The organism is Gryllotalpicola daejeonensis, from assembly GCF_039538145.1.
Classification (GTDB): domain Bacteria; phylum Actinomycetota; class Actinomycetes; order Actinomycetales; family Microbacteriaceae; genus Gryllotalpicola; species Gryllotalpicola daejeonensis.
The window spans coordinates 1,839,230-2,292,138 of sequence record NZ_BAABBV010000001.1 but is presented as its reverse complement, the minus strand read 5'-3'; the positions used below and the strand labels follow the sequence as shown (position 1 = coordinate 2,292,138).

General features: G+C 69.5%; 422 protein-coding genes and 5 tRNA genes (2 of these 427 running past the window's edge). 230 read left to right on the top strand and 197 right to left on the bottom strand.

What is annotated here, in order from left to right:
* The 5 genes in view from ABD736_RS11175 to ABD736_RS11155 are tightly spaced (at most 3 nt apart) and all read right to left on the bottom strand, a layout consistent with a single transcriptional unit that may run on beyond the window.
* Nucleotides 1–1,225, bottom strand: partial view of a Z1 domain-containing protein gene (locus ABD736_RS11175; protein ID WP_344791843.1) — the beginning only. 1,787 nt of this gene lie to the left of the window's left edge; only the first 1,225 of its 3,012 coding nucleotides appear in the window; it begins with the start codon at nt 1,223–1,225; its stop codon lies beyond the left edge, outside the window.
* Nucleotides 1,222–2,208, bottom strand: coding sequence for a PD-(D/E)XK motif protein (locus tag ABD736_RS11170; RefSeq protein WP_344791842.1), 987 nt, complete (start codon nt 2,206–2,208; stop codon nt 1,222–1,224). Before ABD736_RS11170 ends, ABD736_RS11175 begins: the two co-directional genes overlap by 4 nt.
* A complete protein-coding gene (locus ABD736_RS11165) occupies nt 2,201–3,724 on the bottom strand; it encodes an ATP-binding protein (RefSeq protein WP_344791841.1) in 1,524 nt (507 codons plus the stop codon). The genes ABD736_RS11170 and ABD736_RS11165 overlap by 8 nt, the downstream gene beginning before the upstream one ends.
* Nucleotides 3,725–3,726: 2 nt before the next feature.
* Complete coding sequence (locus tag ABD736_RS11160; RefSeq protein WP_344791840.1) at nt 3,727–7,074, bottom strand: DUF499 family protein; 3,348 nt, start codon at nt 7,072–7,074, stop codon at nt 3,727–3,729.
* Between the two features lie 3 nt (nt 7,075–7,077).
* The gene (locus ABD736_RS11155) at nt 7,078–9,903 is read right to left on the bottom strand and encodes a DUF1156 domain-containing protein (protein WP_344791839.1); all 2,826 of its coding nucleotides are present in this window, start codon (nt 9,901–9,903) and stop codon (nt 7,078–7,080) included.
* A 196-nt stretch (nt 9,904–10,099) separates the two neighbouring features.
* Here ABD736_RS11155 and ABD736_RS11150 point away from each other — a divergent pair, with 196 nt between their 5' ends.
* The 7 genes from ABD736_RS11150 (at nt 10,100) to ABD736_RS11120 (ending at nt 19,050) form a co-directional block, all read left to right on the top strand.
* Entirely contained in the window at nt 10,100–11,815 is a 1,716-nt protein-coding gene (locus ABD736_RS11150) for an ATP-binding protein (RefSeq protein ID WP_344791838.1), read from the top strand.
* A complete protein-coding gene (locus ABD736_RS11145) occupies nt 11,812–14,343 on the top strand; it encodes a sigma-70 family RNA polymerase sigma factor (RefSeq protein WP_344791837.1) in 2,532 nt (843 codons plus the stop codon). The genes ABD736_RS11150 and ABD736_RS11145 overlap by 4 nt, the downstream gene beginning before the upstream one ends.
* A gap of 119 nt (nt 14,344–14,462) precedes the next feature.
* On the top strand, nt 14,463–15,563 hold the full coding sequence (locus ABD736_RS11140; RefSeq protein ID WP_344791836.1) for a DNA cytosine methyltransferase: 1,101 nt from the start codon (nt 14,463–14,465) through the stop codon (nt 15,561–15,563).
* A gap of 797 nt (nt 15,564–16,360) precedes the next feature.
* Nucleotides 16,361–17,440 carry an Ltp family lipoprotein gene (locus ABD736_RS11135; RefSeq protein WP_344791835.1) on the top strand — a complete coding sequence of 360 codons (1,080 nt, stop codon included), beginning with the start codon at nt 16,361–16,363 and terminating at the stop codon, nt 17,438–17,440.
* Between the two features lie 135 nt (nt 17,441–17,575).
* Nucleotides 17,576–17,827 carry an AbrB/MazE/SpoVT family DNA-binding domain-containing protein gene (locus ABD736_RS11130; RefSeq protein WP_344791834.1) on the top strand — a complete coding sequence of 84 codons (252 nt, stop codon included), beginning with the start codon at nt 17,576–17,578 and terminating at the stop codon, nt 17,825–17,827.
* Nucleotides 17,824–18,198, top strand: coding sequence for a type II toxin-antitoxin system VapC family toxin (locus ABD736_RS11125; protein ID WP_344791833.1), 375 nt, complete (start codon nt 17,824–17,826; stop codon nt 18,196–18,198). Before ABD736_RS11130 ends, ABD736_RS11125 begins: the two co-directional genes overlap by 4 nt.
* 54 nt (nt 18,199–18,252) lie before the next feature.
* Nucleotides 18,253–19,050: an IclR family transcriptional regulator gene (locus tag ABD736_RS11120; protein WP_344791832.1), complete on the top strand. Its 798-nt coding sequence runs from the start codon at nt 18,253–18,255 to the stop codon at nt 19,048–19,050.
* A gap of 60 nt (nt 19,051–19,110) precedes the next feature.
* On the opposite strand, the gene ABD736_RS11115 is transcribed toward ABD736_RS11120, so the two are convergent.
* The 3 genes from ABD736_RS11115 to ABD736_RS11105 form a co-directional block, all read right to left on the bottom strand.
* Complete coding sequence (locus tag ABD736_RS11115) at nt 19,111–19,491, bottom strand: VOC family protein (RefSeq protein WP_344791831.1); 381 nt, start codon at nt 19,489–19,491, stop codon at nt 19,111–19,113.
* A gap of 214 nt (nt 19,492–19,705) precedes the next feature.
* Nucleotides 19,706–20,662: a beta/alpha barrel domain-containing protein gene (locus ABD736_RS11110; protein WP_344791830.1), complete on the bottom strand. Its 957-nt coding sequence runs from the start codon at nt 20,660–20,662 to the stop codon at nt 19,706–19,708.
* Nucleotides 20,659–21,930 carry a CaiB/BaiF CoA transferase family protein gene (locus ABD736_RS11105; RefSeq protein WP_425555014.1) on the bottom strand — a complete coding sequence of 424 codons (1,272 nt, stop codon included), beginning with the start codon at nt 21,928–21,930 and terminating at the stop codon, nt 20,659–20,661. Before ABD736_RS11105 ends, ABD736_RS11110 begins: the two co-directional genes overlap by 4 nt.
* A 143-nt stretch (nt 21,931–22,073) precedes the next feature.
* Between ABD736_RS11105 and ABD736_RS11100 the strand changes: the two genes are divergently transcribed.
* A complete protein-coding gene (locus ABD736_RS11100; RefSeq protein WP_344792247.1) occupies nt 22,074–23,504 on the top strand; it encodes an MFS transporter in 1,431 nt (476 codons plus the stop codon).
* A gap of 55 nt (nt 23,505–23,559) precedes the next feature.
* Here ABD736_RS11100 and ABD736_RS11095 read toward each other — a convergent pair whose 3' ends face one another.
* A complete protein-coding gene (locus ABD736_RS11095; protein WP_344791828.1) occupies nt 23,560–24,507 on the bottom strand; it encodes an ADP-ribosylglycohydrolase family protein in 948 nt (315 codons plus the stop codon).
* Nucleotides 24,508–24,623: 116 nt separating this feature from the next.
* Here ABD736_RS11095 and ABD736_RS11090 point away from each other — a divergent pair, with 116 nt between their 5' ends.
* Entirely contained in the window at nt 24,624–26,057 is a 1,434-nt protein-coding gene (locus tag ABD736_RS11090; RefSeq protein WP_344791827.1) for a M20/M25/M40 family metallo-hydrolase, read from the top strand.
* Between the two features lie 10 nt (nt 26,058–26,067).
* Nucleotides 26,068–26,331 (top strand): glutaredoxin family protein, encoded by a 264-nt coding sequence (locus ABD736_RS11085; RefSeq protein ID WP_344791826.1) that lies wholly within the window; start codon nt 26,068–26,070, stop codon nt 26,329–26,331.
* A 167-nt stretch (nt 26,332–26,498) separates the two neighbouring features.
* Here ABD736_RS11085 and ypfJ read toward each other — a convergent pair whose 3' ends face one another.
* Nucleotides 26,499–27,395, bottom strand: a complete 897-nt coding sequence (ypfJ, locus tag ABD736_RS11080) for a KPN_02809 family neutral zinc metallopeptidase (protein ID WP_344791825.1) — start codon at nt 27,393–27,395, stop codon at nt 26,499–26,501.
* 74 nt (nt 27,396–27,469) lie between these two features.
* On the bottom strand, nt 27,470–28,081 hold the full coding sequence (locus ABD736_RS11075; protein WP_344791824.1) for a flavodoxin family protein: 612 nt from the start codon (nt 28,079–28,081) through the stop codon (nt 27,470–27,472).
* A gap of 150 nt (nt 28,082–28,231) precedes the next feature.
* On the opposite strand from ABD736_RS11075, the gene ABD736_RS11070 reads away from it, so the two are divergent.
* From ABD736_RS11070 to ABD736_RS11030, 9 genes are all read left to right on the top strand, one after another.
* On the top strand, nt 28,232–28,711 hold the full coding sequence (locus tag ABD736_RS11070) for a nitroreductase family deazaflavin-dependent oxidoreductase (RefSeq protein ID WP_344791823.1): 480 nt from the start codon (nt 28,232–28,234) through the stop codon (nt 28,709–28,711).
* A 169-nt stretch (nt 28,712–28,880) separates the two neighbouring features.
* A complete protein-coding gene (locus ABD736_RS11065) occupies nt 28,881–29,384 on the top strand; it encodes a helix-turn-helix transcriptional regulator (RefSeq protein ID WP_344791822.1) in 504 nt (167 codons plus the stop codon).
* 10 nt (nt 29,385–29,394) lie between these two features.
* On the top strand, nt 29,395–29,799 hold the full coding sequence (locus tag ABD736_RS11060) for a VOC family protein (protein WP_344791821.1): 405 nt from the start codon (nt 29,395–29,397) through the stop codon (nt 29,797–29,799).
* 16 nt (nt 29,800–29,815) lie between these two features.
* Nucleotides 29,816–30,856, top strand: coding sequence for a hypothetical protein (locus tag ABD736_RS11055; protein WP_344791820.1), 1,041 nt, complete (start codon nt 29,816–29,818; stop codon nt 30,854–30,856).
* 161 nt (nt 30,857–31,017) lie between these two features.
* On the top strand, nt 31,018–31,674 hold the full coding sequence (locus ABD736_RS11050) for a SipW-dependent-type signal peptide-containing protein (RefSeq protein WP_344791819.1): 657 nt from the start codon (nt 31,018–31,020) through the stop codon (nt 31,672–31,674).
* Nucleotides 31,675–31,684: 10 nt separating this feature from the next.
* Nucleotides 31,685–32,371: a SipW-dependent-type signal peptide-containing protein gene (locus tag ABD736_RS11045; RefSeq protein WP_344791818.1), complete on the top strand. Its 687-nt coding sequence runs from the start codon at nt 31,685–31,687 to the stop codon at nt 32,369–32,371.
* 7 nt (nt 32,372–32,378) lie between these two features.
* Nucleotides 32,379–32,924 (top strand): signal peptidase I, encoded by a 546-nt coding sequence (locus ABD736_RS11040; RefSeq protein WP_425555013.1) that lies wholly within the window; start codon nt 32,379–32,381, stop codon nt 32,922–32,924.
* A 44-nt stretch (nt 32,925–32,968) separates the two neighbouring features.
* Entirely contained in the window at nt 32,969–33,706 is a 738-nt protein-coding gene (locus ABD736_RS11035; protein WP_344791816.1) for a hypothetical protein, read from the top strand.
* Nucleotides 33,703–34,245: a hypothetical protein gene (locus ABD736_RS11030; RefSeq protein WP_344791815.1), complete on the top strand. Its 543-nt coding sequence runs from the start codon at nt 33,703–33,705 to the stop codon at nt 34,243–34,245. Before ABD736_RS11035 ends, ABD736_RS11030 begins: the two co-directional genes overlap by 4 nt.
* Nucleotides 34,246–34,360: 115 nt before the next feature.
* Here the strand turns inward: ABD736_RS11030 and ABD736_RS11025 are convergent, their stop codons facing one another.
* A complete protein-coding gene (locus ABD736_RS11025) occupies nt 34,361–35,809 on the bottom strand; it encodes an MFS transporter (RefSeq protein WP_344791814.1) in 1,449 nt (482 codons plus the stop codon).
* 126 nt (nt 35,810–35,935) lie between these two features.
* Here ABD736_RS11025 and ABD736_RS11020 point away from each other — a divergent pair, with 126 nt between their 5' ends.
* Both ABD736_RS11020 and ABD736_RS11015 read left to right on the top strand, forming a co-directional pair.
* The gene (locus tag ABD736_RS11020; RefSeq protein ID WP_344791813.1) at nt 35,936–36,508 is read left to right on the top strand and encodes a TetR/AcrR family transcriptional regulator; all 573 of its coding nucleotides are present in this window, start codon (nt 35,936–35,938) and stop codon (nt 36,506–36,508) included.
* 187 nt (nt 36,509–36,695) lie between these two features.
* Nucleotides 36,696–38,180, top strand: a complete 1,485-nt coding sequence (locus ABD736_RS11015; RefSeq protein WP_344792246.1) for an amino acid permease — start codon at nt 36,696–36,698, stop codon at nt 38,178–38,180.
* Here ABD736_RS11015 and ABD736_RS11010 read toward each other — a convergent pair.
* A complete protein-coding gene (locus ABD736_RS11010) occupies nt 38,167–38,766 on the bottom strand; it encodes a hypothetical protein (RefSeq protein WP_344791812.1) in 600 nt (199 codons plus the stop codon). The two genes, ABD736_RS11015 and ABD736_RS11010, sit on opposite strands and share 14 nt — an antisense overlap.
* A gap of 61 nt (nt 38,767–38,827) precedes the next feature.
* Here ABD736_RS11010 and ABD736_RS11005 point away from each other — a divergent pair, with 61 nt between their 5' ends.
* The 3 genes from ABD736_RS11005 (at nt 38,828) to ABD736_RS10995 (ending at nt 41,548) form a co-directional block, all read left to right on the top strand.
* Entirely contained in the window at nt 38,828–39,685 is an 858-nt protein-coding gene (locus ABD736_RS11005) for an LLM class F420-dependent oxidoreductase (protein ID WP_344791810.1), read from the top strand.
* A gap of 104 nt (nt 39,686–39,789) precedes the next feature.
* A complete protein-coding gene (locus ABD736_RS11000) occupies nt 39,790–41,211 on the top strand; it encodes an HNH endonuclease signature motif containing protein (protein WP_344791809.1) in 1,422 nt (473 codons plus the stop codon).
* Nucleotides 41,212–41,275: 64 nt separating this feature from the next.
* Nucleotides 41,276–41,548, top strand: a complete 273-nt coding sequence (locus tag ABD736_RS10995) for a hypothetical protein (protein WP_344791808.1) — start codon at nt 41,276–41,278, stop codon at nt 41,546–41,548.
* Between the two features lie 119 nt (nt 41,549–41,667).
* Here the strand turns inward: ABD736_RS10995 and ABD736_RS10990 are convergent, their stop codons facing one another.
* A complete protein-coding gene (locus tag ABD736_RS10990) occupies nt 41,668–42,858 on the bottom strand; it encodes an MFS transporter (RefSeq protein WP_344791807.1) in 1,191 nt (396 codons plus the stop codon).
* A gap of 70 nt (nt 42,859–42,928) precedes the next feature.
* On the opposite strand from ABD736_RS10990, the gene ABD736_RS10985 reads away from it, so the two are divergent.
* A complete protein-coding gene (locus tag ABD736_RS10985) occupies nt 42,929–43,762 on the top strand; it encodes a GntR family transcriptional regulator (protein ID WP_344791806.1) in 834 nt (277 codons plus the stop codon).
* Nucleotides 43,763–43,867: 105 nt separating this feature from the next.
* Here the strand turns inward: ABD736_RS10985 and ABD736_RS10980 are convergent, their stop codons facing one another.
* Both ABD736_RS10980 and ABD736_RS10975 read right to left on the bottom strand, forming a co-directional pair.
* Nucleotides 43,868–44,479 (bottom strand): HdeD family acid-resistance protein, encoded by a 612-nt coding sequence (locus tag ABD736_RS10980; protein ID WP_344791805.1) that lies wholly within the window; start codon nt 44,477–44,479, stop codon nt 43,868–43,870.
* A 16-nt stretch (nt 44,480–44,495) separates the two neighbouring features.
* Entirely contained in the window at nt 44,496–45,080 is a 585-nt protein-coding gene (locus tag ABD736_RS10975; protein WP_344791804.1) for a uracil-DNA glycosylase family protein, read from the bottom strand.
* A gap of 49 nt (nt 45,081–45,129) precedes the next feature.
* Between ABD736_RS10975 and ABD736_RS10970 the strand changes: the two genes are divergently transcribed.
* On the top strand, nt 45,130–45,555 hold the full coding sequence (locus tag ABD736_RS10970; protein WP_344791803.1) for a group III truncated hemoglobin: 426 nt from the start codon (nt 45,130–45,132) through the stop codon (nt 45,553–45,555).
* A 63-nt stretch (nt 45,556–45,618) separates the two neighbouring features.
* Here ABD736_RS10970 and ABD736_RS10965 read toward each other — a convergent pair whose 3' ends face one another.
* The 4 genes from ABD736_RS10965 to ABD736_RS10950 are packed head-to-tail and all read right to left on the bottom strand — an operon-like array spanning nt 45,619 to nt 47,852.
* The gene (locus ABD736_RS10965; protein WP_344791802.1) at nt 45,619–46,404 is read right to left on the bottom strand and encodes an ABC transporter permease; all 786 of its coding nucleotides are present in this window, start codon (nt 46,402–46,404) and stop codon (nt 45,619–45,621) included.
* Nucleotides 46,401–47,159: an ABC transporter ATP-binding protein gene (locus ABD736_RS10960; protein ID WP_344791801.1), complete on the bottom strand. Its 759-nt coding sequence runs from the start codon at nt 47,157–47,159 to the stop codon at nt 46,401–46,403. The genes ABD736_RS10965 and ABD736_RS10960 overlap by 4 nt, the downstream gene beginning before the upstream one ends.
* Complete coding sequence (locus ABD736_RS10955) at nt 47,156–47,509, bottom strand: DUF1048 domain-containing protein (protein WP_344791800.1); 354 nt, start codon at nt 47,507–47,509, stop codon at nt 47,156–47,158. The genes ABD736_RS10960 and ABD736_RS10955 overlap by 4 nt, the downstream gene beginning before the upstream one ends.
* Nucleotide 47,510: 1 nt before the next feature.
* Complete coding sequence (locus tag ABD736_RS10950; RefSeq protein ID WP_344791799.1) at nt 47,511–47,852, bottom strand: PadR family transcriptional regulator; 342 nt, start codon at nt 47,850–47,852, stop codon at nt 47,511–47,513.
* Between the two features lie 125 nt (nt 47,853–47,977).
* Between ABD736_RS10950 and ABD736_RS10945 the strand changes: the two genes are divergently transcribed.
* Nucleotides 47,978–48,898: a cation diffusion facilitator family transporter gene (locus ABD736_RS10945; RefSeq protein WP_344791798.1), complete on the top strand. Its 921-nt coding sequence runs from the start codon at nt 47,978–47,980 to the stop codon at nt 48,896–48,898.
* Nucleotides 48,899–48,969: 71 nt separating this feature from the next.
* On the opposite strand, the gene ABD736_RS10940 is transcribed toward ABD736_RS10945, so the two are convergent.
* Nucleotides 48,970–49,056: transfer RNA gene (locus ABD736_RS10940), tRNA-Leu, on the bottom strand.
* A 177-nt stretch (nt 49,057–49,233) separates the two neighbouring features.
* Between ABD736_RS10940 and ABD736_RS10935 the strand changes: the two genes are divergently transcribed.
* The 7 genes from ABD736_RS10935 to pknB are packed head-to-tail and all read left to right on the top strand — an operon-like array spanning nt 49,234 to nt 58,243.
* On the top strand, nt 49,234–49,926 hold the full coding sequence (locus ABD736_RS10935) for an FHA domain-containing protein (protein ID WP_344791797.1): 693 nt from the start codon (nt 49,234–49,236) through the stop codon (nt 49,924–49,926).
* A complete protein-coding gene (locus ABD736_RS10930) occupies nt 49,923–50,594 on the top strand; it encodes an FHA domain-containing protein FhaB/FipA (RefSeq protein WP_344791796.1) in 672 nt (223 codons plus the stop codon). The genes ABD736_RS10935 and ABD736_RS10930 overlap by 4 nt, the downstream gene beginning before the upstream one ends.
* 5 nt (nt 50,595–50,599) lie before the next feature.
* A complete protein-coding gene (locus ABD736_RS10925) occupies nt 50,600–51,844 on the top strand; it encodes a PP2C family protein-serine/threonine phosphatase (protein WP_344792245.1) in 1,245 nt (414 codons plus the stop codon).
* A gap of 58 nt (nt 51,845–51,902) precedes the next feature.
* Nucleotides 51,903–53,273 (top strand): FtsW/RodA/SpoVE family cell cycle protein, encoded by a 1,371-nt coding sequence (locus ABD736_RS10920; RefSeq protein ID WP_344792244.1) that lies wholly within the window; start codon nt 51,903–51,905, stop codon nt 53,271–53,273.
* A complete protein-coding gene (locus ABD736_RS10915; RefSeq protein ID WP_344791795.1) occupies nt 53,270–54,727 on the top strand; it encodes a peptidoglycan D,D-transpeptidase FtsI family protein in 1,458 nt (485 codons plus the stop codon). The genes ABD736_RS10920 and ABD736_RS10915 overlap by 4 nt, the downstream gene beginning before the upstream one ends.
* A complete protein-coding gene (locus tag ABD736_RS10910; RefSeq protein WP_344791794.1) occupies nt 54,724–56,475 on the top strand; it encodes a protein kinase domain-containing protein in 1,752 nt (583 codons plus the stop codon). The genes ABD736_RS10915 and ABD736_RS10910 overlap by 4 nt, the downstream gene beginning before the upstream one ends.
* A gap of 43 nt (nt 56,476–56,518) precedes the next feature.
* Nucleotides 56,519–58,243, top strand: a complete 1,725-nt coding sequence (gene pknB, locus ABD736_RS10905; RefSeq protein WP_344791793.1) for a Stk1 family PASTA domain-containing Ser/Thr kinase — start codon at nt 56,519–56,521, stop codon at nt 58,241–58,243.
* Between the two features lie 67 nt (nt 58,244–58,310).
* Here pknB and ABD736_RS10900 read toward each other — a convergent pair whose 3' ends face one another.
* Both ABD736_RS10900 and ABD736_RS10895 read right to left on the bottom strand, forming a co-directional pair.
* Complete coding sequence (locus ABD736_RS10900; protein WP_344791792.1) at nt 58,311–58,970, bottom strand: anthranilate synthase component II; 660 nt, start codon at nt 58,968–58,970, stop codon at nt 58,311–58,313.
* Between the two features lie 211 nt (nt 58,971–59,181).
* Nucleotides 59,182–59,964, bottom strand: coding sequence for a class E sortase (locus ABD736_RS10895; RefSeq protein WP_344791790.1), 783 nt, complete (start codon nt 59,962–59,964; stop codon nt 59,182–59,184).
* Nucleotides 59,965–60,005: 41 nt separating this feature from the next.
* Here ABD736_RS10895 and ABD736_RS10890 point away from each other — a divergent pair, with 41 nt between their 5' ends.
* A complete protein-coding gene (locus ABD736_RS10890) occupies nt 60,006–60,248 on the top strand; it encodes a cell division protein CrgA (RefSeq protein ID WP_344791788.1) in 243 nt (80 codons plus the stop codon).
* 121 nt (nt 60,249–60,369) lie between these two features.
* Here the strand turns inward: ABD736_RS10890 and ABD736_RS10885 are convergent, their stop codons facing one another.
* A complete protein-coding gene (locus tag ABD736_RS10885) occupies nt 60,370–61,242 on the bottom strand; it encodes a rhomboid family intramembrane serine protease (RefSeq protein WP_344791787.1) in 873 nt (290 codons plus the stop codon).
* 30 nt (nt 61,243–61,272) lie between these two features.
* A complete protein-coding gene (locus tag ABD736_RS10880; RefSeq protein WP_344791786.1) occupies nt 61,273–61,812 on the bottom strand; it encodes a peptidylprolyl isomerase in 540 nt (179 codons plus the stop codon).
* Nucleotides 61,813–61,943: 131 nt separating this feature from the next.
* Here ABD736_RS10880 and ABD736_RS10875 point away from each other — a divergent pair, with 131 nt between their 5' ends.
* Complete coding sequence (locus ABD736_RS10875; protein WP_344791785.1) at nt 61,944–62,471, top strand: hypothetical protein; 528 nt, start codon at nt 61,944–61,946, stop codon at nt 62,469–62,471.
* Here ABD736_RS10875 and ABD736_RS10870 read toward each other — a convergent pair.
* On the bottom strand, nt 62,468–62,890 hold the full coding sequence (locus tag ABD736_RS10870; protein WP_344791784.1) for an NUDIX hydrolase: 423 nt from the start codon (nt 62,888–62,890) through the stop codon (nt 62,468–62,470). The two genes, ABD736_RS10875 and ABD736_RS10870, sit on opposite strands and share 4 nt — an antisense overlap.
* Nucleotides 62,891–62,923: 33 nt before the next feature.
* Between ABD736_RS10870 and ABD736_RS10865 the strand changes: the two genes are divergently transcribed.
* Nucleotides 62,924–63,850: an alpha/beta hydrolase fold domain-containing protein gene (locus ABD736_RS10865; protein ID WP_344791783.1), complete on the top strand. Its 927-nt coding sequence runs from the start codon at nt 62,924–62,926 to the stop codon at nt 63,848–63,850.
* 23 nt (nt 63,851–63,873) lie between these two features.
* Here ABD736_RS10865 and ABD736_RS10860 read toward each other — a convergent pair whose 3' ends face one another.
* From ABD736_RS10860 to dnaA, 15 genes are all read right to left on the bottom strand, one after another.
* Nucleotides 63,874–64,272, bottom strand: coding sequence for a PPOX class F420-dependent oxidoreductase (locus ABD736_RS10860; protein ID WP_344791782.1), 399 nt, complete (start codon nt 64,270–64,272; stop codon nt 63,874–63,876).
* 9 nt (nt 64,273–64,281) lie between these two features.
* Nucleotides 64,282–64,860 carry a P-loop NTPase family protein gene (locus ABD736_RS10855; RefSeq protein ID WP_344791781.1) on the bottom strand — a complete coding sequence of 193 codons (579 nt, stop codon included), beginning with the start codon at nt 64,858–64,860 and terminating at the stop codon, nt 64,282–64,284.
* Between the two features lie 130 nt (nt 64,861–64,990).
* Nucleotides 64,991–66,316 carry a ferredoxin reductase family protein gene (locus ABD736_RS10850; protein ID WP_344791780.1) on the bottom strand — a complete coding sequence of 442 codons (1,326 nt, stop codon included), beginning with the start codon at nt 66,314–66,316 and terminating at the stop codon, nt 64,991–64,993.
* Nucleotides 66,313–66,897, bottom strand: a complete 585-nt coding sequence (locus ABD736_RS10845) for a dihydrofolate reductase family protein (protein ID WP_344791779.1) — start codon at nt 66,895–66,897, stop codon at nt 66,313–66,315. The genes ABD736_RS10850 and ABD736_RS10845 overlap by 4 nt, the downstream gene beginning before the upstream one ends.
* Nucleotides 66,898–66,906: 9 nt before the next feature.
* Entirely contained in the window at nt 66,907–67,701 is a 795-nt protein-coding gene (locus ABD736_RS10840) for a TMEM164 family acyltransferase (protein WP_344791778.1), read from the bottom strand.
* Between the two features lie 74 nt (nt 67,702–67,775).
* A tRNA-Ala gene (locus tag ABD736_RS10835) sits at nt 67,776–67,848 on the bottom strand.
* 12 nt (nt 67,849–67,860) lie between these two features.
* Nucleotides 67,861–67,937: transfer RNA gene (locus tag ABD736_RS10830), tRNA-Ile, on the bottom strand.
* 92 nt (nt 67,938–68,029) lie between these two features.
* A complete protein-coding gene (locus ABD736_RS10825; RefSeq protein ID WP_344791777.1) occupies nt 68,030–68,440 on the bottom strand; it encodes a DUF3566 domain-containing protein in 411 nt (136 codons plus the stop codon).
* Nucleotides 68,430–71,021, bottom strand: coding sequence for a DNA gyrase subunit A (gyrA, locus tag ABD736_RS10820; protein WP_344791776.1), 2,592 nt, complete (start codon nt 71,019–71,021; stop codon nt 68,430–68,432). The genes ABD736_RS10825 and gyrA overlap by 11 nt, the downstream gene beginning before the upstream one ends.
* Nucleotides 71,022–71,071: 50 nt before the next feature.
* A complete protein-coding gene (gene gyrB / locus ABD736_RS10815) occupies nt 71,072–73,075 on the bottom strand; it encodes a DNA topoisomerase (ATP-hydrolyzing) subunit B (protein ID WP_344791775.1) in 2,004 nt (667 codons plus the stop codon).
* A 123-nt stretch (nt 73,076–73,198) separates the two neighbouring features.
* Entirely contained in the window at nt 73,199–73,525 is a 327-nt protein-coding gene (locus tag ABD736_RS10810; RefSeq protein WP_344791774.1) for a DciA family protein, read from the bottom strand.
* Between the two features lie 173 nt (nt 73,526–73,698).
* A complete protein-coding gene (gene recF, locus ABD736_RS10805; RefSeq protein WP_344791773.1) occupies nt 73,699–74,907 on the bottom strand; it encodes a DNA replication/repair protein RecF in 1,209 nt (402 codons plus the stop codon).
* Between the two features lie 92 nt (nt 74,908–74,999).
* The gene (gene gnd, locus ABD736_RS10800) at nt 75,000–75,887 is read right to left on the bottom strand and encodes a phosphogluconate dehydrogenase (NAD(+)-dependent, decarboxylating) (protein WP_344791771.1); all 888 of its coding nucleotides are present in this window, start codon (nt 75,885–75,887) and stop codon (nt 75,000–75,002) included.
* A 14-nt stretch (nt 75,888–75,901) separates the two neighbouring features.
* A complete protein-coding gene (gene dnaN / locus ABD736_RS10795) occupies nt 75,902–77,047 on the bottom strand; it encodes a DNA polymerase III subunit beta (protein WP_344791769.1) in 1,146 nt (381 codons plus the stop codon).
* Nucleotides 77,048–77,533: 486 nt separating this feature from the next.
* Complete coding sequence (gene dnaA / locus ABD736_RS10790) at nt 77,534–78,979, bottom strand: chromosomal replication initiator protein DnaA (protein WP_344791768.1); 1,446 nt, start codon at nt 78,977–78,979, stop codon at nt 77,534–77,536.
* Between the two features lie 392 nt (nt 78,980–79,371).
* On the opposite strand from dnaA, the gene rpmH reads away from it, so the two are divergent.
* The 8 genes from rpmH (at nt 79,372) to ABD736_RS10750 (ending at nt 84,388) form a co-directional block, all read left to right on the top strand.
* Complete coding sequence (rpmH, locus tag ABD736_RS10785; RefSeq protein ID WP_199224450.1) at nt 79,372–79,509, top strand: 50S ribosomal protein L34; 138 nt, start codon at nt 79,372–79,374, stop codon at nt 79,507–79,509.
* Nucleotides 79,510–79,523: 14 nt separating this feature from the next.
* Nucleotides 79,524–79,862 (top strand): ribonuclease P protein component, encoded by a 339-nt coding sequence (gene rnpA / locus ABD736_RS10780; protein WP_344791767.1) that lies wholly within the window; start codon nt 79,524–79,526, stop codon nt 79,860–79,862.
* A 47-nt stretch (nt 79,863–79,909) separates the two neighbouring features.
* Nucleotides 79,910–80,230: a membrane protein insertion efficiency factor YidD gene (yidD, locus tag ABD736_RS10775; RefSeq protein WP_344792243.1), complete on the top strand. Its 321-nt coding sequence runs from the start codon at nt 79,910–79,912 to the stop codon at nt 80,228–80,230.
* 10 nt (nt 80,231–80,240) lie between these two features.
* On the top strand, nt 80,241–81,230 hold the full coding sequence (gene yidC / locus ABD736_RS10770; protein WP_344791766.1) for a membrane protein insertase YidC: 990 nt from the start codon (nt 80,241–80,243) through the stop codon (nt 81,228–81,230).
* 38 nt (nt 81,231–81,268) lie between these two features.
* A complete protein-coding gene (locus ABD736_RS10765; protein ID WP_425555011.1) occupies nt 81,269–81,772 on the top strand; it encodes a Jag family protein in 504 nt (167 codons plus the stop codon).
* An 83-nt stretch (nt 81,773–81,855) separates the two neighbouring features.
* Nucleotides 81,856–82,482 carry a 16S rRNA (guanine(527)-N(7))-methyltransferase RsmG gene (gene rsmG, locus ABD736_RS10760; protein WP_344791764.1) on the top strand — a complete coding sequence of 209 codons (627 nt, stop codon included), beginning with the start codon at nt 81,856–81,858 and terminating at the stop codon, nt 82,480–82,482.
* Between the two features lie 47 nt (nt 82,483–82,529).
* On the top strand, nt 82,530–83,429 hold the full coding sequence (locus ABD736_RS10755; protein ID WP_425555010.1) for a ParA family protein: 900 nt from the start codon (nt 82,530–82,532) through the stop codon (nt 83,427–83,429).
* Nucleotides 83,429–84,388: a ParB/RepB/Spo0J family partition protein gene (locus ABD736_RS10750; protein WP_344791763.1), complete on the top strand. Its 960-nt coding sequence runs from the start codon at nt 83,429–83,431 to the stop codon at nt 84,386–84,388. Before ABD736_RS10755 ends, ABD736_RS10750 begins: the two co-directional genes overlap by 1 nt.
* A 104-nt stretch (nt 84,389–84,492) precedes the next feature.
* Here ABD736_RS10750 and ABD736_RS10745 read toward each other — a convergent pair whose 3' ends face one another.
* The 6 genes from ABD736_RS10745 to ABD736_RS10720 form a co-directional block, all read right to left on the bottom strand.
* The gene (locus ABD736_RS10745) at nt 84,493–85,470 is read right to left on the bottom strand and encodes a D-alanine--D-alanine ligase family protein (protein WP_344791762.1); all 978 of its coding nucleotides are present in this window, start codon (nt 85,468–85,470) and stop codon (nt 84,493–84,495) included.
* A 35-nt stretch (nt 85,471–85,505) separates the two neighbouring features.
* Nucleotides 85,506–86,819: an aminotransferase-like domain-containing protein gene (locus tag ABD736_RS10740; RefSeq protein WP_344791761.1), complete on the bottom strand. Its 1,314-nt coding sequence runs from the start codon at nt 86,817–86,819 to the stop codon at nt 85,506–85,508.
* A gap of 135 nt (nt 86,820–86,954) precedes the next feature.
* Nucleotides 86,955–87,281: a thioredoxin gene (gene trxA, locus ABD736_RS10735; protein ID WP_344791760.1), complete on the bottom strand. Its 327-nt coding sequence runs from the start codon at nt 87,279–87,281 to the stop codon at nt 86,955–86,957.
* A 22-nt stretch (nt 87,282–87,303) separates the two neighbouring features.
* Nucleotides 87,304–88,293 carry a thioredoxin-disulfide reductase gene (gene trxB / locus ABD736_RS10730; RefSeq protein WP_344791759.1) on the bottom strand — a complete coding sequence of 330 codons (990 nt, stop codon included), beginning with the start codon at nt 88,291–88,293 and terminating at the stop codon, nt 87,304–87,306.
* Between the two features lie 76 nt (nt 88,294–88,369).
* Complete coding sequence (murJ, locus tag ABD736_RS10725; protein WP_344791758.1) at nt 88,370–89,980, bottom strand: murein biosynthesis integral membrane protein MurJ; 1,611 nt, start codon at nt 89,978–89,980, stop codon at nt 88,370–88,372.
* Nucleotides 89,973–92,171 carry a DUF6049 family protein gene (locus tag ABD736_RS10720; RefSeq protein WP_344791756.1) on the bottom strand — a complete coding sequence of 733 codons (2,199 nt, stop codon included), beginning with the start codon at nt 92,169–92,171 and terminating at the stop codon, nt 89,973–89,975. The genes murJ and ABD736_RS10720 overlap by 8 nt, the downstream gene beginning before the upstream one ends.
* Nucleotides 92,172–92,253: 82 nt before the next feature.
* Here ABD736_RS10720 and ABD736_RS10715 point away from each other — a divergent pair, with 82 nt between their 5' ends.
* The gene (locus ABD736_RS10715) at nt 92,254–93,690 is read left to right on the top strand and encodes a CCA tRNA nucleotidyltransferase (RefSeq protein ID WP_344791754.1); all 1,437 of its coding nucleotides are present in this window, start codon (nt 92,254–92,256) and stop codon (nt 93,688–93,690) included.
* Here the strand turns inward: ABD736_RS10715 and ABD736_RS10710 are convergent.
* From ABD736_RS10710 to ABD736_RS10700, 3 genes are read right to left on the bottom strand one after another with little or no spacing between them, the layout of a single operon-like run.
* Nucleotides 93,653–94,450, bottom strand: a complete 798-nt coding sequence (locus ABD736_RS10710; protein WP_344791753.1) for a PIG-L family deacetylase — start codon at nt 94,448–94,450, stop codon at nt 93,653–93,655. The two genes, ABD736_RS10715 and ABD736_RS10710, sit on opposite strands and share 38 nt — an antisense overlap.
* The gene (locus ABD736_RS10705; protein ID WP_344791752.1) at nt 94,451–95,281 is read right to left on the bottom strand and encodes an aldo/keto reductase; all 831 of its coding nucleotides are present in this window, start codon (nt 95,279–95,281) and stop codon (nt 94,451–94,453) included.
* Between the two features lie 9 nt (nt 95,282–95,290).
* Entirely contained in the window at nt 95,291–96,526 is a 1,236-nt protein-coding gene (locus tag ABD736_RS10700) for a glycosyltransferase (RefSeq protein ID WP_344791751.1), read from the bottom strand.
* 131 nt (nt 96,527–96,657) lie between these two features.
* Between ABD736_RS10700 and rpsF the strand changes: the two genes are divergently transcribed.
* The 5 genes from rpsF (at nt 96,658) to dnaB (ending at nt 100,172) form a co-directional block, all read left to right on the top strand.
* On the top strand, nt 96,658–97,035 hold the full coding sequence (rpsF, locus tag ABD736_RS10695) for a 30S ribosomal protein S6 (protein WP_344791750.1): 378 nt from the start codon (nt 96,658–96,660) through the stop codon (nt 97,033–97,035).
* Between the two features lie 4 nt (nt 97,036–97,039).
* Nucleotides 97,040–97,552, top strand: a complete 513-nt coding sequence (locus ABD736_RS10690) for a single-stranded DNA-binding protein (RefSeq protein ID WP_344791749.1) — start codon at nt 97,040–97,042, stop codon at nt 97,550–97,552.
* A 29-nt stretch (nt 97,553–97,581) separates the two neighbouring features.
* Nucleotides 97,582–97,845: a 30S ribosomal protein S18 gene (gene rpsR / locus ABD736_RS10685; RefSeq protein WP_120789059.1), complete on the top strand. Its 264-nt coding sequence runs from the start codon at nt 97,582–97,584 to the stop codon at nt 97,843–97,845.
* An 11-nt stretch (nt 97,846–97,856) separates the two neighbouring features.
* Nucleotides 97,857–98,309, top strand: a complete 453-nt coding sequence (gene rplI, locus ABD736_RS10680; protein ID WP_344791748.1) for a 50S ribosomal protein L9 — start codon at nt 97,857–97,859, stop codon at nt 98,307–98,309.
* A gap of 465 nt (nt 98,310–98,774) precedes the next feature.
* Complete coding sequence (gene dnaB / locus ABD736_RS10675) at nt 98,775–100,172, top strand: replicative DNA helicase (protein ID WP_344791747.1); 1,398 nt, start codon at nt 98,775–98,777, stop codon at nt 100,170–100,172.
* A 28-nt stretch (nt 100,173–100,200) separates the two neighbouring features.
* Here the strand turns inward: dnaB and ABD736_RS10670 are convergent, their stop codons facing one another.
* Nucleotides 100,201–101,304, bottom strand: coding sequence for a DNA glycosylase AlkZ-like family protein (locus tag ABD736_RS10670; RefSeq protein ID WP_344791746.1), 1,104 nt, complete (start codon nt 101,302–101,304; stop codon nt 100,201–100,203).
* Nucleotides 101,305–101,400: 96 nt separating this feature from the next.
* On the opposite strand from ABD736_RS10670, the gene ABD736_RS10665 reads away from it, so the two are divergent.
* From ABD736_RS10665 to ABD736_RS10645, 5 genes are all read left to right on the top strand, one after another.
* The gene (locus tag ABD736_RS10665) at nt 101,401–102,144 is read left to right on the top strand and encodes an HAD family hydrolase (protein ID WP_344791745.1); all 744 of its coding nucleotides are present in this window, start codon (nt 101,401–101,403) and stop codon (nt 102,142–102,144) included.
* Complete coding sequence (locus tag ABD736_RS10660) at nt 102,141–104,678, top strand: glycoside hydrolase family 65 protein (protein WP_344791744.1); 2,538 nt, start codon at nt 102,141–102,143, stop codon at nt 104,676–104,678. The genes ABD736_RS10665 and ABD736_RS10660 overlap by 4 nt, the downstream gene beginning before the upstream one ends.
* 180 nt (nt 104,679–104,858) lie before the next feature.
* Nucleotides 104,859–105,425, top strand: coding sequence for a DUF308 domain-containing protein (locus ABD736_RS10655; protein ID WP_344791743.1), 567 nt, complete (start codon nt 104,859–104,861; stop codon nt 105,423–105,425).
* Complete coding sequence (locus ABD736_RS10650) at nt 105,422–105,763, top strand: VirB3 family type IV secretion system protein (protein ID WP_344791742.1); 342 nt, start codon at nt 105,422–105,424, stop codon at nt 105,761–105,763. Before ABD736_RS10655 ends, ABD736_RS10650 begins: the two co-directional genes overlap by 4 nt.
* Before the next feature lie 11 nt (nt 105,764–105,774).
* Nucleotides 105,775–106,257, top strand: coding sequence for an FBP domain-containing protein (locus tag ABD736_RS10645; protein WP_344791741.1), 483 nt, complete (start codon nt 105,775–105,777; stop codon nt 106,255–106,257).
* 130 nt (nt 106,258–106,387) lie between these two features.
* Here ABD736_RS10645 and purB read toward each other — a convergent pair whose 3' ends face one another.
* Together purB and ABD736_RS10635 are read right to left on the bottom strand one after the other, a co-directional pair.
* Nucleotides 106,388–107,770, bottom strand: coding sequence for an adenylosuccinate lyase (purB, locus tag ABD736_RS10640; protein ID WP_344792241.1), 1,383 nt, complete (start codon nt 107,768–107,770; stop codon nt 106,388–106,390).
* Between the two features lie 67 nt (nt 107,771–107,837).
* Nucleotides 107,838–108,284, bottom strand: coding sequence for a low molecular weight protein-tyrosine-phosphatase (locus ABD736_RS10635; protein WP_344792240.1), 447 nt, complete (start codon nt 108,282–108,284; stop codon nt 107,838–107,840).
* A 238-nt stretch (nt 108,285–108,522) separates the two neighbouring features.
* On the opposite strand from ABD736_RS10635, the gene ABD736_RS10630 reads away from it, so the two are divergent.
* A complete protein-coding gene (locus ABD736_RS10630; protein WP_344791740.1) occupies nt 108,523–108,744 on the top strand; it encodes a hypothetical protein in 222 nt (73 codons plus the stop codon).
* Nucleotides 108,741–109,988, top strand: a complete 1,248-nt coding sequence (locus tag ABD736_RS10625) for an alpha/beta hydrolase family protein (protein WP_344791739.1) — start codon at nt 108,741–108,743, stop codon at nt 109,986–109,988. The genes ABD736_RS10630 and ABD736_RS10625 overlap by 4 nt, the downstream gene beginning before the upstream one ends.
* Here the strand turns inward: ABD736_RS10625 and ABD736_RS10620 are convergent.
* On the bottom strand, nt 109,948–110,349 hold the full coding sequence (locus ABD736_RS10620) for a phage holin family protein (protein WP_344791738.1): 402 nt from the start codon (nt 110,347–110,349) through the stop codon (nt 109,948–109,950). The two genes, ABD736_RS10625 and ABD736_RS10620, sit on opposite strands and share 41 nt — an antisense overlap.
* Before the next feature lie 37 nt (nt 110,350–110,386).
* On the opposite strand from ABD736_RS10620, the gene ABD736_RS10615 reads away from it, so the two are divergent.
* The 8 genes from ABD736_RS10615 (at nt 110,387) to rpsN (ending at nt 115,489) form a co-directional block, all read left to right on the top strand.
* Nucleotides 110,387–111,445 (top strand): histidinol-phosphate transaminase, encoded by a 1,059-nt coding sequence (locus ABD736_RS10615; RefSeq protein WP_344791736.1) that lies wholly within the window; start codon nt 110,387–110,389, stop codon nt 111,443–111,445.
* Between the two features lie 73 nt (nt 111,446–111,518).
* Nucleotides 111,519–112,430: a metal ABC transporter solute-binding protein, Zn/Mn family gene (locus ABD736_RS10610; protein ID WP_344791735.1), complete on the top strand. Its 912-nt coding sequence runs from the start codon at nt 111,519–111,521 to the stop codon at nt 112,428–112,430.
* Nucleotides 112,402–113,304 (top strand): metal ABC transporter ATP-binding protein, encoded by a 903-nt coding sequence (locus ABD736_RS10605; RefSeq protein WP_425555008.1) that lies wholly within the window; start codon nt 112,402–112,404, stop codon nt 113,302–113,304. The genes ABD736_RS10610 and ABD736_RS10605 overlap by 29 nt, the downstream gene beginning before the upstream one ends.
* Entirely contained in the window at nt 113,304–114,206 is a 903-nt protein-coding gene (locus tag ABD736_RS10600) for a metal ABC transporter permease (RefSeq protein ID WP_344791733.1), read from the top strand. The genes ABD736_RS10605 and ABD736_RS10600 overlap by 1 nt, the downstream gene beginning before the upstream one ends.
* The gene (locus ABD736_RS10595) at nt 114,203–114,595 is read left to right on the top strand and encodes a Fur family transcriptional regulator (protein ID WP_344791732.1); all 393 of its coding nucleotides are present in this window, start codon (nt 114,203–114,205) and stop codon (nt 114,593–114,595) included. The genes ABD736_RS10600 and ABD736_RS10595 overlap by 4 nt, the downstream gene beginning before the upstream one ends.
* Nucleotides 114,596–114,774: 179 nt before the next feature.
* Complete coding sequence (rpmB, locus tag ABD736_RS10590; RefSeq protein ID WP_344791731.1) at nt 114,775–115,011, top strand: 50S ribosomal protein L28; 237 nt, start codon at nt 114,775–114,777, stop codon at nt 115,009–115,011.
* Nucleotides 115,011–115,178, top strand: coding sequence for a 50S ribosomal protein L33 (rpmG, locus tag ABD736_RS10585; protein ID WP_022881958.1), 168 nt, complete (start codon nt 115,011–115,013; stop codon nt 115,176–115,178). The genes rpmB and rpmG overlap by 1 nt, the downstream gene beginning before the upstream one ends.
* Before the next feature lie 5 nt (nt 115,179–115,183).
* Complete coding sequence (gene rpsN, locus ABD736_RS10580; protein WP_344791730.1) at nt 115,184–115,489, top strand: 30S ribosomal protein S14; 306 nt, start codon at nt 115,184–115,186, stop codon at nt 115,487–115,489.
* A 130-nt stretch (nt 115,490–115,619) separates the two neighbouring features.
* Here rpsN and ABD736_RS10575 read toward each other — a convergent pair whose 3' ends face one another.
* Nucleotides 115,620–116,879, bottom strand: coding sequence for an amidohydrolase (locus ABD736_RS10575; RefSeq protein WP_344791729.1), 1,260 nt, complete (start codon nt 116,877–116,879; stop codon nt 115,620–115,622).
* A gap of 172 nt (nt 116,880–117,051) precedes the next feature.
* On the opposite strand from ABD736_RS10575, the gene ABD736_RS10570 reads away from it, so the two are divergent.
* From ABD736_RS10570 to ABD736_RS10545, 6 genes are all read left to right on the top strand, one after another.
* Nucleotides 117,052–117,339 carry an HU family DNA-binding protein gene (locus ABD736_RS10570; protein ID WP_344791728.1) on the top strand — a complete coding sequence of 96 codons (288 nt, stop codon included), beginning with the start codon at nt 117,052–117,054 and terminating at the stop codon, nt 117,337–117,339.
* A gap of 212 nt (nt 117,340–117,551) precedes the next feature.
* Entirely contained in the window at nt 117,552–119,519 is a 1,968-nt protein-coding gene (locus tag ABD736_RS10565) for a bifunctional copper resistance protein CopD/cytochrome c oxidase assembly protein (RefSeq protein ID WP_344791727.1), read from the top strand.
* A 57-nt stretch (nt 119,520–119,576) separates the two neighbouring features.
* Entirely contained in the window at nt 119,577–119,795 is a 219-nt protein-coding gene (locus ABD736_RS10560) for a hypothetical protein (RefSeq protein ID WP_344791726.1), read from the top strand.
* A gap of 55 nt (nt 119,796–119,850) precedes the next feature.
* Nucleotides 119,851–121,149, top strand: coding sequence for an ATP-dependent DNA helicase (locus tag ABD736_RS10555; protein WP_344791725.1), 1,299 nt, complete (start codon nt 119,851–119,853; stop codon nt 121,147–121,149).
* Between the two features lie 93 nt (nt 121,150–121,242).
* Nucleotides 121,243–122,589 carry a serine hydrolase domain-containing protein gene (locus ABD736_RS10550; protein WP_344791724.1) on the top strand — a complete coding sequence of 449 codons (1,347 nt, stop codon included), beginning with the start codon at nt 121,243–121,245 and terminating at the stop codon, nt 122,587–122,589.
* A 23-nt stretch (nt 122,590–122,612) separates the two neighbouring features.
* Nucleotides 122,613–123,152 (top strand): DinB family protein, encoded by a 540-nt coding sequence (locus ABD736_RS10545; RefSeq protein ID WP_344791723.1) that lies wholly within the window; start codon nt 122,613–122,615, stop codon nt 123,150–123,152.
* Here ABD736_RS10545 and ABD736_RS10540 read toward each other — a convergent pair.
* Together ABD736_RS10540 and ABD736_RS10535 are read right to left on the bottom strand one after the other, a co-directional pair.
* Nucleotides 123,139–124,884 carry a cutinase family protein gene (locus ABD736_RS10540; protein ID WP_344791722.1) on the bottom strand — a complete coding sequence of 582 codons (1,746 nt, stop codon included), beginning with the start codon at nt 124,882–124,884 and terminating at the stop codon, nt 123,139–123,141. The two genes, ABD736_RS10545 and ABD736_RS10540, sit on opposite strands and share 14 nt — an antisense overlap.
* Nucleotides 124,885–124,942: 58 nt before the next feature.
* Nucleotides 124,943–126,454 carry a DNA-3-methyladenine glycosylase 2 family protein gene (locus ABD736_RS10535; protein ID WP_344791721.1) on the bottom strand — a complete coding sequence of 504 codons (1,512 nt, stop codon included), beginning with the start codon at nt 126,452–126,454 and terminating at the stop codon, nt 124,943–124,945.
* A 77-nt stretch (nt 126,455–126,531) separates the two neighbouring features.
* On the opposite strand from ABD736_RS10535, the gene ABD736_RS10530 reads away from it, so the two are divergent.
* The gene (locus ABD736_RS10530) at nt 126,532–127,575 is read left to right on the top strand and encodes a YeiH family protein (protein WP_344791720.1); all 1,044 of its coding nucleotides are present in this window, start codon (nt 126,532–126,534) and stop codon (nt 127,573–127,575) included.
* On the opposite strand, the gene ABD736_RS10525 is transcribed toward ABD736_RS10530, so the two are convergent.
* Nucleotides 127,540–128,982, bottom strand: coding sequence for an MFS transporter (locus ABD736_RS10525; RefSeq protein WP_344791719.1), 1,443 nt, complete (start codon nt 128,980–128,982; stop codon nt 127,540–127,542). The genes ABD736_RS10530 and ABD736_RS10525 overlap by 36 nt on opposite strands.
* Complete coding sequence (locus ABD736_RS10520; protein ID WP_344791718.1) at nt 128,979–129,422, bottom strand: MarR family winged helix-turn-helix transcriptional regulator; 444 nt, start codon at nt 129,420–129,422, stop codon at nt 128,979–128,981. The genes ABD736_RS10525 and ABD736_RS10520 overlap by 4 nt, the downstream gene beginning before the upstream one ends.
* A 98-nt stretch (nt 129,423–129,520) precedes the next feature.
* Here ABD736_RS10520 and ABD736_RS10515 point away from each other — a divergent pair, with 98 nt between their 5' ends.
* The 7 genes from ABD736_RS10515 (at nt 129,521) to ABD736_RS10485 (ending at nt 137,538) form a co-directional block, all read left to right on the top strand.
* Complete coding sequence (locus tag ABD736_RS10515) at nt 129,521–130,270, top strand: SDR family NAD(P)-dependent oxidoreductase (RefSeq protein WP_344791717.1); 750 nt, start codon at nt 129,521–129,523, stop codon at nt 130,268–130,270.
* 143 nt (nt 130,271–130,413) lie between these two features.
* Nucleotides 130,414–131,616, top strand: coding sequence for an ROK family protein (locus tag ABD736_RS10510; RefSeq protein WP_344791716.1), 1,203 nt, complete (start codon nt 130,414–130,416; stop codon nt 131,614–131,616).
* A gap of 62 nt (nt 131,617–131,678) precedes the next feature.
* Nucleotides 131,679–132,977, top strand: a complete 1,299-nt coding sequence (locus ABD736_RS10505) for an extracellular solute-binding protein (protein ID WP_344791715.1) — start codon at nt 131,679–131,681, stop codon at nt 132,975–132,977.
* Nucleotides 132,978–132,996: 19 nt separating this feature from the next.
* Nucleotides 132,997–133,950, top strand: a complete 954-nt coding sequence (locus ABD736_RS10500) for a carbohydrate ABC transporter permease (protein ID WP_344791714.1) — start codon at nt 132,997–132,999, stop codon at nt 133,948–133,950.
* Entirely contained in the window at nt 133,950–134,792 is an 843-nt protein-coding gene (locus ABD736_RS10495) for a carbohydrate ABC transporter permease (RefSeq protein WP_344791713.1), read from the top strand. Before ABD736_RS10500 ends, ABD736_RS10495 begins: the two co-directional genes overlap by 1 nt.
* On the top strand, nt 134,789–135,895 hold the full coding sequence (locus tag ABD736_RS10490; RefSeq protein ID WP_344791712.1) for a glycoside hydrolase family 15 protein: 1,107 nt from the start codon (nt 134,789–134,791) through the stop codon (nt 135,893–135,895). The genes ABD736_RS10495 and ABD736_RS10490 overlap by 4 nt, the downstream gene beginning before the upstream one ends.
* Complete coding sequence (locus ABD736_RS10485; protein WP_344791711.1) at nt 135,886–137,538, top strand: glycoside hydrolase family 66 protein; 1,653 nt, start codon at nt 135,886–135,888, stop codon at nt 137,536–137,538. Before ABD736_RS10490 ends, ABD736_RS10485 begins: the two co-directional genes overlap by 10 nt.
* A gap of 34 nt (nt 137,539–137,572) precedes the next feature.
* On the opposite strand, the gene ABD736_RS10480 is transcribed toward ABD736_RS10485, so the two are convergent.
* Complete coding sequence (locus ABD736_RS10480) at nt 137,573–138,160, bottom strand: TetR/AcrR family transcriptional regulator (protein ID WP_344791710.1); 588 nt, start codon at nt 138,158–138,160, stop codon at nt 137,573–137,575.
* Nucleotides 138,161–138,217: 57 nt separating this feature from the next.
* On the bottom strand, nt 138,218–139,594 hold the full coding sequence (locus ABD736_RS10475) for an FAD-binding oxidoreductase (protein ID WP_344791709.1): 1,377 nt from the start codon (nt 139,592–139,594) through the stop codon (nt 138,218–138,220).
* Nucleotides 139,595–139,781: 187 nt separating this feature from the next.
* Here ABD736_RS10475 and ABD736_RS10470 point away from each other — a divergent pair, with 187 nt between their 5' ends.
* Entirely contained in the window at nt 139,782–140,912 is a 1,131-nt protein-coding gene (locus ABD736_RS10470; RefSeq protein ID WP_344791708.1) for a response regulator transcription factor, read from the top strand.
* A gap of 39 nt (nt 140,913–140,951) precedes the next feature.
* Here ABD736_RS10470 and ABD736_RS10465 read toward each other — a convergent pair whose 3' ends face one another.
* From ABD736_RS10465 to ABD736_RS10450, 4 genes are all read right to left on the bottom strand, one after another.
* Nucleotides 140,952–141,506 carry a YceI family protein gene (locus ABD736_RS10465; RefSeq protein WP_344791707.1) on the bottom strand — a complete coding sequence of 185 codons (555 nt, stop codon included), beginning with the start codon at nt 141,504–141,506 and terminating at the stop codon, nt 140,952–140,954.
* Nucleotides 141,507–141,688: 182 nt separating this feature from the next.
* Nucleotides 141,689–142,237, bottom strand: a complete 549-nt coding sequence (locus tag ABD736_RS10460) for a winged helix-turn-helix transcriptional regulator (protein ID WP_344791706.1) — start codon at nt 142,235–142,237, stop codon at nt 141,689–141,691.
* A gap of 2 nt (nt 142,238–142,239) precedes the next feature.
* Nucleotides 142,240–143,484, bottom strand: a complete 1,245-nt coding sequence (locus tag ABD736_RS10455; protein ID WP_344791705.1) for an MFS transporter — start codon at nt 143,482–143,484, stop codon at nt 142,240–142,242.
* 83 nt (nt 143,485–143,567) lie between these two features.
* Nucleotides 143,568–145,838, bottom strand: a complete 2,271-nt coding sequence (locus tag ABD736_RS10450) for an LLM class flavin-dependent oxidoreductase (RefSeq protein WP_344791704.1) — start codon at nt 145,836–145,838, stop codon at nt 143,568–143,570.
* Between the two features lie 65 nt (nt 145,839–145,903).
* Here ABD736_RS10450 and ABD736_RS10445 point away from each other — a divergent pair, with 65 nt between their 5' ends.
* The gene (locus ABD736_RS10445; RefSeq protein ID WP_344791703.1) at nt 145,904–146,266 is read left to right on the top strand and encodes a winged helix-turn-helix transcriptional regulator; all 363 of its coding nucleotides are present in this window, start codon (nt 145,904–145,906) and stop codon (nt 146,264–146,266) included.
* Nucleotides 146,259–146,951 carry a deoxyribose-phosphate aldolase gene (deoC, locus tag ABD736_RS10440; RefSeq protein WP_344791702.1) on the top strand — a complete coding sequence of 231 codons (693 nt, stop codon included), beginning with the start codon at nt 146,259–146,261 and terminating at the stop codon, nt 146,949–146,951. Before ABD736_RS10445 ends, deoC begins: the two co-directional genes overlap by 8 nt.
* Before the next feature lies 1 nt (nt 146,952).
* Here the strand turns inward: deoC and ABD736_RS10435 are convergent, their stop codons facing one another.
* Nucleotides 146,953–147,432 carry an Lrp/AsnC family transcriptional regulator gene (locus ABD736_RS10435; RefSeq protein WP_344791701.1) on the bottom strand — a complete coding sequence of 160 codons (480 nt, stop codon included), beginning with the start codon at nt 147,430–147,432 and terminating at the stop codon, nt 146,953–146,955.
* 68 nt (nt 147,433–147,500) lie between these two features.
* Here ABD736_RS10435 and ABD736_RS10430 point away from each other — a divergent pair, with 68 nt between their 5' ends.
* Nucleotides 147,501–147,971, top strand: coding sequence for a DUF2000 domain-containing protein (locus tag ABD736_RS10430; protein WP_344791700.1), 471 nt, complete (start codon nt 147,501–147,503; stop codon nt 147,969–147,971).
* Nucleotides 147,972–148,003: 32 nt separating this feature from the next.
* Nucleotides 148,004–149,248 (top strand): MFS transporter, encoded by a 1,245-nt coding sequence (locus tag ABD736_RS10425; RefSeq protein WP_344791699.1) that lies wholly within the window; start codon nt 148,004–148,006, stop codon nt 149,246–149,248.
* Here ABD736_RS10425 and ABD736_RS10420 read toward each other — a convergent pair.
* The 4 genes from ABD736_RS10420 to ABD736_RS10405 form a co-directional block, all read right to left on the bottom strand.
* A complete protein-coding gene (locus ABD736_RS10420; RefSeq protein ID WP_344791698.1) occupies nt 149,245–150,783 on the bottom strand; it encodes a glycosyltransferase family 39 protein in 1,539 nt (512 codons plus the stop codon). The two genes, ABD736_RS10425 and ABD736_RS10420, sit on opposite strands and share 4 nt — an antisense overlap.
* Before the next feature lie 120 nt (nt 150,784–150,903).
* On the bottom strand, nt 150,904–151,902 hold the full coding sequence (locus ABD736_RS10415) for an SIS domain-containing protein (protein WP_344791697.1): 999 nt from the start codon (nt 151,900–151,902) through the stop codon (nt 150,904–150,906).
* A 114-nt stretch (nt 151,903–152,016) separates the two neighbouring features.
* Complete coding sequence (locus tag ABD736_RS10410) at nt 152,017–153,339, bottom strand: LLM class flavin-dependent oxidoreductase (RefSeq protein WP_344791696.1); 1,323 nt, start codon at nt 153,337–153,339, stop codon at nt 152,017–152,019.
* Between the two features lie 17 nt (nt 153,340–153,356).
* A complete protein-coding gene (locus tag ABD736_RS10405; protein ID WP_344791695.1) occupies nt 153,357–154,595 on the bottom strand; it encodes an O-acetylhomoserine aminocarboxypropyltransferase/cysteine synthase family protein in 1,239 nt (412 codons plus the stop codon).
* Between the two features lie 93 nt (nt 154,596–154,688).
* Between ABD736_RS10405 and ABD736_RS10400 the strand changes: the two genes are divergently transcribed.
* Nucleotides 154,689–154,988 (top strand): antibiotic biosynthesis monooxygenase family protein, encoded by a 300-nt coding sequence (locus ABD736_RS10400; RefSeq protein ID WP_344791694.1) that lies wholly within the window; start codon nt 154,689–154,691, stop codon nt 154,986–154,988.
* A gap of 95 nt (nt 154,989–155,083) precedes the next feature.
* Here ABD736_RS10400 and ABD736_RS10395 read toward each other — a convergent pair whose 3' ends face one another.
* From ABD736_RS10395 to ABD736_RS10385, 3 genes are read right to left on the bottom strand one after another with little or no spacing between them, the layout of a single operon-like run.
* Nucleotides 155,084–155,578 carry a hypothetical protein gene (locus ABD736_RS10395; protein WP_344791693.1) on the bottom strand — a complete coding sequence of 165 codons (495 nt, stop codon included), beginning with the start codon at nt 155,576–155,578 and terminating at the stop codon, nt 155,084–155,086.
* Nucleotides 155,579–155,616: 38 nt separating this feature from the next.
* Nucleotides 155,617–156,078 (bottom strand): GNAT family N-acetyltransferase, encoded by a 462-nt coding sequence (locus ABD736_RS10390; RefSeq protein WP_344791692.1) that lies wholly within the window; start codon nt 156,076–156,078, stop codon nt 155,617–155,619.
* Nucleotides 156,079–156,090: 12 nt separating this feature from the next.
* A complete protein-coding gene (locus tag ABD736_RS10385; RefSeq protein ID WP_344791691.1) occupies nt 156,091–156,891 on the bottom strand; it encodes an aldo/keto reductase in 801 nt (266 codons plus the stop codon).
* Between the two features lie 75 nt (nt 156,892–156,966).
* Here ABD736_RS10385 and ABD736_RS10380 point away from each other — a divergent pair, with 75 nt between their 5' ends.
* Complete coding sequence (locus ABD736_RS10380; protein WP_344791690.1) at nt 156,967–157,341, top strand: DUF2255 family protein; 375 nt, start codon at nt 156,967–156,969, stop codon at nt 157,339–157,341.
* Nucleotides 157,342–157,402: 61 nt separating this feature from the next.
* Nucleotides 157,403–159,073, top strand: a complete 1,671-nt coding sequence (locus tag ABD736_RS10375) for an alpha-amylase family protein (protein WP_344791689.1) — start codon at nt 157,403–157,405, stop codon at nt 159,071–159,073.
* A gap of 143 nt (nt 159,074–159,216) precedes the next feature.
* Here the strand turns inward: ABD736_RS10375 and ABD736_RS10370 are convergent, their stop codons facing one another.
* From ABD736_RS10370 to ABD736_RS10360, 3 genes are all read right to left on the bottom strand, one after another.
* The gene (locus ABD736_RS10370; RefSeq protein WP_344791688.1) at nt 159,217–159,951 is read right to left on the bottom strand and encodes a GNAT family N-acetyltransferase; all 735 of its coding nucleotides are present in this window, start codon (nt 159,949–159,951) and stop codon (nt 159,217–159,219) included.
* Nucleotides 159,952–160,042: 91 nt separating this feature from the next.
* Nucleotides 160,043–160,113: transfer RNA gene (locus ABD736_RS10365), tRNA-Gly, on the bottom strand.
* A 75-nt stretch (nt 160,114–160,188) separates the two neighbouring features.
* Nucleotides 160,189–160,539 carry an ArsR/SmtB family transcription factor gene (locus ABD736_RS10360; RefSeq protein ID WP_344791687.1) on the bottom strand — a complete coding sequence of 117 codons (351 nt, stop codon included), beginning with the start codon at nt 160,537–160,539 and terminating at the stop codon, nt 160,189–160,191.
* Nucleotides 160,540–160,631: 92 nt separating this feature from the next.
* On the opposite strand from ABD736_RS10360, the gene ABD736_RS10355 reads away from it, so the two are divergent.
* A complete protein-coding gene (locus ABD736_RS10355) occupies nt 160,632–161,939 on the top strand; it encodes an NAD(P)-binding domain-containing protein (protein ID WP_344791686.1) in 1,308 nt (435 codons plus the stop codon).
* The gene (locus ABD736_RS10350; protein WP_344791685.1) at nt 161,939–163,168 is read left to right on the top strand and encodes an MFS transporter; all 1,230 of its coding nucleotides are present in this window, start codon (nt 161,939–161,941) and stop codon (nt 163,166–163,168) included. Before ABD736_RS10355 ends, ABD736_RS10350 begins: the two co-directional genes overlap by 1 nt.
* An 88-nt stretch (nt 163,169–163,256) precedes the next feature.
* On the opposite strand, the gene ABD736_RS10345 is transcribed toward ABD736_RS10350, so the two are convergent.
* Both ABD736_RS10345 and ABD736_RS10340 read right to left on the bottom strand, forming a co-directional pair.
* Nucleotides 163,257–163,496: a hypothetical protein gene (locus ABD736_RS10345; RefSeq protein WP_344791684.1), complete on the bottom strand. Its 240-nt coding sequence runs from the start codon at nt 163,494–163,496 to the stop codon at nt 163,257–163,259.
* A gap of 164 nt (nt 163,497–163,660) precedes the next feature.
* Nucleotides 163,661–164,614, bottom strand: coding sequence for a LysR substrate-binding domain-containing protein (locus tag ABD736_RS10340; protein ID WP_344791683.1), 954 nt, complete (start codon nt 164,612–164,614; stop codon nt 163,661–163,663).
* 188 nt (nt 164,615–164,802) lie between these two features.
* Here ABD736_RS10340 and ABD736_RS10335 point away from each other — a divergent pair, with 188 nt between their 5' ends.
* The 6 genes from ABD736_RS10335 (at nt 164,803) to ABD736_RS10310 (ending at nt 172,456) form a co-directional block, all read left to right on the top strand.
* Complete coding sequence (locus ABD736_RS10335; protein WP_344791682.1) at nt 164,803–165,951, top strand: acyl-CoA dehydrogenase family protein; 1,149 nt, start codon at nt 164,803–164,805, stop codon at nt 165,949–165,951.
* Nucleotides 165,951–167,183: a CaiB/BaiF CoA transferase family protein gene (locus ABD736_RS10330; protein WP_344791681.1), complete on the top strand. Its 1,233-nt coding sequence runs from the start codon at nt 165,951–165,953 to the stop codon at nt 167,181–167,183. The genes ABD736_RS10335 and ABD736_RS10330 overlap by 1 nt, the downstream gene beginning before the upstream one ends.
* The gene (locus ABD736_RS10325) at nt 167,180–168,370 is read left to right on the top strand and encodes a mandelate racemase/muconate lactonizing enzyme family protein (protein ID WP_344791680.1); all 1,191 of its coding nucleotides are present in this window, start codon (nt 167,180–167,182) and stop codon (nt 168,368–168,370) included. Before ABD736_RS10330 ends, ABD736_RS10325 begins: the two co-directional genes overlap by 4 nt.
* Nucleotides 168,370–169,503, top strand: coding sequence for a CaiB/BaiF CoA transferase family protein (locus ABD736_RS10320; protein ID WP_344791679.1), 1,134 nt, complete (start codon nt 168,370–168,372; stop codon nt 169,501–169,503). The genes ABD736_RS10325 and ABD736_RS10320 overlap by 1 nt, the downstream gene beginning before the upstream one ends.
* A gap of 66 nt (nt 169,504–169,569) precedes the next feature.
* Nucleotides 169,570–170,910: an MFS transporter gene (locus tag ABD736_RS10315; protein ID WP_344791678.1), complete on the top strand. Its 1,341-nt coding sequence runs from the start codon at nt 169,570–169,572 to the stop codon at nt 170,908–170,910.
* 37 nt (nt 170,911–170,947) lie between these two features.
* Nucleotides 170,948–172,456, top strand: coding sequence for a benzaldehyde dehydrogenase (locus tag ABD736_RS10310; RefSeq protein ID WP_344791677.1), 1,509 nt, complete (start codon nt 170,948–170,950; stop codon nt 172,454–172,456).
* Between the two features lie 79 nt (nt 172,457–172,535).
* On the opposite strand, the gene ABD736_RS10305 is transcribed toward ABD736_RS10310, so the two are convergent.
* Nucleotides 172,536–172,850, bottom strand: a complete 315-nt coding sequence (locus ABD736_RS10305) for a hypothetical protein (protein WP_344791676.1) — start codon at nt 172,848–172,850, stop codon at nt 172,536–172,538.
* Nucleotides 172,851–172,966: 116 nt separating this feature from the next.
* Between ABD736_RS10305 and ABD736_RS10300 the strand changes: the two genes are divergently transcribed.
* The 4 genes from ABD736_RS10300 (at nt 172,967) to ABD736_RS10285 (ending at nt 179,496) form a co-directional block, all read left to right on the top strand.
* On the top strand, nt 172,967–173,476 hold the full coding sequence (locus tag ABD736_RS10300; RefSeq protein ID WP_344791675.1) for a MarR family winged helix-turn-helix transcriptional regulator: 510 nt from the start codon (nt 172,967–172,969) through the stop codon (nt 173,474–173,476).
* The gene (locus ABD736_RS10295) at nt 173,473–177,342 is read left to right on the top strand and encodes an ABC transporter ATP-binding protein (RefSeq protein WP_344791674.1); all 3,870 of its coding nucleotides are present in this window, start codon (nt 173,473–173,475) and stop codon (nt 177,340–177,342) included. The genes ABD736_RS10300 and ABD736_RS10295 overlap by 4 nt, the downstream gene beginning before the upstream one ends.
* 120 nt (nt 177,343–177,462) lie before the next feature.
* Nucleotides 177,463–178,749, top strand: a complete 1,287-nt coding sequence (locus tag ABD736_RS10290) for an SLC13 family permease (protein WP_344791673.1) — start codon at nt 177,463–177,465, stop codon at nt 178,747–178,749.
* A gap of 93 nt (nt 178,750–178,842) precedes the next feature.
* Nucleotides 178,843–179,496, top strand: a complete 654-nt coding sequence (locus ABD736_RS10285) for an enoyl-CoA hydratase/isomerase family protein (RefSeq protein WP_344791672.1) — start codon at nt 178,843–178,845, stop codon at nt 179,494–179,496.
* A 100-nt stretch (nt 179,497–179,596) separates the two neighbouring features.
* Here ABD736_RS10285 and ABD736_RS10280 read toward each other — a convergent pair whose 3' ends face one another.
* Complete coding sequence (locus ABD736_RS10280; RefSeq protein ID WP_344791671.1) at nt 179,597–181,048, bottom strand: MDR family MFS transporter; 1,452 nt, start codon at nt 181,046–181,048, stop codon at nt 179,597–179,599.
* 60 nt (nt 181,049–181,108) lie between these two features.
* Here ABD736_RS10280 and ABD736_RS10275 point away from each other — a divergent pair, with 60 nt between their 5' ends.
* The 4 genes from ABD736_RS10275 to ABD736_RS10260 all read left to right on the top strand — a co-directional run bounded on the left by ABD736_RS10275 (nt 181,109) and on the right by ABD736_RS10260 (nt 184,119).
* Entirely contained in the window at nt 181,109–181,726 is a 618-nt protein-coding gene (locus tag ABD736_RS10275; protein ID WP_344791670.1) for a TetR/AcrR family transcriptional regulator, read from the top strand.
* Between the two features lie 9 nt (nt 181,727–181,735).
* Nucleotides 181,736–182,341, top strand: coding sequence for a dCTP deaminase (gene dcd / locus ABD736_RS10270; RefSeq protein ID WP_344791669.1), 606 nt, complete (start codon nt 181,736–181,738; stop codon nt 182,339–182,341).
* A gap of 26 nt (nt 182,342–182,367) precedes the next feature.
* The gene (locus ABD736_RS10265; RefSeq protein WP_344791668.1) at nt 182,368–182,874 is read left to right on the top strand and encodes a hypothetical protein; all 507 of its coding nucleotides are present in this window, start codon (nt 182,368–182,370) and stop codon (nt 182,872–182,874) included.
* A gap of 180 nt (nt 182,875–183,054) precedes the next feature.
* Nucleotides 183,055–184,119 carry an MmpS family transport accessory protein gene (locus ABD736_RS10260; protein WP_344791667.1) on the top strand — a complete coding sequence of 355 codons (1,065 nt, stop codon included), beginning with the start codon at nt 183,055–183,057 and terminating at the stop codon, nt 184,117–184,119.
* A 158-nt stretch (nt 184,120–184,277) separates the two neighbouring features.
* On the opposite strand, the gene ABD736_RS10255 is transcribed toward ABD736_RS10260, so the two are convergent.
* Nucleotides 184,278–185,036 (bottom strand): SDR family NAD(P)-dependent oxidoreductase, encoded by a 759-nt coding sequence (locus tag ABD736_RS10255; RefSeq protein ID WP_344791666.1) that lies wholly within the window; start codon nt 185,034–185,036, stop codon nt 184,278–184,280.
* Complete coding sequence (locus ABD736_RS10250; protein ID WP_344791665.1) at nt 185,033–185,986, bottom strand: fumarylacetoacetate hydrolase family protein; 954 nt, start codon at nt 185,984–185,986, stop codon at nt 185,033–185,035. Before ABD736_RS10250 ends, ABD736_RS10255 begins: the two co-directional genes overlap by 4 nt.
* A gap of 148 nt (nt 185,987–186,134) precedes the next feature.
* Here ABD736_RS10250 and ABD736_RS10245 point away from each other — a divergent pair, with 148 nt between their 5' ends.
* Genes ABD736_RS10245 through ABD736_RS10230 form a run of 4 tightly spaced genes read left to right on the top strand, consistent with a single transcriptional unit; the run spans nt 186,135 to nt 189,694 of the window.
* Entirely contained in the window at nt 186,135–187,430 is a 1,296-nt protein-coding gene (locus ABD736_RS10245; RefSeq protein ID WP_344791664.1) for an enolase C-terminal domain-like protein, read from the top strand.
* The gene (locus ABD736_RS10240) at nt 187,423–188,391 is read left to right on the top strand and encodes an aldo/keto reductase (protein ID WP_344791663.1); all 969 of its coding nucleotides are present in this window, start codon (nt 187,423–187,425) and stop codon (nt 188,389–188,391) included. The genes ABD736_RS10245 and ABD736_RS10240 overlap by 8 nt, the downstream gene beginning before the upstream one ends.
* A complete protein-coding gene (locus tag ABD736_RS10235; protein WP_344791662.1) occupies nt 188,388–189,287 on the top strand; it encodes an amidohydrolase family protein in 900 nt (299 codons plus the stop codon). The genes ABD736_RS10240 and ABD736_RS10235 overlap by 4 nt, the downstream gene beginning before the upstream one ends.
* The gene (locus ABD736_RS10230) at nt 189,287–189,694 is read left to right on the top strand and encodes an RbsD/FucU family protein (protein ID WP_344791661.1); all 408 of its coding nucleotides are present in this window, start codon (nt 189,287–189,289) and stop codon (nt 189,692–189,694) included. The genes ABD736_RS10235 and ABD736_RS10230 overlap by 1 nt, the downstream gene beginning before the upstream one ends.
* Before the next feature lie 106 nt (nt 189,695–189,800).
* Here ABD736_RS10230 and ABD736_RS10225 read toward each other — a convergent pair whose 3' ends face one another.
* The 3 genes from ABD736_RS10225 to ABD736_RS10215 form a co-directional block, all read right to left on the bottom strand.
* A complete protein-coding gene (locus ABD736_RS10225) occupies nt 189,801–190,484 on the bottom strand; it encodes a FadR/GntR family transcriptional regulator (protein WP_344791660.1) in 684 nt (227 codons plus the stop codon).
* Nucleotides 190,485–190,573: 89 nt separating this feature from the next.
* Complete coding sequence (locus tag ABD736_RS10220) at nt 190,574–191,149, bottom strand: GTP pyrophosphokinase (protein WP_425555027.1); 576 nt, start codon at nt 191,147–191,149, stop codon at nt 190,574–190,576.
* A gap of 343 nt (nt 191,150–191,492) precedes the next feature.
* On the bottom strand, nt 191,493–192,836 hold the full coding sequence (locus ABD736_RS10215) for an MFS transporter (RefSeq protein WP_425555007.1): 1,344 nt from the start codon (nt 192,834–192,836) through the stop codon (nt 191,493–191,495).
* A gap of 11 nt (nt 192,837–192,847) precedes the next feature.
* On the opposite strand from ABD736_RS10215, the gene ABD736_RS10210 reads away from it, so the two are divergent.
* From ABD736_RS10210 to ABD736_RS10200, 3 genes are all read left to right on the top strand, one after another.
* Entirely contained in the window at nt 192,848–193,729 is an 882-nt protein-coding gene (locus tag ABD736_RS10210; RefSeq protein WP_344791658.1) for a class I SAM-dependent methyltransferase, read from the top strand.
* Nucleotides 193,730–193,748: 19 nt separating this feature from the next.
* Nucleotides 193,749–195,149: an MFS transporter gene (locus ABD736_RS10205; protein ID WP_344791657.1), complete on the top strand. Its 1,401-nt coding sequence runs from the start codon at nt 193,749–193,751 to the stop codon at nt 195,147–195,149.
* 273 nt (nt 195,150–195,422) lie between these two features.
* Nucleotides 195,423–195,836: a VOC family protein gene (locus tag ABD736_RS10200; protein ID WP_344791656.1), complete on the top strand. Its 414-nt coding sequence runs from the start codon at nt 195,423–195,425 to the stop codon at nt 195,834–195,836.
* Nucleotides 195,837–195,887: 51 nt separating this feature from the next.
* Here the strand turns inward: ABD736_RS10200 and ABD736_RS10195 are convergent, their stop codons facing one another.
* Both ABD736_RS10195 and ABD736_RS10190 read right to left on the bottom strand, forming a co-directional pair.
* Nucleotides 195,888–196,427 (bottom strand): NUDIX domain-containing protein, encoded by a 540-nt coding sequence (locus tag ABD736_RS10195; protein ID WP_344791655.1) that lies wholly within the window; start codon nt 196,425–196,427, stop codon nt 195,888–195,890.
* A gap of 108 nt (nt 196,428–196,535) precedes the next feature.
* A complete protein-coding gene (locus ABD736_RS10190; RefSeq protein WP_344791654.1) occupies nt 196,536–197,771 on the bottom strand; it encodes a C40 family peptidase in 1,236 nt (411 codons plus the stop codon).
* Nucleotides 197,772–198,026: 255 nt separating this feature from the next.
* Here ABD736_RS10190 and mscL point away from each other — a divergent pair, with 255 nt between their 5' ends.
* The 3 genes from mscL to ABD736_RS10175 all read left to right on the top strand — a co-directional run bounded on the left by mscL (nt 198,027) and on the right by ABD736_RS10175 (nt 200,806).
* Complete coding sequence (gene mscL / locus ABD736_RS10185) at nt 198,027–198,464, top strand: large conductance mechanosensitive channel protein MscL (protein WP_344791653.1); 438 nt, start codon at nt 198,027–198,029, stop codon at nt 198,462–198,464.
* A gap of 156 nt (nt 198,465–198,620) precedes the next feature.
* The gene (locus ABD736_RS10180) at nt 198,621–198,947 is read left to right on the top strand and encodes a hypothetical protein (RefSeq protein WP_344791652.1); all 327 of its coding nucleotides are present in this window, start codon (nt 198,621–198,623) and stop codon (nt 198,945–198,947) included.
* Nucleotides 198,948–199,018: 71 nt separating this feature from the next.
* On the top strand, nt 199,019–200,806 hold the full coding sequence (locus tag ABD736_RS10175) for a sigma-70 family RNA polymerase sigma factor (protein ID WP_344791651.1): 1,788 nt from the start codon (nt 199,019–199,021) through the stop codon (nt 200,804–200,806).
* Nucleotides 200,807–200,940: 134 nt separating this feature from the next.
* Here ABD736_RS10175 and ABD736_RS10170 read toward each other — a convergent pair whose 3' ends face one another.
* The 3 genes from ABD736_RS10170 to ABD736_RS10160 form a co-directional block, all read right to left on the bottom strand.
* Nucleotides 200,941–201,675, bottom strand: coding sequence for a hypothetical protein (locus ABD736_RS10170; RefSeq protein WP_344791650.1), 735 nt, complete (start codon nt 201,673–201,675; stop codon nt 200,941–200,943).
* A gap of 129 nt (nt 201,676–201,804) precedes the next feature.
* The gene (locus tag ABD736_RS10165) at nt 201,805–202,809 is read right to left on the bottom strand and encodes a magnesium transporter CorA family protein (RefSeq protein WP_344791649.1); all 1,005 of its coding nucleotides are present in this window, start codon (nt 202,807–202,809) and stop codon (nt 201,805–201,807) included.
* Between the two features lie 19 nt (nt 202,810–202,828).
* Complete coding sequence (locus tag ABD736_RS10160) at nt 202,829–203,398, bottom strand: TetR/AcrR family transcriptional regulator (protein ID WP_344791648.1); 570 nt, start codon at nt 203,396–203,398, stop codon at nt 202,829–202,831.
* 96 nt (nt 203,399–203,494) lie between these two features.
* On the opposite strand from ABD736_RS10160, the gene ABD736_RS10155 reads away from it, so the two are divergent.
* Nucleotides 203,495–204,457 carry an alpha/beta hydrolase gene (locus ABD736_RS10155; RefSeq protein WP_344791647.1) on the top strand — a complete coding sequence of 321 codons (963 nt, stop codon included), beginning with the start codon at nt 203,495–203,497 and terminating at the stop codon, nt 204,455–204,457.
* A 78-nt stretch (nt 204,458–204,535) separates the two neighbouring features.
* Here ABD736_RS10155 and ABD736_RS10150 read toward each other — a convergent pair whose 3' ends face one another.
* Both ABD736_RS10150 and ABD736_RS10145 read right to left on the bottom strand, forming a co-directional pair.
* Nucleotides 204,536–205,882 (bottom strand): permease prefix domain 1-containing protein, encoded by a 1,347-nt coding sequence (locus tag ABD736_RS10150; RefSeq protein WP_344791645.1) that lies wholly within the window; start codon nt 205,880–205,882, stop codon nt 204,536–204,538.
* Nucleotides 205,879–206,277, bottom strand: coding sequence for a PadR family transcriptional regulator (locus tag ABD736_RS10145; RefSeq protein ID WP_344791644.1), 399 nt, complete (start codon nt 206,275–206,277; stop codon nt 205,879–205,881). Before ABD736_RS10145 ends, ABD736_RS10150 begins: the two co-directional genes overlap by 4 nt.
* A gap of 186 nt (nt 206,278–206,463) precedes the next feature.
* Here ABD736_RS10145 and dnaK point away from each other — a divergent pair, with 186 nt between their 5' ends.
* From dnaK to ABD736_RS10095, 10 genes are all read left to right on the top strand, one after another.
* Nucleotides 206,464–208,326: a molecular chaperone DnaK gene (gene dnaK / locus ABD736_RS10140; RefSeq protein ID WP_344791643.1), complete on the top strand. Its 1,863-nt coding sequence runs from the start codon at nt 206,464–206,466 to the stop codon at nt 208,324–208,326.
* Nucleotides 208,327–208,330: 4 nt separating this feature from the next.
* Nucleotides 208,331–209,017: a nucleotide exchange factor GrpE gene (locus tag ABD736_RS10135; RefSeq protein ID WP_344791642.1), complete on the top strand. Its 687-nt coding sequence runs from the start codon at nt 208,331–208,333 to the stop codon at nt 209,015–209,017.
* A gap of 95 nt (nt 209,018–209,112) precedes the next feature.
* Nucleotides 209,113–210,099, top strand: a complete 987-nt coding sequence (locus ABD736_RS10130) for a DnaJ C-terminal domain-containing protein (RefSeq protein WP_344791641.1) — start codon at nt 209,113–209,115, stop codon at nt 210,097–210,099.
* Between the two features lie 41 nt (nt 210,100–210,140).
* On the top strand, nt 210,141–210,572 hold the full coding sequence (locus ABD736_RS10125; protein ID WP_344791640.1) for a heat shock protein transcriptional repressor HspR: 432 nt from the start codon (nt 210,141–210,143) through the stop codon (nt 210,570–210,572).
* Between the two features lie 9 nt (nt 210,573–210,581).
* Entirely contained in the window at nt 210,582–211,058 is a 477-nt protein-coding gene (locus ABD736_RS10120) for a hypothetical protein (protein WP_344791639.1), read from the top strand.
* 114 nt (nt 211,059–211,172) lie between these two features.
* The gene (locus ABD736_RS10115) at nt 211,173–214,640 is read left to right on the top strand and encodes a DEAD/DEAH box helicase (RefSeq protein ID WP_344791638.1); all 3,468 of its coding nucleotides are present in this window, start codon (nt 211,173–211,175) and stop codon (nt 214,638–214,640) included.
* Nucleotides 214,637–215,872: a class I SAM-dependent methyltransferase gene (locus ABD736_RS10110; RefSeq protein WP_344791637.1), complete on the top strand. Its 1,236-nt coding sequence runs from the start codon at nt 214,637–214,639 to the stop codon at nt 215,870–215,872. The genes ABD736_RS10115 and ABD736_RS10110 overlap by 4 nt, the downstream gene beginning before the upstream one ends.
* 46 nt (nt 215,873–215,918) lie before the next feature.
* The gene (locus tag ABD736_RS10105) at nt 215,919–216,593 is read left to right on the top strand and encodes an NAD(P)H-hydrate epimerase (protein WP_344791636.1); all 675 of its coding nucleotides are present in this window, start codon (nt 215,919–215,921) and stop codon (nt 216,591–216,593) included.
* Nucleotides 216,594–216,623: 30 nt separating this feature from the next.
* Complete coding sequence (locus ABD736_RS10100; protein ID WP_344791635.1) at nt 216,624–217,034, top strand: hypothetical protein; 411 nt, start codon at nt 216,624–216,626, stop codon at nt 217,032–217,034.
* A 58-nt stretch (nt 217,035–217,092) separates the two neighbouring features.
* Nucleotides 217,093–217,506 carry a hypothetical protein gene (locus ABD736_RS10095; protein WP_344791634.1) on the top strand — a complete coding sequence of 138 codons (414 nt, stop codon included), beginning with the start codon at nt 217,093–217,095 and terminating at the stop codon, nt 217,504–217,506.
* 89 nt (nt 217,507–217,595) lie between these two features.
* Here ABD736_RS10095 and ABD736_RS10090 read toward each other — a convergent pair whose 3' ends face one another.
* Nucleotides 217,596–218,651 carry a zinc-dependent alcohol dehydrogenase family protein gene (locus tag ABD736_RS10090; RefSeq protein WP_344791633.1) on the bottom strand — a complete coding sequence of 352 codons (1,056 nt, stop codon included), beginning with the start codon at nt 218,649–218,651 and terminating at the stop codon, nt 217,596–217,598.
* Between the two features lie 92 nt (nt 218,652–218,743).
* Here ABD736_RS10090 and ABD736_RS10085 point away from each other — a divergent pair, with 92 nt between their 5' ends.
* Nucleotides 218,744–219,199 (top strand): hypothetical protein, encoded by a 456-nt coding sequence (locus ABD736_RS10085; protein ID WP_344791632.1) that lies wholly within the window; start codon nt 218,744–218,746, stop codon nt 219,197–219,199.
* Nucleotides 219,200–219,283: 84 nt separating this feature from the next.
* Here the strand turns inward: ABD736_RS10085 and ABD736_RS10080 are convergent, their stop codons facing one another.
* The 3 genes from ABD736_RS10080 to ABD736_RS10070 are packed head-to-tail and all read right to left on the bottom strand — an operon-like array spanning nt 219,284 to nt 222,502.
* Entirely contained in the window at nt 219,284–220,195 is a 912-nt protein-coding gene (locus ABD736_RS10080; protein ID WP_425555006.1) for a carbohydrate ABC transporter permease, read from the bottom strand.
* A complete protein-coding gene (locus ABD736_RS10075) occupies nt 220,195–221,130 on the bottom strand; it encodes a carbohydrate ABC transporter permease (RefSeq protein ID WP_344791631.1) in 936 nt (311 codons plus the stop codon). Before ABD736_RS10075 ends, ABD736_RS10080 begins: the two co-directional genes overlap by 1 nt.
* A gap of 10 nt (nt 221,131–221,140) precedes the next feature.
* Nucleotides 221,141–222,502 carry an ABC transporter substrate-binding protein gene (locus ABD736_RS10070; RefSeq protein WP_344791630.1) on the bottom strand — a complete coding sequence of 454 codons (1,362 nt, stop codon included), beginning with the start codon at nt 222,500–222,502 and terminating at the stop codon, nt 221,141–221,143.
* A 190-nt stretch (nt 222,503–222,692) separates the two neighbouring features.
* Between ABD736_RS10070 and ABD736_RS10065 the strand changes: the two genes are divergently transcribed.
* A complete protein-coding gene (locus tag ABD736_RS10065) occupies nt 222,693–224,165 on the top strand; it encodes a mannitol dehydrogenase family protein (protein WP_344791629.1) in 1,473 nt (490 codons plus the stop codon).
* A gap of 101 nt (nt 224,166–224,266) precedes the next feature.
* Here the strand turns inward: ABD736_RS10065 and ABD736_RS10060 are convergent, their stop codons facing one another.
* The 3 genes from ABD736_RS10060 to ABD736_RS10050 form a co-directional block, all read right to left on the bottom strand.
* Nucleotides 224,267–225,034 (bottom strand): DeoR/GlpR family DNA-binding transcription regulator, encoded by a 768-nt coding sequence (locus ABD736_RS10060; protein WP_344791628.1) that lies wholly within the window; start codon nt 225,032–225,034, stop codon nt 224,267–224,269.
* A gap of 76 nt (nt 225,035–225,110) precedes the next feature.
* Nucleotides 225,111–225,989 (bottom strand): hypothetical protein, encoded by an 879-nt coding sequence (locus ABD736_RS10055; protein WP_344791627.1) that lies wholly within the window; start codon nt 225,987–225,989, stop codon nt 225,111–225,113.
* Nucleotides 225,990–226,049: 60 nt separating this feature from the next.
* Nucleotides 226,050–226,646: a helix-turn-helix domain-containing protein gene (locus tag ABD736_RS10050; RefSeq protein ID WP_344791626.1), complete on the bottom strand. Its 597-nt coding sequence runs from the start codon at nt 226,644–226,646 to the stop codon at nt 226,050–226,052.
* A gap of 81 nt (nt 226,647–226,727) precedes the next feature.
* On the opposite strand from ABD736_RS10050, the gene ABD736_RS10045 reads away from it, so the two are divergent.
* Entirely contained in the window at nt 226,728–228,032 is a 1,305-nt protein-coding gene (locus ABD736_RS10045; protein ID WP_344791625.1) for an MFS transporter, read from the top strand.
* On the opposite strand, the gene ABD736_RS10040 is transcribed toward ABD736_RS10045, so the two are convergent.
* On the bottom strand, nt 228,017–229,270 hold the full coding sequence (locus tag ABD736_RS10040) for an MFS transporter (protein ID WP_344791624.1): 1,254 nt from the start codon (nt 229,268–229,270) through the stop codon (nt 228,017–228,019). The two genes, ABD736_RS10045 and ABD736_RS10040, sit on opposite strands and share 16 nt — an antisense overlap.
* A gap of 68 nt (nt 229,271–229,338) precedes the next feature.
* Here ABD736_RS10040 and ABD736_RS10035 point away from each other — a divergent pair, with 68 nt between their 5' ends.
* Entirely contained in the window at nt 229,339–230,706 is a 1,368-nt protein-coding gene (locus tag ABD736_RS10035) for an MFS transporter (protein WP_344791623.1), read from the top strand.
* 30 nt (nt 230,707–230,736) lie between these two features.
* Here ABD736_RS10035 and ABD736_RS10030 read toward each other — a convergent pair whose 3' ends face one another.
* Both ABD736_RS10030 and ABD736_RS10025 read right to left on the bottom strand, forming a co-directional pair.
* A complete protein-coding gene (locus tag ABD736_RS10030; protein ID WP_344791622.1) occupies nt 230,737–232,260 on the bottom strand; it encodes a sensor histidine kinase in 1,524 nt (507 codons plus the stop codon).
* Entirely contained in the window at nt 232,257–233,000 is a 744-nt protein-coding gene (locus tag ABD736_RS10025; RefSeq protein WP_344791621.1) for a response regulator transcription factor, read from the bottom strand. Before ABD736_RS10025 ends, ABD736_RS10030 begins: the two co-directional genes overlap by 4 nt.
* 85 nt (nt 233,001–233,085) lie before the next feature.
* Here ABD736_RS10025 and ABD736_RS10020 point away from each other — a divergent pair, with 85 nt between their 5' ends.
* From ABD736_RS10020 to ABD736_RS10010, 3 genes are all read left to right on the top strand, one after another.
* A complete protein-coding gene (locus tag ABD736_RS10020) occupies nt 233,086–234,666 on the top strand; it encodes a cation:proton antiporter (protein WP_344791620.1) in 1,581 nt (526 codons plus the stop codon).
* Nucleotides 234,667–235,072: 406 nt separating this feature from the next.
* Entirely contained in the window at nt 235,073–235,336 is a 264-nt protein-coding gene (locus tag ABD736_RS10015; protein ID WP_344791619.1) for a hypothetical protein, read from the top strand.
* Nucleotides 235,337–235,460: 124 nt separating this feature from the next.
* Nucleotides 235,461–236,501, top strand: coding sequence for a hypothetical protein (locus tag ABD736_RS10010; RefSeq protein ID WP_344791618.1), 1,041 nt, complete (start codon nt 235,461–235,463; stop codon nt 236,499–236,501).
* Between the two features lie 165 nt (nt 236,502–236,666).
* Here ABD736_RS10010 and ABD736_RS10005 read toward each other — a convergent pair whose 3' ends face one another.
* The 3 genes from ABD736_RS10005 to ABD736_RS09995 form a co-directional block, all read right to left on the bottom strand.
* The gene (locus ABD736_RS10005) at nt 236,667–237,668 is read right to left on the bottom strand and encodes an LLM class flavin-dependent oxidoreductase (RefSeq protein WP_344791617.1); all 1,002 of its coding nucleotides are present in this window, start codon (nt 237,666–237,668) and stop codon (nt 236,667–236,669) included.
* Complete coding sequence (locus tag ABD736_RS10000) at nt 237,665–238,237, bottom strand: flavin reductase family protein (protein ID WP_344791616.1); 573 nt, start codon at nt 238,235–238,237, stop codon at nt 237,665–237,667. The genes ABD736_RS10005 and ABD736_RS10000 overlap by 4 nt, the downstream gene beginning before the upstream one ends.
* Nucleotides 238,238–238,371: 134 nt before the next feature.
* The gene (locus tag ABD736_RS09995) at nt 238,372–239,286 is read right to left on the bottom strand and encodes a DMT family transporter (protein ID WP_344791615.1); all 915 of its coding nucleotides are present in this window, start codon (nt 239,284–239,286) and stop codon (nt 238,372–238,374) included.
* Between the two features lie 84 nt (nt 239,287–239,370).
* On the opposite strand from ABD736_RS09995, the gene ABD736_RS09990 reads away from it, so the two are divergent.
* Nucleotides 239,371–239,444, top strand: a tRNA-Met gene (locus ABD736_RS09990).
* 29 nt (nt 239,445–239,473) lie between these two features.
* On the top strand, nt 239,474–240,301 hold the full coding sequence (locus ABD736_RS09985) for an oxidoreductase (protein WP_344791614.1): 828 nt from the start codon (nt 239,474–239,476) through the stop codon (nt 240,299–240,301).
* A gap of 200 nt (nt 240,302–240,501) precedes the next feature.
* On the opposite strand, the gene ABD736_RS09980 is transcribed toward ABD736_RS09985, so the two are convergent.
* The 3 genes from ABD736_RS09980 to ABD736_RS09970 all read right to left on the bottom strand — a co-directional run bounded on the left by ABD736_RS09980 (nt 240,502) and on the right by ABD736_RS09970 (nt 245,365).
* Nucleotides 240,502–241,809, bottom strand: coding sequence for an HNH endonuclease signature motif containing protein (locus ABD736_RS09980; protein ID WP_344791613.1), 1,308 nt, complete (start codon nt 241,807–241,809; stop codon nt 240,502–240,504).
* Between the two features lie 141 nt (nt 241,810–241,950).
* Nucleotides 241,951–244,590 (bottom strand): hypothetical protein, encoded by a 2,640-nt coding sequence (locus ABD736_RS09975; RefSeq protein ID WP_344791612.1) that lies wholly within the window; start codon nt 244,588–244,590, stop codon nt 241,951–241,953.
* 199 nt (nt 244,591–244,789) lie between these two features.
* Nucleotides 244,790–245,365, bottom strand: coding sequence for a TetR/AcrR family transcriptional regulator (locus tag ABD736_RS09970; protein WP_344791611.1), 576 nt, complete (start codon nt 245,363–245,365; stop codon nt 244,790–244,792).
* Nucleotides 245,366–245,467: 102 nt separating this feature from the next.
* Between ABD736_RS09970 and ABD736_RS09965 the strand changes: the two genes are divergently transcribed.
* On the top strand, nt 245,468–246,514 hold the full coding sequence (locus tag ABD736_RS09965; protein WP_344791610.1) for an aldo/keto reductase: 1,047 nt from the start codon (nt 245,468–245,470) through the stop codon (nt 246,512–246,514).
* 14 nt (nt 246,515–246,528) lie between these two features.
* Nucleotides 246,529–247,317 (top strand): NAD-dependent epimerase/dehydratase family protein, encoded by a 789-nt coding sequence (locus ABD736_RS09960; protein WP_344791609.1) that lies wholly within the window; start codon nt 246,529–246,531, stop codon nt 247,315–247,317.
* Between the two features lie 23 nt (nt 247,318–247,340).
* Here the strand turns inward: ABD736_RS09960 and ABD736_RS09955 are convergent, their stop codons facing one another.
* Together ABD736_RS09955 and ABD736_RS09950 are read right to left on the bottom strand one after the other, a co-directional pair.
* Complete coding sequence (locus ABD736_RS09955) at nt 247,341–248,063, bottom strand: SDR family oxidoreductase (RefSeq protein WP_344791608.1); 723 nt, start codon at nt 248,061–248,063, stop codon at nt 247,341–247,343.
* A gap of 10 nt (nt 248,064–248,073) precedes the next feature.
* On the bottom strand, nt 248,074–248,985 hold the full coding sequence (locus ABD736_RS09950) for a LysR family transcriptional regulator (RefSeq protein ID WP_344791607.1): 912 nt from the start codon (nt 248,983–248,985) through the stop codon (nt 248,074–248,076).
* A 180-nt stretch (nt 248,986–249,165) separates the two neighbouring features.
* Here ABD736_RS09950 and ABD736_RS09945 point away from each other — a divergent pair, with 180 nt between their 5' ends.
* The gene (locus tag ABD736_RS09945) at nt 249,166–249,603 is read left to right on the top strand and encodes an RbsD/FucU domain-containing protein (protein WP_344791606.1); all 438 of its coding nucleotides are present in this window, start codon (nt 249,166–249,168) and stop codon (nt 249,601–249,603) included.
* 170 nt (nt 249,604–249,773) lie between these two features.
* Nucleotides 249,774–250,388, top strand: coding sequence for a VanZ family protein (locus ABD736_RS09940; RefSeq protein ID WP_344791605.1), 615 nt, complete (start codon nt 249,774–249,776; stop codon nt 250,386–250,388).
* Between the two features lie 14 nt (nt 250,389–250,402).
* On the opposite strand, the gene ABD736_RS09935 is transcribed toward ABD736_RS09940, so the two are convergent.
* Both ABD736_RS09935 and ABD736_RS09930 read right to left on the bottom strand, forming a co-directional pair.
* Entirely contained in the window at nt 250,403–251,509 is a 1,107-nt protein-coding gene (locus ABD736_RS09935; protein WP_344791603.1) for a sensor histidine kinase, read from the bottom strand.
* On the bottom strand, nt 251,502–252,197 hold the full coding sequence (locus ABD736_RS09930) for a response regulator transcription factor (protein WP_344791602.1): 696 nt from the start codon (nt 252,195–252,197) through the stop codon (nt 251,502–251,504). Before ABD736_RS09930 ends, ABD736_RS09935 begins: the two co-directional genes overlap by 8 nt.
* An 87-nt stretch (nt 252,198–252,284) precedes the next feature.
* Here ABD736_RS09930 and ABD736_RS09925 point away from each other — a divergent pair, with 87 nt between their 5' ends.
* Complete coding sequence (locus tag ABD736_RS09925) at nt 252,285–253,298, top strand: D-alanyl-D-alanine carboxypeptidase family protein (protein ID WP_344791601.1); 1,014 nt, start codon at nt 252,285–252,287, stop codon at nt 253,296–253,298.
* 96 nt (nt 253,299–253,394) lie between these two features.
* Complete coding sequence (locus ABD736_RS09920) at nt 253,395–254,132, top strand: phosphotransferase family protein (RefSeq protein ID WP_344791599.1); 738 nt, start codon at nt 253,395–253,397, stop codon at nt 254,130–254,132.
* Nucleotides 254,133–254,170: 38 nt separating this feature from the next.
* Here ABD736_RS09920 and ABD736_RS09915 read toward each other — a convergent pair whose 3' ends face one another.
* Nucleotides 254,171–255,217 carry an NAD(P)-dependent alcohol dehydrogenase gene (locus ABD736_RS09915; RefSeq protein WP_344791598.1) on the bottom strand — a complete coding sequence of 349 codons (1,047 nt, stop codon included), beginning with the start codon at nt 255,215–255,217 and terminating at the stop codon, nt 254,171–254,173.
* A gap of 182 nt (nt 255,218–255,399) precedes the next feature.
* Here ABD736_RS09915 and ABD736_RS09910 point away from each other — a divergent pair, with 182 nt between their 5' ends.
* Complete coding sequence (locus ABD736_RS09910; RefSeq protein ID WP_344791596.1) at nt 255,400–257,610, top strand: ATP-dependent Clp protease ATP-binding subunit; 2,211 nt, start codon at nt 255,400–255,402, stop codon at nt 257,608–257,610.
* A 75-nt stretch (nt 257,611–257,685) separates the two neighbouring features.
* Here the strand turns inward: ABD736_RS09910 and ABD736_RS09905 are convergent, their stop codons facing one another.
* Complete coding sequence (locus tag ABD736_RS09905) at nt 257,686–258,528, bottom strand: CE1 family esterase (RefSeq protein WP_344791594.1); 843 nt, start codon at nt 258,526–258,528, stop codon at nt 257,686–257,688.
* A gap of 181 nt (nt 258,529–258,709) precedes the next feature.
* On the opposite strand from ABD736_RS09905, the gene ABD736_RS09900 reads away from it, so the two are divergent.
* Nucleotides 258,710–259,402: a DUF2076 domain-containing protein gene (locus ABD736_RS09900; protein WP_344791593.1), complete on the top strand. Its 693-nt coding sequence runs from the start codon at nt 258,710–258,712 to the stop codon at nt 259,400–259,402.
* A 507-nt stretch (nt 259,403–259,909) separates the two neighbouring features.
* Here the strand turns inward: ABD736_RS09900 and ABD736_RS09895 are convergent.
* The gene (locus ABD736_RS09895; RefSeq protein ID WP_344791592.1) at nt 259,910–261,808 is read right to left on the bottom strand and encodes a gamma-glutamyltransferase family protein; all 1,899 of its coding nucleotides are present in this window, start codon (nt 261,806–261,808) and stop codon (nt 259,910–259,912) included.
* 22 nt (nt 261,809–261,830) lie between these two features.
* Between ABD736_RS09895 and ABD736_RS09890 the strand changes: the two genes are divergently transcribed.
* Nucleotides 261,831–263,834 (top strand): hypothetical protein, encoded by a 2,004-nt coding sequence (locus ABD736_RS09890; RefSeq protein WP_344791591.1) that lies wholly within the window; start codon nt 261,831–261,833, stop codon nt 263,832–263,834.
* A 224-nt stretch (nt 263,835–264,058) separates the two neighbouring features.
* Nucleotides 264,059–265,108 carry a zinc-dependent alcohol dehydrogenase family protein gene (locus tag ABD736_RS09885; protein WP_344791589.1) on the top strand — a complete coding sequence of 350 codons (1,050 nt, stop codon included), beginning with the start codon at nt 264,059–264,061 and terminating at the stop codon, nt 265,106–265,108.
* Here the strand turns inward: ABD736_RS09885 and ABD736_RS09880 are convergent.
* The 5 genes from ABD736_RS09880 to ABD736_RS09860 all read right to left on the bottom strand — a co-directional run bounded on the left by ABD736_RS09880 (nt 265,086) and on the right by ABD736_RS09860 (nt 273,319).
* On the bottom strand, nt 265,086–265,727 hold the full coding sequence (locus ABD736_RS09880) for a signal peptidase I (protein WP_344791588.1): 642 nt from the start codon (nt 265,725–265,727) through the stop codon (nt 265,086–265,088). The genes ABD736_RS09885 and ABD736_RS09880 overlap by 23 nt on opposite strands.
* Entirely contained in the window at nt 265,727–267,310 is a 1,584-nt protein-coding gene (locus tag ABD736_RS09875) for a hypothetical protein (protein WP_344791587.1), read from the bottom strand. The genes ABD736_RS09880 and ABD736_RS09875 overlap by 1 nt, the downstream gene beginning before the upstream one ends.
* 101 nt (nt 267,311–267,411) lie before the next feature.
* Entirely contained in the window at nt 267,412–268,068 is a 657-nt protein-coding gene (locus ABD736_RS09870; RefSeq protein WP_344791586.1) for an alternate-type signal peptide domain-containing protein, read from the bottom strand.
* Between the two features lie 251 nt (nt 268,069–268,319).
* Entirely contained in the window at nt 268,320–271,667 is a 3,348-nt protein-coding gene (locus tag ABD736_RS09865) for a DUF7927 domain-containing protein (RefSeq protein ID WP_344791585.1), read from the bottom strand.
* Between the two features lie 170 nt (nt 271,668–271,837).
* Nucleotides 271,838–273,319, bottom strand: coding sequence for a DHA2 family efflux MFS transporter permease subunit (locus ABD736_RS09860; protein WP_344791584.1), 1,482 nt, complete (start codon nt 273,317–273,319; stop codon nt 271,838–271,840).
* Nucleotides 273,320–273,463: 144 nt separating this feature from the next.
* Between ABD736_RS09860 and ABD736_RS09855 the strand changes: the two genes are divergently transcribed.
* Nucleotides 273,464–274,036, top strand: a complete 573-nt coding sequence (locus ABD736_RS09855; RefSeq protein WP_344792237.1) for a TetR/AcrR family transcriptional regulator — start codon at nt 273,464–273,466, stop codon at nt 274,034–274,036.
* Here the strand turns inward: ABD736_RS09855 and ABD736_RS09850 are convergent.
* The 12 genes from ABD736_RS09850 to nirD all read right to left on the bottom strand — a co-directional run bounded on the left by ABD736_RS09850 (nt 274,008) and on the right by nirD (nt 287,268).
* Entirely contained in the window at nt 274,008–274,649 is a 642-nt protein-coding gene (locus ABD736_RS09850) for a signal peptidase I (RefSeq protein ID WP_344791583.1), read from the bottom strand. The genes ABD736_RS09855 and ABD736_RS09850 overlap by 29 nt on opposite strands.
* A 25-nt stretch (nt 274,650–274,674) precedes the next feature.
* On the bottom strand, nt 274,675–275,679 hold the full coding sequence (locus tag ABD736_RS09845) for a hypothetical protein (RefSeq protein ID WP_344791582.1): 1,005 nt from the start codon (nt 275,677–275,679) through the stop codon (nt 274,675–274,677).
* 24 nt (nt 275,680–275,703) lie between these two features.
* On the bottom strand, nt 275,704–276,348 hold the full coding sequence (locus ABD736_RS09840) for an alternate-type signal peptide domain-containing protein (protein ID WP_344791581.1): 645 nt from the start codon (nt 276,346–276,348) through the stop codon (nt 275,704–275,706).
* 248 nt (nt 276,349–276,596) lie between these two features.
* Complete coding sequence (locus ABD736_RS09835; RefSeq protein WP_344791580.1) at nt 276,597–277,184, bottom strand: nitroreductase family protein; 588 nt, start codon at nt 277,182–277,184, stop codon at nt 276,597–276,599.
* A 323-nt stretch (nt 277,185–277,507) separates the two neighbouring features.
* Complete coding sequence (locus ABD736_RS09830) at nt 277,508–278,464, bottom strand: pyridoxamine 5'-phosphate oxidase family protein (protein WP_344791579.1); 957 nt, start codon at nt 278,462–278,464, stop codon at nt 277,508–277,510.
* A 26-nt stretch (nt 278,465–278,490) separates the two neighbouring features.
* Nucleotides 278,491–279,042, bottom strand: a complete 552-nt coding sequence (locus ABD736_RS09825) for a hypothetical protein (protein ID WP_344791578.1) — start codon at nt 279,040–279,042, stop codon at nt 278,491–278,493.
* Complete coding sequence (locus ABD736_RS09820) at nt 279,039–280,379, bottom strand: glycosyltransferase family 2 protein (RefSeq protein WP_344791577.1); 1,341 nt, start codon at nt 280,377–280,379, stop codon at nt 279,039–279,041. Before ABD736_RS09820 ends, ABD736_RS09825 begins: the two co-directional genes overlap by 4 nt.
* 47 nt (nt 280,380–280,426) lie before the next feature.
* Entirely contained in the window at nt 280,427–281,518 is a 1,092-nt protein-coding gene (locus tag ABD736_RS09815) for a threonine aldolase family protein (RefSeq protein WP_344791575.1), read from the bottom strand.
* A gap of 83 nt (nt 281,519–281,601) precedes the next feature.
* Nucleotides 281,602–283,251, bottom strand: a complete 1,650-nt coding sequence (locus tag ABD736_RS09810; protein ID WP_344791574.1) for an FAD-dependent oxidoreductase — start codon at nt 283,249–283,251, stop codon at nt 281,602–281,604.
* Nucleotides 283,248–285,473 carry a molybdopterin oxidoreductase family protein gene (locus ABD736_RS09805; RefSeq protein ID WP_344791573.1) on the bottom strand — a complete coding sequence of 742 codons (2,226 nt, stop codon included), beginning with the start codon at nt 285,471–285,473 and terminating at the stop codon, nt 283,248–283,250. The genes ABD736_RS09810 and ABD736_RS09805 overlap by 4 nt, the downstream gene beginning before the upstream one ends.
* Nucleotides 285,470–286,879: an MFS transporter gene (locus tag ABD736_RS09800; RefSeq protein WP_344791572.1), complete on the bottom strand. Its 1,410-nt coding sequence runs from the start codon at nt 286,877–286,879 to the stop codon at nt 285,470–285,472. Before ABD736_RS09800 ends, ABD736_RS09805 begins: the two co-directional genes overlap by 4 nt.
* Nucleotides 286,876–287,268: a nitrite reductase small subunit NirD gene (gene nirD, locus ABD736_RS09795; protein WP_344791570.1), complete on the bottom strand. Its 393-nt coding sequence runs from the start codon at nt 287,266–287,268 to the stop codon at nt 286,876–286,878. The genes ABD736_RS09800 and nirD overlap by 4 nt, the downstream gene beginning before the upstream one ends.
* A gap of 158 nt (nt 287,269–287,426) precedes the next feature.
* Between nirD and nirB the strand changes: the two genes are divergently transcribed.
* From nirB to ABD736_RS09780, 3 genes are read left to right on the top strand one after another with little or no spacing between them, the layout of a single operon-like run.
* Nucleotides 287,427–290,012, top strand: a complete 2,586-nt coding sequence (nirB, locus tag ABD736_RS09790; RefSeq protein ID WP_344791569.1) for a nitrite reductase large subunit NirB — start codon at nt 287,427–287,429, stop codon at nt 290,010–290,012.
* Between the two features lie 8 nt (nt 290,013–290,020).
* Entirely contained in the window at nt 290,021–290,809 is a 789-nt protein-coding gene (gene cobA / locus ABD736_RS09785; protein WP_344791568.1) for a uroporphyrinogen-III C-methyltransferase, read from the top strand.
* A gap of 9 nt (nt 290,810–290,818) precedes the next feature.
* Nucleotides 290,819–291,982, top strand: coding sequence for a uroporphyrinogen-III synthase (locus tag ABD736_RS09780; RefSeq protein ID WP_344791566.1), 1,164 nt, complete (start codon nt 290,819–290,821; stop codon nt 291,980–291,982).
* Nucleotides 291,983–292,102: 120 nt separating this feature from the next.
* On the opposite strand, the gene ABD736_RS09775 is transcribed toward ABD736_RS09780, so the two are convergent.
* Entirely contained in the window at nt 292,103–292,918 is an 816-nt protein-coding gene (locus tag ABD736_RS09775) for an alpha/beta fold hydrolase (protein WP_344791565.1), read from the bottom strand.
* A 67-nt stretch (nt 292,919–292,985) separates the two neighbouring features.
* Between ABD736_RS09775 and ABD736_RS09770 the strand changes: the two genes are divergently transcribed.
* Both ABD736_RS09770 and ABD736_RS09765 read left to right on the top strand, forming a co-directional pair.
* Nucleotides 292,986–293,906, top strand: a complete 921-nt coding sequence (locus tag ABD736_RS09770; RefSeq protein ID WP_344791564.1) for an AEC family transporter — start codon at nt 292,986–292,988, stop codon at nt 293,904–293,906.
* 159 nt (nt 293,907–294,065) lie between these two features.
* Nucleotides 294,066–294,569, top strand: coding sequence for a GNAT family N-acetyltransferase (locus ABD736_RS09765; protein ID WP_344791563.1), 504 nt, complete (start codon nt 294,066–294,068; stop codon nt 294,567–294,569).
* Between the two features lie 74 nt (nt 294,570–294,643).
* Here the strand turns inward: ABD736_RS09765 and ABD736_RS09760 are convergent, their stop codons facing one another.
* Nucleotides 294,644–295,483 (bottom strand): exodeoxyribonuclease III, encoded by an 840-nt coding sequence (locus tag ABD736_RS09760; protein ID WP_344791562.1) that lies wholly within the window; start codon nt 295,481–295,483, stop codon nt 294,644–294,646.
* Between the two features lie 58 nt (nt 295,484–295,541).
* On the opposite strand from ABD736_RS09760, the gene ABD736_RS09755 reads away from it, so the two are divergent.
* The 15 genes from ABD736_RS09755 (at nt 295,542) to ABD736_RS09685 (ending at nt 308,382) form a co-directional block, all read left to right on the top strand.
* Complete coding sequence (locus ABD736_RS09755; protein WP_344791561.1) at nt 295,542–295,763, top strand: hypothetical protein; 222 nt, start codon at nt 295,542–295,544, stop codon at nt 295,761–295,763.
* A 143-nt stretch (nt 295,764–295,906) separates the two neighbouring features.
* Entirely contained in the window at nt 295,907–296,557 is a 651-nt protein-coding gene (locus tag ABD736_RS09750) for an MOSC domain-containing protein (RefSeq protein ID WP_344791560.1), read from the top strand.
* A 65-nt stretch (nt 296,558–296,622) separates the two neighbouring features.
* On the top strand, nt 296,623–297,609 hold the full coding sequence (locus ABD736_RS09745; protein WP_344792236.1) for a TIGR03557 family F420-dependent LLM class oxidoreductase: 987 nt from the start codon (nt 296,623–296,625) through the stop codon (nt 297,607–297,609).
* Entirely contained in the window at nt 297,606–298,433 is an 828-nt protein-coding gene (gene cofE / locus ABD736_RS09740) for a coenzyme F420-0:L-glutamate ligase (protein WP_344791559.1), read from the top strand. Before ABD736_RS09745 ends, cofE begins: the two co-directional genes overlap by 4 nt.
* Nucleotides 298,430–299,068: a 2-phospho-L-lactate guanylyltransferase gene (cofC, locus tag ABD736_RS09735; RefSeq protein WP_344791557.1), complete on the top strand. Its 639-nt coding sequence runs from the start codon at nt 298,430–298,432 to the stop codon at nt 299,066–299,068. The genes cofE and cofC overlap by 4 nt, the downstream gene beginning before the upstream one ends.
* Before the next feature lie 95 nt (nt 299,069–299,163).
* Nucleotides 299,164–300,324, top strand: a complete 1,161-nt coding sequence (locus tag ABD736_RS09730) for an ABC transporter substrate-binding protein (RefSeq protein ID WP_344791556.1) — start codon at nt 299,164–299,166, stop codon at nt 300,322–300,324.
* A 35-nt stretch (nt 300,325–300,359) separates the two neighbouring features.
* The gene (locus ABD736_RS09725) at nt 300,360–302,162 is read left to right on the top strand and encodes an ABC transporter permease (RefSeq protein ID WP_344791555.1); all 1,803 of its coding nucleotides are present in this window, start codon (nt 300,360–300,362) and stop codon (nt 302,160–302,162) included.
* The gene (locus ABD736_RS09720) at nt 302,159–303,016 is read left to right on the top strand and encodes an ABC transporter ATP-binding protein (protein ID WP_344791554.1); all 858 of its coding nucleotides are present in this window, start codon (nt 302,159–302,161) and stop codon (nt 303,014–303,016) included. Before ABD736_RS09725 ends, ABD736_RS09720 begins: the two co-directional genes overlap by 4 nt.
* Nucleotides 303,013–303,822 carry an ABC transporter ATP-binding protein gene (locus ABD736_RS09715; protein ID WP_344791553.1) on the top strand — a complete coding sequence of 270 codons (810 nt, stop codon included), beginning with the start codon at nt 303,013–303,015 and terminating at the stop codon, nt 303,820–303,822. Before ABD736_RS09720 ends, ABD736_RS09715 begins: the two co-directional genes overlap by 4 nt.
* Nucleotides 303,822–304,838, top strand: a complete 1,017-nt coding sequence (locus ABD736_RS09710) for a putative FMN-dependent luciferase-like monooxygenase (RefSeq protein WP_344791552.1) — start codon at nt 303,822–303,824, stop codon at nt 304,836–304,838. Before ABD736_RS09715 ends, ABD736_RS09710 begins: the two co-directional genes overlap by 1 nt.
* A gap of 39 nt (nt 304,839–304,877) precedes the next feature.
* Complete coding sequence (locus ABD736_RS09705; RefSeq protein WP_344791551.1) at nt 304,878–305,462, top strand: CMD domain protein; 585 nt, start codon at nt 304,878–304,880, stop codon at nt 305,460–305,462.
* A complete protein-coding gene (locus ABD736_RS09700) occupies nt 305,462–306,070 on the top strand; it encodes an alkylhydroperoxidase domain protein (RefSeq protein ID WP_344791550.1) in 609 nt (202 codons plus the stop codon). The genes ABD736_RS09705 and ABD736_RS09700 overlap by 1 nt, the downstream gene beginning before the upstream one ends.
* A gap of 9 nt (nt 306,071–306,079) precedes the next feature.
* Nucleotides 306,080–306,244, top strand: coding sequence for a hypothetical protein (locus tag ABD736_RS09695; RefSeq protein ID WP_344791549.1), 165 nt, complete (start codon nt 306,080–306,082; stop codon nt 306,242–306,244).
* A 3-nt stretch (nt 306,245–306,247) separates the two neighbouring features.
* Nucleotides 306,248–307,447, top strand: coding sequence for an MFS transporter (locus ABD736_RS09690; protein WP_344791548.1), 1,200 nt, complete (start codon nt 306,248–306,250; stop codon nt 307,445–307,447).
* A 251-nt stretch (nt 307,448–307,698) separates the two neighbouring features.
* Nucleotides 307,699–308,382: a GNAT family N-acetyltransferase gene (locus ABD736_RS09685; RefSeq protein ID WP_344791546.1), complete on the top strand. Its 684-nt coding sequence runs from the start codon at nt 307,699–307,701 to the stop codon at nt 308,380–308,382.
* Here ABD736_RS09685 and ABD736_RS09680 read toward each other — a convergent pair.
* Both ABD736_RS09680 and cofG read right to left on the bottom strand, forming a co-directional pair.
* Nucleotides 308,379–309,908, bottom strand: coding sequence for a flavin-containing monooxygenase (locus ABD736_RS09680; RefSeq protein WP_344791545.1), 1,530 nt, complete (start codon nt 309,906–309,908; stop codon nt 308,379–308,381). The two genes, ABD736_RS09685 and ABD736_RS09680, sit on opposite strands and share 4 nt — an antisense overlap.
* Nucleotides 309,905–312,265: a 7,8-didemethyl-8-hydroxy-5-deazariboflavin synthase CofG gene (cofG, locus tag ABD736_RS09675; protein WP_344791544.1), complete on the bottom strand. Its 2,361-nt coding sequence runs from the start codon at nt 312,263–312,265 to the stop codon at nt 309,905–309,907. Before cofG ends, ABD736_RS09680 begins: the two co-directional genes overlap by 4 nt.
* A gap of 299 nt (nt 312,266–312,564) precedes the next feature.
* On the opposite strand from cofG, the gene ABD736_RS09670 reads away from it, so the two are divergent.
* The gene (locus ABD736_RS09670) at nt 312,565–313,680 is read left to right on the top strand and encodes a hypothetical protein (protein ID WP_344791543.1); all 1,116 of its coding nucleotides are present in this window, start codon (nt 312,565–312,567) and stop codon (nt 313,678–313,680) included.
* A 57-nt stretch (nt 313,681–313,737) separates the two neighbouring features.
* Here ABD736_RS09670 and cofD read toward each other — a convergent pair whose 3' ends face one another.
* Together cofD and ABD736_RS09660 are read right to left on the bottom strand one after the other, a co-directional pair.
* Complete coding sequence (gene cofD / locus ABD736_RS09665) at nt 313,738–314,811, bottom strand: 2-phospho-L-lactate transferase (protein ID WP_344791542.1); 1,074 nt, start codon at nt 314,809–314,811, stop codon at nt 313,738–313,740.
* A 46-nt stretch (nt 314,812–314,857) separates the two neighbouring features.
* Nucleotides 314,858–316,195: an aminotransferase class I/II-fold pyridoxal phosphate-dependent enzyme gene (locus tag ABD736_RS09660; RefSeq protein WP_344791541.1), complete on the bottom strand. Its 1,338-nt coding sequence runs from the start codon at nt 316,193–316,195 to the stop codon at nt 314,858–314,860.
* Nucleotides 316,196–316,279: 84 nt separating this feature from the next.
* On the opposite strand from ABD736_RS09660, the gene ABD736_RS09655 reads away from it, so the two are divergent.
* The 8 genes from ABD736_RS09655 to ABD736_RS09620 all read left to right on the top strand — a co-directional run bounded on the left by ABD736_RS09655 (nt 316,280) and on the right by ABD736_RS09620 (nt 324,744).
* Entirely contained in the window at nt 316,280–317,128 is an 849-nt protein-coding gene (locus ABD736_RS09655) for a nitrilase-related carbon-nitrogen hydrolase (RefSeq protein WP_344791540.1), read from the top strand.
* A 15-nt stretch (nt 317,129–317,143) separates the two neighbouring features.
* Nucleotides 317,144–318,577, top strand: coding sequence for a dihydropyrimidinase (hydA, locus tag ABD736_RS09650; protein ID WP_344791539.1), 1,434 nt, complete (start codon nt 317,144–317,146; stop codon nt 318,575–318,577).
* Between the two features lie 29 nt (nt 318,578–318,606).
* Nucleotides 318,607–319,626 carry a TIGR03842 family LLM class F420-dependent oxidoreductase gene (locus ABD736_RS09645; RefSeq protein WP_344792235.1) on the top strand — a complete coding sequence of 340 codons (1,020 nt, stop codon included), beginning with the start codon at nt 318,607–318,609 and terminating at the stop codon, nt 319,624–319,626.
* A gap of 5 nt (nt 319,627–319,631) precedes the next feature.
* Entirely contained in the window at nt 319,632–320,537 is a 906-nt protein-coding gene (locus tag ABD736_RS09640; RefSeq protein ID WP_344791538.1) for an ABC transporter permease, read from the top strand.
* Nucleotides 320,534–321,343: an ABC transporter ATP-binding protein gene (locus ABD736_RS09635; protein WP_425555005.1), complete on the top strand. Its 810-nt coding sequence runs from the start codon at nt 320,534–320,536 to the stop codon at nt 321,341–321,343. Before ABD736_RS09640 ends, ABD736_RS09635 begins: the two co-directional genes overlap by 4 nt.
* 38 nt (nt 321,344–321,381) lie before the next feature.
* Nucleotides 321,382–322,134, top strand: a complete 753-nt coding sequence (locus ABD736_RS09630; protein ID WP_344791537.1) for an ABC transporter permease — start codon at nt 321,382–321,384, stop codon at nt 322,132–322,134.
* A gap of 49 nt (nt 322,135–322,183) precedes the next feature.
* The gene (locus ABD736_RS09625) at nt 322,184–323,332 is read left to right on the top strand and encodes an ABC transporter substrate-binding protein (RefSeq protein WP_344791536.1); all 1,149 of its coding nucleotides are present in this window, start codon (nt 322,184–322,186) and stop codon (nt 323,330–323,332) included.
* A gap of 80 nt (nt 323,333–323,412) precedes the next feature.
* On the top strand, nt 323,413–324,744 hold the full coding sequence (locus ABD736_RS09620; protein ID WP_344791535.1) for an aspartate aminotransferase family protein: 1,332 nt from the start codon (nt 323,413–323,415) through the stop codon (nt 324,742–324,744).
* Between the two features lie 124 nt (nt 324,745–324,868).
* On the opposite strand, the gene ABD736_RS09615 is transcribed toward ABD736_RS09620, so the two are convergent.
* The 3 genes from ABD736_RS09615 to ABD736_RS09605 all read right to left on the bottom strand — a co-directional run bounded on the left by ABD736_RS09615 (nt 324,869) and on the right by ABD736_RS09605 (nt 327,104).
* Nucleotides 324,869–325,642 (bottom strand): phosphotransferase family protein, encoded by a 774-nt coding sequence (locus tag ABD736_RS09615; protein ID WP_344791534.1) that lies wholly within the window; start codon nt 325,640–325,642, stop codon nt 324,869–324,871.
* The gene (locus tag ABD736_RS09610; protein ID WP_344791533.1) at nt 325,623–325,964 is read right to left on the bottom strand and encodes a VOC family protein; all 342 of its coding nucleotides are present in this window, start codon (nt 325,962–325,964) and stop codon (nt 325,623–325,625) included. The genes ABD736_RS09615 and ABD736_RS09610 overlap by 20 nt, the downstream gene beginning before the upstream one ends.
* A gap of 105 nt (nt 325,965–326,069) precedes the next feature.
* Nucleotides 326,070–327,104: a DUF4037 domain-containing protein gene (locus ABD736_RS09605; RefSeq protein WP_344791532.1), complete on the bottom strand. Its 1,035-nt coding sequence runs from the start codon at nt 327,102–327,104 to the stop codon at nt 326,070–326,072.
* 85 nt (nt 327,105–327,189) lie between these two features.
* Between ABD736_RS09605 and pyrE the strand changes: the two genes are divergently transcribed.
* Nucleotides 327,190–327,738, top strand: coding sequence for an orotate phosphoribosyltransferase (gene pyrE, locus ABD736_RS09600; RefSeq protein WP_344791531.1), 549 nt, complete (start codon nt 327,190–327,192; stop codon nt 327,736–327,738).
* Nucleotides 327,735–329,828, top strand: a complete 2,094-nt coding sequence (locus ABD736_RS09595; protein WP_344791530.1) for a hypothetical protein — start codon at nt 327,735–327,737, stop codon at nt 329,826–329,828. The genes pyrE and ABD736_RS09595 overlap by 4 nt, the downstream gene beginning before the upstream one ends.
* Before the next feature lie 6 nt (nt 329,829–329,834).
* Here the strand turns inward: ABD736_RS09595 and ABD736_RS09590 are convergent, their stop codons facing one another.
* The 5 genes from ABD736_RS09590 to ABD736_RS09570 all read right to left on the bottom strand — a co-directional run bounded on the left by ABD736_RS09590 (nt 329,835) and on the right by ABD736_RS09570 (nt 334,396).
* Nucleotides 329,835–330,467 (bottom strand): response regulator, encoded by a 633-nt coding sequence (locus ABD736_RS09590; RefSeq protein ID WP_344791529.1) that lies wholly within the window; start codon nt 330,465–330,467, stop codon nt 329,835–329,837.
* The gene (locus tag ABD736_RS09585) at nt 330,464–331,636 is read right to left on the bottom strand and encodes a sensor histidine kinase (RefSeq protein ID WP_344791528.1); all 1,173 of its coding nucleotides are present in this window, start codon (nt 331,634–331,636) and stop codon (nt 330,464–330,466) included. The genes ABD736_RS09590 and ABD736_RS09585 overlap by 4 nt, the downstream gene beginning before the upstream one ends.
* 89 nt (nt 331,637–331,725) lie before the next feature.
* A complete protein-coding gene (locus ABD736_RS09580) occupies nt 331,726–332,529 on the bottom strand; it encodes an ABC transporter permease (protein ID WP_344791527.1) in 804 nt (267 codons plus the stop codon).
* Entirely contained in the window at nt 332,526–333,524 is a 999-nt protein-coding gene (locus ABD736_RS09575; RefSeq protein ID WP_344791526.1) for an ABC transporter ATP-binding protein, read from the bottom strand. The genes ABD736_RS09580 and ABD736_RS09575 overlap by 4 nt, the downstream gene beginning before the upstream one ends.
* 86 nt (nt 333,525–333,610) lie before the next feature.
* On the bottom strand, nt 333,611–334,396 hold the full coding sequence (locus ABD736_RS09570; protein ID WP_344791525.1) for an HAD-IIA family hydrolase: 786 nt from the start codon (nt 334,394–334,396) through the stop codon (nt 333,611–333,613).
* A 121-nt stretch (nt 334,397–334,517) separates the two neighbouring features.
* Between ABD736_RS09570 and ABD736_RS09565 the strand changes: the two genes are divergently transcribed.
* From ABD736_RS09565 to ABD736_RS09555, 3 genes are all read left to right on the top strand, one after another.
* Entirely contained in the window at nt 334,518–335,159 is a 642-nt protein-coding gene (locus ABD736_RS09565) for a TrmH family RNA methyltransferase (protein WP_344791524.1), read from the top strand.
* A gap of 10 nt (nt 335,160–335,169) precedes the next feature.
* On the top strand, nt 335,170–335,997 hold the full coding sequence (locus ABD736_RS09560; protein ID WP_344791523.1) for a metallophosphoesterase: 828 nt from the start codon (nt 335,170–335,172) through the stop codon (nt 335,995–335,997).
* A gap of 90 nt (nt 335,998–336,087) precedes the next feature.
* A complete protein-coding gene (locus ABD736_RS09555; protein ID WP_344791522.1) occupies nt 336,088–336,633 on the top strand; it encodes a hypothetical protein in 546 nt (181 codons plus the stop codon).
* 202 nt (nt 336,634–336,835) lie between these two features.
* Here ABD736_RS09555 and ABD736_RS09550 read toward each other — a convergent pair whose 3' ends face one another.
* The gene (locus ABD736_RS09550; RefSeq protein ID WP_344791521.1) at nt 336,836–337,507 is read right to left on the bottom strand and encodes a TetR/AcrR family transcriptional regulator; all 672 of its coding nucleotides are present in this window, start codon (nt 337,505–337,507) and stop codon (nt 336,836–336,838) included.
* Nucleotides 337,508–337,625: 118 nt separating this feature from the next.
* Here ABD736_RS09550 and ABD736_RS09545 point away from each other — a divergent pair, with 118 nt between their 5' ends.
* Both ABD736_RS09545 and ABD736_RS09540 read left to right on the top strand, forming a co-directional pair.
* Entirely contained in the window at nt 337,626–337,766 is a 141-nt protein-coding gene (locus tag ABD736_RS09545) for a hypothetical protein (protein ID WP_344791520.1), read from the top strand.
* A 110-nt stretch (nt 337,767–337,876) separates the two neighbouring features.
* Nucleotides 337,877–338,137, top strand: a complete 261-nt coding sequence (locus ABD736_RS09540) for a hypothetical protein (protein ID WP_425555004.1) — start codon at nt 337,877–337,879, stop codon at nt 338,135–338,137.
* Nucleotides 338,138–338,263: 126 nt separating this feature from the next.
* On the opposite strand, the gene ABD736_RS09535 is transcribed toward ABD736_RS09540, so the two are convergent.
* The 4 genes from ABD736_RS09535 to ABD736_RS09520 form a co-directional block, all read right to left on the bottom strand.
* Nucleotides 338,264–339,610, bottom strand: a complete 1,347-nt coding sequence (locus ABD736_RS09535) for an HNH endonuclease signature motif containing protein (RefSeq protein WP_344791519.1) — start codon at nt 339,608–339,610, stop codon at nt 338,264–338,266.
* Nucleotides 339,611–339,765: 155 nt separating this feature from the next.
* A complete protein-coding gene (locus ABD736_RS09530; RefSeq protein ID WP_344791518.1) occupies nt 339,766–340,104 on the bottom strand; it encodes a chorismate mutase in 339 nt (112 codons plus the stop codon).
* Nucleotides 340,105–340,158: 54 nt separating this feature from the next.
* Nucleotides 340,159–341,232 carry a lactonase family protein gene (locus ABD736_RS09525; protein WP_344791517.1) on the bottom strand — a complete coding sequence of 358 codons (1,074 nt, stop codon included), beginning with the start codon at nt 341,230–341,232 and terminating at the stop codon, nt 340,159–340,161.
* Nucleotides 341,233–341,234: 2 nt separating this feature from the next.
* Nucleotides 341,235–342,521, bottom strand: coding sequence for an adenylosuccinate synthase (locus ABD736_RS09520; RefSeq protein WP_344791516.1), 1,287 nt, complete (start codon nt 342,519–342,521; stop codon nt 341,235–341,237).
* A gap of 154 nt (nt 342,522–342,675) precedes the next feature.
* Here ABD736_RS09520 and ABD736_RS09515 point away from each other — a divergent pair, with 154 nt between their 5' ends.
* On the top strand, nt 342,676–343,191 hold the full coding sequence (locus ABD736_RS09515; protein ID WP_344791515.1) for a hypothetical protein: 516 nt from the start codon (nt 342,676–342,678) through the stop codon (nt 343,189–343,191).
* A gap of 3 nt (nt 343,192–343,194) precedes the next feature.
* Here the strand turns inward: ABD736_RS09515 and purL are convergent, their stop codons facing one another.
* Complete coding sequence (gene purL / locus ABD736_RS09510) at nt 343,195–345,612, bottom strand: phosphoribosylformylglycinamidine synthase subunit PurL (RefSeq protein WP_425555003.1); 2,418 nt, start codon at nt 345,610–345,612, stop codon at nt 343,195–343,197.
* Between the two features lie 80 nt (nt 345,613–345,692).
* Complete coding sequence (locus ABD736_RS09505; protein ID WP_344791514.1) at nt 345,693–347,465, bottom strand: ATP-binding protein; 1,773 nt, start codon at nt 347,463–347,465, stop codon at nt 345,693–345,695.
* A 205-nt stretch (nt 347,466–347,670) separates the two neighbouring features.
* Between ABD736_RS09505 and ABD736_RS09500 the strand changes: the two genes are divergently transcribed.
* Nucleotides 347,671–348,552 (top strand): hypothetical protein, encoded by an 882-nt coding sequence (locus ABD736_RS09500; protein WP_344791513.1) that lies wholly within the window; start codon nt 347,671–347,673, stop codon nt 348,550–348,552.
* Between the two features lie 188 nt (nt 348,553–348,740).
* On the opposite strand, the gene ABD736_RS09495 is transcribed toward ABD736_RS09500, so the two are convergent.
* Nucleotides 348,741–349,010 (bottom strand): helix-turn-helix domain-containing protein, encoded by a 270-nt coding sequence (locus ABD736_RS09495; protein WP_344791512.1) that lies wholly within the window; start codon nt 349,008–349,010, stop codon nt 348,741–348,743.
* 34 nt (nt 349,011–349,044) lie between these two features.
* Between ABD736_RS09495 and map the strand changes: the two genes are divergently transcribed.
* A complete protein-coding gene (gene map / locus ABD736_RS09490; RefSeq protein ID WP_344791511.1) occupies nt 349,045–349,809 on the top strand; it encodes a type I methionyl aminopeptidase in 765 nt (254 codons plus the stop codon).
* Nucleotides 349,810–349,890: 81 nt separating this feature from the next.
* On the opposite strand, the gene ABD736_RS09485 is transcribed toward map, so the two are convergent.
* The 3 genes from ABD736_RS09485 to ABD736_RS09475 form a co-directional block, all read right to left on the bottom strand.
* A complete protein-coding gene (locus ABD736_RS09485) occupies nt 349,891–350,778 on the bottom strand; it encodes a dihydrodipicolinate synthase family protein (RefSeq protein ID WP_344791510.1) in 888 nt (295 codons plus the stop codon).
* 113 nt (nt 350,779–350,891) lie between these two features.
* Entirely contained in the window at nt 350,892–351,590 is a 699-nt protein-coding gene (purQ, locus tag ABD736_RS09480) for a phosphoribosylformylglycinamidine synthase subunit PurQ (protein ID WP_344791509.1), read from the bottom strand.
* 2 nt (nt 351,591–351,592) lie between these two features.
* Entirely contained in the window at nt 351,593–351,868 is a 276-nt protein-coding gene (locus ABD736_RS09475) for a phosphoribosylformylglycinamidine synthase subunit PurS (RefSeq protein WP_344791508.1), read from the bottom strand.
* Between the two features lie 231 nt (nt 351,869–352,099).
* On the opposite strand from ABD736_RS09475, the gene ABD736_RS09470 reads away from it, so the two are divergent.
* Nucleotides 352,100–352,711 carry a PadR family transcriptional regulator gene (locus tag ABD736_RS09470; protein WP_344791507.1) on the top strand — a complete coding sequence of 204 codons (612 nt, stop codon included), beginning with the start codon at nt 352,100–352,102 and terminating at the stop codon, nt 352,709–352,711.
* Nucleotides 352,712–352,714: 3 nt separating this feature from the next.
* On the top strand, nt 352,715–354,283 hold the full coding sequence (locus ABD736_RS09465) for a DHA2 family efflux MFS transporter permease subunit (protein WP_344791506.1): 1,569 nt from the start codon (nt 352,715–352,717) through the stop codon (nt 354,281–354,283).
* A gap of 239 nt (nt 354,284–354,522) precedes the next feature.
* Here the strand turns inward: ABD736_RS09465 and ABD736_RS09460 are convergent, their stop codons facing one another.
* Nucleotides 354,523–355,407, bottom strand: coding sequence for a phosphoribosylaminoimidazolesuccinocarboxamide synthase (locus ABD736_RS09460; protein WP_344791505.1), 885 nt, complete (start codon nt 355,405–355,407; stop codon nt 354,523–354,525).
* A gap of 71 nt (nt 355,408–355,478) precedes the next feature.
* Here ABD736_RS09460 and ABD736_RS09455 point away from each other — a divergent pair, with 71 nt between their 5' ends.
* Nucleotides 355,479–356,750: an FAD-binding protein gene (locus ABD736_RS09455; protein WP_344791503.1), complete on the top strand. Its 1,272-nt coding sequence runs from the start codon at nt 355,479–355,481 to the stop codon at nt 356,748–356,750.
* A gap of 89 nt (nt 356,751–356,839) precedes the next feature.
* Here the strand turns inward: ABD736_RS09455 and purD are convergent, their stop codons facing one another.
* The gene (gene purD / locus ABD736_RS09450; protein ID WP_344791502.1) at nt 356,840–358,126 is read right to left on the bottom strand and encodes a phosphoribosylamine--glycine ligase; all 1,287 of its coding nucleotides are present in this window, start codon (nt 358,124–358,126) and stop codon (nt 356,840–356,842) included.
* Between the two features lie 39 nt (nt 358,127–358,165).
* Between purD and ABD736_RS09445 the strand changes: the two genes are divergently transcribed.
* Together ABD736_RS09445 and ABD736_RS09440 are read left to right on the top strand one after the other, a co-directional pair.
* Nucleotides 358,166–358,576, top strand: a complete 411-nt coding sequence (locus ABD736_RS09445) for a sterol carrier family protein (RefSeq protein ID WP_344791501.1) — start codon at nt 358,166–358,168, stop codon at nt 358,574–358,576.
* Nucleotides 358,577–358,580: 4 nt separating this feature from the next.
* Nucleotides 358,581–358,937, top strand: a complete 357-nt coding sequence (locus tag ABD736_RS09440; protein ID WP_344791500.1) for a hypothetical protein — start codon at nt 358,581–358,583, stop codon at nt 358,935–358,937.
* Between the two features lie 339 nt (nt 358,938–359,276).
* On the opposite strand, the gene purF is transcribed toward ABD736_RS09440, so the two are convergent.
* The gene (gene purF, locus ABD736_RS09435; protein ID WP_344791499.1) at nt 359,277–360,740 is read right to left on the bottom strand and encodes an amidophosphoribosyltransferase; all 1,464 of its coding nucleotides are present in this window, start codon (nt 360,738–360,740) and stop codon (nt 359,277–359,279) included.
* A gap of 166 nt (nt 360,741–360,906) precedes the next feature.
* On the opposite strand from purF, the gene ABD736_RS09430 reads away from it, so the two are divergent.
* From ABD736_RS09430 to ABD736_RS09420, 3 genes are all read left to right on the top strand, one after another.
* Nucleotides 360,907–362,109, top strand: coding sequence for an MFS transporter (locus ABD736_RS09430; RefSeq protein ID WP_344791498.1), 1,203 nt, complete (start codon nt 360,907–360,909; stop codon nt 362,107–362,109).
* A 62-nt stretch (nt 362,110–362,171) separates the two neighbouring features.
* Nucleotides 362,172–363,281, top strand: coding sequence for a phosphoribosylformylglycinamidine cyclo-ligase (gene purM / locus ABD736_RS09425; protein ID WP_344791496.1), 1,110 nt, complete (start codon nt 362,172–362,174; stop codon nt 363,279–363,281).
* Nucleotides 363,274–364,038: a methyltransferase domain-containing protein gene (locus tag ABD736_RS09420; protein ID WP_344791495.1), complete on the top strand. Its 765-nt coding sequence runs from the start codon at nt 363,274–363,276 to the stop codon at nt 364,036–364,038. Before purM ends, ABD736_RS09420 begins: the two co-directional genes overlap by 8 nt.
* Here the strand turns inward: ABD736_RS09420 and ABD736_RS09415 are convergent.
* Together ABD736_RS09415 and ABD736_RS09410 are read right to left on the bottom strand one after the other, a co-directional pair.
* Nucleotides 364,002–364,580 carry a dihydrofolate reductase family protein gene (locus ABD736_RS09415; RefSeq protein WP_344791494.1) on the bottom strand — a complete coding sequence of 193 codons (579 nt, stop codon included), beginning with the start codon at nt 364,578–364,580 and terminating at the stop codon, nt 364,002–364,004. The genes ABD736_RS09420 and ABD736_RS09415 overlap by 37 nt on opposite strands.
* Before the next feature lie 98 nt (nt 364,581–364,678).
* Entirely contained in the window at nt 364,679–364,897 is a 219-nt protein-coding gene (locus ABD736_RS09410) for a DUF3073 domain-containing protein (RefSeq protein WP_344791493.1), read from the bottom strand.
* Nucleotides 364,898–365,037: 140 nt separating this feature from the next.
* On the opposite strand from ABD736_RS09410, the gene ABD736_RS09405 reads away from it, so the two are divergent.
* Nucleotides 365,038–366,138 (top strand): NAD(P)-binding domain-containing protein, encoded by a 1,101-nt coding sequence (locus ABD736_RS09405; protein ID WP_344791492.1) that lies wholly within the window; start codon nt 365,038–365,040, stop codon nt 366,136–366,138.
* Nucleotides 366,139–366,147: 9 nt separating this feature from the next.
* On the opposite strand, the gene ABD736_RS09400 is transcribed toward ABD736_RS09405, so the two are convergent.
* Nucleotides 366,148–367,293 (bottom strand): glycosyltransferase family 4 protein, encoded by a 1,146-nt coding sequence (locus ABD736_RS09400; RefSeq protein WP_344791491.1) that lies wholly within the window; start codon nt 367,291–367,293, stop codon nt 366,148–366,150.
* Nucleotides 367,294–367,425: 132 nt separating this feature from the next.
* Here ABD736_RS09400 and ABD736_RS09395 point away from each other — a divergent pair, with 132 nt between their 5' ends.
* A complete protein-coding gene (locus tag ABD736_RS09395) occupies nt 367,426–369,534 on the top strand; it encodes an amylo-alpha-1,6-glucosidase (RefSeq protein WP_344791490.1) in 2,109 nt (702 codons plus the stop codon).
* 16 nt (nt 369,535–369,550) lie between these two features.
* Nucleotides 369,551–369,889, top strand: coding sequence for a helix-turn-helix domain-containing protein (locus ABD736_RS09390; protein ID WP_344791489.1), 339 nt, complete (start codon nt 369,551–369,553; stop codon nt 369,887–369,889).
* A gap of 47 nt (nt 369,890–369,936) precedes the next feature.
* Here ABD736_RS09390 and ABD736_RS09385 read toward each other — a convergent pair whose 3' ends face one another.
* The 4 genes from ABD736_RS09385 to ABD736_RS09370 form a co-directional block, all read right to left on the bottom strand.
* Nucleotides 369,937–371,844, bottom strand: coding sequence for a glycogen debranching N-terminal domain-containing protein (locus ABD736_RS09385; protein WP_344791488.1), 1,908 nt, complete (start codon nt 371,842–371,844; stop codon nt 369,937–369,939).
* Complete coding sequence (locus ABD736_RS09380; RefSeq protein WP_344791487.1) at nt 371,841–372,689, bottom strand: carbohydrate ABC transporter permease; 849 nt, start codon at nt 372,687–372,689, stop codon at nt 371,841–371,843. Before ABD736_RS09380 ends, ABD736_RS09385 begins: the two co-directional genes overlap by 4 nt.
* Entirely contained in the window at nt 372,686–373,717 is a 1,032-nt protein-coding gene (locus ABD736_RS09375) for a carbohydrate ABC transporter permease (protein WP_344792231.1), read from the bottom strand. Before ABD736_RS09375 ends, ABD736_RS09380 begins: the two co-directional genes overlap by 4 nt.
* Nucleotides 373,718–373,779: 62 nt before the next feature.
* The gene (locus ABD736_RS09370; protein WP_344791485.1) at nt 373,780–375,045 is read right to left on the bottom strand and encodes a sugar ABC transporter substrate-binding protein; all 1,266 of its coding nucleotides are present in this window, start codon (nt 375,043–375,045) and stop codon (nt 373,780–373,782) included.
* Between the two features lie 163 nt (nt 375,046–375,208).
* On the opposite strand from ABD736_RS09370, the gene ABD736_RS09365 reads away from it, so the two are divergent.
* On the top strand, nt 375,209–376,240 hold the full coding sequence (locus ABD736_RS09365) for a LacI family DNA-binding transcriptional regulator (protein WP_344791484.1): 1,032 nt from the start codon (nt 375,209–375,211) through the stop codon (nt 376,238–376,240).
* Here ABD736_RS09365 and ABD736_RS09360 read toward each other — a convergent pair whose 3' ends face one another.
* The 3 genes from ABD736_RS09360 to ABD736_RS09350 form a co-directional block, all read right to left on the bottom strand.
* Nucleotides 376,241–378,442 (bottom strand): APC family permease, encoded by a 2,202-nt coding sequence (locus ABD736_RS09360; RefSeq protein WP_344791483.1) that lies wholly within the window; start codon nt 378,440–378,442, stop codon nt 376,241–376,243.
* A 76-nt stretch (nt 378,443–378,518) separates the two neighbouring features.
* Complete coding sequence (locus ABD736_RS09355; protein WP_344791482.1) at nt 378,519–379,145, bottom strand: PadR family transcriptional regulator; 627 nt, start codon at nt 379,143–379,145, stop codon at nt 378,519–378,521.
* Nucleotides 379,142–379,996: a DUF4097 family beta strand repeat-containing protein gene (locus ABD736_RS09350; protein ID WP_344791481.1), complete on the bottom strand. Its 855-nt coding sequence runs from the start codon at nt 379,994–379,996 to the stop codon at nt 379,142–379,144. Before ABD736_RS09350 ends, ABD736_RS09355 begins: the two co-directional genes overlap by 4 nt.
* Before the next feature lie 389 nt (nt 379,997–380,385).
* Between ABD736_RS09350 and ABD736_RS09345 the strand changes: the two genes are divergently transcribed.
* The gene (locus ABD736_RS09345) at nt 380,386–381,258 is read left to right on the top strand and encodes an endonuclease domain-containing protein (protein ID WP_344791480.1); all 873 of its coding nucleotides are present in this window, start codon (nt 380,386–380,388) and stop codon (nt 381,256–381,258) included.
* Between the two features lie 94 nt (nt 381,259–381,352).
* Nucleotides 381,353–384,685, top strand: a complete 3,333-nt coding sequence (locus ABD736_RS09340) for an efflux RND transporter permease subunit (RefSeq protein ID WP_344791479.1) — start codon at nt 381,353–381,355, stop codon at nt 384,683–384,685.
* Between the two features lie 59 nt (nt 384,686–384,744).
* Here the strand turns inward: ABD736_RS09340 and ABD736_RS09335 are convergent, their stop codons facing one another.
* A complete protein-coding gene (locus ABD736_RS09335) occupies nt 384,745–385,704 on the bottom strand; it encodes an alpha/beta hydrolase (RefSeq protein ID WP_344791478.1) in 960 nt (319 codons plus the stop codon).
* Nucleotides 385,705–385,974: 270 nt separating this feature from the next.
* On the opposite strand from ABD736_RS09335, the gene ABD736_RS09330 reads away from it, so the two are divergent.
* On the top strand, nt 385,975–387,801 hold the full coding sequence (locus ABD736_RS09330; protein WP_344791477.1) for a DEAD/DEAH box helicase: 1,827 nt from the start codon (nt 385,975–385,977) through the stop codon (nt 387,799–387,801).
* Nucleotides 387,802–387,891: 90 nt separating this feature from the next.
* On the opposite strand, the gene ABD736_RS09325 is transcribed toward ABD736_RS09330, so the two are convergent.
* On the bottom strand, nt 387,892–389,817 hold the full coding sequence (locus ABD736_RS09325; protein WP_344791476.1) for an adenylyl cyclase: 1,926 nt from the start codon (nt 389,815–389,817) through the stop codon (nt 387,892–387,894).
* 135 nt (nt 389,818–389,952) lie between these two features.
* Between ABD736_RS09325 and ABD736_RS09320 the strand changes: the two genes are divergently transcribed.
* Nucleotides 389,953–392,427, top strand: a complete 2,475-nt coding sequence (locus ABD736_RS09320; protein ID WP_344791475.1) for a beta-glucosidase family protein — start codon at nt 389,953–389,955, stop codon at nt 392,425–392,427.
* A gap of 90 nt (nt 392,428–392,517) precedes the next feature.
* On the opposite strand, the gene ABD736_RS09315 is transcribed toward ABD736_RS09320, so the two are convergent.
* The 5 genes from ABD736_RS09315 to ABD736_RS09295 all read right to left on the bottom strand — a co-directional run bounded on the left by ABD736_RS09315 (nt 392,518) and on the right by ABD736_RS09295 (nt 396,873).
* Nucleotides 392,518–392,991 (bottom strand): MarR family winged helix-turn-helix transcriptional regulator, encoded by a 474-nt coding sequence (locus tag ABD736_RS09315; protein WP_344791474.1) that lies wholly within the window; start codon nt 392,989–392,991, stop codon nt 392,518–392,520.
* A gap of 15 nt (nt 392,992–393,006) precedes the next feature.
* Nucleotides 393,007–394,773 carry an MFS transporter gene (locus tag ABD736_RS09310; RefSeq protein WP_344791473.1) on the bottom strand — a complete coding sequence of 589 codons (1,767 nt, stop codon included), beginning with the start codon at nt 394,771–394,773 and terminating at the stop codon, nt 393,007–393,009.
* Nucleotides 394,774–394,876: 103 nt separating this feature from the next.
* A complete protein-coding gene (locus tag ABD736_RS09305; protein WP_344791472.1) occupies nt 394,877–395,521 on the bottom strand; it encodes a copper resistance CopC family protein in 645 nt (214 codons plus the stop codon).
* Nucleotides 395,518–396,237: a YcnI family copper-binding membrane protein gene (locus tag ABD736_RS09300; protein ID WP_344791471.1), complete on the bottom strand. Its 720-nt coding sequence runs from the start codon at nt 396,235–396,237 to the stop codon at nt 395,518–395,520. The genes ABD736_RS09305 and ABD736_RS09300 overlap by 4 nt, the downstream gene beginning before the upstream one ends.
* Nucleotides 396,238–396,279: 42 nt before the next feature.
* Nucleotides 396,280–396,873, bottom strand: a complete 594-nt coding sequence (locus tag ABD736_RS09295) for a hypothetical protein (protein WP_344791470.1) — start codon at nt 396,871–396,873, stop codon at nt 396,280–396,282.
* Nucleotides 396,874–396,931: 58 nt separating this feature from the next.
* On the opposite strand from ABD736_RS09295, the gene recQ reads away from it, so the two are divergent.
* On the top strand, nt 396,932–398,815 hold the full coding sequence (recQ, locus tag ABD736_RS09290; protein ID WP_344791469.1) for a DNA helicase RecQ: 1,884 nt from the start codon (nt 396,932–396,934) through the stop codon (nt 398,813–398,815).
* 47 nt (nt 398,816–398,862) lie between these two features.
* Here the strand turns inward: recQ and ABD736_RS09285 are convergent, their stop codons facing one another.
* Nucleotides 398,863–399,789 (bottom strand): SDR family oxidoreductase, encoded by a 927-nt coding sequence (locus ABD736_RS09285; protein ID WP_344791468.1) that lies wholly within the window; start codon nt 399,787–399,789, stop codon nt 398,863–398,865.
* An 82-nt stretch (nt 399,790–399,871) separates the two neighbouring features.
* On the opposite strand from ABD736_RS09285, the gene ABD736_RS09280 reads away from it, so the two are divergent.
* Nucleotides 399,872–400,432: a TetR/AcrR family transcriptional regulator gene (locus tag ABD736_RS09280; protein WP_344791467.1), complete on the top strand. Its 561-nt coding sequence runs from the start codon at nt 399,872–399,874 to the stop codon at nt 400,430–400,432.
* 15 nt (nt 400,433–400,447) lie between these two features.
* On the opposite strand, the gene ABD736_RS09275 is transcribed toward ABD736_RS09280, so the two are convergent.
* Entirely contained in the window at nt 400,448–401,053 is a 606-nt protein-coding gene (locus ABD736_RS09275; protein ID WP_344791466.1) for a YdcF family protein, read from the bottom strand.
* A 260-nt stretch (nt 401,054–401,313) separates the two neighbouring features.
* Here ABD736_RS09275 and ABD736_RS09270 point away from each other — a divergent pair, with 260 nt between their 5' ends.
* Nucleotides 401,314–403,407: an acyl-CoA dehydrogenase family protein gene (locus tag ABD736_RS09270; protein ID WP_344791465.1), complete on the top strand. Its 2,094-nt coding sequence runs from the start codon at nt 401,314–401,316 to the stop codon at nt 403,405–403,407.
* Nucleotides 403,408–403,467: 60 nt separating this feature from the next.
* Here the strand turns inward: ABD736_RS09270 and ABD736_RS09265 are convergent, their stop codons facing one another.
* Nucleotides 403,468–404,073 (bottom strand): N-acetyltransferase, encoded by a 606-nt coding sequence (locus ABD736_RS09265; protein WP_344791464.1) that lies wholly within the window; start codon nt 404,071–404,073, stop codon nt 403,468–403,470.
* Entirely contained in the window at nt 404,073–405,575 is a 1,503-nt protein-coding gene (locus tag ABD736_RS09260; RefSeq protein WP_344791463.1) for a sugar transferase, read from the bottom strand. Before ABD736_RS09260 ends, ABD736_RS09265 begins: the two co-directional genes overlap by 1 nt.
* Nucleotides 405,576–405,694: 119 nt before the next feature.
* Here ABD736_RS09260 and ABD736_RS09255 point away from each other — a divergent pair, with 119 nt between their 5' ends.
* Genes ABD736_RS09255 through ABD736_RS09240 form a run of 4 tightly spaced genes read left to right on the top strand, consistent with a single transcriptional unit; the run spans nt 405,695 to nt 409,530 of the window.
* A complete protein-coding gene (locus tag ABD736_RS09255) occupies nt 405,695–406,798 on the top strand; it encodes a glycosyltransferase (protein ID WP_344791462.1) in 1,104 nt (367 codons plus the stop codon).
* Complete coding sequence (locus tag ABD736_RS09250) at nt 406,795–407,583, top strand: phosphatase PAP2 family protein (protein WP_344791461.1); 789 nt, start codon at nt 406,795–406,797, stop codon at nt 407,581–407,583. Before ABD736_RS09255 ends, ABD736_RS09250 begins: the two co-directional genes overlap by 4 nt.
* A 10-nt stretch (nt 407,584–407,593) precedes the next feature.
* On the top strand, nt 407,594–408,544 hold the full coding sequence (locus ABD736_RS09245) for a GNAT family N-acetyltransferase (protein WP_344791460.1): 951 nt from the start codon (nt 407,594–407,596) through the stop codon (nt 408,542–408,544).
* The gene (locus ABD736_RS09240; RefSeq protein ID WP_344791459.1) at nt 408,541–409,530 is read left to right on the top strand and encodes a GNAT family N-acetyltransferase; all 990 of its coding nucleotides are present in this window, start codon (nt 408,541–408,543) and stop codon (nt 409,528–409,530) included. The genes ABD736_RS09245 and ABD736_RS09240 overlap by 4 nt, the downstream gene beginning before the upstream one ends.
* 11 nt (nt 409,531–409,541) lie before the next feature.
* On the opposite strand, the gene ABD736_RS09235 is transcribed toward ABD736_RS09240, so the two are convergent.
* From ABD736_RS09235 to ABD736_RS09215, 5 genes are read right to left on the bottom strand one after another with little or no spacing between them, the layout of a single operon-like run.
* Nucleotides 409,542–410,465, bottom strand: coding sequence for a glycosyltransferase family 2 protein (locus ABD736_RS09235; RefSeq protein WP_344791458.1), 924 nt, complete (start codon nt 410,463–410,465; stop codon nt 409,542–409,544).
* Between the two features lies 1 nt (nt 410,466).
* Complete coding sequence (locus tag ABD736_RS09230; RefSeq protein ID WP_344791457.1) at nt 410,467–411,102, bottom strand: PIG-L deacetylase family protein; 636 nt, start codon at nt 411,100–411,102, stop codon at nt 410,467–410,469.
* Nucleotides 411,099–412,271, bottom strand: coding sequence for a polysaccharide pyruvyl transferase family protein (locus tag ABD736_RS09225; protein WP_344791456.1), 1,173 nt, complete (start codon nt 412,269–412,271; stop codon nt 411,099–411,101). Before ABD736_RS09225 ends, ABD736_RS09230 begins: the two co-directional genes overlap by 4 nt.
* Nucleotides 412,268–413,074 carry a glycosyltransferase family protein gene (locus ABD736_RS09220; protein WP_344791455.1) on the bottom strand — a complete coding sequence of 269 codons (807 nt, stop codon included), beginning with the start codon at nt 413,072–413,074 and terminating at the stop codon, nt 412,268–412,270. The genes ABD736_RS09225 and ABD736_RS09220 overlap by 4 nt, the downstream gene beginning before the upstream one ends.
* 26 nt (nt 413,075–413,100) lie before the next feature.
* A complete protein-coding gene (locus ABD736_RS09215) occupies nt 413,101–414,465 on the bottom strand; it encodes a glutamate-1-semialdehyde 2,1-aminomutase (RefSeq protein ID WP_344791454.1) in 1,365 nt (454 codons plus the stop codon).
* Nucleotides 414,466–414,596: 131 nt separating this feature from the next.
* On the opposite strand from ABD736_RS09215, the gene rfbG reads away from it, so the two are divergent.
* The gene (gene rfbG, locus ABD736_RS09210; protein ID WP_344791453.1) at nt 414,597–415,652 is read left to right on the top strand and encodes a CDP-glucose 4,6-dehydratase; all 1,056 of its coding nucleotides are present in this window, start codon (nt 414,597–414,599) and stop codon (nt 415,650–415,652) included.
* On the top strand, nt 415,649–416,206 hold the full coding sequence (locus ABD736_RS09205; protein ID WP_344791452.1) for a dTDP-4-dehydrorhamnose 3,5-epimerase family protein: 558 nt from the start codon (nt 415,649–415,651) through the stop codon (nt 416,204–416,206). The genes rfbG and ABD736_RS09205 overlap by 4 nt, the downstream gene beginning before the upstream one ends.
* A 120-nt stretch (nt 416,207–416,326) precedes the next feature.
* Here the strand turns inward: ABD736_RS09205 and ABD736_RS09200 are convergent, their stop codons facing one another.
* Genes ABD736_RS09200 through ABD736_RS09190 form a run of 3 tightly spaced genes read right to left on the bottom strand, consistent with a single transcriptional unit; the run spans nt 416,327 to nt 420,337 of the window.
* Nucleotides 416,327–417,499 (bottom strand): transferase, encoded by a 1,173-nt coding sequence (locus ABD736_RS09200; protein ID WP_344791451.1) that lies wholly within the window; start codon nt 417,497–417,499, stop codon nt 416,327–416,329.
* A gap of 34 nt (nt 417,500–417,533) precedes the next feature.
* The gene (locus ABD736_RS09195; RefSeq protein ID WP_344791450.1) at nt 417,534–418,799 is read right to left on the bottom strand and encodes a glycosyltransferase family 4 protein; all 1,266 of its coding nucleotides are present in this window, start codon (nt 418,797–418,799) and stop codon (nt 417,534–417,536) included.
* The gene (locus ABD736_RS09190) at nt 418,796–420,337 is read right to left on the bottom strand and encodes a lipopolysaccharide biosynthesis protein (RefSeq protein WP_344791449.1); all 1,542 of its coding nucleotides are present in this window, start codon (nt 420,335–420,337) and stop codon (nt 418,796–418,798) included. The genes ABD736_RS09195 and ABD736_RS09190 overlap by 4 nt, the downstream gene beginning before the upstream one ends.
* 175 nt (nt 420,338–420,512) lie before the next feature.
* Here ABD736_RS09190 and ABD736_RS09185 point away from each other — a divergent pair, with 175 nt between their 5' ends.
* The 5 genes from ABD736_RS09185 (at nt 420,513) to ABD736_RS09165 (ending at nt 426,584) form a co-directional block, all read left to right on the top strand.
* Complete coding sequence (locus ABD736_RS09185; RefSeq protein ID WP_344791448.1) at nt 420,513–421,640, top strand: glycosyltransferase family 4 protein; 1,128 nt, start codon at nt 420,513–420,515, stop codon at nt 421,638–421,640.
* Nucleotides 421,633–422,727, top strand: coding sequence for a glycosyltransferase family 4 protein (locus ABD736_RS09180; RefSeq protein ID WP_344791447.1), 1,095 nt, complete (start codon nt 421,633–421,635; stop codon nt 422,725–422,727). Before ABD736_RS09185 ends, ABD736_RS09180 begins: the two co-directional genes overlap by 8 nt.
* A 103-nt stretch (nt 422,728–422,830) precedes the next feature.
* Nucleotides 422,831–424,078: a hypothetical protein gene (locus ABD736_RS09175; RefSeq protein ID WP_344791446.1), complete on the top strand. Its 1,248-nt coding sequence runs from the start codon at nt 422,831–422,833 to the stop codon at nt 424,076–424,078.
* On the top strand, nt 424,078–425,424 hold the full coding sequence (locus tag ABD736_RS09170) for an O-antigen ligase family protein (RefSeq protein ID WP_344791445.1): 1,347 nt from the start codon (nt 424,078–424,080) through the stop codon (nt 425,422–425,424). Before ABD736_RS09175 ends, ABD736_RS09170 begins: the two co-directional genes overlap by 1 nt.
* Nucleotides 425,421–426,584 (top strand): glycosyltransferase family 4 protein, encoded by a 1,164-nt coding sequence (locus tag ABD736_RS09165; protein WP_344791444.1) that lies wholly within the window; start codon nt 425,421–425,423, stop codon nt 426,582–426,584. Before ABD736_RS09170 ends, ABD736_RS09165 begins: the two co-directional genes overlap by 4 nt.
* Here the strand turns inward: ABD736_RS09165 and ABD736_RS09160 are convergent.
* Nucleotides 426,548–427,147 (bottom strand): arsenate-mycothiol transferase ArsC, encoded by a 600-nt coding sequence (locus tag ABD736_RS09160; RefSeq protein ID WP_344791443.1) that lies wholly within the window; start codon nt 427,145–427,147, stop codon nt 426,548–426,550. The genes ABD736_RS09165 and ABD736_RS09160 overlap by 37 nt on opposite strands.
* Nucleotides 427,148–427,233: 86 nt before the next feature.
* On the opposite strand from ABD736_RS09160, the gene ABD736_RS09155 reads away from it, so the two are divergent.
* Genes ABD736_RS09155 through ABD736_RS09145 form a run of 3 tightly spaced genes read left to right on the top strand, consistent with a single transcriptional unit; the run spans nt 427,234 to nt 431,353 of the window.
* A complete protein-coding gene (locus ABD736_RS09155) occupies nt 427,234–429,198 on the top strand; it encodes a glycosyltransferase (protein ID WP_344791442.1) in 1,965 nt (654 codons plus the stop codon).
* The gene (locus ABD736_RS09150) at nt 429,195–430,214 is read left to right on the top strand and encodes a glycosyltransferase family 4 protein (RefSeq protein ID WP_344791441.1); all 1,020 of its coding nucleotides are present in this window, start codon (nt 429,195–429,197) and stop codon (nt 430,212–430,214) included. The genes ABD736_RS09155 and ABD736_RS09150 overlap by 4 nt, the downstream gene beginning before the upstream one ends.
* Nucleotides 430,211–431,353 carry a glycosyltransferase gene (locus ABD736_RS09145; protein ID WP_344791440.1) on the top strand — a complete coding sequence of 381 codons (1,143 nt, stop codon included), beginning with the start codon at nt 430,211–430,213 and terminating at the stop codon, nt 431,351–431,353. Before ABD736_RS09150 ends, ABD736_RS09145 begins: the two co-directional genes overlap by 4 nt.
* A gap of 132 nt (nt 431,354–431,485) precedes the next feature.
* Here ABD736_RS09145 and ABD736_RS09140 read toward each other — a convergent pair whose 3' ends face one another.
* The 4 genes from ABD736_RS09140 to ABD736_RS09125 all read right to left on the bottom strand — a co-directional run bounded on the left by ABD736_RS09140 (nt 431,486) and on the right by ABD736_RS09125 (nt 436,067).
* Nucleotides 431,486–433,087: a polysaccharide biosynthesis tyrosine autokinase gene (locus ABD736_RS09140; RefSeq protein ID WP_344791439.1), complete on the bottom strand. Its 1,602-nt coding sequence runs from the start codon at nt 433,085–433,087 to the stop codon at nt 431,486–431,488.
* A 170-nt stretch (nt 433,088–433,257) separates the two neighbouring features.
* Nucleotides 433,258–434,664 carry a dihydrolipoyl dehydrogenase gene (gene lpdA / locus ABD736_RS09135; protein ID WP_344791438.1) on the bottom strand — a complete coding sequence of 469 codons (1,407 nt, stop codon included), beginning with the start codon at nt 434,662–434,664 and terminating at the stop codon, nt 433,258–433,260.
* Nucleotides 434,665–434,769: 105 nt separating this feature from the next.
* Nucleotides 434,770–435,603, bottom strand: a complete 834-nt coding sequence (locus ABD736_RS09130; protein ID WP_344791437.1) for a hypothetical protein — start codon at nt 435,601–435,603, stop codon at nt 434,770–434,772.
* A 74-nt stretch (nt 435,604–435,677) separates the two neighbouring features.
* Nucleotides 435,678–436,067: a hypothetical protein gene (locus ABD736_RS09125; protein ID WP_344791436.1), complete on the bottom strand. Its 390-nt coding sequence runs from the start codon at nt 436,065–436,067 to the stop codon at nt 435,678–435,680.
* A gap of 95 nt (nt 436,068–436,162) precedes the next feature.
* Between ABD736_RS09125 and ABD736_RS09120 the strand changes: the two genes are divergently transcribed.
* The 4 genes from ABD736_RS09120 (at nt 436,163) to ABD736_RS09105 (ending at nt 438,218) form a co-directional block, all read left to right on the top strand.
* Nucleotides 436,163–436,693 carry a GNAT family N-acetyltransferase gene (locus ABD736_RS09120; RefSeq protein WP_344791435.1) on the top strand — a complete coding sequence of 177 codons (531 nt, stop codon included), beginning with the start codon at nt 436,163–436,165 and terminating at the stop codon, nt 436,691–436,693.
* 48 nt (nt 436,694–436,741) lie between these two features.
* Nucleotides 436,742–437,113 carry a thioredoxin gene (gene trxA, locus ABD736_RS09115; protein WP_344791434.1) on the top strand — a complete coding sequence of 124 codons (372 nt, stop codon included), beginning with the start codon at nt 436,742–436,744 and terminating at the stop codon, nt 437,111–437,113.
* A gap of 9 nt (nt 437,114–437,122) precedes the next feature.
* Nucleotides 437,123–437,797 carry an HAD family hydrolase gene (locus tag ABD736_RS09110; protein WP_344791433.1) on the top strand — a complete coding sequence of 225 codons (675 nt, stop codon included), beginning with the start codon at nt 437,123–437,125 and terminating at the stop codon, nt 437,795–437,797.
* A gap of 64 nt (nt 437,798–437,861) precedes the next feature.
* A complete protein-coding gene (locus ABD736_RS09105) occupies nt 437,862–438,218 on the top strand; it encodes a hypothetical protein (protein ID WP_344791432.1) in 357 nt (118 codons plus the stop codon).
* A gap of 18 nt (nt 438,219–438,236) precedes the next feature.
* On the opposite strand, the gene ABD736_RS09100 is transcribed toward ABD736_RS09105, so the two are convergent.
* Both ABD736_RS09100 and ABD736_RS09095 read right to left on the bottom strand, forming a co-directional pair.
* A complete protein-coding gene (locus tag ABD736_RS09100) occupies nt 438,237–438,620 on the bottom strand; it encodes a response regulator transcription factor (protein WP_344791431.1) in 384 nt (127 codons plus the stop codon).
* Nucleotides 438,621–438,739: 119 nt separating this feature from the next.
* A complete protein-coding gene (locus ABD736_RS09095) occupies nt 438,740–439,375 on the bottom strand; it encodes a ScbR family autoregulator-binding transcription factor (RefSeq protein WP_344791429.1) in 636 nt (211 codons plus the stop codon).
* Between the two features lie 63 nt (nt 439,376–439,438).
* Here ABD736_RS09095 and ABD736_RS09090 point away from each other — a divergent pair, with 63 nt between their 5' ends.
* The 6 genes from ABD736_RS09090 (at nt 439,439) to ABD736_RS09065 (ending at nt 446,654) form a co-directional block, all read left to right on the top strand.
* Nucleotides 439,439–440,242 carry a response regulator transcription factor gene (locus ABD736_RS09090; protein ID WP_344791428.1) on the top strand — a complete coding sequence of 268 codons (804 nt, stop codon included), beginning with the start codon at nt 439,439–439,441 and terminating at the stop codon, nt 440,240–440,242.
* Between the two features lie 395 nt (nt 440,243–440,637).
* Nucleotides 440,638–442,629: a sensor histidine kinase gene (locus ABD736_RS09085; RefSeq protein WP_344791426.1), complete on the top strand. Its 1,992-nt coding sequence runs from the start codon at nt 440,638–440,640 to the stop codon at nt 442,627–442,629.
* Between the two features lie 247 nt (nt 442,630–442,876).
* Nucleotides 442,877–443,794, top strand: a complete 918-nt coding sequence (locus ABD736_RS09080; RefSeq protein WP_344791425.1) for an AfsA-related hotdog domain-containing protein — start codon at nt 442,877–442,879, stop codon at nt 443,792–443,794.
* A 214-nt stretch (nt 443,795–444,008) separates the two neighbouring features.
* The gene (locus tag ABD736_RS09075) at nt 444,009–444,746 is read left to right on the top strand and encodes a histidine phosphatase family protein (protein WP_344791424.1); all 738 of its coding nucleotides are present in this window, start codon (nt 444,009–444,011) and stop codon (nt 444,744–444,746) included.
* Nucleotides 444,736–445,593: an ADP-dependent NAD(P)H-hydrate dehydratase gene (locus ABD736_RS09070; protein ID WP_344791423.1), complete on the top strand. Its 858-nt coding sequence runs from the start codon at nt 444,736–444,738 to the stop codon at nt 445,591–445,593. Before ABD736_RS09075 ends, ABD736_RS09070 begins: the two co-directional genes overlap by 11 nt.
* Nucleotides 445,594–445,634: 41 nt before the next feature.
* A complete protein-coding gene (locus tag ABD736_RS09065) occupies nt 445,635–446,654 on the top strand; it encodes a lysylphosphatidylglycerol synthase domain-containing protein (RefSeq protein WP_344791422.1) in 1,020 nt (339 codons plus the stop codon).
* Nucleotides 446,655–446,723: 69 nt separating this feature from the next.
* Here the strand turns inward: ABD736_RS09065 and ABD736_RS09060 are convergent, their stop codons facing one another.
* The gene (locus ABD736_RS09060; RefSeq protein ID WP_344791421.1) at nt 446,724–447,344 is read right to left on the bottom strand and encodes a TetR/AcrR family transcriptional regulator; all 621 of its coding nucleotides are present in this window, start codon (nt 447,342–447,344) and stop codon (nt 446,724–446,726) included.
* Between the two features lie 115 nt (nt 447,345–447,459).
* Here ABD736_RS09060 and ABD736_RS09055 point away from each other — a divergent pair, with 115 nt between their 5' ends.
* The 3 genes in view from ABD736_RS09055 to ABD736_RS09045 are tightly spaced (at most 48 nt apart) and all read left to right on the top strand, a layout consistent with a single transcriptional unit that may run on beyond the window.
* Nucleotides 447,460–448,767: an MFS transporter gene (locus ABD736_RS09055; protein WP_344791420.1), complete on the top strand. Its 1,308-nt coding sequence runs from the start codon at nt 447,460–447,462 to the stop codon at nt 448,765–448,767.
* Nucleotides 448,768–448,815: 48 nt separating this feature from the next.
* Complete coding sequence (locus ABD736_RS09050; RefSeq protein ID WP_344791419.1) at nt 448,816–451,086, top strand: beta-glucosidase family protein; 2,271 nt, start codon at nt 448,816–448,818, stop codon at nt 451,084–451,086.
* Nucleotides 451,083–452,909, top strand: partial view of a glycoside hydrolase family 3 protein gene (locus ABD736_RS09045; protein ID WP_344791418.1) — the 5' portion only. The gene runs 9 nt beyond the window's last position; 1,827 of the gene's 1,836 nt are visible here — the first part of the coding sequence; its start codon is at nt 451,083–451,085; its stop codon lies beyond the right edge, outside the window. Before ABD736_RS09050 ends, ABD736_RS09045 begins: the two co-directional genes overlap by 4 nt.

Below are 452,909 nucleotides of genomic sequence, written 5' to 3'. Positions count from 1 at the left end.
TGTCGGAGATCAGCTTGTTGATCGCCGTGCGCTCCTTGTCCTCGTCGGTCAGCGGAGCCTTCTTCTTGTTGTTCTTGGTGTTCACCGATGCCTGGTCGGCCTCGTCGTCGATGACCAGAACTGGGATCTCGTCCAGTCGAGTGTGAATGTTCTTCAGGTCGCTGAGCAGTTTCGTGAGCACCGCCTTGTTCTTTTTCACGACCGCGATGCGCACGTTGGTGCCGTAAAGGTTGTCCGGGTGGTTCACCGGCTTATGTACGTCAGTGAGCTCGGATGCCGATCGGAAGTCGAGGGTGTCGAGTCCCTGTTTCAAGGCCTTGTAGTCGCCACTCGCCGTGGTGAGACGCTTGATCGAAGGGATCTGCTTGCTTGCGGCCAGGTTCACACCGTGCCGGAGGAACTTTCCGGCGAGCCAGTCCGTGTCCCCTGTGCCGGCGTAATCGACATCGCGGATCGCCTCGATGTCGTTCTTGTCGTGGCCACCGAGGATGTTCTCTTCCCCGATCAGCTCCATGTCGAGACGGCGCTGAGTCTGCCCGCGAAGCAGCTCGATCGTGCCCGTGAGAACGATGATCAGCCGGTATCCAGCATCGATCGACTTGGCGATCATGCCGGTGAAGTTCGCGGTCTTGCCGCTCTGCACGTACCCAACGACGAGCCCGCGTGACGAATATGCCTCCTCGGCAGCAGGGTCGGCGAGACGACTCACGATTTTCGAGGACGAGGCGTCGACTTCCGCGATCGCCTCCGGCGACCACTTCTTGTTCTCCAGAACGCCGCGATACGCCTTCCAGTAGAAGTCACGCTCCTGCCGCTCCGGCGTGTACCAGGGGTCCCAGTCCTCTGCCACAATCACGGAGTCGACCAGTGCAGCCTGACGTGGGAACGCATCGTCGATCTCCGCCCGGCTCGGCTCGGAGAGCTTCAAGAGGTCATACATCTTCTGGCGTCGCGCATGGCTCCCCGCCGCCGACTCTTCGGCCCAGGCCGGGCCGTCCGCGACGTCCCACTGCGCGATCGCGATGTGCGCTGCTCGCCGCGCCGGCGCATTGAAATCGGCATCCAGCACCGCCGCGATCAGCCTCGGTTCGTCGATTGGATCGAAATCGTCCTCGCTCAGGAATAGGTTCACGCGCGAAAGCAGCGGCTTCGGCCCGACCTTCTCCATCCCGCCGAATGCTGACTGGACAGCCTCGACCAGCGCTGTCGCGGTTGCTTCGCTCATGCCTCTCCTTCGCAAAAACCGTTGAGCGGCTCGGGCGCCGTTACAAACGGAAGATCAGTGACATCGAGACGGTATGAGACACCACTGACATGGACCGGTTGCGGGACGACCTCATCGATGCGCGGCCGCGTGATCGCAGGGAATCCGGGATCGACCAAGAACGCGCGCGGCCGGCTTCGGTACTGGAAGCGCGTCTTGTAAAGGTCGCGCGCGTCATCTCGCCAATCCGCGGCGCTCAGACGGGCCTCGAGCAGGCGCACTCCTCGATCGGTCTTCCCCCGTACCTCGTCGACCAGCTGCGGCAACGTGAACCCGTCCTGCCCCTTCCCCGCGAGAGTCAACTGAATGGAGATCAAGTACAGCGGCCTCTGCGGCGAGGGCAGGAGCTGGGTTTCCGAACCGATGACATGCACCCTCGCCTCCGAGCGTGTGGTCTTCACCTCCGCTTCGAAGGACTCGAAGCCGAAATCGTGTTCGCCCGCATCCGGGCCGAGCCAGGCGACCATCGCCGAGTCCTCACCGATGACATCGATGACATAGCTGAGGACCAAGAGTTCGCCGATGAGGCCGGCCTCCTTCTCCTCGGTCAGGCGCTTCCGCTTCGCTAACAGCTCCCTGAGGGCTTCGAACGCCTCAGAAAGGGCGTGGCGCAAGGTCGTGCCGTACTGCATCTGATCCACGATGGATTCCGCAAGCAGGTAGGCCTCGTAGCGCATACCCTCGGCATCGACGTCCACACGGAACCACTGACCACCGAAACCGGCCAATGTCGTGCGCTGGACCCCGATGCGCTCATACGCGGTCACGTCCGGAAGCTCGCCGACCGCGGGAACATAGAGGATGACCCGTTGGTAGATGGGATCGATGTCGAGCAACGCCGGAACCCTATGACTCAGCGGGAAGCGCGTCGCCGCGTCTGCGCGGAAATACGCGTCGACGGTCTCAGGCGTCAGATGCTGCACGTCGCCCAGTTCGTTACTCATCCGAGCCCCTTTCAATCGATCGACGCTGCTGTGCGACTTCGTCGCGCAACGCCGCCGTGAGCAACTGCTCCCACGCAGCGACCTCCTCGCGCTCACGCGCGCCGAGATAGGAACCGTCGAAATACTTCGAGAACACGATCATGAGCAGCGTCTTGACCAAAGGAATGTCATCTTGATCGGCACTGGGGCCACGAGCTATAACGCTCCGGAACTGTTCGTTCAGCCAGATCGTTCGGGCATCGATGTCGATCTCAAAAGGGGATTCGCTGCGCATCACGCGCCATCGGACATCCACCGGCCCCGCAGCGGAAAACACGACCGAGTCGGTGAACGCGTCGATCATGTCGGCACTGAAGCCGCGGTCCGGTTGCGAAAGCGTGACCGGATGCTTGGTGTAGCGCCGCGACTCGCGGCGAGCGCCTTCGGCCGTGGCGATGAAATCGGTGAACGACGCCCCGCTTCCTTTGGCATCCCGAATCGCCCGCTTGAGGTCAGCGTCGAGCTCAAGACCGGACTTCTCCGGGTTGATCGTCACATGAGAGATCAGCCGGTCGTCGAGATCGATCGAGACGCGCGCGTATTCCAGTTCCGGCTTTTCTACGACGAGCGTGTTCCACCCGCCGATCTGCAGCAGGCGATCGCGACGGTAGAAGTAGAGCCCTTGGGCGAGCGCCCCGGGTCGGCCGCCCAGCCTGAACTCGGGCATCCCGGACTGGTTCGCCGGCCAGATGTGCGCTCTCGCGCTCGACACCACGCCATCGACTTCGAGGCGCAGGTCGGCCGGATACCCCGCTGCTCCGGTTCCGATGTACTTGAACGGGTCGATCGGCTGCACCGGTGAGGCGGGCCCGGACTCGTTCCAGTCGACGACGAACTCATCGACATGGATCCGCACCCGCTGAGCGGCGAGCAACCGATGGAAGACGATCCCGAGATGCGCGCGAAGCCGGTCGATGCGCTCCTCAAGCCACCGCGTTCGCTCTGCGGCATCTGCCGACGTCAGAAATGTGCGGGGCTGTTCCCACTCGACGACAGTGCCCTTGTCGAAGGGGAAGTCAACTTGCATCGAAGCCACGATCGCGTCGACGTCATCCTCGTCGAGAACGTCGACATGTGTACGGTCTGAGTCGTGGATCGCACGGCCGACCGAGATGCCCCCCAGCGCCCTCGAGTACACACGCAGCACGTCCGCCTGGCTCAACGAGGCTGCTTTCAGTCCGAGCCCGAAATGGCCGAGGTCGGATGCCCCATACTCGCGTCGCCCGGCGAACGTCATGGCCCTGTCTATCGCCGGGGCGTCCATGCCATCGCCGTCGTCGATGATCTGAAGCCCGGTCATTGTCTGCCCCGTGCGGACGAACCTGACGAGCACGTTGGACGCGTGAGCGTCGATGCTGTTGTCGATGAGGTCGGCGACCGCGGTCTCGAACGTGTGGTGCCGACCGACGGCTGAGACGATCGAGTCGTCCGGCGGGACCGCCCGACTCTCTGTTACCCGCGCCTGCCGTGACTCCATGATCAGAGTTCCGTGAACCGGCTGCTTGTGAAGCCCAGATTTGTGCCGTTCTCCCGCACGATGCGCACGATGTCGTCCGAGAAGCCCTCGCGCTTCTCGGCGTCGACGGTGATGCGAATCTCGAGCGTGTTCGGGTCCGCCGATTTTAGGTGCTGCAACAGTTCGTCCACGACGTCGGTGAGCTGGCTTCGGAGATCGCCGGACACCAGCACGTCGAACACGCCCTTGTACCGGGCGTTCGGCACCGTGACGACCGTGGGAGGGTCCGGCGTCGGTGCCGGGCCTGGTGACGGATCTGGGGCCGGCCCTGGCTGCGGATCGACCACCGTCGACTGCTTCTCTCGCTCGCGCTGCGCCAAAGCGATTTCAGGCTTCACCAATAGCGTGGCGTCAGTGATCGCCCCGAGGGAATCCTCGAACGGAATCCGAAGACCGGTGAAGTCTCCCGTCGAGGCGTTGTAGCTCTCGGCGAGTGCGAACCCTGTCGAATGCCACGAAACGTCGTGCATCACGGACTCGATCGCGTCCGTCAGCACTGCTTTGTCGCGCAGACGCGCAAGATATGGGTAACGCTGGTGGTACTCCCACAGTTCGCCGACCGAGATGCGCCCCTCGTTCCACTTCGCCCTCAAGTGGTTCTGAAGCGCCAGCCCGACAGTGGCGGGCGATGACCGCGGATAGACCAGGTCAAGCTTGCGTAGCCGCTCGCCGACGAACTGCGTGATCGCGCCCGTCGCCCCGTCGACTTTCCTTTGGGCGATTCGCAGAGGTTGGGCTCCGTCGTTCTGCTCGGGGTAGAGCGCCCAGATCCACGTTTCGCGCAACCGCTGCGCGATCGTCGTGTTGAACGCCTCGACCTTCTCGCCGGCCTCCTTCACCTGCGACTGCGTCAGGTCGAGCGCGTTCTTGTCGTCGCGGATCCCGCTCCACGCCAGATAAGAGCGAACCGTTTGCTCGAGCTCTGCGACTCGCGCCTGGTCGGGCGCGACCGCGACGAAAGTGTTGGCGTTCACACGCGGCGCGTTCCCTCGCTTGGTCGCGAGATCGTGCACGAACACCCGCGCCGGCGTCTCGGCGCTCTTGCCGTCGTAGGTGTTCCGTGGGTGCAGCAAGACCAGGCGCGCGCGATCGGATTCCGCGAGATCGGCGGTGTCGATCGGTGCGACCACCACCTCGGGAAAGTCCGGAGTCGATCGGAGTTCACGCTTCAGCCGACTGACGATCTCCGCATGCACTGCGTCGACCGAGAACAACGACGCACGCTCCGCCGCCTTGCGGTTGAGCGACGGCTTGATGTCGAACCAGAGCCGGTCGCTCTCGTTGTAGAGATAACTCGATCGCTCCGACAGCAGCTGCAGCGCCGTGCCGAAGTTGCCGAGCGTGTCGCCCGGCATCGCAACGCCGAGGAACACGCGCTTGCGCTCGATCCCGCGGTGGGCCGTGTGTAGGGTTGCAGCCGAGCCGAGGAACCCGGCGCGCGCGATCCGGCGGGTCAGCGCACGATTGCCGAACAGTGGCTTCTCTTTGTCGATGTAGAACGACACCGCGGTCGACCCGTCGATGTCGCTCTCGATGATCGACTTCCACGTGTCTTCGATGTAGCTCGAGATCTCGTCGCGCACCGCAGGCGCGTCGAGCGGCAGCGAGCCGGGCATTATGAGCGGCGAGTCGTCGCCTGCGGCATAGAGCGCGTGCACGACGGCGCTCATCAGACGCAGCACGCCGCGCGTGCGCTGGAACCGCTCGAGCGTCGACCAGTCGGCATACAGCCGGTCGAACAACTCGGGGTGGATCGGGTAAGCCACCCGGATGCGACGTTCGTAGTCGTCGTCGCGTGTCTCGGGCGGCAGCTCGCCCGAACTCGACCGGTAGAACTCCATGAAACGGCGCGCGGTCAGCGCGATCTTGCGCGCGGCCTCCGCATCCGGTTCGCGGAAGAGGCGTCGCTTCACGATCTCGAACGACTCGGTGCTCGATGCCGGCGTCCAGTTGTGTGCCTGCCGGCCGATGACGTGCAGCAACCGCTGCAGCGCCTCCCGCCCACGCGAGCCGCCCAGCTCGAGTTCGCTCGCGTCCCGCTCGCCATCGTCCCGGCGCACGTCCGAAGCGGGCACGGACACCAGCAGTACGGCACCCTGCGTGCGGGTCACCGCCTGAGCTAGGTCTTGCGCGAAGGTGAACTGCGATTCGAAGGAACCGCCGACGAGATCGTCGCGGCCAGCGAGACCACGCGCGTACGCCACCCACTCGTCGATCAAGATCACCGCGGGCGCATATTTTTGCAGCAGTTCGGTGAGCGCGCTTCCCGGGCTGGTCGACGTGCGGTCGGCATCCGCCACCATCGCGAAGCCCTCGCCGCCCCCGAGCTGCCACGCCAACTCGCCCCAGATCGTGCGGATCTCGGTGCCGTCGGGCTTCACCCACGACTGCCCGGGCGACAGCTCGGTGCCCACGATCGCGACACGCCTCATCGGTCGTCCAAGTGCGTCCGGCGCGATCGCCTCGTCGAGCGCGTCTTGCACGCCCTGCGGGAATGCGGTCAGGGGCAGCCCGCTGAATAGGTGCCACACGGCGAGCATCGAATGCGTCTTGCCGCCGCCGAAGGTGGTCTGCAGGTTGATGATCGGATCGGCGTTGCGATCGCCGGTCACGCGCCGCGCGGCGAGCTTGAGCAACGTCTTCAACCCGTCCGTCAGGAACGTGCGGTGGAAGAACTCGACGGGGTCGTTGTAGTCGGCGGATGCCTCGCCGCCGGTCGCCACCTGATGCAGGTCCGCCGCGAATTCCGCGCGCGCGAAGTTGTTCGACGCGATGTCGGGGTGCGGCTGCAGCACCTCGCGCCACGGCGTGAGGTCGGCGGCGGCGAGCCCGGGCATCTGGGCCGCGCGGGTGTCACGGCGCGTCTCCTCCGCGTACGTCGTGCGCTGCAGGTCGAGCTTCGACCGGCGCAGCGTGTCGGCGGCCGAGCTCGCATTGATCGCGCGCATCAGCCGCTCGGCGGTGTCGAGCGCTCTGTAGGCATCGTCGGCGCTGAACGGCAGCCGGTGTGCCCAGGCATCACGATTCGAGCGCAGCTCACCTGCGAGGTTCTGCTCGGCTCGACTCAAGTAGTCGGAGAATGGGAAGCCGAGGCCTCCCATCCGCTCCGTGAGCACCCGCAGCTGCACCTGCGGGTCGCTCGGCGAGTATGCCTTGCCGTCGATCCCGTCCTTCGCCGCGAGCAGCGCGGTCCAGTCGCTGACCCCGGCCGGCAGGTGCGGCCCGAGCACTCGTGCGATGAACGGCTCGAGCGCCGCGCTCACCACGTCGAGCGCGTCACCCACCCGGTCGAGATTGCTGCGCACGGCCATGTGTCACGCCTCCAGAAGTGAGTCGAAGTCGAGTTCGCTGCTGACGCTAGCGGGAGCTGCTGACACCGCGGCGTCGGCCGCCGTGCGCACTTCTGACCACGACGATCCCAATGAGTTGAAGAGGATGCCCGCCTGGGTCATCCCCCGCTTGTCCGCGATCGCGAACAGGCGATAGGCCAACTCGTGCGCCGCGGTCGTGTCGACGCCGCGCTGCTCGGCGCGCGCCAGAATCCGCCCGGCTGCGTCCAGCCCCGACCCGCTCAGCGTCTTCGCCAGGTGCAGCACGACCTCCCACAACGAGATGCGGTCGTCGGTCATCGGGTCGTAGCCGTCGGGCAGCTCGTCCGGAGCGAACAGCTTCACCTTGCCCGCCCCGCTCGAGAGCACGCCCGAGTGCGCAAGACCCGAGATCGACGCGTTCTTCGCGTTCGCGAGCGTTTCGGCTTCGCCATAAGCGGATGCCTCGAAGCCGTGCTGCTCGAACCACGCCACGCACCAGCGGGTGTCGCCGTCGAAGTCACCCTCCTGCTCCGAGAGGACCTCGTCGAGAATCGCGTTGATCTGCCGCAGCGCCTCGCGCACCGACATCGGCTCGCCGTTCGGCTCGATCACCTTCGCGTACTTCGAGAAAATCGCCATACCGGGGCCAATCGCAGCCTGCGCGAGGTCGACCGGCGCGATGCCGCCCTGCTGCAGATCGCGGAGCGCGTTCGGGAGGGCGCTGCGCAGCTCGGAGACGAGCCCGCGACGATCGATGATCGCGGCCGTCTCGGGGCGAGGGCGAAGAGCGAGGACGATCGACGATGCCAGGGCGTTGGTTCCGACGGAGATCATCCGCCCTGCGCGCTCGGAGCGCACTGGCCATGTCGCGGTGATCATCCAGCCCGCGCGGATCATGCCACCCAGGATCGTCTCCCAGCCCGTCGACGCAAGGCCTTCGGATTCGAGTTCCGACTGCTTGAACGCGTAGAAGACGGCGATCGGATAATCATCGCTCGCGGTCTCGCGAGCGTGCTCGAAGACGTTCTCGAACCCTGTCTCGAAAAACTCTTGTGCACCGTCTCGGCCGCCATGACGGTATGGATTGGCGACGAGCTCGTCCGCCTTCGGCACCAACATCGTCCCGAGAAGCCGAGCATGCACATTGCGGAGCGCGCGCCTCAGCCAAACGTAGAAAAAGTCCGAAAGATCCGAATAGCCGATGTTGTCGTAGTACGGCGGATCCGTCGAGATCAGCACATTCGTATAGTCCCGTGCGGCTGCGTCTGCCTGTACCGCTTCGCCCGGTGGACTGGCCGGAAGTCGAGTCAGGGCATTGGTCAATGACTCAAGCGCAACGCCGACGTCGCCCGCAGCACCGGAGAGTGGCGAGTTCTCTACGAAATCCCATGCCATCGGGATCGCCTGCCGTGCAAAGAGATTCCGAGACTGGTCGCGACTGTTGGACCAGGTCGCGAGTGAATTGCCGAGATCAGTCGTACGACTGACGCCAAGCCCGAGGTAGGTGGCGATCGCGTCGGCGTACGCGGCGGCGGCCGCGCCGCCAGCCTCGAGGCCGGATCCGTCGGCAAGTCCGCCCGCCGTGGCATCCGCCAGCACGCGTTCGCGCGCCTCACCGACGAGGTCGCTGAACGTCGTCAGCGCCGTCAGCTGCCGATTCGTGAACAGCGACGCAAAGGTCGTGAGGCCGTAACGCACCACGTTGATTCGTCCCGGCCAATCGAACAGCTCGCCCTGTGGCACGTCAGTCGGGTGAGCTGCTTCGGCGGCAGCGATGTGCTCCTCGGTCGCTGCTAGGTAGATGCGCGAACGTTGGCCTTCGGCGACGACGGCCATAAGCTGTGCACCCAGTCCGTCCCGCCGGCTCTGCACGCGAACGTATTCGAGCGGGACGGCGGTGCCGCACGAGATGCACTTCGCCCCGAGGCGCCCGACTGTCCCGTCATCGGTGCCTTTCGGCCCGAGCTTCGGATCGTGTCCGATGCCGAACTCGACCTTGCCGTCCACAACGCGGTGGACGACGTAGGCCTCCTTCCCCTTCTTCTCGCCGAGCCACCAAGAGCGCACCAGCGGCATCTCGATGCCGCAGGCCGGGTTCGGGCAGGTGACGGTGCGGGCCCAGATCCAAGCGATGACGGTCGCCTTGGAACCATCCTTGAGCGTTGCCTTCGGGTAGAGATGCCCGATACGCCGCTCGGCCTCGTCGCGCATCCACTGCCCGTACCGGCGCACGTCTTCGGCGAGCCCGGTCGCCTTGGGCCACGAATTGCGCTGGCCCGCGGCATCGGGAAACACGGGCGGCCGCCCTGCGAACTTCGGCGGAATCTCGATCAACGCCTTGTTGATCAGCACCGCCACAGGGTTCAGGTCGCTGGCGTGCGCTTCGAGACCCAGTCTCTGCGCCTCGAGCGGAATAGTGCCGCCGCCGGCGAACGGGTCGAGGATGGCGGGCGGACGCCCGTCGGTGGAGCGCAGGATCTCGGCGCGCACCTGGTCGAAGAGGGCCTCGTCGTTGAGATTGTCCCAGTCGACCATGCGACGGATGAGATCGAAGAGCCGTTCGCGCTCGGCGGCGATGCGACGATCGACGTAGTCGTCGATGTCGGCCTCACCGTGACGGATCGCCTCTTCCCGGTACTCGTCGGCGTTCTCGCTCGGGTCGTCGACGAGCTGCGCGAAGAGCACCGCGCGCGCGGTCGCGAGAGGGCGTCGTGCCCACCACAGGTGAAGCGTGCTGGGGTGCCCGTGACGGATCGACTTCTCGCGCGCCGACTGCTTGTTGATCTCTTCGAGAGGCAGAGCGACTTCGATGAGCTTGCGCTTGGGCACGTGTTCCTTCCCTCGCCGCGGCGAGTGGTCAACCGCGCGCCTTCTCTTTCTATACGATCGGCCGATTTGAGGAGAGCGCACTTTGGCGCGATGGGCGATGCAACGGTGACGGTTCCCCCGGACTGGGGTACTTCATGGGCTGCTCACATCCGGATCCGGAGTCACGGATGTCAGAGGCCGCGCCTAGCATCCGAACGTGGCATCGAAGTCAGTAACGCCGGAACCCCCCGAGGTGGAAGAGACGCTCACCCGGGCGCGGAAGCGTGCTGCGGCGAAGAAGGCAACCGGCAAGGCGGCATCGGCAACGAAGCGTGCGCCCAAGAAGAAGGCCGCCGCGGCCGATGACGATGTCACCGAGGTCATCGACCTAGCACCGGACCCATCGATCCTGAGCGCGATTGGCGCGGGCCACGACCTCGCATCGGCCATGGCGGACCTCATCGACAATTCGATCGACAAGGGCGCAACGCGGTTCCTTGCCCGCTTCGTCACCGACGACAACAAGCTGATCGGCGTCCGCATGCACGACGACGGCGTCGGGATGTCAGCGTCTCAACTCGCCAAGGCGATGCAATTGGGTGCTCGGCGAGATTACGCCGGCACTGATCACGGCCACTTCGGCGTCGGGCTCAAAGCCGCTTCGTTGAGTCAGGCCGGCCGCCTGACGGTCTATACGCGTTGCGGCTTCGAACCGACGCACGCGATGAGGCTCACGCAAGGGGGATTCAGCGCCGAGGTGCTGTCCCAGCTCGCTGCGAACAAGGGCTTCACTCGGATCGCCGGCCCCTTCGCCTCGGTGGAGAGTGGAACGGTAATCGAGTGGGACCACTTGCACTCAGTCTTTGAAGGCGGGACAGATGTCGAGCGACGCACGTGGCTTGACAAGGTCTTCACATCACTAGGTCATGAGCTTGGACTGACGTTCCATCGCATCCTGGCTCGCGACGGCATCACCATCGTTCTTCAGCAGTACGACACCACATTCGGTGACGGTGCGCCGATCAAGGTCCAACCGATCGACCCTTTCGGCTTCACGCCGGGGGCTACGGGCTACCCGCTTGAGCTCGAAGCGACGACGGCGCGCGGCGCGACGCTGCGGTTCAGCTGCCACATCTTGCAACCGAGCAACCAAGGCCCAGCAGCCAAACTGCTCGGTCGCCCTCGCGCCGAGTGGCAAGGCGTGTATGTCTACCGGAACGACCGCCTTCAGCATTCGAGCGGATGGCTCAATCTTCTTCCTTCGCGTTCGAACGATTTGCAGCTCGCTCGCGTCGCGATTGAACTGACGGACGAGCTACTCACGGACGTGCGCATCAATCCCGAGAAGAACGGCGTAGTGCTAACCGGCAACGCGGTTCATGCGATCGAGCACGCGACATCAGCAGACGGCCGAACCTTCCAGTCGTTCATCTCGAAAGCCCGCGAAACCTTCCGGACAGGCACCCAGCGCGACCGCGGACCGAAGCCTGTCGCCCGAATCACCGAGGGGTTGCCGCAGGCCGTCATCGGGGCGCTCGACGGCGAGTTCGGATTCCGTGAAGACGGAAACACTCTAAGGGTGCTTTGGAAGCCGCTCGGCCCGGGCCGACTGTTCGAGCTCGAACACGCGAAGGCGACCCTGTGGCTCAATGAGGGATATCGCAAACAACTGCAAGGAGTGCACGGCGGCGACGCCGCATTCTTCAAGACGTCGATCGTTCTGCAGCTCCAGGACAAGCTCGAACGTGGGCATCTGCAGCAGAGCACCATCGACCAGATCGAGCGCATCCACACGGTCTTGGCCGCGGCAACATTCCAACAGATCGACAAGGACGCGTATGACGCCGGCGAGTCTCGCGAGACTCGTGCTTCTGCCCAAGACGAAATCGACTTCGACGACTGGGAAGTCGGTGATGAAGTCCCTTTAGCGTGAAGGTCGATGATGAAGGCTTCATCATCGACCGTGTCGACAGGGATCTCCCTGAGCGCTGGAAGAACATCCGCCCTGTCAGCGCCGACCCGATCAAGGACTATCTGCGGACGATAGGCCGAGCACCGCTTCTCACTGCAGAGGAAGAGGTCTCTCTCGCCAAAGAGATCGAAGTCGGTGTCGTCGCGCAAGGTCGGCTGGCGCAGCCAGCCACTGCCGGCTCGAGTTCGGCGTACCGGCGCGAGCTCACTCTTCTCGCTCGGCAAGGACGGAATGCCTACCGGCGAATGGCGCACGCGAACCTCCGGCTCGTGGTCTCGATCGCCAAGCGGTTCTTGCGCAGCGGCGTGCCGTTCCTCGACCTGATTCAGGAAGGCAACATCGGGCTTCTGCGTGCGATCGAGATGTTCGACTACTCGCTGGGGAACAAATTCTCGACATACGCCACGTGGTGGATTCGCCAGTCGATCACGCGAGCGATCGCCGACCGTGGCCGGTTGATCCGCGTTCCGGTGCACGTCAACGAGGACATCGGCAGGCTTCGAAGCGCGAGGACGAAACTTGAGCACGCAACAGGCCGCGAGCCCCTGATCGGTGAACTCGCGCAGGCTGTCGCGAAAGACATTCGCGAAGTCGAGCGCCTGTTCAGCTACGACCGACCCGTGCTGTCGCTCGACACACCGCTCAGATCTTCCGAGTCGGACGGAAGCACGGTCGCCGACCTCCTCGTCGACGGCGATGCAGCCTCTCTGGACGAAGCGTTCGCAGCGGCGTCGCTCAAGCCCGCCCTAGAACAACTGCTACTCGACCTGCCCCAACGCGAAGCAGACATCCTCCGTCTTCGGGCAGGACTCGTGGATGGACGGCAATGGACTCTCGACAGCATCGGCGAGATGTTCGGCGTCACGCGTGAGCGCATCCGCCAGCTCGAAAAGTCCGCCCTCGCGCAACTGCGGGCGCCGAAGCGTCGGCGCTTCCTCGCCGAGTTCCTTACCACGGGCGAAAGCGAGCGGAGCGCAGGACGAGCTTTCTCAGCTCGGCGACCGTGGCAATCTACTCCGAGTTCGATCACAGACATGATCGACGCGGACGGCCTCGATTCCCTTGTCAGATGGGCAGTGCAAGCCGTGGCCCGATCGAATGAGGTCGACCCCGGCAAGCGCAAACGCAGACGCCAGCAGAACGCGCCCTCCGCACCGGCCCGACTCCCGGCGTCAAGCCGCTCCCGAGATGATCAGGGCACCACCGCGGCCGGCGTACCCCCTGGGTCTTCAGAGTCGGCCCAAGTGGCAATCGCTCCCGACAAAACCCGTGGCGTAAAGGGACCCGCGACCAATAGCACGAGCAACGAGATCCCGAAGAATGCATGGACGGACTACCCCGAGTTCGTAAGCGCGGATGTGGCGTCCAGGTTCCGAGGCGGAGCGACTCCGCAACGTATCGCCGCCGCATGGGGCATAGACAGTCGTGACGTCGTCGTCATGCTGTGCATGACCGTCTTCCAGTTGGACGAGACGTCGAAGCACAGCGCAGATGCATACCAGCAGGGGCAGCGTTACTCCGATGTGGATCTCATGACCATCCTGTCGATGATTCGAGAAGGAGCTGGAGTCACAGCGATTGCACACGCGGTGGGTCGCACCCCGTTCGCGATCGCCTCGCAGATCGTCAGCCGAGACAAGTTCCGCAAGGAATGGTTGGCATCGACCGGAAGCGGCATCGCCCGACGTCCTGATGCTGCCAACGCGGACGCGGCGGGAAGTGAGCCGACACACCCCCGTGACGTGCAGGTCCAAACGGATGATGCTCTGGACGACTGGAAGAAGCAGCCCAGATACGCCGCCCAAGTCCGTGACGGAATCGTGACCGCCTATCGGCGAGGGCGGCCTCCGTTCGAGATCGCGTACTCGACCGGGCTGAGTCAGGCAGAAGTCGTGTCGGTACTTGCGTCCGAATGCCACGGGATCGCTGTCGCCGACCCCGCGACCGGTCGTCAGCACTTCTCGGGCCTCGGTCAGGACGGCAAGGCTCGGGTGAGCGAGATGCGAGGCGCGGGCGCCACGGTTCCAGAGATCGCGCACCACCTCGGGCTACCGGCGTTCGCTGTTGCGTGGCACGTGATCCTTGACGAGCAGCCACAGGCGAGGCCGGCAGGTGTTCGCGAAGCAGAGCCCGCCCTCGAAGACCCGCAACCGGAGCAACCGGCGTCGTCCGCTGTTGCGACGGAACCTCCATCGCTCTCTTCGGGTAAGGCTCTGCTCAGCAAATACTCGGCGGGCGAGTCGCCATTCGATATCGCGGCTCGCACTGATATTCCCATGCGGGAAGTCATCCGCCTCCTGAGCATCGAGCTTCTAGGCCTCGACCCCAGCGCGCAGGAGGGCGCGCGAGTCACTCACAAAGGACACGCCCTCTCCCCCTTGGAAGCGCTCCAGGCATCCCAGCAAATCCTTGCCGGGGCGAGCGTGGCGACCGTGGCCGACCAGTTCGGTCGGTCTCGATTCGCAATCGCGCCACCTCTTGACCGATGACGGCATGCGCGCGTTCCTACTGAGAGGTCACCCGGATGCCTGAGCTCCCCGGCCAGGGCGCGTCAAGCAGACGCCGACCGGTGCACGATCACCTGCCAGCGTTGAGTCAAGATGAAAGCGTGAGCCCCTACGTCGATCTCGATCCGATCCGCATCCTGGACCTCTTCGCGGGCGCGGGGGGCATGAGCGAAGGGTTCCACAACGGTTCGCCGAGGTTCGTCACCGTCAGGGCGGTCGAGATGGACGTCGCGGCGGCCGCGACCTACGCCGAGAACCACGGGAAAAACGTGGTCTTCACCGGCCCGATTCAGGACTGGCTTGCCGAAGAGGAAGTCCCACAGGTCGACGTCGTGATCGGCGGGCCCCCCTGCCAAGGCTTTTCAACTCTCGGCAAGCAAGACGCAGAAGACACCCGGAACTTCCTCTGGCGACAGTATGCCGAGACCGTTTTTCGCGCGCAGCCGAAATACTTCGTCGTCGAAAACGTTGCCGCCTTCACCAAATCGCCACAGTACGAGGACTTCATGCGCGAGACCTCGCCGGACGGCATGCTCTCGAACTATCACTTCGATTCCCGCGTGCTCAATGCAGCTGACTTCGGTGCAGCGCAGGCTCGGAAGAGGACGGTGATCATCGGCTGGCGCGATGACCAGGAGGCTCCCGGTTTCCCCGAGCCCACGCACGGGCCAGGTCGACCCAACCGGTACGTGGACGTCGATGCTGCGTTTACGGAGCGGCGGATAAATCCGTCCGTCAACCTCGTCGATCTCCCCGCTGGCCGCGTACGAGTCATCACGGGTCAAGCGGTATCCGGACCGTACGCGTCCCCCGAGCTCCACGTGACCCGTCACTACACCGACAAGTCGCTCGAGCGCTTCGCGGCTATCCCCCCAAAAGGCAACCGCTTCGATATCCCCGAGCATCTGCTTCCTCCGTGCTGGATCAAGCACAAGACCGGCACCGGCGACGTCATGGGGCGACTGCATTGGGACAAGCCGTCGGTTACCATCCGAACCGAGTTCTTCAAGCCCGAGAAGGGCCGATATCTGCACCCTGAGGAAGACCGGGCCATCACGCACTACGAGGCGGCTACCCTTCAGGGCTTCCCGGACAGCTACCGGTTCATGGGAACGAAAACGGAAATCGCGCGCCAGATCGGTAACGCTGTCCCGATCCCGCTGGGCGCGGCCATCGGCCGTCACCTTGCGAACTACCTCTAGAGGGCACGGCCGCGCGCAGGTGGACCCCGTTTAGAAGCGGGGATGCCGTACAGCCGCTCTAAGAGCCGTCATGTCCAGCTCGCGGATACTGTTGATCGACTTCCTCTCGAGGGCCAAGCGTCGCACCTGGTCTGGAGCCAGGGAGCTGAGCGCAGTCCACCCCTTCCCGTAGTGAGCGCGGTAGATCGTGACCTCCTGCGCGATCACTTCGGGATCGTTGAACTCGCGCTTGCAGTCCTGACACCGATAGACCGGCCGCTTGGACGCGCGATAGAAGATCTTCGCCCTGTGGCAGTTCGGGCACCGGTACCCCGTCTTGGTCCCGTTGTCGCGGTCGATCGTGTCAATCCGCGAGTACCCGAGCGAGCCATGCTCGGACCACAGGACGATTACGTCGCCAACCGACGGCCCATCAGAATTCGCCACTTTGGAATCCCACTGATATGAACGTGGCGCATCGTCCGCATATCCGTCGTGGCTGATATTGCGCCGCGGGCCTGTCGCCAGCCTGAACGCCCACGCCCTCACCCCTGCGTCACCACTTACCGATGCGTCCACGCATTCCTCTCTCCACGCAGTCGCTCTCGCCGCGCCTTCTACGATTACACCCGAACACCTACACCCGAGTAATTCTCGAAACCGCGTTCTACGGCGCTCCCCCACTCCGGGGGTAATTCCGCCCAATACCGGGCGTTTTGGACAATTTGCGGCCGCCGATGTCGGTGGTGCCCGGAAACGTGCTCGCTCGCCTCGAGCACCTCCGCTCGCGGCATCCGTTCGAAAGAAAGCCGCACGAAATGTCCAACGCAACCACGCAGCCCTACGCGCCGAAGCCGGGCCCGACCCCGCCGCCGCCCTACCCGCCGCAGCAGAACCCCGGCGCCGGCCCCGCCACCACGAGCACCAAGTCGTTCACCGTCACCTGGATCCTCGCCCTGCTGCTCGGCGGCCTCGGCGTCGACCGCTTCTATCTCGGCAAGGTCGGCACCGGCATCCTCAAGCTCGTCACTGCGGGCGGCTTCGGCGTGTGGGCCCTGATCGACCTGATCATCACCCTCGCCGGAGCCCAGCGCGACAAGCTCGGCAGCCCGCTCGCGGGTGCCGAGAGCAAGACCGCGCGCAAGGTCGCCTGGATCACCAGCGCCGCCGTCATCGTGCTCGGCATCGTGCTCGGCTCGGTGCACCCGGCGAGCGCGAACGCAGGCAAGGCAGGCGGCGCGCCGGTCGCATCGCAGAGCGTGAAGACGGATGCTTCAACGCCGGCGCCATCGCATGACTGCAGTCTCTTCACCGACTCGACGGCCGCCTTGCTGTGCCGGTCGGGGAACTACGACATGGCCGTGAACACTCAGGATCTCGCCGACACGGCGGTGACGCTGCCCGACCTCACCGGCAAGACCCTCAGTGCCGCGAACGACGCGCTCACCGACGCCGGCCTGCTCGCCGATGAGACGACCGGTGAGCCGCAAACCGATGTGGTGACGAGTCAGCAGCCCGCACCGGGATCCGTCGTGCACCAGGGCGATTCGGTTACCTTGACCGCGGCAGCACCGAAGCCGAAGACGACCCCCAGCCAGGACCAGGCGCTCATCGCCGCCCAGAACTACCTCGCCGACGGCCAGGGATTCTCTCGCGCAGGTCTGATTGAGCAGCTGAGCTCCGCCTACGGCAACGGATTCTCGCTCGCAGACGCAACCTGGGCGGCGGACCACGCGGGAGCCGACTGGAACGCGCAGGCAGCCGAATCGGCGAAGAACTACATCGCGAGCGGCATGGGTTTCTCGCACAACTCGCTGATCGAGCAGCTCACCTCGAGCTACGGCGCGGGCTTCACGCAGGCTCAGGCCGAGTACGGCGTGAAGCAGGCCGGGCTGTAGTCGTCAGTGCGCGTGACTTCCCCAGCACAGGTACGGCGCTCGATCGGTTGTCCACGCAATCGATCGGGCGCCGCCGCCGTGTCGGTTGTCGCCCATACCCTGACGGCATGAATCGGAAAGTGGTACCTTCCCGCCATGAGTGGCACCTTCCACATGACGGTGGGAAACAAGGGGCGAGTCGTGCTCCCCGCTGACGTGCGCGCCCGGCACAACTGGGCCGAGGGGAGCGTTCTGATTGCCGTCGAGACCGCCGACGGTGTGTTGCTTGTCGAGCGCTCCGAGCTGTTGAAGCAGATCCAGGCAAAGCTCTCGGACACCAACATCTTGGAAGAGCTGTTCGCCGAGCGTCGCGCCGAGGCAGCGCGCGAGGACCGCGGCGAGTCATGACGGGCGCCGTCTTCGACGCGTCTGCACTCATCGCCCTGCTGAAGCGCGAGCCGGGGTGGGAAGGCGTGGAACACGCGCTGACTACGGGCGGATTCTGCAGCGCGGCCAACTGGGCCGAGGTCGCGCAGAAGGTGAAGGCGTTCGACTTCCCCTGGGACACGGCCCGCGGATTTCTGCGCAGCTACGGGCTGACCGTCGTTCCCGTGCTCGAAGACGACGCGGAACGCGCTGCCCAGCTCTGGAAAGCAGGCGAGGGCCTGTCGCTCGCCGACCGACTCTGCCTCGCCCTTGCTGACCGGCTGCAGCTGCCTGCGCTGACCGCCGACCGCGCCTGGGTCGGCAAGCACCCGCGCGCCGAGCTCATCCGCTGACGAGCCGGGCAGTCTGACAACCCCGCTCTCTGACGCGCCTGACAAACTGACCCCATGGCGAAAGTCGACAGCGACGAGGCGAACCGCGAGCCCTCACGCGGCGCACCTCTCTTGGTGCTCGCGAAGATCCGCGGCATCCTCGACGCCTTCAGCCTCGCGACGCCCGAACTCACACTCGCCGAGATCCGCCGCAGCACCGGGTTCCCCGCCACGACCGTGCAGCGCCTCGTCGCCAACCTCGTCGCCGAGGGGTTCCTCACCCGGCGCGGCGACCGCTACCGCATCGGCCTCAACCTCGCGTTCTGGGCCGCGCCGGCCACGCAGGGGCTCGATGCGCTCGAGGTGATCCAGCCTGTGCTGCGCCGCCTGCGCGACCTGACCGGCGAGACGACCGCCCTCTTCATTCGCGAAGGCGACGTGCGCGTATGCGTCGCCGTTGCCCCGACCCGCCACGCGATCCAGCGCGAGATGCACGTCGGCAAGATCATGCCGCTGCACGCCGGCTCGGCCGGGCGCGTGCTGCTCGCGTGGGACCCGGATGCCGCCGAGCGCGTCCTCAACGGACCCCTCGAACCCGTCGCCAGCAACACCGTCACCGACCGCGATGAGCTGCGCCGCCTGATCGGCGAGACCCGCCAGCGCGGCTACGCCGTCAGCCACGACGAGCGCACCGAGGGGGCATCCGGCATCTCGGCGCCGGTCTTCGATTCGATGGGCCAGGTCGCGTGGGCGATCAACGTTCTCGGCCCGTCGCTGCGCGTGACAACGGATGCCTTTGCCGAATGGGCCGAGCCAGTAGTCAGTGCCGCGCACGAGGCCACGCGCTTGCTCGGCGGGCGGATTCTTAGCTGAGCTCGGTCTCCATTCGGCTTCGCCGAGTCGACCAGCGCGACGACGCCGAGTCGACCAGCGCTAACCCGGGGCCTGCGTCAACGACAGGTTGTTTCCATCCGGGTCCAAGAACCAAGCGACTCGGGCGCCGCTCGGCGAGTCCCAGATGCCCCGGTCGTCTTGGTCCATCCCGTCATACCGGGTGAATCGGACACCTTTGCCCGCGAGCTCGTCCACCGCGCTCTCGATGTCAGCAACGACGAGCCCGAAGACGGTGTAGGGGGCGACCGACACCGCGTCGACCAAGGTCACCCGCAGCTGGGCACCACCCACTTCTGCTGACAGGGCGAACGGGCGCTCGTCGCGCAGCTCTAGCCCGAGCACGCCGCCATAAAATTCTTCCGCTCGGTCCAGATCGACGGTCGCGACGAACGCGACGCTGGACAGAATGCCGACGACCATGGCCGCGAGGCTACGCCGAGGGTGCACGGGGCTCAACGCGAATGAAGCCACCGCGCGCCGGAGTGACGCGTTCTCCGCTCCGCAAAAGGCCCACGTTGGGCAACCTGCGGCAGTTTGCACAAATTGCGCGACGGGTGATGTGTCGGTGCTCCGCGTCGCGCCGGGACGCGCGGCGTCCATTCGGCTTCGCCGAGTCGACCAGCACAAGCGCGAGCTAGGCGGGGCGCACCCACTCGAAGGTCGGGGCGCCGCGGCGCGCGCCCTCGGCCGTGCGAGAGCGGTTCTTCTCGCCGACGGCCTCGAGCACTCCCTCGCCCAGCGTGAGCAGCGATTCGAACGTCGACGGCGTCAGCCACGACGGCCGCAGCCCGAAGGCGATGTCCTCTGATGAGGTGTTGCCGCTCGCCCCCGGCGCGAACGGGCACCCTCCCAGGCCGCCGAGCGCCCCGTCGACCATGGTCGCCCCGGCCTGCACGGCCGCGATCGTGTTCGCGACGCCTAGGCCCCACGTGTCGTGCCCATGGAACGCGATGCGCCGCGCAGGCGACTCGTCCCGCACCAGCGACACCAGCGACGACACCTGCGCCGGCACCGCCTGCCCGATGGTGTCGCAGAGCACGATGTCGTCCGCGCCCTCGGTGGCTGGGTCATTCGCTATCGCGAGCACCCGCGACGGGTCGATCACTCCCTCGAACGGGCAGGTGAACGTCGTCGCGAGCGTCAGCTGAATGCGACCGCCCGCCGCGTGCACGAGCGAGATCGCCTCGGCCATCGCGTCGACGCTCTCTCGCGTCGAGCGCCCAACGTTGGCGCGATTGTGCGCGTCGCTCACCGAGAGGCAGTACGAGAAGTTGCGCGCGCCGGCATCCAGAGCGCGACGGATGCTTCGCGGGGTCGCCACCCACACCCACGACCGCTCGAGCTCGGCAGCGGTCAGCCCGGCGATCACCTCGAGGGTGTTGGCCATCGGCGGCACGAGGTCGGGCCGCGCCATCGCACCGATCTCGATCGACGGCACCCCGGCCGCCAAGAGCCCCCGCGCGACGCGCAGCTTGTGCTCGGTCGGCAGCACCTTCCCCGTCAGCTGCAGCCCGTCGCGCAGGGTCACGTCCCGCAGCTCGGCCGCGGCGAGCACCTCGTCTGCAAAGACAGCGGCACCGGCATCCGTCATCGCGCACCTCCATCAGCCGCAGCGAGCAGCTCCTCCAGATCAGCAGCAGAAAGAGGCAGCGCGCTGAGGACCTCGCGCGTGTGCTCACCGAGATCAGGGCCGAGGTTGCGGATGCCTCGCGGCACTCCGCCCACGCGGGGAACGACCCCCGGGAACCGCACCTCGCGCGGCTCGTCGCCCTCGACGACCACCGGCACGGCCTGCACCATGTCGCGGGCGAGGAACTGCGGGTCGGCGACGATCTGCTCCGCCGTGTAGATCGGCGTCGCCGGCACATCGGCCGCCGCGAGCGCGGCGACCACCTCGTCGACGGTGCGCTGGGTGGTCCAGGCCTCGATGGCGGCGTCGAGCTCGTCGCGGATCTCCCAGCGGGCGGCGTTCGTCGTCAGCCGCGGGTCGGCGGCGAGGTCCTCGCGGCCGATCACGCGCATGAAGCGCTGGAAGATCGAGTCGCCGTTGCCGGCGATGACGACCGAGCGGCCGTCTCCGCAGCGGTAGGCGTTCGTCGGCGCAATGCCCTGCATGCGCCCGCCGGTGCGCTCGCGCACGACGCCGTACGCGTCGTAGTCGGGCAGCAGGGATTCCATCACCGACAGCACCGACTCAGAGAGCGCGACGTCCACCGAGCGCTCGTTCGCGGACCCCGGCGCACGCCCGGCAGCCCGCCGCCGCTCGCGATCGAAGAGCTGCAGCATCGCACCGAACGCCGCATGCAGCCCGGCGAGCGAGTCGCCGATCGACACCCCGACGCGCGACGGCGCCCGGTCGGGGTCGCCGGTCAGCTCGCGCAGCCCGCCCATGGCCTCGGCGACGACGCCGAACCCGGGCTCTGTGGCCCGAGGGCCCGTCTGCCCGAACGCCGAGATGCGCACGATGACGAGCTCGGGGTTGAGGGCGGAGAGGTTCTCAGGCGACAGGCCCCAGGCCTCAAGCATCCCCGGTCGGAAATTCTCGAGCAGCACGTCGGTGTCGCGAATCAGCTCACGAACGGCACTGCGGCCCGCCTGCGACTTCAAGTCGAGGCAGATCGACTTCTTGTTGCGGTTGATCGTGCGATAGAGCATCGAGGTCTTGCCCGCATAGAGCCGCCAGGTGCGCAGCTCGTCACCGACCCGCGGCCGCTCGACCTTGATCACCTCGGCGCCGAAGTCGGCGAGCAGGCGGCCCGCGGTCGGCGCGGCGATGAAGTTGCCGAGTTCGAGCACGCGGATGCCGGCAAGCGGCGCCGGCGGCGCCGAGGCTGCGGCGCCTTCTGGATCGGTCAACATCGACTCCCTGACGTGGGCTGGTTTATCGGCTACAGTTTGACCACAATACGGTTTGCAGTCCACCATACGGACATCTGCGACACCCAGCTCGCCCGGCCCCGACCGGCCGACAGCAACCTGCCTCATACAAGGGAGTAGTGGCAATGACCTTGGCGGATGCCTCGACCAGAACCTTCGACGCGCAGCTCGACGATCTGCCCGTCGGCCGCACGCACTGGCGCGTCGTCATCGCCGTCGGCCTCGGGCTGTTCTTCGACCTGTACGAGGTGTTCCTCTCGGGCACGATCGGCACCGCGCTCACGGCCTTCAAGGTCACGGGCACTCAGCAGCAGCTGCTGCTCGCCTCGGCCTTCATCGGCATGTTCGTAGGCGCCGCGGCGTTCGGGAACCTCGCCGACCGCATCGGTCGCCGCCCCACCTTCCTGTGGACCCTGGTCTGGTACTCGGCGTGGTCGCTGATCGGCGCCTTCAGCGTCAACGCGTGGATGCTGGTCGCCTGCCGCTTCATCGCCGGCATCGGCGTCGGCGCGCAGTACCCCGTGAGCGACGCATACCTCTCCGAGACCCTGCCCAGGGAATGGCGCGGCCGCATGGCCAGCTGGGCGTACACCTTCTCGTTCCTCGCCGTGCCGGCCGTCGGCTTCCTCGCACTCGGGCTCAACGCCCACCCGCTCTTCGGCATCACCGGCTGGCGCTGGCTGCTCGGCCTCGGCGCCGTCGGCGCGATCTGCGTGGTCTTCCTGCGGCGCGGCCTTCCCGAATCGCCGCGGTGGCTCAACCGGGTCGGGCGATTCGACGAGGCGGATGCTTCGCTGGCCGACTTCGCCCGCGGGTCGCGCGTCGAGCTGCAGCCGATCGACCGCTCGGCGGCGGGGGCGGCGCCGGCGCAGGCATCCGTGCCCGCTTCTGGTTCTGCCTCTGTGCCCGGCACCGGCCCCGGCCCCGGTGACGCTTCCGCTGCGGCCGTGCCGCAGCGGGGCAGCCTGTGGCGCCCGCCCTACCGCGGCCGCCTCGTGATGCTGGTGATCTTCCACCTCTTCCAGACCTTCGGCTACTACGGCTTCGGAACGCTCGCGGCGCTCACGCTGGTCGCCCGGGGGTACGACACGACATCATCGCTGCTCTATGTCGCGCTGTCGTACCTCGGCTACCCGCTCGGGTCGCTGCTGTCGACGCCGCTGCTGGCGAAGATCGAGCGCAAGTGGCTGATCGTGGGGTCGCTGGTCGCGCTCGCGGCATCCGGTCTGCTGTTCGCCACGTCGCGTGTCGAAGCGCTGATCGTGGTCTTCGGATTCCTGACGACCGTCATCAGCAACGTGTTCTCGAACGCGTACCACATCTACCAGGCCGAGATCTTCCCGACCGAGTACAAGGCGAGCGCCGTCGGCTGGACCTACTCGCTCTCGCGCCTGTCGAGCGGCGCGCTGCCGTTCGTGCTCGTGCCGGTGCTCAACGCATCGGGCGCCGGGCCGATGTTCACGATCGTCGCGGTGGCTCTCGCGATCGTCGCGGCTGCGGTGATCATCGGCGGCCCGCTCACGATGAAGCGCAGCCTGAGCGAGATCAACCCGTAGGGCTCGTTTCGAGACGCGCGCTACGCAAGCTCCGCGTGCTCCTCAACGATCGTGACTAGGGGGCGCCGACGGCCTTGAGCGCCAGGTCGGTGAGTTCCGCGGCGCCGAAGGAGCGGAACTCATCGGCCGGCCAGCCGTGCAGCGCCGAGACCCACTCGTCCGGCAGCTCTGACGCGCCGAAGACGGCGCCGGCGAGCGACCCCGCGATCGCGGCGACCGTGTCGGTGTCGTTCCCGGCGCGCACCGCGAGCTCGAGCACCTCGCGCAGCGACGAGCCGTGCGTGATCGCCGACCACGCCGCCTGCAGCGCGGCCACGACCCAGCCGTTGTTGTCGGGCAGCTCCCACGGAAGGGCCGCCTCTGCGGCATCCAGCCGCCCATGCCACACCGACGCGCGCTCGACGGGCAGGGTGTCGACGGCGGTGCGCAGCTCGAGCGTGCCGTCGAGGATCGCCGAGCGGATCGCCAGCGACCACACGGCGCAGGCATCCCCCGCGTCGACCTCGAAGTGCGTCAGCTCGCTCACGCGGCGAGCGGCCGCGGCCGCGGCATCCGCCTGCCCGTCGCCGAGATACCCGAGCGCGACGGGACCCGTGCGCATCAGCGACCCGTTGCCACCTGAGCGCCCGTTGCGGTCGTGGACGGCGCGCGCCGCCGTGCGCGCGTCTTCCTCAGTGACGTGGCGGATGCCTGCGAGCACCGCCTTCGTCTGAATGCCGACGTCTTTCGCGCTGCGGCACCAGCCGATCCACTCGCCGACGATGCCGGCGAGAGTCGTCGAGTCGTCGAGCCCCCGCCCGCGGGCGACGGCCTGCAGGATCGGCACGGCCATGCTCGTGTCGTCGGTCCACTCGCCGAGCTCCCACGGACCTCCGGCGTGAAGGGTGATTGGCGTCGGCGGCAGGACGGGCGCGTGGAACTCATACGGCGCTCCAAGCGCATCCCCTGCCGCCGACGCAATGACGGTGCCGACAGCTCGGTCCAGTTGCTGTTGCGTCAGCATCCGTCCCCCAACCCCTTAAGAGTTGACGGTAGGTCACATCGGGCCTGCGTTGCTGTCCCCATTTGTGGTTCCTATGAGCTCGGGGCCACGGCCACCGCGCCTCGTAGGCTGACCGCATGCCCGACACGAGTGACGCGACCGAGGCGGATGCTTCGACCCTACGCCCCGGCATCGAAGACCGCCTCAGTCGGCTGCTGCAGCTCGACACCGTCTCGTCGACCGTCGCCGCCGAGAGCACGACGGCCTTCGAGCAGCTGCTCGAAGAGCTGTACCCGCTCGTGCACCGGCACCTGACGAAGGAGCGCATCGGCGAGCGGGGCTTCCTGTTCTCGTGGACCCCGCTCGTTGAGGAGCACGCGGAGACTGCGGCCCTTCGAGACGCGGCGCTTCGCGGCGCTCCTCAGAATCCGCGCGCGTCTCGAAACGCCGACCCCGTCGTCCTCATGGCGCACTTCGACACGGTGCCGGCTGTGGCGGCGGAATGGAGCTTCGACCCCTTCTCCGGTCACATCTCCGACGGCGCGGTGCACGGCCGGGGCGCGGTCGACGACAAAGGAGCGCTCGTCACCATGCTCGATGCGGTCGAGAACCTGCTCGCCGCGGGTGAGACCCCCGCGCGCCCTGTACTGATCAGCCTCGGCGGCGACGAAGAGACCACAGGGCCGTCGGCGCAGGCGATCTCTGAGGAGCTGCACGCGCGAGGCATCCGGCCCTGGATCGTCATCGACGAGGGCGGGGCCGTCATCGACGCGCCCCTGCCGACGCTCAACCACCAGAGTGCGATGGTCGGGGTCGCCGAGAAGGGCGCTGTGACCGTGCGGCTCACGGCGACCGCTCCCCCGAGCCATGCCGCGACGCCGAGTCGCGCGCGCACCGCCCCCGAGCGCCTGGCCCGGGCGATCACGCGCCTGCGGCGCAACCCGTTCCCGAAGCGCCTGAACCGCACCGCGCGCACGATGTTCCAATCGTTCGAGGGCGTGGCGACCGGCGCAGGCAAGACGCTGGTCACCGTGGCGCCGAAGCTCGGACCGGTGACGGCGCGGCTGCTGGCGGCGATGGGCGGCGAGCCCGCGGCCCTGGTGCAGACGACGATCGCCTTCACCCTGCTCGACGCCGGCACCGCCCACAACGTCATTCCGAACACCGCGAGCGCGACCCTGAACCTGCGCCTCGCCGTCGGCGATTCCGTCGATCAGGTCGTGGCGATCCTGAAGCGGGCGATCCGCGACGACTCGATCACGATCGAGCTGCTCGAGGGGTACCCCGCGAGCCCGGAGTCGCGCACCGACAACGCGCAGTGGCAGGCGATCACCCGAGCCGTCGCCGAGTCGTACCCCGAGGCGGTCGTCGCCCCCTATGTGATGCTGCAGGCATCCGATGCGCGTCACTTTCACCGCTTCACTCCGGACGCGACGTACCGCTTCGCCCCGCTCGCCATGTCGGCGGCCGAGCGCGCCGCGATCCACGGCATCGACGAGCGCGTGACCATCGATGCGCTCGTTCGTGGCGAGCGCTTCTATCGCCAGCTTCTGTTGCACTTGCCGACGTAAACTCGCGGGTATGGCCACCCCTGAGACCTTCGACAAGATCACCATGTTCGGCGCCGCCTGGTGCAGCGACTGCCGCCGCTCGAAGGCGCTGCTCGACCGCCTCGGCGTCGACTACGACTACGTCGACGTCGAGCACGTGGAAGACGGCGCGGCGCGCGCCGAGGCGATCAGCGGCCGCAAGAACATTCCGGTGATCGTCTTCCCGGATGCCTCGCACTTCGTCGAGCCGACGGATGCCGAGCTGGAGGCGAAGCTGCAGGAGACCGCCGCGTAAGCGCGCTTAGCAACGCCCAGCAGCGCCCAGCAGCGACGCATCACCCCTCGCACAGTTTGTACAAATTGCGGCGATTCGCCCCGCTTTGGGCAATTTGCGCAGCGCGGGATGTGTCGGTCCGGCGCGCGTCTGCCAGCTGTGTCGGCGCGTTGTGAATCCGGCGCGCGTCAGCCGAGCTGCGACGCCGGGATGCCGAACGTCTGGCAGTCGGCGGGCTCGCCGTTCAGGCCCGTGTTGAACCACTTCTGACGCTGGGCGCTCGTGCCGTGCGTGAACGACTCAGGGTTCACGCTGCCCTGGGTCGCCTGCTGGATGTGGTCGTCACCCACTGCGGCCGCCGCCTTCAAGGCATCCGTGATCTGGTCCTTCGTGACCGGCTCGAGGTAGTGCTGGCCGTTCTCGTCGGTCTCGGCGGTCGCGTCGCCGATCCAGGCGCCCGCGTAACAGTCGGCCTGCAGCTCCAGCCGCACGGAGTCTGACGCGGCGCCCGTCGCCGAGAGGTTCTTGCCCTTCATCGTTCCCGTGATGTCTTGAATGTGGTGGCCCCACTCGTGGCCGATCACATAGAGCTGCGCGAGGGCCCCGGCCTGGTCACCGAACTGCTGGGCGAGCTCGTCGTAGAACGCGGGGTCGATGTAGATCGTCTGGTCGTTCGGGCAGTAGAAGGGCCCCATGTCGGTTGAGGCGCCACCGCAGCCGGTCGTCGTCGACTGGTCGAAGATCACGATGCCCTGCGGGTCGGTGTAACCGCGCACCTGGTCGGCCCAGTAGTCCTGCAGCAGCGCGGCCGCACCCTGGATGCGGCAGTTGGCGTCCTTGTTCGCCTCGGCCGCCGTGCAGCTCAGTTGCTCGTCGCCGCTCGTGTCGATCTGCTGCCCCTGCAGGCCGGTGAGTCCGCCCGCGACACCGCTGACGTCGACGCCCGTGAAGTGCTGGATCAGCAGCACCACGATCGCGATCACGATCGCACCGCCGCCGGCGCCCCCGCCGATCTTCATGCCGCGGCCCCCGCCGCGGCGGCTGACCTTGCCGTCCGAGATGTCGGCGTTCTCGTTGAACGTCATGCCGCAAAGGTAATGCCTAGGAAGGGGTCTCGATACGCCCGGCTTCGCGCGGGCTACTCGACCAGCGGGCGGCGCTACACGGCCGGGAGGTAGGGGCGGTCGTGCAGCAGCGACGCGAGGTGGAAGGCGTTCCGCGCCGCGGTCATCGTGGTCGACGCGACGACGGGTGGCGTCTGCTCAAGCATCCGATAATCCGTCGTCTGCATCGCCTCGCCGTTCCAATACGTCGATCCCTGCGCCGGAAGCGTGAACCCCACGTCGTTCAGCGCCTGGCCGACGGCGGCGATGATGCTGTGCGCGCCGTCCTCATTGCCGACCACGACGGGCACTGCGACCTTGCCGGTGAGCGCTTTGACGCCGTTGTCATCGGAGACCGACAGCTCGGCGTCGAGTCGCTCGAGCACGCGCTGTGCGACCGAAGAGAGGTGGCCGAGCCAGGTCGGAGTCGCGAACACGAGGATGTCGGCGGCGACCACGCGCCCCCTGATCTTCGGCCACTCGTCGCCGTTGCCCTCGTCGGCGGTGACGCCGGGGCGCACGTCGTAATCGACGACGCGCAGCTGCTCGGTCGCGACCCCGAGCTTCTCGAGCTCGGCCAGCACCTCACCGGCGAGCTTCTCGGTGCTCGACGGCTGAGGCGACGGCTTGAGCGTGCAGTTCAGTGCGAGTGCGGTGAGTTTCGGCATGCCTGGCAGGTACCCACCTTCCGCGCTCTCGGTCGGTCACCGATTCGGTCAGCGGGATCGAAGTCTGGCCGCGCACGGCGGGGCGTGCGACCGAATGGGTGACCCGCGGAGAGCGCCCGCCCCCGCCGCCCGCTCATGCAGACTGAACCCATGGACTCCCCGCTGCGCACCTTCCGCGCCGGCGTCGCGTGGGTCTCGCGCACGCCGTGGTTCCGCCGCAACGGCCCGCGCTTCATGCCCGGCTTCGAGCGACTGATGAGGCGGCTCACCGGCGGCCGGGTGACGGCGAGCGGCATCCTCATGCCCGCCCTGGTGCTGCACACGACGGGCGCGAAATCCGGCCAGCCGCGGCAGACCGAGCTGATGTGCGTGCCTGACGGCGACACGTGGCTGATCACCGGCTCGAACTATGCGCGCGAGCGCCACCCCGCGTGGACGGCCAACCTGATCGCGCACCCCGACGCCGAGATCGAGTACAAGGGGCGGCGGATGCCTGTGCGAGCCGCCCTCGTGCCGGAATCCGAGCGCGAGCAGGTCTGGGCGACGATCCAGCGGCAGTGGCCCGGATACCGGAAGTACGAGGTCGCCTCCGGCCGCACCCTGCGCATCTTCCGCCTCACCCGCCGCTGACGTGCCCTTTCGGCGCACGCGCGTTCCCGTTCGGTGCTCCCGTGTGCCCGTTCGGCGCTTCCGTGTGCCCGTTCGGCGCTTCCGTGTGCCCGTTCGGCGCGATCGTGCCCGCTGCAACTGCAACAATTGCGCCGAACGGGCACAGCACAGCCCGGCGCAGAATTGACGCATGCCCGACCTCGACGAGCTGCGCCGACTGCGGCGAGCACGCGATCGCATGGACCGCGAGTTCGCAGAGCCGCTCGACGTGCCGGCGCTGGCCAAGACCGCGCTCATGTCGCCCGCGCACTTCAGCCGGCGGTTTCGCGACACGTACGGCGAGACTCCGTATTCCTATCTGATGACCCGCCGCATCGAGCGCGCGAAGGCGCTGCTGCGCCGGGGCGACCTGAGCGTGACGGATGTCTGCACGGCGGTCGGCTGTACGAGCCTCGGCTCGTTTTCCGCACGGTTCACCGAGCTCGTGGGTGAGAGCCCGAGTGCGTACAAGGCGCGCGACCACACGGCGATGCGCCCGCTCTCGCTGTGCGAGGTGATGGTGATCACGCGGCCTCGGCGCGAAAGGTCTCCGTTCGGCTCCTCCGTCGCCGAGTCGACCAACGAGGGCTGCGCCCCCGCCCCCGCCCCCGAAGAAAGCAGTTCTGAAGAAGCATCCGTCGCCGCCTCTGCGTAGCGTCAGCGTCATGACCGTTTCCATCGCCAGCCTGCACATCCTCGTCGACGACCCCGACGCCGCCCTCGCCTTCTATCAGGACACCCTCGGCTTCACGAAGCTGTTCGAGGCCGAGAACGGCGGCTACCGCTGGATCACCCTCGGGGTGCCGAGCCAGCCCGAGATCCAGATCGTGCTCGAGCAGCCCCACGGTGGCCGTTCGCAAGAGAACGGCGACGCGCTCGCGGCGCTGCTCGCGAAGGGCGAGCTGCAGATGATCCAACTCAAGACCGACGATCTCGACGAGACGTTCGAGAAGATTGCCGCTGCCCCCGGCGCCGAGGTGCTGCAGGAGCCCACCGACCAGCCGTGGGGCCAGCGCGACGCCGCGTTCCGCGACCCGGCCGGCAACCTGGTGCGCATCGCCCAGCGCTAGTCCGTACCCTGGGCGCATGCCCGCCACCGCCGCCCGACGCCGCCGCGCGCCCTGGGTGATCGCGATCGTCGCCGCGGTCGTGGTGCTCGTGGCGGCGGGTGCAGTCGGCTGGGCGCAGCTGCAGCAGCCCGCCGCTCCCGCGCAGACCGCGACCCGCTTCTGGCAGCTGCTCGCCGACGGAAAGGCCGAGGAGGCCCTCGCCCTCACCGACACCCCTGCGGGCTCGGTGCCGAACGGGCTGCTGCTCACCGACGCGGTATACGGCAAGGCCGATCGGGGCATCGCGCACGTCGAGGCGGGCTCCTTCCGGCGCGCGGGAGATCAGGCATCCGGCACCATCACCTACTCCCAGCACGGCACGCAGCGCACATCGCGCGTCGAGCTCGCGCTCGTGCACCGGGGGCTCCTCGCCAAGCCGACCTGGCAGATCACGAACGCCCCCATCGCCAAGGTCGACGTCACCGTCGCGAGTGGCGGGCACGCCGACAAGCTGTCGGTCGACGGCCGGTCGCTGCCGCTGCCGGGCGGTGACGGAAAGCTCGCGATCCCGGCGCTGCCCGGCACCTACACCTTCGCGGCGGGCGACTCGACCGGACTGTTCTCGCCGGTGCCGAAGCAGGTCGCCGTCGCAGGGGCAAACGCCGCCGTAACCCTGGGCGTCGCCCCGTCGAGCGCGCTCGGCACACAGGCGGTCGCACAGGCGACGAAGCTGGTGAATGGATGCTTCGCCAGCCACACCCTGAGCGGGTGCCCGCTCGCAGACGGCATCCGCAACATCTTCAACCTCACCGCCGAGCCCTCGGTCAGCTATGCGCTCACCCGCCAGCCCGCGCTCGCCTTCGACGCGAAGGCGATGCAGGTGAAGTCGACGCGCGACGGCCAGATCACGACGACGCAGACGGATACTCGCAACGGCACCTTCAGCAACACGGCCGACTTCTCGGTGGCGCTCGATGTCACCGTGTCGGGCGGCAAGGTCGCCCTCGCGCCGCACGACGGCGGGGTGGCCAGTAGCGGAATGATCTGCGTTCCCGGCGCCCGAAGCGCCGCCTGCTGAGCCCGGTCGTTGCTTTGCGTAAACTTTCGTTTCGGCGGCGACTTTCTCGACAACCGTCGCGTAACACCCCGTAATCCTCTAATGTGTGCCCCGAAGGTGGGGGGCGAGCCCCTCACCCCGGGCGCGGAGGGCCGCGACCCGGCCGGCATGAAGGAGGGGTCATGTCCCAGCTGGCGCAGCAGAGCAACAGCAGGAAGCGGAAGAAGAACATCGTTCTGGCATGTCTCGCCGGCGGTGTGGTGCTGGGGGTCGGGGCGGCCGTGACTCTCGCAGCGTGGAACGACGACGTCTTCACGCAGGGCACCTTCACGGCCGGCACGTTCAACGTGCAGGGGTCGACCGACGTCGGCACGACCTGGGTCGAGGCCGACACGGCTGGAACCGCGGCGACGCTCGCGTTCACCCTCGGCGGCGCGACGCTCTCGACGCTGTCGCCCGGTGACACCGCCTACGCACCGTTCGCGCTGCATACCGCGACCGGAACCACCAACGGGGCCGACATCTCGTTGCCCACCGTCACCGGCGACGGCGGCACGATCCTGCCGAACCTGACCTACACGCTGGTCGAGACGACGAGCGCCACCTGCGACGCGGCGGCGGTCAGCGGCGCGACGACCACCATCGTTCCCGCCGGAACGGCGATCACGGGCGGCGCGACGAACAGCACCGTGTTCTCGCTCGACCCGGCGACGACGGCGGCGCCAGGCGCTCCGGTCTACCTCTGCTACGCCGTGACGGCGGGAGCGGGGCTCGGGCAGGGCCAGACCGGAACCGTCACGTGGGACTTCCACGCGACGTCGAACAGCACCACCTCGTAGGCGGGCGGGCATGCGCCACGTGCGCGCCCGATCGCGTCGCAGCGCCTCGCTCTATGTGAGGTCGGCGCTCGCGCTCGGGCTGGTGCTGGGAGCGGGTGCCGCCGCGACCGACGCCTCCTGGACGGACCAGGAGCTCGCCAGCGGCACCTTCAAGACCGCGACGTTCAACACGGAGTCGAGCGTCGACAACGGCGGCAGCTACACCGATCACGCCACGACGGCGACCGCGGGCACTCTGGCGTTCACCGCCGTCGCGCCGACGCCCACGTCGGCTACGCCGGGGCAGGCGCTCTACCCCGGCGCGACGATGAACACCTCGTTCGCCATTCGGGCGAAGGCGGGGTCGATCGCGGGCATCGTGACGAGCATCACGCCGAGCTCGATCGGCAGCGACGCCGTGCTGACCAGCCTGCAGTACCGCATGTACTGGGACACCGCCGCCTGCAACACCGCCGCCACGACGACGAGCTTCGCGCCGAGCGCGAGCGGTGCGTGGCTGCAGCAGACCGCCGCCGCGCTGTCGACGGCGCCGACAGTGCCTGCGGCGGGCATTCCGCTCGCAGTGCCCACCGCCGGATCCGCGGGAACCCCCGTGTTCTTCTGCGTGCAGCTCACGGTGCCGACGAGCGCCAACCCGCCGCAGAACACCGCGGCCGGCTCGACCTTCACCTGGACGTTCGCCACCCAGAACTCGTGACCACACCATGACCGTGACCGACACCGCACCAGAGCCGACGGCGAGCGCCGGGCGGCCGAGCGCGGGCGCGCGCGCATCCCGCATCATCCGCACCGTGCTGCTCGACGTCACGGCGGCGGCCGGTGCGGTGTGCATCGTGCTCGTGGTGCTGGCGCTCGTGTTCCACCTCTCGCTGATCATGTTCCGCACGGGGTCGATGTCGCCGACGATCCCGACCGGGTCGCTGGCGATGGTGCACCACATCCCCGCCGAGCAGGCGCACGTCGGCGATGTCGTGACTGTCGAGCGGCCGGGTGAGCTGCCCATCACGCACCGCCTGGTGTCGTCGAAGCCGGATGCCGCCGGCGGCTATGACCTCGTCCTGAAGGGCGACGCGAATGCTGCGGCCGACCCGGTGCCGTACCACGTGACCACCGTCGGCAGGGTGGTGTGGCACGCGCCGGGGCTCGCGCGCGTGATCGTCTGGTTCTCGAACCCGTTCGTCCTCGGCGGCCTCGCCATGGCGGTGGCCGCGCTGGTCGCGTGGGTGCTGTGGCCGAGGCAGGATCCGTGAGCGCGCGGTCCGATTCGCGCAGACGCATGCGGGACTCTGCGTGCATGCGCACGCGAGTGACGAGACGGATGCCTGCGGCCGCGGTCGCCCTCGCGGCATCCGCCGCCTGCGCTGCTCTCGCGGCCTCGCCCGCGCATGCCGCAACGCCCGCGCCGTCGATCACGGTGGTCGGCGACCCGGCAGGCACGGTGCACCTGCTCACCCCGGGGGAAGCAGCCCGGTGGTACGTCGGCGAGACGACCCGGAACGTCACCGTGCAGCAGCTCACGGCGACTCTCGCGGCGAGCGGAGACGTGCAGGCGCCGGCCGATGACGATCTGCGGGCGACGCAGCTCGGCCTGACCGCGTGCTCGGTGCCGTGGCAGGGCGCGACCTGCCCGGGCGCAGTGACCTTCGAGCTGGCGCCGACGTCGCTGGCCACGATCGCAGACTCGACCGCCTCGGTGAGTGTGCAGGGTCGGGTCCCTGCCGACAACTACCTGCTGATCACAGCGGTGCTGCCCGCGAGCTCGCCCCAGTCGGTCGGCGGGAAGACCACGGTGCTGCGGCTGGATCTCGCGGCGCTCGGGGTCGAGCCGCCGGCGACGAACGGACCTGCCGCCCCGGCGGCGCCGGGGGTTGCCGCCGGCCCCGGGCTCGACCTGCCCGGAGGCCTCGCCCGCACCGGCACACGCATCGGCGTCTTCGCTCTGCTCGCCGCGAGTGCGGTGGGCACCGGCGCGCTGCTCGCCGGAGTCGCCCGCCGCCGCCGCGAACAACTCGCCGAGGGGGCCGGCCGATGAGGCGGGGCATCCGCACCGCGCGCGGCGCCCGCGGCCGCGGCATCCGTCGCCTACTCGCCGTCGTCGTGATCGCAGCGACGGCACTTGTGGCGGGCCACGTGGTCGTCCCTGCCCATTCGGCGCTGACGGACGCTCGCTTCACGGATTCGGAGGTAGCCGGCGCCGCCTTCAAGACGACGTCGATGCCGACGATCACGTTCTCGGACCCGAGCTCGAACAACGCCCCGTCGTTCACGTTCTCGTGGAAGTACAACGGGACGGCTCTGCCCGGGCAGACGGTGACCTTCACTGCGAACGCGACCGGCCTGGTGCTGCTCGGAACCTACTCTGTGACCTCGACCGAGAACTCGCGCACGGGCGGTCTCAACACGGTCACATTGACCGCCGGTGGCCTGCCGACCGGCACGGGCACCTATGAGGTGCACGCGACCACCAGCGTTGGCGGGTGGACGAGCGCGGCGATGAACCATGTCTCGCTCGCCGTCACCTGTGTTCTCGTCTGCGGGTACGGTTCGCCGAGCTATCCCGCCGGCGGCTGATTCGCGACGACGCGGCCAATCACCCCGCAACTGCGCTGAACGGTCACCACCGCACGCCGCGCGGGTGCGCAGAGTGCAGTGGTGACCTCCCGGAGCAGTTGGCGCCGTGCACCGCCTAGGCGGCGTCGAGGAACTCGACCTCCACCTCGTGGCGGGGTGCGGGCGAGGCATCCGTCTGCTCGACTGCGGCGGAACGCCGCGGCACCAGCAGCGCCGCACCGGTCGCGACGAGCGCGAACACGGCGACCAGCAGGAATCCGCCGATGTAGCCGCCCTCGACGGGCAGTCCGGTCGCGGTCGCGTGCGCCGTGACGACGCTCGTGACCGCCGCGGTCCCGACGGCGCCGCCGATGACGCGGATGTTCGCGTTCATGCCGGTCGCGACGCCGGTCTGGTGGTGCGGAACGCTCTGCACGACGAGGCTCGAGAGCGCGGCGTAGGCGAAGCCGAGCCCGACGCCGTAGAGCAGGCCCCACGCGGCGATCACGAGCGCTGAGTCGTGCATCACCGCGAATCCGACCGTGGCGACCGTGCTGATCAGCGACGTCCACACGAGCTGCATGCGGAAGCTGACGCGGTGCGCGATGCGGGCGCTCAGCGGCCCGGTCACGCCCATGCCGACGACCATCGGCAGCAGCACGAGCCCGGCGCCGGTCACGCTGAGCCCGAGGCCGTAGCCCGACGACTGCGGCGTCTGCACCAGCTGCGGCAGGAACGTCAGGATGCCGAACATGGTCGCGCCGAACAGCAGGGCGACGAGGTTCGTGGCCCACACGGCGGGCGTGCGCATCAGCCGCATGTCGATGATCGGGTGCGCTGCGCGCGTCTCGACGACGACCCACAGCACGAGCAGCACGGCGGCGACGACGAAGAGGCCCTGGGTCGCGGGGTTCGTCCAGCCCCAGGCTCGGCCCTCGGACAGCGGCAGCAGCAGCGCGACGAGCCAGCCGGCCATGAGCACGGCGGCACGCCCGTTGAAGCGGCCCTCGGTGCGGGCGCCCGACTCGGGCAGCAGGAACACGGCGGCGAGGCCGAGCAGCACGACGAGGATCATCGGCAGCCAGAACAGCCACCGCCAGTCCAGCGCCGACTCGATCGGGCCGGCCAGCACGACGCCGATGCCGCTGCCGATCGCGAGGATCGATGAGAGCAGTCCGATGGCGCCGGGCACGCGGTGTGCGGGGTAGATCTCGCGGATCATGCCGAACGCGAGCGGCGTCACCGCATAGCCGAAGCCCTGCAGCACGCGCCCGACGAGCACGATGGCGAGGTTCGGCGCGAGCGCCGAGGTCAGGGTGCCGAGTGCGATGGCGCCGAGCACGGCGATGATGGCGCGCTTGCGCCCGAAGAGGTCGCCGGCCTTGCCGATGAGCGGCGTTGCGACCGCCGCCGAGAGAAGCCAGGCGGACATGATCCAGGTCGCGCCGGTCTGCGTCGTGTGCAGATCGGCCTGCATCGCCGGCAGCACGGGTGCCATCAGCGACTGCAGCGCGGTCAGTGCGGCGACCGCGAGCGCCAGGATCGTGAAGGCGATGGTTGGGTTCGCTGCCTTGGTTCCAGGCATAGCGGTACCGCCTTTCAGAGGAAGAGGGGTGTACGATTGGTCAGAACCGGAGAGCTCTCCGGTGACTTGAATCACAGTAACGGAGAACTCTCCGTTTCGCAAGCAACACGTTTGTTGAGTTGACGGATGCCCGACCCCAAGCCCGAAGTGAAGAAGCGCGCCGACGCCCAGGCCAACTACGAGCGCATCCTCTCGGTGGCGCTCGAGGCGCTGACCGCGGATCCCGAGGCATCGCTGAACTCGATCGCGAAGACCGCGGGCGTCGGCGCCGGAACGCTCTACCGTCACTTCCCGACGCGCGACCACCTCGTCGTCGCGGCCTATCGCCACGAGGTGCAGGAACTCGTCGACGCGGCCTACTCCCCCTGGATCGCGAAGCTCGAGCCCGTCGCCGCGCTGCGCACCTGGTTCGACCGCATGGCGCAATACGGCATGACGAAGGCCGGCCTCATGAGCGCCCTCGATGCCGCCACCAAGAGCGTGCCGTTCGAGCGCGCGGAGATCCACGAGCTGCTCACCGGCGCCATCGGCCATCTGCTCGAGCGCGGTCAGCAGTCGGGCGTGCTGCGCGCGGACCTCAGCGCCGAAGACGTGCTGCTCGCGGTCGGATTCCTGTGGCGACTCGACCCGGCATCCGATTGGCGCCCTCAGGCCGCGCGTCTGCTCGACCTCGTCGTCGACGGCCTGCGCGCCCAGTAGCGCCCTCCCCCGTCGTGGGGCCAAGCTGGTCTCACTGGCAGTGAGAGGGGACCGCATGTCTTCAGCACCGCACGGCCCGCAGGGGCCGGGGCGTCACGCTCGGTCGAGCGAGCCGACGCCCCAGGCATCCGTCGAATACGACATCGCCGACACGAAAGAGAACCGCCTCGAGCTGCTCGGCGACCGGATGTCGGCCGTCGAGGACTTCAGCCACGAGCAAGAGGGCTATCACAAGAGCCTCGGCGCGCGGCAGCTGCAGATGATCGCCATCGGCGGCGCGATCGGCACCGGTCTCTTTCTCGGTGCGGGCGGTCGACTGGAATCCGCGGGGCCCGTGCTGGTGCTCGACTACGCGATCTGCGGGTTCTTCGCGTTCCTCATCTTGCGCGCGCTCGGCGAGCTGGTGCTGCACCGGCCGTCGTCGGGCTCGTTCGTGAGCTACGCCCGCGAGTTCTACGGCGAGAAGGCGGCGTACGTCTCCGGCTGGATGTACTTCCTCAACTGGGCCATGACCGGCATCGTCGACTCCACCGCCGTCGCGGTCTACGTGAAGTTCTGGTCGGCGTTCTCGGCCGCGCCGCAGTGGCTGATCGCCCTGATCGCGCTCGTCGTGGTGCTCTCGGCCAACCTGATCTCGGTGCGCGTCTTCGGCGAGATGGAGTTCTGGTTCGCGCTCATCAAGGTCACCGCGCTCGTCGTGTTCCTGATCGTCGGCGCGGTCTTCCTCGCCTTCCGCTTCCCGACCTCTGAGGGCGCGACGGGCATCGGCATGGTCGCGGCGCACGGCGGCCTGCTGCCGCACGGCGCCTCGACGATCGTCACCGCCGTCGTCATCGTGCAGGGTGTCGTGTTCGCGTATGCCGGCGTCGAGCTCGTCGGCACCGCCGCAGGCGAGACGCCTGAGCCGCACAAGGTCATGCCGCGGGCTGTGAACTCGGTGATCTTCCGCATCGCGGTGTTCTACTGCGGCTCGGTGCTGCTGCTCGCGCTGTTGCTGCCGTTCTCGTCGTACAGCGCCGACGAGAGCCCCTTCGTGACGTTCTTCTCGCACATCGGCAACCCGACCGTCGCGGCGTTCGCGGGCAACGCGATGAACTTCGTGGTGCTCACTGCGGCGCTCTCGTCGCTGAACGCGGGGCTGTACTCGACCGGGCGCATCCTGCACTCGATGGCGCAGTCGGGGGCATCCCCTCGCTTCACCGGGGTCATGAACTCGCGCGGCGTGCCGTGGGGCGGCATCGTGCTCACGTTCTGCGTCGCCCTGCTCGGCGTCGGCCTCAACTTCGTGCTGCCTGCGCAGGCGTTCGAGATCGTGCTCAACGTGTCGGCGCTCGGCATCATCTCGAGCTGGGGCACGATCATCCTCTGCCAGATGAAGCTGAAGAGAATGGCGGATGCCGGCCAGCTCGAGCGCCCGCATTTCCGGCTCTTCGGGGCGCCGTTCACCTCGTGGCTCACCCTGGCGTTCCTTGTGGCGGTGATCGTGCTCATGGGGTTCGACTACCCGGTCGGGACGTACACGGTCGCCTCGCTCATCGTGATCATCCCGCTGCTGTTCCTCGGGTGGTTCCTGCAGCGCGACCGCATCATGGCGATCGCCGAGGAGCGGCTCGGCCACACGGGGATGTTCCCGACGATTCCGGGCCGGCGCCCGCCGATCACTCGGGAGTAGCCGACCTCTTCATCAGCTCCGCCAGATCCTCGTCGATGAAGTGCGCGAGCCGCTCGTCGCGGAACGCGGCGTAGTCGGGGTCGTCGTCGACACGCGGTGCCGAGAGCCGTGCTGCCAACGTGCCGCCGATCTCGTCCCACGCGGCCGCCTTCGCCTCGTCGACGAGCTGCTTCAGCGCCTCGTGTTCGACGGCCGTCGAGTCGTAGGCATGCGCAACGGCACGCAGCGCGAGCGGCTTGCGGCGGTGATCAGGCTCGACCACGACGGGCTTGCCGCCGGGGTAGATGCGGCCGCCGGTGTTCGCCTCTTCGCGGTCGAGGTCGCGCTGGGCACGAACGGCCGCGTCGCGATTCGTCTCGGCGAGCGCGTGGTACTCACCGCGCGCAAACTCCTCGAGCTCAGCTTCGTCGAACGGCTTGCCGTCGCGCAGCGCGTTGACGATCAGGTGGTTCTTCACCGCCATGCGCACGCCGTGGTAGGCGATCTTCAGGGCGTCCTCGACGACGTCGTCGAGGGGCGCGAGCGGCTCGGGCTCCGGCGGCACGAAGCTGCCGAGGTCGCGTCGCTTCTTCCTGAACAGTGCCACCCCTCCATCGTGCCGTATGAGACTGTGGCGTTCGCCTCGTCGTCGTGCCTATCGTCTGCGCATGGAACTCGGATTGCATATCGCCGACTTCACCTGGAACGGCGGCGACGCCGCTCTCGGCCCAACGCTTGCCGCTCACGCCAAGAACGCGGAGTCCGCCGGGATTTCCCGCATCACCGTCATGGATCACTTCTGGCAACTGCCGGGCATCGGCCCCGAAGACCGCGCCATGCTCGAGGCCTACACCGCCCTCGGGTTCCTCGCCGCACAGACCTCCACCGTGAAGCTGCACACGCTCGTCACGGGCGTCATCTACCGGCATCCGTCTCTGCTCGCAAAAGCCGTGACGACGCTCGACGTCCTTTCGGGCGGCCGCGCCGGTCTCGGTATCGGGGCGGCGTGGAATGATCAGGAATCCGCGGGGCTCGGCTTCGACTTCCCGCCCGTCGGAACGCGTCTCGCCCAGCTCGAGGAGGCCGTTCAGATCTGCCTGCAGATGTGGTCGGATTCCGAAGGCCCGTTCGATGGCACCCACTATCAGCTGGGGCGCACGCTCAACTCGCCGCAGTCGCTGACGCGGCCCCACCCCTATCTGCTCATCGGCGGGGGCGGAGAGAAGAAGACGCTGCGTCTCGTTGCGAGATACGCGGATGCCTGCAACCTCGCCGACGGGCCGGAGATCGCCCACAAGCTCGACGTGCTGCGCGCCCACTGCGACGCGGTCGGCCGCGCCTATTCCTCGGTCGAGAAGACGGCGATGATCAGGCTCGACCCCACACAGTCGGCCGACGAGGTCGTGGCGGCGTGCGAGCGCCTCGCCGGCTTGGGGTTCACCGCCACCTATGTGTATGCCGTCGGATACCCCGAACCGGCGAAGATCATCGATGTGCTGGGGGCGGTGGTGCCGCGCGTCGTGTGACGCTCGGTCGATGTTATCCACAGGCGGTCACCCTGTGGCGATTCAATGTCGGTGGTGTCTGGTTGACTTTCACTATGACATTCGAAGTCCCGTTCGATTCAGGAGTGACGCCGCTCGCCTCTGATCTCGGCACCTCCTGGCAGGCCGAGCTGCTCGAACGCGTCTGTCAGGGGCGTCGCGAAATCGCCAAGATCGAGGCGGCCGAGGTGCGCGTGCTCGCGGATCTGCTCATGGACGCGGAAGGCTCCGCCGGCGAAGACGCCATCGACGCCGGCGATGTGGCCGACGTCACCCGCCGCCACGACCTGAAGGTCCGGTCCCTGGCCACCGAGCTGGCCGCGTCGCTGAAGATCTCCGTGCGCACCGCCGAGCAGCGCCTCGCCGAAGCCTGGACCCTCGCCAACGAGCTGCGGGCGACGCTCGCCGCCCTGGAAGCCGGCGACATCTCCCGCGCACACGCCCACGAGATCATCACCGAGACCGCGCATCTTCCCTCCGGCAGCCGCGTCGCCGCTGAGGCCGCTCTGCTGCCGTGGGCGAAGAAGCTCGGCCTCGCCCGGTTCCGCAAGAAGGCCGCACAGGTCCTGGAGACCCTCGAGACCGAGTCGCTACGCAGGCGCCACGAACGGGCCTTCGCGAAACGGCACATCGAGCTCACCCCCGCCCGCGATGGCATGGCCCACCTCGACGCCTACCTCGAGCTGTCCGACGCGGCCCGCATCAAGGCCGGCCTCGAGAACGCCGCCCAGGAAGCTCGCGCCGCCGGCGATGCCCGCACCGGCGCCCAGCTCGAGGCCGACTTCGCCGTCGAACTGCTCCTCGACGGTCAGATCACCATCGGCAGCCTCGACACTCAGACCGATCAGGCGCGGTCCACCCGAGACGGCAAAGTTTCCGCCTCCCCGGCCCGCGAGGCCCGCACCGCCGCGGTCAAGCACCGCGCCGCGGTCACCGTGGACGTGCTGATCCCCGCCGAGACCCTCGCCGGCAAGAACGATCAGCCCGGCCTCATCCCCGGCCTGGGCGTCATCGACCCGTTCCGCGCCCGCGAACTCGTCGCCCTGGCCCCCAGCCTGCGCCGTATCCTCACCGACCCGATCACCAGCGCCATCCTCGACTTCGACCGCACCACCTACCGGGTCCCGGCCGAACTGAAACGCGTGCTGAAGCTGCGCGACCAGCACTGCCGCGCCCCCGGCTGCGGCGCCCCACCCAAGTACACCGAACTCGACCACTCCATCGCCTATGCCCGCGGCGGCACCACCGCACTGACCGACCTCGCGCACCTGTGCAAGAACCACCACGTGCTGAAACACCAGGCCGGGTGGTCACTGCGGCAATACCTCGACGGAGTCCTCGACTGGCGCGCACCAAGCGGCCGCACCTACCGCACCTACCCAGAGCTCACCGTGCCCACCCGCCGCACCGACCCCTGGAACCCGCCCGACACCGGCGAACCCGCACCCTTCGACGGACCCAAAGCGCGCAAAGCGCACCGCGCCCGACGCCGGATACCGCGAAACTGACCGACCGATAGGGGCATCTTCCGATGGCGCGTCACGATTCCGGGCCGGCCGGGTCGTATAGGGCATGAGCATTCTGAGTGTGCCGCTCGAGGCACTTCCCCTCATGCAGCCCGCAATGACGTCCGCCGCGAAGCCCGACGATGAGCTGAAGTCGCGCGGACTCGTTGAGAACGATCGCAAGGCGCTGCGCCTCGTCGCGCCCTGGCACGCCGAGACCTTCCGCCACTCGCGCACCGGCGAGCTGCTGTTCGCGGCGTGCGACTGCATGCTCGACCGCGATCACAGCTATGCCGAGCGGATGCTGTGGCCGGCCGGCCTCATGAAGCGCGACTCCTGAGGCATCCGCTCGCCCTGTTCGGTTGCGCCACCAGGATCCGCATTTCGCCGCCCGGATCCGGGTAGCGGAAAGCGGAAGGCAGTGGCGCACTCGCACCGCCGCCGAGCGCGGTGCGGCACCTAGCCCCAGTGCCGGTCGCGCTGCGGCACCAGCGGAATCGACAGCAGCGGCGCGATCGCCACAAGCGCGAACGCGACCGGGTAGCCGACCGCGGTGATCAGCGCGCCGATGCCCGGGCCGACCGCCGAGGCGGCGAGGAACTGACCCGTGTTCTGCAGCCCGAGGGCGCGGCCCGACCACGCGGGCCCCGCAGCCTCGGCCACCGAGGTGAACGAAAGTCCGTTGTCGGCGACGCTCACGGTGGTGGCGATGATCAGCACGACCGCGGCGGCGACCGACCACTTCACCGAACCGGTCGCGGCCAGCGCCGCCATCACGACGACGCCCGAGACGGCGACCCAGCGCAGCACGCGGGTGCGCGAACCCACGCGGTCCGACCACGAGCCGATGACGATGCGGCCGATCGCCCCGACGAACTGCGAGAGGCCGATGACGATTCCGGCGGCCGTCGCGCTCCAGTGCAGCTGCGTGATGAGCCAGACCAGCCCGAAGATCGACAGCGTGAACTGCGGCACGACGAGCAGCACCGAGACGAGGTGGATGCGCCACAGGAATCCGCTCGCCCGATATGGGTTAGCCGGAGCCTCGGTCGACGCGGGGCGCGGCGCAGGGCGCGGCGGATTCTTGATGCCCAGCGCACACAGCACGGTGAGCACCGCGAGCACGACGGCCGCGAGCAGCAGCGGCCCCGCAGGCCCGAGGCGATCGGCGAGCGGCGGCACCGCGACGGCGGCCGCTGCGACGCCGAGCGGCTGCGACATCTGCCGGATGCCCATTGCGAGCCCGCGGCGTGACCGCGGGAACCACCCGACGACGACCCGACCGCTCGCGGCATTCGTGCTCGCCGAAGCCGCGCCGCCGAGCAGCAGAAGCACGCCGAGGCCCACGAAGCCGCTCGCGAACGAGGCGGCGAGTGCGAACGCCGCCGTCAGGAACAGTCCGCCGGCGATGACCCAGCGCTCTCCATACCGGTCGGCGAGGGCGCCCCACGCGACCAGCGTCAGCACCATGCCGAAGGTCGGCGCGGACGCGAGCAGCCCGGCCTGAGCGAGCGGCACTCCGCGCTGCACGTGCAGCAACGGAATGAGGTAGGCAGGCGTCGAGACGAGCAGGGTGCCGGCCGCCTGGGCGAGAACGCCGAGGGCAAGCATCCGCCAGGCCGCTGCCGGGGTCGCCTCGGTGTCGCTCATCGCGCTGCCTCCTCATTCGGGATACCATTTCGGTATACCAATGCTTACACGGGCGATGAGGATGCGCGAAATGGGCGAAGGCGCCGGGAAGACCAGTGGCAGCGGCACGGTCGCCGATCAGAGTGAGCGCAACGGCGCCGCAGAGCAGACCCGCGGCAGTGATGCCGCAAAGTCGGCCCGCGACGCCGCCGCGGCAGACCAAACGCGCGACGGCGGCGCGTACTCCGCGCTACGCGCCGCGATCCTTTCGTTCGAGCTGGCGCCGGGCGAGCGGCTCAGCGAGCGCGGACTCGAGACCGTCGCCGGGGGCTCGCGCACTCCGGTGCGCGCCGCGCTGATGCGCCTCGCCTCGGACGGACTCGTCCAGCGCGCCGGCCGGGGCTGGCAGGTCACCCCGCTCGACCTCGCCGAGGTGCGCGCCGTCATGGAGTACCGCGAAGCCCTCGAGACCGCGGCCGTGCGTCTTGCCGTCGAGCGTGCGGGCGCGGAAGAGCTCGAGGCGCTGCGCCTGATCGCCGATGCGAGCCAAGCGGATGCCGGCGCCGAGTCCCCGTCGAACGGCGAAGCCACCCTGCGCGACGGCACTCTGCGTGACGGCACGGATTTCCACGTCGCGCTCGCGGGCCTCTCGCGCAATCCGTTCCTGGTCGACGGGATGAGTCAGGTGCTCACCCGGCTGCTGCGCGTGCGCTGGCTGTCCGCGAGCACCGCAGAGTCACGCGACCGCGCCCGCGCGGAGCACCTCGAGATCGTGGCATCCGTCACCACTCGCGACGCAGACAAAGCCGTCGCGCTCGTCACCGCGCACAGCCGCGGCACCCGCGACCGCCTGCTCGGCTTCCTCGCCGACGAGCGTCGGCGCCTGCGCGGCAGCGGCATCGCCGTCGTCGAGTCGGCGGGCTGAGCGGGGCGCGCCGGGCGCACAACGCACGATTCGGCACACGGATGCCGCGACCAGAGGTGCCGAATCGTGCAAAGGGTGCCGAACCGTTCGCGACCGCCCGCGCCCCTACAGCGCCTTCAGCGCATCCCGCCCGAAGGTGAACGCGCGCATCAGCCCGAGCAGCCCCAGCACGATCAGAATCACCGCGGCCACCATGAGCAGCCAGAACCCCGACCACCCGGGCACGGCCAGCACGGCGACGCCGCCGAGCACACTGATCACCCCGTAGGCGATCGCCCACCCCTGCCGCGGCGAGGCCCCGGACTCGGTGATCGACATGATGCCCTCGACGATCCAAGCCACCCCGACCACGATCGCGATGACGAGCAGCAGCGTCGCCGACGCAAGGGCGGTGTCGCGCAGCGCGATCACGCCCCCGACCAGAAGCAGTGTGCCGAGCAGCACCCCGAGCACGCGGTGTCCGGTGCCGAGCGAGCGCCCGAAGATGCCCAGCACGAGCCGCACTCCGCCCGTGATCACGAGGTAGATGCCGAACAGCACGGCCAGCACCGGAATCGTGTGGTGCGGCCAGATCAACAGCAGCACGCCGACGATCACCGCGGCCGCGCCAGCGATGCCGAACGCGACCCGCACTCCCCTGATCGCCCGCTTGGCGAGCCCTCTCGCCTCGAGCCGAAGCGCGTCACGGAATTCGTCGGGCGAGGACGGGATGCTCATGACCGAAAAACTAGCCTCACGCGAGCGCCTCCGAAACGGCTGCGCGCAACTCGGGCAGTAACTCGTCGCCGAACCACGGGTTGCGCGCCTGCCAGCGAAAGTTGAGCGGCGAGGGATGCACGAGCGGGAAGTACTCGGGCAGATACGTCCGCCACGCCCGCACCGTCTCCGTCAGCGTCTTCCCGCGGCGAGCGCCGAGGTAGAACTTCTGCGCATACGCCCCGATCAGAATCGTGAGCCGCACGTCAGGCAGGTCACCGAGGATCAGGGGGTGCCACTTCGCGGCGAACCCGGGGCGGGGTGGCAGATCGCCCGAGCCCTTGGCGCCCTTCCCCGGGTAGTAGAAGTCCATCGGCACAATCGCAAACGCCTCTGGGTCGTGGAACAGCTCGTCGCTGACACCGAGCCACTCGCACAGTTTGGCGCCGCTCGCGTCGCGCCACGGCACGCCGCTCTCCTGCGCCTTCCGCCCCGGCGCCTGACCGACCACGACGACGCGCGCGCGGGGGCCCGCGGTGTACAGCGGCTCCCACCCGAGCGCCGTCATCTCCGCGTTCTCGGGGTCTGCCTTGAGCGCGGCTCGCAGCTCGTCGAGGGTCATCGGCCCAACCTCCCGGCATCCATTCAACGCCCCGCCGTAGCTTTGCGTCGTGAGCCACGACCTCCGCGATCGGGCCGACGTCGAAACCCTCGTCAGCAGCTTCTATCGCGCCGCCTTCCGCGACCCGCTCATCGGGCCGATCTTCACCGAGATCGCACGCATGGACCTCGACCACCATCTGCCGATCATGTGCGACTTCTGGCAGACGGTGCTCTTCAGCGCGGATCTCTATCGCCGCAACGCGCTCGCGATGCACGTCGCACTCAACGCGACGTTCCCGCTCGAACAGCAGCACTTCGACCGCTGGCTCGCGATCTGGGCCCAGACCGTCGACGCGCTCTTCGCCGGCGAGAAGGCCGAGCTCGCGAAGGCGCAGGCCGGTCGCATCGCCGGCTCGATCCGCCGCCGCCTCGACGGCGGCTCCGGCAGCGAGTTCACGACGATCACAGCGCGCGAGGGCCTCGCGCACAGCTGACTCAGGCGAAGCCGACGCACACGAAAGGGCCCGAGCCGAAGCCCGGGCCCTCGCGACTCGCCACTACGCCAGCCGTCGGCGATACACCGCCATCGACGCGACATACGCGGCCACGAGCACCCCGACCAGCCACGCGAGCGCGATCCAGATGTCGCCGCCGACCGGAGCCCCGGTGAACAGCGCCCGGATCGTGTCGACGATCGACGTCACCGGCTGGTACTCGGCGAACCAGCGCACCGGGCCGGGCATCGACGCCGTCGGCACGAAGGCCGAGCTGATGAACGGCAGGAAGATCAGCGGGTACGAGAACGCACTCGCGCCGTCCGGCGACTTGGCGGTGAGCCCGGGGATCACGGCCACCCACGTCAGGGCGAGCGTGAACAGCAGCAGGATGCCGGCGATGGCGAGCCACGCCCCGATCCCCGCGCCGGAGCGGAACCCGATCAGCACCCCGACGAGCACGACCACGGCGAGCGAGATCGCGTTCGCCACGACCGAGGTGAGCACGTGCGCCCACAGCACCGACGACCGTGCGATCGGCATCGAGTGGAAACGCTCGAAGATGCCGCCCTTGAGGTCGAGGAACAGCCGGAACGCCGTGTACGAGATACCGGTCGCCACCGTGATGAGCAGGATACCCGGCAGCAGGTAGTCGACGTATGAGCCGTGCGACCCCGTCTTGATCGCCCCGCCGAAGACGTAGACGAACAGCAGCAGGAACGCCACCGGCATGAGCGACGTGGTGATGATGGTGTCGAGGCTGCGCGTGACGTGCTTGAGCGAGCGGCCCGTGAGGGCGGCCGTATCGCTGAAGAAGTGGGCGCCGTTCGGCGCGAGCTGCATGGTCATGCCGCTTCCTCCTTCCTGGTGAGTGCGAGGAACACGTCCTCGAGGGTGGGCTGCTTCTCGACGTACTCGACCTGAGCGGGAGGCAGCAGCTGCTTGAGTTCGCCGAGCGTGCCGTTCTGGATGATCCGGCCCTCGTGCAGGATCGCGATGCGGTCGGCCAGCTGCTCGGCCTCATCGAGGTACTGCGTGGTGAGCAGCACGGTGGTGCCGCCTGCGGCGAGTTGCTTCACGGTGTTCCACACCTCGAGGCGCGCCTCGGGGTCGAGCCCCGTGGTCGGCTCGTCGAGGAAGATCACCTGCGGGTCGCCGATGAGGCTCATCGCGATGTCGAGCCGGCGACGCATGCCGCCCGAGTACGTCGAGGCGCGCCTGGCGCCGGCGTCCGTCAGCCCGAAACGCGCCAGCAGCTCGTCCGCAACCGCGCCCGGGTTCGCCAGGTGACGCAGCTTGGCGACGAGAACGAGGTTCTCGCGCCCGCTGAGGATCTCGTCGACCGCCGCGAACTGCCCGGTGAGGCTGACAGAGGCGCGCACGTCACCCGCCTGCGTGGCGACGTCGAAGCCGGCGACGGATGCCTGACCGGCGTCTGCCTTGAGCAGGGTGGCGAGGATCTTCACGGCGGTCGTCTTACCTGCCCCGTTCGAGCCGAGCAGTGCGAAGATGCTGCCCCGCTCGACCGCGAAGTCGACCCCGCGCAGGACCTTCAGCTCGCCGTAGGACTTCTTGAGCCCCGCGACGGTGATCATCGCGTTCATGACCCATCACCTGCCGCTCGGTCAATGGCGTCGACGAAGCGCTTGCGCTCCTTCGCCACCCACCCCTCCTTCATGTAGTTCTCTTTGAACGCCTCGACGAAGGCGATCGGGTCGTCGCCGACGATGTCGCGGATCGGCGTGCCATCGGCCGCGGCCCGGTCGAAGAGGTCGATCAGGTCCTCGAAGATCGTCATGTCGCTCGAGATCGACCCGAAGTGCATCAGGTAGCGCTCGATCGCCTCGACGGCGTCGCGGTAGTTGGCCGGCAGCGCCTTGGCGCGTGCCTTGTAGTCGCGCCAGCGGCGCTTCTCGGTCAGGTCTCCAGTGACCAGTTCGAAGAGGTTCGGCATGTCAGTGGCCCCTTTCGTGGGCGTCGGTCTTCAGATCGGTGAGCTGGTTGGTGAGGAAGTTCCATGAGGTCCAGAACTCGTCGAGGTAGTCGCGCCCCTGCGCGCTGAGCGAGTACACCTTGCGCGGCGGCCCCTTCTCAGACGGCACCTTCTCGACGTCGACGAGTCCCTTCTGCTCGATGCGCACGAGCAGCGCATAGACGGTGCCTTCGGCGATGTCGGTGAAGCCGCGCTCGCGCAGCCGCGCGGTGATCTCGGCTCCGTGTGCGGCGCCGACCGCGAGGATCGCGAGCACGATGCCCTCGAGCGTGCCCTTGAGCATTTCGGTCATCTGCTTGCCCATCGCTGCTCCTTTCGGCTAGTCAGTGTTGCTAGGTACCGGTACATAGTATCGCTGAGTACCGGGCGCGCAAGAGGCATTTTTCCGCGCGGATGCCGCGCCCCGCGCGACCGGCGACAATGGTCGGCATGGTGCACGATCACGATCACGGCGCTGCGGCGGGGGCATCCGCTCGCTCTCGCCTCTCGGTCGCGTTCGCGATCACCTGCGTGATCCTGCTCGCCCAGGTGCTCGGCGCCGTCCTGACCGGATCACTCGCGCTCATCGTCGACGCCGGCCATCTGCTGACCGACGCGGGCGGCCTCGCCATGGCCCTGTTCGCGGCGCAGCTCGCCGGCCGACCGGCGACCAGCAAGCGCACCTGGGGCTTCGCGCGCGCCGAGGTGCTGGCGGCGACGGCGCAGGCCGCGGTGCTGCTCGGCGTCGGTGTGTTCGTGCTCATCGAGGGCATTCAGCGCCTGGTCTCGCCGCCTGCGCTGCAGAGCGGCAGCCTGCTCGTGTTCGGCGTGATCGGCCTCGTCGGCAACCTGATCTCGATCGCGGTGCTGACCGGGGGCCGCGCCGCGAACTTCAACCTGCGCGCCGCCTTCCTCGAGGTCGTGAACGACGCGCTCGGCTCACTCGGCGTGATCGTCGCGGCTCTCGTGATCGCGGCCACGGGCTGGCAGGGGGCGGATGCCGTCGCGGCGATCCTCATCGGAGCGCTGATCCTGCCCCGCGCCTTCCGCCTGCTGCGGCAGACCATCGACGTGCTGCTCGAGTCGACGCCGGCCGGCCTCGACCTCGACCTCGTGCGTGCGCACCTGCTCGGCATCGAGCACGTGAGCGAGGTACACGACCTGCACGCCACCCAGATCGCCACCGGGCTGCCGGTGCTGACCGCGCACATCACCGTCGACGCCGACTGCTTCCGCGACGGCCACGCACCCGCGATCCTCGACCAGCTGCAGGCGTGTGTCGCCGAGCACTTCCCGATCAGCGTCGAGCACTCGACCTTCCAGCTCGAGCCGGCCGCGCACCAGCGGCACGAGCACACGCCGCACGGATGAGCGGGCAGTGCCGGGCCGCTGACGCCGAGCAAAGAAAAGAGCCCCTGGGAGATTCCCAGGGGCTCTTGAGTTGGTGCGCGAGGGGGGAGTTGAACCCCCACGCCCTCACGGGCACACGGACCTGAACCGTGCGCGTCTGCCTATTCCGCCACTCGCGCAGTGCTGTCGTTCCTGCGAACGCCAACCTCACGACGATAACACGCACGCCCTGGGAGTTCCTATTCGAGCGGCCTCGCCAAGCCAGACGCCCCATCCCGCCCGCTAGCATGCAACGGAGACAGCCGCAGGAGTGACCTCCGGCGGACGGACCGACGCTTGCGAAGCGGAGAGAACACGTGGGCTTCCTGGACAGCATCGAGAAGGGGCTGGAGCGCGCCGTCAACGGCGCCTTCGCGCGCACCTTCCGCTCTGGCCTGCAGCCGGTCGAACTCACCAGCGCCCTGCGCCGCGAGATGGACACGAAGGCGGCGGTCGTCGCCCGCGACCGCATCCTCACCCCGAATGCCTTCACGTTGCGCCTGTCGCCCTCCGACTACCGGCGCATGAGCGGCATGGGCGACACCCTCACCGACGAGCTCACGAGCTTCGTCACCAAGCACGCTGGCGCCCAGCGCTACCAGTTCGCCGGGGCGGTCTCGATCGCCCTCGAGAGCGACGACCAGCTGACCACCGGCGTGCTCGAGATCGAGTCGGGCAACGTCAAGCAGGACGTCGCGTGGACCCCGGTCGTCGATGTCAACGGCGTGCGCCACCAGCTGCGGCACGCGCGCACGGTGATCGGCCGCGGCAGCGAAGCGGACATCACCGTCGACGACACCGGCATCAGCCGGCGCCACCTCGAGATCGCGTGGGACGGCCGCCGCGGCGAGGCCCGCGACCTCGGCTCGACCAACGGCAGCAAATTGAATGGCCAGCCGCTCGGCCGCTCGGTGCTCGAGCCGGGCGACGTGCTGACCGCGGGCCGCACGCGCATCGTCTTCAACGTCGTGCCGCGGGCAGAGGCGCACCGGCCTGGGGGTCGCGCGTGAATCCGAGCTCGCTCACCCTGCTGCTGCTGCGCATCGCGTTCCTGATCGTACTGTGGGTGTTCGTCTTCGTCATCGTCTACGCGCTGCGCGGGGACCTGTTCGGGACCAGGGCGAAGAAGCTGCCGGATGCCGGTGCGTCGGCCCAGGCATCCCACGCCCCTCGCACCCCGCCCTCTGCTTCCGCACCCGCGTCGCCGCCCGCTGCCTCACCGGCTGCGGCATTCCCGTCGACACCCAAGCCACCACCGGTGCCGTTCGAGCCGGAGGAGCTCGGCTCTGACAACGAGAGCCCGCTCGCGGGCCTCGCCATCGACCGCACCGGCTCGGTGCCCGTCGTTCCGACCGCGAACGGCAAGCGCACCCACGCGACCGTCTTCACGGCCTCGAAGCTCGTGATCACGGGCGGCCCGCGCGCCGGCGTCGAATACGAGCTGACCTCTGAACCGCTCACGATCGGCCGCTCGAGCGAGTCGGGCCTCGTGATCCGCGACGACTACACGAGCACCCACCACGCCCGGCTCATGCTGTGGAACAACGAGTGGATGCTGCAGGACCTCGACTCGACGAACGGCACCTATCTCGACGGCGAGCGCGTGACGGCGCCGACGCAGGTTCCCCTCGACACGCCCATCAAGGTCGGCATGACGACCTTCGAACTGCGGCGGTGACCCTCGTGGCCGCCAACACGCGCGGCGCAGCGGTCAGCAACGTCGGCCGCGTGCGCAGCAACAACCAGGACTCCGGCTATGCAGGCCACGACCTGTTCCTGGTCGCCGACGGCATGGGCGGGCATGCCGGCGGCGACGTCGCCAGCGCGATCGCGACGAACCACATCAAGAAGGTCGACCGCGAATACGACGACCCCGAGGTCGCGCGCGAGGCGCTCAAGGCCGCGCTGCTCGAGGCGAACGCTGCGCTGGCCGACACCGTCTACGACCACCCCGAGCTCACCGGCATGGGCACGACGGTCAGCGCGCTCATCCGCGTCGGCGAATACGTCGCGCTCGCGCACATCGGCGACAGCCGTATCTACCTGTGGCGCGACGGCGAGCTCAGCCAGATCTCGACCGACCACACCTTCGTGCAGCGCCTCGTTGACACGGGCCGCATCACGCCGGAGGAGGCTGCGGTGCACCCCCGCCGCAGCGTGCTCATGCGCGTGCTCGGCGACGTCGACGCGAACCCCGACGTGGACTCGTGGATCCTCGAGACCAAGCCCGGGGATCGGTGGATGCTGTGCAGCGACGGCCTCTCGGGGGTGGTCAAACCCGAGATCATCGGCCGCATCCTCGCGAGCCCGGCGTCGCCCAAGACCGTCGCCGACCGGCTGCTGAAGGCGAGCCTCGACGGCGGCGCACCCGACAACGTGACCGTCATCGTCGTCGACATCGACCGCGGCGACCAGCCGCACGAGCCGGTCACGGTCGGCTCGGCGGCCGCTCCCATCTCGCACGTGACCGAGGTGTCCCGGCCGCGCCCCGCCGCGCGCCTGCCACTGCCGTCGCTGCTGCTGCATCCCACCCGCCCGGTGCAGGTGCCGACGCACTTCGAGCCGCAGACCGAGGACTACCTCGGCGAGCTCATCGAAGAGGACGAGCGCAGGCACCGCCGCCGCCGCGCCTTCTGGATCAGCTTCGCGCTCATCGCCGCCGCGGTGCTGGCGCTCATCGGCGTCGTCGGCTACCGGTGGACCCAGACGCACTACTTCGTCGGCATCGCGCCCGACGGCAACGTCGCGATCTTCCAGGGCGTGCAGGGCTCCGTCGGCCCCTGGCACCTCAACCACATCTACAAAGAGACTGAGATCTCCGCAGACGACCTGACCGACTTCGAGCGACAGCAGCTGCGGCAGACCACCAACCCCGCCGGCCTGCCGGAGGCCAAGCGCATCGTGGAGCAGTTGAGCCATGGTGGCTGAGTCGAACGCGCGGCCCACGCGATCGGGCGGGCAGCCGAGGACGGGCATCGTGACAGCGATGACGAGCGTCGTGCCGCGCATCCGGATGCCTCGCCGGCTGCGCAACCTCGAGCTCGGCCTGCTGGCCTTCGCCTTCGGCATCGTCGTGGCGGCCGAGGTGCTCGTGCAGCTGGGTGCGAACGGCGAGATCGACGGCTCACTCGCCTTCTTCGGCGTCGGCCTCGGCATCCTGGTCTTCGGCGTGCACATCGCGCTGCGCGTGACCGCGCCGGACGCCGACCCCTTCATCCTCCCGATCGCCACGCTGCTCAACGGCATCGGCATCGCGATGATCTACCGCCTCGACATCCACGACGGCACGAGCGGCTGGGACGCGGCATCCGTTCGCCAGATCGCGTGGACCGCATTCGCCATCATCTGCGCGATCGTCGTGCTGATCTTCGTGCGGAACCATCGCTCGCTGCAGCGCTACACCTACTTGAGCGGTCTGATCTCGATCGTGCTCGTGTTCGTTCCGCTGCTGCCCGTGATCGGCACGCGGAACGAGTCGGCCAAGGTGTGGATCCAGATCGGCGCCTTCAACTTCCAGCCGGGTGAGATCGCGAAGATCACCCTCGCGATCTTCTTCGCCGGCTACCTCGTGCAGCGCCGGGACTCCCTCGCCGCCGTCGGCACCCGGGTGCTCGGCGTGACCTTCCCGCGAGCCCGGGATCTGGGGCCGGTCGCCGTGCTGTGGGTGCTGACCCTGCTCGTGATCCTCTTCGAGCGCGACCTCGGCACCGGTCTGCTCTACTTCGGCCTGTTCGTCGCGATGATCTACGTCGCCACCGGGCGCACCAGCTGGGCGCTGCTCGGGGTCGCCGCGCTCGTCGGCGGGGCATGGGCGGTCAACCTGCTCTCGAGCTCGATCCCGAAGCTCGGCTACGTGCACGGCCGCTTCGAGAACTGGCTGAACCCCTTCGCCGATGCCCAGTTCAACGGCCAGGGCGGCAGTTTCCAGCTCGTGCAGGGCCTCTTCGGGCTCGCCCACGGCGGCCTGCTCGGCTCAGGTCTCGGCCAGGGCCAGCCGTGGGTCACGCCGGTCGCCAACAGCGACTACATCTTCGCGAGCCTGGGCGAAGAGCTCGGCCTGATCGGCGTCTTCGCCCTGCTCAGCCTCTACATGCTCTTCGTCGCCCGCGCCTTCCGCATCGGCTTCGCGAGCGAAGACGACTTCGGGAAGCTGCTCGCCATCGGCCTCGGCTTCGTGGTCGCGCTGCAGACCTTCGTCGTCGTCGGCGGCATCACGCGGGTCATCCCGGTCACGGGTCTGACGGCGCCGTTCCTCGCCGCCGGTGGCTCCTCGCTCGTCGCCAACTGGATCATCGTGGCACTGCTGCTGCGACTGTCAGACACCGTGCGCAACCAGCCGAGGGCGATGTCGTCATGAACCGAGAACTGAAACGCCTGAGCTTTGTCGTGCTGCTGATGTTCATCGCGCTCTTCGCGGCATCCAGCACGATCCAGGTCGGCTATGCCGACCAGCTGAACGCCGACAGCCGCAACACGCGCGCCGTCAACGACAGCTACAACGTCCAGCGCGGGTCGATCATCGTCGGCGGCAAGCCGATCGCGCAGTCGACCCGCAGCTCGGACCGCTACCAGTGGCAGCGCACCTACAGTCAGGGGCCGCTCTACTCGGCGGTCACCGGCTACCTCGCGGTCAACGGCTCGGCCACCGGCATCGAGGGCGCGATGAACCAGGAGCTCTCCGGTACCTCCAACGCGGACTTCTTCTCGCGCGTGAAGAACGTGATCACCGGCAAGCATCCTCAGGGGAACTCGGTCGAGCTCACCATCGACCCCGTCGCGCAGCGCGCCGCCTACGAGGCGCTCGGCGACAAGCGCGGCGCCGTCGTCGTCGAAGACGTGAAGACGGGCAAGCTGCTCGCGCTGGTCTCGACGCCCTCGTTCGACCCGAACAAGCTCGCGGTGCACGATGACGCCGCGTACACGCAGACGTACAACCAGTTGCAGGATGCCGACGGGGACCCCCTCATCAACAAGGCGATCACCGACCTGAATCCCCCCGGCTCGACCTTCAAGCCCGTGGTGAGCTCGGCGGCGTTCGAGACGGGAAAGTTCACCCCGAGCTCGAATCTGCCGAACCCCTCGGCGCTGCAGCTGCCCGGCAGCTCGACCGTGATCCACAACGACACGGGCGCGAAGTGTCAGGGCGACAGCGGCGGAAACGTGTCGATCCAGAACGCCCAGGTGTGGAGCTGCAACATCCCGTTCGCAGAGCTCGGCGCGAAGCTCGGCAGCGACACGATCAAGAACCAGGCTGAGGCGCTCGGGTTCAACCACCAGTTCTCCATCCCGATGCGCGTGTCGGTGAGCAGGTACCCCGGCTACGACGATCAGGCCGAGCTGATGCAGAGCGCTTTCGGGCAGAAGGACGACAAGGCGACCGCCCTGCAGATCTGCATGGATTCCGCGGCGATCGCGAACGGCGGGGTGGTGATGGAACCGAATCTCGTGCAATCGGTCATCACACCCGACCTCGCGCGCCAGCAGGAGTTCGAGCCTCAGGAGTTCGGCCGCGCGATGAGCGCAGAGACTGCTCAGACCGTTACGCAGATGATGGTGAAGGGCGTCGACCAGGGCACCGGAACCAATGCGAAGATAAGTGGAGTCAGTGTGGCGGGAAAGACCGGGACGGCGCAGAACGGCTCTGACGAGCCGTACACGCTCTGGTTCACCGGGTTCGCCCCGGCTGACGATCCGGAGTTCGCCATCGCTGTTGTCGTCGAAGACGGCGGCGGACTGGGCCAGAGCGGCAGCGGGAATTCCGTTGCGGCTCCGGTCGCACGACAGGTACTTGAGGCGGTGCTGAACAAATGAGACCTTCTGCGGGGCTCACTTTCGGTGGGCGATACCAGCTGCAGTCGCGGATCGCCATCGGCGGCATGGGCGAGGTGTGGCAGGCCACCGACCAGGTGATCGGTCGCACCGTCGCGATCAAGATCCTGAAAGACGAGTATCTCGGCGACCCGGCCTTCCTCGAGCGCTTCCGCACCGAGGCGCGCCACGCAGCGCTCGTGAACCACGAGGGCATCGCGAACGTCTTCGACTACGGCGAGGAAGACGGCAGCGCCTTCCTCGTGATGGAACTGGTTCCCGGCGAGGCCCTCTCATCGATCCTCGAGCGTGAGGGGCACCTGTCCGCAGACAAGACCCTCGACATCGTGGCGCAGACGGCGTCGGCACTGCAGGCCGCGCACGCCGCCGGCCTCGTCCACCGCGACATCAAGCCGGGCAACCTGCTGATCACCCCCGAGGGTCGCGTCAAGATCACGGACTTCGGTATCGCACGCGTCGCCGATCAGGTGCCGCTGACCGCGACGGGACAGGTGATGGGCACTGTGCAGTACCTGTCCCCTGAGCAGGCGAGCGGGCACCCGGCATCCCCCGCCACCGATATCTACTCACTCGGCATCGTCGCCTACGAATGCGTCGCCGGCCGCCGCCCGTTCACGGGTGAGTCGCAGGTCGCGATCGCCATGGCGCAGATCAACGAGGCGCCGCCCGAGCTGCCGACCACGGTTCCGGAGCCGGTGCGCAACCTGATCATGGCGTCGATCGCGAAGAACCCGAGCGACCGGCCGGCCTCTGCCGCGCACCTCGCCAGGGCTGCGCAGTCGCTGCGCCGCGGCGATGTCGCCTCGGCGGCTGCCGCGGTTCCCGCCGTGCTCGGCGCGACGTCTCTGACCGTCGCGACGCAGCTGATGCCGTCGGGCGGGGCCGCCCCGACTTCGGCGACGACGGTCTACCCCACCGCGGGCGGCGCGCTCGCGACGTCGGCGACGCCCGCCGCGACGACGGAGGCCGCGCGCCAGAGCAAGAAGCGCAGCCCTTGGACGATCCCCCTGATCGTGCTCATCGTGCTGCTCATCGGCGCGCTCGTCTGGTCGCTGATCAACTTCCTCGGCGGCGGCAACTCGAGCGCGCCGAACACGACGTCGCCCCCCGCCACGTCCGACAGCCCGAAAGAGACCCCGACCGAGACCGACACGCCCACCATCGCCGCCGGCACGATCGACCCGGCCGACTACATCGGCCTCACCCAGGACCAGGCGACGCAGAAGCTCAATGACGGCGGGTGGCACAACGTCACCGCGAACCCGTCGGTGCATGCCACCGACCCGAGCCAGGTCGGCCGCGTGCGCGACATCGACCCGAAGCAGCAGGTGCCGTTCAACGTGCCCATCACGCTGTACATCTACGGCGACCTCGTGGCGCCCAGCACGCCGGCCGCGGCGCCGACACTGCAGAGCCCGACGCAGACGCCGATCCCGCCCGGCACGCAGATCACCTTCGCGTTCGGAAACGACTCGTGTCCCTCCGGCCAGACGCTGACCGGCCGCCGGCTGTACGTCAACGGCACCCAGGTGCAGCAGGTCGACGGCTCGACGCCGACGGCGCAGTGGACGGCGGCGAACGACAACGCGGGCTCCAGCGTGACGGTGACCTACTCGATCCAGTGCGCGAACACGAACTGGTCGGGCCAGTCGCCTGCGCTGTCTGTGCCCATCTCGTCCCCCGACAGCGGCGAGTCCTCCCCGACCCCGTCGCCCACGCCGAACCCGTAGGTTCAGCCGAGCCTCAACCTCACCTTGCTACCCTGATCGCCAAATGAGCACCGAGGAACTGGCCGTGAGCCCCGACACCAGGCGAGTGATCGCCGGCCGCTACCAGGTCGGTGAACTGCTGGGCCGCGGCGGCATGTCCGATGTGCACAAGGGTGTCGACAGCAGGCTCGGCCGCACGGTTGCGATCAAGCTGCTGAAGCCGCAGCTCGCGACCGACCCGGCGTTCCGCACCCGCTTCCGCCAAGAGGCGCAGGCCGCCGCCCGCATGGCTCACCCGACGATCGTGCGCGTCTTCGACGCCGGCGAAGACACCGTGCGCGACGCGAACGGCAACGAGGTGCAGGCGCCCTTCATCATCATGGAGTACGTCGACGGCGCCCCCCTCGACGAGCTGATCGCCCGCGGCCAGATCGACCCCGTGCATGCGATGCGCATCACGGAAGGCATCCTCACCGCGCTCGAGTACTCGCACCGCGCGGGTGTCGTGCACCGCGACATCAAGCCGGCGAACGTGATGATCACGCGGCAGGGCCAGGTCAAGGTGATGGATTTCGGCATCGCGCGCGCGATCACCGAGACGTCCGCGTCACTGTCGCATACGACCGCGATTCTGGGCACGGCCAACTATTTCTCGCCGGAGCAGGCCAAGGGCGAGCAGGTGGATGCCCGCACCGACCTGTACTCGACGGGTGTCGTCCTCTTCGAGATGCTCACCGGCCGGCCGCCGTTCTCTGGCGAGACGCCGGTGGCCGTCGCGTACCAGCACATCAGCGAGATCCCCGTGAAGCCGTCGAGCATCAACCCGCGCGTCTCGCCCGCGCTCGACGTCGTGATGCGGAAGGCGCTGCAGAAGGACCGCTTCGAGCGCTACCAGACGGCTGGCGAGTTCCGTGCCGACCTCGAGACGGCTGCACAGGGCAAGGTCCCGCGGGCTCCGAAGCATCCCGACCACTCCGATGCGCTCTTCGGCCCGCCGCCCGCTCAGGTCTCGAAGGCCGAATCCACGTTCCGCCAGCTCGCCGACGACGGCCAGTTGGTACGCACGCAGAGTCGGCCCCCTGCGCTCTGGATCATCACCGGCATCATCCTCGTCATGGCCCTGCTCGCGGCGCTGCTCGTGTGGGTCTGGGAGCACAACCCCAGCGACGTGATCAACGGCTCATCGGTCAAGGTTCCGTCGGTCGAGAGCGACAGCCTCGCGCAGGCGCAGTCTGCGATCAAAGACGCCCACCTCAAGATCGTCGTGGAGTACGAGTCTTCCGCCGACGTGCCGAAGGGCGCCGTCACGCGCACCGATCCCTCGGCCGGGTTCGTCACGACGAGGAACACGCCCGTCACCGTGTGGGTCTCGACCGGCTCGCCGACCATCAACGTGCCCGACGTGACCAGCATGACCGACAAGGATGCGCAGGCGGCGCTGACCCAGAAGGGGTTCAAGGTCGGCTACGTCCACGAGCAGGACGATCAGAGCAAGCCGGCCGGCACCGTGCTCTCCACCGATCCCGCTGCCGGGACCGCGGCCCACAAGGGCGACACGATCAACCTCACCGAGTCGAACGGCCTCGTGCAGGTGCCCGACGTCACGACGAAGTCCGTGCAAGACGCCCAGGCGATCCTGAACGGCCTCGGCCTCGATGTGCAGCCGCCGCAGGGCGACAAGAGCTGCGCCGTGCAGGCGGGAACGCCGGTGTCGAAACAGTCGGTCGTCGGTGATCAGCCGCAGGGTGCTTCGATCACGATCTACTACTGCCTCGGCAACGGGCACTGAGGAGCCGGCCGTCCGGCCGTCAGACCACCTGTCGCGGCCGGACTGATCCGGTCGCGACCGACGCCCGCTACGCCGTCGCCTTGAGCAGCGGGTCGAGCTGCGCTGCGCGCTCCCGCGCACCGGCCAGACCCGCGGCCTCGAGCCAGTTGCCGAGCATGCGGTAGCCGTCTTCCGTGAGCACCGATTCCGGGTGGAACTGCACGCCCCAGATCGGCGCGCTGGCGTGCTTGAGGCCCATGATCACGCCGCCCTGCGCGGTCTCGGTCGCCTCGGTGCGCGCGGTGACGACGAGCTCGGGCGGCAGCGTGCCGTCGACGACGGCGAGCGAGTGGTACCGCGTCGCGGTGAACGGCTGCCGCACCCCGGCCCAGAACGGGTCGTCGTCGTGCTGCACGAGTGACGTCTTGCCGTGCATCAGCTCTTCGGCGTTCGTCACGACCGCGCCGAACGCCTCGGCGATCGCCTGGTGCCCGAGGCACACCCCGAGCAGCGGGGTTCCCGTGCCGACGGCGGCACGCACGACGGCGATCGAGACGCCGGCGTCGGCGGGTGTTCCGGGCCCGGGCGAGACCAGCACGGCATCGAAGCCGGCGAGCTCGGCCGCGGCATCCTCTGCCCGGAAAACGTCGTTGCGCACCACGACCGTCTCGGCGCCGAGCTCCTGCAGGTAGCCGTTCAGCGTGTAGACGAAGCTGTCGTAGTTGTCGATGACGAGCACGCGGGTCACGTGCCCACCGTACCCTGCGAGCCGTCGCCGACGATCCCGTCGATCCACGGGAAGACCCACTCGAACAGCACGAACAGCACAGCCGCGAGAAGCGCCAGCATGATCAGCAGGCGAACCCACCAGGGGCCGGGCAACGCGCGCCACAGAGCCGCGTACATCGGTCAGCTGCCCCCTTTCAACGCCGGGCTCCGCCCGTCGATGCGGTCACGGTTCATTGCGCCAGCTCCCCTGCGATCGCCTTCGGCGGCGTCTTCGAGAACGACTCCAGCACCCCGTACGAGATCAGCCGCTCGACCGTGTGATACGGCGGGTTGCAGGTGGTCAGCGTGATGATGCGATCGGATGCCTTCGCATCGGTCGCGTTCGGCACGGGTGCGAGCACCGACACCTGGGTCGGCTGCACGTACTCGTAGTTGCGGAACGCGTAGGTGTAGAAGCCGTCTTTCGTCTGCACGTAGATCTTGTCGCCGATGCGCAGGTTCTGCATGTGCAGGAAGGTGCTGCCATAGCCGGTGTCGTGAGCGGCCACCGCGAAGTTGCCCACCGCGCCGGGCATACCGGTCGAGGCGTAATGCCCGACGCCCGCAGTCGAGCTGTTCAGCACGTCGAGCCCGGTGCCCTCACGGACCGTCCGCTTCCAGTCCGTGCCGAAGCGCGGCACGTACATGACCGCGATCGGCTGTCCGTTCGAGGGCTCCTTCTCCACAGGCAGATTCGCAGCAGGGCCGACGGATGTCTGGCCTGCACTTCCGTCGTCGCCGCCGGTCGCGGCGCTTGTCTGGCCCCCGGACTGCTCAAGCCACTGCCTGCCGAGGTCCTGCGCGGCACCGTTCTGCTGCCCGTTCAGCACCCAGCTGTTGAAGACGTTCTGCCAGCCGATGAACAGCAGAACGAGCACGGCCGCCGTGATCAGCAGCTCGCCGAAGACGCCCAGCAACGAGACGCGACGCCGCGGCTTAGGCGGCTTCCCGTTCTCTGCTTCCGTGCGGCTCACGCGGGTGAGTCTAACTACTGGTCACTGTAAACTCAGGGGCCATGGCCTCCAAGACCCGTAGCAAGCTCACGCCCGAAGAGCGAGCTGCCGCACGCGAACACGCGGGGAACCCCGTCTGGTACAAGCCGCTGATGATCGGATTCATGATCGTCGGTCTGCTGTGGATCATCGTGTTCTACCTGAGCGGCGCGACTCTGCCGATTCCGGGCCTCGCCTCATGGAACATCCTCATCGGCTTCGCGATCGCGTTCGTCGGGTTCCTCATGACGACGAGGTGGAAGTAGCGAGCCTTCGCCCAACCATCCACACACCATTAACACTGGGGATAATTACACGGCTGTAATTATCCCCAGTGTTATTAAGACTGTGGATAACTGCCGCACTTTCCACAGCTGTGGAAAGCGGTCAGGATCCCGGCCGCAGCACCGGGTAGATGCCGGCGAGCACCGCGATGACCGCGAGCACGATCAGCAGGGTCACCTGCAACGGGAACTGCGACCGCTTGCGCGTCTCGGTCAGAACCAGGCCGGTGAGCAGGCCGCCGACCAGGCCGCCGACGTGCGCCTGCCACGCGATGTGCGCCCCGAAGATCGGGATGAAGCCGAACGCCAGGTTGATCACGATCAGCACGATCAGCTGACGGACCGGGCCGCCGAGCTTCCGCTGGATGACGACGAGCGCACCGAACATGCCGAAGATCGCGCCCGACGCGCCGACTGCCCCCTGATACGGCGCCAACACCAGCATTCCGACCGACCCGAACACGCCGCTGATCAGGAAGAGGGTCAGGTAGCGCCATTTACCGATCATCGGCTCGAGGATCTGCCCGAAGATCCAGAGCGTGTACATGTTCAAGGCGAGGTGCAGCACGCTGCCGTGCGCAAACACGCTCGTCAGCAACCGCCAGGGCTGGAAGCTGCCGCCCGCGCTGGCCGGGTACGAGAAGCCGCCCGCGTACAGCAGCGCATTCGTGACGTGCGACCCGAGCCCCGGGATCGACTGGAAGATGAAGACGACCACACACACGGCCATCAGGGCATAGGTCATCACCGGCTGACCGCTGCGGCCGAGGAATCCGATTCTCCTGATCGCCTCAGGTCGCGTGCGCGGCATGCTGGCGCGGGCCTCGCGCATGCACTCGGGGCAGATCACGCCCACCGGCGCCGGCGTCTGGCATTCGCCGCAGATAGTGCGACCGCAGCGCTGGCAGAGCACATAGCTCTGCCGGTCGGGATGCCGGTAGCAGACGCCCGCGCCCGGGGAACCGTCGTAGCTCACTGCGGACTCCCCTTATCTACGTGCGTCGTGTCAGACGTTCGCGACGTCGATCGACTCGATCACGACGTCGTCGAGCGGGCGGTCACGGCCGTCGGTCGGCACTGCGGAGATCTTGTCGACGACCGCGCGCGAGGCGTCGTCGGCGACCTCGCCGAAGATGGTGTGCTTGCCCGTGAGCCAAGTCGTCGGGTCGGTCGTGATGAAGAACTGCGAGCCGTTCGTGCCGCGGCCCATCTGCTTGCCGGCGTTGGCCATCGCCAGCAGGTACGGCTTGGTGAAGGCGAGCTCGGGGTGGATCTCGTCGTCGAACTGGTAGCCGGGGCCGCCGGTGCCGGTGCCGAGCGGGTCGCCGCCCTGGATCATGAAGTTCGGGATGACGCGGTGGAAGACCACGCCCTTGTAGAGCGGCTCGTTCGAGCGCTCCCCCGTCGCGGGGTTCGTCCACTCCTGCTCGCCGGTCGACAGCCCGATGAAGTTCTTGACCGTCTTCGGCGCGTGGTTCCCGAACAGGTTGACGACGATGTCGCCGTAATTGGTGTGAATGGTTGCCACGGCGGTGTGAATCGACATGGGTGCAATTCTTCCACAGGCTGTGTCTTCACCGGCTTCCGGTCAAGGCCTGGTTGCCCCCAGGGGGCCAGGTGGCAAGATGGGTTGCAGTTTCGCGCGCCCCGTAACCAACCCCGTGGGAGGTAAGCCCGGTGAGTACGTCTCTTTCGCTTTCGAAGAAGCGCCGCAAGGAACTCGACAGGTTGAAGGCCGAGGCTCAGCTTCTGCTCGCACGCCAGCAGGAAGTGCTCTCGCACGCGAACAGCGTCGCGCAAGAAGCCGGCAAGCAGGCCCAGCACCTCACCCGCGAGCAGGTCGTTCCGCGGGTTCGTGAGGGCTACGCCAGCTACGTCGCCCCTGCGGCCGAACGCGCGGGCGACGTCGTCACCCACACGATCGTCCCGGTGCTGGGCTCTGCCCTCGGCACCGCCCTGTCGATCGCCGATGTCGCCAACGATAAGCGCGTGAAAGACGCGGTGAAGCGCCTCAAGCAGACCGGCTCGAAGGCCGTCGGCAAGGTGCCGGCCAAGAAGAAGAAGTCGGGCATCGGCACGTACATCGGCATCGCCGTCGGTGTCGCGGCCCTCGCCGGTGTCGCGTACGCCGTGTGGCAGACGTTCCGCACCGACGACGAGCTCTGGGTCGCCGACGACCCGGGCGCCCCGACCGCCGAGTCCTAAAGCGGAATCCCAGCCAGCTTCAGTCCGACCTCGACGAGGCCGACGCGCTTCAGCGCACCGATCTCGTCGAGGTCGAACCATGCCGCCTCATCGGTGGACCCGTCGAGCTCATTGGTGAGCTCGCCGCCCACGACCCGCGCTCGATAGATGATGCGCAGCGCCTGCAGCGGCTCCGTCGCGCCGTGGAAGCGGTGCTCCGCCGGAACGATGTGCGAGTCGATGCCGAGCAGTTCGCCGAGCTCTGCGCGGTAGCCGGTCTCTTCGAAAACCTCGCGCACGGCAGCATCCCTCGGGTCCTCATAAGGGTCCAAGCCGCCGCCCGGCAACGTCCAGCCGCTGCTGCCGTTCTCGTTCCAGTGCGACAGCAGAAGCTTGCCGTCGTCGACGATGATGCAGTACGCAGCGACCCGCAGTGCCATGATCTCGAGCCTAACCGCGGCTAGGTTACGGGCATGACGGATGCCTTCACCGCCGGCCCCTCGCCCATGATGCGGCTGACGACGGCGGCCGTCGCCTTGCTCCGGAACAAGCGGATCATGGTCTCTGAGCCGCGTTCCCGCGCCGACGTCGCCGCCTCGACGGGCAAGCCGTTCGCCGCCCCGCCGCGGTCATCGCGCCGCACCCTCTCGATCTCCTCAGAGCGGCTCGGGCCCGTGCGCGCCACCGTCATCGAGCCGCGCGACGGCGTCCGTGCCTCGCGCCCGCTGGTCTACGTGCACGGCGGCGGCTATGTGCACCAGTTCGAGACGGCACACTGGTGGCTGACCGGTGCGCTCGCGCGCGACCTCGGGGTGCGCATCTACGCCGTCGACTACACGCTGGCTCCCTCCGGAACCGCGGCGACCGGTGTCGCCGAGGTGACGGCAGCGGTCCAGGCCGTCGCCGAGCGCCACGGCATGGCGCCTATCGTGGCGGGCGACTCGGCGGGCGGCGGCCTGGCGCTGGCCGTCGCCGGCCGACTGCGCGACACGCCCGCCGCCCCCGCCCATCTGCTGCTGTTCGCCCCCTGGCTCGATGTCGCCGTGCGCAACCCCGAGGCACGCGCGCTCGACCGGCGCGACCCGAGCCTCGCGCTTCCCGGTCTGCTGGTCGGCGGTGAGCTCTGGGCGGGCGACCTCGGCCCAGACCACCCCGAGGTGAGCCCGCTCTTCGCCGACCCGACCGGCCTGCCGGCGACCTCGCTGGTGGTGGGAACGCGGGACATGCTCTATCCGGATGCGCGCGACTTCGCGGCATCCGCTCGCGCCGCAGGCGTCGACCTCGCCACGTTCACCGCATCGGACGCGTTCCACGTGTTCGTCGCCGCGACCTGGCTGCCCGAGTCGATCAGTGCGCGAGTGTGGGTTAAGCAGCGACTCGGCCCGCTGCTGCACGACTGAGCACACTCACGCGGGATTGGGCGCTACTGCGTCGTGTACTTCTCGATCGACATCACGAGGATGACGCGATCGGCGCTGTCGGGCGGCGGCGCCTGGTCGGCATTGCCGTAGCGCTTCCCGAGCCGCACATAGAAGTCGCCGGTCGGGTCGGGGACGACTTCGACGAGTTTTCCGCGCACTTCGACGTACTTCAGCGGGTTGTCGGGGTCGAACACCGCAAGGCTCATCGCCGGGTTGTGCTGCAGATTGCGGAACTTCTGCCGCTTCGTGGTGTGCGTGAACCGCAGGTTCTCGCCGTCGAACTCGAACCACATGGGGTTCACCTGCACGGTGTTATCCGGGCGGATCGTGCCGAGCGTTCCGTAATTCGGAGCCTCGAGCAACGGAAGGAGATGGGCAGGGATGATGTCGGCTGCGCTCATGCCCACAATTCAATCAACGGATGCTTCGGCGGCGGCACCCCTTGCAGGCTCCAGTGCCTCGATCCACGCCTCGAGTTCCGCGGGCTTTCGGAACAGCACAGTCGGCGGCATGGTCGGGTCCGTCGCCCATGCCCGCATGGTCAGACGCTTCCGCTTCCAGCTCTGGAAGTGCCACTTGATGATCGAGTCGCGGCTGAGCGCCTGTCGCAGCGTCTCGCGGTTGCCATTGCAGACCGCCTCGCCGGTCACGATGCGCGCGACCGTGCGGCGCAACAGCCGTTGCAGTGAGAGCCAGCGAGGGTAGTCGAGACCGAGGATGACGTCGGGGCGCCCGGTCACGGCATCTCGCCACCGCGTGTAGGTACTGTCGAGCACCCACGCGTCTGCTGCTGTCGCGGCGGAGACCATCGCGCGCTGCTCCTCGAGCGGTCGCTCGATCCAACCCGGCAGCCAGCCGATCTCGTCGGCGAGGACCAGCGGCAACCCCAGGCGCTCGGCGATGCGCGCCGCAGCCGTGCTCTTCCCTGAGCCGGTGGCGCCGTGCAGCAGAATCCGCCGCGGTGGCATGGCCGGGGCATCCTCTGACATCTGCTTGATCCTAACGAGGCGGGCGCGCGCTCACGCGCGGATCAGCGCGAACGCGAGACTCGCGAGCACGAGCACAGAGCCCATCGCGATGACGAGCGTAGTGATCCATCTCTGTCGCATCGTGCCTCTCTCAGACCATGTCGAATCGTTCGCTGCTGATCCGGGCGGGAGGCACGTCGACCGAGACGAGCGCGTGCTCCATGGCGTCCATCATCTGCGTCGACCCGCAGATCAGGTACTCGTAACGACGGAACTGGGCGGGCAGGTGGCGGCGCAGCAGCTCAGCCGTGATGCGCCCCGACTCGCCGACCCACGACGGGTCGGGGCGGCTCAGGACGTGGACGAGCGTGAGGTTCGGCATCGCGGCATCCAGTTCGGCGAGCTGGTCGCGCATCACGACGTCGTCCCAGGTCGCGCTCGCGTAGAGCAGGGTGACCGGCCGCACGTCGCCGCGCTCGCGCATGGTGGTGAGCATGCTGACGAACGGCGTGATGCCGACGCCGCCGGCGATGAAGACATAGCCGGGAGCCTGCCGCCGATCCATCGAGAAGACCCCGTGCGGCCCGTCGACGTACACGCGCGTGCCCGGCTGCACCGACGGAATCGTACGTGTGAAGTCGCCGGCGGCCTTGATCGTGATGCTGATGGTGCCGCCCGCCGGCGTATCGGCCGCCGACGAGAACGAGAACGGATGCTGGGTGATGCTGAACGGCGAGCGCCCGACGGCGATCCACCCGAACTGCCCCGGGTCGAAGCTGAAGCCGGGGTGTCCCACAGGCTCGACGACCAAAGTGCTCGCGTTGCCGAGCTCGGGGCGCACTTCGACGACGCGCCACGGCCGGCGATATCGGGCAAGCGGGCTGATCACCCTGATCCACAGCAGCAAGAAGATCAGACCGCCGATGTAGGCGTCGTAGACGACGTGCCGCACGACGCCGACGACGTAGAAGCCGACCAGGCTCGCGTGCAGCAGCGCGAACAGCACCACGCCGACTGCGAGCAGCCCATGCGAGATGTGCCACACCTCGTAGCTCACCCGCAGCCGCTTCCGCCAGACCGAGAGCACGACGAGCGCCAGCAGGAAGACGACGCTCGCGAACGCGAAGCGGGCACGCCACGGAGCAGTGACCAGATTGAGCAGAGGCAGGTACTTCGCGTCGGCGACGAACAGCAGGATCGGGTGCGCGAGCACGAAATCGAGGCCGAAGAACGTGATCTGCACGTGGTACTTGAGCAGCGCGTCGATGCCGAACGGCGCCGCCACCGTCTGGAAGCGCGCGATCAGCGCGAACTGCAGCGCGAGCACCGACAGCCCGACGAAGCCGAGCGCTACAGAGAACTCGACGAGGAACGCTCGCCCCGGCGGGTTGTCCTGGCCGATGACCAAGAGCAGCGGTGCGAGGCAGAACGCCAGATAGAGCGCGATCCACACCAACCCGCTCAGCAGGTTCCTCACGCGCGGCCCCCTTCCCGCGCGTAGTTCAGCACGACCACTCCTGTGCTGGTGCGCGTGACGTCGGCGAGTGCGAGCGGAAGCGGTTCTTCCAGCTCCGGAAAGACGCGGCCGCCGGTGCCGAGCACGAGCGGGTGCAGGAACAGGGTGAGCCGGTCGACGAGCCGCGCCGTCAGCAGCTGGCGCACGATCTGGCCGCTGCCCAGGATGACAAGCGGATCCGCGCTCTCGTCTTTAAGCCGCGCGACGGCCGGCACGAGCTCGCCCTCGAGATGGGCGGCGTTCCACGTGAAATCCGCCCGCGTTCGCGACGCGACGAACTTGGGCGCAGCATTGAGCTGCGCAGCCATGCGATTGGACTCCGGCTGGTGCGGCCAGAACGCGATCATGCGTTCATAGGTCTTCCGCCCCAAGAGATAGGTGCGAGCGGATGCCGAGGCTTCGGTTCCCTGCTGCACAGAGTCCGGCGACTGATACGGCAGGCCCCAGCCGCCGTGCGAGAAGGTCTCGTCGTCATCGGGCCCGTCGAACCCCTGCATCACTCCGTCGAGCGTGACGAACTCGACCGCCGACAGCTCGCCCATGAGCCGACGCTACAGGGCAGAGGTCACAACGGGAATGGCAGTGGGGAGCTCGGGGTCGCGGGGGCGGCGCGTGGCACGCCCGAGCCGCTCGAAGCCGCGCTGGATCGCGACCATCAGCAGCAGCACGGGGTACAGGATCGGCAGCAGCGGCAGCTCGTAGAGCACCGGCACGTGGATCAGCTTCCACAGCACGACCAGGATGCCGGCGCCCTCAGGGTCGAAGACGTACATGTAGTTCGCCGCCGGGTCGACGAACGCGCGGGCGAAGAGCGTCACAGGAAGCACGAGCAGGCCGAGCACCGTGAACCAGAGAAGCGACAGCGCGGCATCCCGCCAGCGCGGTCGATAGCCGCCGAGCGCGGCGTGTGTGACGGGCAGCACCACGTTGAGCCCGTGCACCACGTAGAAGAGGCTGTTCATCGACCAGAGCACGTGGCTCTCGTACTGCGCACCGGGCGACGCCAGCGCCAGGAACGCCGCGAGCGCACCCGGGAAGAACAGCAGCGTGTGCAGCGGGCGCGCCCACCACTGCCGCGTGGCGAGCATCCCCGGAACCAGCAGGATCGTCACCAGCGTGCAGAAGTGGAACGGCCAGTTCCGTGAGAGCACGAAGTCGGGGTACTGGTGGCTTGCGATGCGGTTGAAGGTGAAGAGCGTGGAGACGCCCCAGTTGCCGAGCGCAACGGCGAACAGCACGAGGCGCCAGCTGCGGCCGGGACGTTTTCTGAGCAGCGCCCACAGACCGGTGGTGACGCCGACAAGCAGCAGCAGATAGAGAGACCACGTCGTCGTGAAGGGCGTCACGGCGCCCAAGCATAGGGGCGCACTGGCCGCAAAACGAAACGCCCGGCGTAATGTGGCCGGGCGTGTTCTGGGAGTGGAGCCTAGGAGAATCGAACTCCTGACATCCTGCTTGCAAAGCAGGCGCTCTACCAACTGAGCTAAGGCCCCGAGAGGGGAATGTGGTGGGGCTACCAGGACTTGAACCTGGGACCTCTTCATTATCAGTGAAGCGCTCTAACCGCCTGAGCTATAGCCCCGTGAAACGGACCTGTTAGAGATTACCGGACGATTGCGCGGCGGCGAAATCGGGCCGGGAAAACCCTGGGACAGGCATCCGTCGTCGGAAAAATCAGTTGTTCGTGAAGCCGACCAGCAGGCCGCCGGTGATCTTCACCGAGAGGTTGTAGAGCAGCGCGATGACGGCCCCGAGCGCGGTCACGACCACCAGGTCGAGGATGCCCACGATGATCGCGAAGCTCATCACGTTGCCGAGGCCGACCGCGTCGAGCAGGCCGTTCTGGCTCTGACCGCCGATCGACTGGAACAGCTCGGCGATCTGCTTGAAGACGCCGGTCTGAGTGAGCACGGTCCACAGCAGGAACGTCGCGACGATGCCGATGATGGCGATGGCGAGGCCGGCGAGGAACGAGACCTTCACGGCCGACCAGAAGTCGACGTAGACCAGCTTGAGCCGGACCTGCTTCGACGTGGGGCGCTTCGCCGTCTTGCGGGCAAGTCGCTCGGCGACGTTACTGCTCATCTGTCGGTTCACCCTCCGCCTGGCCCGTCGCTGCGGGCGATGTCGTTTCGACCAGTTCCACCTCTTCGGTGCCCTCGGTCGCCTCACTCACAACGTCCTCGCCGCCGAGCTTCCGCTCGACGTTGCGCGCGAGGGCGATGATCCGATCCTTGTCCGCGAAGCGGGCAAAGACGACGCCCATAGTATCCCGGCCCTTTGCGGGAACCTCAGAGACGGCCGTGCGCACGACCTTCCCGCTCTGCAGCACGACGAGCACCTCGTCGTCCTCGTCGACGATCAGCGCGCCGGCCAGATCGCCGCGGTCCTCGACCAGCTTCGCGACCTTGATGCCGAGACCGCCGCGGCCCTGCAGCCGGTACTGGTCGACCGACGTGCGCTTGGCGTAGCCGCCCTCGGTGACCGCGAACACGAACCCCTCGTCACTGACGACGGATGCCGCAAGCAGGCTGTCCCCGTCGCGGAAGCTCATGCCCTTCACGCCGCTCGTCGAGCGGCCCATCGGGCGCAGCGAGTCGTCGGTCGCGGTGAAGCGCAGCGACATGCCCTTGCGCGACACCAGCAGGATGTCGTCGGTGTTCTCGACGAGCAGCGCCGAGATCAGCTCGTCGCCCTCGCGCAGCTTGATCGCGATGATGCCGCCGGTGCGGTTGGTGTCATACTCCTCGAGCGGGGTCTTCTTGACGAGGCCGTCGCGGGTCGCGAGCACGAGGTGCGTCGCGGCTTGGTAGTCACGGATGTCGAGCACTGCGGCGATCTGCTCGTCGGGCTGCATCGCCAGCAGGTTCGCGACGTGCTGGCCCTTGGCGTCGCGGCCGCCCTCGGGCACCTCGTAGGCCTTGGCGCGATAGACCCGCCCCAGGTTCGTGAAGAACAGCAGCCAGTGGTGGGTGGTCGTCACGAAGAAGTGGTCGACGAGGTCTTCCCCACGCAACTGCGCGCCCCGCACGCCCTTGCCGCCGCGGTGCTGCGCGCGGTAGTTGTCGCTGCGGGTGCGCTTGATGTAGCCGCCGCGGGTGATGGTGATGACCATCTCCTCTTCGGGGATCAGGTCTTCGATCGAGACGTCGCCGTCGTAGCCCATCAGGATGTTCGTGCGGCGCTCGTCGCCGTACTTGTCGACGATCTCGGTGAGCTCGTCGCTGACGATCGAGCGCTGCCGCTCCGGCGACGCGATGATCTCTTTGTACTCGGCGATCTCGCGCTCGAGGGCCTCGAGGTCGTCGATGATCTTCTGACGCTCGAGAGCGGCGAGGCGGCGCAGCTGCATCGCGAGAATCGCGTTCGCCTGCAGCTCGTCGATGTCGAGCAACTGGATCAGGCCGGCGCGGGCCTCGTCGACGTCGGGCGAGCGGCGGATCAGGGCGATGACCTCGTCGAGCGCGTCGAGCGCCTTCACGAGACCGCGCTGGATGTGCGCCTTCTCTTCGGCCTGGCGCAGCCGGAACTGCGTGCGCCGCACGATGACGTCGACCTGGTGGTCGATCCACGCGGTGATGAAGCCGTCGAGCGGAAGCGTGCGCGGCACGCCCTCGACGATCGCGAGCATGTTCGCGCCGAAGTTCTCCTGCAGCTGGGTGTGCTTGTACAGGTTGTTGAGCACGACCTTCGCGACGGCGTCGCGCTTCAGCGTGATGACGAGACGCTGGCCGGTGCGGCCTGAGGTCTCGTCGCGGATGTCTGCGATGCCGGCGAGCTTGCCGTCGTTGACGAGGTCGGCGATCTTGATCGCGAGGTTGTCGGGGTTGACCTGGTAGGGCAGCTCGGTGACGACGAGCGCGGTGCGGCCGCCCACCTCTTCGACGTTGACGACGGCGCGCATCGTGATCGAGCCGCGACCGGTGCGGTAGGCGTCCTGGATGCCCTTGACGCCGAGGATCTGGGCGCCGGTCGGGAAGTCGGGACCCTTCACCCGCTGCATCGCGGCTTCGAGAAGCTCTTCACGAGTGGCCTCTGGGTGCGCGAGCGCCCAGAGCGCGGCATCCGCCACCTCACGCAGGTTGTGCGGCGGAATGTTGGTCGCCATTCCGACCGCGATGCCGACCGAGCCGTTGACGAGCAGGTTCGGGAAGCGGCTCGGCAGCACGAGCGGCTCGTCGGTCGAGCCGTCGTAGTTCGGCTGGAAGTCGACCGTCTCCTGGTCGATGTCGCGCACCATCTCAAGCGCGAGCGGGGCCATCTTCGTCTCGGTGTACCGGGGCGCGGCCGCGCCGTCGTTACCCGGCGAACCGAAGTTGCCCTGGCCGAGAGCCAGCGGGTAGCGCAGCGACCACGGCTGAACGAGGCGCACGAGGGTGTCGTAGATCGCCGAGTCGCCGTGCGGGTGGTACTGGCCCATGACGTCGCCGACGACACGGGCGCACTTGGAGAAGGGGCGGTCGGGCCGGTACCCGCCGTCATACATCGCGTAGATCACCCGGCGGTGTACGGGCTTCAGGCCGTCGCGCACCTCGGGAAGTGCGCGGCCGACGATGACCGCCATGGCGTAGTCGAGGTACGACCTCTGCATCTCGAGCTGCAGGTCGACCTGGTCGATCTTGCCGTGGACGTTCGGTTCGTCGATTCCGGGGGTCTCGTCAGACATGTCTTCTCTTCTTTACGGGATGCCGCGGGCCGGTGTTCTCGGCGCTGGCGCTAGACGTCGAGGAAGCGGACGTTCTTGGCGTTCTTCTGGATGAAGTGACGGCGGGATTCGACGTCGTCGCCCATCAGGGTGGCGAACACCTCGTCGGCCGCCGCGGCGTCCTCCATGGTGACCTGGCGCAGGGTGCGGGTCTCGGGGTTCATGGTCGTGTCCCAGAGCTCTTCGTAGTTCATCTCGCCGAGACCCTTGTAGCGCTGGACGCCGTTCTCCTTGGGAATCCGCTTCCCTGCCGCTTGGCCTGCTTTGAGCAGCGCGTCTCGCTCCTGGTCGGAGTACACGTACTCGTGCTCGGCGTTGGTCCACTTGAGCCGGTAGAGCGGCGGCTGCGCGAGGTAGACGTAGCCGAGTTCGATGAGCGGCCGCATGTAGCGGAAGATCAAGGTGAGCAGCAGCGTCGTGATGTGCTGGCCGTCCACGTCGGCGTCGGCCATCAGCACCATCTTGTGATAGCGCACCTTCTCGGCGTTGAACTCTTCACCGAGGCCGGCGCCGAACGCACGGATCATCGCCTGGATCTCTGCGTTGGCAAGGGCACGGTCGAGCCGCGCCTTCTCGACGTTCAGAATCTTGCCGCGCAAGGGCAGAATCGCCTGCGTCGCGGGGTTGCGACCCTGCGTCGCCGAGCCTCCTGCCGAGTCGCCCTCGACGAGGAAGATCTCGGAGATCGACGGGTCCTTCGACGAGCAGTCCTTGAGCTTGCCCGGCATGCCGCTTCCCTCGAGCAGGCCCTTGCGCCGCACGGTCTCGCGCGCCTTGCGCGCCGCGATGCGCGCGGTCGCGGCCTGGATGCCCTTGCGGATGATGTCGCGAGCGGCGTTCGGGTTGCGGTCGAACCAGTCGCCGAGCTGGTCGCCGACAACCTTCTGCACGTAGGCCTTCGCCTCGGTGTTGCCGAGCTTGGTCTTGGTCTGGCCCTCGAACTGCGGCTCGGCGAGCTTCACCGAGATGACCGCGGTGAGACCTTCGCGGATGTCCTCGCCGGAGAGGTTGTCGTCCTTCTCTTTGAGGATGTTCTTCTCGCGGGCGTACCGGTTGACGAGCGTTGTGAGCGCGGCGCGGAAGCCCTCTTCGTGCGTTCCGCCCTCGTGCGTGTTGATCGTGTTCGCGTAGGTGTGGACGCTCTCGCTGTAGGCACCGGTCCACTGCATCGCGACCTCGAGGGCGATCTTCTTCGAGGTGTCCTCTGCCTCGAAGTGAATGATCTCGTCGTTGACGATCTCGTTCTTCTTGATCGAGTTGAGGTACTCGACGTAATCCTCGAGACCGCGCTCGTAGTGGAAGACGTCGACGCGCGCTTCGATCGGCTCGCCTTCGTCATCGGTCTTGGCACCCTCGCGCTCGTCGTGGAGCTCGATGATGAGTCCCTTGTTGAGGAACGCGTACTGCTGGAACCGCGAGCGCAGCGTCTCGTAGTCGAACTCGACGGTCTCGAACACGTCGCTACTCGGCCAGAAGGTGATGGTGGTTCCGGTGCCCTCCGTCGGCTCGCCCTTCGCGAGCGGTGCGTCGGGCTTGCCGTCGTGATAGCTCTGGGTCCAGACGTGGCCCTTCTGCTTCACCTCGACTTCGAGGCGGCTCGAGAGCGCGTTGACCACCGACGAGCCGACGCCGTGCAGACCGCCGGAGACGGCGTATGCGCCGCCGCCGAACTTGCCGCCGGCGTGCAGAACGGTCAGCACGAGCTCGACGGTCGAGATGCCTTCCGGCTGGTGGATCTCGACGGGGATGCCGCGCGCGTTGTCGACGACGCGCACGCCGCCGTCACTCGTGAGCGTGATGATCACCCGGTCGCCGGAGCCGGCGAGGTACTCGTCGACCGCGTTGTCGACGATCTCCCACACGAGGTGGTGCAGACCGCGCGGGCCGGTCGAGCCGATGTACATTCCGGGACGCTTGCGAACCGCCTCGAGGCCCTCGAGCACCTGGATCTGGTTCGCGCCGTAACTCTGGTCTTCAGAGCCGTCGCCGGCCTGGTTCGTCGGTTCGGTCGTCATGTGAAATTGAGCTCCTGACCTACACAGATCGTGACATCTGATCCTATCAGGAGGGGGTGTGATTCCCCGGGCTATACGCCGCTCTGACGCGTTTATTTCGCGCTTTGGGACTGATTTGCCGACTCAGCCGTAGGTATCGCGAGGGCCGCGCCATTGCGTCGACCTGCGGCCGTATTTCCAGGTCGGTACGTCCGGCCCGTTGAAACGGATCGATTGGATGCCGGCGCGCGGGTACCGCCGGCTGATTGCAGTCAACAACTCCACTCGCATAATTCGTAGCTGCGTGGCCCAGGCGGTCGAATCGCACTGCACGGTCAGCACGCCGTCCTCGATGCCAAGCGGGCGCGACTTCGCCGCGGTCCCCTCGCCGACCAGCTCGGACCACGCTCCGATGAGCTCGGCCTTGTCGAGTTCGGAGTCCCAGCCGAGCTCTGTGGTGAGTGCTTCCATGACGGATCCGAGACCGCGTGGATCTCGCCCAGCACCGAACGGCTCAGAGCCCGGTTCTCCACTTCCGGCCCGCTGGCGGCTTTTCGAGGCACGCGCGGTAGGGCCCCCGAACAGCTTCTTGAGACGGAGATAGACGAGGGATGCCTCACTCTGCGGCTCTTCAGACGAACCGTTCATTCGCTCGCCACCTCTCCCGCACGGATCTTGACGAGCCTCGCGCCGAGCTCCTGCGGCACGTCCTCGAGAACCGCCGCAGTGATGAGGACCTGCTCGAAGTCGCCGATGGCGCTCGCGAGGGCGCGCCGGCGCGCGGCATCCAGTTCGGCGAAGACGTCATCGAGCACGAGCACCGGATCTCCGATGACGGACTCTGCCCGCAGCAGCTGCGCAGACGCGAGCCGCAGGGCGAGCGCGAACGACCACGACTCACCATGGCTCGCATAGCCCTTCGCCGGCAGCTCGTTCAGCTCGAACAGCAGGTCGTCGCGGTGCGGGCCAACCAGCGTGATCCCGCGCTCGAGCTCTTTCCGCCGCACGCCCGCCAGCGCTGCCCGGAACTGTTCGCTGGTCGAGGGTGCGCTGACCGCCGACTCACCTTGCCCGTTCCCCGCGGACCCCGGGAAGCGCGCGTCGCGAAAGGCCGCCCCGCCCCCGGCATCCGGCTCGTCATCATCGCCGACCGCGCCGTGAATGCTGAGTCGCTGCGTGATCCGGGGATGCTGGTCGACACCGGCGACTGCCTGGTATGCCACGCGCAGTGGTCCTGCGAGTTCGCCGACGAGCGCTTCACGCCGATCGATCAGCTCGCTGCCGAGCTCGACCAGCCGCTCGTTCCAGATCTCGAGCGTCGAGAGCTGCGACTCCTTGATGCGCTGCGCCCGCGCGGACTTGAGCAGCGAATTGCGCTGGGTGACGATGCGCGCGTAATCAGCCTGCACGCCGGCGAGCCGCGGTGAGCGCTGCACGAGCAGCTCGTCGATGAAGCGCCGGCGCGTGGAGGGCTCGCCACGCACGAGCGCGAGGTCCTCCGGAGCGAACAGGATGCTCGAGAAGTAGCGCGGCAGCTCGCGAGTGCGCACGGCGGAGCGGTTGACCTGCGCTCGGTTCGCCGCACCCCGATTGAGCTGCACCTCGACCAGCAGCTCGCGATCGACATGGCGCAGGGCCGCACGCACGACCGCGGAGTCCGCACCTGCTCTGATCATCGCCGAGTCCACCGACGTGCGGTGCGAGCCCAGGGTGGCGAGATAGCCGAGGGACTCGACGAGGTTGGTCTTGCCCTGCCCGTTCGGGCCGACGAAGACGGTGACGCCTTCGGAGAGATCGAGCTCGGCGTCGCGATAGTTGCGGAAGTCGGTGAGAGTGAGGCGTTTCACGTGCAACGGTGATCTCCCTCTCTCATAAGAAGACGCCCCCGCCGGGGCCGAGCGGCGCGAAGCGCATCTCGAAGCCTCGACGGGGGCGCCGGTGGTTGCTAGTCGACAGCCTTGACGGCGTGGCCGCCGAACTGGTTGCGCAGAGCGGCGACGGCCTTCATCGCCGGCGAGTCCTCCTGGCGCGAGACGAAGCGCGCGAAGATCGATGCGGAGATCGTGGGAAGCGGCACCGCATTGTTGATGCCTTCCTCCACGGTCCACCGGCCCTCGCCGGAGTCCTGCACGTAGCCTTCGATGTTCTGGAACTCCGGGTCCGCCTCGAGGGCGCGCACCAGCAGCTCGAGCAGCCAGGAGCGCACGACGGTGCCGCGCTGCCACGCCTTGAAGGTGCCCGTGACGTCCTTGATGATGTCCTTGCGGGTGTCGAGCAGCTCGTAGCCCTCTGCATAGGCCTGCATCAGCGCGTACTCGATGCCGTTGTGCACCATCTTCGCGTAGTGGCCCGCGCCGACCTCGCCGACGTGAACGAAGCCCTCTTCGCGCGGACCCTCGGGGCGCAGCGCGTCGAAGACCGGCATGACGCGCTCGACCTGAGCCTCCGAGCCGCCGACCATGAGGCCATAGCCGTTCTCGAGACCCCACACACCACCGGAGACGCCGGCATCCATGTAATCGATGCCCTTGGCCGCCAGCTGCTCAGCGTGACGGAAGTCGTCGGTGAACTTGGAGTTGCCGCCGTCGATGACGAGGTCGCCGGGCTCGAGCAGGCCCTCGAGATCGTTGACGACCGAGTCCGTGATCTTGCCGGCCGGCACCATGACCCACACCGTGCGGGGTGCGGGCAGAGCATTGACGAGTTCGGCGAGCGTCGCGACGTCGCTGACGGCGGGGTTGGTGTCGTAGCCGGTGACCTCGACGCCGTTCTTCTCGAGGCGGGCACGCATGTTGTTGCCCATCTTGCCGAGACCGATGAGACCGATGTGCACGATGGTCCTTCTTCCTAACGCAGCAGCAGGTTGGGCTGCAGCAGGTACTTGTAAGTGTCGCTCCCGGCCTGTTCCCTGCTGGTCTGGCTCGTGATGAGCACCGGGCCGGGCTTGTTGGGGTTCTCGGTCTTGGTGAACGAGATGCGCACGAATTCCGAGTGCACCGAGCTCAGACCGTCCAGCAGGAACTGGGGCTTGAGCGAGACGACGGTGTCCTGCCCAGTCAAGAGAGCGTCGATGCTCTCCGAGGCCTGCGCCTGCTCGGAGCCGATGGCTTCGAGCGTCAGGCCCTCTGACGTGAAGGTGTAGCGCAGCGCGGCCTCGCGCTCGAGGACGATCTGCACGCGGCGGGTCGCCTCGATGAGCTCTGCCGTGTTGAGCACTGCGTAGTTGTCGACGGATTCCGGGAAGAGGCGCTTCACCGGCGGGAAGTTGCCCTTGATGAGCAGTGACGTGACCGTCTTCTTCTCGGCGGTGAACGCGATCAGCTCGCGCTCGTCGTTGTTCTGAATCGCGACGGAGATGTTGCCGGCGTGCACGAGCGTCTTGCCGATCTCCTGCAGGGTGCGGGCGGGAACGAGGGCACTCGCCTGCTCGACACCGCCGGTCGAGCCGTCCCAGTCGATCTCGCGCACCGCGACGCGGTAGCGGTCGGTGGCGACCAGGCTGAGCGCGTTCTCGGCGATCTCGAGCTGCACGCCGGTGATCACAGGCGTCACGTCGTCGCGCGACGCGGCGACCCCCACCTGTGCGACGGCCTCGGCGAAGGCATCCGCCGGTACGACGCCACTGAACTGCTCGACCTGCGGCAGCGTCGGGTACTCCTCGACGGGCATCGACAGCAGGGTGAAGTGCGAAGAGCCGCAGGTGACGGCGATCTTGCCTTCGTCGGTCGAGAACTGGACCGGCGCGTTGGGCAGGCGCGACACGATGTCGGCCAGCAGCCGGCCTGAGACGAGGATCGTGCCCGGCTCGGTGACCTCTGCATCGATCTCGGTCTGAGAAGAGACCTCGTAGTCGAACGACGAGAGCGAGATGCCGGAGTCCGTCGTCCGGATGAGGATGCCGGACAGGATCGGCAGCGTCGTGCGCTGCGGCAGGAGTTTGACAGCGAAAGAGACGGCATCGCTCAGAACGTCGCGATTGGCCTGAAATCGCAAAACACACCCCTGAAGAGTCGGCGGACGGAAGTCGTGACAATGCTAGCGCCGCGCTCGGGCGGTGCCGACAAACGTGTGATTCACGAGGCGCCCGGCGGCGAAGGTTGTGGGAAGCGCGTCTTACAAGAATTTCGGTTAACGGTCTTAACGCATGTGGAGAGTGTGGATAACTCCGTCGATGCCAGTCGCTGTCAGGGAACTACATTCCTGTCACTTGTGAGTGGCGTGTGGTGAGTCGGTCTGCCGCGGAATGACAGGCATCTGCGCAAAAACGTGTGATTCACAAGAATCCGCGTCTCCCCCACATCGCGGCGGCGGTTATGCCTTAACAGTCCACAAGTTATCCACAGTGTGAAAATCCGCGGACGAAAAGCCTCTTCTGCAAGTCCTCAGTGCGGGGGACAGAGCCGAGGCGCGCGGAAGCGCGCCGATGGGGCACGAGCGCTGAGCGCGGGGCGTGACGCCGACCCCGGCGTCGACGGAGGGTCAGCGACGGGTCTGCTTGATGCGGCTGGTGAGCTCGGTGACCTGGTTGTAGATCGAGCGACGCTCCTTCATGAGCTCGCTGATCTTCTTGTTGGCGTACATCACGGTGGTGTGGTCGCGATTGCCGAACAGCTGCCCGATCTTCGGCAGCGAGAGGTTGGTGAGCTCGCGGCACAGATACATCGCGATCTGGCGCGCGGTCGCGATCGCCTGCGAGCGCGACGACCCGTAGAGGTCGTCGACCGACAGCTTGAAGTAGTCCGCCGTCGCCGTGATGATGTCGACCGGCGCGATGATGTTGTCGTCGTCGAGGGTGATGAGGTCCTTCAGCACCGTCTGCACGAGAGACATGTCGACGGGCGTGCGGTTCAGGCTCGCGAACGCCGTGACGCGGATGAGCGTCCCCTCGAGTTCGCGGATGTTGCTCGACACCTTCGTCGCCATGAACTCGAGGATGTCGTCAGGGACCATGACCTTCTCGCTCTGCGCCTTCTTGCGCAGAATCGCGATGCGGGTCTCGAGGTCGGGGGCCTGCACGTCCGTGATCAGTCCCCACTCGAACCGCGACCGCATGCGGTCCTCGAAGCCGGTCAGGTGCTTCGGCGGGAGGTCGGAGGTGATGACCACCTGCTTGTTGTGGTCGTGCAGCGTGTTGAAGGTGTGGAAGAACGCCTCCTGCGTCTCCACCGCGCGCTGCAGGAACTGGATGTCGTCGATCAGCAGGATGTCGATGTTCCGGTACCGCGCCTGGAAGCTCGCGCCCCTGTTGTTCTGGATCGAGTTGATGAAGTCGTTCGTGAACTCTTCAGAGCTGACGTAGCGCACGCGGATGCCCGGGTAGAGGCTCATCGCGTAGTGGCCGATCGAGTGCAGCAGATGCGTCTTGCCGAGGCCGGAGTCGCCGTAGATGAACAGCGGGTTGTACGCCTTGGCCGGCGCCTCGGCGACCGCGACCGCAGCCGCGTGCGCGAAGCGGTTGGACTGGCCGATGACGAAGTTGTCGAAGCTGTACTTGGGATTGAGGCGCGTGTCCGTCGCGCGCGGGGCGACAGTGACCTCGACGGATGCCTGCGCGGGCGGCGCCACGGCCGAGGGTGCTTCCGCGTAAGGGCTCTGCGGGGCGGCCGCCTCGACCGGTGCCGGGTCGGTGCCGGTCTGCAGCACCTCCTGCTCGATGTCGGGGTTGACGACGATGGCGAACGTCGAGACCTGCAGGGCGGGGTCGAGCCCTCCGATAGCCGACAGCAGAGGCATCCGGCAGCGTTGTTCGATCATGCCGCGCGTGAATTCGTTCGGCACCTCGAGGTAGAAGGTGCCGGCCATGATGCCCTTCGGCTCGACCAGGCTGAGGAACCCGTAGAGCTGCGCCGTCACTCGCTCGTCTTTGCTGAGGGTCGCGAGAATCGAACCCCACGCATCGCCGAGCGCAGCGTCGCCGTCAGTCATGTGTGTCCCCGCGTCCCCTGTAGTTATTCACAGCGTTATCCACCTCAGCGTCGCAAGAAAAGACACGGCCCGTCGATGGAAGCTGACGGGCCTGGGGATAACTGTGAGTGCCACGGTAGTGAACCGCAGGCCTGTGGACAAATCCCGAATGGGGCATAGAACGGGCGCGTCACGGCGTGTCGTGTGTGGCGGTTCGGGAATGTGTCGGGAGGATGGTTCGTTCTCGTCGGCGCGCCGGGCGGGCCGCTCAGTTTGAACTACAGGTCTGCGGCCCGTACAGTTAATTGGTTGACTGCGGCCGACAGTGCTCTGGCACCCGGCGGCTGCTCCCTTTCCTTGAGGCCCTGTCGTGTATCGACGTCGTGGCCGCTGCATCGATCGAAAGACGAACCATGACGAAGCGTACCTTCCAGCCCAACAACCGCCGCCGCGCCAAGGTGCACGGCTTCCGCCTGCGTATGCGCACCCGCGCCGGCCGCGCCATCCTGGCTGCTCGTCGTCGCAAGGGCCGCACCGAGCTCTCGGCGTAGCAGCTCCGCTCGCGGTGCTTGCCAAGGCCAACCGCATCGTCGGGGCGAACGACTACCGGGCGGTGGTGCGGCGCGGGACCAGGTTCCCCGCACCACACACCCTCACGTACGTTCGCATCACCCCGGGCGAAGCAGGTCGGCGCTTCGGCTTCATCGTGGGCAAGACTGTCGGCTCGGCGCCGGTCAGGAACCTTGTGCGACGCAGATTGAAGGCAGCCGCCTTCGAACTGCTCGACGAAGTTCCTGCCGGCGCCGATGTCGTGATCAGGGCCCTGCCAGCCTCTGCGCAGGCGCCCTGGTCTACGCTCCATGACGAGATCTCCCAAGCCATCCACAGGGCAGGAACCCGATGACCACCGCGCACGCGCACGGATTCCAGCGGCCGACCGCCGCCGCCGTGATGCACGTCGCCCGCGTGCTCGCGCTGCTCCCCCGCAACGTCGTCGTTGCTGTGCTGCGCGGCTATCGCACCGTGATCTCTCCGCTGTACGGCGACGTATGCCGGTACTACCCCTCGTGCTCGGCATACGCGCTCGGCGCGGTGCAGCAGCACGGGGTCATCAAGGGTGGCTCTCTCGCCGTGCGTCGAGTTGCACGCTGCCACCCCTGGGCAGAGGGCGGCATCGATGACGTCCCCGAGTCGACCTCCCACCACTTCCACGTGAACCGCTTCGGCTTCGTCGTCGACGGTCACGCGCACACCGGCCAACGAAAGGGCTGACCGAACCGAGATGAACCTCGAGAATCTGTACCTCACGATCCTCTGGCCGATCCGTTGGCTGGTCGAGGTCGTTCTGGTCTCATGGCACTGGATCTTCTCGCACATCGGAATGGACCCGAATGGTGGTCTGACCTGGGTTCTTTCCATCGTCGGCCTGGTCGTCGTCGTTCGCGCGGCCCTCATTCCGGTCTTCGTGCGCCAGATCAAGAATCAGCGCAAGATGCTCGAGGTCGCGCCGCAGATCAAGAAGATCCAGGACAAGTACAAGGGCAAGCGCGACCAGCTGTCTCGCGAGGCCATGAGCCGCGAGATGATGGAGTTCTACCGTGAGACGGGCACCAACCCGCTCTCGTCCTGCCTTCCCCTGATCATTCAGCTGCCGATCTTCGGTGCGCTGTTCGCGGTGCTCAACAACGCACAGCAGGGCCACGACGGCGTCGGGCTGCTGAACCACCAGCTCTCGCAGTCGTTCGGGCATGCATCGCTGTTCGGATTCGCACCGCTTCACGACAGCTTCCAGAGTGCGATGAACCACGCGGGCGGCCCCGTGGTCCCCGTCATGATCGTCGCCGCCGTGATGGTGGCGCTGATGGTCGCGTCGCAGTTCTACACGCAGCTGCAGATCATGTCGAAGAACATCTCCGACGAGACGAAGAACAGCCCGCAGTTCCGTCAGCAGCGCACGCTGATGTACTTCCTGCCGTTCATCTTCCTGTTCTCCGGCTTCGCGTTCCCCCTCGGCGTGATGTTCTACTGGCTGACCACCAACATCTGGACCATGGTTCAGCAGTTCCTCGTCATTCGCGCGATGCCCACCCCGGGCAGCGAGGCGGCACGCCTGCGTGAAGAGCGCCTCGCCAAGAAGCGCGAGGCGCTGATCGCCCAGGGCAAACTGCAGGTCGTCGAGCCGGCCGTCGAAGGCGGCGAGGCGATCGTCACCCGCGTCAACACACAGCGGCAGCAGCCGGTGAGCAACAAGCGCAAGAAGAAGCGCCGCTAGCTGACACGCAGCGACCGACAACAGCTGAACCGAAGAAGATGGATGCCATGAGCGACACCACCGCCCCCGAGGCCGACTCCGCGAACCACTCTGTCGTCGACGAGGGCGACCTCGCAGCCGACTACATCGAGGAGCTGCTGGACATCGCAGATCTCGATGGTGATCTCGAGATCGACGTGCGCAATGGCCGCACCTACCTGACGGTGACGGCCGGTGAGGGCGCCAACCTCGGTCGGCTCTCGCAGCAAGACGTGGTGCGCGCCCTTCAGGACCTCACCCGCCTCGCGGTGCAGAACCAGACCGGCGAGTTCTCGCGCCTCATCCTCGACATCGGCGGCTCGCGCGACGCGCGCCAGCAAGAGCTGACGGCGCTGGTGGACGGCGCGGTCGCCCGACTCGAGGCGGGTGCGGCGAAGGCGGCGCTGCCGCCCATGTCCTCGTACGAGCGCAAGATCGTGCACGACCTGGTCGCGGAGCGCGGCTTCACGTCCGAATCGCACGGTGAGGGCGCAGACCGCCACACGGTGATCTCGCGCGCGTAGAGATTTTCTGAGGGCGCCGGTCGTGAAGCGCGATCGGCGCCCTCGCGCTTGTTTCACGTGAAACGACGCTGTGAGGAGCGACGATGAACATCCCCGTAGAGGCCGAGCCGAGTGCGGCTGCCGAGCTCTTCGGAGACCGCATCGAACTCGCGCGGCAATTCGCCGCGGCGCTCGCCCAGCACGGTGAAGAGCGCGGACTGATCGGACCGCTGGAGCCCCCGCGACTGTGGACGCGCCACATCCTCAACTGCGCGGTGGTCGCTCCCCTGCTGCGCCCCGGTCGCGTCGGCGATGTCGGCAGCGGGGGCGGCCTGCCCGGTCTCGTTCTCGCGATCGCCCGTCCAGACGTCTCATTCACGCTCATCGAGCCGATGGAGCGCCGCGTCACCTGGCTCAACGAGCAGGTGGACGCGCTCGGTCTGGACAATGTGGAGGTGCTGCGCGCTCGGGCGGAAGAGGCGCCGAAGTACGGCTTCGATCAAGTGACCGCGCGGGCCGTGAGCGCCTTCCGAAAGCTTGTGCCCATCACCGCTCCCCTTCTCCGCCTCGGCGGCGAGCTCGTGTTGCTGAAGGGCGCCGGCGCCCAGGCCGAGATCGACGCGGCCGCGAAGGAGATGCGCAAGCACCGCGTGCACGACGTCGAGGTGCTCATGCTCGGCGAGGGGCTGCTCGAAGAGGTCACCCGGGTGATCCGGGCTACAGTGAACTAGACCTCCTCCACGCCGACCCGCCGATCCGAGAAGGACCACCGTTTCACGTGAAACACCCTGAGCAGGACCCCGCGACCGATGCCGGAGCTCCCCCGCTGCTGCGGGAGCTGACCGACATGACGAAGCGCCGCGCCGCGGCTGAGCAGCAGGTCCTTCCGCTTCCGTCGCGCACCCGCATCTTCACCATCTCGAACCAGAAGGGCGGGGTCGGGAAGACGACGACGGTGGTGAATCTGGCATCCGCCTTGGCCAAATACGGAGCGCGGGTGCTGGTCATCGACCTGGATCCGCAGGGAAACGCGTCGACGGCAGTCGGGGTGGAGCACCGCGAAGGGACACCGAGCGTCTACGACGTCATCGTCGGTGAGACGCCGATGGAGGACGTCGTGCAGTCGAGCCCCGAATCGGATGGGTTGTTCTGCGTCCCGGCGACGATCGACTTGGCGGGTGCCGAGATCGAGCTCGTCTCGATGGTGGCGCGCGAGCAGCGCCTGGCCCGTGCTCTGCAGGAGTACCTCGAGCGCACGGACTTCGACTACATCTTCATCGACTGCCCGCCGTCGCTCGGCCTGCTGACGATCAACGCGTTCGTCGCGGCGAACGAGGTCCTGATCCCGATTCAGTGCGAGTACTACGCACTCGAGGGTCTCAGCCAGCTGCTCAAGAACATCAAGCTCATCGAGAAGCATCTGAATCCGAAGCTGAAGCTGTCGACGATTCTGCTCACGATGTATGACTCGCGCACGAATCTCGCCCACCAGGTGGCCGACGATGTGCGCGAGCACTTCCCCAAAGAGACGCTCGCGACAGTCATCCCTCGTTCTGTCCGCATCTCTGAGGCCCCCAGCTATGGCCAGAGTGTGATCGCCTACGACTACGGCTCGTCCGGGTCGCTGGCGTATCTCGAAGCCGCCGTAGAAATCGCACGAAGAGGAGTACCACGGTAATGGCGAAGCGCACAGGTCTCGGTCGCGGCATCGGCGCGCTCATCCCGACGGCGTCGTCTGAGTCGGGCGCGCGTCCTGCGGATGTCTTCTTCTCGTCGACGGATGCCGCCCCGGCGGTTGCCGCAGAATCGGAAGCACCCGAGCTGGTGACGGTTCCCGGGGCACGCCTGGCGAGCCTCTCCCCCGCGGACATCGTGCCGAACGCGGTGCAGCCGCGCACCGAATTCGACCAGGAACTGCTCGACGAGCTGATCGCCTCGATCCGCGAGGTCGGCGTGCTGCAGCCCGTCGTCGTGCGGCCGCACCCCAGTGAACCCGGCAAATACGAGCTCATCATGGGCGAGCGGCGACTGCGCGCTACCAAGGCGCTCGGTCTCGAGACGATCCCTGCGGTCATCAAGGACACGCAGGACGAGCACATGCTGCGCGACGCGCTGCTCGAGAACCTGCACCGCGCACAGCTCAACCCGCTGGAAGAGGCCTCGGCCTATCAGCAGCTGCTCTCAGACTTCGGCATCACGCAGGAGGAGCTCGCCGGCCGCATCGGCCGCTCGCGCCCGCAGATCTCGAATACGCTGCGGCTGCTGAAGCTGCCGGCTCCGGTGCAGTCCAAGGTCGCCGCGGGTGTGCTCTCGGCCGGGCATGCGCGCGCCATCCTCGCCGCAGGTGAGGTCGAGTCGATGGTGCGGCTGGCAGACAAGATCATCAACGAGGACCTCTCGGTGCGCCAGGCCGAGGCCGTCGTCAGCAAGACGCCGAAGCCCGAGCGCACCAAGCCGACGGCTGGGCGGCACAAGGGCCACCTCGACGAGGTCGCCGAGCGGCTCGGTGATCGCCTCAACACGCGCGTCAAGATCGGCCTCACCTCGCGAAAGGGTCAGATCACGATCGACTTCGCAACCATCCAGGACCTGAATCGCATCCTCAACGAGCTCGGCGAGACCGGCTACGCGGGCTGAGGTCACGAATTACGTCACTGAGTTTCACGTGCGTGCAGCGAAGCGAGTCCCGGCTCAGCCCGTTTCACGTGAAACGGATCGCGCCCGAAACTACAGCACTGTAATTACCGGTTGAGCAGCGCCGCGTCGAAGTCCTTGATGGCCTGCTGTGCGAGCCCGACGTAGACGGCGCCGAGGTCGAAGCCGGCCGCCTGGATGGCGAGCGGCACAAGCGACGTCTCGGTGAGGCCCGGCAGTACGTTCGCCTCGAGGAACCACGGTGTGCCGTCGGCATCGACGATGAGATCCACGCGCGAGATGTGGCGCAGCCCGAGCGCATTGTGCGCTGCGACCGCGGTCTGGGCGGCACGCTCGGCCACTTCCGGCGCGAGGCGAGCCGGGGTGAAGAAGTGCGTCTCCCCCGCGTTGTACCGCGCCTCGAAGGAGTAGACGCCCTGGTTCGGGGCGATTTCCACGGCGGGAAGCGCCTTCGGGCCATCGCCAAGATCGAGGACGGTCACGGCGATCTCCGTGCCGACGGCTTTGCGCTCGAGAAGCGCGACGTCGGCGTAGGTGTAGGCGGTGACCATGGCGCGAGGCAGGTCGTCTTCGTCATCGATGATGCTGACGCCCTGCGCGCTGCCACCCTGCGACGGCTTCACGACCAGCGGCGCGTCGAGGTACTCGCGCAGCGTGCTGAGCACCGCGTTCGCCCCGAGCTCTCGGAACGTCTCGCGAGGAAGCGTCACGGACTGCGGCGTCGGAACACCGGCGCGAGCGACCACGGTCTTGGCGATCGGTTTGAGCCACGCCAGGCGAGCCGGCTCGGGCTCCGCGCCGACGTACGGCACCCCCGAGGCGGCGAGCAGCGCACGCAGCGCGCCGTTCTCACCGCTCGCGCCGTGCAGCGCTGGCCACACGACGTCTGGCCGCTCCGCACGCAGATAGCCGAGCAGCTCGGCATCCGGCTCTCGCACCGTCACTCGGTGCCCGTGCGCCTGCAGGCCGTCGGCGACGCGTCGACCACTGCGCAGTGAGACGTCGCGCTCGTGCGAGATCCCGCCTGCGAGCACCAGGACGTTGAGGCGTTCAAAATCGGTCATGATCAGGATCTTTTCTGAAGAGCCGGTGGAGTTGGTCAGCGTAGATCGCTCGGCGGGAAGGCGCCGCGAGGCATCCGGATCGAATTCAACTGACCCGTGCCCGCGAACGTCTCAAGCAGATCGAGCTCGCCGCCGATGACGTTGGCGAGGCGGCGGATGCCCACCCTGATCTGCTCTGGGGTGGGGTAGCAGAACGACAGGCGGATGTTCTGGCGGCCGTTGTCGTCGGCATAGAAGGCGGTTCCGGGCGTGTAGGCGACGAGCTCTTTGACAGCGCGGGGAAGCATGGCCTTCGAATCGAGCGTCTCGGGCAGGGTGAGCCAGACGTAGAAGCCACCGTTGGGATTCGTCCACGACAGCTCCGGCAGATGCTCCTGCAGCGCGCTGAGCATCGCCTCCTTCCGCTCGCAGTACACGCCACGGAAGGTGTCGATCTGGCCACGCCAGTCGGCCTGCGAGAGGTACTCCGAGACGACGAGCTGCGTGAACGACGACGGCGAGAGCACAGCGGCCTCATTGGCGAGGATGAGCTTCTCGCGGATGGCGTGCGGCGCGAGCGCCCAGCCCAGGCGAAAGCCGGGGGCCAGAGTCTTTGAGAAGGTGCCGAGGTAGACGACGCCCTCCTCCTCGATCGAGCGCATGGCTGCCGGCGGGCGGTCGCCGAAGTAAAGCAGGCCGTATGGGTTGTCCTCGAGCACGAGGATGCCCTCGCGCTTGCAGATCTCGAGGATCTCGAGGCGGCGTTCCCACGTCAGCGTCACACCGGCCGGGTTGTGGAAGGTGGGAATCGTGTAGAGGAACTTGATACGGCGGCCGGCCGCCTTGAGTCGGGCGATGTGCTCGCGCAGAGCGCCCGGGATCAGCCCGTGCTCGTCCATCGGGACGTGGTCGACGTCGGCCTGGTACGAGTTGAAGATCACCATGGCGGTGACGTAGCTCGGACCCTCGGCGATGACGACGTCGCCCGGGTCGATGAAGAGCTTGCTGAACAGCTCGAGGGCGTGCTGCGAACCGGTCGTCACGACGACGTCGTCTGCGGAGCCGCGGATGCCTTCGAGGGCCATCACCTCGAGGATCTGCTCGCGGAGCATCGGCACGCCCTGGCCCGAGCCGTACTGCAGGGCGACGGGCCCCTGCTCTGCCATCACCTTGTCCATCGCGCCCGTGACGAGCTCGCGCGGAAGGGCCGACACGTACGGCATGCCGCCGGCGAGCGAGACCACCTCGGGCCTCGACGCGACGGCGAAAAGAGCTCGGACCTCGCTGGCTGCCAGTCCGCTCGTGCGGGCGGCGTAGGAGTCGTACCAGGGGTCCAGGTTGTTGCCCAGCGTGGGCGAGCTCTCGTTCACATGCGTCCAATCTCGACGATTGGACAATCGTAACCAGGGCACGGATGTGGAAAGGCCCCGCCCTGCGCCGGAAGGCGCGGGACGGGGCCAGTGAAACCCGATTGGCTTGAAACCCGTGAGGGTTCGGCTGGCTGGTTACGCCAGGAACTCGGCGAGGTCGTGCTCGAGGGCCGGCTTCGGCTTGGCGCCGATAACGGTCTTCTTGACCTCGCCCGCCTGGTACACCTTCATCGCCGGGATCGACGTGATCTGGTACTTCGCGGCGGTCGCCGGGTTCTCGTCGACGTTGAGCTTGACGATCTCGATCTTGTCGGCGTGCTCGGCCGCGATCTGGTCGAGGATCGGCGAGACGGCGCGACACGGGCCGCACCACTCGGCCCAGAAGTCGACCAGTACGGTCTTCTCGGAGTTCAGGACATCGGCCTCGAACGAGGCGTCGGTCACAGCCTTGGCAGCGGACATTCTCATATCTCCTTTTAGGTGGCTAGTTTGCGGGCTCGAGCACGGCGTCGACGGACTCAGCCGCCTGGTCGAGCTCGGCGAGGTAGTGCTCGGCGTCGAGGGCGGCGACGGTGCCAGAGGCGGCCGCGGTGACGGCCTGGCGGTAGGTCGGGTCGATCACGTCGCCCGCGGCGAAGACGCCCGGCACATTCGTGCGCGACGAGCGGCCGTCGACGGCGATCGTTCCGGCCGGCGTCAGCTCGAGCTGCCCGTGGAACAGGTGCACGCGGGGGTCGTTGCCGATCGCGATGAACAGGCCGTCGATGGCGAGCTCGCTCTCGCTGCCGTCGACCGTGTCGCGCAGGGTGACGCCCGTGACGGCATCCGCCCCGGAAATCCCCACGACCTCCTTGTTCCACGCGAACTCGATCTTCTCGTTCGCGAACGCGCGCTCCTGCATGATGCGCGAGGCGCGCAGCGTGTCCTTGCGGTGGATGACCGTCACCTTGTCGGCGAAGCGGGTGAGGAACGTGGCCTCCTCCATCGCGGAGTCGCCGCCGCCGACCACCGCGATGTTCTTCTGGCGGAAGAAGAAGCCGTCGCAGGTGGCGCACCACGAGACACCGTGGCCCGAGAGACGCTCTTCGTCTTCGAGGCCGAGACGGCGATAGGCCGAGCCGGTCGCGACGATGACGCTGCGTGCCTCGTGTGTCTCGCCGGAGCCGAGCACGACGCGCTTCACGTCGCCGAGCAGCTCGACGGCGACCACGTCGTCATAGATGACCTCCGCACCGAAGCGCTCGGCCTGCTGCTGCATCTTGATCATGAGGTCGGGCCCCATGACGCCCTCGGGGAAGCCCGGGAAGTTCTCGACCTCGGTGGTCTTCGTCAGCTCGCCGCCGGCCTCGACGCTCGAGGCGATGACGAGGGGCTTCAGCTCGGCTCGCGCCGCGTAGATCGCTGAGGTGTAGCCGGCGGGCCCGGACCCGATGATGATGGCGTCGCGGACGCCGTTCTCCGTCAAGTCAGTCATGAATGAAGCGCGCTCCCTGAGGTTGCGGGCCCGCGGTCATGCGGGCGCTGGAAGGTAGAACACATAGTAGGTCGAGTTATTCCGCTGGCTGGGAGCGACCCAGGCGGCGTCGGACCGCCGTCCAGGCATCCAGCAATTCGGGCGTCCTGAGCGCACGCAGGACGAGAACGTATGCCGCAACCATCACGATCCCGACGATGATCATCGAGATGACCGCGCTCACGGCCGTGGCGGTCGAGAAGCCGGCGTGGCCGCCGAGATGGTCGGCGCCGAACAGGGCGAAGGAGCCGAGCACCGCCGCGACGACGGCCGCGATGAAACCGTGCCAGACCGCGCCAAAGACGCTGTGCAGGTGAAGCCCGTGCAGCCGGCGGCGCAGGAAGATCACCGACAGGGCGGCCTGCACCGTGCCCGCGATGGTGACGGTGAGCGCGATGCCGACGGCGCGGATGCCGAGCGGAAGGGCGAGGCAGATGCTGAGGCCGATCGCGACGAGAATCGCCTGCACGAGCGTGTAGACGAACGGCGAGCGGGTGTCGCCGAGCGAGTACAGCGCGCGCAGCGACACGAAGCCGATCACCGACGGCACGAGGCCGAGCACGAACGCGATCAGCACGAAGCCGTACGGGATGTAGTCGCTGGTGAAAACCCGCGAGAACGAGAACGCGGTCACGATCAGCACAGAGGCGCACACCGAGATGAGCAGCACGATCTGGCGCACGGCCGTCGAATAGTCGGTGCGGAACGACTCGAAGTTCTCGTCGCGGGCGTGCTCGGCCATGCGCGTGAAGTAGGCGGTGACGACCGACACGGCGATGATCGAGAACGGCAGCATGAAGATCAGCCACGTGGTCGCGATGCCAGCGGGTCCGGCGCGATGCGCACCGGAGGCCGTGTTCGCGACGAAGGTCTGGTAGTTGCCCGCGAGCTGGGTGCACACGAGCATCGCGAAGGTCCAGCCGGCCGCGCGCCCCACCGTGCGCAGGTCCATTCCCCGCCACGAGAAGTCGAGGCGGAAGCGCAGGCCGACGCGGCGCCAGAAGGCGAACAGCACGATGGCCTGCGCCGCGATGCCGAGCGTCGATCCGCCGGCGAGGATGAAGATCTTGTCGGGCGGCCAGTCCCCCACGGTCTTCACCGGCTGCTGCCCGTAGAGCACCAGGAAGAGGCCGAGCGCGGCGATCGCGATGATGTTGTTGAGTACCGGAGCCCAGGTGAACGGCCCGAACGAGTTGCGCGCGTTGAGCACCTCGCCGAGCAGCGAGTACAGGCCGTAGAAGAACACCTGTGGCATCGACCAGTAGGCGAAGACGACCGCGAGATCGACGACTTTGCTGTTGTGCACGCCGAGCAGCCACATGAGCTGCGGCGACAGCAGGGTGGCGATGGCGGTGATGCCCGCGAAGACCACGAGACCCAGGGTGACCAGCTTGTTGATGTAGCCCTGGCCGCCGTCCGGATGCTTCGCCGCTCGCACGATCTGCGGGATGAGCACCGCGTTGAGGATGCCCTGGCTGATGATCGCGTACACCGCATTCGGCGCACTGTTCGCGGTCTGGAACGCGTCGGTCACGAGACCGGTGCCGCCGAGCGCGAACAGCAGCAGCCACTGGCGACCGAACCCGAGGACGCGAGAGACCAGGGTGCCGCTCGCGAGCAGCGCGGTGGCGCGTCCGAGATTAGCCATGTGCCTGCGCCTTCTCGCGACGGCGGCGCTGGATCGTGCGGAAGAGGCCGAAGCCGAAGAATCCGGCCACGATGATGCCGAAGACGAGCGCACCGACGCCCTCCCAGTCGGCGTGCACGTCGATCTGTGCTGTCTGGAGGTCGCCGATCTCGATGCCCGATTCGCTGTAGAGCTGCAATGAGAGGAAGACGGTGCCGTTGCTCAGCTGCGCCTTCACGGGCACGAGCACCTTGGCGCTCGAGCCGGCGGCGATCGTCTTCGTCGTGTCGGACTCGACCTCGAGTCGCGTGCTCGTCGGCGTCGCGCGCAGCACGACGTCGACCGGGTGCGCGAGCTTGTTCTCCACGGTGATCGGGATGAGGGCCTGACGGGATGCCTGGCGGATCGACCCGGGTGAGACGATCTGCACCGCCGAGAGCGTCGACTGCATCGACGAGTACTGCTTGGTGACCGCGGCGCTCCAGTCGGGCGAGCCGGACCAGCCGACGGAGAACAGGGTGAGCAGCCTAGCGCGCACATCGCCGGTGAGCAGCAGGGGGTTCGTGAGCACGTTCGAGAACGAGGTGATGTTGGCCTCGGGCACTGTTCCGCCGCTGCGCGGCTCGCCCGCGAGGTCGAGCAGCTCACCGGCCGGCTGCAGGCGTGTGCTCGGGTTGGCGTGATCCACGAACGTGAGGCCCGGCGTGGGCGTCGAGGCCCGGGCGCTCTCGATCGTGGCAGGATGCGAGAACGCGGAGTCGAGGACCGACCCCACTGCAGTCGCGGCTCGTGAGGCATCCGTCGGCCATGCCCGGCTAAGCGATGCGAGCACGACGGTGCCCGGCGCCGCATTCTCGGACGCGAGCGCGAGCTGCGCGTTGAGCGCGTCGGTGGCGACCGAGCTCTCGGTCGCGTCGGTTGCGCTCGCTGCGGTCTGAAGGGCAGAGCTGAGCGCGTCGTCGGTGACGAGGACAGAGCCGCCGGCGGTGTCCAGCGCCGCATCAGGTGTCGCCGCGACGGTCGCGGCGTTGGTGTTCGTCGAGCTGACGATGGTGTCCGTGAGACCCGCGCCGGCCAAGCGCTTGACGTCTGTGGCGCGCACGGTCCCCGCGGCGGGCCAGGCGATGCTGTCCAGGGAGTATCGGAAGCCGGTGAGCTCTGACAGCGGTGGCAGGTGTGGCTCGCCTGTCGGCGACGGCGTGGGTGTCGGGGTCGCCGTCGGCGTTTCGGTCGGCTCGCCGACGGTGAGCGGGGCGCTGCTGAAGTCGCCGGGCGACATGGCGTAGGTGAAGTCGCTGGGCTGCAGCGGCTTCGCGAGCCCGGCCTGCAGCTGCAGCACCGGGTCGGCGTCGCCGTACTGCAGGGGGAAGGTCGGGTTCCCGGTGAGGTCGGCGAGGTCGGCGAGGTCCGCGAGCCAGGTCTTCGCCGTCGCCGGGGCGCTCTGGCCGAGCACCCGGATCGAGACCAGGATCTTCGGGTCGATGCCGATCGTGAGGCTCGGGTTGCTCTGAGCGATCTCTAGCTCACGCGACAGCACGCCGTCTGGCGCTGTGTAGGTGGCGAGATCGGTGGCCGAGATCAGGCCGGAGCTGCTCGTGGGAACGGTCAGCGGCATCACCGCCGCGACGCCGACGCGCTTCGGCGAGGCGCCCGGCACGACGAGCGTGCCGGCGCCTGTGCCCAGCGTGCCGGACGAGGTCGTGACGCTGGCCGCGAGCCCGAAGACGCCCGGCTTCGAGCTCGGGAGAGCGAGGGATGCCGCAGGCACGGTCACTCGCGCGACGACCGTGGTGCCGCCGGCAGCGACCGAAGCCGTGGTCGCCGAGCCGAGGTTGCGTCTCGTCGCGGCCGTGGGGTGCGTGCGGAAGTCCGCAAGTGCGGCCGGGGTGCGGAGGGCGCCGGTGGTGACCGACACGGTCACATGCCCTGCCGTCACCATGTCGGTGCTCGGGTTGGCCACCACGACCGACACGACCACGTCGGCCCCGTCTGCCACGATGCCGCCACCGGAGGCGAAGACCTCGACGGAGGGCTGACCGGTCGGAGCATCCTTGTGCGCGGCGTGTGCCACAGCGGCGTGATCGGCCACGGCCTGTGCCGGGGCGGCCGGGCCGGCCAGCGGCGCCACGACGACGGTGGCGAGCGCCGCGGCTGCTGCGGTGAGGAGGTTCAGTGGCGCGCGTCGGCGCACAGCACCCTCCTTAACCGGCATGCGGTCAGTTTATGGGCGGCCAGGTGGCCGACCCTGTGACTGAGCCCCGGGTGCGCGAAGGGCCGCCGATAGAATCGCCCGTATGCAGAGCGTGGCCGATTCTCTTGCGCGCCTGCGCTCTCTCGCCGAGTCGCCCGTGGTCGCAAAGCTCGCCACAGCGTTCCAGCAGGCGGGCTTCGAGTTGGCTCTGGTCGGCGGCCCGGTGCGCGATGCGCTCCTCACGCGCACGGTGCACGACCTCGACTTCGCCTCGAACGCGCGCCCCGACGACATCCTCAAGGTCGTCAAGCCGCTGGCCGAAGCCACCTGGGATGTGGGCCGCGCCTTCGGAACGATCGCGGCGCGCGTCGACGGCGAGAGCGTCGAAATCACGACGTATCGCGCAGACAGCTACGACGGCGCCACTCGCAAGCCGGTCGTCGAATTCGGCGACGAGCTCGAAGGCGACCTGGTGCGGCGCGATTTCACCGTCAATGCGCTGGCGCTGCGCGTTCCCGAGATCAAGCTGGTCGACCCCTCGGGCGGCGTCGAGGATCTGATGGCGCGCGTGCTGCGCACCCCCGTCGACCCCGCGGTCTCGTTCGGTGACGACCCACTGCGCATGCTGCGCGCGGCACGCTTCGCCGCTCAGCTCGGCTTCGAGGTCGCCCCCGAGACGATGGATGCCATGAGCGGCATGCGCGAGTCGCTGTCGATCGTGAGCGCCGAGCGGATCCGCGACGAGCTCGTCAAGCTTCTGGCATCCGATACCCCGCGCCCCGGCCTCGAGCTCATGGTGCACACGGGGCTCGCCGAACTCGTGCTGCCCGAGTTGCCCGCCCTGCAGCTGCAGATCGACGCGGAGCACCGCCACAAGGACGTCTACGAGCACTCGCTCACCGTTCTCGACCAGGCGATCGGCTACGAGCACTCGCGCCACCCCGGCGCGGCCCCTGACATCACCCTGCGCCTCGCCGCGCTGCTGCACGACATCGGCAAGCCGGCGACCCGCAGGCTCGAGCCCGGCGGTGCGGTCAGCTTCTACAACCACGACCTCGTCGGTGCCCGGCTGGCCCGCAAGCGCCTGCGCGCTCTGCGCTTTGACAACGACACCGTCGATGCCGTCGCCCGCCTGATCGAACTCCACCTACGCTTCTTCGGCTACACCGACGGCGAGTGGACCGATTCTGCGGTGCGCCGCTACGTCCGCGATGCGGGCGAGCAGCTCGAGCGCCTGCACATCCTCACCCGCAGCGACGTGACGACCCGCAACAAGCGGAAGGCCGACCGGCTCGGCTTCGCCTACGACGACCTCGAGGCGCGCATCGTGAAGCTCAAGCAGCAGGAGGAGATCGACGCGATCCGCCCTGACTTGAACGGCGACGAGGTCATGGCCCTGCTCGGGCTGAAGCCGGGGCGCGAGGTCGGTCAGGCGATGAAGTTCCTGATGGAGCTGCGCCTCGACGAGGGCCCGCTCGGCGCCGACGAAGCGGCCCGCAGGCTCACCTCGTGGTGGGAGCGCGAGCGGGAACAGGGCTGATCGGGCGTCGCCCGGTGTGCAGCCGATACCGTTCGACGGGTTCCAGAACGTGCTGCTGGCCGCCCGAGAGCACGTAGCCGCTCGTGGTGAGCGTCAGTTGGCTGGCGTGCGCGGCGAGTGCGCGCCGCTTGGCCTCGAGGTCGATGGCGATTTCGACGGCATCGGATGCCTCAGCCGGAACGACCTCGACGAACGGCAGCCGAAAGTTGTCCGTCGCCTGTTTCGCGGCGACGTGAGCCCATTCATGATCCGGGTGCCCGTAGCCCCCGCCGGAGTCGTAACTCACCACGACGTCCGGCCGGAAGCGCTTCACCGCCGCGAGGGCGTCGTAGCACGCCCACTTGTTGCCCGCGAAGCTTCCGGCGGGTGCGTCGGGCGCCGCCGCCGCGCGCCCGTCTGAACCCCAGACCATGCCGGAGTCGAGGTAGCGGAAGCCGGAGCCGCGGTTCAGCTGGCGCGCACCCGGCCCACCGAGGAAGACCGGCGCGCGCACGCCCAGCGCTCTCAGCGCCTGCGTGAGCTCGCCGACCCGGTGCGCGGCGAGCTCAGGCGTTCCCTCGAGCCGCTTCAGCGGCCCGGGAACCACCTCGCCGCGCTCGCCGCGCGTGCACGTCACGACGCGCACCTTCACGCCGGCCGCTGACAGCAGCGCGATCAGACCGCCGGTCGACAGCGACTCGTCATCGGGGTGGGCGTGGAAGAACAGCACCCGCCGCACCCCGACGAAGAGCGGTGGGAGAGCCGCAGGGCGGCGCTCCACCTAGAGCTCGTTCGGGTCGCCGCCGCGACGACCCGCTGCACCCTGGTCGACCGCGGCCAGCGCGGCCAGCTCGACGTCGGTCAGCTCGAAGCCGAAGACGTCGAAGTTCTCGGCCATGCGCTCGCGGCGGTTCGACTTCGGAATCACGATGTTCCCGGTCTGCAGGTGCCAGCGCAGGATCGCCTGCGCCGGAGTCACGCCGTGCGCTTTCGCGACCTCGTGCAGCGCCGGCGCCGAGGTGATCTCGCCGCCGCCCAGCGGGTACCACGCCTCTGTGGCGATGCCGTGCTGGGTGTGGAGCTCTTTCAGCTCGCGCTGCTGGAACTCGAGGTGCAGCTCGATCTGGTTCACGGCGGGGATCACGCCCGTCTCGCCGATGATCAGCCCGAGGTCGCCCGCGCGATAGTTCGAGACGCCGATCGAGGTCGCGAGCCCGGCCTGCTGCAGCTCGATGAGCTCCTGCCAGGCGGACAGCGCCGTGCCGAGCTTCGGCCGCGGCCAGTGGATGAGATAGAGGTCGACTCGGTCCAGCCCGAGCTGGTCGAGGCTGTGGCGCAGGGCATCGGCGGCGCTGCCTGAGCCGTTGTTCGGGAACTTCGTCGTCACGAACAGCTCGTCGCGCGGAATACCGCTCGCGGCGATCGCGCGACCGACGCCGTCTTCGTTGCGGTACATCGCGGCGGTGTCGATGTGTCGGTAGCCCACCTCGAGCGCATCGCCGACGATGCGCTCGGTCTCGGCGGGGTCGACGCGGAAGACGCCGAAGCCGAGCTGAGGAATGGACGCGCCGTCGTTCAGGGTCACGGAAGGAACGGAAGAAGAAGCGGTCATACCGCCACGCTAGTTGGCACCGGCGACACGTTCGTAGAGGGTGGCAAGACGCGCCGCCGTCGCCTTCCATGCGTGCGCGCGGGCATGGGCGACGGATGCCTGGGGCATCAGCGCGCGCCTTCCAGGGTCCCTCAGCAGTCGCTCGATCGCCGCGGCCCAGCTGCGCTCGTCGCGCCCCGCCACGAGAACCCCCGTGGCGCCCGCGCGCACGGCGTCGCTCAGCCCAGGCGCCGCGGCGGCGACCACGGGAACCCCGCACGCCGCGGCCTCGAGGGTCACGAGCCCGTATGTCTCCGAGTGACTCGGAACGACCACCAGCGTGCTGCCGGCGATCAGGGCCGCCAGTTCGTGGCGGGGAACCGCGCCGACGAACTCGACGTCGTGCTCGAGCCCACGCGCGGCGATCAGGCGGTCGAGCTCTGCGCGGTACCGCTCGCTGCCCGCGCCGCTGACCTCTCCGGCGATGACGAGGCGGGGGCGGATGCCTGGCGCCAGCCTGCTGAGTGCGCGAATCGCCAGATCCTGGCCTTTGAGCGGCTGGATGCGGCCGACGCACACGAGTGACGGCCCACTGTGCTGTCGCACGTCGGCCACCGCGCGAGCCGTGCGTGCGAGAGACGAAGATTCGGACGCCGAGCGCGGGTGGAAGATCTCCGTGTCGACCCCGGGCGGGATGATCTCGACGCAGCGCGGCGACGCCCCGTACGCGGCGACCACGGCGTCGCGCTCACTGCGGGTCGAGGCCACGACGGCGTCGGAGCGACATGCAAGCATCCGCTCTGCATCGATGCGCGCGCGCGGCTCGGGCGCGTCGCCCCGCGCAAGCCGGGCGTTCTTGACGACCGCGACGGTGTGCAGGCTGAGCACGTGCGCCGCGCCGGTGTCGCGGGCCACGGGCAGCGCCGCCCGCCCCGAGAGCCAGTAATGCGCGTGCAGCACGTCGAAGCGCGGCAGCTCGCGAAGCGCTCGGCCGAACTCGCCGGTGACCTGCGGCAGCTCACCCTTCGCTAGCGGCGCGGCGTCGCCGGCCGCGAGGAAGCGCACGCGGGCGCCGGAATCGAGCGTCTCGACCCGGCCGAGATCGCCGGCGGATGCCGCGCGCGTCAGCACCTCGACGTGGTGGCCCGCCTTCGCCAGTTCGTCCGCGAGCGCCCGCACGACGACGTTCATGCCCCCCGCGTCGCCGCGGCCCGGGGTGTCGAGCGGCGAGGTGTGCAGCGACACCAGACCGATTCGCACGCTCACCCTCCGTCCGGTATCCTATTCAGGTTGTGGTCTGCCCTCCGGGCTTCTTCCGCGAGGTCGCCACACGATGCACATACCCTCCTGCTGCAGAAATACTGCAGCCGTTCGAGTCCAGAGGAGGTGGGTTAGTCATGCATCAGTACGAGTTGATGGTCATCCTCGATCCCGAGATCGATGAGCGCACCGTTGCTCCCAGCCTTGACAAGTTCCTCAACGTCGTTCGTAACGACAACGGGACGGTCGACAAGGTCGACGTCTGGGGCCGTCGCCGTCTCGCCTACGAGATCAAGAAGCGCGCCGAGGGCATCTACGCCGTCGTCGACTTCCACGCGACCCCCGAGGCGACTGCCGAGCTCGACCGCCAGCTGAAGCTTTCAGAGGCCGTCCTGCGCACCAAGGTCCTTCGTGCCGAAGAGGCCGTGGCGCGTGTCGCCAAGGTCGAGGCCGCGAAGGCTGCCAAGGCCGAGAAGTCCGCCAAGACTCCGGCCGCCGAGAAGGTCGGCGCCTAGTCCCATGGCCGGCGAGACCATCATCACCGTGGTCGGCAACCTGACCAGCGACCCTGAGCTGCGCTACACGCAGAACGGGCTGGCGGTCGCCAACTTCACCATCGCTTCCACGCCGCGCACCTTCGACCGCGCGAGCAACGAGTGGAAGGACGGTGACGCGCTGTTCCTGCGCGCGAGCGTCTGGCGCGAGTTCGCCGAGCACGTGGCCGGTTCACTGACCAAGGGTTCCCGGGTCATCGCTACCGGGCGTCTCAAGCAGCGCAACTACCAGGACCGCGACGGCAACAACCGAGTCTCGATCGAGCTCGAGGTTGACGAGATCGGTCCTTCGCTGCGCTATGCGACCGCGTCGGTGACGCGGGCGCAGTCGTCGGGCGGTGGCTCCCGCGGCGGTTCGAACTACGGCGGCAACGGCGGCGGAGCAGAGGAGCCGTGGGCACCCGCGGCCCCGGTCGACGCTCCGTCGAACGACCCATGGTCGACCCCGGGCGGCTACAGCGACGACACGCCCTTCTAAACACTCTTCATCAACTAAGGAATTCACTCATGGCTGGAAAGTCGAGCGGCGACCGCCGCAAGCCGATCCGCAAGGGCAAGGACGGCAAGAACGCCGCCCCGGCGAAGTCCGTGACCGTCGGTGTCATCGACTACAAGGACGTCGCAACCCTGCGCAAGTTCATCTCTGAGCGCGGCAAGATCCGCGCCCGCCGCATCACCGGCGTGTCGGTTCAGGAGCAGCGTCTGATCGCCAAGGCGATCAAGAACGCCCGTGAGATGGCACTGCTCCCCTACGCCGGCGCCGGCCGCTAAGGAGGAAACCAATGTCTAAGGTCATCCTCACCCACGAAGTGTCCGGTCTCGGCTCGGCCGGTGACGTCGTCGAGGTCAAGAACGGCTACGCCCGCAACTACCTCGTGCCGCAGGGTTTCGCGACCCCGTGGACGCGCGGTGGCGAGAAGCAGGTCGAGGCCATCAAGGCCGCCCGCGCCGCCCGCGAGCACGCGAGCATCGAAGAGGCCCAGGACCTCGCCGCCAAGCTCAAGGCCAACGCCGTGACGCTCACCGTCAAGGCCGGCGCCGAGGGCCGTCTGTTCGGCTCTGTGAAGCCGGCTGACGTCGCCGCGGCTGTCGAGGCTGCCGGCCTCGGCGCGGTCGACAAGCGCCGCGTCGAGCTCGTCGCTCCGATCAAGAGCACGGGCACGCACGAGGCCATCGTGAAGCTGCGTGACGACATCGTCGCCACGATCACGCTGAAGGTGGTTGCGGCGAAGTAACCGCAAGGTGCACACTTGCCGATAGCGGCGGGATTCGTCCCGCCGCTATCGCCATTTAAGGGGTCGTTTTCAACAGGCTTGTGCACAGGCAACACGCCCGAAATGTAAACCCTCGACCTGCACTCTAAACAAGTTTCTACACACAGGGTGGGGAAATTGAATCCCCTGGTCAACGGCATAAAGCCCACCGATGTAATTTCGGATTCCACAGTTTTCCACAGGGGTCCTCCACATGGTGTGCGGCGTTTCTCACCCTCCGTCCCCAACTTTGTCCACAGGCCGTGTTGGTGCAGGGCCGCTCTCGTCCCTAGGGTGGCGTGAGCCGCGAAGAGTACCGGGCGAGTTCCGCGCCGAAAGAGGGCGCACCGCACCTGTCTCCTCCCGATGTCGGTGGTCCCCGCCAGGGTGGGGGCTGAGCGGTTCAGCGCGCTCATACGCAGAGCGGAAGCACATGAAGGGGACGGCTTGTCGATCGCACACTTGGACGACCACCGCGACGACCGGCGCGACGACCGCGGCGGTCGTGGCGAGTCGGGCGGCTACCCAGGCGCGCGCACCCCTCCTTACGACGAGCTGGCCGAGCAGAGCACGCTCGGCGGCATGCTGCTCAGCAAAGACGCCGTGGCCGATGTCGTCGAGGTGGTGCGCAGCAAGGACTTCTACCTGCCGAAGCACGAGGTCATCTACGAGGCGGTGCTGCGGCTCTACTCGCACGGTGAGCCGACCGACGTGGTCGCTGTAACCGACGAGTTGATCAAGACCGGCGAGCTGCAGCGCGCCGGCGGCGTCGAGTACCTGCACACACTGACGAGCGTCGTGCCGACCGCTGCGAACGCGGGCTTCTATGCCCAGATCGTTTCCGAGAAGGCGGTGCTGCGGGGCCTCGTCACGGCGGGCGAGCGCATCGCGCAATACGGCTACGCCGCCGAGGGCGAGGTCACGGACCTCGTGAACCGCGCACAGGCCGAGGTCTACGACCTGACCAAGACGAGCGAGAGCGAGGACTACGTCCCGCTGAACGTCGCGATCGACGCCGCGAGCGACGAGATCGACGCGGCCAGCCACAAAGACGGCACGATGACCGGCGTCCCGACCGGCTTCGCCGAGCTCGACGAGCTCACGAACGGCCTGCACCCGGGCCAGATGATCGTGGTCGCCGCGCGCCCTGCGATGGGAAAGTCCACGCTCGCTCTGGACTTCGCCCGTAGCGCGTCGGTGAAGCACGACATGCCGACCGTGTTCTTCAGCCTTGAGATGGGCCGCGCCGAAATCGCGATGCGCCTGCTCTCGGCCGAGGGCTCGCTGCCGCTGCACGTGCTTCGCAAGGGCCGCCTCGAGCAGTCCGACTGGACGAAGCTCGCCTCGACCCGCGGTCGCATCAATGACGCCCCGCTGTACATCGACGACAGTCCGAACATGACCCTCGTCGAGATCCGGGCGAAGTGCCGCCGCCTGAAGCAGCGGGTCGGCCTGAAGATGGTCGTCATCGATTACCTGCAGCTGATGACGAGCGGCAAGCGCGTCGAGTCCCGACAGCAGGAGGTCTCGGAGTTCTCGCGTGCCCTCAAGCTGCTCGCGAAGGAGCTGCAGGTACCGGTCATCGCGCTCTCGCAGCTGAACCGCGGGCCGGAGCAGCGCACTGACAAGCGGCCCGCGCTCTCCGACCTGCGCGAGTCGGGATCGATCGAGCAGGACGCCGACATGGTGATCCTGCTGCACCGCGAAGACGCCTACGACAAAGAGAGCCCGCGCGCCGGCGAAGCCGACCTGATCGTCGCCAAGCACCGCAACGGCCCGACGCGCGACGTCGCAGTGGCGTTCCAGGGCGCCTATTCGCGCTTCGCCGACATGGCGGCGATGTAGGTCGCAAGACGACCTCGGCGTCGCACGACTACGGCCAGGCGGGCTCCAGGCCGAGCCAGTCGGCGAGCTCGTGCACGCGGGCGCGGATGCCTTCGCGCTCTTCGGGCCCGAGGCCCGGAAGCTCGTGCAGGGCGTTGACGCGGAACTCGCCACGGGCGAAATCGCTCGCAGCATCCAGGATCGCGGCGAAGCGATCGCCGACGAGCACCGGCAAGGCGTAGTAGCCGAAGCGGCGCTTCGCCGCAGGCTTGTACATCTCGAGCGCGTACTCGAACTCGAACAGGTCCGTCAGGCGCTTGCGGTCGAAGACGAGACGGTCGAACGGCGACACGAGCACGGTGCGGCCGGTGAACGGGTCATCGACATGCTCGAGCTGGTCGTGGTCGACGATCCATTGGCCGTGCACGCCGGCCACCCTCACCGGCGCTCCGACGCCAGGGCCGAAGTCGATCGGCTCCTGCAGCGTGCCACGCAGCCGCGGACGGACGATTCCGAGCGCGGCGAGCTGGCGTGCGCCGAGCTGCCGGCGCGCTTCCGCAGGATCCAGCTCGGCATGGACGGTGGGATACGCGCGCCAGGCGACATCCCACAGCCGCTCGTTGCCGTCGCGCCCGACCTGGGCGATCTCGCCGCGCCTCGCGAGCAGCCCGAGCAGCTGCGAGACGTTCTTCCCCGCGGTCCAGCCGGTGCTCTCCCACGGCACGTTCGACGTGTCGGGCACCGCCGAGGTCGGCAACGGGCCCTCCCGCTCGAGGAGATCGAGGACGTCCTGCCGGAAGGACTCGTTGTCGGAAAGCCACCGGCGCGACGAGGCATACGGCGGCCATGCGGCCATGCCGGGCAGGCGCAGCTCGAGCTGGCTCATCGGGAAGATCATCCCGTCGAGCTCGTACAGCGTGCGATCGCTCTCCAGCGCGTCGATCACGTCACGCGGGCGGTACCGTGCGCCCAGCCGATCGAACAGGACGAGGTCGGCGGCGGGCACGACCGCGGCGGTGGGCTCGTTCTGCACCGCAGTCAGGTGCTCGACGGTCGCCACCAGGTCGCTCGGTCGCGGGCTGTCGTCCAGCAGCTGCGCGCGCACGGCGATGCGGCGCGCCTGCTCTCGGCTGAGTTCCGGGACCGATGCCACGGACCCAAGCCTGGCACCTGTCGACGGCCTGGCGGCAGAGCGCCGCCGGCGCGATTGCTGGATGCCCCGCTCGGCAACTCTCGGTACGCTCGGAACGTGGCTGGGGCAGAACTGTTCGCAGACGTGGAAGCCGTCCTGTTCGATCTGGACGGGGTGCTGACGCCGACCGCCGAGGTTCACCGCCGGGCGTGGGCTCTGCTCTTCGAGGAGTACTTCGCGACGGTCGGGAAGGGCAGCTACAGCGAAGCCGACTACTTCGCCCACATCGATGGGAAGCCGCGCTACGACGGGGTGCGCGACGAGCTGGCCGCGCACGGCATCACCCTGCCCGAGGGCGACCCGAGCGACGGCCCGGACGCAGAAACCGTGTGCGGCCTCGGCAACCGCAAGAACCTTGAGTTCAACCGCGTGCTGGCGGAAGAGGGCGTCACGCCGTACCCCGGGTCGCTGGAGTTCCTCGACGCGGTCGATGCCTCAGGCATCCGCTCTGCCGTCGTGTCCTCATCGGCGAACGCGATCGACGTCCTCAATGCGGCGGGCATCGCCGACCGCTTCGTCGCCGTCGTGGACGGCAGGGTCGCGCGCGAGAAGCAGCTCGCCGGCAAGCCGGCGCCCGCGACCTATGAGTACGGCGCGCAGCTGCTGGGTACGGATGCCGCGCACGCGGTCGTCGTCGAAGACGCGACCTCGGGCGTCGCCGCGGGGCGGGCCGGCGGCTTCATCGTCGTCGGGGTCGACCGCGGCACCGGGCGCGACGCGCTGCTGCGCGAGGGCGCAGACGTCGTGGTCGCCGACCTGTCAGAACTCGTCGACACGTGGAACAGCAAGGGAGACCGATGAGAAGAGCTGCAGCCGACCCGCTTGATCGCGATCGCTTCCCGATCGACGAATGGGCGCTGGTCGAGAGTGAGCTCTCTGTGCCGGATCTCGGCCGCACCGAGACGCTGTTCTCCGTCGGCAACGGCTACATCGGCCTGCGCGGGAACTACGACGAGGCGCGCGAAGGCGTCACGCAGGGCACGTACGTGAACGGCTTCCACGAGACCTGGCCGATTCGCCATGCCGAGGACGCGTTCGGATTCGCGCACGTGGGGCAGACGATCGTGAACGCGCCCGACGCGAAGGTGATCCGCGTCTACGTCGACGACGTGCCATTCAACATCTCTGAGGCCGAGCTGCTCTCGTACGAGCGCCGCCTCGACTTCGTCGACGGCGTGCTGACGCGCGACCTCGAGTGGCGCACCCCGTCGGGTCGGCGCGTGCAGATCACGTCGCGCCGCTTCGCGTCGTTCACGGACCGGCACCTGGCCGTCATCGACTACGAGGTCACGGTGCTCGATGCGGATGCCTCAGTCGTGCTCTCGAGCCAGGTGATCAACCGGCAGGACCGCAAAGACGAGTACGGCATCGGCGGCCCGACGCTCGGCGACGCCGGCTTCGACCCGCGGAAGGCCGAGTCGTTCACCGACCGCGTGCTGCAGCCGCGGCTGAAGCGGAACTCCGGCGGCCGCAGCCTGCTCGGCTATCGCTGCACCAACTCGCGCATGACGATCGCCGTCGCCGCCGACCACATCATCGACACCGACAACGAGATCACGCAGTCGTACACGCTCGAGGACGACCTCGCCAAGCAGGAGTACCGCGTGCAGGCGAAGGCGGGCGTGCCGATCCGCCTCACGAAGCTGCTGAGCTACCACACCTCGCACGCCGTGCCGGTGCGTGAACTCGCCGACCGGTGCGATCGCACGCTGGACCGGGTGCGCGAGCGCGGCATCCACCAGCTCTACGAGGACCAGCGCGTCTGGCTCGACGACTTCTGGGCGAAGAGCGACGTCGAGATCTTCGGCCAGCCGGCCGTGCAGCAGGCCGTGCGCTGGAACCTCTTCCAGCTCGCTCAGGCGACCGCGCGCGCCGACGGGCTCGGTATCCCGGCCAAGGGCGTGAGCGGGTCGGGCTACGGTGGCCACTACTTCTGGGACATGGAGATCTATGTCCTGCCGTTCCTGAGCTACACGCAGCCCACCGCGGCGCGGAACGCGCTGCGCTACCGGCACAGCATCCTCGATGACGCCAGGGCGCGCGCCGGCGAGCTGAGCCAGCGCGGGGCGCTGTTCCCGTGGCGCACCATCAACGGGCAGGAATCCTCTGCGTACTATGCGGCCGGCACCGCGCAGTACCACATCGACGCCGATATCTCGTTCGCGCTCGTGCAGTACGTGAATGCGAGCGGCGACGATGCCTTCCTCGACTCGGAGGGCATCGACATCCTCGTGGAGACCGCGCGCATGTGGGCGGACCTGGGGTTCTGGCGCTATAACGGCGGTGAGATCTTCCACATTCACGGCGTGACAGGCCCCGACGAGTACACGACGGTCGTCAACGACAACCTGTACACGAACGTGATGGCGCGCGGGAATCTGCGCGCGGCGGTGCGAGCGGTGAAGGCGGTCAAGGAGCACGACCCGAGCGCCTATCGCAGCGTGGTGAACCGCCTGGGCCTCACCGACGACGAGGTCGCGGAGTGGGCGCGCGCCGCGGAGGCGATGCACATCCCCTATGACGAGAGCCTCGGGATCAACCCGCAGGACGCGCAGTTCCTCGAGAAGGAGCTGTGGGACCTGCCGAACACCCCTCAGGACAAGCTGCCGCTGCTGCTGCACTACCACCCGCTCGTGATCTACCGCTTCCAGGTGCTGAAGCAGGCAGACGTCGTGCTCGCGCTCGTGCTTCAGGGCGACGAGTTCTCGCCAGAGCAGAAGCTCGCCGATTTCGAGTACTACGACCCGCTGACGACGGGCGACTCGACGCTGTCGGCGGTCGCGCAGTCGATCATCGCCGCCGAGGTCGGCTACGGTCAGCTGGCCGTCGACTACTTCCTCGACGCGGTCTACGTCGACCTCGCCGACCTGCACAACAACGCCGTCGACGGCGTGCACGTCGCCTCGACGGGCGGCGTGTGGGGTGCGCTGGTCTGGGGATTCGGCGGGATTCGCGACTACCTCGGAAAGCTGTCGATGGACCCCCGTCTCCCGAGCGGCTGGGAAGGCATCCGCTATCGCCTCACCGTCAAGGGCAGCCGCCTGCGCGTCGAGCTGCGCCGCGAAAGCGTGCAGCTGCGCATCGAAGAGGGCGACGGCGTCGAGATCACGGTGCGCGGCGAGACCGTGTTCGTTCGCCCCGGCGAGCCGCGGCTCATCCCGCTCGACGGCCAGGGCCCGATCCGCCACGGCACCCCGAGCGCCAGCGCGATCAAGGGCGAGCTGCGGCCGGACGGCTCGGTGATGACGGCGTCGATCCCGACGCTCGCAGCCGACGACCCGACGCCGACGACGGGCACCGCGCCGATCGTGGTGATCCAGCAGCACGGGCAGTGACACGCGGCCGCAGTCGCGGGCCGGGACGCGCCGCCGGACTGCGTGCGGCCGGCCCGCGTCCGGCCGGTCTGCGTGCGGCCGGCCTGCGTGCCGTGCGGCCGACGCCGTTCAGAAAAGCCACAAGGGCGCCGCAACTAGACTGAAGAGTCGCATCCCGATTGTCGAAAGCAGGCGTCTCACGTGATTGGCCGGTACTGGCTTCTGCAGCTCGTGCGCGCCGTCATCGCCTTCGCGGCGGGGTTCCTGATCACCTTGGATCAAGATCACACGGCGGCATACGGCATCGCCATGTTCGCGGCATTCGCGATCGTGAGCGGGCTCGCGGTCGCCGCGTTCTTCTTCGTGACGGATGCCTCAGGCCGCGCGATCTGGCTGGTGCAGGGCGTTCTCGGAATCGTCGTGGGCGTCGTGGCGTTGATCGTGCGCTCGACGGGCCTCGGGGCGCTGCTCTACAGCGTGAGTGTCTGGGCGCTGCTGACCGGCGTCGCCGAGCTGTACGGCGGCTGGCGTGCGCGACGGGGCGCCGCAGCCGAGGCATCCGGCGCTCGTGATCGGCTCGCCGTCGGCGGCTTCACCGTCGTCCTCGCGATCGCCTACCTCGTCATCCCGCCCGAGCACCGGCTGGCCGTCGGCCTGTTCGGCGCCTACGCCATCGTCATCGGCGTCTACCTCGCGATCGGCGCGTTCTCTCTCAAGTGGGCGCGGCCTGCTGAGGGCGCCGACGAACCCACGGAGTCCCACGCATGAGCGCCCGAAAGTCCCGCACCCCCGCCGCCCGCCAGCCCTCGCGCCGGGAGGTGCTGCGCCCCGCTGAGCTCGTGGGCGGCTCGGCGATCCTCGCGCTGTTCGCGGGCCTGATCATCCTGATCGCGGGGCACAGCTGGCTGGCCGCGGTCATCGGCTTCGGCGTGATCTTCATCATCTCGCTGGTGATCACGGCGCTGTTCGTGCAGTCGATCAAGCCGACCGAGGACGAGGTCGCGGACCTCGCCGAGCAGGATGCCGCGCACGGCGGATCCCGGCCCGTGCTGCACGACAAGCCGGCGCCTGACGGTGACGAGAACCGCGGCCCGCAGGGCCACTGATCGCGGCCGTCATGCAACCGCTCACTGAGCAGGAAATCCGCGGCGCGTTCGTCAACGCGTCACTCCGGGAACGCAACTCGATCACCCTTCCCGATCTCGACAATCTCGCGTGGGACCAGCTCGACTTCCTCGGCTGGCGCGACCGCAAGATCGACAACGTCGGCTACGTCGTCACGCGCCTCGACGACGAGCCGGTCGGCGTCATGCTGCGCACCGGGAACGGGCGCACCCGCACGCGCCCGCAGTGCTCATGGTGCGAAGACGTGCACCTGCCGAACGAGGTCGTGTTCTTCTCGGCGAAGCGCGCCGGCGCGGCCGGCCGGAAGGGCGACACGATCGGCACGCTCGTCTGCGCCGGATTCGAATGCTCGGCGAACGTGCGGAAGCTGCCGCCGCTGGCGTATGTGGGGTTCGACGCAGAGGCGGCTCGGCTCGAGCGCATCGAGACACTGCGCGGGAACGTCAGCAGGTTCGTCGCCGCAGTGCTGGGCTGAGCTGCGCCGAGGGATGCTGCGCCACGGCGCGCCCTGTCAGAGGCGACTCGCCGAGACGTGCCGAAAGGGGGCTTCGCCCGCGGGCACTGCCCTTTCCGGCGCGCCTCGGTGAAGCATCCCCGGCTCCTGCTCAGCCGAGGTAGCGCAGCAGCTCGGGGGCGACGCCGATGTAGGCGGCCGGCGTGAGAGCGGCGAGGCGTGCCTTCGCCTCGTCGCCGATCTCAAGGCCCTGCACGAACTCGGCGAGCTCTGCCGCGCCGACGCGGTGGCCGCGGGTGAGTTCCTTGAGCACCGCGTAGGGGTCGGCGATCGTCGAGCGGCCGGCGACGACCTCTGCGCGGATCACGGTCTGGATCGCCTCGGCCAGCACCTCCCAGTTGCTGTCGAGGTCGGCCGCGAGGGCGTCGGCGTCGAGGGCGATCTCGCCGAGGCCGCGCTCGAGGTTGTCGAGGGCGAGCAGCGAGTGGCCGAAGGCGACGCCGATGTTGCGCTGAGTCGTGGAGTCGGTCAGGTCGCGCTGCAGGCGCGAGGTGACGAGTGTGGCCGACAGCGAGTCGAGCAGTGCCGACGAGAGCTCGAGGTTCGCCTCGGCGTTCTCGAACCGGATGGGGTTGATCTTGTGCGGCATGGTCGACGAGCCGGTGGCGCCTGGGACGGGGATCTGACGGAAGTAGCCGAGCGAGATGTAGGTCCAGATGTCCGTCGCGAGATTGTGCAGGATGCGGTTGGCGTGGGCGGCCTTGCCATAGACCTCTGCCTGCCAGTCGTGCGACTCGATCTGCGTCGTGAGCGGGTTCCAGGTGAGCCCGAGCCCCTCGACGAACTCGCGGCTGATCGCAGGCCAGTCGGCGGTGGGGTCGGCGGCCAGGTGCGCGGCGAAGGTGCCGGTTGCACCGCTGAACTTGCCGAGGTATTCGGATGCCTCGAGCTGCGCGATCACCCGCTGCAGGCGGTAGACGAAGACGCCGAGCTCCTTGCCCATGGTCGTCGGCGTGGCCGGCTGCCCGTGGGTGCGCGACAGCATCGCGGCATCCTTGTGCTCGACGGCGAGAGCCGCGAGCTTCTGCACCACCGCGCGCAGCTTCGGCAGCCAGATCTGCTCGACGGCGGCCTTGACGGTGATCGCGTAGGAGAGGTTGTTGATGTCCTCGCTGGTGCAGGCGAAGTGCGTGAGCTCGGCGATCGCGCCGAGGCCGAGGCGATCGAGCTCGCCGCGGATCAGGTACTCGACGGCCTTCACGTCATGCCGGGTCGTCGCCTCGATCTCGGCGAGGGCGTTGATCTCGAGGTCGCCGAAGTTCGCGGCGAACGCGCGCAGCTGCTGCACGTGCGCCGACTCGAGCGGCGATGAGCCGAACATCGAGTGCGAGGTGAGGTAGATCAGCCACTCGACCTCGACGTGGACCCGCGCGCGGTTGAGCCCCGCCTCCGAGAGGTGGTCGCCCAGAGCTGACACTGCGGCGCGGTAGCGGCCGTCGAGCGGGCTGATCGGCTGAGGGGGAAGGGCGGGCAGCTGGTCGTTCATCGTGTGGCTTTCGGTTCTTTCTGTCGGCGGGCGGCTGGCGCTTCGCGACGGGCGGCTAGCGGCGGAAGTCGCGCTTGAGGGCCGGCTCGAGCTGGTGCACGAGGCCGGCGCAGGCGCGCTCGATGAGGTCGAGCACGGTGTCGAACATGGCGTCGTCGGAGTAGTACGGGTCCGGCACGTCGAGGGTGTCGCCGCGGTGCGGCGCGAAGTCCATCAGCAACGCGACCTTGGCCTGGTTCTCGGGCGTGGCCGCCCAATGATCGAGGATGCGCTTGTGGCTATGGTCGAGAGCCACCACGAGATCGAGGTCGTCGAACCAGTCGGAATCGAACTGGCGCGCGCGGTGCGTGGCCCCGTCGTAACCGCGGCGGTGCAGCGCCTCGACGGTGCGATGGTCGGCGGGCTCGCCGACGTGCCAGTCGCCGGTGCCGGCCGAGCTCGATGCGATGCGTGCGCCGATGCCCGCCTTCGCCGCGAGGTCGCGGAAGACGACCTCGGCCATGGGCGAGCGGCAGATGTTTCCGCTGCAGACGAAGCACACCCTGAAGCGATCGGGGGCGACGTCGTCATCTGCGGGCGAGGCGAACGTCACCTGAGCCATTCTGCCGTAGAAGCCTGCGGATCTCGCCCTCCACAGGGGGCCAAGAGCGTCAATGTGCACGGATGCCTGAGCCGGACGGCCCCGCCGCCCTGGCCGGCTGTCATCCTGGTCGTCCACCCCGCGCCGGAGTGGAGGAACCATGACCGCCCTGCCCGCAGAACTGACCGAGCCGCAGCGGGCGACCGCCCGCGCATGCGTGCGCGCTGCCGAGACCGACTGCCTTCAGCTGTTCCGTCTGCTGCCGGCTCTGCACGACTGGTCGGGGCCCGCGAGATGGGCCTTCGGGTTGCGCGTCGAGAGACTGCGCGCGCGCATCGCGGCGGCCGCTGCCGCGCTCGCGGCGGCGGAGCGCGAGCTGTGACCATCGAGGTGTCCGGCGGTGGCAGTGTCGCTGTCGAGACCGAGTCGATGCTCTCGGCACAGCGCGAGCTGCGCGAGCTCGCCGCGCGGGCCGGCGCGATTCACGAGCAGGTGGCCGGAGCGCTCGGCGCGGCGGCGCTCGCGATCAGCGGCGCGGTCTGGGCCCTCGGTCTCGCCCAGCGCGAGCTCGCCGGCGCCGGGCGCGACGCAGAGACGCTCGCGTGGGAGCTCGAGGCCGCGGCCGAGGCCTATGGCTGGGCCGAGCGGGCGGTCGGCGCCCAGCAGCTGCTCGCCGCGCGGCTGGCCGGGCCCGTGCCGGAGCTGCTCGATGTGTTCCTGGCCGTCGGCATCAGTGCGGTGCAGCATGAGGCGGTCGGCTTCAGCGACGCGCGGTTCGTGACGGCACTGCGTGGGCTCGCCGACTCGCTGAACCTGCCTGCGCTGCTGCTACCGGTGCAGGCGCTGCCCGGCGCTGCTCTCGAGGAAACGCCGGTGACCGTCATCCCGGTGCCCGCGTCTGCGCAGCGCACGGCGCCGCCTGCGGGGTTCGCCGACCTCGCTCGGCGCATCCCCGAGGCGAAGGCAGGGCAGCCGCAGGTGCGCGTCGAGAAATACGAGCTGCCCGGCGGCGAGAACCACTGGGTGGTCTACTCGGCGGGAACGATTGACTGGTCGCTCGTGCCGGGAACAGAGCCGTGGGACGACACCTCGAACGTGGTCGGGCTCGCCGGCGGCTCGGCCGGCTCGACGCGGGCGGCGATGCTGGCGCTCAAGCGCGCCGGCTGGAGGCCGGGCGAGCCGGTCGTCCCCGTCGGGCATTCGCAAGGCGGCATCGTCGCCGGCGCCATCGCGACGAGCGGAGTGGCTCCCGCTCCCCTGCTCGTGACCTTCGGGTCGCCGGCGCCGCGGGTGAGTGCGCCGGCCGGAACGATCGACGTCGCCGTGGAGCACACCGACGACTTGGTTCCTGCGCTCGGCGGTGGCCCGCGACCCCTGACCGACTCGCGGCTGCTCGTGCGCGAGGCCGCGCCGGGGGTCAAGCCGAGCGACCCGGGTGTGCCAGCACACCACCTGTCGAGCTATGAGCAGACGGCGACCGAGATGGATGCCTCGACCGACCCTCGTCTCGTCAGAGCACGCACGACGCTGGCCGACTTCACCGGCGGTCAGAAGGCCGAGGTCACGCTATGGCGCGGTGAGCGGGTCAGCGGCGCTCGGCCCGCGACGTCAGGGGGCGGAAGATGAGGCCGACGATCCAGCTGATGATGCCGAGCACGAGCGCTCCGAGCACGCCCCACCAGAAGCCGTCGACGGTGAGGCCGAAGCGCAGCCAGTGGTCGCTGATCCACTCGACGAGCAGCAGGAGCAGCCCGTTCACGATGAGCGAGAAGAGGCCCAGAGTGAGGATGTAGAGCGGGAACGCGACGATGCGCAGCACGGTGCCGACGATGCCGTTGACGATGCCGAAGATCAGCGCGAGCACGATGTAGGTCCAGAAGAGCGGCCAGCCACCGCTCGTCCACGCGGTCACGTGCACGCCGGCCACGATCAGGGTGGTGAGCCAGAGAGCGAACGCGTTGATCAGCAGTTTCACGACGAAGCGCATGGCGAAAGTCTGGCAGGCGCGCCGCTACCTTTGAAGAGTGTCTGAGAATGTGCGACTGCGCCCCGAGATCGCCGCGCTGACGGCTTACTCGCAGGGGCGGTCGCCGTCGGCGGACGGCTTCAAGCTGTCGAGCAACGAGAACCCGTATCCCGCGCTGCCCGGCGTGCTCGAGGCTGCTGCCGCCCGGGTCGAGATCAATCGCTACCCCGACGGGGCGGCGGTCGCGCTGCGCACCGAACTCGCCGACCGGTACGGCGTCGAGTTCGGCGAGGTCATCGTCGGTGCGGGCTCGTCGTCGCTGCTGCAGCAGCTGTTCCTCGCGGCGGCGGCGCCGGGGGACGAGATCGTCTATGCCTGGCGCTCCTTCGAGGCATACCCGAGTTTCGTCACGATCACCGGTGCGACCAGCGTGCGCGTCCCGCTCACCGACACCCTCGAGCACGACCTCGACGCGCTCGCCGCGGCAGTCACCGAGCGCACCCGCGTCGTCGTCGTGTGCTCGCCGAACAATCCGACCGGGCCCGCGGTCCCCGGCACGGCCTTCGAGTCGTTCATGGCCGCCGTGCCCTCTGACGTTCTCGTCGTCCTCGACGAGGCGTATCGCGAGTTCGTGACCGACCCCGGCGCCGTCGACGGGCAGGACTACCTCGGGCGCTACCCCAACCTCGTCATCACCCGCACGTTCTCCAAGGCGTACGGCCTCGCGGGGCTCCGCGTCGGCTACGCGATCGGCCCCGAGCGCCTGCTCGCTGCCGCCCGAGCCACGGCCATTCCGTTCGCGGTCACCGAGCTCGGCTTCGCCGCCGCCCTCGCGAGCCTCGAACGGCAGGACGCGCTCGATGAGCGGGTGGCCGAGATCGTGGCGCGCCGTGATCGGCTGCGCGGTGCACTCATCGAGCAGGGGTGGAACGTGCCCTCCGCTCAGGGAAATTTCGTGTGGCTCCCGACCGGAGAGCACACCACCGCGGCGACCGATGCGTTCTTCGACGCAGACATCGCGGTTCGGCCGTTCGTCGACGACGGCATCCGCATCTCGATCGGGGAAGAGGAGTCGATCGAGCGCATCCTCGCGGTCACCTCCGCCCTGCGGCGGTGAGGCGGTGCGTCGGGCCGCCCCTTGACGCCGGTGGTTTTGACAATCATTATCAATAAGCAGTAACGTGAGAGACGTGAAACGATCGCGCCTCCTGGTTCCCCTCGCCCTCTCGACCGCGGTCATCGCGCTCGCCGCCTGCTCCTCCACTCCGTCCGACGCGCAGGACACGTCCGGCGCGATCAACGTCGTCGCGTCGACGAACGTCTGGGGGTCGGTCGCCAGCGCCATCGGCGGCGACCACGTGAAGGTGACGTCGATCATCGACGACCCTGACAAGGACCCGCACGAGTACCAGGCTGACGCGCGCAACCAGCTGGCGATCTCGAAGGCGGACGTGGTGATCGCGAACGGCGGTGGCTACGACGACTTCGTCACCAAGATGGTGAGTGCGGCGAAGAAGCAGCCGGCGGTGCTCACCGCGGCGACCATCTCCGGCTACGACCAGCACCCGAGCGACGGTGAGTTCAACGAGCACCTCTGGTACGACTTCCCGACGGTGCAGAAGGTGGCCGACAAGCTCGAGACCGCCTTCGCGAAGGCCGACCCGTCAGACAAGGCCGACTTCGAGGCGAATGCCAAGAAGTTCGGCGATCAGCTCGCCACCCTCGAGAGCACGGAAGGTCAGCTGAAGTCGGCGCACGCCGGTGAAGGGGTGACCATCACCGAGCCGGTTCCGCTGTACATGCTCGACGCGATCGGCCTGAAGAACCTCACGCCCGAGAATTTCAGCGAGGCGATCGAAGAAGACACGGATGTCGCGCCTGCGGTCCTGAAGCAGACCCTCGACCTCTACGCCAGCGGCAAGGTCAAGCTGCTCGCCTACAACGAGCAGACCACCGGCCCGCAGACCGAAGACGTGCTGAACGCGGCAAAGCAGAACAACGTCGCGGTCGTCCCGGTCACCGAGACTCTTCCCGCCGGCAAGAACTACATTGAATGGATGACCGCGAATCTCGATGCCATCGGCGCTGCGCTTGGCGACTGAGTTCCGGCAGAGCGCTCGCTCCGCAGGTCCTGTCCTGAGCCTGCGGGGCGCCACTCTGCGCTTCGATCGGCGCACGCTGTGGCATGGCCTCGACCTCGACGTCCAGCCAGGCGAGTTCCTCGCGGTGCTCGGCGCCAACGGAACGGGCAAGACCAGCCTGCTGCGGGCGATCCTCGGTCGCCAGCCGCTGAGTCAGGGCGAGCTGCTGGTCGCGGGCGAGCCCGTGCGGTCGGGGAATCCGCGCATCGGCTATGTGCCGCAGCAGAAGCTCGCCGACGAGGGCACGCCGCTGCGTGCGCGCGACCTCGTCGGGCTCGGCATCGACGGCCGCTCGTATGGCTTCTGGCCCAGTCGAACCAAGCGTCGACGGGTGGACGAGCTGCTCGCAGCGGTCGGCGCGAGCGAGTACGCGAACGTGCCGGTCTCGACGCTCTCGGGCGGCGAGCAGCAGCGTCTGCGCATCGGTCAGGCGCTGGCATCCGACCCGCGCCTTCTGCTCGCCGACGAGCCGCTCGCCTCGCTCGACCTCAGCAACCAGCGTGCCGTCAGCGAGCTGATCGACCGCCAGCGGCGGGAACGCGGCTTCGGCGTGCTCTTCGTGACGCATGACGTGAACCCCGTGCTCTCGATGGTCGACCGTGTCCTCTACCTGGCCAACGGCCGCTTCCGCATCGGAACGCCCGACGAGGTGCTGCGCAGCGAGGTGCTGAGCGAGCTCTACGGCTCCCCCGTCGATGTGATCCACGCGCGCGGCCGCGTCATCGTCGTCGGCACGCCTGATGGCGGCCACGCCCCGCACGACGAGCATCACGACGCCGGCCACGAAGAGGTCTGCGACCACAACCCCGACGACGCCGAGGCGGTCGTCCTGTGATGCACGACGCCGGATTCTGGGATCAGGTCTTCAACTTCAGCGACTACGGCGAGCTTCTCGTCCTGCTGCGCAACTCGGTCATCGCCGGCGCCGTGCTCGGCATCATCGGCGGCCTGATCGGCGTCTTCGTGATGAGCCGGGACATGGCGTTCGCCGTGCACGGCATCAGCGAGCTGTCGTTCGCGGGCGCATCGGCCGGCCTGCTGCTCGGCGTCGGCGTGGTGCAGGGCTCCATCGTCGGCTCGCTCGTGGCGGCGCTGCTCATCGGCCTGCTCGGTTCGCGGGCCCGCGAGCGCAACAGCGTGACGGCGGTTCTCATGCCGTTCGGCCTCGGCCTCGGCATCCTCTGCCTTGCCCTCTATCCCGGCCGGAGCGCGAACAAGTTCGGCCTGCTCACGGGCCAGATTGTCGCAATCGACGACCCGCAGGTGGGCTGGCTGATCGCGATCGCGCTCATCGTCGCCATCGGGCTCGCGATCGTGTGGCGCCCGCTGACCTTCGCGTCGATCGACGCCGACGTGGCTGCCGCCCGCGGCGTGCCGGTGCGCGGCCTGTCGATCGTGTTCATGCTGCTGCTCGGGCTGACGGTCGCGGTGTCGGTGCAGATCGTCGGCGCGCTGCTCGTGCTGTCGATCCTCGTGACGCCGGCCGCCGCCGCGCTGCGCGTGTCGTCGTCTCCGCTCGTGGTGCCGCTGCTGAGCGTCGCGTTCGGCGTGACGTCGATGGTCGGCGGCATCCTGCTCGCCCTCGGTGGCTCGGTGCCCATCAGCCCGTATGTCACGACGATCTCGTTCCTGATCTATGTCGTCTGCCGTGTGATCGCCGAGGTGCGCAGGCGGCGCGGCATTTCCGGGCGACGGATGCCTGTGCCGGCCGCCCACGCAGAGGAGGTCGCCGCATGACCGCGCCCAAGCGCAACACCTGGCAGCGCGAGGCCGTGCGCGACGCGCTGTCGAAGCGCGACGACTTCGTGAGCGCCCAGAGCCTGCACGCCTCGCTACGTGACGGCGGCTCGCCGATCGGCCTCGCGACGGTCTATCGGGCGCTCGCCTCGCTCGCCGTCGAGGGGGAAGCAGACTCGCTGCAGTCGCCGGAGGGCGAGGCGCTCTACCGCGCGTGCACCATGTCGGGGCACCACCACCACCTCATCTGCCGCAACTGCGGCCTGACGGTCGAGATCTCGGCCGACCCCGTCGAGGAATGGGCGCAGCAGGTCGCGAGCGCCAACGGATTCACCGAGCCGCAGCACGTCGTCGACGTCTTCGGGCTCTGCGCGTCGTGCTCACGCTGACGAGCTGCGCGTGGTAAAGGCATCCCGCGGCCTCTGATAGACTTGACGTTTGTCTGGCTCGGACTCCTCGAGCCGGTTCGCACACACCAAGCCCATTCACCAAGAAGAGGTACTGGTGTGCGCCGACAAGAGATCTTGGGATGCCCTTTCCGGGGCATCGGTAGTGATGGAGGAATCACATGGCAGCAGTGTGCCAGGTGACCGGCGCCACCCCCGGCTTCGGTCACACTATTTCGCACTCGCACCGACGCACGAAGCGTCGTTTCGACCCGAACATCCAGAAGAAGACGTACTTCGTCCCTTCGCTTCGCCGTAACGTCACCCTCACGGTGTCCGCCAAGGGCATCAAGGTCATCGACGCCCGCGGTATCGAGGCGGTCGTCAAGGACATCCTGGCCCGAGGGGAGAAGATCTAATGGCTAAGCAGCAGGACATCCGTCCGATCATCAAGCTCCGCTCGACGGCCGGCACCGGTTACACCTACGTGACCAAGAAGAACCGCCGCAACGACCCCGATCGTCTCGTGCTCAAGAAGTACGACCCGATCATCCGCAAGCACGTCGAGTTCCGAGAGGAGCGCTAAGGAATATGGCTAAGAAGAGCAAGATCGCCCGCAACAAGCAGCGCGAGGCTGTCGTCGCCCGCTACGCCGCGAAGCGCGCCGAGCTGAAGAAGCAGCTCGTCAACCCGAACGCGACCGACGAGGAGCGCGAGGCCGCTCGCGTCGGCCTGCAGAAGCTGCCGCGCAACGCGTCGCCGGTGCGCCTGCGCAACCGCGACCAGATCGACGGCCGCCCCCGTGGTGTCCTCTCGAAGTTCGGCATCTCGCGTGTCCGCTTCCGTGAGATGGCTCACAACGGCGAGCTGCCCGGCATCACCAAGTCGAGCTGGTAAGCCACAGCACTCACACGAAGGCCCCCTGGGAGACCAGGGGGCCTTCGTCGTATCCAGCGGCGACAGGTTCCCGTTCCGGACATTCGCGCCCGCCGCCGCGGGCGGATCTGTCCGGAACGGGAACGAGTTGCTAGGCGGTGCGGTCGAAGCGCGCGATGCGCTCGACGACGGAAGCGCCGCTTGCGGCATCCCAGGAATACACGCGCGTGCCCGTGATGAACACCTGCTCGGCGCGCGAGTTCACGTCGAGTGGGTCGCCCGACCAGATCACGAGGTCGCCGTCGAGGCCCGGCTCGAGGGCGCCGATGCGGTCGCGCAGGCCGAGGAACGACGCCGGGTTGACGGTGAGCGCCTCGATGGCGACGACCGGGTCGAGCCCCTCTTTCACGGCGAGTGACGCCTGATGGATGAGGAAGTTGATCGGCACCACCGGGTGGTCGGTGGTGATCGCCACGCGCACGCCCGCTTTGGCGAGGCGACCGAGGTTCGCGATGGCACGGTTGCGCAGCTCGACCTTCGACCGGGTGGTGAACATCGGGCCGAAGATCACCGGCACATCGCGCTCGGCGAGGACGTCGGCGAGCTCTGCGCCCTCTGTGCCGTGGTTGATCACGAGGCGGTAGCCGAACTCGTCGGCGAGGCGTAGCGCCGTCGCGATGTCGTCGGCCCGGTGCGTGTGCTGGTCCCAGGCGAGCTCGCCCTCGAGCACTCGCACGAGCGTCTCCTTCGCGAGGTCGCGCTCGAACGGGTCGCCCTTGGCCTCGGCCGCCGCGCGCTTGGCGCGATAGTTCTGCGCGTCGACGAACGCGGACCTGATGACGGATGCCACGCCGAGACGCGTCGAGGGCAGCTGCTTCTTGTCCCCGTAGACCCGCTTCGGGTTCTCGCCGAGGGCCGACTTCACCGAGACGGCGTCGGTGATCACCTGCTCGTCGACGGTGCGGCCACCCCACGTCTTGATCGCGACGGTCTGGCCGCCGATCGGGTTGCCGGAGCCGGGCTTGATGACCGCGCTGGTGACGCCGCCGCCGAGCGCATCGCGGAAGCCCTCGTCTTCGATGTTGATGCCGTCGATGGCGCGCAACCCCGCGCCGTTCGGGTCGGTCATCTCGTTGGTGTCGTTGCCCGCCCAGCCCTCGGCCTCCTCGTGCACGCCCAGGTGCCCGTGCGCCTCGACGAAACCGGGGTAGACGGGGCGGCCGCCGGCGTCGACGACGGGAACGCCGTCTGGCACCGCGACGTCGGCGCCAAGCGCCTCGATGACGCCGTCGACGACGACGATCGTGCCGTTCTCGATCGGCTCACTGGAGACGGGAACGAGCCTCGCGTTCGTGATCGCGACGCTTCCGCGAGCGGTCCTGATGGGATTCTTCTCTTCGCGTGAGGTCATGATGACAGTCTTTCACCGCCGCAACACGCCGAAATTCCGCGAGATTCCGCGGATGTGATGCTACTTTGGCCGTGGCCGGAGGGGGTCGGAAGACCGGCGCCTCTGTGCGCCACCCGTTTCATCACCGAACACAGACGCTGCTCCAGGCAGCAGCAGTCCGAGGAGGACACCCATGGCTGATAAGTCGCTGAACAAGACCGAGCTCGTCGCTGCGGTCGCCGGTGAGACCGGCCAGAGCCAGACCGTCGTCGGCGGCGTCATCGACGCCTTCTTCGCCACGATCGCGAAGACCGTTGCCGACGGCGGCAAGGTCACGATCCCCGGCTGGCTCGCCGCCGAGAGCTCGAACACCGCAGCTCGCACCGGTCGCAACCCGCAGACCGGCGCCGAGATCAAGATCCCGGCCGGCAAGCGCGTCAAGCTGACCGCCGGCTCGAAGCTGAAGGCTGCCGTCAAGTAAGACAGCACCACCGGATCAGGCGCTCACCCGCGGGTGGGCGCCTTTTTCGTGCCGGAGCGGCGCTGGCGCTCACGTGCCCGAATGGCGCACGTGCGCCCGCTGCACTGGCAACCATTGCGCCGAACGGGCACGCAGCCGCGCCGAATGGGCGCAGCAGCGGCCAGGTCAGCCGACGCGGGAAGCTCAAAGGTGCACGGAACTACGCTGGTGCGGTGAACAGAGCGCAGCGCGTCGCGGGCCCCGTGGCCCTGATCGCAGCGGCTCTCGTGGCGATCATCGCGGCTCTCGCCTTCGGCGGCGGCAGCGCTCCGCTCGGCCTCAGCGACCCGGGCGCCGTCACGCGCTGGGGCCTGCCGATCACGAAGCTCGTCGTCGATCTGTCGTCGGCGGGGGCGATCGGCGCACTGCTGCTCGCGCTCTTCGCCCTGAGCTCGAAGCGCGCCGAATACGACAAGGCGCTCGACGTCGCCTCGGCGTCCGCGGCGGTCATGACCGTTGCGTCAGGGCTGACCACCGTGCTGTCGTTCAGCGACGCATCCTTCACGCCGCTGGCGGCAAGCCAGGATTTCAGCAATCAGTTCCTGCAGTTCGTGACCCAGGTCGCGCTCGGTCAGGCGTGGGGAATCACGACGCTCGCGGCGGCGGCGACCACCGTGCTCTGCTTCGCCGTGCGCAACCAGGTCGCCCTCGTCTTCGTCACGCTGCTCGCGCTCGGCGCGCTCGTGCCCATCGCCCTGCAGGGCCACGCGGCGGGCACCAGCGGGCACAACCTCGCGATCACCGCGCTCGGGCTGCACATCGTGGGCGCCGCGGTGTGGATCGGCGGGCTGCTCACCCTGGTGCTGATCCGCAACACGCTCGCCGGCGACCGGCTGCCGACCGTGCTCTCGCGCTACTCCAGCCTCGCGATCATCTGCTTCGTGGTCGTCGCGTTCAGCGGCTACCTGAGCGCCGAGCTGCGCGTGGGCACGTGGGCGGCGCTGTTCACCCCCTACGGCGTGCTGGTCATCGGCAAGGCCGCCGTGCTCATCGTGCTCGGCCTCTTCGGCGTGCTGCAGCGCCGCTGGCTGATCGCGCGCCTGCGCACGAGCGCCAGCCGCGGCCCGTTCTGGGCGCTGGTGACGACCGAGCTCGCGTTCATGGGCTTCGCCTCGGGCATCGCGGCGGCGCTCGCGCGCACCGCGACTCCCGTTCAGCAGACGCCCGAGACGACGACGCCGGCCGAGATCCTGACCGGCCAGCCGCTGCCGCCGCCAGAGACGCTGCACTCGCTGATCTTCGGCGCGAACGTCGACCCCGTCTGGCTGCTGGTCGCCGCCTTCGGCATCTTCTTCTACATCGCCGGGGTGCTTCGCCTGCGCCGTCGCGGCGACAGCTGGCCGCTCGGGCGCACGGTCAGCTGGGTGGCGGGCATGCTCGTGCTGGCATACATCACCAGCGGCGGCATCGCGGTCTACGTCGACTACCTGTTCTCGGCGCACATGACGATGCACATGGCGCTGATGATGGTCGTGCCGCTGCTGCTCGTGCCCGGCGCGCCCGTCACGCTGGCGGCGCGCGCGATCACGAAGCGGTCGGATGACTCGCGCGGCGGCCGTGAGTGGATTCTGCTCGCCGTGCACAGCCGCATCGCCGGCATCCTCGCGAATCCCTTCATCGCCGCGCTGCTGTTCGTCGGCAGCCTGTGGGTCTTCTACTACTCGCCGCTGTTCCGCTGGGCGACAGAGAACCACCTCGGGCACGAGTGGATGACGGTGCACTTCCTGATCACCGGCTACCTGTTCGTGCAGTCGCTGATCGGCATCGACCCTGTGCCGTTCCGCCTGGCGTACCCGTTCCGGCTCGTGCTGCTGCTCGGCACGATGGTGGTGCACGCCTTCTTCGGGCTCACGATCATGACCGCCTCCGGGCTCTTCCTCGCCGACTGGTTCGGGGCGATGGGGCGCACCTGGGGTGCCACCCCGATGAACGACCAGTACGTCGCGGGCGGCATCGCGTGGAGCATCGGCGAGCTGCCGACCCTCGTGCTCGCGATCGTCGTCGCGCTGCAGTGGAGCCGCAGCGACGCCCGCGAGACGAAGCGGAAGGACCGGGCATCCGATCGCACCGGCAACGCGGACGTCGCCGAGTACAACGCGATGCTGCAGCGGATGGCGGAAAAGGATGCTTCCCACCGCTGACCCGGCACCATATGCTTCCCCCAAGCGCCAGGTGCTCTGGCCGAAAGGGTGGTCGCCATGATCGCAACGATTCTCGCCTGGGTGTTCGGGCTCGCGCTGGTCGGGCTCATCGTCGCCGGGTTCGTGCGGGGGCGGCACCGCAAGACGCCGAGCGCCGGCCTCTTCCTGTCGCCGTCTGACGACCCGGCGCAGGCGCAGCAGGCCGAGCTGCAGCGGGGCCAGCTGCAGGCGCTGCACAACGGCCAGCAGGTGGGGCCCGGCGGCCTCGGAGGCTGACGGCTCGCGCTGTGGATGGCGCCTCGCGAGGCATCCCGCGAACTAATCTGAATCGGTGCCCCAGCTCTCTCGTGAACAACAGGCCGTCTTCGACCTGATCGAGAAGACGCGCGAGCACGTGTTCGTCACCGGCCGCGCGGGAACGGGCAAGTCCACGCTGCTGAACCACCTCGCGTGGAACACCGAGAAGCAGCTCGTCATCAGCGCGCCCACGGGGGTCGCGGCGCTCAACGTCGGCGGGCAGACGATCCATTCGCTGTTCCGGCTGCCGATCGGCGTGATCGCCGACCAGGCGATCGACCAGTCCGACGAGCTCAAGAAGCTGCTGAACACGATCGACACCCTCGTGATCGACGAGGTGTCGATGGTCAACGCCGACCTAATGGATGCGATCGACCGCAGCCTGCGCCAGGCGCGGAAGCGCCAGTCGCCGTTCGGCGGCGTGCAGGTGGTGCTGTTCGGCGACCCGTACCAGCTCGCGCCCGTGCCCGGAAGCCAGGAGGAGCGCGAGTACTTCGCCGACACCTACCGCTCGATGTGGTTCTTCGACGCGAAGGTGTGGCAGACCGCCGAGCTGCGCATTGTCGAGCTGTCGGAGGTGCACCGGCAGCACGAGGCCGAGTTCAAGTACATGCTGAACGCGGTGCGGCACGGCATGGTCACGAAGCAGATCGCCGATCGGCTCAACGACGTCGGCGCCCGGCCGGCCCCGCGCGACGGTGTCATCACGCTCGCGAGCCGCAACGACTCGGTGAACCGCATCAACCAGGCGCAGCTGCAGCGGCTGCCCGGGCGGCTGCAGACCGCGAAGGCCGAGATCTCGGGTGACTTCGGCGGCCGCAACTACCCCGCCGACGAGGCGCTCGAGCTGAAGGTCGGGGCGCAGGTGATGTTCCTGCGCAACGACACTCAGGGACAGGGCGAGGTGCGCTGGGTGAACGGGTCGATCGGCACCGTCACGAAGATCACCGCGAACGTCGAGGTCGAGATCGACGGCGTGCGCTACGAGGTCGAGCCGGCGACGTGGGAGCGGCACAAGTACAGCTACGACCCGGTGACGAAGAAGCTCGAGAAGGACGTCGTCGCCGAGTTCTCGCAGTTCCCGCTGCGGCTCGCGTGGGCTGTCACGATCCACAAATCGCAGGGCAAGACCTACGACCAGGCGATCGTCGACCTCGGCTCGCGGGCGTTCAGCCCCGGGCAGACGTATGTCGCGCTGAGCCGCATCACGGCGCTCGAGGGGCTCTATCTGACCCGCCCGCTGCGGCCGGCCGACATCTGGGTCGACAAGGACGTCGAGCGCTTCATGGCCGACGCCGGGCGAGCGCCGCGGGTGGCGGTAACGGCTTCGTAACGCCGCCTGCCCGTCATCCCATCGGCGGATGTGAACCCGTTAGACGCCCGCCTAGACTCGAAGCAGGCTGGTGCTGCACGAGGGGTGGTGAGCATGTCGCCTCGGGGAATTCCTGTCCGTCGCGCGCGGCGCGCGATCGCGGCGATCGCGCTCGGATTGAGCGCTCTGCTGTTGGCCGCGTGCAGCGCGAGCGGGGGCGCGAGCGTCGAGGCGATCGGCACGAGCACGGGCGATCGGATGCCTGACGACACGTCGAAGCAGCTGCAGGCCGTCCTCGACAACGCGGTCAAGCTCTCGGGCGGCAGCGGCGGCGTCGCCGGGGTGTGGGCGCCGTGGGCCGGCACGTGGACGGCCGCGTCGGGAACCGTCTCGCACGACAAGGGCGCCGACGAGATGAGCACCGACGCCTCGTTCCGCATCGGCTCGATCACGAAGTCCGCCACCTGCACCGTGCTGCTCGGGCTCGTCGGCGACAAGAAGGTGAAGCTGACCGACCAGGTCTCGAAGTACCTGCCGCGCATGGTCGGCCTGAACGGCCTCACGCTCGGGGCGCTGTGCCAGAACACCTCCGGATTCCCCGATTACTGGAACTCGCTCATTCCGCAGATGGTGACCAACCCGACGCGCACCTGGGACACGGTCGAGTTGATCAACAGCGGGCTGGGGCAGCCGCGCGTCGGTGCCCCCGGTCAGACCTTCGCGTACTCGAACGCGGGCTTCGTGCTGCTCGGGCTCGCGCTGCAGACCGCGACGAACACGTCGTGGGCGTCGCTGTACGACAAGTACGTCACCGGGCCGCTCGGCATCAGCGAGACGACCACCATTCCGAACAGCTCGACGCTGCCGTCGCCCGCCCCGACGGGGTACGCAGCAGACCGCGACCCGGTCACGGGCGCCGTGAACTGCAAGGTGAAGGATGACGACACCGACCTGTCGCCCACCGCGTTGCAGCAGGCGGGCGGTCTCGTGAGCAACCTGAGCGATACGGCCACTCTGGTTCATGCCGTGGCCGCGGGCTCGCTGCTGCCGTCGAAGCTCAGCGTTCAGCAGCAGAAGAGCATCATCGTGTCGAAGTCGACGCCGTCGTGGGCACAGTATGGGCTCGGCGTCGAGAAGATGGGGCCGCTCGTCGGGCATGCGAGCTCGGTGCCCGGCTTCGACACGGCCGCCTACTCGGACCCGAAGTCGGGGCTCACGGTCGTCGTGATGGTGAATGACTCGACCGCGGGTGCGAACTTCGCGCGGCTGGTCGCGCTGCAGCTCGCGTCGATCGGCTCAAAGGCGAAGGCGGAGTCGGGGAAGAAGCAGCCGGACATCGCGCTGCCGTGGACGGCGCAGCAGCTCGGAACGGTGCTGCCGCACGAGACGGGCTGCAACCCCGCGCGCGGCGCGCTGACGCCCGAGCTGAGCGCGATCGCCGACATCGGCCCGAACTACTGACCCCGCCCCGCCATACTGGGCACATGCCGATCGTTCCTGACACGAAGAACTGGACCTGGGTGCTCGAGCGTGCCTGCCCCGAGTGCGGTTTCGACCCGGACGCCATCGACTATCGCGACGTTCCGCGTCTCACACGCGAGGCGATCGACGTCTGGCGGCAGGTGCTCGCCGGCGACGGCATCGAGGCGCGGCCGGACGACGCGACGTGGTCGCCGCTCGAGTACGGAGCCCACACCCGCGACGTCTTCCGCATCATGCTTGCGCGCCTGAACCTGATGCTCGTGCTGGTCGACCCCGAGCTCCTCAACTGGGACCAGGACGAGACCGCAGAGCTGCAGAACTACCGCGCGCAGGACCCGGCGCGGGTGACGGCCGAGCTCGCGGCGGCCGGGAATGCGATCGCCGAGGCGTTCGAGCTGGTCCCCGATGCCGACCTCGGCCGCACGGGCAGGCGGACCGACGGGTCGCGCTTCACCGTTGAGACGCTGGCGAAGTATTTCGTGCACGATGTCGTGCACCACCGCTGGGATGTCACGCGGGAGCGCGCGGTCAGCGTCGCCTGAGCCGCACCCGACGGCGCGGCGTGCTGGGCCGCGTTCTGATGAGCGACAGGGCGAGGACCACCACGATGAGCCCCAGCCCGAGCGACCACGCGAGCTCGGCGTCGACCGGTGTGGCCTTGGGGCTGGGGAGTGCGATCGTCGTGAAGGCGGTTCGGTCGGCGGCCGCCTGCGGCTTCGCCGTGACGGTCGCCGACCCGGTGCTGCGGCCCATGCTGTTCACGGCATATACGCGGTAGGAGCGCGAGTGGCCGTTGGTCAGGCCGGTGTCGGTCCATGAGACCGTCTGCTGGCCCGGCACGAGCGGGGTGAAGGCGGCGAGCAGCTTCCCGCTGTCGTCCCGCACGGCGTAGAACTCGGCACCGGCGACGGCCGGCCAGCTCAGCGAGACCGCCCGGTCGCCGCCGAACGCCGTCACTTTGGTGGGCGCCTCAGGTGCCGCCGTCGGCGCGGCGGTCACTGTCACTTCCGCGGCCGCGCTGGCATGGGCGCCGGTCATCGTGGTCGTGCGCAGCGCGATGGTGTGCGAGCCGGGCGTGGCGAAGACCGTGGACAGGATGGGGGTTTCCGTCGACAACCGGTGCGCGGTGGGGGTGCCCGCGTCGATCGTCCAGCTGTAGCGTTCGATCGGATCGGCGGGATCGCTCAGGCTGCCACCCGCGTTGAAGCGCGTCTCGTCACCGACCGCGGCCGTCTGCGGGCCCGTGATCTTTGCGGTGGCTTTCGGCGCGGGCTGCAGAGGTAGACCGAGCACGTTGCGCAGCTGCTGGGCCGCGTTGGCCGTATCGCCGCGCTGATACGTGCCGTGCTGCGAGAGGATGTTCGGGTCGCCGGAGGGGCTCGCGGTTGCCGAGACGATGTGCGCGAAGTCGCGCACGGGGTAGCTGGTGCCGTCCACTGTGCGCTCGTCGACGAGGCCGCAGATCGGGTCGCCGTCGTGGCAGTAGTCGAAGATGGCCGCCTGGCCGAACTTGGAGGCCCAGTCGGCGTCCCCGCTCGTCGTGCTGGCCGCGGCCTGCGTCGCATCGGTCACGCCGTGGCTGTTGCCGACGAGGTAGCCGTCGAGGCCCGGTGCGAAGCTGCCGTAGTCGTCGTTCGTGTCGCGCGAGTTGAAATACGTGTTGCCGAGGAAGACCGCCGCAAGCAGCGCGCGACGCGCATTCGGTGTCGCCGACAGCACGGCCTCGACGATGGCCTGCGCCCCTTGCGAGTAGCCGGCCATGATGACCCCGGTGCGCGGGCAGTCGCGGCTGACGCGGTCGAGCTCGGCGGCGGCGGCGTGGGCGCCCAGCTCGACCGACTTCGAGTACACGCTGAGGTCGCCGCTCACGAGCGCGTCGCCCGTCACGACGTCGATGCCGACAGCGGGGTACGGCACGCCGTACGGCGTGATCGTGGTGTAGTTCGCCGCGGCGGTCTGATTGATGCGCCGGTAGAGGTCAGCGAGCTCGCCGCCCATGCCCCACGACGGATTCGCCGACGTGTAGCGCTTCTTGGAAGGGATGCTGTTGTCCTCGCCCGAGCCGCGGGCGCCGATGAACTCGTAGTCGGGGCACGTGCCCGCGACGGCGCCGGCCGCAGCGCCCGTCGGCGCCGGCGTTGACGTCGGAGCCGATCCCGGCGCGGCCGGCGCGCCCTGCGCCGCCTGCGCAGGGGTCGCCGCTGAGACCGCGAGGGCGAGCGCCACCAGGGCGGCTGCCGCGGCCCCAGGCATCCGTCGACGTGCTCGGGTCACCGGAAAACGATACGTTCGATGCCTGCATGATCACTGGTCTCCCACCCGCTTTGGGGCGCTACGGAAGATATGCGGAGGCCGTCCACAGGTGCATCGCGGCGTAGCCGCGCCACGGCGACCACGCGGCGGCGATCGCGGATGCCTCGCGCTCGGTCTTGGCGCCGAGGGCCTTCCTGAGCACCAAGTCGCCGGGGGCGAACGCGTCGGGGTCGCCCAGGGCACGCAGGGCGATGTAATCGGCGGTCCACGGCCCGATGCCGGGAAGCGCGAGCAGCGCGCGCCGCGCCTCGGCGCGATCGGCGGCGGGGCTCAGCTCGAGTCCGCCCTCCAGCGCCTCGGCGAGGCGGTGCAGCGCGGCGGCCCGCGAGCCGGTGAGGCCGATCTCGCGCAGCGCGTCTGCGCCGGCATCCGCCACCACCTGCGGCGCGGGGAAAGCTCGCAGGGCGCTGTCGCCGACGGGTGCGCCGAACGCCCCGACGAGCCGTGCCGCGAAGACCGCGGCGGCCTTGAGCGACACCGCCTGGCCGATGACGGTGAGCATCGCCGTGGTCGGGCCGTCCAGAGAGCCGGGCACGCGCAGCCCCGGGCGCGCCGTGATCAGTGGGCCGACGACCGGATCGGGCCCGAGCGCGTCGAGGATCAGCTGCGGGTCGGCGTCGAGGTCGAGCCAGCGCCGCAGCTTCGCGACGATCGCGGTCAGGTCCGTGATCTCCGCGGGCTGGATGCGCACAGTGAGGTGCTCGTCGCTCGCCGAGCCCCAATCCACCGTCGCGAGCGCAGTCCCGTGCGGCGCGGGCACGCTCGTCGTGAATGCGCCGTCGTCCGCGATCGCGTCCATGCCGCTGACGGCATGTGCCCGCTGGAAGGCGCGCATGGCGGCCGCGTCATAGGGGCGCCGGTGTCGCAGGCGCAGCACGATGGTCGGCGCCGCGTCCGAGGCCGGGCTGCCGGGCGCCGCCGCCTCGCCGGTGTCGGTTGCGCCGGTGCCGGCGGTGGCCGGTCGCCGCAAAGCGGACGGCGGCGCGCCGTACTCCCCCAGCATCACCTCGTTGAACTGGCGCACGCTGCCGAAGCCGGCCGCGAACGCGACATCGGCGAGCGGCAGTGTCGTCTGCTCGATGAGCGTGCGCGCGGTCTGGGCGCGGCGAGTGCGATTGAGCTGCACCGGAGATGCCCCGACTTCGGCCACGAGGATGCGGTGGAGGTGCCTCTCGCTCACCGACAGCCGACGCGCGAGCCCCGCGACGCCGAGCTCGTCGATGGCGCCGTCGCGGATGGCTCGCACGGCCCGCGCGGCGAGGTCCCCGCTGGCATCCCAGTGGCGCGAGCCGGGCAGCGAGTCGGGGCGGCACCGCTTGCACGCGCGGAATCCCGCGGCGACGGCGGCCGCGGCGGTCGGGAAGAACACCGAGTTGCGCCGCAGCGGCTTGCGCGCGGGGCACGACGGCCGGCAGTAGATTCCGGTGGTCGTCACCCCGAGGAAGAAGCGCCCGTCGAAGCGGGGGTCGCGGCCGGAAGCCGCGCGGTAGGCGACCTCTGGGTCGAGGTCGGCCGCAGCGGAGATGCTCACCCCTCCATCCTGCGCTCACGGCCGGGCGAAGGGTGGCGGAAATCGGACCTCGGGGTCGCCGAAGTAACCTGGCCGAGATGAAGAAGCGACTGGCCGGTCTCGCCCTCTGCGTCGCGATCGCGTTGGTGGCCACGGGCCTGGGCGCGCTGGTTCCCGTCGTGGGCGCCCCCGTGTTCGGCATCGTGATCGGCGCGATCATCGCCGCCTTCCTGAAACCCGGCGCGCCGACGGACGCGGGGGCCGCCTGGGCGGGGAAGTACGTGCTGCAGGCATCCGTCGTCGTCTTCGGCACCGGGCTCTCGATCGTGCAGGTGCTGCAGACCGGGTGGCATTCGCTGCCCGTCATGCTCGGCACGCTCGCCATTGCCCTGCTCGGCGCCTGGCTGATCGGCCGCGCGCTCGGGCTCGACGGCGACGTGCGCACGCTGATCGGGGTGGGAACCGGCATCTGCGGGGCTTCCGCGATCGCCGCGACGCAGTCGGTCATCAAAGCGAAGTCGGCCGATGTCGCCTACGCGATCGGCACGATCTTCACCTTCAACGTCATCGCCGTCGTGACGTTCCCGTTCATCGGGCGGGCGCTCGGCATGAGCGACCACTCGTTCGGGCTGTGGGCCGGAACGGCGATCAACGACACGTCATCGGTCGTGGCCGCGTCGTTCAGCTTCAGCGCAGCGGCCGGTGCATACGGCATCGTCGTGAAGCTCACGCGCACGCTCATGATCATCCCGATCACGGTCGCGCTCGCGCTCTACAAGCGGCGCCAGGCGGTGCGAGCGGATGCCTCGGCCGGTGTCGCCTCGGCAGAAGACGCCGCCGGCGCGGCCGCGAAGACCGAGCCGGGTCGGGTCGCGTGGAACAAGGTCGTTCCGATGTTCCTGATCTGGTTCCTCGTCGCCGTGGCGGTCGATTCCCTCGGCGTGTTCCCGCAGTCGTGGCATCCGTATCTCAGCCAGCTCGGCAGCTTCATGATCACCGTCGCCCTCGCGGGCATCGGCCTCGGCACGCGCGTCGGTGTGCTCAGGCAGGCCGGGTTGCGCCCGCTCGTGCTGGGCGCGAGCCTGTGGGTGCTCGTCGCGTTGTCGTCACTCGGCCTTCAGGCCGTCACCCACACGCTCTGACTTCGCGCCGTCACGTAGCGCCGGGTCGACGAGCGCGAGCAGCGCGGCGAGCCCGACCACGATCGCGACGGCGATGCCGAGCCCGTGCAGGCCGGAGTCGGTGGGCGCGTGCGGGAACGCGAGGCCGATCGCCGCCGACGACAGGATCGACCCGAGATACACCGCGGTGCGGGAGAGGCCCGAGGCGGTGCCGAGCTGGTCGCCGGGCGCCTGCCGATAGAGCGCCTGCTGGTTGCTGACGGATGCCAAGCCCTGCGGCACGCCGAAGATCGCGGCCACGAGCAGCAGGATCCACAGCGGGCTCGCGCCCGTGAGGAAGACGAGCACGATGCCGCCGACGAACGGGATCGCGCCGGAGAGCACGAGCGGCAAGCGCAGGCGGCGGTTCTTGGCGATCATGATCGACGTGAGGGCGGCGAGCACGGCGGTCGGCAGCTGGATGAAGCCCGCCTGGTCGGCCGAGTAGCCGGCCGAGCCCTGCACCCACTGACTGAAGCCGTACATCATCGTGTACGCGCCGAAGTAGATCAGCAGCATGCGCAGGTAGGTGCGGCTGAGCGCGCCGTTGCGGCGCAGCATGCGGATATCGATGAACGGATGCCTGCTGCGCAGCGACCACCACAAGAGAATCGCCACGAGCACGGCGCTCAGGCCGACGAGCCACAGCAGCGAGAGCTTCAGGTCGAGCAGGAACACGAGCAGCGAGGCGAGCGCACCGGCGAAGAGCACGATCCCGACGGGGTCGATGTCGCGCAGGGTGGGCTTCGGGCCGGTGCGGGCGGGGCGCGTCTTGTCGGCAGGCACCCACATGATCGCCGTGACGAGCGCGATCGCCGCGAGCGGGATGTTGACGAGGAAGATCGACTGCCACCCGAAGAACTCGATGAGGACGCCGCCGAGGACGGGGCCGACGGCGGCCGTCGTCTGCGAGGCGATCGAGATGCCCGACAGCAGGGCGGGCGGAGTCTTCCGATCGAGGCGCGTGCTCTGGTCGCGGATGAGCGCCATGGAGGACGGATAGGCGGCCGAGGTGCCGATGCCGATCAGGATGCGCGCGATCAGCACGGCGCTGAAATCGTGCCAGATGTTGGGCAGGATGCCGGCGACCAGAACGACGACCAGGCCGACGAGGTACACGCGCTTCGGCCCGAAGACGTCAGCCAGCTTGCCCATGGTGGGCTGCGCGATGGCGCTGGCGAGATAGAGGCCGGCGACCAGCCAGACGACCACGGAGGTGGCGACGTGCAGGTCATGGCTGATCGGCACGAGCGCAACGGCGATCATGCTCGTGTTGATCGGGTTGAGGACGGGCCCGACCAGCACGGGCGTGACGAAGCGCCAGGTGAAGCGGCCGGTGCCTTCTGCGGTGGGCGTGCTGCCGCTCGGGGCGGGCTGGGCTGCGGTCACTTCTGGTCCTCGTCTTCGATCTTCATGAGCACCGCGAGCGCTCGGGCGACGAGCTCGCGATCGGCGGCGGTGAGGCGGGTGGCGAGCAGCTCGATGAGGTCGGCGTGCCGGGCGCCGTCGGTGCGGTTCACCGCGGCCGCGCCGGCATCCGTCAGGCTGAGCAGCTCGCGCCTGCCGTCCTCGGGGTCCTTCGCCTTGGTCACCCAGCCGCGCTCGACGAGCTCGGCGACCACTGCGCCCATCGACTGCGGCGTGATCTGCTCGTAGCGGGCGAGCTCGGCCGTGGTCAGCTGGCGCTTGCGACGCAGCCACGCGAGCGCCGCCTCGTGCCGCGGGGCGAGGTCGCCGATCTGGCGGCCGCTGCGCATCGCGCGACGCACGGCGGCGAGCATGTCGCCGATGCTGTCGGCGAGTACTGCGGGGTCTGCGGGGCTGGTCACTTCTCAATGGTAAGGCAGCCTTGCAAGTTTGCCTGCTGTTCCCCGTTGTGGCACCAGGTGCCAGAATCAAAGGGAACCGAACAGGAAGAGGGAGCAGAGTGGCTGCAGATCGTTTCGCCGGCAAGACCGTCATCGTTACGGGAGCGGGGTCGGGCATCGGGAAGGCAACGGCGGTGCGCATCGCCTCAGAGGGTGGCAAGGTCGTTGCCGCAGACGTCGTCGCACCGCGGCTCGAAGAGCTGAAGGCCGAGAATCCGTCGCTCGACATCGTGACCGTCGCCGGCGACATCACGAAGGACGAGGACATTGCGCGCATCGTCGACGCGGCGGGCGGGCAGGTCTGGGGCCTCGCCAACGTGGCCGGCGTCATGGACTCGTTCCAGCCCGCGCACGAGATCGACTGGAAGCAGTGGGACTTCGTGCTGGCTGTGAACCTGACGGCGACGGCGAAGCTGATGGCTGCGGTGATTCCGGGGATGCTTGAGGTCGGCGCCGGCTCGATCGTGAACGTCTCGAGCGAGGCGGGTCTGCGCGGCTCGGCGGCGGGCGCGGCCTACACGGCGTCGAAGCACGCCGTGATCGGGCTCACCAAGAACTCGGCCGTGATGTATGGCAAGAAGGGCATCCGCGTGAACACGGTCGCCCCAGGTGCGGTGCAGACGAACATCCAGGCGGAGTTCAAGTCGCAGCTGGCCGGCGAGGTGCTCGGGCCGTTCATGCAGGCCGTGGTCCCCGGCATGGCGCAGCCTGAGCAGCTCGCGTCATCGATCGCGTGGCTGCTGTCGGAGGATTCCGCGAACGTCAACGGCGCCGTTCTCGCGAACGACACGGGGTGGTCGGCGATCTAAAGCGCAAGACCCGACGGCCGAGGGCCGGTGGATGCGTCATCCACCGGCCCTTCCTTGTGTGCTGCTCATGTTGACACGCACTTTCTTCCGTGCTTTATTTAGTGCCGAACTAAGTCCGAACGCGCCCCACAGAAGGCCATTCAATGTCGAATCGCTCGCCACACGCCGACGTCAACCGCTCTGCGGTGCTCGCCCAGCTCGGCGCCCATGGCCCGGCATCCCGTGCGGATCTGGCCCGCGCTCTCGGCGTCTCGCCCGCGCACATGACGCAGCTCACCCGCGAGCTGCTCGCCGACGGGCTGGTGGTCGAACTCGAGCAGGCGCCGTCGCAGGGCGGCCGGCCGGCGCGCATGCTCGGCGTCGCCGCGACGGCGGGCAGTGCGGTGGGTGTCAAGGTCGCGGCGGATCACGCCGCCTTCGTCGAAGTCGGCATCGACGGGGGCGTACTGCGCTCCGCGGCGCGCGAGTTCGACGCATCGGCCACCACGGCGCTCGCCGACCTGACCGAGATCCTCGCAGAGTTCATTGCCGGGTGCGGCTCGCAGCGACTGCTCGGGGTCGGGGTCGGCGTACCCGGCAGCGTCGACAGCCAGGCAAGCGGTGTCGTCGACTCTGTGCAGCTCGGGTGGGCGCAGATGCCTCTCGGTGCAACTCTGCGGCGGGCGCTCGGCCACCCGGTGCTGATCGAGAACAACGTGAACGCGCTGTCGATGGCGGAGCGCCTCTATGGGGTGGGCCGCGCCCACGAGGACTTCGTGGTCGTGACGATCGGAACCGGGGTCGGTTGCGGCATCGTGCTCGGGGGCACTGTGTTGCGCGGCGCCTCCGGCGGGGCGGGCGAGATCGGCCATATCCCGGCCGTCGAAGACGGGCCGCTGTGCTCGTGCGGCAACCACGGGTGCCTCGAGGCGCTGATCAGCGAGGGGGCGCTCGTGCGGACGGCGCGGGAGCGCGGCGTGATCGACGCGGGCGACGGCATCGCGGCTCTGCGCGACGCGGCCGACGGCGGCGACGCCGGCGCGTTCGCCGTGTTCGCCGAGGCGGGCCACCGCCTGGGGCGGGCGCTGGCCGGCGTCGTGCACACCGTCGACCCTGAGCTCGTGATCGTCATGGGCGAGGGCACAGCGGCATGGCCGCACTGGGCCGCCGGGTTCGAGCCGGCGCTGCGGTCTGCATTGATCCCCGCCCGTCGTGGCATCGGTGTCGCGGTCGAGACGTGGCAGGACGAGAGCTGGGCGCAGGGGGCGGCTGCGCTCGTCCTGGCGACTCCTTTCGATGCAGAGGGAATCGCGGGCGCAGAGGGCGAACTCGTCCGAGCGCGTCTGCGCGAAGCATCCGTCAACTGACTCATCACCCACATGCATGCGCACCGCATGCCGAACAACGCAGTTCGAGAAAGGCAATCACAGTGAAGAAGAAGACCATGGTCGCCGCGGCGATCCTGGCGATGGGCGCCCTGGCGCTCACCGCGTGCTCGTCGGGGGCAGGCAGCGTGAAGGACGCGCCGCTCGCCTCCGCCGGGGCCAAGAAGCTCTCGGGAACCGTCACCTTCTGGCACGCGTACAGCGCGGACTCGCCCGAGGTGTCAACGCTCGAGAAGACCATCATTCCGGGCTTCGAGAAGCTGCACCCCGGCGTGACGGTGAAGGACGTCGCGGTGCCCTACGACGACCTTCACCAGAAGCTCGTCACAGCGGTCGCCGGCGACCAGCTTCCCGACCTGGTGCGTGCGGACATCGCCTGGGTGCCCGAGCTCGCCAACCTCGGCGTGCTCGAGCAACTCGACACCGACATGCCCGACTTCACGAAGCTGTCGCAGGGGACCTACCCCGGCAGCCTCGCGACCAACAAGTGGAAGGGCCACTACTACGGCCTACCGCTCGACACGAACACCCGCGTGGAGCTCTATAACCAGCAGACGCTCGACAAGGCCGGCATCAGCTCGGCACCGAAGACTCTGGACGAGCTCGTGGCCGATGGCCCGAAGCTGAAGGCTGCCGGGTCGTATGCGTTCGCTGACAACGGCGCGGGCGGCTGGAACGTCCTTCCGTTCATCTGGAGCCAGGGTGGTGACATCACCAACCCCGACTACACGAAGGCGAGCGGCTACATGGACAGCGACGCGACCGTGAAGGCCGTGCAGTACTTCGTCGATCTGTACAAGAAGGGCTACCTGCCGAACATCGTCATGGGCGGCACCGGCGGCCTCAGCACGAGCGACGGCCTCGCGAAGGGCAACTACGCCACGATCCTCGACGGCCCGTGGATGTACCCGATCTTCCAGTCGCAGTACCCGAATTTCAAGCTGCAGGCGGCCCAGGTCCCGTCGGGGAGCGCGGGCAGCATCAGCGTTGTCGGCGGCGAAGATGTCGTGTTGACGAAGTCGTCGAAGAACAAGGATGCCGCGGCGGAGTTCATGCGCTACCTGCTGTCGCCCGACGCACAGCTCGCGATGGCAAAGGTCGGCCAGATGCCTGTTCTGTCCGATCTCGACAGCCAGCTGACTTCGATCAACGCGTACTACGCGCCGTTCGCGACTCAGCTCAAGACCGCGAAGCCGCGCCCGGTGACCCCGGCATGGAGCCAGATCGACACGATTCTGCAGGACGAGATCCGCTCGGCGATGAAGGGCGACAAGACCGTCAAGCAGGCGCTCACCGAGGCTGCGCAGAAGTCCGACCCGCTGCTGGCCAAGTACGCCGGGTAGGGAAAGGTTTCTCAGGCTCGTGACCACGACGACATCTGAGCGCCCGGTCGCGACGCGAACCGGCGCCCGGCGGACGACCTCCGCCGGGCGCCGGCGCCGCGTGGCGGTCGCCGCGTATGCGTTCGTCCTGCCCGGATTCGCGCTCTATGCGCTAATCGTGCTCTACCCCGCGGTGCAGACATTTCTGCTCAGCTTGCGCGACTGGAACATCGTGCCAGGGCAGCCGAGCCCGTGGATCGGGCTCGCTAACTACGTCCAGGCATTCGGTGACCCGGTGTTCCTGCGGTCGCTCGTCAACTCCGCGGTCTACACCGTGGTGACGGTGCCGCTGCAGATCGTGATCGGACTCGGGCTCGCCGTGCTGCTCGACAGCAAGCTTCCCGGCCGAGTGTTCTTCCGGGTCGTGTTCTATCTGCCGGTGGTCACGAGCTGGGTCGTCGTGTCCCTGCTCTTCCAGTACATTTTCGCCTCGGGCGACGGCCTCGCGAACGCCGTCGTCGTGCACATCCTGCATCTCGCGCCCCACAATGTGGCCTGGCTGCAGTCGCGCTGGACCGGCATGGCCGCGATCTCGGCACTCGGGGTTTGGAAGGGCATCGGCTGGTCGATGCTGATTTTCCTCGCAGCGTTGACGGGAGTGCCGCGCGAACTGCACGAGGCTGCGGCGCTCGACGGTGCGGGTGCGTGGGGACGCTTCCGACACGTATCGCTGCCAGCGATCCGCCCGGCGACCATGGTCGTCATCGTGCTGCTGATCATCGGCGGTTTCCAGGTCTTCATCTCTGTGTTGCTGATGACGCAGGGTGGGCCGTCGGATTCCACGCAGGTGCCGCTGACCTATATGTACGACCAGGCGTTCTCGTATTACAAGTTCGGCTACGGCAGCGCGATCTCATTCACGCTGACGGTGCTCGTCCTCGTCCTCTCAGCTGCGCAGTACGCCTGGAACCGCAGCCGCAACAAGGAGTCATGATGGTCGTCCCCCGCTGGCGGCGCATCACCGACCATGCGATCCGATATGTCCTGCTGACGGTCATCGGCGCGGTGATGATCTACCCGTTCCTCTACATGCTGTCGACGTCGTTCAAGACGCGTTCGCTGATCCTCGACGATCCGCTGCAGCTGATTCCGAGCGACCCGACGCTCTCGAACTACGTCACCGCGCTCACCGCGAACCATTTCGGCCGCTATTTCGTGAACTCGGCGCTGGTCGCGGTCGTCAGCACGGTGCTGATCGTGTTCGTGTCGTCGATGATGGCGTACGCCTTCTCGCGCTTCGACTTCCCCGGCAAGAGGTTCTTTTTCGTCGCGATCGTCGTCGGGCTGACGATCCCCACGATGATGCTGATCATCCCCCAGTTCCTTCTCGCACGCGATTTGCACCTCCTGAACTCGCTGCAGGGCCTGGTGCCGTTCTATGTGGGTACCGCGCTCGGCTTCAACACCTTCCTGCTCACGGGCTTTTTCGAGACGATCCCGCAGGAGCTCGACGAGGCGATGCTGGTCGACGGAGCCGGAGCCTGGCGCCGCTACTGGAACCTGGTGCTCCCGCTCGCGCGGCCGGCCCTCGCGACCTGCGCGATCTTCGCATTCCTCGGCACCTGGGATGAGTACGCCTGGGCGCTCACCACGCTGAACGACACCGAGGTGCGCACGCTCCCGATCGCCATCGCGCTCTTCCAGGGACAGCACTCCACCAGCTGGGGGCTCGTGTTCGCGGCATCCATGATCGCGATCATCCCCGTCCTCATCGTCTACATCGTCTTCCAGCGGCACTTCGTCGCCGGCCTCGCAGCAGGAGCAGTCAAGAGTTGAGCCAAACCCAGACCATCACGACCCCCGAGATCCCGCTCAGCGACACCAGTCGCGCGGTGTTGCTCGCCGGCCAGGCCGAGTCGGGTGCATACATCGCCTGCCCGAACTTCTCGCAGTACGGCTACGGCTGGCTGCGCGACGGCTCGTACTGCGCGCTCGCGCTGGACGCGATCGGCGAGGCCGATTCCGCGCGCCGGTTCCACGCCTGGGTCGCCGGTGTGATCACTGCGCGTGCAGAGCGCATCGAGCAGATCATCGCGGCGCTCGCCGGCGGAGTCCCCGTCGAGCGCGCCGACATGCTGCCGACGCGCTACCGCCTCGACGGCACGGAAGAGGGCGACGACGAGAACGGCTGGCCGAATTTCCAGCTCGACGGCTACGGGACGTGGCTGTTCGCGCTGCACACGACCTTCGGCGCCGAGCTGTCACCCGACCTCGCCGAGGGCGCCCGGCTGGCGGCGCGTTACGCGCAAGCCGCCTGGAGCCTGCCGTGCTTCGACTACTGGGAAGAGTTCGGCGAGCGTCAGCACACGTCGACGCTCGCGGCGCTCGCCGCGGGGCTGCGCGCGGCAGCACGCATGCTGGGCGACGCGTCGTTCGAAGAGAGCGCGGCCGAGATCATCGCGTTCATCGCGCGGAAGTGCGTGGCCGACGGCGTATTCGTGAAGGGACCAGAGGATGCCCGCGTCGACGGCAGCCTGATCTCCCTTGCCACTCCGTTCGCACTGTTCGATGCGGGCGACCCCGTGATGACGGCGACGATCGAGCGCATTCGCAGCGAGCTTGCGTCGCCGAGCGGCGGCATCCGCCGCTATCTCGGTGACGACTACTACGGCGGCAGCCCGTGGGTCCTGCTCACCGCGTGGCTCGGCTGGCATGACCGCTTGAACGGCGACGAGACCGGCTATCGACGGGCCGTCGACTGGGTCGAGGGCGCCGTCTCAGAGGCGGGAACGCTTCCCGAGCAGGTCGTGAGCGAGCCACAGCTGCCCGAGTTCGTAGCGAAATGGGAGCAGCGGTGGGGCGCGGTCGCCGACCCGCTGCTGTGGTCGCACGCCAAGCAGCTACTGCTGCTGAACGGGAAGGCGACTTCGTGGAGCTGAACGACGACATCACTCTGATCCCCTCGGCAGCGAGCTACCGGCCGGGGCAGCGCATCGAGATCGAGCTTGCCGGCGAGGCATCCGGTCAAAGCACGCAGCGCACGCTCGTCGTGACGCACCTGCTCGAGGAGGTCGCGCGTGTCGAGGTGGATTCCGGAACGACGCGCATCGAGGTGTCCGTGCACGAGCTCGGCGGCTACGGAGTGGCGCTCGTCGAAGACAACACGATCGTCGCTCGCACCGCCTTCGATGTGCTCGACAGCCCATTCGAGCGGCCGCGCTATGGGTTCACCGCGAAGCTCGATGCAGAGACCGATGCTGCGTCGGTCGTCGCGTTCTTCCGGCGCATGCACCTGAACCTCGCGCAGTTCTATGACTGGGGCTACCGACACTCCGAGTTGTTGCCGCCGGAGCGCGAGTACCTCGACCCGCTCGGCCAGCCTCGTGATCTCGAGGTCGTCAACGGGCTGGCTGCGGCGTTCGACGAAGCAGGCGTGCTGCCACTCGGCTACTCGGCCGTGTATGCAGTGGGCAATTCAGAGACGGATGCCTGGAAGGGTGAGCTCCTGCTGCGCGCGGACGGCGTTCCATACCGGCTCGGGGAGGAGTTCCTCACGCTCCTCGACCCTGCTGCGCCGCGTTGGCTCGAGCACTACGGTGCGATGCTCGCTCGGGCGCTCGCGGGAACCGCTTTGCGCGGCTTCCACCTCGACCAATACGGCTGGCCGAAGCGGGCTCTGCGCGGTGACGGCGTCATCGTGGACCTCGACCGGTCGTACGCCACGATGATCGAGGCGGTCCGCGCTGCCGTGCCTGACGCCGGCCTCATCTTCAACAACGTGAATGACTTCGGCACGGTGCAGACCGCAGGCACACCGCAGGACGCAAGCTACATCGAGGTCTGGCCGCCGCACGACACGCTCGGCGACCTGGGATTGCTCGCCACCCGCACGCGCGCGCTGCGGCCCGAGCATCCCCCGATCCTGTCCGCCTATCTGTCCTGCTACGCGACCGAGTCTGCGGAGCGCGCTGACGCCGCCGCGGAACTTGTGATGGCGACCGCGTTCAGCCACGGAGCGAGCCATCTGCTGCTCGGCGAGGCAGGCCACGCCCTGACCGACCCGTACTATCCGAAGAACCACACCCTGCCGCTCACGAGCCACGGGCTGTTCGCGCGGTGGTACGACGCCGCCGTTCGCTGGGGCGACCTGCTGTTCGACCCCGCCCAGCAGGACGTCAGCGAATTCATGACCGGCGGGATCAACAACGACGTAGTGCTCGATGCTGAAGGGGTGCGGTTCTCGACGAAGGCCGAGCCGGGAACGGTCTGGACGAGGGTGGTGCGCACTTCGCGAGGCCTCGTGATCCACTTGATCAACCTGCTCGGCCAGAGCGAGTGCGCTTGGGACGCGGGAAAAAGCCCGGCAACCGCGCTCGACGGCGCGACATTGACGCTCGCACCGGTGACGGGCCGCGAAGCACCGGTGTGGATCGAGCCGGGCGCCGACCCTCTCGCGCTCGCCGGAGCGGTCGGTGCAGACGATGAGGCGCACGACGCGCTGTCTGCCTCACAGACGACGCTCGAGTTCCCCCTTCCGCCGCTCGCCACCTGGGGCTTCGTTTTCGTGCCGTTCACGGACTGAGCGTCTCGAGACGCGCGCAGGCTCCAGTTGCTCCTCAATGACCGGTGACGTCGTCGAGTCGGGCGAGCAGGGCGAGCGCCCTCTCGAGGGTGGGCCGCGGCGAGGCATCCGTCGTCTCGGTCGCCCAGAAGAGGTAGGCGTCGAAAACCGCGACCGTGAAGCCGTCGGCGAGCACACGCGCGCTGAGCGGCGCCAGGCCGCGCCCGATCAGGTACTCGACAAGCGCGAGTGAGCCCGTGTGCATGCGCCCCGAGCCGAATGCGATCAGCTCGGGGTGCGTCGCGATGATGCGCAGGCGCGTGCGCGCGGCCGCGAGGTCGGGCAGCGCGTCGGCGCCGGCGAGCGTCGCGCGCTCGAGCGCGGCGAAGGGCGACAGGGATGCCGCGCCCTGAAGCGCTTCGCTGCGGGCGCGCATCACGGGCGCGAAGCCGTCCCAGATGAGCTCGGCCTTCGAGGCGAAGTGGCGGAACAGGTTGCGGCGGCTGACTGCGGCGGCCTGGGCGATGTCGTCCATGCTGACGGCGTCGTAGCCGCGCTCGCCGAAGAGCGCGATCGCGGTCGCAGCCACCGCGTCGCGGTCGAAGGCGAGCGGACGGCCCCGCCCTGGCCGAGCCTCGGTCATGTCTCGATTATCCGGCCTGGGGCGGGCGGGGCCGTGGCCGCCCGCCCCCGAACGCGGTCAGCGGACCGGGTGGTGCGCCTGGAAGACGCGGTTCGGGTCCATGCGAACCGTCTCGTAGGCGAGGCGTTCGCGAGCGCCGCCGAAGAGCCTGCCGCCGTCGGTGCGGTTCTCGCTGAAGGTGGGCAGTCGCGCGGGCGCGGCCCAGGGCTCGAACGCCTCGGCTGCGCGGCGCACGGCGGCGAGCCCGGGCTCCACCGCTGCGGAAACCGGCGCCATCGTGAGGGTGAAGAGGGCGAAGGCCCCCTCGATCGAGCCGATCGCACCCGCGTCGTGCGGGCGGCGAGAGAGTGCTCCGCCGAGCTGACGCAGTTCGGCGCAGAGCAGACCGCTGGGCAGTTCCGGCCAGATCTGAGCGAGCAGCGTCTCGATGGCCTCGTCGGGCAGCTCACCGAGCACGCGGTGGTCACTGACAGAGCCGGTGGGCTCCGGCGGGTCCATGTGCACGGCGACGAGCCCGGTGCTCGGAATGCGCGCGAAGGTGTCGAGCTCGGGCTCGAGCGCACGCAGCGGGGCGAGGATGCGCTCGGCCTCAGCGTCGTCGGCGTGCACCGCGCCGTCGATGGCGATGACGTCTCGGCCCGCGAGGAAGGGCGGCAGCTCGGGCAGCGGCGGGAACGAGAAGACCCGCAGCGAGGTGGTGACCTGCTCGGGGGCATCGGCCGCCCAGTCGCGCCAGACGCGTGCGACCTCTGCGGCACGTCGGCGGTCCCACAGGAGAATGCCGGCGAAGACGTCGCTGAACGGCAGCAGGTCGAGCTCGACGGCGGTGACGACGCCGAAGTTCCCGGCGGCGCCGCGCACCGCCCAGAACAGCGAGGCGTTCTCGTCGGCGGACGCCCGCACGAGCTCGCCGGCGGCGGTGACGAGCTCGACAGCCCGCACGCGGTTCACCGACAGCCCGAACTCGCGGCCGTAGAACGACAGCCCCCCGTTCAGCGCGAAGCCCGCGACGGCGACGTCGCCCGCGCTGCCGTGCAGAGCGGTGAAGCCGAACTCCGCCGCGGCGGCGATGACATCTTCCCAGAGGGTGCCCCCGACGACGCGGGCCGTACCGGCCTCTGCGTCGATCTTGACTCCGGTGAACTCCGAGAGGCGCACGATCACGGTGTTCGAGAGGTCCTGGTCGGCCAGCGGGCCGGCGCCGTGCCCGGTGCTCTGCGGGGCGACCCGGTAGCCCGCGGCCACGGCGGCGCGCACGACGGCGATCACCTCGTCGACCGAGTGCGGGAAGGCGATGGCGGCGGGCGCCAGATCGGCGGCGAGTGCCCAGCCGAGGCGGTGCTCGTCATAGCCGGGGTCCTCAGGCAGCCAGATGCGGCCGCCGCAGAGCGTGCGATCGAGCACGGCGGGGCGCAGTGCGAGGTCGTCAGACATGGGGGTTCCTTGCTTTCGGCGTCGCAGCCAGCGGCGACGCGGGGGTGGTGGGAGTGATGGCGCAGAACGGCGCCGTGCTCCAGAGTGCGAAGGCGAGGCATCCGCGCACCATCCCGCGCCAGCGGGCAATCGGAACCCCCAGAAACCTGGGGTGTGCAATTCTCAGTTTTCAGCGCACACTAAATGGATGCAACACTCTCTGGTCGCCGAGCGCGCCCGCGGCGACCTCGAGGTCCTCGCCCGGGCGGGTCTTGAACTCGAGACCTTCCTCTCTGAGGCGGTCGAGTCGCTCGGCCGCGCGCTGCCGCACGTCGGCGCCTGCATCGGCACCCACGACCCGGCGACCCGGCTGCTGACCAGCGCGCGCAAGTACGGGATGCTGGCGGGCAGCAACGAGAACGACGGGCTGTTCGGGCAGATCGAGTACGAGTCCGACGAGACCACCACCTTCCGCCGGATGTTCGACGACGGCCGCACCGCCGTGTCGATGCACCTCGAGACCGGCGGCGAGCTCGAGCGCTCGGTGCGGATGTCGCGACTGATGGTGCCGGCCTACGGATTCACCGACGAGGTGCGCGTCCTCTTCCGCGCAGGCGAGACGTTCTGGGGTTCGATGTCGCTGTTCCGGGGCGCCGGCGACCCGGCCTTCACTGCGTCCGATGGCGAGTTCGTCGCCGAGCTGGCGTCGTCCTTCGCCCGCGGCATCCGCAACGGGATTCTGGTGCAGGTGGCGGGGGCCAGCGCGATGACGGACGCGGGTCCGGCGGTCGTCATCGTCGACCGCGACGACGAGATCGTGCAGTTCAGCGCAGGCGCGGCTGCGCGGCTCGAGCTGCTGCGCTCGGCCGACCACTCTGCCGATCCGATGGCGATGCTCGCCGGGCTCGTGGCGACGGCGCGCCGGCGACTGCGCGGCGAGAACGTCCCGCAGGCGCGCATCAGGGTGCGCTCGGCCGACGGGCTGTGGCTGCTGCTGCACGCGTCGGCGCTGACAGGCACGGCAGAGCGCGCCGGCGACGTCGTGGTCACCATCGAAGAGGCCAGGCCGCCCGAGATCGTGACGATCGTCGTCTCGGCCTTCGATCTGACCCCGCGCGAGCGCGACGTGACGCAGCTCGTGCTGCAGGGCGCGGACACCAGGCAGATCGCACATGCCCTGCACGTGTCGCCCTACACCGTGCAGGACCACCTCAAGTCGGTCTTCGACAAGGCCGATGTGCGCAGCAGGCGCGAGCTGATCGCCCGGGTCTACTTCGACCAGTACGAGCCGCGGATCGGCTCGCAACTGGGCGCGGACGGGGCGTTCGCGCGGTACTGAGCGCGCGGCGCGCCGCCCGCGCCTGCTGCGCGGCGAGGGCTACGCCTGCAGCGTCGCCTCGAGCTCGATCGTGATGGTGACCTCAGAGCCGATCAGCACGCCGCCGCCCTCGAGCGCCGCGTTGTACGTGAGGCCCCAGTCCTCGCGCTTGATCTTCGTCGTCGCCGTCGCCCCGGCCTTGTAGTTGCCGTAGGGGTCCGACTGGAACCCGGCGAACTCGAAGTCGAACGTCACCGGCTTGGTCGTGCCCTTGATGGTCAGGTCGCCGTCGACCTTGAAGTCGCCGTCTTCGACGCGGATGCCCGTCGAGACGAACTCGATGTAGGGGAACTTCTCGGCCTCGAAGAAGTCGCCGGTGCGCAGGTGCGCGTCGCGATTCGGCTCGTTCGTGTTCACCGAGGCGACCTCGGCCTTCGCGGTGACGGACGACTCGAGGGGGTTCTCGGCGGTCACGAAGGTCGCCTCGAACTTCTCGAACTTGCCGCGCACCTTCGCGATCATGAGGTGGCGCACGCTGAAGCCCACTTCGGTGTGGGCGGGGTCGACGACCCAGGTGCCGGCGCGGTAGCCCGGAATGGTGATCGTGTCGGTCATTGCTCGTCCTTCTGGCTGATCTGGTGGTCGGGGCGATCGCCCCGTCTGATGCATGCAATTGCATTCAACTGCTCTGCATTCCAGATCATCTAGAAATATTACGAAAACGGATGCTGACGCCGCGGTCGCAGCGTTGCCCGTCCGTGCCGCCTGCCCGTGCCGCCTGCCCGCGCATCCGGCGATCAGCGCGTCGCGGCCGCCCGCTTCACCAGCTCCCCGCGGCGCGCGTAGAAGCGCACCGCCGGGGACGACTCGACGGGCAGGGCGACCACATCCTCCGAGGGCACCTCGTGCCCTGACTCGTCGACATAGGCCACATGCACGGGGGTGTCGTCGCTGCGGCGCACGCGGCGGCTGATCGGCCCGAACTCCCCCGGTGCGTGCCGGTCGCCCCAGTCGCGCAGCGCCGAGATGACGATGTCGAGCTCTCGGCCTGCCTGGGTCAGCACGTACTCGTCGCGGGCGCGCTCGCCGGGGGCGTGGTACTTCCGGCGCTCGAGCACCCCCGCCTCGACGAGCGAGCTGAGTCGAGCGCTCAGCACATCGGGAGAAACACCGAGCATCTCGCGGAAATCGGCGAAGCGGGTGATGCCCGCGAGCGCCTCGCGCATGATCTGGAAGTTCCAGCGCGGACCCAGGATGTCGACGGTGCGCGAGATCGAGCAGAGCGCCTGGTACTCGCGGGCGTCGACCGGGTCGAGTTCGTGCGTGCTCATGGTCGTATCTGGCATGGTCACTCCTCGAGAACCAGGGGGGCGGTGCGAGCTGATGCCGCGGGGGCGTCCGCAGCATTCTGCCGCGCCCGCAGCACCTGCGCCGTCACCAGCGCGCCGAGGGCGAACACGGCCACGGCGACCGCGCCGACGTCGAGCGCGCTGCGCAAGCCGGTGCCGGTGGCGATGAGCCCGAGCGCGACCGCCGTGGCACCCTGCATCAGGTACGCCACGAGGTACACGGCCGAGATCGTGCCCGCGCGGTGGTGAGCGGGCGCGTTCTGGCTGATCAGGGCCAGCGAGCCCGAGAACATCAGCGCGTAGCCCGAGCCGGCGACGATCGTCGTTGCGACGAATACCCCGAGCGACCCGGTGTAGGACGCATCGAGAAGCAGCGCGAACGCCGCGAGGGTCACGAACGCTCCGACCGAGATCGAGTTGCGCGGCCGCACGCCTTTCGTCGCAAGCGCGGTCGCGCCGATGAACACAGACATGACGGCCATGATCGCGCCGACCTCGAGCACATTCGTCGCGTGCGTGATCTGCTCGGCGATCGTCGCGCCGAGACTCAGGATGACCGCGCCGAACATGTACGCGGTGCTCATCGACAGGGCGGCGACGACATAGAGCAGACGGATGCCGGGGGCGACGGCGACCCCGCGAGGCCGCCACCTGCCGCGAGACTCGTCACGGGTGTGACGCGGCATGAACCAGACGCTCGCGGCGAGGGCCGCGATCACCACCGTCAGCACCCAGAAGTCGAGGTGCAACGGGAACGGCGCGTACTGGATCAGGGCACCGCCGATGAGCGTCGCGAAAGCGAGGCCCAGCGCGGTCGCCGCCGTGGTCACGGAGCCGGCCGCGCGCTCGCGCCCCGGCTTGCTGAACTCCAGCACGGCTGCGGAGGCCGGGCTGAGTGCGAGGCCCACACCGACGCCCATGAACACGCGGCCGACGAAGACGACGCCGATGTTCGGCGCGACCGCGAACATCAGGGTTCCGATGAGCATGGCCGCGAGACCGAGCAGGATCGCGGCACGCCGGCCGATGTGGTCGGCGAGGTCGCCGAAAACGAGAAGCACGACGACGAGCGCCGCCGGATAGACGGCGAAGACCCCGTTCGTCACCGCCGTGCTGACGTGCCATTGCGACTCGTACAGCGGATAGCTGGTGCTCGGGGCGCCGCTTGTCCACAGCGCGATGGCGGCGACCGCGGCCGCGGTCCAATACGAGGCTGCGCGAGGCAGCGTGCGTGCGGTGTTCATGGGCCTGGTCCTCACGGTCGGTGGCTAAGTACTAACCACCAACCTAGCCACCTGGATTGCTATTCCCAAGTCAGCCCGATGTGTCACGCGGCGCTGTCGTCGGCGATGTCGCCTGCGGTGTTCGCTCCGAATGGGTCGATGAAGAAGTTGTCGCGGAAGAGGCCGGTCGGGTCGTAGCGCCGCTTGAGCTCGCGCAGCCGCTCGAGGTGCGCGGGCGGGAAGGCACGGGCCAGCGCGTCCGGCCCGGTGTCGGTCTCGAAGCTCAGGTACATGCCCTCGAAGTGCGGCTCGAGTCGGCGCCACCACGCGTCGAGCCCCGACGAGCGCGTGCCGAAGGCGGCCACCGAGAAGTTCGCGTTGCGCCAGCCGTAAGCCGTCGCCTCGGCCGGAACGTCGGCGACCGCGCCGCCGACCGCCCGCAGCTGGAGGAAGTACGACGCGCCGGCGTCGAGCAGCGCCGCGATCTCACGCGGGAACTCGGGCGTGAGGTGCTCGATGAGTCCCGAGTGGCTGTGCGGCTCGCCCTGCGCCTGCTGCGGGGCGTCGCTCACGAACGCGGCCATGACCTGCTCATAGCTCGCGAGCGCGAGGGACTGGTCGACGAGCGGCCCGACCGACGCGATCGGCTGCAGCAGCTCGATGATCGTGTCGGGGTCTGCGCTGTCGACCGCGACCATGGCCTGCGCGTACTGCGTCGTGCCCTGCCGGCCGCCGAGGATCAGAGACCCGGTGACGCGGCGATCGGATGCCTCGAGCGCGGCCCCCCACCGCACGAGGAACTCCGCTGTGTCGCTCGCATCGAACGCGAGCTGCGCGAAGCCGAGCTGACCGACGCGGTCGGCGCGGAACTCGAACGACAGGGCGATGCCGAAGTTGGCCCCCGCGCCGCGCATCGCCCAGAACAGCTCGGGGTGCTCATCGGCGCTGGCGTGCACGAGCTCGCCACTCGCGAGCACCACGTCGACCGACAGCAGGTGGTCGATCGTGAGCCCGTGCTCGCGCGCGAACCAGCCGACGCCACCCGCAGTCGCGAGGCCGCCCACGCCGACGCCGCCATAGTCGCCGCTCGTGATCGCCAGCCCGTGCGGGGTGAGCGCCCGCGCCACGTCGAGCCAGCGTGCGCCGGGGCCGACGCGCACCCGCCCGGCTGACTCGTCGAGCACCTCGACCCGGTTGAACGCGCCGACGTCGATCACGAGGCCTCCGCGGTTGAGCGACCGGCCCGAGAGGCCATGGCCCGCGCTGAAGATGCCGAGGGGAAGCTCGCGGTGGCGCGCGGCGAAGGCGACGGCATCCGTCACCTCGCTCGTCGTCTGCGGGCGCAGGACGAGCCCGGGGGCGCCGCCACGCAGGTAACCAGAGGTGTAGCGCGCGTAGGCCGCGTCACCCGGCTCGATCGCGCGCGCGGCGAGCGAGTCGGGCAGCCCGTCGTAATCGATGCCCGGCACCCGCTTGGCGCGCACGGCCGCGCTGCGGAGTCGAGCGGATGCCGGGGCCGTGCCCGCCTGCGCGCGACCGGCGCTCACACCCTCGCGCACCTGCGGAACCACCTCGGCCGCGAGGTAACGCAGCGTCTCGGGGTCGTCGCCCATGAAGATGAAGGTGCTGACGCCGTCCTCGAGGGCAAAGCGAATCAGTTCGTCGGCCGTGCTCTGCGGTCCAACGTTGAGCAGGCGCACGATCTCGGCCGGGCTCCGGCCGGCCCGAGTGGCCGCCTCGTCGATCGTCGCGTTGCCGCGCTGCAGGTCGCCGGCCCGCAGGTAGGGCAGGCTCGGCAGCCAGCCGTCGCCGACGCGGCCGATCAGGCGCAGCATCCTCGGCTTCAGCGCGCCGACCCAGATCGGGATGTCGTGCGCCGGGGCCGGGCCGCGCTTGGCACCGTCGACGTGCCAGCGCTCGCCGGCCACGCGCAGGGGGTGGCGGTCGGCCGCGTCCCACACGCCGCGGATGATCTCGATGGCCTCGCCGAGCGCGTCGACGCCTTGGCCGGGGGTCCACTGCGGGCCGCCCATCGCGGCGATGGCATCCCAGAAACCGCCCGCCCCGAGGCCCAGCTCGAAGCGGCCGCCCGAGAGCAGGTCGAGCGTCGCCGCGCTGCGGGCGAGCACGGCCGGCGGCCGCAGGGCTGAGTTCAGCACATTGCCGCTGACGTGGATGCGGCTCGTCGCGCCGGCGACCCACGTCAGCAGGGTCCAGGTGTCGCTGAAGCGCGGCTGGTAGGGGTGGTCCTGGAAGGTGACCAGCTCGAAGCCGAGCTGCTCGGACAGCACGGCGAGCTCGACCGGCCTCTCGACCGGCGAGTTGGTGGGCGTGATGAAGGTTCCGAAGCGCAGAGGATGGCCGTAGTCGGGCATGCTCACCAGCATCCGCACTGCGCAGGCATCCTGCAATCAATGCATAAGCGACTTACTATAGGTAAGTGACCATTGAGAACGTGCGAACGGGCTGGGAGCAGATCGACGACGACGAGTGCCGCCGCGCGACGAGCACCGTCGAGCTGATCGGCCGGCGCTGGAGCAGTGCGATCATGCTGGCCGTCGCCCGCGGCGCGAGCCGGTTCAGCGAGATCCTGGCGTCGGTCGCGGGGCTCTCCGATCGGATGCTCGCACTGCGCCTCAAGGAGCTCGAGCATGCCGGCCTGATCGACCGGGTCGTCGAGCCGACCACGCCGGTGACGGTGAGGTACGTGCTGACCGCCCGCGGTCGTGATCTGCTGGCGGCGCTGCAGCCGCTCGTGACGTACGGGCAGCGCTGGAAGCGGGCAGAATCGACGTATGACTGACACCGAGCTCTCCGCGGCGGAGGTCGCGCGTTACATCGACTTCACCCTGCTCAAGCCTGAGGCGACTCACGCCGACGTGGCGGCGCTGATCGCCGAGGCGATCGAGCTCGGCACCTACTCGGTGTGCGTGTCGCCCTCGATGCTTCCGGTGGAGGTCCCGCTCGAGGCCGACCTCAAGGTCGCGGTGGTCTGCGGGTTCCCGAGCGGCAAGCACAGCTCGACCGTCAAGGCGGTCGAGGCGGCCGAGGCTGTCAAGCACGGCGCCGACGAGATCGACATGGTGATCGACGTGGGTGCCGCGAAGGAGGGGAACTTCGGCTACGTCGAAGCCGACATCGCGGCCGTGCGCGCCGCGGCCCCGCAGCCGACCGTGCTCAAGGTGATCATCGAGTCGGCGGCGCTCACCGATGAGGAGATCAAGGCGGCGTGCACCGCGGCCGTCGCGGCCGGCGCCGATTTCGTGAAGACGTCGACCGGATTCCACCCCTCCGGCGGCGCGACGGAGCACGCCGTCGCGCTGATGCGCGAGACCGTGGGCCCGACGATCGGGGTCAAGGCCTCTGGCGGAGTGCGCACCATCGAGCAGGCGCGCGCGATGATCGCGGCCGGGGCCACGCGCCTCGGTGTCTCGGGCGCGCGGGCGCTGCTCGCGGGCGCGGCGACCACCGGCGAAGCCGGCTACTAGGTCACCTGCGGCGGCGCACGCCGACGGGCGCGACCGCCTTCCGGCGCAGGTGCTCGTAGACCACAGAGGTGCGCACATCGGCGATCTCGGGCCGGCTCGTCAGCTTGTCGATGACGAACGCGTAGAGCGCGTCGTTGTCGGGCACGGCGACGTGAAGGATGAAGTCCTGGTCGCCGGTCGTGACGAACGCGCCGAGCGTCTCGGGCAGGCCGGTCACCCAGTCGCGGAACGCCTCGATCACCTTGCGCGACGGCGGCCTGATGCGCACCGCGACCAGCGCCTGCACCGGCCGCCCGATCTCGGCGAGGTCGAGATCGAGGCTCGCGCCGACGATCACGCCGCGGTCGCGCAGGCTGCGCGTGCGCTCGAGCGCGGTGGTCGGGGCGATGCCGACGGACGCCGCGACGTCGCGATTCGTCGTCCGCGCATCCGCCTGCAGAACCGCCAGGATCGCCGCATCAAGTTCGTCCAGTTCGGCCATGACGGCACTATAGCCGTACGAAGTTCGGCAGGTTTGCACCACATCCGTTGATGTGCCTGGCTTGTGGCATGACCGCCCTCACAATCGGCTTCGACCCCGAGCTGTTCGACCCCACCATCTCGACCAGGCACGCGCACCTCAAGTGGGTGATCGTCGTGGATTCCGCGCTGCCCGCGGGGCGCGCCGTGAACGCCGCGGTGTGCGTCGCCGCCGCGACGCAGGCGCGGGTGACGGGGCTGCTCGGACCGGACGTGACGGATGCCTCGGGCTCGGCCCACCCGGGACTGCCGTGGGCCGGCTGCGCGATCCTCGCGGCCCCAGGCGCGAAGCTCGCCGAACTGCGAGCCAAGGCCGCGGCGCGCGACGACGTCTTCGTCGCCGACATGCCCGCCGTCGCGCAGGCGACGCGCGTCTACGCGGAGTATGCCGACGAGCTCGCCGCGCGCGGCGCCGCCGACCACCAGTACTTCGCGCTGAGCCTGGTCGGGCCGCGCAACCGTGTCGACCGTCTCGTGGGTTCGCTGCCCCTGCTCGCCTGACGCCGCCGCGCGAGCGGGGCAAAATAGTTAACGTGCCCGAAGAATTCCGCCTCCGCTCGATCGCGGTGGCGGCATACGGCCCGTCGACGCTCTTCGGTCTCGCTGAGGGTGCGATCTTCCCCGTCATCGCGCTGAGCGCGATCGAGCGCGGGGCGACGACGTCGGTGGCGGCACTCGTGGCGGCTCTGATCGGCATCGGGTCGATCGCCACGAACATCCCCTCCGGCATCCTCGCGACCCGCATCGGCGAACGGCGCGCGATGCTCGTGGCCGCCGTGATCACGGTGGTCGGGCTCGCGTTCTGCCTCGTCGACCTGCGCGATCACGCGCTGTCGCTGCTCGCCTACGCGTTCGGCGTGCTGCTGATCGGCGCCGCGAGCTCCGTCTACAACCTCGCGCGGCAGTCCTACCTGACCGAGATGGTGCCGCCGCACATGCGAGCTCGGGCGCTGTCGACGCTCGGCGGGACGATGCGCATCGGCGTCTTTCTCGGCCCGTTCATCGGGGCCGCGGCGATGCACTTCTGGGGCCTTGACGGGGCCTACATCGTGGCGCTCGTCGCCATCATCGCGGCGGCCGTGATCGTCTATCGTGTGCCGGATCTCGAGCTCAGCGAGTCGCGGCGCGCGGCGGCGGCCTCCGTCACGACGGTCGGCATCCTCAAGCAGTACTGGCGGCTGTTCGTCACGCTGGGCCTCGGCATCCTGCTGCTGTCGGCCATCAGGCAGACGCGGCAGATAGTGATCCCGCTCTGGGCGGCGCACCTCGGCCTTGAGCCGTCGACGTCGTCGATCATCTACGGCGTGGCGGGTGCGATCGACGCGCTGACCTTCTACCCGGCGGGCAAGGTGATGGATCGCTACGGCCGCCGCTGGGTCGCCGTGCCCTCGACGCTCGTCCTCGGCATCTCGTTCGCCCTCATGCCGCTCACCCACGGGGTCGCGACCCTCGCCCTGGTCGCCATGGTCATGGGGTTCGGCAACGGGATCGGCTCGGGAATCGTGATGACGCTCGGCGCCGACACCTCCCCCGCGATCGGCCGCCCGACGTTCCTCGGCGTCTGGCGCGAGCTCGCGGACGCCGGCGCGGGCATCGGTCCCGTCATCCTCTCCGCCGTCACCGCCCTCGCCGGGCTCGCGCTCGGCATCGAGGTCAGCGCCGTCGTCGGCTTCGCCGCCGCGGCGTCGCTGTGGGCCTGGGTTCCGAAGAACGCGGGCCGGGTGCGCCCGGGCGTCGCAGCAGGGGCGAGGGATGCTTCGGCGGAAGACCCGACCTAGCGGGGCGGGGTGCCCTCCCGGTCGAGCTTGTACACCTCGTCCGAGTGCAGCTTCCAGTGCTCGACCACGTGGTAGCCGGCCGACTCGAGCGCAGGGATCCCGTTCACATCGACCACCCCGGTGCTCGCGAAGTCGGACTCGACGGCGAAGACGGTCGGCGCCGTGAAGCGGTGCTGCGCTGCGGCATCCTCGATCGTCATCAATTCGTCGGACCAGGTCTTCCGCTGCCAGTACGGCGTGACCAGCTGCGGCACCGACACATTGCGGAAATCGCGGGGGTAGAGGCGCCAGGCCGACTGTGGCCGGCGACTCGGCCGGACCACGGTGTCGAACGCCACCTGGTCGCCGGGCAGCGCGTGCGCCGCGACGACCTGGCTGACCTCGGCCCAGTCGCTGGCGTTCTCGGCGTTCGGCCCGCGCTGCGCGAGGTAGGCGGGAACGGCTGCGCCCAGCACGAGCACCAGCGCGGCCACGCCGGCCGGCTTCCAGCTGCGGAAGATCGCGTCGACGGCCAGCGCCATGAGCAGCGCGACGCCCGGCGCGGTGAGGGTCAGATAGCGCGGCGCGTAATGGTGCAGCGTCGGGATCGTGCCGATCAGGAACGCGCTCGCCGGAACGACCCAGAGCAGGGCCACCACCCCGAGACCGAGGTCGAGGCGCGCATCGCGGCGCACGGCGATGACCACGGCGGCAGCCACCAGCAGCGCCCAGCCGATGATCGCCATCAGAGGGTCGTGGAACCACTGTTTCACGACCCAGGTCTCGGCGGGCTCGGGCCGGTGCGCGAGGAACGCGACCTGGTGCCGCTCGAGCACCGCGAGCAGGATCACGGGCGACGCCAGCGCCAGCGCGACGAGCGACGCCCACGCCCAGCGGCGCAGGTGCGCGCGGCGCTCGCCGGCCGAGAGCGCCGCGAGGCATCCGGTCACCAGAATCAGGCTGCCGACATACGGGTTCAGCGCGGTGCCGACGCCGGCCAGCAGCGCGAAGCCTGCCCAGCCGACATGCGCGGAGACGCGGCCGCGCAGGGTCGCGACCGCGCAGACGAGAATCCAGGTCGCGAACGCGGCCGTCCAGGCGTAGCTGCGCGCCTCGATGCCCGCGAAGTTCAGCCGGGGCAGCCCGACCGCGAAGGCCGCGGCGATCAGCGGCAGCCGCCACGAGGACACGAAGAAGCGCGCGAGTAGGACGACGCCCGCGACCATGACACCGGTCGCGATGGCAGAAGGAAGCCGCAGTGCGAAGGCGCTCGCGCCGAACACCGAGACCCACAGGTGCAGGCCGGCGTAATAGACGGCGTGGACCGCGTCAACATGCACGATCTCGTGCAGGAACGACGGCAGCGAGCGCTGCGCGGACAGTGCGGATGCCGCCTCGTCGCCCCAGAGAGACGGGATCCAGGAGCCGAGCGCGGTGATCACCGCGGCGAGCAGGCCCGCGAGGCCGGGCACGGCGACGGTGGGCGTGCGCAGCCATGCGCGCAGGCGGAATTCCTGCGTATGGACGGGGCGCTGCGCCCCCAGCGTCGTGCTCATGGCTCCTATGCGAACAGGCCCGGTCGAAGAATCCGTTAAGGAATTCGACGAATGACCGGTGAATACCCGCTTTGCCGGATGCCGATCAGGAATCGGGCCAGGAATCGATCAGGAATCTGGTCAGGACGCGCGCGCGGGCTTTCCCGCGTTCCACAGCGAGTCGGCGTGCCAGCACCCGACGATGACCTCGTCGGGGTTCTGCCCCCGCCTTTGTGCGAAGTGCGCGGCCAGCTGCTGCAGGCGCACCGTGAGCGGGAACTGCGCGTAGAACGGGTCGGCGAGCGGGCGCTCCTCATCGATGGTCGCCACGTGCACGCCCTCGGCGTGCGCGGCCGCGGCCAGCCGGTCGATCAGCCCATCGGGGTCGGCGCCGGGCTGCAGCGCGATCAGCGTGTCGGCGTCGGTGAGCGGCACCGCGCTGCCGTGCAGCAGCGCCTCGGTGTCATAGGCCTCGGCCAGCACGCGCGCCGCCTCGCGCAGCTTGAGCGCGCCTTCCGCCGCCGTGATGGCCCACGGGCCGGCGCCGACGATCGCGGTCGCGCGCGCCGGCACGCCGATGTGCGCCACCTCGGGCGCATCGATCGCCGCCTGAACGCGGTCTGCCGCATCCAGCAGCGTGAGGGATGCCGGGCGCACGCTCGTCCGCGCGCGCACGGCCTCGATGCCATCGGCCAGCCGCGCGATCGCGGCGAGCGAGCAGAGATAGCTGACGGTGTGCGTGTCAGAGGTCTCAGCGGGGCCGGCGACGATCGCCTCCGGCCAGTCCGCCCCCGCACCGGTGATCGACACGAGTGGGATGCCGGCGGCGAGGGCGTCGAGTCGCGCCCGCATGCTGTACGCCGTCTGGCCTGTGTGGCTGATGACGACGAGGGCGTCGCCGGGGCGCACGGCCGGTTCCCACCTGGCCAGGCTCGCCGACGACATGGCGAGCGCATCGACACCGCGGCGCCGCAGCTGCCAGGCTCCGAGGCGCGCCGCATTCAGGCTCGAGCCTGTGCCGATCAGAACGAGACGCCGAGCGTCGGCGAGAACGGATGCCTGCTCGGGAAACGACGACGCAGCGAGGTCGCGCAGTGCGCGCGCCTGCATCCCGATCGCTCGGGAGAGCCTCGTCTCCATGCCTTCGAGATAAGTCGACCGCAGCGCGCATTCCAACCGATTGCGTGAATCAGGTCGATGAAAGCGACGAAAACGATAGGCGAACAGTGCTCAGTTCGGCGCGGCGCGAGAGCGTCAGAACTCGGTGAGGTTTGCCCGCAGGTTGCCGTCGCCGTACTCGGTGCGCAGCAGCCCGCGCCCCCGCAGCTCGGGCACGAGCTGGTCGAGGAAGCGGTGCACCGTCGTGGGGTGCAGGTCGCCCGAGAAGATGAAGCCGTCGTTATCGGCCACCTCGCCGAACTCCTCGATGTAGTCCGCGATGTCCTCGGCGGTGCCGACCCAGCCGGTGCGGTCGGCGGCGCGGCCCTTCCGAGCGTGCCGCTGCAGCAGCTCGCGCAGCGTGTGGTCCTCGAACGACGAGGCGGCCGCGAGCAGCCCCTTGATCGAGCCGCGCGAGACGTGGTCGCCGAAGATCGCGTCGGGGTCGACCGGGCGATCCCAGTCCAGGCCGGTCAGGTCGGTCTCGAGGTCGCTCGACTGCCCGAGCAGGATCGCGTGCAGCTGCTCATCGGTCGGGTGCTCGCTGGCCGCGACCACGCGGTCGACCTCTTCCCGGCTCGCGACGATCTCGGGCTTGAACACGAAGAGCGTCTTGATCGAGGCCGCCGAGCGCCCGGCATCCGTCGCCGCATCGATCACGCGCTTGCGATAGCCGGCCACCGACGACACGTCCAGCGGCGCGAGCGCGAGCTGGACCTCGGAATTGGTGCCCGCGAACGCGATGCCGCGCGGGCTGCCCCCGGGCGAGACGATGACCGGGTCGCCGTCGTCGAACGGGATCGCATTCAGCGGCCCGGTCACGTCGTAGTAATCGCCCGTGTGCCGGAACGCATCGATCTTCGCCCCGTCGGCGAAGTGCCACGACGCGGTGTCGTTCACGTACGCGCCCTCGCCCCAGCTGTGCCAGAGCTTCTTCACGACCTCGAGCCACTCCGAGGCGCGGTCATAGGCGCCGTCGTGCGACAGCGGCTCGACGCCGAAGTGGCGACTCGACGCGACATCCGTCACGACGTTCATGCCGTACCGGCCGCCGCTGAGGTGATGCAGCGTGGCCGCCTGGCGCGCGGCGAGATAGGGCGGCGTCGCGACCGGGTTGATGGTCGGCGTGAAGCCCAGGTGCCTGGTCGCGTTGAGCAGATAGGGCACGAGCAGCAGCGGGTCGTGCTTGGGGCCGCCGTAGGCCTGGCGGGTGCGCAGATCGATGGTCGAGGGATTCCCGATCGAGAGTGCGTCCTCGAGGATCACGAGGTCGAGGCCGGCCTGCTCGAGCTGCTGCACGGCCTGCACATAGAGCTCTGGGCGGAACCAGTCGTAGCCCCAGTGGTAGTCGGCGCGACCCCACGCCTGCGGCCCGAAGCCGCGCGAGAAGAACCAGCCGAAGTGCTGCAGTCGAGTCATGGTGAGATTCTTGCCGATCAGGCCGAGGCGAGCGCCTGTTCGAGGTCGGCGATGAGGTCTGCGGCATCCTCGATGCCCACCGAAAGCCGGATCGTGCCGGGCTGGATGCCGATCTCCGCGAGTTCCGCGTCGGTCAGGTGGATGTGCGTCGTCGACGCGGGGTGCAGGATCAGCGAGCGCACGTCGCCGAGGTGCGTCATGCGGCTCCAGAGCGTGACCCGGTTGATGAGCGCCCGCGCGGCAGGCAGACCGCCGGCGAGCGTGAAGGCGAACACCGCGCCGTAGCCGCCGCGCAGGTAGCGCTCGGCGTTCGCGTGATGCGGGCTCGATTCGAGGCCGCTGTAGTCGACGGATGCCACGGCCGGGCTCGCCTCGAGCCACCGTGCGATCTCGAGCGCGTTGCCCGACTGCTGGCGCATGCGCAGCGAGAGGGTCTCGATGCCGTGCTGCAGCAGGAAGGCGTTGAACGGCGACAGTGTCGGGCCGAAGCGGCCGGCGAGGCTGCGCGCCTTCTGCGTGAAGGTCTCGTTCGTGACGGTATGGCCGTCGGCGACGGCGCCGCTCAGATATTCGCTGCCGGAGTCGACGATCGCGCCGCCGATCGCCGAGCCGTGGCCGGAGAGGAACTTGCTCGTCGAGTGCACGACGAGGTCGGCGCCGTGGTCGATGGGTCGGACGTGGAAGGGCGTGCCGAGCGTGTTGTCGACGATGACCGGCACGCCGCGCTCGTGGGCGACGCGCGCGACGAGCTCAAGGTCGGGCACGTCGTTGCGCGGGTTCGGGATCGACTCGATGAAGACGGCCTTCGTGTTCGGCTGGAACGCTGCGGCCAGCGCGTCGGCGTCGTTCGGATCCTTCACGAAGGTCGCGGTGATGCCGAAGCGGGCGAAGTCCTCGCGCAGCAGGCCGCGCGTGCCCTCGTAGATCGAGCGGGCGGAGACCACGTGGTCGCCCTGCTGCAGAAGCGTGAGGAACGCGATGGTCAGCGCCGCCTGGCCGCTCGCGACGGCGAGGGCGTCGGTGCCGTGCTCGAGCCCCGCGAGCTTGCGCTCGACGGCGGCGATCGTGGGGTTGCCGTAGCGCGTGTAGTAGTAGCCCTCTGACTCGCCCGCAAAGCGCTCACGCGCCTGGTCGAAGTCGTCGAACAGGAATCCGTTGCTCAGATAGACGGGCGTGATGCGCGCGCCGTGCCCGCCGTCGGGCCGGATGCCCGCGTGCACCTGTTCGGTCGAAAAGCCCCACTCAGTGTTTCCCATGGTGCCTCGATCTTCCCGCTCGCAGTTGAGAGAAGAGCGCTCTGTGTCTTGCGGTTACGGGCACACACAGGCCGCGCTGGTAAGGATCGACGTATGTCTGTCGTGAAGATCAACGCCATCGAGGTGCCAGAGGGCGCCGGTTCAGAGCTCGAGTCGCGATTCGCCGCGCGCAAGCACGCGGTCGACTCGGCGCCCGGGTTCGAGGGATTCCAGCTGCTGCGGCCCGTCTCAGGCGAGAACCGCTACTTCGTGGTGACAACGTGGGCCGACGAGGAGTCGTTCCAGGCCTGGCGCGAGAACGGCGCGGCGGCGGCGCACCAGGGTGCGCGCGAGGGCCAGCCGACCGTCGCGACCGGCGCCTCCCTGCTCGAGTTCGAGGTCGTCGACCTGTAAGCGCCCCTCGCTGTGCCCGTTCGGCGCAATCGTGCCCGCTGCAGCGGCCACACTCGCGCCGAATGGGCACAGTGCCGTGCCGATCGGGCACAAAGCTATGCGGCGGCGGCCGCGATGGGATCCGGAATGTCGGCGTGCGTCTCGCCGTCGATGAGCACCCGCACCGGCGGCGGAGCGACGGCGGCCACACGCTCGCCGAGGATGACCCCGCGCTGGAACACGTTGCCCCGCAGCATGGCCGGCGCATCCGTCAGCGACCCGTCGAGGTCGACGAGCTCGAACGCGAGCGAGATCGCGGCAATGGCATCGGATGCCTGCTCTGCGCTCGCGCCTGCAGGGACATCTGCCTTGAGGTAGACCGCGATCTCGGGTTCGAGTCGGGGGTCCACCCACCCGCTGACGTCGAGCTCGGCGCCGCTTTCGAGCAGGCCCGCCTGGAACAGGCATCCGATCAGCGGTGCATCAATCCCGGCCGCGGCCATCGACGCCGCGCTCGCGACCCCGATCTTCCAGCCGATCGCAGCATCGCCATGCGCGACGATCAGCCCTTCGAACGCGTCGCGCACGTCGGCGCGCGCCCAGACACCCATGCGGTCAGGCTAGCGGCGCGCGACGAAGCAACGGCAGCTCAGAGCGCGAGGGCGAAGTAGGCGCTGTGGGGGTCGTCGGTGTAGTCGGCGAAGGGCGCGCAGCTGACGAATCCGTGCTTCGCATACAGGGCGCGGGCGGGCGCGAAGTAGTCCTCTGTACCGGTCTCGAGCTTGAGCTCGCGGATGCCTCGGCGGCGCGCCTCCGCAAGGATCGCGCCGAGCACCGCGCTCGCGACACCGCGGCCGCGCGCAGCGGCGCTCGTGCGCATCGACTTCAGCTCGCCGAGGGCGTCATCGTGCTGCTTGAGCGCCCCGACGCCGAGCAGCTCGTCGGTCTGTGCGTCGCGGGCCGACCAGAACGTGATGCTCGGGTGGGCGAGCGCGTTCGGGTCGAGCGCGTGCACGCTCTCGGCCGGCGAGGTCGCGTGCATGTCGCGCAGGTGCTCGGCCAGCAACTCGAGCACGTCGACGGCCTTCGGGTCGTCCACCGCGATGATCACCTGCCGATTCTGCTACGCGATGGCGGCGAGACGCGCGAGCTCCTCGGGGTTCAGGGTGAAGTCGAGCGCGCCGAAGTTCTCCTTCTGGTGCTCGGCCGAGCGTGAGCGCGGAATCGGCAGCAGCCCTGACTGGATGTGCCACCGCAGGATCAGCTGGTTGGTCGTCACCCCGTGGTCGGCGGCTACGCGTGCGAACTCGGGGTGCTTGGCCGCCTCGTCCGCGTGCTTCAGCGGGCTGTAGCTCTCGGTGAGGATTCCGCAGAGCGAGTCGGTCTCGCGCGCCGCCCGGTTCTGGTGCAGCAGGTCGACGGGCACCTGGTTGACGGCCGGCGTGACACCGGTGGCCTCGATCACCTCGTCGAGCTGCTTCGCGTCGAAGTTCGAGACGCCGATCGAGCGCACGCGGCCCTGCCGCTGCAACTCGACCAGGGTCTTCCACGCTTCGACATAGAGGCCGTCCTGCGGCTCGGGCCAGTGGATCAGCAGCAGGTCGAGCCGCTCGAGCCCGAGCCGTCCCATCGTCTCGTCGAACGCGGCGAGCACGCGGTCACGCGAGTGGTGCCCGTTGGGCACCTTGCTCGTCACGACCAGCTCGGCCGGGTCGATTCCGGAGCGCCGGATGCCTTCGCCGACGGCATCCTCATTGCCATACGAATACGCCGTGTCGATCAGGCGGTAGCCGATGCCGATGGCCGAGGCGACGGATTCCGCGCCGGCGGAGCCGGTGAGTCCGTAGGTGCCGAGGCCGATCTCGGGGATCGTGGTGGTGTCGTTGAGGTCGTAGGTGGGAGTCGCCGTCGAATCCGAAGTCATGTCTTCACGCTAGGCCGCGAGGCTCGGCGAGCACAGGGGGTCGCGGCGACCGCGCCGCTGCGTGACACTGTCGACATGAGCGATTGGACTCCCGAGGAAGTACGGGCCATCGGCGAGATCGAAGAGGTTCAGGTGGCGCCGCTCGCCGGCGACGGAACTCCGCTTCAGCCCGTCACGATGTGGGCGGTGACCGACGGCAGCGAGGTCTTCGTGCGATCGGCGCACGGCAGATCGGCGCGCTGGTACCGGCGCGTGCGCGAGACGGGGCGCGCGGCGTTCACGGCGGGCGATATCGAGCGCGAGGTCGCGTTCGAAGAGGTGAACGAGATCAAGAACCAGGCGGTGACGGATGCCTACAACGTCAAGTACGCCGCACAGCCGCCGCAGTTCCGGCAGCCGATGGTCGAGGGGCCGTCCGTCGAGGCGACGCTGAAGGTCGTGCCGGTCTAGCGACCGGCCGGTCCGGCGACCCGCGGGTCTAGCCTCGGGCGCCTCCGGGTACCGGGTTCGCGTGAAGATCACCGACACGGGCGACCTGTGGTGGAAGACCGCGGTCGTCTACTGCCTCGACGTGAAGACGTTCCTCGACTGGAACGACGACGGGGTGGGCGACTTCCAGGGGCTTGCCCAGCGCATGGACTATCTCGCGAGCCTCGGTGTCACCTGCCTGTGGCTCATGCCGCTGCACCCGTCGGGCGGTGCTGACGACGGCTACGACCCGACCGACTTCTATGCGGTCGACGAGCGGCTCGGGTCGCTCGGCGACTTCGTCGAGATGGTGCGGGTGGCGCGCGATCGCGGGATTCGCGTGGTGATCGACCTCGTCGTGCAGCACACCTCGAGCAAGCATCCCTGGTTTCAGAAATCGCGCGAGAGCAAGGAGTCGCCGTTCCGCGACTTCTACATCTGGCGCACCGACTGCCCGCCGCAGAGCCCGAGCGAGAGCGCGTTCCCCGGTGACGAAGACGGCGTGTGGGACCGTGACGACGCGACAGGCGAGTACTTCCGGCACCAGTTCTATCGCCGCGAGCCCGACCTCAACCTCACGAACCCGCGGGTGCGCGACGAGATCGCCAAACTCGCGGGGTTCTGGCTCGAGCTCGGCATCTCGGGGTTCCGCGTCGACGCGGTGCCCTTCCTCATCAGCGGCGAGGACCCGAACGCGAGCGCCGGCGAGCTGCACAGCTACCTGCGCGCGCTGCGGGCGTTCCTGTCGCGGCGGCAGGGCGACGCGCTGCTGCTCGGCGAGGTGAACCTCGCCCGCGAGGACCAGGTCGAGTACTTCGGCGGCGACGACGCGGACGAGCTCAACATGCAGTTCGACTTCGTCGGAATGCAGGCGATGTACCTCGCGCTCGCGCGGAAGAACGCCGAGCCGCTGCGCGAGGCGCTGAAGGGCCGGCCGAAGCTCATCTCGGACAGCCAGTGGGCGAATTTCGTGCGCAATCACGACGAGCTGACGCTGGACAAGCTGACGGATGCCGAGCGTGAAGAGGTCTTCGCCGCCTTCGGGCCTGAGGAGCGCATGCAGGCCTATGGCCGCGGGCTGCGCCGACGTCTGCCGCCGATGCTCGACGGCGACCAGCGCCGCATCCGCATGGTCTACAGCCTGCTGTTCGCGCTGCCGGGCACCCCGGTGCTGTTCTACGGCGAAGAGATCGGCATGGGCGAGAACCTCGACGCGCCGGGGCGCATGGCGGTCCGCCCCCCCATGCAGTGGAGCGGCGTCTCGCCGAACGGAGGATTCTCCAATGCGGATGCCGGCCGGCTGATCGCCCCCATGGCGGAGGGCGCCTTCGGGCCGAAGCAGGTCAACGTCGAGGACCAGCGCACCGACCCCGATGCGTTGCTGCCGTTCATCACGCGGCTCACGCACCGCTACCGCGAGTGCCCGGAGCTCGGGTGGGGCGATGCGGCCGTGATCGACCACCCGAACCCCGCCGTGCTGCTCATGATCCACCAGTGGGACGACTCCGGCATGATCACGATCCACAACTTCGGCGATGAGGACCTCGAGCTCGACCTCGACCTCGACTGGGTGCCGCACGGCACCCATCTCGCCGACCTGTTCGACGACCACGACGTCGACCTCGGTGAGGACGGGACCGTCTCGCTACCGCTCGAGGCCTACGGCTTCCGCTGGCTGCGGATCTCGACGCCGGGCGACCGCCGCCTGAAGTAGCCCGCGTGCTCCCGCGCTCGAAGAGCGCGCGGAGCTTCGTCCGGTCCGCTCGTTGAGGAGCACGCGGAGCTTGCGGCCCTTCGAGACGCGCGGCTTCGCCGTGCTCCTCAGGAACCGCGCGCGTCTCGAAACGCGCTGGTCGCCTAGATGTGCAGCCACCAGGTCTGCGCCATGCCGACCCGGTTGAAATGCTGCGCGCGGTAGACGATCGCGCCCTGAGGGGACGTGCTGAGCACCGCGGTTCTGGCGCCGCGCTCGCGAGCGGCCCCGGCGACGCTGTGCAGCAGCGCCGCGCCCAGCCCGCGGCGGCGGAACGGCGGCCACACGTCGAGGTCGAAGATGCCGGCGACGTCGCCGTCGACATATGCCCACGCGTGACCGGCGAGCACGCCGTCGACGCGCACGCCTGCGTAGAACGCGCGGTCGGGTGCGGCATCGGCGAGCTGCAGCAGCTTGTCGTAGCGCTCGTGAGACTTCTCATCGCTGCGGTCGTCGGGGTGCACGCCGACGTGCACGCGGGGGTCTTCGGCGGTGTCGATGTCATCGATGCTCGCGGACATCCACCACGGCGCCCAGCCGCGTTCGAATCCGGCGCCGATCAGCGCTGAGGCATCCGTCTCGTGCGACAGCCAGGCGCCGATCAGCTCGTGCTCTGCGCTGCGTGCCCGCTCGATGCCGCGCTGCAGAGCGTCCGAATCGATCTGCTCGGGGAACATGAGGTTCAGGCCATCGGGGCCGTCGACCCAGGTGAGCGGGCCATCCGTCCAGACCTCGCCCCCGAGATGCTCGGCGCGCGCCGTGAACCAGGCGGTCTGCGCGCGCTCGCAGACCGAGACGATGTTGCGCTGGTCACCCTGTCGGTCGTCCTGCTCGTCCATGGTGGTTCCAGGGTGCCCGCTGGGCGCGCATGCCTCAAGGGCTGACGGCAGAAGGCGGGCGGTGCTAGTGCGCCGCGGCCGTTGTGAAGAGAGCCGATGACGGGAATCGAACCCGCGCTGTCTGCTTGGGAAGCAGAAGTTCTGCCATTGAACTACATCGGCGTCGGCATCCTGAACCGGTTGCCAGTTCACAGCATACGCGAGCCGCTCGGCAGGATTCTCAACCTGTCATACGCGTCAGGCGGCGCCCAGGGCCGCGGCCGCGCTCGTCAGAGCACCCTCGACGATGGCGAAGTACGCCCACTTGCCGCGCTGCTCGCGGGTGACGAGCCCTGCCTCGACCAGGGTCTTCATGTGGTGAGAGACGGTCGGCTGAGACAGGCCGACCGGGTCGGTGAGGTCGCAGATGCAGGCTTCGCCGCCCTCGGCCGCCGCGATCAGTGACAGCAGCCGCAGCCTGGTCGGGTCGCCGAGAGCCTTGAACGTGCGGGCGATGCGCTCGGCCTCGTCGCTCTCGAGGACCCCGCCGATGACCGGCGAGCAGCACGCGGTGGCATCCGAGGTGAGCAGGGGCAGCGGCGAAGGCATGCGAAAAGTCTGTCACACGCATTGACAACCGTCGATGGATTCCCGAAGCTGGTCACATCACATCGAAGAACGTCGATTCGAGGAGTATGCCCGTGACCGACCAGCTGCCCGTCATCGTGATCGGAGCCGGCCCCCAGGGCCTCGCGGCCGCGGCCCATCTGCTCGAACGAGGCATCGAGCCACTGGTGCTGGAGCGGGGCGCGGCGGCCGGCGCTGCAGTCGCCGAGTGGGGGCACGTGAGGCTGTTCTCCGAGTGGCCGGAGCTCATCGATGCGGCATCCCGTCGCCTGCTCGAGAACGCAGGCTGGTCGGAGCCGCGCACCGGCTACCCGACCGGCGCAGAGTGGGTGGCACAGTACCTCGCCCCGCTCGGGGCCGCGCTCGGCGATCGGGTGAAGACCGGCGTCGCGGTGACGGGCGTCGCCCGCTCAGCACGCGACAAGGTGGTCGACTCGGGCCGTGCCGACCAGCCGTTCGAGGTACAGGCGACCGATGCCGACGGGAACGAACTGCGCTTCTACGCCCGCGCCGTGCTCGATGCCTCGGGCACGTGGGGCAGCCCGAACCCGGCCGGCGCCTCCGGCCTGCCGGCGCTGGGCGAGAGGGAAGCGGCGGCGGCAGGGCTCGTCTCCTATCAGGTGCCGGCGTCGGTGTCGCACCTCGCGGGCAAGCACGTCGTCGTGATCGGCAGTGGCCACTCGGCCGCCCACGCCGTGATCCGCCTCGCAGAGCTGGCGCAGGGCGCCGGCGGCACTCGGGTCGAGTGGGCGATCCGCCGCAGCTCTCCCTCCGGGCTTTCGAGCGCCGACGACCAGCTACCGGCACGCGGCGCCCTCGGCGGCCGGGCGCGCGAGGTGGTCGCCGACGGCCTCGTCACCCAGGTGGCGGGCTTCCGCACGGCCGAGCTCCGCCGCACGGGCGACCAGCTGACCGTGATCAGCGACGACGGCCGACAGCTCGACGCCGTCGACCACCTCATCGTCCTCACCGGATTCCGCCCCGACCTGTCGGTCCTGCGCGAGGTGCGCACGGCGATCGACCCGAGCCTCGAGGCCGTCGCGGGCCTCGCGAGCGAGATCGACTCCAACATCCACTCGTGCGGAACCGTGCGCGCGACGGGCGCTCTCGAACTCGCCCAACCCGAGCCGAATCTCTACATCGTCGGCGCGAAGTCGTACGGCCGCGCCCCGACGTTCCTCGCCCTGACCGGCTACGAGCAGGTGCGCAGCGTGGTCGCCGAGCTCGCGGGCGACCACGAGGCAGCGGCGCGCAACGAGCTCATGCTTCCTGACTCGGGCGTCTGCGGCGGCTCAGGCGACCTCGACGGCGGCGCATGCTGCGCGCCCGCGCCGAAGCAGTCGATCGAGCTCGGCGCACGCCCCCTCATTCCGCTCGCCTGATGCCGGGGCGCGCGGCCGGCGCCCCGACGAGCCGCCGGCTCACCGGTGTGCTCGTGGCGCTGTGCGCGACCGTGGTCACCAGCTACGGTGCGCTGTTCTATGCGTTCGCCGTGCTCGCGCCGTCGATCGCCGGCGACACCGGCTGGTCGCAGGTCGCGATCACGACCGCGTTCTCGGTCGCGAGTCTCGCCGGCGCCGCATGCGGCATTCCAGTGGGCCGGATGCTTCAACGCTTCGGCCCGAGGCCGGTGATGGTCTTCGGCAGCGCGCTGGGCGCGGCATCCGTCGCCGTCATGGCGCTCGCCCCCGATTTCGCAATCTTCGCCTGCGCCTGGGCGCTCATCGGCGTCGCTACCGCGGGCCTGTACTACGCGCCCGCCTTCGCCGCGCTCACCGCGTGGTTCGGCGCGCGGCGGGTGCGCGCGATCACGACGCTCACGCTCGCAGGCGGCTTCGCCTCGACGATCTTCGCGCCCTTCACTGCGTTCCTCGACGGCCGCCTCGGGTGGCGCGGGAGCTATCTGGTGCTCGCCGGCATCCTGCTCGTCGTCACGCTGCCCGCTCACGCGATCGCCCTGCGCCTGCCCTGGCAGCCGCAGCAGGCGGTGGCACGCGCGCCCGACCGCGACGTCCTCGGTAGCCCACTCTTCGTGCTGATGGCGAGTGCGGGCACCGTCACGGCGTTCGTCAGCTACGCATCGCTTGTGGCGCTGCCGGTGCTGCTACTGGGCCGCGGAGCCGCCCCGGCACTCGCCGCATGGGCCGTGGGGCTCGCCGGGGCGGGCCAGGTCGGCGGACGGCTCGTGTACCCGTTGCTCGACCACCGGCTGCGACCGCGCACCCGGGCCGCCTTCGTCTTCGGCCTGCTCGCCGCCAGCCTTCTCGCTCAGTCGCTGGTGACCGGCCCCGAGTGGCTGTCCGTCGCGATCGCCGTCGTGGGCGGCGCGGCGCGCGGACTGTTCACGCTGGTGAACGCCACCCTGCCGGCAGAGCTCTGGGGACCGGAGCGGTACCCGGCGATCAGCGGCGTCTACCAAGCACCGCTCGCAGCGGCCGGGGGCCTCGCGCCCGGCGCGGGCGCTGCCATTGCGGCGGTCGCGGGAGGCTACCCGGCGCTCTTCGAGATCCTCGCCGCGCTCGCCGCGGTGGCGGTCGTGATCGCGCTCGCCCCCGGCCGGGCCGTGCCGAGGCCCGTGAGCGCGTCGAACCCGCGGATGACCAGCGACTAGTAGGGCACGGATCTCGTGTGGCGCGGTGCTCGGCCCGCCGGGCGCCGAATATCCGACGCGCTCGTGGGCGCGACCACCGCCGGCGTGCTCACTCCGGCAGCTCGAACTCCGACCAGCCGACCGCGGGTTCACGCCCGTCACGCCGCGTCGAGACGCGCTCGAAGTGATGCCGCTCGAGCGCAATGGGCACCGTCGGCGTCACGACCGCGTCGACCTCCCCGTCGTCGGACAGCGGCACCCTGACCACCCCCGCGCCCTTCCGTGCGGCCGCGACGAGCTTCTTCTCGAGCGTCCTCACGCTCACCCCGGCGCGGAGGTGAAAGCTCAAGTCGCCAAGCCTGAGTGTCACGGTTTCCATAGCCCTCCCTGCGTCACAGCCGGGCTGTACCCGGCGCTTCTCGATCGAACCCGGGGTGGCTGCAGGGGTTGACAACTCGGTGCGCTCGTGCGGCGAGAGGGCGGCCGGTGAGGCATCCGTCGCCCCCGAAATCGTCACCCGCCCGCCGACTGCGCGAACGCGACGAACGCGCGCGCCGCCCGGCTGAGCGAGCGGCTGCGCGGCCACACGACGACCACGTCGACGGGGTCGAGCTTCTGCGCGAACGGCTTCATGGCGACGCGCGTGCCCTCGTGCGTGAGCTCGCTGCGCGGCGGCGTGAGCAGCAGCGTCCAGCCGAGCCCCCGCCCGACCAGCGACCGCACCGTCTCGAAGTTCTGCGAGCGGTACATGATGCGCGGCTCGAACCCCGCGGCACGCGTGATGGATGCCAGATGGTAGGTGCTGAGGGGGGTGTCGAGCAGCACGTACGGCTCGTTCGCCAGCTGCTTCAGGTCGATGGCCTCGGCGTCGCCCCAGGTGCCGTCCGCCGCGACGAGCACGCCGGGCTCACGCTGCGCGATCGCCACCTTGGCGAGCGAGTCGGACAGTGCCAGGTCATAGCTGATGACCACGTCGAGGGTGCCGTCGACCAGCCGGTGCTCGAGGGTCTCCTGCGGTCCTTCGTCGAGCGTCGGCACCGCCCGCGGGTGGCGACGCAGGAACCCGTCGAGCAGCGCGGGGACGAGCGACGGGCCGAGACTCGGGTAGCAGCCGACCGCGACCGCGCCGACCACCTCTCCCCGGCCGCCGATCTCCTCATAGAGGTCGGTCGCCTCGGCCAGGATCCGCCGCGCTGCCGCGACCACGGTGTGCCCCGTCGCGGTGAGCGTCACCCCGTGCGCGCGCCTGCGCACCAGCAGCTCGGCGGCGAAGGCCTTCTCGAGCTGCGACAGCGCCAGCGACACCGCAGTCTGCGAGAGCAGCAGTCGCTCGGCCGCCCCACTGATCGTTCCGGTCTCAGCGACCGTGACGAGCATGCGCAGCTGATGCAGGGTGAACGGCAGTTCAGGACTGGCGACGGATGCCTGCGCAGGCACTGCCCCAGCGGGATTCTTCGGACGCGTCATCGGGTCTCCACGATCTGTTTCCACAGGATAACTGCGGAAGCTCCGCCGGTATCTGTCGTTGTGCGGCACAAGGCCCGGAGCGCACAGTCGACGACGACAAGAAGACGACGCGGTCTTCGGCAGGCATCCCCCAGCTGCTCGTGATCTCCCGCGGCGTCGCGCAACACGACAAGGGAGTCAGTGCCGCCATGCAGCCTCCGGTTCACTTCAGCGAAGAGTACGAGGAATTCGCCGCCTGGGTGCGCGAGTTCGCCACCCCCTATGCAGAGGGGTACAACGCCCGGGCGCACAGCGAGGAGTTCCCGTGGGATCTCGCGAAGGCGATGGGCGAGGCCGGCCTGCTCGGCCTCGGCACCTCAGAGGAGCACGGCGGCCAGGGCCGCATCGGCGAAGAGCTGACCAAGGTCCACCTCGGCATCGCTCACGAAGAGCTCGCCTACGCGGACTTCTACCTGAGCCAGCTCTCGTACACCTCGAACCTCACGGCGCCGCTGCTCGAGCGCTTCCTGCCGCCGGCCCAGGCCGACGAGTGGGTGCCGGGCATCGTGCGCGGCGAGCACGTCGTCGCCCTCGCGCTCACCGAGCCGGGCAGCGGATCGGACGCCGCCGGCATGCGCACCCGTGCCGAGCAGGTCGAGGGCGGCTGGAAGCTCAACGGCGAGAAGACGTCGATCACCTTCGCCCCCCACTCGAAGGCGATCATCGTGTTCGCGAAGACCGCGGGCGGGGTCACCGCGTTCCTCGTGCCGAACGCAGCGGCAGGCGTCTCCGTCCACAAGTTCGACGACCCGGGCTGGAAGCCGCTCGGCCGCGCCGCCGTCTTCCTCGACGACGTGTTCGTGCCGGACGAGCTCGTGATCGGCGGCGTCGGCGACGGCTTCCGCCTCGTCATGAAGGAGTTCGACTACACCCGCTCGGTCATCGGCCTGATGACGACCGGGGTCGCCCGCAAGGCGCTCGACATGACGATCGAGTACGTCAAGATCCGGCAGGCCTTCGGCCAGCCGATCTCGAAGAACCAGGGCGTGAGCTTCCCCATCGCCGAGAACGCCACGAAGCTCGAGGCCGCCCGCTGGCTCACGTATCGCGCGCTGTCGCTGGCCGACGCCGGCCAGAAGTTCTCGAAGGAGGCGGCGATGACGAAGCTGTACGCGACGGATGTCTCACTCCAGACGATCCGCGACTGCATCATCGCCCACGGCCACACCGGGTTCTCAGAGGACCTCGCGCTGCAGGCCATGCTGCGCGACGTCTCGGGCCTCGAGATCGGTGAGGGCACCCCGCAGATCCAGAAGCTCGTGATCGCACGCTCGCTGATCGGGCGGGAGTACGTCTGATGGCCGGGCAGGCTCTCGCGGGCATCCGCATCATCGACCTCACGCAGGCTCTCAGCGGTCCGTTCTGCACCTCGCTGCTCGCCGACCAGGGGGCAGACGTCATCAAGATCGAGTCGCCGCGCGGCGACATGCTGCGCCACACCGGGCCGTTCGGTGACGGCGACGAGAATCCCGCATACGGCGGGGTGTTCGGCAACGCCAACCGCAACAAGCGCAGCGTCGTGCTCGACCTCAAGGTGCCCGAGGCGCGCGACGCGCTGCTCGCGCTGATCGACGACGCCGACGCGCTCGTCGAGAACTTCAGCAACGGGGTCATGGAGAGGCTCGGCCTCGGCTACGACGAGCTGGCTTCCAGGAATCCCCGGCTCGTGTACACGTCCATCCGCGGCTTCGGCGACGCGCGCGGCGGAGTCAGCCCGTATGCGAACTGGCCGGCGTTCGACATCGTCGCGCAGGCCATGGGCGGGCTGATGAGCATCACGGGGCAGGATGCCTCGAGCCGGGTGCGCGTCGGGTCGGGAATCGGCGACACCGTGCCCGCCCTGTTCGCGGCCTTCGGCACGGTGACGGCGCTGCTCGAGGCGAAGAGCTCGGGGAAGGGGCAGTACGTCGACGTCGCGATGGTGGACTCGGTGCTCGCGGTGAGCGAGGTCGTGGTGAACAACTACGCGTACACCGGCGTCTCGCCCGAGCCGATCGGCAACCAGCTGCGCGGCTTCGCGCCGTTCGACGTTGTGCCCGCGAAGGACGGCGAGGTGACGCTCGGGGCCCCGCACAACCCGCAGTGGGCGAAGCTGTGCGCCGTCATGGAGCGCCCCGACCTCGTCACCGACCCGCGCTTCGACACCGACCACAAGCGCTGGGTGAACCGCGAGCCGCTGTACGAGATCGTCACCGCGTGGACCTCGAGCCACACGGTCGCCGAGCTCGTCGAGCTGCTCGGCGGGAAGGTGCCGCTCGGGCCGATCCTCGACGCGGCCGACATCTTCGCCGACCCGCACTACGCGGCCCGCAACATGCTGCCGCAGCTGCCGGTGCCGGGCACCGATCGCGAGATCGCGGTCACCGGCGTCGTTCCCAAGCTCTCGCGCACGCCCGGCGAGGTGCGCCACCGCGCACCGCTGCTCGGCGAGCACACCGTCGAGGTGCTGCGCTCAGCCGGCCTCAACAACGCCGCACTCGCCGCCCTCCAGACCGCTGGCGGCACCGTCATCGAAGGAGTCCTGTCGTGAAGATCACGCGCGTCGAAACCATCCCCGTCTCCACCCCGCTGGTGAAGCCGTTCCTCATGCCGGGGACGAAGATCACGCACATCCACTCGGTGGTCGTGAAGATCTACACCGATGAGGGCATTGTCGGTGTCGCCGACGGCGGCGACACCTCGACCTGGTACCGGGGCGAGACGCAGGACTCGATCCAGGGGATCATCACCGACACGATCGCTCCGCTCTTCCTCATCGGGCAGGACCCGTTCGCGATCGAGAAGATCGTCGGCCAGATGGACCGCTTCGTGCGTGAGAACAACCAGGCAAAGGCCGCGGTCGACTTCGCGCTGCACGACCTCAAGGGCAAGGCGCTCGGCGTTCCGGTCTACGAGCTGCTCGGCGGTCGCACCACCGAGTACTCGCGCCAGGGCTGGGTCGCCTCGGCGGGCGGCACCGAGCAGACGGTGCAGGCCGCCGTCGACGCGGTCGCCAACGGCTTCGAGCTCGTGAAGCTCAAGGCCGGTGACGACATCGACGAGGTCGTGCGCAACGTCGCCGCCGTGCGCGAGGCGGTCGGCGACGACGTGCGCCTCACGATGGACGTGAACGGATTCTGGAACTACGACCAGGCCTACAAGGCGCTGCGCAAGCTCGAGCCGTACCACCTCGAGTGCGTCGAGCAGCCGCTGCCCTACTGGGACATCGAAGGCCTCGCCCGCCTGCGCGGCAAGATCGGCACGCCGGTCTACGCCGACGAGTCGGCGCAGGAGCTGCACCACCTGAAGGAGATCATCGACCGCCGCGCGGCCGACGGCCTGTTCATCAAGATGCAGAAGGCGGGCGGCCTGCTCAAGGCGCAGCGCTGGCTGACGCTCGCGCGTCTCGCGGATCTGCCCGTGATGAGCGGATGCATGATCGGGTCGGGCCTCGAGGCCTCGCCTTCCGCCCACCTGATGGTCGCCGACCAGTGGGCGTCGCAGTTCACGCACGAGAACCTCGGCCCGCTCATCATCAACTCGCAGTGGGAGAACGACGAGCAGCGCATCACCGAGGACATCGCGACGCAGGTGCCGATCTTCAAGGACGGCAAGCTCTACCCCAACGAGGGCCCTGGCTTCGGCATCGACCTCAACGAGCAGTTCATCAATGCGCACCTCACGCCGGGCAAGCGCGCCACGGCCGCTGCGCTCGAGCCCGTGGCTGTGGTGGCCTGATGGGCGCCGGCACCGGGGTCGGACCCCTCACGGGCATCCGTGTCGTCGAACTCGGCGGGCTCGGCCCAGGCCCGTTCGCCTGCATGCTGCTCGCCGACCTCGGTGCCGACGTGGTGCGCATCGACCGCTCGGGCGCGGGCTTCGAGATGCCCGTGCCGCCCGAGCTCGACACCCTGCAGCGCGGGAAGTCGCGCGTCTCGGTCGACCTCAAGTCGCCGGAGGGGCTCGACTCGGTGCTCGCCCTGGTCGACCGGGCGGATGTTCTGGTCGATCCGTACCGCCCGGGCGCCGCCGAGCGACTCGGCCTCGGCCCGGACGAGCTGCTCGCCCGCAACCCGCGCCTCGTCTACGGCCGGATGACCGGCTGGGGGCAGACCGGCCCGCTCGCGCAGCGCGCCGGCCACGACCCGAACTACCTCTCGGCAACGGGTGCCCTGCACGCCATCGGGCGCGCGGGCGGCCCGCCGCAGCTGCCGCTCTCGCTCGTCGGCGACTTCGGCGGCGGGGCGATGTACCTGGTCGCCGGCATCCTCGCCGCCCTCGTAGAGCGCGCGACGTCGGAGCGCGGGCAGGTCGTTGACGCTGCCATCGTCGACGGCGTGGCGCATCTGATGGCGAATCCGTATTCGCTGCTCGCCGGCGGCGCATGGAACGACCAGCGCGGAACCAACCTGATCGACTCGGGCGCCCCCTTCGTCGACGTCTACGAGACGGCCGACGGCCGCTATGTGTCGGTCGCGGCGCTCGAGCCGGCCTTCTACGCGCAGCTCGTCGACGGCCTCGGCCTCGCCGCCGCCGGCCTGCCCGGCCAGTGGTCGAAGGACGAGTGGCCGGCGCTGCGCGCGGCGTTCGCCGCAGCGTTCGCGTCGCGCACGCGTGACGAGTGGGCCGAGATCTTCGAGGGCACGGATGCCTGCGTGGCTCCGGTGCTCTCGATGACGGAGGCGCCCCACGGCGAGCACCTCGCCGCCAGGGGCACCTTCATCGAGCGCGACGGGCGGCCGGAGCCTGCCCCCGCCCCGCGCTTCGCTCGCACCCCGACGGGGGTGCCCGCCTCCCCAGAGAGCCCGGGGCACAGCTCCGTGCCCGAACTGCTCGAGCGGTGGGGTGCCTCTGCCCCGCTGCCCGCCTGAGCGCCACCCCCTTCCGCAAAATCGACCGTCGACACCGTCGTCGACTTCCTCGAAAGGACCACCCCAATGGTCTCCACTCCCGCCGTCACGGCGCCGGCCACGGGCCGCGAACGCTCGCTGTTCGCCTTCCTCGGCACCGGCCAGGTCCGCCGCGCCGCCCTCTCGGGCTACCTCGGCTCGACCATCGAGTTCTACGACTTCATCCTCTACGCGACCGCGTCATCGGTCGTGTTCGGGCCGCTGTTCTTCTCGGGGCTCAACCCGCTGATGCAGACGGTCGCCTCCTACGGCACCTTCGCGACCGGCTATCTCTCGCGGCCGATCGGCGGCATCGTCTTCGGCCACTTCGGCGACCGCGTCGGCCGCAAGCGGATGCTGTTGATCTCGATGTCGGTGATGGGCGTCGCGTCGACGCTGGTCGGCCTCGTGCCCTCGGTGCCGACGCTCGGTGCCGTCTGCCTGATCCTGCTGCGCCTCATCCAGGGCATCGCGATCGGCGGCGAGTGGGGCGGCTCTGCGCTGCTCGCCCTCGAGCACTCCGGCGGCCGGAAGCGCGGCCTGGCTGCATCCTTCGCGAACGCCGGCGGGCCGTCTGGGGCCTTCCTCGGCACCGCGGCGCTGGCCCTGTTCGCGCTGCTGCCGCACGAGCAGTTCGTGGCGTGGGGCTGGCGCGTTCCGTTCCTGCTCTCTGCCGTGCTGCTGATCATCGGCCTCTATGTGCGCATGACGGTGCAGGAGTCGCCGATGTTCGAGAAGGCCGTCGAGCTCGACAAGAGCGAGCGCGCCAAGCGCTCCATCCCGCTGCTCGAGGTGCTGAAGCGGCCGCGGGCCCTGATCGTCGGCGCGTTCAGCGGCATGGGCTCTTTCGTGATCCAGGGCCTGTTCTCGACGCTCGCCCTGACCTACGCCGTGCAGCACGGCGTCAGTCAGTCCGTCGGGCTCTGGGGATTCGCCGCCTCACAGGCCGCCGCCGCGATCACGATCCCCATCTGGGCCTCCCTGTCCGACCGCCTGGGCCGCCGCCCCGTCATGATCTTCGGCCTGCTGGCGCTCGCCGCGGTCGCGTTCCCGCTGTGGTCGATGTTCGGCTCGGGCAGCAACGGCCAGGTCATCGCGGCCTTCCTCATCGCTCTGCCGCTGCTGCAGAGCGCGACCTTCGGCCCGCTGGCCGCCTTCGTCTCCGAGACCTTCGCGACCAGCTCGCGCTACACCGGTGCCTCGCTCGGCTACCAGTTCGCGAGCCTGCTCGGCGCCGGATTCACCCCGGTCATCGCAGCGTCGCTGCTGGCGGCCGGGCACGGGAACCCGGCCGGGGTGCTCTGGTACCTGATCGGCATGTGCGTCGTCAGTGCCCTGGTGCTGCTGCTCTTCGCCCGCGAGAGCAAAGACCTGGACATCACGGACTGAGCACGGACAGACGGATTCGGAAGAGACGGATACGAACATGACCATCACGACGAACGGCATCACGAGGAACAGCTCTGACACGCAGAGCGCGGCCGAGGCATCCGGCCCCGCCTGGACCGGGCGCATCTTCACCGGCAGCTGGACGCAGGCGAGCGGCGGCACGATCGACGTGACGGCGCCCGCCACGGGCGAGGTGCTGAGCACGGTCGGGCAGGCGTCGGCGGCCGACCTCGATGCGTCGGTCGCCGCCGCGAAGACGGCGCAGAAGGAGTGGGCGGCGCTGCCCTACGACCGCCGCGCCGCGGTGTTGCGCAAGGCGTCGCAGCTGCTCGCCGCCGACCCCGAGCGCATCACGAAATGGCTCGTGCCCGAGTCGGGCTCCGGCATAGGCAAGGCCATGTTCGAGGTGAGCCTGCTCGTCTCGGAGTTCGACGAGACCGCCGCGCTCGCCTCGCAGCCCTATGGCGAGCTGCTGCGCTCGGTGAAGCCGCGTCTGTCGCTCGCGCGCCGGGTGCCGCTGGGCGTCGTCGGCGTGATCGCGCCGTTCAACTTCCCCGCGATCCTGGCGCTGCGCTCGGTCGCGCCCGCGCTCGCCGTGGGCAATGCGGTGATCCTGAAGCCCGACCCCCGCACGCCGATCTCTGGCGGCTACGCCCTCGCCGAGCTGCTCGCCGAGGCGGGGCTGCCCGAAGGCCTCTTCCACGTACTGCCCGGCGGGGGCGACCTCGGCGCCGCGCTCGTCGCGCACCCCGACGTGCCGTGCATCTCGTTCACGGGGTCGACCCCGGCCGGTCGCGCGATCGGCGAGGCGGCGGGCCCGCTGCTGAAGCGCGTGCACCTCGAGCTGGGCGGCAACTCGGCCTTCCTCGTGCTGCCCGATGCCGACGTCGACGCTGCTGCTGCCGCAGGCGCCTGGGGGTCGTTCCTGCACCAGGGCCAGATCTGCATGACGACCGGCCGCCACATCGTGCACTCGTCTCTGGCGGACCGATATGCGCAGCTGCTCGCCGAGAAGGCGGCGCGGCTGCCGGTCGGCGACCCGACCGACCCGAGCAACGCGCTCGGCCCGCTCATCGATGAGCGCCAGCGCGACAAGGTGCACGGATTCGTCACCGAGTCGATCGCGCAAGGAGCACGCCTCGTCGCCGGCGGCGAGTACGACGGGCTGTTCTATCGCCCGACCGTGCTCGTCGACGTGCCGCGCTCGGCGCCCGCCTACGCGGAAGAGGTCTTCGGGCCGGTCGCTCCGATCGTCACCTACGACACGATCGATGAGGCGATCGAGCTCGTGAACGACTCGGAGTACGGCCTTTCGGTCGCGATCGCCACCGGCAACCCGTTCGCGGCGTTCGAGCTCGCGGCTCGCATCGAGTCCGGCGCGGTGCACATCAACGATGTGACGGTCGACGATGAGGCGGTCATCCCCTTCGGCGGCGCGAAGGCGTCGGGCGTCGGCGGTCGCTTCGGCGGCTCGGCCAACCTCGACACCTTCTGCGAGACCCAGTGGATCACGGTGCAGTCGGACATCGAGCGGTACCCGTTCTAGACGGATTGCGGTGAAAAGCGCCTCGGGCGCACGTTTTCGAGAAAAATGTGCGCCCGAGGCGCGATCTGCCGCGCGCGTCTTACTTGTCCGGCCGCTGCCTGGCGCGCTTCGGATTGTTGGCGCGGTGCCTGATCCACGCGATCCGGCCGACGGCATAGGCCGGAATGGCGAGCCACAGGATGTCGTCGCCGAACGACAGCAGATCGATGCCCGGAATCAGGTCGAGCGGCTCGTCGGCGATCGAGCCGATGAGCCCCGCCATCACGAGCAGCTTGCCCGCGAGCAGGCCGCCTTCGCGCGTGAACAGGAACTTCCTGGTCGCCTCTGCCCAGCCCATCGCGGCCGTTGCGGCGCTGAAGCGAGGCGTGCCGCTGGCTGCCGAGTCGTATGTCATGAGCACACCATGGCCGCGGCGCCCGAAAGTTCGATGGGCGATTCATAACGAAAGTCACTCGAATCACGCCCATCAAGTAGTTCACACGCCGAACCATGCGGCGTATAGTTCAGAGGGTGAACGATCGAATCGAGAGTGTGGCGGCTGATTCCGACAGGCTCGATCCGGCGGCCTCACTCGAGGCCGCCGTCGACGCAGTCGCCCGCCTCGCGCGCATGCTCGAGCGCTCCGCCCAGCCGCTGAGCCTCGCCGACTTCCGGGTGCTGAGCGCCCTCGACGCCGGCGAGGACCGCGCGAGCCGCCTCGCCGAGCGCCTCGCCGTCGGCAAGCCTGCGATCAGTGCCACGGTGGATTCGCTCGTGAAGCGCGGACTCGTCACCCGCACCAAGGTCGACGGCGATCAGCGGGCCATGGCGCTCGCGCTGACCGCCGACGGCGCGACGCAGGTGCACCAGGCCAAGGCGCGGCTCGCCGAGCGGGTGCGCGCGGTGACTTCTCTGATGGGCGAGCCGGGCGCAGGCATCCGTGCCCTCGCCGAGCTCGGCGACGCGATCGAGCGCTACCGCGCCGAGCAAGCGGCCGGCGCGCAAGGCCAGGCGCAAGCGAACGTGAAGGCAGGCGCATGACAACGCAGACAGCAGAACCCCAGCCCATCAACTGGGTCGCCCGCCTCTGGTCCTACGTGCTGCGCCACCGCACGGGTCTCTATCTGGCGCTCGGGGCGGCCCTGCTCGGCAGCGGTGCGCAGGTGCTCACGCCGCTGGTCGCGCGGCAGATCGTCGACACCGTCATCGGCCACCACCGCGGCAGCCTCTGGGTGTGGCTCGCGATCCTGATCGCGCTCGCAGCCGCCAACTTCTTCCTGGCCCGCCTGCGGCGCTACCGCGGCGGCAAGGTGGCGCTCGAGGTGCAGAACGACCTGCGCAACGACATGCACGACCACCTGCAGTCGATGGACTTCACCAATCTCGACCGCATGCCCACCGGTCAGCTGGTCGCGCGCGCGAACTCCGACTCGGGGCTCGTGATGATGCTGCTCAATTTCCTGCCGATCGTGAGCGGCAACCTCGTGCTGCTGGTGCTCTCGCTCGTCGTGATGTTCGTGCTGTCGCCGCTGCTCGCGCTGGTCGGCATCGCGATCATTCCGGCGCTCGTGGTCGTCAGCTACCGCATGCGCGCGCGCGTCTTCCCCGCCACGTGGGACGCGCAGCAGAAAGAGGGCGAGCTCGTCCAGATCGTCGACGAGGACACCGGCGGTGTGCGTGTCGTGAAGGCGTTCGGCCAAGAGCGCCGCGAGTTGAAGCGACTGACGGATGCCGCGACCAGGCTCTACGGCTCGCAGATGCGCTCGACCCGCATCCAGTCCCGGTTCCAGCCGCTGCTCGAGTCGATTCCCGCGTTCGGCCAGGTCGGCATTCTGGCGCTCGGCGGCTGGCTCGCGCTGAACGGCAACATCACGCTCGGCACCTTCCTCGCGTTCTCGACCTACGTCGCGCAGATGCTCGCCCCGGCGCGGCAGCTCGCCGGCATGCTCGCGATCGCGCAGCAGGCCCGCGCGGGCGTCGAGCGCATCGCGCAGCTGCTCGACACGCCGCCCGCGATCGCCGACGCGCCCGACGCCGTCGAGCTGGGGGTGGCCCGCGGCGAGATCGAGTTCGACGACGTGCACTTCTCGTATGAGCAGGACCGCCGCCGCGCCGGCGATCACGAGACCCTCGCCGGCTTCTCGCTGAAGGTCGCGGCCGGTGAGCGCGTCGCCATTGTCGGCGCCAGCGGCTCGGGCAAGTCGACCGCGGCGATGCTGATCCCCCGCTTCTACGACCCCGACCGCGGCGCCGTGCGCGTCGACGGCACCGACGTGCGCGGACTCACGCTGCACTCGCTGCGCTCGCAGATCGGCGTCGTCTTCGAAGAGAGCTTCCTGTTCAGCGAGTCGGTGCGCTTCAACATCGCGTATGGCCGGCCCGAGGCATCCGATCAGGAGATCGAGCGCGCCGCGCGGCTCGCGCAAGCCGACGTCTTCATCGACAAGCTGCCCAAGAAATACGACACGGTCGTCGGCGAGCGCGGCCTGTCCCTGTCAGGCGGGCAGCGGCAGCGCGTCGCGCTCGCCCGCGCGATCCTCGCCGACCCGCGCATCATGATCCTCGACGACGCGACCAGCGCGATCGACGCTCGCACGGAAGAGGCGATTCACGAGGGCCTGCGCGACGTCATGGCCGACCGCACGGTCATCCTGATCGCCCATCGCCAGTCGACGCTGCACCTCGCCGATCGCGTCGTGCTCGTCGACGGCGGCCGCGTCGTCGACGAGGGCACGCACGACGAGCTGATGGCCCGCAACGCCGACTACCGCCTGCTGCTGTCCGGCATGGAGGACGGCGACGCGCCTGCCGGCGGCGCCGCCGCCTCGGGCGACGTGGACGCCGTGGCCGCCTATTCGGGGCGCGTCACGGCCGCCGCGTGGCAGAAGGCGGGGGCGGGGGATGCCTCGCCGGCGCCCGCGCGCACCGCAGTGCCCGCTGCGCCCAGCCTCGGCCCCGGTCTCGGCGGCACCGGCGGTGGCGGCATGATGCGCCGCGGCCTCGCCGCGACGCCAGAGCTGATGGCCCGCGTCGACCGGCTGCCGCCGGTGAAGGACACGATCGAGGTCGACATCGACCGCGAGGGCGCCCACCGGCCGCACTTCTCGCTGCGGTCGCTGCTCGTCGACTACCGGTGGCCGCTGCTGCTCGGGCTGCTCTTCGTCGTGATCGACGCCGTCGCGGGGCTCGTCGGCCCGGTGCTGGTCAAGAGCGGCATCGACGAGGGCGTGGTCACGGGGTCGACCTACGCCGTGCTCGGGGCGTCGGCCCTGTTCCTGCTCGTCACACTCGTCGACCTCTTCGACCAGATCGCCGAGACGTTCGTGATGGGCCGCACCGCGCAGCGCGTCATGCTGAATCTGCGCGTGCGCATCTTCGCCCAGCTGCAGCGGCTGTCGCTCGACTACTACGAGCGCGAGATGGCCGGCCGCATCATGACGCGCATGACGACCGACGTCGACCAGTTCGAGCAGCTCGTGCAGAACGGGCTCTTGGCGGCGCTCGTGTCGTTCGTGACCTTCGTCGGCGTCGGGGTGGCGATCCTCATCGTGAACCCGCTGCTGGGCGGCGCGGTGCTGGTGGTGGTCATCCCGCTCGCGATCGCGACCGTGGCCTTCCGCCGCCGCGCCGCGGTGCTCTACGACCAGGCGCGCGACCGCATCGCGATCGTCAACGCAGACTTCCAAGAGAGCCTCTCGGGAGTCCACGAAGCGCAGGCGTTCGTGCATGAGACCGCGACGAAGAGGCACTTCCACGGCCTCGGCGCCTCGTACCTCGAGGCCCGCGTCGCCGCGCAGAAGCTGGTCGCCACCTACTTCCCGTTCGTGCAGTTCCTGTCGTCGGTCGCCGACGCGATCGTGCTCGGCCTCGGCGCGTGGCTGATCCTGCACGGGCAGCTCACGACCGGCGCGCTGATCGCGTTCCTGCTCTACGTCGACATGTTCTTCTCGCCGATCCAGCAGCTGTCGCAGGTGTTCGATGCCTGGCAGCAGACCACGATCTCGGTGCGCCGCATCTCCGAGCTGATGGCGCTTTCGAGCCTGACGCCGCAGGCGCCTGTGCCCGTCGACCCGGGCCGGCTGTCGGGGGCGATCGCGCTCGACGAGGTGCACTTCGCCTACCCTGTGGCGCCCGCCCGACCCGGCGTGCAGGAGCGCGGACCGCAGGACGCACGGCTTGCCGAGCTCGACGAAGCCACGCCCTCGAAGCCGCCCGAGGCGCTGCGCGGCATCCGACTCGACATCGCCGCAGGCGAGACGGTCGCGCTCGTCGGTGAGACGGGTGCGGGCAAGTCGACGGTGATGAAGCTGCTCGCGCGCTTCTACGACGTCGACGCAGGCGCGGTGCGTGTGGACGGGCACGACGTGCGCACGCTCGATCTCGCCGCGTATCGCGCGCAGCTCGGCTATGTGCCGCAGGAGGCATTCCTGTTCACGGGGACGGTGCGCGACAACATCGCGTACGGCCGGCCAGAGGCGACGGATGCCGCCGTCGAAGCGGCCGCGCGGGCAGTCGGTGCTCACGACTTCATCGCCGCGTTGCCGAACGGCTATCTGCAGCCGATCTCGGAGCGCGGCCGCTCGCTCTCGGCCGGTCAGCGGCAGCTGATCGCTCTGGCGCGGGCGCAGCTCGTGGACCCCGCGATCCTGCTGCTCGACGAGGCGACGTCGAATCTCGACCTGGCGGCTGAGGCGCGGGTGACCGCGGCGATGGAGCGCGTCGCGAGCGGTCGCACCACGGTGTTGATCGCCCATCGCCTGCAGACCGCGCGGAATGCCGACCGCATCGTGGTGCTCGGCGGCGGCGGGGTGCTCGAGGTCGGTTCGCACGATGAGCTGCTCGAGGCCGACGGTCACTACGCGCGGATGTGGCGCGCGTTCGAGCTGGCGTCGCAGCGCGCGGCGTAGAGCCCACCTTCTGTCGCCGGTGCGGACATCTGCGGGCGCCGCACCACGCGCAAATGTCCGCTCGACCGACAGAGGCCGCGATCATTGCCTGTGCCGGACGGGCGCGGCAGGATCGGAGCGGTGACCCCGCACATCGTGATCACGCTGGCGACCATCGTGCTCGCGATGGTGCTCTTCGTGTGGAACCGCTGGCCCCCGGTGATCGTCGCGGTCGCCGCCGCGCTAGTGCTCTACCTCACCGGAGTGCTCAGCATGCCCGAGACGCTGAGTGGCTTCGGCGAGCCCGTCGTCATCCTGCTGGTCGCCCTCTTCTCGATCGCGATCGCGCTGGAGAAGACGGGCGTCGCGGCGTGGGCCGGTGCGCTTCTGCTGAGGCGCACGGGCGGGCATCCGCTCTGGTCGCTCATCGCGATCATGGCCGTCGCTGCCGTCTTCAGCGGACTGATGGGCATGAACGGGGCGGTCGTCGCAATGGTCCCCGTCGTGATCGTGATCGCGCGCCGCACGGCGACCGTCCCATCGAAGCTGCTCATGCCACTGGCCTTCGCGTGCACGGCGGGAGCGAACCTGAGCCTGCTCGGCAGCCCGGTCAACGTCATCGCCGCGGCGCAGATAGATGAGGCGGACGCCGGTCCATTCGGCTTCTTCTCATGGGCACTCGTCGGCGTGCCCCAGGTCGTCGGAACGATCCTGCTCGTGGCGCTGCTCGGCAAGCGACTGATCCCGGTGCGAGAGAGCGAGCTGCAGCCGGTCAGCAGCTTCGCGTCGGATGACAGCGATGCCTTCGCGCAGTCGGCGCCGCGGGCGCCGAGGCTCGGGCGGGATGCCGTCGTCGCCCTCGTGCTGCTCGCGCTGCTGGTGGCGCTGCTGGCGTTCAACCTCGTGCCGGCGGCGATCGCGGCGGCGATCTGTGCGCTCCTCATGGTTGTGCTGGGCGTTGTGAGCGTGCCGGAGCTGGTGCGCGGGGTCGATTGGACGACGTGCGTTCTGATCGGCGCGATGATCGCGCCGGCGGTCGCCATGACGAAGACCGGAGCCGCGAAGCTGATCGGAGACGAGGTCGTGCGGGGGCTCGGCGGATTGGGTCCGCTCGCCGTCTTCGGCGGCCTGTTCCTCGTCACGGCGCTGCTCAGCCAGTTCATTTCGAACACGTCGTCCGCGCTGGTGATGCTGCCGATCGGGGTTGCGACGGCCGGCGACCTCGGCGTCGCGTCGCTGCCGATGATCCTCGCCGTCGCCCTCGGCGCGAGCACCGCATACATCACCCCGTTCTCGACCGCCGTCAACGTGGCGGTCTTCGGCCCCGGCGGCTATCGCTTCGGCGACTTCTGGCGCCTCGGCCTCGTCATCTCGCTCTGGACGTTCGCCGTCTCTGTCGCCCTGGTTCCCGTGATCTGGCCGTTCTGAGCGAGCCTCTCGTGAGCGGCCTAAAGACGCTACGCCCCACCTCCGACACCGCCCCTACGCTGAAACGACCACTTCAACGAGGAAGGACGCCCCATGCCCGTCACCCTTGAACGCTCCGGCGAGGTCTCGATCCTCCGCTTCGACGACGGTGAGAACCGCTTCACGAGCGCGTGGCTCGACGAGGTCGATCGGGCACTCGATGACGTCGTCGCGCAGGCGCCGACCGCTCTCGTCACCACGGGCACCGGCAAGTTCTATTCGAACGGACTCGACGTCGATCAGCTCATGACGCCCGGCGCTGCGCGTGAGGCGTACCTCGCCCGCGTGCAGCGCCTGCTCGCGAAGGTGCTCACCCTCGGCGTTCCGACCGTTGCTGCGGTCAACGGCCACGCGTTCGGCGCCGGCGCCATGCTCGCCCTCGCCCACGACTTCCGCGTCATGAACTCCGAGAAGGGCTTCTTCTGCCTGCCCGAGATCGACCTCAAGCTGTCGTTCGCGCCCGGCATGGCGCGCCTGATCCAGAGCAAGGTGACGCCGGCTGCCGCGATCGAGGCGATGACCACCGGTAGGCGATACGGCGGGCCGGATGCCTCAGCCGCCGCCTTCGTCGACGCAGTCGCCGCCCCTGACGAGCTCGAGACGAGCGCGATCGAGCGTGCCGCAGCGCTCGTCGGCAAGGACGTTCCCACCCTCACCGCGATCAAGAGCGAGCTCTTCACGGTGGCGGTCGAGGCCCTGCGCGCCTGACCCGCCCACGCGTGCCCGAACGGCGCAACTGTTCCCGGTACGGCGGTCGCAATTGCGCCGAGTGGGAACACCAGAGCGCCGAACGGGCGCACCCGCCGGGCTAGGCCTTGGCTGCGCCTGAGCCCGCGGCCGCGGCAGGCGCGGCGGCGGCCGACTTCACCTGCCCGGGAAGCAGGAACGACAGCCCCACTCCGACGGCCGCGAATCCGACCGACCACCAGAACGCGCCCTGGAATGCAGCCACGGCGTCGGCGCTCGAGGTCGCCGCCTTCAACGCACCCTCGAGGATCACGGCGAGCACGGCGGTGCCGAACGCGCCCCCGACCTGCGTGGCGATGCGACTGATGATCGAGGCATCCGGCACCTCTGCTCGCTCCAGTCCACGGAACGCAAGCGCCATCAGCGGCACCGTGACGATGCCAAGCCCGAAACCGCGCACGAGCAGCGCGGCCATCAGCCACACCTCGTTGGTGTGCTGGCCGGCGAAGGCATACGGCAGCGTCCCGAGCGCCACGATCGCAAAGCCGGTGATCGCGAGCCAGCGCGCGCCGACGCGATCAGAGAGCCGGCCGGCGAACGTGCGGCTGACGAACGTGCCGACGCCCTGCGGAATGAGCAGCAGACCGGCTTGCAGCGGCGTCATGCCGCGCAGCTGCTGGAAGTAAAGAGGAAGCACGAGCATCGCCCCGTACAGCGTGATGCCCGACAAGAGCAGCAGCAGCGACGACGACGAGAGCGGCCAGTGGCGCAGCAGCATCAGGTCGACGAGCGCGCGCGCCTTGCGCCGCAGTGCCCAGGCGACGAACGCCGCGAGCAGCACGAGCCCGATGATGAGCGGCCACAGAACGTCGCCGCGGGTGAATCCCCCGTCTTTGCCTGCGTTCGACAGGCCATCGAGCAGCGCGACGAGCGCGGGCGCCATCAGCACGAAACCGACGAGGTCGAACGGCGCGCGGCGCACGGGGCCGTCCTTCGGAAGCATGATCGCCGCGAGCACGAGCCCGACGACGCAGAACGGCACGTTCACCCAGAACAGCCACGACCAGTGCAGGTGAGACAGGATGATTCCGCCGATCACCGGGCCGAGAATCGGGCCGAGCACGGCGGGAAGGCTGACCACCGACATGATCTGCCCGATGCCCTTGCCGCCCGCCGCCTGCATCACGATGGTCGACATGAGCGGAAGCATCACGCCCCCGCCGACTCCCTGCACGACGCGGAAGGTGATGAGGCTCGGGGCATCCCATGCCAGCGACGAGAGGATCGAGCCGACGAGGAAGATCGACAGCGCGATGATCCAGAGCCGCTTCGCGCCGAGCAGGCGCTGGGCCCACCCCGTGAGCGGAATCGTGACGCCGAGCGCGAGCAGGTACCCGGTGCTCACCCACTGGATGGTCGCCACCGAGGTGTGCAGATCGCTCGCCAGCGTGTGCAGCGCGACGGCGACGATCGTGGTGTCGAAGATGACGGCGAGGGCGCCCACGAGCACCGCCCACACGCTGCGCCAGGCGGCGGGGTCGATCTTGGTGGTCTCGGCTTGAGCGGTCGACATGTCGAACTCCTTTAGAAACACGCTGTATCTAAACGGTAAGCCGCTAGGATAAGAAACACAATGTCCCTTAAAGACGATTCCCAGGGTGCCCCCGATTCGCAGGCACCGCAGCGCCGCCGCGGCGCGGCTCTCGAGAGCGCGCTGCTGGATGCCGCATGGGCCGAGCTCGAAGAGAAGGGCTACGACGGATTCACCATCGAATCCGTCGCCGAGCGGGCGAAGACGAGCCGCGCCGTCGTCTATCGCCGGTGGTCGTCGAAGCCCGAACTCGTGACCGCGGCCGTGAAGCGCTGGGTCGACAGCGGGCACACAGAGACGCCCGACACCGGCTCGCTGCGCGGCGACCTGCTGGCGATCTTCCGGCGCGCGAACCGCACCAGGGCGCCCTACGCCGTACTGATGAGCGCTCGCCTCGGCGCCTACTACGCCGAGACCGGCACGAGCTTCGCCGATCTGCGCGAGACGCTGGTCGGCGGACGCACCAGCACGATCGACGCGGTGCTCGACCGTGCCGCCGAGCGCGGCGAGATCGACGCGGCCAAGCTCACCCCCCGCGTGCGCAGCGTCGCCTTCGACCTCTTCCGCCACGAGCTGCTGATGACACTCAAGCCCGTGCCTGAAGAGGTGATCGAGTCGATCGTCGACGAGGTCGTGCTGCCGCTCGTGGGCGCCAGATAGGCTGGCCGCGTGCTGCTCAGCGACCGCGACATCAGGGCCGAACTCGACAGCGACCGGATCAAGCTCGAGCCGTACGAGCCGCAGATGATCCAGCCGTCGAGCATCGACGTGCGCCTCGACCGCTTCTTCCGGCTGTTCTCGAACCACAAATATCCGTTCATCGACCCGGCCGAGAACCAGCCCGACCTGACCCACCTCGTCGAGGTCGACGGTGACGAGCCGTTCATCCTGCACCCGGGCGAATTCGTGCTCGGCTCGACCTTCGAGCGGGTCACGCTACCCGACGACATCGCGGCGCGCCTCGAGGGCAAGAGCTCGCTCGGCCGCCTCGGCCTGCTCACCCACTCGACCGCGGGATTCATCGACCCCGGCTTCACCGGCCACGTGACGCTCGAGCTGAGCAACGTCGCGACGCTTCCGATCAAGCTGTGGCCCGGCATGAAGATCGGCCAGATGTGCTTCTTCCGCCTGACCTCACCGGCCGAGAAGCCCTACGGCTCGGCCGACTACAGCTCGCGCTACCAGGGGCAGCGCGGCCCCACGGCGTCCCGCAGCTACCTCAACTTCCACCGCACCGACGTCTCGTCCACCGAGACCGGTCGACCGGAGAACTGACCGAACCCAGCCACCAAGGAGGCCTCATGGAACTCGACGCAGCAACCAGCCAGTTCGTTGAGGCCCTGCTGGCCGAGGGCCACCACAGCCTGCGCAACTTCCGCAAGCTGGTGGGCTCCTGGCATGTGACGGGCCGCCGCTTCGATGAGGCGACGGGCGAGTGGATGCCTCGCGAATTCGAGTACCTGGTCACGTGGGTGCTCGAGGGGCGGGCCATCCAGGACCTCGAGGTGGTGACGCTGCCGGACGGCACGCGGCGCACCGTCGCCATCGGCCTGCGCGTGGCCGACCCGCAGGCCGGCATCGCCCGGGTCAGCTTCTTCGCACCCGACGCCAACGAGTACACCAGCATGATCGCGTCGACCTGGCGCGGCGGAGTCCGGCAGGACGGCTCGCGCAACGACGGGCGGCCCATCAGGTGGAACTTCACCGACATCCGCGACGACAGCTACGACTGGGAAGGCTGGGTCTCCGACGACGAGGGCGCGACCTGGCGCCTCGCCGAGGAGCTGCACGGGCAGCGGATCGCGTAGCGGCAGGCATCCGCTCGCCTGAAAAATCGTCACCCCAGAACAAGGGCATGGGCACGCGTGCCCATGTTCGCGGCGGCCATTAGTCGCTAGCGTCAGGGGCGTTGCGCGGCGACCGGGGGGCGTCCGTCTTCCTCCGCTTCCGGCGCACGCCGACTATTCGCACGCGAGGAAAGCACGCACATGACTGACTACCCGCCGCCGCAGGGCGGTTCGAACCCGCCTGTTCCGCCGGAGCGGCCCGAGCCGCCGACGCCGCCGGTTCCGCCCGAGCCGCCGGTGCCGCCGGCTCCGCCCGGCTTCGACGTGCCGCCGCCCCCGCCGCCGCCCGCGCCGCAGCCGGGCTATGTGCCGCCGCGGCCCGTGCAGGGGCCGCAGGGGCAGCCGAGCTTCGTACCGCCCGCGCCGCCTGCGCCGCCCGAGTCGCCGCAGGGCGACAACCCGTGGGTTCAACAACCGAACCCGTATGGCGCTCAGAACCCGTACGCCCCGCAAGATCCCTATGGCTCTCAGCCCGGAACGCCGGGCAATCCGTACGGCGGCCAGCCGGGCCAGCCCGCAGCCCCCTATGGTCAGCAGAACCCCTACGCGCCGCCGCAGAACCCGTACGCGCCGCAGGGCCCCTACGGCCAGCGGCCGCCCGGCCCGAGCCGCGGACTCGCGATCACAGCCCTGATCCTCGGCCTCCTGGCGCTCGTCACGGCCTGGATCCCGTTCTGGTCGTACGTCGCGGTGCTCATCGGAGTGGCGGCGGTCGTGCTCGGCATCATCGGGATGCGGCGCAAGCAGGGCGGAATGGCCCTGACCGGCGTGATCACCGGGGGCCTCGGCGCAATCTTCGCGATCATCATGTCGATCGTGTGGACGGCGCTGTTCGTCTTCGCGGCGAACCACCCCGACTTCGGTGACAGCGACAGCGACAGCAGCGACCTCGGCGGGTCGGCCGAATCGAGCTCGCACACCGTCGAGCTGCAGGTCACGGGCACGGTGACCGCGGCCGACATCGACTACGCCGCGGGCGGGTCCGACGACGAGGCGGACGCCGCGGCGGTGCCGTGGTCGAAGACCGTCTCGGTGACGGCGAGCGACTTCACGATCTACAACCTCGACGCGATGTCGACCGACGTCGACGACCCGGGAAGCCTCACCTGCACGATCAAGATCGACGGCAAAGTCGTCAAGACCGAGACGGCTGAAGGGCCCGACGCGTTCGTCGACTGCGTGTACAGCCCGGCCGCGGACGACTGAGCGCAGCTGAAGAACGGATGCCTCGCCGAGGCGCACTCGCGAGGCATCCGTTCTCGCCTGGCCCGTCACGCCGCGCACCGAGGCGTTCCAAATCGGCCCCTCGCCGCACTCGAAGCGCCATCGCGGCACGTCTCGGTTGAGGTGGGCTGCGGCGCCCCCTACTCGTTCGCCGGCCGCAGGCGCAGCGATTCGAGTCCGCCGTCGACCGTGATGCTCGTGCCGGTCGTCGAGCGCGACCGCGGACTCGCGAGGTAGGCGACCGCGTCGGCGACCTCGGCCGCCGAGACCAGCCGGCCGTGCGGCTGCCGCGCCTCGAGCGCCGCGCGCTCGGCGACCGGGTCCGCGGCGGCGGACAGCAGCCGCCCGACCCACGGGGTGTCGGCCGTGCCGGGGTTCACGCAGTTGACCCTGATGCCCTCGCGCAGATGATCCGCGGCCATCGCCCTGGTGAGCCCGAGCACCGCGCCCTTCGTCGCGGAATACAGCGCCCGCTGCGGCAGGCCGACATTGGCCGCGACCGAGCAGGTGTTCACGATCGCCGCGGCCGGCGACCGCCGCAGCGCAGGCAGCGCGGCCCGCGCGACGCGCACCATGCCGAGCACGTTCACGTCCCAGACGCGCTGCCACTCGGCATCCGGATTGTCCTCGACGGTGCCCTGCGCGCCGATGCCGGCGTTGTTCACGACGATGTCGAGTCGGCCGAAGTGCTCGACGACCGCCTCGATCGCGGCGCGGACAGACGCGTCATCCGTCACATCGGCGACGACGCCGAACACGCCGTCGGCCGCGCCGGTCACGTCGCGATCGAGCACGGCGACCTGCGCGCCGCGCGCACCCAGCTCAGCCGCGATCGCCGCGCCGATTCCGGATGCCCCGCCGGTCACCACCGCAACGAGGCCGTCGAACTCCGCGCTCATCGGGCGGCCTCCGCGTCGGCGGCGGCCCCGGCCCCGGCCCCGGCCCCGGCCCCAGCCCCAGCCCCAGCCCCAGCGCCGGCCGCACCATGACCGCCGTCGGCGCCCGCCGCCACGAACTCCTGCCGCTGCCGCCCGAGCCTCTCGATCTCGAGCTCGACGACGTCGCCCGCGCGCAAATACGGGAACCGGCCGGAGAGCGCGACGCCCTCCGGCGTTCCCGTCAGAATCAGGTCGCCGGGTTCGAGCGCGAGGTGCTGGCTGAGCTGGAACACCAGAGTCGCGACGTCGAAGACCATGTCGGCGGTGGTGGAGTCCTGCCGCGGCTCGCCGTTGACCCAGCTGCGCAGGCGCAGGTTCTGGTGCGAGACCTCGTCGGGCGTCACGAGCACCGGGCCGGTCGGGCAGAAGCCCGGCGCCGACTTGCCTTTGCCCCACTGGCCGCCGGAGACCTCGAGCTGCCAGGTGCGCTCGGAGAGGTCGTTCGCGAGCACGAAGCCCGCGACGTGATCGAGGGCGACCTCGGGCGAGTCGAGGTACAGCGCGCGCTCGCCGATCACGACCCCGAGCTCGACCTCCCAGTCGGTCTTCTCGCTGCCGCGCGGAATCGCGACCGGGTCGTCGGGGCCGACCACCGTGTTCGGCGTCTTGAGGAACACGATCGGCACCTCGGGCGGCTTGGAGCCCGACTCGGCCGCGTGCGCCGCGTAGTTCATGCCGATGCACAGCACGGCGCTCGGCCGCGCGATCGGCGCCCCGATGCGCAGGGTCTCGGCGCCCTCGAGCGGCACGAGCTCACCAGCGGTCAACGCCGCGGCCGCCCGAGCCGGCCCGCCGGTCGACAGGAACGCCCCGTCGATGTCTGGCGTCACCGGGCGCAGGTCGTAGCCGACCTCGCCGTCGAGCACGACCGGGATCTCGTGGCCCACCGGGCCGAGGCGCGCGAACTTCACGTATCTCCTGCTTCCTTGCGTTCGAGACGGATGATCAAGACGAAGAGCGGATGCCCGAAACATCCGATCTGAGCCTAATGAGACACGGGGGCGTGCCTCTAGAGGAATCGTTGACACCGCAGACATCCGATGTCTAGGCTCGCGATTCGTGAGCCTCATTGTCGAGTTCGAGACGCATGACGTGCGTTTCCCCACGTCCCTTCTGCTCGACGGCTCCGATGCGATGAATCCTGACCCGGACTACTCGGCGGCCTATGTCCGCATCGCGACCGACGCCGGCGATGGCCTCGAGGGCCACGCCTTCGTCTTCACGATCGGCCGCGGCAACGACGTGCAGGTCGCGGCGATCGACGCGCTCGCGCCGTATCTCGTCGGTCAGAACGCCGAAGAGGTGCTCGCCGACCTCGGCGGGATGTGGCGCCGGCTGCAGCACGACTCGCAGCTGCGCTGGCTCGGGCCCGAGAAGGGCGTCATGCACATGGCGATCGGCGCCGTGGTGAACGCCCTGTGGGACCTGCGTGCCAAGCGCGAGGGCAAGCCGCTGTGGCGGCTGCTCGCCGAGCTCAGCCCCGAGGAGCTGGTGGACCTCGTCGACTTCCGCTACCTGAGCGACGCGCTCACGCGCGACGAGGCGCTGGAGCTGCTGCGGGCGGCTGAACCCGGCCGCGCCGAGCGCATCGCGCTGATCGAAGCCGACGGCTACCCCGCCTACACGACGACCCCCGGCTGGCTCGGCTACAGCGACGAGAAGCTCGCGCGCCTCAGCCGCGAAGCCGTGGCAGACGGCTTCCGGCAGATCAAGCTCAAGGTCGGCGCGAGCCTGGACGACGACCTGCGCCGGCTGCGCATCGCGCGAGAGGCCGTCGGGCCAGACATCCGCATCGCCGTCGATGCCAACCAGCGCTGGGACGTGAGCGACGCGATCGAGTGGATGCGGGCGCTCGCGTCCTTCGACATCGCGTGGATCGAAGAGCCCACGAGCCCCGACGACGTGCTCGGCCACGCGGCCATCGCCCGCGCGATCGCGCCGATCCCGGTGACGACGGGCGAGCATTGCGCGAACCGCATCATGTTCAAGCAGTTCCTGCAGGCGCGGGCGCTCGAGGTGCTGCAGATCGACTACACGCGCGTCGCGGGCGTGAACGAGAACATCGCGATCCTGCTGCTGGCGGCGAAGTTCGGCGTGCGCGTGTGCCCGCACGCCGGTGGCGTGGGGTTGTGCGAAGGCGTGCAGCACCTGGCGATGTTCGACTTCGTCGCCGTCTCGGGCACGCTCGATGGCCGCATGATCGAGTTCGTCGACCACCTGCACGAGCACTTCGTGACGCCGACCGTCGTGCGCGGCGGTCGCTATCTCGCGCCGAGCGCGCCCGGGGCGGGCACCGAGATGCGGGCTGAGTCGATCGCCGAGTACGAATTCCGAGGGGCGCGAGCGGATGCCTGAGCCGGCCGCCCCCGCCACCGGCGTGCCCCCCGGCCCGCTGGCGTTCGGCGGCGCGCCGCTCGGCAACATGTTCGCCGAGCTGAGCGAGGAGGACGCCTTCGCGGCGCTCGAGGACGCGTGGGCGGCCGGCATCCGCTACTTCGACACCGCGCCGCACTATGGCGTCGGTCTGTCCGAACGCCGCATGGGTGCGTTCCTGCGCACCAAGCCGCGTGACGAGTTCATGCTCTCGACGAAGGTCGGCCGGCTGCTGGTGCCGGACCCCGGTGCGGACGGGCGCGACGACGAGGGTTTCGACGTGCCCGCGACGACGAAGCGCCGCTGGGCCTTCGGCGCGGACGACGTGCGCCGCAGCCTCGACGAGTCGCTCGAGCGGCTGGGGCTCGATCGCGTCGACATCCTCTATATCCACGACCCGGAGCGCAGCGACACCGGGCTCGACGCGGCGCTCGCCACCGCGATCCCTGCGGTCGCGGCGCTGCGCGACGAGGGTGTCGTCGGCCGGGTCGGCATCGGCACGATGGTGAACGAGGCGGTCGTCACCGCGGTGCGCACCGGCGCGCTCGATCTCGCGATGATCGCGAACCGGCTGACCCTGGCCGATCACTCCGCGCTCGAGGCGGCGGTGCCGGCGTGCCGCGAGCACGGCGTCGGCGTCGTCGCGGCGGCGCCCTTCAACTCGGGGCTGCTCGCGCACTCAGAGCCGCGCGGCCACTTCGACTATCAGGACGTGCCGTCCGAGGTGCTCGACCGGGTGCGCCGCATCGCCGCGATCTGCCGAGAGCACGGGGTCGAGCTGCCGACGGCGGCGCTGCACTACCCCCTGCGGTTCGGCGCCGAGACCGTGGTCGTCGGCGCCAGGCGCGCGGGGCAGATGGCCGAGAACCGGCGGCGGCTCGAAACGCCCGTGCCAGAGGAACTATGGTCGGCACTCGCGGCCAGGGGGCTGATCGCCGCGTGACCATCGACACGCATGTCCACCTGTGGGACCCGGCCGACGGGTACGCGTGGCTTGCGAATGTCGACCCGCTGCTGCGCCGGCACATCGGCGCCGCAGACGCGCACGTCGAACTCGCCGCGGCGGGCGTCGAGGAGGCGATCCTCGTGCAGGCCGACGACACGGCATCCGACACGGACCGGATGCTTGCCGCGGCCGCCGCCCACGACTGGATCGTCGGCGTGGTCGGCTGGGTTCCGCTCGACGACGAGGTGGCTGCCGCGGCCGAGCTCGAACGCCGCGTCGAGGAGCCGAAGCTGCGCGGCATCCGCCATCTCGTTCACGACGACCCGCGCGACGATTTCCTTGAGCTGCCCGCGGTGCGCGCGTCACTGGCGCGCGTCGCCGCGCATGGGCTGGCGTTCGATGTGCCGGATGCCTGGCCGCGCCACCTCGCACGAGCAGCCGACCTCGCCGCCGCCCTGCCCGAGCTCACCGTCGTCATCGACCACCTCGCGAAGCCGCCTTTCGGCGGCCCCGACTGGAATGCGTGGGCCACCGAGTTCGCCCGCGCAGCGGCCCAGCCGAACACCGTCGCGAAGGTCTCCGGCCTGCATGCCGCGGGCTTCGCGCACCCCGTCGAGACGGTGCGCCCCGCCTGGGATCTGGCCCTCGAGGTCTTCGGCCCCGACCGCCTGATGTACGGCAGCGACTGGCCGATGACGGCAGCTGGTAGCGGCTATGGCTCGACGCGGCAGCAGCTCGGCGCCCTCATCGGTGAGCTGAGTCCTGCCGAGCAGCGCGCCGTCTACGAGACCACCGCCCGCCGCGTGTACGCGCTTCCCCCGCTCGCCCCGGAGCACGCGGAGCCTGCGCGGCGCACGTCTCGAAACGATGTCCCCACTGCGAAGGAAATCTGATGCTCACCGGAATCGACCCCGTCCTCTCGGGCGAGCTGCTGCTGCACCTCGACGCGATGGGCCACTCCGACGCCGTGGTGGTCGCCGACGCGCACTTCCCTGCAGAGCGGCTTGCGCAGCGGCTGGTCGTGCTGCCCGGGCTTGAGACGCCGCGGGTGCTCGCGGCGATCCGGTCGGTGCTGCCGCTGGACGACTCCCCCGCGCTCGATCTGATGGCGACGCCCGACGGCGGCGAGCTGCCGGTGCAGCTGCAGCTCATGAAGGCGGCACAGGTCGAGGCATCCGGAACGCGCTTCGTCGACCGCTTCGCCTTCTACGACCTGGCCGAGCAGGCCTATCTCGTCGTCCGCACGGGCGAGACGCGCACCTACGGCAATGCGCTGCTGCGCAAAGGGGTGGTCCGCTAAGCGGAACTGGGCCGATACGCAGAGCCCTCGCGCGGCGGGATCCGGTTTATCGACCCATCTCCGCGCATCGGCCACCTCTAAGCCTCGACAGTGCGGCTTCGCTCGTCTACGCCGTGCTCGACGCCGCGCGCCGCAGCCAGTCCTCGACGCCGGCGATGTGCACCGTGACCCGGGCTCGCACCAGCTCGGCGTCGCCGCTCTCGAGCGCGTCGAGGATCGCGCGGTGCTCGGCGAGAGTCCGCTCGATGGCGTTCGCCTCGGTGAGCCCGCGCCAGACGCGAGCCCGCATCATGCCGCCGGACAGGCTCGCGAGCAGGCTGGTCAGATAGCCGTTCCCGGACAGCTCGGCGATGCCCTGATGGAACTCGAGGTCATGCGCCACGAGGCCGTCGACCGAGGTGTTGCCGTCGATCGTCGCGAGCATCTCGCGCAACCGCGAGACGTCGCTCGTGGTCGCCCGGCCGGTGGCGAGCGCCGCCGCCGCGGGTTCGAGAATGCGCCGCACCGCGAACAGCTCGAGCACCGACGAGTCCTCGTGCAGATCGACGACGAACGACATCGCCTCGAGCAGCAGCTGCGGCTCGAGGCTCGTGACGTAGGTGCCGTCGCCGCGGCGCACGTCGAGCACCCGAATGATCTCGAGCGCCTTCACCGCCTCACGCAGCGAGCTGCGCGAAAGGCCGAGGGACTCGCTGAGCTCCTTCTCCGGCGGCAGGCGATCACCGGGCCGCAGGCGCCCGTCGAGAATCATGTTCTTGATCTTGAGGATCGCCTCGTCCGTGACGGCCATGGCATGAGCCTAGAGTTCAGCGTCGGCTCGCGCTTCGCGCGTGTCCCGGCGCACCTCGCGGTGCAGACTCGCTGCATTTCCCTGCCGGGCTACGCCCGGCGCACCTCGCGGTGCAGACTCTCCATCTTCCCGTCCAGATCGGCCGCGACATCCGCTGCCTCACGCAATCCGGCGAGCAGCTCGGCCGGGACATCCGCGTCGTACTTGTAATAGATCTTGTGCTCGAGGCTGGCCCAGAAATCCATCGCGACGGTGCGCAGCTGCACCTCGACGGTGACGGGCACCGGGCCGTCTGACAGGAAGACCGGGATCTCGATGATCGCGTGCAGGCTCTTGTAGCCGTTCGCCTTGGGGTTCGCGATGTAGTCCTTCACCGCGACGACGCGCACGTCGTCCTGTGCGGTGAGCGCGTCGAACACGCGATAGACGTCGCTCACGAACGAGCAGACGACGCGGATGCCGGCGATGTCGGTGATCGCGGCCCTGATCGCCGAGTACGACGGCGCGATGCCCTTCCGCGCCACCTTCTCGAGCACCGACTCGGTCGTCTTGAGCCGCGAGTTCACGTGCTCGATCGGGTTCTCGGCGTGCAGGGCCGAGAACTCCTCGCGCAGGATCGAGATCTTCGTCATGACCTCGTCGATGGCGAACTTGTACGGCATCATGAACCGCGCGAAGTCGTCGCGCAGCGCGTAGATCTCGCTCAGCGCGCTCTCGCCCAGCTGCTCGAACACCGCCTCGGTCGTCTCGGTGACGATGCGCTTGTCGGTGGGCTCGAGGGGGCCGAGGGGAACGACGTCGCTGGACACGTCATCGACCATATGGACGCAACTTGAGCGGATGCCGCGAGCGGGCCATGTCGTCGATGGCGATGCCTTCGTCTGCTGCGTCCATTCGGCGCTTCTGCGCCCGCTGCACCGGGCACAAAAGCGCCGAACGGGCACCAGGCGCGGCCGAACGGGCACGACACGCCGCCGAACGGGCGCAGTGTGTGCGGCGGCGAGCCCGCTAGCGCGCCTTCGCGGCCAGCTTCTCCTGCCCGGGCTTCACCGGGATCATGACCAGCAGGCCGATCAGCAGCACCAGCACGATGCCGATGATGCCGTAGATCTGGTGGCCGAACAGGTCGACGAAGAGCGCGAACGCCGTCGGGGCGAGGAAGGTCGCGGCACGGCCGGTCGTGGCATACAGCCCGAACACCTCGCCCTCTCGGCCTTCGGGAATCAGGCGGGCGAGGAAGGTGCGCGACGCCGACTGTGCGGGCCCGACGAACAGGCAGAGGATCAGGGCGAAGATCCAGAAGATCGTCGCGCCGCCCGTGTGCAGGAAGAAGATCAAGGATGCCGCCACAACGAGCCCGATCAGCGAGGTGATGATCACCGGCTTCGGCCCGACGCGGTCGTCGAGCGGGCCGGTGGCGATCGTCGAGATGCCGGCGACGATGTTCGCGGCGATCGCGAAGATGATGACCTCGCCGCTCGAGAAGCCGAAGGTGCCGGCGGCGAGTACGCCGCCGAAGGTGAAGACGCCGGTCAGGCCGTCGCGGAAGATCGCCGAGGCGAGCAGGAACCAGATGGTGTTGCGGCTGAGCTTCCACAGGTCGGTGATCGTGCGCCACAGGGTGACGTAGGCGCCGAAGAACGAGCGGCGCTCGCGAGCGATCTCCGTCGGCACGCGCGGCTCGTCGACGGCGACGAGCACGGGGATCGCGAATGCGGCGAACCACACCGTCGCGACGAGCATCGAGATGCGGATGTTCCAGCCGCCCTCCGTTGACACGTGCAGCGCCCCGCCGTCGCCGGAGATGAAGAGGATGTAGACGATCAGCAGCAGCACGATGCCACCGACGTAGCCGAGGCCCCAGCCGAGGCCCGAGACCCGGCCGATGGTCTTCGCCGTCGAGACCTGCGTGAGCATCGCGTTGTAGTTGACGGCCGCGAGCTCGTAGAAGATCGTGCCGACCGCGATCGCGATCAAGCCGAACCAGAGGAAGCCGGGCTCGGACTTCACGAAGACGGTCGCGAGCAGCGAGAGGGCGACGAGCCCTGAGAAGATCGCCAGCCATAGCTTGCGGCGGCCCGCTGCGTCCGACAGTTCCCCCGTCACCGGTGCGGTGAGCGCGACCAGCACGCCCGCGACGCCCAGCACCCAGCCCAGCAGCGCCGAGGTGTGGTCGGTGTCGCCGAAGCTCTTGCTCGTCAGATAGACGGTGAAGACGAAGGTCGTGGCGACCGCGTTGAAGGCGCTCGAACCCCAGTCCCACGCTCCCCACGCGAGGATCTTGCGGGTCGGGATCTTGAGGTCCTCAGGCGACGGTGCCACGGGCGACGCGGTGCTCACGTCGCACACCATAGTGTTTTCAGGTGGCCTTCGCGGAATGGGCCGGCATCGCCGCGCCGTACGACCGATCGTTCGGAGCGCTCTGCGCCTGCACGATCCCCGACCTGCTCGCCGAGCTTCGCCCCGAACTGGGGGCTCACACGCTTGCCCCGGAGCACGCGGAGCGTGCGTCTCGAAACCCGCTCCTGCTCGACGTCGGCACCGGCACGGGTTCGGTCGCCATCGCCGCGGCCGCGGCAGGCTGGCAGGTCGACGCATTCGATGCAGAGCAGTCGATGATCGACTTCGCTGCGCGGCGACCGGATGCCGCAGGCATCCGCTTCACCACCGCAAAGCTGCCCCACCTGCCCTACCCCGACGACGCATTCGACGCCGCCGCCGCGAACTTCGCCATCAACCACGTCGACCACCCGCGCGAGAGCCTCGCCGAGCTGCGCCGGGTGCTGAAGCCCGGCGGCCGCTTCGCCGCGACCGTGTGGCCGTGGGGCAAGGCGCCGAGCGCGACGGCGGTGCTGTGGCGCGAGATCCAGGACGAGACCGGCGCCTACCCGCCACCCGGCAATCGCCTGCCCGCCGACAGTGATTTCGATCGCAGCGAGGCCGGGCTCTCCGCGCTGTTCGCGGAATGCGGGTTCGTCGAGGTGCGCGCTCGCCGCCTCGAGTTCGAGTGGGCGATCGACGCCGACGACCTGTGGTCGGGTGTCGAGGCGGGCATCGCGTTGATCGGCTACGCGTATCGGGCGGCGGATGCCCCGACCAAACGCCGAATGAGAGAGGCGTACGACGCACGCACCCCCGCCTTCACCGGTGCGGACGGTCTGCTGCACTTTCCGCAGGCGGCGGTGCTCGCCGTCGGGGTGCGGCCGGGGCAGGCATCCGATCGCCCCCAGGCATCCGATAGTTAGCAAAGCTAAACTAATCACGATGTCAACCGCAGCCCTCGCACTCGCCTCATCGCCGCTGCGGCGCAACCTGGCCGTCGTCTCGATCCTGCTGTCGACCCTGATGGCCACGATCGACACGTCGATCGTCAACGTCGCGCTGCCTCAGCTGTCGAAGCAGCTGCACGTGGCGCCGTCCGAAACCGTCTGGGTCGCGACGGCGTTCCTGCTGGCGGTGGCCTGCGCGGTGCCGGCGACGAGTGCGCTCGGCGACCAGGTCGGCAGACGGCGGCTGTACCTGATCGGCGTTCCGGTCTTCACGCTCGCCTCGCTGGGGTGCGCGCTGTCGCCGACGCTCGCATGGCTTGTCGGGTTCCGAGTCGTGCAGGGGCTGGGGTCCGCCGTGATCCTCGCCGTGGCTCTGCCGCTGTTCCGCAACATCTTCCCGCCCGAGAAGCTGGGCCAGATCTTCGGCATCAACGCCATGACCGTCGCGCTCGGCACGTCGATCGGGCCGACGCTCGGCGGCGTCATCCTGCACGGGCTGAGCTGGCCGTGGCTGTTCCTCATCAACGTGCCGATCGGAGCGGTCGCGCTCCTGCTCGCGATCTTCTTCGTGCCCGGCCGCACGATGGAGCGGGGCGACTACGACTGGCCCGGCGCGCTGTTCGCCGCGATCGCGATCGCGTGCTTCCTGATCGGCGTACGGCAGCTCGCCGCGCTGTCGACGCTGTGGCAGGCCGTCGTGCTGCTGGTCGCGAGCGGAGTGTTCGCGTGGCTGTTCATCCGGCGCGAGCGGCGCGCGGTGCGGCCGCTGATTCCACTCGGCCTGTTCACGGGGGTCTTCAGCCTGACGGTCGGCACGGCGTGGGTGTCGTTCCTCGGGCAGGGCATCGCCTTCATCGCTCTGCCCTTCCTCTTCCAGAGCGCCTACGGGGCGACGCCGCTCGAATCGGCCCTGCTGTTCACGCCGTGGCCGCTCGTGATCGTGATCGTCGCGCCCCTGTCCGGCCACGTCGCCGACCGGGTGCGGCCCGCGTATCTCGCGGTCATCGGGCTCGTGATCCTGACGATCGGGCTCGCCATGTGCGCCCTGCTCGGCGCACACCCGCCGGTCTGGCTCGTGCTGGTCTCGACCGCCGTCTGCGGGCTCGGATTCGGCACCTTCCAGAGCCCGAACAACCGCGACATGATGTCAGCCGCGCCGCTGAAGTACGCGGCGTCGGCGTCGGCGGTGCTCAACACGAACCGGACGGTCGGGCAGTCGGCCGGCGCGGCCGCGGTCTCGATGGCGCTCGTGCTGTCGGGTGCCGCCGCGGGGTCGGTCGCAGAGCAGGCATCGGCCGCGACGGCGATCCTCTGGGTGGCGGTCGCTGCCGGAGTCGGTGCCGCGGTGCTGTCGGCGGTCAAGCTGCGCGCAACGGCTCCGGCCCCTGCTCCGTGAGCCGCGTGGCTGGCTGAAGAAGCAACCCCTCAGTAGCACTCTCCGTCGGCAAGAGATATGGCGCGACGGCTCCGTCTGCGGGGCTGAGAACCGCCACCCGAGCGCGGCCGTTGCGGCCACCCCTTCCCGCAGGTCACCGATTCGGTCAGCATCCCCCGGATTGCCGGCGTTTGACGTCGCGTCGCGCCGAATCGGTGACCTACGGAGAGTGCCCAGCAGGAGCATTCGGCGAGACGTGCAAGAGGCCGAGACGTGACGCGCCAGGATGAAGGCATGAGCGACGTCGGGATGCCGCACCACATCGAGCTGCGGACCGCGGATCTCACTGGCGCCGTCCAGAGCTGGGGATGGCTGCTCGGCCGACTCGGGTACGAGCCGTACCAAGAGTGGAGCGCCGGCCGCAGCTGGCGGCGGGGCCCGGTCTATGTCGTGCTCGAGTCAGCCCCGATAAGCGGGGCGCACGACCGGCGGACGCCCGGACTCAGCCACCTCGCGTTCCATGCCGGAAGCCGCCAGGACGTCGATGCCCTCTGGGCCGATGCGCCAGACCATGGCTGGTCCCAGCTCTATTCGGATCGGCATCCATGGGCCGGTGGCGCATCGCACTACGCGGCGTTCCTCGAGAACCACGAGCGGTTCAAGGTCGAGTTGGTGGCATCCGACGGCGGGGGTGTCCGCAGCACCTGACCAGATGGGTGTCTGACGGAGAGTCGCTTAGGGCCAACATCTCGACCGGCCCTACGTGAGGCGGCCGAGGCGGATCGCCGCCAGAGACACCGCGGCGACCGTCTCGTTGTCGGTGATCTCGCCGCGCCCGATCATCGCGAGCACCTCGCCGAGCGGAACGAATCGCACGGCCGAGATCCCTTCCTCGAGCTGGTGGTGTGAGGCATCCCCGGCACCGCGCAGGCCGCGCGCGAGGAAGATGTGCTCCGGCGCGAGAGCCGCGCCGTTGAGCGCGTATTGCGTTCCCAATTCGAGCCAATCGGATGCCTCGAGCCCGGTCTCTTCGAGCAGCTCGCGCTGTGCCGCGACCAGCGGCTCCTGCCCGTCGCTGCCACCGGCGGGCACTTCGAGCGAGGTGCCAACGGTGTACCGGTCGATCTCGATCAGAGCCACGCGATCGGACTCGTCGAGCGCCACGACGAACACGGCCGGCCGCAGTTCGACGACGCCGTAAATCCCCTGCGACCCGTCGGGGTGCACGACCTGGTCCTCGCGCACCCGGATCCACGGGTTTTCGTAGGCGGTGCGGGTGCTGAGCGTGGTCCAGGCCATGGGTTCAGGCTATGGCGCGAACCGGCGCGGAACGGGCCCGGCACCCCCCAATGGTGCCGGGCCCCAGGCATCCCCCCGATGCCCTGACTCAGTTCAGGCGAGCGCGGCTCACGCGAACGGGCGCACGACGAAGTCGTAGCTGCTGTACACGCTCGTGACGTGCACGCTGCTCGACCCGCGCGGCGGTGCGGCCTCGATCATCTTGCCGCCGCCGATGTAGATCGCCACGTGCGAGGTCGAGCCGCCGTGCGTGCCCCAGAAGATGAGGTCGCCGCGCTGCATCGAGCCGACCGACAGGCGGCCCTTGTAGGTGAAGCCGTTGCCTTTGTAGACGTTCTGCGAGCTGGTCGACATGCCGATGTCGATGCCGGCACCCGCCCAGAAGGCGTACTCGGTGAGGCCGGAGCAGTCGAAGCCCGCGCGGTTGTAGTCCTGGTAGCCGCTCGGGCTCACCGCACCGCTGCCGCAGGCCGCGCCGCCCTTGCCGCCGGCGCCCCACGAGTAGCTCCAGCCCTTCTTCGTCTCGGCGGTCGCCGCCGTAACGATGCGGTCGATCTTCTGCGCGCGCGTGCCCGCCGTCGAGCCCTTCGTCTTCGCCGGGTTGCCTGCGCTGCGCCCGTGACCGATCACGGCGCAGTTGTGCGAACTGGGTGCGCCCGTCGCGGTGCCGGTGCCGCCTGAGCTGCCGCCGGATGTCCCGCCCGAGGTTCCCCCGCCGGACGACGATGCGCCAGACGGCTGGTCGGAGTCGCACCGCGGCATGTTCGGCACGAAGCCGGAGTAACCGGTGCGCACGTAGTAGTCGGGAACGAACAGTCCGTCAGAGGTCTTGTCCCACACGGCGTCGCCGTACGCGTACTGGCCGTAGGCCTGGCACTGCACCTTGATCAGCGTGTTCTTGCCGTAGACCTTCACAGCTGCGGCGGAGACCTTCTTGGTCTTGCGCCCGTTGAGCGCGTCGGTCGTGACGAAGGCGGTGCCGGCCAGCGAGGTGCCGCACCGCGGCAGCCGCGGGTCGAAGCCGGAGTGGCCGGTCTTGACGTAGGCATCGGGAATCCATGCGCCCTTCGCGGTGCGATCCCAGATGGATGAGCCGTATGCCGCGCCGCCGGTGCGCTGGCAGGAGACGGTGACCGTGCTGCCGTTCGGGTACATGTTCTCGCGGGCGGTGACGGCTGAGAGCGACGGGCCGGAACGGCCGTTCAGTGTCGCCTTGACGGTGTACTGGTGCGAGCCCGTGGCGGCGTTCGCGGGAATGGCTGCGACGACGGCGGCCCCGACGAGCAGTTCCGCGACCACCACCGCTCCCGCGAGCAGCGCGGCTGAGCGGCGCTTCACGTTCATGGTTTCCCCATTCGGTCCGTGCGGGCCTGGGTGCCCGACGCCCACCATCGTTCAGCGCGCGGTCGCCGGTGGCGATGGGCAGAACTCACCGGGGAGGACTCCCCATGTTGGGGGACACGCGTCAGGCATCCGTGCCCCGCAAAAAACTCGCCAAAAAAAAACCCCAAAAAAACTTCGGCAGCCGCGTCACGATCCGTGGGGCCCCGGGTCTTCTCAATGCGAACGGAACAATCCGTCGCGAATCAGGAGGATTCAATGCTGAAGGGGTTCAAAGAGTTCCTCTCCCAGGGGAACGTCATCGACCTCGCGGTCGCCGTTGTCATCGGCACGGCTTTCACTGCACTCGTCACGGCGGTGGTCACGAAGATCATCAACCCGCTGATCAGTGCGGTGTTCAACGCGAACAGCCTCGACAAGGCTCTGGCGGTCGACATCCCGACCGTTTCAGGTGGCCATTCGACGCTGTACTTCGGCGCGGTGATCGGTGCGCTGGTCAACTTCGTGATCATCGCGGCGGTCGTGTACTTCGCCTTCGTGCTTCCGCTTCAGGCACTTATGAAGCGGCGCGCGGCGGCGGCTGAGACGGCGGAAGGGGCGCCGATTGGGCCTAGTGACATCGAGCTGCTGACGCAGATCCGCGACTTGCTCGCGGTGCGTACTGACTTCAGCGGCTCGCGTCACCGGGCCGACTGAGACCGGCCGACAAGGGGGTGCCCGAATCGACGACTGGGAACGCGTTCGGGCTTGGGCCGAGAGCGGCCGCCATGGGGGTGGCGGCCGCTCGTGTCTCCGAAATCTTTGCAAGGCCGCGGCGGCGGCATCCGATCGATCACGTAAGGGGAGCAGGAAATGAACGAGGTCATCGAACTCGACGAGCTGCGCGTGGCTCGTGCCCTGGCTGAGCAGAAGGCGCCGAGCGACTGGCGCGCATTCGTGGCGGCCGTCGCCCGCGACGTGGTCGAGCACCTGCCCGACGTCGTCGTGTGGAAGGCCGCACCCGGCCTGCTCAACGTCGCCGGCGGCACGCTGTCTGCGGCGGCGCTGAGCGGCGCACTCGTCGTGCAGCGCATCGACGGCGCGCTGTGCCTCATGGTGCGCCAGTGCGAAGAGGTGCTGATCGAGCTGCTCTCTGTGCGGCTCGCAGTCCCCCGCCCTTTGGTGACAACGTCCGTCTAGCGGCGCGTCACGCCGATCGCGTAGCGTACCTTCGGACTGTTTTGTCTACCCCCCACTGAACCGACCTTCTTATGACCGCACTACCCGAGAGCACCGATCCCGCAGAAAGCGGGCCCATCGGCGCGCCCGGGGCCGCGGGCGGCGCGGCCGCCGGCCCGAGCGACGCCGAGCTGCTCACCCGCGTTCGCAATGGCGACAAGCGGGCATACGGCGCCCTGTGGGACAGGCATCATCGCGCCGGCCTGCACGCGGCCCGCGCGATCACGACCGCGTTCGACGCCGACGACCTCGTCTCGGAGGCGTTCGTGCGCGTGCTCAAGGCGATCGAGCATGGCAATGGGCCGACGGCCGCGTTCCGGCCCTATCTCGTCACGACGATCCGCTCGGTCGCGGCACGCTGGGGCGCGCAGCCTTCGGAGCTCACGCCCGACGAGCTCGAGGTCGTCGACCCTGACTCGAGTGAGGAGGCGTTCGGCGAGCGCTTCGACCAGAGCCTCACGGTGCGCGCGTTCAACACGCTGCCGCAGCGCTGGCAGGAGGTGCTCTGGTACACCGAGGCAGAGCAGCTGCCCCCGCGCGAGGTCGCCGCGCTGATCGGCATCAAGCCGAACGCGGTGTCTGCCCTCGCGAAGCGAGCGAAGGAAGGCCTGCGCCACGCCTGGGTGCAGGCGCACATCTCGACTGTTCCGGCCGAGTCCGAGTGCCGCTGGTCGATCGACCGGCTGGCCGCGTCGACGCGCAAGTCGCTGCCGGCGCGCGAGCAGCAGCGCCTCGACGCCCACCTCGATGAGTGCGACCGCTGCCCGCTCGCCGCCGCCGAGATGGCCGAGGCGGGGCACCGCCTCGGCGCGCTGATCCTGATCGGCTTCCTGGGCGGGGGCGCTGCCACCGCCTACGCGGCGGTCATCAAGCCGGCTGCGGCGACGGCCGCGACCGTCGGCGCCGGCGCGCTGTGGCCGCCGTCGCGAGCTCAGATCCGCAACGGGGCGATCGGCACCGCGGGCGCGATCGCGCTCGCCGCTGCGGCCGTCGCGTTCGCCGCGACCGCCGGCGACGGCCCGACGAAGCCAGCGCCCGCCGCTGCGGCGGCCGCGCCGGCGGCCGGCGATGCGGGTTCCGGGTCGGGCTCGGGTGCTGGTGGCGGTTCCGAAGCGGGTTCGAGTTCACGTTCGAGGGATGCCTCGACCGGGCACACCGCGAAGAAGTCGGCCTCCCACAAGGGCGGCTCGAAAGCGTCGAGCGCGGCGGGTTCCACCAAGGGGAAGGCGCCGGCGCAGGCATCCCCTGGATCTTCGTCATCGGACTCGGGAACCTCGAGCGCGTCCTCCTCGTCGACGCCGGGAACTTCGACCGCTCCCGGCTCGTCGAGCGCGCCGGGGTCGTCGTCGAACCCGCCGTCGACCGGCACCTCGCAGCCGCCGACGAACTCGGACCCGGGTCAGTCGACCCCGCCGACCTCGGGCACGAACGACCCTCCGCCGACATCAGACCCGGGGCAAACGCAGCCTGTCGTGCTGCCTCCGATCGAGATCATGGGCTGTACCGTCGACAAGACCAACAGCATCATGACCCTGACCTGGCAATATGACGGGGCTGAGGTTCCAGGCCAGACGCCGGCTTTCGCGGTTAGTTCGTCCGGGGTCAGTCTCGGCGGCGCGGCCGTGTCGGTCTCCGGATTCACTGCGACGGTGACATTCGGGACGCTCGGAATCGGCACGTACACCGTGACGCCGGGCTCGACTCTCGGCACGGTGACAGGCGGTGCAGTGAACACTGCGTCGGTGTCGGGAATCTCCGTATCGCTGAGCCCGTTGCTGACCGTCACGGGTCTGAGCGACTGCAGTCTTGCGCGGCTGTAACGCAGCACCGAGGGGTGCCGTGATGGGGGTTTGCGCGAGGAAAACGCCGTTTCGGCACCCCTCGGCGAGCAACTCGTAGAGGTGAGCATCCAGATGCCGCTCTGCGCGCAGTTGCCAGGACGAGGCAGCCCCGCTTACCCCCAGGCGGAAGCCGGCGCCGCCACGATCGGCACGTTCACCGCGTGGAAGCGCGAGCCGTAGCCGTAGTGGCTACTCGCCCAGGGCGAGGCGATGATCGCCTGCTCGGTCACCGACGGTGCCGAGTTCGCCGCGAGAGCGTCGTGGATTCCCGCGAACAGCGAGCGATCCAGCTGCTTCGCGACATACGATGCGGCGATGCGCAGGTTGGCGTAGCGGCCGAACCCGCCGCCGCCGCCCGAGCCGAGGCCGTTGTTGAGCGGGTTGTTGCGCAGGTACCAGGTCTGCGGCGAGTTCTCGGAGTCCATCCACTGCAGGATCACGGTGACGTTGTTCTGGGTGACCGGCAGCGAGGCATCCTGCAGCACGAGCGCAGCCCAGTCGGCGTTCGTCACGCCGCCGACGGTGAGCGCGGGGGTGCCGTCGTCCTTCGTGACCGTCGAGACCTTGTACTCGGTCATGACCACGGGCACGCCGCCGACGTCGGAGTGCACGGTGTAGCTCTGCGACCGCGCGAGCAACTGGCTGGCATAGAGCGGGTGCGAGTTCACGGTCGCGGCATCCGCGGGAATCGCGACCATCGCGCTTCCGACGAGCAGCAGCGTCGCTGCTCCGGCCGCCGCCATGCGGCCGCGCGAGTGGGTTCGCTCGACGCGCCTGCGGCCTTTGCTCGTGCGCTTCGGGGCGGCGGCCGCCTGGCGGAGTGATCGGCGTGAGGGGTAGTCGGTCATGAATTCACAGGTGTGCGGTGACGGGGTAGACATCACGGCGGTTCCGGCGCGCCCTGATCGGGGGTAGGACGCACGACCCTGCGAGGGTAGCAAACGCGGCCTGGCGGTGACCAGTGAATGCAGGCGGCTCTAGATCCAGTTCTTCCGCTTGAAGACGAGATAGAGGATGCCTGCCGCGACGACCATGATGGCGGCGCTCGCGATGAACCCCGACCACGCGCCGTAGCCCGGGTACGGCACGTTCTGCCCGAAGAACCCGGTGACCGCGGTCGGCACCGCAATGATCGCGGCCCACGCGGTCAGCTTCTTCATGACGTTGTTCAGGCGCGAGTCCTGCAGCGAGAGGTTGGTCTCGAATAGCGCTGAGACCATGTCGCGCAGCGACTCGGTCCACTCCGTCACGCGCAGCACGTGGTCGTAGAGGTCGTCGTACGACGCGTCGAGCTCTGGCGTAGAGCCCGCGTCGCGGCGGTGCCGCAGCACGCCGTTGACCACCTCGCGCATCGGCAGCACGATGCGGCGCAGCTCGACGAGCTCTTTGCGCAGGCGGTACGTCGCGCGCTGCACTCTGGTGGCGAGCACCCGCTCGTCGAACAGCACGTCTTCGAGACCCTCCACCGCGTCGTCGAGCACCTGCACGGCGTCGAAGTGGCTGTCGACGACCGCATCGAGCAGTCCGTGCACCAGCGTGCCGACCCCGTAGCGCAGCAGGTCGGCGTTGTCGTTCCAGCGCTCGACGAGCCCCTCGATGTCGAACTCGGGGCTGCGCACGGTGATGAGCCCGCCCGGGAAGACGAACGCCGAGATCTTGTCGAGGCGCAGGCGCGCGGCGAGGTCCTCGTCGTCCGGTGTGTTCTCGGTGTCATAGGCCGCGGCATACACGGTGAAGAAAGTGTGCGACGCGTACCGCAGCGCCTTCGGCCGCTCGACGTGCGCGATGGCGTCTTCGACGGCGTTCGGGTCGAGCGAGAGCTCTTCGGCGAGCTTGTCGAGGTCGTGGTGATCCGGTGCGCACACGTCGACCCACATCAGGGTGTCGGCGCGCTCGAGGTGGTCCGAGATCTCCTCGAAGGGGAAGTCTCGCGCGACGATCCTGCCATCGCGGTCCCACACCAGCGAGCGAAGCGTCCCCATGCGCGCAACGCTACCGGGGTCAGATGCCGGCGGCGGCGATCAGGGATTCCGCCGCGGCGCGCGCGTGGCGTGCGGCATCCGTCGTGCCCGCGATCGCGGCCGTCGTCTGCGCGCCTTCCGCGAGAATCGCAAGCTGAGGGCCGAGGGATGCCGGGCCGCCGGCCGCCTTCACCAGGGAATCGACGTACTTCTGGAAGTCCGCCTTGTGCTCGCGCACCGTGTCGGCCACGCGGTGGTTCGCCGCACCGAGCTCACCGAACGCGTTGATGAAGCCGCAGCCGCGGAAGTCAGCGTCGCCGAACCAGTCGGCGAGGTAGTCGTAGACGGCCAGCAGCTTCGCGCGCGGCTCGGCGATCGAGTCGACCTTGGCGGTGACGCCGCTCGTCCACATGCTGTGGCGCTTGCCGAGCACGGCGACGATCAGCTCGTCTTTCGACGCGAACTCCTTGTAGAGCGCCCGCAGCGAAACCCCCGCCGCGTCGCGCACGGCGTCCATGCCGACCTGGCCGATGCCGCGGGCGTAGAACAGCCCGTCGGCGGCATCCACGATCGCCTCTCGCGTGCTCTGGCTGCCGTTCGTCTCGCTCATACCGATCAGTCTACTTGACAGTGAGAACGGTCGTTCTCTAAATTGGTCGGCAGACGCGAGAACGATCGTTCTCGCCAGACGGAAAGGGCTCGGATCATGAGCGGCAACCCGAAGAACATCTCCCTCGAACCGGCGGCGCAGGCATTCGTGGATGCCACCAGCGAGCCTCCGTTCCTGTACCAGCTCGCGCCAGAGGAGGGCCGGAAGGCCGTCGACGGCGTGCAGGACGAGCCGATCTTCAAGCCGGAGATCGATGAGGAATGGATCGAGATCCCCGGCGGCCCGAGCGGCACCGTCAAGGTGCGCATCGTGAAGCCGGCCGGTGCGACCGGCGTGCTGCCCGTCATCCTCTACACGCACGGCGCCGGCTGGGTCTTCGGCGATGCCCACACGCACGACCGCCTCGTGCGCGACCTCGCGGTCGGTGCGAACGCGGCCGTCGTCTTCCCCGAATACGACCGCTCGCCCGAGGTGCGCTACCCGCACGCCATCGAGCAGGTGTGGGCGACCGCCCAGTGGGTCGTCGACTCAGGCGCCGAGAAGAACCTCGACGGCTCGAAGCTCGCCGTCGCCGGCGACTCGGTCGGGGGCAACATGACCGCGGCACTCACACTGCTCGCCAAGGAGCGCGGCGGCATCGACATCGCGGGCCAGGTGCTGTTCTACCCGGTGACCGACGCGAACTTCGACACCGCCTCATACGAGGAGTTCGCCGAGGGCTACTTCCTCACCCGCGAGGGCATGAAGTGGTTCTGGGACCAGTACACGACGAGCGAGGCAGACCGGGCGCAGATCACGGCGTCGCCGCTGCGCGCGACGCTCGAGCAGCTCGCCGGCCTGCCGGCGGCGCTCGTGATCACCGGCGAGGCCGACGTGCTGCGCGACGAGGGCGAGGCGTATGCCGCGAAGCTGCGCCGCGCCGGCGTGCCCGTCACGGCGGTGCGCTACCAGGGCATCGTGCACGACTTCGTGATGGTCAACAGTCTGCACGACACCTTCGCCGCGAAGGCCGCGGTCGCCCAGGCGGTCGCCTTCCTGAAGGACGCGCTCGCCGCCTAGCCGCGTGCGCCACTGGCTTCCGCAATGCGCTGCTCGGATCCGAGTGGCGCACAGCGGAAGCTGGTGGCGCAACCGCGGTCAGGCGAAAGCGAAGATCGGGGGCAGGGCGACCGCTGCGGCGATCGCCCAGCCTCCGTAGACCGGCAGGTAGCCGGTCTGCCACGCGAGAAGGCGGCGGGTCGAGGCATCCGCTCGGAAAACACGGCGACCGAGCAGCCAGGCCGAGCCGGCGAGCCCGACCAGCAGCACGAGGTTCACGCCGAGCGCGACCACCCGGTTCGGCGTGAACCCGCCGTCGCCGATGCGCCCGATCATCGCGGCCAGGGCGAAGCCGTTGAGCGCGAACGCGGCGATGACGAGCAGCAGCTGCAGGCGCTCCGTCCAGCCGGGGCGCGCGGTCGGGGGCTGGGCGGACAGCACGTAGAGCACGAGCCCCGTGACGACCACCAGCAGCACGTCGACGATGATCAGCACCTCGCGGTAGGCGCCGAAGCCGCCGGTGACGATGGCGCCGGCCAGCATCGCCAGCACCGCGATCGTGAACAGCGGGGTGAACACGCGGCCGAGCACGGGGGCCATGTTCTCGATGACCTCCTGCTTCGAGTCGACGAGCCACGCCGCGACGACGCCCGCCCCCGCGGCTCCGAACGGCACGACCCACTGCGCGAGCACGACGCCGGGGTCGATTCCGAGTGCCGAGAACACCGCGGCTGTGATGCCCATGAGCACCCCGCCGCCGAGGGCGATGAGCGCGAAGTAGACGAACCACTCGCCGGTGAAGCGCACGAAGTCCATGCGCCCGGCGGCGGTGCGCCACCCCGCGCCGGCGTAGACCAGCCCGACCAGCAGCCACAGGGCCACGGGCGCGTGCAGGCTGAAGATGATGGCGGTGTCGCTCGAGTTGCCGAAGGGGTAGGCGAAGGCGAGCACGAAGAGCAGGGCGAAGCCGACGGCGGATGCCGCGATCAGGGCGACAGGCGGGCGCGTGCGCCACGCGATCGAGGCGGCCAGCGCGGCGAGCGCGAGGATGCCGCCACCGAGCAGCGCCGGAAAGGCGGGCGCCCCGAGAAGCTCGGGCAGCTTGGCGAGGATCGCGGCCAGCGCGGCGAAGCCGATCATGATCACGCTGCCGTCGATGCGCCGCCGGCGGGCGGGCGCGCCCGCCATCACGAGCTGCTTCCACAGCCGGCGCGAGTTCTCGCGGGCGTACTCCCCCGCGATCTCGTCCTGGCGGCCCATGCGCTTGACGGCGATGAGCACGGCCTCGTCGGCGTCGAGCCCCGCGGTGCGAAGCTCGTCGATCTGGGTGCGCAGGTGGTCTTCGAGCTCGTCGACGTCGCCGGCGGAGAGCGAGCCGCGTGAGACGAGATAGGCGCGCCACGAGGCGATCGCCGCCTCGGGCTCGAGGGAGTCTGCGGCGCTCACAGCGCCACCGCCGTGGTCGGCCGGGCCGCGGGTGCCGGTGTCGGCAGCAGGCCCGCGAGCGCCATGCCGAGCCCGCGGAACGCGTGGGTCAGCGTGCTGACCGCGGTCGACCACTGGCGGCGGTGCTCGGCGAGCTCGTCGCGGCCGGCGTCCGTGATCGCGTAGTACCGGCGCTTGCGCCCGGTCTCGGCCTGGCCCCAGTGGGACTCGACGAGCTCGGCACCCTCGAGTCGGTGCAGCAGCGGGTAGAGCAGGCCGTCGGTCCACTCGATCTCGCCGCCGGAGAGTTCGCGCACCCGCGCGATGATCGCGTAGCCGTAGCTCTCGCCCTCGCTCAGGATCGCGAGCACGAGCGGCGCGGAGGTCGCCGCCATGAGGTCTTTCGCCAGTCGCATGCGGACACCATACCTCGCAGTGCTAGGTATGGGAAGAATCTCGGCGGCTGAGAAGTTGATACGAACGGACTCAACTTTGCAGGGTTCCGATTGACAGGCATCCGGCACTCTGAAAAAGTTGAGTCTGGGCGGCTCAAGCAAGCTGCTCCCGCAGGCTTCTAGTAACAACAGCAGGAGGGCCAACAAATGGCACGTGCAGTAGGTATCGACCTCGGAACCACCAACTCCGTGGTCTCCGTTCTCGAGGGTGGCGACCCCGTCGTCATCGCCAACGCGGAGGGCTTCCGCACGACCCCGTCGGTCGTCGCGTACACGAAGGACGGCGAGGTGCTCGTCGGCGAGACCGCCAAGCGCCAGGCTGTGACCAACGTCGACCGCACCATCTCCTCGGTCAAGCGCCACATGGGCACCGACTGGAAGAAGGAGATCGACGGGAAGCAGTACACCCCGCAGGAGATCTCGGCGCGCATCCTCGCGAAGCTCAAGCGCGACGCCGAGCAGTACCTCGGCGACACCGTCACCGACGCCGTCATCACGGTTCCCGCCTACTTCAACGACGCCGAGCGCCAGGCCACCAAGGAGGCCGGCGAGATCGCGGGCCTCAACGTGCTGCGCATCATCAACGAGCCGACCGCTGCGGCGCTCGCATACGGCCTCGACAAGGGCAAGGAGGACGAGCTCATCCTCGTCTTCGACCTCGGTGGCGGCACCTTCGACGTCTCGCTGCTCGAGGTGGGCAAGGACGACGACTTCTCGACCATTCAGGTGCGCGCGACCGCCGGTGACAACCGCCTCGGCGGCGACGACTGGGACCAGCGCATCGTCGACCACCTGATCAAGAAGTTCAAGGAGTCGACCGGCGTCGACGTCGCGAACGACAAGATCGCGCTGCAGCGCCTGAAGGAGGCCGCGGAGCAGGCGAAGAAGGAGCTCAGCTCGTCCATGAGCACGAGCATCCAGCTGCCCTACCTCAGCCTCACCGAGAACGGCCCGGCCAACCTCGACGAGACCCTGACCCGCGCGCAGTTCGAGCAGATGACCTCTGATCTGCTCGACCGCACGAAGAAGCCGTTCCAGGACGTCATCAAGGAGGCCGGCATCAAGGTCTCCGACATCGCGCACGTCGTGCTCGTCGGCGGCTCGACCCGCATGCCCGCCGTCTCGGCGCTCGTGAAGCAGGAGACCGGCGGCCAGGAGCCCAACAAGGGCGTGAACCCCGACGAGGTCGTCGCCGTGGGCGCGGCCCTGCAGGCGGGTGTCCTCAAGGGCGAGCGCAAGGACGTTCTGCTCATCGACGTCACCCCGCTGAGCCTCGGCATCGAGACCAAGGGCGGCATCATGACCAAGCTCATCGAGCGCAACACGGCCATCCCGACCAAGCGCAGCGAGACCTTCACCACGGCGGACGACAACCAGCCGTCCGTGGCGATCCAGGTCTTCCAGGGCGAGCGCGACTTCACGCGCGACAACAAGGCGCTCGGTACCTTCGAGCTCACCGGTATCGCGCCGGCGCCCCGCGGCATCCCGCAGATCGAGGTCACCTTCGACATCGACGCGAACGGCATCGTGCACGTGTCCGCCAAGGACAAGGGCACCGGCAAGGAGCAGTCGATGACCATCACCGGCGGCTCGTCGCTGCCGAAGGAGGACATCGAGCGCATGGTGCGCGAGGCCGAGGAGCACGCCGCCGAGGACAAGCGCCGCCGCGAGTCCGCCGAGATCCGCAACTCCGCCGAGCAGCTCGTCTACTCGAACGAGAAGCTCATCAAGGACAACGAGGACAAGCTGCCCGAGGACGTCAAGTCCGACGTGCAGGGCGACGTCGACGCGCTGAAGACCGCGCTCGCCGGCGAGGACGACGAGGCCGTGAAGACCGCGTTCGAGAAGCTCTCGCAGAGCCAGCAGAAGCTGGGCGAGGCCATCTACGCGCAGGGCCAGGCCGAGCAGGCCGCGGGCGCGCAGGCGGGCACGGATGCCCCGGCCGATGACTCCTCTGACGAGGACGTCGTCGACGCCGAGGTCGTGGACGACGAGGACGAGAAGAAGTAAGGCGATGACGGACGAGAACAGCGACAAGCACGAACAGCGCGAGGAGCCGATCGTCCGCGACAAGCGGCGCATCGACCCCGAGACCGGGAAGCTGCGCCAGCCGGAAGCCACTGAGGGGGACGAGGCTGGGGCCTCGTCCCCTGAGGGGGCCGCAGGCGAGGGCTCTGCCGATGCGGCAGCCGAGCAGCCCGAGGGCGGCGAGAGCCGCGAGGGCGGTGACGACGAGCTGTTCGTCGAGGACATCCTCGCGGCAGCCGAGGCCGAAGAGGCCGACCCGAGCGCCGAGCACCTCGCGGATCTCAAGCGCGTGACCGCCGAGTACGCGAACTACCGGCGTCGCACCGAGGCCGAGCGCGAGCAGGTGCGCGAGCGCTCCGTGCGCGACGCCGTGAAGGTGCTGCTGCCCGTGCTGGACGACCTCGACCGTGCCCAGAAGCACGGCGACCTCGAGGGCGAAGGCGCGTTCCAGACGATCGCCGCGAAGCTGCGCGGCGCCGTCGAGAAGCTCGGCGTCAAGCCGTTCGGCGAAGTCGGCGAGGTCTTCGACCCGCAGCGGCACGAGGCGATCTTCCAGCAGCCGACGCCCGGCGCGACCGAGACGACCGTGCTCGAAGTCGTCGAGACCGGCTACACGATCGGCTCGACCCTGGTGCGCGTCGCACGCGTCGTGGTCGCCACCCCATCCGAATAACCCTTGGCCTCCATTCGGCTTCGCGGAGTCGGCCGGCGGAGCACCCGTCGGTCGACTCGCGAAGCGAATGGAGACCTTCTCTCTAAGGAGGCGCGTTGGCCAGTCAGGACTGGTTCGACAAGGACTTCTACAAGGTGCTCGGCGTCTCGAAGGACGTCTCAGACGCCGAGCTGAAGAAGACCTATCGCAAGCTCGCGCGGCAATACCACCCGGATTCGAACCCCGGGGATGCCGCCGCTGAGGCGCGCTTCAAAGAAATCAGCGAGGCGTACTCGGTGCTCTCGGACCCGGAGCAGCGCCGCGAATACGACCAGCTGCGCGCCATGGGCTCCGGGGCGCGATTCACCGCCCCGGGCTCCGGCGGCGCGGGCGGCTTCGAGGACGTCTTCGGGTCGATGTTCGGCGGCGGCCGCCCGGGTGGCTTCAGCTACCAGTCCGGCGGCGCCGACTACGACGACCTGCTCGGCGGCCTCTTCGGCGGCGGTCGGTTCGGCCAGTCGTCCGGCGGCTTCCGCGGCTACGGCGGCCCGACCCGCGGGCAGAACCTCGAGGCGTCGACGACGCTGGACTTCCTCGCGGCAACCCGCGGCGAGACGCTGAGCCTGACCGGCGCAGGCGGCAAGCCCATCAAGGTGAAGATCCCGGCGGGGGTCTCGGACGGCCAGAAGATCCGCCTGCGCGGGCGCGGCTACCCGAGCCCCGACGGCGGCGAGGCGGGCGACCTCATCCTCCAGGTCGCCGTGCGCAAGCATCCGGTCTTCGAACGCGACGGCCTGAATCTGCGACTGAACGTCCCCGTGACCTTCATCGAGGCGGCACTCGGCGCGACGATCGAGGTTCCGACGCTCGAGGGCCCGCCGGTGAAGCTGAAGGTCGCGCCCGGCACGCCCTCTGGCCGCGTGCTGCGCGTCAAGGGCCGCGGCGTGAAGACCGACAAGGGCACGGGTGACCTGCTCGCCGTCGTACAGGTGGCGGTGCCGTCGCACCTCTCGGCCGAGGCCGAGAACGCGCTGCTCGACTTCGCGAAGAAGCTGCCGAAAGAGAACCCGCGGGAGGACCTGCTGGCGCGCGCCCGCCAGTGAGGTAGAACGAGCCGTAGAGGCAGAACGAGGAAGTGGCCACCATGGACGTCGATCAGGACACGCCGCTGTTCGCGATCGCCGCTGCGGCGGAGCTCGCCGAGCTGCACCCGCAGACCCTGCGCCAGTACGACCGCCTGGGCCTGGTCGAGCCGACTCGAACGGCGGGGAAGTCGCGACGCTATTCGCTGCGCGACGTCGCGCAGCTTCGCGAGATCGCGCGGCTGTCTGCAGAGGGCGTCTCGCTCGAAGGCATCCGTCGCGTCCTCTCGCTCGAGAACGAGGTGCGGGCACTGCAGCAGCGGGTGCGCGAACTCGAGTCGACGCTCGCCGACGCCCTGCTGCAGCGGCGGGGCGGGCGCGTCTTCGCGTCGGGAGTGACGGGCGAGGTCGTGCCGATGCGCGCGGGTACCCGCACCGAGCGCCGCGACCAGGTGGTCGTCTGGCGGCCGTGGGGCCCCTTCGACGACCGTTAGAGTCGCTTCATGACCGACGCGCCTGAGGACGACGAGTTCTATCGAGCCCTCGCCACCCTGCCGTCCGTCTACTTCCACCCCGTCGCGAATGCGCGCGGCACCCGCTCGACGTGGGAGCACATCATGGGGCCGCGCATCGCGCGCCGCTATGCGCGCATGCAGCTGCTGTTCGGCATCGCGATTCAGCTGTATGTCTGGGGATTCGTCGGCGGAATCCTGCTCGTCGTCATCGGGTCGTTCGCCATCGGCCCGGGTGCGGCGATCCCGATCGGCGTGACGCTCGGCCTGCTCGCGATCTTCGTCGGGCTCGTGCTCTACTACGTGGGCTTCGCCTCGCGCCGGGGCGCGGTCACCGAGTTGCTCGAGTTGGTGCGTCGCGTGAACCCGCGCATGAGCCGGGGCGAGCTGACCGAGTACCTCGACTACGACCCGAGCAGGTTGCGCACCATCGCGCTGCTGAACCCCGAGGTCTTCCCGCCGCGCTGACGCCCCGATGAGATCTGGCGGTACGAAAGGCGCGCTCGCGCGCGGGTGAACGTGCATTCAGCCCCCCAGATCGTTCGAAGGCCGATGTCGGTGCGGCATGGAAGCATGAGGGGCGTGTCTGCCGAGCGACTTCCCGCCGTCGCGCTCACCTATGTGCGCGAGTTCGTCGGCGACGCGGCGTTCGAGCGCGCGCGGCCGTATGCGTCGAACGGGTCGGTGCTTCGACTGACGTGGGATGCCGGCGAGCGAGTGCTCGACGGCGTGGTCGCCGGCACCGAGCCGCGGCCCTACACGTGCGAGGTCTTCCTGACAGAGCAGGGTGGGCGCTGGCATCCGGTCTCGTCGCTGTGCACCTGCCCCATCGGCACGCGCTGCAAGCACGCGGCCGCGCTCATGCTCGCGAGTGCGCGGGGCGAGCGAGACCTGCCCAGCGTTCGCAACCCGCTGATGCCCGCTGTTCCGCTGGGGGCGTCGGCGGCTGCGGCGTCGGCTGCGGCGGCGCCGGCGCGCTCACCCGAGCGGCGGCCCGAGCCCCGCGCTCCCGAGTGGCGGCGGATTCTGACGGGGTCGACCGGCGCCGGCGTGGGCGCTGGTGCCGCAGTGACCTCGCCGACCGTCGCGCACCCGCCGAACCCCGAGCGCACCGTGCCGCTCGCGCTGCAGTTCGAGGTGCGTGAGCGGGTGCGGCGCAGCCTCGGTCGCTGGGGGCACGCGAACGAGACCACCCAGACCGCGACCGCCAAGTCGAGCGGGCTGCTCGTGATCACCCTGCGCATCGCCAGCCCCGGCGCCCGCGGGTGGGTCGCGGCCGAGACCGACTGGTCGAAGATCGGCTACGACCTCTCCGGCTACCGCTATGACCCGCATCAGGCGCGGTGGTTCGGCGAGTTCGCTGCGCTCGCACGCGCCAGTCAGCCGCGCTACATCGGGCAAGACGCGAAGCGGCTCGTGCTGGAAGAGTTCGAGAGCCCGCTGCTGTGGACCCTGCTCGACGACGCCCGCGCCCGCGGCATCGAGCTCGTCGGCCAGAGCGGCTCGGTCGTTCGCGCTGACTCTGCGCAGATCTCCGCCCGCCTTGAGGAGAGCGCGCGCACGGGCGACGTGCGGGTGCTCGCCGGTGTCACGTTCGACGGAAAGTCGGACCCGAGTGAGGCGCCGGCCGCGGTCGGGGCGATCGGCCGCCACGGGCTGTTCTCGATCGAGTGGGTCGGCGCCAAGGAATCCGTCATCAGGCTCGGCCCCCTGGCGCACCCGCTCGGCGCCGAGGCGAGGGCCCTGCTCGAGGCAGGCGAGCTGGTCGTTCCCGCATCCGATCGCGACGAGTTCTTCACCGAGTTCTATCCGCGCCTGGCCGATGTCGCCTTCGACGGCGGCGGCAGCGTCGAGCTGCCCACCCTCGAACCGCCGACGTTGGTGCTGACGCTCGGCTTCGAGCCCGAGCACGCGCTGCGGCTGATCTGGGAATGGCAGGGCGACACGCACGACGCCCTGTTCGAGGTCGCGGTCGGGCGCGAGGTGCGGCGCGTGCTCGACGCCGGCGAGACGAAGGCCGGCTACCCCGACACGACGGTGCTGCGCGAGTTCGACGCGGCCGACTTCGTCGAGCGCGTCGTGCCCGAGCTCGAGCAGCTCGAGGGCGTGCGCATCGAGACCATCGGCAAGCGCCCCGACTATCGCGAGCTCACCGAGGCGCCGACCTTCACCGTGCGCGCCGTCGAGAGCGACGAGCGCGACTGGCTCGATCTCGGCTTCACCGTGCAGATCGGCGACTACACCGTGCCGTTCGGGCCGCTCTTCAAGGCGCTCTCGGGCGGCAAAGCGCGCCTGATGCTCGTCGACGGCACGCACTTGAGCCTCAATCGGCCCGAGTTCGATCGCTTGCGCGAGCTGATTGCGGAGGCCGGCGAGCTCAAGGAGTGGGAGACCGGCAAGCTGGCCCTGCACCGCACGCAGGTCGAGCTGTGGCGCGATTTCGAGGACCTGGCCGATTTCTCAGAGGCGACGCGCGCCTGGCAGGACCAGGTGAAGGCATTGACGGATGCCCCGCCGGCGGCGCCCTCGCCACCTGCCGGTCTGACCGCAGAGCTTCGTGAGTACCAGCTCGCGGGGTTCTCGTGGCTGTCCTATCTCTACGAGCACCGGCTGGGTGGCATCCTCGCCGACGACATGGGGCTCGGGAAGACGCTGCAGACCCTCGCGCTGATCCTTGCCTCGATCGGTGAGGAGCCCGCGGAGCTTGCGACCCTTCGAGACGCGACGCTTCGCGGCGCTCCTCAGGACCCGCGCGCGTCTCGAAGCGGTGCCCCCTGGCTCGTCGTCGCCCCGGCATCCGTCGTCTCGAACTGGGTCGCAGAGGCCGCCAGGTTCGCGCCCGGCCTGCGCGTGGCATCCGTCACCCGCACTCAGCTGCGCGAGAAGAACAAGCTCGCCGATCTCGCGAACGGCCACGACGTGATCGTGATGTCGTACAACCTGTTCCGGCTCGACTTCGACGACGTGGAAGACGTGCGCTGGGCGGGGCTCGTGCTCGACGAGGCGCAGTTCGTGAAGAACCATCGCAGCCGCGCCCACGAGTGCGCGAAGGCGCTCGATGCTCCGTTCAAGCTCGCGATCACGGGCACTCCGCTCGAGAACAACGTGCTCGAGCTGTGGTCGATTCTCGACATCGTGGCGCCGGGGCTGTTCCCGAGCATCCGGCGCTTCACCGAGCAGTACGTGCGCCCGCTGTCGCACGTGCGCGGGCCCGACGTCGTGCCGGCCGGCATCTCGACCGCCGACGCGCAGCGGGTGATCGCCAGGCTGCGCCGGCGGGTGCGGCCCTTCCTGCTGCGGCGCACCAAGGCGCTCGTCGCGCCCGAGCTTCCTGCCAAGCAGGAGCAGGTCATCAGGGTCGAGCTGGCGCCGAAGCACCGGCGCCTCTACGAGCAGTTCCTGCAGCGCGAGCGGCAGAAGCTGCTCGGGCTGGTCAAGAGCGACCTCGAGAAGCAGAAGTTCATCCTGTTCCGCTCGTTGACGCTGCTGCGCATGCTCGCGCTGGATGCCTCGCTGATCGACGAGCAGTACGCGGGGGTGCCGAGCGCGAAGCTCGACGCCTTGCTCGAGAACCTCGACGAGGTCGTGGCAGAGGGCCACCGCGCGCTCGTGTTCAGCCAGTTCACGTCGTACCTCGGCCGCGTCGAGCAGCGTCTCGAGCAGGCCGGCATCGACTACGAGTACCTCGACGGCTCGACCACCAACCGCGCCGAGGTGATCTCACGGTTCAAGTCGGGCACGGCGCCGGTGTTCCTCATCTCGCTCAAGGCCGGCGGCTTCGGCATCAACCTGACCGAGGCCGACTACGTCTATCTGCTCGACCCGTGGTGGAATCCGGCGTCAGAGGCGCAGGCCGTCGACCGCGCGCACCGCATCGGTCAGTCGGCATCGGTCAACGTCTACCGCCTCGTCGCCGATGGCACCATCGAAGACAAGGTGATGAAGCTGCGCGACGAGAAAGCCGAGCTGTTCGGCCAGGTGCTCGACGACGATGGCACCTTCAGCGAGCTGCTCACGGCAGACGACATCGCGGGGCTGCTCGAGCTGTGAGCGACTCTCTCGATCTGAGTGCGCTGCGCCGCTGGCCCGACATCGAAGCGCCGAACCTTGTCGCCGTCGATGCGGCCGATCGGCTGCTGCTCGACACCGCCGCGGTCGTTCTCGCCACGCCCACCAGTGGTGCGGACTCACCCGATGCGGTCGCGCCAGGATCCGTAGCCATCATCGGCGATGCGTTCGGCGCGCTCACGCTTGGCGCCGTTTCGCTCGGCGCCAGCCCGGTGCGGGTTCACCAGGACCCGCTGCTCGGTGAGCGGGCGCTGGCCGCCAATGCCGACCGGCTGGGGTTCTCGGATTCGTTCACGTCGCTCGGGCTGGTTCCGGAGCTGGTGGCGGATGCCTCACTGGTGCTGCTGCGCCTGCCGAAGTCGCTCGACCAGCTGGATGAGTGGGCGGCCCTGATCGCCGAGCATGCCGTGCCCGACGTGGTCGTGTTGGCCGGCGGCATGGTCAAGCACATGACGCTCGCGCAGAACGACGTGCTCGGCCGGCACTTCGGCGAGGTGCGGGCGGGCCTCGCCCGCCAGAAGGCCCGCGTGCTGACGGCTTCGGTCTGCATTCGCGCTGCGCGCGAGTCGGCCAGCGAAACGCCGAGCGCTGGTGGGCACCGCGAAGCGGAGCGCGCTGATCGACTCGGCGAAGCGGAATGGAGATCCCGCTGGCCGAAGACCGCCGTCATCGACCCGCCCGGCATCATGGTCTCCGCCCACGGCGGAGTCTTCGCCGGCGCATCCCTCGACATCGGCACCCGGTTCCTGCTCGACCACCTGGCCGACGCGAACCCGCGGGCCACGACCGCGATCGACCTCGGGTGCGGCACGGGAATCCTCGCGGCGGCGCTCGCGTCAGCACGCCCCGGCCTGCGGGTGCTGGCCTCTGATCAATCGGCTGCGGCCGTGGCATCCGCTCGCGAAACGATGAAACTCAACCACCTCGACGACCGCGTCACGGTCGTGCGCGACGACGCGCTCGGGTCGCTGCCCGATGCGAGCGCTGAGCTCATCGTGCTCAACCCGCCGTTCCATTCCGGTACGACGGTGACGGCAGACGTCGGCATCCGCCTGATCACGGATGCCGCACGCGTGCTCGCCCCCGGCGGCGAGCTGCGCGTCGTCTTCAACTCCCATCTGCGCTACCAGCCGACGCTGCGGCGGCTCGTCGGCGAGACGCGCCAGGTCGCGCGCAACGCGAAGTTCACGATCACGAGTTCACTGAAGTCATGACGTGCTGTGGTGACGATGGGGACGTGCTGCTGAACGGGCTCTGTCGATGAAGGGCTGGGGTGCGCAGCAGGTGCGCGACGCCGAGGCACCGCACCTGGCTGCGGGCGAGCCGCTGATGGAGCGCGCGTCCGCCGCGCTGGCACGTGAATGCGATCGGATGCTTGAGGGCGAAGGCGTCTCGCCCGCTCACGCACGGGTGGTCGTGCTCGTGGGCGGTGGCAACAACGGCGGCGATGCGCTGTTCGCGGCCGCCACGCTCGCGCAGCAGGGGGCGCGCGTCGAGCTGGTGCGTGCGTCGAGCCGGGTGCATGAGGAAGGTCTCGCCGCCGCGCTCGCCGCCGGTGCCACCGTCGTGTCGGGCGGGGCGGCGAAGCTCGCGGCATCCGCCGATCTCATCGTCGACGGGATTCTTGGGACGGGGACCAGCGCCGACCCGCGACTGCGCGGAGACGCCCGAGAGCTGGTGGCGGCGATCGCCGCTGCGAAGCCGTCGGGTCTGGTGGTGGCGGTCGACATTCCGAGCGGCATCCACCCCGACAGCGGCGAGGTGCCCGACCCGGCGGCGGTGCTGCGTGCCGACGTCACGGTCACGTTCGGCGGCGCGAAGGCCGGCCTGCTTCTGCCTCCGGCGCGCGACTTCGCCGGCGAGGTCCGCGTCTACGACATCGGCCTCGCCGCCGACCTCGAGAAGCTGACCCCGCTAGTGGAGGTGGACGCCTGACGCTCGAGCCGCCACACTCAGCGTGAGGAGGTGGCGATGACCACGCGGCGTCTGACCGTCACCGGCTGGATCGTGTGCGGCGGGCTTCTACTGACCGGCGCCTTTTTCGGCGTGGGGTCCGCGATTGCCACGTTGATCGCCTACTTCGTGTTCGGGCTCGTTGCTCTATATCGCCGGGAGCGTCACCGCGGCAGCTGGGGCGGCTTCTGGTGGGCGGCCGGTGCTGCTGTCGGCACGGTCGCCGCCGGCGCGGGCGCATTCGTCTGCTTCGCGACGGCGTTCGACCTTGCCGACGACTTCCAAGCGGTGCCGCCGTTCGTGAGCGTCGGCTTGATCGGCTTCGCGGCACTGGCGGTCGCCGGTGTCGTGGCCTTCTCGGTGCTGGTGCTTCGCGGCGCGAGCCCAAGCTCCGCGCCGAGGGGGGCCGTAACGGCTGAATGAACGCGGATTCGCCCTTCATGGCACCCCTCGGCGAAGCATCCAGCACGCGGGCGCACGAGTGACGGCACGGCGGCACGCCCTCAGCGGGTTGATTGCAGGCGCCACGCTTGTGGTTCTCGGTACGGCGTGGTTCGGGCCGAGCATCCTGCCATTCGGGATCTGTCTTTATTTCGGGGTTGCATTGGTCGCCCTACGCCGGCGGGCGCGCGAGTTCGGTGAGTGGGCGCGATTCTGGCCGGCGCTCATCTGCGCCGTCGTCTCGTCTGCGGCGTGCTTTGCCGCCGGAGTGGTCTTCGAAGTCGCGCTCGATCTCAGGCACGACTCCGGGGTCGTTCCCGCGGCATTGCGCATCGCCATCGTCGGGCTCGCGGGTCTCACGCTCACCGGCATGGTGATCTTCGCGATTCTGGCGCTTCGTGTTCTCTCGAGACGTGCCGAACTGCGGGAATTGCTCGCTCGATCCCGCAGTTAGGCACGTTTCGGCGCGGATGGCGCGTCGCGGGCGGGGCAGGGCGCAGACGGGCGCAGCGGCACGGCACGCGACTCCCGCCCACGCATCCCTCACGCGGTCAGGATGACCTTCAGGGCCTTCGTCTCGGCGGCGCGACCGAAGGTGTCGTAGGCCGACAGGATGTCGTCGAGCGCGAAGTGGTGCGACACGAATCCTGCGACGTCGAGCTTCCCCTGCGCGAGCAGCTTGATGAGCATCGGCGAGGTGTCGGTGTTGACCAGGCCGGTCGTGACGGTGATGTTCTCGATCCACTTCTGATCGAGGTTGAACGTCACGGGCGCTCCGTGCACGCCGACATTGGCAACGTGGCCTGCGGGCCGCACCAGCTCGAGCGACATGTCCCAGGTGCGAGGAATCCCCACGGCCTCGATCGCGACATCAACGCCGAGCCCGTCCGTCAACGCGAACACCTGCTCCCTCCAATCGGCATCCGTCGCGACGACGCCGTCGGTCGCCCCGAAGCGCTTCGCCTGCTCGACCCGGTTCGCGTCGGTGTCGATTGCGATCACCCGTGACGGCCCGTAGAGCCCCGCGGTCGCCATTGCCGCCAACCCCACGGGCCCCGCGCCGATCACCGCGACGACGTCGCCGGGCGCGACCGCCCCATAGCGCACCCCGATCTCGTGCCCCGTCGGCAGAATGTCGCTGATCAGCACCGCCAGTTCGTCCGGCACGCCCGTGGGCACGCGGTACAGCGAGGTCTCGGCGAACGGCACGCGGACGTACTCCGCCTGGGTGCCGTCGATCAGGTGCCCGAAGATCCAGCCGATGCCTGGGGCACCCTCGTCTGCGCGGCAGTGCGAATACACGCCTCGCTTGCAGAAGTCGCACTTCCCGCAGGCCGACACGCACGAGATGATCACGTGGTCGCCGACGGCGAGATCGGTCACGGCTGAGCCGACCGCCATGATCGTTCCGACGCCCTCGTGGCCCAGAATCCGGCCCGGCGTCACAGCGGGAACGTCGCCCTTCAGAATGTGCAGGTCGGTGCCGCAGATCGTCGTCGTGTCGATCTTCACGATCGCGTCGGTCGGTTTCAGGATGACGGGGTCGGGCACCTCCTCCCACGACTTCTCCCCAGGGCCGTGGTAGACGAGTGCCTTCATGTTGCGCCTCCTGCGCGGGCGGTCTCGAGAGCCCGCACGGCGCTGAAATTACCCTGTCAAGCCCGACGCGGCCAGCGCCCGACGCTCCTAACATGGCCGCCATGGATACGGCCAACGAGAACACGGACATGTCCAACCACACCGGGCGTGAGGGCCAGCCCGAGGCCGGCCGTGAGAACGAGGATGCGGTGCACAAGGCGCCCACCACCGACACGGAAGCCCAGACCCCCCACGACAACCCGGTCGCCAACGGCGTCGCGAAGGCGACGACCTGGATCGACGACAAGCTCGTCCCGATCCTCGGCCCCTCGAACCTCGGCCCCTACGAGCTCGACGAGCGCGACGACCCGAACCCGGGCGTCGTCGACGAGCTGTGCCCGGTCTGCCACCATGCGGTCAGCCGCCACGAGGTGCACGTCGACGAGGCGACCGGCCACACCTACCGCATCTGCCCAGAGAGCGGCGCGAGCTACGAGATCGATGCGCATGCACACACCCACGCCGCAGGCCGCGAGCCCGACACACTCGACGGCCCTGTGCTGAGCTAGTCGGACTGATCCTCGAGAGGTGCGCGGATGCCACTGGCATCCGCGCGCCTCGCGCGATCAAACGGGGATGCCACTGGCATCCCCTTACTTGATCGCGCCCAGCGACAGACCCTGCACCAGCTTGTCCTGCGCGGCGAAGCCCGCGGCCAGCACGGGCAATGAGATCGCGATCGACGCGGCGCACACCTTCGACAGGAACAGTCCCTCTGACGTGACGAACGACGTCAGGAACACCGGCGCCGTGTACGAGGTGGTGCTCGTCAGCACGCTCGCGAAGAGCAGCTCGTTCCAGCTGAAGATGAAGCAGATCAGCGCCGTCGCGATGATGCCGGGCGATGAGAGCGGCACGATGATGCGGCGGAACGTGAGCAGCAGCCCGGCGCCGTCGACTTGAGCCGCCTCGATCACTTCGAGAGGGATCTCGGCGAAGAACGACCGCATCATCCAGACCGCGATCGGAAGGTTCATCGAGGTGTAGATGATGATCATCAGCCCGACCGTGTCGAGCAGGCCGAGCGACTTGGCGATCAGGTAGACCGGCAGCAGCCCGGCGACCATCGGCAGCATCTTCGTGGTCAGGAAGAAGAACATGACGTCAGACCACTTGCGCACCGGCCGGATGGCGAGCGCGTAGGCGGCCGGAATCGACAGGATCAGGACGATCGCGGTCGACCCGATGCTCATCGAAATCGAGTTGATCAGCGGCGGCCAGGGACTCGCGCCTGACGCCGCCCCGAAGAAGTTCGCGTACGACGACAGCGTCAGCGGCGCGAACAGGCTGGGCGGGTTGGTCGCCGCGGTGGTCTCGCTGTGCAGCGAGGTCAGCAGCATCCACACGATCGGCCCGAAGAAGATCAGGCCGATGATCCACGCGACGATGCCGAGACCGACGGTGCGACGCCGCTCGCGTGAGCGCATGGAGACCGTGCGCCCTGCGGGCGCCCCTGGGCGGCGACGGATGCCTGCGGCATCCGCTCGTTCGCTGGTGAGTGCCATCATCGCTTGTCCTCTCGCAACAGCGACGACACGGTGCGCAGCACGAACGTCGCGACGATCATCGAACCGATCACGACGACGACGCCCGCGGCGGATGCCTGCCCGTAGTCGTGCGCCTGGAAGAAGGTCTGATAGATCGTGTACGGCAGGTTTGCGGTGCCGAGGCCGCCGCTCGTGATCGTGAACACCGCGTCGAAGTTCTGCACCAGGTAGATGCAGCCGAGCAGCGCCGCCAGCTCGAGGTACTGCCGCAGGTGCGGCAACGTCATGTGGCGGAAGATCTGCCACTCATCGGCGCCATCGATGCGCGCGGCCTCAATGACGTCGAGCGGGCGGCCCTGCAGGCCCGCGAGCAGGATCAGCATCATGAACGGCGTCCACTGCCATACGAGCGCGGCAATGATCGCGCCGAGTGGCTGTGAGCTGATCCAGTCGGGCTGGGGTGCGCTCGAGGCGTGGCCGAACAGCCCCCAGATCCAGGTCAGCGTGCCGTTCAGCAACCCGTACGACGGGTTGAAGATCGCGTGCTTCCAGATCAGCGCCGCAGCGACAGGCACGATCAGGAACGGCGCGATCATGATCGTGCGCACGAAGCCGCGGCCGAAGAACTTCCGGTCGAGCAGGATCGCGATGATCAGGCCGAGAACCAGGCTGATGAGCACCACGGCGACGGTCAGGACGACTGTCGTGATGACGGACCGCAGCATGGTCGCATCGGTGAACACGGCCGCGTAGTTGGTGAACCACCCGAAGCCGATGTCGTTCGGGTACAGCGCATTCCAGCGCACGAACGAGATGACGAGCGTCGCGACGAAGGGCAGCTGCGTGACGATGATCATGAAGATCAGCGCCGGCAGCAGGGGCGCCCGCCTGGCCCAGGCGGACGCCCTGCTCAGTGTCTGTTGCGACGCGTTCAGCGTGACCGCAGTAGACATCGCTCAGTTACTACTTCTTGTACTTGTCGCCGACTTTTTGGGCTTCGGCTTGCACGGCCTTGATCGTCGCGTCGACCGACGTCTTGCCAGCTATCGCGTCGCTGAACTGCTGCGAGGCATCCGTGCCCAGGCTCGCGAACTCAGGGATGGCGACGAACTGGATGCCGGGCGCCGGGCGCTTCTGCGTGCCGGGGTCGTTCGGCTTCGCGCTGTCGATCGCGGTCTGGACCTGCTTGTAGAACGCGGCCGCGCCCTTCTGATAGTCGGGGTTCTCGTACAGCGAGGTGCGGGTCCCGGGCGGAACCTCGGCCCAACCGTACTTCTGGGCTACCAGTTCGGCATACTTCGGCCCCGAGGCCCACTCGATGAACTTCTCGGCGTTGGCCTGGTTCTTGCTGGCCTTCTCGATGCCCCACGCCCAGCTGTACAGCCAACCGGAGCTCTCGGTCTGGTCGACCGGTGCGGGCGCGTAGCCGATCTTCCCCTTCACGGGTGAATCGGATGCCTCGAGCGAGCCTGCCGCTGCCGTGGCGTCGTACCACATGGCCGCCTTGCCCTGCGTCATGTCATTGAGGCACTCGGTGTAGCCGGCCTGCGGCGCTCCGCTCTCGCCGTCCTTCTTGACGAGGTTCACGTAGAAGTTGAGCGCCTTGGTGAATCCCTCACCGCTGACCTGAGCGTTCCAGTCGTTGTCGAACCAGGTGCCGCCCATCGTGTTGACGACGGTGGTGAGCGGGGCGACCATCTGGCCCCAGCCGGGTTGGCCGCGCAGGCAGATGCCGGCCATGCCCTGCTCCTTCTGCTTCACCTGGTCGGCGAGCTGCGCAACCTGATCCCAGGTCGGGTTCGCCGGCATGGTCAGGCCGAGTTGCTTGAAGACGTCGGCGCGGTAGTAGAGCATCGACGACTCTCCGTAGAACGGCTCCGCGTAGATCTTTCCGTCGGAGCCGGTCAGAGCGTCCTGGATGGGCTTCAGAATGTCGGACTGCTTGAAGTCCGCGTCCTTCGCGACGTTGTCGGAAAGCGACAGCAGCCACCCGTTCTTCGAATAGAAGGGCACCTCATAGTTGCTGATCGTGGCGACGTCGTACTGCCCCGCCTGCGATGAGAACTCCTGGCTCGCCTTGTCGCGCAGCGAGTCCTCCGGCAGCACGGTGTAGTTGACCTTGATACCGGTCTGCTTGGTGAAGTTGTCTGCGGTGAGCTTCTGCAGATCGACCATCTGGGGGTTGTTCACCATGAGCACGTTGAGCGTTCCGCCCGATTTGCCTGCGCTGCCGGCGCCAGCGCCGCTGCAGCCGGCAAGCGCGAGTGCGGCCGTCGCGGCCACGGCGACACCCGTGAGCGCCTTGGCCAGGTGACTCCGAGTCATTGTGGGCACCGTTGTCCTTTCTTGCCCGCTCCATCGCGAGCAACCACACCATATTCACGAAGTCCCACGCCTCGCAAGCAAAATCGGGCAAACAACCACAGGAAACTTGCGAATTCGGGCAAACCCGGTCAACTATGTGATGTGCGGATGCCGTATCGGGCATCGTCGACGAAGACGAGAGAGGTTTCTGATGGTCCGTCTTTCCGAGGCCGCCCTGCCTGAGCTGGCTGCCGCCGTGGAGGTGCCGCGCTATGACCGCTCGCAGGTCACCGCCGGCATCGTGCACTTCGGCGTCGGCGGCTTCCACCGGGCACACCAGGCGATGTACCTCGACCGGCTGCTCAACGCGGGCGAGGCGACCGACTGGGGCATCTGCGGGGTCGGCGTGCTCGAGGTCGACCGCCGCATGAAGCAGGCGCTCGAAGAGCAGGACCACCTCTACACGCTCGTGCTGAAGCACCCCGACGGAACGCTCGAGCCCCGGGTGATCGGCTCGATCGTCGACTATCTGCTCGCGCCGGACGACCCCCAGGCCGTCGTCGAGAAGCTCGCCGATCCGGGCATCCGCATCGTCTCGCTCACCATCACGGAGGGCGGCTACAACTTCGACCAGATCACGCGCGAGTTCGACGCGACGAACCCCGACGTTCAGGCCGACCTCGAACCGGGCGCTGCACCGCGCACCGTGTTCGGGCTGGTCGTGGCGGGGCTGGCGCTGCGGCGCGAGCGCGGAATCGAACCGTTCACGGTCATGTCGTGCGACAACATCCCTGGAAACGGCGAGCTCGCGCGGAAGGTGTTCACGGCATTCGCGCGGCTGCGCGACCCCGAGCTCGCCGACTGGATCGAGGCATCCGTTCACTTCCCGAATTCGATGGTCGACCGCATCACGCCGGTCACGACCGATGATGATCGCGCGCTGATCGCACGCGAGTGGGGCATCGAGGATGCCTGGCCGGTGGTCGCCGAGCCGTTCGAGCAGTGGGCCCTCGAGGACTCGTTCGGGCTCGGCCGCCCGGCCTACGAGAACGCAGGGGTGCAGGTCGTCGACGAGGTCGAGCCGTACGAGCTGATGAAGCTGCGGCTGCTCAACGTGGGTCACCAGGGGCTCGCCTACTTCGGGGTGCTCGCCGGCTACACCTTCGCGCACGAGGCCGCCCGCGACCCGCTGTTCGTCGGGTTGCTGCGGCGCTATTGGGAGCGCGAGGCGCGCCCCACGCTGAAGCCCGTGCCGGGGGTCGACCTCGACGCGTACACCGACGAGCTCATCGAGCGCTTCGGAAACGAGCACGTGCGCGACACCCTCGCGCGCCTCGCCGCCGAGTCGTCGGACCGGATCCCGAAGTGGCTCGTGCCGGTGATCACCGAGCGCATCGCGGCGGGTGGCGAGGTCGACGCGGCTGCCGCCATCGTGGCCAGCTGGGCGCGCTATGCGGAGGGGGTCGACGAGTCGGGGAATCCGATCACCATCGTCGACCGCCTGGCGGACGCGCGGCACGCGGCGGCGCTCGCGCAGTCGACCGAGCCGCTCGCATTCCTGCGCGACGAGACGCTGTTCGGTGGCCTCGCGGGCGAGCCTGCCTTCACCGAGCCGTACCTGCGCACGCTCGACCTGCTGCACGCCCAGGGTGCCCGCGCGGCGCTGGAGGCTCTCGTCGGCTGATGCGCCCCGCCGGTGACGCTCGGTTGCGCCACTGGCTTCCGCTGTGCGCTACTCGGATCCGAGGCGCGCATCGCGGAACCTGGTGGCGCAACCGGTGAGGGTCAGGCGAGGAGCAGCTCGAGGCCCGAGGCACGCAGCTCGTCGGCGTGCTCCGAGCTGACGCCGTCGTCGGTGATGAAGAGCTCGAAGTCGGCGAGGCTGGCGAAGCGCACGAAGGAGTCGGCGCCGACCTTGGAGTGATCGGCGATCAGGATGCTTCGCCGCGACTGCTTCATCGCCGCCGCCTTCACCTCGGCGATCGCGGCGTCGGGCACGGTCGCCCCGCGCTGCACCGAGATGCCGTTGGCGCCGATGATCGCGAGGTCGAGCACCATCGTCTCGAGCATCTCGACGGCCCAGAAGTCGACGGCGCCGAGCGTCTTGGCGCGGACCCGCCCGCCGAGCGAGATGACCTCGACGTTGGGCCTGCCGGCGAGCGACACGGCGATCGCGAGCGAGTTGGTGACGACGGTCGTCGGGCTCTCGGGGAACAGGCGATCGGCGAGCAGCTGGAAGATCGCGCCCTCGTCGATGTAGATGGCCTCTGCGTTCTCGAGGTGCTTCACCGTCGCCTCGGCGACGCGGCTCTTCTCTTCGATCATGCGGGTCGAGCGGGTGGCGAGGTCGGACTCGAAGCCGAGCCGCTCGACCGGCACCGCACCACCGTGCACGCGCCGCAGCAGCCCCGACTTCTCGAGCGTCGTGAGGTCACGCCGCACGGTCTCGGCCGAGACCTTCAGCAGCTTCGACAGTTCGGTGACGTCGGCGCGGCCGGTCTCACGCGCGTGGTCGACGATGACCTTGCGCCGTTCGATCGAGAAGAGCGACATGCGCGCAGTCTATCGACCGCTTCCGTGGCCTTCGCCGCGAAAACCACGGAAACGGGCACGCCCGCATCGCGACCGGTCAGGCGAGCGTGCTCTGACGGATGACGCTGCCTGTGCCGCCGAGCAGCAGTTCGAGCGTGGTCGAGGCGCTCGTCTGCAGCGAGACCAGTTCGATGGGGCGACGGATGCCTGCGAGCACGAGCTCGACGGGCAACCCGGTTTCGAGAACCTTCACCCCCGGCATCCGCCCCACCTCGGCGAGAACGTCGCGGCGCTCGCGCCGGTGCGGCAGATAGACGACGGGCTCGGTGCGCGCCTGACCCGCGACCCAGGCGAGATAGTCGGACACCGCGAGATGGCCGTCGGTCGGCAGCGAGCTGCCGAGCAGCACGCGGTCGCCGGGCAGCTCGAGCGGGTCTGCCGCGCTGCGGGTCCACGCGAAGTCGTGGCGGCTCGTCGACATGCCGCGGGCCGCGAGCGCGTCGACGCGCTGCGCGCCGAGTGGGAAGACGGTGAAGAGCTCGACGGCCTCACGATCGGCCAGCGTGTGCAAGCGGTGCTTGGCGAGATCGCCGAGCAGGCGCGCTGCGCGCCCCTCGGTGCGGCGCGGGCGGCGGAACGGGGTGCGATCGAGCAGCGCGTCGGCCAGCGCCAGAGTGTTCGCGCCGTCGTCCAGCAGGATGACGCGCTGCGGCCGCACCACACTCACCGCCAGGCGGAACTGGCCGCTGAACCCGTCGCCCACAGCCCAGTCGTGGTCTTCGGCGAGCCGCCCCCAGGGGATGCCGACCCACGGCGTCACCTCGCTGAAGGGCGCACCGCGGCGCAGCAGTTCGGCCGCGGTCGTCTCCATCTGCGGACCGGAAAGGCGCATGGCGACGGCGATGCGCCGGCCCGCCGCGTGCGCCCATTCGGCGGCACTCAGCAACTGGAACGGCGACTCCACCCAGGCCAACACGGCACCAGTCAACCGAGCGAAGGTGAACCGGGGGTGGCTCTGGAGTGAACCTCGCCGAGCTCAGGTCGCTGAGGGGCTTTCCGGTGCGCTCGGGCCCAGCGCGAACATGACCTCGTACGAGGCGCGCTCGGCGTTGTCGGGGTCGCGCTCGGCATTCTCGGCGCCGCGACGACGCCAGCGGGTGACGATCTCGCTGAGTTCGTCGCCGAGCTGCTTCGCCTCCTCTTTCGTGAGCAGCGCGCCGGCGAACTGCACCTGTGAGGCCGCGTCGGTGTCTTCGAACTCGCCGCCGACGAGCCGGTGCAGCCACTCGATGCGCCGAGCGATGTAGGCGGAGACGGCCGGATTGCCGGTCGGGTCCTCGAACGCGAAACCGCTCTGGTTGACGAGCTGCCACACGCGATCGCGCTTGTCGCGCGCCTTCTCGGGGATCTCGCGGATGACCCCGGCCTTCGCCAGGGTGCGCAGGTGGAAGCTCAGAGCGTTCGCCGGCTCGCCCAGCCAGCCGGCGAGGTCAGCCGCGCGGGCGTGGGTGCGGACCGAAAGCTCGCGCACGATGCGCTGGCGGATGGGGTGCGCGAACGCCCGCAGCATCGCCGCGTCGCGCACCTCGACGGGTGCCCCGTCCCAGCGGTCGTCAGGGTCGCCGTCAGCCATGAGGTGAGTCTAGCCAATTGCGCACAAGAAATTGCGCAAGAGATATTACGCAATGAATGCTGCGCAAATACAGTGACCGTCATGACCACCCCGATCGAGACGCGTGCTGCGCAAGAATCCGTCGCCCCTCTCGGGCACAATCGCCCATACCTGCTGCTCATGTCCGGCAAGACGACGCAGATCGTCGGCGAGGGACTGGGCGTGTTCGCCGCGCCGCTCGTGGCGTTCAGTCTGACCCACTCGGTCGTGCTCGCCGGCGTCATCGCGGCGGTCGGCGAGGCGGGCAGCCTCGTCGCCACGCTGCCGGCGGGCGTCGCGGCCGACCGCCTCGACCGCCGCCGGCTGCTGATGGCGGGAGCCGTCGTGGGGCTCGTGCTGTGGGCACTCGCCGCGATCGGCGGGTTCAGCGGTTGGCTCACCGGGTGGCAGCTTGCGATCGTCCTGTTCGGCGTCTCGGTCGTGACGGCCGTCTTCGGCGCCGCCGAGGTCGGAGCGATTCGCGCGGTCGTGGCCCCCGGGCAGATGGCGTCGGCGATGGCGGCGATTCAGGGTCGCGGCGCGGTGGCCTCATTGATCTCCGGCCCGCTCGGCGGCGTGCTCTATGCCTTCTCGCACGCCGTGCCGTTCGCCGCAGGGGCGATCGGGCACGCCGCGGTCGCCATCTGCACCGCGTTCGTTCGCGTGCCGCTCAACGGCGACCGGGCGAATGCGAAGGCCGCCCACCCGGTCGCGCAACTCAAGGAAGGCATCCGCTTCTTCGCCTCGCTGCCCGTGCTGCGCAACTCCCTCTGGCTCATCATGCTGATCAACCTGACGGTCTCGGGCACGATGATCGCCATCAACCTTCAGCTCGTGCGCACGCGCACCGCGCCGTTGCTCATCGGCGCCCTCGACGCGGTGTCGGGCGCGGCGATGCTGCTGGGCGCGCTGATCGCGCCGGCGCTCATCAAGCGCATTCCGTCCGGCCGCATCACGGTGATCGCGCTCGCCGTGATGGCGGTGTCGTTTCTCGCCATGGCTCTGGTGCACAGCTACCTGGGCTACCTCGTGTTCGCGGCGCTCGGGGCGCTGCTCATCCCGGCGCTGAACGCGGGGGTCGGCGGCTACATCGCGGCCATCGTCCCCGACGTGCTGCAGGGGCGCGTGAGCTCGGTAAGCTCTCTCGGCTACCTCGCGATCGCGCCGCTCGCCCCGGTCGTCGCGAGCGTGCTGCTCGCGCAGCTCGGCATCGTTCCCACGCTGTGGATCTTCGCCGCGGGCCTCGCCGCCGGCGCCGTCGGCACCGCATTCGTGCGCGAGCTGCGCCGCATCGGCACGCCCGACAGCTGGGCGGCCGAGGCGATCGAGTGGCCGCCGGCCGGGGCATCCGCTCAGCCTGCTCGGTAGCGGCGCAGCGACGGCACGGATGCCGCGATCACGACCGCCAGCACGGCGGAGACGGCGCCCCCGATCGCCATGCTGAACCACCCGCTCGAGACGTCGGCGACGAGTCCGGCGCGCAGATCGCCCAGCTTCGGCCCGCCCGCGCCCACCAGGAAGTCGAGCGAGTTGACGCGGCCGCGGAACGCGTCGGGCGTCACGGATTGGATGATGGTCGCGCGGCTGACGACGGATGCCACGTCGGCGGCACCGGTGAGTGCGAGCAGCACCAGCACGGCGGCCAGGTTCGGCACGAGGCCTGCGCCGGCGATCGCGGCGCCCCACACCGCGCTCGCGACGACCATCACCAGGCCCTGGCGGCGGGCACGCGTGATGCGGCCGGAGAGGAAGCCGGCGAGCAGACCGCCGAGGCCGAGCGCGGGGGTCAGCAGGCCGAGCGTGGCCGGGCTGCCGCCGAACCGCTCTGAGTTGAGCACGGGGAACAGCGCGACCGGCATGGCGAGCACGGTCGCGTTGAGATCGGCGAGCAGCAACGCGGCCACGATGGGCGTGCGCATGACGAAGCGGATGCCTGCCGCGATCTGAGAGACGGCAGTGGGTGGTGTCTCGGCGCTCGCGCCGCTGCCCGTCTCGTCGGCGGCTCGGCCTCCGCTCGGCAGCCCGAACACGCCGTAGACCGCCGCGAGGAAGCTCGCCGCGTCGAAGATCAGCGCCCAGTCCGGCCCCCAGAGGGCGAGCGCAATGCCGCCGAGCAGCGGCCCGATCAGCACGTTGAGCTGGCCCGTCGAGTGGTTCAGAGCGAAGGCGGCGGCCCGCACCTCGCCGTCAAGCAGGCTGCCGATCATGGTCTGCGTCACGGGCTGGTTGATCGAGACGAGCGCGGTCTGCACCGCGATCAGCGGGTAGAGCCAGATCACCTGATGCGTCGTCGTGATGACAACGACGGAGAGGGCTGCGGATGCCGCGACCTGCGCCCACCGCACCGCGATGATCAGCCGCCTGCGGTCGTAACGGTCGCCCCAGTGGCCGCCGAGCAGAGTGAAGACGATCATCGGCACGAGCTGCGCGAGTCCGATCGCGCCCAGGGCGATCGCGCTGTGGGTGCGATCCCACACGACCCAGCTGATCGTGAACGACGCCATCGTGCCGCCGAAGCCCGAGATCGCGTTGCCCGCCCACAGCCTGCGGAACGCGGCACTCTGCCGCAGCGGCCGCACGTCGACGAGCAGGGTGGAGAGGGGCACTTGCTCAATTGTGCCGGTCCGGCGGGGTTTCCCGTGCCCGGGTCATAGGCGGGGATACGGTGAAGGACATGTCTTTAGCAACGGAGCTGACGACCAGCCTCGGCCGATCCGTCTCGAACACCCTGAAGGGGTCGGCCGGAAACCTGGTCGAGTGGTACGACGTCTACGTCTATTCGACCTTCGCGGCCTTCTTCGAGGGCCAGTTCTTCGACACGCACGACAAGAACTCGACGATCTACGTCTGGGCGATCTTCGCTGTCACGTTCGTGATGCGGCCGGTCGGCTCGTGGTTCTTCGGCCGCTTCGCCGACCGCTACGGGCGCCGCGCCGCGCTGACGTTCTCGGTGTCGCTCATGGCCGGGTGCTCGTTCGTGGTCGCGATCATCCCGACCCGTGCCGTGTTCGGCGTGGGCGCGGTGGCCGTGCTTCTGCTCGCCCGCCTGGTGCAGGGCTTCGCGACAGGTGGTGAATACGGCACGAGCGCGACCTACATGTCGGAGGCGGCTGTGCCCGGGCGCCGCGGGTTCCTGTCGTCGTTCCAGTACGTCACGCTCGTCGGCGGCCAGGTCGTGGCCCAGCTGGTGCTGCTCGTCATGCTGCTGACTATGGACCACGATGCGATCGCCTCATGGGGCTGGCGCGTGGCCTTCGCGATCGGCGGTGTCGCGGCGCTCGTCGTCTTCTGGATCCGCCGCTCGATGGACGAGTCGCTGCGCACCGAGACGATCGCGGCGGTGCGGTCGGGCGAGGGCGAAGCGGCCCGCACGCACGGCTCGATCGTCGAGCTGTTCGGGCGGTGGTGGCGCGAGGCGCTGCTCGTGTTCCTGATCACGGCCGGCGGAACGCTGGCCTTCTACATCTACTCCGTGAACGCGCCCGCCCAGATCCAGAAAGCGTTCGCCGGGTCGTCGCCGGTGGCTGCCGGCTGGATTAACCTCGGCGCGCTCGCGATCCTGATGGTGCTGCAGCCGATCGGCGGCTGGCTGTCCGACATCGTCGGCCGCAAGTCGCTGCTGGTCTTCTTCGGCGTCGGGGGCGCGCTCTACACGTGGTTCCTGGTGACGCAGCTGCCGAAGCAGACGAGCGCAGCGGCCGCGTTCGGCATCCTCGTCGTCGGCTTCGTGATCCTGACCGGCTACACCTCGATCAACGCGGTGGTGAAGGCGCAGAGTTTCCCGATGCACATCCGCGCCCTCGGCCTCGGCATTGCATACGCCGTGGCGAACTCGCTGTTCGGCGGCACCGCCCCGCTGCTCTACCAGGCGGCCGCCGCGCGCGGAGCCGTTCCGGGGTTCATCGTCTACGCGACGATCGTGATTCTGGTGTCTCTCGTCGTGTACGTCTTCTTCCTGCGCAACAGGGGCGCCAACTGGCTCGACGACCCCGAAGAGATGCAGCAGCGTGCGGAGGCGCGGCGGCTCAAGCGAGCCGCGTGAGCGAGCCGCCCGCTCGAGGCGGCGGGAGCCTCAGGCCGCCTGGGGCAGCGTGACGGCAAACACCGTCCGCCCAGGTGCGCTTTCGAGCGCCACCCGACCGCCGTGCGCCTCGGCGATCGCCCGCACGATGGCGAGGCCGAGCCCCGTCGATCCGGCGTCTCGATTGCGCGCCGCGTCACCGCGGGCGAAGCGATCGAACACCGTCGACTGCAGTTCGGCGGGCACGCCGGGCCCGTCGTCGGCGACCGTCAGGGTGCATATGCCGTGTGAGGCATGCAGGCCGAGTCGCACCCGCGTTCCCGCCGGCGTGTGCCGCGCGGCGTTCGCGACGAGGTTCGTGACGAGGCGGCGCAGCTGGGACTCGTCGCCGTTCACGAGGACGGGCTCAGGGTCGAGGTCGAGCGACCATTCATGATCGGATGCCGCGGCCTTGGCATCCCCCGCCGCTTCAGCCACGACGAGCGACAGGTTCACTTCGGTGCGCTGCGTGGCGGGCTCGGCCCCCGCCGAGTCGGCATCGAGTCGCGCGAGCAGCAGCAGCTGGTCGACGAGCTCGCCCATGCGCACCGACTCGCGGTCGATGCGCTCGATGTTGCGTTCGAGGTCCTCCGGCATCCCGGGGTGCTCGCGCGCTGAGAGCTGCGCATAGGCCCGCACGGTCGCGAGGGGGGTGCGCAGCTCGTGGCTCGCATCGGCGACGAAGCGGCGCATGGTCTCTTCGCTCGCCTGGCGCGCCGCGAGCGCCTCGTCGACGTGGGTGAGCAGCGCGTTCAGGGCGCCGCCGACCTGCCCTACCTCTTCCGTCGAGGCGAGGTCGGCGTCGGCGACACGAGTCGAGAGCCGCACGTCGCCGCGGTCGAGTCGCACCCCGGTGACCGCGGCGGCCGTCGCCGCGACTCGGCCGAGCGGGCGCAGGGACCGGCCGATCACGAACGCCGCGGTCGCGGCGCCCGCCATGGTCGCGAGAATCGCGACGGCGAGCACCACCCACGCCACCTGCCACACCGCCGAGTCGACCTGCGCGAGCGGCACCCCGGTGACGATCGTCGCGCCGCCTGGCAGTGCGTTGCTCGCGACGCGGTAGCGGCCGAGAGACCCGCCGAGGTCGACGGTGGTGGGGGGTGTGCGGCCCAGGAATCCCGCGATCTCCTTCTGCTCCGCGGCGTTCAGCTGGTGCCTCTTGCCTGCCGCGTCGACGAAGCCGTTGACGACGATCTCGCCGTCGTCGATCACGGCGACGATCGTCTGCGGCGCCTGGCCGGGCACCCCGACGAAGTCGCCCACGAAGTCGCCGCTCGAGGGCTGCGGGCCGCGCGCGCCGGTGTCGCCGTCGCTCTGGTTGTCGCCGCTGCCGCTGCCGGGCAGGCGGTCGAGCCGGCCCCCGATGCGGTCGACCCGCTGCGCCGACGACACGAGCCGGTCGTCGAGCTGCCCGACGAGATACCCGCGCAGCGCGAGCAGCGTGATGCCGCCGATGATGAGGCACGCGGCGGCCACCAGGGCGGCGGCGATCAGCACGATGCGCCAGCGCAGGCTGCGCAGCACGCCCGTCATGCGGCCCCGGTTTTGAGGATGTAGCCGACACCCCGAACGGTCTGGATGCTTGCACCGCAGTCCTCTGGAAGCTTGCGCCGCAGCGTCGAGACGTACATCTCGACGAGATTCGACTCAGCGCCGAAGTCGTAGCCCCACACCGTCGTCAGCAGCTGGTCGCGGCGCAGCACGCGGCCGGCGTTGCGCGCGAAGCACCGCAGCACCTCGAACTCGGTCGCCGTGAGCTCGAGCTTCGCGCCGTGGAATGTCGCAACGCGTTCGGTCTCGTCGAGCTCGATGTCGCCTGCGGTCAGGGCTGTGCGGGGTGCGGCATCCGTCATCGTGGGTGCGAGCCGCACCAGTGCGCGCGCCCGCGCGAGCAGCTCGGCGATGTCGAACGGCTTCGTGACGTAGTCGTCGCCGCCGGCGCGCAGCCCGGCGATGCGGTCGTTCTGGCCGTCTTTCGCGGTGAGGAACAGCACGCGCACCTCGTCGCTGACGGCGCGGATGCGGTCGAGCACCGCGAGCCCATCGAGGTCGGGAAGCATGATGTCGAGCACCACAACGTCTGGGCGCCAGTCGCGCACGGTCATCGGCACTTCGCGGCCGCGGTAGGCGGTCTCGACGTCCCACCCGTCGCTGCGCAGCGCGATCGCGACCGCGTCGGCGAGAGCGACCTCGTCGTCGACGACGAGCGCCCGCGGGGGCGTGCCGTCGGCGCGGCGCACGGGGGGAAGGTCGAGCGGGTGCGAACTGCTCATTCGCCCATTGAGCCAGTGCATACCGAGAGTTTCCTATGCCGAAGCCAAGTCCCCGATAGCGTCTGGGCTTTGGCATGATCTCGACATGAGTTCGGATGCCGCGCTGGTCGTGCTCGCCGTGGTGGGCGCCGTCGTGCTGGCGGTTGTCGTCACGATCGTCGCGCGCAGCTCTGGCTGGTCGGCGCCGCTGATGCTGGTCGCGATCGGCGCGATCGTCGCACTGGTCCCCGGCATCCCCCGGCTCACGATCTCGCCCGACGTGATCCTCTACGGAATCTTGCCGCCCTTGCTCTTCTCCGCCGCCATGCGCGCGTCGCTGATCGACCTGCGCACGCGGCGCGACCCGATCATCCTGAGCTCGGTCGGCCTCGTGGCGTTCACGGTGCTCGCCGTAGGCGGGGTGAGCTGGCTGATCGTGCCCGGCATCAGCGTGGCCGCGGCGTTCGCCTTCGGCGCGGTCGTCGCCCCGACCGACCAGGTGGCGGTCGAGGCGGTCACGCGGCGGGCGGGCATGCCGCGCATGCTCTCGACGGTGCTCGACGGCGAGAACCTGCTGAACGACGCGACGGCGCTGGTGGCGCTGAACTCTGCGATCGTGGCGATCACGGCGACGATCACGCCGATCGAGATCGGCGTCTCATTCCTGCTCGAGGTCGTCGCGGGTCTCGCGGCCGGGCTGCTGGTCGGATTCGTGCTCGGCTACGCCCGCGGCAAGCTCGGCGCCCCGGTGCTCGACACGAGCCTGTCGCTCGTCACGCCCTACCTCGCGTTCCTGCTCGCCCAGGTGGCGCACGGATCGGGAGCGCTCGCGGTCGTGGTCGCCGGTCTGTTCCTCGGCTACCGGGCGCCGAACTTCCAGTCGGCCCAGGCGCGGGTCGCCGAAGAGCTCAACTGGCGCACGATCCAGTTCATCGTCGAGAACCTCGTCTTCCTGTTCATCGGACTGACGCTGCCGAGCGCGGTCATGGCGGCCGGCGACAGCGGCATCCCGATCTGGCAGCTCGTGGTGATCGCGCTCGGCCTGCTGGTCGCGGTGATGCTCACGCGCCTGGTGTGGGGCGCCGTGGTGACGCCGCTGTTCCGCTACGGGCCCGCGCGGCTGCGGCGCGTCGGGTGGCCCTGGGTCACCGTCGTGCCGTGGACGCTGGCGGGCGTGCGCGGCGTCGTGACCCTCGCCGCGGTCTTCCTGCTGCCGGCGCAGACGCCCGACCGCGCGGTGCTGCAGCTCTTCGCCTTCGTCATCGTGATCGGAACGCTGCTGCTCGCGATGCCGATTCCCGCGGTGCTGCGGCGCGCGGGTCTCGTGATGAGCGCCTTCGACCAGGAGCGCGTCGAGGCCGAACTGCTGATGGCAGAGGCGAAGGCGGCCGGGCTCGAGATGGTGCGCGAGTGCGCCGATGAGAACACCGATCCGCGCGTGCTCGAGCGACTCAAGGCCGACGCGGAGTTCGTCTCGGCGTCGGTCGACGATGGGCCGCTGCCGACGGGCGAGAGCCTCAACGTGGCGTACGCGGCGCTGCGCATCCGACTCTTCCAGGCTGAGCGGAAGGCGGTGCTGCGCGCGCGTGCCGAAGGCCGCTTTCAAGAGGCCGCGGTGCGCAAGGTCATGCATGTGCTCGACGCGGAGGAGACCGCCGCGCGGGTGCTGCGCCACGGCGAGGTCTGAGCGCGCGGTCCCTCGGTCCCGAGGGCCAATCGAAGATTCTTGGCTCTCACGGTTGTGAGCCGGGCTCGATTGTCGCTAACCTGACAATCACCCGAGAACGAGAGGAGGCTCCGCAATGTTTATGCGCACCACTGCCGCAGACGCGCGTCGAGCCACCGATTTCGGGATGCGACGCATGTGCGTCGCCGGGCTCCGCTAGCAGCTTCCCGCTCCAGCGCCACGCCCCGGCCGCCGGCTGATCGCCATCGCGAGCCGGCCCTCGCCCCTCCCTGAGTGCGACGACTCACTCTCACGCCGACGGCTTCGCCGCCATCGAATCGCAGTCGCCGCGACCTCGCCGTCAGTCTCATCGCCCCGTCTATCGATCGGCAGCCTGTGTGCTGCCCTCACCATAAGGAAAAGCGCAATGCTCACCATCCAGTCCCACCCGCCCCAATCGACCGTGACGACCCTCACGATCGACCTGGCCGAACTGCCGGAGCTCAGCTTCGTGCGCCGCCTCGCGTTCGCCCTCAGCCTCGTGCTGATCACGAGCGTCGAACCTCGTCCCCTTCCGAACCGCACTCCGCTCGACCGGCGCGCACGACTCGCGCGTCACGAGCGAGCCGCACGTGCTCAGCGCGAGCGGCTCGCCGAGCGGGAGCTGTTCACCACCATTCCGCGGCGATGAGCGCCGCACCCGCCCCCGAGAAGTTGTGGCCCGCCGGCCTCGCCGGCGGGCCACCGCGTTTAAGGGGTGGGGCGCGGGTTGATGCGGCCCCGAGCGCTGGGGCTCGAGTGGTTAGGGTCGAATGGTGCCCTTCGTGCCACCGACCGCCACGACGCCCGAATACGCGCTCGTCGTCTTCGATGCGCAGGGGCGTGAGCTCGCCGAGGCCGATGGCTCAGTGCTGAGCGAGACGGTCGCCGAACGCATCGCCGCCGAGAACGTCACCGACGTCGTGCTGCTGTGCCACGGCTGGCTCAACGACTTCTCCGGTGCGCAGGTCACCTATGCCGCGTGGCTGGCTGCCGGGCGCGGACTCGAGTGGCCGGGTGGGGCCGCACCCCTCATCGTCGCCGCGCACTGGCCCAGCATCCCCGGCAGAGGCGGCGAGCCGCCCGACGTGCCCGCCGAGCTGCACGCGCACCTCGCCGACCGCACGCTGCTCACCGCGCTCGAGAACGCGGGCACCGACGTGGCTGAGTTCCTGAGTTTCTGGAGCATGCGTGAGCGCGCGATTTCGCTGGGGGCGACGGATGCCGGACTCGGGCGCCTTCTCGCACGCATCTTCGCCGCGCGACCCGGGGTCAGGGTGCACCTCGCCGGCCACAGCCTCGGGTGCGTCGCGCTCTCGGCGGCGCTCGCGTCGGCCGGCGCCGCGCGCGGCCCGCATGCTGCGACCTTCTTCCTCGCTCAGGCGGCGGAGTCGTCGTGGGCGTTCTCGGCCTCTGTGCCGTTCTTCACCGGCGGCGGGGGACGGTACCGCGCCGTGGTCGCCGACGGCCTGGTCGACGGTGCGCTGGTCGCGACCACGTCGACGCACGACCTCGCACTCAACGTGCTCTATCGCCTCGGCATGGAGTTCATCCTGCAGCGCAGCTATGCGGCTGAGGCGTCGGCAGCGGGTCGCCCCGCGCGAGCCGCCGCGATCGGCGCCGACGGGCTCGGGTTCGACCCGCCGGTCCCGACGGCGCACAAACTGCCGCCGCTGCGGCCTGGCGCCGCGCAGTTCGCGCTCGCCGCGGGCGCTCAGTACACGGTCGACGCGTCAGCGGTCATCGCCGACCACAACGACGTGGCTCACGCGGAGCTCGCGCGCCTCTTCCTCGCTGCGGTCGCCGCGGTGCCCTAATCGGGCGCCTGGAGTATCTCGAGCGCCTCGCCGGCGAATGTGGCCGCTTGGCGCCGCGGTGGGGCCAGATGGCGCATCTGCGTCCGTCGTACCGGGCGCAGATGCGCCGAATGGGAACTCGGACGGGGCGGTGGGAGGCGGCGCTGGTCGGCGCGACCGAAGAGGTCAGCGCGTCGGCGACCAGCCGAGGGCCGGGGCCAGGCTGCCGGCGATGTCGGTGAGCAGCTGCACGTAGTCGTCATGCTCGAAGCTGAACGGCAGCGCGAACGCGACCTCGTCGACCGCCTGGAACGCGGCGTCTGCTTCGAGCCGCTCGGCGATCTCGGCCGAGGACCCCACGAGGTCTGCGGCGAAGAGCATTCCCCGCGGGCCCTGCGGCACACCGACCCGATGGGCGCGAGACGCGACGTAGGCACGGTACTTCTCCGTCTGCGCCGCGGTCGCGGAATCCGTCGGGATCACGACCAGGCCCTGCGAAACGCGGGCGCCGTCGCCGCGCTCCTCGCGATACGCGTCGATCTGCGCGCGCTGCACTGCCGCGAAGTCGGTCGACCCATCGTCAGGGAACACGACCGATGAGGTGAGCAGGTTGAACCCGTTCGCCCCGGCCCAGCGCGCTGAGCGCATGCTGCCGGCGCCGTACCACAGCCGGTCGCTGAGACCGGCGGCGTGCGGCTCGACGCGCTCGCTGAATTCCTCGATGCCCTCGCGGCCCGAGAAGGCGCTGACCTTGTCGCCGCGGAGGAACCCACGCAGACGCAGCGCCCGCGCATAGCTCAGGTCCTCATCGCGCCAGGTGCCGGGGTAGAGCGCCTCTTTGTAGTCGTCGAAGTGGATCGGGGCGCCGGTCGAGAAGCCGGGGTTGAGTCGCCCGCCCGACAGCACGTCGACCGTCGCGAGGTCCTCGGCGAGCCGCAGCGGGTTCTCGGCGCCGAGCGGAATCACCGCGGTGCCGAGCTCGATGCGCGAGGTGCGCTGCGTCGCGGCGGCGAGCACGGTTGCGGGCGACGAGATGCCGAATTGCAGGTGACGCTGCCGCACCCACGCGGAATCGAAGCCGAGCTCTTCGCCCAGCGAGATCAGCTGCAGCGTCGACTCGTGGCCGTTGCGCGGGCGCTCGGGGTCGAACAGCCCGATGGTGAGAAAGCCGAGCCGGCGCAGGCTCACTGCCGGCCGATCTCCGAGTGCGCGCCGAGGCCGTGCCAGGTGCGGCTGTAGTAGACGAGCGGCGCGGCGGCCTCTGCAGCATCGGTCTCGGGCAGGCGCGCCTGCAGCGCGTGCACGGCGACGACCGTCGACGAGCCGGCGCGCATGCGGTCGATGACCCGGCCGCGGATCCAGGTGCGCACGGCGGGGAAGTACGGCTCGCCGGTGATCAGACGGTCCCACTGCGAGGTGTCGGCGAAGCGGTCGATGCCGCTCGTTGCACCGAGCTTGGCGAGGTCGAGCTGGTCGGCCGAGAGGAGGTGGACGATCAGGGTGTCTGCCTTGGTGATCGTCGCGGAGGCCGACGACTGGTCGGAGATCGAGAACACGAGCAGGGGAGGTTCGGCGCTCACCGAGAACACCGAGGTCGCCGTCATGGCGACCGGCCCGTCACCCGCGTCGGCGGTGATCAGCGCAACCCCGGCAGGGTGGTGCCGGAAGGCGAGCTTGAACTCGTCGGCAGAGAGGCCCCCGAGGGCACTCGTCTGGTCGTCGTTCTCAAGTCGGTGGAGACGTTCCGTTCCCGCCACGTGGCCCTCCTTCTGCGCGATTCGCGCGGCACGTCATGCTCGGCGCGCCCTGCCTGCCATTCTCAGCCTGTTTGCTCCACACGGTCTGTGCCAAACAGTGTTGCCCTGTGTGACTGTGTTGCCCTATGTGACTGTCAGATGCCCGGATTGCGCGGCGGGCGCACGAGGACGACGGCGAGCAGAAGCAAAACGATGCCGGCGGATGCCGCAAGCGTCAGCGGCTCGCGCAGCACGCTGACCGCAAGAACGGTCGCCGTCACCGGCTCGATGAGAGACAGGATCGCCGCGCTGGTCGACGGCACCCCGCGGTGCAGCCCGCCGAAGAACGCGAGGTAGGCGAGCACGGTCGGCACCACGGCCAGGAAGGCGATCCAGCCCCAGCCCGCGGCATCGGTCGAGGCGACGTCGAACCCGGTGAACAGGCCCGCGATCGCGACCAACAGCCCGGCCAAGGTGAACGAGGTCGCGATCAGCGCCGCAGGGGCGAGCCCCGGAACCGCGCGGCGGTTCACCACCGTCGTGCCCGCGAACGACAGCCCCGCCACGAGCGCGAGCAGCACGCCGAGGGCGGTCTTGCCCGGCGAGATCGCCGCAGCCGGGGCATCCGACACCAGAATCAGCCCGATGACGGCGGCGACGAGCGCGACGATGACGGCCCACGACGGCATGCGGCGATCTCTGATCGCGCCCGCCAGCGCGACGGCGACGGGCGCCGAGCCGAGTGCGATCACGGTCGCGACGGCGACGCCGACGAGCGCGAGCGATTGGAAGTACGCGCCCTGATAGATCGCGGAGAGCACCGCGGTCAGCGCGATGTGGCGCAGGGCTTCGGGGGTGCGGGGGATGCGTCGCAGCTCGCCCGTCGCGGCGGTGAGGGCGACCATCAGCAGGCCGCCGGCGACGAGCCGGATCGCGGAGAGCGCCGGCCACGACAGGGCGCTGTGCTCGGCCGCGAAGCTCGCGGCGAGGCCGCCCGTGCCCCAGAGCGCGCCCGCGATCGCGACCAGCAGGAAGGCCAACGTGCGGGCAGCGGGGGCGGGGGCGTTCATCGCGATGTCATGACTGTAACGCGGCGTAAGGGGGCGCAACACCGCTGGCCCCGGCGCCACTCGGCTGCCTACGGTGTGGGGCATCGCGGCGTATCCAAGTGGTCGAAGGAAACGGTTTCATACTCCGTCTGACGCAGGTTCGAATCCTGCCGCCGCGTCCCTGGCGCATTTCCGCGAAGATCGAGTCATGACGACGTGGTTCATCACCGGCTGCTCAACGGGCTTCGGGCGCGCGCTCGCCGAGGCCGTTCTCGCTCGCGGCGACAACGCGGTGGTGACCGCGCGGAACGCCGACTCGGTCGCCGAGCTCGCGGCGAAGCATCCCCAGGCCGCTCTCGCTCTGCCCCTCGACGTGACCGATCACGAGCAGGTGGTTGCCGCCGTCACGCAGGCGGAGCAGCGCTTCGGGTCGATCGACGTGCTCGTCAACAACGCGGGTCACGGGTATCGCGCGGCCGTCGAAGAGGGCGAGGATGCCGCGGTGCGCGAGCTTTTCGAGACCAACTTCTTCGGGCTGGTGGATGTCACGAAGCAGGTTCTTCCCGGCATGCGGTCGCGGCGTTCTGGCGTCATCGTGAACTTCTCGTCGATCGCGGGGCGCACCTCGCCCGTCGGCTCCGGCTATTACTCGGCGTCGAAGTTCGCGGTCGAGGGGCTGTCGGGGTCACTGCGTCAGGAGCTCGCACCGCTCGGCATCAAGGTCATCGTGGTCGAGCCGGGGCAGTTCCGCACCGACTTCGCCGGGCGCTCACTCGGGCAGTCGGCCGAAGCGCTGCCGGATTACGCCTCGACGGCGGGCACGCGCCGCAAGAACCCTGCGCTTGTCGGCACAGAGCCCGGTGACCCGGCGAAGCTCGCGCAGGCGGTCATCGACGTGGTGGGCGCGCCCGAGCCGCCGCTGCGCCTGCTGCTCGGGCCCGACGCGCTGCGCCGCACGCACGACGAGCTCGCCGCCCAGCTCGCCGAGATCGACGCCTGGGAGCACGTCACCGTCTCGACCGACTTCGACGAGTAGCCCACCTCTGATGTCAGACCCGCGGCGTCAGCCCGGGGGCTCGAGCATCGAGGCTGGCGGCATGGGGCTGGCGGCGCCAGGCTGAAGCAACGACGTCCGGCGGTGGGCAGAGTTCTGCCCCGCGGTCGGGTTCAGGGTTTCAGCGGCAGTGGCAGTGGCAGTGGCAGTGGCTGTGGGGGCGTCGCGGGTTGTGGCGCAGATTACGGGGTCTCGGGGGTGGAGGCGGCACCTCGGTTGGGTCCGATGGTCTGCCATTGGGTGGTGTTGCTGCCGTAGCTGTGTCGGACCTGTGGTCTGCCGCCGGTCATGCGGATCTGCCAGGTGCCGTGTTCGACCTGGTCGTGGTGGAAGGGGCACAGGAGTACCCCGTTGTCGATGTCGGTGGGGCCGCCGTCGAGCCAGCTGAGCACGTGGTGAGCTTCGCAGCGGTAGGCGGGGACGGTGCAGCCGGGGATGATGCACTGGCCGCCGTCGCGGGCGACCATGGCGCGCCGCTGTCTGCGGTTGAAGCCGCGTTTGGTGCGCCCGAGGCGCAGGAATGCGCCGGTCTCGGTCAGGACGACTTCCTGAAGACCGCCGCTGCAGACCATCTTGCGGGCGATGCGCACGCTGGTGGGTTCGGCGGCGCCGGCGAGGAAGGCGAGGCCTTCGCCGGCGGCGAGTTCCTTCTCGGTGGTGGTGACCCACACGGTGGGGTGGTCGCCGCCGACCTCGAGGGTGTCGGCCAGGCGGGCGTGGGCGGCGAAGACGTCGCGCAGCCCGTCGGCGTATCTCTGGCCGATGGTGCGCGGATCGACCGGGCCCTGCGCGGACGCTTCGAACGTGACCTTGCGTTTCGGGCTGGCGTAGCCGTCGAGGACGGTGCGCAGGGTGGCGGCGTATTCGACGGGCAGGGCGCCGGAGACGCGGGCGAGACCGTCTTCTTCTTTGCCGATCCAGAAGAACCGCTTCTCGTGCGCGGCCGCCGCCCGCTGCTCGACGATCTCGGGGGTGAGCGCGGCGGCACGCCTCTGCGCTTCTTCGCGCACCCGGTCGGCCGACGCAGTGACGGCGAGCTCGACCAGCTCGGCCTCGACGGCTGCGACCTCGACGGGGCTCGCCCCGTCGGCGGCCTTCTTCAGCTCGCCGGCGATGGCCTGGGCGCTTTTGCGCCCGATGCGCCCGCCGAGCACCGCCGCCTCCACAGCGGGCAGCTTCGCGAGGTCGTCGAGGTCGGCGACCAGCCGCCTGGCGGATCTGCCCGAAGCCCCGGTCATCGCCTCCACCGCGTGGGCGGTGGTCTTGTGCCCGAGCCGCTTGGCCAGCGAGTCGCCGCCGGGCTCGGGGTCCGAGCGCCGGTTCAGCTCCGCCACCCCCGCCAGCTCGAGCGCCTCGACTTGGCGCTTGACCTCACTGACCCGGCCGAGGAAGTCGACGACCTGCTGGTCGGACAGCGCGCAGGGGTCGACCGGCAGCAGCCCCGCCAGGCCCGCCAGGGCCGTGCGGGCGTTCGCGCCGATCGTGGTCATGCGAACAAGAATACGCCACAATCAACGAAGAGGCCACAATGAAATCGAACAAAGATTCCACAACCCATGCACGGGCCCCGAGATATCCCCGCTCTCATCCACAGACGCTACGGCCCACCTCCGACACCAAGTGGGCCTGAATCAGCTGCCCGAGCTCTGCTTCTGCGCCTGGTAGTACAGCTCCGACTCGTTCGTCGACGCCTCGGCCGCCTTCAGCTTGATCGTGTCGCCCGAGACGGTGAACTCGCCGTCGACGAAGTACTGCTCTTTCGCGCTCTTGGTCGTCTCGGCGTCTGACGTGAAGTCGAGGTCGTGCCAGGTCACCGTCGCAGAGCCGGGCGTCGCCGTGGTGAACGTGCCGTCGGCGTCGAGGGTGACGACGGGGAAGGCGGCGTTCTTCCAGACGTCGTCGTACTCGGAGTAGAAATCGCCCTCTTCCGCCTCCGACTCGAGGTAGCAGTCGAACGAGTCGCTGCTCATGCAGTTCTCGGTGATCCACTGATTCACCGCGGTCTGCAGCTGCTCGGTCGCAGCCTGCGTGTACGACCAGTTGAGCGTCGCCTTGCCGCCGTCCTTCCCCGCCTCGACCTCGACGGGCTTCGAGGTCAGCAGCGTGCTGCCCTTGCCGGCGACCGAATAGACGCCGGGGAAGACGGTGAACCGCGCCTCGCCGTATTTGACGTTGACGGATGCCCCGCCCAGCGTCGCCTCGGCAGAGTCGTCAGTGCCGCTGTCGATCTCGACCTGACTCGTCAGCGGCTCGCTGATGACCCAGTGGTCGAACAGCCCGCCGCCCTTCTTGCCGGCCTCGACGGTGTCGGTGTAGGTCTTCCCCTCGAGCTGGTACGAGACCTTCACCTCGGCGTAGTCCGACTCTCGCTTGGTCGAGAGCACCTTCACGTGACTGATCGTCTTCGTCGGCTTCGCCGTCGCGGTCACATCGTCGGTGCCGACCTGCGTAGCCTTGACGCGGGCCGCGTCACCGTCGGACTGCGCGGCCGCGGCATCCTTCACGTCGCCCTTCGCGATCAGGTCGAGGTAGGCCGCCACCGGCTTCTGCGGCGTGAAGACAGTGCTGTTGAGCACCGAGACGGCGCCGAAGAAAAGCACGGCCAGAACAGCGAGACCCCCGACCCCGACTCCGGCCCAGATGCTGGCCTTCTTGGCGGCGGGCGTCATCGGCACGGCCGTGCCGTCCGCATTGCGCAGCACCCCGAAGCCGACGGCCGAGATCACGCCCGGCAGCGCCGCGGCGACAAGCGGCGTCAGATAGGTCGCGACGACATCGATGAGCACGGCGGCGACCGCGAACACCAGGAAGGCCCAGCCGGCGTTCACAACAGAGCCGTGAACGGCGGTTCCGAGCACGCCGGAGCCGCCCGCCACGCCGATGCGGACGTCGGTGAGCAGCACCGGGATGACAAGTGCGATGACCGCGGCCAGCACGACGAGCAGCCCGCGCTGCACGTAGCCGGTGGGGCGCTGCGCGCGTGCGACGCCGATGCGCAGACCCGCCCACAGCACGGTGAGCACGGCGAGGGCGAAGACGATCCAGATCAGCCCGCCGCCGTCGCCGGTCGCGCTGAACACGTTGAGGTGCTGGGCGGAGGCGGCCGGTGTGATGCTGCCCGCGCCCGTGCCGCTGATGCTGTCGAGTGCGCTCTCGAGGCCGCCGGCCGAGGCGGTGAGGGAGCCGAAGTGGCCGATCGTGACCAGCCAGACGATCAGTTGCCCGACCCAGAGCGGGAAGGTGAGCAGCACGTTGAGGAACTGGTGCTCCGTCGCGCCGAAGATCACGGCGAGCACGAGGCCCGCGATGCCGAAGACGACCGCGAGCGCGCTGCCCCAGATCGTGAGGTCGCGCACGACGGCAGGCGCACGCGTCACGATCGCGTGCCAGCCGCCCCACGCGCCGACCTGGCGCCCGATGATCGCGGCGAGGCCGAGCACGAGCCATCCGGTGAAGAACACGCCGGGGCCGCCTGCACCGAACTTGAGCGTGGCGTCGAGCTCGCTCGAGCGGTCGATGCCGCCGTGCCCGAGCGTCGCGGCGAGGGTCGAGAGGATGCCGGAGGCGACGAGCCCCGTCGCGGCGCCTGCGATGACGCGCCACAGCCATGAGGGGGTGGGCGTGAGCCTTTCGATACGGATGCCTGCCCAGACGGTCAGCACCGCGATCGCCGCCGTCAGCAGCACCGGTGCGCCGTGCAGCGTGAGGCCGAGTTCGAGAGAGGTGTCGCCGAACGCGAGGCTGCCGCGCCCGTGCACATTGCCGCCGAAGGTGAGCGAGATGATCCAGCCGAACAGCAGACGGAACGCGGTGAACGGCCCGATCGGCGAGTCGCTCGAGCCGGCCGCCCCCGCCGTGTCATCGCTTCCGTCGGCCGCGCCGAGTGAGAGGCGGGCGAGGTCGATGATCAGCAGCAGGATCGTGATGAAGGTGACGATGAGCGTCGTGACGACCGCGACGCCGAGGTGGCTGACCGCCCCGACGACATAGCGACCGGTGATGAAGCGCGGTGCACCGCCGAGCAGGGCGGCGCCGCGAGCGCGCAGCTCGGCAACGGCCGGGGTCGTCGCAGGTGCAGGTGCAGGTTCCGGTTCCGGCGCCGACGGCGCGTAGGGCTGCTGCGGCGCCGCGAACTGCGGCTGCTGCGTGGCCGCCTGCATGGGCGTCGGCGCCTCGAACTCTGGCTGCGGCGGCACGACGATCGGGTTCGGCCTCGTCTGCGCGGCAGGCTCGCTCGGCTGCGTTGTGTGATCGGATGTCTCGTCGGACACGGTTCCCCCCAGATGCTGTGCGACATGCGGCAGGTGCGACTGCACGCTCGTCTACTTTCGGGCGAAGCGCTCCCGAAAGCGATGGGGAGGGCTCCCCTTTCCCCCGTACTGGGGTAGAAGCGTCCCCTCTTCCCGAGTTCCCCGAGCGCACGGCTGGTGCCCTGCCCGACCCGGTCTCAGCTGCCGCCCTCAGGCGGTTTCACGCCGGCGAGCTCAGCCCGTTGAAGACGGTCGAGATGATGCGGCGGCCCTGGGCGACGCCCTCGTCCGTCGGGGCGACGCGCCACAGGAAGCTCATCAGCATGATGACGTCGACCGGGTCGTGGCCTGGGGCGACGGTGCCTTCTGCAACGCATGCGTCGAGCAGCTTCGCCACCGCCGCGGCGGTGGGCCCCCACGACTCGGCGACGACCTGCTGCGCGGCGGCGGAATGCAGGGCGTCGCCGAGGCCGTGCTTGACGCGGATGTAGCCGGCGAGCGTCTCGAACCACTCGATGAACGCGGCCTTGGCGGATGCCTGCCGCTGCAGCACCTCGTCGGCGGAGGCAGTCATGCGCTCGATGTCGTGCCGATAGGCGGCGAGGATCAGGTCGTCGCGCGTCGGGAAGTGCCGATAGAGCGTGCCGATGCCCACGCCGGCGCGCTTGGCAACGTCGCTGAGCGGGACGAGCGGATTCTTCGCGAACAGCTCGTGGGCCGCGTCGATGATCGCCGTGCGGTTCTTCGCGGCCGCCGTGCGCTGCCTGCCGTAGCTCGCCGGGGTCTCGTCGCTCATGAGTCGATGATGCCCTCTGTTGACATGCGGAGGATCCTCCGCTAACTTGGTTCGAGATGCGGAGCATCCTCCGCAAGTTAAGTCTAGCTGGAGGCATCCGCCATGCAATATGTGAAGCTCGGCACGACGGGGCTCGACGTCTCGCCCATCGCAATTGGCGCGATGACCTACGGCGAGCCTGACCGCGGCCACCCCGTCTGGTCGAAGCCCGAAGACGAGGCGCGGCCGCTCATCAAGCACGCGCTCGACGCGGGCATCAACTTCTTCGACACCGCGAACCTGTACTCGCTCGGCTCCAGCGAAGAGATTCTGGGCAGGTCGCTGAAGGACTTCGCGAACCGCGACGAGGTGGTCATCGCGACCAAGCTGCGCCACCCGATGCGCCTCGGGCCGAACGGCCGCGGCCTGTCGCGCAAGGCGATCATGCAAGAGGTCGACCACTCGCTGGCGCGGCTCGGCACCGACTACGTCGACCTGTACCAGATCCACCGCAACGACCACTCGACCCCGTGGGAGGAGACGCTCGAGGCGCTCAGCGACCTCGTCAAGGCGGGCAAGGTGCGCTACCTCGGCGCGTCGTCGATGCACGCATGGGAGTTCGCGAAGGCGCTCAACCTGCAGAAGCAGCACGGGTGGGCCCGCTTCGTCTCGATGCAGGACCACTACAACCTGCTCGCCCGCGAGGAAGAGCGCGAGATGATCCCGCTCTGCCTCGACGAGGGCGTCGGAACCATCATCTGGTCGCCGCTGGCGCGCGGCCGTCTCGCTCGCGCCTGGGATGACGCGAAGTCGACGGCACGGTCTGAGACCGATGGGGCGTACGCCGACCTGCTCTACGCGCCGTCGGAGGAGGCATCCAACCGCGCGATCATCGACGCCGTCGGGAACGTGGCAGCCGCGCACGGCGTGAGCCGCGCCCAGATCGCGCTCGCCTGGCTGCGGCACCAGCCCGTCGTGACTGCGCCGCTCGTGGGCGCAGGCTCGATCGCGCAGATCGACGACGCCGTCGCCTCGCTCGACATCGTGCTCAGCGACGACGAGCTCAGGGCGCTGGAGGCGCCATATACCCCGCGGTACGACTGGCAGGGCGTGTCGGACGAGGCCGAGCTCGAGGCGATCCGCCGTCGCGTGCCCGGCATGGCGCTGTAAGAGAGGAGCGAACGATGGCACAGGTACTCGTCACCGGCGGCACCGGATTCATCGCCAGCTGGTGCATCGTCGCCCTGCTCGACGCCGGCCACGACGTGCGCACCACGGTTCGCAGCCTTGCCCGCGAGCCGCGGCTGCGGCAGACCATCCACTCCGGCACCGAGTTCGATGACACGCGTCTCAGCGTCGTGCGCGCCGACCTCGAGAGCGATGAGGGCTGGGCGGATGCGGTCGCCGACCTCGCCCCCTATCAGCGCTCCAAGACGCTGGCTGAGCAGGCGGCGTGGAGGTTCATTGACGAGGAGGGCGGCGAGATGGAGCTCGCAGCGGTGCACCCCGCCGCCGTCATCGGCCCCGTGCTCGGCCCTGACGACCCACCCTCGCTGCGGATCATCACCGGCATGCTGGAAGGCCAGCTGCCCGCGTGCCCGCCGTTCGGCACCAGCTGGGTCGACGTGCGCGACGTCGCCGACCTGCACGTGCGCGCGATGACCGACCCGGCCGCGGCCGGTGGCCGCTGGCTCGCCGCCACCGGCCGGGGAATGCGCATCGTCGAGGTCGCGCGCATCCTGCGCGAGCAGCTCGGCGACCGCGCGGCCAAGGCCCCGACGCACGAGCTGCCGCTTCCCGTCGCCCGGCTGCTCAGCCGCTTCAACCCCGGCCTGCGCGCCCTGCGGCCCCAGCTCGGCAAGAACTTCTACGCGACCGGCGCCAAAGCCGAGCGGCTGCTCGGCTGGAAGCCGCGGCCGATCGAGGTCACCATCGCCGAGACGGCCGAGAGCCTGCTCGCACACGGCGTCTGAGGTCGGGGTCCTGCCTCAGTCGCTCACGCGACCAGGGTCCCGCCGTCGACGACCGAGACGGCGCCGGTGACATAGTCCTGGTCCATCAACGCGAGGAAGGCCTTGGCAACGTCGTCGGGCTCGCCGACTCGGCCGAGGGGAAGCGAGGCGGCCAGCCCGGCGTACATGCCCTCGCGATCGGCGTCTGAGAGCTGTGCCCACAACGGCGATCGCACCACACCGGGTGCCACCACGTTCACGCGAAGCGGTGCGAGCTCGACCGCGAGGCTGCGCGCTGCCGAGACCATCGCACCGGAAACAGCGGTGCCGAGTGTCCACCCCGACCCACCCTTGAAGGCAGCGGTGCCGCTCATCAGGGTGATCGAGCCCTTCGTGGAAAGGTGAGGCACGGCGAGCCGGACCGCATTCAGCGCATGGAAGAGCCGCAGACCGAAGAACTCCTGCGCGCGGTCGACCGTGTACTCGGCAAGGGGCAGCCCGGTGAGGTTCTCAGCGGCCGTGTAGGCCAGGTGATCGAACTCGCCGACCTCGTCGAAGAAGGCGGCGACCGCCGAGCTCGAGCTCGCGTCAACGGCTCGGCCGACGACGCCGGCCGGCAGCTGGGCAAGCGCCCGTTCGATCGAATCGGGGCGGCGTGACGCGATGGTGACGGCGGCGCCGCTGTCGGCTGCGCGTCGCGCGATGGCGAGGCCGAGGCCGCTGGTGCCGCCGATGATGACGATTCGGGATGAGGTGTTGACTGTCATGGCCTCAGCTTCAGGCCGTGACGTTCTCGTCGTCCAAGACCCTTTCCGTCGTCAGTGATGCCCGCAGGGCATGAGCGAGTTCGACCGCCTTGGCGAGAATCGGGGATTCCCGCCCACGAGCCCAGGCGACGGCGACCTCGCTCGGTGCGAGCCCCTGAACCTCGCGGGCGACCACATCGGGCCGCGTGTAGAACCGCGCCGTCGACGCAGGAAGCACCGCGACGCCCATCCCCAGCGCGACCCGCTCGAGCTTCACCTCGACTTCTCGCGGAGAGGCGACGGATGCGTCAACAGGCAGACCGCGCCGGACTCGAGCCTGTCGCCACTCCGGAACGGCGTCGGGCGACTGCAGCAGTTCGAGCTCGGCGAGTTCGTCGACGGTGACCACAGTGCGCTGCGCCAGCACATGAGATGCCGGAAGGACCGCAAGGCGGCGTTCCCGGAACAGCGACTCCACAATCAGTCCCCGCGCATGGACGGGAAGCCGCACCAGCCCGAGGTCGACTCTGCCGTCAAGGACGGTCTCGACCTGGTCGTCCCACCCGGTACGCACGGCGTCGACCTCGACATCGGGAAACGCGGCTCGCAGGCCCTGCAGAATCGGCGTCGCAAGCAGTCCGGGCATGAATCCCACGCTCAATCGCTGGGTGCCGCGCGCCGCATACCTGGCGCGACGCTGAATGGCCGCGGCAGCCTGCAGCATCGCGCGCGCGTCGGGAAGCAGGCCGCGCCCGGCCTCAGTGAGTGTGGTTCCCCGCGTGGAGCGCTCGAAGAGCGACACGCCGAGTTCGCGCTCGAGCTGCGCGATCTGGCGGCTCAGCACCGGCTGGGTGATGTGCAGCCGTTGCGCCGCACGGCCGAAGTTCTCCTCGTCTGCCACGGCGACGAAGTACTCCATTCGTCGCAGGCTGAGGTCGCTCACCGCACCATCGTCGCAGAGGGGCCCGACAGAGGGGTCTGCACGACCCGCGGGAAGCGCAGCCGAGACGACGCCGGACCCCCTCGCTTTGGGGAGAGGCGAGTGGTCGGCGGCGCGCCGGGGCCCGCTATACGCTGGTCTGGGGTTGAGGAGGAGTCAGTTACGACGAAAGTGTGTCCCCTCATGCTCAAAAACCTCGACCCGATCCTGTCCGGCTCCCTGCTCGCTGTTCTCGATGAGATGGAGCCCGGCGAATGGCTCACGCTGACGGCCGGTCCCGTCCGTACGCCCGGCCTCAACGAAGGCCACACCGTCATCGACCTCAGCGAGAAGAGCGTTGAAGCAACGACTCAGGCGCTGCTGAGCGTGCTGCCGCTCGACCACGCCGAGGCGCCGATCGCGTACCTCGACGACCTCGACGCACACGACGAGCTTCCTGACGTCGTCTTCGCCGTCTGCGGCATCGCCGCCGACGCCGAGCTGCGCCGCGTTTCGATGTCGCGCCTCGACGAGGACGACTTCCACGCGCTCGCGGCGGACGCCGCCGCTACCATCCGCACCGACCGCTTCGGCGAGCCGGCCGCGTTCCTGCTGCGCAAGGGCGAGCTCGTCGCGGCGTAGGGCACCCGAAGCCCGAGTCCGACTGCTCGAACGACACGAGGCCCGCACCCGTCACGGGGTGCGGGCCTCTCGCATCTGCCCAGCGCTTCGAGGCCGCACCGGGCCATATATCGTCCGCGTATCTGTACGGGCATACGGGACGACAACATGAGGCGGGCTCTACTGGGACCATGCCAACCCCTCGCCTCTCGGACAGCCTGCCGTCTCGCACGCACGACCGCGCTGCGCTCACCGTCATCCTCTTCGTCGTGTATCTCGCGCTGCTCGTGTGGCTTGTGATGTGGAAGTTCGAGTCGCCGTGGGTGGCGGACGGCGCGGGGCGCGACATCAAGCTCGTCCCGTACGTCCAGACGGCGACTGCAGGCGCGAACCCGGTCGGCGAGATCGCCGCGAACGTCGCGATCTTCGTCCCCTTCGGCATGTACGTCGCGACTCTCGCCCCCACCTGGGCGTCGTGGCGCGCAGCCGGTGTCTTCGCGGGTGTGAGTCTCGCTCTTGAGATCGGCCAGTACGTCTTGGCGACCGGCGCGTCAGACACGGCGGACGTGATCGACAACACCGTCGGTGGCCTGCTCGGGATTGCCGCGATCGCCCTGCTGCGGCGCAGCCTGCCGGGGAGGGCGACAGCACTCGTGACAAGGGTGCTGTTCGTGGGCACCGTGGCGGTGGCCGTTGCCGTCGCTGCATTCATCGCCTCGCCCATTCGCATGGGGCCGCACAACCCCGGCCACCTGCGTCACTTCGCCGGGCCCGAATCGACGCTGCTGCCGCGGCCGGGCAACTGAGCGGGCGAGACGCCTCAGGTCCCGGAAGGTGCGCGCGGCAGCAGCACCGTCGCGCGCAGGCCGCCCTCTGCGCGGGCGGTCAGCGTCAGCATCCCGTCATGCGCGTGAACGATGCTCTTCGCGATCGCCAAGCCGAGCCCGAGACCCGCGTGATCGCTGTGGACGCGCTCGGTTCCGCGACGGAACGGCTCGGTCAACGTGGCGACGAGCTCAGGGGCGAGCACGGGCCCCGTGTTCTCGACCGTGAACCCGACGCGGTTCCCGTCGACGGCGGTGCTGACCTGAACTGTGCCTCCCTCGGCGATGTTGTGCACGATCGCGTTGTGCACGAGGTTCGTCATCAGCTGCAGCAGGAGCGCGTGCGAGCCGAATGCGGGGGCGGCAGTGCCGTCGCTGTCGATCGCGACGCCCCTCTTGTCGGCCAGGGGCACGAGGGCCTCGACCGCGTCCTCAGCAAGCAGCGACAGGTCCACGCGCTCGCGGCTGAAGGAGCGCTGATCGGCGCGGCTGAGCGTGAGCAGCGCTTCGGTGAGCTCGATCGCGCGAGTGTTGACTTCGTGGAGCCGGTCGATGAGGCTCCGGACATCCACATCCGGATCGTTGCGCGCCACGTCGAGCAGCGTCTGCGTGATCGCCAGCGGCGTGCGCAGCTCGTGTGAGGCATTGGCCGCGAACCGCTGCTGCTCGGCATCGTGCGCCTCGAGGCGATCGACCATCGCATCGAAGCTGTCCGCGAGCTCGTGGAACTCGTCGTCGCGGCCCTCCATGGCGATGCGGTGCGAGAGTGAGCCGCTCGCGACCCGGCGGGTGGCCGCGGTGATTCGTCCGAGCGGCGCGAGCATGCGCCCCGCCAGCAGCCAGCCGCCCAGCAGGCCGAAGACGAGCAGGAACGCCATGGCCTCCGCCGCGCGCGGAACGAATGCGCGCTGCAGATCTGAGCGATCGGGGAAGAAGCGGACGAGGCCGTCGAGCCCGGGCTGCGACGTGATCGCGTGGTCGGGAACGTATCGCAGCAGGAACACCCAGACCGTGGCGAGCAGCAGGGCGCCGGCGAGCATGAGGAATCCGGCGTAGCTGAAGGTGAGCTTGAGCCGGACGCTGACGCCGCGGCGCCTAGGCATGACGCCTCGGCGCCGCCGGGGCGCCCGCCTCTGTGCTGATGCGGTAGCCGACCCCAGGCACCGTCGCGATGAGCCACGGCTCGCCCAGCCGCTTGCGCAGGGCGGACACGGTGATGCGCACGGCGTTGGTGAACGGGTCGGCGTTCTCGTCCCACGCGCGCTCCAGCAGCTCTTCCGCGCTGATCACGCCACCCTCGGCGGCGACGAGGACTTCGAGCACCGCGAACTGCTTCCTCGTCAGGGCGACGTACCTGCCGTCGCGGTACACCTCGCGCCGGAACGGGTCCACTCGCAGCCCGGCGAGCTCGCGGACAGGTGGTCTGGCCTCGGCCCGGCGGCGATCGAGTGCCCGCAGCCGCAGCACCAGCTCGCGCAGCTCGAAAGGCTTGGTGAGGTAGTCGTCGGCGCCCAGCTCGAATCCGGACGCCTTGTCGTCGAGGCGGTCGGCGGCGGTCAGCATCAAGATCGGCATTCCCGTGCCAGATTCGACGATGCGTCGGGCGACCTCGTCACCGGAGGGGGCCGGGATGTCGCGGTCGAGGATCGCGATGTCGTACCGGTTGATGCTCAGCAACTCCAGCGCGGTGCTGCCGTCCCCCGCGATATCCGCCGCGATGGCCTCGAGCCGCAGGCCGTCGCGGATAGCCTCGGCCATGAGGGGCTCGTCTTCGACGATCAGCACTCGCATGACGTCGATGGTGTCAGCCGCGGCTTATCGCCGGCATATCGAATGCCGCATACGCCCTTGCAACAGGGCCCGCGGTGGGCTGAGTGCATGAATCGCACCATTCAGCCTGAACGGAAGCGCCGCCGCGCCTCGCCCATCGCGACTCTGATCGTCTGGCTGAGCGGGCTGGCCGCTGTTGCGACGGCCGCTGCTCTCGCCATCGCGACGCTCACACCCGACAGCGACGCCACCGCAGCCGCGTCGAACAGCGGGGCCATGGGGTCTCAGGTCGAGTCGTCGACCTTCCAGTCGACGGGCGGTTGGCCCGAGCAGGGTCAGGGGGCTTACGTGCTCGGTGACGACACCCCGGCGGTGAGTGGCAACCAGCAGCCCGTGCCGATCGCGAGCGTGGCCAAGGTCATGACCGCGTATGTCGTGCTGAAGATGCATCCGCTCACCGACGGCGCGAGTGGCCCGACCTTCACCGTCGAGGCGCAAGACGTCGCCGACACCGAGAAGCGCAGAAGCGAGGGCCAATCGGTCGTCGCCGTCAGCGCAGGTGAGCAGCTCACCGAGCGCGACGCCCTGATGGCGATCCTGCTGCCCTCCGCCAACAACGTCGCCGTTCTCGTCGCACGCGAGACCAGCGGAAGCGTCGCGGCATTCGTCGCGAAGATGAATCAGACCGCGCGGGCGCTGGGGATGACCCGCACGACCTACACCGACCCGAGCGGCTACGACCCCAAGACGGTTTCCACCGCCCTCGATCAGCTGCGCCTCGCTCAGGTCGTCGCAGCGAACGCGACGCTGAGCGCCATGATGTCGACCGCCGGCTACACACTGCCCGTCGCAGGTTGGGTCACCAACACCGACGCGCTTCTCGGCCGCGACGGATTCGTCGGCATGAAGACCGGCTCCGATGACGCGGCGGGCGGATGCTTCATGTTCCGTGCCGTGCGCCACACCGCCGCGGGCGACGTCACCCTGATCGGTGTCGTGCTCGGGCAGCACGGACCCGACCTCATCGCCGCCGGGCTGAACGCGGCCCAGCAGCTGGCGGACCGCGTCGCCCCGATCGCAACGGATGGCGCGCCGCCGCGTCTGTCCCGCACGCACCCCTAGGCGGGCCGCCTCCGAGCCGGTCCGTCTTCCCGGACCGCCCAGGGCGACAACCGGCGCCGGCTGAAAAGGTCGGGACGCGCGCCATAGGGTGAGGCCGTGATCGAGCCACGCGAGCTGCTTGCCTCCGTCGGGTTCCCAGAGCCTCGCGCGCTGACGCGCATGAACGGTCAGGATGCCGCCGTCTGGCGCGTCGACGACGGCGAGCGCAGCGTGGCGCTGCGTGTGCTGCCGCCCGGGCGCGGGATCGAGGGCGAGGTGCGCGCGCAGAAGATCGCGCTGGACCTGGGGATGCCGGTGCCGACTGTTCTTGAATCGGGAGTCTTCGCCCAGCATCCGTTCACGATCACCACCTGGCTCGCCGGTGAGTCGATCGGCGACGCGCTCGCCGCGGGCGGTGAGCCGGCCGCGCTCGGCTCGCTGCTGGGGCGGGCTCTCGCCGGGTTGCACGAACCGCTGCCCGACGGCGGCGTGCTCTGCCATCTCGACTTCCAGCCGTTCAACGTGCTGGTCACCGGCGACGAGGTGACCGGCATCGTCGACTGGTCGAACGCCCGCATCGGTGACCCTCGCGAGGATCTCGCGACGACGCGGGTCGTCCTGCAGTTCGCGCCGGCTCTGATGCCCGAGTTCGAGGCGCTGGTGGCGCCGTTCGCCGACGCCGTCCTCGGCGCGTACGGTCGGGTGCGTCGGCTGCCGCACGACGACGAGCTGCGGCCCTTCGCGCAGGCGGCGGCGCGCACCCAGCTCGACGTCTGGGCTGGTCGCGTCGAGAGCGACGCGGCCGACCCGTCTCTTGCGGGTGCGGCGAAGGCCGTACTCGACTTCTGGAGCTGACTCGCAGCCTCAAGTCCTGTCGCCGGCTTCCTTCGCGGCTACGGCACGATGATCGCTCGACCGCGAAGAGTGCCGTCGTGGAGCCGGCGGTACGCCTCAGGCGCTTCGTCCAGAGTGAATCGCTCCGTCTCCACGTGGACGAGGCCGGCGCGGGCGAGGTTCAGCACCTCGATGAGCTCTCCGCGTGAGCCCCAGTAGGGCGCGCGCACCGTCGCGTCGTACGGCCGTGCCAGCATGCCGACATCGGCCTTGGCCGCGCCGACGCCGACGAGCACCTGATCGCTTTCAACTCCTGCGAGCGCGGCACCGAGGTCGATCGTCGCCTGGGCGGCGACGAAGTCGAACACCGCGGTGACCGTCTTCCGCCCTGTCGCCTGCTCGATCACCGCGGGCGCGTCGGAGTTGGAGAGGAATGCGTGATGCGCGCCCACGTCCTTCGCCAACGCCAGCTTGTCGTCATTCACATCCACGGCGATCACGACCGCTGGGGTGAGCGCCCGCAGCAGCTGGATTGCGACGTGGCCGAGGCCGCCCGTGCCGATCACCACCGCGACGCTACCGGGGCCGAGCTTTCCGAGTGAGCCCTTGATCGCGTGATACGGGGTCAGGCCCGCATCGGTCAGTGCGACGTTCTCGACCGGGTCCAGATCGCCCAACGGGACAAGGAACCGAGGATCGTCGATGATCATGTACTCGGCCATCGACCCGTCGTGGCCGAGGCCCGGCGGGGTGATTCGGAGATCAGCTGCACGCTCGCAGTAGTTCTCTTTCCCCTGCGCACACTGGTAGCAGTTCCCGCAGCCCCAGGGGCCGTAGACCGCCACCGCGTCGCCGACCGCGACGCTCGTGACGCCGGCGCCGAGCTTGTCGACGATGCCGACGCCTTCGTGCCCGAGCGTCATGGGCAACGGGTACCCGAAGCCGCCGACATAGGTCTCTTTGTCGAGCCCCATCACGAATGAGTCGGAGTGGCAGGCTCCCGCGGCGGTGACCTTGAGACGGACCTGGCCGGGGCCAGGCTCGGGGGTGGGAACCTCGCGCACCTCCGGGGGTGCGCCGACCTTGACATATTGCAACGCCTTCATTGCATGTCCTCTCCGTCCGCTGACGTTTACATCCTCGCCCTCGAAGCCGAAGTTGCGTCCGCCCATGGCGGAATATCCCCTGGCCTGGGGAAGTTGAGCCAAGTAGACTCAACTTTGAGCGGCGGGTGCTGCGAAGCATCCGCCATCGATAAATCCCAGACGAGAAGGACCGACCGAACAACATGGCCAACATGCAGGGCGTGCCGCCGACGACGGACGAGGGGAAGAGCGCCCTCGAGCAGTTCGGCATCAACCTCACCGAAGTCGCCCGTCAGGGCAAGCTCGACCCCGTGATCGGGCGTGACTCCGAGATCCGCCGCGTCAGCCAGGTGCTGACGCGCCGCACGAAGAACAACCCCGTGCTCATCGGCGAGCCCGGCGTCGGCAAGACCGCCGTCGTCGAGGGGCTCGCGCAGCGCATCGTCGCGGGCGACGTCGCCGACTCGCTGAAGGGGAAGGAGCTCGTCGCCCTCGACATCTCCGCCCTGGTCGCGGGCGCGATGTACCGCGGCCAGTTCGAGGAACGCCTCAAGGCCGTCCTGAAGGAGATCAACGAGTCCGACGGCAAGATCATCACCTTCATCGACGAGCTGCACACGCTGATGGGCGCCGGCGGCGGCGAGGGCTCTGTCGCCGCCGCAAACATGCTCAAGCCCATGCTCGCCCGCGGCGAGTTGCGCTTGATCGGCGCGACGACGCTGAACGAGTACCGCGAGTTCATCGAGAAGGATGCCGCGCTCGAGCGCCGCTTCCAGCAGGTGTACGTGGGCGAGCCGTCGGTCGAAGACACCGTCGCGATTCTGCGCGGGCTGAAGGAGCGCTACGAGGCGCACCACCGCGTGGCAATTGCCGACTCGGCGCTCGTGGCCGCCGCGGTTCTGAGCAACCGATACATCTCGAGCCGCCAGCTGCCCGACAAGGCGATCGACCTGATCGACGAGGCGGCGTCGCGGCTGAAGATGGAGATCGACTCATCCCCCGTCGAGATCGACGAGCTGAAGCGCGCCGTCGACCGACTGAAGATCGAAGAGCTCGCCCTCAAGAAGGAGAAGGACGACGCATCCCGCGAGCGCCTCGCCAAGCTGCGCGAAGACATGCGCGAGCGGCAGGCGCAGCTCGACGAGCTGCAGGCGCGGTGGGACGCAGAGAAGGCGAGCCTGCACTCGGTCGGCGACCTCAAGACCCAGCTCAACGAGGCGCGCATCGAGCTCGACCGGGCCATGCGCGAGGGCGACTACCAGAAGGCGTCGAAGCTCAACTACGAGACCATCCCGGGCATCGAGAAGGCGCTCGGCGCCGCCGAGAGCGGTGAGGGCGCGGCATCCGGCCCCCGCATGGTCAACGAGCAGGTGACCGACGAGGACATCGCAGCCGTCGTCGCCCAGTGGACCGGGATTCCCGTCGACCGCCTCACCCAGGGCGAGACCGAGAAGCTCATCAACCTCGAGCACGAGCTGCATCGCCGGCTCATCGGCCAGCAGGCTGCGGTGACCGCCGTCGCCGACGCCGTGCGCCGCTCGCGCTCGGGCATCAGCGACCCGAACCGCCCGACCGGCTCGTTCCTGTTCCTCGGCCCGACCGGCGTCGGCAAGACCGAGCTCGCCAAGGCGCTCGCCGAGTTCTTGTTCGATGACGAGAAGGCTCTCGTGCGCATCGACATGAGCGAGTACGGCGAGAAGTTCTCGGTCTCGCGGCTCGTCGGTGCTCCCCCTGGATACGTCGGGTACGAGCAGGGCGGCCAGCTCACAGAGGCCGTGCGCCGGCGCCCCTACTCGGTGATCCTGCTCGACGAGGTCGAGAAGGCCCACCCCGAGGTGTTCGACGTGCTGCTGCAGGTGCTCGACGACGGTCGCCTGACCGACGGCCAGGGTCGCACCGTCGACTTCCGCAACACGATCCTGGTGCTCACGTCGAACCTGGGCTCGCAGTTCTTGACGGATGCCTCGCTGAGCGACGCCGACAAGAGGTCGGCCGTGCTCGAGTTGGTCCGCCAGGCGTTCAAGCCCGAGTTCATCAACCGCCTCGACGACATCGTCATCTTCGACGCGCTGTCTGCGGCCGAGCTCGGCGAGATCGTCTCGCTGTACGTGGACCGGTTGCAGAAGCGGCTGCAGGAGCGCCGACTCGACGTCGGCGTGACGCCGGATGCCCGGGCCTGGCTCGCCGAGCGCGGGTACGACCCCGTGTACGGCGCGCGCCCGCTGCGCCGCCTGATGCAGCACGAGATCGACGACCGGCTCGCGACCGCGCTGCTGAAGGGCCAGATCAAGGACGGCGACGTGGTGCGGGTGGACGTGGCGCCGTCGCGCGACCAACTCGTCGTCGAGGCCGGCGAGAGCCTGCCCCCGCTCGATCTGGATGGCGACGCGGACGCCGACGCGTCCGTGCTGTAAGACCGCGCTGACGCCGGCCGGGTGCTCACATGGAGCGCCCGGCCGGCGTCCGGCTCGCGCGGTTGCCGGCCGGAGCTACGGCCGGGGGTGGGCGGCGAAGAATGCCCAGATCTGAGCGGCTGCGTCGAAGCCATCGGCCGCCGTCGGGATGGCGTGTGCGAGCCCGTCGACGGTGACGACCTCGACGCTGCGGTCGTCGGCGCACTCGGCGGTCGAGCGGTGGACCCGGGCGGCCTGCGTCACCGTCGGCGGCCTGCAGGCATCCGCAGTTCTCCATGGCTCATCAGACGATGCATCGAAGGTGACCTCGGTGTCCGCCAAGCCGTGGATGTGCATCACGGAGGCGGCGGTCGGGTGGTCGCACCCCGTCTCGACGTCGCCCGAGATCGGCGCGATCGCCGCGAACAGCTTCGTCTCGCAGGCGAGTCGGTACGACATCATCGCCCCGTTGGAGAAGCCGGCGACGTAGACGCGCTTGGGGTCGATCGGTGTCCGCGCCTCGACCTTGTGCACGACCGAGGTCAGGAAGGCGACATCGTCTTTTCCGCTCTCGGCGGCGGTGCCGCAGCAGCCGCCGGCGTTCCACGACCCCTCGATGCCGTCGGGGTAGACCGCGACGAAGCCTGCGCTGTCGACGAGCGGATCGAAGCCGTAGCCCATGGCGGTCGCCGCGACGCCGCCGAACTCGTGCAGCACCAGCACCAGTGGTGCCGGACCGTCGAGATGCTTCGGCACATGCACCGTGACAGTGCGGTCGCCGGGCATCGAGATGACGTGCACCCCGGACTTCAGCTGCGCAGGGGCCGCCGCGACGTGGGCCGCGCCGGTGCACCCCGCGAGCGTGGCGCCGAGCAGCAGAACAAGGGCCGCGACAGCGGTGCGCAAGGTGGTTCTCATCGTCGAGCCGGCCGTGGGCATGAGCATAAGATTCCCGGCTCGGCCCGGGGCCGTCAAGACGTGTCGGCGAAGCGGTTCCAGTGCCGTCGCGGATGCCGATTCGGACGCCGCCGACGTCCGAGAACCTTCATGCCGACTGAACGGATGCCGCCGACTGCCTGAACCGCCTTCGGCGGTATTCGCCGCTGTGGGAGAAATGACCATGGACACCAACGACCGTCGTCTGATCGACGATCTCGCACAGGAAATCGCGAAGGCCCAGCCCGTCACGAAGGATGCAGAGGCCGAGCAGCTGATCGCTCAGCGCATTGCAGCACAGCCCGACGCCGTGTACCTGCTGACGCAGGCGGTGCTTCTTCAGCAGGAGGGGCTGCGGCAGGCACAGGCGCAGGTTCAGAACCTGCAGGCACAGCTTCAGAATCTGCAGGCACAGCAGCGCCGTCAGCAGAGCGGCGGTGGCGGGCTGTTCTCAGGGCTGTTCGGCGGAGGCGGCTTCGGCCAGCCGCAGGCACCGCAATACGCGTCGCCCCAGTACGCCCCGCAGCAGCCGTATTACGCGCAGCGCGGCAGCTCGAGCTTCCTCGCGCAGGCGGCCTCGAGCGCTGTCGGCATCGCCGGCGGGCTGTTCCTGTTCGAGGGCATCTCGAACCTGTTCGGCGGTGACGGCTTCGGCGGCGGTCAGGAGCAGGCCTTCGAACAGGGCTATGACCAGGGCTACGACAGCGGCTTCGACCAGGGTCAGGACCAGGGCGACCAGGGTGCGGGAGCCGACCAGGGTCAGGGATTCAACGACCAGAGCGGCTTCGACCAGGCGGGCTTCGACCAGGCCGGCTTCGACCAGTCGGGGTGGGACAACAGCGGAGACTTCGACGGCGGCGGCGACTGGGGCGTCTGACCGTCGCAATCGGCAGCGGTGCAGAGCGCGTGCCGCCCGCCTCTCCGCTGCACTTCGATGACGACACCATTTTCTAAGCCGACGACACCTTTTCTCACGGCGAGGGCACCAATGGTGCCCACACCGGCACCATTGGTGCCCTCATCGAAGTGCCGCTGAGCCGCTGCGCCGCAGGCGACGTTCTTCGAGCCGGCTGGTGACGCACACAGCACTTGAACGAGAGAACCATTTCCGTCGGCAATAGAGACATGTCGCGCGCGCAGAGACAATGTCTCCCGCCCAGAGACGATGGCCCGCCACGAGAGACACCGTGTGCTCAGGCAGCACCATTGGTGCTATTCGTGCGAAAAATGGTGCTCTCGTTCAAGTGCGCGCGGCGAGGCATCCCGCGGGTAGCGCATGAAAAGCACGCGCAGGCGCGTGTGTCTGCGACAGCCCGTGAGAGGTGCGGGCAACCGGCGGGGTGTCAACGACCGACCGCGCGAGGTGCGGGCAACCGGCGGGGCGTTAACGACCGGCCGCGTAGCCCTGCGCGCCACGCGCGTTCGCCGCTGCCCACAGCGTGCCTGTCGACGCGTCGCGGCCGACCGCAGACAGTCGTCCGAGCGACCAGTCGCCGGGCACCGTCACCTTGTGGCCACGCGCCTCGAGCTCGGCGATGACGGATTCCCCGACTCGCCCTTCGATGACCAGGCCGGCCGGCTCCCACACGCGCGGCCAGAAGCTCGACAGATGGCTCGTCGTGTGGAAGGTCGGCGCGTCGATCGCCTGCTGACCGCTCCAGCCGCCGACGAGCATGCGCAGTAGCGCGGGCAGCTGCCACTGGTCCTGCTGGTCGCCGCCGGGGGTGCCGAGGGTGAACAGCGGGCCGTCGGCGTCAGAGACGACAGTCGCCGACAGCGTCGTGCGGGGCCGCGCACCGGGGCGCAATGCGCTGGGGGATGCCTCGTCGAGCCACGCCATCTGCAGACGCGTTCCGAGGCAGAACCCGAGCTCGGGAATCGTCGGCGACGACTGCAGCCAGCCGCCGGACGGGGTGACGGTGACGATATTGCCCTGCGCATCGATGACGTCGAGGTGACAGGTGTCGCCCCGAGTCTGGCCGGTGGCATCCGTTCCCGGTTCATCGGAGACAGGCTCGTCTTCGACGTCGATGTCGTCGACCAAGCCGGTCTTCCCGGCCCCGATCTCGCCGAACGCCGCGAGGTCGACGGGCACGCGCCCGTCGGGCGACCCCGGCCGCAGCTCGGCGCTCGCCCGCTCGCCGATCAGCGCGGCGCGCTCGGTGGCGTACTCCGGCGACAGCAGCGTCGCCAGCGGCACGTCGACGAACGCGGGGTCGCCGTACCAGGCGTCGCGGTCCGCCAGCGCGAGCTTCTCGGCCTCGGCGATGACGTGGATGCCGAACGCGGTCGACGGGTCGAGGTGCTCGTCGGTGAGGCCGTGCAGGCGGCCGTACGCCTCGAGGATCGCGAGCATCTGCAGCAGCACGGGCCCCTGGCCCCACGGCCCGGTCTTCGCGATCGTGTATCCGCGGAACTCGAGCGTGACCGGATCCTCTTCGCCGGGTCGGAAGTCGGCGAGGTCGGCGGCCTCGAGCACGCCCGCGTGGTCGCGCCCGTCGCTGTGCCGGTGCGGGGTGGCGGCGAACGCCTCCATCGCCTGGGCGACGAAGCCGGTCTTCCAGACGGCGCGGGCGGCCTCGATGCGCTCCTCGCGGGTGCCGTCGTCGGGGCCGGCTGCCAGCAGCCGCCGCAGCACCTGGGCGTAGGCCTCGTTGGTGATGACCTGCCCCGGGCGCGGCGGGTTGCCGTCTGCGTCGAGCCACAGCGCTGCGGACGATGGCCAGTGGGCCCGGAACAGGGGCGCGATGCGCTCGATCGTGGTCACCACGGCAGGGGCGACGGGATGCCCGTCCGCGGCGTACTTGATGGCATAGTCCAGCACGTCCTGCAGTTCCCAGGTGCCGTGCTCGGCGAGCAGCCACAGCCAGGCATCCACCGCCCCGGGCACGGCGGCAGCGAGCGCGCCGGAGCCCGGCACGTCGGCGAGGCCCTCGACGTCGCGGTAGTGCTCGATGGTCGCGCGTCGCGGGGCGGGGCCCTGCCCGTCGAAGACGCGCACCGCGCCGGCATCCCCGGCCCCATCAGCGCCGAGCGCGCCATCCGCGCCGCGCTCGCCCGCCATCGCGAATAGGCCGGTCAGATCACCGCCGGGCCCGTTGAGGTGTGGCTCGACCACGTGCAGCACGAATCCCGCAGCGACGGCGGCGTCGACCGCGTTGCCGCCGCGCTCGAGAACCGACTGCGCCGTGGCGGTGGCGAGCCAGTGGGTCGAGGCGGCCATGCCGAAGCTGCCGCGCAGCGTCGGGCGGGTGGTGAAGGCATCCGGCGTGCTGAAGACCATCCCCTCACGCTAGCGTCAGGGCATGGCCACGCGACCCGGTCTGACGCAGAAGCAGCTCGCGCTCCACGCGGACGAACTCGGCTACGAACCACGAAGGGCAGTGCGCTGGCTGTCGCCGTCGCAGCTGATCAACTCGGGAATCCAGGTCGCCATCGCGCAGCAGTTCGCGGACTTCGCCGACCGCCGCGACGTGCAGAGCGCGTACCCACAGGGCATCATCGCGATCGACGGCAGCGAGAGCGACGACGAGCTCTGGTTCGACTTCGTCGCCGACCTGGGCGACGGGTTCGACGCGACTTACACCGTCGCGCACCTGCTCTCGGAGCCGCAACTGGCGGTGCGCGGCAGCGGCGGCGAGGGCCGCGATCACACGGGCGATGCAGGCGATGAACGGATGCTTCCCCGCGGCTCCCTGCTCGTGATGGGTGGCGACGAGGTCTACCCGACGGCCTCTGACCGCGCCTATCTCGACCGCACGGTCGGCCCCTATGCCGCGGCTTCTGCCGATCTGCCCCGTCGCTCGGGCACCCTGCTCGCCCTGCCCGGGAACCACGACTGGTACGACGGGCTCGCGTCGTTCCTGCGGCTCTTCACGCGCGGTCACGACTTCGGCGCGTGGCGCACGGTGCAGCGGCGCAGCTACTTCGCGGTGAAGCTGCGGCCGAAGTGGTGGCTCGTGGCGGTCGACGCCCAACTCGGCACGACGATCGACGAGCCGCAGTTCGCGTACTTCCGCGACACGCTCTGGCCGGAGCTCGCCGAGGGCGACGCCATCATTCTCTGCACGGCATCGCCCTATTGGGAGACGACGCCCTACGACGCCGATGCGTTCAACGCGACCGCCTGGTTCGAGAAGCACATCCTGCGCAACAAGCTGAGCGATCCGAACGACCCCGACAGCCCGCTCGTTCCCACGGGCGCGAAGGTGCGGCTGTGGCTGTCGGGCGACCACCACCACTACTCGAGATACGAGCAGAAGTCCCCGATCGCCCCGGAGCACGCGGAGCCTGCGACCCTTCGAGACGCGCGGCTTCGCCGTGCTCCTCAGGAACCGCGCGCGTCTCGAAACGATCCCACGGCAGCGCCAGACCAGCGCCGCACGCAGCTCATCACCAACGGCCTCGGCGGGGCGTACACGATGGGCATCGACCGCCTCGCGCCGAGCATCCAACTGCCGGATCCGCAGTCGCGGCCCGCTCCGGACCCCGACGAGGTGGTCGACTTCGAGGCCGGCCCCGTGCGGTTCCCCGGCCCGAAACTCGCGCGCCGCATGAACGGGCTGCTCGCGGGGCCACTCACGCGCTACTGGCTGCCGCGCAGGAATCCGCTCTTCGCCACCTCGATGGGCATCGGCATGCTGCTGCTCGTCGGGGTGCTGTGGCTCGCCGACCTCGCGGTGCGCTCGTTCCACGTGCACTGGGCCGACCCCGTGCAGACGAGGTGGGGCGACGCGCTGATCGCGATCGGCGTGGTGTTCGTCGTGCTGCCGCTCGCGATGGCGATGGCGTCGGGCTACACATCATGGCGGCGGGGTCGCGCTCGCCGCAGGCGCGGCGCCGAGGTGCAGCGCGAGGAGGGCTTCGGCGTACTCAGCTTCGTCGTCGGCTACCTCGCCGCGCTCGTGATCGTGGGCGGACTGTTCCTGCTGTCGGCGGTGGACATGTGGGGGCTTTGGGGCGTCGCGTGGATCGGCATCATCGCCGTCGTCGGCGGGGTGCTCGGCAGCCAGGCATTCGCGCTCGTCGTGCTGTTCTCGCCACCCAGTGCGATCGGCGACTTCAAGGCGACCGGGCTCGCGTATGAGGACGGCAAGGGATTCCTGCGTCTGCACCTCGACCCGAAGACGGATGAGCTCACCGTCTATCCGATCGTGGTCGACCGCACGGTGCACCGCTGGTCGCTGGACCCGCTGCCGGGAAGCTCCGTCGTGCCGACGCCCGCGTCGGGCGAGTGGCCCGTGCCGCGGCTCATCGAGGAGCCGATCCGGGTCGCCCGCGAGGGCTTCGGCGGCTCTGCACTCGCGTAGGGGCCACACGTTCGTTGAGGAGCACGCGGAGCTTGCGGCCCTTCGAGACGCGCGGCTTCGCCGTGCTCCTCAGGAACCGCGCGTCTCGAAACGCCGCGCGCACTCTCCGTAAGTCACCGATTTGGTCGCAGAGGCACGAAAACAGGCCGCCACCCGCGCAGCTCGACCGAATCGGTGACCTGCCGAGCGTCCCGCCAGCCGGGCGGAATGAATAGCCTGGTGTGATGCACGCGACGACGATCTACGGCAAGAACGACGTTCGATACGAAGAGGTCCCGAAGCCGGAGCTGATCACCGGCGGCGACGCCATCGTGAAGGTGGTCGCGGCGTGCGTCTGCGGGTCGGACCTGTGGCGCTATCGCGGAATCTCCCCGGTGAAGCATCCGGCCCGCATCGGCCATGAATTCGTCGGAATCGTGGAATCGGTCGGCGACCGGGTGTCGAAGATCCACGTGGGCGACTTCGTGATCGCGCCCTTCTACGACTGCGACATGACGTGCGTGAACTGCCGCAACGGCTTCACGACCTCGTGCCTCGAGATCGGCTGGTGGGGCGGCAAGGACCACTGGGGCAACGACATGCAGGGTGCGCAGGGCGAGTACGTGCGCGTCCCGCACGCCGACGGCTCGCTGGTGGCGACGCCGGCGCAGCCGAGCGACGAGCTCGTGCCGCACCTGCTGACCCTCGCCGACGTGTTCGGCACCGGCCACCACGCGGCCGTCTCGGCCGGCGTGAAGCAGGGCTCGACCGTCGCGGTCGTCGGCGACGGGGCGGTCGGCCTCTCGGGCGTGCTCGCCGCACGTCGGCTCGGCGCCGCGCGCATCGTGCTGATGTCGCGCCACGAGGACCGCCAGAACCTCGGCCGCGACTTCGGTGCGACCGACATCGTCGAGCAGCGCGGCGACGAGGGCATCGCGGCGATCAAGGAGATGTTCGACGGGATCGGGCCCGACGCGGTGCTCGAATGCGTCGGCACGAAGGAGTCGATGGACCAGGCGCTGCGCTCCGCGCGCCCGGGCGGCCAGGTCGGCTTCGTCGGCGTGCCGAGCGGTGGCCCCGAGCTGCCCGTGCGCCAGCTGTTCGACTCGAACGTGGGCGTGCGCGGCGGTATGGCGCCGGTGCGCAACTACATCGACGAGCTGCTGCCCGAGGTCTGGAACGGGTCGCTCAAGCCGGGTCTGGTGTTCGACCTCGAGCTGCCGCTCTCGCAGGTGGCCGAGGCGTATGCCGCGATGGACGAGCGCCGAGCGATCAAGTCGCTGCTTCGGCCGTGATCGGGCGCTGGTCGTCCTCGCCGTCGCCGTCGTCTTCGTCTTCGTCTTCGTCCTGTTCGGCCTTCTTCCGCTTCTTCTCTTTCGCGTAGACCAGCGCGGTCGACACGCCGGTGTACGCGCCGTACGCGAAGAGAAGTCCTGCAGCGGTCGGAACGATCCAGCTCCGGTTCCCGCGGGCGTTGACGAGGTCGTTCACCCAGCCGAGCCAGGGCATCGCGTACCAGAGCGTCGCTCGCACCTGCTTGCCGCGCACCGGCTGATCGACGGTCGAGTTCGCGTCGCCCTTCGTGACGAAGACGTAGTCGCCCGTACTCAGGTGCTTGATCTGGACGACGCGATGCGTGACCAGCGTCGGGTCGTTCGGAAACGGCTGGAACGTGATGATCTCGCCGATTCGGATGCGCCCCAGGTCACTCTGCGCGATCGGCCGCACCACGGCCATCGCGCCGGGGTGCAGCGTCGGCTCCATCGATGAGCTGAGAACGGTGAGGGGCACCGCCCCGGCCAGCTTCGGCACTGCGATCGCGGCGACCGCGATGCCGAGAATGAGCGCGAGCAGGCCCGCGCTGATGCCGTACCAGAGCCAGGACCAGACGCCCTTCTCCTTTCGGTCGGTCATCAGCTGCTCTCTTCCGTCGTGGGTTCGACGAGCTCGTAGGTGATCTCGCCGTCGCCGTGCCTCGTCAGCCGGATCGTGCGGGTGGCGTCCGCGCCGCCGACTTTGCCGGTGACAACGACCTCGCGGGCGCCTTCCCAGAACGTCTCGGGAAGAGCCAGGCGCAGGACGCCATCGGCGAGTTCGACGTCGATCTCTTCGTCGTCGACCTTCGCGCTCTCGACGGTCTCACCGCTCGGCCAGTCGAGCTCGACCGACTGTGCTGATTCGTCAGTGCTCACCTCGGTGGGCGCCGTGGGCGCGGGCTGTGCGGGCACAGGCGGCGCGGCCTCGGACTCCTCAGGCGCGGGCGAGTGGGGCGCCGGCACTTCGGCAGCGGGCGCCGCAGGCGCTTCGGCCTCAGGCTGCTCCTTCTGCGTCTCCGCCCCCGGCGTGGTGGCCTGGGGTGCGGCACTGGGCGAGATCGGTTGCGCGGCGGCCGACTCCGACGCAGGTGGTGCAGAGGCCGGCGGAGCCGTCGCAGGCGCGGGCGCGGCGAAGGCGATCACCGGCGCCGCCGCGCTCGAGGACCGCGGCGCTGCCGGGTTGATGCCGTAGATCAGCACAGAGGAGCCGGCGACCCCGACAGCCCAGAGCGTCTTGCGCGCGACCCAGTCGGTGCCGGACGCGCGGACCTCGACCGTGATCGGGACGATCTCGCCGACGGCGGGCGCTGTAGCCCGCAGCGCGCCGGGCTGCCCGAAGGTCGCCATGACCTTCGCCGGGCCGAGTTGATACCGGTTGTTGTAGTAGTACCAGGTCTCCCCCGGGGCGTTCTGCGCGATGCCATTGATGTAGATGGTGAACGCGGGGCCGAACGGGAACGGCGGTGCATCCCACAGCAGGTGGAGGTCGTAGCCGTTCTCCGGGTTCTCCCACCGGGCGTTGCTCGTGTCGACCTCGATCTCCGGCGGTGCAGCAAGGTGCACGTACTGGACGATGCCGGTTCCCGACACGATCGACCAGGCCGTGTCGTTCGCCGACCAGGACGACGAGATCCTGGCGAGGACCGTGATCTCCGTGACCGCGAACTCGCCCTGGTTCGGGTCGAGGCCCGTCGGGTCGAGGGTCGTCCGCACCCCGTAGCTGGCGGACGCCCCGGGCGCGAGCGTGAGGTCGCTGAGCCACGAGGCCCAGCCGCTCCAGTTCGTCGTCTGCGTGACGCCGCCCACAGTGCGTGTGAACTCCCAGTTCACGCGGTCGTAGAGCGAGCTGTTGCTGCCCTCGTCGACCCGCTGCGCGATGCTCGCCTCGAAGTGCTGCAGGGTGACGTCGCCCCGGTTCATCACGACGATCGTCGCCTCGTCGGTGAGGTTGTCGTTCGTGTAGTCGTGCTGATGCAGGTCTTCGAACCCGATCACGCTGAAGTCGGGCCCGCCTGCGTAGATCGTCACCTCCCGGAACGGCGCGAAGTCCGACCACGCTGCAGCCGTCCCGAGCGGGCTGAGCGACGACACCACGGCCACAGCGAGACCGGCCGCAGTCAGGGGGAGCAGCCAACCGTGACCGCGTCGTGCAGCGCACGCGCGGTGCCGCGGCCGGGTCATCGTGGGTCACCCTCTCTCGGTGTGATGTCTGAACCGGGGACTAGGGATGCCGCAGCTGCGGCATCCCGTCGATTCGGCTCGCTTTGTTCAGTCGCCCCTCCTCAGTGGTCGGTCGGCAGCACGCCGTCCTCGAAGACCGTGTGGTCGTCGTGGGGCACCTGGGTGACGGTCAGCCCGAGACCCGCCAGCGGAATCTGAGCGCCATAGGCGGTCTGGTCCATCGCGTCCGGGTCGAAGACGACCTGCGCCCGCACCTGGAAGTGGTTCGTGCCGCGCGCGAGTTCGAATTCATCGGTGGTCGCGTGCCAGGCGGGGTCAGGGTTGTAGTCAGGGTCGTTCACGTCCATCAGCTGGCGGATCTCAACCGAGTGGGTGAGGCCTTCGAAGAAGGCGAGGGCCTTCTCTTTGGCTGCCTGGTCTTGGATCTCGTCGAGCTTGAGGTTGTCCAGGCTGACGTCGAACTTGGCGTTGAGGTAGTCGCCGTCGACGATCACCGGAACGTCCGTCCAGGTCATCGTCACGAGGTCGCCGGGCACGAACCTGACGGCCGCGACATCTTCCTCAGCGATGGGGTGGCCGTTGATGGTCCAGACGGCCTGGGGCATCTTCTCCCAGCCGAATTCCAATCGGCCAGCCTCGATGAGCGCATCGCTTCGCAGGCCCGCAGTGTCTTCCCAGAGGGCGAAGGTCCCTGCTCCACCCAGCAGAAGGGCGACACCGGCGGCGCTGGCGATCGCGCCCTTGAACAGCTTGTTCATCAGGTGTTCCTGCTTTCTGTCGTCAGCCGGAACCGTTGGTGAGCAGGCCCGGCCTGTTCGCCCCCTGCACCTTAATTCTACGCTTAGATACAAGTTGAATGGTGTGAGGAAGACCTACTCGGGGCGCATTGACAGACCCGGCGGCGGCCAGGCGCGGCCCCGCGGCTCGGGGGAATCCGATGGCTCCACGGCGGGCAGAACTCGGCCAGATCGGCCCGATTCTCGCGCGCGGTTCGGCGGGCGCTCGGCCTTCAGCTCAGGCGACGTCGGAACGCGACCAGCAGCCCGCCCACGAGGGCCAGACCGGCCGCGGCGGCAGCCGCCCACCACGGCACCGAGCTGCCGGTGTCGGGCAGTCGCATGATCGCGACGACCTCGTGCGAGGTCGTGTCGCAATGCGGCGGCGCATCGGCCAGGGTCGCACAATCGACCGCGGCCGGATCGACGATGAGCTGGTTGAAGATCGTGGTGCCGACGGCGTCCTCATCGACGCGCACCCGGAAGCTGGCCGTCTCGACGTCGCTCAGAAGCGGGATGGTCCAGACGAGGTGGTCGCCCTGGAACTCCGCCGAGCCCGCAGAGGTGGTGAGGCTGCCGCCCACGAGCGTTGCGCCCGAGAACACCCGGGAGACGTCATCGGTCACCACGGCGTCGTGCGTCGGGTTCCCGTCGAGCAGGCGGGCGGTCAGCGTGTAGGTGATCACCGTGCCGGGGGTGACACGGCCGGAAGGCGGGTCGCTCGACTTCTCGGCGGTCCACAGGCTGTACGAGTTGGTGGCCGTGCACACGGCAGCGCTTCCCGCGGGGATCGTGAGGCTCTCACCCGAGACCGTCGTCCCGCCGATGTCGCACTGCAGCCCGATGAGCTGGTAGCCGGGCGGCCCCTCCGCCTCGGTGATGCGGTATTCCTGCCCGGGGCGCACGATGGTGTCGCTGCCAGGTGAGGCGGCGCCGGTGATCGAGCGCGTCGGCAGCCCAGCGGGAGCCGGTGGCACGGGCGCGACCGTGAAGTGGAAGTCGCTCGCCGCGGCGGTTCCGCCGTCGACATTCTTGATGATCGTCAGCGGCGCGGCGGTGTTCGTGAAGGTGCAGGTGAAGGTCTGCCCGAGCGGCACGGAGACGCTGCCGTCGGCACCCATCGGATCACCGGGCTGGACCTCCCCATTGACCGTCTGCGCGCAGTCGGCCGACCCGGTGGACAGCGGCCACCTGATGGGCTGCTCGCGCACATCGTGCTGCACGTAGTTCAGGAGCTCCGGATCGTCGCCGGCCTGCTCGGCGAGCTGGTAGGACACCTCGGGCGTCACCTCGCTCGCCACCCCGGTCGTGCCCGACGGTCCCGGAAGCGCTGACGTCGGCGGATGAGCCGTCAGAGTCCACGAGTCGGGCGACGCGGGCCCGCCCAGCACCTGCTTCACCAGCACGAGGTGGCTGACACACGACACCGCGTTGGTGATCGTCCACTCGTTGAGCCCTGCGGTGATGTTCGGCACGGTCGTCGCCGGGGCGGCGGTGCCGAGATCGAGCGCTCCGGTGATGCCGGTGCCCGTCATCGTCGCCGACGTCAGGGTGCAGCCGGGCGGGATCAGGTTGACCGTCTCGGCGACGTCGACGTCCTCACCTGGGCCGGGCGGCGACGCATCCGGATTGCTGCCGACATAGCCGTAGCGGGGCTCATCCCACGGCTGGTCCGAGATGCCGTCTGGCGCGGGCCCGCCGAGATGCAGGAACGCTTCGAGATCCTCGGGCTGGTCGCCGTTCACGTAGGTGGTGGTGCCCGACGCCGTCGTCACGCTCCAGCGCTTGTGCACGACGACGTGTGCGGGCAGATCACCGGGTGGCGGATCGGGCGCCCGGTTGTAGACGATGCACGTGATGGCGGATTCCGCGCCCAGATCGATCTGGAACCCCGTCGGGTCCGTGTTCGTGACCGGGATCGCCTCGTCGTCCTCGGTCTTGTTCGTGCAGAAGGCGTTCTGGCCGTTGGGATCGAGACTGGTCCCGTCGGCACTGACCGGTTCGAGGGTGTAGCCCGGTTTCTGCGTCTCGGCGACGTTGAAGGTGCCCGTTCCGTTCTCGGGCACGGTGACGTCGAAGTTGGTCGCACCGGTGTACTGGTCGGTCTCTTTGGTGGCCGGCGGCGTCACGGATGCGCCGGGGGTCGTGGTCGATGCGGTGAACTCCCACGGGTCGGGCGGCGTGTAGGCGTCTGCGATCGTGCCGCCCGGCGGGATGACCTGCTTGACCACCGTGATCGTCGGGGCGCACAGGCCGACGATGAGCTGCCGCAGCGCGCCGGCGGCCTCCGCGTAGGTGTCCTCCTGCAGATAGTCGGTGCCGTGGATGTCCGTGCCCGGGATGTACCTGTGCGTTCCCGAGATCGTTCGCAGGTTGTAGGACGACGTCTCGTCGAGCCCGTCGCCCACGCCCACCGCGACGACGCGCGTGCCCTCTGCCTTGAGCTTGTTCGCCGAGGCGGTGGCGTTCTCGAGCTCGCGGAAGCGGGTGAATCCGCTGCCGGTCGGGATCGAGGGGTTGTTGGTGTTGCTGCCGGGAATCGACCCGTAGACCGTCGGGTTGCCGTCCGTCAGCACGATCGCGAGATCGACGTGCGTGGCCGATGTCGTCGTCGCGTTCAGCTCTGAAACCGCGTTGAGCCCGGCGTCCCAGTTCGTGTAGTTCGTGGGGATGTTGTTCCAGCCGGCGAAGTGCGCCTTGATGGCGTTCGCGTCGGCGGTGGTCGCCACCGGCATCAGCCCCGTGTTGCTGCCGGGGAAGCCGTTGGCCGGCGAGTCGGTGCCGAAGGTGATGATGGCGAGCTGAGACGGCGTGCCCCGCAGCGAGTCGACGCCGTTGGTCAGCGCCGCCTTCAAGTTGTTGAGCTCACCCGCTTGCTGGATCGAGCTCGAGAGGTCCACGACCAAGGCGATGTTGACGCCGCACTGCTCAGGCAGTGGCGGATTCGTCTCGACCAGCGGCCAGAACCCGGCCGACGCGGTGCGCCGCTGGAAGTTGTTGCTCGTCGTTCCCGAACCGGTGCTTCCGCCATTGCTGTTCATGAAGGCGGTGTCGCTGACGGTGTCGCCCGGGTCGTCGAGGAATCCGCTGTTCTGAGCGGTGGACACGTATCGGCCACCCGACTGCAGCGCGGGCGTCTGGAACACGTGCTGCGTCTGCAGTCTGGTCGCTGCCGAGGTCGTCAAAGGTGCGGTCTGCCAGTACGCCGGCGAGGTCCAGCCGGCAGGCAGGGCGATCGGCGAGATCCAGAGCCGCGTGCCGGCCGCAACGCCGCCGGCACCGATCGGGACCACGACGTTGCACCATCCGTCGGCGGTCGACGTGCAGGTGGCGACGGGTGTCATGCCGGTCACGAGACCGGTGTCCGGATCGAGGTTCGCCTCTTGTGGGCGCGAGGCGAAGAATCCGAAGGTCGCCCCGCCGACGCCCTCGACCTGCGTCTCGGAGATGCGGTTGCCCGCGACGAAGAGGCCGATCACGGCGGACCCGGCCTGCGCCGGTGGCGGCTCGGCGGCGGCACTCGGCGCGCTGTTCTGACCGCTCGGCAGCACGGCGAGAACCATCGCGGCCAGTCCGATCAAGACCGCCGTCGCCCCTATAGTCATTGCCCTTCGGCGCCGAGCCACATTTGGACGCTACACGTCGCGGCGTGCTTTGCAACAGCACCAGCGTCGGCGCTGTGACCGCATCGCAACGCGCGAAGAGCCCCGCCTGCCAGAACAGTCGGGGCTCTTCGTGAGGGCGTTTTCGCCTAGTGGACGACCACCGGCGAGGCATCCGCATCGCCCTCGATCGCCGCGGGCGCGTTCGATCCCCACAGCGCGTACAGCACGAACGCGAGGCCGACGAACACGACGCCGCCCACGATCGCGGTCGTGAGCCCGCTCGCGATGCCGGCCGTCGCGGCCGCCGAGACGAAGACGGTCGACAGCACCGCGACGCCGATCGAGCCGCCGAGCTGCTGCATCGTCTGCAGCACCGACGAGGTCGCCCCGACGTGCCCGGCGGGCGCATGCGCCATGATCAGCCCCGTCAGCGGCGCGAAGGTGAGGCCGGCTCCGAGGCCCATGACGATGATGGGGCCGAGGATGCCTGACACGTAGCTCTCGTCGGCGTGCAGCTGCGACAGCCAGCCGAGCCCGACGACCAGCGCCGCGAGCCCGACCGCGCCGACGAGCCGCTCGCCGAACTGCGGCAGCAGGCGCGGCGCGAGCTGCGAGACGACGATCATCGTGACGACGAACGGCAGGAGCGAGAGGCCGGTGCCGAGGGCGCTGAAGTGATAGACGTCCTGCGTGAACAGGGTGATCAAGTAGAAGAAGGCGAACATGCCTGCCGGCACGAGCAGCATCGACACCAGCGGCACGGCCGAGCGCGCCCGGGTGAACAGCTGCAGCGGCACGACGGGTGAGTGGTGGCCGCGCTCGATCACGACGAGGCCGATGAGCGCCGCGAGCGCCACCGCGAACGACACGATGACGACTGGGCTGCCCCAGCCGGAGCTCGCCGCCGAGGTGAACCCGTAGACCAGCCCGACCATCGCGATGACGCTGGTCGCTGCGCCGCCGAAGTCGAGCGTCTCACGCGTGCGCTCGGTCTCACCCAGGAAGAACGCGGCGCCGAGCGCGATCAGTACGCCGATCGGAACGTTGACGAACATGACCCACTCCCAGCCGAAGCCGGTCGTGAGCACCCCGCCGAGGATGAGACCGATCGCGCCGCCCGAGCCGGCCGCGAGCACGAAGAGGCTCATCGCACGGTTGCGCTGCGCCCCGGGCGTGGTGTTCTCGATGAGGAGCACGAGCGTGCTCGGCGCGGCGATGGCTGCGCCGATTCCCTGCACGATGCGGGCGACGATGAGCGCGGATGCCGTCGGGGCAAGGCCGCCCGCCGCGCTCGCCAGGATGAAGACGAGCGTGCCGATGATGAGCGCGCGCTTCGCGCCGATCTTCGAACCGAGCTTGCCGGTGAGCAGCATGAGCCCCGCGAACGCGAGCGCGTAGCCGGTCACGACCCAGCTGAGCCCGCTGGGCGTGAAGTGCAGTGCCTTCTGGATGTCGGGCAGCGCGACGTTCACGATGCTCGCGTCGACGACCAGCATGAGCTGGGTGATGAAGACGGTGATGAGGCCGAGGATGGATGCCTTGCGGCGCCGTACGCCGGTCGACTCGCCGCCAGGCGGATGGAGACCCTCGGCGGGGCCTGTGAGATCAAGGGAAAGAGTGTCGGTCACGAGACGTCCGATCACGAGTGGGTGTATGGTCGAAGCCGAATCCGGAGGAAGTCTCCGCCTTTCGGAATCCTCAATATATGGAGACTGGCTCCGCTTTGTCAACAAGCGGAGAGTGGATCCGGTTCGCTGGGAGTGAACGTGACGATGAGTGCGGATGCCGCGACCAAGCGGCCCCTGCGCGCCGACGCGCAGCGCAACTACGACAAGATCGTGCAGGTGGCGGCGCAGGCCTTCGCCGAGAAGGGCACGGGGGCCTCGCTCGACGACATCGCGTGCCGCGCGGGCGTCGGCCCCGGCACGCTCTACCGCCACTTCCCCACCCGTGACGCGCTGCTCGCGGCCGCCCTCGGCGACGCGCTGGCCGACCTCGGCGCCACCGCGCGCCGACTCAGCGAAGAGCCCGACGCGGCGAAGGCCCTCGACGAGTGGATCGTCGAACTGGCTCGCCATCTGCGCACCTACGGCGGCCTCCCCGAGTCGATCGCGACGGCCCTGCAGGACCCGAGCTCTCCGCTGTGCTCGAGCTGTCAGCCGATGACGAAGGGCACCGCGACGATCCTGGCGCGGGCGAAGGAGGCCGGCGCGGTACGCGCCGACGTGCAGGCATCCGATCTCAATGCCCTGATCGGCTCGCTGGCGTGGGCGGCTGAGCAGCGCGGCGATTCGGATGCCGCCCTGCGACGCCTCATCAAGCTGGCGACGAGCGGTCTGCGCTAGCCGCGCGCTTCTTCCTCACGCTCTCGACGGCCGTCGCGACGACCGTGTAGCCGAGGTAGGCGAACAGCAGGCCTGCGACGGTCGGGATGATCCACGAGCGATGGCCACCGGAGTTGATCGCGTCGTTGACCCAGCCGAGCAGGGGCACCGAGTACCAGAGCCGGGCGCGCACCTGCACCTGGCGCACGGGCGGGTCGACGAATCCGTTCGCGTCGCCCTTCGTCGTGAAGTCGAACTGGCCGTCGTCGCGCGACGCGGTCGCGACGACGCGGTGGCTGATCAGCATCGGGTCGTTCGGATAGGGCTGGTACGAGATGACGTCGCCGACGCTGACGGTGTGCATCTCGTCCTGCGAGAGCGGGCGCACCACGAGCATGGTGCCCGGCGGCAGATCGGGCTTCATCGAGTCGGTCAGCACGGTCAGCGGGATCGCGCCGGCGAGGCGTGGAAGGGCGATCGCGACGATGCCGATGCCGAGGATGATGGCGAGGAGGCCTGCGCTCACGCCGTACCAGATCCACTGCCAGACGCTGTCGTCGCGCCCGGGGTGGCCGGGGCGCCCGGGGCGCCCGGGGCGAGCCGTGCGTCCCGATCGGGCAGGTCGGGTGCTCATGGCGCCTCCTCTCAGCTGGGCATCGTCAATTCGGGTTGGTGGCGAACAGCAGGGCGTCGGTCGCAGCGTCCGGCCGCACCCAGACGGTGCCCTGTGCGATGGGGCCGGTCAGCCAGCCGGTGACGTCCGGCACGATCGTGATCGTGAGAGCCGCGGTCTGGCCGACCGGCGGCCACAACGCCGTCGGGATCACGCTCGACGGCAGCGAGTAGGTGGTGTTGTAGGTGCTGATGCCGTTCTGCGGCAACTCGATGCCGTTGACGTAGATCTTGTAGGGCGAGCCGGGCGTCAGCAGCGCGGTGACCGGGTTCGCCCACGTCAGCATCAGCTGGTGGTCGCCCGCCTGGGTGATGGTGAGGTTGACGTTCGGTCCGACCGGCGTCGTGGGGGTCGGAGTGGGCGTGGGCGTGGGCGTCGGCGTGCTGTCGGGCGCGTCGACGGTCTGGGTGAAGGTCGAGGTGGCGTCGCTCGCGGTCCACTTCGATGCGGTGCCGGCCGAGGTGCTGGCCCGGGCGGTGACGGTGACGCTCACGGTCACCGAGGCGCCGTCGAACTGCTGCAGCTCGCCCGAGGGCAGCGTGAGCGTCGCGTCGTAGGCGGCCGACTGCCCGGCGTCGAGCACGAGGCCCTGCAGCCAGGTGTCCCAGCCGGCGGTGCCGCCGCCCTGCTCGGCGGTGAAGGTCGTCGCCACCGCGCCCCACAGTGCCGAGTTGCCGGCCACGACCGTCGGCTTCGCCGTGAACTGCTGCAGCTGCGTCGAGCCGGTGTTCTCGACCACGACGCGGCTCGTGAACGACAGCGCACCGGCGGTGTAGGTCGCGGTCTGGTCGGTGAATCCGCTGACCGCCACATCGGCGATCGCGGCGGTCAACGTGACATCGCTGAGCGAACGGGTGTCGCCCCAGGTGGCGAAGGTGCCGTGGTCGGCCCCGAGGCCGCCTGCGATGAAGGCGGTGCTCACGATCGCGGTGATTGCGAGCACGCGCTGGACGCGCTGACGCGTCCAGCGGCGTGCGAGCCCGAGCTTCATGAGCACCGCCTTTCAGCGTTGCGGTCAGGTGGCCGCGGGCTCGGGGCTGGCCGGAGCCTGCCCGGGCATCTGCACCTGCTTGAGCGTCAGGTCGAAGCCGCTCAGGTCGACCTTGCCGCCCATCGCGACGTGCGCGTCGGTGTTCGGGTCGAAGGTGATCGTCACAGCGATGTTGACAGTCTGGGCGTCGATGGTGTCGCCGCCGGTGATGGTCATCGTGTCGCCGTCGGTCAGCGCCACCGGGTCGCCCTGCGCGTCGGTCACCGCATAGGCGACGTCGAGGGTGTCGAGGAACTCGCTGCCGGCGGTCGCATCGGTCACGTCGCTGCCGTCGGTGCCCGCATCCGTCACGTTGTCCCAGTCGAAGCCGAGCTGCGCCTTCAGGTCGGTGCCGTGGGCGATGATCTGAACGCCGTTGACCTTGTAGAGCAGGATGTCGCCGGGGACGAGCGCGAGGGCCTCGACCTGCTCGTCCGTCAGTGCGCTGGTGCTGCCGTTGAGGTACCACTGCCCCGCCGGCACGGTGCCGAACATCAGGTGCCCGGCCTCGATCTGCGCGTCGGTGCCGGCGTCGGTGTCGTCATTCCAGAGGGCGAACGTTCCCGCCCCTCCGAGGAGAAGTGCCACGCCGGCAGCACCGGCGATGGCACCTTTGAACAGCCTGTTCATCAGATTGCCTGCCATCTCGTGTGTCCGTGCCGGCAGCGGCGGAAGCGATGCCAGCGCCTTCGTCTCCCCGCCGCGGGACGCGGCCGGGGTGCGTGGCCTTCTCGATGGTCGGCTCGGGTAGCCGTACTTCCATGGTGACTTGCCACAGCGGTTGAGCCGAATCCGTTGCCCATATGCACAAAGCCCCGCCGGTCGAACCGGCGGGGCCTGTGGATTATGCAAACGGGTGCCCGGATGGGCGCGCCGCCTTACTCGTTGACAAGCTCGATCTCGGCGCGCGAGAGGCGGGTGCGCGGCTGGCGCTCGCGCTCGGCGAGGGCCTCGCCGAGGTCATCGGGCGAGCCGACGGTGCCGAGGGTCGCGACGACGAACGGCTTCACGTCGGCGGGCAACTCGAACGACGCCGCGAGGGCATCGGCGTCGAAGCCGGTCATCTGGTGCACGTGCAGGCCGTCGTGGTGCGCCTGCACAGAGAGGTGAGCCATCGCCTGGCCGAGGTCGTAGAAGACCGTGTTGCGCAGCTTGCCGGCCTGGTCGCGCAGCTCGGTGTACAGGCCGACGAGCAGCACGGACGCGGTCGGCGCCCACACCTGGTTGAACGGCGCGAGCGAGGCGGCGATCTTCTCGAACGCCTCGGAGCCGCGGCGCGCGACGATGAAGCGCCACGGCTGCGAGTTGCCGCCGGAGGGGCTCCAGCGCGCGGCCTCGAGTGCCGACGCGAGCTTGGTCTCGTCGATCGGCTCCGACGAGTAGGCGCGGGGGCTCCACCGCTCGGCGAGGACGCCGAGGATCGGGGCATCCGTCTGTGCGGTCTTGGACTCAGTGATCAGCGTCATCGCGCTGACTCCTCTCGATTGCTCGCGGGGCAACGGCATCAGCGCCGGTGACTTTGACAACACCATGCGAACGCATGGGGGCTTCGAGGTATTCCTCGCAGGCATCCGTGCAAGAAAAACGCCGATCAGCTCGACCGACGGGATCTCTACAGGGGGGTGGGAGGCGAGCCCGCCGGCCGAGGACCGGGTGGTCAGCGATGACCGAGGGCGAGGCCGGTCGCCGCCGCCCCTTTCGCGTCGGCGAGCCCCGCCCGATGCATCCAGGTTATCTTAGATGCAACAAGAATGCAAAACGGATGCCGCGCGCCGCGGGCCCCCGCCCGCTACGCCAGCGCTCGCGACTCCGGTTCTGCCGGCACCTGGTTGGACTCGAAGAGCACGACCTCGTTGTACTCCCAGCTGCTTACGCGCGCCGACTCGATGGTCAGCTCGTAGACGACCTCGCGGGACTGGTCCTCGGGTGTCATGCCGTCGAGATAGCGCGGCACCTGCGCGCGGTAGAGCTCGGCCACTTCTGGGAAGCCCTTGTCGGCGCGGCGCAGTCGCACGCGGTTGCTGCTGATCGTCGCCCCGCTCTCGGTCGGCACCGTGATGAGCGCGGCGACGCCGCGGTCGAATTCGCGGATCTTCGGTGCCTCGGGCGCCGAGGTCACGTACCAGACGCCCGGGCGGCTCGTGGTGACGAAGCGCATGAAGCGGCTCGAGGGACGGCCGGCGTCGTCGCACGTCGACAGCAGCACGAGGTCGGTGGCGTCGACGAGCGAGTTGAAGATCTCGAGGCCGCGAGCGCGGAACCGCGGGTTCTCGTAGCGCGTCGTGCGCACGCTGTCGATCACGGCGTCGAGGCTCTCGGGGTCGGGCTGGCTCTCCAGCGTGTAGAGCACGCGCGGGATCAGCGCCGAGATCTCCTCGCCCTTGTAGAAGAACTGCTGCCAGCGCCGGCCCGCGTGCAGATCGCCCGAGTACTTCTGGTTGAGGCGCGCGTCTTTGCGGGCGAGCACACGGCGGCCCGCCCACGATCGGAGCCACAGCTCGGCGAGCAGCCAGCCGATCACGGCGCCGATGAGCAGCGCGGGCCAGTCACGCTGCCAAAGCTCGGGCAGCGGCGCCGTCAGGAAGCGGCGGAAGGCGGTGTACGCGATGCCCACGATGAGCGCGATGACGACGGTGATGACGGTGGTCAGGGTGGCGCGGTAGCGCGTGCGCTCGTGGTGCATGGCGCTCACGGCCCGGCGGCGCTTCTTCTGCGTGAACTCGCGCTGCTTCATGTCGTCGATCACGCGCAGATCCTCTGGAGACAGCGCCATCAGTCCACCCCCACGTCGTAGTCCCGGTAGCGGTCGCGCAACTCGTAAGTCTCGAAGTCTGCGTAGGGCTCGATGCGGATGTTGCGCAAATTGATCCGCTCCTCTTCCGGCCCGAACTTCTGCGCGTAAAGGTCTTCGGCGATCGCGAGGCGCAGGTCGAGGCGCTCGACGTCGTATGTGATGTGGTCGCGCCGCCAGCCGTCCTGCCGGCGGTCGAGGAAGAACAGCCCGAGATAGCCGAGCACGAACACGACGAGCAGGATGCCGAGGATGATCGACGTGTCGTCGAACATCACGTAGCCCTCGCGGTAGTTCCACCAGCCGCGATGGTCGTTGCGGTGCAGGATCGCCGACGCGGTGATCCAGATCGGCAGGATCGAGAAGAACCAGCCGACGATCGACAGCAGCAGCTGGGGCACCTTGTTGCGGAAGCGCAGCGGGCCGAAGAACCAGTCGACCGTGAGCTCTTTCTCGTCAACGGTGTGGGTCACGTAATCGGGGTGCAGCTCGGCCGCGTTCTGGATGGCGGCCTTCTCAATCGGGTCGATCATCGCTGCGGTACCTCCTGCTGGGGTTCGCCCTGCCGGGGCTCGCCGCCGGTCAGGCTCGCCGACCGCTCCGGCGACTTCCAGACCCCGCCGTCGCGCAGGGCGAGGATCTTCCGCACGGTGGGGAAGAACTCCCAGACCACGGTGAAGGTGTTCACCATCCAGTACACGAGCATGTACCAGGGCGCGAAGATCAGGTACTTGAGCGTCCTTCCGCCGTCGTTGTAGTACGACGCCGTACTCACCTGGATCGCGCCGACGATCATCTCGATGGCGACGAAGATGCCGACCATGTACCAGTTGTGGAAGAACCGCTCCCAGTTGAGCGTGGCGAGGAAGTAGAGCTGCAACAGGGCGAAGATCGCCATGCTGATCCAGTAGAGGAAGCTCCACACGATGCTGAGCGCGTAGTCGAAGATCACGGGGATCATCGCGTAGTTCGTGATCGGATGCCGCATCAGCCGCGGCCCCTTCGTGAGCAGCACGTAGATGCCGCCCGAGGACCAGCGGCGGCGCTGCTTGATCAGCGGCCCGAGCTTCTCAGGAACGTCGAGGAAGAAGCGGATGTGCGCGGCGAACAGCGCCCGCCAGCCCATCGTCTGCATGTCCCACGCATTGGCGATGTCCTCCGTCGGCTGCTCGGGATGCCAGCCGCCCCCGTCGAGCACCGCCTGCCGGCGGTACATCGTGTTGGCGCCCGAGAACGCGAACAGCGAGCCGATCGCCATCTGACCGCGCTTGATGATGCCGATGATCGAGTTCAGCTCGTTCTGCTGCGCGAGCGCCGTCATGGTGGTGCGGTTGGCCGCCAGCATGTTGCCGGTGACCGCGCCGACGTTGTGACCGCCCGGGCGCTCGAAGTAGCTCATGTACTGCCACAGCGCGTCGGGGCTCGGCTTCGTGTCCGCATCGTTGGAGAGGATGAAGTCGCCCTTGGCGAAGCCCAGGCCCAGGTTGAACGCCGCCGCCTTGCCGCGGTTCGCGACCACGGTGAGCACCCGCAGCCCCTCGAACTCCTGCTGCAGCTCGTCGAGGATCTCGCCGGTGCGGTCGGTGGACCCGTCGTTGAGGACCATTACCTCGTACTTGTCGAGCGGGTAGTTGAGCTTGGTGAAGAGGTAGCGCACGGTGCTCGCGATGGATGCCTCTTCGTTGTGCGCCGGCACGAAGATCGTCACGAACGGCGGCTCGCCCCGCAGCGGCTGCGGCAGGTCGTGCTTCTCGAGGAAGAGCTTGTAGTAGAAGCTCGAGACGATGAACGCCAGGCCGCCGACGATCGGGTAGCCCACGATCACGAAGATCAGGACCTGGATGAACCAGCCCCCCGGCGTCGTCGGCATCGTCCCCCCTCAGAATCGTGCGGTGAATCTGGTGGTACTGGCGCTGATCATACGACCGCCTGCAGCGCTTCCACGATGGCGTCGGCGAAAGCTTCGACATCTTCCTCGGTCGTGTCCCAGGCCGTCATCCAGCGCACCTCGCTGAAGCCGTCGCCGCGGGTCGCGTCCCAGTCGTAGAACGCGTAGCGGTCGCGCACGATGTCGGCGGCGACGGTCGGCAGGGCGGCGAACACGGCATTCGACTGGGTCGGCTGCGTGAACGAGAGACCGGGGGCAGAGGCATCCGCCACCGCTTCTTCAAGCTGCTCGCGCAGGAGTGCCGCCATCTCGTTCGCGTGCTGGGCGGCGCGCAACCACAGGCCGTCCTCGAGCATCGCCACCAGCTGCGCCGCGATGAAGCGCTGCTTGCTCGGCACCTGCATGTCGGCCTTGCGCAGGTACTCGATGCCGAGCGTCGTCTCTGGATCGACGATGACGACCACCTCGCCGAACGCCCCGCCGTTCTTGCTCGCGCCGAAGCTGATGATGTCGACGCCGACCTCTGTCGTGAAGTCGGCGAGCGGCAGGTCGAGGGCGGCCGCCGCGTTGGCGAGCCGGGCGCCGTCGAGGTGCACCGTGAGGCCACGGCTGTGCGCGTGGTCGGCGATCTCGGCGATCTCGTCCGCGGTGTAGACGGTGCCGAGCTCGGTCACCTGCGTGATGCTGACGACGCTCGGCTGGGCGCGGTGCTGGTCGCCCCAGCCCCACGCCTGGCGGTCGATGAGCTCTGGGGTGAGCTTGCCGTTGGCGGTTTTCACCGGCAGCAGCTTGAGGCCGCCGACGCGCTCAGGCGCCCCGTTCTCGTCGGTGTTGATGTGGGCGGATTCGGCGCAGATCACGCCTGACCAGCGCTCGGTGATGCTCTGCAGTGCGAGCACGTTGGCGCCGGTGCCGTTGAGCGCGATGTGGGCTTCCGCCGCATCGCCGAACTGCTCCTTGATCAGCGCGGTGAGGCGCTTGCTGTAGACGTCGGCCCCGTAGCTCGGCTGGTGGCCGCCGTTCGCGATGAACATCGCCTCGAGCACCTCGGGGATCGCGCCCGCGTAGTTGTCGCTCGCGAAGCTCGTGATGGACGGATCGTGCAGACGCTCGAAGGCCATGGCCCCATCATGGCCAAACCGCATCGAGTACGCAGTACTCGCGGCTAAGTCCGCCGCGAAACCGCGAGTACGGCGTACTCGATTCAGGAGGCGACGGAAGCGGGGTCGGGGGCGAGCGACGCGTCGAGGATCGCCTGGACCCGATCGCGGCAGCCGCCGCAGCCCGTGCCGGCGCGCGTCGCGCGGCCGACCGCGTCGAGCGTCGCGCAGCCCGACTGCGCCGCGTCAGAGATACGGCCCGCCGTCACGCCGTTGCAGGTGCAGACGACGGATGCCGGGGTGAGGGCGCCACTGCCGGAGGGCGTCGCGTCCGGGCCGTCGAGCCGCAGCAGCACCGAGCGATCGGCGGGCAGCGGGGCGCCCTGCTCGAACAGCAGCGTGAGCTCGGCGCCGGTGCGGGCCATGCCGACCGAGACGAAGGCCGCGAGCCGGTCGCCCTGGGTGACCAGCTTGACGTAGCGGCCCGCGAGCGGATCGGCCCACTGGCTGATCCGCCTGCCCTGGTGGCCGTGGGCGAGGCATCCGTGCGCATCGATCTCGTCCCAGATGTCGGGTGTCACGTCGCCGGCCGCGACGACGTCGACGCCGTCCGCTTTGAGCATCACGACGGGCAGGCGCTCGGTTTCGAGGGGCGTGACGGATGCCGGCAGCCCGAGCGCCTCGTCGGCGAGCCGCGCCGCAAGCCACGCCGCCTGCCGCCAGCCGGGGCCGACGAGGCCGCTCGGGGCGCCGGGAACGCGCACCGTCGGGTCGAGCAGCACGTCGTCGGCGACCGAGCTCGGGGCGACGACCTGGGCGCAGTCCCCGATGGCATAGACGTCGGGGTCGGTCCACGACCGCAGCTCGTGGTCGACCACGATGCCGGCCGAGACGCGCAGGCCGGCCGCGGCGGCCAGCTCGGTGCGGGCGCTGACGCCGCACGACAGCACGAGCAGCGAGCCGCGCACCACGGTTCCGTCGGCGCAGACGAGGCCGTCGAACACCTGGCGGCCGTGGTCGTCATCGCGCAGCAGTACCTCTTCGGCGCGGGCGTGCGGGTGCATCGCGACCCCGACGGCGCTCGACAAGCGGGCGAGTACGCGCCCCGCACCCTGGTCGAGGTTGCGGCCCATCGGAACACCGTCGTGATACACGACCGAGACCCGCGCCCCGGCCTCGGCTGCCGCGAGGGCGAACTCCATGCCGAGCACTCCGGCACCGAGCACCACGAGCTCGGCGGCGGGGTCGGCCTCGAGGCGGGAGCGCAGCACTTGCGCGTCTTCCAGAGTGCGCAGCGCGATCACGCCGCGCGGCAGGGGGCGGCCGCCCTCGTCGAGCCGGCCGGCCTCGCGCACGACGGCGAGCCGGTCGCGCCGCGAGCGCTCGAGACCGTCGAGGGTCGGGATGTTGGCGCGTGCGCCGGTCGCGAAGACGAGTCGGTCGTAGGGAAGTCGCTCCTGCCCGTGCTCGTCGCTGCTGAGGTGAACCACGTGCTCCGCCGGCGAGACGCCGACGACCGCCGCGCCGAGGCGGAAGACGACGCCGGCCGCCGCGGCCGCTGCCGTGTCGGTCGTCTCGAGGCGGTCGCGGTCTGCGCGGCCGACGGCGTATTCGCCGATCAGCACCCGGTTGTAGGCGTCGTGGGTCTCGGCGCCGATCACGGTCAGTTCGACTCCCCCCGCCTCGACGGCGGGCAGCAGCTCTTCCACGAAGCGCGCGCCGACGGGGCCGTAGCCGATCAGGGCGACCCTCATGCGCTCACCGCCTGGGCAGGCCGCCGGATTGAGCCTGTCGAAACCGTCCGCTCGCCCACCGCGCGCAGCGCGCGCACTCGCACGCGCGTGCGCTTGAACTCGGGCATGCCCGAGATGGGGTCGACGGATGCCGCGACGAGGCGGTTCACACTCTCGTCGCCGGCGAAGTGGAAGGGCAGGAAGACGGTGTCTGGGCGGATGCCTGCCGAGAAGGCGACCCGGCACTCGACGCGCCCGCGCTCGTTGGCGAGCTCGACGCGGCCGCCGTCGTCGAGGCCGAGGCGGGCGGCGGTCGCGGGGTGGATCTCGAGCAGGGCCTCTGGCGCGGCCTCGAGCAGCTCGGGGATGAGGCGCGTCTGGGCTCCCGACTGGTAGTGGCCGAGCAGCCGGCCGGTGATGAGCGTGAGCTCGTCGTCGGGACGGTATGCCGCGGCATCCGCCACCTCGCCGCGCACGCGCACGGGAACGAGCCGGGCGCGGCCGTCGGCGTGGGCGAACCGGTCAGTGAACAGGCGGGGCGTGCCCTCTGACGCGTCGGCGGTGCCGGCCGGGAAGGGCCAGTAGGCCGCACGGCCCGCGTCGAGCTGCGCGTCGAGGCGCTCGTGGCTGAGCCCGGAGTAGTCGGCGATGCCGCCGGCGCTGGCGCGGACGAGCTCGTCGAACACGACGGCCGGGTCGGTCGGCCAGGTGCTCGGGGCATCGAGGCGGCGGGCGAGCTCGGCGAGGATCCAGAGCTCGCTGCGCACCTCGGGCGGCGGCGCGAGCGCGGCGCGGCGGCGCAGCACGCGGCCCTCGAGGTTGGTCATCGTGCCCTCCTCCTCAGCCCACTGCGGCACCGGCAGCACGACGTCCGCGAGGGCCGCCGTCTCGTTGAAGACGAAGTCGCAGACGACGAGCAGGTCGAGATCGGCGAGGCCTGCGCGCACGGCGTTCACGTCGGGCGACGAGACGAGCAGGTTCGAGCCGTGCACGAGCAGGCAGCGCACGCCGCCGCTCTCGCCCGGGCGGCCGAGCGCGGCGAGAAGCTCGGCCGCGGGAAGCCCTGGGCCGGGCAGCGTGTCGGGCGCGACGCCCCACACGCCCGCGACGTGGCGGCGCGCCCTCGGGTCGGTGATCTTGCGGTAGCCGGGCAGCTGATCGGCCTTCTGGCCGTGCTCGCGGCCGCCTTGGCCGTTGCCCTGGCCGGTCAGGGTGCCGTAGCCGCCGTCGGCCGACCCGACGAGCCCGAGCAGCAGGGCCAGGTTGATGGCGGCGGTTGCGGTGTCGGTGCCGTCGACGTGCTGCTCGACGCCGCGCCCCGTGATCACATAGGCGCCGCCTTCCGCGAGCCGGCGCGCGACCCTGCGTTGCAGTTCGACGGGCACACCGGTGACGGATGCCACGCGCTCGGGCCACCACTGCGAGACCGACCGGCGCAGCGCCGCGAATCCCTCGGTGCGGTTGTCGACGTAGTGCCGGTCGACGAGACCTTCGGCGATGGCGATGTGGGCGAGCCCGAGCAGCAGCACGAGGTCGGTCCCCGGTGCCGGCTGCACGTGTATTCCGCCGCCGGCATGCGTCAGCTTCGCGGTGCTGGTCTCGCGCGGGTCGACGACGATCAGGCCGCCGGCCGCACGCGCACTTTCGAGGTGGCGCACGAACGGCGGCATCGTGTCGGCCGGGTTCGAGCCGATCAGCATGATCGTGCGCGCATCGTCGAGGTCGCTGACCCGGAAGGGCAGCCCGCGGTCGACGCCGAAGGCACGGTTGCCGGCGGCCGCAGCCGACGACATGCAGTACCGGCCGTTGTAGTCGATCCGGCTCGTGCCGAGCGCGACCCGCGCGAACTTGCCGAGTTGGTACGCCTTCTCGTTCGTGAGGCCGCCGCCGCCGAACACCGCGACCGAGTCAGGGCCGAACGCGGCGCGCGCAGCGCGCAGACGGGCGGCGATGAGGTCGAGCGACTCCTCCCAGCTCGCCTCGGTGAAGGTGCCGTCGGGCTGCCGGACGAGTGGGCGCGTGACGCGGCTCGGCCGGGAGAGCAGTTCGGCCGAGGTCCAGCCCTTCCGGCACAGGCCGCCGCGGTTCGTGGGGAACTCTCTCGGCGAGACGGCGACGGGTGAGGCCGCCGGACTGAGCCCGTCGAAATCATCCGTGCTGCTCGGCTCAAGCCGCATTGCGCACTGCAGCGCGCAGTAGGGGCAGTGGGTGTCCGCGGCCCGGGCCGCGACCGGCGAGGTCACAGGCGGGTCCGCTTCCGCGCGGCGGGAACGACATATACCGCGAGCGTTATGGCGAGGAATCCGGCATAGGCCGCAACGAACCACCAGAGCCCGTGCGCGTAGTCGCCGAAGTGCGACTTCGAGGCGCCGAGCAGCTGGGGCACGAGGAAACCGCCGTACGCTCCGAAGGCCGCCACGATGCCGAGCGCGGCCGAGGCCTTGCGCTGCGCCCCGACGTCACCGCCGTGGTGGTGCCCGTCGGCCGACCCGCTGCGCAGTGCGAACACCGTGGGGATCATGCGGTACATGGCGCCGTTGCCCACACCGCTCGCGACGAACAGGACCAGGAAGCAGGCCAGGAAGACGCCGAAGCTGTGCAGCGGCAGGGTCAGCACCGCGGTGGTGGTGCCGGCCGCCATGACGATGAACGCGATCGCGGTCATCGGCGCGCCGCCGAAGCGGTCTGCGAGTCGGCCGCCGTAGGGACGCGATAGCGACCCGACCGCCGCGCCGAGGAACGCGAGCGAGAAGGCGACCGTGCCCACGTGAATGGCCGAGAACTGCGGGAACTCGTCGGCGATGAGCTTCGGGAAGACGCCGGAGAAGCCGATGAACGACCCGAAGGTGCCGACGTAGAGCAGTGCGAGCAGCCACAGGTGCGGCTCGCGCAGCGCGGCGACGGAGGCCGCGAGGTCGGCCTTCGCGCCGGTCAAGTTGTTCATGCGTGTGGCGGCGCCGATGATCGCGATGGCGATGAGCGGCAGCCAGAACCACCCGGCGATCGGCAGGTTGAGCGTGGCACCGGCCGTCAGCGTGACCAGGACCGGCACGAGCAGCTGCGCGACCGCGGCGCCGATGTTGCCGCCCGCGGCGTTGAGGCCGAGCGCCCAGCCCTTCATCCGCTGCGGATAGAAGTACGTGATGTTGGCCATCGAGCTCGCGAAGTTGCCGCCGCCGAAGCCCGCGAGCGCGGCGATCACGAGCATCACGCCGAAGGGCGTCGCCGGGTTGCCGAGCGCGATGGCGAGCGCGGATGCCGGGATTATCAAGAGCGACGCGGACACGATCGTCCAGTTGCGGCCGCCGAACTTCGGGACCATGAACGTGTACGGGAAGCGCAGGGTCGCGCCGACGAGGCTCGGCATCGAGATCAGCCAGAAGGTCTGGCTCACCGAGTAGTGGAAGCCGGCCGCAGGCAATGAGACGACGACGATGCTCCACAGCTGCCAGACGACGAAACCGAGGAACTCGGCGAAGATCGACCAGCGCAGGTTGCGCGCCGCGATCGCTGCGCCGCCGCCTTCCCACTGGGCGGTGTTCTCGGGGTTCCAGCCGTCGATCCAGCGGCCGGGCAGGTGAAGAAGGCCGGGGGCGGATGCCTGCGCAGGCGGTGCTGCGACAGAGGCGGTGCTCGTTGTTGCGGTCATGACTTCCTCAGTTCGACGACGCCGGCGCGGACGCGCACGGGCAGGGTGGGCAGGGCCAGATGGGCGCTTGTGTAGCAGCGGCCGGTCTCGAGGTCGTACACGTCCTTGTGCAGCGGAGAGGCGATGGTGGGGCGGATCGCACCGTCGACGGTGCGGGTGCCGACGAGGCCGCGCGACATGACCATGGCGTGCGCCTCCGGGTCGAAGTTGTCGGTCGCGAACAGGCGGCCGTCTGGAAGAAGGAAGAGGGCGGCCTGGCTGCCGTCAGGCAGCAGCACCGCCTCGCCCCAGAGGGGCTCGAGCTGAGTCAGGTGGCAGGCGGCGATCCAGTCCAGGCCGTCGTGTGAGGCATCCGTAGGCCGCGCAGCGGGCGATTCGATCAGCGTCATGCCGGTCACGCTAGGAAGCGGCCGTTTCCGCACCGTCACGCGTCGTGACCCGGGAGTAAAAAAGTCCTCACGCCGCTCCCAGCCCCTCGTGAGGACTTCGACACACGCCTTCACAAATGGGCAATCGGGGCGAAAACGGCGGTTCATACGGTGGGCTCATGTCCACGACCGCTTCCCGTCGCATCGTCGTCATCGGCGGCGGCCCGGCCGCCCATCGCCTGGTCGACGCACTGAGTTCCCGAGTGGGTGCGCTGGGCGCCGACACCCCGACCCCGCTGCGCATCACCGTCGTCACCGAAGAGGCTCACCTGCCCTACGACCGCGTGCAGCTCTCGAAGCGGCTCGCGGGCCCGGTCGATCTGACGCTCGGCGACGCCGAGCTGTGGCAGGCGCAGTATGTGACGTTGCTGCGTGGTCGGCGTGCGAGCGTGATCGATACGGATGCCCGCACCGTGACCCTCGATGACGAGGCGGTGGTGCCCTACGACGAGCTCGTGCTCGCCACCGGCTCTGCGGCCGCGCTGCCGCCGGTCGAGAACGCGGCCGCCGGCCGGGTCTATCGCACGCTCGAAGACGTCGACGCGCTCGTCGCCGAGGTGGCCGAGCTGCGCGAGAAGCGGCGCCGCGCCCCGCGCGTGGTGGTCGTCGGCGGCGGGTTGCTCGGCCTCGAGGCCGCGGGCGGCATGGCGGCCCTCGGCGGCAGTGCGGCGATCGTGCACTCCGGCCGGTGGCTCATGAGCTCGCAGCTCGACGAAGGCGCCGGCCGTGCGCTGGGCCGGCTGATCTCGGCGCGGGGCATCGACCTCGAGCTCGGGGTGCGGCCCACCGGCATCCTCACCGCTCCCTCCGGCGCCGTGACGGGCGTGCGCCTCACCGACGGGCGGGTGATCGCGGCGGACATCGTGGTCTTCTCAATCGGAATCACGGCGCGCGACGAGCTCGCCCGTGGTGCGGGCATCGCGCTCGCGCCGCGCGGCGGCGTGCTGATCGACGACGCGTGCGCGACGAGCGCGCCGGGCGTCTGGGCGATCGGCGAGGTCGCGGCCTACGACGGCCAGACGGTCGGGCTCGTCGCGCCGGCCAATGCCATGGCCGAGGTCGTCGCCGACCGGCTGCTCGGCGGCTCGGCTACCTTCCCCGGCGTCGACGACGCCACGAAGCTCAAGCTCTCGGGCGTCGAGGTCGCGAGCTTCGGCGATGCCCGCGCGGTGAGCGAAGGGGCGCTCGAGGTGGTCTACGCGGACCCGGCGCGCGGGCTCTATCAGAAGGTCGTCGTCGCGGACGACGCCAAGACGCTGCTCGGCGGCATCTTCGTCGGCGATGCCTCGCCGTACCTCTCGCTGCGACCGCTGCTCGGCACCGCGCTGCCGGCGGAGCCGGGCGCGTACCTCGCGGCGGCCGGTGCCGAGCCGCCGACGTCGGCTGAGCTGCCCGACGCGGCGCAGGTGTGCTCGTGCAACAACGTCTCCGCCGGAAGCATCCGCGAGCACATCGCCGACGGGTGCACGGACCTCGGCGAGCTCAAGGCGTGCTCGCGCGCGGGCACGCAGTGCGGGTCGTGCGTGCCGATCGTGAAGAAGATCCTCGACCAGGAGCTCGTGAAGGCCGGCGTCGAGGTCAGCCGCGCGCTGTGCGAGCACGTGGCGATGAGCCGGGCGGAGCTGTTCGAGTCGGTGCGCATCCTCGGCCTGCAGACCGTGGGCGAGGTGCTCGAGCGGTTCGTCTCGGGCGGGATCGGCTGCGACATCTGCAAGCCCGTCGTGGCATCCGTCATCGCCACTCAGACCGGCCGCTACATCCTCGATGACGGTGCGGGCGCTCTGCAGGACACGAATGACCGCGCGCTCGCGAACATGCAGAAGGACGGCACGTACTCGGTCGTCCCGCGCATCCCCGGCGGCGAGATCACGCCGGAGAAGCTGGCGGTGATCGCGCAGATCGCAATGGACTACGGGCTCTACACGAAGATCACGGGCGGCCAGCGCATCGACCTGTTCGGCGCACGGCTCGAGCAGCTGCCCGAGATCTGGCAACGGTTGATCGACGCGGGCATGGAGTCGGGGCAGGCCTACGGCAAGTCCCTGCGCACCGTGAAGTCGTGCGTCGGGTCGACGTGGTGCCGCTACGGCGTGCTCGATTCCGTCGGCATGGCGGTGCAGCTCGAGCTGCGCTATCGCGGCCTGCGTTCGCCGCACAAGCTGAAGATGGGCGTCTCGGGGTGCGCGCGGGAGTGCGCGGAGGCCCGCGGCAAGGACATCGGCGTGATCGCGACGGCGAACGGCTGGCAGCTCTACGTCGGCGGCAACGGCGGCATGACGCCCGCGCACGCGCAGCTGCTGGCCGAGGGGCTCGACGACGCGACGCTGCTCGCCTACATCGACCGCTACGTCATGTACTACGTGCGCACCGCCGACCGGCTGCAGCGCACCGCCCGCTGGCAGGAGGAGCTGCCCGGCGGTCTCGAGCACGTGCGCCAGGTCGTCGTCGAGGACTCGCTCGGCATCGCCGCAGAACTCGAGGTCGCGATGGCCCGGCACATCGACAGCTACGAGGACGAGTGGGCGGCGACGCTCGCTGACCCTGAGCGGCTGCGCCGCTTCCGCTCGTTCGTGAACGCGCCGGAGGCCGGCGACCCGGCCGTCGTGCGCGTGCCCGACGGGCGCGGCCAGTCGCGGCCGGCGAGCGAGGCGGAGCGCGAGAAGATCATGCTGTCGGGTCCCGAGATCCCGGTACGAGTGAGGTGAGCGAGCGGATGTCTGCCCAGATCGATCCAGGAACCGTGACGCTCGTCGGCGGCGGCCCCGGCGACCCCGACCTCATGACCGTCGGGGCGCTCAAGGCGCTCGCCGCGGCCGACGTCGTGCTCTGCGATCGCCTCGCCCCGCGCGACCAGCTGGCCGAGTGGGCGCCGAACGCGCTGCTCATCGACGTCGGCAAGACGCCGGGCCACCACGCCGTGCCGCAGGAGGAGATCAACCGCCTCATCGTCGAGCACGCGCTCGCCGGCCGTGACGTGGTGCGGCTCAAGGGCGGCGACCCGTTCGTGTTCGGCCGCGGTGGGGAGGAGATCGGCGCCTGCCGCGAGCTCGGCATCCCGACCCGAGTGATTCCCGGAGTGACGAGCGCGATCGCCGTGCCGGCATCCGTCGGTGTCCCCGTCACGCATCGCGAGGTGAGCCGCGCGTTCACCGTGATCAGCGGCCACGCGCCGCTGTCGGCCGACGAGCTGGACGGGCTCGTGAAGGTCGGCGGGACGATCGTCGTGCTCATGGGCATCGGCACGCTGCCGCAGCTCGGCGCCGGCCTGCTGCGCCACGGGATGCGCGAGACCATGCCGCTCGCGATCATCGAGCGGGGGTTCCACCCCGAGCGCCGCACCACGCTTGCCACCCTCGGCGACCTGGTGCGGGTGCTGGGCGAGGTGCAGCCGCGCTCGCCGGCGATCGTCGTGATCGGCGAAGTGGTGCGGCAGTCCGCTGGCCTCAGCCTGTCGAAGTCATCCGTCGACATCGACTCGCTGCTCGCCGAGGCGGGCGCATAGGCTCGGCGCGTGGACGAGAACGAGGGCGCGGCGCCGTCCCCGGGCTTCCGCGCAGATCAGCTCGAGGGCTTCCGCATCGGCGTCACGAGCGACCGCCGCTCTGAGGACCTGATCGCCGCCTTCGAGCGCCGCGGCGCGGAGGTGCTGCACGCCCCGACGATCAAGATGGCCGGCGTTGAAGACGATGGGCATCTGGAGGCCGAGACGCGCGCGATCATCGCGGCTCGGCCGTCGGTGCTGCTCGCCACGACGTCCTACGGGTTGCGGCGCTGGTTCGAGGCGGCCGATGCGATGGGCGTCGGGCACGAGCTGGTTTCCGTGCTTTCCGCGGCGCGCGTGCTGGTGCGCGGCCCGAAGGCGCGCGGCGCCGTGCGGGCAGCAGGCCTCGATGACAGCGGCATGAGCGAGCGTGAGACGACGGCGTCCCTCGTCGACATGGTGCTCGCGTCGCCCGTCGCCGGCACGACGGTCGCGGTGCAGCTGCACGGCGCGACCGATTACGCGCAGCTTGCGCGGCTGACGGATGCCGGCGCTTCTGTGCTGACAGTGAGGCCGTACTTCTGGCAGGAGCACGAGGACCGCCTCCGCGTGAACCGGCTCGTCGCCGCGATCGCCTCAGGCGCAATCGACGCCGTGACCTTCACGAGCGCGCCCGCCGCCGATGCGCTGCTGCGCGCGGCCGAGCGCGAGGGGCGGCTCGAGGATCTGCTCGCGGCGTTCGGCGTGGCGACCGGCGGGCGGGAGGCCGCGGCGGTTCCGGTGCTCGCCGCCGGCGTCGGCCCGGTGACGGCCGAGCCGTTACTCGAGCACGGCATCGAGCCGGTCATTCCCGAGCGCTTCCGCATGGGCGCGCTCATCAAGCTGGTCTGCGACGAGCTCGAGAGCTCGCGCGTGCTGCGCCTGCCGACGGTGTTCGGCGAGGTGCTGCTGCGCGGACGGGTGGCCGAGATCGGCGGTGCGCGGGTCACGCTCTCGCCGGTGTCGCTCGCGCTGTTCCGCCGGCTGGCGGTGGCCGCGGGGGCGATCGTGCCGCGCGATCGGCTCGCCCTCGCCGCGCCCGAGCCGCTCGACGAGCACGGCATGGATGTCGCCATCAGCCGACTGCGCCAGAGCCTGCCCGAGCCGAAGCTCGTCGAGACGGTCATCAAGCGCGGCTACCGCCTCGCGGTGTAGGCGGCGTCCACCTCCTGCCGACCGTGACCTTTCGGCGTGACCGTCACCTCGCGAGAGGTTCTCCTCCGCATGTGACATTGTCGCGGCCGGAGGAAAACGTGCGCGCGAAGAAGGTGCTGTCTAGAGGCCGTGGCGCGCGAGCCAGTCGAGGGCGAACGCCTCGAACTCGGCCGGGTGCTGCACGCTCGGCATGTGGGCTGCGCGCGGAAAGACGTGGCCTTCTGCGCCCGGGATCGCCTCGACGAGCATGCGCTGGTGCTCACGCTCACTCGACAGGTCCCACTCCCCGACCGTCACCATGACGGGAACATTGAGCGCACCGAGCCGTTCGAACGCCGGTGGGTCGGCCGGAACCCGCTGCGGCTCGAAGCCCGCGTACGCCGGGTTGCCCTCGTTCAAGGCGTAAGCGCGCTCAACGAATGCCGGGTCGAGGGCTTCGCCGGTTCCGCCGTCGCGCAGATTCCACACCTCGACCATGCCGCGATTGACCGCGCGCCAGTCGTGGGCCGCCCAGAGCTGCCACAGCCGGTCGAACTGCGCCTGCTCGTCGGGCAGCAGCGCGACCTCGGGCATGCCGTTCGCGCCAGACCCGATCGTCATGAGCCCGCGCACGCGCTCGGGCGACTCAACCGCGAAGTCGAAAGCGAAGCTGCCGCCCTGCGAGTTGGCGATGATCGTCGCGGCAGGCACCTCGAGGGCGTCGAGCAGAGCGCGGATGTCTGTGGCCGGGCTGAACCCGACCGGGTCGGCCTCGGTGCGCCCGAACCCACGGGCGTCGTACCTGATGACGAAATGACCCCGCGCGAAGGCCTCGATCTGCTCGTCCCACATGCGCAGGTTCGCCACCCCTTGGTGGATGAGCAGCAGCGCAGGCATCCCCCGGTCGCCATCGGTCTCGTAATAGAGGCGGGCCCCGGGAACCTCGATGAACGGCATTCCCCAACGCTATTGGCGGCCACCGACGCCGCGACCCGGCCGTTGGTATACCAATAGGCTTGATCCCGTGCTGGGCGTGCTGACGGGCTTCGGGATCATCGCATTCGTGATCGCCGTCGGCTACGTCGTGGGACGCATGGGCGTCGGCGGCCCGCAGGCCGGCTACGTGCTCAACCGCATCGCCTTCTTCGTCACGAACCCGGCGCTGCTCTTCACGGTGCTGGCCGGCGAAGACATCCGCACCGTCATCTCGGGCGTCGGACTCGCGGCCAACCTCGCGGCCGTCGTCACGGGCCTGATCTTCCTCGTGCTCAGCCGGCTGTTCTTCCGGCGGCCGGCGGCGCGCACGACGATCGGCGTGCTGTCGTCGAGCTACTCGAACTTCAACAACATCGGCATTCCGGTGGCGTCCTATGTGCTCGGCAACGCGGCGTATGTCGCGCCGGTGATGCTCGTGCAGCTCATCGTCTTCGCGCCGATCGCGCTCACGGTGCTCGACGTGACGAGCCGCGGGCGGGTGAGCGTGCGCGACATCCTGCTCAACCCCGTGCGGAATCCGATGATCATCGCATCGGTCGCGGGTGTTGTCGTCGCCGCGTGCGGCTGGACGATCCCCGATCCCGTCGACCAGGCGTTCACACTGCTCGGCGGCGCGGCCGTGCCGGTCGTGCTGATGGCGTTCGGCATGTCGCTGCACGGGTCGGCGCCGCTGAAGGCGGCCGGTGCGCGCGCCGAGGTCATCGTCTCGACGCTGTTCAAGGTGATCCTGATGCCGGCGATCGGCTGGGCCGTCGCCCGCTACGGGTTCCACGTGACCGGGCACGCGCTGTTCGTCACCGTCGTGCTGTGCGCGCTGCCCGCGGCGCAGAACGTCTACAACTTCGCCGCGCGCTACGAGCGGGGCGAGATCGTCGCGCGCGACGCGGTGCTGCTCACGACGATCCTGTCGGTGCCCGCCGTCTTCGTCGTCGCGCTGCTGCTCACCTGACGCGACGCCCGGTCGCGCCGCCTGACGCCGGGGTGCGCCACCAGGTTCCGCCATGCGCTACTCGGATCCGAGGCGCGCACAGCGGAAGGCAGTGGCGCACGCGCGCAATGAGCAGGCGAGCGGATGCCTCGCGGCGCGCACTCGGACAGGATGGTTCCCATGGGGATCACCGTGCGGCGCACCACCCGCGACGACTGGCAGGCGATGCGGCGACTGCGCCTCGAGGCGCTGCAGGACACCCCCATGGCGTTCACGCAGACCTACGAGAGCGCGCTCGCGCAGACCGAGGCGGAGTGGCGCGCCTACGCCGGCCGCGGCGAAGAGAAGAACCGGGTCTTCGTCGTCGCCGTCGACGACGCCACGGGCGAGTTCGTCGGCATGATGGGCGGCGCGCTGGACCACGGCGGCGGCGCGCCCTTCCTCGTCGCGGTGTTCATCTCGCCGTCGCACCGGGGCTCCCGGCGTGGCGTGAGCGACCTGCTGCTCGCCGCGATCGAAGACTGGGCGCGCGGATTCTCGGACCGCCTGCAGCTCGACGTGCACGAGGACAACGTGCGGGCTCGGAAGTACTACGCCTCTCGCGGGTTCGTTGAGACCGGGCACACGATGCCGTACCCGCTCGACCGCTCGCGGCTCGAGATCAACATGGTGAAGCGGCTCTGAGCTGCCTACTGGCGCCGTTTCGAGACGCGCGCTCCGCAGGCCCCGCGTGCTCCTCAACGACCGTGGCGCGACGGTCAGAAGACCATCGGGCGGTCGTAGTCCTCTTCCGTCTCGACGGCCAGGTCGACGACGACCGGCACGTGATCGGACGGCGCCTCACCCTTGCGCTCATCCCGGTGGATCGAGGCATCCGTCACCAACTCGGCGAACGCCTTCGACCCCAGGATGAAGTCGATGCGCAGGCCTTCGTTGCGCGGGAATCGCAGCTGCTTGTAGTCCCAGAAGGTGTAGCCCGTCGGCACGCGCGGCCGCACGACGTCGGTGAGTCCTGCGCGCTCGAACTCGGCGAACGCGGCGCGCTCAGGCGGCGAGATGTGGGTCGAGACACCTTGCACGAACGACGGGTCGCCGACGTCCGAGTCGAGTGGCGCGACGTTCCAGTCGCCCATCAGCGCAAGCGGCAGCGTCGGCTCGGCGGCGAGCCACTGCCGCGTGTCGTCGGCGAGGGTGGCGAGCCAGTCCAGCTTGTAGGCGAGGTGCGGGTCGCCGAGCGCGCGCCCGTTGGGCACATACAGGGACCAGAGGCGGATGCCTGCCACCGTGGCGCCCAGCGCGCGGGCCTCCTGCGGCAGGTCGGGGCCGTCGGCACCCTTGAGGAAGCCGGGCTGGCCGGGGAATCCGACCTCGACGTCCTCAAGCGGAAGCCGCGAGGCGAACGCGACGCCGTTCCACTGGTTCAGGCCGTGGATCTCGACCTCGTAGCCCGCCTCTTCGAACGCCTCGCGCGGGAACTGCTCCGGCTTGCACTTGATCTCCTGCATGGCGAGCACGTCGATGTCCTCGCGCAGCATCCAGTCGATCACGCGGACATAGCGGGTGCGGATCGAGTTGACGTTCCAGGTCGCGACGCGCATGTTTTCAGCCTATTGGCGCTGTGCTTCTCATCGATCTGCCTTTGGCAGACTAGGCCCCATGTCTGGGGGACGACGACGTCGGCGCGGGTTCGCGTATTGGCTGTCGCTGCTGATCGGATGCCTGATCGTGGTGGCCGTCGCCGGGATCGCGTACTACCACTTCGCTCCGCAGCAGTTCCCGCGCATCGTGCCGACGCCGACGTACTCGAAGGGCCCGGGCGGGCTCTACGACCCAGGGGTCACGATCGTTCCGAACCCGCCGATGACGCACGAACCCTAGACGGCCCTGGCCGACATCGCTGCGACCGAAGGGTTGCCGATCGGCGCAAGTGCGCCCGCTGCAGCGGTCACAGCTGCGCCGAACGGGCACAGCGGGCGGCCGAACGGGCACAGCAGCGTCGCCGCGAAGGTGAGAATGGAGGCATGGCCTCCCCGCTTGCGCCCACACTGCTTGCACTGTGCCGTGTCGACAAGCTGCTGCCCGACCTCGGGGGCCCCGCGGGTGTGACCGCGATCGACAAGAAGCCGATCGCCGAGGCGGTGGACGTCAAGCCGTACGGCGTCTACGGAGACGTGCAGGCCGACCGCAAGAACCATGGCGGTCTGTTCCAAGCGGTGTACGCCTATGCCCAGGAAGAGGCGGACTGGTGGGCGCGCGAGCTCGGCCGCGACATCCCCGCCGGCCTCTTCGGCGAGAATCTGCGCACGCAGGGCGTCGAGGTCTCCCACGCCGAGATCGGCGAGCGGTGGCGCATCGGCGAGAAGCTGGTGCTCGAGGTGACCTCTCCGCGCACGCCGTGCGCCACGTTCCAGCGCCGCATGGGAGAGCCGCAGTGGGTGAAGCGCTTCACGCAGGCGAACCTGACCGGCGCCTACTTCCGCGTGGTCGAGCGCGGGTCGATCGCCGCCGGCGACGAGATCGAGATCGTGCATCGGCCCGGGCACGGCATCACGGTGAGCCGGTTCTTCGCCACGGGGCGCCGCGGCGAGGCATACGACTTCGCTCGCACGCTCGCGCAGCACCAGCCGGTCGAGCACCTGCACCCCGAGATCGCGGCGCTGGTGGACGCGTGAGCGCGGCGGGCCTCCATTCGGCTTCGCCGAGTCGGCCGGCGCCGGATGCGCCGAGTCGACCGGCGATCGGGTACAGCGCCGCACTCGAGCAGTTCGACCCGGCAGAGGCGGTGGCGCTCGCCGCATACGCGGAAGCCCACGGCTTCTCGGGCACGATGGCCTCCGATCACTTCCAGCCGTGGGTGCCGCAGCAGGGCAACTCGTCGTACGTCTGGAACGTGCTGACCGCCGTCGCCGAGCGCACCCGCGGTGACTTCGGCCCGGGTGTCACCGCCCCGACCTTCCGGCACCACCCAGCCCTCGTCGCGCAGGCGAGCGCGACGCTCGGCCTGATGTACCCCGGTCGGCACTGGCTCGGCATCGGCGCCGGCGAGGCGCTCAGCGAGCACATCGTCGGCCAGTATTGGCCAGAGGCGCCGGAGCGCATCAACCGCATGTTCGAGGCCGTCGAGGTGATCCAGAAGCTGTTCGCCTCCGGCATCCGTCACAGAGATGTGAAACATGACGGACGCTACTTCAAGCTCGAGTCGACCCGGCTGTGGTCGATGCCCGAGACGGCGCCCCAGATCCTGATCGCGACGGGCGGCCCCGTGACCGCGAAGCGCGCCGGCCGCACGGCCGACGGGCTCATCACGACGGGCGCGCCCCTCGACAAGCTGGGGCCGCTGCTCGAGCGCTTCGCCGAGGGGCGCCGCGAATCGGGGCGGTCCGTCGCCGACGCACCCAAGGTGCTGCAGTTGCACCTGTCGTGGGCCGCGACCGACGACGAGGCGCTGCGCAACGCTCTCACCGAGTGGCCGAACGGCGGCATGCGCTTCCCCAAGGCCGACCTGCGCAGCCCGTGGGAGTTCGAGCAGCTGGCCAAGATGGTGCGCCCCGAGGACTTCGAAGGGCGACTGCTCATCTCAGCCGACCCCGACGTGCACCGCGCGGCGATTCAGCAGTACGCCGACCTCGGGTTCGACCGTATCTATCTGCACAACGTGGGCCGGAACCAGCGCGAGTGGATCGACGTCTTCGGTCGCGACGTCCTTCCGAAGGTGGTGCGATGACTGCCGAAAAGCATGGGCACAGCGTGAGCGCGTGGGCGCTCGACGGCATCCCCGAGATCGAGCCCGGCGCGGATCTCGCGCAGCTGATCGGGGACGCTCTGGCGAGCGACGAGAACGGATGCCTCGACGGCGACATCCTCGTCGTGACGAGCAAGATCCTGTCGAAGGCAGAGGGGCGCATCGTCGAGGCATCCGATCGCGAGGCCGCGATCACGGCCGAGACCGTGCGCGTGGTCGCCACGCGCGCCTATGAGGGCGGCGTGACGCGCATCGTCGAGAACCGCCTCGGCATCGTCGGGGCTGCGGCGGGCGTCGACGCGTCAAACACCGCAGACGGCACGGTGCTGCTGCTGCCGATTGATCCGGATGCTTCCGCGAGGGCTCTGGCGAGCGCACTGCGGGCGCGCTTCGGTGTTCGCCTCGGCGTCATCGTCTCGGACACCCTCGGGCGTGCGTGGCGCATCGGCCAGACCGACATCGCGATCGGCGCGGCCGGGGTCCACGTCGTCGACGACCTGCGCGGGTCGACCGACAGTCAGGGGCGCCCGCTTTCGGTCACCGTTCCGGTCGTGGCCGACGAGCTCGCGGGGCTCGGCGACCTCGTGAAGGGAAAGGCTTCTGGACGGCCGGTCGCCGTGGTGCGCGGCATGGGGCGGCTCGTGACCGCCGAGGTCGACACGCCGGGGGCGCGCACGCTGCCGCGCACCGGACCGACCGACATGTTCCGCCTCGGCACCGACGAGGCGTACGCGCAGGGCTTCGAGGCCGGCCGCGCGGCCGCGCTTGCCGAATCGGCGCAGCCGAATGGAGACCCCGCCGCGTGACCTGGCGCATCGTCATCCCGTTCAAGGGCGCGCCGAGCTCGAAGTCGCGCCTCGCCGCGCGCTTCGACGACCTTTCTCGGCACGCCCTCGCGCTCGCCTTCCTGCAGGACGTGGTCGCCGCGGCGCGAGCGGCCGCCGACGTCGCGGGCGTCACGATCGTCTCGAGCGAGCCGGGCCTCGCGACGCTCTTCCCTGACGCCGCCGACCTCGCCCCGGTCGCGATCACGCCGGACCCGCGGCACGGGCTGAACGGCGCGATCGCGCACGGCATCCGAGCCGCGCGCGCCGCGGACCGAGAGGCACGGGTGGCCGTGCTGCTCGGCGACCTGCCCGAGCTCACGGCGGGCGAGCTCTCCGCTGCACTGGCTGCTGCGGGCAGGCATCCGCTCGCCTATGTCACGGATGCCGCAGGAGACGGCACCTCGCTCATCACGCTCGCCGCGGGCGAGAGTGCGCAGCCGCAGTTCGGAGCCGGGTCGGCGGCGGCGCACGCGGCGGCTGGGTTCGAGCGGCTCGAGGTGGCCGCCGAGTCGGGGCTGCGGCGCGATGTCGATGCCCCTGACGACGTCGACCGCATCGCGCGGCCGGGGCGGCACACCGGCGCCGTGCTCGCGGGCCTAAACGCTGGTCTGTGACGGGCTGTTACACCGGGCGCTTCGGGCGCGCGCCGCGCGTTGTTAGGTAAGAGAAACCACCACGTGCCTTCCCGAGATCAAGGGACCCCACAATCATGAGCAGCATCATTCGACGCGCCGGCGTCGCCTCCGTCGCCGCACTCGCCGCGGTCAGCCTCGCGGCGTGCGCCGGGAACACCTCGTCGGGCGACTCCGGCTCCGGCAAGAAGAGCACCGTGTACTTCGGCGTCTCGGCCGCCGAGACCGGGCAGTACGCGCAGTACGGCCAGCAGTTCAAAGAGGCGTTCGACCTCGCCGTCGAGCAGGTCAACGCCAAGGGCGGCATCAACGGACACCCGGTCGCGCTCAAGTACGAGGACTCGCAGTCCGACCCGAAGCAGTCGGTGCCGGTCGCGCAGAAGTTCGTCGGCGACAAGAGCATCTCGCTGGTCTTCGGCGACTACTCCTCGGCCGCGTCGATCCCCGCCTCGCCGATCTACACGGCGGGCAAGCTGCTGCAGTACGGGTTCAACAACTCGAACCCGGACTTCACCGCGAAGGGCACCGAGTACCAGTGGTCGACCTCGATCACGACGGCCGACACGTACAAGTGGACCGCCGACTACATCAAGAAGCAGGGTGTCGACTCGGTGGGCGTCGCCTATCTCAACACCGCCGACTGGGGCATCCCGGCCTACCAGGCATTCAAGAGCGAGGCCAAGAAGGTCGGCCTCAAGATCACGGACGCAGAGGGCGTGCTCGACACCTCTGACGACTACAAGCCCGCGCTGCTCAAGGCGACCAAGGGCAAGCCCGACGCCTTCGTCGAGATCGGCTACGGCCCTGACGCCTCGAAGATCGTCACCCAGCTGCGCGCCATCGGCTACCAGGGCACCTTCTACGGCGGCCAGGACGAGGAGTCGTTCGACGGCAACCCCGATGCCGAGGGCTCGATCATCGGCACCGAGTTCCTCGAGACGAGCACCGACCCGCAGGTGAAGGCTTTCGTCGCGGCGTTCAAGAAGAAGTACCCGAAGGAGACCGACGTCACGTCGTTCGAGGCGGGTGCCTACGACGCGCTGAATGTCGCGGTCGCCGCGGCGAAGGCGGGCGGCACCTCGCGCGAGGGCATCCTCGCCGGGTTCAAGAAGATCAAGGACGTGCCGAGCGTCGTCTACGGCAAGATCACCTTCGACCCGTCGACGCGCCGACCGGCCTCCCCGCAGGAGACCCCCGTCATTCTCAAGGGCGGCAAGTGGGTGCAGTACAACGGCTGAGCCGCTGTCGCTGATCGCCCGCTGAACTGCGCTTCATGTTCGACACTCTGATCGCCGGCCTGCTCCGAGGGAACGTCTACGCCCTCGGAGCGGTCGGCATCTCGCTCGTCTTCGGCGTGATGAACGTCGTCAACTTCGCCCAGTTCTCGTTCTTCGGGCTGGGCGCCATGCTCACGTGGTTCTTCGTCGCGCAGCAGCACTGGTCGTTCTGGCTCGCGCTGCCGCTCGTGGTGCTGATCTGCGCCGCGCTTGGCCTCATCATCAACATCGCGGTCGTCAGGCCGCTCGCGAAGTTCGTGCCGCTCGCGGCAATGCTGTCGACGTATGCCGTCTCGCAGATCCTCGACAACGGATCGCAGCTCGCATTCGGCGCGCACTCGCGGGTGTTCCCCCGCGTGCTGCCGACCTCGAACTTCCACGTCGGTGCGATGCGCTTCGGCACCTCCGACCTCGTGATGCTCGGCATCACCGCGGGGGTCATGATCGTGATGTCGGTCTTCCTCAAGTACGGGAAGATCGGGCGCGCAACCCGGGCCACCGCGCAGGACCAGGAGGCCGCCCTGCAGATGGGCATCCCGGTCGGGCTGATCCAGCACCTGTCGTTCGTCATCGCCTCGGGGCTGGGCGGACTCGCCGGCATCTTCATGGCGCTCTACGTCGGCGTCGCGAACCCGGTCTCCGGACTCAACACCGGGCTGGTCGCCTTCGTCGCGGCGACCCTCGGCGGCCTCGGCTCGCTGGTCGGCGCCGTGATCGGCGGCTTCGTGCTCGGCATCCTCGAGTCCTTCGGCATCTACTTCTTCGGCGACACCTCAGACCAGATCATCATCTTCGCGATCCTGCTGCTCGTGCTCATCGTGCGGCCGGGCGGCCTGTTCGGGAAGGTGCCGCTGATCTCGTCCGAGCCGCTGACGGGCACCTTCCTCGGGCGCGGCCGACCGTTCCGGATCCCGCGCTGGGTCTGGCTCGTCGCCTTCGTGGTCGGCGCGGGCGTGATCCCGTTCGTCAGCAGCGACTACGTGCTGTCGACGGGCACGCAGGTGCTGATCTACGCGATCATCGCCGCGGGCTTCACGATCACCGCGGGGCAGTCCGGCGTCATGGCGCTCGGGCAGGCCGGGCCGATCGCGATCGGCGCATATGCCTCTGCGCTGCTCACGCTGTATGTCCACATTCCGTTCTGGGTGGCGCTGCCGCTCGCGGGGCTGATCGCCGCCGTCATCGCCTCGGTGCTCGCCTCGCCGATCTGGGGCGTGAAGGGCCACTACATCTCGATCGCGACGCTCGGGCTGGGGCTCGTCGTCGTCGCGATCATCCAGCTCGTCGTGCCCTTGGGAGTGCAGGGGATTCCCTGGCCGAGCATCGCCGGCCACCTGCTGTTCTCCCCACGGGACTTCTATTTCATCGACTTCGGAGTGCTGGTCGTCACCCTGCTCGTGATGTGGCGGCTGCGCGACTCGCACCTCGGCCGGGTGATCTCGTCGGTCGGCTCCGACGAGGTCGCGGCTCTGGCCTCGGGCGTCCGTGTGCGGGACTACAAGGCGCTCGCCTTCGCGGTGTCGGCGTTCTTCGCAGGGCTAGGCGGCTCGCTGCTCGCCCACCAGTACACCTACATCGACACGACGATCTTCACGACGCTGATGTCGCTGCTGGTGGTCACGATCGTGATCATGGGCGGCGTCAACCTGCCCTACGGTGCGGTGGTCGGCGCGATCATCCTGATCGGCGGGCTCGAGCTGCTGCGCTTCACCGATGAGCTGCGCATCGTCGCCTACGGCCTCGTGCTGATCCTCGCGGTGCGCTTCCGGCCCGGCGGAATCCTGGTGAGGAACTCATGAGCGACGTATTGCTGCAGGTCGAGAAGCTCGAGCGGCACTTCGAGGGGCTCAAGGCCGTCGACGGCATCTCGTTCACCGTCGGGCCGCACGAGGTGGTCTCGATCATCGGGCCGAACGGCTCGGGGAAGACCACGACGCTCAATCTCGTCACCGGCACGATCCCGGCCAACGGCGGCACGATCACGCTCGACGGCGCGGACATCGGGCACGCAGACACCGCGCGCATCGCGGAGGACGGCGTCGCCCGCACCTTCCAGAACGGGCGGGTGTTCGCGACGCTGTCCGTCGCAGACAACATCGAGGTGGGCATCCACTCGACCCTGCGCGCCAGCCGCCCGTTCCGGCGCCTGTCGCGCCTGTTCCTGCTGCGCTGGATTCCGCTGCTCGCCGAGCTGTACATCGCGATCATCGGCACGCCGGGCTCGCGGCGCGAGCGGGCCGAGATCGATAAGACGATCGCGCGCGAGATCCAGCGCTTCGAGGCGCGGCTCGGGCCGCGGCGCGACGACCCCGCCTACTCGCTGAGCTACGCCAACCGGCGCCGCACCGAGATCGCGCGAGCGCTGGCACTGGGGCCGAAGTTGCTGGTGCTCGACGAGCCGACCGCCGGCATGAACCAGTCGGAGACCGCCGAGGTGCTGCAGCAGCTGCTCGACCTCAAGGCCGAGGGGCAGGCGATCCTGCTCGTCGAGCACAAGCTCGACCTCGTGATGTCGGTCAGCGACCGGGTCATCGTGATGGACGGAGGGCGCATCATCGCTGAGGGGCGGCCTGAGCAGGTGCGCCGCGACCCCGCCGTGATCGAGGCGTACCTCGGGCGGCGGCGCGGGCTGGGTGGGGAGGACCTCTCATGAGTGAGCCGACGGCGCAGGCATCCACAGCTGCATCTTCGAGCGGCTCCGCGAGCGGCGCCGCGCCCGCGCGGGCGGGCAATTCACGCCCGCTCCTTGAACTCGACGACGTGCACGTGCACTACGGGCCGTTCCACGCTCTGCGCGGCAACACGCTGACCGTCGGCGAGGGCGAGATCGTGTCGCTGCTCGGCGGGAACGCGAGCGGGAAGTCGACGACGATGAAGACGATCCTGGGGCTGACCCGGGTGAAGTCGGGCGCCGTGCGGTTCGACGGAGCCGACATCACGCACGCGTCGACGAGGCGCCGCATCACGGCCGGCATCGCGTCGGTGCCCGAGGCGCGCCGCGTGTTCCCGCAGCTGACGGTGGACGAGAACCTGCTCGCCGGCGCGTACACGCGCAAGGACAAGGCGGGCATCGCCGAAGACCTCGAGCGGATGCGCACGCACTTCCCGCGTCTCGCCGAGCGGCGCAAGCAGGAAGCCGGGACGCTCTCGGGCGGCGAGCAGCAGATGCTCGCCTTCGCCCGTGCGCTGATGAGCCGCCCACGGCTGATCTGCATGGACGAGCCCACGATGGGCCTCTCGCCGAAGCTCGTCGACCAGGTGCTCGACGAGATCGCGCGCATCAACAGCGAGCTCGGCGTCGCGGTGCTCTTCGTCGAGCAGCAGGCCGAACTCGCCCTCTCGATCGCCTCGCGCGGCTACGTGCTCGCCACCGGCGAGATCGTGCTGCAGGGCACCGCGCGCGAGCTGCTCGACAACCCGGAGATCCAAGAGGCGTACCTCGGAAAGGCACCGCAGTAATGACAGGCCCCCGGCTCGGATTCTTCACTCGCCTGCTTGACGACGTCAGCCCCGTCGAGCGCTACCGGAACGCGATCGCCCAGTTCGTGCGGGCGGAGGAGCTCGGGTTCGACACTGCCTGGGTCGCGCAGCACCACTTCCACCGCGACGAGGGCGGTCTGCCGTCGCCGTTCGTGCTGCTGGCGCAGGCGGCGGCGAAGACGTCGCGCATCACGCTGGCCACCGGCATCGTGACGCTGCCGCTCGAGGCGCCGCTGCGCGTGGCCGAGGACGCTGCCGTGCTCTGGCTGCTGTCGGATGGGCGGCTCGAGGTGGGCATCGGCTCTGGCGGAACCTCGTCGTCGTTCCCGCCGTTCGGCCACGACCCGGCCGACCGGCCCGCGATCTACGCGGCGCACAAGAAGACGCTGCTCTCCGCACTGCGCGGCGACGTCCTCACGAGCGACGGCGGCGCGCTGTACCCGCCCGCGCCGGCGCTCGTCGACACGCTCTGGGAAGCCACCTTCTCCGCGGGCGGGGCCGCGCGCATCGGGGCAGAGGGCAACGGCCTGATGCTGTCGCGCACGCAGCCGCGCAAGGAGTACACGGGTCGCGGCTCGGCTGAGGACCAGGTGGAGATCGTGGATGCCCATGCCGCGGCGCTTCCGCACGGGGTGCCGCAGCGCGTCATGGCCTCGCGCTCGGTTCTCGTCATCGACACCGAGGAAGAGGCGGCGCGGTGGCGGGCTCAGGGCATCGCGCGCTCGCTGCGCATGCTGGAGGCGCAGGGCACCGTGGTGCCCACCGACGCGCCGGAACTCGAGCTCGCGGCCTACCTCGACCTGCACGTCGGCACGGTCGACCAGGTGCTGGGCGCCCTCACCGCAGACCCGATCCTGCGCTCCGCGAGTGACCTCGTCTTCCAGCCCCACCCCGTCGACCCGCCGCACGAGGTCGTGCTGCGCTCGCTCGAGCTGATCGCGCGCGAGATCGCGCCGGCGCTCGGCTGGTCGCCGTCTTCCGCGCCGGGCCAGTAGCCGCGGACCCCACCTCAAGACCCCCTCGAAAGGAATCCCATGCCTATCGATGTCATCGACCACCTGGTCGGCTCCCGCGAAGGCGACGCGATCTTCGCGCTGCGCGAGCAGCGCCCCGACGCCAAGCGCAACGCCCAGGCGAGCTACGACGCGCTGTTCGCCTCTGACGAGCTCGACCACGTCTCGCAGCTCGAGCGCCTCGCGATCGCCTACTGGGCGGTCGCCCTCGCGCAGAGCCCGACCGCCGACTACTACCGTGAGCTGCTGGCAGAGGCATCCGCCGAGGTGCTCGCCGCGCTGGAGGCCGCACTGCCCTCCGCGGTCACGACGGGCCCCTATGGCGACTACCCCGAGGGCCCGCTGTCGGCCGAGAACCAGGACGGCCTGCACTGGCAGCCCTCTGCCGAGCTCACCGATGCCGTCGGCATCCGTCTCGCCGCGGCGCTCGCGCACACGCACCTGCTGACGTACCGCCCGCGCGACTCCTCGGCGGACGCGCTGCAGGCGCTGATCGACGCCGGCTGGTCGACGACCGGCATCGTGACGCTCTCGCAGCTCGTGTCGTTCCTCAACTTCCAGCTCCGCGTCGTCGCGGGGCTCACCGTCCTGAAGGGAGAGCTGTGATGCCTGACCAGGTCATCCGCCACGAGTTCGAACGGCCGAACGAATTCACGCAGGCGCAGCTGGGTTGGGCGGCATGGCTCGAGCCGCTCGCGATCGACGAGCTGACCGAGCGGCACTACGCCGGCCTCGTCGACAAGGGCCGCGTGAACAGCCCGTACTTCCGGCTGCTGGCGCGCGACCCCGACATCCTCGGGGCGCGCACCCGCACCGACAACGACATCTTCTACAACGAGAAGGGCGGGCTGCCGCGTGCCCAGCGCGAGCTGTCGGCGGCCGCCGCGTCGCGGACGAACGGATGCCTGTTCTGCGCATCCGTGCACGCGCGCTTCGCGTCGCAGAAGTCGAAGCGGCCCGACGACGTGCAGCGGCTGCTCGACGAGGGAACCGCCGCGCCGCAGGACGACCCGCAGTGGCGGGCCGTGATCGACGCGTCGGTGGCGCTGACGAAGACCCCCGGCGAGTTCTCGGCCGCGCACGTGCAGCAGCTGCGCGAGGCCGGCCTCGACGACCTCGCGATCGCCGACGCGATTCACGGCGCCGCGTTCTTCAACTGGGCGAACCGGCTGATGCTCTCGCTCGGGGAGCCGACGCCGCCTCTGCAGGGATAGCGTGGAGGCATGGATCGTGGCGTGAACTGGCTCGTTGTCTGGATGATCATCGGACTGCTCGTGGCCGCTGCGCTGATCGTCGGCGTGAACGTCGTGCCCGGGTACCACCTGTCGAGCGGGGTCGTCGGGGGCACCGTCGGCACCGCCGCGGTCGCCGCGACGGGGCTGCTCTAGAGCTTGAGCGGCTCTTCACCGTCCGCCGAACTTGGGTCCGGCGGCGCGTCCGGCGCCGCGTGGCTGCGGCCGGCCGCCGCGATGTTCGTCGTCGGCTACGGCGCGAACATGTTCGCGACGCTGCTCGACGTCTACCGCGGGGCGCTCAGTGCGGTCGACGTCAACGGACTCTTCGGGGCGTACGCGCTCGGGCTGATCCCCGCACTGATCCTCGTCGCGCCGCTCTCCGACCGCTTCGGGCGTCGGCTCGTCGTGCGGGGCGCGCTGCTGCTCTCGGCGGTGGGGTCGCTCATGCTGCTGCTCGCCGGTGACTCGTTCGCCGGCCTGCTCGTGGGGCGCGTGGTCGTCGGCGTCGCCGCCGGGTCGACGTTCAGCCCAGGGACGGCGTGGGTCAAAGAGCTCTCCGACCGGGCCGGGCGCGGCAGCTCTGGGGCCCGTCGCGCCGCCGTGGCACTGACCGCCGGGTTCGCCGGCGGCCCGCTGCTGTCGGGCGTGCTGAGCCAGTGGGTGCCGTTGCCGGAGCAGCTGCCCTATGCCGTGCACGTGTTGCTCGTCGTCGCGGCGGCCCTGTACGTCTGGCGCGCGCCCGAGACCGTCTCGCATCACCCCGGCCGCACCCGTGGCGCGAGCGAGGTGGGCGCGGCGCTGCGCAGCCGGGTCTTCCTGCGCGCGATCCTTCCCACGGCGCCGTGGGTCTTCGGTGCCGCATCGGCGTCGCTTGCCGTGCTGCCCGGACAGATCGACGTCGGGCGCTTCACCGAGATCGCCAGCGGTATCACGGCGGCGGTGACGCTCGGCACCGGCATCCTCGTGCAGTCCTGGGCGCGTCGGCTCGCCCAGCGCTCGCCGCGCGCCCCGTTCCAGACGGGCGTCGCCGCGCTTGTGATCGGGATGCTTCTCGGCGCGGCCACCGTGCTCACGCACTCGCCGTTCCTGCTCGCACCGGCCGCGATCTGCCTGGGCGCGGCCTACGGATTCCTGCTGGTGAGCGGCCTGAACGCGGTGGACGCGCTCGCGCGCCCCGACGACCTCGCGACGCTGACCGGCATCTTCTACAGCGCGACGTACGTCGGCTTCGCGTTCCCGCTGCTCGAGAGCGTGTTCGCGCCTGCCGTGACGGGGCCCGGGGTGTTCCTGATCGCGGCGGCGCTCGGAGCGGCGGCGTTCGCGGGCCTGGCGACGGCGTGGCCTCGCGGCACTTGAACGAGGACACCATTTCCGACGCCGAGAGCACCATTTCTGACGCCGAGGGCACCATTGGTGCCCTCGCGACACCAACGGTGCCGTCCTGACACCAACGGTGCCGTTCTGACACCATCGGTGCCGTCGCGACACCGTTGGTGTCACCTGGGCACCAATGGTGCTCTGAGGTTGAAAAGTGGTGTCCTCGTTCAAGTGCGTCGACGAAGACGGTCGCGTCCGGAGGCGCGTTCCCGGCCTGGAAGACTGACAGCGTGGCATCCGAAGCGCTCATCAAGCTGTGGCAAGCAGCCGGCGTCCGCGCGACCGCCGGCGACCTCGAACTCAGGTGGATCGACGACGACCTGCTCGTCGATCTCGCTGAGCTCGCGGGGCGGGGCGTCCACGACCCCGAGGCGATGCCGTTCTACACGCCGTGGACGCGCGGGACGCCCGACCAAGTCGCGCGCAGCGTGCTCAAGTACCAGTGGTCGATTCGGCAGAACGTCGGCCCGAAGCTCACCCTCGAGTTCGCGGTGCTCGTGGGCGGCGTCGTCGTCGGATCGCAGGGCGCGAGCGGCACTCAGTGGACCGTGCTGCGCAGCGTCGAGACCGGCTCGTGGCTCGGCCGTGAGTTCCAGGGCCGAGGCATCGGCACCCGCATGCGCGTGCTCATGCTGCACCTGCTCTTCGACGGACTCGGCGCGCACGACGTCACCTCCGGCGCATTCGCCGACAACGCGGCGTCGAACGCGGTGTCGCGCAAGGTCGGCTACGAGGAAGACGGCATCACGCGCATGGCGCGCGAGGGCACGGCGGCTGTCGCGAACCGCTTCCGCATCACACGTGAGAAGTGGGATGCCGTGCGCGAGGCGAACTTCGCCCTGCTGGGTGCGACGCCGACGCTCGACGGCGTCGAGGCGCTGCGGGCCCAGCTCGAGGCGCCGAGCGGTACCTAGGAAGGCGTGACCACGCCGGCGGGCTCTGGCACAGCTCGCACGAACGGCGCCGGGTCGAAGACGCCGTAGCGCGCGCGGAACTCGGCGACTCTCGCGGGCCAGAGCAGCGTCAGGCGTCCGGACGCCTCGTCGCGGTACCAGCTCGAGCACCCGCCCCTGACCCACACAGTGTCGGCGGCGAGCCGCGCGATCTCCGCTTCGTATGCCGCTTCGGCGTCAGCCGTCACCTCGAGCGGGGTTCCGTCTGTGCGGGCATCCAGGTGCTCGAGCGCGCCCAGCACATAGCCGAGCTGCACTTCGATCACCTCGAACGCCGAGCTGTGCCCGAGCGCCGAGTTCGGGCCATCGAGCACGAACAGGTTGGGGAACCCGGCGACGACGGTCGAGGCGTGGCTGGTCATGCCGTCGCGCCAGTGCGCGGCCAGGGTCTCGCCGTCGCGACCGGTCACCAGGCGCGCGATGGGCGGCCGCGCGGTCTCGAAGCCGGTCGCGAAGATCAGGGCGTCGAGTCCATAGCGGGCACCGGATGCCGCGACCGCGGCACCTTCGTCGAACGCGGTCAGGGCGCTGGCCTCGAGGCGCACGTTCGGGCGCTGCAGCGCGGGGTAGAAGTCGTCGCTGAACACCGCGCGCTTGCACCCGAGCTCGTACGTCGGGGTGAGCGCGCGGCGAAGCGCGGGGTCTGCGACCTGTTCCCGCAGGTGCGTCTCGGCTGTCGCGCGGAGGCGTGCGAGGGCTTCCGAGCCCGCGATGCGCGCGTCGAACAGGCGCTCGGCCTCTGCCGCGAGCTCGGCGCGGTCGGGTTGTGCCTCTCCCGGTGCGAACGCGCGATCGCCGCGCGGCAGCACCCAGGCAGGCGTGCGCTGGAACACCGTGACGGATGCCGCACGCCGCGCGACCTCGGGCAGCAGCTGCACCGCGCTCGCCCCCGTGCCCACGATCCCGACGTGTAGCCCGTCGAGGGGCGAGTGGTCCCAACGTGCGGAGTGGAACGCCGGACCGGTGAACGTCTCGAGCCCCGGAATCGCCGGAATCCTCGGCTCGCTCAGCCGCCCGGCCGCCATGACCAGAGCGCGGGCGCGGTACTCGCCGCGCGGGGTGGTCAGGCACCAGCATCCGTTCTCGTCATCCCACCGTGCGCCCGTGAGGGGCTCGCCGAGTCGCAGGTGCGGTTCGAGGCCTTCATCGCGCGCGGTGGCGCGCAGGTACTCGAGGATCTCTGCCCCCGGGGCGAAGCGGCGTGACCAGTCGGGCTTGGGGCGGAAGGAGTACGAGTACAGCTGGCTCGGAATGTCGCAGGCGACGCCCGGGTAGGTGTTGTCGCGCCACGTGCCGCCGAGGTCGCCGGCGCGCTCGAAGATCAGGAAGTCGTCGCGGCCGGAGCGCTTCAGCTGCACCCCCATGCCGATGCCGGCGATGCCGGCCCCGACGACGGCGACGTCGATCCGCTGACCGCTGGTCGACTCGCCGTGGCCAGCAGCGCTGGTCGGCTCGCCACAGGCGAATGGAGACCCGCCCCGGGTCATCGCGCGGCGTCTCCATTCGGCTTCGCCGAGTCGATCGCCGGGGTGCCGTACGTCGTCGTGCGCTGCCTGACCGGCCGACCGAGCTCGCCCGCGAGCTTCGTCACGTCGGCGACCGTCAGCTGCCGACCCTGCTCGGGACCGGCGCTCGGGTCGAGCGTGCCGTCGAGCAGCACCCCGCCGAGGTCGTCCGCGCCGCCCGCGAGCACGAGCTGAGCGCCTCGCAGGCCGAGCTTCGTCCACGCCGCCTGGATGTGGTCGATGCGCCCCGCGAGCATCAGCCGCGCCACGGCGTGCACGGCGCGCGACTCGCGCAGGGTGGGGCCCGGGCGTGCGCCCGGCACCTCGACCGGCGACTCGGAGGGCAGCCACGGCATTGCGATGAATTCGGTGAAGCCGCCGGTGCGGTCCTGCAGGGCGGCAAGCGCGCGCAGATGCTTCACCTGGTCGGCGGCGGTCTCCACGTGACCGTAGACCATCGTGGCAGTCGAGCGCAGACCGGCGCGGTGCGCGTTCTCCACAGTGTCGATCCAGACGGATGCCTCAATGTCGGCGCCCCCGGTCAGGATTCCGCGTATGCGATCGTCAAGAATCCGCGCCCCGGTGCCGGGCACCGTGTCGACTCCGGCCGCGCGCAGCTGCGCGAGCCAGTCGGCGAGAGCAAGCCCGGCCCGGGCGGCGCCGTCGAGCACTTCGGCGGGCCGGAAGGCGTGCAGGTGCAGCTGCGGCTGCACCCGCTTGATGGTGCGCGCGAGCTCGAGGTAGCCGCCTGTGCCGGCCTCGCGCGGGGGCATGCCCTGCACGCAGATCTCGGTGGCGCCGAGCGCGGCGGCCTCGTCGGCGAGAGCTGCGACCTCGTCGAGCGGTAGTCCGAGCGAGGAGTCGAGGTTGCGGTTCACGGCGTAGGTCACGGTGTCGCCGACGCGGTCGCGCCGCACCCCGTCGGCGAGCGAGGCGAGCGCCTCGAGATCGTCACCGTCGGCGTGCAGCAGGGCGACGTACTCGGCATCGGTGAGGCCCGCGGGGTCGGATTCCGCGCGCTTCAGCACCGACTCGAGGTAGGCGTCGTGTCGTGCGAGCCCGTAGTCGTCGGCGAGCTCGAGAAGGCGCGGGCGCAGGCGGTCGTCGAACCAGTCGGCGCCGCGGCCGGCATCCCCGGAAATCACAGCACCGCGCGCCTCGCGCAGGTAATGCGGGTGCGCGGTCAGGCGCTCGCGCAGGGTGTAGCCGCCCTCGGCGGTCAGTCGCGCGAGCTCCTCGATCTGGGGCCAGGGGCGCTCGGGGTTCACGTGGTCGGGCGTGAGCGGCGAGACGCCGCCCCAGTCATCGATGCCGGCGCGGATGAGCAGGGCGAGCTCGTCGGCATCCGTCAGGTTCGGCGGCGCTTGCACGCGCATGCCCGGCCCGAGCAGCACACGGGTGACGGCGACGGCCGCGGCGTACTCCTGCGTCTCGAGGTCGACGGCGCCCATCATCGCGGTGGCGTTCTTCGCACGGAAGTTCTGCACGATCACCTCTTGGATGTGCCCGTACTTCTCGTGCGCGGCGCGCAGGGCGAGCACGGCGTCGATGCGCTCCTCGGCGGTCTCGCCGATGCCGAGCAGCACTCCGGTGGTGAAGGGAATCCGCGACCGACCGGCGTCGTCGATCACCCGCAGCCGAACGGCGGGGTCTTTGTCGGGCGAGCCGAAGTGCGCCTCGCCGGGCGTCTCCCAGATGCGCGTCGAGGTCGTCTCGAGCATCATGCCCATCGACGGGCCGACGGGCTTCAGTCGCTGCAGCTCCGCCCACGACATGACACCGGGGTTGAGGTGCGGCAGCAGCCCGGTCTCGCGCAGGATGAGCTCACCCATCGCCGCGACGTAGTCGAGCGTCGACGCATAGCCGTGCTCGTCGAGCCACTGCCGCGCGATCGGCCAGCGGTTCTCGGGTCGGTCGCCGAGCGTCAGCAGCGCCTCTTTGCAGCCGAGCGCCGCGCCCTGGCGCGCGACCTCGAGCACCTCCTCTGGCTCCATGTACGGCGAGATTCCGGCCTTCGCGAGCTTGCCCGGTGTCTGCACGAAGATGCAGTAGTGGCAGCGGTCCTGGCACAGGTGCGTGAGCGGAATGAACACCTTCCGCGAGTACGTGATCACGCCGGGGCGCCCGGCGGCGGCCAGCCCCTCGTCGCGAATGCGCCCGGCCACCGCGAGCAGCCGGTCCAGGTCGGCATCGCGCGCGGCGAGCAGAGTTGTGGCATCCGCATGCGACAGCGTCGCCCACGGACCGGGCGAGCTCTCGAGGCGATCGAGCGCGCCGTCGAGCGCGGTGGGCCGGGCGTAGGGCGCAGCGGGAGTGCGCAGCATCAGAGGGACAGCCATGGGTCACCTGGACATAGTTGGGCGGATACGGATGCCGAGCCGAAACGCCATCAAAGCCAGATGCGCGCAGCCCGGCGGCCCAAATCCAGGCCGCTGCCGATGCAGCCAGCCTAACCCGGCGTGTGCGCCCGCACCCGCTCCAGCCACTCGCCGATCAGCGCGGCGACCAGCGCACCACGCCACTGACATCGGCCGGTGCGGAATGCACGCTCGTGAGCGATCGAACGTACATGTCGCACCGCTCGAGCAGCCATGCGCCCCCAAGCACCGCTACTCTCAGCAGCCAGGGGGAACCGCACATGGCATTCGATCTGAGGTGGCTGCAGGCGACGGACGAGCAGGTGCGCGCCGCTGCGCCGCCCGAGCACAAGGACCTGAAGCCGTTCCCCCGCCGCACCCTGCTGACCGGGGTGATCGCGGTCGCTGCGGCGATCGTCCTGACGATCGTCTTCAACGTGTTCGGCGTCGACAGCGGCTGGGCGCACTCGCTCATCGGCGTCAGCATCATCGTCGCCGTGTGCTGCGGCATCGGCATCTTCATCTGGTGGGGCGGCGACTACAAGTCGCAGACGGATCTGCGCCTGACGTGGGTCGGCGCCGCGAACGGCTTCTTCTACAAGCCCGAGGGCCTCACCTCGGTCGACACGGTGCTGCTGCATCACGGCAGCGACCTCACCGGCAGGCGCTTCTTCTGGAAGTCGGACGGCCAGGAGTTCGGCACCCTCGAATACACCACCGGCAGCGGCAAGAACAGCCACACCCACCGCTGGCACTACGTCGCCGCGCACCTGCCCGCGCCGCTGCCGCACATGATGCTCGACGCGAAGGCCAATGACTTCCTGGGCTCAGACCTGCCCGAGTCCTTCGCGCGCACCCAGCGCCTCTCGCTCGAGGGCGACTTCGACAAGCACTTCACGCTCTACGCCCCGGTCGAGTACCAGCAGGACGCCCTCTACGTCTTCACTCCCGACGTGATGGCCGCGCTCATCGACTACGCCGCCGACTACAACGTCGAGATCGTCGACGACGGCATCATCTTCTTCGCGACCCCCGGGCTCGACTACGAGAACCCCCGTGACTGGATCGAGGCCGACCGCCTGCTGAACGCCGCGCTTCCCAAGATCGCGGCGCGCGCGAGCCGCTACCTCGACGAGCACGCGGGTGCGCAGCAGGCGCCACGCGCGATCGACGTGGCGGCCGCCACTGCTGCCGCGGATCACCTGGAGGCGACCGGGGATGCCCCGGCCGGAGCCGCCTTCACGGCAGCCGCCTCCGCTTCCCTCCCCGTCATCGCGCCGCAGGGCCGGCGACTCAAGGGCAGCCGCCGCGCGATCGGCATCGGCGGCATCATCGTGCTCGGCATCATCGCGCTGAACCTGATCTTCAACAGCATCGTGAGCTGGCTCGGGCACTGACGTCCCATCGCTGGCGGAAGGCCGACCTGAACCGGCCGCCGCGCAGCGCAGCTCGGATCAGCGCAGCTCGGCCGCGAGGTCGAGCGCCGCGCCCGCGAGAGCCGCGGAGGTCGCGGTGTCGCGCATCCAGAGCGGCACAGCACGCGAGCGGATGCCGAGGGCCTCGACCGCCTCGACAGAGGCCGCGTCCTCCTCGGCCACGAGCCAGCCGTCGAGCAGGCCGCGTGCGGGGTCTCCATTCGGCATCGCCGAGTCGACCAGCGGGTCGGGCTTCGCCGACTCGACCCGCGAACCGCCCCGCGCCCCGTAGTGCTGCGCGACCGCGAGCGCCGAGGTCTCCACTCCGATGGCCGACAGGCAGGCATCCGCATAGCCGCGCACAGCGGCGCCCCCGATGATCGGCGACACTCCGACGACGGGCGCGCTCGACGCGTCCAAAGACGCACGCACGCCGGGGATCGACAGCACCGTGCCGACGGACACGACCGGGTTCGACGGCGCGATCAGCACCACGTCGGCCGAGACCAGCGCGTCGCGCACGGCCCGCGTGGCGGAGGACCCCGCGAGCCCCAGCTGCACGAACCGCTGGGCGGGAACGGCGGCGCGGTGCTTCACCCACCACTCCTCGAAGTGCACGATCTCGGGGCCGGAGCCCAGGTCGATCTCCACGTGCGTCTCAACCTGCTCGTCGGTCACCGGCAGAAGTCGAACGGGCAGCCCGGCACCGTCGTTCCAGCGCGAGGCGAGCCGCGCGACCACCTCGGTCAGCGGCATGCCCTCGCGCAGCATCGCGGTGCGCGCGATGTGCGTGCCGAGGTCGAGGTCACCGAGCGTGAACCACGGCCAGCCGACGCCGTACGCGTTCATCTCGGCCGACACCCGGTACGACTCGTCGCGCAGCCCCCAGCCGCGCTCATCGTCGTTGACGCCGGCGAGCGTGTACATCATCGAATCGAGATCGGGGGTGACGCGCAGCCCGGCGATCCACGAGTCGTCGCCCGTGTTGACGACGGCCGTCACGGCCGGGCGCGATGAGGGCGACGGATGCCTGCGCTCCAGTTCCGCGACGAGACCGCGCGTGAACCGCGCGCCCCCGACTCCACCCACGAGCACGACGATGTTCTGAGGCATCCCTCGAGCCTATTCGCGTGCGCGCCCGTGCTCGGTCAGCTCGATCTCACGCAGCCGGAGCGGCGACCGGGGCGAGCAGCGCGGCCACGTACGCCGCGCGTTCGACGGGAAGCGCCCCCACGGTGACCCTGATCGCCGGGCTGCCCGGTGCATCGGCCACGAACGGCAGCCCGGCCGCCACGCGCACGCCGGCCTCGCCCAGGGACGCGACCGCTCGGCGCTCGTCGTGCACGGGCAGCCAGATGTTGATTCCGTCGCCGACGGTTGACCGCACGCCGGCGGCCTCCAGTGCGGCCGCCAACGCAGCCTGCCGCTCGGCGTAGACGGCCCGCGCACGCCCCACCTCGGCGACGGCGAGCGGGTCGCGCAGCAGTTCGAGCAGCACGGTCTGCAGCATCCGCGAGGTCCAACCTGGGCCGAGCAGCCGCCGCGCCACGAGGCGATCGACGAGCGGCCTGGGGCCGCCGAGGGCAGCGATGCGCAGGTCCGGTCCGTGCGATTTCGAGAAGCTGCGCAGGTGCACGACCTGGCCCGGCAGCCAGAACCCCAGCGAGACGGGCGGCGCGCTCGAGATCAGCCCGGAGTGATCGTCTTCGATGACGATGACGGATGCCCCGCGGCGCTGCCCCGCGATGATGCGGGCCAGCTCCTCCGCTCGCTGCGGGGTGAGCGACGCGCCGGTCGGGTTGTGCGCCCGCGGCTGCAGCACGACGGCGGAGACCTCACGCGCGAGCGCCCGGAACAGCGAGCGCGGCGTCACCCCGCTGCCGTCGACCTCGAGCGGCACGCGCTCGACCCCGTGCGCGTCGAGCATCTCGAACAGGGGCGGGAACCCGGGCACCTCGACCGCGACGCGGTCGCCGAAGCGCACGACCTGGTCGAGGGTGCGCGACAGCCCGTCGAGCGCACCGTCGATGACCGTGAGCGCCTCGACGGGGTACGGCCAGGACTCACGCAGCAGCCGATGCAGCTCGGGAATCACGGGCAGCTCTTGATAGCTGCCCGTGCTCGCCTGCCACGCGATGCGCGCGACCACGGGCTGCAGCTCGGGAAGCAGTGCCGCGTCTGGCGTGCCGCGCGACAGGTCGAGCGCCGTGGCGGGGGCCTGGCCGGCGAGCTCTGCCATGCTGCGCGGCAGCCAGGAGGCATCCGTCGCCCCCTGATCGCGCACGAAGCTGCCGGCCCGGCCGCGCGCGACGATCAGCCCGGCCGCGAGCAGGGTCTGCCAGGCGTGCGACACGGTCGCCGGTGAGACGCCGAATTCGGCGGCGAGCTCGCGCACCGTCGGAAGGCGGTCGCCTGGCTGCAGTTCGCCCGCGCTGATCTGCCGCGCGATCGACGCGGCGATGCCGCGCGGGGACGTGTCGTCGGGCTTCAGCAACATTTACCGACGCGTCACGCGAAGAAATTGTCGGGAAATGTTCACGCCGAACGATAACAGAACCAGAACCGACGTATGGAGGTTTCGATGACGGTCATCCGAGCCGCGATCACCCAGACCACCTGGACAGGCGACAAGGAGTCGATGATCCAGAAGCACGAGGAGTTCGCCCGCGAGGCGAAGGCTCAGGGTGCGCAGGTCATCTGCTTCCAGGAGCTGTTCTACGGCCCCTACTTCGGCATCACCGAGGACAAGAAGTACTACGACTTCGCCGAACCCGCCGACGGCCCGATCGTGCAGCGCTTCGCCGCACTCGCGAAAGAGCTCGAGCTGGTCATGGTCCTGCCGATCTACGAGGCCGAGATGCCCGGCCTGTACTACAACACAGCCGTGGTGGTGGATGCCGACGGAACGGTGCTCGGGAAGTACCGCAAGCACCACATCCCGAACCTCGACAAGTTCTGGGAGAAGTTCTACTTCCGCCCGGGGAACCTCGGCTACCCGGTGTTCCAGACGGCGGTCGGCCCGATCGGCGTCTACATCTGCTACGACCGGCACTTCCCGGAAGGGTGGCGCGAGCTCGGACTGAACGGCGCCCAGATCGTCTTCAACCCGAACGCGACGAAGCCGGGCCTCAGCAACCGGCTGTGGGAAATCGAGCAGCCCGCGGCCGCCGCGGCGAACGGATACTTCGTCGCGGCACCCAACCGGGTCGGCCGCGAAGACAACGAATACGGCGAGCTCGCGGTCGACTTCTACGGCTCGAGCCAGTTCGTCGACCCCCGCGGCAACATCATCGGCGGCTACGGGTCGGCCACCGACGAGGAACTCGTCATCCGCGACCTCGACCTCGACCTGATCCGGCAGGTGCGCGACGACTGGCAGTTCTATCGCGACCGCCGGCCCGACTCCTACACCTCGATCCCCAAGCCGTAACCGCGGAGGCATCCGATGACCAAGACCCTCATCACGAACGGCACCGTCGTGAACGCGACGGGCACGGTCGCCGCCGACGTGCTCATCGACGGCGAGCAGATCGTCGCGGTTCTCGCGCCGGGCTCGCAACTGCTCGGCAGCGATCTCACTCAGAGCGTCGACACCGTGATCGACGCGGCCGGGAAGTACGTGATCCCCGGCGGGGTCGACGCGCACACCCACATGGAGATGCCGTTCGGCGGCACCTTCGCCAGCGACACGTTCGAGACGGGCACGCGCGCGGCCGCCCACGGCGGCACGACGACCATCGTCGACTTCGTCGTGCAGTACGCCGGCGAGAACCCGATCGACCAGTACGCGCTCTGGCACGAGAAGGCCGCGGGCAATTGCGCGATCGACTACGGCTTCCACCAGATCCTCTCCGACGTGCAGGACTCGTCGCTCGACGCGATGGACGAGCTGATCAGAGAGGGCGTCACGAGCTTCAAGCTCTTCATGGCCTACAAGGGCGTCTTCCTGTCCGACGACGGCCAGATCGTGAAGGCGATGCAGAAGGCCGCCGACACCGGGTCGATGATCATGATGCACGCCGAGAACGGCGCCGTCATCGACGTGCTGCAGCAGCAGGCGCTCGCCCGCGGCGAGACGGCGCCGTACTATCACGGCACGACGCGGCCCTGGCAGACCGAGGCAGAGGCGACGCACCGCGCGATCGTCTACGCCGGCATGACCGGCGCCCCGCTCTACGTCGTGCACGTGAGCGCGAAGCAGGCCGTCGAAGAGATCGCGGCCGCCCGCGACCGCGGCCAGAACGTGTTCGCCGAGACCTGCCCGCAGTACCTCTATCTGAGCCTCGAAGAGCAGCTCGGCGCGCAGAGCGACGAGTGGGGCAGCTTCGAGGGCGCCAAGTGGGTGTGCTCGACCCCGCTGCGCAGCCGCGCAGAAGGCCACCAGAACCACATGTGGCAGGGGCTGCGCACGAACGACCTGCAGGTCATCTCGACCGACCACTGCCCGTTCTGCATGAAGGGCCAGAAAGAGTTGGGGCGAGGCGACTTCGCGAAGATCCCCAACGGCATCGGCTCGGTCGAGCACCGCCTGGACCTCATCTATCAGGGCGTCGTGCTCGGCGAGATCTCGCTGCCCCGCTGGGTCGAGTTGACCAGCACGACGCCGGCGCGCATGTTCGGCTTCTACGGCAAGAAGGGCGTCATCCAGCCCGGCGCCGACGCCGATGTCGTCATCTACGACCCGAACGCGCACACGACGATCTCGGCGGCGACCCACCACATGAACATGGACTACTCCGCGTGGGAGGGCTTCGAGATCGACGGCGGCGTCGACACCGTGCTCAGCCGCGGCCGGATGATCGTCGACAAGGGCGCCTACCGGGGCTCGAAGGGCGACGGCTCGTTCATCAAGCGCGGCCTGAGCCAGTACCTGGTGTGAGCGGCCCGATGACGACAGACAGACGCGGCATGGACTTCGGCGTCGTCCTGCAGACCGACCCGCCCGCGAGCCGGGTGATCCACCTCGCCGAGCTCGCCGAGCAGCACGGCTTCACGCACGCGTGGACCTTCGACTCGCACCTGCTGTGGGAGGAGCCGTACGTCATCCACTCCCAGATCCTCGCCCGCACTCACCGGCTCAAGGTCGGCCCGTTCGTGACGAACCCCGCCACGAGGGACTGGACGGTGACGGCATCCGTCTTCGCCACGCTGAACGAGATGTTCGGCAACCGCACGATCTGCGGAATCGGCCGCGGCGACTCCGCCGTGCGCGTCACGAACGGCAAGCCGGTCACGATGGCCGAGCTGCGCGAGGCCATCCACGTCATCCGCGAGCTCGGCAGCTCGCGCGAGGTCGAGTACAAGGGGTCGACGCTGCGCTTCCCGTGGTCGCGCGGCAGCGAACTGCCGGTCTGGGTCGCGGCGTACGGTCCGCAGGCGGTCAAGCTGACCGGCGAGGTGGGTGACGGCTTCATCCTGCAGCTGGCTGATCTCGATGTGGCCGAGTGGATGATCAAAGCCGTCAAGGATGCCGCGCGCGGCGCGGGCCGCGACCCCGAAGCTCTCGACATCTGCGTTGCGGCGCCCATGTACATCGGCAGCGACCTCGCCCACCAGCGGGGCCAGACCCGCTGGTTCGGCGGCATGGTCGGCAACCACATCGCCGACATCGTGAAGCGCTACGGCGAAGACGGCGGCGCGGTGCCGCAGGTGCTCGTCGACTACATCAAGGCGCGCGAGGGCTACGACTACAACCAGCACGGCCGCGCGGGCAACACCCACACGGCCTTCGTGCCCGATGAGATCGTCGATCGGCTGTGCGTGCTCGGCGAAGCATCCGATCACATCGAGAAATTGCGCGCGCTGCGCGAGCTGGGCGTCACGCAGTTCGCGGGCTACCTGCAGCACGACAACAAAGAGGAGACGCTGCGCGTCTACGGCGAGCGCGTCATCCCGGCTGTCAGCGACCACGTGATCGCGAAGGCGTGAGACGGATGCCGCGCCGCACCGCCATTCGTGGAAACACTGCCCCGGGCTGGCCCCGCCGCGCGCTCTTCGCGATCGGCGGCGTGCTGGTGCTCGCTGTCGTGTGGGAGCTCTACAAGGCGCTGGGCCCGGTCGAGGGCGTGCGATGGGGCCAGACGGTCGTGCTGCCGCGCACGAGCGACCTCGCGATGCCGCACCTGTGGGCGATCTTCCAGCGCTACGGGCAACCTGTGGACTCGTCGGCCGGGTCGCCGACGGTGCTCGCGGCGGTGGCTAGGGCGAGTCTCGTCAGCCTCGGCATCGCCGCCTGCGGCTGGGCGGCCGGGGTGGTGCTCGGCGCGCTGCTGGCGCTGCTGATGGTGTCGTGGCGGCTCGCCGAGCGGGCGCTGCTGCCCTACGTGATTCTCAGCCAGACGGTTCCGCTCATCGCCCTCGCCCCGCTCGTCGTGACCTGGGGGTCGCAGATCCACGCGGGCGGGTTCGTGTGGAAGCAGTGGATGTCGGTCGCGGCGATCGCCGGCTACCTCGCGTTCTTCCCGATCTCAGTTGGGCTGCTGCGCGGGCTGCGCTCCGCGCCCGTGACGCAGCTCGAGCTGTTCCGCAGCTTCGCTGCCGGGTGGTGGCGCACGCTGTGGAGCCTGCGCCTGCCTGCCGCCGTGACCTATCTGCTTCCTGCCCTGCGCATCGCGGCGGCTGCGGCGGTCGTCGGCGCGATCGTCGCCGAGGTGTCGACCGGCATGCAGGGCGGAATCGGCCGCACGATCCTCGCCTACGGCATCGCATCGGGCGGCGACCCGGCGAAGCCGTGGGCCGCGATCATCGGCGCCGTCGTCATCGGACTCGTGGTCGCCGGCGCCGTCTCGCTCATCGGACTGGGCTTGCGCAGGTTCCGCAGAGGAGAGGAGTCATCGTGACCGACATCGACGCCGTTCAGGTCGAGCAGGTGAGTCGGGTCTTCGCCGGCGGGCGGCGCACCGTGACCGCGCTCGACGACGTCAGCCTCAGCCTCGCGCCCGGCGAGTTCGTCTCCCTGATCGGGCCGAGCGGCTGTGGCAAGAGCACCCTGCTGCGGCTCATCGCCGATCTCGATGCGCCGAGCTCGGGAACGGTCTCGGTCTTCGGCAAGACGGCGCAGCAGGCGCGTCTCGATCAGGACTACGGCATCGCGTTCCAGCAGGCCGGGCTGTTGCCGTGGCGCACCGTCGCGGCGAACATCGCCCTCCCGCTCGAGCTGCACAAGGTGCCGGCATCCGCCCGAAAATCGCGGGTGGCCGAGTTGCTCGCGCTCGTCGGGCTCGAGGACTTCGCCAGCCACTACCCCGACCAGCTCTCGGGCGGCATGCAGCAGCGCGTCGCGATCGCGCGGGCGCTGGCCGAGAAGCCGCGGCTGCTGCTCATGGACGAGCCGTTCGGCGCGCTCGACGAGATGACGAGGGAGCGCATGCAGACCGAGCTCGTGCGGCTCGCCGCCGAGACCGGCGCCGCGGTCGTGTTCGTCACCCACTCGATCCCCGAGGCGGTCTTCCTCTCCGACCGGGTGATCGTCATGTCACCGCGGCCGGGGCGGATCACCCGTGAGATCGAGCTCGGCCTGGGCCCTGCGGCCGAGCGCGGCGAGCGCCTGCGCGAGTCGACGGATTTCTACGCGGCGGTCACGGCCGTGCGTGAGGCGCTGCACGGCGAGGGCGCGGCGCTGCCCGTCGGGGTCGAGACGCGATGAGGTCGCCGGCGCCGTCGACATCATCGCGGCTGAGCAGTGTGTGGCGCACCGTGGTGCCGCCGGTCGTCTTCGGCGTGCTGCTGATCGCGGCCTGGCAGGCGTTCGTCGTCGGGGCGCAGATCAAGCCGTTCCTGCTTCCTGCACCGAGCGCGATCTGGCAGATGATCCACCAGAACCCTGCGCTGATCTGGCGCGCGTCGCTCGTCACGGGCGGCAACGCCCTCGTGGGTCTCATTGCGGGGGCGCTGGTCGCGGTCGTGCTCGCGGGCGTCGCGGCGGCGGTGCGGGTGGTCGACCACTTGAGCGCCCCGATCGTCGCGGCCATCGCCGTTCTTCCGATCGTCGCGGTCGCACCCGTGCTCTACACGATGTTCGGCGCTGGCTCGCAGCTGCCGCGCCAGATCGTCGCCGGCATCGCCGCGTTCGCGCCCGTCTTCCTCAACACGCTGCGCGGGCTGCGCCAGGTGCGGCCTGTGCATCGCGAGCTGATGACGGCCTATGCCGCGACGCCGTGGCAGGCGACCAGGGCGGTCACCCTGCCCGGGGCTCTTCCCTATCTCTTCTCCGGAGTCAACGTCGCCGCCTCGCTCGCCGTCATCTCCGCCCTCGTCGCCGAGTACTTCGGCGGCCCGCAGACGGGCCTCGGCTCGCTCATCACCTCGGCGGCCGCGAACAGCGGCTACGCCGCGGCCTGGGCGTATGTGTTCGGCGCCATCGTCGTCGGCCTCGTCTTCTATCTCGCGACCCTCGGCCTCGAGAAGGCGGTGTCGCGCGGCGGCCGCACCGCATGAGCTCTCACCCCACCCGCACCACGGAACCGCACCCCGATTGGAGCACCACATGAAGCACAGCACCAGGCGAGCCCTCGCGCTCGCCGCAGCGACCGCCGCAGCGGCCGCCCTCCTCGCCGGCTGCTCGAGCACCGCCTCGACCACCACCCCCACGAGCAAGGCCGGGCTCACCCCCGTGAAGATCCAGCTGCAGTGGGCCGTGCAGGCGCAGTTCGCCGGCTACGTCGAGGCCGTCAAGCAGGGCTATTACAAAGACGAGGGGCTGGATGTCACGCTGGTCCCCGCCGGCGGCGACATCGTGCCGCAGACCCAGCTCGCGAACGGCGCCGTCGACTACGCCATCGCGTGGGCGCCGAAGGCCCTCGCCTCGCGCGAGCAGGGCGCGGCGATCACCGACGTCGCGCAGATCTTCCAGCGCTCTGGCACGCTGCAGATCTCGTTCAAGGACAAGGGCATCACCTCGGTGAAAGACCTCAAGGGCCAGACCGTCGGCAGCTGGGGCGGCGGCAACGAATTCGAGCCGTACGCCGCCATGACGAAGTCCGGGCTCGACCCGGCCACCGACGTCAAGGTCGTGCAGCAGGGCTTCGACATGAACGCCTTCCTGGACGGCGACATCACGGCGGCGCAAGCGATGACCTACAACGAGCTCGCCCAGGTGCTCGAGTCGAAGAATCCGAAGACCGGCAAGCTCTACACGCTCGACGACCTCAACATCCTCAACTGGTCCGACCTGGGCTTCGGCATGTACCAGGACGGGCTCTGGGCCGACACGAACAAGCTGAAGAGCGACAAGGCCTACCAGGCGCAGACGGTCAAGGTGATCGCGGCGACGCTCAAGGGCTGGGTCTACGCGCGTGACCACATCGACCAAACCGCGGCCGATGTCGTCGCCGCAGGCAGCCAGCTCGGCCTCAGCCACCAGACCTGGCAGACGAACGAGGTCGACAAGCTGATCTGGCCCTCGCCCGACGGCATCGGCAAGATCGACAGCAAAGAGTGGGCCCAGACCGTCGACATCGCCTTGCACACCAAGAACGGCAGCGGCGCGACGGTCATCAGCTCGAAGCCCGACAAGGATGCCTACACGAACACCTACGTCGACAAGGCGCTCGCCGAGCTCAAGAAGCAGGGTGTCGACGTCACCGGCGAGGGCTTCAAGCCCGAGACCGTGACGCTGCAGCCCGGCGGCAAGTGACCGGTGGCGGGTGCCGGGCCACGCGGTCCGGCATCCGCTCGCCCGCCGCAATAACCTGAACGAAAACGTAAGGAACCCACATGCCCGAACTCGACCCGGCCGACCAGCAGCTCGCCCTCGATCTCGATCGTGCCCACGTGTTCCACTCGTGGTCGGCGCAGGGGGCGCTGAGTCCGCTGGTCTTCGCGGGTGGCTCGGGCGCCAGGCTGTGGGATCACGAGGGCCGCGAGTACCTCGACATGTCGAGCCAGCTCGTCAACGTGAACATCGGCTACCAGCATCCGCGCGTCGTCGAGGCGATCAAGGCGCAGGCCGACCAGCTCACGACGATCGACCCGAAGCACGCGAACCTCACCCGCGGCCGCGCGGCGCAGCTCATCGTAGAGAAGGCGAACCTCAAGGGCGCCGACTTCGAGAAGGTGTTCTTCACCAACGGCGGCGCCGACGCGAACGAGAACGCAATCCGCCTCGCCCGGCTGTTCACCGGCCGCGACACGGTGCTGTCGACCTACCGCAGCTACCACGGCAACACCGGCGCGGCGATCGTCGCGACGGGCGACTGGCGGCGGATGCCCAACCAGTACGCCCGCGGGCACGTGCACTTCTTCGGCCCGTGGCTCTACCGCAGCGAGTTCTGGGCGAGCACGCCCCAAGAGGAATCGGCCCGCGCCCTGCACCACCTCGAGCGCGTGATCCAGGCAGAGGGCCCCGACACGATCGCCGCCATTCTGCTCGAGACGGTGCCAGGAACCGCCGGGGTGCTCGTGCCGCCGCCCGGCTACATCGAGGGGGTGCGCGAGCTCGCCACGCGCTACGGCATCGTGTTCATCGCCGACGAGGTGATGACCGGCTTCGGCCGCACCGGCGAGTGGTTCGCGCACCAGGGCTTCGGCGTCACGCCCGACCTGATCACCTTCGCGAAGGGCGTCAACTCGGGCTACGTGCCGATGGGCGGCGTCATCATCTCGCCCGCGATCGCGCACGCCTTCGACGAGCGCGTCTTCCCGGGCGGATTGACCTATTCGGGGCATCCGCTCGCCGCCGCCTCGGTGGTCGCAACGATCGAGGCGATGACCGACGAGCGCATAGTCGAGCACGCGGCGCAGCTGGGCGAGTCGGCGATCGGGCCGGCGCTCGCCGCCCTGCAGGCCGCGCACCCCGACCTGGTCGGTGAGGTGCGCGGACTCGGCTGCTTCTGGGCGATGGAGCTGGTGACGGATGCCTCGAGCCGCACTCCCCTGCCCGACGCGGTCATGGCGCGCATCAGGTCGGGGCTGCTCGAGCGGGGTGTGCTGCCGTTCGTGCAGAACAACCGCATTCACGTGGTGCCGCCGCTTGTGGTCACCGAGGCCGAGGTGGCGCAGGCGTTCGAGGCCTACGACGCGGTGCTCTCCGAGGTGGTTCCTTCCTAGGACTCTCCGTCAGACGCCCATTTGGTCGCCGTCGTCGCGCCGCCGAGAGGTGCCCAACCGGCCTGATACCGCGGAATTCCACCGTTTTGGAACACCTCGACGAGGTCGGGTCGGGGCGCCCGCGTCACGCCAGAGACTTCAGCACGTCGATCTCCGCGCCGGGGGCCGCCGGGTCGAAGCCGTGCTCGGCGAGCCAGCGGATGCCCAAGAGGCTGCGCACCGCCCACCACGCGCGCACCCGGTCGCGGTCGACACCGCCGCCGTAGCCGGCGAGCACGTCATCAAGGTGCTCCTCATGCCCGATCGTCAGCGTCGCGAGGTCGAATAGCGCGTCACCACGGCCGGCGGCCGACCAGTCGATGATGCCGGTCACCTGGTCGCCGTCGACGAAGACGTGGTCGAGCTGAAGGTCACCGTGCATGAACACGGGCCGCGAAGACCGCAGTGCTCCTCGCGCGATCTCGCCGCCGCGGGCCAACACCTCCGGCGACAGCAGGTCGGTGCGGGTGAGCGCCTCGCACTCGCCATCGAGCCGCGCCGCGACATCCACCAGGCTGGCACCCTGCCGAGCAGGCATCGGCGCCTCATGCAATCGCCGCACCACAGCGCCGACCGCGGCCCACGCGCTCGCCGGCGCCGGCGACGGCTCGCCGAGCCGCCCCAGTGCCGTGCCGGGAACCCGTGCGAGCGCGAGCACGTTCGGCTTCTGCCACAGGATCGTCGGCGTCGGCACGGGAGCCAGCTCGATCGCTTCGACCTCGGCGTCGATGTTGCCCTGCTCGGAGTCGATCTTGAGGAACACGTCGCCGACGCGCAGGGTCGCACGCGCCTGATGCGCGACGACGATTTCGAGATCGCTCGCGGGGGCGTTGCCGGGGTCATTCGGCGACGAGCTCATAGACATTCCCGTCCGGTCCGCGGAAGTGCTGCCAGGTCGGGCCGGCCTCGCCGAGCAGCTCGATGCCCGCCGCCTGCAGCTCGGCCACGGCTTCCTGGAGATCGCGGACCGCGAACCCGGCAACGGGGCCGGTGTCGAAGTGATCCTTCCCCGGGTAGTCCGGCCCGAACACCTCGACGTTTCGCCCGTCCGGAAGCCGGAACACCCAGAACCCCGGCTCCGTATGCGCCGGCGTCAATCCGAGCACGTTCTCATAGAAGGCGGCCAGCTCCGTTGCTCGCTCGGTGCGTGTCCCGCACCAGCCGAGTCCGGTGATCTCCATAGCTGCAGTATGGCCGCGCACCTCACCGTCTGCCGGTGCGAAAAGCACGCTCATCGCGCGGCGAACGTGCATATCGCACCGTTCTTTCGAACCACCGCGGGCCCGTCAGTCTGCAACGGCCGCGCGGCGGGCCGCCGCGCTCACCAGCACGTCGACGTTGTCGGTGCGCTGCTCGATCGAGCCGCGACCCCGGGGCAGCGCGCGCACCTCGGCATCCGTGATCCCGGTGAGCAGCTGCTCGACGATCACGGGATTCGGGTGCAGGTACGGCCGATCCCAGAACGGCACCGCCGCCTCGGCGGCATCCGTGAGCCCCAGCCCGTTCTGCACCTGCAACAACTCGGCCAGCGCGTCGCCGAGCGCGCGCTGACGGCGCTCAGCATTCGCCGCATTCAACGCGGTGGCGAGGGATGCCTCAAGCCGCGGCGCGCACTCCAGAGAACGGAACACCGTCCCGAACCACTTCGCATACGGCGCCCAGCGGCGCTCGAGCAGGAATGCGAGGTGCATCACCACCTGCACGAGCCGCGCGGCGATGATGCGCGAGCCGACCTCGTCGCCGACATCGGCCGCGCGGCCCATCAGCGGCAGCTCCTGCGCGAGCCGCCCCCAGTCGCACGCCAGCACGTGCCGCCAGAGGTCGTCGGGGTACCACTCGAGCGCCCGCCGCACCGCCGTCAGCTCGCCCGCGCGGTCGGCGAACACGGGCCCCGCGGTGACCTCGAGCACGGCCTGCCCCGAGAGCGACAGCCAGTCGCGGGCCGTCATGCCCGCGCGCGGGTCGAAGCCGACGCGCCCCGTGACGAACCCCGCCACCGACTCGACCTCGACATGGTGCACCGCGTCGGTCTGGCCGGTGAAGGGGAAGCGCGTCGGCAATCCGCGGAACGTCGCGGGAAGCATCCGTTCGACCGCGTCGCGAACGTCACCCACGCGATCCTCAGGCACGAACACGCTCAGCCGCAGGCCCCAGTCGTGATCGCGCGACACAGCATCGTCCAGGCCCAGCACGTCCGAGCCGGCCCCGAGCCGCCCCGCGGCATAGGCCAGCGCGGGGAACCGGGCCCGCAGCAGCGGCTCGACGACCTCGTCGAAGTACGCCCGCGCGAGCGCGATGCCGCCCACCTCGTCAGGAATCACAGGCTCCATCCTGCAGGGCGCTCGCCCCGGCCACTCAGTTTCCCGACACCTGTCTCACAGGCCGGGCCCCATTAGAATCGGGGCCGTGACCGACACCCGCCAGCAGCTGATCGACTTCATCAAGGCCGACGCCGTCTTCCACGGCGACTTCACGCTGACCAGCGGCAAGAAGGCCACCTACTACGTCGACCTGCGCAAGGTCAGCCTCGATCACCGCGTCGCGCCGCTGATCGGGCAGGTCATGCTCGACCTCATCAAAGACGTTCCGGGGGTCGTCGCCGTCGGCGGCATGACCATGGGCGCCGACCCGATCGCCGCCAGCATCCTGCACCAGGGCGCGGCCGCGGGCTACGCCTACGATGCGTTCGTCGTGCGCAAGGAGCCGAAGGACCACGGCCGCGGCCGCCAGGTCGAGGGCCCCGACCTCGCCGGGAAGCGCGTGGTCGTGCTCGAAGACACCTCGACCACGGGCGGCTCGCCACTCGCCGCGATCGAGGCACTGAAGAAGGTCGGCGCAGAGATCGCCGGCGTCGCCGTCGTCGTCGACCGCGCCACCGGGGCGAAGGAAGCCATCGAAGCGGCCGGCTACCCCTATTACGCCGCGATCGGGCTGGAAGACCTGGGACTCGCGTGACCGACGAGACGAATCCGCCGAGCGACGCCGACGAGCCGAAGCCGGGCAGCACCGAGTGGCTGCTCGCTCAGCTGAGCGGCGGCCGCATCGACTCGCGGCGTGGCCGCCGAGAGGCTGAGGCGGCTCTCGAGGCCGCGGGCGTGCCGATTCCGGATGCTTCGACCGAGCAGCCTGCAGCGGAAGAGCCCACCGCCGACACGTCGACCGAGACCGCCGCGTCGCCTGACGAGCGCCCGCGGGCGCGCTTCTCGTGGGAGACCGGAACGCTCGAGGCCGTCGCGCGTGGTGAGGCGCAGGGCGATGCAGCGTCTGCGCCGGCGGCTGCCGACCGCTCAGCCTTGCCCGCGCAGCAGCCGACCACCGAGGAGTTCACCGGCGACCGCGCCGAAGCCGCGCCGGCCGCGTTCCCCGGCCAGCCGAGTGCAACCTCTCCGGGTGCATTCCGCGAGGCGCCGCGCGAAGCCGCGTCGAATCCGTTCCCCGAGGCGCCGCGCGATGAGCAGGCTCTCACCGAGCCGGCCGTCGGCGACTCCATCGACGCCTTCACCGCAGCATCGATCGAGCCCTCGCAGCCCGCCGAGCCGGTCATCCCGTTCATGTGGAACCTGTCGCCGACCGACGACCCCGACCCGGCGCTCAACGCACCTGTCGAGATTCCCGAGCCGTCGTTCGACGAGCCCGACTTCCCGTTCCCCTCGGCCGCGCCGCTCGTCGTTCCGAAGCCCGCGCCGAGGCCGCTGATCACGGATGCGCCGACGGGCGAGCCGAGCGCGGAGCAGCAGCGCGAGGCGCCGCGCGACGGTGAGCCCGACGGCGTGCCCGCGTCCGCCGCCGCAGAGCCAGCCCAGCCCGCAGACGCCGCAGCGACCTCGCTGTTCCCCGACGCAGAGCCGTCGCTCCCGGTGCCCCCGTCGCCGCCGAGCCACGCGCCGCTTCCCCCGGGAACTACGGCGCACGAGTTCGACCCGTTCGCGCAGGACCTCTTCGCACCGACCGAGGCGATCACGCCCGTGCCGTCCGTCGACGAGTTCACGATTCCTGACGAGGACTCGCCGGCGCAGACATCCGTGCCCGCACAGGGCGAGCCCGGCAACGCGGCCGTCGATGACGCGCCTGCCAACGGCGAGCAGCACGTGACCTCCGACTGGAGCGACATCGCCGACATGCTCGGGGCGCACCCCGAGACGGTCGACAACGCGATCGTCAGCCCGATGCCGCCGGTGAACGAGATCCTGCCCTCGTTCGACGCGCTGCTGCCGCGCAACGCGGCGCAGACCCCTGAGGAACCGGCGGCCACCGAGCAGGCCCAGGCAGGCCCCGCCGCAGCGCCGGACCACGCCCCCGTTCCCGCGGCGCCCGCGGCCGCGCCGGCAGCCACGAGCGCATCGAGCCTGTTCGGCCAGCCGCTGGCCGAGGTGCCCCCGCCTCAGCAGCCCGCCGGCGCTCCGCTCGAGCACGCGCGAGGCGGCAGCTCGCTGAACCGCTGGCTGCTGATCGCGGCGGCGATCCTGCTCTTGATCCTCATCGGCATCGGGCTGTTCGCGCTCGGCCGGGCCTTCGCCGCGGGCCGCGACCAGACCCCGGTGGCGTCGACCCACACGGCGACGCCCACGGCCTCGACGACTCCGACACCGTCGGCGACGCCCACCCCGACGCAGACCCAGACCCAAGACCCGGCGGTCGCCGGCAGCGGGCCCCTGCCCGCCGGCCAGAGCTACCAGTGGGATCAGCTGCGTGGCGGCGAGTGCATCAACCCGTTCAGCTCCGCGTGGGCGCAGCAGTTCGCCGTCGTCGACTGCAACGCGCAGCACGCGGCGCAGCTCGTCTACACGGCCCCGTTCGCGACCGACCCGTCGACGCCGTTCCCCGGCGCGCAGGCCATCGCGAGCCAGATCAACCTGCTGTGCAGCAAGCCAGGGGTCGTCGATCTGCACGCGGCCGCCGCATACAGCGACGTCCAGGTGGTCGGGGCCTACCCGGTGAATGCCGACCAGTGGAACTCCGGTCAGCGCAACTACTTCTGCTTCGTCACGCGCTCGTCGAAGCAGCCGTTCACGAGCTCGATCGCGGGGCCGGGGCCGACCAAGTAGGTCTGGCTACAGCATCCCCAGCTCCTGCGCGCGCGTCACGGCGCGCGTGCGGCCGGTCACCTCGAGCTTCTCGAACACATGGATCAGGTGCGTCTTCACCGTCGCCTCGGAGATGAACAGCGCCGCCGCGATCTGGCCGTTGCTGTGACCGGATGCCACGAGCTTCAGCACCTCGAGCTCGCGCGCCGACAGCCGCGGCCCGGCACCGGCGCCTCCCGCCCCTGAGCGCACGCGGGCGACCAGGGCGGCCGCGATCGATGGCGCGAGCGCCGTCTTTCCCGCCGCCACCGCGCGCACCGCCGCCAGGATCTCGTCGGCGGGAGCCGCCTTCAGCAGGTATCCGCTCGCCCCCGCCTCGATCGCCGCGATGATGTCGTCGTCCGTGTCGTAGGTGGTGAGCACGAGCACGCGCGGCGGCCGCGGCGAGCTGAGCAGCTGCTCGGTCGCGGCGACGCCGCCGAGCACGGGCATGCGCAGATCCATGAGGACCACATCAGGCGCGGATGCCTCAGCCAGCGCCACCGCGTCGGAGCCGTCCGCCGCCTCGCCCACCACGTCGATGTCGGGCGCCGCGGCGAGCGTCGCGACGACCCCGCTGCGCACGATCGGGTGATCGTCGGCGACGAGGACGCGAATCACGAGACCGCCAGCGGAATCACCACGGCGAGCTCCGCCCCGCCGCCGGACGGCGTGGTGAGCGAGAGCCGCCCGCCGAGCATCCCCACGCGCTCACGCATGCCGGCCACGCCGAAACCGGCATCACCGTCGCCGGCAGCCGCCCCCACACCCACGCCGTCGTCGCGCACGGTCAGCGCGAGCTCACCGCTCGCCTCGTCGGCGCCGACCGCGATCACCACGTGCGCAGCGTGCGCGTGCTTGCGCACGTTCGCGAGTCCCCCCTGGGCGCAGCGCAGCAGCACGACCTCCTGCTCGCGCGTGAGGTGCCGTTCGCACAGCTCGACCGCGACCGTGACGCCTGTCTCGCGCTCGAACCGCGCGGCCAGCCGATGCAGGGCGTCGCCGAGCCCCTCGCCCGACACGGGCGACATGGTCGCCACGAGGGCGCGCGCTTCGCCGAGCGCGTCGCGCGCCGTCGATTCGATGAGTGAGACGGATGCCTGAGCCTCGCCGACCCGCCCGGAGTCGAGCTGCGCCCCCGCGCGCTCGGCGAGCATCACGAGGCCGGTGAGGCTCTGCGTGACCGTGTCGTGCAGCTCCCGCGCGAACCGGGTGCGCTCGGCGAGCTCGCCGGCTTCGCGGTGCATCGCGGCGAGTTCGCCCTGCGCAGCGGTCAGCTCGGCGAGCAGTCGCGCGCGGTCGGCGCCGTATTCGGCGATGCGGGTGATCCAGATGCCGAGCACGAGTGAGAACGCGACCGACAGCACGGCGACGCCGAGGCCGACGATCCACGGGCTGGCACCTTCGTTGACGGGGCTCAGCCCGTAGCCGAGCATCACGGCGACGCCGATCGCGAGATTCGCCACGGTCGCGGCGCGCAGGCGCCACGGCAGCGTCCACACCAGCGGATACGCGACGCATTGCAGCGTCGCGAGGGCCGGGTAGCGATAGACGCCGACGGCGATCAGGGCGGCCACCAGGCCGGCGCACGCGATCAGCCTGGGGTGTGCCGGTCCGTGTGGCAGTGCGAACTGCGGCCGCGCGAGTAGCACATAGACCAGCGCGAACGCGGCGAGGACTGCCCAGCTGATCGGGTCGCGGTTGAACGGACTCGAGGTGCCGAGCAGCACGCCACAGGCGATCAGGCCGAGGGCCATGACGCCATCCCACCAGCGGGGCTGAACGAGCACGGGGCTATTCTGCCGCGCGGGCGCTTCGGCCACGCATCCGCTCGGGCACGCGCTCACGCACCCGCTCACCCGCGCGATCACGCATCAGCTCACGCATCCTTGCGGATCCAGCGGAAGGTGAGCCGCGTGAGCACGAGCCCCACGACGAGCCAGCCGGCGAGCACGAGCGCGATCCACCCCAGATGCCACTGGCCGCCGACCTCGAGCGCCTTGAACTGGTCCGGCAGGAACACCGAGCGCATGCCCTGTGCCATCCACTTCAGCGGGAAGAAGCTGGCGACGGTCTGCATCCAACTCGGCAGCTGCGAGAACGGCAGGTAGACGCCCGAGATGAACTGCAGGAACAGCAGCAGCGGGATCACGACCGCGGTCGCGCTGCGGCCAGAGCGCGGAACGGCGGACAGCGCCATGCCGAGCAGCGCGCAGGCGAGCAGGCCGAGCACGAAGATCCACAGCAGCTGCAGGTACTTCGCCGGGTCGGTCGGCAGCTCGACGCCGAAGACGAGTCGCGCGAACAGCAGCAGCACCACGACCTGCATCGCGCCGGTCACGAACGTCGAGCCGAGCTTGCCGATAAAGTACGACATCGGCGGCAGCGGGGTGCCGCCGAGGCGCTTCAGCGTGCCGTTGCTCTTCTCGCCGGCGATGGCGACGGCCAGGTTCTGCACCCCCGAGAGCAGAATGCCCGCGGCGACCATCGCCGGCAGGTAATAGGTCGCGAAGTTCACCTGGTGGCCGGCCGGCCCGATGTCGCCCATGCCGCCGAACGCGGCGGAGAAGATGCCGAGCATGATGACGGGGAACAGGAAGGTGAAGAACAGCGCGTCGAACTCGCGGAAGTACGAGATGAACTCGTACTTGGCGCGAACCGCGCCGAGGCCGATGGTGCTCATGCGCTGACCCCCTCGGTCTCGCGGGGCGTGCGGGCCCGGGTGGTGTCGGCGGCGGACGGACCGGACTCGCCCCGCGCCGAACCGACGTCGGCGGCGCTGTCGGCGTCGCCTTCCGCCTCGGTGCCGAGGTGGCCGATCAGCTGCAGATAGATGTCCTCGAGGCTCGGCCTGATCACCTCGAGCGCCGGGGGCTCGCCCTCGAAGGTGGCGACGAGCTCGGTGACGGCCCGCGCAGGCTCATCGGTGCGCAGCTCGCGGATGCGTCCCCCAGCGTCCCTCCACCGCACGATGGGCACGCGCGCCTCGGCACCGCCGATCTGGTCGACCGGGCCCAGGTCGACGAGCCTGCCCGCGGCGATGATGCCCACGCGGTTCGAGAGGTGCGCGGCCTCGTCGAGGTAGTGCGTGGTGAGCAGGATCGTCGTGCCCTCGTCCTGCAGCTGCTTGATGAGCCCCCAGAACTCGCGCCGCGCCACGGGGTCGAAGCCCGTCGTCGGCTCGTCGAGGAACAGCAGCTCCGGCCGTCCGATCACGCCGAGGGCGACATCGAGGCGCCGGCGCTGGCCGCCTGACAGCTTGTGCACGCGGGCGCCCGCCTTCTCGGTGAGCCCGACGGCGGCGATCACCTCGTCGATGCCGCGCGGGTGGGGATAGAACGCGGCGAACTGCTGGAGCGTCTGCCGCACCGTCAGCACGTTCTCTTCGTTGGTCGACTGCAGCACGACGCCGATGCGCGCCTTCCAGTCGAGCAGGGCGCGGCCATGCAGGCGCTGTGGGTCGGCGCCGAGCACGCGCACTTCGCCGCCGGAGCGGTCGTGATAGCCCTCGAGGATCTCCACGGTCGAGGACTTGCCCGCGCCGTTCGGCCCGAGCAGGGCGAACACCTCGCCGCGGGCGATGCTGAAGTCGATGCCGTCGACGGCGAGGACGGAACTCTGGCCGATTCCGTAGCTCTTCCGCAGCCCGACGACGTCGATGACGGGTTCTGGGGTCATGCCATCAGATTGGCTTTCCGGTGCCTGCACCGGAAGCGCCTATGAGGTGGACGCGCCATCAACCGTTCGGTTGATGGCGACCGCGATCACTCTTTCCCGCGGACGAGCTGCGCAACCCCGCTCAGCACCTCGTCGGGCCGGAACGGATACCGGTTGATCTCGGAGTCGTCGCCGGTGATGCCCGACATCACGAGCACGGTGAACAGGCCGGCCTCGATGCCGGCGACGATGTCGGTGTCCATGCGGTCGCCGATCATGCCCGTCGTCTCGGAGTGCGCGCCGATCTTGTTCATCGCCGAGCGGAACATCATGGGGTTCGGCTTGCCGACGATGTACGGCTCGCGGCCGGTCGCCTTGGTGATCAGCGCTGCGATGGCGCCGGTCGCGGGCAGAGGGCCCTCGGCGCTCGGCCCGGTCGCGTCGGGGTTCGTGGCGATGAAGCGCGCGCCGCCGTTGATGAGGCGGATCGCCTTCGTGATCGCTTCGAAGCTGTAGTTGCGCGTCTCGCCGACGACCACGAAGTCCGGGTTGGTCTCGGTCATGATGAAGCCGGCCTCGTGCAGCGCGGTGGTGATGCCGGCCTCGCCGATCACGAAGGCGGTGCCGCCGGGCATCTGGCTGGCGCAGAAGTCGGCGGTGGCGAGAGCGGAGGTCCAGATGCGCTCTTCGGGAACGTCGATGCCCGAGATGCGCAGCCGGGCAGCGAGGTCACGCGGGGTGAAGATCGAGTTGTTCGTCAGAATCAGGTACTCGGTGCCATCGTCGTGCCACTGCTTGAGCAGCTCGGCGGCGCCCGGAAGCGCCTTGTTCTCGTGGACGAGGACCCCGTCCATATCGGTGAGCCAAGAGACGACATCGCCGCGTTCACGCATGTGCCCAGCCTATTGGTCGCGCGCCGCTGCGACGGTCGAGTGGCCCGCGCGAAACGGCCCCGTCCGCTGGTCGAGTGGCCCGCGCGAAGCCGGGCGTATCGAGACCCCCTAGCCTGAACGAGTGACCACTCCGGAAGACGCCGCAGCGACCCCACTTCACGGCGTCGGCCCCTGGCAGGGCGAGTGGCCGCAGGGCGAGGAATACGACCCCGAGCTCCTCGCCCACGGCGACACGCGCAACGTGGTCGATCGCTATCGCTATTGGACGATGGACGCCATCGTCGCCGACCTCGATCGGCGCAGGCATCCGTTTCATGTCGCGATCGAGAACTGGCAGCACGACCTCAACATCGGATCGATCGTGCGCAGCGCGAACGCGTTCCTCGCCGACACGGTGCACATCGTCGGCCGGCGGCGCTGGAACAAGCGCGGCGCGATGGTCACCGACCGCTACCAGCACGTGCTGCACCACGACACGATCGACGAGCTGGTCGCGTGGGCGCGCGAGCGCGGGCTGCCGATCATCGCGATCGACAACGTGCCGGGCTCTGTGCTGATCGAGTCGTTCGCGTTGCCGCGTGAGTGCGTGCTGCTCTTCGGGCAGGAGGGACCGGGGCTGACGGATGCCGCGATCGAGGCCTCAGACGCCGTGGTCGAGATCGCGCAGTTCGGTTCGACCCGCTCGATCAACGCGAGTGCGGCGGCGGCCATCGCGATGCACGCGTGGATCACCCAGCACGCTGATGTCACCGGCACCCGCTAACGTGCCGCCCATGACGACCCTCCGCATCCTCCACCTCTCCGACACGCACCTGCTCGGCGACCCAGAGGCACGTCACAACGGCGTCGACACCACGGCGGCGCTCGACCGCGTGCTCGAGCGGGCGGCTCAGATCGAGGGCATCGGCCTGGTGGTCGCGAGCGGCGATCTGTCCGAAGACGGCTCGGTCGCCGCCTACGAGAAGCTGCGCGATCGGCTCGAGCCGTTCGCGGCCACGCTCGGTGCGCCGACGGCCTACGTCATGGGCAACCACGACCTCCGCGACGGCTTCGAGCAGGTGCTCGGCGCGCGCGACGGCGTGCTCGAGGTGGCGGGGTTCCGCGTGATCCGGCTCGACACCTCGGTGCCCGGCGCGGGCTACGGCGAGCTTTTCCCCGACCAGCTCGATTGGCTGCGCGCGCAGTTGGCGACGGATGCCCCGAGCGGGACGATCGTCGTCATGCACCACGCCCCCGTCCCGGCCTGGAGCGCACTTCTGCGCGCGCTCGAGCTGCAGCGGGCATCCGACGTGCTCGACGTGCTTGCCGGCGGCGACGTCCGCCTCGTGCTCAGCGGTCACTATCACCACTCGGTTGCGACCTGGGCGGGCGGCCTGCCGGTCGTCGTCGCGCCCGGCGTCACGAACACGACGGATGCCGTGGCCCCGGGCGGGCATGAGCGCGCGGCGGCCGGCAGCGGGTTCGCCGTGGTCGACGTGCCCGAGGTCGGTGCGCCCGCGGCGACCTTCGTCAGCGTCCCCTCGGGAGCTGACGAGTGGCTCTTCGATATGGATCCGGAGACGGTCGGCGCGATCGCGAAGGCGTACGGCCCGCGAAGCTGAGCATCCCCCATTCGGGTTACTTTGCGAACGTCAGGTGCACCCTGCAATACTGGGCCGTTCATGGCCCGACATCGACGTACCCCAACCCGCGTGCCCTTCCTGGCGCGGTCGCGTCGCCCAGCGCTGCTGGGTGGCGCACTCGGCGGCGGAACGGCACTCGTCCTCGGTCTGACCGCCTTCGCGATCGTCTCGGCTTCCAGCGACGGCGTCCACTTCAGCTTCTCGGATCGCGCTGACGCGGCGGTCATCGGCAGCACGCACGACATTCCCACCGTCAGCCGCGACCTCGGTTCGGTGACGGCGCCGACGCCCCGTCCGACGCCGACCGCTGCGCCCGCGACTTCTGCGAACGCGCCGGAAGAGAAGCGCGAGACGGTGCAGTCGTCAGACGCCGCCCCGAATACGTCGGCCGCGAAGTCGGCTTCGGCTGCGGCTTCCACCCCTGCGGCATCCTCGACACCTTCGCCGAGTGCCACCGCCACCGTTGCCTCATCGCCGGCTGCGACGTCATCGCCGTCGCCCACGTCGGCGCCTGCGCAGACATCGTCCCCGATTCAGCTGCCGACTCCCGCGCCGACGGACCCGGGTTCCGGCGACAGCGGCCGGCTCTGCCTGCTCGGCATCATCTGCCCGTAGCGAGGGTCGTGCGCGACCGCTCGCGATCTGGCGTTGCCGTGCGGCCGACGTCACACGCCGTGCGCCCGGTGCCCGTGGCGGGAGCCGTCCGCGACCAGATGTCACGGTCTGACGCTACCGAGTGGCCGGCGTCACACCCCGCGTGCGCCCGGGTGCCGATGACCGCCCGTGCAGAGCAGCCTTCATCCGGTTCCGGCTGGTGTCAGGCGCGCAGCCAGCTCGGTTCGAGCGGGCGGCCGGTGAGCTCCGCGCCGTAGGCGAGCACGGGGGTCTGCTCGATCAGCTCGTCGACCTCACGCCAGCCGAGTCCGGCGATTCCGAGCACGCACGAGATCACGAGGACGTGACCGCGTGCAGGCGGCAGGAAGGTGCGCCCGGCTTCTGACAGCACGGAGAGCGCGGTGGATTCGATGAGGCGCGCGAGGGAGCCCGCTTCGATGTCGTCGCGCAGCGCGCCGCTCTCGATGCCACGCTCGATCGTCTCGCGCAGGCGCAGCCGAACCGGCTCGAGCATGCGTGCGACCTGATCGCGGTGCCCGCCGTAGCCCGCGAGGCGCGTCAGTAGCCTGACGTCTTCGCTCTCCGCCCAGAGGCGCGAACCGTGCAGGGCGAGCTCGACGCGGGGGTCGGGGTGGCTGATCGGGTCGAGTTCGGCGGTGAGACGGGCGGCTGCGCGAATGAGGACGGCGTCGATGAGCTCATCTCGTCCGGCGAAGTGGCTGTAGACGGTGCGTCGAGTGAGGCCGGCTTGTCGGGCGATCGGATCGAGCGGAGTGTTGCGGTCCTGCATGAGCAGTACGGTCGCCGCGTCGAGAATGGCTTCGCGATTGGCCTCGGCGTCTTTGCGCGGGGCTCGCTTTCTCGGGTCTGGCATGGAGTGACAGTAGTGCATTGCTTCACCGAGGTGTGAAGCATCCGGGCGCGAGCCGGGAACTCGGGGGCGCTGCCTGTGTCTCCGGTTCGGCGGGAGCGCACAGCACTACCATTGCGGAATGACGGACGAACCCGAAGAACGAGAGACCAAGAACGCAGAGGACCAGTCCGAGCAGGCAGCACGTGGTTCCGAAGATCAGGAGCGCCGCATCTCAGCGGCACCGCCGACGGAGGCGATCATCCTGAAGAGCTCCGACTAGGAGTCCGCCAGGATGAGCACATGAGTCGCGTCGACCCTGCTCTCGTTCCTCGCACTGGGGCCAACACAGGTGGGGCCGACCGGCCTGAGATCGTGTGCATCTGCGGTTCCGTGCGGTTCACGCCCGAGATGCGCGCGGCAAACCGCGATCTGACGCTCGCTGGCGCGGTTGTCATCGCGCCAGGCGAAGTGGACGCGCCGATCTCGGAAGCGCAGAGGGCGGCGTTGAGTGCGTTGCACCTGCGCAAGATCGAGATGGCTGACCGCGTTCTTGTCGTCAACCCGGGTGGCTACATCGGGCAGTCGACCCGCAAGGAGATCGCGTACGCAAAGTCCGTTGGAAAGCCGGTCTCGTTCACCCACCCTGCCTGAACAGCGCCGCAGCGCGTAACGCCACGCGGACGGATGAAGCATGCGGTTTGAGTCGGCGCGGATGCCAGGCAATTCTCCTCGCGCTCTCGCCCAGGCCGGCGCGCTACGAGACCGCTCAGAATCGGCCTACGGGCCGGGTGGTTCTTGCGCGCCGGCTTGTGCTCTGAGTCGTGCGGCTGTGCCGTTGCCTGCGGGTGCCCAGTCGATGACCCGGCCGCCGTGGGCGTAGCGCACTTCTGGGGTTCCGCCCGTCATGCGGATCTGCCAGGGCCCGGAGTCGATTTCGTGGTGGTGGAACCAGCACAGGAGCACCCCGTTGTCGAGGTCGGTGTTGCCGCCGTCTTTGTAGCTGATGACGTGGTGGACCTCGCACCACTGCGCCGGGACACTGCACCCCGGGATCACACAGGTGCCGCCGTCCCGCAGGGCGATCGCGCGCCGCTGGCGCCTCGTGAACCCGCGCACGCTGCGCCCGAGGCGCAGCACCTGCCCGTCGTCGCCGAAGATCACCGTCTGGATCCCGCCGGTGCAGGCGGCCTGCTCGGCCTCTGAGACGGGGACGGGTTCGGGGGTGCCGGCGTAGAACGCCAACCCCTCACCCGAATGAAGCTCCTTCACCGTGGTGGAGATCCACACGGTGGGGTGGTCCCCGCCCATCTCCGGCACCTCAGCCGAGCGGGCCTGGGAGGCGCAGATATCCCGGAACAGGTCCGCCCGCTTCTGCCCCGCCGTGCGCGAGTCCTCAGGCGTGACCTCGTCGGCGGGGGCGAAGGTGACGGTCTTCCTCCCCTTCGGGTTGATGAACGCGTCGAACAGCCCCCGTGCGACGGCCGCATGCCCAGCCGGAAGCAGACCGGACACCTTCGCAGCGCCGTCGACGGTCGGGCCGATGGAGAAGTACCGCTGCGCCATCGCCTTCTGCGCCTGATCCTCCACGGCCGTGATATCGAGCAGTGCGGCCTTCTCGGCGGCTCGTGCTTTCACCTCGTCGGCACCGGCCGTGGTGGCCAGCTCGACGAGCTCCGCCTCGACCAGGGCCACCTGAACGGCGTCGGCGCGGCCGAGATCCTTCCCGGCGGCCTTCTGCAACTCCCCACTGATCGCCGCGGCCGCCTCCCGGCCGATGCGCCCGTCCAGAACCGCGGCCTCCACGGCCGGCAGCTTCTTCAACTCGGTCGCCTGGGCGACGAGCTTCTGAGCTTCCTTGCCCGAGGACTTCGTCAGACCCTGGATCGCCCCGGCGGCGGTCTTGAACCCCAACCGGCGCGCCAGGGAGTCCGGCGCCTCGGGGTCCGAGCGGTGCTGCACCTCCCCGGCCACCGCCAGCTCCATCGCATCCAGGTGTCGGTGCACCGCGGCAAGATCCTCCGCCAGCCGCACCAACTGCCCATCCGTCAAAACCGCAGGATCCACCGGCAGCACAGCAGAAAGACGCGCAAGCGCCCCGCACGCGGCAGACCCGACCTTCGACATAGAACAAGACTACGCCAAGCATCCGACAATCGCTAGGAAATAATAGAACACTTATTCACATGTCCGCGGGAAGGGCCAACTTCTCCACACCCAGCCCCACAGCCCGAGGCATCCGTGCGCCCAGCTTGCGCCGCACGCGCCACCAGACCAGCCCGCTACAACTCAGGCGACTCCCGCTCTTCACCCTCGGCGCCCGCGCGAATGTGGTGACGAATCACCTCATTCACGACGAAGTTGAACCACTTCTCGGCGAACTCGGGGTCGAGGTTGCTCTCGAGCGCCAGCTCGCGCAACCGCGCGATCTGCCGATGCTCGCGCTCGGGGTCGGCGGCAGGCAGGCCGAACTCGGCCTTCAGAACGCCGACCTCCTGCGTGAACTTGAACCGCTCGGCGAGCAGGTGAATCAGGGCGGCGTCGATGTTGTCGATGCTCTGACGGATCCGCAGCAGCTTCTGCCACGCAGCCTCAGCGCTGTCGGGTTCGGTGGGGCACATGACTGAAACCCTAGGGCGAAATCAGGGCGACCGGATGCCGCACAGCGCCACCCATCACAGGAAAGCCGGCACCACCGCGGTCGGCGAGCCGGCAGGCACGCGCTGCACGATCTCGCCGGGCACCCCGTCGGCGCCGAGCGCGAACACAGTCACCTCGCCGCCGAGCTGGTTCGCGACGTACAGCCGCGACCCCTGCACGAAGTGGTGACGTGGCCAATCGGCGCCCGATGGCACCGAGGCGACGGGCCGCGGCGCCTCGCCCGCGCCCGGCGCGCCCACGGCGAGCACCGCCACGACATTCGAGCGCCGCACGGTGGCGTACAGCAGCGTCTCGTCGTCAGACAGCGACAGGTGCGCCGCGTACTCCCCCGCCTCGCGCGGCACCGACCGCAACGGCGACGACCCCGCGATCGCATACCGCCCGTCGGCCCCCGGCGCCAGAACGAACACAGAAACCGCGTACTCGCAGATCACATAGAGCCGCCCGTCAGAGGCGGCAGCGACGTGCCGTGGCCCCACCCCATAGGGGAAGACCACCTGGTAGTCGAGCTCGAGCGCCCCCGACGCCGCGTCGAACCGCCACACGCGGGCCAGGTCGAATCCCAGGTCGATCGTGAGCACCCGCCCGTCGGCGAGAAACTGCGTGTAGTGCGCCCTGCTCACGCGCGGGGCATAGTCGGGGCGCGGCGCGACCATCTCGGTCTCGGGCACGCCCGCGTACGGGTCGAGCGCGGCCGAGGCATCCGTTCGCCCCGAAATCGCGCCCGTCTGCGCATCGAGCGCGTACACGAGCACCTCGCCGGAGCCCCAGCACGCGACCACCGCGAAGCGCCCGTCCGGGTCGATCGCGATGTGGCAGGCGGCCTCGCCTGCCGCGACCGGCTCGCCGAGCGGCGCGAGCGCGCCGCCCGTGCCGATTGAGAACGCGCGGAACGTCGCGTCCTTCTCGCCCACGGCATAGAGCACAGGCAGAGACGGATGCTGCGCCACGAAGCTCGGGCTCGGGGTAGCCGCCGCGAGCTTCACCTCGGTCAGCATGCCGTCTGCCTCGACGGAGGCGTGCAGGATGCCTTCGCCGACGCCGTCCATGTCGGGGGTGTAGCCGCCCAGCCAGACCGACGCGGCCACCGTCAGCCGATCAGGTCGTGACGCACGATGATCGCGTCGCGCTCGGGCCCGACCCCGATCGCCGAGATACGGCAGCCCGAGAGTCGCTCGATCGCAAGCACGTAGTCCTGCGCGGTCTGCGGCAGCTCCTCGAAGGTGCGGGCGCCCGAGATGTCTTCGCTCCAGCCCGGGAACTCCTCGTAGATCGGCTTCGCGTGGTGGAAGTCGGACTGCGAGACGGGGACCTCGTCGAAGCGCACGCCGTCCACGTCGTACGCGACGCACACGGGGATCTTCTCGAGCCCGGTGAGCACGTCGAGCTTCGTCAGCACGAGGTCGGTGAGGCCGTTGACGCGCGAGGCGTAGCGCGCGATCGGCGCGTCGTACCAGCCCGGGCGGCGGCGGCGGCCCGTGGTGGTGCCGAACTCGTGGCCGTTCTCGACGAGGAAGTCGCCCCACTCGTCGAACAGCTCGGTCGGGAACGGGCCGGCGCCGACGCGCGTGATGTACGCCTTGGCGATGCCGATGATGCGGGTCAGCTGCGACGGCCCGACGCCCGATCCGGTGGCCGCACCGCCCGCGGTCGCCGACGACGAGGTGACGAACGGATAGGTGCCATGGTCGACGTCGAGCATGGTCGCCTGGCCGCCCTCGAACAGCACGTTCTTGCCAGCGTCGATCGCCTGGGTCAGCTCGAGGCCGGTGTCGGTGACCATCGGCGCGAGGCGCTCGGCATACGACAGCAGCTCGTCGACGACCTCGTCGACCGTGATCGCGCGGCGGTTGTAGACCTTCACCAGCAGCTGGTTCTTCTGGAAGAGCGCCCCTTCGACCTTCTGCCTCAGGATCGACTCGTCGAAGAGGTCCTGCACGCGGATGCCGACGCGGTTGATCTTGTCGGCATACGCAGGCCCGATGCCGCGCCCCGTGGTGCCGATCTGCCGCTTCCCGAGGAAGCGCTCGGTGACCTTGTCGAGCGTGCGGTGGTACGAGGCGATGATGTGGGCGTTCGCCGAGATCTTGAGCTTCGAGGTGTCGAGGCCGCGCGCGTTCAGCGCATCGAGCTCTTCGAACAGCACCTCGGGGTCGATGACAACGCCGTTGCCGATCACGGGCACGACGCCCTCGGTCAGAATCCCCGACGGAAGCAGGTGCAGCGCGTACTTCTCATTGCCGATCACGACGGTGTGACCGGCGTTGTTGCCGCCGTTGAACTTGACGACGTAGTCGATGCGGCTGCCGAGCAGGTCGGTCGCCTTGCCCTTGCCCTCGTCGCCCCATTGGGCGCCGACGATCACGATTCCGGGCACGTGGTCCTCCTCATGCTGGAGCGGTGGACCGCGCTATCGGTCCACCCCATCCTATCGAAGCGTCTATTTTCCCCACGGACGTTCGCGACAGGGCGATATGAAAGGATGCCTGACCGATGCCGCGACCGCGGCATTCGTCGTATCAGGGAGACCCGTGAACACTTCTGCGCTCACCAAGTCCGCCGCCGCCATCACTCTCGCCGCGCTCACCGTGCTCGGCGCGGCCGCCTGCTCGTCCGGCGCCGCGAAGTCGGCAGGTGCGAAAGCGGAGCAGCCGAGCGCCAGCGCGAGCGGCACGCCGAAGCCCGGCATCGGCACGAAGACCCAGTGCATGGCCCTTGAGGCGAAGCTGCTGAGCTCCGCCGGCGGGCTGCAGAGCGCGATCACCACGCTCAGCTCTGGCGGTGACCCGAGCAGGGCGCTGCCGGCACTGCAGAGCTTCGCGACGCAGCTGCAGGCGCAGGCCGACAAGGCGACGGACCCGGCGCTGCAGCCCGTCGCACACAAGGTCGAGACCGACTACACCGCCTTCGTGGCGACGGCCCAGGCCGCCTCAGACGCCTACGCCGCCAAGAACCCGGCCGCGGTGCAGGCGCAGGCCGCGAAGTTGAAGAGTCAGGAGTCGACTCTGCAGTCCGATGTCGGCGCCCTGCGCAGCGTCTGCGACTAACAGCTACTCAGCCAGGTGCCGCGGGGCCCGCTGCGGGCGCTCCTCGGGGGCGACGTAGAACGCACCCTCGGTGTAGCCCACCACGGGCCCGAAGTGCTCGGGCAGCGTCGAGCGGTGCGCAGAGGCGAGCTCTTCGAGGCCGACGGTGAAGAGGCCCTGCACCTCGAGGGTCGGAACCTCTCCGCTCACGGCATCCGTCACGCCGACGCGCGCGACCGGGAAGCCGCGGCCCTCGCACAGGCCGCGGAACTCCACGTCGTCCTCGCGCGGCACCGAGACGATCACGCGCGCGGTCGACTCGGAGAACAGCGCGGTCGCGGCGTCGATGCCGTCACGCTCGAGCACCTCGTCGAGCACGATGCGCGCGCCGACGCCGAAGCGCAGCACCGATTCGGCCAGCGACTGCGCCAGGCCGCCGTCGGCGAGGTCGTGCGCAGAGGTGACGATGCCCTTGATGGCGGCGGCGTGCAGCAGCTCGGCGAGCGCCTTCTCGCGCTGCAGGTCGACGGCGGGCGGGCGGCCGCCGAGGTGGCCGTGCACGGTGCCGGCCCAGGCAGAGCCGTCGAGCTCGAGCGCGGTGGTGCCGAGCAGGTAGATGTTCTCGCCCGGGTCCTGCCAGCCGGACGGGATGCGGCGCGCAACGTCATCGATCACGCCGAGCACACCGACGACGGGCGTCGGGAAGATCGGCGTCGTGCCGGTCTGGTTGTAGAACGAGACGTTGCCACCCGTGACGGGGATCTCGAGCTCGAGGCATCCGTCACTCAGTCCTTCGACGGCCTGCGAGAACTGCCACATCACCTCGGGGTTCTCGGGGCTGCCGAAGTTGAGGCAGTCGGTGACGGCCATCGGCACGGCGCCAGACACGGCCACGTTGCGGTAGGCCTCGGCGAGCGCGAGCTTCGCGCCCTGCGCCGGGTCGAGCTGGCAGTAGCGGCCGTTGGCGTCCGTTGCGATCGAGAAGCCGAGACCGGATTCCTCGTCGACGCGGATCATGCCGGCGTCCTCGGGGAACGCGAGCGCCGTGTTGCCGCCGACGTAGTAGTCGTACTGGTTGGTGACCCAGCTCTTGTCGGCGAGGTTCGGCGAGCCGGCGAGCGCCAGGAACTGCTCGCGCAGCTCGGCGCGGCCGTCGTCCGTCGTGGTGTCCGGGCGGGCGAGACCGGCTGCGGAATCCGCCTGCAGCGCGTCGATCCACTCGGGCCGCGCGACGGGCCGGTCGTAGACGGGGCCGTCGATCGCGACGGTGCGCGGGTCGACATTGACGATCTCCTCACCGCGCCACTGGATGACCAGGCGGCCGGTGTCGGTGACCTCGCCGAGCACGCTGTACTCGACGTCCCACTTCTTCAGCACCGCGTCGAACGCCTCGAGCTTGTCGGGGTGCACGACGGCCATCATGCGCTCCTGCGACTCGCTCATCAGGATCTCTTCCGCCGTGAGCGACGGGTCGCGCAGCAGCACCGAGTCGAGCTCGACGAACATGCCGCCGTCGCCGTTGGAGGCGAGCTCGCTGGTCGCGCACGAGATGCCCGCGGCGCCCAGGTCTTGGATGCCGTCGACGAGCTGCTTCTGGAAGAGCTCGAGGCAGCACTCGATGAGCACCTTCTCGGCGAACGGGTCGCCGACCTGCACCGCGGGGCGCTTGGTGGGGCCGGTGGAGCTGAACGTGTCGGATGCCAGGATCGAGGCGCCGCCGATGCCGTCGCCGCCGGTGCGGGCCCCGAAGAGCACGACCTTGTTGCCGACGCCCTCGGCATTGGCGAGGTGCAGGTCCTCGTGCCGAAGCACGCCGACCGCGAGCGCGTTGACGAGCGGGTTGCCCTGGTACACCGGGTCGAAGTAGGTCTCGCCGCCGATGTTCGGCAGGCCGAGGCAGTTGCCGTAGTGCGAGATGCCGGCGACGACGCCGTGCACGACGCGCGCCGTGTCCGGGTCGTCGATCTTGCCGAAGCGCAGCTGGTCCATGACGGCCACGGGGCGCGCGCCCATCGAGATGATGTCGCGCACGATGCCGCCGACGCCCGTCGCTGCGCCCTGGAACGGCTCGATATAAGACGGATGGTTGTGCGACTCCACCTTGAAGGTGACGGCCCAGCCCTCGCCGATGTCGACGACACCCGCGTTCTGGCCCATGCCGACCATCAGGTTCTTGCGCATGTTGTCGTTGACCTTCTGGCCGAAGATGCGCAGGTACTTCTTGCTCGACTTGTAGGAGCAGTGCTCAGACCACATCACCGAGTACATGGCCAGCTCGGCGCTCGTGGGCCGGCGGCCGAGGATCGCCTTGATCTGCTCGTACTCGTCGGCCTTGAGGCCCAGCACGTCGTAGGGCTGCTGCTTCTCGGGCGTCGCGGCCGCGTTGGCGGTCGTGTCGAGACCGGCGGAAGGAACGTGGATGGTCTCGGTGGCGTCAGTCACGTGCCGATTCTACCGGCGCGTTTCTGAGCGCGATTCCGATACGGATGCCTGCGCAGACGGCTCCTGGATCGCCGAAACGGTCACCCCAGCCGGTACGCGCGGTTCTTCGACTGCGGCGGCGCGGTCGGTATGACGGCGCGCTGATCGATCAGCACGCGCAGACGCTGCCGCACCACGTTGACCGTCGAGCCGGCGCGATCCGCGATGTCCTGGACCCCGAGCTCGCCGGCGTCCCTGATCGCCGCGACGATGCGCTCGTCGAGCGCGCCCCGCACGGCGGGTTCCCGCGGCGGCGAGCTGAACACTCCAGGGGCCACCTCGCGCACTTCCTCGTGCTGGAGTCGCGGCCCGCGGCGATAGGCCTCGCCCGGCCGCGCCGGGTAGCGCAGCCACCCCTCGTCGACGAGCGAGCGCAGCACGTCCTGCGCGTCGTGGGAGTCGATGCCGAGCAGAGCCCGCAGCAGCTGGTCCTCGACGTCGAGCTCGCGATGCACCAGCGCGAGCACGCGCTGCTGGTCGGGCTCGAGCCCGTCCGCGCCGATGTCTGCGAGCCACTCGTCGACATCGGGCGACAGCAGACCATGTCGCTCAAGCACCACGGTCATGCTCGTCAGCGTGGCTTCGAAGCGCGGCGCGGCCAGGCCCGCGCGCCCGAGCGAGCCCGTCATGCGGGGGATGCCGCTGCCGGCGTTCTCAGAGACGGTGTCGCCCGTTCCCGGCAGCGGAATGTCGGTGAGCAGCGTCGCGAGGCGCGCATTTCGCGAGCGCGAATTGCCGTCGAACAGCTCGGTCACGCGGCGGCCGCCCCAGATTCCGCCGGGATTGTGGATCTCGAGACGGTCGGGGTACAGCTCGAGCCGCACCTGGTCGCCCAGTGCCATCGGACTGTAGTCGCGGTGCGTCACCGCGTTGACGATGGCCTCGCGCAGCGCGTCGATGGGGATCTCCGGCTCGTCGAACGCGCCGGCGCCGCGGCTGACCCGCCGGTGCTGCAGGTTCGCGAGCACGGCGCGCACGGCGTCGTCGACCATGACGGGAATCGGCCCCTCCAGAGTCCGCCGGTCAAGCATCCGCACATCGCCGACGACGGAATCCTTCGTCAAGCCCGCATACGAGTTGAACGTGATCATCGCCTGGGGGAAGAACTGCTGGGGGTACGCGCCGAACGCGAGCAGGCCGGCGAGCGTCGGCGTGGAGCGGTCGCCCGAGAGCACCTTCATCCGGGTGAGCACGTCGAGATCGCTCGTCAGGCCGGCGACCGCGCGCGGCCGGACCCGTCGCAGCCGGGTGACGAAGCGGTCGACGAGCTCACCGTCGAGATCGTCGACCGTGGCAGACTCGACCGGCTCGACGTCGGTGGTGGGCTGCGAGGCATCCGTTCGCAGCAGGAAGACGCCGTACCGGCCCATCACGCGATCACCGTCGGCGACGCGCTGGTAGCTGCCGTTCTCGATGCCCTGGGTCGTGACATAGCAGGGGCGCTGGTCGGCCGGCAGCTCTTCGACGTCGATGACGACGACCGGCGCGCCATCGACCTCGGCGACGTCGATGACGCCGCTCGGCGTCGGCGTGACGGGCCCCGGAATGTCGCGGGGCGAGCGCGGTCGGAATGCTTCGGCGACGGCGTCCCGCACCTTCGAAGCGTCGAAACCGGGGGCGGGCTCGAAGCCCTTCGCCTCGTCCAGCCCGAGGATGACGAGACCGCCGTCGCGGTTGCTGAACGAGCTGATCGTCGGCCAGAGACTGCGCGGCACGCCCTGCGCGGCCGCCTTGACCTCGACCTGGGTCAGGTCGGTGCCCGCGCGCCGCAGCCGCGCGACCACCTCGTCAAGCGGGCCCTGGCTGGTCTCCATCACTGTTCCTCACTCGATCAGTGAAGTTCACTGATCACCATCAGTGAACTTCACTGATCGCGATCACTCATCTTCACTGAAGGGGCATCACTGAACTTCAGTGACGCAGATCACTGAAGTGCACTGTAGTGAGCAGCACTGACACCACTGCGGTGACGCGCTCGGCTGTCGAAAGACGTCCAGCCGCGGCTTGCGAGAATGGACCGTGCCCGATCTCGGACTTCTCCTTGACGTCGACGGACCGATCGCCTCGCCCGTCACCCGCTCCATCGCCATCCCGTCCATCGCCGACGACCTCGTGACCCTCGTCGGCGCGGGCGTGCCGATCGCCTTCATCACCGGCCGCAGCGACGCCTTCATCGAGCAGCAGGTCGTTGAGCCGCTGCTCGCACGCGGCCTGGCCGAGGCGCTCGGCAAGCCGGGCGCCCGCATGTTCGGCGTGTTCGAGAAGGGCGGCGCCTGGGCCGCGATCACCCCGGCCGGGATGGCGCCGGTGAGCGTCGACGAGACGGTCGCCCCGTCCAGATCGTTGATCTCAGACATCCGGATGCTTGTCCAGAACCGCTTCGCCGACTCGATGTTCTTCGACGAGACCAAGCGAGCGATGATCTCAGTCGAGCAGAGCCGCGAGGTCGAAGCATCCGTCTATCTCAAAGCCCAGGCGCACTTCGACACGTACGCCTTCGACGTGCTCGTCGACCACGGAATCGGCGTATCTCATCGCGACCGCGTCGCACCCGACGTGAACGGCGACGTGACCTTCCGCCTCGACTCGACGATCATCTCGACCGACATCGAGTCGGTCGTGCTCGACAAGGACCGCGGCGCTCAGCGCGCCCTCGAGTACTTCGAGGCGGTCGGCGGCGAGTTGCCGCGCACCTGGCGCTCTGTGGGCGACTCGCGCAGCGACTACAAGATGGCGGACTTCCTGCACGAGGCCGGCTTCGATGCGGCGCACGTCGACGTGCGGCCGTCGGACGGCGTGCTCGACAAGCCGTACCCCGTCATCACCGAGCACGGGGCCGTGCACGATGAGGCCGGCGCAATCTTCCTGCGGTACTGGGTCGACAGGCTGCGGCTGGCGTAGCCCGCGCGGTGTGGTGGGGTGCGGTGCGCGTGCCCGCCCGCCCTCGGCTCGGCGTGCCCTCGCGCCCTCGGCTCGGCGTGCCCTCGCGCTCTCGGCCGGCGTGTCCGTAGGTCACCGATTCGGGGAAAGCGCCCGCGTAACGGGATGTTTCACGGCTCGCGGCACCGAATCGGTGACCGGCGGGCTCGCTACGACGCGACGGCGGCATCCGAGCCGCCCCCGCTGACCGCCGCCCAGACCTCGTCGAGCGACAGGCCGAGCGCAGTCGTGATCGCGGCGATCGTCGCGAACGACGGCGTCGCCACCCGGCCGGTCTCGATCTTCCGCAGCGTCTCGGGCGAGATGCCCGCCGACAGCGAGATCTCGACCATGGAGCGATCGCCCCGGGCCGCGCGCAGCATCGCGCCCAAGCGCTGGCCGCGCTCGCGCTCGACGGGGGAAAGCGGCAGTCGGACCATGCGCCCAATACTAATACCGGTATAGAATTACCGCATGATCGAGATTTTCAGCCCGTCAGAGGTCGAGCGCGCGAAGGTGAGCGGCGCGTTCGTGGGCGGCGTGCTGCGCACGATGCGCGAGCGCGCGAAGGTAGGCACGAACCTGCTCGAGATCGACGCGTGGGTCGGGCAGGCGATTACGGATGCCGGCGCGGTGTCGAGCTACGTCGACTATGCCCCCTCGTTCGGGCGCGGCCCGTTCGGTCACTACATCTGCACCTCGGTGAACGATGCGGTGCTGCACGGTCTTCCGCACGATTACCGGCTGCGGAACGGCGATCTGCTGACGCTGGATTTCGCGGCATCCCTCGAGGGCATCGTCACCGACTCGGCCATCAGCTTCATCGTCGGCGACGCGGCGGACCCGGCCGACGTGCGCATGATCGAGACGACGCAGCGCGCGCTCGCCGCGGGCATCGCGGCGGCGGTCGCCGACGCGAAGATCGGCGACATCTCGCACGCGGTGGGCACGGTGCTCGAGGGTGCGGGCTACCCGGTGAACACCGAGTTCGGTGGTCACGGCGTCGGCACGACGATGCACCAGGACCCACACATCACCAACACCGGCCGCCCCGGCCGCGGCTATCGGCTGCGCCCCGGCCTGCTGATCGCGATCGAGCCGTGGATCATGGCCGACACCGCCACGCTCGTCACCGACGACGACGGCTGGACGCTGCGCAGCGCCACCGGCGCCCGCACCGCTCACAGCGAGCACACGATCGCGATCACGGACGACGGGCCGATCGTCCTCACCGCGTAGCCCTACGGGTGCGCCACCAGGATCCGCTGTGCGCCACTCGGATCCGAGCAGCGCACAGCGGAAGCCGGTGGCGCAAGCGCCTCAGCGGCTGTGGCGGGCCGGGCCCTCGCGCAGCGCGTCGTCGAGCGCGGCGAGCCGTTCGTCGGTGGGCGGGTCGATGGCGATGCGGGGGATGCCCGCCGCGAGCCCGCGCCGGGTGAGGCCGGCCTTCAGCACGCCGATGTCGGCCACGCCCGTCGCCGCGACGGCTGCGTCGATGCGCGGCTGCAGCCCACTTGCGTCGTCACCCGCGAGCACCGCCCGGGTCGCCTTGACGAACAGCTCGGGGAACACGTTCGAGACGCCCGAGACGACGCCGGCGAATCCCGCCTCGGCAAGCCTCACGAGGTCCAGGTCGTTGCCCGAGAACAGCTCGAAGTCGGCGGCCACGGCCTCGCGGTAGGCCTCGTTCTCGGCGAACGACAGCCCGGACACCTTCGCGCCGACGACACCGGGCAGTTCGGCGAGGCGCCCGAGCCCCTCCGGCGCAACCGTTGTGCCGGCGCGGGCGGGGAAGATGTACAGGTAGTGGGAAGCCTCACTCGAGGCATCCGTCACCCGCTTCACATGCTCACTCAGTGCCTGCTCGCCCGCCGGGAAGTAGTACGGCGTGATCGCCGCCAGCCGCGTCGCACCGGCGCGCGTCGCCGCCTGCGCGAGTCGCACCGTCTGCCGCGTAGTCGCAGCGCCGATGTGCGCGATGACGGATTCCGCGCCGAAGACCTCGAGCGCGGCCTCGATCACGGCGAGACGCTCGTCATCGTCGAGTGCCGTGAACTCGCCCGTCGTTCCGGGCGTAAAGACGCCGTCGACGCCGGTCTCCTGCAACCAGCCGAGCAGGCTGCGCGTGGCATCCAGATCGAGTTCGCCCTCGCCGTCGAAGACGGTGACCGGGGCGGCGTACAGCTGGAAGCGAGACGGCACAGTCATGCCGCCAGGCTAGACCGACCGCTACACCGCCTGAAGAGCGCGCACGGCGCTCGTGAAGAGCTGCCGGGGCTAAACCGCCTGAAGCGCGCGGAGCGCGCTTGTGAGGGCCGGGGCTAAACCGCCTGAAGCGCGCGGAGCGCGCTTGTGAAAAATCTGAGTCCATCGACGCCTGAGCGCATGCGCACACGGGTGTCGGGGCCGAAGCCCGGCTCGACCGCGTGCTCGGGGTGCGGCATGAGGCCGACCACGTTGCCGCGCTCGTTGGTGATGCCGGCGATGTCGTTGAGTGAGCCGTTGGGGTTCACGCCCTGATAGCGGAACACGACGCGGCCTTCGCCCTCAAGGCGCTCGAGCGTTGCGGCATCCGCGATGTAGCCGCCCTCGCCGTTCTTCAGCGGGATCACGATCTCTTCACCCTTGGCGAACTCGTTCGTCCACGCGGTGTCGGGGTTCTCGACGATGAGCGCCTGGTCGCGGCGGATGAACGCGCCGTGGTCGTTCGCGATGAGGCCGCCGGGCAGCAGGTGCGCCTCGACGAGCATCTGGAAGCCGTTGCAGATGCCGAGCACCGGAGTGCCGGCATTCGCGGCCGCGACGACCTCGGTCATCAGGGGCGACTGCGCGGCGATCGCGCCACAGCGCAGGTAGTCGCCGTACGAGAAGCCGCCGGGCAGCACGATCGCGTCGACGCCCTGCAGGTCGTGATCGCCGTGCCAGAGGGCGACGGGCTCCGCACCCGCGAGGCGGATCGCGCGCTGCGCGTCGCGCTCGTCGAGCGAGCCGGGGAAGGTGACGACGCCGATCCGGGCCATGCTCAGACCTCCGCGCCCTGAGCGGCGGGCGCGGGCTGCGCGACGTGCACGCCGACGACGTCTTCGATGACGGAGTTCGAGAGGATGTCCGCCGCGATGGCGCGAACGCGGTCGAGCAGCTCGGCCGTGACCTCGCCCTCGACGGTCAGCTCGAAGCGCTTGCCCTGGCGCACGCCGAACTCGCCGCGGCCGGTGCGGGCGAGGGCGCCGGCGATCGCCTTGCCCTGGGGGTCGAGCAGCTCAGCCTTCGGCATGACTTCGACGACGATCGTGGGCACGTGGTTCTCCGTCCGGTGCGGTGTGCGAGGTGCAGTCGCGATTCTACCGGGGGATGCCTGACCGTTTCGGATGCCGCAGGCTGAGGCATCCGCCCGCCCGGCCTTCGTTCACCGGCTATTAGTTGACACGAAATATTCCACGCGGAATACTCGATGCGGATCAAGCGACGGATGCCTCGATGTCGGAGGCTCTGAATAGCGTTTTCAGCACGTGTGGAAATGGGGTGATGCATGGTGATGACACCGTTGGCGATGGCCGCGCTGGCGCTGCTGAGTGAGCACCCCATGCACCCGTACGAGATGTACCAGACGCTGATCCAGCGGTCAGAAGACCGGATCGTCAAGGTGCGCCCGGGCTCGCTCTACCACACCGTCAACAAGCTCGAAGAGCTGGGCTTCGTCACGGCGACCGGAACGGACCGCGAGGGGAACCGGCCGGAGCGGACGACCTACGAGATCACCGAGCGGGGGCACCTGGCGCTCACCGAGCGGATCGCCTCGGTCATCGAGGCGCCTGAGTACGAGTTCCCGATCTTCCCCGTGGCGATCTCGCAGGTGCACCACCTGCCGCGCGAGCTGGTACTCAACCTGCTGCAGCGGCGCCTGCAGCAGCTCGACGCCCGCCGTGACTACATCGCCGAAGAGCTCAAGCACCTGCACCGCATGGAGCTGCCGCGCAAGTACTGGCTCGACGTCGACTACCTGCGTTCGCAGTACGACGCCGAGCGCGCCTGGCTCGAGCGCATCACGGGCGAGATCCAGTCGGGGTCCCTCGACTGGGACGAGACGAAAGCTTCCTCGCGGCCTGGGCCGCACACGACCTCCAAGCAGAAAGACGACTGAGCGATGACGACGACTCACCCGACCCACCCGAAAGAGGTCCGACCCTGGCCAGCGCTCTGGGCCCTGGTCATCGGCTTCTTCATGATCCTGATCGACACGACCATCGTGTCGGTCGCCAACCCCGCCATCCAGGAGGGGCTCAAGACGACGACGGACAACGTCATCTGGGTCACCAGCGCCTACCTGCTGACCTACGCCGTTCCGCTGCTCGTCACGGGGCGCCTGGGCGACCGCTTCGGCCCGAAGAACATCTACTTGACGGGGCTCGTGGTCTTCACGCTCGCCTCGCTGTGGTGCGGTCTCTCAGACAACCTGCCCGGCAGTGGCATCTCGAACCTGATCATCGCTCGCGCGGTGCAGGGCCTGGGCGCCAGCCTGATGACGCCGCAGACGATGGCGGTCATCACGCGCACCTTCGCCCCCGAGAAGCGCGGCACGGCGATGGCGCTCTGGGGTGCGACGGCCGGCTTCGCAACCCTCGTCGGCCCGATCCTCGGCGGCGTTCTCGTCGACGGACTCGGGTGGGAGTGGATCTTCTTCGTCAACGTGCCGATCGGCGTGATCGGGTTCGTCATGGCGGCGATCCTCGTGCCGAAGCTCGAGACGCACAGCCACACCTTCGACTGGCTCGGCGTGTTCCTGTCGGCGGTCGGCCTCTTCTTCCTGGTGTTCGGCCTGCAGGAATCCAACACCTACAACTGGAACGGCTGGGTGTGGGCGTCGGTCATCGGCGGTGTCGTGTTCATCGTGCTGTTCGTCGTATGGCAGGCGATCAACAAGAAGGAGCCGCTGCTTCCGCTCGGCCTGTTCAAAGACCGGAACTTCTCGCTGTCGAACGCCGCGATCTCGACCGTCGGCTTCTCGATCACCGCGATGTTCATCCCGCTGGTCTACTTCTTCCAGGCGGTGCGCGGCTTCACCCCGACCGAGTCCGCGCTCATGACGGCGCCGACTGCGATTTTCTCGATCGTGCTGGCTCCGATCGCGGGCCGGCTCACCGACCGCGTGCACCCGCGCCTGCTCGTGGTGCCCGGCGTCATCCTCACCGGCGGTGCGATCTGGCTCTTCTCGGTGATGATCTCGCCGACGATCTCGTGGCCGCTGCTGCTCATCCCGGCCGCTGTGATGGGTATCGGTTCGGCCTTCATGTGGGGCCCCATCGCGACCACCGCGAACCGCAACCTGCCGCCGCGCGCGGCGGGCGCCGGCTCCGGCGTCTTCAACACGACCCGGCAGGTCGGTGCCGTGATCGGCTCGGCGGCGCTCGCGGCGCTCATGACGAACCGCATCTCGACCGAGATCCAGAAGGCGCTGCCCCCGGGCAGCAAGACGACGGGCGGCAGCCTGATCTCATCGAACTCGACTCAGCTGCCCGCATTCCTGCGCGACGCGTTCACCAACGCGATGAGCGAGACGCTGATCCTGCCGGCATCCGTGATCTTGATCGGTGCGGTCTGCGCGATCTTCTTCGTGAAGCCGAACCACCTGCGCGGGGGAGCGGGCGAAGCAGCGACTGCCGAGGCGCAGGCGCCGGCGGGGGCGCACGCGGCCCCGCAGCCCGCGGTCGACTAGCCGAACGAGCAAGCGCCCCGATGCGGATCGATCCGCACCGGGGCGCTCTGCGTTCTGGGTTCTGCGGCCGCGACTGCCCGCGTGTCCGCACGTTTGCGCGTCTGCGCGTCTGCGCGTCTGCGCGTCCGCATGTCCGGGTTTTGCGTCCCGCGCCGACGGTTGCGCCTGCATTCGCGGGTGCGAACGTCGGCGGCGGGACGCAAAAGCGTCCCCGGTCGCAGGTACCCGCAGGCGCCGCGCTACGCCGTCAGGCGCTCGATGAGCTCGGCGTAGCGCTCGGCGGTCTGAGCCACGATCACAGCGGGCAGCTCGGGCGGAGTGCCCTGCTTGTCCCAGTTGGCGGCGAGCCAATCGCGCACGATCTGCTTGTCGAAGCTCGCCATGCGCTCTTCGGGCGTCCCGCCGGCGTTCCACGCGGCGAGGTCCCAGTAGCGCGAGGAATCCGAGGTGAGCACTTCATCGCCCAAGGTGATCACGCCGTCGGCGTCTGTACCGAACTCGAACTTCGTGTCGGCGATGATCAGCCCCTTCGCCTCGGCCGTCTGGGCCGCCGTCGAATAGACCTCGAGCGACAGGTCACGCAGCGCGGTCGCGGCATCCTCGCCGACGATCTCGACCATGCGCTCGAAGCTGATGTTCTCGTCGTGCTCGCCCTGCGGGGCCTTCCAGGCCGGGGTGAAGATCGGCTCGGGCAGGCGGTCGCCGTTGCGGAGGCCTGCGGGCAGCGGGATGCCGGTGACCGACTGAGACTCCTGGTACTCGGCCCAGCCGCTGCCGGTGAGGTAGCCGCGCACGACGCACTCGATCGGGAACATGTCGAGCGGCTTCACGAGCATCGAGCGGCCGGCGACCTCGGCCGGAATGCGGTCGGCACCCCCGGGCACGAGGTGGTTCGGCACGTCGAGCTGCGAGAACCACCAGTTCGAGAGCGTGGTGAGCAGCTCGCCCTTGCGCGGGATGCCGGGCTCGAGCACGTGATCGAAAGCGCTGACGCGGTCGCTTGCGACCACCAGCAGCTCCGCGGCGTCGGCCGTGTCCGAGCCTTCTGGCACGTACAGCTCGCGAACCTTCCCTGAGTAGACGTGGGTCCAACCGGGCAGCACCTGAGCAGTCACGCACCCCATGCTAGTGACGGGCTGGTGGGAAGCATCCGTCGCCCGTCTAATATGTAGTGACAGGCAACAAAGGAGTGCTCGTGGCAAACGAAGTCAACTGGTCGGCCAACTACGCCTACCGCGCGCAGACGATCGCGCGGCCGCGCACGATCAGCGAGCTGCAGGAGCTGGTGAAGCAGGCGACGGATGCCTCACCGCTGCGCGCCCTCGGAACGCGGCACACCTTCAACGACGTCGCCGACCCGGGCTCCGCCGGGACACTCGTCAACCTCGCCGAATTGCCCGCGACGGTCGAGATCGACGCAGAGCGCCGCGTCGTGCGAGTCCCCGCCGGCCTGCGCTACGGGGATGTCGCCATCGCCCTCGAGCAGCAGGGCTGGGCGCTGCACAACCTGGCGTCGCTGCCGCACATCTCGGTCGCAGGCGCCGTTGCGACCGCCACGCACGGTTCGGGCTCCGGCAATGCGAACCTCTCGAGCCGGGTCGCCGCGCTCACCTTCGTCGACGGCTCGGGCGAGCTCGTCACCCTGCGCCGCGGCGACGCCGACTTCGACGGCGCCGTCGTCGCCTTCGGCTCGCTCGGCATCGTCGTCGAGCTCGAGCTCGACATCGTCCCGACCTTCGAGGTCGCGCAGACGATCTACCTCGGCGTCCCGTACGAGCGCATCTCACAGGCCCTCGACCTGGCCTACAGCGTCAGCGTCTTCACCGACTGGTCGCCCGAGTCGATCAACCAGCTGTGGGTGAAGGCCGCTGTCGAGGCGCCGGCGGCTGAGGCATCCGTTCGCGAACTCGGCGCGACGCCCGCGCTGCACAAGATGCACATGATCGCGGGCCAGGACGCCGCCGCGACCACCGAGCAGTTCGGTGCGCCTGGGCCCTGGCACGAGCGTCTTCCGCACTTCAAGCTCGAGTTCCAGCCGAGTGCCGGCGAAGAGATCCAGACCGAATACCTGCTGCCCCGCCGCCACATCGCCGCCGCGGTCGACGCCGCGCGCGCACTGACCGAGCAGATCACGCCGTTGCTGATGATCAGTGAGATCCGCGCGATCGCCGCCGATTCGCTGTGGCTGTCGACCGCCTATTCGACGGGCGACGACGACTGGGCCGACGGCGCGGTCGCGTTCCACTTCACGTGGAAGCGCGAGCAGGCGGCCGTCGAGCAGGCGAGCGCGCTGCTCGAGGCGGCGCTCGCCCCGTTCGGCGCACGCCCGCACTGGGGCAAGGTGTTCACGGATGCCGCACGGGTTCCCGGTCTCTACCCGAAGTTCGAGGCGTTCCAGGCGCTCGTGGAGAAGTACGACCCGCGGGGCGTCTTCCGCAGCGACTACACGCGCCGCCTGGGCTTCTGAGCGCGCGTTGCGCCACTAGCTTCCGCTGTGCGCGCCTCGGATCCGAATAGCGCACAGCGGATCCTGGTGGCGCAACCGGCCAAGCCGGGTCAGCCGGCGACGCGCGCGGCGATGTCGGTGCGGTGCTGCGAGCCCTCGAGCTCGATGGCGTCGACCGCCTGATAGACCCGCGCGCGAGCCTCGGCGAAGTCGGACCCCAGGGCCACGACCGACAGCACGCGACCGCCGGTGGCGAGGAGGCCGACCGAATCCCAGGTGCCGGAGTCCACGGCATCCGGCAGCGAAGCGATCTCGGTCGCGGCGTGCAGCACCGTGACCTCTGGGATCGACTCGGCTACCTCTAGCCCCAAGATCGGCCGCCCGGTGACCGACTTCTCGGGGTAGCCCTCGCTCGCGATCACGACCGTGACGGCGACGTCGAGAGCGAACTCCGGGCGCGGCAGGCCGGCGAGGCCGCCGGTCGCCGAGGCGAGCAGCAGGCGCGACAGCGGCGTGACCAGCCGTGCGAGCACGACCTGCGTCTCGGGGTCGCCGAACCGCGCGTTGAACTCGATGACCCGGACGCCCCGCGAGGTCATCACGAGCCCGCAGTAGAGCAGGCCGATGAACGGCGTTCCCTCGCTCTCGAGCTGGCGCACCGTCGGCAGCGCGATCGTGTCGATGACCTCGTCGACGAAGGTGTCGGGCAGCCACGGCAGCGGCGAATAGGCGCCCATGCCGCCGGTGTTCGGGCCGCCGTCGCCGTCGAGCAGGCGCTTGAAGTCCTGGGCGGGGGTGAGCGGCAGCACGTCGTGCCCGTCGCTGAAGAGGAAGAGGGAGACCTCGGGGCCGTCGAGGAACTCCTCGATCAGCACCGGCCCGTGCTCGAGCCAGAAGGCCGCGTGGGCGACGGCGGCGGCGCGGTCGTCGGTGACCAGCACGCCCTTGCCCGCGGCGAGCCCGTCGGCCTTGATGACGTAGGGGGCGCCGAACTCGTCGATCGTCGACTCGACCTCGGCGATGGTGCCGGCCAGCTCGGCGCGGCCGGTCGGCACGTGCGCGGCCTCCATGATTCGCTTGGCGAAGGTCTTCGACCCCTCAAGCTGAGCGGCCGCCTTGCCGGGGCCGAATACCGGGATACCGCGCTCGCGCAGCGGGTCGGCGACGCCCGCGATCAGCGGAGCCTCCGGCCCCACCACCACGAGCTCGATGCTGTTGTCGACGGCATATGCCGTGACCGCGACCGGGTCATTCGCGTCGAGTTCGACAGTGCGCACGTCGCGCGCGATGCCGGCGTTGCCGGGGGCGGCGATGATGTCGTGCTGCTCGTCCTCGGAGAGCAGGCTGGTGATGATCGCGTGCTCACGCGCGCCGGAACCGAGGACCAGAATCTTCACCCCTGAATCGTACCGGCGCCCCGGTGGCAGACTTTCCCCGTGGCCAAGCGAGGAATCGACGACGCGACCGGCTTCGCGGCGGTGCGGGCGGTGCTCAACGAGACGACGGCGCCCGAGGCTGCCGAGGCGTCGCCGGCCGGCGCGCGCGACACGCTGGCGACGGCGGTGCGATACCTGCTGCAGCTGCTCGAGCAGAAGGCGCCGGGTCACACCGTCGAGGTGCGGGTGCCCCCGTTCGGAGCGGTGCAGGTCGTCGAGGGACCGCGCCACACGCGCGGCACGCCCCCGAATGTGATCGAGACGGATGCTTCCACCTGGGTCGCGCTCGCCGCGGGCCGCCTCACCTGGCCTGAGGCCGTGGATCTCGCGCGGGTCTCCGCCTCGGGGACGCGCGCGACGCTCGAGGGGCTCGTCCCGGTGCTTCCGCACAGCTTCGACTTGGGAGAATGAGCAGGTGACCGACGAGCACCCCGAGATCGAAGAGTCGACCGAGTCGACCCTGGTTGAGGTGCGCCGCACCCCGAACTACTGGAACTTCATGATCCTGTTCGCGGTGCTGGCCGGCATCGCGATCACGATCATCACCTTCTCGCTGCCCTACGACGCCGAAACGGCGACCTACAGCCGCGGCACGGTCTACGGCTTCGCGCTGCTGTTCTCGGTCGCCTTCGGCCTCGCCCTCGGCGCGGTCGTGGCGCTCATCGCTGAGCGCGTGTCGCGCCGAAGCATCCGCCTCGTCGAAGCCGAGAAGATCACGGGCCGGCTGAAGGACGTCGACGAGCCCGGGAACGCGGAGGAACCGCGCGACTGACGGCGCGCGTGCGCGACGGACGGCAGCGCACAACCCGACTCGGGTGGCTCGTGCAACTGCCGAGGTTCGCATGCATCGCGTGGGCCGCGTGCGTTGCGTGGACCGCCTGCGCCGGGGATAGAGGCCTTCCCTTCGCCGCACTTGAACGAGAGCACCATTTTTCGCGCCAATAGCACCAATGGTGCCGCGCCAGGGACGGTGCTTCTGGGCGCGACTGATTGTCTCTGGGCGCGACGGATTGTTTCTGGGCGCGAGGCACTGGTTCGAGCGGGGGGAAAAATGGTGCTCTCGTTCAAGTCGCGCCGGGGTGATGCCGGCGGCCGCGGCGGCGCGGCGCGCTCAGCTCAGCTGCGTTGCCTCGACCCAGGCGAGGTACTCCTCCGAGACCGTTCCGGTCACATACTCGCCCGTGAAGCAGCTCATCTCGAGGTCGGTGATCTCGCTCTGGCCCTCGAGGATCGCCGACTTCATGTCCTCGACCGACTGGTAGATCAGGTTGTCGGCACCGAGCAACTGCGCGACCTCGGGGATCGAGCGACCAGAGGCGACGAGTTCCTTCCGCGACGGCATGTTGATGCCGTAGACGTGCGGGAAGCGCACCGGCGGGGCCGCTGAGGCGAACGTCACCTTGTTGGCGCCGGCGTGCCTGGCCATGTCGACGATCTCTTTCGAGGTCGTGCCGCGCACGATCGAGTCGTCGATGATCAGCACGTTCTTGCCGCGGAACTCCGACGACATCGCGTTCAGCTTCTGCCGCACCGAGCGCTTGCGCTGCGCCTGCCCCGGCATGATGAACGTGCGGCCGACGTAGCGGTTCTTGTAGAAGCCCTCGCGATACTCGATGCCGAGCTTTTGGGCCACGTTCATGGCGGCTGGGCGCGACGAATCGGGAATGGGCATGACGACGTCGATGTCGCCGGCCTCGGTGTAGCGCGTGACGGTGTCGGCCAGGCGGTCGCCGAGGCGCAGACGAGCCTCGTACACCGAGATGCCGTTCATGATCGAGTCGGGGCGAGCGAGGTAGACGTATTCGAACGAGCAGGGCACGAGCCGCGGCGAGCGCGCGCACTGCTGCGAGAACAGCTGCCCGTCGAGTGTGATGAAGACAGCCTCGCCGGGGGCGACGTCGCGCACGACTTCGTATTCGCCGGCCTCGAGCACGAGCGATTCGCTCGCGACGATCCACTCGTCACGGTCGTTGCCTGCGGCCGTGCGACGGCCGAGGACGAGCGGGCGGATGCCCCACGGGTCGCGGAACGCCAAGAGGCCCTGCCCCGCGATCATCGCGATCGTGGCGTACGACCCCTCGACGCGCTCGTGCACCTGCGAGACGGCGGCGAACACCTGGTCGGGGGTGAGCTCGCGACCCGAGATCTGCCCCTCGAGCTCGGTGGCCAGCACGTTCACGAGCATCTCGGTGTCGCTCGTGGAGTTCATGTGGCGACGGTCGATGCGGAAGAGATCCTCGGTGAGCTCGCGCGTGTTCGTGAGGTTGCCGTTGTGGACCAGGATGATGCCGTACGGCGCGTTCACATAGAACGGCTGCGACTCCTGCTCGTTCGCCGCGTCACCCTTGGTCGCATAGCGCACGTGCCCGACGCCCATGTTGCCGAGCAGAGCGCGCATGTCTCGGGTGCGGAACGCCTCGCGCACCTGGCCGCGGGCCTTGTGCATGTGGAACATCGAGCCGTCGGCGGTCGCGATGCCGGTCGAATCCTGACCGCGGTGCTGCAGCAGAAGAAGGCTGTCGTAGACCTGCTGGTTGGCCGGCTCGGTTGAGACGATTCCGACGATGCCGCACATGAGCTAAGCGGTCTCCATTTGTCGAGGATGCTGTTCCGGGAACCCGGCGTTGCCAGTTTCCCATATGGGTGCACGGGATGCCTGAGCACCCGCTGGTCGACGCGGCGAACGCCCCCGTGGTCGGCTCGGCGAAGCCGAATGGAGACCGGCGGCTACGGTGGAACCGATGGCACCGGCATCCGTTCTCACTCGCTCTCTCACCGCCATCATGGCGGTGTCGTGCGGCCTGCTGGTCGCCAATCTCTACTTCGCGCAGGCGGCGATCGAGCCGATCAGCCGCGAGCTCGGAATCTCGCCCGGATCAGAGGGCCTCGTCGTCACGCTGACCCAGTTCGGTTACGCGGCGGGGCTGCTGCTGATCGCCACGCTCGTCGACGTCGTCGAGAACCGACGCCTGGTGCTCATCACCGTCGCGGCGACCATCGTCGGGCTGATCGGGGTCACGGCGGCGCCGAGTGCACCGGTGTTCCTGCTCGCGGCGTTCGTCGTCGGCGTCTCGTCCGTGGGAGCGCAGGTCGTGATCCCGCTCGCGACCCACCTCGCCCCTGCCGAGCACCGCGGCCGGGTCATCGGGGACCTGATGGCGGGGCTGCTCGGCGGCATCATGCTCTCGCGGCCGTATGCGAACTTCGTGACCGGCCTGCTCGGCTGGCGCTGGGTGTTCGGCATCTCGGCGGGAATGATCCTGGTGTTGCTGGTGGTGCTGTGGCTCCGGCTGCCGGGGCGCCAGCCGGAGCATCCGGTCGCCTACGGAAAGCTGCTCAGCTCGACCTTCGGCTATCTCGCCAGCTCGCGCGTGCTGCAGCGGCGCGCGGCCTATCACGCGCTCGCCTTCGCGGCCTTCAACTTCTTCTGGACCTGCGCACCGCTCATGCTGCACGCCACCTTCGGCCTGAGCCAGCTGCAGATCGCGCTGTTCGCGCTCGCCGGAGCGGGCGGCGCGCTGGTCGCGCCGCTGACCGGCCGGCTCGCCGACCGCGGCCACGCGCGCATGATCACGGGCGTGGTCTTCGCCGTGATGGCGGCGATGTTCCTCGTCACCGATTGGGCGGTGGGGGTGCGGATGCTGGTGCCGCTCATCGTCGCGGGGGTGCTGATCGACGCCGCGACTCAGGGCAACCAGGTCGCGGGGCAGCGGATCATCTTCGGCATCTCGCCCGAGGCCCGCGGCCGGGTGAACAGCGCCTACACCTTCACCTTCTTCCTGGGCGGCGCGGTCGGCTCGTTGCTCGCGCCGTTCGTCTATGAGGTGGGCGGTTGGAGCGCGGTCGCGATCGTCGGCGCGTCGATCGCCGTGTTCTCGCTGCTGCTGTTCCTCACCGAGCGCATCGACCGCAGGCACCACGAGCAGTACGCGGCCTCGAGCTGACGGACGGCGGCCCGCGGAGCCGCCCCGGCGGCAGCCCAGAAGTGCGCCGGTAGAATCGGCGCGTGACGAACGACTCGAGCAGCACGTACGCCCAAGCCGGAGTCGACACCGCGGCGGGTGATCTGGCGGTCGAGCTGATGAAGTCGGCGGTCTCGGCCACGCATGGCCCCGAGGTGCTCGGCGGCGTCGGCGGCTTCGCCGGCCTGTTCGACGTCTCGTTCCTCAAGAGCTTCGACAAGCCGCTGCTCGCGACTTCGACCGACGGCGTCGGCACGAAGGTCGCCATCGCGCAGGCGATCGACAAGCACGACACCATCGGTCAGGATCTCGTCGGCATGGTCGTCGACGACATCGTCGTGGTCGGCGCGAAGCCGCTGTTCATGACGGACTACATCGCGTGCGGCAAGGTCGTGCCGAACCGCATCGCCGACATCGTCGCCGGCATCGCGCGCGCCTGCTCGGCGACCGGCACCGCCCTCGTCGGCGGCGAGACCGCGGAGCACCCGGGGCTGCTCGGGCCCGACGACTACGACGTCGCGGGCGCGGCCGTCGGCGCTGTCGAGGCCGACGCGGTGCTCGGCGCCGACCGCGTGCAGCACGGGGATGTCGTGCTGGCACTCGGCTCGTCCGGGCTGCACTCGAACGGCTACTCGCTCGTGCGCCACATCCTGGCGGGTGCCGGCATCTCGTACACCGACCGCAGCGACGAGCTCGGCACGACGTGGGGCGAGGCCCTGCTCGAGCCGACCCGGCTGTACACCTCGCCGCTGCTGCGCCTGCTCGCGGACCCGCAGCTTGCGGCATCCGTTCACTCTCTCTCGCACGTGACCGGCGGCGGCATCGCCGTGAACCTGGCGCGCGTGCTGCCCCGCGGCGCGTGGGCCGAGCTCGACCGCGCGTCGTGGTCACCGGCGCCCGTCTTCCGCGTGCTCTCGGACCTCGCCGGCACGTCGCTCGAGTCGGCGGAAGGCACGTGGAACCTCGGCATCGGGTTCTTCGCGGTCGTCGCGCCCGGCGCGGTCGACGGCATCGTCGCGGCGCTGAAGCAGGACGGCATTCCCGCGTGGGTCGCGGGGACCGTGTCGACGGATGCCCGTGACTTCACCGGCTTCGAGCAGGGTGCCAAGGGCGTCGACGGCGGCGCCGTGCGCCTCGTCGGCAGCTATGCCTGAGTTCGACGACATCGTCGCCGAAGGCGAGGCCGAGCCCACCGAGGGGTGGGACTTCTCGTGGTTCGACGGGCGCGCGACCGAAGAGCGTCCGCCGTGGGGCTACGCGCGGCTCGCGGCGGAAGCGCTGGGCCACGCGCACGCCTCGCTCGACCTGCAGACGGGCGGCGCCGAGGTCTACGCGGAGGCGCTGGGGCGTGCGGCATCCGTGCCCGCGCGCGTCGCCGCGACCGAGGAGTGGCCGCCCAATCTCGCGCTCGCCCGCGAGCGGCTCGCGCCGTTCGGCGGTGAGGTCGCGAACGCGGCCGGCACCGACCCGCTGCCCTTCGAGGCGGAGACGTTCGATCTGGTGCTGGCGCGTCATCCCTATGGCGTCCCGTGGGAGGAGATCGGGCGCGTGCTCGCGCCGGGCGGCACGTTCCTCGGCCAGCTGATCGGCTGGGGAACGAACCGCAAGCTGTACGAGTTCTTCCTCGGCCCGCGGGGCGACGCGCACGAGGATCACGGCCACGAGGCGGTGATCAGGCAGCGCGCGGCCGAGGCTGGGCTCACGATCACCCGGCTTGAAGAGGCTGTGACCAAGGTCGAGTTCTTCGACGTCGGCGCCGTCGTGTACTTCCTGCGCAAGGTGCTGTGGACGGTGCCGGGCTTCACGGTCGCCGCGTATCGCGACGAGCTGCGGCGCATGCACGCGCTCATCGAGGCGAACGGCTCGTTCGTGAGCTACTCGCGCCGGTTCCTCGTCGAGGCGACGCGGTAGCGGCTGAAGACGACGCCGCTGGCGAAGCCGCGGGTCTCGATGAGCTCGAGATCGAGGCGCACGTCGCGCGGGAGCCACGGATTTCCGCCGCCCACGGCGACGGGGTAGCTGTACCAGCGCAGCTCATCGATGATGCCGGCGGCGAGCGCCTGCCCCGCGAGCACGGCGCCGCCGATCGACATATCGGTGGGGGATTCCTCGACCAGGCGACGCACCACCGCGGGGTCGAACTCGCGCTCGATGCGAGTCGCCGGAGACGTGGCATCCGTCAGCGTTCGCGAGTACACGATCTTCTCCGCCGCGCGCCACATGCGCGCCCACTCGAGATCGAGCGGCGATCCCGTGTCCTCGTCGGGCCAGGTCTGCCAGATGCGCATGGTCTCGTACATCCGGCGACCGTAGAGGTAAGTGCTGAGCGGCCGCTCGCCCTCGGTGATGTGCGCGAGCGCCTCGTCGTCTGGTGCGCTCCACGCGGAATCGCCGGCCGGGTCGTCCAGGTATCCGTCGAGCGATGCGATCGCCGAATAGATCAACCGTCCCATGCGCACATGCTGGCCCGTCAGCGCGTTCGCCGCGACACGCAGAACGCCCCGCCTCGGTGACCGAAGCGGGGCATTCGAACGTCTAGGTATGAAGTGGCTCAGGCGCCCTTCGGCTGCCGAGCCTGATATTCGTCTTCGTCCTCATCCTCGTCGTCGAGGCCCTCGGGCTCATAGTCTGCCCAAGCCGCGTACTGGTCCTCTTCGGACGAGTGGCTACCGAGCTCGCGCTCCAAGGCCGCGTAGTTCACTTCCGGGCTGTAGGACTTCAGCTCGCGGGCGATCTTGGTGTGCTTTGCCTTCTGACGGCCACGCCCCATGCGAGACCCCCTTACGATGACGGGCCGGGGTGAGGGTGCTGTCACCCGGCGCAAACAGAGTAGAAAACTAGCGGGTAGTTTAGCATGAGGCGCTCCACCCGCCCTTGCCCAGCACCCTCCGTCATTTTCCTGGATGCCCCGTGTCACTCTTGCCGACCCACACCCAGGTGGTCGTCGTCGGGGCGGGTCAGGCGGGCCTCTCGGTGGCCTATTTCCTGAAGCGATTCCAGCTCGAGCCGGGCGTCGACTTCGTGATGCTCGACCGCGGCCCGAGCACCGGCGGCGCCTGGCAGCGCCGCTGGGAGGCGCTCACCCTCGGCAGCGCGCACCGCGTCGCCGACCTGCCCGGCATGAACGAGCTCGGACTGTCGTTTGAGACCGCCGATCACCATCGGCCCGCCAAAGAGGTGGTCGAGGACTATTACCGGCAGTACGAAGAGCATTACGGATTCCAGGTCTTCCGCCCCGTCGAAGTGATGAGCGTCTTCAACCGCGGCGCCGACCTCGTGGTGAACGCCCGCGTGCCCGACGAGCACGACCCCGACTACCGCGAAGAGATCGTGACCCGCCTGCTGGTCAACGCCACCGGAACGTGGCGCACCCCCTTCGTGCCGTATGTGCCCGGCATCCGCGAGTTCGCCGGAACCCAGCTCGCGACCAACGGCTACGTGTCCGCCGAGCAGTTCCGCGGCCAGTCGGTCGTCGTGGTCGGCGGCGGCACGAGCGCGATCGGCTTCCTGCTCGAGCTCGAGGGCGTGGCGGCGCAGCTCAGCTGGGCGACGCGGCGGCCCGTCGTCTTCAGCGATGACGAGAAGCTCAGCATGGAGGGCGGCGCGCGCGCCGTCGCCGAGCAGGACGCCGCCGCGCGCGCGGGGAAGCCGCTTCCGAGCATCGTGCACGGCACGGGCATCGCGAAGACGCGGCGCATCGCCGCCGGCATCGAACGCGGCGTCCTGCGCGAGCGGCCCATGTTCACGCGCGTCGAGCGTGACGGCGTGCGCTGGCCGGACGGCTCCTTCACTCAGGCTGACGCGATCATCTGGGCGACCGGATTCCGGCCGGAGCTGCGGCACCTCGCCCCGCTGCGGCTGCACAACATCGGCGGCGGTGTGACCGTCGAGAACGGCGCCGTGGCAGCCGACCCCCGCATCTTCCTCGCCGGGTATGGACCTCAGGCGTCGACGATCGGCGCGAACCGGGCGGGGCGAGCGGTGGCGCGGCAGGTGGTCGCGGCGCTTTAGCGATGGCGCCTAGCGGGCGCTGGTCGCCACGTCGTCGCTGAGCCGCCGGATGCTCTCGGTGCCCTCTGCCAGCATGCGGTACACGCGCTCGTAGCCCTCAGCCATGACGGGGAGGTCGAAGCGCCGCTCCGCCTCCGCGCGGGCGTCGGCCGGGTCCAGTTCCTCGGCGAGCGCAAGCGCCGCAGGGAACTGGCGGAAGTCGTCGACGATGAGACCGCTGCGGCCGTGGGCCACGATCTCCGGAACGCTGCCGCGACGCAGGGCGACCACGGGGGTGCCGCAGGCCATGGCCTCGATCATGACCATGCCGAACGGCTCCTCCCACTGGATCGGGAAGACGAGCGAGCGCGCACCCGAGAGCAGCTCGCGCTTGAGGGTCGCGTCCGCCTCGCCGACGTACTCGGCGTCGCTTCCCAGCAGCGGCCGCACGACGTCGTCGAAGTACTCGAACTCGCTCGGCTCGTTGAGCTTCCCGGCGAGCACGATGCGCCGGCCGGCGCGCCGAGCCGCGTCGATCGCCAGGTCGGGGGCCTTGTCGGGGCTGAACCTGCCGAGCCAGAGCACGTAGTCGTCCTTCTCGGCGCGATAGGGGAACGACGGGACGTCGATGGCGTTGTGGACGGTGCCGACCCAGTTCAGCCGCGGGTTCAGCCGCCGCTGCGCGTCTGAGATGGCGACGAGGTCGACCGTGCGTCCGAGTCGCTCGTGGTAGTCACCGGGCTCGCCCGTGACCGGGCCGTGCATCGTGACGACCGTGGGCTGCGTGCGGCCGCGGGCCAGCAGCGGGCCGGCGAGTGTGTGATCGTGCACGACGTCGACGTCGGCGCTCTCGATGGCGCGGGCGGCCTCCGCGGCCGCGATGACCTCGGGAATCGGAGTTCCGAGGCGCTCGGTGGGTGGCTCGTCGTAGATGCGATGGAAGGAGGTCGCTGCCGTGCGGTGCTCGCCCGCGGCGATGAGCTTCACCTCGTGGCCGCGCGCCACGAGGCCGTCGACGAGTGCCGCGACCACCGCCTCGGTGCCGCCGTACCCGCGCGGGGGCAGCTCGAACCACGGCGGCGCCACCATGGCGATCTTGAGGGGCGGCCTGCCGTCTGCGGCGGCGCCGGGAACAGGCTCGTCTGGCACCCGCGAAGGCGTGTCGACGATGGTCATCAGAACCTCCTTGCTCAAGCCGGTTGTCGGATGGGACGAGAAGGCCCTACAACATCGGAGGGACCATATCTGCAAATCGAGTTGTAACATTGCACTCAAGCAATTCGCAAGATCTCTCCAACGGAAAGTGACATGCCGGATTCGCAGCAGACCATCGTCGGCGTCGCGCCGACCACCATCACCCTTGTCGAAGGCGCCTCGTTCTGCGTCAGCGCCGCGAACGGCGACATCGCGGGCGCGCGCGCCGAGGGGCTCTTCGTGCGCGACACGCGCCTTCTATCGAAGTGGGAGCTGTATGTCGACGGCGCCCACGTCGAGCCGCTGTCTGCCGTCGTCGTCGAGCCCTACGAGGCGCGCTTCGTCGGCCGGGCCGCAACGCGCCCCGGGCAGGCTGAGCCCACTCTGATCGTCGAGCGGTCGCGCTACGTCGGCCAAGGCATGCGCGAGGACGTCGTGCTGCGCAACTTCGGCTCAGAGCCGGCGGGCGTCGACGTGCGCCTGTCGGTGGACGTCGACTTCGCCGACCTCTTCGAGGTCAAGGAGAACCGGCCGCCCCGCGGGCGCCACGTCTCGAGGCGCGCGGTCGGCGCCGATCTCGTGCTGTGGACGGAGCACGGCGACGGCCGCGGCGTGCGTGTGACGGCCCCGGGGGCGATCGCCACGGAGCATCAGCTGCGCTTCGACGCGGTGGTGCCCGCCGGCGGGGAGTGGACCGCGACGATCGAGGTGGTCGCGAGCGTCGAGGGGCAGGAGCTGGCAGCCTCGTTCCCGCTCGACGCCCCGGTCGACGACGCGGAACCCGCACGGCGGATGCGCGGCTGGCGGGCATCCGTGCCCGATATCAGCGTCGACGACCCGGCCCTCGCGCAGGCGCTGGAGCGCAGCGAGCAAGACCTGGGAGCGCTGCGCATCGTCGACCCCAAGCACCCGGACGACGACGTGGTGGCGGCGGGCGCCCCGTGGTTCATGGCGCTGTTCGGCCGTGACTCGCTGCTCACCAGTTGGATGACGCTGCCGTTCTCGCCTGAGCTCGCGATGGGCACGTTGCGCACTCTCGCGCGAATGCAGGGGCGCCGCGTCGACCCGCTGACGGAGGAGGAGCCGGGGCGGATTCTTCACGAGGTGCGCCTCGGGGCGGATCTGTCGCTGGCGCTCGGCGGTGACAGCGTCTACTACGGCTCGATCGACTCGACGCCGTTGTTCGTCATGCTGGTCGGGCAGGCGGCCCGCTGGGGCGTTCCCCTCGCCGAGCTCGAGCCGCTGCGACCGGCCGTCGAGGCGGCCGCGCGCTGGATCGTCGACTACGGCGACAGGGACGGCGACGGATTCGTCGAGTATCAGCGCCGCACCGACCGCGGTCTGCTCAACCAGGGCTGGAAGGACAGCTTCGACGCGATCTCCTTCCGCAACGGCGCCCTCGCGCGAGCGCCGATCGCGCTCGCCGAGGTGCAGGGGTACTGCTACGCCGCCTTCCTGGCCAAAGCCGACCTCGACGAGCGCTTCGGGGACACGGCTTCGGCGCAGACGTGGCGTGCTCGCGCTGCCGAGCTCAAGGCGCGTTTCCACGAGGCGTTCTGGATGCCGGAGCAGGGCTATCTCGCGCTCGCACTCGACGCCGACAAGCGCCAGGTCGACGCGATCGCCTCGAACGCGGGCCAGTGCCTGTGGACGGGCATCGTCGACGAGGCGGTCGCCGCCCCCGTCGTCGAGCGGCTGCTCTCGCCCGAGTTGTTCACCGGGTACGGCATCCGCACACTCGGCACGGGCAACGCGCGCTACAACCCGGTGAGCTACCACAACGGGTCGGTGTGGCCGCACGACACCGCGCTGATCGCAGCCGGCATCGCCCGCTACGGGTACGCAGAGCAGGCGGGGCGCGTCGTCGACGGGGTGCTCGACGCCGCACGCTCGTTCGGCGGTCGGCTGCCCGAGCTGTTCTGCGGCTTCGACCGCGCCGAGAAGCCGGTGCCGGTGCCGTACCCCACCTCGTGCTCACCGCAGGCGTGGGCTTCCGCGGTGCCGTTCGAGCTGCTGCGGATCTCGCTGGGCCTGTCGCCCTCGGGCGAACGCGGGCGTCTCGACGTCAACGCGGCGCCGGCGCGGCTCGGCGCCGTCTCGATCGACAAGCTGCCCTTCGAGCGCCGTCAGGTCACGGTCCGTGCGGACAGCGAGGGCAGCTCGGTGACGACCGACGCCGCGGCTGCGCCCGCCGAGGGCGTGGCTACAATCGATGTCGTCTGACGGGCTGGAGGGGTGAGTGGCAAGCGCACCTGAGCGTGCCGCCGGCGCGAGCGACGACGCGCAGCGCGGGCCGGCGCACGACGTGCCGTTCTACACGATCGGCCAGGTCGCCACTCTGCTCGACGTGCCGCAGGCCCAGCTGCGTCGCCTCGACGACCTCGAGGTCGTGCAGCCCGAGCGCTCGACGGGTAACCAGCGCCGCTACACCCAGGACGAGATCGACCGCCTGCGCGAGGTGATCGAGCTGACAGATGAGGGTGTCACCCTTCCGGGCATCCGCAAAGTGCTCGAGCTGCGCCGCCGCGTCGACGAGCTCGAGCAGCAGCTCGCCGACCGCGACCGCGCCGAAGACTGAAGCCCTCCGCGCGGGCCGTCACGAGGTCGAGCACGGCGCTGGCGAGGTCACCGGACCGCGAAGGCGATCGCGATCGCCGCCGCCGCCGACCAGGCCTGAGGGCGGCACGCCGCGGGGTACGGAACCGGAGTCTCGGTGCCGCGCCTCTCATCGCCGGCGTGAAGCTCAGGCATCCGGAAATCGAGCTGCACAGCCGCGCTCACGAGTTCGTCCGCCAGCACGCGGGCCTCGCCGTGGAAACCCTCGCGCGCGAGGCCCAGCACGGCGATCGCCGTGTCGTGCGCCCATACCGAGCCGCCGTGGTACGCCATCGGCCAGTACCCGGACTCGGCCGTCGACATGGTGCGCAGCCCGAATCCTGAGCGCATCTCGCTCGACAGCAGGCGGCGGGCGACGAGCGCGGCGCCCTCGTGGTCGAGGATGCCGGTGCCGAGCAGGTGCCCCATGTTGCTCGCGACCGAGTCGACCTTCTGCCCGTGCGCGTCGAGCGCGATCGCCGGGTAGTCGCCGTCAGGCGATGAGACCCAGAATGCGTCGTTGAAGCGCTGCCGCAACGCGGCGGCCCACGATCGCCACTCCTCGGCTCCCGGCTCGCCGAAGCTCTCGAGCAGCTCGGCGCCCGCCATCGCCGCCGCGTACGCGTAGCCCTGCACCTCGCACAGGGCGATCGGCCCCTCGGCGAGCCGCCCGTCGCGCCACTGGATCGAGTCGTCGGAATCCTTCCAGCCCTGGTTCGACAGGCCGCGCCCTGACTCGTCGGCATAGCGCAGGAATCCGTCGTCGCTCATGCCGTAGTCGCGCATCCACGCGAGCGCCATCGCCAGATTCGGCAGCAGCGCCTTCACCTCGACGCCGGAGGCGCCGGCGTGCCACGCGTCGCGCAGCAGCGTGATCCACAGCGGCGTCGCGTCGATCGTTCCGTAATAGAGCGGTGGCAGCACGATGCTCTGCTGCGCCAGCTCGAGCATGGCCGGCCGCAGCTCGTGCATGATCTTGCCGGGCTGCTCGGCGGTCAGCGGGTCGACCTTGGTGCCCTGCAGCTGCGACAGCGCGCGCAGGGTCGACATCGCGAGCCGCTGATCGAGCGGCAGCATGAAGTGCGCGGCCCACAGCGAGTCGCGCCCGAACAGCGTGAAGAACCAGGGCGCGCCCGCCGCGAGGAACGGCTCGTCGTGGTCGCGCAGGGTGACCCGCAGCGCGACGAGGTCGGTGAGCGCATGCTGCACCCAGCGGCGAATGCGCAGGTCGTACGCGGGCACCGCGTCGGCATCCCAACCGGGGTCGTCGGTGACCGCCTGCACGACGGCGCGCTCGTCGTCGAGCTCGGCCCACCAGGCGATGCGGGGCGCGCCGCCTGCCGGCACCTCGACCGGCCACCGGAACTCGAGCTCGCCGTCGCTGTGGGTCAGCACTGCGCCCGGCGCGGTGACACGCAGCGTCACGCCGTCGTCGCTCCACGACGCGAACGCGGGGCCGCCGTCGCCGTCGGAACCGCCGCGGCCCCCACCCGTCGTGCCCGGCACCGGCTGCTCGTTCCGCAGGCCGTCCTTCACGAGGTGGATCGGCGTGAAGTCCGCGTGCAGGCGCAGCACCGCGGTGAGGCGCACGGCGTCGGGCAGCGCCGAGTTGAAGACGATCTCCTCAGACATCCGCCCGGCGTCGACCACGCGCGTGCGCTCGACCCGGAAACGCGGGTCGGCGCGCTCGCCCGGCAGACCGCGCAGCACCGTCGTGAAGGTCGTGCTCATCGCGGTGTCGTCGAGCTCGCGCAGCGGCTCGAGCGAGTGGCCCTCGACCGAGAACGACAGCGTGTCGATCACCCGGGTGTTCGAGTGGTACAGCCCGTGCACTGCCTCGGCGCCCATGTCGCCGGTGCTGTCGGACCATGCCTGCGTCGGCGCGCGCAGCACGACGTGCGCGTCGTGCAGCAGGGGCTGCGGCCGGAAGTCGCTCACTCTTTCACCGCCCCTTCGCTCTGGTTCATGATGCGGCGCTGGAAGATGAAGAACATCGCAGCGACCGGCAGGGTCATGATGAGCGCCGCGGCGAGTTTCAGCGGGTACTGCGTGCCAGAGCCGAGCGAGCCGCTCGCGAGCGTCGCGACGCCCTTCGTGAGCGGTGTGAGCGCCGGGTTCTGCGCGGCGACCACGAAGTGCGCGAGCTCGTTCCATGACCCCTGGAACGACAGGATCACGATCGTCACGAGCGCCGGCTGTGCCATCGGCAGCACCACCGACCAGAACAGCCGCAGCGTGCTCGCGCCGTCGATGCGCGCGGCCTCTTCGACCGCGAGCGGAATCGACTCGAAGAACCCCTTCATGATGAACACTCCCGCGGCATCCACCATCAGCGGCACGATCATGCCGACGTACGAGTCGTAGATGCTGAGCGTGTTGAGCACGAGGAACTTCGGGATCAGCAGCACCACGTTCGGCACCGCCATCACCGCCACCAGGCCCGCGAAGATCACGTTGCGGCCGCGGAAGTGCAGGCGCGCCAGCGCGTAGCCCGCGAGCGAGTCGAACAGCACCCGGCCGAGTGTGACGAAGACCGTGATGATGGCCGAGTTCATGAACCACAGCGGGAAGTCGGAGTTCGTGAACAGCTTGTCGATCGCGGCGACGCTGAACGGGTTCGGGATGAGCGAGATGGGGTTGTTCGCGGCGTCGGGGTCGGTCTTGAACGACGTCGCGATCTGGATGAGGAACGGCAGGATGTAGACCAGCGCGAGCATCGTCAGCACGGCATACAGCACGGATTGCGCGGCCACGCGCCCCGTCGTCCAGCGGTGCGGCCTCATCGCTCGACCTCCCCTGCGGGCAGCCCGGCGACCTTCACCGGAACCGGGTTCAGACGCCGCCGCTTCGAGACCGCGCGCTCGCGCAGCGCCCAGCGCTGGATCAGCGTGAACACGATGATGATCACGAACAGGATGAAGGCGATCGCCGCGCCCTGCCCCCAGGCATTGTTGGTGAAGGATGCCTGGTACGAGAGGTAGGCGGGTGTGAGGGTCGTTCCGTCGGGGCTGCCGCCGGGGGTCGCCACGTAGATCTGGTCGAACACCTGCCAGCATCCGATCAATCCCAGCGTGATGACCGTGAACAGCGTCGGTCGCAGCTGCGGCAGCGTGACCTTCGTGAAGCGCTCCCACGCGGTCGCACCGTCGACCATCGCCGCCTCTTGCAGGTCCCCGGAGAGGTTCTGCAGCGCTGCGAGGAACAGCAGCATGAAGGTGCCGCTCGTCGTGAACACCGCGAGCAGGATGAGCGCGCTCATCGCCCAGGACGGCCCGGCCAGCCAGTCCCACCACGTCACGCCGAGGAATCCGTGATTCACGAGCGCGCTCGGCCCCTGCTCGACGCCTACGCGTGCAAGGATCGCGCGCACCACGCCCTGGGGGTCGTTGAACCAGTTCGGCCCGTGGATGCCGACCCACGACAACACCTTGTTGATCGCGCCCGTCGTGCTGAACAGGAACATCCAGAGCACCGTGATCGCCACGGAGCTCGTCACCGACGGGAAGTAGAACGCGGTGCGGAAGAACCCCTTCCCCTTCAGCCGCTGATTGTTGACCAGGGATGCCAGCGCCAGCGCCACGATCGTCTGGAGTGGCACCACGAGCACGACGTACCAGAGGTTGTTGCGCAGGGCCTGGCCGAAGTTCTGCTCGGCGAGGCCGCCGCCGCTCGTCACGGCCTCGTAGTTCTTGAGCCCGACGAAGTTCACACCGGCAGAGAACGGGCTGCCCCGGCCGCCCCAGTCCGAGAAGCTGACCCAGAGGGCCATCAGGATCGGGACGACCAGGAACAACCCGAGCAGCACCAGCATCGGCGCCGTGAAGAGCCAGCCGGCAGAGGCCTCGCCCTTCCGGATCGAACCCGAGCGCGCGGTCACTGGAGGAGCGCCTGCAGATTGCTCTGCGCCGAGTCGAGGATCGTCTTCGGATCCGTCGTCTTCAGCTGGGCGATCTTGCCGTCGAGAGCGGTGATCACGTCGGAGACGCCCTTGAGGGTCGGGGTGCCCTGCGCGTAGTCGGTCGCGTCGAGGAACGGCGTGTACTGCGGGAACTCCTGCTTCCAGTCGGACGCGGCCGATTGGATCGACGGCATGACACCGAACGCCTTCGCGAACTTCAGCTGGTCGTCTTTCGACGCGAGCTTCTCGACGAGGTCGAGCGCCGCCTTCTGGTTCGGGCTGTCGGACGCGATGCCCCAGCAGTTCGTGAACTGCAGGGTGCCCTTCCCCTTCGGCCCCTCGGGCAGCGGCACCACCTTGTAGTGGATGTTCGGGTAGTCGCCCATCGCGCCGGAGATCCAGTTGCCCTCGATCGTCATCGCGGCGAGCCCCTTGCCGAAGGCCTCGCCACCCCAGCCCGTGCCGACGTCGGCCGCGAACTTCATGGAGCCGGCCTTCAGCAGCGACTGCGCGTAGGTGAGCGCCTGCACGTTGGCGGCGCTGTTCGCCGTCACCTTCGTGTTGTCGGGGTTGGTCAGGTTCCCGCCGGCCTGCACCATGAAGGCGCCGAGGCGCTCGTACTGGCCCGAGACCACGAGGCCGGTCGTGCCACCGGTCGTGAGCTTCTTGGCGACGGCCTTCAGGTCGTCCCACGACTTCGGGTAGTCGGAATCGGTGAGGCCCGCCGCTTTCCACTTGTCGGTGTTGACGATGAGCTGCAGCGTCGAGACATCCTTCGGTGCGCAATAGAACTTGCCGTCGTAGGTGAAGTTCTTGACCAGCGACGGGTAGAAGTCGTTCTTCAGGTCGCTCGGCAGCTTGTCGCCGTAGGCCAGCAGCGAGCCGTTGGCGGCGTAGCCCGGCAGTGAGCCGGTCGAGAGGTAGAAGACATCGGCGGGCTTCTTCGCCGCGAAGCCCTGCGCCAGCTGCTGGTCGAGGTTGTTGGCGGGAATGACGGTCGCCTTCGTGCCGGAGCTCGACGACCAGTCGGCGACCGCCGACTTGACCGCAGCGGTCTCGGCGTCGCCGCTCGAGCCGATCAGCACGGTCAGCGGATCCTTCGACGAGGTGAGGCCCCCATTGCCCGAGCCGTTGCCGTTGTCGTTGCTGCCCCCGAATCCGGAGCCGCACCCGGCGAGGGCGACCGCTGCGGCTGCAGCCACGGCCCCCACGATCACGGTGCGGGTGAGCGATCTGAACATGAGCACTCCCTTGCGTACATCCCCGTCGATGCGATCGCCCAGATCCGCGCCGTTGCGGGATTTGATCGATCTAATAAGGTAGGACAACACTCACGCGAAGGCGCGCGGGTGTCAACCCCTTTTGGGGGACACGGTGCGCCGACCGGCCCGAGAGGAGGCGTGCATGGCGAGGCGGCTGCCGACGATCGGCGACGTCGCCCGAGCGGCCTCCGTCTCGCGGCAGACGGTCTCGAACGTGCTGAACTCGCCCGAGATCGTGCGGGCTCAAACGCGGGCCAGGGTCGAGGCTGCGATCGCCGAGCTGGGGTACCGGCCCCACGCCGCCGCGCGCCGCCTGCGCACCCGCCGAGCCTCGACCATCGCGGTGCGGCTGGACCCTTTCGTCGGCGGCATCTCGGGCGCCGTGCTCGATCGCTTCCTGCATGCCCTCACCGAGCGGGCGGAGGCGAAGGGCCTCAGCGTCATGCTCTACACTGCGACCGATGCCGCTGACGAGATCCGCCAGTTCCGGCGGCTCGTCGACGGGGCCGTGGTCGACGCCTTCGTGCTCGCCGCGACGTACTACGGCGACCCGCGCACCGAGTGGCTCATCGAGCATGGCCAGCCCTTCGTCACCTTCGGCCGCCCGTGGGGCATCGCCGACCTGAGCGACCCCCTGCACTTCTGGGTCGACGTCGACGGCCGCGCCGGCGTGCGCGACGCGGTCGCGCGCCTGCGTGAGACAGGGGCGCAGCAGATCGGATTCCTCGGCTGGCCGGCCGGGTCAGGAACGGGGGACGAGCGCCGCGCCGGGTGGGCGGCAGCCCTGCGCGAGTCCGGCATCGGCGACAGCGAGCTGGTGCGGCTCACGGTCGAGTCCGAAGACGGCGTCGCCGAGGCGCGTGCTGCGACCCGGAAGCTGCTGGCGCAGGCATCCGATCTCGATGCCATCATCGCTGCCAGCGACACGCTCGCTCTCGGTGTGCTCATCGAGACGGCGGGCGCGCTCCCGGTCGTCGGCTTCGACAACACGCCGGTGGCGGAGGCCATCGGATTCTCGAGCATCGACCAGCGCGTCGACGAGGTCGCGGCAGCGGCGCTCGAACTGCTCGACCTCGTCGGCCATGCCGAGGCGGGCGGCCCCGGTGGTCACCGGCTCATCGCCCCCGACGTGATCATGCGCGCCCAGGGCCCCGCCCTCGGGCTGGTCGGCTAGCTAGTGCTTCTCTGTGCCGGCGGCGACGTGGTCGCGAGCCCCGGCCTCGTGCTCGGCGTCGCTCGCTTCCTTGCCCCGCACCTCGGCGTTGGCCGCGGCGATCGCCTCGGCGGCCGCTGCGGCGCGCTCGGCCGGGGTCGAGCGGCCGGGGTGGCGGGCCGGCATCGGCCGCGGCGGCTCGCCGCGGCGGTCCTGGCCGGGCAGCGGGCGCGAGCGGCGGCCGTAGATCAGCTCGGAGGAGTCCAGCAGCCACGGCACCAGCGCGATGACGACGCCATGCACGAGCATCAGCTCGCGGCTGATGCGGCGCGCGCGGTGGTTGTGCAGGATCTGCTCCCACCAGTGGCCGACGATGTACTGCGGCAGGTAGACCGTGACGACCTCTGACCCGCAGAACTCGCGCCGCTTCTTGATGTACTTCGCGAGCGGCAGCGCGTAGTCGCGGTACGGCGAGTCGATCAGCGTCAGCGGGACATGGATGTTCATGTCCTTCCACTGCTGCTTCAGGCGCTCGGTCGACTCTGCGTCGACGACGATGTGCACCGCCTCGATCGAGTCGTGCTTCGCCGAGATCGCGTAGTCGAGAGCCTTGAGCGCCGGCTTCTGCATCTTGCCGACGAGCACGATCGCGTGGTCGCCCGTCGACCCGAACTTGTCGCCGGGGTCGACCTCGACCTCTTTCTCGACGTCGCGGTAGTACCGGTTCACGCCGAGCATGAGCAGCCACAGGATCGGCATGATGATGAAGACGATCCAGGCGCCGTGCGTGAACTTGGTGATCGTGACGACGATGAGCACGGATGCCGTGAGGATCGCGCCGAAGGCGTTGATGCTCAGGCTGCGGATGATCGAGCCGCGGTTCATCAGCTCGCCGTCTGCCGTGCGGAAGCCGGCGCCGTCGCGTCCGTCCCGCAGCAGGCGCATCCAGTGCCGCACCATGCCCGACTGGCCGAGCGTGAACGAGACGAAGACGCCGATGATGTACAGCTGGATCAGGTTCGACAGGTTCGCCTGGTAGATCAGCAGCAGCACGATCGCGGCCAGGGCGAGGCCCACGACGCCGTTCGAGAAGACCAGTCGGTCGCCGCGCGTCGACAGCGCCTTGGGCGCGTAGGACTCTTTCGCGAGGACGTACGTCAGCAGCGGGAATCCGTTGAACGCCGTGTTCGCAGCCAGCAGCAGGACCACGGCGGTCGCGGCCTGCACGATGAAGAACAGGACGGAGTTGTTGCCGAAGGTCGCGGCCGCGAGCTGGGCGATCAGGCTGCGCTGCGGCTGCGTGGCGCACTGCGCCCAGCCCGAGAGATCACAGGGATTCTGCGCGTAGTGCACATGCGCGATGAGCGCCGTGACGACGAGGCCCACGAACAGCGTCACGGCGATGCCGCCCAGCATGAGCAGGGTGGTGCGGGCGTTGCGGATCTTCGGAACGCGGAAGGCCTGCACGCCGTTCGCGATCGCCTCGACACCGGTCAGGGCCGAGCAGCCGCTCGCGAAGGCGCGCAGCAGCAGCAGGACCAGCCCGGCCTGGGTGAGCTGCTCGACGTGCTTGACGCTGTAGCCCGCGGATTCCGCGATCGGGGCGTGCCCCGCGGCGGTGCGCACGAGCGCCGTGATCACCATGACGGCGATGCTGGCCGCGAAGACATAGGTCGGAATCGCGAAGGCCTTGCTCGCCTCGCGCACGCCGCGCAGATTGACGATGGCGATCAGCGCGACGAACACGATCGAGAGCTCGACTCGGAACTCGTGCAGCATCGGCACGGCCGAGATGATGTTGTCGACACCGGAGGCGACCGACACGGCGACCGTCAGCACATAGTCGGTGAGCAGGGCGGCTGCGACGATCAGGCCCGCCTTCTCGCCGAGGTTCTTGTGGGCGACCTCGAAGTCACCGCCGCCCGAGGGGTACGCCTTGATCAGCTGGCGGTACGAGGCGACGACCGTGACAAGGACGACCACGACCGCGACGGCGATCCACGGTGAGAAGGCGAGGAACGACACACCCCCCGCGAGCAGGATCAGCATCAGCTCCTGCGGGCCGTAGGCCACCGAGGAGAGCGCGTCGGACGCGAAGATGGGTAGCGCAAGACGCTTCGGGAGCAGCTGGCCCTCGAGCTTCTCGCTCGCGAGCGGCTCGCCGATCAACCAGCGCTTGGCAGAGAATGCCTCGTTGGTTGAGGTCTTAGCCTCGTTTGTCACGAGCGGCAACTTTAGTCGTGGGGAATCACCTATCAAAACCGCGTGTCTGCATGTCGGGATACCTCCCAGCGGGCGCTCAGCGGTGTATCACCTGCAGCAGCTCGACCCGGATTCTGGCGAGCTGCGCGCGCAGCGCCTCGACGGCGGCATCCGTCAGCTCGCCCCGCGCGGCGATCGCGCGCAACTCGCTGCGCAACTGCTGACGGAACTCGTTCACCGCGTTCTCGGCCTCGCGCAGCGCGAAGCGCGAGCGCACCTGCGCGTCGAAGTCCGGTGCGGGGGCGTGCGCCGTCGGGCCCGTCGTCGCGTGCTGGGCGGACTCGCGCGCGGCGCTGGCCAGATCGGCGCGCAGTGACTTGAGCGCCTGGTTCACGCCGTGGCGCACCTCGTCGGCGAGCCGGCGCACCGAGTCGGTCACCTCGTTCTCGATGTCGCGCAGCTCGCCCTCTCTGCGCTCGAGCTCGAGCCGGCCGGCATCCGTGATCTCGTACACGGTCTTGCGGCCCTCGGTCGTCTTCGTGACGAGGCCGTCTTCCTCGAGCTTCGAGAGCCGGGGGTAGATCGTGCCCGCGCTCGGGCTGTAGGTGCCTCCGAAGCGCTGCTCGAGCGCCTGGATGAGCTCGTAGCCGTGCTTCGGGGCGTCCTGCAGCAGGCTCAGCAGGTACAGGCGCAGGCTGCCGTGGCTGAAGACCGGGGGTGTCACAGCGTCTCCTTCGGGGTTGCGTCGGCCGAGGCATCCGCCGTCGCATTCGCCGGGCGTCGCACGACGGAGACGTTGCCGCTCACCGAGTTGGCGTTGACGTCGATCCAGAGCTTGTCGAGCGGGCCGTCCTGGTAGTCGAAGTTGCGGGCGCCCGAGCCGCGGTAGATGGTGTTCTCCATCTGCAGCACGCCGGAGACGGTGTTGATGCGGAAGCGGGCGGGCGCGTCGTCGTCGAGCCGCATGGTGAGGTCGCCGCTCACGGTGTTGTGACGGATGCTGTCGGGGATGCCGCGCACGTCGAGGAACACGTTGGCGCTGACCCCGTCGACCGTGACCCGGCTGAGCGTGCCGCTCGCGGTCACGTCGCCGTTGACGGTGTTCGCCTTCACGGCGCCGAGGTGGTTCTGCACGGCGAGCTCGCCCGAGACGGCGTTGAGCTCGACGTTGCCGACCAGGGTGTCGGCCGTGAGGTCGCCGTTGACGGTGCTGAGTCGGGCGTCGCTGATCAGGCCCGAGACCAGGGCGTGGCCGCTGACCGTGCCGAGCTTCAGCGCCACGTTGCGGGGCACGAGCACCGAGACGTCCGCGCGCGCCTTGCCCTGCCACGAGCGGAAGACGTCGAGGAAGTTGTCCCACCGCAGCTGCGGGTGGTCGATCTCGAGGCGGCCGTTCTCTGCCGTGACCTTGATGTCCTTGCCGGTGACGCCGCTGATCTCGACGCGGGTGGTCGGCTCATCGTGGCCGATCACGTCGACCTGGCCGCCGATCAGGCCGATCTTCAGCGAGGTGATTCCGTCGAGGTCGATCGTCTTCGCCTGACCCGGGTTGATGAGCCACTTCTCTTCAGGCATGTCGCTCTCCAAACGCGATATATCGTGACTGATGATGCGATCAAGGTAACACGATATATCGCGTCTGCGCCCTCGGGGTTTCCCCTGATTGTGCGGCTGTGGGGCCGATCTTTGGGCCGTGGGGTCGATTTATGGGCTGTGGGGTCGATTTATGGGCTGTGGGGTCAGATTCCTCGGGCCGATAGTCCGCCACCCAAGTTCCGCAAGTCACCGATTCGGATTGGAGAGCCCGAGGGATGCTTCGCCGAGCCCGTTTCGACCGAATCGGTGACCCGCGGACACCCTCGTTGTCCACAGATCCGTCGGATCGGTGACGTGCGGCAACCCGTGTTGTCCACAGATCTGTCGCCAGCGGCCCGTGGACCCGCCCGGCAGGCCACCCTGACTGCGTGTCTGTCCTGTGCGATCTCGGCCACGTGGCCACCACGGCTGAACTGCGGAACGCGGGCCTCGGCCGGAGAGACCGAGCGCAGTTGCTTGCGATTGCCTATAAGCCCCGCCGTGGCACGTTCGCGTGTGCGCACCTCGAGCAGCCGGAGCGCCTCGCCGTCGCCTGCGGTGCGCGCCTGGACTGCATCAGCGTGCTTCGCGCAGAGGGCATCTGGACCGGCCACCATCGTGGGTTGCACCTGCGCGCGCAGCGAGGCGACCGGCATGTTCCGGCGCGAGTGCGGGCGAAAGGGCTCCGACCCAGAATCCACTGGGATCGCATCCGGTTCCCCGGCCGCAGCCGCACCCGCGTGACGGTGCGCGAGGCGCTGTTCTGCGCGATGCGCTGCCTGCCGCCCGACGACCTCATCGCGGCCATCGAGTCGGCGGTGCACCTGCGGAAGATCTCGCGCGCCCAGGCGCTCGCGGTGATCCGGGCCGCCCCTCGGCGTCTGACGGCAGCGCTCACCGAAGTCGACACCGAGTTCCGCGCCCAGTCGGGCTACGAGACGAAGGTGCGGCTGTGGCTGCGGCGCGCCGGCCACGTCGTCACCCCTCAGTTCTACGTCGAGGGCGTCGGCCATCTCGACAACCTGGTCGACGGAGTGCTCGCCGTCGAGACCGACGGTGCGCAGCACAAGGAGACCCTCGAAGCCGATCACCGCCGCGACCTCGGAACCGAGGCGCGGGGCATCCGCGTGCTCCGCATCGACCCCGGGCTGGTCGACCGGAACTGGGAGCAGGTGCTCGAGGTCATCGAGCGGATGATCCGCGAGGCGAAGCATCCCTCGGTCACCGATTCGGTGCGCAAGCGGCGCAAGGCGCACGAATAACGCCCACCGCGACGGAATCGGTGACCCGCGGCACAAGGCGCACCAGGTGACCGCACCCAGGCGCGCGTTATCGAACACTGAAAGGATGCCGGGCATGCACAACCTCGCCGTCCTGAGCATGAGGAACCGCGCGCTCATCGCGCTCATCACGATCTGCGCCGCGATCTTCGGCGGGGTGGCGTTGACCAACCTCAAGCAAGAGCTGATCCCCTCTGTGCAGTTCCCGCAGCTCGCGATCCTGACGACCTACCCCGGCGCGAGCCCCGCCGTCGTCTCGAACGACGTGAGCACCCCCATCGAGACGGCCATCCAGGGCGTCCCCGGCCTCGACCAGACCTCGGCGGTCAGCTCGACGAACCAGTCGCTCATCACGGCGCAGTTCAACTACGGCACGAACCTCGACACCGCCGAGCAGAAGATCAACCAGGCGATCAACCAGATCTCCTCCACGCTGCCGTCGAACGTCACGCCGCAGGTCATCAGCGCGAGCCTCGACGACCTGCCGGTCATCCAGATCGCGGCCACCGGCACCGACGACACGGCCAACCTCGGCGACGACATCAGCCGGCTGGTGCTGCCCGAGATCAAGAAGGCCGACGGAGTCGACGACGCCCAGCTCATCGGCCTCGCCGGCCAGCGGGTCACGATCACACCCGACACCGCCAAGCTCGCCGCCGCGGGGCTCAGCACCCAGGCCATAACGAGCGCCCTGCAGCAGAACGGCGTGCTCGTCGGCGCCGGCCAGCTCACCAGCGGCTCGCAGACCCTCACGGTGCAGGCCGGCTCGCAGCTCGGCTCGATCGACGACATCAAGAAGCTGCCGCTGATTCCGAGCGCGGCGAGCGGGCAGGGCGCGCAAAGTGGGGCCGGGGATGCCGCGAGCGGCGGTTCCTCGGCAGCAACGGGTGCCGCCGGTGCTGGCGCAGGTGGCGCCGGTGCTGGCGGTGCCGGGTCTGCCGGAGCGGGCACGAGTGCTGCCGGAGCCGCAGGGGCGGGCGCAGGATCCGCCTCGTCGGGCGCCGGCCTGGCGGTGCCTCCGACGCAGCAGGGGGAACCGGCCGCGCCGAAGACGATCGGCGACGTGGCATCCGTCGTTCTCAATACGGACCCGACCACGACGCTCTCGCGCGTGAACGGCGAGCCCGCGCTCACGATCGCCGTCACCAAGCTGCCTGCCGCGAACACGGTCGACGTCTCGAACGCGGTCAAAGACCTGATCCCGTCGCTGCGCGACAAGCTCGGCGGCGACGTGAAGCTCACCACGGTATTCGATCAGGCGCCGTTTATCACCCAGTCGATCTCGTCGCTGGCCGAAGAGGGCCTGCTGGGCCTCGGCTTCGCGGTGATCGTGATCCTGGTGTTCCTGCTGTCGGTGCGGTCGACGATCGTGACGGCGATCTCGATTCCGACCAGTGTGCTGATCACCTTCATCGTGATGTGGGCGAGCGACTACACGCTCAACATCATCACGCTCGGCGGTCTCACGATCGCGATCGGCCGTGTGGTCGACGACTCGATCGTGGTCATCGAGAACATCAAACGACATCTGGTGCCGGGGGCCGACCGGGCGGCGACCGTCGTCCTGGCCGTGCGCGAGGTCGCGGGCGCGATCACGGCGTCGACGATCACGACCGTCGCGGTGTTCCTGCCGATCGCCTTCGTGGGCGATGTGACGGGCGAGCTGTTCCGGCCGTTCGCGGTCACGGTCACGATCGCGCTGCTCGCCTCGCTTCTGGTGGCGCTGACGATCGTGCCGGTGCTGGCGTACTGGTTCGTTCGGCCGCCCAAGCTCAGAGAGGGCACTCGTGCGGCTCTCGACGCCGAGATCGAGGCCGGTCGCACGGACGAGCTCGAGCACCCGACGCGTCTGCAGCGCGGCTACCTGCCGATCATCAACTGGACCCTGCGCCACTCGGGTCTCACCGTGATCATCGCGGTGCTCGTGCTGGTCGGCACCGCCGCCCTGGGCCCGCTGCTGACCACCAACTTCCTCGGCGACAGCGGCCAGAACACCCTCACGGTGAATCAAACCCTGCCGCCCGGGGCGAGCCTCGACGCGAAGAACGCGGCATCGAAGCCGGTCGAGCAGCTGCTGCGTGACACCAAGGGGGTCAAGACCGTGCAGACCTCGGTCGGCGGCAGCGGCAGCGCGATCGCCGATGCATTCGGAGGCGGCGGCTCCGGCACCACGTTCAGCGTCACGACCGACCCGAACGCCGACCAGGTCGCGCTGCAGAGCTCGATCAAGAGCAAGCTCAAGGACCTGAAGGATGTCGGCACGGTGCAGCTGGCGTCGAGCCAGGGCTTCGGCGGTTCCAGCGACATCGAGATCGACGTGACCGCCCCTGACGACGAGGCGCTGCAGCAGGCATCCGATGCGCTCGTGAAAAAGCTCGACGGGTATCACTCGCTGACGCAGGTGAGCAGTGGGCTGTCGGCCGACCTGCCCTACATCGCAGTCGATGTGAACCGCAGCAAGGCCGCGCAGGCCGGGCTCACCGAGGTGGCGCTCAGCCAGCTCGTGTCGCAGTCGATGCAGCCAACGCAGGTGGGCACGATCGCCATCGACCAGACGACGCTGAAGATCTATCTGAACAACCCCGATGCGCCGACGACGATCGACGAGCTCAAGGCGCTTCAGGTGCCGACGGCCGCCGGTCCGGTCGCGCTCGACACCCTCGCCGACGTGCACCAGGCCACCGGGCCCACCAAGGTGACGACCCAGAAGGGGCTGCGCAGCGCGACCATCACGGCGACTCCGGCCGGCCAGGACCTGACCCAGGCCAACCGCGACGTGAACGCCGCGCTCGCCGCAGTGAAGCTGCCGACCGGCGCCACCGCCGAGCTCGGCGGCGTGCAGCAGAGTCAGTCCGAGGCCTTCTCGCAGCTCGGGCTCGCGCTGCTCGCGGCGATCCTGATCGTCTACATCGTCATGGTCGCGACGTTCAAGTCGCTCAGGCAGCCGCTGCTGCTGCTCGTCTCGGTGCCGTTCGCGGCGACCGGCGCGATCATCCTGCAGGTGATCTCGGGCATCCCGCTCGGAGTCGCGTCGCTGATCGGCGTGCTGATGCTGATCGGCATCGTGGTGACCAACGCGATCGTGCTCGTCGATCTCGTGAACCAGTATCGAGAACGTGGGATGCCTGTGCCGCAGGCCGTGGCGCACGGAGCCTCTCGGCGCCTGCGCCCGATCCTGATGACCGCCCTCGCGACGATCTGTGCGCTGACGCCGATGGCGCTCGGAATCACCGGCCACGGCTCGTTCATCTCGCAGCCGCTCGCGATCGTGGTGATCGGCGGGCTGGTCTCGTCGACGGTACTGACGCTGGTGGTGCTGCCGACGCTGTACAACCTCGTCGAGGGTGCGCGCGAGCGGCGGGCTCAGAAGCGTGCGGCGGCCGCGGCAGAGCCCGCGAGTACGGAGTAGTCGCGTCTAAACGGCGCTCTTTCCCGCGAGTACGGCGTACTCGACGGCGCCGGCAGAAACTACTGGCCGAGCTGCTGGTGCAGGAACTCCGCGATGTCGGTGCGCATCTTCGGCGTCAGCACCGCGAACGAGTGCAGCTGGCCGCGCGTCGTCTCGACGGTGACCGGCACACCGGCATCCGTCAGAGCGCGCGCCAGCGCATCCCCTTGCTCACGCGGCACGAAATCGACGGTCGCCTGCCCGATGAAGGTGGGCGGGTCGTCGGGCGTGACGGCGCGCAGCGGCGACGCGGCCTTCGCCGCGGCGCAGCGCGCGAGGTTGCGGCAGTTCAGGAACTGCTGCTCGTCGACGGTCAGGCGCGCATCCTGGTGCGGGGTCACCGAGCCGGTCAGGTCCATCGGTCCCGAGAGGTCGACGAGGGCGGCGACGCGGTCACCGCTGGTCAGCGGGCCGGTGCCGCGCAGCGCGATCGACGCCGCGAGCTGCCCGCCGGCCGAGCCGCCGAACACGCCGATGCGAGTCGGGTCGATCTCGTAGTGGGCGACGGTCGCCGGGGCGCGCAGGAAGCGCAGTGCGGCCACGGCGTCGTCGGGCTGCGCCGGATAGCGCGCGGCCGGCCAGAGCCGGTAGTCGATGTTGAAGGTCACGAAGCCCGACTGCGCGAGCCACTCGCACGTGTCCTCGACCGTGGACTTGTCGCCGGAGTGCCACCCGCCGCCATGGATCAGCAGCACCGCGGGCCGTGGCTTGCCCGTGGCGGTCGGTGCGCACACGTCGAGCTGCTGCTGCCGGTTCGGCGTGCCGGCGTACGGCACGTCGGCGGTCACGACGACGCCGGGTGGCGGGGTGCTACGGGCGACTGCGGCGGGTGCGCCCTGCGCCCCGGCAGCGGTCGGCGTGGCCTTCGTCGCCGAGCACGCAGTCAGTGCGGCGGCTGCGACTGCGAGGGCGGAAAGAGCGGCGAGCGCGCGCCCCCGGTGACGGAAACGCTGCCACGCCGGTGAGATGTGCGTGGCCAAGTCGGCGTCTCCCGTTGCTGTGTAACTCAGGGATCATAAGCACGGTTCGGCTGGGTGTTGTGACACCCGTTCGGGTACCGGGGATGCCGCGGCCAGGCGACCTCACAGGAGAGCTGCCTTACCCTGGTCAGGTCGGCTTTCTGATGTGCCCAGTGAGGGCAACCCAAAGTTTGTATGTCAGAGGCGCCGGTAGGAGCGATGTGCGCTCCCGGACCTCGTCGCAGAGCGAGCTCTGACCCATGCACAACTTCAGAAAGCAGTGGCTTTTCCATGCCCAAGAACGAGAAGCGCGGCGGCAGCCGTGCCCCCAAGAACTTCGACCCCAACTCCTCCTATTCGCGTAAGAGCGTGAAGCCCGGCTCGCGCAGCGCCGGTCACCGCGGGTACCGACCGGATGCCTCGGCCGACGAGCCGCAGAAGAAATCCCGCTGGTCGTCTGAGACGCGCGTCGCGCGCGGCCACTCGGCCGACCGTCGCGAGAGCGGCCGCCCCGAGCGCTTCGAGCGCCAGGACCGCTTCGATCGCGAGCGCCAGCACGACCGCGGCGAGCGCCGCTTCGAGCGCTCGAACCGCCCCGAGCGTCGTGATGAGCGCGCTCCGCGCAGCTTCGACCGCGACGAGCGCCCCGCCCGTCGCTTCGACCGTGACGACCGCGCCCCGCGTCGGTTCGACCCCGACGAGCGCCCCGCCCGTCGCTTCGACCGCGATGACCGTGCCACGCGTCGCTTCGACCGCGATGACCGTGCCACGCGTCGCTTCGACCGCGATGACCGTGCCCCGCGCCGTGAAGCGCCCCAGAGCAACTTCTACGGGGACGCCGACAAGAAGGCATCCTTCACCCCGCATGACGACGTCGTGCTCGAGCGCCTCACCGCACAGGCCACGCAGGCCGGCGATGTCGAGAACGTGACGTTCGCCGACCTCGGCCTCGGCGAGGGCATCGTGCGCGCGCTGGACGGAATGGGGGCGCACCGCCCGTTCCCGATCCAGGCGGCGACGATCCCCGACGTGCTCGCGGGTCGCGACGTGCTGGGCCGCGGCCGCACCGGCTCCGGCAAGACCATCGCGTTCGGCGCCCCCGTCGCCGAGAGTCTGCTGCGCAGCGGGTCTGAGGAGATCAAGCAGGGCAAGCGCGCCAAGCGCCAGCAGGGCCGTGCGCCGCGTGCGCTGATCCTCGCGCCGACGCGCGAGCTGGCGCTGCAGATCGACCGCACGGTGCAGCCGATCGCGCGCTCCGTCGGCCTCTTCACCACGCAGATCTACGGCGGTGTGCCGCAGCGTTCGCAGGTCATCGCCCTCGAGCGCGGTGTCGACATCGTGATCGGCACCCCTGGTCGCATCCTCGACCTGGTGGACCAGGGCCGCCTCGACCTCTCCGACGTGCGCATCACGGTGCTCGACGAGGCCGACCACATGTGCGACCTCGGCTTCCTCGAGCCGGTGCAGACGATCCTGCGCCAGACGGCGGAGGGCGGCCAGAAGCTGCTCTTCTCGGCCACGCTCGACACGGGCGTCGCGGCGCTCGTCGACGAGTTCCTGGTCGAGCCGGCCGTTCACGAGGTCGCCGGCGAGGACCAGGCATCCGGCACCATCGATCACCGTGTTCTCGTGATCGACCACCGCGAGAAGCTCGAGGTCATTCGCCAGCTCGCCGACCGCGACGGGAAGACGCTCGTCTTCACCCGCACGCGCAGCTACGCGGAGGACGTCGCGAACGGCCTCGAGGACGAGGGCGTCGCGGCGGTCGCGCTGCACGGCGACCTCAACCAGTCCAAGCGCACGCGCAACCTCGAGAAGCTGACCAAGGGCCGCGTGAACGTGCTGGTGGCGACGGATGTCGCAGCCCGCGGCATCCACGTCGACGACATCGACCTCGTGATCCAGGCGGACGCGCCCGACGAGTACAAGACCTACCTGCACCGCGCCGGTCGCACCGGCCGCGCAGGCAAGACCGGCACCGTCGTGACGCTCACCTCACGCGGCCGCACGCGCCGCATCGAGGGGCTGCTCGAGCGCGCCGAGATCACCGCGGAGTGGGACCAGGTGAACCCCGGCGACCAGCTGCTCACCGACCTCGCGAACGGCACCGCCGAATAGCGCCGCGTGCGCCACTGGCTTCCGCGATGCGCGCCTCGGATCCGAGTGGCGCAAGGCGGAAGCCAGTGGCGCAACCGACAGGGCGACGCGCTAGTTCGAGGTGAGGTAGCTCGTCTCGACCACGTTCGCGTCCTCACCCGGCTGGGCGAGGCGCACCGCGGCGCCCTGGTCGTTGATCACGTGCGTGATGCTGCCGCTGCCGTCGAGGAAGCGGGTGACCATGTCGGCGAACCTCACGTCGGGTGCCGTCGGGCCCTGAATGGCGGACGCCTCGACGATGTCGACCCCTTGGTTGAAGTAGGAGTAGACACCGAGGCCGTAGGCCGTGTGCGTGCGCACCCGGTCGCCGACGCGGTACGAGGCGTAGCCGTCGCGCGCGGTGCGGCCCGAGCGATCCGTCCAGGCGGCCTGGTTGGGCACGTCGTAGGGCAGCTCGCTCTGGTAGAACACGGTCGTGCCGCGCTCGCCGTTCCACACCACCTGGTTCTTCTGGTAGTGCTCGACGAACAGGCCCGTGGCGGTGACGTCGTCGCCGTTCACGACGAGGCCGCTGTTCGCGGTGTTCTGGGTCCAACCCACTCCGGTGCCGTGGTCGGCCCGCCACGACCAGATGTCGTCGAGGATCACGTGGCTCGAGTTCACCTCGATCGCCGTGTCGACCGAGCCGGCCTCGGCGCCGCCGACGCGCACGAACACGTCGGAGAGCAGGGCGGGGTCGGATGCCTGCGACTCATGCGCGCGACCCGAGTCGCCGTGCCGCGACCCGAGCTGGATGAGCACGGCCGACTTCTTCGCACCGGCGTCGACCGTGATGCCCGAGATCACAGAGCCGCGCACGTCGGCCGTGGTGAGCGCCGCGTTGCCGCGCGTCGGCACCAGGGTCGGCAGCCCGAGGCCCAGCACCACGGTGTCCGCGCGCTTCACCTCGATCGGCTGCGCGTAGCGGTAGACGCCCGGCGTGAGGATCAGGCTCTTGCCCTGCGCGAGGGCCGAGTTGATCTTCTGCACAGAGTCGCTGGGCTTGGCGATGAAGGCGTCGCTGATGGGCAGGGAGCGGCCGGCTGAGGCATCCGTCGACCAATTCACCCCGCTCGTGTTCGCGCGCGCCTTGGGAACGAACACGCGGTACTGCCCGCCCGAGTAATAGAGGAACGGGGCGTCGCGCGTGACCGGAGTCGTGGCCAGCGTGGTCATCGGCGGGGTCGGGAAGGACTGCGCCGGCGCTCCCTGCACGCCGGAGAACACCATGTTCCACACGCTGCCGTTCCACGAGCCGATCGACGAGTCGCGCGTGTACCACTGCTGCTGCGAGCCCGAGATCACCTGGCCGGACACCTTCGAGTCGGCGAGGTAACCGCCGCTCGAGTAGCCGCCGAAGCGCGGGAAGAGCGACAGGTTGCCCGCGACGTCGACGCGGCGCAGCGGCGCGGCCTGCGAGACGGCCCAGGTGAGCTGGCCGGCGTCGGCGTCGCCCTCGGTGAAGACGCCGGGGATGACGCCCGGGAACTCGCCGTCGACGTAGGTGTTGGCCTGGATGTCGGCCTCCGTCGCCTTCTGGATCGGGTTGATCTTCACGTTCGACAGCGAGCGCCAGAAGTTGGTGAGCGCGGTCTCGCCGCCGGCCCACGGCATCGCCTGGTGGTTCGCCTGGCCGTCGGAGTGGATCGCGCCGTTGATCGTGACGTCGTCGGGGGATGCCCCGAGGCCGGCCACCTGATCGTAGTAGCCCACCGCGCCGTTCACGAGGTCCGCGGTCGGCTGGGTCGAGCCGTCGGTGCCCGTCGCCGAGCCGTAGGTGCCCGGCTGGAAGAGCACCGCGTGGCGATTCGTCGAGAACTCGCTCTCGCCGCCCGCGGCCGCCAGCGCCTTGTTGATGTCGGCGACCGACCAGCTCGGGTCGACGATCGTGACGTTGGGGCCGAAGTCGGGCTCGCCGGGTTTCGGGAGATGAAGGGGGGATGCCTGAGCGGCGGATGCCGCGAAGCCGACACCCGAGACGGCCAGCAGTGCCGCCATGCCGAGAGCCGACCGCCTGATGCGTGTTCGTGCGCCTGTGTTCACGCTGTTCTCCTTTGAACAACCGGTTTTCAGCTCAGGCTGTCCCGGCCGCGGGCCCCCGTCAAGAGAGCCGCCGCCGATAGGGTGGCACCCGTGCCGTCACTCGAAGAGAAGGTCCGTCTGCTGACGGGCGAGACCTCGTTCACGACCTATTCGATCGAGTCGCTGGGCATCGAGGCGATCGCGCTCAGCGACGGCCCCATCGGCATCCGCGGCATCGCCGAGCCCGCGCCCACCGCGGCCCAGCTGCCCAACCCGTCGGCCGTCGCAGCGGCCTGGGACCTCGACCTGGTGGCGCGCCTCGGCACGCTGATCGGCCACGAGGCCAAGCGCCTCGGCATCGACGTCGTGCTCGCGCCCGTCGTGAATCTGCAGCGCACGCCGGTCGGCGGCCGCCACTTCGAGACCTACAGCGAAGACCCCGTGCTCACGGCCGAGACGATGGTCGCCTTCGTCCAGGCGGTGCAGGCCGAGGGCGTCGGCGTGTGCGTCAAGCACTTCATCGGCAATGAGTCGGAGACCGAGCGCACCGAGTACCTCGCGCGCATTCCGGAGCAGGCGCTGCGCGAGGTCTATCTCGCGCCGTTCGAGGCGGCCGTGAAGCGCGCGCACGCCTGGTCGATCATGGCCGCGTACAACCGCGTCGAGGCGGGCGGCGAGGTGGCGCAGGCGACCGATCACGGATTCCTGATCAACGACATCCTCAAGGGCGAGTGGGGCTTCGACGGCGTCGTCGTGAGCGACTGGCTCGCCACGAAGACCACCGTCGAATCGGCACTCGGCGGCCTCGACCTCGTCATGCCGGGGCCGGGCGGCCCGTGGGAGCAGCACCTGCTCGCCGCCGTCGCCGAGGGGCTCGTGCCCGAGTCCGTCATCGACGACAAGGTCGTGCGACTCGCGCGTCTCGCGGGGCGGGTGGGCAAGCTCGAGACCGCGGATGGTTCGGCCGAACTCACTGCAAGCGACGATCTCCAGTCGCCGCAGGCGGTGAGTCGATCGGCGGACGTCAGTGCCCTCTTGCGCGAGGCCGTGGCACGGGCATCCGTCGTGCTTCGCAACGAAGGCGAGCTGCTGCCGCTGAATGCGGCAGACCTTGAAAGGATCGCCCTGATCGGCCCGAACGCCGTCGAGCTCTTCGAGCAGGGCGGCGGCAGCGCGTTTGTGAACGCGCCATACCTCGTGACGCCCGAGCAGGGCCTGCGCGAGGCCTTCCCCGACGCCGAGCTGACCGTGCACCGCGGCGCGTCGTCGCGGCGGTTCGCGCACCTGATCGACCCGGCACTCGTCGCGACCGAGGGTGGCGAGCCCGGTTACACGCTCGAGCTGCGCGACGCCGACGGCGAACCCGTCGGCGAGCCGGTCGTCGTCGACGCGCGCGAGGGCTGGAACCGCGGCATCGCCGAGGGCGCGCAGACCGCGATCGTGACCGCGCGGGTGACTCTCGCCGAGCCGGGTGCGCACCGCGTCGAGGTCGGTCTCTGCGGCAACCACAAGGCGTGGTTCGACGGCGAGCTCGTGAGCGAGTCCGACGAGTTCGCTGACGCGAACGTCATCTTGAACTCGTCGGCGAACCACCCGAGCGGCCCGAGCGCGGTCGTCGAGGTCGCCGACGGCGAGACGAGGGTCGTCGAGATCCGGGTCGAGTGCCAGGCGGTGGATGCCGGCGCCTACAGCCGTTTCGTGAGGTTCGAGCTGCGCCACGACGCCGAGATCCGCGACGACGACGCCGACCTCGACGAGGCTGTCGCCGCTGCGGCCGACGCAGACGTCGCGATCGTCGTCGTCGGCACCAACGAGGAGGTCGAGTCCGAGGGCTGGGACCGCCAGAGCCTCGCGCTGCCCGGCCGTCAGGACGAGCTCGTGCGCCGCGTCGCCGCCGCGAACCCGCGCACCATCGTGGTCGTGAACGCGGGCGCGCCCGTCATCTTGCCGTGGCTCGACGAGGTGCCCGCGGTGCTGTGGTTCTGGCTGCCGGGGCAGGAGGCGGGACACGGTCTCGCCGATGCGCTCACCGGAGCGACCGAGCCGAGTGGGCGCCTGCCGTGGACGCTGCCGGCGGCCGAGGCCGACGTGCCGGTCCCCGACGCGGTGCCGGTCGACGGGGTCGTCGAGTACACCGAGGGCGTGCACGTCGGCTATCGCGGGTGGGATCGGCTCGTCCGGGTTCCTGCCCGCCCGTTCGGGTTCGGGCTGGGTTACGGCACGTGGCGGCTCGGCGACCCGATCGCCGCCGAGGAGTGGAGCCCCGACGACACGCTGCCCGTCACGGTCGCTCTCACGAATGACGGCGAGCGCGATGCGCGTGGCGTCGTGCAGTTCTATCTGTCCGGCCCGACGGATGTCGACGGCGACGGCGGGTGGGATCGGCCGAAGCGCTGGCTCGCCGGCTACGCCGCGCAGGAGGTGCTCGCGGGCCGCGTCGTCGCACTCACGCTGCGGATTCCGCGGCGGGCGTTCGAAGTGTGGAGCGTCGCCGCGCAGCGCTGGGTGCTGCCGGTGGGCGAGTACACGATCCGCGCCGCACTCGACGCCCGTGACGAGGGCAAGACGGTGACGATCGCCCTTTAACGCGGTTGCGCCACCGGCTTCCGCTTTCCGCTACTCGGATCCGAGTAGCGCACACGGGAAGCCAGTGGCGCAACTGAAGTGCGGGGCGGCTCAGCGCGAGACGGCCGCCTGCGACGCGGTCTCGAGACCGTCGATCGCGGCGCGCACCGCGGCCAGCTGCTCGGGCGGCAGCGTATCGAGCAGGGCGGAGACGCGCTCGGCGCGCTCGAAGCGGGCACGACGGATCGCATCGATGCCCGCTTCGGTCGCGACGACGAAGAACGAGCGGCCGTCGCTGGGGTCCGGGCGCCGGGTCACGAGACCGCGGGCCTCGAGGTCGGCGACCAGGCGGGTCATAGTCGGCGCCGCGACCGACTCGAGGCGGGCGAGGTCGCCCGGACGGATCTCCCCGACGCGCACCACGCTTCCGAGCGCCGACACCAGCCCGTGGCTGATGCCATCGTGCGTCGGCCGGATGCGCCGATTGATGCGACCGATCGCGACCGCGAACCTCGTCGCGAAGTCGTTCTCTGTCGGCTCGGGCAACGCGGTGCTGGAGTGCTGGGTCTGATCCGTCCGGGCCATGCTCACGCTTCTAAATCAGGAGACCTTGGCCTCTGCCGCGGCCTCGTGGGCTTCGATGGATTCTGCCACGGCGTGGATGTCGTGCACGTAGTGCTTTCCGCGAATCAGCGACGCGATCGCCGCGACGACCGACATGGCCGCTGCCGCGATGAACACGACGACCAGGCCGTCGTGGAATGCGCCGGAGATGAGGTGCGGGAAGAACTCGTTGCCGACGAGCGTCTTCTGCGCGGCCGCGGGCAGCGTGTGCAGCACGTTCATGCCGCCCTTGCCGAGCAGGGTGTCCATCGGGTTGTAGCCGAGGAATGCCGCGAAGACGCTCGAGACCGGCGGCAGAGCGGAGACCTTGGTGGCGACCGCCGCGGCCACGCCCTGCTGGGTGAGGCCCGAGAAGAGCGCCTTCGGCAGCGCGCTCGACAGACCCGCGATGAGCAGCGAGAAGAAGATGCCCATCGACAGCGAGGTGCCCGAGTTCTGCACGGTGCCAGCCATGCCAGACGCCGAGCCGCGCATGTTGGCCGGCACGGAGTTCATGATGGCCGCGCGGTTCGGGGCGGCGAACATGCCGGAGCCGATGCCGTTGAAGAAGGTGATCAGCGCGAACTGCCAGTAGGTGAAGTCGATCGGCAGGATGATCAGCAGCACGAACGTCGCTGCGACGACCAGCAGACCGGTGGTCGCGAACAGGCGCGGGCCGACCCGATCGGAGATGGTCCCTGACAGCGGGCCGGAGATGAGGAATCCGATCGTGATGGGAAGCATCGCGAAGCCGGCCATGAGCGGCGTCTGGTCATAGGCGACGCCGTGCAGCGGCAGCCAGATGCCCTGCAGCCAGATGATCAGCATGAACTGCATGCCGCCGCGGCCGATCGACGAGAGCAGGCCGGCGAGCATCGCCATCGCGAAGGCGCGGATGCGGAACAGGCGCATCTCGAACATCGGCGACTTCTGCGCCAGCTCGACGAACACGAACGCGATGAGCACGACGGCGCCGCCGATGAGGCCGGCGAGGACCCACGGGTTGGTCCAGCCCTCGGTCGAGTCGCCATAGGGCTGGATGCCGTAGGTGATCGCCGTCAGCAGCGAGGCGAGGCCGATCGCGAACAGGGCGTTGCCCCACCAGTCCATCTTGCCGGTGGCGGTGGCGCCGACCTCGTGCAGCGAGACGTACGACCAGATGGTGCCGATGATGCCGACCGGGACGGAGACGAGGAAGACCCACTCGACGTCGAGCGTGCCGACGTGCCACGAGAGGTTGGCGAGCAGGCCGCCGATGAGCAGGCCGATGAACGAGCCGGCGATGGCGGCGACCTGGTTGATGCCGAGCGCCATGCCGCGGCGGTTGGCCGGGAACGCGTCGGTGATGATGGCCGTCGAGTTGCTGAACAGCATGGCGCCGCCGATGCCCTGCACGAAGCGCCAGATGATCAGCCACATCGCGCCATGGCCGCCCTGCAGCGGGTTGAGCGCGAGCGCGATCGAGCCGACCGTGAAGACCACGAAGCCGAGGTTGTAGATGCGCACTCGGCCGAACATGTCGCCGAGGCGGCCGAAGGTCACGACCAGCACGGCGGTGACGAGCAGGTAGCCCATCAGGATCCACAGCAGGTAGCTGACGTTGGCGGGGTCGAGCGGGTTGATCTTGATGCCGGTGAAGATCGCGGGCAGCGAGATGATCACGATCGACGAGTTGATCGTGGCCATCAGGATGCCGAGCGTGGTGTTGCTCAGCGCGACCCACTTATAGCGCGGGTGATCTTTGGTGAAAAGGGAATTCGACACGGCGGCGCGGACCCTCCGAAGGGTAGTTAGTTGTGCTTTGCTAACTAACTATAGCTCAGCTATGGACCGATGTATTCCCGTCGGAGGCCCGCTTGCCGAGAATTCAGCTCGGCGCGCCGTTTCGTTTCCGCGCGCTCAGCACGACCACGAGAAGCACGGCGACCAGCGCAAGCACCACGATTCCGCCCGCCACCGCGATGATGACGATGGCGGTGGGTGAGATGGATGCCTGCTCAGGCGCCTGAGTCGCCTGGGCCTTCGGAGCCGCCACGGTCGTGCCGCACTTCGCGATCGGGCCGACGCGCCCGGCCCCGACCTTCTGCCCGCGGTAGGTGAACTGCAACGAGTCGCTCACCGGGTGCCCGTCGGCCGAGACGACCTGCCAGGTCACCCGATAGGCTCCCGCTGCGCCGAGCGCGACCGGCACGGAGACCTCGCGGCCTTCCACGCTGGCGCACCCTGTCTCGAAGTTGCGGCCGGAGGCGTCCGTCACCTGCACGAGCGCGCCGTGCCCGCCCTCGTCGAGCACGATGTCGTCGAAGGTCAGCGTGACCGCCGACGGTGCCTCGGCGACCGTCGAGTTCGCCTCGGGAGTGCTCGACACGAGGTAGTCGTGGGCGCTCGCTCCCGTCGCCGGCACGAACGCGAGCGCCGCCGCGATAAGCGCCGCAACGACGCCGCCCAGAAGTGCCGAAATGGCGCTTCGCGACGCGCGATCCACCCTTATGGAACGTCTCGCTGCGCTCATGCCGATGCCCGCTTCCGGGTCAGCGCGACCACGGCGACGACGAGGCCCGCGGCCCCGACCACGAGCCCGGCGAAGCCGACCACGAGAGCGGCGATGTCAAGATTCTGGTGATCGGATGCCTGCGCAGCCGCCCCAGGCGCGGGGGTGGCCGTCACCGCGGCTGACTCGCCGGCCGGCGGCGCGTCGTTGATGTAGAGCGTGGGGGCGGGGTGCTCCGGCTCCTCTCCGCTCGCGGGCGTCGGCTGGTCCCAGTTCACGACCGATCCGTCGGAGTACTTCTGTGTCGCGGGCAGCTCCACCTTCCCGGTGTCGGGCACCTTGCCGAGCGACAGTGTGAAGACGCCGAACTGCCCGGGCTTGATGCCACCGTCGGTGGCGGTGAAGGTGACCGCGGTGGGCGCCGAGGTGACGGTTGTTCCGTCGATCGTGACGGGCTTCGGAAGTGTGCCGGTCGTGACCTTCGCGGTCCACCCCGGAACGGACTGGTAGCTGACCGAGGTGAAGGGGGTATCAGTCGGCAACTCGATCGTCAGGCCGACGGTGCTCGCCGTCGCCGATTCGGTCGGCACGCGGAAGCTGACATAGGAGTAGCCGCCCGCGGCGGCGGTCTGCGGGTCGATGCGCACGTGGGCGCTGGCCGCGAGGGGTGCCGCGACGGCGAGTGCAGCACCGGCCACGAGGGCGGCCGCGGCGCGCACGGTGAAGCGTCTTTTCATTTGTACGGAGTTCTTTCCGGTCGGATTCGGGATTCGCTGGTGTCAGAGGGCGAATCGAACCGGAGGACCGCGGTGCCGGGTCGTCCCGACGAGGAACTGCGGGAAGAGCACCGGGGGTGTGAGCGTCGCGGCGCCCGGCGCGTGCGGGCGCTCGATGCTCGGCGCCGAGATCAGCGCGAGGGCGGTGACGAGGAAACGCGTGGCGAGAGCCAGCATCCGCTCGATCACTCGCTCGCCATGGCGGATTGCGACGATCGTGACCAGCACGGCCATGACGTGACCCAGCCACATCGAGGTGGTGGCGGCTGCCGCGCGGCCGCCCGAGACAGTGAGGTGCATGCCAGGCATGCCGGCCATCGCGGTGTCGCCGCCGAAGCGCACGTCACTCGGCTGCCCGAGGCCGAACAGGAAGTGGAACGCGAACTGGCTGAGCGCGACCGACGCGGCGAGGCGCCACAGCGAGGTGCGCCGGCCGGCGAGCAGAACGCACGCCGGCGCCGCGAGCACGAAGCTCACCACGAGAGCGAGCGCCGTCGGCTGTGTGCCGCCGCCCGCGGCGTGGAACAGCGCGGCAACGAAGACGGCGAGGGCCGAGGCGCCGGCGCCGCGAAGGGCGCGCTGCTGCCGTCGGTCCATATCCACAAGATTAGGCGCGCGCCGCTGAGTGTCGGCGGGCCCGGTTACTGTGGGGCGCATGGCCGACGCGCGCGTGGAGACTCAGACCCCTCTCGACGTGCTGCACCGTGTCTTCGGCTACAGCGAGTTCCGCGGCGATCAGGCTGCGATCATCGACCAGCTGGTCGCCGGCGGCGACGCCGTCGTGCTGATGCCGACGGGTGGTGGCAAGAGCCTCACCTACCAGATTCCGTCGCTGATCAGGCGCGGAACCGGCGTCGTGATCTCGCCGCTGATCGCGCTCATGCAAGATCAGGTGGATGCTTTGCGGGCCGTCGGCGTGCGGGCGGAGTTCCTCAACTCGACCCAGTCGCTCGACGAGCGGCGGCAGGTCGAGCACGATTTCATCGCGGGCGAGCTCGACCTTCTCTACGTCGCACCGGAGGGGCTCACGACGCCCCGCGTGCAAGAGCTGCTGAAGCAGGGTGAGATCGCGCTGTTCGCCATCGACGAGGCGCACTGCGTGAGCCAGTGGGGGCACGACTTCCGTCCCGATTACCTGTGGCTGTCGAACCTCGCCGAGCTGTGGCCGAACGTGCCGCGCATCGCACTCACCGCGACGGCGACCGAGGCGACCCACCGTGAGCTCACCGAGCGGCTTGCGCTGCACGGCGCGAAGCACTTCGTCGCGAGCTTCGACCGCCCGAACATCCAGTACCGCATCGTGCCCAAAGACGAGGTGCGCCGGCAGCTCGTCTCCTTCATCCGCGAGCAGCAGGCGGCGTCGGTCGACGCCGCAGGGGTGCCGGTGCCCGCGGCCGGCATCGTCTATGCGCTGAGCCGCGCGACCGTCGAGAAGACGGCCGAGTTCCTGCGCGCGCAGGGCATCGACGCCCTGCCCTATCACGCGGGCCTTGACCCGGCTGTGCGCGCGCGGGCGCAGGCGCGCTTCCTGCGGGAAGACGGCGTCGTCATCGTCGCGACCATCGCCTTCGGCATGGGCATCGACAAGCCCGACGTGCGGTTCGTGGCGCACATCGATCTGCCGAAATCGGTCGAGGGGTACTACCAAGAGACGGGGCGCGCGGGCCGCGACGGGCAGCCGTCGGTTGCCTGGCTCGCCTACGGCCTCGCCGACGTCGTGCAGCAGCGGCAGCTGATCGACAAGTCGCCCGGCGACCGCGCCTTCAAGCAGCGCATGGGCCACCACCTCGACGCCATGCTCGCCCTCTGCGAGACGGTTTCATGCCGCCGGGTGAACCTGCTGTCGTACTTCGGGCAGGAATCGCAGCCCTGCGGCAACTGCGACACCTGCCTCGCCCCGCCCGAGACGTTCGATGGCACCGTGCCCGCGCAGAAGCTGCTGTCGACCGTCGTGCGCCTCAAGCGCGAGCGCAACCAGCAGTTCGGTGCGGGGCACCTGATCGACATCCTCACCGGCAAGCAGACGCCGCGCGTCGAGCAGAACGGCCACGAGCGGCTCGCGACGTGGGGCATCGGCAACGAGCTCAACCAGGCGCAGTGGCGGGGCGTCGTGCGGCAGCTGCTGGCATCCGGTCTGCTCGCGGTGAGCGACGACGGTTACGGCACGCTCGTCATCACGGATGCCTCGGCCGAGGTGCTGCGCGGCGAGCGCCGCGTCGAACTGCGCCGCGACGTGCACGAATCGGCCGGCCGCGCGGTGGCTCGGGCGCCGCGAGCACGGGTGGGCGAGACCGAGTTGCCCGAGGAAGGCCGCCCGCTTTTCGAGGCGCTTCGCGAGTGGCGGGCCGCCACCGCGCGCGAGCAGTCGGTGCCTGCCTACATCGTGTTCGGCGACGCGACGCTGCGCGCGGTGGCGGTCGCCCGGCCGGCGCACCGCGCCGAGCTCGAGGGCATCACGGGCATCGGCGCGAAGAAGCTCGAGCAGTACGGCGACGCGCTGCTCGAGGTCGTCGCGCGTGCCGCCCAAGACGACGCGTAGGGAGGGCGATTCGCGCGAATCGTCCTCCCTAGCGTGCGTATTGGGCGTTACCGCCTGAAGTAGAACCCGTCGGCGAGGTCCTCGAGCAGGCCGTTGTGAGTGGGTTCCCACTTCAGCAGCTCGCGGGTCTGTGCGCTCGACGTCGGGTTGTCGATGCCGATGAACGACCCGACGAACCCGTACCGCGTCGCCCCCTCCTCCGGTGCGACCGGGCCGACCGGGACCCCGACACCGCGGCCGATCGCCTCAGCGATCTGCCGGAACGGGATGCCTTCGTCGGCGGCGAAGTGCAGCGCGACCCCCGCGGGCAGGTCGTCCTTCTCGAGTGCGAGGCGGATCAGGTGCGCCGTGTCGAGGTTGTGCACGGCGGGCCAGCGGTTCTCGCCCTCGCCGATGTAGCCGAAGGTGCCGTCGCGGCGGGCGCCCTCGATCAGCGACGGAATGAACCCGTGCAGGTCGGCCGGCCCGTGCACCGTCGGCGCGAAGCGCAGCGCCGCAGAGCGGATACCCCGCTTCGAGAGCTCGCGCAGCAGGTGGTCGGTGACCGCGCGCGGGTGGGCGTGCGCCGGGTCGAACGGCGTGTCCTCGGTCGCCGCAGCCCCGCTCGCAGTGCCGGGGGCGCCGGCGTTCGCGACCATCATCGTGCCCGACGCGGCGAAGAACGGTTTGCCTGAGCCCTCGAGCGCCCCCGCGATCGCCTCGATGAGCGCGCGGTCGGCGGCGAGCGCCTCAGCGAAGTCGCCGCTGTCGTGCTTGAACGCGAGGTTCACGACGCCGTCCGACTCCGCGGCGAGCTCGGCCAGCCGCGCAGTCTCGTCCATCGTGCCGACGACGGGGATGCCGCCCTGCTTGGCGACACGCTCGGCGCCGGCATCCGATCGCGCGAGCCCGACGACCTCATGCCCGGCGCCCACCAGCTCTGCCGTGACGAGCTGCCCGATGTGACCGCTCGCGCCCGTGACGAAAACCTTCATGATCTCTCCCGTCTCAGTGATGTCATGATCTGACATCACGGTAGCACCCATGTCAGTTTCTGTCATCACCTAGAATATGTGCATGGGACGTTGGGAGCCGGGCGCGCGTGAGCGCCTCGCCGAGGCGGCGCTCGAGCTGTTCGACGAGCGCGGCTACGAGGCGACCACCGTCGCCGACATCGCGGCGCGCGCCGGCGTCACCGAGCGCACCTTCTTCCGCCACTACGCCGACAAGCGCGAGGTGCTGTTCGGTGACCCGGCCGAGTACAACGCCGTGTTCACGGATGCCGTTGCCGCGGCCCCGGCTGAGGCGAGCCCCCTCGACACGGCGGCGCTTGCGCTGCGCGCGGCGGGGGAGTGGTTCGTGGGCAGGCATCCGTATGCCCGCCGCCGCGCAGCCGTGGTGGGCGCGCACACGGCCCTTCAGGAGCGCGAGCTGGTCAAGCAGCTGCACCTCGGTGAGGCGATCGCGGCGGCGCTCGTCGCCCGCGGCGTGCCCGCCCCGGCGGCGGCGCTCACGGCGGAGCTCACGACCGTCGCCTTCCACCAGGCGTTCACGCGATGGGTGGCGCGCGATGAGGAAACCGATCTCGGGGCGATCGCGATCGGCGTGCTCGACGAGCTGCGTGCGCTGACCCGCTGACGCGTATCGCGTCGGTCAGCCGTCCTCGGGCGCCGGGTGCGCGCAGCCGACGATCAGCGCCTTCGCGAACCCGGCGGTCTGGTACACGTACTGGTAGCCCCAGGCGAACAGCGTGCGCCGCTCGCTGATGCCGATCATCACGGGATTGACGCCGCCGCAGCGCCCGAAGATGAAGCGCGCGCGGGTGATGTGCGAGTCGCCCGTCACGACGACGACCTTCGACCAGCCGTGCGCCCGCGCCTGTTCGAGGGCGAACAGCGCCTCGCCGCGGGTCGTCGACGGATCGGGGATGAAGCAGCCCGCATTCGGCTGGCGGCACGGCGACAGGCGGGCTTTGTCGGCGGGCATCGAGATGAACAGCCGTGGCGCGTAGCCGGCGTCGACGAGCCGCGTGCCTGCGGCGATGCGCTGCCGCGAGCTCGGCCCGAGCACGATCACTGCGTCGGCTTTGGTCGGTCGATCGGTGTGCGGAAAGACGTAGATGGGCAGGCCGGCGAGCGCGGCGACGAGCAGGAAGGTGAGCGCGGCCGCGACCCACGCGGCAGCCAGGCGCGCACGGCGGCCGGGCCTCAGCCCGCGCGCGGGGCCTGTGTTGGATGTCGCCTGCCCTTCGTCCAGCATCCGCTCATTGAAGCGCACGCGAGTGAATGCGCGGCTGATGGGTGGGGGAGCTCAGGGCACGGTGCGTTGCAGCACACAACCAAAGGTCACCTTTTGTGACGGTTCCGACAATCGGCCCCGGCGCCGACCGCCGCCCCGGTTGTAGACCCCGCACCGATTCGGTGCGCTCGCCGCAGCCGTAGACGTAGCGTGCTGTGAAGATCTGCGGGCTGCGCGAGCGCGGCCCGGCACTCGACGATTTCCGTTAGGCAGGTAGGTCAATGGTCGACACAGCCCCGCGCACCACGCAGCGCACCACGCCCGCGAGCACGCCGGCGTCTCAGGCATCCGGTGCTGCGGGAAGCGAGCCGAAGCTGGACGTCGCGCTGGTCGAGCGGATGCTGCGCGGCAGCTACCCCGAGGTGCGGCTGCAGGCGCGCGAGGTCGCGAAGGACTCTCGATTCCACAAGGTCGACGGCTACAGCCTCGATGAGCAGCGTGAGCGGGCGCTCGAGCAGATGAAGGTGCAGGCGTCTCAGGGCTTCCAGCTGCGCGCCTTCCCGAAGCGCCTCGGCGGCCTCGAAGACGCCGGCGGCAACCTCGCCGCCTTCGAAGAGCTCGTGACCGCGGACCCGAGCCTGCAGATCAAGGGCGGCGTGCAGTGGGGTCTGTTCGCAGCGGCCATCCTGCACCTCGGCACCGAATACCACCACGACACCTTCCTTCCCGACGCGATCAGCCTGAAGGTGCCCGGCGCCTTCGCGATGACCGAGACGGGGCACGGGTCGGATGTCGCAAGCGTCGGCACCACCGCCACGTACGACCCCGACACCGAGGAGTTCGTGATCGACACGCCGTTCCGCGGCGCGTGGAAGGACTACCTCGGCAACGCGGCCAAGCACGCGACCGCCGCGACGGTGTTCGCCCAGCTGATCACCAAGGGCGTGAACCACGGCGTGCACTGCTTCTACGTGCCGATCCGCGACGCGGAGACCGGCGAGTTCCTTCCGGGCATCGGTGGGGAGGACGACGGCCACAAGGGCGGCCTCAACGGCGTCGACAACGGCCGGCTGCACTTCGACCACGTGCGCATTCCGCGTACCAACCTGCTGAACCGCTACGGCGACGTCGCGCCGGACGGCACCTACACCAGCTCGATCGACAGCCCCGGCCGCCGCTTCTTCACGATGCTCGGCACGCTCGTGCAGGGCCGCGTCTCGCTCGACGGCTCGACGACGATCGCGAGCGCTCTCGGCCTGTTCATCGCGCTGACCTATGCGAGCCAGCGCCGCCAATTCGCGTCGGCGGTTCCCGGCCAGGAGCAGGTGCTGCTCGACTACCAGCGCCACCAGCGCCGCCTGCTGCCGCGCCTCGCGCAGACCTATGCGCAGTACTTCGCGCACGACGTGCTGCTGAACGCCTTCGACGACGTCTTCTCGGGCCGTGCAGACACCGACGAGAACCGCCAGAACCTCGAAACCCTGGCGGCGGCGCTCAAGCCGCTGTCGACCTGGCACGCGCTCGACACTCTGCAGGAAGCACGCGAGGCGTGCGGCGGCAGCGGATTCCTCGCCGAGAACCGGCTCGTCGGCCTGCGCGCCGACCTCGACGTCTACGTCACCTTCGAGGGCGACAACAACGTGCTGCTGCAGCTCGTCGGCAAGCGTCTGCTGACCGACTACGCGAAGCAGTTCAAGGGCGCGACCGGCGTCGACCTCGCGAAGTTCGCGGCCGCGCAGGTCGCGGGCAAGGCGTTCAACGAGGGCGGCATCCGCCGCGTCGGGCAGAATCTGCGCGACCTCGCGGGCGTCGGTCACGGCATCGAGGCCCTCAAGGATCACGAGACCCAGCGCGCGCTGCTGCAGGATCGCGTCGACACGATGATCGCCGAGATCGGCGCCGAGCTGAACAAGGTGCGCCGCGCCACCCCGCCTGAGCAGGCGGCGGCGTTCAACGCCAACCAGGACCAGCTCATCGAGGCATCCCGCGCCTGGGGTGAGCTGCAGCAGTGGCAGGCGTTCACGGACGCGCTCGATGGCGTGACGGATGCCGGCACCAAGACGGTCCTCGGCTGGGTGCACTCCCTCTTCACCTTCACGCTGTTCGAGAAGCACCTGGCGTGGTACCTGACGCACGGCCGCATCTCAGCGCGCCGCGGCCAGGCCGTCACCGGCTACATCAACCGCCTGCTCGAGCGCCTGCGCCCGCACACGCTCGACCTCATCGGCGCATTCGGCTTCGAGCCCGAGCACGTGCGCGCGCCCATCGCCTCTGGCGCAGAGGGTATCCGCCAGGACGAGGCCCGGGCGCACTACGCGAACCTGCGCGCGAGCGGCGAGGCGCCGATCGACGAGAAGAAGACGAAGAAGCGGTGAGCACCGCGCGCTCGGCGCGCGAGGAGAACAGAGCCGAAGAAGACGCGGTGAGCGACCGCGCTACGCGCTGCGCCGCATGATGCCCTTCACCAGGCGGTAGCTCTCGCCGGTCGCCGGGCACTGCCAGAGCTCGCCGTCGACGTTGATGAGCTGGGTGCCGGTGCGCCCGACCCAGCCGATCTGCGTCGCCGGGTTGCCGGCCATCACCGCGTGGTCCGGAATGTCCCCTGTCACGACGGCCCCCGGTTCGACGATCGCCCAGCGGCCGACGACGAGGGGCGCGGTGCACACGGCGCCGGCGCCGATGACGGCTCCGGCGCGCACGATCACGCCGTGCAGCACGTCCTGGTCGGCGACAGCAGCTGCGAGCCCCAGGGCTGCGCCATTCGCGAGCACGACGCCCGCGGCGATCTGCACGCTGTCTTCGATGAGCGCGGGCTCGTGCACCTGCACGTCGTGCTCGATCACGCATCCGCTGCCGATGAAGACGGTGCGCCCGACGTAGCTGCGCGCGCCGATGATCGTTCCCGTGCCGATGTGCGCGTGGGCGCCGATCACGGCCCCGCTGCGGATCTCGCAGCCGTCGCCGAGGTTCACCCCCGAGGCGATGCGGGCCGATTCATGCACACGAGGAGGGACTCCGTGCGCGATGGCGTGCGGCGCCATCAGTACGCGCCTTCCCCGCGCAGCACGACCTTGGCGGTGCGCCACAGGATGACGAGATCGCCCGCGAGCGACCAGTTCTCGACGTAGTAGAGGTCGAGGCGGACGCTCTCGTCCCAGTCGAGGTCGCTGCGGCCGTTGACCTGCCACATGCCTGTCACGCCCGGCTTGATGAAGAGCCGGCGGTGCACGTGGTGCTCGTACTTCTCGACCTCGGAGGGCAGCGGCGGCCGCGGCCCGACGAGGCTCATGTCGCCGACGAAGACGTTCCACAGCTGCGGAAGCTCGTCGATGGAGTGCGCCCGCAGGAAACGGCCGACCCGCGTGATGCGGGGGTCGTTCTTCATCTTGAAGAGCACGCCGTTGCCGCTGTCCTGGCTGTTCTCCAGTGCCGCGAGTCGCGCCTCGGCATCCGGCACCATCGAGCGGAACTTGATCATGCGGAAGCGGCTGCCGTCGCGCCCGACGCGCACCTGCTTGAACAGCACGGGGCCGCCGTCGTCGAGCTTGATCGCGAGCGCGGTCGCCAGGAACAGCGGCGAGAGGACGATCAGCGCGAGCGCGGAGAGCAGGACGTCGATGAGTCGCTTCAGTGCGTGCTTGCCGCCGTCGAAGCGGGGGATCTCGACGTTGATGAGCGGCAGGCCGGGAACGGGCATGAAGCGCATGCGCGGACCGGCGACGTCGACGAGGCGAGAGGCGAGCACGAGATCGGCGCCGCAGCTCTCGAGGCTCCAGCTGAGGTTGCGCACGTACTTGGGGTTGTCGGCGGGCTGGCTGGCCACGATCACCGCGTCGGACTCTGTGATGGATGCCGCACGCGCGACTCCCTCGTAGCCGCACAGCACCGGCACGTCGGTCGCGCCGACACGCAGATGCGAGGCGCTCGGGTCGGCGAGCGCTGCGCCGACGACGTTGTAGGCCGGGCCGCCGATGCTCTTGATCTGCCCGAGCACGTAGCTCACGTCGTCGCGGGTCCCGACGACGATCGCGCGACGCAGATGCCGTGCCTCGGTGCGGCTCGAGACGAGCCAGTTGCGCCAACCCCAGCGCGTCACGAAGAGCAGGGCGACGCCGAGTGGGAAGGCCAGGAGGTACTCACGGTCGAGATTCGCACCCAGCACGATGTCGGTGATTCCGACGAGGCCGAACGTGACGACGCTGCCGGCGAGAAGATGCCGATACTCGGCGGTGCCGATGCCGAGCTGCTTGTGATCGCGGGCGCCGATCACTCCGAGCACGACGTACCAGACGAATCCGATTGCGAGGCAGTCGAGCGCCGAGGTGGTGGCGGCCGCGAGGCCCGACTGACCGCCGCCGAGGGTGAATCGGACCAGGAAGGTCATTCCCATCGCGAGGGCGATGACTGCGGCATCGGTGATGCGCAGTCGGGAGAGGTAGCGCCGTGCCAGCCGTGCCTCGGGGGAACGCCTGAACTCGACGCGGGACGGGGTGGGGAGTGCCCTCGCGATGGGAAGCAGTGAAGGGTGTGCGTCGGTCGTCATGATCTCGCCCTCAGATGAGGAATACTCGGGTATGTTGACGATAACCTGGTGTGAGATTTTCTCATTTACCCCAGTGCGGGGGCTGGTGGCGCGAGACGAGGATTTCTCATCATAGTCACATGGACATCGCATTGGCGCACGACTATCTGACACAGCGTGGAGGGGCCGAGCGAGTCGCACTCGCGATGTCCGATGCGTTCCCAGGGGCTCCGCTGTACACGACGCTGTATGAACCGGGCGCGACCTTCCCTGAGTTCGCGGGGCGCGACGTTCGCCCTTCTGCGCTCAATCGGCATGCACGACTGCGCCAATCGCACCGTCTCGCCCTGCCGTTCCTCGCGGCCGACGTCGACCGCATCCGTATCGACGCCGATGTCGTGATCGCCAGCTCGAGCGGCTGGGCGCACGGAATGCGCACCGACGGGCGCAAGATCGTCTACTGCCACGCGCCGGCGCGCTGGCTCTACCAGACCGGCCGCTACGCCGGTGGCACGGGCGTCCGCGGCGCAGCGGTCCGCACCGCGGTGTCGCTGCTCGGGCCCCGGCTGCGCGAGTGGGATCGGGTCGCGGCGATGTCCGCGGACCGCTATCTGGTGAACTCGACCGCGGTACGCACCGCGGTTCGCGAGGCCTACGGCATCGAGGCCGACGTGGTGCCACCGCCCCCTGCGCTGCTGCCGGACGGCCCGGAAGAGCAGCTTCCGGACATCGAGCCGGGCTATCTGCTCGTCGTCGCTCGGTTGCTTCCATACAAGAACGTCGACCGCGTGATCCGCGCGGTGCTCGCGCGCGGCGACGTTCGGCTGGTCGTCGTGGGTCGGGGGCCCGACCGGGCGCGGCTCGAGGGTATCGCGCGGGGCTCCGCCTCGGTGCACCTGGTGGGCGGCGTGACGGACGCCCAGCTGCGCTGGCTGTATCGCAACGCGCTCGCGCTCGTCGCCGCCGCCTACGAGGACTATGGGCTCGCGCCCCTCGAGGCGGCGTCGTTCGGGCGCCCGTCGCTCGCCCTTCATGACGGCGGATTCCTCGACACGGTGCGCGCGGGTGAGACCGGCGTCTTCTTCGAGGAGCCCGACGCGGCCGACATCGCCGGCGCCGTCGACGAGCTCAAGCGCATCACGTGGGACCCGCAGCTGATCGCCGAGCATGCCGAGTCCTTCTCGGCGGCGCGTTTCGCCGCGCGGCTCGCCGACGCGGCCGGGGTCGGGCAGCCGGTGGCGTGACCCGCGCCGCGGTTCGCGCGGGCGCTTTCGCACTCGCCTTCCTCGCCGTCTATGCGGCGGCCGTGCTGACGCCGCTCGGTCAGCAGCTCGACGCGGCCTCGCTCGGTGCGTTCCCCTGGGTGCCGGCGTGGGCGCACAGCGCCGCCGGGGTGCTGCGGGTGGTGCTGCTCGCCACGGCAGGCGGCGTCTCGATCCTGCTTCTTGCCGACCTGCTGCTGAACAGGCGCTTCGCCCTCGCCGGGCGAGCATTCATGACGGGCCTGCTCGCGGTGGGCCTGGCGGAGCTGCTGAAGCAGATCCTTCTGGCGCGGCCGTTCTTCGGCCGCTTCGGCTATGAGAGCAACACGTTCCCGAGCGGGCACGTCGCGTTCACCGCAGCGGTCGCCGCAGCGGCGTGGGGCGCGGCGCCGCGGTTGCGCGCGCGACCGTGGCGCCGCCGAGCGCTCGTGCTGCTCGTCGTTCTCGCCGCACTCGCAGAGCCGCTCTCGTTCGCCCATCGCGCGAGCGACGCGGTGGGGGGTGTGCTGCTGGCCGGCGTTGCTGCCGCCCTGTGCTGGCCGCCGAGCTCCGGCCGGACCCGGCGCGGCGCGATCGCCCTGACGTCAGCCGCGGTCGTTCTGGTCGCTCTCGCTGCGCTCGTGCATGCGCCGGTGCTGCTCGGCCCCGCCATCGTGCTGCTCCTGTGGCTCAGCGCGGTGCGGCTCATCGCCGCCGCCGGCATGCCCCGTTCTCTGGGGGTGCCGAGTGATCACATACCAAGTGAGAAAAACTCGACTCAGTGTTAGCGTCGGGCCTGTGACAGCCACCCTCGAGAGGTCGCAGCGCAAGCTGCGGTCAGTCTGGTTCCGGAGCGTCACCGCAGACATCGAGAACGCGGTGCACGCGCTGCCAGCCGACGCGTTGTGTACGCGCGAGCTGTTCGTCGACCTGCTGCACTTGAACGTCCACAGCGGCGGTCGCATCGCGTTGGTCGAACAGGCCGGCGAGCCGGTCGCCGTCTTCGGCCTGCGACGCGAAGGTCGGTTGCGCTGGCGCTCGATGCTCGACTGGCTTCTGCCCGGCGTGCCGGGCGCGGTCAGCGAGGAACAGGTCGTGCCTGCGCTGCGAAAGCTCAACAGCGAAGTTGCGATGGTCTGGTGGAATACGCGCACAGCGCCGACCGGCGCGGGGGTCCAGCGGGCTGCACCGCGGGCCGTCAATGTGCTCGCGATCGCTGAGCGCGAGGCGTATTGGCGCTCGACCAGATACTGGTCGACGATCCGGAGGGCCCGGGAGAAGTGCGCGCATCTGACGGTCGCGATCGACCGGCCCGGCGATGCAGAGTGGGTCGTTCGCAACAACCTCAGCAAATGGGATGCACGTGGTTCGCATCGCGACCGCTTCGCGCTGGAGGCCAACCTCGAGATCGCGCGTCAGCTGACCCCGCTCGGGCGCTATGAGACGCTCGTGCTGCGTGACGGCGACATTCCGCTCGCCGGCGCCACGAACTTCCGGCTGGGCGCCACGACCGTCGCCGGCGTGCTGTATCGCGACGAGAGCGTCGGCGGTCTCCCCACGGGCGTCCGCATCATCGACGAGAGCATTGAGTACAGCGCACGCGCGGGCGTGGCGCGATTCGATCTCGGCGCGAGCTTCCCGTACAAGCTCAAGTGGGCCCCAGAGGACGGATTCCTCTACGAGTTCGTCGTCTCGCCGCCGATGATCTCGTTGGCGCACCGGCTCAGGCATGCGGCGAGGCGGCGATGACCGAGACGCATGCTGTCGCACAGGCCGCGGTGCACCGGCCGGCGCTGAGACGCAGGCAACCGCTCAAGACGACCTGGTTCAGCCGACTCGAGGGGGCGGTGGAGGACGCGGTTCGCTCTCTGCCCGACCTGGGCGGCTGCCCGCGCGAGCTCTATCTCTCCGCACTCGCCGTGAACCACGCGGCGGATGGCGGCCGAACGGCGCTGGTCGAGCGCGCCGGGCACCCGGTCGCCGTCATCGCGCTGCGGCGCACCGGCGCGCTGCGCTGGCGGAACTTCACGAACTCGGTGATTCCGGGCTTCGTCACCGCCGCGGCAGACGAGGATCTGCTGCCCGCTTTCCGGGCGCTGCGTGTCGAGGTGGACGTGTCATGGTGGCACCGGTCAGACATCCCCGCCTCTCCGCAGCGCGAGCACCACGTCGTGCCTCAGTACCGGCTGGCGGTCGCCGAGCGTGAGGCCTATTGGAAGGCCCACCACAAGTGGAGCAACCTGCGCGCGGCTCGGAACAGGTGTGCGGACCTTGAGCTCGTCATCGACGCGCCTGGCGACAGCGACTGGGTCGTGCGATCGTCGGCGCGGAAGTGGGCGGACCGCTGGGATGCGTCGCAGGAGGCGTCATTGCAGCTCAGCCTCGAAGTCGCGCGGCACTTCGAGGCGGCGGGTGAGCACACCGTTCTGACGCTGCGCCGCGACGGCGTCGCGGTGACGGGAATCACGGCACTTCGCGGCTCGGACGGCGTCTGGGTGGCGTCGCGCACCTATCGCGACGCAGCGCTCGGCAAGCTCCCGACCGGTGACCGCATCATCGACGCGCTCTTCGACCACGCGGAGGCGCAGGGCGCTCTCGCCGTCGACCTCGGCGGCAGCTATGGCTACAAGGCGCACTGGGCGCCCGAGTTCGGGGCTCGGCACGACTTCCTGATCGGACCGGCCTGGAGCTACGGGGCACGCCGCATCGCGCGCCGGCTCGCCCGCAGGGGCTGACCCGCGGGGCGTCAGCGCACGGGCTGAGACTGCGCTGCCCGCTGGGCGCGAAGCCGCCCGGCGCCCGGCGCCACCCCGATGAAGTTCAGCACGTCGCGAACCACAGCGCGCCAGCGGGGGAACACCCACGACGGACCGAGCGTGCCCCAGGTGCGCAGCTTCTCGCCGAAGGGCAGCGCCGCATGTGCGACGCCGCGGTAGAGCTCGATGTTGGTCTGCGTCTCGCCGAAGGAGCGGGCGCCGCTGCGCCCAGGCGCGAACCACGTGGTGGACGAGGCACCGAGCACCGAGACCTGCGTGTCGTGGCGTCGCTGCAGGAACAGCTGCTCGGGGGCGAGCGCCATCCTGCCGGCACACAGCAGCTCGACGAGCAGCACCATGTCATCACCGAGACTCGAGCGGATGCCGCGGGTGGCCGCGATCGCCTCCGCCCGGATGACGCCGTACATCAGATGCGAGGCCTGCGAGCGCAGCAGATTCCGCACGCGTTCGTGTGCGGTCGGGGCATCCAGCCCCAGCTGTGCGTCGTTGAGGTCCTCGTAGATCACGCCGTCCGCGTCGATGACCTGCGTGCGCGGGCAGGCGAACGCCGCAGCGGGCCCTGCGGCATCGAGCGCGGCGATCGTCGCGCTCGCGAACCCCGGCAGCTTGATGTCGTCTGCCGCCATCCAGCTGAACAGCTCGGTGCGCGACAGGGCGAGCACGTTCCGGTAGTTCCAGATGCCGCCGCGGTTCTCGTCGTAGCGGTGGTACTCGATTCGCGGGTCCTCCGCCGCAGCGGCGAGGCAGATCTGCTGGGTGGCATCCGTCGACCCGTTGTCTGAGATGACGATGCGGATGTCGGCGAGGTCCTGCTCCTGGACAGAGCGCAGAGCGGCGGGCAGGAAGCGCTCGCCGTTGTAGACGGGGATGCCGAAGGTGAGGCGCGCGGTCATGTCAGACCCCGATCGTGAGCTTGGCGGTCGTGAAGGCCTCTGCGTAGCGTGCGACGGCTTCGACACCGCGCAGCCGCATGAGGCCGTGGAAGAACTCGTCGTCCCACCAGTGGTGCGGATGCTGGGACGGGAAGCTCTGGTTCAGCAGCTCGACCTTGCGCCGCGCCACCTCGGGCTCGAGGGGCAGGTAGACGTTGGGGCGGCCGAGATCGCCGTCCCACTTCGGGATCTCGTAGTGCAGCACGGTGGGTCCGCGCCACACGGTCGGGACGAGCGTGCCGAGCAGGCGGTGGTCCTGGTGGGCGTCATCGGCCCGCGGCACGAAGATCAGGTCGGGCTGAGGGTGGGCGCGCTGGAACTCGTGGAGGGCGTCCTTCACGGCGTCCCAGTTCGCCGGCAGCCGGGTGTCGGGGAAGTCGTGGATGACCGGCGGCTCGGCGAGGCCGAATGCCCGCGCGGCGTCCTGCGCCTCGAGGCGGCGCTGCGGCGTGCCGGTGAGGATCAGGCTGTGGATGGCCACGTCCGCGCGTGCGCCAAGGGTCAGCAGCGCACCGCCGCAGCCGATCTCGATGTCATCGGGGTGGGCGCCGATCGCGAGCACCGTGGCGGGGCCCGAGGGCAGCCGGAATGCGGTCATCTGCGGTCCTTCCTAGCGGCGAGTGCGCTCGCCACGTCGTGCCATTGCCGGTCGAGCCGCGCCGTCGCGGCCGCGACGGCGCTGTCGATCCGCGCCGTCAGCTCCGGCTGCCGGTCGGCGAGCTCAGTGAGCTGATCGGCGACCTGCGCGGGATCGAACGCCTCGATGTCGACGTGCGTCTCCGGCAGGCCGAGCTCGCGCAGCATCGCGCGGTGCTTCTCGCCATAGCCGATCGAGACGGTCGGTGTGCCGGCGAGCAACGCCATGATCAGCGTGTGGTAGCGGGTTGCGAGAACGACGGATGCCTCGCGCATGACCGCCTCGAGGTCACCAGGCGTTCGCGCATCGGCCACCGTGACGCGGTCGTCACTCAGGCGCTCGGTGAGCTGCGCCGCCGTGTGCAGATCGACCTCGTCGCCGCCGACGAGCACGACCCGCTTGCCGCGAGCTCGCAGCAGGCCCAGCAGCTCCTCGACCGCGGAGAAGTAGCGCGCCGCCGCTGCGCCGCCGTGATCGTCCCTGCCGCCGTAGTCCATGACCCCGACGACGACGAGCGATTCATCCCGCTTCACCGGTTCGGGACGCGGCAGCGAGAAGGCGAGGTCCGTGACGACGTGGTCGCGGCTCGCATTCCTCATGCCCATCGCGGCCGCATTGGCGCGCGAGTAGTCGTCGCGGTAGGAGCGATAGGAGGCGCCGCGGGCGACGCCGCGAGCGAAGAATCGCGCGAGCCGTCGGGGCAGCACCTCGACGCCGACGTCGAGAAGCAGCACCGGGCGACCGAGAATGCGCCCGGCCGTCGCCAGCGACCACATGTCGAAGGGCGTGCCGAAGGCGCCCGAGCCGTAGCGCTCGAGGCCTCCTGTGCCGACCAGCACGACGGCGTCGAGCTCCCCGACGACACGGAAGGCGTTGCGAAGAAGGGCGAAGCGATTCGCGAGCACCGCCGCCGCTCGTGCAAGGCGGCCCCGCGCGACGGTCGCGGCCGGGGTGCCGAGCAGCCGGGCCGGGGCGCCGTGCCGCTCGGTGGCGGCATCCGGCCGCTCGCAGATGATCACGGGCGTGAATCGCTCACGGTCCAGGCGGGCGAGGAACGCCTCGAGCGTCGCTTCGTTGCCGAAATTGCCGCGGCCGAAGACGCCCCAGGCGCCCACCCGCAGCGCACTCAAGGCTGCAGCACCGGTTCGAGACGCGTGCGGTCTGCGTTCCAGACCTCCCACGGCGCGTTGCCCTTCGCATGCAGTTCGTCGAGGTAGACGCGCTCTTTGAGGGTGTCCATGCAGGCCCAGAAGCCGTAATAGCGATTGGCGGTGAACCGCCCGGCGGCGGCGGCGCGCACGCAGGCATCCGTCACCAGGTCCTCGCCCTCATCGAGGTAGTCGAAGATGCCCTGACGCAGCACGAAGAAGCCGCCGTTGATCCACATGTCCATGTTCGCGACGGCGCCGATGCCGCTCATGCCGCCGTCTGCGTCGAAGTTGACGACGTGGAACGAGTCCTGCGGGGGTACGGCCAGCAGGCTGCCCACGTGGTCGGCGGGCAGCGTCTCGATGAACTCGTTGATCGGCGCGTCGGAGACACCGTCGCCGTAGTTGGCGAGGAACACCTCGTCGCCCTCGAGGTACGGGCGCACCCGTCGCAGGCGCTCGCCGATCGGCGTGTGCAGGCCGGTGTCGACGAAGGTGATCTTCCAGTCGGAGATGTCGGTGCCGAGCATCTCGACGTTGCGGCCGCCGCCGGAGAGCACGAAGTCGTTCGACGCGGTCTCTTCGTAGTGCAGGAAGTAGTCCTTCACCGCCTTGGCGCCGTGGCCGAGGGCGAGGATGAACTCGGTGTGCCCGAAGTGGGCGTAGTAGCGCATGATGTGCCACAGGATCGGACGGTCGCCGATGGTCGTCATCGGCTTGGGGGCGGACTGGTTGTCGGCGCGGATGCGCATGCCGAGACCACCGCAGAACAGAACGACCTTCATCGCTTCGCTCCTTATTACCTAGTGCTTCAGGCCCCGAGGCGCCGCGGTGCGGCGAACTCGCGGATGGCGGGGGCGACGGGGCGCCCGATGAGCAGCCCGTCTGTCGTGCCGGCGGTGAGCGCGTCGGCGTAGACGCGGGCGGCGCCGCGGAAGGCCTCGACGGTCAGGTCGATGTCGTCGTCGGTGTGCGCCGCAGAGATCACGAGCGACTGCGCGAGCACGCCGCGCTTGAGCAGCTCCTGGATGAGCAGGGTCCGGAACGCCTGCGAGGGGGCACCCGTGTGGTCCTTCGTGCCGAACACGAGCGCAGAGGCGCGCCCCATGATCGGGATCTGCTCGCCGACGCCGGCTTCGGCGAGCGCAGCGACGAGGCCGTCGCGCAACTTGGCGCCCTGCGCCTCCATGATGCCGACGATGTCGCGCTCTTCGTACGCCTTGGCGACTGCGAGGTACGCGGCGAGGCCGGTGGTCTCGCCGCCGTGCGTCGTGGAGAGCAGGAAGACGCGCGGGGCATCCGTGTTCAGCCCGCCGAGCTCCATCAGCTCGCGCTTGCCTGCGAGAGCCGAGACGCTGTAGCCGTTGCCGAGGGCCTTGCCCCACGTGGACAGGTCGGGCGTCACGCCGTAGACCGACTGGGCGCCGGCCGACGACCAGCGCATGCCTGAGATCATCTCGTCGAAGATCAGCACGAATCCGTCGCGGTCAGCGAGGGCGCGAACGCCCTCGAGGAACCCGGGGGCGGGCTCTGCGGTGCCGGTCGCCGCCTCGAGGATGACGGCGGCGATCTGCCCGGGGTGCTCGGCGAGCAGTGCCTCGAGCGAGGCGAGGTCGTTGTAGGCGAAGCCCACCGTGAGCTCGCGCACGGACGCGGGGATGCCGGCGGGCATCTGGCCCGCGCCCATGAACCAGTCGTCGACCGAGAAGAACGGCTGCGTGCGGCAGATCGCCACGAGGTCGCGGCCGGTGGCGGCGCGCGCGAGCTTGATGGCCGCGGTGGTGACGTCGGAGCCGTTCTTGGCGAACTTCACCATGTCAGCCGTCGGCACCATCTCGAGGAACTGCTCGGCCGCCTTGAGCTCCCACACGGAGGGGCGAGAGAAGTTGACGCCGCCGCGGACGGCCTCGATGACGTTGTCGACCACGGGCTGGTAGCCGTAGCCGAGGGTCACCGATTTGACGCCCATGCCGTATTCGACGAGCCAGTTGCCGTCGAGGTCGAGGACTCTGGCCCCCTCGCCACGCTGGATGATCGGGGTCTGGAACTCGGGGTACTGATCGGAGCCGCGGGCGTTGGTGTGCGCGCCCCCCGGGATCAGCTGGTGCAGTCGGGCCTGCGCCTCGGCTGACTTCGCGAAAGAAGTCAGGGTCGGGGCTTCGTATTCTGTAGTCACGTCGTCTCCTCGTCGGCAGGTCAGGGGTCGGGTGCCGCGTTGACTTTGCGAAGATAACTCACTTTTGCCCTTCGCCGCCGCCCCCCAGTGCGGGGGCTGAGGACTTTTCACTTATTGGTTAGCGTGGTCGCATGGACTTTGCGCACCTGGCCGGGCGTTCGATCTTCGTCACCGGCCACACCGGCTTCAAGGGCGCATGGCTGTGCCTGCTGCTCGAGCGGCTCGGGGCGGAGGTGCACGGCTACGCGCTCGAGACGCCGGCCGACTTTCTGTTCCAGCGTGCGCAGGTGGGGCGGCGGATCGCGACGGATGCCCGCGGCGACATCCGCGACGTCGAGAACGTGACCGCGGCCATCGCCGCGGCGAAACCCGAGATCGTGCTGCACCTCGCGGCGCAGTCGCTCGTGCGCGAGTCCTACGCGACCCCCCGCGAGACCTTCTCGGTGAACGTCGACGGCACGCTCGCCGTGCTCGAGGCCGCGCGGGCCGTGCCGAGCGTGCGCTCGGTCGTGGTCGTCACGACCGACAAGGTCTACCGCAACGACGAGTGGCACTGGGGCTACCGCGAGATCGACCCGCTCGGCGGCGATGACCCGTACAGCGCGAGCAAGGCCGCGGCCGAGCTCGCCGCGCACTCGTTCGCGGTCTCGTTCCCGAGGGACGGCTTCACCGTGGCGACCGCCCGCGCCGGCAACGTGATCGGCGGCGGAGATGCGACGCCGGACGCGCTGGTCCCCGAGCTGGTGTCGGCCTTCCGTGCGGGCCGCGCCCCGATCATCCGCCGCCCGGGTGCGCGCCGCCCCTGGCAGCACGCCCTCGAGCCGCTGACCGGTTATCTGACGCTCGCGCTCGCACTGCTCGAGCGGCCCGAGCTGCACGACACCGCCTGGAACTTCGGACCTGCTGCCGAAGACGGCCTCACGGTGGCCGAGTTCGCCGACGAGCTCGGCGCGAGTTGGGGCCAGTCCGCCGACTGGAAGCTCGACCCTGACGCCGGGCCGCACGAGGCCGGCCTGCTGATGGTCGATTCGTCGAAGGCCCGTGCAGAGCTCGCCTGGCAGCCGCGCTGGCGCGTGCACGAGGCCATCGCGAGCGTCGCCGAATGGGAGCAGGCCGTCGATCACGGCGTCGACCCGCTCGTCGCCACCCAGCAGCAGATCGAGGACTACCTGGAGGCCCGGCGATGAAGGTCTCGCACTCAGGCATCCCCGGCGTCGTCATCTTCGAGCCGACGCCGATTCGCGACAATCGCGGATTCTTCACACGCATCCTCGACGTGCAGGTGCTCGCCGACGCGGGCATCGACCCGCACTCGTTCAAGCAAGAGAACCAGTCCAGGTCGCGCCGCGGCGGCATCCGCGGTCTGCACGGGCGCATCGCGCCCAATGGCGAGGCCAAGCTGGCGCGCTGCGCGCGCGGTGCGGTGCTCGACGTCGTGCTCGACGCCCGACCTGACTCGCCGACGTTCGGCACCGTCGAGACCTTCGTGCTCGACGACGTCGACCACCGCCAGGTCTATGTGCCGGGCGGATGCCTGCACGGGTACCAGGTGCTCAGCGAAGACGCCGACTTCTGCTACCGCACCGACGTCTTCTACGGCCCGGGTGAGGTCGCGGTGAATCCGCTCGACCCCGAGCTGGCCGTGCCGTGGCACGAGCCCTTCGGCGAGCTCAGCGAGCGCGACCTCGCCTCGCCGAGCTGGCGTGAGTTCGCTCGCGACCAGCTCGGCGTCGAGCTCTGATCGCGGCACGGCGAACGTCGCGGCTCGCGGCCTGAACGTTGTGGCGCAAAACGCACGATTCGTCACCCCGATTCGGTCGATCGAGGTGACGAATCGTGCGTCGTGGCGCAGCGCGCCGGGCTACGCCAGTGACTCGGCCGGCTGTGCGACGGGCTCGACCTCGACCGGCTCGGGCTCCAGCAGCACCCAGCGGCCGCCGCCCGCCTCGATCTCGGGGTAGCTGCGGCGCAGTTCGTCGAGCAGGTCCGGCACGAACAGCAGCACGCGGTCGGGGCGCAGTGCGACGAGGTCCGCGGGGGAGATGATCGGAATGCGGTTCACCGGCATCGTGAGGCCCCACTTGCCCGGCGCTCCGTCGGCGATGGCGGCCATCTTCTCGCGGGTGATGTCGGCGGCACACAGCAGCGACGCGGTGCGGGAGGCCGCCGCGTAGCCGGCGACCGTCAGACCCTTGGCGTGCGCCTCGCTCAAGTAGGCGTCGATGTCGGCGACCGTGCGCGTGACCGCCTCGCCGAGCGTGGCGACATAGTCGGGGTCCGTGATGCCCTCGGCGTTCTCGGTGGCGATCAGCGCGTCGACGCCGGCGCCCTGGGTGTCGCCCCAGCGGCTGCCCTTGCGGGCGAAGGCGATGAGCACGGTGCCCTTGTAGAGCGGGTACTCCCAGGCGTCGAGCGCGACGAGGCCGAGCTCGCCCAGCATTCGCACCAGCACCGGCGTCGAATACAGGCCGAAGTGGCCGTGCTTCAGGGCGTTCCACATGCCGTGCCGCACGATCGCCGCGATGTCGTGGTACTGCAGCAGCAGCACGCCGTCGGGCGCAAGGTGGCTGACGCGCTCTTCGAAGGCGGCACGCTGGTCGGCGTCGTGCATGATGCCGAAGTTGTCGACGACGACCTCTGCCTCGCCGTCCTGCACGGGAACCAGCCCGTGCGCGGTGAGCTGCGCGGTCCACGAGCCGCCGTGGGGGCTCGGGTATTCCTTCACGCGGCCACCGGCGGCCAAATAGCCGGCCTGCGCCGCCTGCTCGACGGCGGCCTCGGCCTGCTCGACGACCGCCTTCGGCTCGATGCCGAGGACCTCCTCTGGCGTGGTCGGGTCGTCCTCGAGCTGGATCAGCCCGCTCACGGTGCTGATCACCATGCGCAGCGGGTAGCGGGGGTCGGGCTCGGGGTCGGTCGGGGCGGGGAAGCGGTCGGCCGCGGGCTGCTGGCCGAGGTCGAGGACGACGTAGCCGCCGGGCTCGCCGCTCCAGCGGTCGCGCCAGCTGTCGATGGGCTGGGGAAGCGTGGACATGAGCTCTCCTAGGGGTCGAGGATTCCTCACCAAACTAGCGCGGCACCGTGACGCCCCGTACCCCCATAGGGCGGGGGTTTCGAACCGAACCGAGCGCGCGGCCCCAGGCGCCGAGGCAGGCGGCGGCCGTGCGCTCGATGGTGAAGCTCTCCCGCGCACGCCGACGCGCGGCCGCCGCGCGCGCCTGGCGCCCGGCCGGGTCGTTGAGCACGTCCGACAGGGCGCGAGCGAGCGCGTTCGGGTCGCCGGGGCGCACGAGCACTCCGTAGGGAGTGTGACGGATGCCTGCTGCCGCGGTCTCAGTGCCGGCGGTGCCGGTCTCGTCGTCGGCGCCGAGGATCTCAGGGACCCCGCCTGCTGCGGCGCCGATGACCGGGACCCCCGCCGCCATCGCCTCGACGACGACCTGCCCGAACGGCTCCGGCACGGGCGAGGCGTGCACGAGCACCGTCAGCTCGCGCAGCTGCGCGCCGGGGTCCGCCACCCAGCCGGTGAACTCGACGCGGTCGCCGATGCCGAGCTGATCGGGCAGTGCCCGCACCTCGGCCTCGTACTCGTCCTCGCCGAACAGCGCCGCGCCGACGACGCGGAAGCGGACCGCCGGGTGCTCGGCCGCGATGAGCGCCGCGGCGTTCAGGAACTCGCGCTGGCCCTTCGTCGGGCTGATGCGGCCGATGAGGCCGACCACGGACGCGCTCTCTTGTGCGGGTGCCGGCGCGAAGGCATCCGGCATCAATCCGGGATAGGCGATCGTCGCCTTCGCCCGCGCGCGCCGCGGCAGGGTGGCGGCGGTGGCGGACGAGTTCACAACGATCGCCCGCGGGCCCCAGGTCGCGAGCAGGCGCATCGCCGCCGCGAGCGGACGCGGCAGGTAGTCGGCGGCGAGCCGGTCGTGCAGGTGCCAGACCCAGGGCCGGCGCGCCAGCGGCGCGGCGAGCGAGGCGAACACGGCCGACTTGAGCGAGTTCGCGACGACGAGCTCGGCGCCTGAGAAGCGGATGCTGCGCGCGAGGCGCGGCACGAAGCCCGCCAGCGCGCCGGCGCCGCGCAGCAGGCCCTTCGGTGACAGCGCACGTGAGCGCGAGGTGGTGTTGAGATCCGAGCCGAGTGGCAGCAGGGCCGTGTCGATGCCGAGCGCGCGCAGCCGGCCGACGAGGGGCCCGTCCTCGAACACGATCGCACGGGCGGTCGCCGCGCCGCCGTGCAGTGCCGAGGCGACGCCCAGCAGTGCCTGCTCGCCGCCGCTCAGCTTCGCGGTGTGGTCCAGCAGCAGAACGCGGGCTGGTGCCGGCCCGGTCATCTGGTCACGACCGCCAGCATCGGTCGCAGCACGCGACGCAGCGGGCTGGGAGCGGCGTCCATGATCGCCGCCGTGTCCGACGAGCCGAGGCCGAGGGACAGTGCGCGCAGGCCCAGCAGGCATGAGCCGAGACCGAGCGCCGCCGCCACGACGGCAGCGAGCAGCGTGCCGAGCGGAGCGGCGGTGGCGATGCCCCAGCCGAGCCAGGCTCCGGCCATGCCCACGAGCACGGGTGCGAACATCTTCGCAACGTCGAGGTGACGGATTCCGAGGGCACGGCCCTCGCCGTACAGCAGCATCACGACGCGCACCGAGACGCTGGCGCCGTTGGCGATGACGGCGCCCCACGTGCCGAGCACGATGATCAGCGACCACGCGAGCGCGACGTCGACCGCCAGCGCCACCAGATTGATCGTGAGCAGTCGCCGCGCGGAGAGTCGCGCGAGCGTGAAGGCCCAGGCCGGGGATGCCGCGACGGTGAAGCCGCCGACGCATCCCAGCGCGAGCACAGGCAGCACGGCGGCCGAGAACGCGGCGCCGTAGAACAGCGGGATCAGGACGGCGATCGCCGGGACTCCCACCGCGGTGATCAGGGCGCTCACAGTCGAGGATGCGCGCACGGTTCGAGCGAACGCCTTCACCATGGCGTTCTCATCGGCCGTCGCCTTCAGGCTCGAGAGCGCGGGGATGAGCGGGCCCGTGATGGCCTGTGCCGGCGCGAACACGTTTCCCGCGACGCCCATGGCGAGCGCGAAGATGCCGACCGCCTCTGGAGTCGAGAGCCAGTTCAGGAACACGACCTCGGAGCGGGTCACCACCAGCTGTGCGATGAGCGTGGAGAGTCCGGAGGGAATGGCGAACTTCCAGAAGCCCACGGGGAACCGCCTCGGCCATCGCGGACGCAGGACCGCCCGGCGGAAGTCCGGCGAGAGGGGGATCAGTGCGAGGCCGGCGATGATGCCGCCGGCGGCCACACGCGCCGCCCAGACGGAGTCGGCTTCGCGCAGTGTCAGCACCGTCGTGACCACGGCGAGTTGCACCACGATGTTCTGCACCATGGCGTTGCGCGCGCTCGCCGCTGTTCGGTTCTCCATGGCAAGGGCCGTGGACGCGGTGCCGAAGAGGTTGGGAAGCACCACGCCGAAGACGATCGCGAGTCCGAGCAGCAGGGGCGGGACATGCACCATGACGAGGATGACGATGGTGATCGCGGGTGCCACGACGACGAGGCTGAACCCCTGTGAGATGGACAGCAGGCGCCGCGCCTCGTCGCGCCGGCCCTGCGCGGTGAACCGGGAGCCGAACTGCACGAGCGCGGTCCCCACGCCGAGCGACAGGATCGTTCCGGCGACATCCATCACGACGCTCAGGTACGCCAGGCGGCCGTAGTCGACGACGCCGAGGATGCGCGCCACGATGAGGTTCACGACGAAGGCGATCGGGATCGAGACGACGGTGTGGATCACCGTCCAGCCGACTCCCTGCACGGCACGGCGCTGCAGTTCGCTACGGCTGAGCTGGTCGGTGCTCTCGTCCATCGCGTTGGCTCCTGTCTGTTCGGGCGGTGTAACAATAGACCGAGATTTGCTCAGTTTCGCCGAATAGAAGGAAGATGACGGGCATGATCAGCTCCACGCACGAGGTGCGCTCTCGAACGGGCATCCGATGAGAATTGCGCTCGCCACCAGCTCTTTTTCTCCGTGGGTTGGCGGCGTGGAGGAGCATGTCCGCAACGTGGCCCGCGAATTGGGGCAACGCGGCCACGACGTGGTCGTCTGGACGGTGGCCCGCGACGGGCGCTACGGCGTGCGCTCCGTGGAGGGCATCGAGGTGCGTGACCTGCCCGCGCCCTTGCCCGCGCGCTCGCCGAGTGCGCTGCTCCGGTTCGCGGCCAGCGCCCCTTCCGCGGCCGCGGCCTGGCTTCGTGCGGCGGACGACTTCCGCCCGGAACTGATCCACGTGCACTGCTATGGCCCGAACGGCAGCTACGCGCGGTTCGTCTCCCACAGGCGCCGGATTCCGCTCGTCGTCACGTCGCACGGCGAGACCATCGCTGATGACGGCGGCGTGTTCGGCGCATCGCGATTCGCGCGAGCCTCGCTCGAGGGCGCTCTTCGCGACGCATCGGCCGTCACAGGGTGCTCGCACGTCGTCGTCCGTGACCTCGAGGCGCGGTTCGCACTCGCCCCAGGCGTCGGCGCCGTCGTGCCCAACGGAATCGATCTCACCGAGCCCGCGGGCTCTCTGCCCGACGGGCTTCCCCGCCGATACGTGGCGGCGGTCGGCAGGCTCGTCCCCGTGAAGGGCTTCGACCTGCTGCTTCGCGCCTTCGCGAACGCGGAGCTGCCGGAGGATGTGGGGCTCGTCATCGGTGGTGACGGCTGGGATTCCCGCTGGGCGGCTCTGCGCGCTGAAGCCGAGCGACTCGGCATCGGCGAGCGGCTCGTGATGCCGGGGCAGCTCGATCGACCGCAGGTCGTCGCGCTCCTGAGGTCGGCGGCTGCCGTTGCGATCTCGAGTCGGTTCGAGTCGTTCGGCATCACGGCGCTCGAGGCCTGGAGAGCCGGAACGCCGCTCGTGGCGGCCGCTCGCGGCGGCCTTCCCGAGTTCATCACCGACGGTGTGGACGGTCTGCTGTGCGACCCGGAAGACTCCGCGGCCTTCGGGGCGGCGCTGCGCCGCGTCGTCGTCGACGCCCAGTTCGGTCGCTCCCTTGCCGCCGCGGGCAGCGAGCGCGTGCGGGATTTCACGTGGCAGCACGTGGCGGACGGGTACGAGCTCAGCTATGCCGCAGCCCTCGGCCGACCGGCCGGCGCTGTTCAGGCGGTGCAGAATGCCTGATCTCGTAATCGCCACGACGGCGACGTCGAACCCGATGGGCGCCCAGATCTACCAGGAGCAGATCGCCGCCCGCGCGGCCGAGTCCCTGCGTGGGCCGGACGACCAATGGGCCGTCAAGCGGGTCATCGCGCGGTCGCTGCGGTCCCCCCTGGCCGGAACGGTGCGCCTTCCTCTCGGGGCGGTCGAGCGCGCAGGTGGCGCGGTTCGTCGCAGCGTCGGCCGGGTCATCTATCCGCACGGCGCCCTGGTGCACCGGATGGAGCTCGGCCTGCCGCCTGCCGACGGCGAGGTGGTCACCATGCACGACGTCGTCGCGTGGCGCTTCCCTGACGAGGGCGTCCCGGTGGCGTCGGCCCCGGCGGAGCTGCGCCGGGCCGCGGCGGTCATCTGCGTATCGCGCAACACGGCGAACGACGTCGCCGAGATGTTCGGCGTCGAGCGGATCCACGTCGTGTATCCCGGCGTCGCGGAATCCTTCCGCGACGCGCAGCCGCTCAGCGACGCGGAGCGCGAACGGCTGGAGCTCCCCGCCCGCTACGTCCTTCACGCCGGGGGTGCCAGTCTCCGGAAGAACCTCGCGGGGCTGGCCGGCGCGTGGCAGCTGATGCGCGACAGTGTTCCCGACACCGAGCTCGTGCTCGTCGGCCCGCCTCATCCCCGCCGCGACGAGCTCTTTCAGGGGCTTCCCGGCGCGCGCCGGCTCGGCCGGATGCCGGCCGAGTTGGTCCCGCGCATCGTCGCGAGCGCGGCGGCCGTCGTGGTTCCCTCGCTGTACGAGGGCTTCGGCCTGCCGGTGATCGAGGCGATGGCAGCGGGCACCCCGGTCGTCGCGGCGGCCACGAGCTCGCTGCCGGAGGTGGCCGGCGGGGCCGCGACGCTCACGGCTCCCACCCCCGAGGGCATCGCCGAGGGACTGCGCCACGTTCTCGACACCCGCTTCGACCGAGGCGAGGCCGCAGCTCGAGGTCGCGCGCGAGCCGCCGAGTTCAGTTGGGAGCGAAGCGCGCGCGGGCACGCCGACGTCTGGCACGCATTGGCCGGGGCGAAGACGCCACGTTTTGGGGGCATCGCAGCACGCTCAAACTGAGCAGGACTCACTACCATCGGGGAGTGTGAGTAATGCTCAACACGCGGGCCGATCCCCGCGAGTCAACGTCCTGTGCGCCCCGCCGAGTGCCCCCAATCCCGGCATGGCCACGGTCGACCTCGCGTTCGCCGAGCTGGCTGCCGCCGAAGGCTTCCCGGACGTCACCTATTGGCGTCTGTGGGACCGGCGGGAGTGGCTGCAGCCGGGCGAGGAGCCGCGTGCTGAGGCATCCGATCACTTCTTCGACTCCGACACGGGACTCACCTACCGCAACCTGCGCGGCCGGATCGACGAATTCCTCGACGCCGACGCGATCGTGTTCTGGGGTGACTTCCTGCACATGGCCGAGTACGTCGAGATGAACGCGGACATCCTGCACCGGCACATGCGGATCTTCGACGACCTCGACGCTGCGCGCGACTATGCCGAGCGCCACCTGCTGCTCAAGGGCCAGAGCGATGAGGTCCTGCGCCGCGTGATGAGCTACGGCACGACCCTCGGCTTCAACACCACGCAGGACTACGCCGCCGAATACGGACCGCTGCTGCGCTCGTTCCTCGGGCGCGCGCATCGCGCGTGGGGCCGCGACACGTACTCGGCGCTCATCGCGCAGCTCGAGCGGCCCGATTCCGACGAGACGACGAAGGGCACAGATGCCGCCTTGCTGCTGGGCGACCGCGACCATCGCCGGCGCGACGACACTCTCGGCGTGTTCATCGGGCGATCGCAGCTCGACCCCGCCGAGGTGGCACGGCTCGGCCGCTCGCTCACCGAGCGACTGGCGCTCGCGCCGAAGTGGATCGAATGGGGCACGGAACCCGCCTTCTGGCCGATGAACAACCGCCGGCGTCTGCGGCTCGCGTGGCCGGGGCTCGAGCACGGCGCCCGGGTGCCCACGCTGCAGGAGCGGCTGGCGACCTACCGGGGGGTGCTGCGCGGCGGCGCGCGAGCCGCAGCGAGCCAGGTTCCGGCGGCCGAGCTCGTCGAGGAGCTGTCACGCCACCGTCTCGTCCTCACCGACACGTATCACCTCGCCGTCAACGCCTGGCGCGTCGGCACACCGGCGATCTGCCTCGTCGACCCGCCGTCGCAAGCGGGCTGGGACGTGAACTCCGGCGGCTCCCTCGCCGCGCGCGACAAGCGAACGGAGTTCTATTCACAGATCGATGCGACACCGCTGCTCGTCGAGAGCCGGAGGCTCGCCGGCTCGCTGAACGAGCTGGTGGGCGGAATCGCGGGCTTCCTCGGCGAGCCTGAGCACCTCGAAGTCGTCCATGCGCGCATCGCGCGGATGCGCGCCGGCGGCCGTGCCCAGTTCGTCGGCGCGATCAGAGAGCTGACGGGCGTCTGATGCTGTCATCGGCGCGGCGGCTGTCGCTACCCGTCGTCGCGGTCGTCATCGTGACGGTGGCGACCGGCGCAGCGCTGGGCGTGCTCGCCGGCACGGCGACGGAGCTGGTCCTGCCCGCCGCGGTGGGCGTAATCGTCGTCGCACTGGCGATCATGGACCTGACGCTGATCCCGATGCTCACGCTGCCCGCAACGCTCGCCCTCATCCGGGTGGGGGGAGCGCTCAGCGTGAGCGACGTCGTGCTCGCGGGCGCGACGGTCGTCGCGCTTCTTCTCATCCGGGGGCGCGGCGGGATCGCGCTGCAGCCGCTGGTCTGGGCGGGGCTCGCGTATCTGGCTGCGGCGATCCCGACCCTCGTCTTGAATCCCTATTCGGCCAACGTCATCGAGTGGGCGCACGAGCTGTTCCTGGTCGTCGGCAGCATGGTGGTCGGCTTCGCCATCGGCCGCACCGGGAAGGCGCGCGCGGGCCTGCTGCTCTATCTCATCGTCTGCAGCGCGATCGGCATTGTCGCCGCCTTCCAAGCCGTGCTGTCGCTCGCCCAGACGGGGGCGTTCCAGGCCGTCTACCTGCCTGAGCTGCACAAGAACACCATCGGCGGCATGCTCGCGGCGGCGCTCGTCATCGCCTTCGCGCGCCCGGTGTGGCTCCGCCTCACGCGGCGCTGGGGCTACTTCTTCGTCGTGCTCTGCGCCGTCGGCATCGCAGCGTCGCAGTCTCGGCAGGGCATCGTCGGCGCGATGGCCGGCGTGCTCTTCATCGCCCTTCGACCGCGACCCCAGAGCGGCCGGCGGGCGAAATGGGTCTGGCTCGCCGGCATCCCGATCGCGATCTTCGTCGTCATGCAGGTGAACGCTCAGCTGAACTCCAACAACCAGTTCGACTCGGCCCATCAGCGCATCACGTGGTACTCCGACGCGCTGCGGGTCTGGCACCAGTCGCCGCTGTTCGGCGTCGGCCTGCGGTGGTGGTACACGACGCGATTCGACGTCGCGTTCCAGCCCCCGAACGCCGAGCTCGAGGTGCTTACCTCGGTCGGGGTCGTCGGGCTGATCGGCTTCCTCGTGATGTTCGGCGCCGCGTTCTGGCTGCTGGTGCGCATGAACCCCGTCTACGGAACAGTGGGCGCGGCTGTCGTGCTGACGCGTTTCGCCCAGGCTCAGTTCGACCTCTACTGGGTCGCGGGGCAGGCATCGCTGCTGTGGATCGTCGCGGGCATCTGCTACGGCGTGCAGGCGCTCGAGCAGGCGCAGGCAACGGATGCCACGACAGCGCCGCCGGCCGCGGGAATCCGCCCTGCCCCGGGGCGTCGCGCCGTGCGCGCGAAAGGCACGGTGGCCACGTGACCGAGGTCTACCACGTGATCACGCCCGGCGATCACTTCTCACCGCGCACCGGCTCTGCCGTGCCGACGGTCGTGCACGGGCTCGCCTCGGGCGCGCGCGACGTCGGCGACGACGTGCGGTTCCCGCAGCGGGTCGTGCTGCAGGGCGACACCTATCGCCCGCGCTATGACTCGGCGGCGGCGATCGACTACGCCGGTGCGGCGGCGCCCGGCCGCGCGGCGCGCTACGTCGACGCGGCGCTCTCGCGCCTCGGGGGCACCCGGCGTGCGACCGCGGGTTACTTCGCACCGGCGACGGCTGCGCTGGCCGGGCGCAAGCCCGGAATCGCCATCGCCCACAATGCGCCGATCGTGCCCTGGCTGCTGCGGGACAGCCCGCACCGATGCGTGCTCTATGCGCACAACGACGTGCTGCGCAGCTACTCGCAGTCCGAGGCGGCGCGCGTGCTCGGCGGCGTCGCCGGAATCGTCGCCGTCAGCGAGTCGCTCGCCGCTCAGCTGCGCGTCCACCTGCCGAGCGGGCTGCGAGACCGCGTGCGCGTAGTGCCGAACGGCGTCGACACGACCGTGTTCACCCCGGCGGCAGGCACGGCCGACGACTCAGCAGCCCCTCTGCGTGTCATGTTCCTCGGCCGCACCATCCCAGAGAAGGGCGCCGACGTGCTGCTCGAAGCGGCCGCCCTGGTCGGCCGGCCCGAGGTGGAATACGTCATCGTCGGCAGCCACGGATTCGACTCAGGCGCGGCGCTCACACCCTACGAGCGCCGGCTGCGCGAGCTTGCCGAGCGCACCGCGAGCAGGGTGACCTTCCAGCCGTTCGTCGCACGCCGCGAGCTTCCCGCGCTGCTGCGCTCCGCCGACATGCTGGTGCTGCCGTCACGGTGGCAGGAGCCGTGGGCGCTCACGGTCGGCGAGGGCCTCGCCTCCGGGGTGCCGGTCATCGCGGCCCGCCGAGGCGGCATTCCCGAGGCGCTCGGCGGCGCAGGCATCCTGTTCGATCCCGATCGACCGGACGAGCTCGCCGCGGTGATCGCCGCTCTCGCCGCGGACCCCGAGCGCCGCCGAGAACTCGGCGCCGCCGGCCGCCTGCACGCGACCGCGCACGACTGGGCGTGGTCCTGGCGTCAGCTCGCCGGCGTGCTCGAGGAGCTCGCGTCATGACCGCGCAGCGGTGCGAGCCACTGCGCCACCGCGCGGGCGTGCTGCTCGAAGGCATCCGCCATCGTGCGCCACGCGGGCGCGGGCCGATCGATCGGGTCCGCGGTGTCGTCGGTGGCGCTCGTACCGAGCAGCGCTGCAGGCGAGCGGTCCTCGGCCGCGTCGTCGAGCCACTCGCCGAGGCGCGTGCCGCCGAACGCATGGGTCGCGCTCCAGCGGTCGAACTGCTTGAGCGTGAACACCCGTGCGAAGGGCGCCCCGTGGTCGGCGACGAGCTCTCTGGCGTGTGCGCGTTCCATCACGAGCACGAGGTCGACGGTCTCGAGCGGGAACTCCAGGTCGGCGAGCGGGCGGCTGAGGTGGCCGGCCAGCGGCAGCCCGCGCTCGCGCGCGACGACGAGACCGGCGCGTGGAACCGGAGCGCCGCCCGGCAGCAGCCCGGCGGAGGCGACCGTCACGGTATCGATGCCCGCCACCGCGAGCGCGCGGCGCAGCGTGTGCTCGGCGAACGGCGAGCGGCAGCGATTCGCCGTGCAGACGTAGAGCACACGCGCGGATGCCGTCACGCGACAGCCCGGACGCGCGGAGCCGGAAGAGCAGCCATGGGGGGAATGCTACGTGCCGCCCTCCCGCAGCGACGTGAGGAGCTCGCATGCGCGTGATCAGAGTGGCGCACCACGCGGTGGTGGATGCCTGGCGGCAGCGCGAGCGCGAGTTGCGTGCCCTCGGCCATGACCTCACCCTGTACTCCGCCGTGCGCTGGAACGAAGGCGGCCGCGAGCAGGCGCTCGCGGCGGGTGCCGATGAGTTCGTGACGGGCGTGCGCACCTTCGGCTCGCACCCGAACGCCTTCCTGTACGACCCGCGTCCCCTCTGGCGTGCCCTCGGCTCGGACGCCGACGTGATCGACCTGCACGAGGAGCCGGTCTCGCTCGCGACGGCCGAGGTCCTGCTGCTGCGTCGGCTGCGCGGGAACCGCGCACCCTATGTGCTCTACTCGGCGCAGAACATCGACAAGCGCTACCCGCTGCCGTTCCGCTGGTTCGAGCGATGGGCGCTGGCCGGGGCATCCGCTCTCTACGTCTGCAATCGCGAGGCGGGTGAGATCGCGCATCGCAAGGGCCTGAAGGCGGCCGCGCCGCTCATCCCGCTCGGCGTCGACGTCGCTGAGTTCAGCCCCGTCGAGAAGGCCGAGCCCGCGGCCGAGCCGGTGGTCGGCTATGTCGGCCGCCTGGAAGCGCACAAAGGCGTCAGCCACCTCATCGAGGCGATCGCCTCCCGGCCTGGCTGGCGTCTGCAGCTGACCGGTGACGGGCCGCAGCGCGACGCGCTCACGGCGCAGGCCGAGCGGCTCGGCGCTGCAGATCGCGTCGAGTTCCTCGGGTTCGCGAGCGGCGCTGAGCTCGCGGCGCGCTACCGCGCCCTCGACGTGCTCGCGGTGCCGTCGCTGCCGACGCCCGGCTGGCTCGAGCAGTTCTGCCGCGTCGCCGTTGAGGCGATGGCATCCGGAGTCCCCGTCGTCGCCAGCCGCTCGGGGGCGATCCCCGATGTGCTCGGCGACGCAGGCGTCCTCGTCGAGCCGGGCGACGCCGCCGCGCTCGCCGCGGGGCTTGACCGGGCGCTCGAGCCCGGCACCTGGCGCGAGCTGCGCGAGCGCGGCCGTCGGCATGCCGAGGACTTCGCGTGGTCTCGCGTCGCCGCCCAGCACGACGAGCTCTATCGCGCGGTCGCCGGGCGCGGGCGTGAATCGGATGCCCCGGCCGAGGTGCCGGCGCCTCAGGTGGTGGTCATCGCCTACGGCTCGCCCGTGCTGCTGGAATCCGCCCTCGCGGGCCTCGGCGGCGAGTTCCCCGTCACGATCGTCGACAACTCCTCGTCGGCCGAGACGCGCGCCGTCGCCGAGCGCCACGGTGCCTTCTACATCGACCCCGAGCGCAATCTCGGCTTCGGCGCGGGGGTGAACGTTGCCGTTCGCTCACTGGCCGAGCGCGGCCTCGCCGACGCGGACGTGCTGCTGCTGAATCCTGACGCACTGGTGAGCGCCGCGAGCGTGCGCGCCATGCAGCGCGCCCTTGTCCGCGACCCCCGCCTTGCCGCGGTCGGCGCCAGCCAGACGGACCCGCGCACGGGCGAGCAGGTGCGCGTGTGGTGGCCGTTCCCGAGCCCCGCGCGCATGTGGCTCGAAGCGTTCGGGCTCGGCCGGCTGAATCGGGCGAAGGACTTCGCCATCGGCTCCGTTCTGCTGCTGCGCGCCGAGGCGCTCGCGGCCGTCGGCGAATTCGACGAGCGCTTCTTCCTGTACGCGGAAGAGGTCGACTGGCAGAAGCGCGCGCGTGACGCGGGCTGGCGCATCGCCGTCGAGCAGACGGATGCCACGCACCTCGGCGCAGCGACCGAGAGCGACTCCGGCCGCCGCGAGGCGCTGTTCCACGCGGCGGGCGAGAAGTACATCCGAAAGCACTTCGGCGACCGGGGGTGGAGCTCGTACCGCGCTGCCGCGACGTTGGGCGCCGCCGTGCGCGCCGCGTTGCTTCCCGGTGAGCGCGGCCGCGCCGCCGCCTGGCGCCGAGACCGGTACCGCCGCGGCCCACTCGCCGAGCTGGAGGCCGGCCGATGACCGCGCTGCACGTCGCCCACCTGGTCTGCTCGACGGCGTTCGCCGGCGTCGAGCGCTATGTGCTGACCACGGCCCGGGCGCTGAGCGACGAGGTGCGCGTCACCGTGATCGGCGGCGACCCCGAGCGGTTCCCCGGCGCGCTCGGCCCGCAGGTCGACTGGCTGCCGGGCGGTTCGCGCGGTGAGGCCTGGCGCTCGCTGCGCAGGCTTGGCCACGTGGACGTCCTGAACACGCACATGACGGATGCCGACGTCGTCGGCGCCTTCGCCAGACATCCGGGCACCGCGCTCGTCAGCACGCGGCACTTCGCGGCGCCCCGCGGCAGTTCGCGGGCGAGCCGCGCCGTCGCCGGCGCCGCCGGGCGGCGCTTCGCCGCCGAGATCGCGATCTCGCACTTCGTCGCGGCCGAGATCGAAGCGCCGAGCACGGTGATTCACTCCGGGGTCGCGACCGCGGCGGATGCGGAGCCCGCGGCGCGTGAGCCGGTCGTGCTCGTGCTGCAGCGGCTCGAGGCCGAGAAGCAGACTGCGCTCGCGCTGCGCGCCTGGGCGGCGTCCCAGGGGCCTGCGCAGGGTTGGCGTCTGCGCATCGCCGGCGACGGCTCACAGCGGCCCGAGCTCGAACGGCTCGCGCGCGAGCTGTGCATCGCGGCCTCTGTCGATTTCATCGGATTCGTGGCGCAACCCGCGGTCGAATACCGCCGGGCAGGCATCCTGCTCGCCCCGACCCCGCGCGAAGGCCTCGGCCTCACGGTGCTCGAGGCGATGGCGCACGGGCTGCCGGTCGTCGCGTCGCGCGCGGGCGGCCACGTCGAGACCGCGGGCGCGGTCGCCGGCTCTGAGCTGTTCGACCCGGGCGACGAGCGGGCCGCGGCCGCCGCCCTCGACCGTCTCATGATGAGTGCCGCGCGGCGCGAGGAATACGGCAGCGCGCTGCGCGCGCGTCAGCGCGCCGAGTTCACCCTCGAGGGGCAGGTCGCCAAGACGCTCGATCTCTACCGCGGGGTGGCGCGATGAGCGCCGCGCTCGTCGTCGTCTCGCTCGAACCGTGGGACGACATCTGGCGCCGCAACCAGTACCTGGTCGACGGGCTGCTGCGCGCAGCCCCCGAGCTCGAGGTGCTGTTCGTCGAGCCGGCGGCAGACCCGGTGCACGACGCGCTGTCTCGCCGCGCGCCGCGTCGGGGTGCCGGACTGCGGCAGGCAGAGGGCTACGGCGGCCGGCTGCGGCTGCTGCAGCCGACGAAGCCGCTGCCGCGCGTCGCCGGGCCCGTGGCCGACGCCGCGCTGCGCGCCCAGCTGCGGGCGGCCGTGCGGCGCCTGGGGTGGACGTCGCCGGTGCTGTGGATCAACGACCCGCTGTGGGCGCAGCTCGTGACCACAAGCGGATGGCCGAGCCTCTACGACATGACCGACGACTGGGTCGAGGCTTCGCGCAGTGGTCGTGAGAACGCGCGGCTGCGTGAGGCGGACGAGCTGCTGCTGCGCACCGCGGGCGAGGTCGTCGTGTGCTCAACAGGGCTCGAGGCCTCGCGTGGCAGGGTGCGCCCCGTTCACCTCGTTCCGAACGCGGTCGATGTCGCGCGCTACCGCGTGCCGGCCGCCCGGCCCGCGGACCTTCCTGCGGGCGCGGTCGCGCTGTACGCCGGCACACTGCACGAGGACCGGCTCGACGTCGAGCTGGCCGTGCGCACGGGCCGCGCGCTGCACTCCGAGGGAGCCGCCCTCGTGTTCGTCGGCCCGAACGCGCTGAGCGCCGAGAACTCCGCTCGCCTCGGCGCAGAGCCGGGCATCCACGTGCTCGGCGGCCGGCCCTTCCGTGAGCTTCCCGCGTACCTTCAACACGCGGACGTGCTGGTAGTGCCGCACCTCGTCGATCGGTTCACCGACAGCCTCGACCCGCTCAAGCTCTACGAGTACCAGGCCGTCGGCCGGCCGATCGTCTCGACTGCCGTCGCCGGCTTCCGCGACGCCGCGGGCGTCGTGATCAGTGGCGCGGATGCCTTCCCCGACGCCGTCACGCAGCTGGTGGCGCCGCGCCGCGACTCCATCGAGCCCGGCGAAGTGGCGGACTGGGCGAGCCGGGTCGCGGACCTGGCTGAGATCATCTCCGGGCTGCGGGCGGGCGCGGTGGCCGGCGCGTCGCTGCCCGCCTGAGCCGTCGACCCGACGGCTCAGGCGGCCCCTGAGTCGCGCGAGCACCGAACGCAGCGAGCGCCTGAGCAGCGGTGCTTCCGCTGCTCAGGCGCTCGCTTCCTGGTGCTGTGTGCTGTCGCTGTGTGCCGCTGCTCAGCCGTGCTGCTCGACGCTGCGCGGGTGGGGGTGCGGCTGCGTCCGCAGTTTCGCCTCGGCCGTCGCAGTGACGGCGGGCGGCGTGCGGTAGTAGCGCGAGTAGCTCGACGAGAGCTTGGCCCGCGACCGGTTCGCCACGATGCCGAGGACATTCGCGTCGTTGGCGAGAAGGCTCTCGACAGTGTCGACGATGCGCTCCCGCCGGGTGCGGCGAAGCGCCGTGAGCACGATCGCGCCGGTCGCGTGGTGCGACAGCAGTGCGGCGTCGATGAGGCCGTGCGCGGGCGGGCTGTCGATGATGATCACCTCTGCGTGAGCACGAAGCACGTCGATGACGGCTCCGAGGCGCTCGTGCGCCAGCAGGTCGGCGGGCTCCGCCGGCTCGGCGCCCGAGGGCAGTACCCGCAGCCCGTCCACCTCTGTGGCGCGCAGCTGCCCGAGCACGAGCGACTCGTCGACGGTGGCGGCCTCACCCGGCGCCGCCAGCAGCTCGCTCAGACCCTTGCCGTCGCCCGCCTCTCCGAAGTAGGTCGAGAGCTCAGGGCAGCGCAGGTCGCCGCCGATGAGCACGACCTCTTTGCCGGTCCGCGCCCACGCGGCCGCGAGATTGGCTGATACGAAGGTCTTTCCGTCGTTGGGTTCGACACTCGTGACCACAATGGTCGGAACGCTGTTCCTGGCCAGAACCTGCAGGCTCGTGCGCAGCGTGCGGAAGCCCTCGTTCAGCGGGGTGCGCTTGCGTGAGAGCACCGCAAGCGGGCCGCCCTGCCTGACGATCTTGCGATCCCAGGGCAGCTGCGAGATGAGCGGCGCCTCGGTGAGCTCTTCGAGCTCGCGGGCGTAGCGCACGCGGGTGTCGAGCTGCGCCCAGACCAGCGCGATGCCCATGCCCGCGATGATGCCGCCCGCGAAGGCCGATGCGATGACCAGCATCGGCGACGCTCCTTGGCGCTCACCCGGGCCGGCCTGCGCCTGCATCCGCGCCGGCTGACCCGCCAGCGAGATGGCGTCGATCGCGGTGCCCAGGGTGTTCACCTTCTGGCTTGCCCGCGCGGTATTCGCGGCCGCCGTGGCATCGTCCGGATTCCGCTGCGAGACCTTCTGCGCCGCCGCCAGCTCCCCGGAGGCGGTGCTGTACTGGGCGTTCAGCTGGGCGACGCCGTCATCCACCTGCTTCTTGAGATAGGCGAGGTACGCGGTCGCGGTGGCGTTCGCCTCCTTCTGCGCCGCGGCCGGCGAATGCGCGGTCGCGGTGATGGACAGCAGCGAGGGCTGCTGCTGACTCTGCTGCGTCTGGTCCATCGACCAGGTGACCGCACCGGTGAGCGAGCCCTTCGGCAGGTGCAGAGCTGCCGCAGCCGCGTCGAGCACCTTAGACGAGCTGATCGCGGCGGGGTCGAGGTCGACGTCGGCCGACCCGAAGTCGGTGGCCAAGGTCCCTGCCACGGCTTGGGGGCTCATGCGGAGTGTCGCCTGGGCGGCGAAGCTCGGGGTCTGCTGCTGCAGGTACGCTGCAGCAGCGAACGCTGCCAGAATCGCAACGGCAGCGATCACCCAGCTGCGCTGCCATAGCGCTTCGATGATCTGTCGGAAAGTCACAACACTCCTCTTGGCGATCGGGTTGGGTCCTGCCGGTCGGGGCGGCAGAGCCAATAGTGAGTACATCTCATCATCGCAGGCCGATGCGGGCCCCGAAAGACGTGACCGCCGAAAAGAGCGACGGCCCGCACCCCCAAAAGTCGGGGGCCGGGCCGTCGCGGAAGCGTGATCTAGAAGTTGATCATGTGCCCCGTGAGGCCGTGGAACGTCTCCTGCAGGGCCTCCGACAGGGTCGGGTGCGTGTGCACGTTGCGGGCGAGCTCGTTCGCGCCGAGGTCCCACTTCTGAGCCAGCGTCAGCTCGGGCAGCAGCTCTGAGACATCCGGCCCGATCATGTGCGCGCCGAGCAGCTCGAGGTGCTTCTTGTCGGCGATGACCTTGACGAAGCCGGTCGGGTCGGCGAGGCCGTGGGCCTTGCCGTTCGCGGTGAAGGGGAACTGGGCGACGACCACGTCGTAGCCCTCGGCCTTCGCCTGCTCTTCGGTGAGCCCGAACGAGGCGACCTGCGGCTGGCAGAACGTCGCGCGCGGCATCATGCGGTAGTCGCCCAGCGTCTGCGTCTCGGCACCCGCGATGGTCTCAGCCGCCACGACGCCCTGTGCCTCGGCGACATGGGCGAGCTGCAGCTTGGCGGTGACGTCGCCGATCGCGTAGATGTTCGGCACGTTCGTGCGCATGTGGTCGTCGATCGCGATGGCACCGCGCTCGGTGAGCTGCACGCCGGTCGACTCGAGGCCGTAGCCCTGCACGTTCGGCGCGAAGCCGATCGACATGAGCACCTTGTCGGCGGTGATCTCGCCCGCGGCGCCGTCCTTGTTCCCGGTGTACTTCACCGTCACGCCGCTCGTGCCGTTGTCGACGACCGACTCGACCTTGGTGTCGACGAGGATGTTGACCCCGAGCTTCTTGTACTGCTTCTGGATCTCCTTCGAGACATCCGGGTCCTCATTGGGCAGCGCCCGAGGCAGGAACTCGATGATCGTGACGTCGACGCCGTAGTTCTTGAGGACGTACGCGAACTCCATGCCGATGGCGCCGGCACCCACGATGACGATCGACTTCGGCAGCTCGCGGGTGAGGATCTGCGACTCATAGGTCACGACGTTCTCGGAGAGCTGCACGCCGGGCAGCAGGCGCACCGTCGAGCCGGTGGCGATGATGGCGTTGTTGAACGAGACGATCTCGCTCTGGCCGTCGGACTTCGCAACCTCGATCGTGTTCGCGTCGAGGAAGCGGCCGCGACCGTCGAACTCGGTGATGCCGTTCTTCTTCATCAGGAAGTGGACGCCCTTGACGCGCCCGTCGGCGACGGTGCGGCTGCGGTCGAACGCAGCGCCGTAGTCGAAGCTGACCTCGCCGCTGATGCCGAAGGTCTTGGCGTCGTTGTGGAAGATGTGCGCGAGCTCTGCGTTGCGCAGCAGCGCCTTCGAGGGGATGCAGCCCACGTTGAGGCAGACACCGCCCCAGTACTTCTCTTCGATGATGGCGGTCTTCAGACCCAGCTGAGCGGCGCGGATCGCGGCGACATAACCGCCGGGGCCGGCACCGAGGACAACGACGTCAAAGTGTGCACTCACGGCATCAAACCTATGCCCGTGACGCGCGCGCCGCTAATTTCCCACAGGCAAAGATGAGGGGCGGATGCCTCATGCATCCGCCCCTCGTCCGTGATCCGCGCGGTGCTAGCCCTCTTCGACCGGCGCGACGAACCCGGCGCGGTCGACGGCGCGGTGGTACCGCATTCCGGCGAGGCCGCCCAACAGTGCACCGACGAGGCTGAGCACCGCGACGACGATGGCGGTGATGATGCCGCCGGTCGTCAGCGTGCCCTCGCTCACCGGGATGCGCGGGAAGCTGTTCAGCTGGCCGAGCACGTCGTACTTCGAGCCGGCGATCGCCGCGATGATCGCGCCGATGATGGCGAAGATGATCGCCCAGATCCACACCGCGAATCCCTGGCGGATCCCCGCGAAGCGGGCCATACGCCCTGCGACGTAGCCGCCGCAGAAGTACGAGACGAACAGGATGACGGCAAGTGCAATCGCTCCGACGATGCCCACCGTCGCGGCGTTGTCGTTCGCCGCCTGGGCTGCGCTGTTCGCATCGCCGTTGTTGGCGCTGAGGTCGACGCCGGCGCCGATCGCACTCAGGATCGCGACCAGCAGCACCGTCATGCCCATGGCGCTGAGCCAGCCGAAGAAGGCCGACCCCCACTTGATGCCGGCGTATTCGTCGGCCTGGCGACCGACGACCTCGCGGCGCGCGGTGACGTCCTCTCGCGGCACCGCGACGGGCTCGCGGGTGCGACCGTCGGTCGAGACGGTGCCGGTCGGCGTGCGGGCGGCGACCGGCGTGTACGCCTCGGTCGCCGCGGTGCGGTCGTCGACTCCGTCGTCCTCGGCGCGATTCGCGTTCACGGCATCGCCATCCACGCGATCCGCGTTCACGGCATCGTCATCCACATGCTTGCCGAGGTGGTCGTCCCCATTCGGCGTGCGCGGGTAAGTCTCACTCACGATTCGCTCCTCCCGTTGTGACGGGTGATGTGCGCAGAGCGGTACCCCGTGCGGCAGAACTCAAACGACGCCGGCTATGCCGGAAGTGGCGCGGCAGAAGGCATCCTGATGCCGGTCTCGGCCTCCCAGCCGCCGGCCGCGATGTTGTAGTCGACCAGGAACTCCAGGGCGCTGCGCGAGGCGGAGTCCGCCAGCTTGAGCATCGCCGCGCGCGTGTGGCCCTGGGTCAGCTCGGCGGCGTCGCGCGCCTGCAGCGCCATGTCGAAGTCGGGTTCGCGCAGGCGCTCGCGCGGGAACACATGCGCACCCACGGCGCGCCCCAGCTGGTGCAGCGCAGTGCGCTCGGCGACGTCGACGTGACGCGTCTCGGCGCCCGCCGAGCTCGCCGGGAGCTCGGCGATCGCGGCGAGGGTGACTGCTGCGGCCACCACACCGGCCAGAAGAAATCCTCGCGTGTACAACATGCATTTATGTTATGTCGAAGCCGACGAGGATAGCTGGGAGACCGCCCAATGGGCGAACCGCGGATGCGGCATCCGCCCGCCCTACGCTTGATCGCGTGCCCGTGCAGATCACCCAGGCCACAGCCGCCGATGCCGAGCGCGTCGCCGAGCTCGCCGCTCGCACCTTCCCGCTCGCCTGCCCGCCCGACGCGCCGGCCGCCGACATCGAGGCGTTCATCGCGCAGCATCTGACCGCCGCGCGGTTCGCGGAGTATGTGACGGATGCCTCACGCCTCGTGCTCATCGCAGACGACGGCACCGGCCTCTCCGGTTACGCCATGCTCGTCTTCGGCGAGCCCTACGACGAGCAGGTCGCGGCGCAGCTCACCGCGCGACCGACGGCCGAGCTCAGCAAGATCTACGTCGCGCCAGAGCACCACGGGGCGGGCGTCGCCGCGGCGCTGATGGAGGCGGCGATCGAGCAGGCGGCCGCGCGCGGCGCTGCATCCGTCTGGCTCGGCACCAATCAGGAGAACGCGCGTGCACAGCGCTTCTATGCGAAGTCCGGCTTCGCCAACGTGGGCGTCAAGCGCTTCCGTCTGGGCGACCGGTGGGAAGACGACTTCGTCTTCGAGCGCCTCCTCTGAGAGCGAACCCGCGCCCCACGATGCGCACATCAAGGGGAGGATGGGTGCATGGCCACCGTTGAACTGACCAAGGACACCTTCGAGCAGACCGTGCTCGGCGACGGAATCGTCGTCGTCGACGTCTGGGCCGACTGGTGCGGCCCGTGCAAGATGTTCGCGCCGATCTTCGACCAGAGCTCTGAAGAGAACACCGACATCGTCTTCGGCAAGCTCGACAGCGACGCAGAGCCCGAGTTGTCCGGGGCGCTCGGCATCCAGGCGATCCCGACGCTGATGGTCTTCCGCGACGGCATCGGCCTCTTCCAGCAGGCCGGCGCGCTGCCCAAGCCGGCGCTCGACGACATCATCGCCCAGGCCCGCGCCCTCGACATGGACGAGGTGCGTGCCCAGGTCGCCGCGCAGGAGCAGTCGGGCCAGTAGCCTTCTGAGGTGACCTCAGCAGGTGCCGCATTCTTCGACGTCGACGAGACCCTGGTCTCGGTGCGCACGCTCGAGTCGTTCCTGATGTTCTATCTCAAGCGCGTGCCGTCGATGATCTCGCCGGAGCGCCTGCGTGAGCTCGCCGGCCAGGTCGTGACGCTCGAGCGCAGCGAGTTCAACCGGCGCTACTACGCCATCTGGGCGGGGCAGCCGGTCGAGCAGGTGCTCGAGGCCGGCCGGGAGTGGTTCGCCGGGGCACAGCAGCAGACCGGCTTCTACCGCCCGAACGTGCTGGCAGCGCTTCGCGAGCACCAGCAGAACGGCACGCGAGTCGTGCTCGTCTCCGGTTCCTTCCCGCCGCCGCTGGCGCCGATCGCCGAAGCCGTGGGCGCCGACGCGCTCTATTGCACCGAGCTCGAGGTGGGCGCAGATGGCGCCTATACCGGCGTCATCAGCGCCGCGATGATCGGCGACGACAAACGCGTCGTCGTCGACCGGTACCTGGCAGAGATCGGCGAGGACGCCCCGAGCTGGGGCTACGGCGACCACTCCAGCGATCTGCCGCTGCTGGAAGGCGTGGCGAACCCCGTCGTCGTCGGCTCGGACCCCGCCATGCTCGAGTTCGCGGCCGCCCGCGACTGGCCGGTGCTGCCGATCGAGCAACCGCTCGCGCCGCGCGCCTGAAATCGCTTTCCCGCACGCTAGCGTTGAGGCATCGCACCACCTCCCCTACCCGAAGGAGAGACGCATGCCTTCCATCTCCGCAGCCCTGCACGATCTGCTCGGCAGCCAGGAACTGACCGTCGAGCAAGCACTCACCCGCCATTTCACCGACGACTACCGCCAGAGCACGAACGGTGACTGGACCGATCGCGCCGCGTTCGCGCAGCAGGTCACTCAGTTGCGCGGATTCCTCGAGCGCATCGACATCGAGGTGAAGAGCGAGCTGACCGAGGGCTCGAGCTACGCCGAGCGCCACATCATCACCGTCACGCAGCGCGACGGCGGCGTCGGCGCGCAGGAGGTCTTCCTGTTCGGCCGGATCGCCGCCGACGGCCGCTTCGCGAGCCTCGAGGAGCTCACGCGCCAGTTGCCGGCCGCGTAGACGCAGGCATCCGCTCGACTACGCGCAGTCCAACTCGCGCAGCCGCGCGTCCACGATGGCGCGCAGCTCGCGCGGGCGGAACGGCTTCGGGATGTATCTGTCGGCCCCGGCCTTCAGGCTCTCGAACTCGTCGGCATCCGCGACGTGCGCGCTCAGCACGATCACGAGCGCCGCGCTGAGCTCACGGATGCGGCGGGTCGTCTCGAACCCGTCGATGCCCGGCATGCGGATGTCGACCGTGACGATCACGGGATCGTGCTCGCGCACCGCCTCGATGCCATCCATGCCGTTCGCGACGGCGACCACGCGCAACCCGGCGTGCTGGAGCACGGCGGAGATCAACGACCGTATCCCGTCGTCGTCTTCGACGACGACGGCGCACGGAAGTTCCTGCCGCTTCAATCGGTCCCCTTCGTCGCCCCCCACCCTGTGCGACTCAGGCTAGACGTACGTCTGGCGCTGTGCAAAGCCGGTGTCTACCCCAAAGGGTGTGCGACGCGGAAGGGGGGACGTGGACCGGTTCAGTACTCGGCGGCCGCCGCGCCCAGGCGTGCGACGAGGTCGCGCCCATCGGGCACGCCGAGGCCTGGCAGGAACTGGAGCCAGTACCGCTCGATGCGCTCGTGGATGTCGCGGGCTCCGGTCATCCGATGCGCGACCTGCTGAACACCGGTGAACGCCTCGACGAGAACTTCGGCCGCGGCGTCGATGTCGACGGCGGCGGCGATCTGGCCGGTGCGCTGGCCCTCGGCGAGAAGGTCGCGGGTCGTCTTGATCCACCACACGAACGGCGGGGGCAGCTCGACGTCGGTCAGCCCGGCGTCCTGCTGCAGTCGGATGCCGGCGCGCACCAGCACGTCGTCACGGAACCGCGCGGCCACGACGAACGAGAGGACCATCATGGCCTCGAGGCCCGTGAAGCCGTCGGCGTGGATGGCGGGCGCGAGCTTCTCCCACTGGTTGTAGTGGTACTGCGCGACCTCGTGTGCGAGCGACCCCTTCGACGAGAAGTGGTAGCTCATGGCGCCCTTGGTGCGGTTCAGGCGCGCAGCGATGCTCGAGAGCGACGCGGCCGCATAGCCGACCTCGTCGAACTCCGCGGCGGCGGCTCTTATGATCTCGTCTCGTCGCGCAGTTGCCCGCTGCTGTTGAGTCATCACGCTCAGCCTAGGCGACCGGTTGCCGGAAGCATGGTTGCGCCATTGCTACGCTTCGATTTCATGGGAGTCGCAGACGGCGAATGCGCGGTCGTCATCGAGGACGATGCCGGCATCAGGGAGCTCATCCAGGCTGTGCTCGAGCAGATCGGCCTCAAGGTGGTCACGGCTGCGAGCGGCGTCGAGGGTGTGGCGAAAGTCGCCGAATGCAAGCCCGTTCTCGTGACGATCGACGTCAACATGCCCGGCATCGACGGCTTCGAGACCGCCAAGCGCGTTCGAGCGATCAGCGCGGCGTACATCATCATGCTCACCGCGCGCGACGAGGAGATCGACGCGCTGCAGGGCCTCGGCTCGGGTGCTGACGACTACGTGCTCAAGCCGTTCCGCCCGCGCGAGCTGCGCGCACGCGCGGAGGCGATGCTGCGCAGGCCGCGCGTCATCGAGAGCAGGCAGCCGGGTGAGACGGATGCCTCGGGCCAGACCGCCGTGCCCGCGGGCGGCTCCCCGGCGGCGCCGGCGACCCAGCCGGGGCGCACCCTGCTCTCGCACAACGGCGTGGTCCTCGACCCCGACGAGCACATCGTCACGCGCGACGGCAAGCAGCTCGAGCTGACGTTCAGCGAGTTCGAGCTGCTGCAGGCGCTGCTGCAGTCCGGCCGCACCGTGCGCAGCAAGGACGACCTCGCGCGCCTGCTGCGGGGCGACGATTACGTCGTGAATCCGTATGTCGGCGAGGCCGACCGGCGCGGGGTCGAGGTGCACATCGGGAACCTGCGCAAGAAGCTCTCCGACAGCGCTTCCTCGCCGTACCTCATCGAGACGGTGCGCGGCGTCGGCTATCGCCTGGCGGCGCCGCGCGGCTGATCTGCGACCGTTTGCGATCGCATTGCGGCCATTCGGGTGCACAGACCCCCCTGTTCTCGGGGTGCGGGAAATGCAGAAGTAGCCCTAATCGGTGTGGAATGCGCTGTCCCGGCCAGATACCCTTAGGTCTGACACATGGCACTGACCTGCGACGTGACTCGCGAGGAGGTCCCGTGTGCCGAGAGTCCACATTCGGGTTGAGGGCTGCTCGGAAAATATGGGGGAGGGGCGTCTTCAATCGGGTTGGAGGCGCCCCACAAACCACAGGTTGAGGGCTGGGCAGTTGCTTCGGGGCAACTGCGTACGAGTCTGCCGGTTCTGAGGGCGGAATTTCCCCGGCTAACCCTCAAGATGGCTCAAGGGTTGCTCAGGTCGTCCGAAGGAGGAGGCGCTGCATGCCGAGGTCAGCTGTCCCCATCGCGGTTCTCGCTCTTGACGCCACCTGCGCCGCCGAGGCGCGGGCGACGCTGGATGCCGCCGGCGTCGCGCCGAGCGTGGCCACCGTCACAGAAGGGCCGGCGGCGCGCGAGCGTGGGCCCGTTCTCTTCGTCGCGTCGTCGATCGGCGATCTGCCGCTCGACGCCCTCGCGTCGTCGCCGGATCGCGACTATCTGCTCGTCGACGACGTCGCCGATGAGCTGGTCGTACGGGTGGAGCTGCTGCGCAAGCGCAGCGCCCGCCGCCGGTCACGGAGGGAGGCTGCCGAGAAACTGCGCGACAGTGCGATGCAGCTGACCTGGGCGATCCACATGGCCGAGACGCTCGATGCGCTCGCCCAGACCGCGACGGGCGGCGTGCGAGAGCTGATGGGTGCGCACGACGCGCTGCTCGTGATCCCCTCGGGGCCGGACGGCGCGAAGGACCCCATTCCGAACGTGAGCTGGAGCGCGCGCGACGGGAGGATGCCTCACCTGGGCGAGCTCATCGCGCCGCTCATGCCGAGCTGCAGCACACGCGACCCCAACGAGCGCTGGACGGCGGCGCCGCGCCTCGATGACGAGCGCGTCGCGACCGTCGACCCGGCCCAGGCGCCTGAGCTGCAGAGACACCTCTTCGCCGGCGCTGAGGCCGGGCAGTTCACCGTCGTGCCTGTCGACTGCGACGACGGCGTCACGGGCGCGCTCGTCGTCGCCGATCCGCCGACGGCGCACCGGACGGCGTTCGAGCGATCCCTGCTGGCCTACATCGGCATCCAGATCGGGCGTGCCGCGTCGGAGCTCTGGCTGCGCGATCGCGAGCGCTACGCGCGAGAGCAGCTCAACCAGACCTCGTCCGAGCTGCAGCGACTGCTCGACGAGATGGACGAGCTCGGCGTCGTGATCCGCTCGATCGCCGATGCGGTGAACGTCGGCGTGCTGTTCTACGACACCGAGAACCACCCGAAGCTGCACAACCGCACCGTCGAGACGTTCCTCGCGCTCGCGGGCTTCGACCCGGTCACCGGCCTCAGCAGCCACGTCTACGCCTCCGACCGCCGCACGCGCGTCAAGCAGGACAAGAACATCATCTCCGAGACGATCGAGGGCGATCAGCGCGGCCTCATCTACTGGATCGGCGACCCCGAGGGCGAGCAGCGTGCCATCATCACCGAGGCGCACACGATCGCGCGCCCGGGCGGCGAGCGGCTCGGCTCGGCCGTCGTGACCTACGACGTCACGGACCTCGCCAACGCGATCGAGATCCGCGAGGAATACCTGGCCACCGTCTCGCACGAACTGCGCACGCCGCTCACCTCGATCGTCGGCTACCTCGACCTGATCGCCGACAGCCACGACGTCGAGGCGCTCGGCTTCGGCAAGGAGTTCCGCACCATCCAGCGCAGCGCCGAGCAGATGCTGACGCTCATCCGGGACCTGCTGAGCACCAGCACGCACGACCTCGCGCTGCGTATCGAGCCGACGGATGTCTCGACTCTGCTCACCCAGTCCGTGTCGGCGTTCCGCCCGGCGCTCGCCGAGTCGCACCAGAAGCTCGAGCTTCACGCGCCGCAGGGCACGGTGCTCGCCCATGTCGACGCCGGCCGGGTGAAGCAGGTCGTGGACAATCTCATCTCCAACGCGCTCAAGTACTCACCGGAGAGCGGGGTCATCACGGTCACGCTCGATCGGGATCAGACATCCGTCATCATCGCGGTCGCCGACAACGGGCGCGGCATCAGCAAGTCCGACCAGGTGCGCCTGTTCGATCGCTTCTTCCGCACGCGCGAGGTGCGCGAGGCGGCGATCCAGGGCGTCGGCATCGGACTCACGATCGTCAAGGCGATCGTGGACGCGCATGGCGGCACGATCTCGGTGCAGAGCGAACCGGGCCACGGGTCGACGTTCACCGTGCGTCTGCCGCTGCGCTCGGAGGCCACGCCGCTGTCGAACCTGCCGATGCAGCCCTGACGCGCTGTCGAGTCGCTGACCAGCAGCCGACGGCGTGCTGAGCCAATGCTGAGGGTCCGTCATGCAACCCTGATTGGGGTGGCGCCGATCGGGCTCGGGGCCGTGACCTTCGCGGCGACGCGTGGTTATGTTGAAGCACTCGCCTGACCGGTCCCGATACGGTCATGGTCCCGCGGCCCGGGTTCCCAGCCACGCCGCACTCGACCGCAGTTGCGAGCCGGTTTCCCCCCACCCGAAGGTTCGTGACTTGGTTCTCATCGATCGAAGCGCCGCCCATCGCTCCACCAGGTCTGAGTCCCTCGTGTGGGCGATCGACGCGATCTCCGAGCACACCTGGCGTGCGGATGTCGAGATCCCGCGCAGCCACTGGCTGTGCCACCCCACACCGGACCGCGTGCCGGTGACGCTGCTCGCCGAGGCGTTCCGCCAGGCCGGGCTCGCCATCTGCGTCGCCGGGCTCGGCATGGGCCAGTCGGTGCACTTCGTCGTCTCGAGCATGACGGTCCGCGTCGAGCCCGAGGATCTGCGCTTCCCGCGCTTCGGTGCTCTTGAGGGCACCCTCGAGGTCACCTTCACGAGCGTGCAGCACCGCAAGGGCATCCCGCACGTCCTCGTCGTCGACTATCTGCTGCCGGGCATTGCCTCAGGCCGCGTGAACGCGCGGGTGCTGGTCGACAGCGACTACCGCGCGATCCGTCGCAACGCGGCGGCGCTCGACGAGCAGGTGCGCGAGTTCGGCGGCGACCTGATCGAGACGGTGAGCCGCAGCAAAGGCCAGTTGAGCGCGCGGCTCGGCGTCGATGAGTCCGACCCCTTCTTCTTCGACCACCCCGTCGATCACCTGCCCGGAATGCTGCTGCTGCACGCTGCGGCGCTCGTGCACGAGCGAGAGCACGGGGTGCCGCCGCGCTTCCTCACGGTGTCGTTTCCGGCCTTCGGCGAGCTGCGGTCGGCGACCACGATCGACGCGGCGATCAGCGATCACGGCGTGCGCGCCGCCTTCTCGCAAGGCGGCCGGCTCATCGCGGCGGCGATCACGGATGCGTGCCCAGAGGCACACCCCGAGACACAAGAAACGGGCCCGGCCGCATCGAAGATCTCGATTGCGGACGGGCCCGATGCCGGCTCAGGACGTTCCGACCAACATCCCGTGCCGGGGCCGTGATTCCATTCGGGCTGGACACGCGCCGCTTCAGGGTTGAGGGCGAATCGCATTGCAGGTGCGATCTGTTACCCATCCTGCCTACCCTCCAAGCAGCCTCAGCGCGGCTTAACCTCAAGATCGGCTCAGGTTCGGCGCAGAGCGCCGAACGCTAGCGAGAATCCGGCCGCCTGCCTACCCCGTGCGCGGGTGTGCGGGCGCGGCATACGTTCGACTCATGGATCGTGACAGCGAGGGGCGGCGGATTCTGCTCGTTCGACACGGCGAGAGCACGGCCAACGTCGCCGCGGCGCAGGCCGAACGCGCCGGGCTCGAGGTGATCGACGTAGGCGCGCGCGACGCGGACGTCGAGCTCTCGCCGCTGGGCGCGCAGCAGGCGGCGACGGTGGCGGATGCCGTGAGCGAGAAGCTCGGCGCCGACTGGGTGAACGCCTCGCGCGTGTGGAGCTCGCCCTACCGACGGGCCCGCGAGACGTGTCGCATCGCGTTGGGCGGCGTCGGTGGCTTCGCGGTCGACGAGCGCCTGCGCGACCGCGAGCTCGGCATCATCGACGCACTCACAACACGGGGAGTCGACGTGCGGCTGCCTCAGGAGGCCGCGCGGCGGCGGTGGCTCGGCAAGTTCTACTACCGGCCGCCGGGCGGCGAGTCGTGGGCCGACGTCGCGCTGCGGGTGCGGTCGTTCCTGCGCGACGCCGCCGTGGGGCCCGAGCCGCTGGTCGTGTTCACCCACGACGCCGTCGTGAGTCTGTTCGTCTACGTGCTGCTCGGGCTCGATGAGGAGCAGCTCGCCCGGTTCCTCGCCGAGCGCGTCGTCTCCAACGCCTCGGTCACGTCCTTCGTGGCGGATGTCAGCGGGCGCTGGTCGCTCGAGTCCTTCGCCGACGCGAGCCACATCGTCGAGGCGGGCGTGCCCGCCACCGAGCATGCGGGAACGGATCCGGATGGCGCGTGAGGTGATCGATGTCGACCGGGACTTGCTCGCCTCGTGGCCGGTGCCCGAGCCGCAGGGGTCGAAGCACTCGCGCGGGGACGTGCTGGTCATCGGCGGAGCGCGCTCGACCCCGGGCGCGGCGCAGCTCGCGGGCCTGTCTGCGCTGCGCGTCGGCGCAGGGCGGCTGACGCTGGGCGTCGCGGCGTCGGTTGCCGCGACGGTCGCGGTGGCGGTGCCCGAGAGCGGAGTTCTGCCGCTGGAGGAGACCGCGGACTTCCACGTGCGCGGGCGGTCGGTGCGTGCATTCGCCGCCGACGTCGCGCAGGCGGACGCCGTGCTGGTCGGCCCCGGGCTCGATGAGATCCGCGAGGCGCGACGGATGCTCGCCGCGCTCACCGACCTCGTAGATCCGCACAGCGCCGTGGTGCTCGATGCGTATGCGCTCGGCGCCCTGGCCGCTCGCCGCGGGGCGCGCCGATTCAGGCATCCGATCTTGACGCCCAACGAGAGCGAGGCGGAGGTGCTGCTCGGGCGCTCGCCGCGCGAGCTGGCCGACGACACGGTCGAGCTGGCGGAGCGTTACGAGGCCGTCGTCAGCTGCATGGGGATCGTGGCGGATGCCTTGGGCGAGGCGTACCGCGTCAGAGAGGCCGGCCCCGGCCTCGGCACCTCGGGCAGCGGGGACGTGCAGGCCGGTGCGATCACGGGCTTCGCGGCGCGTGGCTGCTCGCCGCTGCAGGCGGCGGTGTGGGGCACGTACCTGCATGCGCGTGCGGGGCAGTCGCTGGCGCAGGCGGGTATGCCGGTCGGCTACCTGGCGCGCGACCTGTCGGAGCGGCTGCCGGGCGAGCTCGGCGCGCTCGCCTGACCGTGATCGCCTGCGCCGCGCTCACGCGCTAAGGTGCGCCCATGGCCAGCGCCACCGCGAGCAGCCGCCCCCGCGCCGTGCGGTGGGCCGTGCGGATCGGGCTCTTGGTGCTGGCCGCGCTGGTCGTCTTCGCGGTGGTGCGCACGATGCACGACCTGAATCTCGCGGCCATCGGGGTCGCCCTCGGCCGGCTGCGCTGGTGGGAGGTCGTCGCCTTGATCGGGGTGCTGGTGCTGCGGCAGGTGCTCAGCGCTGTGCCGCTGACGATCTACATTCCGGGCGTTTCGCTAGGCCGAGCCGTGGCCACCGACCTGACCGCGCTGACGACGGCGGCGTTCGCGTCGGCCCCGGGGAAGATCGCGGCGCGCGTGGCGATCTTCAGCTCGACCGGAACGGCGACGGGCTCGGCGCTCGCCGGATCGGTGCTGAATACGCTGACGATGTTCGTCGCCCGGTTCGGCGTTCCGCTCTTCGGCTTCGTGCTCGTCTTCGTCACGGGGGCGTACCGGCCGGCGCAGTTCGTCGACCTCGCCAGCCTGCTCTTCGCGGCGGTGCTCGTGATCGGGATGCTCATGGTCGCGAGCGCCGAGGACACTGCGGTGCGACTCGGCGGCTGGGCCGGCAGGACGGCGCGGCGATTCCGCGCCCGCGTCGATCCGGCGCACTGGGCGAGCTCGTTCGGCCGGTTCCAGCAGGACGTCGCCGGCGACCTGCCGCGACGGCTGCCGCGCGCCGCCGCGGTGCTGGCGGTCATGCTGCTGGTCGAGCTCGCGCTGCTGCTGCTCGCGTTCCGCTTCGTCGGGGTGACCCCGTCGGACGCGGGCACCCTCGCGATCGCGACGATCTTCTTCTTCGCCTACCCGCTGACGATGTTCCCGCTGCAGGGCGCCGGGGTGGTCGACGTGGCCATCCTGCTGAGCCTGTTCGGCAGCGGCGGGGGCACGGCGGTCGACGCGGCGACGGCGGCCCTGCTGATCTGGCGCGCGCTGACGGTAGTCGGGCCGTATGCCCTAGCTGCGGTCGCCGTCGCGATCTGGCGCGCGGTCACGAGGCGCGCGTGAGATTCAGCCGGCGGATGCTGCTTTGCGGCGGCTCGAGCGGGCTCTGATCCGGTAGCAGGCCGGCCGGCGTCAGAGCGCGACCGTCAGCTGGGCGGCGATGAACTCGCGCACGACGCCGGTCATGTCGGTGCGGCCGCCGTCGAGGAGCCACTGCAGCTGGAGGCCGTCCATGACGGCCACCAGCTGCGCGGCGGCGGCCGCGGGGGAGATGCCGTCACGGAGGTGGCCCTGCTCGTGGGTGAGCCGGTAGGCGCGTGTCACGGCCGCCAGTGTGTGGCGGTAGCGCTGCGTGAAGTAGTCGTGCGCCGGATGTGTTGCGCTCGTCGCTTCGGCCGCGAGCGCCGTGTACAGCTCGACGACCCCGCGGCGGTGCGTGTTGAGCGCGACGATGTCGATCACGCGGCGAAGCAGCTCGACGCCGTCGTCGCTGTCTTCCTGGAGCGTGGCGGTGTCGATCTCGTCGCGCCGCTCGAGCACCGCGAGCAGCAGCGCCTCCTTGGTCGGGAAATGGTGGAGCAGCCCCGGGTGCGAGATGCCGACGCGCGCGGCGATCTCGCGCAGCGACGCGCTGCGGTAGCCGACGTCGCCGAACAGGTTCATCGCCGCATCGAGGATCTGCTGTCGGCGCGCGCGCCCGTTGGCATATCCGCCCGTGCGGCGCGACGCGGCGGCGTTGTCGTGTGTCGTCATGCTGAGCCCAGGATGCCATGAGCCGCCATCGCCCAATATTTACCGAGTGGTTGGTATTGGTGCTACGGTCTAGCCGATGCGGCCAGAGTGGGCCGCCGGACACAGGAGTCCTGGAATGAACTTGCAACTCGACCAGACGTCGGCAGCGGGCGCCTCTTCGATCCGGGCCCGGCGCGTGCAGAACGCCGGCGCCGGCACGGGCGTGCTCGTGATGTACGTCGTCGGCTTCTTCATGATGTACATCGCGGTCATGACGCCCGTCGTCAGCACCCTCGCGGTGAAGATCTCGACGCTGACCGATGACGCGCATCGAGTCGGGGCGCTGAGCCTGGTGACCGGCGTCGGAGCCTTCTTCGCTTTCGTCGCGAACCCGATCGCCGGCGCGCTCTCGGATCGCACGACGTCCCGCTACGGCATGCGCAAGCCGTGGCTGCTCGCCGGCGTCATCGGCGGGGTCGTGGGCCTGGTGATCATCGCCGTGGCCGGGGCGGTCTGGCAGGTCGTCATCGGCTGGGCGCTGGCGCAGACGGCGTTCAACGCCGCGCAGGCGGCGTTCCAGGCCGTGCTGCCCGATCAGGTGGACGAGGCGCGGCGCGCCAAGGTCGCGGGGTGGGTCGGCACCGGCCAGAACGTCTCGGCCCTTGTCGGCATCGGAATCGCGACGATCCTTGCGGGCGCGGGAATCGCCACGTCATGGATGATCATCATCCCCGCCGCCCTCGGGCTCATCGGCGTCGTGCTGTTCGCGCTCGTGCTGCGCGACCGCGTGCTCGACAGAGCGGACGCCGAGCCGTTCCACCTCGGCCGCTTCTTCGCCGGGTTCTGGGTCAGCCCCCGCAAGTTCCCCGACTTCGGCTGGGCGTGGCTGGGGCGCTTCCTGATGCTGTTCGGCTTCGCGTCGTACAACAACTACCAGCTCTACTACCTGCAGGATCGGTTCGGGTTCGACACCGCGACCGCGCTCTCCTGGCAGCTGCGCCTGATGATCCTGCAGGCGATCATGCTCACCATCTCGGCGGCGCTCGGCGGCTGGCTCTCCGACCGGCTGCGCCGACGCAAGGTCTTCGTCGTCATCGCGACCGTGCTCGCCGGCGCTGGTCTCGCCGTTTTCGCCCTCGCGAGCCAGCCGAGCCTCCTCTACGTCGCCTCCGGGCTGTTCGGCCTCGGCTTCGGCGCCTACATGGCCGTCGATCTCGCCCTGGTCACCGACGTGCTGCCGAACCGCGAGACCGAGGCGGCGAAGAACATGGGCGTCTTCAACATCGCGAACGCCTTGCCGCAGTCACTCGCCCCGGCGGTCGCCCCTGCGCTGCTGGCGATCGGCGCGGGCGGTGGCGAAAACTACACCTCGCTCTTCCTCATCGGGGCCGTGATCATCGTGATCGGCGCCGTGAGCACCATGTTCATCCGCGGCGCTCGCTAGCAGGCATCCCGCGCCCCTCTCACTCGCCCTCAGAACGGAACCGGAAAAATGACTGACACCTCCACCGCCATTGATGTGCCCGCGGTGCTCGCCGCGATGACGCTCGAGCAGAAGGCGGCGCTGCTCGACGGCTCCGACTTCTGGCACACCCAGGGCGACGAGCAGCACGGGATCCCGGCGATCATGCTCACGGACGGGCCGCACGGGCTGCGCAAGCAGGCCGAGGGCGCCGATCACCTCGGCCTCAACGCGTCGGTTCCGGCCACCTGCTTCCCGCCGGCCTCCGGCCTCGCCTCCAGCTGGGACCCGAAGCTGATGCGGCGCATCGGCGAGGCGCTCGGTGACGAGTGCCGCGCCGCCGACGTCGCGGTGCTGCTCGGCCCGGGCGTCAACATGAAGCGCTCGCCGCTGTGCGGTCGCAACTTCGAGTACTTCTCGGAGGATCCGCTGCTCGCCGGCTCGCTCGCGACCGGTCTGGTCGAAGGTGTCCAGAGCAAGCACGTCGGCACCTCGCTCAAGCACTTCGCCGCCAACAACCAGGAGACCGACCGCATGACGGTCGACGCCCAGGTCGACGAGCGCACCCTGCGTGAGATCTACCTTCCGGCCTTCGAGAAGGTCGTCACGGAGGCGCAGCCCTGGACGGTCATGTGCTCGTACAACAAGGTCAACGGTGTCTACGCGTCAGAGAACCGCTGGCTGCTGACCGAGGTGCTGCGCGACGACTGGGGCTACGACGGCCTCGTCGTCTCCGACTGGGGCGCGGTCAACGAGCGCGACAAGGCGGTCGCGGCCGGTCTCGACCTCGAGATGCCGTCGTCCGCCGGAATCGGGCAGCGCCGCATCCTGGACGCGGTCGCCGCAGGCACGCTCAGCGAGGCATCCGTCGACGCGGCGGTCGCCAATGTGCTCGGCCTGGTCGCCAAGTCGCAGGCCCGTGAGCCGCTCGCGTCGTTCGACGTCGACGCTCACCACGAGCTGGCTCACGAGGCGGCGCTGCAGAGCGCCGTGCTGCTGAAGAACGAGGGCGGCATCCTGCCGCTCGAGACGCGTGGGGGCCCGGTCGCCGTCATCGGCGAGTTCGCCCGCACCCCGCGGTTCCAGGGCGCCGGCTCCTCGCAGGTGAACCCCACGCGGGTCGACTCTGCGCTGGATGCGCTCGAGATCGCGCTGCTCGGCAAGCGCGAGCTGCTCTTCGCGCCCGGATTCGAGATCGAGGCGGATGCCGCAAGCGACGAGCTCGTCGCCGAGGCGGTCGAGGCGGCCCGGGGCGCCGAGATCGCGCTCGTCTTCCTGGGCCTGCCGCCGTCGTACGAGTCGGAGGGCTACGACCGCGAGCATATGGAACTGCCGGCGCAGCAGGTCGCCCTTCTCGAGGCCGTCGCCGCCGTCAACGAGAACGTCGTCGTCGTGCTCTCCAACGGCTCCGCCGTGGCGGTCTCGGGCTGGCAGGGCCACGCCAAGGCGATTCTCGAGGGCTGGCTGCTCGGCCAGGCCGGCGGTTCGGCCACCGCGGCGCTGCTGCTGGGTGACGCGAACCCGTCAGGCAAGCTCGCCGAGACCATCCCCGTGCGCTTCGAGGACAACCCCGCCCTCGGCAACTTCCCCGGCGAGAACGGCGTCGTCCGCTACGGCGAGGGGCTGCTCATCGGGTACCGCTGGTACGACGCGCACGCGCTGCCCGTCTCGTTCCCGTTCGGTCACGGCCTCTCGTACACGAGCTTCGACTATTCGGACCTCTCGGTCGAGGTTCTTGAGAATGGCGCCTCGCCGCGCGTCCGGGTCAGCCTTGCAGTGACGAACACGGGGCGGCTCGCCGGCGCCGAGGTGGTGCAGATCTATGTGACGGATGCCGAGGCGTCGGTCTACCGCCCCGAGCAGGAGCTGCGTGGGTTCGCGCGCGTGCGCCTCGAGCCGGGGCAGTCTCAGACCGTGGCCGTGGAACTCGACGCCCGCGCCTTCGCGTTCTGGAGCACGATCGCTCACGCGTGGGTCGTCGAAGGCGGCAGTTTCGGCATCCGTGTGGGCGCGTCCAGCCGCGACATCCGTCTCACCGGCGAGATCACGCTGGCCGGGGCAGACGTGGCGCCGCCTCTCACGGTCGACTCGACCGCCGAGCAGTTCCTCGCTCACCCGCAGGGCGGTTCCTGGCTGCGCGAAAGGCTCGCGGGAAGCGAGATGGGCGCGATGCTCTTCGACGAGACCCACGGCCGGATGATGCGGGCCATCCCGCTCGTGCGTCTGTCCCGCTTCCCCGGCGCCCCGTTCGACGAGGCCGCCCTCGCCGAGGCCGCCGCCCAGGCGTCGGCTAAGGCATGAGCGGGGAAGAGACGGGCGCGGCCCGTTACCTGGACCCGACCGCCCCGGTCGCGGAGCGGGTCGACGACCTGCTTTCGCGGATGACGCTCGAGGAGAAGGCGGGGCAGCTCTTCCAGACCATGGTGCCGGTGGGCCCAGAGGGCACGCTCGTCGAGGACACCGGGCGCTCGGGGCTGCCCGGCACGAGTGAGCTCGTTCTCGAGCGCGGCCTGACGCACCTCAACGCACTGGGTGCCCCGGCCACCGCGGGCGAGTTCGCGCTCTGGCACAACCGGCTGCAGGAGCTTGCCGCGAGCACCCGCCTGCGCATCCCCGTCACCGTTGCCACCGATCCGCGCCACGCCTTCACCGACAACCCCGGAACGGGCCTGCTCGCCGGGCCGTTCTCGCAGTGGCCCGAGACGCTCGGCCTCGCCGCGACGCGCGACGCGCAACTGGTCGAGGAGTTCGCTGACACGGTGCGTCGCGAGTACCTCGCGGTCGGTCTGCGCACTGCCCTCCACCCGCAGGTCGACCTCGCCACCGAACCGCGCTGGGCGCGCGGGGCCGGGACGTTCGGTGAGAGCGCAGAGCTCACTGGGCGGCTCGGTGCCGCCTACGTGCACGGCTTGCAGGCCACCGGCGAGGTTGCACGGCGGGCCGGCGGTGAGGGCCGCTTCGGCGCCGAGAGCGTGTCGGCGATGACGAAGCACTTCCCCGGCGGCGGCCCGCAGAAGGACGGCGAGGACCCGCACTTCCCGTACGGGCGCGAGCAGGTCTACCCGGGCGGCAGGTTCGACGAGCACCTCGCCCCGTTCCGCGAGCTCATCGCGGCCGGCACCCGGCAGATGATGCCGTACTACGGCATGCCGGTCGGCCTCGTCGTCGACGGCGAGCCCATCGAGGAAGTCGGCTTCGGCTTCAACCGTCAGATCCTCACGGGGCTGCTGCGCGAGAAGCTCGGCTTCGACGGCGTGATCTGCACCGACTGGGGCTTGATCACCGACGCCGAGTTCGCCGGCTTGCCGTTCCCCGCACGCGCGTGGGGCGTCGAGCAGCTCACGCCGCTCGAGCGGGTGGCGAAGGTGCTGGATGCCGGCGCCGACCAGTTCGGCGGCGAGTCGTGCCCCGAGCTCGTCGTCGAGCTCGTGCACAGCGGGCGTGTGTCCGAGGACCGCATCGATGCTTCCGTGCGGCGCCTTCTTGCCGAGAAGTTCCTGCTCGGCTTGTTCGACGAACGCCGCTACGTCGACGTCGACGCGGCGAATGAGCTCGTCGGTGCAGCGGACGCCCGCGCCGCCGGCCTGCGGGCACAGTCGCGCTCGATCACCGTTCTCGAGGCCGCCTCGGCCGGCCGCTCGGCATTGCCGCTCGCTGCCGGGACACGGGTATTCATCGAGGGCGCGGGCTCGGACGGGCTCACGCACGAGCGTCTAGAGGTCGTCGATTCACCAGACGGTGCTGACGTCGCGATCGTCCGCCTCGCTGCGCCGTTCGAGCAGCGCGGGCCCGGCTTCGAGTCGTTCTTCCACGCGGGGTCCCTCGAGTTCTCCGCCGAGGACATCCACCGGGTGCTTGCGCTCGCCGACCGCGTGCCGACCATCGTCGACGTGTACCTCGATCGGCCTGCTGTGCTGACGCCCTTCGCCGGGCGCGTCGCCGGCCTCGTCGTGAATTACGGAGCCTCCACGCATGCGCTGCTCGACGCACTGAGCGGAGCCGTCCGCCCGGAGGGCAAGCTGCCCTTCGACCTGCCGCGCTCGATGGCCGCGGTCGAAGAGTCGCGACCCGACGTGCCGTTCGACACGGTCGGCCCGCTGTTCCGGTTCGGGCACGGACTCGAG

Excerpts from the sequence above, each read along its gene's own strand:
- purF (WP_344791499.1), bottom strand. The coding sequence starts at position 360,740 with ATGTGCGGCATCGTCGGAATCGTCTCAACCGAGCCGGCCAACCAGCAG.
- ABD736_RS09410 (WP_344791493.1), bottom strand. The coding sequence starts at position 364,897 with ATGGGGCGTGGCCGTCAGAAGGCAAAGCACACCAAGATCGCCCGCGAG.
- ABD736_RS11135 (WP_344791835.1), top strand. The coding sequence starts at position 16,361 with ATGTCCAACGCAACCACGCAGCCCTACGCGCCGAAGCCGGGCCCGACC.
- ABD736_RS09070 (WP_344791423.1), top strand. The coding sequence starts at position 444,736 with ATGGCGCGTGAGGTGATCGATGTCGACCGGGACTTGCTCGCCTCGTGG.
- ABD736_RS10480 (WP_344791710.1), bottom strand. The coding sequence starts at position 138,160 with ATGACCGAGGCTCGGCCAGGGCGGGGCCGTCCGCTCGCCTTCGACCGC.
- ABD736_RS10450 (WP_344791704.1), bottom strand. The coding sequence starts at position 145,838 with ATGCCCGACTACGGCCATCCTCTGCGCTTCGGAACCTTCATCACGCCC.
- rpsF (WP_344791750.1), top strand. The coding sequence starts at position 96,658 with ATGCATCAGTACGAGTTGATGGTCATCCTCGATCCCGAGATCGATGAG.
- ABD736_RS10530 (WP_344791720.1), top strand. The coding sequence starts at position 126,532 with ATGAAGAAGCGACTGGCCGGTCTCGCCCTCTGCGTCGCGATCGCGTTG.
- ABD736_RS09495 (WP_344791512.1), bottom strand. The coding sequence starts at position 349,010 with ATGGTCCGACTGCCGCTTTCCCCCGTCGAGCGCGAGCGCGGCCAGCGC.
- pknB (WP_344791793.1), top strand. The coding sequence starts at position 56,519 with ATGAGCACCGAGGAACTGGCCGTGAGCCCCGACACCAGGCGAGTGATC.
- ABD736_RS09550 (WP_344791521.1), bottom strand. The coding sequence starts at position 337,507 with ATGCCAGACCCGAGAAAGCGAGCCCCGCGCAAAGACGCCGAGGCCAAT.
- murJ (WP_344791758.1), bottom strand. The coding sequence starts at position 89,980 with ATGGCTAATCTCGGACGCGCCACCGCGCTGCTCGCGAGCGGCACCCTG.
- ABD736_RS10420 (WP_344791698.1), bottom strand. The coding sequence starts at position 150,783 with ATGAGCACGACGCTGGGGGCGCAGCGCCCCGTCCATACGCAGGAATTC.
- ABD736_RS09720 (WP_344791554.1), top strand. The coding sequence starts at position 302,159 with ATGAGCGACGTATTGCTGCAGGTCGAGAAGCTCGAGCGGCACTTCGAG.
- ABD736_RS10030 (WP_344791622.1), bottom strand. The coding sequence starts at position 232,260 with ATGACGGGCGTGCTGCGCAGCCTGCGCTGGCGCATCGTGCTGATCGCC.
- ABD736_RS09470 (WP_344791507.1), top strand. The coding sequence starts at position 352,100 with ATGGTGATGACACCGTTGGCGATGGCCGCGCTGGCGCTGCTGAGTGAG.
- purQ (WP_344791509.1), bottom strand. The coding sequence starts at position 351,590 with ATGGCCCGGATCGGCGTCGTCACCTTCCCCGGCTCGCTCGACGAGCGC.
- ABD736_RS10125 (WP_344791640.1), top strand. The coding sequence starts at position 210,141 with ATGGACGTCGATCAGGACACGCCGCTGTTCGCGATCGCCGCTGCGGCG.
- ABD736_RS09935 (WP_344791603.1), bottom strand. The coding sequence starts at position 251,509 with ATGCCTAGGCGCCGCGGCGTCAGCGTCCGGCTCAAGCTCACCTTCAGC.
- ABD736_RS11100 (WP_344792247.1), top strand. The coding sequence starts at position 22,074 with ATGACCTTGGCGGATGCCTCGACCAGAACCTTCGACGCGCAGCTCGAC.
- ABD736_RS09825 (WP_344791578.1), bottom strand. The coding sequence starts at position 279,042 with ATGATCGACCCGATTGAGAAGGCCGCCATCCAGAACGCGGCCGAGCTG.
- ABD736_RS10650 (WP_344791742.1), top strand. The coding sequence starts at position 105,422 with ATGAGCGCCCGAAAGTCCCGCACCCCCGCCGCCCGCCAGCCCTCGCGC.
- dnaA (WP_344791768.1), bottom strand. The coding sequence starts at position 78,979 with ATGACTGACGGCGACGCTGCGCTCGGCGATGCGTGGGGTTCGATTCTC.
- ABD736_RS10635 (WP_344792240.1), bottom strand. The coding sequence starts at position 108,284 with ATGGCCGAGGTCGTCTTCCGCGACCTCGCGGCGAAGGCGGGCATCGGC.
- ABD736_RS10205 (WP_344791657.1), top strand. The coding sequence starts at position 193,749 with ATGTCAACCGCAGCCCTCGCACTCGCCTCATCGCCGCTGCGGCGCAAC.
- ABD736_RS09090 (WP_344791428.1), top strand. The coding sequence starts at position 439,439 with ATGGGAGTCGCAGACGGCGAATGCGCGGTCGTCATCGAGGACGATGCC.
- recQ (WP_344791469.1), top strand. The coding sequence starts at position 396,932 with ATGGCCGACGCGCGCGTGGAGACTCAGACCCCTCTCGACGTGCTGCAC.
- ABD736_RS09905 (WP_344791594.1), bottom strand. The coding sequence starts at position 258,528 with ATGCCCACGGCCGGCTCGACGATGAGAACCACCTTGCGCACCGCTGTC.
- ABD736_RS10600 (WP_344791733.1), top strand. The coding sequence starts at position 113,304 with ATGCACGACGCCGGATTCTGGGATCAGGTCTTCAACTTCAGCGACTAC.
- rpsN (WP_344791730.1), top strand. The coding sequence starts at position 115,184 with ATGGCTAAGAAGAGCAAGATCGCCCGCAACAAGCAGCGCGAGGCTGTC.
- ABD736_RS11050 (WP_344791819.1), top strand. The coding sequence starts at position 31,018 with ATGTCCCAGCTGGCGCAGCAGAGCAACAGCAGGAAGCGGAAGAAGAAC.
- ABD736_RS11030 (WP_344791815.1), top strand. The coding sequence starts at position 33,703 with ATGAGGCGGGGCATCCGCACCGCGCGCGGCGCCCGCGGCCGCGGCATC.
- ABD736_RS10460 (WP_344791706.1), bottom strand. The coding sequence starts at position 142,237 with ATGCCAGATACGACCATGAGCACGCACGAACTCGACCCGGTCGACGCC.
- ABD736_RS09370 (WP_344791485.1), bottom strand. The coding sequence starts at position 375,045 with ATGTTCAGATCGCTCACCCGCACCGTGATCGTGGGGGCCGTGGCTGCA.
- ABD736_RS09400 (WP_344791491.1), bottom strand. The coding sequence starts at position 367,293 with ATGACCATCGTCGACACGCCTTCGCGGGTGCCAGACGAGCCTGTTCCC.
- ABD736_RS09895 (WP_344791592.1), bottom strand. The coding sequence starts at position 261,808 with ATGGTCTTCAGCACGCCGGATGCCTTCACCACCCGCCCGACGCTGCGC.
- ABD736_RS09365 (WP_344791484.1), top strand. The coding sequence starts at position 375,209 with ATGGCGAGGCGGCTGCCGACGATCGGCGACGTCGCCCGAGCGGCCTCC.
- ABD736_RS10105 (WP_344791636.1), top strand. The coding sequence starts at position 215,919 with ATGAAGGGCTGGGGTGCGCAGCAGGTGCGCGACGCCGAGGCACCGCAC.
- ABD736_RS10435 (WP_344791701.1), bottom strand. The coding sequence starts at position 147,432 with ATGGCCGAACTGGACGAACTTGATGCGGCGATCCTGGCGGTTCTGCAG.
- ypfJ (WP_344791825.1), bottom strand. The coding sequence starts at position 27,395 with ATGACGTTCAACGAGAACGCCGACATCTCGGACGGCAAGGTCAGCCGC.
- ABD736_RS10045 (WP_344791625.1), top strand. The coding sequence starts at position 226,728 with ATGACCACCCCGATCGAGACGCGTGCTGCGCAAGAATCCGTCGCCCCT.
- ABD736_RS09350 (WP_344791481.1), bottom strand. The coding sequence starts at position 379,996 with ATGCCTGAAGAGAAGTGGCTCATCAACCCGGGTCAGGCGAAGACGATC.
- ABD736_RS09095 (WP_344791429.1), bottom strand. The coding sequence starts at position 439,375 with ATGACTCAACAGCAGCGGGCAACTGCGCGACGAGACGAGATCATAAGA.
- ABD736_RS09710 (WP_344791552.1), top strand. The coding sequence starts at position 303,822 with ATGACAGGCCCCCGGCTCGGATTCTTCACTCGCCTGCTTGACGACGTC.
- ABD736_RS10985 (WP_344791806.1), top strand. The coding sequence starts at position 42,929 with ATGGGCGAAGGCGCCGGGAAGACCAGTGGCAGCGGCACGGTCGCCGAT.
- ABD736_RS10465 (WP_344791707.1), bottom strand. The coding sequence starts at position 141,506 with ATGACCGACACGATCACCATTCCGGGCTACCGCGCCGGCACCTGGGTC.
- ABD736_RS09375 (WP_344792231.1), bottom strand. The coding sequence starts at position 373,717 with ATGCTGGTGCTGCTCGGGTTGTTCCTGGTCGTCCCGATCCTGATGGCC.
- ABD736_RS09575 (WP_344791526.1), bottom strand. The coding sequence starts at position 333,524 with ATGACCCCAGAACCCGTCATCGACGTCGTCGGGCTGCGGAAGAGCTAC.
- ABD736_RS10995 (WP_344791808.1), top strand. The coding sequence starts at position 41,276 with ATGAGCATTCTGAGTGTGCCGCTCGAGGCACTTCCCCTCATGCAGCCC.
- ABD736_RS09850 (WP_344791583.1), bottom strand. The coding sequence starts at position 274,649 with ATGAGCACCCGACCTGCCCGATCGGGACGCACGGCTCGCCCCGGGCGC.
- ABD736_RS09180 (WP_344791447.1), top strand. The coding sequence starts at position 421,633 with ATGCCTGATCTCGTAATCGCCACGACGGCGACGTCGAACCCGATGGGC.
- ABD736_RS09255 (WP_344791462.1), top strand. The coding sequence starts at position 405,695 with ATGGACATCGCATTGGCGCACGACTATCTGACACAGCGTGGAGGGGCC.
- ABD736_RS09755 (WP_344791561.1), top strand. The coding sequence starts at position 295,542 with ATGTCTGGGGGACGACGACGTCGGCGCGGGTTCGCGTATTGGCTGTCG.
- ABD736_RS10075 (WP_344791631.1), bottom strand. The coding sequence starts at position 221,130 with ATGTCTACTGCGGTCACGCTGAACGCGTCGCAACAGACACTGAGCAGG.
- ABD736_RS09725 (WP_344791555.1), top strand. The coding sequence starts at position 300,360 with ATGTTCGACACTCTGATCGCCGGCCTGCTCCGAGGGAACGTCTACGCC.
- ABD736_RS10825 (WP_344791777.1), bottom strand. The coding sequence starts at position 68,440 with ATGAGCAGTAACGTCGCCGAGCGACTTGCCCGCAAGACGGCGAAGCGC.
- ABD736_RS10395 (WP_344791693.1), bottom strand. The coding sequence starts at position 155,578 with ATGGGTGTCTGGGCGCGCGCCGACGTGCGCGACGCGTTCGAAGGGCTG.
- hydA (WP_344791539.1), top strand. The coding sequence starts at position 317,144 with ATGACCAAGACCCTCATCACGAACGGCACCGTCGTGAACGCGACGGGC.
- ABD736_RS10320 (WP_344791679.1), top strand. The coding sequence starts at position 168,370 with ATGGGCGCCGGCACCGGGGTCGGACCCCTCACGGGCATCCGTGTCGTC.
- ABD736_RS11015 (WP_344792246.1), top strand. The coding sequence starts at position 36,696 with ATGTCGGCCGTCGAGGACTTCAGCCACGAGCAAGAGGGCTATCACAAG.
- ABD736_RS10920 (WP_344792244.1), top strand. The coding sequence starts at position 51,903 with ATGACGAGCGTCGTGCCGCGCATCCGGATGCCTCGCCGGCTGCGCAAC.
- ABD736_RS11120 (WP_344791832.1), top strand. The coding sequence starts at position 18,253 with ATGGCGAAAGTCGACAGCGACGAGGCGAACCGCGAGCCCTCACGCGGC.
- ABD736_RS09705 (WP_344791551.1), top strand. The coding sequence starts at position 304,878 with ATGCCTATCGATGTCATCGACCACCTGGTCGGCTCCCGCGAAGGCGAC.
- ABD736_RS09265 (WP_344791464.1), bottom strand. The coding sequence starts at position 404,073 with ATGGCGCCGCACGCCATCGCGCACGGAGTCCCTCCTCGTGTGCATGAA.
- ABD736_RS09855 (WP_344792237.1), top strand. The coding sequence starts at position 273,464 with ATGAGTGCGGATGCCGCGACCAAGCGGCCCCTGCGCGCCGACGCGCAG.
- ABD736_RS10575 (WP_344791729.1), bottom strand. The coding sequence starts at position 116,879 with ATGACCTCACGCGAAGAGAAGAATCCCATCAGGACCGCTCGCGGAAGC.
- trxB (WP_344791759.1), bottom strand. The coding sequence starts at position 88,293 with ATGACTGACTTGACGGAGAACGGCGTCCGCGACGCCATCATCATCGGG.
- ABD736_RS11130 (WP_344791834.1), top strand. The coding sequence starts at position 17,576 with ATGAGTGGCACCTTCCACATGACGGTGGGAAACAAGGGGCGAGTCGTG.
- ABD736_RS10170 (WP_344791650.1), bottom strand. The coding sequence starts at position 201,675 with ATGACCGACTACCCCTCACGCCGATCACTCCGCCAGGCGGCCGCCGCC.
- ABD736_RS11095 (WP_344791828.1), bottom strand. The coding sequence starts at position 24,507 with ATGCTGACGCAACAGCAACTGGACCGAGCTGTCGGCACCGTCATTGCG.
- ABD736_RS11020 (WP_344791813.1), top strand. The coding sequence starts at position 35,936 with ATGCCCGACCCCAAGCCCGAAGTGAAGAAGCGCGCCGACGCCCAGGCC.
- ABD736_RS11055 (WP_344791820.1), top strand. The coding sequence starts at position 29,816 with ATGCCCGCCACCGCCGCCCGACGCCGCCGCGCGCCCTGGGTGATCGCG.
- ABD736_RS10630 (WP_344791740.1), top strand. The coding sequence starts at position 108,523 with ATGACCGCCCTGCCCGCAGAACTGACCGAGCCGCAGCGGGCGACCGCC.
- ABD736_RS10845 (WP_344791779.1), bottom strand. The coding sequence starts at position 66,897 with ATGGGCGAGCTGTCGGCGGTCGAGTTCGTCACGCTCGACGGAGTGATG.
- ABD736_RS09670 (WP_344791543.1), top strand. The coding sequence starts at position 312,565 with ATGGCATTCGATCTGAGGTGGCTGCAGGCGACGGACGAGCAGGTGCGC.
- ABD736_RS10865 (WP_344791783.1), top strand. The coding sequence starts at position 62,924 with ATGACGGATGCCTTCACCGCCGGCCCCTCGCCCATGATGCGGCTGACG.
- ABD736_RS11165 (WP_344791841.1), bottom strand. The coding sequence starts at position 3,724 with ATGGAGTCACGGCAGGCGCGGGTAACAGAGAGTCGGGCGGTCCCGCCG.
- ABD736_RS10470 (WP_344791708.1), top strand. The coding sequence starts at position 139,782 with ATGCAACACTCTCTGGTCGCCGAGCGCGCCCGCGGCGACCTCGAGGTC.
- gyrA (WP_344791776.1), bottom strand. The coding sequence starts at position 71,021 with ATGTCTGACGAGACCCCCGGAATCGACGAACCGAACGTCCACGGCAAG.
- ABD736_RS10260 (WP_344791667.1), top strand. The coding sequence starts at position 183,055 with ATGACTGACTACCCGCCGCCGCAGGGCGGTTCGAACCCGCCTGTTCCG.
- ABD736_RS09980 (WP_344791613.1), bottom strand. The coding sequence starts at position 241,809 with ATGACCACGATCGGCGCGAACGCCCGCACGGCCCTGGCGGGCCTGGCG.
- ABD736_RS09060 (WP_344791421.1), bottom strand. The coding sequence starts at position 447,344 with ATGACGACACACGACAACGCCGCCGCGTCGCGCCGCACGGGCGGATAT.
- ABD736_RS11090 (WP_344791827.1), top strand. The coding sequence starts at position 24,624 with ATGCCCGACACGAGTGACGCGACCGAGGCGGATGCTTCGACCCTACGC.
- rpsR (WP_120789059.1), top strand. The coding sequence starts at position 97,582 with ATGGCTGGAAAGTCGAGCGGCGACCGCCGCAAGCCGATCCGCAAGGGC.
- ABD736_RS09530 (WP_344791518.1), bottom strand. The coding sequence starts at position 340,104 with ATGTGCCCCACCGAACCCGACAGCGCTGAGGCTGCGTGGCAGAAGCTG.
- ABD736_RS09765 (WP_344791563.1), top strand. The coding sequence starts at position 294,066 with ATGGGGATCACCGTGCGGCGCACCACCCGCGACGACTGGCAGGCGATG.
- ABD736_RS09700 (WP_344791550.1), top strand. The coding sequence starts at position 305,462 with ATGCCTGACCAGGTCATCCGCCACGAGTTCGAACGGCCGAACGAATTC.
- rsmG (WP_344791764.1), top strand. The coding sequence starts at position 81,856 with ATGAACATCCCCGTAGAGGCCGAGCCGAGTGCGGCTGCCGAGCTCTTC.
- ABD736_RS09380 (WP_344791487.1), bottom strand. The coding sequence starts at position 372,689 with ATGAGGCCGCACCGCTGGACGACGGGGCGCGTGGCCGCGCAATCCGTG.
- ABD736_RS09125 (WP_344791436.1), bottom strand. The coding sequence starts at position 436,067 with ATGTTGTACACGCGAGGATTTCTTCTGGCCGGTGTGGTGGCCGCAGCA.
- ABD736_RS09270 (WP_344791465.1), top strand. The coding sequence starts at position 401,314 with ATGGTCGACACAGCCCCGCGCACCACGCAGCGCACCACGCCCGCGAGC.
- ABD736_RS09910 (WP_344791596.1), top strand. The coding sequence starts at position 255,400 with ATGGCCAACATGCAGGGCGTGCCGCCGACGACGGACGAGGGGAAGAGC.
- ABD736_RS10890 (WP_344791788.1), top strand. The coding sequence starts at position 60,006 with ATGGCCTCCAAGACCCGTAGCAAGCTCACGCCCGAAGAGCGAGCTGCC.
- ABD736_RS09105 (WP_344791432.1), top strand. The coding sequence starts at position 437,862 with ATGCCTTCCATCTCCGCAGCCCTGCACGATCTGCTCGGCAGCCAGGAA.
- ABD736_RS09535 (WP_344791519.1), bottom strand. The coding sequence starts at position 339,610 with ATGTCGAAGGTCGGGTCTGCCGCGTGCGGGGCGCTTGCGCGTCTTTCT.
- ABD736_RS10025 (WP_344791621.1), bottom strand. The coding sequence starts at position 233,000 with ATGAGCAGTTCGCACCCGCTCGACCTTCCCCCCGTGCGCCGCGCCGAC.
- ABD736_RS09340 (WP_344791479.1), top strand. The coding sequence starts at position 381,353 with ATGCACAACCTCGCCGTCCTGAGCATGAGGAACCGCGCGCTCATCGCG.
- ABD736_RS10910 (WP_344791794.1), top strand. The coding sequence starts at position 54,724 with ATGAGACCTTCTGCGGGGCTCACTTTCGGTGGGCGATACCAGCTGCAG.
- ABD736_RS09940 (WP_344791605.1), top strand. The coding sequence starts at position 249,774 with ATGCCAACCCCTCGCCTCTCGGACAGCCTGCCGTCTCGCACGCACGAC.
- ABD736_RS10495 (WP_344791713.1), top strand. The coding sequence starts at position 133,950 with ATGGTCGTCCCCCGCTGGCGGCGCATCACCGACCATGCGATCCGATAT.
- ABD736_RS10165 (WP_344791649.1), bottom strand. The coding sequence starts at position 202,809 with ATGGGGACGCTTCGCTCGCTGGTGTGGGACCGCGATGGCAGGATCGTC.
- rplI (WP_344791748.1), top strand. The coding sequence starts at position 97,857 with ATGTCTAAGGTCATCCTCACCCACGAAGTGTCCGGTCTCGGCTCGGCC.
- ABD736_RS10340 (WP_344791683.1), bottom strand. The coding sequence starts at position 164,614 with ATGACGCGTCCGAAGAATCCCGCTGGGGCAGTGCCTGCGCAGGCATCC.
- ABD736_RS10160 (WP_344791648.1), bottom strand. The coding sequence starts at position 203,398 with ATGAGCGAGACGAACGGCAGCCAGAGCACGCGAGAGGCGATCGTGGAT.
- ABD736_RS09305 (WP_344791472.1), bottom strand. The coding sequence starts at position 395,521 with ATGAGCGCAGCGAGACGTTCCATAAGGGTGGATCGCGCGTCGCGAAGC.
- ABD736_RS09760 (WP_344791562.1), bottom strand. The coding sequence starts at position 295,483 with ATGCGCGTCGCGACCTGGAACGTCAACTCGATCCGCACCCGCTATGTC.
- ABD736_RS09460 (WP_344791505.1), bottom strand. The coding sequence starts at position 355,407 with ATGGGGTGCGTGACTGCTCAGGTGCTGCCCGGTTGGACCCACGTCTAC.
- ABD736_RS09945 (WP_344791606.1), top strand. The coding sequence starts at position 249,166 with ATGCTCAAAAACCTCGACCCGATCCTGTCCGGCTCCCTGCTCGCTGTT.
- ABD736_RS09300 (WP_344791471.1), bottom strand. The coding sequence starts at position 396,237 with ATGAAAAGACGCTTCACCGTGCGCGCCGCGGCCGCCCTCGTGGCCGGT.
- ABD736_RS10350 (WP_344791685.1), top strand. The coding sequence starts at position 161,939 with ATGCCGGGGCGCGCGGCCGGCGCCCCGACGAGCCGCCGGCTCACCGGT.
- ABD736_RS10620 (WP_344791738.1), bottom strand. The coding sequence starts at position 110,349 with ATGCGCTTCGTCGTGAAACTGCTGATCAACGCGTTCGCTCTCTGGCTC.
- ABD736_RS10405 (WP_344791695.1), bottom strand. The coding sequence starts at position 154,595 with ATGGGAAACACTGAGTGGGGCTTTTCGACCGAACAGGTGCACGCGGGC.
- ABD736_RS09885 (WP_344791589.1), top strand. The coding sequence starts at position 264,059 with ATGCACGCGACGACGATCTACGGCAAGAACGACGTTCGATACGAAGAG.
- ABD736_RS10295 (WP_344791674.1), top strand. The coding sequence starts at position 173,473 with ATGACAACGCAGACAGCAGAACCCCAGCCCATCAACTGGGTCGCCCGC.
- ABD736_RS10860 (WP_344791782.1), bottom strand. The coding sequence starts at position 64,272 with ATGAGCGCAGCCGACATCATCCCTGCCCATCTCCTTCCGTTGCTCGAG.
- ABD736_RS10570 (WP_344791728.1), top strand. The coding sequence starts at position 117,052 with ATGGCTGATAAGTCGCTGAACAAGACCGAGCTCGTCGCTGCGGTCGCC.
- ABD736_RS11025 (WP_344791814.1), bottom strand. The coding sequence starts at position 35,809 with ATGCCTGGAACCAAGGCAGCGAACCCAACCATCGCCTTCACGATCCTG.
- ABD736_RS09960 (WP_344791609.1), top strand. The coding sequence starts at position 246,529 with ATGGCACAGGTACTCGTCACCGGCGGCACCGGATTCATCGCCAGCTGG.
- ABD736_RS09190 (WP_344791449.1), bottom strand. The coding sequence starts at position 420,337 with ATGGACGAGAGCACCGACCAGCTCAGCCGTAGCGAACTGCAGCGCCGT.
- ABD736_RS09545 (WP_344791520.1), top strand. The coding sequence starts at position 337,626 with ATGACGGACGAACCCGAAGAACGAGAGACCAAGAACGCAGAGGACCAG.
- ABD736_RS09430 (WP_344791498.1), top strand. The coding sequence starts at position 360,907 with ATGGCACCGGCATCCGTTCTCACTCGCTCTCTCACCGCCATCATGGCG.
- ABD736_RS09170 (WP_344791445.1), top strand. The coding sequence starts at position 424,078 with ATGCTGTCATCGGCGCGGCGGCTGTCGCTACCCGTCGTCGCGGTCGTC.
- ABD736_RS10285 (WP_344791672.1), top strand. The coding sequence starts at position 178,843 with ATGCCCGTCACCCTTGAACGCTCCGGCGAGGTCTCGATCCTCCGCTTC.
- ABD736_RS10960 (WP_344791801.1), bottom strand. The coding sequence starts at position 47,159 with ATGAACGCGATGATCACCGTCGCGGGGCTCAAGAAGTCCTACGGCGAG.
- ABD736_RS10080 (WP_425555006.1), bottom strand. The coding sequence starts at position 220,195 with ATGGCACTCACCAGCGAACGAGCGGATGCCGCAGGCATCCGTCGCCGC.
- ABD736_RS09570 (WP_344791525.1), bottom strand. The coding sequence starts at position 334,396 with ATGCGTGAACGCGGCGATGTCGTCTCTTGGCTCACCGATATGGACGGG.
- ABD736_RS09615 (WP_344791534.1), bottom strand. The coding sequence starts at position 325,642 with ATGAGCTCGTCGCCGAATGACCCCGGCAACGCCCCCGCGAGCGATCTC.
- ABD736_RS10120 (WP_344791639.1), top strand. The coding sequence starts at position 210,582 with ATGACCGACGCGCCTGAGGACGACGAGTTCTATCGAGCCCTCGCCACC.
- ABD736_RS11040 (WP_425555013.1), top strand. The coding sequence starts at position 32,379 with ATGACCGTGACCGACACCGCACCAGAGCCGACGGCGAGCGCCGGGCGG.
- ABD736_RS10915 (WP_344791795.1), top strand. The coding sequence starts at position 53,270 with ATGAACCGAGAACTGAAACGCCTGAGCTTTGTCGTGCTGCTGATGTTC.
- ABD736_RS09085 (WP_344791426.1), top strand. The coding sequence starts at position 440,638 with ATGCCGAGGTCAGCTGTCCCCATCGCGGTTCTCGCTCTTGACGCCACC.
- ABD736_RS10135 (WP_344791642.1), top strand. The coding sequence starts at position 208,331 with ATGACGGACGAGAACAGCGACAAGCACGAACAGCGCGAGGAGCCGATC.
- trxA (WP_344791760.1), bottom strand. The coding sequence starts at position 87,281 with ATGTCCGCTGCCAAGGCTGTGACCGACGCCTCGTTCGAGGCCGATGTC.
- ABD736_RS10560 (WP_344791726.1), top strand. The coding sequence starts at position 119,577 with ATGATCGCAACGATTCTCGCCTGGGTGTTCGGGCTCGCGCTGGTCGGG.
- ABD736_RS10070 (WP_344791630.1), bottom strand. The coding sequence starts at position 222,502 with ATGACTCGGAGTCACCTGGCCAAGGCGCTCACGGGTGTCGCCGTGGCC.
- ABD736_RS10660 (WP_344791744.1), top strand. The coding sequence starts at position 102,141 with ATGAGAAGAGCTGCAGCCGACCCGCTTGATCGCGATCGCTTCCCGATC.
- ABD736_RS09645 (WP_344792235.1), top strand. The coding sequence starts at position 318,607 with ATGGACTTCGGCGTCGTCCTGCAGACCGACCCGCCCGCGAGCCGGGTG.
- nirB (WP_344791569.1), top strand. The coding sequence starts at position 287,427 with ATGTCCACGACCGCTTCCCGTCGCATCGTCGTCATCGGCGGCGGCCCG.
- ABD736_RS10190 (WP_344791654.1), bottom strand. The coding sequence starts at position 197,771 with ATGAACGTGAAGCGCCGCTCAGCCGCGCTGCTCGCGGGAGCGGTGGTG.
- ABD736_RS10315 (WP_344791678.1), top strand. The coding sequence starts at position 169,570 with ATGGTCTCCACTCCCGCCGTCACGGCGCCGGCCACGGGCCGCGAACGC.
- ABD736_RS11060 (WP_344791821.1), top strand. The coding sequence starts at position 29,395 with ATGACCGTTTCCATCGCCAGCCTGCACATCCTCGTCGACGACCCCGAC.
- ABD736_RS10745 (WP_344791762.1), bottom strand. The coding sequence starts at position 85,470 with ATGACCGATTTTGAACGCCTCAACGTCCTGGTGCTCGCAGGCGGGATC.
- ABD736_RS10225 (WP_344791660.1), bottom strand. The coding sequence starts at position 190,484 with ATGGCCGTCACGGACGAGGCGATCCTCAAGATCAAGAACATGATTCTC.
- ABD736_RS10335 (WP_344791682.1), top strand. The coding sequence starts at position 164,803 with ATGCAGCCTCCGGTTCACTTCAGCGAAGAGTACGAGGAATTCGCCGCC.
- ABD736_RS09715 (WP_344791553.1), top strand. The coding sequence starts at position 303,013 with ATGAGTGAGCCGACGGCGCAGGCATCCACAGCTGCATCTTCGAGCGGC.
- ABD736_RS10370 (WP_344791688.1), bottom strand. The coding sequence starts at position 159,951 with ATGGACGAGCAGGACGACCGACAGGGTGACCAGCGCAACATCGTCTCG.
- ABD736_RS10550 (WP_344791724.1), top strand. The coding sequence starts at position 121,243 with ATGTCGCCTCGGGGAATTCCTGTCCGTCGCGCGCGGCGCGCGATCGCG.
- ABD736_RS10035 (WP_344791623.1), top strand. The coding sequence starts at position 229,339 with ATGTCTTTAGCAACGGAGCTGACGACCAGCCTCGGCCGATCCGTCTCG.
- ABD736_RS10430 (WP_344791700.1), top strand. The coding sequence starts at position 147,501 with ATGACCGCCCTCACAATCGGCTTCGACCCCGAGCTGTTCGACCCCACC.
- ABD736_RS10400 (WP_344791694.1), top strand. The coding sequence starts at position 154,689 with ATGTCTGTCGTGAAGATCAACGCCATCGAGGTGCCAGAGGGCGCCGGT.
- nirD (WP_344791570.1), bottom strand. The coding sequence starts at position 287,268 with ATGACGCTGATCGAATCGCCCGCTGCGCGGCCTACGGATGCCTCACAC.
- ABD736_RS11065 (WP_344791822.1), top strand. The coding sequence starts at position 28,881 with ATGCCCGACCTCGACGAGCTGCGCCGACTGCGGCGAGCACGCGATCGC.
- ABD736_RS09840 (WP_344791581.1), bottom strand. The coding sequence starts at position 276,348 with ATGAACAGGCTGTTCAAAGGTGCCATCGCCGGTGCTGCCGGCGTGGCA.
- ABD736_RS10750 (WP_344791763.1), top strand. The coding sequence starts at position 83,429 with ATGGCGAAGCGCACAGGTCTCGGTCGCGGCATCGGCGCGCTCATCCCG.
- ABD736_RS10605 (WP_425555008.1), top strand. The coding sequence starts at position 112,402 with ATGCCATCGGCGCTGCGCTTGGCGACTGAGTTCCGGCAGAGCGCTCGC.
- ABD736_RS11085 (WP_344791826.1), top strand. The coding sequence starts at position 26,068 with ATGGCCACCCCTGAGACCTTCGACAAGATCACCATGTTCGGCGCCGCC.
- ABD736_RS09775 (WP_344791565.1), bottom strand. The coding sequence starts at position 292,918 with ATGCCGTTCATCGAGGTTCCCGGGGCCCGCCTCTATTACGAGACCGAT.
- ABD736_RS11125 (WP_344791833.1), top strand. The coding sequence starts at position 17,824 with ATGACGGGCGCCGTCTTCGACGCGTCTGCACTCATCGCCCTGCTGAAG.
- ABD736_RS10360 (WP_344791687.1), bottom strand. The coding sequence starts at position 160,539 with ATGCCTTCGCCGCTGCCCCTGCTCACCTCGGATGCCACCGCGTGCTGC.
- ABD736_RS10200 (WP_344791656.1), top strand. The coding sequence starts at position 195,423 with ATGAGCGACGTCGGGATGCCGCACCACATCGAGCTGCGGACCGCGGAT.
- ABD736_RS11170 (WP_344791842.1), bottom strand. The coding sequence starts at position 2,208 with ATGAGTAACGAACTGGGCGACGTGCAGCATCTGACGCCTGAGACCGTC.
- ABD736_RS10175 (WP_344791651.1), top strand. The coding sequence starts at position 199,019 with ATGACCGCACTACCCGAGAGCACCGATCCCGCAGAAAGCGGGCCCATC.
- ABD736_RS11045 (WP_344791818.1), top strand. The coding sequence starts at position 31,685 with ATGCGCCACGTGCGCGCCCGATCGCGTCGCAGCGCCTCGCTCTATGTG.
- ABD736_RS10690 (WP_344791749.1), top strand. The coding sequence starts at position 97,040 with ATGGCCGGCGAGACCATCATCACCGTGGTCGGCAACCTGACCAGCGAC.
- ABD736_RS09695 (WP_344791549.1), top strand. The coding sequence starts at position 306,080 with ATGGATCGTGGCGTGAACTGGCTCGTTGTCTGGATGATCATCGGACTG.
- ABD736_RS10220 (WP_425555027.1), bottom strand. The coding sequence starts at position 191,149 with ATGATGCCGTACAAGTTCGCCATCGACGAGGTCATGACGAAGATCTCG.
- yidC (WP_344791766.1), top strand. The coding sequence starts at position 80,241 with ATGAACCTCGAGAATCTGTACCTCACGATCCTCTGGCCGATCCGTTGG.
- ABD736_RS11075 (WP_344791824.1), bottom strand. The coding sequence starts at position 28,081 with ATGCCGAAACTCACCGCACTCGCACTGAACTGCACGCTCAAGCCGTCG.
- ABD736_RS09330 (WP_344791477.1), top strand. The coding sequence starts at position 385,975 with ATGCCCAAGAACGAGAAGCGCGGCGGCAGCCGTGCCCCCAAGAACTTC.
- ABD736_RS09970 (WP_344791611.1), bottom strand. The coding sequence starts at position 245,365 with ATGAGCGACGAGACCCCGGCGAGCTACGGCAGGCAGCGCACGGCGGCC.
- rpmH (WP_199224450.1), top strand. The coding sequence starts at position 79,372 with ATGACGAAGCGTACCTTCCAGCCCAACAACCGCCGCCGCGCCAAGGTG.
- ABD736_RS09505 (WP_344791514.1), bottom strand. The coding sequence starts at position 347,465 with ATGGAGACCAGCCAGGGCCCGCTTGACGAGGTGGTCGCGCGGCTGCGG.
- ABD736_RS10715 (WP_344791754.1), top strand. The coding sequence starts at position 92,254 with ATGCAGAGCGTGGCCGATTCTCTTGCGCGCCTGCGCTCTCTCGCCGAG.
- yidD (WP_344792243.1), top strand. The coding sequence starts at position 79,910 with ATGCACGTCGCCCGCGTGCTCGCGCTGCTCCCCCGCAACGTCGTCGTT.
- map (WP_344791511.1), top strand. The coding sequence starts at position 349,045 with ATGATCGAGATTTTCAGCCCGTCAGAGGTCGAGCGCGCGAAGGTGAGC.
- ABD736_RS10510 (WP_344791716.1), top strand. The coding sequence starts at position 130,414 with ATGTCGAATCGCTCGCCACACGCCGACGTCAACCGCTCTGCGGTGCTC.
- ABD736_RS10545 (WP_344791723.1), top strand. The coding sequence starts at position 122,613 with ATGCCGATCGTTCCTGACACGAAGAACTGGACCTGGGTGCTCGAGCGT.
- ABD736_RS09870 (WP_344791586.1), bottom strand. The coding sequence starts at position 268,068 with ATGAACAAGCTGTTCAAGGGCGCGATCGCCAGCGCCGCCGGTGTCGCC.
- ABD736_RS09485 (WP_344791510.1), bottom strand. The coding sequence starts at position 350,778 with ATGACTGTGCCGTCTCGCTTCCAGCTGTACGCCGCCCCGGTCACCGTC.
- ABD736_RS10975 (WP_344791804.1), bottom strand. The coding sequence starts at position 45,080 with ATGACCCTCGACGAGCTGCGAGCCGCGCTCAAGGCAGACCCCGAGAAC.
- ABD736_RS10090 (WP_344791633.1), bottom strand. The coding sequence starts at position 218,651 with ATGAAGGCACTCGTCTACCACGGCCCTGGGGAGAAGTCGTGGGAGGAG.
- ABD736_RS09660 (WP_344791541.1), bottom strand. The coding sequence starts at position 316,195 with ATGTTGCTGAAGCCCGACGACACGTCCCCGCGCGGCATCGCCGCGTCG.
- ABD736_RS09465 (WP_344791506.1), top strand. The coding sequence starts at position 352,715 with ATGACGACGACTCACCCGACCCACCCGAAAGAGGTCCGACCCTGGCCA.
- ABD736_RS10195 (WP_344791655.1), bottom strand. The coding sequence starts at position 196,427 with ATGGCCTGGACCACGCTCAGCACCCGCACCGCCTACGAAAACCCGTGG.
- ABD736_RS09915 (WP_344791598.1), bottom strand. The coding sequence starts at position 255,217 with ATGAAGGCGTTGCAATATGTCAAGGTCGGCGCACCCCCGGAGGTGCGC.
- ABD736_RS09845 (WP_344791582.1), bottom strand. The coding sequence starts at position 275,679 with ATGAAGCTCGGGCTCGCACGCCGCTGGACGCGTCAGCGCGTCCAGCGC.
- ABD736_RS09750 (WP_344791560.1), top strand. The coding sequence starts at position 295,907 with ATGGCCTCCCCGCTTGCGCCCACACTGCTTGCACTGTGCCGTGTCGAC.
- ABD736_RS09655 (WP_344791540.1), top strand. The coding sequence starts at position 316,280 with ATGACGGTCATCCGAGCCGCGATCACCCAGACCACCTGGACAGGCGAC.
- ABD736_RS10275 (WP_344791670.1), top strand. The coding sequence starts at position 181,109 with ATGTCCCTTAAAGACGATTCCCAGGGTGCCCCCGATTCGCAGGCACCG.
- ABD736_RS10265 (WP_344791668.1), top strand. The coding sequence starts at position 182,368 with ATGGAACTCGACGCAGCAACCAGCCAGTTCGTTGAGGCCCTGCTGGCC.
- ABD736_RS09315 (WP_344791474.1), bottom strand. The coding sequence starts at position 392,991 with ATGGCCCGGACGGATCAGACCCAGCACTCCAGCACCGCGTTGCCCGAG.
- ABD736_RS11070 (WP_344791823.1), top strand. The coding sequence starts at position 28,232 with ATGGACTCCCCGCTGCGCACCTTCCGCGCCGGCGTCGCGTGGGTCTCG.
- ABD736_RS09415 (WP_344791494.1), bottom strand. The coding sequence starts at position 364,580 with ATGGGACGGTTGATCTATTCGGCGATCGCATCGCTCGACGGATACCTG.
- ABD736_RS10950 (WP_344791799.1), bottom strand. The coding sequence starts at position 47,852 with ATGGGCAAGCAGATGACCGAAATGCTCAAGGGCACGCTCGAGGGCATC.
- ABD736_RS10475 (WP_344791709.1), bottom strand. The coding sequence starts at position 139,594 with ATGTCTGACGACCTCGCACTGCGCCCCGCCGTGCTCGATCGCACGCTC.
- ABD736_RS09155 (WP_344791442.1), top strand. The coding sequence starts at position 427,234 with ATGCGCGTGATCAGAGTGGCGCACCACGCGGTGGTGGATGCCTGGCGG.
- ABD736_RS09240 (WP_344791459.1), top strand. The coding sequence starts at position 408,541 with ATGACCGAGACGCATGCTGTCGCACAGGCCGCGGTGCACCGGCCGGCG.
- ABD736_RS10720 (WP_344791756.1), bottom strand. The coding sequence starts at position 92,171 with ATGCCGGTTAAGGAGGGTGCTGTGCGCCGACGCGCGCCACTGAACCTC.
- ABD736_RS09680 (WP_344791545.1), bottom strand. The coding sequence starts at position 309,908 with ATGACCCGGGGCGGGTCTCCATTCGCCTGTGGCGAGCCGACCAGCGCT.
- ABD736_RS10020 (WP_344791620.1), top strand. The coding sequence starts at position 233,086 with ATGAGTTCGGATGCCGCGCTGGTCGTGCTCGCCGTGGTGGGCGCCGTC.
- ABD736_RS09995 (WP_344791615.1), bottom strand. The coding sequence starts at position 239,286 with ATGAACGCCCCCGCCCCCGCTGCCCGCACGTTGGCCTTCCTGCTGGTC.
- ABD736_RS09820 (WP_344791577.1), bottom strand. The coding sequence starts at position 280,379 with ATGCCGACGACGCCGGGGGGCTGGTTCATCCAGGTCCTGATCTTCGTG.
- ABD736_RS09325 (WP_344791476.1), bottom strand. The coding sequence starts at position 389,817 with ATGGCGGCACTGCTGGCCGTCTCGGGTGTCGGCTTCGCGGCATCCGCC.
- ABD736_RS11035 (WP_344791816.1), top strand. The coding sequence starts at position 32,969 with ATGCGCACGCGAGTGACGAGACGGATGCCTGCGGCCGCGGTCGCCCTC.
- ABD736_RS10155 (WP_344791647.1), top strand. The coding sequence starts at position 203,495 with ATGAGCGGCAACCCGAAGAACATCTCCCTCGAACCGGCGGCGCAGGCA.
- ABD736_RS09560 (WP_344791523.1), top strand. The coding sequence starts at position 335,170 with ATGACGACCCTCCGCATCCTCCACCTCTCCGACACGCACCTGCTCGGC.
- cobA (WP_344791568.1), top strand. The coding sequence starts at position 290,021 with ATGTCTGCCCAGATCGATCCAGGAACCGTGACGCTCGTCGGCGGCGGC.
- ABD736_RS10945 (WP_344791798.1), top strand. The coding sequence starts at position 47,978 with ATGGTGCACGATCACGATCACGGCGCTGCGGCGGGGGCATCCGCTCGC.
- ABD736_RS09295 (WP_344791470.1), bottom strand. The coding sequence starts at position 396,873 with ATGGACCGACGGCAGCAGCGCGCCCTTCGCGGCGCCGGCGCCTCGGCC.
- ABD736_RS09175 (WP_344791446.1), top strand. The coding sequence starts at position 422,831 with ATGGCCACGGTCGACCTCGCGTTCGCCGAGCTGGCTGCCGCCGAAGGC.
- cofE (WP_344791559.1), top strand. The coding sequence starts at position 297,606 with ATGACTGCCGAAAAGCATGGGCACAGCGTGAGCGCGTGGGCGCTCGAC.
- ABD736_RS10240 (WP_344791663.1), top strand. The coding sequence starts at position 187,423 with ATGCCTGAGCCGGCCGCCCCCGCCACCGGCGTGCCCCCCGGCCCGCTG.
- trxA (WP_344791434.1), top strand. The coding sequence starts at position 436,742 with ATGGCCACCGTTGAACTGACCAAGGACACCTTCGAGCAGACCGTGCTC.
- ABD736_RS09835 (WP_344791580.1), bottom strand. The coding sequence starts at position 277,184 with ATGACGCTGATCACTGAGTCCAAGACCGCACAGACGGATGCCCCGATC.
- ABD736_RS09965 (WP_344791610.1), top strand. The coding sequence starts at position 245,468 with ATGCAATATGTGAAGCTCGGCACGACGGGGCTCGACGTCTCGCCCATC.
- rfbG (WP_344791453.1), top strand. The coding sequence starts at position 414,597 with ATGGACTTTGCGCACCTGGCCGGGCGTTCGATCTTCGTCACCGGCCAC.
- ABD736_RS10065 (WP_344791629.1), top strand. The coding sequence starts at position 222,693 with ATGGTCCGTCTTTCCGAGGCCGCCCTGCCTGAGCTGGCTGCCGCCGTG.
- ABD736_RS09050 (WP_344791419.1), top strand. The coding sequence starts at position 448,816 with ATGACTGACACCTCCACCGCCATTGATGTGCCCGCGGTGCTCGCCGCG.
- ABD736_RS10880 (WP_344791786.1), bottom strand. The coding sequence starts at position 61,812 with ATGTCGATTCACACCGCCGTGGCAACCATTCACACCAATTACGGCGAC.
- ABD736_RS10280 (WP_344791671.1), bottom strand. The coding sequence starts at position 181,048 with ATGTCGACCGCTCAAGCCGAGACCACCAAGATCGACCCCGCCGCCTGG.
- ABD736_RS09075 (WP_344791424.1), top strand. The coding sequence starts at position 444,009 with ATGGATCGTGACAGCGAGGGGCGGCGGATTCTGCTCGTTCGACACGGC.
- ABD736_RS09800 (WP_344791572.1), bottom strand. The coding sequence starts at position 286,879 with ATGACCGCAACAACGAGCACCGCCTCTGTCGCAGCACCGCCTGCGCAG.
- ABD736_RS09955 (WP_344791608.1), bottom strand. The coding sequence starts at position 248,063 with ATGACAGTCAACACCTCATCCCGAATCGTCATCATCGGCGGCACCAGC.
- ABD736_RS09930 (WP_344791602.1), bottom strand. The coding sequence starts at position 252,197 with ATGCGAGTGCTGATCGTCGAAGACGAGCCCCTCATGGCCGAGGCTATC.
- ABD736_RS10595 (WP_344791732.1), top strand. The coding sequence starts at position 114,203 with ATGACCGCGCCCAAGCGCAACACCTGGCAGCGCGAGGCCGTGCGCGAC.
- ABD736_RS10870 (WP_344791784.1), bottom strand. The coding sequence starts at position 62,890 with ATGGCACTGCGGGTCGCTGCGTACTGCATCATCGTCGACGACGGCAAG.
- ABD736_RS10980 (WP_344791805.1), bottom strand. The coding sequence starts at position 44,479 with ATGAGCATCCCGTCCTCGCCCGACGAATTCCGTGACGCGCTTCGGCTC.
- ABD736_RS09395 (WP_344791490.1), top strand. The coding sequence starts at position 367,426 with ATGCCGGATTCGCAGCAGACCATCGTCGGCGTCGCGCCGACCACCATC.
- ABD736_RS10380 (WP_344791690.1), top strand. The coding sequence starts at position 156,967 with ATGAGCGATTGGACTCCCGAGGAAGTACGGGCCATCGGCGAGATCGAA.
- ABD736_RS10965 (WP_344791802.1), bottom strand. The coding sequence starts at position 46,404 with ATGACCATGCAGCTCGCGCCGAACGGCGCCCACTTCTTCAGCGATACG.
- ABD736_RS09260 (WP_344791463.1), bottom strand. The coding sequence starts at position 405,575 with ATGACGACCGACGCACACCCTTCACTGCTTCCCATCGCGAGGGCACTC.
- ABD736_RS09875 (WP_344791587.1), bottom strand. The coding sequence starts at position 267,310 with ATGACCCGGCCGCGGCACCGCGCGTGCGCTGCACGACGCGGTCACGGT.
- ABD736_RS10215 (WP_425555007.1), bottom strand. The coding sequence starts at position 192,836 with ATGGTGTGCGACGTGAGCACCGCGTCGCCCGTGGCACCGTCGCCTGAG.
- ABD736_RS10060 (WP_344791628.1), bottom strand. The coding sequence starts at position 225,034 with ATGTCGCTCTTCTCGATCGAACGGCGCAAGGTCATCGTCGACCACGCG.
- ABD736_RS09230 (WP_344791457.1), bottom strand. The coding sequence starts at position 411,102 with ATGACCGCATTCCGGCTGCCCTCGGGCCCCGCCACGGTGCTCGCGATC.
- dnaK (WP_344791643.1), top strand. The coding sequence starts at position 206,464 with ATGGCACGTGCAGTAGGTATCGACCTCGGAACCACCAACTCCGTGGTC.
- ABD736_RS09625 (WP_344791536.1), top strand. The coding sequence starts at position 322,184 with ATGAAGCACAGCACCAGGCGAGCCCTCGCGCTCGCCGCAGCGACCGCC.
- ABD736_RS09420 (WP_344791495.1), top strand. The coding sequence starts at position 363,274 with ATGCCTGAGTTCGACGACATCGTCGCCGAAGGCGAGGCCGAGCCCACC.
- ABD736_RS10330 (WP_344791681.1), top strand. The coding sequence starts at position 165,951 with ATGGCCGGGCAGGCTCTCGCGGGCATCCGCATCATCGACCTCACGCAG.
- ABD736_RS09275 (WP_344791466.1), bottom strand. The coding sequence starts at position 401,053 with ATGCTGGACGAAGGGCAGGCGACATCCAACACAGGCCCCGCGCGCGGG.
- ABD736_RS10645 (WP_344791741.1), top strand. The coding sequence starts at position 105,775 with ATGCAACCGCTCACTGAGCAGGAAATCCGCGGCGCGTTCGTCAACGCG.
- ABD736_RS10085 (WP_344791632.1), top strand. The coding sequence starts at position 218,744 with ATGGCCGCCATGGATACGGCCAACGAGAACACGGACATGTCCAACCAC.
- ABD736_RS09055 (WP_344791420.1), top strand. The coding sequence starts at position 447,460 with ATGAACTTGCAACTCGACCAGACGTCGGCAGCGGGCGCCTCTTCGATC.
- cofG (WP_344791544.1), bottom strand. The coding sequence starts at position 312,265 with ATGGCTGTCCCTCTGATGCTGCGCACTCCCGCTGCGCCCTACGCCCGG.
- ABD736_RS09145 (WP_344791440.1), top strand. The coding sequence starts at position 430,211 with ATGAGCGCCGCGCTCGTCGTCGTCTCGCTCGAACCGTGGGACGACATC.
- ABD736_RS10705 (WP_344791752.1), bottom strand. The coding sequence starts at position 95,281 with ATGACCGCTTCTTCTTCCGTTCCTTCCGTGACCCTGAACGACGGCGCG.
- ABD736_RS11105 (WP_425555014.1), bottom strand. The coding sequence starts at position 21,930 with ATGTTGACCGATCCAGAAGGCGCCGCAGCCTCGGCGCCGCCGGCGCCG.
- ABD736_RS09220 (WP_344791455.1), bottom strand. The coding sequence starts at position 413,074 with ATGAAGGTCGTTCTGTTCTGCGGTGGTCTCGGCATGCGCATCCGCGCC.
- ABD736_RS10455 (WP_344791705.1), bottom strand. The coding sequence starts at position 143,484 with ATGAACACCGCACGCACGCTGCCTCGCGCAGCCTCGTATTGGACCGCG.
- rpmB (WP_344791731.1), top strand. The coding sequence starts at position 114,775 with ATGGCAGCAGTGTGCCAGGTGACCGGCGCCACCCCCGGCTTCGGTCAC.
- ABD736_RS11005 (WP_344791810.1), top strand. The coding sequence starts at position 38,828 with ATGGAACTCGGATTGCATATCGCCGACTTCACCTGGAACGGCGGCGAC.
- ABD736_RS09200 (WP_344791451.1), bottom strand. The coding sequence starts at position 417,499 with ATGTCCACGCTTCCCCAGCCCATCGACAGCTGGCGCGACCGCTGGAGC.
- ABD736_RS10180 (WP_344791652.1), top strand. The coding sequence starts at position 198,621 with ATGAACGAGGTCATCGAACTCGACGAGCTGCGCGTGGCTCGTGCCCTG.
- ABD736_RS09815 (WP_344791575.1), bottom strand. The coding sequence starts at position 281,518 with ATGGCCTTCGAGCGTCTGCACGATCCGTCCATCACGAGCTTCGCGAGC.
- ABD736_RS09900 (WP_344791593.1), top strand. The coding sequence starts at position 258,710 with ATGGACACCAACGACCGTCGTCTGATCGACGATCTCGCACAGGAAATC.
- ABD736_RS10810 (WP_344791774.1), bottom strand. The coding sequence starts at position 73,525 with ATGGAAGCACTCACCACAGAGCTCGGCTGGGACTCCGAACTCGACAAG.
- ABD736_RS10015 (WP_344791619.1), top strand. The coding sequence starts at position 235,073 with ATGCTCACCATCCAGTCCCACCCGCCCCAATCGACCGTGACGACCCTC.
- rpmG (WP_022881958.1), top strand. The coding sequence starts at position 115,011 with ATGGCTAAGCAGCAGGACATCCGTCCGATCATCAAGCTCCGCTCGACG.
- ABD736_RS09890 (WP_344791591.1), top strand. The coding sequence starts at position 261,831 with ATGGCCACGCGACCCGGTCTGACGCAGAAGCAGCTCGCGCTCCACGCG.
- ABD736_RS10415 (WP_344791697.1), bottom strand. The coding sequence starts at position 151,902 with ATGGAGACGAGGCTCTCCCGAGCGATCGGGATGCAGGCGCGCGCACTG.
- gyrB (WP_344791775.1), bottom strand. The coding sequence starts at position 73,075 with ATGACGACCGAACCGACGAACCAGGCCGGCGACGGCTCTGAAGACCAG.
- ABD736_RS10410 (WP_344791696.1), bottom strand. The coding sequence starts at position 153,339 with ATGACTCGACTGCAGCACTTCGGCTGGTTCTTCTCGCGCGGCTTCGGG.
- ABD736_RS11160 (WP_344791840.1), bottom strand. The coding sequence starts at position 7,074 with ATGGCCGTGCGCAGCAATCTCGACCGGGTGGGTGACGCGCTCGACGTG.
- cofD (WP_344791542.1), bottom strand. The coding sequence starts at position 314,811 with ATGCCTCAGAACATCGTCGTGCTCGTGGGTGGAGTCGGGGGCGCGCGG.
- ABD736_RS10990 (WP_344791807.1), bottom strand. The coding sequence starts at position 42,858 with ATGAGCGACACCGAGGCGACCCCGGCAGCGGCCTGGCGGATGCTTGCC.
- ABD736_RS09640 (WP_344791538.1), top strand. The coding sequence starts at position 319,632 with ATGCCGCGCCGCACCGCCATTCGTGGAAACACTGCCCCGGGCTGGCCC.
- ABD736_RS09285 (WP_344791468.1), bottom strand. The coding sequence starts at position 399,789 with ATGAAGGTTTTCGTCACGGGCGCGAGCGGTCACATCGGGCAGCTCGTC.
- mscL (WP_344791653.1), top strand. The coding sequence starts at position 198,027 with ATGCTGAAGGGGTTCAAAGAGTTCCTCTCCCAGGGGAACGTCATCGAC.
- ABD736_RS09620 (WP_344791535.1), top strand. The coding sequence starts at position 323,413 with ATGCCCGAACTCGACCCGGCCGACCAGCAGCTCGCCCTCGATCTCGAT.
- ABD736_RS09235 (WP_344791458.1), bottom strand. The coding sequence starts at position 410,465 with ATGACCGCGCGCCTCACCTTCGGCATCCCCGTCTACAACGGCGAGCGC.
- ABD736_RS10385 (WP_344791691.1), bottom strand. The coding sequence starts at position 156,891 with ATGACTTCGGATTCGACGGCGACTCCCACCTACGACCTCAACGACACC.
- ABD736_RS09205 (WP_344791452.1), top strand. The coding sequence starts at position 415,649 with ATGAAGGTCTCGCACTCAGGCATCCCCGGCGTCGTCATCTTCGAGCCG.
- ABD736_RS10765 (WP_425555011.1), top strand. The coding sequence starts at position 81,269 with ATGGATGCCATGAGCGACACCACCGCCCCCGAGGCCGACTCCGCGAAC.
- ABD736_RS10255 (WP_344791666.1), bottom strand. The coding sequence starts at position 185,036 with ATGAGCGCGGAGTTCGACGGCCTCGTTGCGGTGGTGACCGGCGGGGCA.
- ABD736_RS09065 (WP_344791422.1), top strand. The coding sequence starts at position 445,635 with ATGGCCAGCGCCACCGCGAGCAGCCGCCCCCGCGCCGTGCGGTGGGCC.
- ABD736_RS11115 (WP_344791831.1), bottom strand. The coding sequence starts at position 19,491 with ATGGTCGTCGGCATTCTGTCCAGCGTCGCGTTCGTCGCGACCGTCGAT.
- ABD736_RS09730 (WP_344791556.1), top strand. The coding sequence starts at position 299,164 with ATGAGCAGCATCATTCGACGCGCCGGCGTCGCCTCCGTCGCCGCACTC.
- ABD736_RS09580 (WP_344791527.1), bottom strand. The coding sequence starts at position 332,529 with ATGAGCACCATCGGCCTCGGCGCGGTTCGCGCCAAGTACGAGTTCATC.
- ABD736_RS09925 (WP_344791601.1), top strand. The coding sequence starts at position 252,285 with ATGAATCGCACCATTCAGCCTGAACGGAAGCGCCGCCGCGCCTCGCCC.
- ABD736_RS10955 (WP_344791800.1), bottom strand. The coding sequence starts at position 47,509 with ATGCCGAACCTCTTCGAACTGGTCACTGGAGACCTGACCGAGAAGCGC.
- ABD736_RS10145 (WP_344791644.1), bottom strand. The coding sequence starts at position 206,277 with ATGCGACTGGCGAAAGACCTCATGGCGGCGACCTCCGCGCCGCTCGTG.
- ABD736_RS11110 (WP_344791830.1), bottom strand. The coding sequence starts at position 20,662 with ATGACGGATGCCGGTGCCGCTGTCTTTGCAGACGAGGTGCTCGCCGCG.
- ABD736_RS09195 (WP_344791450.1), bottom strand. The coding sequence starts at position 418,799 with ATGACCGGGCCGGCACCAGCCCGCGTTCTGCTGCTGGACCACACCGCG.
- ABD736_RS10310 (WP_344791677.1), top strand. The coding sequence starts at position 170,948 with ATGACCATCACGACGAACGGCATCACGAGGAACAGCTCTGACACGCAG.
- ABD736_RS09280 (WP_344791467.1), top strand. The coding sequence starts at position 399,872 with ATGGGACGTTGGGAGCCGGGCGCGCGTGAGCGCCTCGCCGAGGCGGCG.
- ABD736_RS09150 (WP_344791441.1), top strand. The coding sequence starts at position 429,195 with ATGACCGCGCTGCACGTCGCCCACCTGGTCTGCTCGACGGCGTTCGCC.
- ABD736_RS09610 (WP_344791533.1), bottom strand. The coding sequence starts at position 325,964 with ATGGAGATCACCGGACTCGGCTGGTGCGGGACACGCACCGAGCGAGCA.
- ABD736_RS10855 (WP_344791781.1), bottom strand. The coding sequence starts at position 64,860 with ATGTCAGAGGATGCCCCGGCCATGCCACCGCGGCGGATTCTGCTGCAC.
- deoC (WP_344791702.1), top strand. The coding sequence starts at position 146,259 with ATGACTGACACCGAGCTCTCCGCGGCGGAGGTCGCGCGTTACATCGAC.
- ABD736_RS09810 (WP_344791574.1), bottom strand. The coding sequence starts at position 283,251 with ATGAGGGTCGCCCTGATCGGCTACGGCCCCGTCGGCGCGCGCTTCGTG.
- ABD736_RS09880 (WP_344791588.1), bottom strand. The coding sequence starts at position 265,727 with ATGACCGACCGAAAGGAGAAGGGCGTCTGGTCCTGGCTCTGGTACGGC.
- ABD736_RS09985 (WP_344791614.1), top strand. The coding sequence starts at position 239,474 with ATGACGACGTGGTTCATCACCGGCTGCTCAACGGGCTTCGGGCGCGCG.
- ABD736_RS10305 (WP_344791676.1), bottom strand. The coding sequence starts at position 172,850 with ATGACATACGACTCGGCAGCCAGCGGCACGCCTCGCTTCAGCGCCGCA.
- ABD736_RS10230 (WP_344791661.1), top strand. The coding sequence starts at position 189,287 with ATGCTCACCGGAATCGACCCCGTCCTCTCGGGCGAGCTGCTGCTGCAC.
- ABD736_RS10050 (WP_344791626.1), bottom strand. The coding sequence starts at position 226,646 with ATGGCTGACGGCGACCCTGACGACCGCTGGGACGGGGCACCCGTCGAG.